General features: G+C 59.3%; 382 protein-coding genes, 2 tRNA genes and 2 pseudogenes (2 of these 386 cut by a window edge). 191 read left to right on the forward strand and 195 right to left on the reverse strand.

Going from position 1 to position 461,373, the window contains the following annotated elements:
- The 4 genes from JAO77_RS07795 to JAO77_RS07810 form a co-directional block, all read left to right on the forward strand.
- Positions 1–1,385, forward strand: the 3' portion of a protein-coding gene (locus JAO77_RS07795; RefSeq protein WP_198989777.1) for a ribonucleoside-diphosphate reductase subunit alpha. Its footprint begins 991 nt before the window's first position; the window shows 1,385 of its 2,376 coding nt (coding positions 992–2,376); its start codon lies off the left edge, out of view; its stop codon occupies positions 1,383–1,385.
- Between the two features lie 85 nt (positions 1,386–1,470).
- Positions 1,471–2,841 (forward strand): AAA family ATPase, encoded by a 1,371-nt coding sequence (locus JAO77_RS07800; RefSeq protein WP_198989778.1) that lies wholly within the window; start codon positions 1,471–1,473, stop codon positions 2,839–2,841.
- Between the two features lie 109 nt (positions 2,842–2,950).
- Positions 2,951–3,541: a Crp/Fnr family transcriptional regulator gene (locus JAO77_RS07805; protein WP_198989779.1), complete on the forward strand. Its 591-nt coding sequence runs from the start codon at positions 2,951–2,953 to the stop codon at positions 3,539–3,541.
- Positions 3,542–3,636: 95 nt separating this feature from the next.
- Positions 3,637–4,038 (forward strand): RidA family protein, encoded by a 402-nt coding sequence (locus JAO77_RS07810; protein ID WP_198989780.1) that lies wholly within the window; start codon positions 3,637–3,639, stop codon positions 4,036–4,038.
- A gap of 141 nt (positions 4,039–4,179) precedes the next feature.
- Here the strand turns inward: JAO77_RS07810 and JAO77_RS07815 are convergent, their stop codons facing one another.
- Positions 4,180–4,869, reverse strand: coding sequence for a haloacid dehalogenase type II (locus tag JAO77_RS07815; protein ID WP_198989781.1), 690 nt, complete (start codon positions 4,867–4,869; stop codon positions 4,180–4,182).
- A gap of 183 nt (positions 4,870–5,052) precedes the next feature.
- Here JAO77_RS07815 and JAO77_RS07820 point away from each other — a divergent pair, with 183 nt between their 5' ends.
- The 6 genes from JAO77_RS07820 to JAO77_RS07845 all read left to right on the forward strand — a co-directional run bounded on the left by JAO77_RS07820 (position 5,053) and on the right by JAO77_RS07845 (position 9,561).
- Positions 5,053–5,610: a glycosyl-4,4'-diaponeurosporenoate acyltransferase CrtO family protein gene (locus tag JAO77_RS07820; RefSeq protein WP_198989782.1), complete on the forward strand. Its 558-nt coding sequence runs from the start codon at positions 5,053–5,055 to the stop codon at positions 5,608–5,610.
- A gap of 170 nt (positions 5,611–5,780) precedes the next feature.
- Positions 5,781–6,365 carry a Crp/Fnr family transcriptional regulator gene (locus JAO77_RS07825; protein ID WP_198989783.1) on the forward strand — a complete coding sequence of 195 codons (585 nt, stop codon included), beginning with the start codon at positions 5,781–5,783 and terminating at the stop codon, positions 6,363–6,365.
- A gap of 103 nt (positions 6,366–6,468) precedes the next feature.
- Positions 6,469–6,846, forward strand: a complete 378-nt coding sequence (locus tag JAO77_RS07830) for a DUF4260 domain-containing protein (RefSeq protein WP_198989784.1) — start codon at positions 6,469–6,471, stop codon at positions 6,844–6,846.
- A 9-nt stretch (positions 6,847–6,855) separates the two neighbouring features.
- Positions 6,856–7,731 carry a helix-turn-helix domain-containing protein gene (locus JAO77_RS07835; protein ID WP_198989785.1) on the forward strand — a complete coding sequence of 292 codons (876 nt, stop codon included), beginning with the start codon at positions 6,856–6,858 and terminating at the stop codon, positions 7,729–7,731.
- A gap of 76 nt (positions 7,732–7,807) precedes the next feature.
- Positions 7,808–8,545, forward strand: a complete 738-nt coding sequence (locus tag JAO77_RS07840; protein ID WP_198989786.1) for an SDR family oxidoreductase — start codon at positions 7,808–7,810, stop codon at positions 8,543–8,545.
- Positions 8,546–8,688: 143 nt separating this feature from the next.
- Positions 8,689–9,561: an aldo/keto reductase gene (locus JAO77_RS07845; RefSeq protein ID WP_198989787.1), complete on the forward strand. Its 873-nt coding sequence runs from the start codon at positions 8,689–8,691 to the stop codon at positions 9,559–9,561.
- A gap of 132 nt (positions 9,562–9,693) precedes the next feature.
- Here JAO77_RS07845 and JAO77_RS07850 read toward each other — a convergent pair whose 3' ends face one another.
- Both JAO77_RS07850 and JAO77_RS07855 read right to left on the reverse strand, forming a co-directional pair.
- Complete coding sequence (locus JAO77_RS07850) at positions 9,694–10,110, reverse strand: VOC family protein (protein WP_198989788.1); 417 nt, start codon at positions 10,108–10,110, stop codon at positions 9,694–9,696.
- 89 nt (positions 10,111–10,199) lie between these two features.
- Positions 10,200–10,895 carry a helix-turn-helix transcriptional regulator gene (locus JAO77_RS07855; protein ID WP_198989789.1) on the reverse strand — a complete coding sequence of 232 codons (696 nt, stop codon included), beginning with the start codon at positions 10,893–10,895 and terminating at the stop codon, positions 10,200–10,202.
- Between the two features lie 275 nt (positions 10,896–11,170).
- Here JAO77_RS07855 and JAO77_RS07860 point away from each other — a divergent pair, with 275 nt between their 5' ends.
- The 3 genes from JAO77_RS07860 to JAO77_RS07870 all read left to right on the forward strand — a co-directional run bounded on the left by JAO77_RS07860 (position 11,171) and on the right by JAO77_RS07870 (position 14,278).
- Positions 11,171–11,587, forward strand: coding sequence for a rhodanese-like domain-containing protein (locus tag JAO77_RS07860; RefSeq protein WP_198989790.1), 417 nt, complete (start codon positions 11,171–11,173; stop codon positions 11,585–11,587).
- Between the two features lie 264 nt (positions 11,588–11,851).
- A complete protein-coding gene (locus JAO77_RS07865) occupies positions 11,852–12,772 on the forward strand; it encodes a bestrophin family protein (protein ID WP_198989791.1) in 921 nt (306 codons plus the stop codon).
- Between the two features lie 96 nt (positions 12,773–12,868).
- Positions 12,869–14,278: an amidohydrolase family protein gene (locus JAO77_RS07870; protein ID WP_198989792.1), complete on the forward strand. Its 1,410-nt coding sequence runs from the start codon at positions 12,869–12,871 to the stop codon at positions 14,276–14,278.
- A 145-nt stretch (positions 14,279–14,423) separates the two neighbouring features.
- On the opposite strand, the gene JAO77_RS07875 is transcribed toward JAO77_RS07870, so the two are convergent.
- Positions 14,424–16,283 carry a beta-N-acetylhexosaminidase gene (locus tag JAO77_RS07875; protein ID WP_198989793.1) on the reverse strand — a complete coding sequence of 620 codons (1,860 nt, stop codon included), beginning with the start codon at positions 16,281–16,283 and terminating at the stop codon, positions 14,424–14,426.
- A gap of 155 nt (positions 16,284–16,438) precedes the next feature.
- On the opposite strand from JAO77_RS07875, the gene JAO77_RS07880 reads away from it, so the two are divergent.
- Positions 16,439–17,041: a carboxymuconolactone decarboxylase family protein gene (locus JAO77_RS07880; protein WP_198989794.1), complete on the forward strand. Its 603-nt coding sequence runs from the start codon at positions 16,439–16,441 to the stop codon at positions 17,039–17,041.
- Positions 17,042–17,157: 116 nt separating this feature from the next.
- On the opposite strand, the gene JAO77_RS07885 is transcribed toward JAO77_RS07880, so the two are convergent.
- Together JAO77_RS07885 and JAO77_RS07890 are read right to left on the reverse strand one after the other, a co-directional pair.
- Complete coding sequence (locus JAO77_RS07885; protein ID WP_198989795.1) at positions 17,158–17,910, reverse strand: YqjF family protein; 753 nt, start codon at positions 17,908–17,910, stop codon at positions 17,158–17,160.
- Between the two features lie 51 nt (positions 17,911–17,961).
- Complete coding sequence (locus JAO77_RS07890) at positions 17,962–18,285, reverse strand: rhodanese-like domain-containing protein (RefSeq protein ID WP_198989796.1); 324 nt, start codon at positions 18,283–18,285, stop codon at positions 17,962–17,964.
- Positions 18,286–18,339: 54 nt separating this feature from the next.
- On the opposite strand from JAO77_RS07890, the gene pnuC reads away from it, so the two are divergent.
- The 4 genes from pnuC to JAO77_RS07910 all read left to right on the forward strand — a co-directional run bounded on the left by pnuC (position 18,340) and on the right by JAO77_RS07910 (position 21,774).
- Positions 18,340–18,969, forward strand: a complete 630-nt coding sequence (pnuC, locus tag JAO77_RS07895) for a nicotinamide riboside transporter PnuC (protein ID WP_198989797.1) — start codon at positions 18,340–18,342, stop codon at positions 18,967–18,969.
- A 125-nt stretch (positions 18,970–19,094) separates the two neighbouring features.
- The gene (locus JAO77_RS07900; protein ID WP_198989798.1) at positions 19,095–20,288 is read left to right on the forward strand and encodes a TlpA family protein disulfide reductase; all 1,194 of its coding nucleotides are present in this window, start codon (positions 19,095–19,097) and stop codon (positions 20,286–20,288) included.
- Positions 20,289–20,311: 23 nt separating this feature from the next.
- Positions 20,312–20,833: an AAA family ATPase gene (locus JAO77_RS07905; RefSeq protein ID WP_198989799.1), complete on the forward strand. Its 522-nt coding sequence runs from the start codon at positions 20,312–20,314 to the stop codon at positions 20,831–20,833.
- 38 nt (positions 20,834–20,871) lie between these two features.
- Entirely contained in the window at positions 20,872–21,774 is a 903-nt protein-coding gene (locus JAO77_RS07910; RefSeq protein WP_198989800.1) for an aldose 1-epimerase family protein, read from the forward strand.
- Positions 21,775–21,924: 150 nt separating this feature from the next.
- On the opposite strand, the gene JAO77_RS07915 is transcribed toward JAO77_RS07910, so the two are convergent.
- Positions 21,925–22,128, reverse strand: coding sequence for a hypothetical protein (locus JAO77_RS07915; RefSeq protein WP_144848410.1), 204 nt, complete (start codon positions 22,126–22,128; stop codon positions 21,925–21,927).
- A gap of 410 nt (positions 22,129–22,538) precedes the next feature.
- Between JAO77_RS07915 and JAO77_RS07920 the strand changes: the two genes are divergently transcribed.
- From JAO77_RS07920 to JAO77_RS24510, 6 genes are all read left to right on the forward strand, one after another.
- The gene (locus JAO77_RS07920; protein WP_198989801.1) at positions 22,539–25,031 is read left to right on the forward strand and encodes a TonB-dependent receptor; all 2,493 of its coding nucleotides are present in this window, start codon (positions 22,539–22,541) and stop codon (positions 25,029–25,031) included.
- A 238-nt stretch (positions 25,032–25,269) separates the two neighbouring features.
- Positions 25,270–26,037: a molybdate ABC transporter substrate-binding protein gene (gene modA / locus JAO77_RS07925; RefSeq protein ID WP_198989802.1), complete on the forward strand. Its 768-nt coding sequence runs from the start codon at positions 25,270–25,272 to the stop codon at positions 26,035–26,037.
- 152 nt (positions 26,038–26,189) lie between these two features.
- Positions 26,190–26,867 carry a molybdate ABC transporter permease subunit gene (gene modB / locus JAO77_RS07930; protein WP_198989803.1) on the forward strand — a complete coding sequence of 226 codons (678 nt, stop codon included), beginning with the start codon at positions 26,190–26,192 and terminating at the stop codon, positions 26,865–26,867.
- Positions 26,868–26,872: 5 nt separating this feature from the next.
- On the forward strand, positions 26,873–27,694 hold the full coding sequence (locus JAO77_RS07935; RefSeq protein WP_198989804.1) for an ATP-binding cassette domain-containing protein: 822 nt from the start codon (positions 26,873–26,875) through the stop codon (positions 27,692–27,694).
- A 112-nt stretch (positions 27,695–27,806) separates the two neighbouring features.
- Entirely contained in the window at positions 27,807–29,042 is a 1,236-nt protein-coding gene (locus JAO77_RS07940) for an acyl-CoA dehydrogenase family protein (RefSeq protein WP_235998304.1), read from the forward strand.
- A 374-nt stretch (positions 29,043–29,416) separates the two neighbouring features.
- On the forward strand, positions 29,417–29,995 hold the full coding sequence (locus JAO77_RS24510; RefSeq protein ID WP_198989805.1) for an acyl carrier protein: 579 nt from the start codon (positions 29,417–29,419) through the stop codon (positions 29,993–29,995).
- 38 nt (positions 29,996–30,033) lie between these two features.
- On the opposite strand, the gene JAO77_RS07950 is transcribed toward JAO77_RS24510, so the two are convergent.
- On the reverse strand, positions 30,034–30,399 hold the full coding sequence (locus JAO77_RS07950; protein WP_198989806.1) for a hypothetical protein: 366 nt from the start codon (positions 30,397–30,399) through the stop codon (positions 30,034–30,036).
- A gap of 148 nt (positions 30,400–30,547) precedes the next feature.
- Here JAO77_RS07950 and JAO77_RS07955 point away from each other — a divergent pair, with 148 nt between their 5' ends.
- The 4 genes from JAO77_RS07955 to queG all read left to right on the forward strand — a co-directional run bounded on the left by JAO77_RS07955 (position 30,548) and on the right by queG (position 33,608).
- Positions 30,548–30,889, forward strand: a complete 342-nt coding sequence (locus JAO77_RS07955; protein WP_198989807.1) for a hypothetical protein — start codon at positions 30,548–30,550, stop codon at positions 30,887–30,889.
- A gap of 173 nt (positions 30,890–31,062) precedes the next feature.
- Complete coding sequence (locus tag JAO77_RS07960; protein ID WP_198989808.1) at positions 31,063–31,401, forward strand: HIRAN domain-containing protein; 339 nt, start codon at positions 31,063–31,065, stop codon at positions 31,399–31,401.
- 105 nt (positions 31,402–31,506) lie between these two features.
- Positions 31,507–32,559, forward strand: coding sequence for a Holliday junction branch migration DNA helicase RuvB (gene ruvB / locus JAO77_RS07965; RefSeq protein ID WP_198989809.1), 1,053 nt, complete (start codon positions 31,507–31,509; stop codon positions 32,557–32,559).
- Positions 32,560–32,651: 92 nt separating this feature from the next.
- Positions 32,652–33,608 carry a tRNA epoxyqueuosine(34) reductase QueG gene (queG, locus tag JAO77_RS07970; RefSeq protein WP_198989810.1) on the forward strand — a complete coding sequence of 319 codons (957 nt, stop codon included), beginning with the start codon at positions 32,652–32,654 and terminating at the stop codon, positions 33,606–33,608.
- Here the strand turns inward: queG and JAO77_RS07975 are convergent.
- The 5 genes from JAO77_RS07975 to JAO77_RS07995 all read right to left on the reverse strand — a co-directional run bounded on the left by JAO77_RS07975 (position 33,597) and on the right by JAO77_RS07995 (position 38,294).
- The gene (locus JAO77_RS07975; protein ID WP_370549893.1) at positions 33,597–33,797 is read right to left on the reverse strand and encodes a hypothetical protein; all 201 of its coding nucleotides are present in this window, start codon (positions 33,795–33,797) and stop codon (positions 33,597–33,599) included. The genes queG and JAO77_RS07975 overlap by 12 nt on opposite strands.
- Positions 33,798–34,249: 452 nt before the next feature.
- On the reverse strand, positions 34,250–35,227 hold the full coding sequence (locus JAO77_RS07980) for a ferritin-like domain-containing protein (protein ID WP_198989812.1): 978 nt from the start codon (positions 35,225–35,227) through the stop codon (positions 34,250–34,252).
- A gap of 47 nt (positions 35,228–35,274) precedes the next feature.
- The gene (locus JAO77_RS07985; RefSeq protein WP_198989813.1) at positions 35,275–36,006 is read right to left on the reverse strand and encodes a ferritin-like domain-containing protein; all 732 of its coding nucleotides are present in this window, start codon (positions 36,004–36,006) and stop codon (positions 35,275–35,277) included.
- A 449-nt stretch (positions 36,007–36,455) separates the two neighbouring features.
- A complete protein-coding gene (locus JAO77_RS07990) occupies positions 36,456–37,436 on the reverse strand; it encodes a ferritin-like domain-containing protein (protein ID WP_198989814.1) in 981 nt (326 codons plus the stop codon).
- A 42-nt stretch (positions 37,437–37,478) separates the two neighbouring features.
- Complete coding sequence (locus JAO77_RS07995) at positions 37,479–38,294, reverse strand: ferritin-like domain-containing protein (RefSeq protein ID WP_198989815.1); 816 nt, start codon at positions 38,292–38,294, stop codon at positions 37,479–37,481.
- A gap of 461 nt (positions 38,295–38,755) precedes the next feature.
- Between JAO77_RS07995 and JAO77_RS08000 the strand changes: the two genes are divergently transcribed.
- Both JAO77_RS08000 and aroC read left to right on the forward strand, forming a co-directional pair.
- Entirely contained in the window at positions 38,756–40,255 is a 1,500-nt protein-coding gene (locus JAO77_RS08000) for a BatD family protein (RefSeq protein ID WP_198989816.1), read from the forward strand.
- A gap of 127 nt (positions 40,256–40,382) precedes the next feature.
- Positions 40,383–41,459 (forward strand): chorismate synthase, encoded by a 1,077-nt coding sequence (aroC, locus tag JAO77_RS08005; protein ID WP_198989817.1) that lies wholly within the window; start codon positions 40,383–40,385, stop codon positions 41,457–41,459.
- 157 nt (positions 41,460–41,616) lie between these two features.
- Here the strand turns inward: aroC and JAO77_RS08010 are convergent, their stop codons facing one another.
- A complete protein-coding gene (locus JAO77_RS08010; protein WP_198989818.1) occupies positions 41,617–42,852 on the reverse strand; it encodes a PepSY-associated TM helix domain-containing protein in 1,236 nt (411 codons plus the stop codon).
- 91 nt (positions 42,853–42,943) lie between these two features.
- Positions 42,944–45,394 (reverse strand): TonB-dependent receptor, encoded by a 2,451-nt coding sequence (locus JAO77_RS08015; protein WP_198989819.1) that lies wholly within the window; start codon positions 45,392–45,394, stop codon positions 42,944–42,946.
- A gap of 287 nt (positions 45,395–45,681) precedes the next feature.
- Here JAO77_RS08015 and JAO77_RS08020 point away from each other — a divergent pair, with 287 nt between their 5' ends.
- Positions 45,682–46,284 (forward strand): NifU family protein, encoded by a 603-nt coding sequence (locus tag JAO77_RS08020; RefSeq protein WP_198989820.1) that lies wholly within the window; start codon positions 45,682–45,684, stop codon positions 46,282–46,284.
- Positions 46,285–46,374: 90 nt separating this feature from the next.
- Positions 46,375–47,211: a CPBP family intramembrane glutamic endopeptidase gene (locus JAO77_RS08025; RefSeq protein WP_198989821.1), complete on the forward strand. Its 837-nt coding sequence runs from the start codon at positions 46,375–46,377 to the stop codon at positions 47,209–47,211.
- 66 nt (positions 47,212–47,277) lie between these two features.
- Here JAO77_RS08025 and JAO77_RS08030 read toward each other — a convergent pair whose 3' ends face one another.
- From JAO77_RS08030 to JAO77_RS08060, 7 genes are all read right to left on the reverse strand, one after another.
- On the reverse strand, positions 47,278–48,201 hold the full coding sequence (locus JAO77_RS08030; RefSeq protein ID WP_198989822.1) for a DUF5777 family beta-barrel protein: 924 nt from the start codon (positions 48,199–48,201) through the stop codon (positions 47,278–47,280).
- A gap of 21 nt (positions 48,202–48,222) precedes the next feature.
- Entirely contained in the window at positions 48,223–48,840 is a 618-nt protein-coding gene (locus JAO77_RS08035; protein ID WP_198989823.1) for a YceI family protein, read from the reverse strand.
- A gap of 44 nt (positions 48,841–48,884) precedes the next feature.
- On the reverse strand, positions 48,885–49,301 hold the full coding sequence (locus JAO77_RS08040) for a hypothetical protein (protein ID WP_198989824.1): 417 nt from the start codon (positions 49,299–49,301) through the stop codon (positions 48,885–48,887).
- A 439-nt stretch (positions 49,302–49,740) separates the two neighbouring features.
- Positions 49,741–52,728: a protein translocase subunit SecDF gene (gene secDF / locus JAO77_RS08045; RefSeq protein WP_198989825.1), complete on the reverse strand. Its 2,988-nt coding sequence runs from the start codon at positions 52,726–52,728 to the stop codon at positions 49,741–49,743.
- A 137-nt stretch (positions 52,729–52,865) separates the two neighbouring features.
- A complete protein-coding gene (locus JAO77_RS08050; protein WP_198989826.1) occupies positions 52,866–53,249 on the reverse strand; it encodes a hypothetical protein in 384 nt (127 codons plus the stop codon).
- Between the two features lie 61 nt (positions 53,250–53,310).
- On the reverse strand, positions 53,311–53,778 hold the full coding sequence (locus JAO77_RS08055; RefSeq protein ID WP_198989827.1) for a DUF4268 domain-containing protein: 468 nt from the start codon (positions 53,776–53,778) through the stop codon (positions 53,311–53,313).
- Positions 53,779–53,870: 92 nt separating this feature from the next.
- A complete protein-coding gene (locus JAO77_RS08060) occupies positions 53,871–54,497 on the reverse strand; it encodes a uridine kinase family protein (RefSeq protein ID WP_198989828.1) in 627 nt (208 codons plus the stop codon).
- A gap of 120 nt (positions 54,498–54,617) precedes the next feature.
- On the opposite strand from JAO77_RS08060, the gene JAO77_RS08065 reads away from it, so the two are divergent.
- A complete protein-coding gene (locus tag JAO77_RS08065; protein ID WP_235998307.1) occupies positions 54,618–55,751 on the forward strand; it encodes a TlpA disulfide reductase family protein in 1,134 nt (377 codons plus the stop codon).
- Between the two features lie 71 nt (positions 55,752–55,822).
- Here the strand turns inward: JAO77_RS08065 and rdgB are convergent, their stop codons facing one another.
- Together rdgB and JAO77_RS08075 are read right to left on the reverse strand one after the other, a co-directional pair.
- Complete coding sequence (gene rdgB, locus JAO77_RS08070) at positions 55,823–56,413, reverse strand: RdgB/HAM1 family non-canonical purine NTP pyrophosphatase (protein ID WP_198989829.1); 591 nt, start codon at positions 56,411–56,413, stop codon at positions 55,823–55,825.
- A gap of 114 nt (positions 56,414–56,527) precedes the next feature.
- Positions 56,528–56,740, reverse strand: coding sequence for a hypothetical protein (locus JAO77_RS08075; RefSeq protein WP_198989830.1), 213 nt, complete (start codon positions 56,738–56,740; stop codon positions 56,528–56,530).
- 441 nt (positions 56,741–57,181) lie between these two features.
- Here JAO77_RS08075 and JAO77_RS08080 point away from each other — a divergent pair, with 441 nt between their 5' ends.
- The 7 genes from JAO77_RS08080 to JAO77_RS08110 all read left to right on the forward strand — a co-directional run bounded on the left by JAO77_RS08080 (position 57,182) and on the right by JAO77_RS08110 (position 63,795).
- Positions 57,182–57,451, forward strand: a complete 270-nt coding sequence (locus JAO77_RS08080) for a type B 50S ribosomal protein L31 (RefSeq protein WP_144848474.1) — start codon at positions 57,182–57,184, stop codon at positions 57,449–57,451.
- Between the two features lie 168 nt (positions 57,452–57,619).
- On the forward strand, positions 57,620–58,828 hold the full coding sequence (locus JAO77_RS08085) for a GlmU family protein (RefSeq protein ID WP_198989831.1): 1,209 nt from the start codon (positions 57,620–57,622) through the stop codon (positions 58,826–58,828).
- Positions 58,829–58,977: 149 nt separating this feature from the next.
- Positions 58,978–60,147: a DNA polymerase III subunit gene (locus JAO77_RS08090; RefSeq protein ID WP_213019353.1), complete on the forward strand. Its 1,170-nt coding sequence runs from the start codon at positions 58,978–58,980 to the stop codon at positions 60,145–60,147.
- Between the two features lie 54 nt (positions 60,148–60,201).
- A complete protein-coding gene (locus JAO77_RS08095) occupies positions 60,202–61,137 on the forward strand; it encodes a DUF2279 domain-containing protein (protein WP_198989832.1) in 936 nt (311 codons plus the stop codon).
- An 87-nt stretch (positions 61,138–61,224) separates the two neighbouring features.
- Positions 61,225–62,166, forward strand: a complete 942-nt coding sequence (gene hemC, locus JAO77_RS08100; RefSeq protein WP_198989833.1) for a hydroxymethylbilane synthase — start codon at positions 61,225–61,227, stop codon at positions 62,164–62,166.
- A gap of 55 nt (positions 62,167–62,221) precedes the next feature.
- Entirely contained in the window at positions 62,222–62,857 is a 636-nt protein-coding gene (locus JAO77_RS08105) for a peptidylprolyl isomerase (RefSeq protein WP_198989834.1), read from the forward strand.
- A gap of 35 nt (positions 62,858–62,892) precedes the next feature.
- The gene (locus JAO77_RS08110) at positions 62,893–63,795 is read left to right on the forward strand and encodes an SDR family oxidoreductase (protein ID WP_198989835.1); all 903 of its coding nucleotides are present in this window, start codon (positions 62,893–62,895) and stop codon (positions 63,793–63,795) included.
- A 173-nt stretch (positions 63,796–63,968) separates the two neighbouring features.
- On the opposite strand, the gene JAO77_RS08115 is transcribed toward JAO77_RS08110, so the two are convergent.
- The 5 genes from JAO77_RS08115 to JAO77_RS08135 form a co-directional block, all read right to left on the reverse strand.
- Complete coding sequence (locus tag JAO77_RS08115) at positions 63,969–64,172, reverse strand: hypothetical protein (protein WP_198989836.1); 204 nt, start codon at positions 64,170–64,172, stop codon at positions 63,969–63,971.
- Positions 64,173–64,523: 351 nt separating this feature from the next.
- Positions 64,524–65,513, reverse strand: coding sequence for an ABC transporter permease (locus JAO77_RS08120; protein WP_198989837.1), 990 nt, complete (start codon positions 65,511–65,513; stop codon positions 64,524–64,526).
- Positions 65,510–66,583 (reverse strand): ABC transporter permease subunit, encoded by a 1,074-nt coding sequence (locus JAO77_RS08125; protein WP_198989838.1) that lies wholly within the window; start codon positions 66,581–66,583, stop codon positions 65,510–65,512. The genes JAO77_RS08120 and JAO77_RS08125 overlap by 4 nt, the downstream gene beginning before the upstream one ends.
- Positions 66,580–68,187, reverse strand: coding sequence for an ABC transporter substrate-binding protein (locus tag JAO77_RS08130; RefSeq protein ID WP_198989839.1), 1,608 nt, complete (start codon positions 68,185–68,187; stop codon positions 66,580–66,582). The genes JAO77_RS08125 and JAO77_RS08130 overlap by 4 nt, the downstream gene beginning before the upstream one ends.
- 191 nt (positions 68,188–68,378) lie before the next feature.
- The gene (locus JAO77_RS08135; protein ID WP_198989840.1) at positions 68,379–68,603 is read right to left on the reverse strand and encodes a hypothetical protein; all 225 of its coding nucleotides are present in this window, start codon (positions 68,601–68,603) and stop codon (positions 68,379–68,381) included.
- Between the two features lie 379 nt (positions 68,604–68,982).
- Here JAO77_RS08135 and JAO77_RS08140 point away from each other — a divergent pair, with 379 nt between their 5' ends.
- Positions 68,983–70,491 carry a hypothetical protein gene (locus tag JAO77_RS08140; protein ID WP_198989841.1) on the forward strand — a complete coding sequence of 503 codons (1,509 nt, stop codon included), beginning with the start codon at positions 68,983–68,985 and terminating at the stop codon, positions 70,489–70,491.
- Positions 70,492–70,493: 2 nt separating this feature from the next.
- Here JAO77_RS08140 and JAO77_RS08145 read toward each other — a convergent pair whose 3' ends face one another.
- The 5 genes from JAO77_RS08145 to JAO77_RS08165 form a co-directional block, all read right to left on the reverse strand.
- Positions 70,494–71,090: a PKD domain-containing protein gene (locus JAO77_RS08145; RefSeq protein WP_198989842.1), complete on the reverse strand. Its 597-nt coding sequence runs from the start codon at positions 71,088–71,090 to the stop codon at positions 70,494–70,496.
- Positions 71,091–71,172: 82 nt separating this feature from the next.
- Positions 71,173–71,940 (reverse strand): LytR/AlgR family response regulator transcription factor, encoded by a 768-nt coding sequence (locus JAO77_RS08150; protein ID WP_198989843.1) that lies wholly within the window; start codon positions 71,938–71,940, stop codon positions 71,173–71,175.
- Positions 71,941–72,109: 169 nt separating this feature from the next.
- Entirely contained in the window at positions 72,110–75,730 is a 3,621-nt protein-coding gene (locus JAO77_RS08155) for a hybrid sensor histidine kinase/response regulator (RefSeq protein ID WP_198989844.1), read from the reverse strand.
- A gap of 145 nt (positions 75,731–75,875) precedes the next feature.
- A complete protein-coding gene (locus JAO77_RS08160) occupies positions 75,876–77,990 on the reverse strand; it encodes an OmpA family protein (RefSeq protein ID WP_198989845.1) in 2,115 nt (704 codons plus the stop codon).
- A gap of 237 nt (positions 77,991–78,227) precedes the next feature.
- A complete protein-coding gene (locus tag JAO77_RS08165) occupies positions 78,228–81,989 on the reverse strand; it encodes a PKD domain-containing protein (protein WP_198989846.1) in 3,762 nt (1,253 codons plus the stop codon).
- A 219-nt stretch (positions 81,990–82,208) separates the two neighbouring features.
- Between JAO77_RS08165 and JAO77_RS08170 the strand changes: the two genes are divergently transcribed.
- Positions 82,209–82,631 (forward strand): BrxA/BrxB family bacilliredoxin, encoded by a 423-nt coding sequence (locus JAO77_RS08170; RefSeq protein ID WP_144848531.1) that lies wholly within the window; start codon positions 82,209–82,211, stop codon positions 82,629–82,631.
- Positions 82,632–82,768: 137 nt separating this feature from the next.
- Here the strand turns inward: JAO77_RS08170 and JAO77_RS08175 are convergent, their stop codons facing one another.
- Complete coding sequence (locus tag JAO77_RS08175; RefSeq protein ID WP_198989847.1) at positions 82,769–83,596, reverse strand: OmpA family protein; 828 nt, start codon at positions 83,594–83,596, stop codon at positions 82,769–82,771.
- Between the two features lie 369 nt (positions 83,597–83,965).
- A complete protein-coding gene (gene recQ / locus JAO77_RS08180; protein ID WP_198989848.1) occupies positions 83,966–86,176 on the reverse strand; it encodes a DNA helicase RecQ in 2,211 nt (736 codons plus the stop codon).
- 201 nt (positions 86,177–86,377) lie between these two features.
- Here recQ and JAO77_RS08185 point away from each other — a divergent pair, with 201 nt between their 5' ends.
- Genes JAO77_RS08185 through JAO77_RS08195 form a run of 3 tightly spaced genes read left to right on the forward strand, consistent with a single transcriptional unit; the run spans position 86,378 to position 89,379 of the window.
- A complete protein-coding gene (locus JAO77_RS08185) occupies positions 86,378–87,376 on the forward strand; it encodes a KpsF/GutQ family sugar-phosphate isomerase (protein ID WP_370550085.1) in 999 nt (332 codons plus the stop codon).
- A 54-nt stretch (positions 87,377–87,430) separates the two neighbouring features.
- Positions 87,431–88,231 carry a dolichyl-phosphate beta-glucosyltransferase gene (locus JAO77_RS08190; protein ID WP_198989849.1) on the forward strand — a complete coding sequence of 267 codons (801 nt, stop codon included), beginning with the start codon at positions 87,431–87,433 and terminating at the stop codon, positions 88,229–88,231.
- Positions 88,232–88,290: 59 nt separating this feature from the next.
- Positions 88,291–89,379 carry a mannose-1-phosphate guanylyltransferase gene (locus JAO77_RS08195; RefSeq protein ID WP_198989850.1) on the forward strand — a complete coding sequence of 363 codons (1,089 nt, stop codon included), beginning with the start codon at positions 88,291–88,293 and terminating at the stop codon, positions 89,377–89,379.
- Positions 89,380–89,462: 83 nt separating this feature from the next.
- Here the strand turns inward: JAO77_RS08195 and rlmB are convergent, their stop codons facing one another.
- The gene (gene rlmB / locus JAO77_RS08200; protein ID WP_198989851.1) at positions 89,463–90,491 is read right to left on the reverse strand and encodes a 23S rRNA (guanosine(2251)-2'-O)-methyltransferase RlmB; all 1,029 of its coding nucleotides are present in this window, start codon (positions 90,489–90,491) and stop codon (positions 89,463–89,465) included.
- Positions 90,464–91,681 carry a GWxTD domain-containing protein gene (locus JAO77_RS24515; RefSeq protein ID WP_198989852.1) on the reverse strand — a complete coding sequence of 406 codons (1,218 nt, stop codon included), beginning with the start codon at positions 91,679–91,681 and terminating at the stop codon, positions 90,464–90,466. Before JAO77_RS24515 ends, rlmB begins: the two co-directional genes overlap by 28 nt.
- Positions 91,682–91,754: 73 nt before the next feature.
- Between JAO77_RS24515 and JAO77_RS08210 the strand changes: the two genes are divergently transcribed.
- The gene (locus tag JAO77_RS08210) at positions 91,755–92,033 is read left to right on the forward strand and encodes a DUF4834 family protein (protein ID WP_198989853.1); all 279 of its coding nucleotides are present in this window, start codon (positions 91,755–91,757) and stop codon (positions 92,031–92,033) included.
- A gap of 4 nt (positions 92,034–92,037) precedes the next feature.
- Here the strand turns inward: JAO77_RS08210 and JAO77_RS08215 are convergent, their stop codons facing one another.
- The 3 genes from JAO77_RS08215 to JAO77_RS08225 all read right to left on the reverse strand — a co-directional run bounded on the left by JAO77_RS08215 (position 92,038) and on the right by JAO77_RS08225 (position 94,505).
- On the reverse strand, positions 92,038–92,523 hold the full coding sequence (locus JAO77_RS08215) for a hypothetical protein (RefSeq protein WP_198989854.1): 486 nt from the start codon (positions 92,521–92,523) through the stop codon (positions 92,038–92,040).
- Positions 92,524–92,801: 278 nt separating this feature from the next.
- On the reverse strand, positions 92,802–93,272 hold the full coding sequence (locus JAO77_RS08220) for a hypothetical protein (protein WP_198989855.1): 471 nt from the start codon (positions 93,270–93,272) through the stop codon (positions 92,802–92,804).
- Between the two features lie 135 nt (positions 93,273–93,407).
- The gene (locus JAO77_RS08225; protein WP_198989856.1) at positions 93,408–94,505 is read right to left on the reverse strand and encodes a Gfo/Idh/MocA family protein; all 1,098 of its coding nucleotides are present in this window, start codon (positions 94,503–94,505) and stop codon (positions 93,408–93,410) included.
- 153 nt (positions 94,506–94,658) lie between these two features.
- Between JAO77_RS08225 and JAO77_RS08230 the strand changes: the two genes are divergently transcribed.
- Complete coding sequence (locus tag JAO77_RS08230; protein WP_198989857.1) at positions 94,659–96,050, forward strand: 3-keto-disaccharide hydrolase; 1,392 nt, start codon at positions 94,659–94,661, stop codon at positions 96,048–96,050.
- 95 nt (positions 96,051–96,145) lie between these two features.
- On the forward strand, positions 96,146–97,501 hold the full coding sequence (locus JAO77_RS08235) for a Gfo/Idh/MocA family protein (RefSeq protein WP_198989858.1): 1,356 nt from the start codon (positions 96,146–96,148) through the stop codon (positions 97,499–97,501).
- 82 nt (positions 97,502–97,583) lie between these two features.
- On the opposite strand, the gene JAO77_RS08240 is transcribed toward JAO77_RS08235, so the two are convergent.
- The gene (locus tag JAO77_RS08240) at positions 97,584–100,253 is read right to left on the reverse strand and encodes a DUF5686 and carboxypeptidase regulatory-like domain-containing protein (RefSeq protein ID WP_198989859.1); all 2,670 of its coding nucleotides are present in this window, start codon (positions 100,251–100,253) and stop codon (positions 97,584–97,586) included.
- A 105-nt stretch (positions 100,254–100,358) separates the two neighbouring features.
- Positions 100,359–101,225, reverse strand: a complete 867-nt coding sequence (locus JAO77_RS08245; RefSeq protein WP_198989860.1) for a DMT family transporter — start codon at positions 101,223–101,225, stop codon at positions 100,359–100,361.
- 147 nt (positions 101,226–101,372) lie between these two features.
- On the opposite strand from JAO77_RS08245, the gene JAO77_RS08250 reads away from it, so the two are divergent.
- Together JAO77_RS08250 and JAO77_RS08255 are read left to right on the forward strand one after the other, a co-directional pair.
- The gene (locus JAO77_RS08250; protein WP_198989861.1) at positions 101,373–101,867 is read left to right on the forward strand and encodes a regulatory protein RecX; all 495 of its coding nucleotides are present in this window, start codon (positions 101,373–101,375) and stop codon (positions 101,865–101,867) included.
- A gap of 101 nt (positions 101,868–101,968) precedes the next feature.
- Complete coding sequence (locus JAO77_RS08255) at positions 101,969–102,331, forward strand: hypothetical protein (RefSeq protein ID WP_198989862.1); 363 nt, start codon at positions 101,969–101,971, stop codon at positions 102,329–102,331.
- 68 nt (positions 102,332–102,399) lie between these two features.
- On the opposite strand, the gene JAO77_RS08260 is transcribed toward JAO77_RS08255, so the two are convergent.
- From JAO77_RS08260 to JAO77_RS08275, 4 genes are all read right to left on the reverse strand, one after another.
- Positions 102,400–103,038: a DUF4230 domain-containing protein gene (locus tag JAO77_RS08260; RefSeq protein WP_198989863.1), complete on the reverse strand. Its 639-nt coding sequence runs from the start codon at positions 103,036–103,038 to the stop codon at positions 102,400–102,402.
- Positions 103,039–103,107: 69 nt separating this feature from the next.
- The gene (locus tag JAO77_RS08265; RefSeq protein ID WP_198989864.1) at positions 103,108–104,007 is read right to left on the reverse strand and encodes a 1-aminocyclopropane-1-carboxylate deaminase/D-cysteine desulfhydrase; all 900 of its coding nucleotides are present in this window, start codon (positions 104,005–104,007) and stop codon (positions 103,108–103,110) included.
- 123 nt (positions 104,008–104,130) lie between these two features.
- Positions 104,131–106,713 carry a YfhO family protein gene (locus JAO77_RS08270; protein WP_198989865.1) on the reverse strand — a complete coding sequence of 861 codons (2,583 nt, stop codon included), beginning with the start codon at positions 106,711–106,713 and terminating at the stop codon, positions 104,131–104,133.
- Positions 106,714–107,529: 816 nt separating this feature from the next.
- Positions 107,530–108,372 (reverse strand): endonuclease/exonuclease/phosphatase family protein, encoded by an 843-nt coding sequence (locus JAO77_RS08275; protein WP_198989866.1) that lies wholly within the window; start codon positions 108,370–108,372, stop codon positions 107,530–107,532.
- A gap of 141 nt (positions 108,373–108,513) precedes the next feature.
- On the opposite strand from JAO77_RS08275, the gene JAO77_RS08280 reads away from it, so the two are divergent.
- The 3 genes from JAO77_RS08280 (at position 108,514) to JAO77_RS08290 (ending at position 114,129) form a co-directional block, all read left to right on the forward strand.
- Entirely contained in the window at positions 108,514–111,171 is a 2,658-nt protein-coding gene (locus JAO77_RS08280) for a bifunctional UDP-N-acetylmuramoyl-tripeptide:D-alanyl-D-alanine ligase/alanine racemase (protein ID WP_198989867.1), read from the forward strand.
- A gap of 654 nt (positions 111,172–111,825) precedes the next feature.
- Positions 111,826–113,223: an alpha/beta hydrolase family protein gene (locus JAO77_RS08285; protein WP_198989868.1), complete on the forward strand. Its 1,398-nt coding sequence runs from the start codon at positions 111,826–111,828 to the stop codon at positions 113,221–113,223.
- 249 nt (positions 113,224–113,472) lie between these two features.
- Entirely contained in the window at positions 113,473–114,129 is a 657-nt protein-coding gene (locus JAO77_RS08290; RefSeq protein ID WP_198989869.1) for an OmpA family protein, read from the forward strand.
- Positions 114,130–114,321: 192 nt separating this feature from the next.
- Here the strand turns inward: JAO77_RS08290 and JAO77_RS08295 are convergent, their stop codons facing one another.
- The gene (locus tag JAO77_RS08295; RefSeq protein WP_198989870.1) at positions 114,322–115,218 is read right to left on the reverse strand and encodes a carboxypeptidase-like regulatory domain-containing protein; all 897 of its coding nucleotides are present in this window, start codon (positions 115,216–115,218) and stop codon (positions 114,322–114,324) included.
- Positions 115,219–115,554: 336 nt separating this feature from the next.
- On the opposite strand from JAO77_RS08295, the gene JAO77_RS08300 reads away from it, so the two are divergent.
- The 5 genes from JAO77_RS08300 (at position 115,555) to JAO77_RS08320 (ending at position 121,353) form a co-directional block, all read left to right on the forward strand.
- Positions 115,555–116,931: an alpha/beta hydrolase family protein gene (locus JAO77_RS08300; protein WP_198989871.1), complete on the forward strand. Its 1,377-nt coding sequence runs from the start codon at positions 115,555–115,557 to the stop codon at positions 116,929–116,931.
- A 143-nt stretch (positions 116,932–117,074) separates the two neighbouring features.
- Positions 117,075–118,469, forward strand: coding sequence for a sensor histidine kinase (locus tag JAO77_RS08305; RefSeq protein ID WP_235998309.1), 1,395 nt, complete (start codon positions 117,075–117,077; stop codon positions 118,467–118,469).
- Between the two features lie 32 nt (positions 118,470–118,501).
- Entirely contained in the window at positions 118,502–119,887 is a 1,386-nt protein-coding gene (locus JAO77_RS08310; RefSeq protein WP_198989872.1) for a sensor histidine kinase, read from the forward strand.
- 39 nt (positions 119,888–119,926) lie between these two features.
- A complete protein-coding gene (locus tag JAO77_RS08315; protein ID WP_370550087.1) occupies positions 119,927–120,310 on the forward strand; it encodes a response regulator in 384 nt (127 codons plus the stop codon).
- Positions 120,307–121,353 (forward strand): adenylate/guanylate cyclase domain-containing protein, encoded by a 1,047-nt coding sequence (locus tag JAO77_RS08320; protein ID WP_198989874.1) that lies wholly within the window; start codon positions 120,307–120,309, stop codon positions 121,351–121,353. Before JAO77_RS08315 ends, JAO77_RS08320 begins: the two co-directional genes overlap by 4 nt.
- Before the next feature lie 66 nt (positions 121,354–121,419).
- Here the strand turns inward: JAO77_RS08320 and JAO77_RS08325 are convergent, their stop codons facing one another.
- Both JAO77_RS08325 and JAO77_RS08330 read right to left on the reverse strand, forming a co-directional pair.
- Positions 121,420–124,116, reverse strand: coding sequence for a cyclic nucleotide-binding domain-containing protein (locus JAO77_RS08325; protein ID WP_235998313.1), 2,697 nt, complete (start codon positions 124,114–124,116; stop codon positions 121,420–121,422).
- A 160-nt stretch (positions 124,117–124,276) separates the two neighbouring features.
- A complete protein-coding gene (locus tag JAO77_RS08330) occupies positions 124,277–125,146 on the reverse strand; it encodes a carboxypeptidase-like regulatory domain-containing protein (protein WP_198989875.1) in 870 nt (289 codons plus the stop codon).
- 264 nt (positions 125,147–125,410) lie between these two features.
- Between JAO77_RS08330 and JAO77_RS08335 the strand changes: the two genes are divergently transcribed.
- From JAO77_RS08335 to JAO77_RS08345, 3 genes are all read left to right on the forward strand, one after another.
- A complete protein-coding gene (locus tag JAO77_RS08335; protein ID WP_213019354.1) occupies positions 125,411–125,692 on the forward strand; it encodes a FeoA family protein in 282 nt (93 codons plus the stop codon).
- Between the two features lie 23 nt (positions 125,693–125,715).
- Positions 125,716–127,884, forward strand: coding sequence for a ferrous iron transport protein B (feoB, locus tag JAO77_RS08340; protein WP_198989876.1), 2,169 nt, complete (start codon positions 125,716–125,718; stop codon positions 127,882–127,884).
- Positions 127,885–128,012: 128 nt separating this feature from the next.
- Positions 128,013–128,486, forward strand: coding sequence for a hypothetical protein (locus JAO77_RS08345; RefSeq protein WP_198989877.1), 474 nt, complete (start codon positions 128,013–128,015; stop codon positions 128,484–128,486).
- A gap of 71 nt (positions 128,487–128,557) precedes the next feature.
- On the opposite strand, the gene JAO77_RS08350 is transcribed toward JAO77_RS08345, so the two are convergent.
- Positions 128,558–130,036, reverse strand: a complete 1,479-nt coding sequence (locus JAO77_RS08350) for a RagB/SusD family nutrient uptake outer membrane protein (protein ID WP_198989878.1) — start codon at positions 130,034–130,036, stop codon at positions 128,558–128,560.
- A gap of 21 nt (positions 130,037–130,057) precedes the next feature.
- Positions 130,058–133,078 carry a SusC/RagA family TonB-linked outer membrane protein gene (locus JAO77_RS08355; RefSeq protein ID WP_235998314.1) on the reverse strand — a complete coding sequence of 1,007 codons (3,021 nt, stop codon included), beginning with the start codon at positions 133,076–133,078 and terminating at the stop codon, positions 130,058–130,060.
- 369 nt (positions 133,079–133,447) lie between these two features.
- Here JAO77_RS08355 and JAO77_RS08360 point away from each other — a divergent pair, with 369 nt between their 5' ends.
- From JAO77_RS08360 to JAO77_RS08370, 3 genes are all read left to right on the forward strand, one after another.
- Positions 133,448–133,615, forward strand: a complete 168-nt coding sequence (locus tag JAO77_RS08360; protein WP_198989880.1) for a chryseobasin-related MNIO class RiPP peptide — start codon at positions 133,448–133,450, stop codon at positions 133,613–133,615.
- A gap of 3 nt (positions 133,616–133,618) precedes the next feature.
- Positions 133,619–134,752, forward strand: a complete 1,134-nt coding sequence (locus tag JAO77_RS08365; RefSeq protein ID WP_370549915.1) for a multinuclear nonheme iron-dependent oxidase — start codon at positions 133,619–133,621, stop codon at positions 134,750–134,752.
- 410 nt (positions 134,753–135,162) lie between these two features.
- On the forward strand, positions 135,163–135,969 hold the full coding sequence (locus JAO77_RS08370; protein ID WP_198989881.1) for a M57 family metalloprotease: 807 nt from the start codon (positions 135,163–135,165) through the stop codon (positions 135,967–135,969).
- Between the two features lie 98 nt (positions 135,970–136,067).
- On the opposite strand, the gene JAO77_RS08375 is transcribed toward JAO77_RS08370, so the two are convergent.
- Positions 136,068–138,680 carry a S8 family serine peptidase gene (locus JAO77_RS08375; protein WP_198989882.1) on the reverse strand — a complete coding sequence of 871 codons (2,613 nt, stop codon included), beginning with the start codon at positions 138,678–138,680 and terminating at the stop codon, positions 136,068–136,070.
- Between the two features lie 265 nt (positions 138,681–138,945).
- Here JAO77_RS08375 and JAO77_RS08380 point away from each other — a divergent pair, with 265 nt between their 5' ends.
- A complete protein-coding gene (locus JAO77_RS08380) occupies positions 138,946–139,899 on the forward strand; it encodes a bifunctional helix-turn-helix transcriptional regulator/GNAT family N-acetyltransferase (RefSeq protein WP_235998316.1) in 954 nt (317 codons plus the stop codon).
- Positions 139,900–140,113: 214 nt separating this feature from the next.
- Here JAO77_RS08380 and JAO77_RS08385 read toward each other — a convergent pair whose 3' ends face one another.
- Positions 140,114–141,526, reverse strand: coding sequence for a RagB/SusD family nutrient uptake outer membrane protein (locus JAO77_RS08385; RefSeq protein ID WP_198989883.1), 1,413 nt, complete (start codon positions 141,524–141,526; stop codon positions 140,114–140,116).
- Between the two features lie 43 nt (positions 141,527–141,569).
- Positions 141,570–144,632 carry a SusC/RagA family TonB-linked outer membrane protein gene (locus JAO77_RS08390; protein ID WP_198989884.1) on the reverse strand — a complete coding sequence of 1,021 codons (3,063 nt, stop codon included), beginning with the start codon at positions 144,630–144,632 and terminating at the stop codon, positions 141,570–141,572.
- Positions 144,633–144,921: 289 nt separating this feature from the next.
- On the opposite strand from JAO77_RS08390, the gene JAO77_RS08395 reads away from it, so the two are divergent.
- The 6 genes from JAO77_RS08395 (at position 144,922) to JAO77_RS08420 (ending at position 151,596) form a co-directional block, all read left to right on the forward strand.
- Positions 144,922–146,103 (forward strand): ribonuclease D, encoded by a 1,182-nt coding sequence (locus tag JAO77_RS08395; protein WP_198989885.1) that lies wholly within the window; start codon positions 144,922–144,924, stop codon positions 146,101–146,103.
- Positions 146,104–146,255: 152 nt separating this feature from the next.
- A complete protein-coding gene (locus JAO77_RS08400) occupies positions 146,256–148,238 on the forward strand; it encodes a carboxypeptidase-like regulatory domain-containing protein (protein WP_198989886.1) in 1,983 nt (660 codons plus the stop codon).
- 72 nt (positions 148,239–148,310) lie between these two features.
- A complete protein-coding gene (gene mltG / locus JAO77_RS08405) occupies positions 148,311–149,417 on the forward strand; it encodes an endolytic transglycosylase MltG (protein WP_198989887.1) in 1,107 nt (368 codons plus the stop codon).
- A 142-nt stretch (positions 149,418–149,559) separates the two neighbouring features.
- The gene (gene dtd / locus JAO77_RS08410; protein WP_198989888.1) at positions 149,560–150,012 is read left to right on the forward strand and encodes a D-aminoacyl-tRNA deacylase; all 453 of its coding nucleotides are present in this window, start codon (positions 149,560–149,562) and stop codon (positions 150,010–150,012) included.
- A gap of 70 nt (positions 150,013–150,082) precedes the next feature.
- Entirely contained in the window at positions 150,083–150,439 is a 357-nt protein-coding gene (locus JAO77_RS08415; protein ID WP_198989889.1) for a nucleotide pyrophosphohydrolase, read from the forward strand.
- Positions 150,436–151,596: an anhydro-N-acetylmuramic acid kinase gene (locus JAO77_RS08420; protein ID WP_198989890.1), complete on the forward strand. Its 1,161-nt coding sequence runs from the start codon at positions 150,436–150,438 to the stop codon at positions 151,594–151,596. Before JAO77_RS08415 ends, JAO77_RS08420 begins: the two co-directional genes overlap by 4 nt.
- Before the next feature lie 170 nt (positions 151,597–151,766).
- On the opposite strand, the gene JAO77_RS08425 is transcribed toward JAO77_RS08420, so the two are convergent.
- From JAO77_RS08425 to JAO77_RS08450, 6 genes are all read right to left on the reverse strand, one after another.
- Positions 151,767–152,234, reverse strand: coding sequence for a hypothetical protein (locus JAO77_RS08425; protein WP_198989891.1), 468 nt, complete (start codon positions 152,232–152,234; stop codon positions 151,767–151,769).
- 43 nt (positions 152,235–152,277) lie between these two features.
- Positions 152,278–155,214: a CARDB domain-containing protein gene (locus tag JAO77_RS08430; RefSeq protein ID WP_198989892.1), complete on the reverse strand. Its 2,937-nt coding sequence runs from the start codon at positions 155,212–155,214 to the stop codon at positions 152,278–152,280.
- A 128-nt stretch (positions 155,215–155,342) separates the two neighbouring features.
- Complete coding sequence (locus tag JAO77_RS08435; RefSeq protein WP_198989893.1) at positions 155,343–155,660, reverse strand: FtsB family cell division protein; 318 nt, start codon at positions 155,658–155,660, stop codon at positions 155,343–155,345.
- A gap of 95 nt (positions 155,661–155,755) precedes the next feature.
- Positions 155,756–157,027 carry a phosphopyruvate hydratase gene (eno, locus tag JAO77_RS08440; protein WP_198989894.1) on the reverse strand — a complete coding sequence of 424 codons (1,272 nt, stop codon included), beginning with the start codon at positions 157,025–157,027 and terminating at the stop codon, positions 155,756–155,758.
- A 94-nt stretch (positions 157,028–157,121) separates the two neighbouring features.
- Positions 157,122–158,195, reverse strand: coding sequence for an MJ1255/VC2487 family glycosyltransferase (locus JAO77_RS08445; protein WP_198989895.1), 1,074 nt, complete (start codon positions 158,193–158,195; stop codon positions 157,122–157,124).
- Between the two features lie 63 nt (positions 158,196–158,258).
- On the reverse strand, positions 158,259–159,194 hold the full coding sequence (locus JAO77_RS08450) for a hypothetical protein (RefSeq protein WP_198989896.1): 936 nt from the start codon (positions 159,192–159,194) through the stop codon (positions 158,259–158,261).
- 157 nt (positions 159,195–159,351) lie between these two features.
- Here JAO77_RS08450 and JAO77_RS08455 point away from each other — a divergent pair, with 157 nt between their 5' ends.
- On the forward strand, positions 159,352–160,359 hold the full coding sequence (locus tag JAO77_RS08455; protein ID WP_198990377.1) for an NAD(P)/FAD-dependent oxidoreductase: 1,008 nt from the start codon (positions 159,352–159,354) through the stop codon (positions 160,357–160,359).
- Positions 160,360–160,451: 92 nt separating this feature from the next.
- Positions 160,452–160,772: a 2Fe-2S iron-sulfur cluster-binding protein gene (locus JAO77_RS08460; RefSeq protein ID WP_198989897.1), complete on the forward strand. Its 321-nt coding sequence runs from the start codon at positions 160,452–160,454 to the stop codon at positions 160,770–160,772.
- 92 nt (positions 160,773–160,864) lie between these two features.
- On the opposite strand, the gene JAO77_RS08465 is transcribed toward JAO77_RS08460, so the two are convergent.
- From JAO77_RS08465 to JAO77_RS08480, 4 genes are all read right to left on the reverse strand, one after another.
- Positions 160,865–161,059 carry a cold-shock protein gene (locus JAO77_RS08465; protein WP_144848747.1) on the reverse strand — a complete coding sequence of 65 codons (195 nt, stop codon included), beginning with the start codon at positions 161,057–161,059 and terminating at the stop codon, positions 160,865–160,867.
- Between the two features lie 109 nt (positions 161,060–161,168).
- Complete coding sequence (gene iscX / locus JAO77_RS08470) at positions 161,169–161,405, reverse strand: Fe-S cluster assembly protein IscX (RefSeq protein ID WP_198989898.1); 237 nt, start codon at positions 161,403–161,405, stop codon at positions 161,169–161,171.
- 114 nt (positions 161,406–161,519) lie between these two features.
- Entirely contained in the window at positions 161,520–161,852 is a 333-nt protein-coding gene (locus JAO77_RS08475; protein ID WP_144848752.1) for a 2Fe-2S iron-sulfur cluster-binding protein, read from the reverse strand.
- Positions 161,853–161,892: 40 nt separating this feature from the next.
- The gene (locus JAO77_RS08480) at positions 161,893–162,705 is read right to left on the reverse strand and encodes a Rossmann-like and DUF2520 domain-containing protein (protein WP_198989899.1); all 813 of its coding nucleotides are present in this window, start codon (positions 162,703–162,705) and stop codon (positions 161,893–161,895) included.
- Between the two features lie 319 nt (positions 162,706–163,024).
- Here JAO77_RS08480 and JAO77_RS08485 point away from each other — a divergent pair, with 319 nt between their 5' ends.
- A complete protein-coding gene (locus tag JAO77_RS08485) occupies positions 163,025–165,781 on the forward strand; it encodes an NIDO-like domain-containing protein (protein WP_198989900.1) in 2,757 nt (918 codons plus the stop codon).
- A 78-nt stretch (positions 165,782–165,859) separates the two neighbouring features.
- On the opposite strand, the gene ccsA (JAO77_RS08490) is transcribed toward JAO77_RS08485, so the two are convergent.
- The 9 genes from ccsA (JAO77_RS08490) to JAO77_RS08530 form a co-directional block, all read right to left on the reverse strand.
- Positions 165,860–168,448: a cytochrome c biogenesis protein CcsA gene (gene ccsA / locus JAO77_RS08490; protein WP_198989901.1), complete on the reverse strand. Its 2,589-nt coding sequence runs from the start codon at positions 168,446–168,448 to the stop codon at positions 165,860–165,862.
- A gap of 178 nt (positions 168,449–168,626) precedes the next feature.
- Positions 168,627–169,070 (reverse strand): cytochrome c maturation protein CcmE domain-containing protein, encoded by a 444-nt coding sequence (locus tag JAO77_RS08495; RefSeq protein ID WP_198989902.1) that lies wholly within the window; start codon positions 169,068–169,070, stop codon positions 168,627–168,629.
- 39 nt (positions 169,071–169,109) lie between these two features.
- Positions 169,110–169,361, reverse strand: a complete 252-nt coding sequence (locus JAO77_RS08500) for a CcmD family protein (protein WP_198989903.1) — start codon at positions 169,359–169,361, stop codon at positions 169,110–169,112.
- Entirely contained in the window at positions 169,333–170,016 is a 684-nt protein-coding gene (gene ccsA, locus JAO77_RS08505; protein WP_198989904.1) for a cytochrome c biogenesis protein CcsA, read from the reverse strand. Before ccsA (JAO77_RS08505) ends, JAO77_RS08500 begins: the two co-directional genes overlap by 29 nt.
- Positions 170,017–170,655 carry a methyltransferase domain-containing protein gene (locus tag JAO77_RS08510; RefSeq protein WP_198989905.1) on the reverse strand — a complete coding sequence of 213 codons (639 nt, stop codon included), beginning with the start codon at positions 170,653–170,655 and terminating at the stop codon, positions 170,017–170,019.
- Positions 170,656–170,747: 92 nt separating this feature from the next.
- Positions 170,748–171,425 (reverse strand): heme exporter protein CcmB, encoded by a 678-nt coding sequence (locus JAO77_RS08515; RefSeq protein WP_370549925.1) that lies wholly within the window; start codon positions 171,423–171,425, stop codon positions 170,748–170,750.
- Between the two features lie 120 nt (positions 171,426–171,545).
- Positions 171,546–173,459, reverse strand: coding sequence for an NIDO-like domain-containing protein (locus tag JAO77_RS08520; RefSeq protein WP_198989906.1), 1,914 nt, complete (start codon positions 173,457–173,459; stop codon positions 171,546–171,548).
- 199 nt (positions 173,460–173,658) lie between these two features.
- Positions 173,659–177,009 carry a PD40 domain-containing protein gene (locus JAO77_RS08525; protein WP_198989907.1) on the reverse strand — a complete coding sequence of 1,117 codons (3,351 nt, stop codon included), beginning with the start codon at positions 177,007–177,009 and terminating at the stop codon, positions 173,659–173,661.
- 66 nt (positions 177,010–177,075) lie between these two features.
- The gene (locus JAO77_RS08530; RefSeq protein WP_198989908.1) at positions 177,076–178,197 is read right to left on the reverse strand and encodes an NAD(P)/FAD-dependent oxidoreductase; all 1,122 of its coding nucleotides are present in this window, start codon (positions 178,195–178,197) and stop codon (positions 177,076–177,078) included.
- Between the two features lie 160 nt (positions 178,198–178,357).
- Here JAO77_RS08530 and JAO77_RS08535 point away from each other — a divergent pair, with 160 nt between their 5' ends.
- From JAO77_RS08535 to JAO77_RS08560, 6 genes are all read left to right on the forward strand, one after another.
- A complete protein-coding gene (locus JAO77_RS08535; RefSeq protein ID WP_198989909.1) occupies positions 178,358–179,002 on the forward strand; it encodes an MBL fold metallo-hydrolase in 645 nt (214 codons plus the stop codon).
- Positions 179,003–179,023: 21 nt separating this feature from the next.
- Positions 179,024–180,214, forward strand: coding sequence for a carboxypeptidase-like regulatory domain-containing protein (locus JAO77_RS08540; protein WP_198989910.1), 1,191 nt, complete (start codon positions 179,024–179,026; stop codon positions 180,212–180,214).
- Between the two features lie 28 nt (positions 180,215–180,242).
- Complete coding sequence (locus tag JAO77_RS08545) at positions 180,243–181,001, forward strand: CDP-alcohol phosphatidyltransferase family protein (RefSeq protein ID WP_198989911.1); 759 nt, start codon at positions 180,243–180,245, stop codon at positions 180,999–181,001.
- 93 nt (positions 181,002–181,094) lie between these two features.
- Positions 181,095–185,156: a type IX secretion system sortase PorU gene (porU, locus tag JAO77_RS08550; RefSeq protein WP_198989912.1), complete on the forward strand. Its 4,062-nt coding sequence runs from the start codon at positions 181,095–181,097 to the stop codon at positions 185,154–185,156.
- 115 nt (positions 185,157–185,271) lie between these two features.
- The gene (gene porV / locus JAO77_RS08555) at positions 185,272–186,489 is read left to right on the forward strand and encodes a type IX secretion system outer membrane channel protein PorV (protein WP_235998317.1); all 1,218 of its coding nucleotides are present in this window, start codon (positions 185,272–185,274) and stop codon (positions 186,487–186,489) included.
- Between the two features lie 175 nt (positions 186,490–186,664).
- Positions 186,665–187,942 (forward strand): M16 family metallopeptidase, encoded by a 1,278-nt coding sequence (locus tag JAO77_RS08560; RefSeq protein ID WP_370550089.1) that lies wholly within the window; start codon positions 186,665–186,667, stop codon positions 187,940–187,942.
- An 81-nt stretch (positions 187,943–188,023) separates the two neighbouring features.
- Here JAO77_RS08560 and JAO77_RS08565 read toward each other — a convergent pair whose 3' ends face one another.
- The 5 genes from JAO77_RS08565 to JAO77_RS08585 form a co-directional block, all read right to left on the reverse strand.
- Entirely contained in the window at positions 188,024–188,380 is a 357-nt protein-coding gene (locus JAO77_RS08565) for a hypothetical protein (protein ID WP_198989914.1), read from the reverse strand.
- 87 nt (positions 188,381–188,467) lie between these two features.
- On the reverse strand, positions 188,468–189,562 hold the full coding sequence (locus JAO77_RS08570; protein ID WP_198989915.1) for a PAS domain-containing protein: 1,095 nt from the start codon (positions 189,560–189,562) through the stop codon (positions 188,468–188,470).
- A 132-nt stretch (positions 189,563–189,694) separates the two neighbouring features.
- Positions 189,695–190,348: a response regulator transcription factor gene (locus tag JAO77_RS08575; RefSeq protein ID WP_198989916.1), complete on the reverse strand. Its 654-nt coding sequence runs from the start codon at positions 190,346–190,348 to the stop codon at positions 189,695–189,697.
- A gap of 154 nt (positions 190,349–190,502) precedes the next feature.
- Positions 190,503–192,104, reverse strand: a complete 1,602-nt coding sequence (locus tag JAO77_RS08580; RefSeq protein ID WP_198989917.1) for a PAS domain-containing sensor histidine kinase — start codon at positions 192,102–192,104, stop codon at positions 190,503–190,505.
- Positions 192,105–192,195: 91 nt separating this feature from the next.
- Positions 192,196–195,246 (reverse strand): CheR family methyltransferase, encoded by a 3,051-nt coding sequence (locus tag JAO77_RS08585; RefSeq protein WP_198989918.1) that lies wholly within the window; start codon positions 195,244–195,246, stop codon positions 192,196–192,198.
- Positions 195,247–195,329: 83 nt separating this feature from the next.
- On the opposite strand from JAO77_RS08585, the gene JAO77_RS08590 reads away from it, so the two are divergent.
- The 10 genes from JAO77_RS08590 (at position 195,330) to JAO77_RS08635 (ending at position 209,009) form a co-directional block, all read left to right on the forward strand.
- On the forward strand, positions 195,330–196,436 hold the full coding sequence (locus JAO77_RS08590) for a chemotaxis protein CheB (protein ID WP_286192449.1): 1,107 nt from the start codon (positions 195,330–195,332) through the stop codon (positions 196,434–196,436).
- A 377-nt stretch (positions 196,437–196,813) separates the two neighbouring features.
- A complete protein-coding gene (locus JAO77_RS08595; protein WP_198989920.1) occupies positions 196,814–197,152 on the forward strand; it encodes a hypothetical protein in 339 nt (112 codons plus the stop codon).
- Between the two features lie 474 nt (positions 197,153–197,626).
- On the forward strand, positions 197,627–198,313 hold the full coding sequence (locus JAO77_RS08600; RefSeq protein ID WP_198989921.1) for a response regulator transcription factor: 687 nt from the start codon (positions 197,627–197,629) through the stop codon (positions 198,311–198,313).
- Positions 198,310–199,677: a HAMP domain-containing sensor histidine kinase gene (locus JAO77_RS08605; protein ID WP_198989922.1), complete on the forward strand. Its 1,368-nt coding sequence runs from the start codon at positions 198,310–198,312 to the stop codon at positions 199,675–199,677. The genes JAO77_RS08600 and JAO77_RS08605 overlap by 4 nt, the downstream gene beginning before the upstream one ends.
- A 170-nt stretch (positions 199,678–199,847) precedes the next feature.
- Positions 199,848–200,963, forward strand: coding sequence for an AI-2E family transporter (locus JAO77_RS08610; RefSeq protein ID WP_198989923.1), 1,116 nt, complete (start codon positions 199,848–199,850; stop codon positions 200,961–200,963).
- A gap of 114 nt (positions 200,964–201,077) precedes the next feature.
- Positions 201,078–202,391: a TolC family protein gene (locus JAO77_RS08615; protein ID WP_198989924.1), complete on the forward strand. Its 1,314-nt coding sequence runs from the start codon at positions 201,078–201,080 to the stop codon at positions 202,389–202,391.
- Between the two features lie 82 nt (positions 202,392–202,473).
- Positions 202,474–203,577, forward strand: a complete 1,104-nt coding sequence (locus tag JAO77_RS08620) for an efflux RND transporter periplasmic adaptor subunit (protein WP_198989925.1) — start codon at positions 202,474–202,476, stop codon at positions 203,575–203,577.
- A gap of 145 nt (positions 203,578–203,722) precedes the next feature.
- Positions 203,723–206,845, forward strand: a complete 3,123-nt coding sequence (locus tag JAO77_RS08625) for an efflux RND transporter permease subunit (protein ID WP_198989926.1) — start codon at positions 203,723–203,725, stop codon at positions 206,843–206,845.
- Between the two features lie 107 nt (positions 206,846–206,952).
- Positions 206,953–207,993 (forward strand): bile acid:sodium symporter family protein, encoded by a 1,041-nt coding sequence (locus tag JAO77_RS08630; protein WP_198989927.1) that lies wholly within the window; start codon positions 206,953–206,955, stop codon positions 207,991–207,993.
- A gap of 335 nt (positions 207,994–208,328) precedes the next feature.
- On the forward strand, positions 208,329–209,009 hold the full coding sequence (locus JAO77_RS08635; protein ID WP_235998318.1) for a hypothetical protein: 681 nt from the start codon (positions 208,329–208,331) through the stop codon (positions 209,007–209,009).
- A 285-nt stretch (positions 209,010–209,294) separates the two neighbouring features.
- On the opposite strand, the gene JAO77_RS08640 is transcribed toward JAO77_RS08635, so the two are convergent.
- The 3 genes from JAO77_RS08640 to JAO77_RS08650 form a co-directional block, all read right to left on the reverse strand.
- The gene (locus JAO77_RS08640) at positions 209,295–210,029 is read right to left on the reverse strand and encodes a DUF1963 domain-containing protein (RefSeq protein WP_198989928.1); all 735 of its coding nucleotides are present in this window, start codon (positions 210,027–210,029) and stop codon (positions 209,295–209,297) included.
- 99 nt (positions 210,030–210,128) lie between these two features.
- Entirely contained in the window at positions 210,129–210,866 is a 738-nt protein-coding gene (locus JAO77_RS08645) for a hypothetical protein (protein ID WP_198989929.1), read from the reverse strand.
- Positions 210,867–211,087: 221 nt separating this feature from the next.
- Positions 211,088–213,031, reverse strand: a complete 1,944-nt coding sequence (locus JAO77_RS08650) for a peptide-N-glycosidase F-related protein (RefSeq protein WP_198989930.1) — start codon at positions 213,029–213,031, stop codon at positions 211,088–211,090.
- A gap of 345 nt (positions 213,032–213,376) precedes the next feature.
- Between JAO77_RS08650 and JAO77_RS08655 the strand changes: the two genes are divergently transcribed.
- Together JAO77_RS08655 and JAO77_RS08660 are read left to right on the forward strand one after the other, a co-directional pair.
- Positions 213,377–214,285, forward strand: coding sequence for a nucleotidyltransferase family protein (locus JAO77_RS08655; RefSeq protein ID WP_198989931.1), 909 nt, complete (start codon positions 213,377–213,379; stop codon positions 214,283–214,285).
- Positions 214,276–215,313 carry a phosphotransferase enzyme family protein gene (locus JAO77_RS08660; protein WP_198989932.1) on the forward strand — a complete coding sequence of 346 codons (1,038 nt, stop codon included), beginning with the start codon at positions 214,276–214,278 and terminating at the stop codon, positions 215,311–215,313. The genes JAO77_RS08655 and JAO77_RS08660 overlap by 10 nt, the downstream gene beginning before the upstream one ends.
- 41 nt (positions 215,314–215,354) lie before the next feature.
- Here JAO77_RS08660 and JAO77_RS08665 read toward each other — a convergent pair whose 3' ends face one another.
- From JAO77_RS08665 to JAO77_RS08690, 6 genes are all read right to left on the reverse strand, one after another.
- Positions 215,355–216,107, reverse strand: a complete 753-nt coding sequence (locus JAO77_RS08665) for a LytR/AlgR family response regulator transcription factor (protein WP_198989933.1) — start codon at positions 216,105–216,107, stop codon at positions 215,355–215,357.
- Entirely contained in the window at positions 216,082–217,149 is a 1,068-nt protein-coding gene (locus tag JAO77_RS08670; protein WP_198989934.1) for a sensor histidine kinase, read from the reverse strand. Before JAO77_RS08670 ends, JAO77_RS08665 begins: the two co-directional genes overlap by 26 nt.
- Before the next feature lie 41 nt (positions 217,150–217,190).
- Positions 217,191–217,970, reverse strand: a complete 780-nt coding sequence (locus JAO77_RS08675; protein WP_198989935.1) for a hypothetical protein — start codon at positions 217,968–217,970, stop codon at positions 217,191–217,193.
- Between the two features lie 143 nt (positions 217,971–218,113).
- The gene (locus JAO77_RS08680) at positions 218,114–218,938 is read right to left on the reverse strand and encodes a hypothetical protein (protein ID WP_198989936.1); all 825 of its coding nucleotides are present in this window, start codon (positions 218,936–218,938) and stop codon (positions 218,114–218,116) included.
- A gap of 56 nt (positions 218,939–218,994) precedes the next feature.
- A complete protein-coding gene (locus JAO77_RS08685) occupies positions 218,995–219,162 on the reverse strand; it encodes a hypothetical protein (protein ID WP_198989937.1) in 168 nt (55 codons plus the stop codon).
- The gene (locus JAO77_RS08690; protein WP_198989938.1) at positions 219,163–219,762 is read right to left on the reverse strand and encodes a carboxypeptidase-like regulatory domain-containing protein; all 600 of its coding nucleotides are present in this window, start codon (positions 219,760–219,762) and stop codon (positions 219,163–219,165) included.
- Between the two features lie 160 nt (positions 219,763–219,922).
- Between JAO77_RS08690 and JAO77_RS08695 the strand changes: the two genes are divergently transcribed.
- A complete protein-coding gene (locus tag JAO77_RS08695; RefSeq protein WP_198989939.1) occupies positions 219,923–221,914 on the forward strand; it encodes a tetratricopeptide repeat-containing sensor histidine kinase in 1,992 nt (663 codons plus the stop codon).
- A gap of 46 nt (positions 221,915–221,960) precedes the next feature.
- Complete coding sequence (locus JAO77_RS08700) at positions 221,961–222,587, forward strand: response regulator (protein WP_198989940.1); 627 nt, start codon at positions 221,961–221,963, stop codon at positions 222,585–222,587.
- A gap of 11 nt (positions 222,588–222,598) precedes the next feature.
- Here the strand turns inward: JAO77_RS08700 and JAO77_RS08705 are convergent, their stop codons facing one another.
- Positions 222,599–223,258, reverse strand: coding sequence for a hypothetical protein (locus JAO77_RS08705; protein WP_198989941.1), 660 nt, complete (start codon positions 223,256–223,258; stop codon positions 222,599–222,601).
- Between the two features lie 208 nt (positions 223,259–223,466).
- Between JAO77_RS08705 and JAO77_RS08710 the strand changes: the two genes are divergently transcribed.
- The 4 genes from JAO77_RS08710 (at position 223,467) to JAO77_RS08725 (ending at position 227,783) form a co-directional block, all read left to right on the forward strand.
- A complete protein-coding gene (locus tag JAO77_RS08710; protein ID WP_198989942.1) occupies positions 223,467–224,492 on the forward strand; it encodes a porin family protein in 1,026 nt (341 codons plus the stop codon).
- 458 nt (positions 224,493–224,950) lie between these two features.
- Positions 224,951–225,415, forward strand: a complete 465-nt coding sequence (locus JAO77_RS08715; protein WP_198989943.1) for a BLUF domain-containing protein — start codon at positions 224,951–224,953, stop codon at positions 225,413–225,415.
- An 85-nt stretch (positions 225,416–225,500) separates the two neighbouring features.
- The gene (locus tag JAO77_RS08720; RefSeq protein WP_198989944.1) at positions 225,501–227,339 is read left to right on the forward strand and encodes a sensor histidine kinase; all 1,839 of its coding nucleotides are present in this window, start codon (positions 225,501–225,503) and stop codon (positions 227,337–227,339) included.
- Between the two features lie 30 nt (positions 227,340–227,369).
- Positions 227,370–227,783 (forward strand): BLUF domain-containing protein, encoded by a 414-nt coding sequence (locus JAO77_RS08725; RefSeq protein WP_198989945.1) that lies wholly within the window; start codon positions 227,370–227,372, stop codon positions 227,781–227,783.
- Between the two features lie 622 nt (positions 227,784–228,405).
- Here the strand turns inward: JAO77_RS08725 and JAO77_RS08730 are convergent.
- The 3 genes and pseudogenes from JAO77_RS08730 to JAO77_RS24090 form a co-directional block, all read right to left on the reverse strand.
- Positions 228,406–228,479, reverse strand: a tRNA-Arg gene (locus tag JAO77_RS08730).
- Between the two features lie 116 nt (positions 228,480–228,595).
- Complete coding sequence (locus JAO77_RS08735; protein WP_198989946.1) at positions 228,596–229,312, reverse strand: TVP38/TMEM64 family protein; 717 nt, start codon at positions 229,310–229,312, stop codon at positions 228,596–228,598.
- Between the two features lie 87 nt (positions 229,313–229,399).
- Positions 229,400–230,296 (reverse strand): annotated as a pseudogene (locus JAO77_RS24090) (DUF2167 domain-containing protein).
- 112 nt (positions 230,297–230,408) lie between these two features.
- On the opposite strand from JAO77_RS24090, the gene JAO77_RS08750 reads away from it, so the two are divergent.
- From JAO77_RS08750 to JAO77_RS08775, 6 genes are all read left to right on the forward strand, one after another.
- Positions 230,409–231,548, forward strand: coding sequence for a cystathionine gamma-synthase (locus tag JAO77_RS08750; protein ID WP_198989948.1), 1,140 nt, complete (start codon positions 230,409–230,411; stop codon positions 231,546–231,548).
- Positions 231,549–231,703: 155 nt separating this feature from the next.
- A complete protein-coding gene (locus JAO77_RS08755; protein ID WP_198989949.1) occupies positions 231,704–232,978 on the forward strand; it encodes a putative hexosyltransferase in 1,275 nt (424 codons plus the stop codon).
- A gap of 116 nt (positions 232,979–233,094) precedes the next feature.
- A complete protein-coding gene (locus JAO77_RS08760) occupies positions 233,095–233,739 on the forward strand; it encodes an SGNH/GDSL hydrolase family protein (protein WP_235998320.1) in 645 nt (214 codons plus the stop codon).
- A gap of 124 nt (positions 233,740–233,863) precedes the next feature.
- The gene (locus JAO77_RS08765; protein ID WP_198989951.1) at positions 233,864–234,586 is read left to right on the forward strand and encodes a hypothetical protein; all 723 of its coding nucleotides are present in this window, start codon (positions 233,864–233,866) and stop codon (positions 234,584–234,586) included.
- 71 nt (positions 234,587–234,657) lie between these two features.
- A complete protein-coding gene (locus tag JAO77_RS08770; RefSeq protein WP_198989952.1) occupies positions 234,658–235,644 on the forward strand; it encodes an MBL fold metallo-hydrolase in 987 nt (328 codons plus the stop codon).
- 525 nt (positions 235,645–236,169) lie between these two features.
- On the forward strand, positions 236,170–238,977 hold the full coding sequence (locus JAO77_RS08775; RefSeq protein ID WP_198989953.1) for a TonB-dependent receptor: 2,808 nt from the start codon (positions 236,170–236,172) through the stop codon (positions 238,975–238,977).
- A 110-nt stretch (positions 238,978–239,087) separates the two neighbouring features.
- Here JAO77_RS08775 and JAO77_RS08780 read toward each other — a convergent pair whose 3' ends face one another.
- On the reverse strand, positions 239,088–240,101 hold the full coding sequence (locus tag JAO77_RS08780; RefSeq protein WP_198989954.1) for an OmpA family protein: 1,014 nt from the start codon (positions 240,099–240,101) through the stop codon (positions 239,088–239,090).
- 257 nt (positions 240,102–240,358) lie between these two features.
- Between JAO77_RS08780 and accD the strand changes: the two genes are divergently transcribed.
- From accD to JAO77_RS08815, 7 genes are all read left to right on the forward strand, one after another.
- Entirely contained in the window at positions 240,359–241,204 is an 846-nt protein-coding gene (accD, locus tag JAO77_RS08785; protein WP_198989955.1) for an acetyl-CoA carboxylase, carboxyltransferase subunit beta, read from the forward strand.
- A 223-nt stretch (positions 241,205–241,427) separates the two neighbouring features.
- On the forward strand, positions 241,428–242,126 hold the full coding sequence (locus JAO77_RS08790) for a YiaD family glycine zipper/OmpA-like lipoprotein (protein ID WP_198990382.1): 699 nt from the start codon (positions 241,428–241,430) through the stop codon (positions 242,124–242,126).
- A 158-nt stretch (positions 242,127–242,284) separates the two neighbouring features.
- The gene (locus tag JAO77_RS08795) at positions 242,285–242,560 is read left to right on the forward strand and encodes a YMGG-like glycine zipper-containing protein (RefSeq protein WP_198989956.1); all 276 of its coding nucleotides are present in this window, start codon (positions 242,285–242,287) and stop codon (positions 242,558–242,560) included.
- A 183-nt stretch (positions 242,561–242,743) separates the two neighbouring features.
- Positions 242,744–243,457 carry a YiaD family glycine zipper/OmpA-like lipoprotein gene (locus JAO77_RS08800; RefSeq protein WP_198989957.1) on the forward strand — a complete coding sequence of 238 codons (714 nt, stop codon included), beginning with the start codon at positions 242,744–242,746 and terminating at the stop codon, positions 243,455–243,457.
- Between the two features lie 96 nt (positions 243,458–243,553).
- A complete protein-coding gene (locus JAO77_RS08805; protein WP_198989958.1) occupies positions 243,554–244,330 on the forward strand; it encodes an endonuclease III domain-containing protein in 777 nt (258 codons plus the stop codon).
- 79 nt (positions 244,331–244,409) lie between these two features.
- Entirely contained in the window at positions 244,410–245,393 is a 984-nt protein-coding gene (locus tag JAO77_RS08810) for a radical SAM protein (RefSeq protein ID WP_198989959.1), read from the forward strand.
- Between the two features lie 92 nt (positions 245,394–245,485).
- The gene (locus JAO77_RS08815) at positions 245,486–246,019 is read left to right on the forward strand and encodes a gamma carbonic anhydrase family protein (protein WP_198989960.1); all 534 of its coding nucleotides are present in this window, start codon (positions 245,486–245,488) and stop codon (positions 246,017–246,019) included.
- Between the two features lie 64 nt (positions 246,020–246,083).
- On the opposite strand, the gene JAO77_RS08820 is transcribed toward JAO77_RS08815, so the two are convergent.
- The gene (locus tag JAO77_RS08820) at positions 246,084–247,409 is read right to left on the reverse strand and encodes a hemolysin family protein (protein ID WP_198989961.1); all 1,326 of its coding nucleotides are present in this window, start codon (positions 247,407–247,409) and stop codon (positions 246,084–246,086) included.
- 187 nt (positions 247,410–247,596) lie between these two features.
- A tRNA-Asp gene (locus JAO77_RS08825) sits at positions 247,597–247,720 on the reverse strand.
- 184 nt (positions 247,721–247,904) lie between these two features.
- Here JAO77_RS08825 and JAO77_RS08830 point away from each other — a divergent pair.
- Positions 247,905–248,378, forward strand: a complete 474-nt coding sequence (locus JAO77_RS08830; RefSeq protein ID WP_198989962.1) for an Lrp/AsnC family transcriptional regulator — start codon at positions 247,905–247,907, stop codon at positions 248,376–248,378.
- Between the two features lie 206 nt (positions 248,379–248,584).
- On the opposite strand, the gene JAO77_RS08835 is transcribed toward JAO77_RS08830, so the two are convergent.
- From JAO77_RS08835 to dnaE, 3 genes are all read right to left on the reverse strand, one after another.
- Positions 248,585–248,935 (reverse strand): hypothetical protein, encoded by a 351-nt coding sequence (locus JAO77_RS08835; protein WP_198989963.1) that lies wholly within the window; start codon positions 248,933–248,935, stop codon positions 248,585–248,587.
- Positions 248,936–249,161: 226 nt separating this feature from the next.
- A complete protein-coding gene (trxA, locus tag JAO77_RS08840; protein WP_144849028.1) occupies positions 249,162–249,491 on the reverse strand; it encodes a thioredoxin in 330 nt (109 codons plus the stop codon).
- A gap of 119 nt (positions 249,492–249,610) precedes the next feature.
- On the reverse strand, positions 249,611–253,327 hold the full coding sequence (gene dnaE, locus JAO77_RS08845; protein WP_198989964.1) for a DNA polymerase III subunit alpha: 3,717 nt from the start codon (positions 253,325–253,327) through the stop codon (positions 249,611–249,613).
- Positions 253,328–253,546: 219 nt separating this feature from the next.
- On the opposite strand from dnaE, the gene JAO77_RS08850 reads away from it, so the two are divergent.
- The 3 genes from JAO77_RS08850 (at position 253,547) to JAO77_RS08860 (ending at position 257,035) form a co-directional block, all read left to right on the forward strand.
- Positions 253,547–254,293: a hypothetical protein gene (locus JAO77_RS08850; protein ID WP_198989965.1), complete on the forward strand. Its 747-nt coding sequence runs from the start codon at positions 253,547–253,549 to the stop codon at positions 254,291–254,293.
- A 270-nt stretch (positions 254,294–254,563) separates the two neighbouring features.
- A complete protein-coding gene (locus JAO77_RS08855; RefSeq protein WP_198989966.1) occupies positions 254,564–255,631 on the forward strand; it encodes a fatty acid desaturase family protein in 1,068 nt (355 codons plus the stop codon).
- A 114-nt stretch (positions 255,632–255,745) separates the two neighbouring features.
- On the forward strand, positions 255,746–257,035 hold the full coding sequence (locus JAO77_RS08860) for an aminopeptidase P N-terminal domain-containing protein (protein ID WP_198989967.1): 1,290 nt from the start codon (positions 255,746–255,748) through the stop codon (positions 257,033–257,035).
- Positions 257,036–257,154: 119 nt separating this feature from the next.
- Here JAO77_RS08860 and JAO77_RS08865 read toward each other — a convergent pair whose 3' ends face one another.
- Complete coding sequence (locus JAO77_RS08865; RefSeq protein WP_235998322.1) at positions 257,155–257,934, reverse strand: class I SAM-dependent methyltransferase; 780 nt, start codon at positions 257,932–257,934, stop codon at positions 257,155–257,157.
- 192 nt (positions 257,935–258,126) lie between these two features.
- On the opposite strand from JAO77_RS08865, the gene JAO77_RS08870 reads away from it, so the two are divergent.
- On the forward strand, positions 258,127–258,741 hold the full coding sequence (locus JAO77_RS08870; RefSeq protein ID WP_198989968.1) for a hypothetical protein: 615 nt from the start codon (positions 258,127–258,129) through the stop codon (positions 258,739–258,741).
- A gap of 74 nt (positions 258,742–258,815) precedes the next feature.
- Here JAO77_RS08870 and priA read toward each other — a convergent pair whose 3' ends face one another.
- The 6 genes from priA to rpsF all read right to left on the reverse strand — a co-directional run bounded on the left by priA (position 258,816) and on the right by rpsF (position 267,121).
- Positions 258,816–261,362, reverse strand: a complete 2,547-nt coding sequence (gene priA, locus JAO77_RS08875) for a replication restart helicase PriA (RefSeq protein WP_198989969.1) — start codon at positions 261,360–261,362, stop codon at positions 258,816–258,818.
- A gap of 106 nt (positions 261,363–261,468) precedes the next feature.
- Positions 261,469–263,520, reverse strand: a complete 2,052-nt coding sequence (locus JAO77_RS08880) for a thioredoxin domain-containing protein (protein ID WP_198989970.1) — start codon at positions 263,518–263,520, stop codon at positions 261,469–261,471.
- 57 nt (positions 263,521–263,577) lie between these two features.
- Positions 263,578–265,824, reverse strand: a complete 2,247-nt coding sequence (locus JAO77_RS08885; protein WP_198989971.1) for a GSCFA domain-containing protein — start codon at positions 265,822–265,824, stop codon at positions 263,578–263,580.
- A 178-nt stretch (positions 265,825–266,002) separates the two neighbouring features.
- A complete protein-coding gene (gene rplI / locus JAO77_RS08890; RefSeq protein WP_198989972.1) occupies positions 266,003–266,446 on the reverse strand; it encodes a 50S ribosomal protein L9 in 444 nt (147 codons plus the stop codon).
- Between the two features lie 11 nt (positions 266,447–266,457).
- Positions 266,458–266,730, reverse strand: a complete 273-nt coding sequence (gene rpsR / locus JAO77_RS08895; RefSeq protein WP_144849044.1) for a 30S ribosomal protein S18 — start codon at positions 266,728–266,730, stop codon at positions 266,458–266,460.
- Between the two features lie 19 nt (positions 266,731–266,749).
- On the reverse strand, positions 266,750–267,121 hold the full coding sequence (gene rpsF, locus JAO77_RS08900) for a 30S ribosomal protein S6 (protein ID WP_144849047.1): 372 nt from the start codon (positions 267,119–267,121) through the stop codon (positions 266,750–266,752).
- A gap of 408 nt (positions 267,122–267,529) precedes the next feature.
- On the opposite strand from rpsF, the gene JAO77_RS08905 reads away from it, so the two are divergent.
- The 21 genes from JAO77_RS08905 to JAO77_RS09005 all read left to right on the forward strand — a co-directional run bounded on the left by JAO77_RS08905 (position 267,530) and on the right by JAO77_RS09005 (position 295,361).
- On the forward strand, positions 267,530–268,846 hold the full coding sequence (locus tag JAO77_RS08905; protein ID WP_235998324.1) for a cytochrome c3 family protein: 1,317 nt from the start codon (positions 267,530–267,532) through the stop codon (positions 268,844–268,846).
- Between the two features lie 121 nt (positions 268,847–268,967).
- Positions 268,968–272,051: a TAT-variant-translocated molybdopterin oxidoreductase gene (locus JAO77_RS08910; protein WP_198989973.1), complete on the forward strand. Its 3,084-nt coding sequence runs from the start codon at positions 268,968–268,970 to the stop codon at positions 272,049–272,051.
- A gap of 50 nt (positions 272,052–272,101) precedes the next feature.
- On the forward strand, positions 272,102–273,577 hold the full coding sequence (nrfD, locus tag JAO77_RS08915; protein ID WP_233635929.1) for an NrfD/PsrC family molybdoenzyme membrane anchor subunit: 1,476 nt from the start codon (positions 272,102–272,104) through the stop codon (positions 273,575–273,577).
- Positions 273,570–274,097, forward strand: coding sequence for a DUF3341 domain-containing protein (locus JAO77_RS08920; RefSeq protein WP_144849059.1), 528 nt, complete (start codon positions 273,570–273,572; stop codon positions 274,095–274,097). Before nrfD ends, JAO77_RS08920 begins: the two co-directional genes overlap by 8 nt.
- The gene (locus JAO77_RS08925) at positions 274,097–274,852 is read left to right on the forward strand and encodes a c-type cytochrome (RefSeq protein ID WP_370549951.1); all 756 of its coding nucleotides are present in this window, start codon (positions 274,097–274,099) and stop codon (positions 274,850–274,852) included. The genes JAO77_RS08920 and JAO77_RS08925 overlap by 1 nt, the downstream gene beginning before the upstream one ends.
- A gap of 12 nt (positions 274,853–274,864) precedes the next feature.
- Positions 274,865–276,184 carry a quinol:cytochrome C oxidoreductase gene (locus JAO77_RS08930; protein WP_235998325.1) on the forward strand — a complete coding sequence of 440 codons (1,320 nt, stop codon included), beginning with the start codon at positions 274,865–274,867 and terminating at the stop codon, positions 276,182–276,184.
- A 92-nt stretch (positions 276,185–276,276) separates the two neighbouring features.
- The gene (locus JAO77_RS08935; protein WP_198989974.1) at positions 276,277–277,380 is read left to right on the forward strand and encodes a cytochrome c oxidase subunit II; all 1,104 of its coding nucleotides are present in this window, start codon (positions 276,277–276,279) and stop codon (positions 277,378–277,380) included.
- Between the two features lie 29 nt (positions 277,381–277,409).
- Positions 277,410–279,278 (forward strand): cytochrome c oxidase subunit I, encoded by a 1,869-nt coding sequence (locus tag JAO77_RS08940; protein WP_198989975.1) that lies wholly within the window; start codon positions 277,410–277,412, stop codon positions 279,276–279,278.
- 109 nt (positions 279,279–279,387) lie between these two features.
- A complete protein-coding gene (locus tag JAO77_RS08945) occupies positions 279,388–280,500 on the forward strand; it encodes a COX15/CtaA family protein (RefSeq protein WP_198989976.1) in 1,113 nt (370 codons plus the stop codon).
- Positions 280,501–280,551: 51 nt separating this feature from the next.
- Entirely contained in the window at positions 280,552–281,403 is an 852-nt protein-coding gene (gene cyoE, locus JAO77_RS08950) for a heme o synthase (protein WP_198989977.1), read from the forward strand.
- A gap of 82 nt (positions 281,404–281,485) precedes the next feature.
- Complete coding sequence (locus JAO77_RS08955; protein WP_198989978.1) at positions 281,486–282,073, forward strand: cytochrome c oxidase subunit 3; 588 nt, start codon at positions 281,486–281,488, stop codon at positions 282,071–282,073.
- Positions 282,074–282,120: 47 nt separating this feature from the next.
- Positions 282,121–282,897 carry a cytochrome c oxidase subunit 3 gene (locus JAO77_RS08960; RefSeq protein ID WP_198989979.1) on the forward strand — a complete coding sequence of 259 codons (777 nt, stop codon included), beginning with the start codon at positions 282,121–282,123 and terminating at the stop codon, positions 282,895–282,897.
- 86 nt (positions 282,898–282,983) lie between these two features.
- Positions 282,984–283,337, forward strand: a complete 354-nt coding sequence (locus tag JAO77_RS08965; RefSeq protein ID WP_198989980.1) for a cytochrome C oxidase subunit IV family protein — start codon at positions 282,984–282,986, stop codon at positions 283,335–283,337.
- Between the two features lie 3 nt (positions 283,338–283,340).
- Complete coding sequence (locus tag JAO77_RS08970) at positions 283,341–284,039, forward strand: hypothetical protein (protein WP_198989981.1); 699 nt, start codon at positions 283,341–283,343, stop codon at positions 284,037–284,039.
- Complete coding sequence (locus JAO77_RS08975) at positions 284,023–284,598, forward strand: DUF420 domain-containing protein (protein ID WP_198989982.1); 576 nt, start codon at positions 284,023–284,025, stop codon at positions 284,596–284,598. The genes JAO77_RS08970 and JAO77_RS08975 overlap by 17 nt, the downstream gene beginning before the upstream one ends.
- Before the next feature lie 41 nt (positions 284,599–284,639).
- Entirely contained in the window at positions 284,640–284,894 is a 255-nt protein-coding gene (locus JAO77_RS08980) for a hypothetical protein (protein ID WP_198989983.1), read from the forward strand.
- The gene (locus tag JAO77_RS08985; protein WP_235998327.1) at positions 284,891–285,292 is read left to right on the forward strand and encodes a DUF983 domain-containing protein; all 402 of its coding nucleotides are present in this window, start codon (positions 284,891–284,893) and stop codon (positions 285,290–285,292) included. The genes JAO77_RS08980 and JAO77_RS08985 overlap by 4 nt, the downstream gene beginning before the upstream one ends.
- Before the next feature lie 125 nt (positions 285,293–285,417).
- Positions 285,418–289,179 carry a sensor histidine kinase gene (locus JAO77_RS08990; protein ID WP_198989984.1) on the forward strand — a complete coding sequence of 1,254 codons (3,762 nt, stop codon included), beginning with the start codon at positions 285,418–285,420 and terminating at the stop codon, positions 289,177–289,179.
- A 72-nt stretch (positions 289,180–289,251) separates the two neighbouring features.
- Positions 289,252–290,733, forward strand: a complete 1,482-nt coding sequence (locus JAO77_RS08995; protein ID WP_198989985.1) for a TlpA family protein disulfide reductase — start codon at positions 289,252–289,254, stop codon at positions 290,731–290,733.
- 128 nt (positions 290,734–290,861) lie between these two features.
- Positions 290,862–294,770 carry a DUF8818 domain-containing protein gene (locus tag JAO77_RS09000; protein WP_198989986.1) on the forward strand — a complete coding sequence of 1,303 codons (3,909 nt, stop codon included), beginning with the start codon at positions 290,862–290,864 and terminating at the stop codon, positions 294,768–294,770.
- Positions 294,771–294,884: 114 nt separating this feature from the next.
- Positions 294,885–295,361, forward strand: coding sequence for a nucleoside deaminase (locus tag JAO77_RS09005; RefSeq protein WP_198989987.1), 477 nt, complete (start codon positions 294,885–294,887; stop codon positions 295,359–295,361).
- On the opposite strand, the gene JAO77_RS09010 is transcribed toward JAO77_RS09005, so the two are convergent.
- The 13 genes from JAO77_RS09010 to JAO77_RS09070 form a co-directional block, all read right to left on the reverse strand.
- Positions 295,358–296,266, reverse strand: coding sequence for a hypothetical protein (locus tag JAO77_RS09010; protein ID WP_198989988.1), 909 nt, complete (start codon positions 296,264–296,266; stop codon positions 295,358–295,360). The genes JAO77_RS09005 and JAO77_RS09010 overlap by 4 nt on opposite strands.
- Positions 296,267–296,542: 276 nt before the next feature.
- A complete protein-coding gene (locus tag JAO77_RS09015; RefSeq protein WP_144849110.1) occupies positions 296,543–297,100 on the reverse strand; it encodes a type 1 glutamine amidotransferase domain-containing protein in 558 nt (185 codons plus the stop codon).
- Between the two features lie 47 nt (positions 297,101–297,147).
- Positions 297,148–298,200 carry a Brp/Blh family beta-carotene 15,15'-dioxygenase gene (locus JAO77_RS09020; protein ID WP_198989989.1) on the reverse strand — a complete coding sequence of 351 codons (1,053 nt, stop codon included), beginning with the start codon at positions 298,198–298,200 and terminating at the stop codon, positions 297,148–297,150.
- A complete protein-coding gene (locus JAO77_RS09025; protein WP_198989990.1) occupies positions 298,181–299,020 on the reverse strand; it encodes a bacteriorhodopsin in 840 nt (279 codons plus the stop codon). Before JAO77_RS09025 ends, JAO77_RS09020 begins: the two co-directional genes overlap by 20 nt.
- 356 nt (positions 299,021–299,376) lie before the next feature.
- Entirely contained in the window at positions 299,377–301,308 is a 1,932-nt protein-coding gene (locus tag JAO77_RS09030) for a family 20 glycosylhydrolase (RefSeq protein WP_198989991.1), read from the reverse strand.
- A 109-nt stretch (positions 301,309–301,417) separates the two neighbouring features.
- The gene (locus JAO77_RS09035; RefSeq protein ID WP_198989992.1) at positions 301,418–302,767 is read right to left on the reverse strand and encodes a DUF58 domain-containing protein; all 1,350 of its coding nucleotides are present in this window, start codon (positions 302,765–302,767) and stop codon (positions 301,418–301,420) included.
- A complete protein-coding gene (ybiA, locus tag JAO77_RS09040) occupies positions 302,764–303,309 on the reverse strand; it encodes a riboflavin biosynthesis intermediates N-glycosidase (RefSeq protein ID WP_198989993.1) in 546 nt (181 codons plus the stop codon). The genes JAO77_RS09035 and ybiA overlap by 4 nt, the downstream gene beginning before the upstream one ends.
- A gap of 129 nt (positions 303,310–303,438) precedes the next feature.
- The gene (locus JAO77_RS09045) at positions 303,439–304,506 is read right to left on the reverse strand and encodes an AAA family ATPase (RefSeq protein WP_198989994.1); all 1,068 of its coding nucleotides are present in this window, start codon (positions 304,504–304,506) and stop codon (positions 303,439–303,441) included.
- 205 nt (positions 304,507–304,711) lie between these two features.
- Positions 304,712–306,091, reverse strand: coding sequence for a DUF4350 domain-containing protein (locus JAO77_RS09050; protein WP_198989995.1), 1,380 nt, complete (start codon positions 306,089–306,091; stop codon positions 304,712–304,714).
- A gap of 36 nt (positions 306,092–306,127) precedes the next feature.
- A complete protein-coding gene (locus JAO77_RS09055; RefSeq protein ID WP_198989996.1) occupies positions 306,128–307,201 on the reverse strand; it encodes a glycosyltransferase family 4 protein in 1,074 nt (357 codons plus the stop codon).
- 27 nt (positions 307,202–307,228) lie between these two features.
- Positions 307,229–308,032, reverse strand: a complete 804-nt coding sequence (locus tag JAO77_RS24520) for a DUF4129 domain-containing protein (protein WP_198989997.1) — start codon at positions 308,030–308,032, stop codon at positions 307,229–307,231.
- Positions 308,033–308,045: 13 nt separating this feature from the next.
- The gene (locus JAO77_RS09065) at positions 308,046–309,068 is read right to left on the reverse strand and encodes a hypothetical protein (protein ID WP_198989998.1); all 1,023 of its coding nucleotides are present in this window, start codon (positions 309,066–309,068) and stop codon (positions 308,046–308,048) included.
- Between the two features lie 34 nt (positions 309,069–309,102).
- Entirely contained in the window at positions 309,103–310,053 is a 951-nt protein-coding gene (locus JAO77_RS09070; RefSeq protein WP_198989999.1) for a stage II sporulation protein M, read from the reverse strand.
- Between the two features lie 96 nt (positions 310,054–310,149).
- Here JAO77_RS09070 and JAO77_RS09075 point away from each other — a divergent pair, with 96 nt between their 5' ends.
- On the forward strand, positions 310,150–310,890 hold the full coding sequence (locus JAO77_RS09075) for an RDD family protein (RefSeq protein ID WP_198990000.1): 741 nt from the start codon (positions 310,150–310,152) through the stop codon (positions 310,888–310,890).
- A 39-nt stretch (positions 310,891–310,929) separates the two neighbouring features.
- On the opposite strand, the gene JAO77_RS09080 is transcribed toward JAO77_RS09075, so the two are convergent.
- The 14 genes from JAO77_RS09080 to JAO77_RS24525 all read right to left on the reverse strand — a co-directional run bounded on the left by JAO77_RS09080 (position 310,930) and on the right by JAO77_RS24525 (position 329,645).
- Positions 310,930–311,595, reverse strand: coding sequence for an energy transducer TonB (locus JAO77_RS09080; protein WP_198990001.1), 666 nt, complete (start codon positions 311,593–311,595; stop codon positions 310,930–310,932).
- Between the two features lie 84 nt (positions 311,596–311,679).
- Positions 311,680–313,227: a carbon-nitrogen hydrolase family protein gene (locus JAO77_RS09085; protein ID WP_235998371.1), complete on the reverse strand. Its 1,548-nt coding sequence runs from the start codon at positions 313,225–313,227 to the stop codon at positions 311,680–311,682.
- Between the two features lie 445 nt (positions 313,228–313,672).
- The gene (locus JAO77_RS09090) at positions 313,673–314,824 is read right to left on the reverse strand and encodes an acyltransferase family protein (protein ID WP_198990003.1); all 1,152 of its coding nucleotides are present in this window, start codon (positions 314,822–314,824) and stop codon (positions 313,673–313,675) included.
- Positions 314,825–314,973: 149 nt separating this feature from the next.
- On the reverse strand, positions 314,974–315,642 hold the full coding sequence (locus JAO77_RS09095) for a 3-oxoacid CoA-transferase subunit B (protein WP_198990004.1): 669 nt from the start codon (positions 315,640–315,642) through the stop codon (positions 314,974–314,976).
- 81 nt (positions 315,643–315,723) lie between these two features.
- Positions 315,724–317,022 carry a serine hydrolase domain-containing protein gene (locus tag JAO77_RS09100; RefSeq protein WP_198990005.1) on the reverse strand — a complete coding sequence of 433 codons (1,299 nt, stop codon included), beginning with the start codon at positions 317,020–317,022 and terminating at the stop codon, positions 315,724–315,726.
- A 109-nt stretch (positions 317,023–317,131) separates the two neighbouring features.
- Positions 317,132–317,830 (reverse strand): CoA transferase subunit A, encoded by a 699-nt coding sequence (locus tag JAO77_RS09105; RefSeq protein WP_198990006.1) that lies wholly within the window; start codon positions 317,828–317,830, stop codon positions 317,132–317,134.
- The gene (locus tag JAO77_RS09110; protein ID WP_198990007.1) at positions 317,820–319,052 is read right to left on the reverse strand and encodes a carboxypeptidase-like regulatory domain-containing protein; all 1,233 of its coding nucleotides are present in this window, start codon (positions 319,050–319,052) and stop codon (positions 317,820–317,822) included. The genes JAO77_RS09105 and JAO77_RS09110 overlap by 11 nt, the downstream gene beginning before the upstream one ends.
- A 270-nt stretch (positions 319,053–319,322) precedes the next feature.
- A complete protein-coding gene (locus tag JAO77_RS09115; RefSeq protein ID WP_198990008.1) occupies positions 319,323–320,573 on the reverse strand; it encodes a carboxypeptidase-like regulatory domain-containing protein in 1,251 nt (416 codons plus the stop codon).
- 43 nt (positions 320,574–320,616) lie between these two features.
- Positions 320,617–321,567, reverse strand: a complete 951-nt coding sequence (locus JAO77_RS09120; RefSeq protein WP_198990009.1) for a bifunctional riboflavin kinase/FAD synthetase — start codon at positions 321,565–321,567, stop codon at positions 320,617–320,619.
- A gap of 21 nt (positions 321,568–321,588) precedes the next feature.
- Complete coding sequence (gene truB, locus JAO77_RS09125) at positions 321,589–322,440, reverse strand: tRNA pseudouridine(55) synthase TruB (protein WP_198990010.1); 852 nt, start codon at positions 322,438–322,440, stop codon at positions 321,589–321,591.
- Positions 322,437–323,267 carry an undecaprenyl-diphosphate phosphatase gene (locus tag JAO77_RS09130; protein WP_198990011.1) on the reverse strand — a complete coding sequence of 277 codons (831 nt, stop codon included), beginning with the start codon at positions 323,265–323,267 and terminating at the stop codon, positions 322,437–322,439. The genes truB and JAO77_RS09130 overlap by 4 nt, the downstream gene beginning before the upstream one ends.
- Before the next feature lie 174 nt (positions 323,268–323,441).
- Complete coding sequence (locus JAO77_RS09135; RefSeq protein ID WP_198990012.1) at positions 323,442–323,780, reverse strand: DUF3098 domain-containing protein; 339 nt, start codon at positions 323,778–323,780, stop codon at positions 323,442–323,444.
- A gap of 83 nt (positions 323,781–323,863) precedes the next feature.
- A complete protein-coding gene (locus JAO77_RS09140) occupies positions 323,864–324,748 on the reverse strand; it encodes a cell division protein FtsX (RefSeq protein WP_198990013.1) in 885 nt (294 codons plus the stop codon).
- A gap of 277 nt (positions 324,749–325,025) precedes the next feature.
- Positions 325,026–329,645 carry a translocation/assembly module TamB domain-containing protein gene (locus JAO77_RS24525; protein ID WP_198990014.1) on the reverse strand — a complete coding sequence of 1,540 codons (4,620 nt, stop codon included), beginning with the start codon at positions 329,643–329,645 and terminating at the stop codon, positions 325,026–325,028.
- A 264-nt stretch (positions 329,646–329,909) separates the two neighbouring features.
- Between JAO77_RS24525 and tsaD the strand changes: the two genes are divergently transcribed.
- From tsaD to JAO77_RS09160, 3 genes are all read left to right on the forward strand, one after another.
- Positions 329,910–330,911, forward strand: a complete 1,002-nt coding sequence (gene tsaD / locus JAO77_RS09150) for a tRNA (adenosine(37)-N6)-threonylcarbamoyltransferase complex transferase subunit TsaD (RefSeq protein ID WP_198990015.1) — start codon at positions 329,910–329,912, stop codon at positions 330,909–330,911.
- A 95-nt stretch (positions 330,912–331,006) separates the two neighbouring features.
- The gene (smpB, locus tag JAO77_RS09155) at positions 331,007–331,462 is read left to right on the forward strand and encodes an SsrA-binding protein SmpB (RefSeq protein ID WP_198990016.1); all 456 of its coding nucleotides are present in this window, start codon (positions 331,007–331,009) and stop codon (positions 331,460–331,462) included.
- Between the two features lie 43 nt (positions 331,463–331,505).
- Complete coding sequence (locus tag JAO77_RS09160) at positions 331,506–332,303, forward strand: C40 family peptidase (RefSeq protein ID WP_213019356.1); 798 nt, start codon at positions 331,506–331,508, stop codon at positions 332,301–332,303.
- Between the two features lie 54 nt (positions 332,304–332,357).
- Here JAO77_RS09160 and JAO77_RS09165 read toward each other — a convergent pair whose 3' ends face one another.
- Complete coding sequence (locus tag JAO77_RS09165) at positions 332,358–333,020, reverse strand: uracil-DNA glycosylase (RefSeq protein WP_198990389.1); 663 nt, start codon at positions 333,018–333,020, stop codon at positions 332,358–332,360.
- Between the two features lie 134 nt (positions 333,021–333,154).
- Between JAO77_RS09165 and apaG the strand changes: the two genes are divergently transcribed.
- Complete coding sequence (gene apaG / locus JAO77_RS09170; protein ID WP_144851728.1) at positions 333,155–333,541, forward strand: Co2+/Mg2+ efflux facilitator ApaG/CorD; 387 nt, start codon at positions 333,155–333,157, stop codon at positions 333,539–333,541.
- 84 nt (positions 333,542–333,625) lie between these two features.
- On the forward strand, positions 333,626–334,411 hold the full coding sequence (locus JAO77_RS09175; RefSeq protein ID WP_198990017.1) for an O-methyltransferase: 786 nt from the start codon (positions 333,626–333,628) through the stop codon (positions 334,409–334,411).
- A gap of 88 nt (positions 334,412–334,499) precedes the next feature.
- Here JAO77_RS09175 and kdsA read toward each other — a convergent pair whose 3' ends face one another.
- Together kdsA and JAO77_RS09185 are read right to left on the reverse strand one after the other, a co-directional pair.
- On the reverse strand, positions 334,500–335,360 hold the full coding sequence (gene kdsA / locus JAO77_RS09180; RefSeq protein WP_144851731.1) for a 3-deoxy-8-phosphooctulonate synthase: 861 nt from the start codon (positions 335,358–335,360) through the stop codon (positions 334,500–334,502).
- 39 nt (positions 335,361–335,399) lie between these two features.
- Positions 335,400–336,011, reverse strand: a complete 612-nt coding sequence (locus JAO77_RS09185; RefSeq protein ID WP_198990018.1) for a methyltransferase domain-containing protein — start codon at positions 336,009–336,011, stop codon at positions 335,400–335,402.
- A 131-nt stretch (positions 336,012–336,142) separates the two neighbouring features.
- Between JAO77_RS09185 and JAO77_RS09190 the strand changes: the two genes are divergently transcribed.
- Positions 336,143–337,096 carry a DUF8428 domain-containing protein gene (locus JAO77_RS09190; RefSeq protein WP_198990019.1) on the forward strand — a complete coding sequence of 318 codons (954 nt, stop codon included), beginning with the start codon at positions 336,143–336,145 and terminating at the stop codon, positions 337,094–337,096.
- 163 nt (positions 337,097–337,259) lie between these two features.
- On the opposite strand, the gene JAO77_RS09195 is transcribed toward JAO77_RS09190, so the two are convergent.
- The gene (locus JAO77_RS09195; protein WP_198990020.1) at positions 337,260–337,739 is read right to left on the reverse strand and encodes a hypothetical protein; all 480 of its coding nucleotides are present in this window, start codon (positions 337,737–337,739) and stop codon (positions 337,260–337,262) included.
- A 121-nt stretch (positions 337,740–337,860) separates the two neighbouring features.
- Positions 337,861–338,529, reverse strand: a complete 669-nt coding sequence (locus JAO77_RS09200) for a hypothetical protein (protein WP_198990021.1) — start codon at positions 338,527–338,529, stop codon at positions 337,861–337,863.
- Positions 338,530–338,752: 223 nt separating this feature from the next.
- Here JAO77_RS09200 and JAO77_RS09205 point away from each other — a divergent pair, with 223 nt between their 5' ends.
- The 3 genes from JAO77_RS09205 (at position 338,753) to JAO77_RS09215 (ending at position 344,336) form a co-directional block, all read left to right on the forward strand.
- On the forward strand, positions 338,753–341,872 hold the full coding sequence (locus JAO77_RS09205; RefSeq protein WP_198990022.1) for a serine hydrolase domain-containing protein: 3,120 nt from the start codon (positions 338,753–338,755) through the stop codon (positions 341,870–341,872).
- 101 nt (positions 341,873–341,973) lie between these two features.
- Complete coding sequence (locus JAO77_RS09210; protein ID WP_198990023.1) at positions 341,974–343,602, forward strand: 3-(methylthio)propionyl-CoA ligase; 1,629 nt, start codon at positions 341,974–341,976, stop codon at positions 343,600–343,602.
- A 185-nt stretch (positions 343,603–343,787) separates the two neighbouring features.
- A complete protein-coding gene (locus tag JAO77_RS09215; RefSeq protein ID WP_198990024.1) occupies positions 343,788–344,336 on the forward strand; it encodes a Riean_0653 family protein in 549 nt (182 codons plus the stop codon).
- Between the two features lie 172 nt (positions 344,337–344,508).
- On the opposite strand, the gene JAO77_RS09220 is transcribed toward JAO77_RS09215, so the two are convergent.
- From JAO77_RS09220 to JAO77_RS09230, 3 genes are all read right to left on the reverse strand, one after another.
- Positions 344,509–347,505, reverse strand: a complete 2,997-nt coding sequence (locus JAO77_RS09220) for a glycosyltransferase family 117 protein (RefSeq protein WP_198990025.1) — start codon at positions 347,503–347,505, stop codon at positions 344,509–344,511.
- A gap of 214 nt (positions 347,506–347,719) precedes the next feature.
- A complete protein-coding gene (locus JAO77_RS09225; protein ID WP_198990026.1) occupies positions 347,720–348,109 on the reverse strand; it encodes a T9SS type A sorting domain-containing protein in 390 nt (129 codons plus the stop codon).
- Between the two features lie 160 nt (positions 348,110–348,269).
- The gene (locus tag JAO77_RS09230) at positions 348,270–349,046 is read right to left on the reverse strand and encodes a biotin--[acetyl-CoA-carboxylase] ligase (protein WP_213019357.1); all 777 of its coding nucleotides are present in this window, start codon (positions 349,044–349,046) and stop codon (positions 348,270–348,272) included.
- A 47-nt stretch (positions 349,047–349,093) separates the two neighbouring features.
- Here JAO77_RS09230 and rsfS point away from each other — a divergent pair, with 47 nt between their 5' ends.
- The 7 genes from rsfS to JAO77_RS09265 all read left to right on the forward strand — a co-directional run bounded on the left by rsfS (position 349,094) and on the right by JAO77_RS09265 (position 356,434).
- On the forward strand, positions 349,094–349,483 hold the full coding sequence (rsfS, locus tag JAO77_RS09235; RefSeq protein ID WP_198990027.1) for a ribosome silencing factor: 390 nt from the start codon (positions 349,094–349,096) through the stop codon (positions 349,481–349,483).
- A gap of 112 nt (positions 349,484–349,595) precedes the next feature.
- Complete coding sequence (ftsH, locus tag JAO77_RS09240) at positions 349,596–351,671, forward strand: ATP-dependent zinc metalloprotease FtsH (protein WP_198990028.1); 2,076 nt, start codon at positions 349,596–349,598, stop codon at positions 351,669–351,671.
- Between the two features lie 470 nt (positions 351,672–352,141).
- On the forward strand, positions 352,142–352,633 hold the full coding sequence (locus JAO77_RS09245; RefSeq protein ID WP_198990029.1) for a hypothetical protein: 492 nt from the start codon (positions 352,142–352,144) through the stop codon (positions 352,631–352,633).
- A 59-nt stretch (positions 352,634–352,692) separates the two neighbouring features.
- Positions 352,693–353,340 (forward strand): LutC/YkgG family protein, encoded by a 648-nt coding sequence (locus tag JAO77_RS09250; RefSeq protein ID WP_198990030.1) that lies wholly within the window; start codon positions 352,693–352,695, stop codon positions 353,338–353,340.
- Complete coding sequence (locus JAO77_RS09255; protein ID WP_198990031.1) at positions 353,330–354,121, forward strand: UDP-2,3-diacylglucosamine diphosphatase; 792 nt, start codon at positions 353,330–353,332, stop codon at positions 354,119–354,121. The genes JAO77_RS09250 and JAO77_RS09255 overlap by 11 nt, the downstream gene beginning before the upstream one ends.
- Positions 354,122–354,140: 19 nt before the next feature.
- Positions 354,141–355,076, forward strand: a complete 936-nt coding sequence (locus tag JAO77_RS09260; protein ID WP_198990032.1) for a hypothetical protein — start codon at positions 354,141–354,143, stop codon at positions 355,074–355,076.
- Between the two features lie 194 nt (positions 355,077–355,270).
- Positions 355,271–356,434 (forward strand): zinc-dependent alcohol dehydrogenase, encoded by a 1,164-nt coding sequence (locus JAO77_RS09265; protein WP_198990033.1) that lies wholly within the window; start codon positions 355,271–355,273, stop codon positions 356,432–356,434.
- An 83-nt stretch (positions 356,435–356,517) separates the two neighbouring features.
- Here JAO77_RS09265 and JAO77_RS09270 read toward each other — a convergent pair whose 3' ends face one another.
- Positions 356,518–357,261 (reverse strand): hypothetical protein, encoded by a 744-nt coding sequence (locus tag JAO77_RS09270; protein ID WP_198990034.1) that lies wholly within the window; start codon positions 357,259–357,261, stop codon positions 356,518–356,520.
- A gap of 317 nt (positions 357,262–357,578) precedes the next feature.
- Here JAO77_RS09270 and ricT point away from each other — a divergent pair, with 317 nt between their 5' ends.
- Both ricT and JAO77_RS09280 read left to right on the forward strand, forming a co-directional pair.
- A complete protein-coding gene (ricT, locus tag JAO77_RS09275; protein WP_198990035.1) occupies positions 357,579–359,258 on the forward strand; it encodes a regulatory iron-sulfur-containing complex subunit RicT in 1,680 nt (559 codons plus the stop codon).
- A 40-nt stretch (positions 359,259–359,298) separates the two neighbouring features.
- A complete protein-coding gene (locus JAO77_RS09280) occupies positions 359,299–359,829 on the forward strand; it encodes a gliding motility lipoprotein GldH (RefSeq protein WP_198990036.1) in 531 nt (176 codons plus the stop codon).
- Positions 359,830–359,908: 79 nt separating this feature from the next.
- Here JAO77_RS09280 and JAO77_RS09285 read toward each other — a convergent pair whose 3' ends face one another.
- Positions 359,909–361,303, reverse strand: a complete 1,395-nt coding sequence (locus JAO77_RS09285; RefSeq protein WP_198990037.1) for a mercuric reductase — start codon at positions 361,301–361,303, stop codon at positions 359,909–359,911.
- A 189-nt stretch (positions 361,304–361,492) separates the two neighbouring features.
- Between JAO77_RS09285 and JAO77_RS09290 the strand changes: the two genes are divergently transcribed.
- Positions 361,493–362,269 (forward strand): hypothetical protein, encoded by a 777-nt coding sequence (locus JAO77_RS09290; protein WP_198990038.1) that lies wholly within the window; start codon positions 361,493–361,495, stop codon positions 362,267–362,269.
- A 17-nt stretch (positions 362,270–362,286) separates the two neighbouring features.
- Here the strand turns inward: JAO77_RS09290 and JAO77_RS09295 are convergent, their stop codons facing one another.
- Together JAO77_RS09295 and sucD are read right to left on the reverse strand one after the other, a co-directional pair.
- Complete coding sequence (locus tag JAO77_RS09295; RefSeq protein ID WP_213019358.1) at positions 362,287–363,402, reverse strand: beta propeller repeat protein; 1,116 nt, start codon at positions 363,400–363,402, stop codon at positions 362,287–362,289.
- Positions 363,403–363,496: 94 nt separating this feature from the next.
- A complete protein-coding gene (sucD, locus tag JAO77_RS09300) occupies positions 363,497–364,378 on the reverse strand; it encodes a succinate--CoA ligase subunit alpha (protein ID WP_198990040.1) in 882 nt (293 codons plus the stop codon).
- A gap of 152 nt (positions 364,379–364,530) precedes the next feature.
- On the opposite strand from sucD, the pseudogene JAO77_RS09305 reads away from it, so the two are divergent.
- Positions 364,531–365,505 (forward strand): annotated as a pseudogene (locus JAO77_RS09305) (PLP-dependent cysteine synthase family protein); the annotation flags it as partial.
- A 116-nt stretch (positions 365,506–365,621) separates the two neighbouring features.
- Positions 365,622–366,050 carry a response regulator gene (locus tag JAO77_RS09310; RefSeq protein ID WP_198990042.1) on the forward strand — a complete coding sequence of 143 codons (429 nt, stop codon included), beginning with the start codon at positions 365,622–365,624 and terminating at the stop codon, positions 366,048–366,050.
- 77 nt (positions 366,051–366,127) lie between these two features.
- Here JAO77_RS09310 and ade read toward each other — a convergent pair whose 3' ends face one another.
- Entirely contained in the window at positions 366,128–367,780 is a 1,653-nt protein-coding gene (gene ade, locus JAO77_RS09315; RefSeq protein ID WP_198990043.1) for an adenine deaminase, read from the reverse strand.
- A 108-nt stretch (positions 367,781–367,888) separates the two neighbouring features.
- Here ade and JAO77_RS24370 point away from each other — a divergent pair, with 108 nt between their 5' ends.
- The 4 genes from JAO77_RS24370 to JAO77_RS24530 all read left to right on the forward strand — a co-directional run bounded on the left by JAO77_RS24370 (position 367,889) and on the right by JAO77_RS24530 (position 372,935).
- Positions 367,889–368,023 carry a hypothetical protein gene (locus JAO77_RS24370; RefSeq protein WP_286192450.1) on the forward strand — a complete coding sequence of 45 codons (135 nt, stop codon included), beginning with the start codon at positions 367,889–367,891 and terminating at the stop codon, positions 368,021–368,023.
- A gap of 128 nt (positions 368,024–368,151) precedes the next feature.
- The gene (locus JAO77_RS09320) at positions 368,152–368,553 is read left to right on the forward strand and encodes a hypothetical protein (RefSeq protein ID WP_198990044.1); all 402 of its coding nucleotides are present in this window, start codon (positions 368,152–368,154) and stop codon (positions 368,551–368,553) included.
- A gap of 33 nt (positions 368,554–368,586) precedes the next feature.
- Positions 368,587–369,306, forward strand: a complete 720-nt coding sequence (gene cmk / locus JAO77_RS09325) for a (d)CMP kinase (RefSeq protein ID WP_198990045.1) — start codon at positions 368,587–368,589, stop codon at positions 369,304–369,306.
- Between the two features lie 641 nt (positions 369,307–369,947).
- Entirely contained in the window at positions 369,948–372,935 is a 2,988-nt protein-coding gene (locus tag JAO77_RS24530) for a heparinase II/III domain-containing protein (RefSeq protein ID WP_198990046.1), read from the forward strand.
- Positions 372,936–373,006: 71 nt separating this feature from the next.
- Here the strand turns inward: JAO77_RS24530 and JAO77_RS09335 are convergent, their stop codons facing one another.
- The 3 genes from JAO77_RS09335 to JAO77_RS09345 are packed head-to-tail and all read right to left on the reverse strand — an operon-like array spanning position 373,007 to position 376,224.
- Positions 373,007–373,951, reverse strand: a complete 945-nt coding sequence (locus JAO77_RS09335) for a hypothetical protein (RefSeq protein WP_198990047.1) — start codon at positions 373,949–373,951, stop codon at positions 373,007–373,009.
- Positions 373,952–373,955: 4 nt separating this feature from the next.
- Positions 373,956–374,753, reverse strand: coding sequence for a serine aminopeptidase domain-containing protein (locus JAO77_RS09340; RefSeq protein ID WP_198990049.1), 798 nt, complete (start codon positions 374,751–374,753; stop codon positions 373,956–373,958).
- 4 nt (positions 374,754–374,757) lie between these two features.
- Positions 374,758–376,224 carry an MBOAT family O-acyltransferase gene (locus JAO77_RS09345; protein WP_198990050.1) on the reverse strand — a complete coding sequence of 489 codons (1,467 nt, stop codon included), beginning with the start codon at positions 376,222–376,224 and terminating at the stop codon, positions 374,758–374,760.
- A 155-nt stretch (positions 376,225–376,379) separates the two neighbouring features.
- Between JAO77_RS09345 and JAO77_RS09350 the strand changes: the two genes are divergently transcribed.
- Positions 376,380–377,264 carry a 4-hydroxy-3-methylbut-2-enyl diphosphate reductase gene (locus tag JAO77_RS09350; protein ID WP_198990053.1) on the forward strand — a complete coding sequence of 295 codons (885 nt, stop codon included), beginning with the start codon at positions 376,380–376,382 and terminating at the stop codon, positions 377,262–377,264.
- Positions 377,265–377,310: 46 nt separating this feature from the next.
- Here JAO77_RS09350 and JAO77_RS09355 read toward each other — a convergent pair whose 3' ends face one another.
- Positions 377,311–377,850, reverse strand: a complete 540-nt coding sequence (locus JAO77_RS09355; RefSeq protein ID WP_198990054.1) for an O-acetyl-ADP-ribose deacetylase — start codon at positions 377,848–377,850, stop codon at positions 377,311–377,313.
- A gap of 166 nt (positions 377,851–378,016) precedes the next feature.
- Here JAO77_RS09355 and JAO77_RS09360 point away from each other — a divergent pair, with 166 nt between their 5' ends.
- The 5 genes from JAO77_RS09360 to JAO77_RS09380 all read left to right on the forward strand — a co-directional run bounded on the left by JAO77_RS09360 (position 378,017) and on the right by JAO77_RS09380 (position 381,884).
- On the forward strand, positions 378,017–378,328 hold the full coding sequence (locus tag JAO77_RS09360) for a 2TM domain-containing protein (protein ID WP_198990055.1): 312 nt from the start codon (positions 378,017–378,019) through the stop codon (positions 378,326–378,328).
- Positions 378,329–378,470: 142 nt separating this feature from the next.
- Positions 378,471–378,983 carry an ATP-dependent zinc protease family protein gene (locus JAO77_RS09365; protein ID WP_198990057.1) on the forward strand — a complete coding sequence of 171 codons (513 nt, stop codon included), beginning with the start codon at positions 378,471–378,473 and terminating at the stop codon, positions 378,981–378,983.
- Positions 378,984–379,112: 129 nt separating this feature from the next.
- The gene (gene rimK, locus JAO77_RS09370) at positions 379,113–380,051 is read left to right on the forward strand and encodes a 30S ribosomal protein S6--L-glutamate ligase (RefSeq protein ID WP_198990058.1); all 939 of its coding nucleotides are present in this window, start codon (positions 379,113–379,115) and stop codon (positions 380,049–380,051) included.
- A gap of 112 nt (positions 380,052–380,163) precedes the next feature.
- Positions 380,164–381,123, forward strand: a complete 960-nt coding sequence (locus JAO77_RS09375; protein WP_198990060.1) for a succinylglutamate desuccinylase/aspartoacylase family protein — start codon at positions 380,164–380,166, stop codon at positions 381,121–381,123.
- A 74-nt stretch (positions 381,124–381,197) separates the two neighbouring features.
- Positions 381,198–381,884 (forward strand): OmpH/Skp family outer membrane protein, encoded by a 687-nt coding sequence (locus JAO77_RS09380; protein ID WP_198990062.1) that lies wholly within the window; start codon positions 381,198–381,200, stop codon positions 381,882–381,884.
- A gap of 79 nt (positions 381,885–381,963) precedes the next feature.
- Here the strand turns inward: JAO77_RS09380 and JAO77_RS09385 are convergent, their stop codons facing one another.
- The 6 genes from JAO77_RS09385 to era form a co-directional block, all read right to left on the reverse strand.
- Positions 381,964–382,971: a zinc-binding dehydrogenase gene (locus tag JAO77_RS09385; RefSeq protein WP_198990063.1), complete on the reverse strand. Its 1,008-nt coding sequence runs from the start codon at positions 382,969–382,971 to the stop codon at positions 381,964–381,966.
- A gap of 56 nt (positions 382,972–383,027) precedes the next feature.
- The gene (locus JAO77_RS09390; RefSeq protein WP_198990064.1) at positions 383,028–383,897 is read right to left on the reverse strand and encodes a rhomboid family intramembrane serine protease; all 870 of its coding nucleotides are present in this window, start codon (positions 383,895–383,897) and stop codon (positions 383,028–383,030) included.
- A gap of 55 nt (positions 383,898–383,952) precedes the next feature.
- Positions 383,953–384,702: a LytR/AlgR family response regulator transcription factor gene (locus JAO77_RS09395; RefSeq protein ID WP_198990066.1), complete on the reverse strand. Its 750-nt coding sequence runs from the start codon at positions 384,700–384,702 to the stop codon at positions 383,953–383,955.
- 163 nt (positions 384,703–384,865) lie between these two features.
- Positions 384,866–385,087 (reverse strand): hypothetical protein, encoded by a 222-nt coding sequence (locus JAO77_RS09400; protein WP_144851818.1) that lies wholly within the window; start codon positions 385,085–385,087, stop codon positions 384,866–384,868.
- Positions 385,088–385,169: 82 nt separating this feature from the next.
- Complete coding sequence (der, locus tag JAO77_RS09405; RefSeq protein WP_198990068.1) at positions 385,170–386,489, reverse strand: ribosome biogenesis GTPase Der; 1,320 nt, start codon at positions 386,487–386,489, stop codon at positions 385,170–385,172.
- 182 nt (positions 386,490–386,671) lie between these two features.
- Positions 386,672–387,568, reverse strand: a complete 897-nt coding sequence (era, locus tag JAO77_RS09410; protein WP_198990069.1) for a GTPase Era — start codon at positions 387,566–387,568, stop codon at positions 386,672–386,674.
- Positions 387,569–387,785: 217 nt separating this feature from the next.
- On the opposite strand from era, the gene hemH reads away from it, so the two are divergent.
- On the forward strand, positions 387,786–388,823 hold the full coding sequence (gene hemH, locus JAO77_RS09415; protein WP_198990071.1) for a ferrochelatase: 1,038 nt from the start codon (positions 387,786–387,788) through the stop codon (positions 388,821–388,823).
- Positions 388,824–388,872: 49 nt separating this feature from the next.
- Here hemH and JAO77_RS09420 read toward each other — a convergent pair whose 3' ends face one another.
- The 3 genes from JAO77_RS09420 to JAO77_RS09430 form a co-directional block, all read right to left on the reverse strand.
- Complete coding sequence (locus JAO77_RS09420; RefSeq protein ID WP_198990073.1) at positions 388,873–390,378, reverse strand: hypothetical protein; 1,506 nt, start codon at positions 390,376–390,378, stop codon at positions 388,873–388,875.
- A gap of 403 nt (positions 390,379–390,781) precedes the next feature.
- Entirely contained in the window at positions 390,782–391,189 is a 408-nt protein-coding gene (locus tag JAO77_RS09425) for a PRC-barrel domain-containing protein (RefSeq protein ID WP_198990075.1), read from the reverse strand.
- Between the two features lie 12 nt (positions 391,190–391,201).
- Positions 391,202–391,831 (reverse strand): hypothetical protein, encoded by a 630-nt coding sequence (locus tag JAO77_RS09430; RefSeq protein WP_198990076.1) that lies wholly within the window; start codon positions 391,829–391,831, stop codon positions 391,202–391,204.
- Positions 391,832–391,962: 131 nt separating this feature from the next.
- On the opposite strand from JAO77_RS09430, the gene JAO77_RS09435 reads away from it, so the two are divergent.
- Positions 391,963–392,952 carry a DUF2157 domain-containing protein gene (locus tag JAO77_RS09435; protein WP_198990078.1) on the forward strand — a complete coding sequence of 330 codons (990 nt, stop codon included), beginning with the start codon at positions 391,963–391,965 and terminating at the stop codon, positions 392,950–392,952.
- Positions 392,949–394,154, forward strand: a complete 1,206-nt coding sequence (locus JAO77_RS09440) for a hypothetical protein (RefSeq protein ID WP_198990080.1) — start codon at positions 392,949–392,951, stop codon at positions 394,152–394,154. Before JAO77_RS09435 ends, JAO77_RS09440 begins: the two co-directional genes overlap by 4 nt.
- Positions 394,155–394,164: 10 nt before the next feature.
- On the opposite strand, the gene JAO77_RS09445 is transcribed toward JAO77_RS09440, so the two are convergent.
- Complete coding sequence (locus JAO77_RS09445) at positions 394,165–394,584, reverse strand: hypothetical protein (RefSeq protein ID WP_198990083.1); 420 nt, start codon at positions 394,582–394,584, stop codon at positions 394,165–394,167.
- A 170-nt stretch (positions 394,585–394,754) separates the two neighbouring features.
- Between JAO77_RS09445 and uvrA the strand changes: the two genes are divergently transcribed.
- Positions 394,755–397,601, forward strand: a complete 2,847-nt coding sequence (gene uvrA / locus JAO77_RS09450) for an excinuclease ABC subunit UvrA (protein ID WP_198990085.1) — start codon at positions 394,755–394,757, stop codon at positions 397,599–397,601.
- 18 nt (positions 397,602–397,619) lie between these two features.
- Positions 397,620–398,018, forward strand: coding sequence for a DUF2251 domain-containing protein (locus JAO77_RS09455; RefSeq protein WP_198990087.1), 399 nt, complete (start codon positions 397,620–397,622; stop codon positions 398,016–398,018).
- Positions 398,019–398,174: 156 nt separating this feature from the next.
- Here JAO77_RS09455 and JAO77_RS09460 read toward each other — a convergent pair whose 3' ends face one another.
- Positions 398,175–398,861, reverse strand: a complete 687-nt coding sequence (locus tag JAO77_RS09460; RefSeq protein ID WP_198990088.1) for a response regulator transcription factor — start codon at positions 398,859–398,861, stop codon at positions 398,175–398,177.
- Positions 398,824–400,308, reverse strand: coding sequence for a sensor histidine kinase (locus JAO77_RS09465; RefSeq protein WP_198990090.1), 1,485 nt, complete (start codon positions 400,306–400,308; stop codon positions 398,824–398,826). Before JAO77_RS09465 ends, JAO77_RS09460 begins: the two co-directional genes overlap by 38 nt.
- A 161-nt stretch (positions 400,309–400,469) precedes the next feature.
- Here JAO77_RS09465 and JAO77_RS09470 point away from each other — a divergent pair, with 161 nt between their 5' ends.
- Both JAO77_RS09470 and JAO77_RS09475 read left to right on the forward strand, forming a co-directional pair.
- Positions 400,470–401,147: a hypothetical protein gene (locus JAO77_RS09470; protein ID WP_198990092.1), complete on the forward strand. Its 678-nt coding sequence runs from the start codon at positions 400,470–400,472 to the stop codon at positions 401,145–401,147.
- 49 nt (positions 401,148–401,196) lie between these two features.
- Positions 401,197–401,592 carry a hypothetical protein gene (locus JAO77_RS09475; RefSeq protein ID WP_198990094.1) on the forward strand — a complete coding sequence of 132 codons (396 nt, stop codon included), beginning with the start codon at positions 401,197–401,199 and terminating at the stop codon, positions 401,590–401,592.
- Between the two features lies 1 nt (position 401,593).
- Here JAO77_RS09475 and JAO77_RS09480 read toward each other — a convergent pair whose 3' ends face one another.
- From JAO77_RS09480 to JAO77_RS09530, 11 genes are all read right to left on the reverse strand, one after another.
- Positions 401,594–402,724 (reverse strand): PepSY-associated TM helix domain-containing protein, encoded by a 1,131-nt coding sequence (locus JAO77_RS09480; RefSeq protein WP_198990096.1) that lies wholly within the window; start codon positions 402,722–402,724, stop codon positions 401,594–401,596.
- Positions 402,725–402,822: 98 nt separating this feature from the next.
- Positions 402,823–405,255, reverse strand: coding sequence for a TonB-dependent receptor (locus JAO77_RS09485; protein ID WP_198990098.1), 2,433 nt, complete (start codon positions 405,253–405,255; stop codon positions 402,823–402,825).
- A gap of 169 nt (positions 405,256–405,424) precedes the next feature.
- Positions 405,425–406,207 (reverse strand): tryptophan synthase subunit alpha, encoded by a 783-nt coding sequence (trpA, locus tag JAO77_RS09490; protein WP_198990101.1) that lies wholly within the window; start codon positions 406,205–406,207, stop codon positions 405,425–405,427.
- A 129-nt stretch (positions 406,208–406,336) separates the two neighbouring features.
- Entirely contained in the window at positions 406,337–407,542 is a 1,206-nt protein-coding gene (trpB, locus tag JAO77_RS09495; protein ID WP_198990103.1) for a tryptophan synthase subunit beta, read from the reverse strand.
- A 32-nt stretch (positions 407,543–407,574) separates the two neighbouring features.
- A complete protein-coding gene (locus JAO77_RS09500; RefSeq protein ID WP_198990105.1) occupies positions 407,575–408,210 on the reverse strand; it encodes a phosphoribosylanthranilate isomerase in 636 nt (211 codons plus the stop codon).
- 6 nt (positions 408,211–408,216) lie between these two features.
- The gene (trpC, locus tag JAO77_RS09505) at positions 408,217–409,023 is read right to left on the reverse strand and encodes an indole-3-glycerol phosphate synthase TrpC (RefSeq protein ID WP_198990107.1); all 807 of its coding nucleotides are present in this window, start codon (positions 409,021–409,023) and stop codon (positions 408,217–408,219) included.
- Between the two features lie 133 nt (positions 409,024–409,156).
- The gene (gene trpD, locus JAO77_RS09510) at positions 409,157–410,152 is read right to left on the reverse strand and encodes an anthranilate phosphoribosyltransferase (RefSeq protein ID WP_198990109.1); all 996 of its coding nucleotides are present in this window, start codon (positions 410,150–410,152) and stop codon (positions 409,157–409,159) included.
- A 55-nt stretch (positions 410,153–410,207) separates the two neighbouring features.
- Complete coding sequence (locus JAO77_RS09515) at positions 410,208–410,780, reverse strand: anthranilate synthase component II (protein WP_198990110.1); 573 nt, start codon at positions 410,778–410,780, stop codon at positions 410,208–410,210.
- A 160-nt stretch (positions 410,781–410,940) separates the two neighbouring features.
- Positions 410,941–412,383 carry an anthranilate synthase component I family protein gene (locus tag JAO77_RS09520; protein WP_198990112.1) on the reverse strand — a complete coding sequence of 481 codons (1,443 nt, stop codon included), beginning with the start codon at positions 412,381–412,383 and terminating at the stop codon, positions 410,941–410,943.
- A 243-nt stretch (positions 412,384–412,626) separates the two neighbouring features.
- Positions 412,627–414,078: a POTRA domain-containing protein gene (locus JAO77_RS09525; protein WP_198990114.1), complete on the reverse strand. Its 1,452-nt coding sequence runs from the start codon at positions 414,076–414,078 to the stop codon at positions 412,627–412,629.
- A gap of 10 nt (positions 414,079–414,088) precedes the next feature.
- Positions 414,089–414,472 (reverse strand): BlaI/MecI/CopY family transcriptional regulator, encoded by a 384-nt coding sequence (locus tag JAO77_RS09530; RefSeq protein WP_198990116.1) that lies wholly within the window; start codon positions 414,470–414,472, stop codon positions 414,089–414,091.
- 208 nt (positions 414,473–414,680) lie between these two features.
- On the opposite strand from JAO77_RS09530, the gene JAO77_RS09535 reads away from it, so the two are divergent.
- Positions 414,681–415,742, forward strand: coding sequence for a LamG-like jellyroll fold domain-containing protein (locus tag JAO77_RS09535; protein WP_198990118.1), 1,062 nt, complete (start codon positions 414,681–414,683; stop codon positions 415,740–415,742).
- 47 nt (positions 415,743–415,789) lie between these two features.
- On the opposite strand, the gene JAO77_RS09540 is transcribed toward JAO77_RS09535, so the two are convergent.
- From JAO77_RS09540 to JAO77_RS09555, 4 genes are all read right to left on the reverse strand, one after another.
- Positions 415,790–416,629: a CvfB family protein gene (locus JAO77_RS09540; RefSeq protein ID WP_198990120.1), complete on the reverse strand. Its 840-nt coding sequence runs from the start codon at positions 416,627–416,629 to the stop codon at positions 415,790–415,792.
- A 247-nt stretch (positions 416,630–416,876) separates the two neighbouring features.
- Positions 416,877–417,329, reverse strand: a complete 453-nt coding sequence (locus tag JAO77_RS09545; protein ID WP_198990122.1) for a MarR family winged helix-turn-helix transcriptional regulator — start codon at positions 417,327–417,329, stop codon at positions 416,877–416,879.
- A gap of 170 nt (positions 417,330–417,499) precedes the next feature.
- Complete coding sequence (locus tag JAO77_RS09550; RefSeq protein WP_198990123.1) at positions 417,500–418,639, reverse strand: alkene reductase; 1,140 nt, start codon at positions 418,637–418,639, stop codon at positions 417,500–417,502.
- 189 nt (positions 418,640–418,828) lie between these two features.
- Positions 418,829–420,745, reverse strand: a complete 1,917-nt coding sequence (locus JAO77_RS09555) for a BamA/TamA family outer membrane protein (RefSeq protein WP_198990125.1) — start codon at positions 420,743–420,745, stop codon at positions 418,829–418,831.
- 312 nt (positions 420,746–421,057) lie between these two features.
- Here JAO77_RS09555 and JAO77_RS09560 point away from each other — a divergent pair, with 312 nt between their 5' ends.
- The 7 genes from JAO77_RS09560 to JAO77_RS09590 all read left to right on the forward strand — a co-directional run bounded on the left by JAO77_RS09560 (position 421,058) and on the right by JAO77_RS09590 (position 426,262).
- On the forward strand, positions 421,058–422,326 hold the full coding sequence (locus JAO77_RS09560; protein ID WP_198990127.1) for a putative DNA modification/repair radical SAM protein: 1,269 nt from the start codon (positions 421,058–421,060) through the stop codon (positions 422,324–422,326).
- 56 nt (positions 422,327–422,382) lie between these two features.
- Positions 422,383–422,778, forward strand: coding sequence for a hypothetical protein (locus JAO77_RS09565; protein WP_198990128.1), 396 nt, complete (start codon positions 422,383–422,385; stop codon positions 422,776–422,778).
- Positions 422,779–422,832: 54 nt separating this feature from the next.
- Positions 422,833–423,051 carry a hypothetical protein gene (locus JAO77_RS09570; RefSeq protein ID WP_198990130.1) on the forward strand — a complete coding sequence of 73 codons (219 nt, stop codon included), beginning with the start codon at positions 422,833–422,835 and terminating at the stop codon, positions 423,049–423,051.
- A gap of 57 nt (positions 423,052–423,108) precedes the next feature.
- Positions 423,109–423,984 carry an alpha/beta fold hydrolase gene (locus tag JAO77_RS09575; RefSeq protein ID WP_198990132.1) on the forward strand — a complete coding sequence of 292 codons (876 nt, stop codon included), beginning with the start codon at positions 423,109–423,111 and terminating at the stop codon, positions 423,982–423,984.
- Positions 423,985–424,005: 21 nt separating this feature from the next.
- On the forward strand, positions 424,006–424,920 hold the full coding sequence (locus tag JAO77_RS09580; RefSeq protein WP_198990134.1) for a TIGR03915 family putative DNA repair protein: 915 nt from the start codon (positions 424,006–424,008) through the stop codon (positions 424,918–424,920).
- 107 nt (positions 424,921–425,027) lie between these two features.
- On the forward strand, positions 425,028–425,882 hold the full coding sequence (gene rfbD, locus JAO77_RS09585) for a dTDP-4-dehydrorhamnose reductase (RefSeq protein WP_198990135.1): 855 nt from the start codon (positions 425,028–425,030) through the stop codon (positions 425,880–425,882).
- A gap of 101 nt (positions 425,883–425,983) precedes the next feature.
- Positions 425,984–426,262, forward strand: coding sequence for a hypothetical protein (locus JAO77_RS09590; RefSeq protein ID WP_198990136.1), 279 nt, complete (start codon positions 425,984–425,986; stop codon positions 426,260–426,262).
- Positions 426,263–426,279: 17 nt separating this feature from the next.
- Here JAO77_RS09590 and JAO77_RS09595 read toward each other — a convergent pair whose 3' ends face one another.
- Positions 426,280–427,494, reverse strand: coding sequence for an MFS transporter (locus JAO77_RS09595; protein WP_198990137.1), 1,215 nt, complete (start codon positions 427,492–427,494; stop codon positions 426,280–426,282).
- A 122-nt stretch (positions 427,495–427,616) separates the two neighbouring features.
- Between JAO77_RS09595 and JAO77_RS09600 the strand changes: the two genes are divergently transcribed.
- Positions 427,617–428,135, forward strand: coding sequence for a GreA/GreB family elongation factor (locus JAO77_RS09600; protein WP_198990138.1), 519 nt, complete (start codon positions 427,617–427,619; stop codon positions 428,133–428,135).
- Positions 428,136–428,247: 112 nt separating this feature from the next.
- Here the strand turns inward: JAO77_RS09600 and JAO77_RS09605 are convergent, their stop codons facing one another.
- Positions 428,248–429,183, reverse strand: a complete 936-nt coding sequence (locus tag JAO77_RS09605) for an AraC family transcriptional regulator (protein ID WP_198990139.1) — start codon at positions 429,181–429,183, stop codon at positions 428,248–428,250.
- A 262-nt stretch (positions 429,184–429,445) separates the two neighbouring features.
- Between JAO77_RS09605 and JAO77_RS09610 the strand changes: the two genes are divergently transcribed.
- Positions 429,446–430,975: an aldehyde dehydrogenase family protein gene (locus tag JAO77_RS09610; protein ID WP_198990140.1), complete on the forward strand. Its 1,530-nt coding sequence runs from the start codon at positions 429,446–429,448 to the stop codon at positions 430,973–430,975.
- A gap of 143 nt (positions 430,976–431,118) precedes the next feature.
- Complete coding sequence (locus JAO77_RS09615) at positions 431,119–431,511, forward strand: DUF779 domain-containing protein (RefSeq protein ID WP_198990141.1); 393 nt, start codon at positions 431,119–431,121, stop codon at positions 431,509–431,511.
- Between the two features lie 71 nt (positions 431,512–431,582).
- On the opposite strand, the gene JAO77_RS09620 is transcribed toward JAO77_RS09615, so the two are convergent.
- The 12 genes from JAO77_RS09620 to JAO77_RS09675 form a co-directional block, all read right to left on the reverse strand.
- Positions 431,583–431,948 (reverse strand): hypothetical protein, encoded by a 366-nt coding sequence (locus JAO77_RS09620; protein ID WP_198990142.1) that lies wholly within the window; start codon positions 431,946–431,948, stop codon positions 431,583–431,585.
- A 255-nt stretch (positions 431,949–432,203) separates the two neighbouring features.
- Positions 432,204–435,497: an efflux RND transporter permease subunit gene (locus tag JAO77_RS09625; protein WP_198990143.1), complete on the reverse strand. Its 3,294-nt coding sequence runs from the start codon at positions 435,495–435,497 to the stop codon at positions 432,204–432,206.
- A 189-nt stretch (positions 435,498–435,686) separates the two neighbouring features.
- On the reverse strand, positions 435,687–436,865 hold the full coding sequence (locus tag JAO77_RS09630; protein WP_370549991.1) for an efflux RND transporter periplasmic adaptor subunit: 1,179 nt from the start codon (positions 436,863–436,865) through the stop codon (positions 435,687–435,689).
- Positions 436,862–438,199 (reverse strand): TolC family protein, encoded by a 1,338-nt coding sequence (locus tag JAO77_RS09635; protein WP_198990144.1) that lies wholly within the window; start codon positions 438,197–438,199, stop codon positions 436,862–436,864. The genes JAO77_RS09630 and JAO77_RS09635 overlap by 4 nt, the downstream gene beginning before the upstream one ends.
- Positions 438,200–438,373: 174 nt before the next feature.
- Positions 438,374–438,868, reverse strand: coding sequence for a YybH family protein (locus JAO77_RS09640; RefSeq protein ID WP_198990145.1), 495 nt, complete (start codon positions 438,866–438,868; stop codon positions 438,374–438,376).
- A gap of 100 nt (positions 438,869–438,968) precedes the next feature.
- Positions 438,969–439,523, reverse strand: a complete 555-nt coding sequence (locus JAO77_RS09645; protein WP_198990146.1) for a YMGG-like glycine zipper-containing protein — start codon at positions 439,521–439,523, stop codon at positions 438,969–438,971.
- A gap of 146 nt (positions 439,524–439,669) precedes the next feature.
- Positions 439,670–441,943 carry a penicillin-binding protein 1C gene (pbpC, locus tag JAO77_RS09650; RefSeq protein WP_370550092.1) on the reverse strand — a complete coding sequence of 758 codons (2,274 nt, stop codon included), beginning with the start codon at positions 441,941–441,943 and terminating at the stop codon, positions 439,670–439,672.
- A gap of 148 nt (positions 441,944–442,091) precedes the next feature.
- Positions 442,092–443,225 (reverse strand): ATP-binding protein, encoded by a 1,134-nt coding sequence (locus JAO77_RS09655; protein WP_198990148.1) that lies wholly within the window; start codon positions 443,223–443,225, stop codon positions 442,092–442,094.
- A 12-nt stretch (positions 443,226–443,237) separates the two neighbouring features.
- On the reverse strand, positions 443,238–443,687 hold the full coding sequence (locus JAO77_RS09660; protein ID WP_370549994.1) for a response regulator: 450 nt from the start codon (positions 443,685–443,687) through the stop codon (positions 443,238–443,240).
- A gap of 4 nt (positions 443,688–443,691) precedes the next feature.
- Positions 443,692–446,016, reverse strand: a complete 2,325-nt coding sequence (locus JAO77_RS09665) for an ATP-binding protein (RefSeq protein WP_198990149.1) — start codon at positions 446,014–446,016, stop codon at positions 443,692–443,694.
- A complete protein-coding gene (locus JAO77_RS09670; protein WP_198990150.1) occupies positions 445,992–446,552 on the reverse strand; it encodes a biliverdin-producing heme oxygenase in 561 nt (186 codons plus the stop codon). Before JAO77_RS09670 ends, JAO77_RS09665 begins: the two co-directional genes overlap by 25 nt.
- A 175-nt stretch (positions 446,553–446,727) precedes the next feature.
- Positions 446,728–452,334 (reverse strand): Ig-like domain-containing alpha-2-macroglobulin family protein, encoded by a 5,607-nt coding sequence (locus JAO77_RS09675; protein WP_198990151.1) that lies wholly within the window; start codon positions 452,332–452,334, stop codon positions 446,728–446,730.
- A gap of 133 nt (positions 452,335–452,467) precedes the next feature.
- On the opposite strand from JAO77_RS09675, the gene JAO77_RS09680 reads away from it, so the two are divergent.
- The 3 genes from JAO77_RS09680 (at position 452,468) to JAO77_RS09690 (ending at position 456,668) form a co-directional block, all read left to right on the forward strand.
- Positions 452,468–453,376, forward strand: a complete 909-nt coding sequence (locus JAO77_RS09680) for a LysR family transcriptional regulator (RefSeq protein WP_198990152.1) — start codon at positions 452,468–452,470, stop codon at positions 453,374–453,376.
- Between the two features lie 65 nt (positions 453,377–453,441).
- On the forward strand, positions 453,442–454,647 hold the full coding sequence (locus tag JAO77_RS09685) for a threonine synthase (RefSeq protein ID WP_198990153.1): 1,206 nt from the start codon (positions 453,442–453,444) through the stop codon (positions 454,645–454,647).
- 179 nt (positions 454,648–454,826) lie between these two features.
- Positions 454,827–456,668 carry a polysaccharide deacetylase family protein gene (locus tag JAO77_RS09690; protein ID WP_198990154.1) on the forward strand — a complete coding sequence of 614 codons (1,842 nt, stop codon included), beginning with the start codon at positions 454,827–454,829 and terminating at the stop codon, positions 456,666–456,668.
- A gap of 2 nt (positions 456,669–456,670) precedes the next feature.
- On the opposite strand, the gene JAO77_RS09695 is transcribed toward JAO77_RS09690, so the two are convergent.
- The 5 genes from JAO77_RS09695 to JAO77_RS09715 form a co-directional block, all read right to left on the reverse strand.
- Positions 456,671–456,937 carry a DUF167 domain-containing protein gene (locus tag JAO77_RS09695; RefSeq protein WP_198990155.1) on the reverse strand — a complete coding sequence of 89 codons (267 nt, stop codon included), beginning with the start codon at positions 456,935–456,937 and terminating at the stop codon, positions 456,671–456,673.
- A 37-nt stretch (positions 456,938–456,974) separates the two neighbouring features.
- On the reverse strand, positions 456,975–457,727 hold the full coding sequence (locus tag JAO77_RS09700; protein ID WP_235998335.1) for an endonuclease III domain-containing protein: 753 nt from the start codon (positions 457,725–457,727) through the stop codon (positions 456,975–456,977).
- 64 nt (positions 457,728–457,791) lie between these two features.
- On the reverse strand, positions 457,792–458,805 hold the full coding sequence (locus JAO77_RS09705) for a hypothetical protein (protein ID WP_198990156.1): 1,014 nt from the start codon (positions 458,803–458,805) through the stop codon (positions 457,792–457,794).
- Between the two features lie 97 nt (positions 458,806–458,902).
- Positions 458,903–459,313, reverse strand: coding sequence for a response regulator (locus JAO77_RS09710; RefSeq protein WP_198990157.1), 411 nt, complete (start codon positions 459,311–459,313; stop codon positions 458,903–458,905).
- A gap of 140 nt (positions 459,314–459,453) precedes the next feature.
- The gene (locus JAO77_RS09715) at positions 459,454–460,962 is read right to left on the reverse strand and encodes a sensor histidine kinase (protein WP_198990158.1); all 1,509 of its coding nucleotides are present in this window, start codon (positions 460,960–460,962) and stop codon (positions 459,454–459,456) included.
- 182 nt (positions 460,963–461,144) lie between these two features.
- Here JAO77_RS09715 and JAO77_RS09720 point away from each other — a divergent pair, with 182 nt between their 5' ends.
- Positions 461,145–461,373 carry the 5' portion of a TrmH family RNA methyltransferase gene (locus JAO77_RS09720; protein WP_198990159.1) on the forward strand. 602 nt of this gene lie beyond the right edge of the window, so 229 of the gene's 831 nt are visible here — the first part of the coding sequence; it begins with the start codon at positions 461,145–461,147; the stop codon falls past the right edge of the window.

The raw sequence follows: 461,373 nt of genomic DNA on the forward strand, positions 1-461,373 counted from the left end.
CCCTCTGGACGCCCGACTTGTTTATGAAGCGCGTGGAAGCTAACGGCGACTGGACGCTGATGTGCCCCCACGAGTGCCCGGGCCTCGACACGAGCTGGGGCCCCGAGTTTGAGAAGCTCTACACCAAGTACGAGCGCGAGGGCCGCGGCCGCAAGACCATTAAGGCGCAGGAGCTGTGGTTTGCCATCTTGGAAAGCCAGACCGAGACGGGCACGCCCTATATGCTCTTCAAGGACGCTGCCAACGGCAAGAGCAACCAGCAGAACCTCGGCACCATTAAGTCGAGCAACCTCTGCACCGAGATTATGGAGTACACCGACAAGGACGAGATTGCGGTCTGCAACCTTGCCTCGCTGGCGCTGCCCCGCTACCTCGTGGAAGATGCCCAGGGCAACGTGCGCTTCGACCACGACAAGCTGTACGAAATCACGTACCAGACTACCTTGAACCTCAACAAGGTAATCGACGTGAACTACTACCCGGTGCCCGAAACCGAGCGCTCCAACTTCCGCCACCGGCCCATCGGCCTAGGGGTGCAGGGCCTGGCCGATACGTTTATTGCGCTGCGTATGCCCTTCGAGAGCGACGAGGCTAAGGGCCTGAACGAAGACATTTTCGAGACGATTTACTTCGCCGCCATGACGGCTTCGAAGGACCTCGCAATGAAGGATGGGGCCTACGAGACCTTCCCCGGCTCGCCCCTGAGCCAGGGCAAGTTCCAGTTTGACCTCTGGGGCGTGACGCCCAAGTCGGGCCGCTGGGACTGGGATACGCTGCGCGGCCAGGTAGTGGAGCACGGCGTGCGCAACTCGCTGCTGGTGGCCCCCATGCCCACTGCCAGCACCGCCCAGATTCTGGGCAACAACGAGTCGTTTGAGCCCTACACCAGCAACATTTATGTGCGGCGCGTGCTCAGCGGCGAGTTTATGGTGGTGAACAAGCACCTGCTGAAGGACCTAGTGAAGCTGGGCCTCTGGAACGAGCAGATGAAGCAGGACATCATCGCGGCCAATGGCTCGGTGCAGGGCATTGCTCGCGTGCCGCAGCACATCAAGGACCTGTACAAGACGGTGTGGGAGATTTCGCAGCGCACCATCATCGACATGGCTGCTGACCGGGGTGCCTACATCTGCCAGAGCCAGAGCCTGAACCTGCACGTGCAGAACCCCAACTTCGGCAAGCTCACCAGCATGCACTTCCACAGCTGGAAGCGCGGCCTCAAAACCGGCATGTACTACCTGCGCACCAAAGCCGCCGCCGACGCCATCAAGTTCACGGTGGAAAAGCAAGCCGCCGAAACCCTGGAGCCCATGTACGCTCAGAACCAAGCCGACATGGCCTGCTCGCTCGATAACCCCGACGCCTGCGAGGCCTGCGGGTCGTAAGGGCGAATAGCCTAAATGAGAAACAGCTAAAAGAGGAAACCTTAGGGTTTCCTCTTTTAGCTGATACCATTATCAAAACTTGAAAATGAAGGCATCAATTGACACTATAGCTTCCTTTCTAGATGACGACTTGCTTGAAATGGCAAAAGTGGCTAGAGATAAAATGGGCGATTACGAATATGCCGAACTTAGTGTCAAGGAAGCATATCCTATTCTCAAATTATTGCTTGACCAACTCAAATCATCAATTGAGAAAGGATATTTAGAAAGAGTAAGTCAAACTAGGAGGGCCAGCATTGGAGCGCAGCTAACAAATATCAAGCAAGCGCTAAATGTCTTCAGTCAATATGATTATGATTCTAATTATCAGTCCAGACAGTATCAAGCTCAGTACATCCAGTCGGTCTATGGATTGAAAGATGCAGTTGACGATGCAAAGCTATTTGAGATGTCGAAAAGCTTCGGTAATTACTATAGCTCACTAGAAAAACTCTCTGCTACAGAAAATCAGTATCAAGAGATACTTTCTAAAATAGAAGGTGCTGAAAAGTTGTATAAGGAAGCTTATGATAGGCTTGAGCTAGTAAATGAGAAGCTGGAATTAGCAGAAAAGGCTTCAGAAGAATTAGATATTTTAAAATCGACCGGTGAAAAAAATGAAACAAAAATCGATGAACTATTGGACACTGCGAAAGAGTACGTACAAGATATAGAGGATAGAAGAACGAAGGTTGAGGCTTTCCACAAAAATGTGGAAAGTATGGAGGAAGCTGTTGAAAATCTAAAAGTAGAAAACACTAAAAGTATAGGTATTACAAAGAAGAATCTTCAAGATTTCTTCGAAAATTCTTATACCAATATTGATAACGCAATAAATAAAACTAACGGAATAATTTCTGATAATGAAAATCTTAAAGAGCAAGTAGCAACCTTATTGCAAGGAGCAACTGCTGGTAGATTGAATGCCGAGTTTAAAACAGAAAGTAGTAAAATAAGTGGTGAATTGAGGTTCTGGCTTGGTGGGGTAATTGCTATTAACATTCTCCTACTTTGCTTCTCTTCTTTGATGATTTTTGGTTCGACTAGACTTGGTATTCCAGCACTCGACTTGAAGTCATTAACGGCCGTTGTTTTTGTAAAAGTCTTTTTGACCGTTCCAATTCTACTGCTTGACTGGTTTATGGTACGTCAGTATAATATTAGGAGAGAGTTGATGGAGAAATATACTTTCAAATCATTAGTATCAATTTCCTTAGTGCATTATAATGAGCTAATTAAACAGCATATGGATAATGAAGAAACGTCTGCATTCATTATAAGCGCTATCGAAAAAATCTATTCATCCCCATTTGACTTGCCCGACACTAAGATGGCCGCTGCAATAAACGCTTTTGCAGAAAAAGGGACTGGTGTGCTTGAAAAAGCCGTAGATAAAGTACTTGATAAAGTGAAGTAACTGCTGCTTCCCCAGCCGCTGCCGCCCCCGGTAGCGGCTGACGTGCTTTTGGGGGCGAGCGGGCGGGGCGACTACTACCCCACCTAGGGCGGCTGCGTAGGTAGAGGCTATGCAGCAGCAGTTACGAGAGCATCTAGAGCGCGTCGTGTCGCTGACCGACGAGGAGTTTGCGCTGGTGCTGGCGCAGTTCACGAGCCGGCAGGTGCGCAAGCACGCGTTTTTGATTCGGGAAGGGGAGCGGGTGCGCGAGCTGTACTTCGTGGTGCAGGGCCTGCTGAAGCTGGTGCATACCGATGCGGCCGGCAAGGCCCACATTGTGTCGCTGGCCATGGAAGACTGGTGGGAAGGCGACTTCGCGGCCTACCTGGCCCAGGCGCCGGCCACGCTGTCGCTGCAATGCCTGGAAGACACGGCCGTGTGGTGCCTGCCGCTGGCCGGCTACGAGTACCTCTGCCAGCAGCTGCCCCAGATGGCGCGCTTCTTCTTGGTCAAGTTTGCGCGGGGCGGCATCGCCGCGCAGCAGCGCATTGTGTCGCTGTTGGCCCTGCCCGCCCGCGAGCGCTACGAGCGGCTGCTGCGCCAGTATCCCACGCTGCCGCAGCGGGTATCCAAAACGCTGCTGGCGGCCTACTTAGGCGTATCGCGCGAGACCCTGAGCCGGCTAGCCGACCAGGAGCGCCCCCCGAAAATAGTGCGCTAGGTCACAGGTAGCGGGCAGGGCCAGCCGGGACCTTTGCCCCCGCAACCTCACCCCGCGCCGCCCTAGGGTCCGGCGCGACAACCTAGCCTACTATCATGCAAAAGCGCGCAATCAACCCCTGGCAGTGGCAAGCGCCCAGTGCCTACCAGCAAGCCGTAGAAGTAACTCAGCCCGCCGCCACCCTCTACTGCGCCGGGCAGGCCGCCATCGACGTCGACGGCCACCCCAGCACCGCCGACATGCGCGCCCAGCTCGGGCAAGTGCTCGGCAACGTGGAGCAGGTAATAACCGCGGCCGGCTACCAGTGCCGCGACATCGTGCACCTGCGCCTGTACACCACCGACACGGCCGCGCTATTTGGCGAAGGCGGCTGCTTCGACGTGTTTACCGACTGGGTAACCCGGCACGGCATCCAGGCTGCCGCCACGATGGTCGAAGTCAACTTCTTGGCCTTTGAGGGGCTGAAAGTAGAGGTGGAAGCCACGGCCGTGCGCTAGCGGCGCCTAGGGGCCTCCCTGTTGTTTCCGTCAGCCGCTGCCGCCCTAGGTAGCGGCTGACATTGTTTTTGGGGCTAAGTGCTGCCGTAGCAAACAGCAGAGGCGAGTGCGGGCAGTGCCGTTTAGTGGGGTGTGCTGGGCTCACGCCAGCTGCTCGGCCAGCGCGGTGAGGGTGGGCGCTTGGTAAGTAGGCGGAGGCGCCAGAGGGTATAGCGTCTGGCCGGGGCGGGCGAGGAAAGCCGCTTGCAGGCCAGCAGCCAGGGCACCGGCCACATCCCAGCCGTGGGCAGCTACTAGCAGCGCGTGGGCGGGGGCTACGGCGGCTTGCGCGGTGGCGTACTGGTAGGTATCGAGGTGGGGCTTGTAGCGGTGCACCGCATCCACGCTCAGCTGCTGCTCGAAGTACTCGGTGAGGCCGGCGTAGCGCAGCTGCTCGGCCAGGGCAGGCGCGGTAGAGTTGGTGAATGCCACCAGGCGGTAGCCGGCCGCGCGCAGCTGGCGCAGACCGGCGGGCACGTCGGGGTGGGGCGGCAGCTGGGTGAGCAGGGCCGTCAGCTCGTGCTTTTGGGCGTGGGAGAGCGGTTTCTCCTGTAGCATGTGGGCGGCCATATCGAGGGCCGCGTCGGCAAGGGCCGCGAAGGTGAAATACTGGTCGGTGACGGTAGCCACCAACGAGTGTTGCAGCAGCAAGCCAAACCACTGGTTGAACGCCGCCTTGTTGCCGAAGGCCGCATTGACGGCCTGCTTCAGGGGCCCCATATCCAGCAGGGTTTCGTTGACGTCGAATAGAATGACCTGGGGCCGGGACAGCGGAGCAGCGAGAGAAGCCATGGATGCGGAAAGTTGGCGGGCCACCTGCGGCCGCTGGTTAGGTACGTGGGGCTAGGGCTGCGTAGTTACAGCGGCGCCCTAGGGTGGCTGGCCGGCGTCGGGGCACTTGCAGAGCGGTTTGGCTCGTGTTAGCGCGTTTATAAGCAGTAGGTAGTACTTTGCTAGTACCTAGCCCAGCCTTATATGCGAGCTGCCGAGCCCCACCGTGCTACGCCTTCCCCGGCTGTGCTGGCCTGCTACAATGCTGTGCCCAATGTGCTATGGTCGCTGCTGAGTTTGGTACCCCTGGTGGTGTTTTGCTACCAGCACGTGACACGGCCGTGGCTATATGGGTTTGGCGCCCTAAGTCTGCTAGCCTACGCGTGGCCCACGGCCTGGCTGCGCCACCTGCAACTGAGCGCCAAGCCCGCGTTGTACCGCAAGCTACTGGTACCCGCCCTCAACCACCTCACCCAGCACGGCACGCTCGTCAACCGCCTGCTGCGGCACCGTTATCCGCAGTATCAGTATCTGCCCCCGCGGGCTAACCTAGCCAAGGTCATGCGCACCACCTACCACATGGAGCGGTTTCATTGGATGATACTGGTGTACTTCCTGCTGACCACCGGCTACGCGGTAGCCCTAGGGCACTGGGGCTGGGCCGGGGCGCTCACCCTGCTCAACGTGGGGTACAATCTGTACCCCATTTGGCTGCAGCAGTACTTGCGCCTTCGGCTGCGTCAGTTGCCGCGCTCGGGGTAAGCCAATAGGTACTCGCATAGTAACCCTATTTCAAACTCACTCAACCGCCACCTAGGTAGCGACTGGCGCGTTTCAAGAAGGTAGGGAGGTGAGCTTAGATACAGATGGAGCCTAGCTTCGGTGGCCCGACCACGCAGTAGATTTGGCGCATCGCCTAGCCCCGCCTGCCCATGCACCCACTGCTTGCCTACCTGCGCCGCTTTGTGCCTGCTCTCACCGATGCCGAGTGGGAGCTACTGGCCGGAGCCGTGCGGCCGTGCCACCTAGGGCGGGGCCAGCACTTTGTGCAGGCCGGCGAGTACCGGCCCGAAATCGCGTTGGTGCTGCAAGGGAACTGCCGCCTTTACTACCTGCGGCCCAGCGGCGAGGAGCGCACCACGTACTTCTTCTTCGAAAACCACCTGCTGGGCGATTACCCCAGCTGCCTCTCGGGCCAGCCGAGCCAGCTCAACATTCAGGCCCTCACCGATACCGACCTCGTGGTGTTCGACTACGCGGTGCTGCGGCGCCTCTACGACGAGTGCCCGGCCTACGAGCGGTTTGGGCGCATACTGGCCGAGTACCACCTGCTAGGCACCGATGCCCGCCTCGTCGAGCAGCTCATGCTCTCGCCCGAGGAACGCTACCAGGCGCTGCTGGCCAGCGGCAAAACCAAGATTCTGGAGCGTATTCCGCAGCACTTGGTGGCCAATTACCTCGGCGTCACGCCCGTATCGCTGAGCCGCATTCGGGCGCGGGTGGCGCGGGGAGAGTAGGGGCGCGGCGTAAGCATTTATTATCTTTTGTTATCGCCGGGGACCTAGGGCCGGGCGGAATTTTGGGTATTGAATTTCACCACTCAAACCCCCGCTTACGCCCATGAAATCGCTGCTGAAACTCGAAGAACTGGCCGAACTGCTGCTGGCCGTTTTTGTATTTGCCCACCTGCCTTTTGCCTGGTGGGTGCTGCCCGCTGCCTTCCTGCTGCCCGACCTGAGCATGCTGGGCTACCTGGCTGGCCCGCGCGTAGGTGCCATCAGCTACAACCTAGCGCACCACAAGGCCCTAGCCATAGCGGTGGGCGTGGCAGGCTGGGCGCTGGGGCTGCCCGTATTGGTGCTGGCCGGCGTGGTGCTGCTCTTTCACAGTGCCTTCGACCGGCTGCTGGGCTACGGCCTCAAGTACACCACTGGCTTTCAGGATACGCACTTGGGTCGGGCAAGTAAAGCTACTCCGGCTAGTCTAGCGGCTGCCTAAATTTGAGGCATGCAGACGCTCACTAGCCGGCCGCCGGTGCCGGTTCACCCCTTCAAGGGCAACAGCAGAGAAGCTTTTACGATGGCGCGGTCGGAGGGCGGCACCGTGATAGAAGCCGACATGCTGCTGCCGCACCGCAAGGCGTATTACCTGCTGGTGTTTGTGCGCCAAAACCAGGGGCGGCACTGGGCCGACCTCATGCCCTACGAGCACCGCCCTAATACTGTGTATTGCTCCGAGCCAGGCCAGATACTGGTGAAGGAGGAACCCACGCCCTTCTGGGGTACGCACCTAGAGTTTACGCCCGAGTTTGTGGCCCGCCACGTGGGGCTAGCCGAGCTACCCATCGTGCAAAACCTCCACCACGGCCACGAACTGCGCCTGACGGCCGCCGAAGCCGACACCGTGGAGGCCCTGCTGGCCCAGCTGGAGGCCGAGTACCAGCGCCCCGGCGAGTGGCAGCAGCGCCTGCTGGGCGCCTACCTCACGGTGCTGCTCACCTACCTCAGCCGCCTTTATACCGAGCAGTACGCCGAGGCCGAACCTACGCCCGACCAGCGCCTGCTGCGGGCTTACCAAGCCAAAGTAGAAGAGCATTTCCGCGAAGTGCACGAGGTGAGCGCCTACGCCACGCAGCTGCACATTTCGGCCGGGCACCTGAGCGAGGTAATCAAGGCCCAGACTGGGCGGCCCGCCATCAAGCACTTGCACGAGCGGCTGGTGCTGGAGGCCCGGCGCCTGCTGTTGCACACCGAGCAGCCGCTCAAGGAAATCGCCTACGACCTAGGCTTTCAGGATGCCTCGTATTTCACGCGCTTCTTCAAGCGCGAGGCCGGCACCACGCCCGCCGACTACCGGACCAGCATCCGCAAAATGTACCAGTGAAGCCGCGAAATGGGTAACAGCGGCGCTTCGGGCGTTCAGGACCTTTGTGCTGTTCAACTAACACACCATGTCCACGATGAAAACCGTTCTCATCACCGGCGCCAATAAGAGTATTGGCTTTGAAGCTGCCCGCCAGCTCTTGCAGCAAGGCTACTACGTATACCTAGGTAGCCGCGACACGCAGCGCGGCCAGCAAGCCGTAGACCAGCTCCATGCCGAAGGCCTCACCCAAGTAGAGCTGCTCCTTATCGACGTGGCGGACAGCGCCTCTATTGCCGCCGCCCGCGCGGCCCTAGGGCAGAAAACGCCGGTGCTTGACGTGCTCATCAACAATGCGGGCATCTTGGGCACTCCGGTGCAGCCCGCCACGAGCGCTAGCGTGGCTATGATTAAGGAGGTGTTCGACACCAACGTGTTCGGCGTTATCGAAGTCACGCAGGCCTTTCTCGATTTGCTGCGGCAGTCGCCCGAGCCGCGTATCGTCAATGTTACCTCAGGCCTAGGCTCGCTGACCCTGCACAACGACCCCACCTGGAAGTACTACCACGTGAAGGGAGCGGCCTACCAGCCATCCAAGGCCGCGTTGAATGCCTATACCATTATGCTGGCTTACGAGCTGCGCGACACGCCTTTCAAGGTCAACGCCGTGGACCCCGGCTACACCGCCACCGACTTCAACCACCACAGCGGCCCCGGCACCGTACAAGATGCCGCCGCTCGCTTGGTGAAGGCCGCTACCCTAGGGCCAGATGGCCCCACCAGCCAATTCTTTAGTGACGATAGCGCGCCTGAAACCGGCATTAGCCCTTGGTAGTCAGCCAGGAGAGTGCTGATAAAAAGTGAAATATTCACCAGTAATTCGGCCGGGGCGCAGCAGACCTTTGTGCAGCTCAGGCGCAACTGCGCCCTAGGTCCCTACTACGCCTCGCGTTCTATTTTCCACACAAGCTTTCATTTATGTCAACCCTCACCATTGCCCCCAAGTCGGCCCAGCCGCTCACCGTCAACCGCCTGGGCTACGGCACCATGCGCCTCACCGGCCCCGGCATCTGGGGCGAGCCCGCCGACCGGCCTCAAGCCTTAGAAGTGCTGAAAACCGCCGTGGCCAATGGCGTCACGTTCATTGATACCGCCGACTACTACGGCGACGATATCACCAACCGGCTCATTGTCGAGGCGCTTTACCCCTATAATAAGGACTTGGTAATCTGCACTAAGGTGGGCGCTACCCGCAATCCCGCCGACAAAAGCTGGCCGCCCTTCAACCGGCCCGAGCAGCTGCGCCAGAGCATCGAGCGCAACCTGCGTACCCTGAAGCAGGAGGCTGTGCAGCTGGTACACTTCCGGGTGATGCCGGGGGCCGAGGTGCCCTTCGCGGAGTCGATGGGCGCCATGTACGACATGCAGCGCGAGGGCAAAATCCAACACGTGGGCGTGAGCAACGTCACCCCCGAGGAGCTGACCGCCGCCCTAGGTATGGGCCAAGTAGCCAGCGTGGAAAACATGTACAGCTACGCCCAGCGCACCACGATGAACGACGGCCATGGCGAAACCCGCGGCGGCGAAGTATTGCCGTTGTGCGAGCAGCACGGCATTGCGTTCGTGCCGTTCTTCTCGCTGGTGCACGGCCTACCCAACGCTGGCAACAAGCTCGCCGAGCTGGCCCAGCAAAAAGGCGTGACCGAGGCTCAGCTCAACATTGCCTGGCTACTGCATAAATCGCCGCTGCTGCTGCCCATCCCTGGTACTTCGTCGGTAGCCCACCTGCGCGAGAACCTTGCTGCGGCTAACATCGAATTGAGCGCCGAGGACATGGCGTATCTGGGGTAAAGGCCCTAGGGTACCTTATCTATAGAAATGTCATGCTGAGCTTGCGAAGTATCTTTTCACGTTGGGTTACTACCCATGACGTGAAAAAATGCTTCGCAAGCTCAGCATGACATTTCTGATTTTTAAGGCTTTTTAAGCTGCCGTCTGCTTAGCAAACCGCTGCTGCGCCTCCGGCGTCACAGGCGTGAATAAGTTGATTAGGTTGCCGTCGGGGTCGCGGAAGAGCAGCGAGCGGTTGCCCCAGGGCATGGTGGTGGGCGCCTGCACCAAGGTGGGGGCGAGCAGGTCGGCCAGGCGCTGGTAGTCGGCATCGACATCAGCCATCCGAAACTCGATGATGGCCGAGTGGTTGGCGCCAGGGCTGGCTACCTGCTCGCCGCCAAAGGGGGCTAGGGTGCTGGTGTGGCCGATAGCCAGCGTGGCCCCGGTGGTGCGCAGCTCGGCAAATGTGGGGGTGTAGCGCGTAAGCGGCTGGCCGAACAACTGCTCGTAGAAGCCAGCGAGGCGTTCAAAATCGGCGGTGATGAGGCGGACGGATGCGAAGTGCATGGGGCTTGAGAGATAAGTGATAGATGCCACAAAGAGCGGCACGCTCACTGACAACCCTATGGCAGTCTGCCCCGGCCGGGTCAAAAAAATTATACCGCGTGGGGCAGATTCAGGCTGGTGATATAGTCGGCCAACGACAGCAGCGCCTGCTGCGTGAAGGGCTGCGTAGTAGCTGCTAGGTGCAGCAGGCGCGCCACCCGAAACTCGCGGTATCCCTGCCGCAGCTGGCACCAGCCCACAAAGTGCCAGGTGAAATTGTAAAACACCAACCCAATGGGCTCGACCCGGCGGCGCGTGTGGCGGCCCTCTTTGTCGGAGTAGTCCAGCTCCAGCACGTGGCGGTTGGCGATGGCCGCCTGGATAGTGGCTAGGTACTGCGTATGACCTTCCTGGTACTCGGGCACGTGCAGCTTGATGCCGTCGGCCAGTTGGGCTAGCCGGTCTTGGTCGGCCGGGCGCAGTACGGCGCGCACCTTCTGCAGCGCCGCGGCCACGTGCGGCTGAATAGAGCCATCGGCTAGGGTAGCCCCTAGGGTTTCGAGTAGCAGCAAGGCATTAGCCTCGTCGGGGGTAAAGCTGACTGGCGGCAGGAAGTAGCCCTGCACCAGAAAGTAGCCCCGGCCCACTTCGAAGCTGACCGGAATACCCTGCTCGCCCAGCGCCTTGATGTCGCGGTACACCGTGCGCACACTAATGCCGAACTGCTCAGCTAGTTGCTCGGCTGAGGTGTAGCGGCGGGCTTGCAGCAGGGTAGTCATGCCAAATAGGCGGTCGATGCGATTCATAAGAAAGGGGTACCAAAAGGCTGGCGAAAGTACTTTACCGGCTCTATGCACCAGATGGCCCTTCTAACCCTTCTAAGTAGCTAGCAGGTCGGTACGACAAACCCAAGCCAGGCTACTGCACCAAACCCCGATAGGCCGCTACAGCGGCTTTGGCCTTGTGGAGGGGACCTATAGGTCAGAGCAGCTGAGTAAATCTGAAATGCGATTGAACAACCGCATGGCTTAGCCAAAAAGCGTTGGCCGGTTGGTAGCGCCAGATGGGTATTTTTGTGAATATGAAAAAGTATGCTTTCCTGCTAGTGGCCGGGCTGGCCACGGCCTGCAACCAGTCGGCTCCGCAAACCACGGCTGCCGTTGCGCCAGCCCCTGCGGCCAAGACCGATGCTCCGGCCCAGCTGGCCCCCACGGCCGCTATCAACACCCCTAGGGCCAAGGAGCTGCTCAAGCAGCCGGGCACCCAGGTACTAGACGTGCGCACGTCACCCGAGTATATGCTAGGGCACCTGCAGCCCGCCCAAAACCTGAACGTGAACGACGACAACTTTGCGCAGCAAGTGGCCAAGTTAGACACCAGCAAAACCTACGTGGTGTACTGCCGCTCGGGCAAGCGCAGCAGCAAGGCGGCCGACATCATGTACCAGCATGGCTTTCGCCACGTCGTGAATGGCGGCGGCTACGACGACCTCAAGTAGCAGGCGTTGCTGAGTTGTGAGCATTGGTGCTGGCACCTAGGGCAACCTATTGCCGAAAGGCGCAAAGGGTAGCGTTTCTTGCTGGCCAGGGATGAGCAATAGTGAACAGCAATAGGAGGCCTAGGAGCTTGTGCGTAGCTAACAAGTTTCTAGGCCTCCGTTGCTTTGGTAGTGGCCGGGAGGTAGGAGCCAGCGGCACAACGGCGTGCTACGGCTGATGGCCGCCAAAACCCACTGTAGACTTCGGCCGTTGGGAAGGCAACGATGATAATCAGGCCAAAAGACAATTGGCTGCGGCTGCTTTTTGTGTGGCGCGGCTCGGTGCTCCCGCAGATACTGCCGCGGCTGGGGGCGCTGTTGGTGCTGTCGGTGGCGGTAGTGCTGGCGCACGGCCAGCTATTTGCCTACAAGGTACCCCTGACGGCGGCGCCATTTACCTTGTTTGGCGTCACGCTAGCCATCTTCCTGGGCTTCTACAACAACGCCAGCTATGACCGTTTTTGGGAAGGCCGCAAGCTCTGGGGTGCCCTGCTAAACACCACCCGCTCGCTCACGCGGCAAGCTCTGACCCTAGGGCCTAGCCCTAGCAACGCGCCCGAAACGGCGCATTTTGTACGGCTGCTCATTGCCTTCGTGTATGCCCTCAAGCACCAGCTGCGCCGCACTGATGCCGCGCCCGACCTAGGCCGGCTGCTGCCCGCCCCACTGGCCCAAGCGGTGCAACAAGCCACCTTCAAACCCATGCTGCTACTGCTCGAACTGGGCCGCTGGGTGCAGCAGCGCCACGGCAACTCGCCCGCCGACCTAGGCGCCCAGCTGGCTTTCGACCACAATTTCAATCAACTCTCTGACATTGTGGGTGGCTGCGAGCGGCTGGCGGGCACGCCTATCCCGTTCACATACAGCGTAGTGCTACACCGGACGGTGTACTTGTATTGCTTTTTGCTGCCATTTGGGCTGGTAGATAGCACAGGCTGGGCCACGCCGCTGATTGTGGCTTTTGTGGGCTATACGTTTATGGCGCTCGATGCCATCATGCGCGATATCGAGGAGCCCTTTGGCCTAGGCGATAATGATTTGGCTTTGAATACCATGAGCCACATGATAGAATCGACCTTGCTCGAAATGGCCGGCGAGCCTTTGCCGCCCACGCTGGTGCGCCCGCACCAGTATGTGTTTGACTAAGAGGCAAGGAGCGTGGCTCCGCGCCATCGTCTACCTACATTTGCTGCTCTCGGTTTTTGCTTGCTGCCTTTGAAACTGTTTTACTCATTTCTCGGCTTGAGCGCCGTTGTGCTAGTAGCCGCCACCACGCACCGTGCTACACCGCCTCAGACTTACGACTTAGTTATCAACCACGTAACGGTGGTGGATGTAGAGACCGGCCAGCTACGCCCCAACCAAGTAGTAGCCGTAGCGCAGGGTAAAATTGTGCGCCTAGAGCCGGCTGGCAAAACCAGCTACCCCGCCCGGCAGCAGCTCGACGGCACCGGCCGCTACCTCATGCCGGGCCTCTGGGACATGCACGTGCATTTTCGGGGCGGCGATAGCCTAGCGGCGGCCAATAAAAAGAGTTTGACACTGTACCTGGCCCACGGCATCACGACGGTGCGTGACTGCGGTGGCGACCTCACGCCCCGCATTTTCGAGTGGCGGCGCGAAGAAGCGGCGGGCACCCTGGCCGGTCCGCGCCTCTTCACCTCGGGGCCCAAAATCGACGGGCCGGGCGCCACCTGGCCCGGCTCGCTGGAGGTGACAACACCCGCCCAGGTCAGCAAAGCCCTCGACTCGCTGCAACGGCTGAAGGTGGACTACGTCAAGATTTACGACAGCAAAATCTCGGGCGAGGCCTACCTAAGCACGATTTCTCAGGCTGAGGCGCGCGGCATGAAAACCACCGGCCACATGCCCTACTCAGTGACCCTAGGCGAGGCGGTAAACCGCGGCCTTGATGCCACCGAGCACCTGTACTACGTCTTCAAAGCTTGCTCCAGTAAGGAAGACAGCCTCACGGCGCTGGTGCGCGCCAGCCTGGCTACGCCCAAGCCCCTAGGGCTGTTTGCGATGCTGCCGGCCGTGTACGACACCTACAGTCCGGCCGCCGCGGCCCGCATTTTCCGCCAGATGGCGGCGCACCACACGGCCGCTGTGCCCACGCTGGCCATTGGCAACACGCTGGCCAGCCTAGGCACTACCGACCACACCCACGATACGCTGCTGGCTTATATCGACCCCAAAATCCAGCGTACCTACACCAAGCGCCAAGCCAGTGCCCGGCAGCAGTCGGCCACCGCGCGGGCTTTCACCCAAAAGCTCGAAGCTAAGTTTATGACCCTCGTGCCGCAGATGCAGGCCGCCGGCGTCACCATCCTGGCAGGCTCCGACAGCGGGCCATTCAACTCCTACACCTACCCCGGCGCTTCGCTGCACGACGAGCTGCGCGAGCTGGTGCAAGCTGGCCTCACGCCCGCGCAGGCCCTACGGGCCGCCACCCTCAATGGCGCGCGGTTTATGGGCGTAGCCAATCGCACGGGCACCGTGGCCGTGGGCAAAGATGCCGACTTGCTCTTGCTGACCGCCAACCCATTGGCCAACGTGGCCAATGCCCGCAAACTATCGGCTGTAGTGTCGCGGGGCAAAGTATACTCGGCGCCAACCTTAGCGGGTATGCTGCGGGTGATTAAAAACTAGCCTAGGTGATAGTTTCAAGTACTTACAATCGTTTGTCATTGCGAGCGCAGCGAAGCAATCGCACCTGGTCGGTGGCCGTTCGGGTGCGATTGCTTCGCTGCGCTCGCAATGACAAACGTGTATTGATTATAAGTCTATTACAGAATTACTTCACCACAAACTCGGCGGGCGGGCTCTTGCGGCCGTTGGGCGCGATGGTGACGGCCCGCACCAGCAGTTGCCGGCCGACCGGTACCGCCAGGGGCTTGTTGTACAGCGTGGTAGTCTCGTCGGGCATGAGGCCGTCGAGGGTGTAGCGAATTTGGGCGCCGGGCACCAGCGAGCGGAGCGTGAACACGGCTTTATCGCCTTGCTTCACCATGCTCACGCTATCGAGACCTAGGGGCTCGGGCACGCGGTAATTGACTTTCTTGGCGTCGAGGCGGGCAAAGTGCTGGCTCATGCGCGGCACAAATTCGGGGTAGCTCTTGCGGGCCGCCGGCGTCCAGGCCACTTCCGACACGGCCAGCAGGCGCGGAAACAGCATGTACTCCACTTTGTTGGGCGTCGTGACGTACTCGGTCCAGAGGTTGGCCTGCGGACCTAGGATGTGCTTCTGCTGCGCGGGCGTGAGCTCGGCGGGCAGCGGGTTGTAGTTATAAATCTTGTCCAGCGGCAGGTAGCCTGAAATATGCAGCGGCTCGTTGGGGCTGTGGGGCACGGGGTTTTGGCCGGCGTCGATGTAGAGGTAGCCGGCCGGCGTCATCACTACGTCGTTGCCGTGCTTGGCGGCTTCGATGCCCGCCTTCTCGCCGCGCCAGCTCATCACGGTGGCGTCGGCGTCGATGCCGCCCTCTAGTATCTCGTCCCAGCCGATGAGCTTTTTGCCTTTCGTAGCCAAGAATTTCTCGATGCGGCGATTAAACCAGCCCTGCACCTGCTCGACGTCGGTGAAGCCTTCGCGCTTCATAATCTCTTGCACAGCAGCGCTTTCCTTCCAGCGGGTTTTGGGCGCCTCGTCGCCGCCGATGTGCACGTACTTGCCTGGAAAGAGGGCAGCTACCTCGGTCAGCACGTCCTCGAAGAAGCGGAAGGCGGGCTCGGTTGGGCACACGATGTCCTCGTTCACGCCCCACATGGTCCAGGGGGTGTAGGTGCCGGGCCGGCAAGCCAACTCGGGGTAGGCGGCCAGCACCGCCACCGAGTGGCCGGGCATCTCAATTTCGGGCACGATGGTGACGTAGCGGCGCTTGGCGTAGGCTACCACGTCGCGAATCTGCTCCTGGGTATAAAAGCCGCCGTAGGGCTGGCCGTCGTACTTAAAGTCCTCCGGCTTTTTGAACGTCTGCTGCGCGCCAATCAGGGTTTCCTTGCGGACGGAGCTGATTTGGGTGAGCTTGGGATACTTCTTGATTTCGATGCGCCAGCCCTGGTCGTCGGTTAGGTGCCAGTGAAAGGTATTGAGCTTGTAGCTGGCCAAGAAGTCGATGTACTTCTTTACAAAATCAACCGAGAAGAAGTGGCGGCTCACGTCGAGGTGCAAGCCGCGCCACTGAAAGGCCGGCTCGTCGGCAATGCGTACGTAGGGCAGGCTCGTGCTGACGCTGGGCCGCGGCGGCAGCAGTTGCAGCAGCGTTTGGGCCCCGTAGAAGAGCCCCGGCCCGCTGGCCGCCGTGAGCTGCACGCCCGCCTTATCGACCACCAGCCGGTAGCCCTCGGCGCTGGGCACGGTGCTGGCCGTGAGTAGCTTAATCTGCGCGCCCGCCGCACTGTTGCTGACCGTTACCGTTTTGCCGAGCGGCGCCAGCATTTCCTTGAGCAGGCTGGCCACGTTTTGGGCGTCTTTGCTGGGGGCGTAAACGCTGATTTTTTGGGGCAGCGCGTAGGTGCCGGCCGAGGTGCTCACCTCGCGGGGCAGCGGAATGAGACCTAGGCGCTGGGCGGGCTGCTGGGCAAGGGCGGGCTGGCTGGCCAGCAGTCCCGCCGCCAGTACACTGACTAGCCGGGTAGAAAAGGATGTGGACATAGGGGAAGCTTGGTAGAAGGCGTGGGGCGAAAATACCAGCACAGCGGGTTGGGCCCAGCTAAATGCCGCGTCTGTACCTGCCTAGGGCAACCGCCAGCAAGTGGTTAGCCGTATGCGTGGCGTATCAATTTTCTAGCGCAACGCGCCTCTCACGCATGGCAACTTTCGAAGACAACTTAGGCGGACGGCTGGCCCTGCTGGCCCCCGATGACATGAGCTCCGACCAAAAAAAGCTCTATAACCAACTGCAAGACACCATTGTGCCTTGGGCGAAGGCATCGGGCTTCCAGGCCGCCACCTTCGACGACCGCCTGATAGGACCATGCAATGCCATGCTGCGCAGCCCGCTCATCAGCAAGGCCCTCATGAGCGTAATAGCCGCCGAAGGCGAGCACACCTCGCTGAGCGAGAAAGTGCGGCAAGTCGTGATTCTGACGACTGCTGCCGCGTGGCACGTCGCGTATGAGCTGTACGCCCACACCGCTGTGGGCCGGCAGGCAGGCTTCGACGAGGCGACTCTTCAGCAGTTGGTAGCCGGCCAAAAGCCCGCCACGCTATCAGCCGATGAGGCCGTGGCCTACGACTTCACCCACCGCCTGGCCACCACCCACCAAATAGACCCCGCGCTCTACGAGCAAGCCATTGTGACCTTCGGCGAGAAGGGCGTGGTAGATATGATAGTGCTGGCCGGCCAGTACATGACCATCGGCGGGTTGCTCAACACTTTTGCCGTGCCCGCGCCTACAGCGACTGCCTAGAGAAGTGGAACCCCGACCCCTCCCCTCCGGGAGAGGGGAGCCAACCGCAAGCGGACGTATCCAGTCGTCAGGCTCCCCTCTCCCGGAGGGGAGGGGTCGGGGGTGGGGTCTAGGCCTCACACCCGCTGCAAGGCCCACAGGCTGACGTGCAGCGGCCCGCCTGCGTGCAGCACCGGCTCGCCCACTGGCGTGGGCAGGCCGTGGCCCTCAACTAGGTCCGACTCGAAGCTCAGGAGCTCGACGCTGCGCAACGGCCACGGGTCGTGCGAAATGCGCCCGCGGTACAGCCGTTGGCCTTGCTCGCAGGCGGCGTAGAGGCAGTAGCGCTCGGTGAGGAAAAAGGCCAGCGAGCCTGGCTCGCTGGGGGGCAGTGCCTCGCCGAGCTGCCAGGTGGCGCTGAAGTGCGCATGTGGCGCGCCATTGTGTACGCGGTGGCCGGTGTAGTGCAGGCGCTCGGCAGTGAGCCGCTCTAGGGTAAGCTGCGCCCGAAAATACGGTAGGTGAAAAAACGTGCGCGCGGCCCACACGGCCAGCGCATTGGTGGCATCGAGCGAGAAAAACCACACGCCGGGTACCCCGTCGAGGTGCACGTAAGTGCGCACGTTCAGCTCCAAAAACTCGCGCACGCCGGGCACCGGCGGTGTCACGCGGCTGCGCACGTCCCACATCCGAAACGGCACAATGGCCAGCCACGCCATGCCATCGTAGGTATCGACCTGCAAGCGCGGCGGCAGGTGCGGCTGAATGACCTCGGCCGGCACCGGCCAGTGCATAAATAGCAGGTCGCCCCAATCCTGGTACATGAGCGGCCGGCCCGCGGGGCGCTCGCGCAGGGCCAAGCGGTCGGCTAGGGTAGGGGAGATGGGCATGGGCTTAGTAGTATAACGGATAACTGGCTTCTACTACGTACCAGCTTACTATTAGTACAGCGCCACCGATGGGTCCACCTCGCGGCTCCAGGCGTCGATGCCACCATTCAAGTTAAGCAAATTTTGGCGACCTAGGCGATGCTGCAAGTAGCCCAGCGCCTGCGCCGAGCGCACGCCGTGGTGACAAATAAGCACCACGGGCCCCTCAGTGCGGATTTCGGCGGCGCGGCGCGGCACTTCGCCCAGCGGAATAAGCACGCTGCCCGCGATGCGGCAGTAGTCAAATTCCATTTCCTCGCGCACGTCTACGAGCTGAATATCTTCGCCGGCCGCCAAGCGGGCGTGCAGCGCGGCGGGAGTAAGGTCGGGTAGCATAGCACAAAAATACCCCGGCGGGCTACCTTGCGCGGCTTTTAAAGCTTATTGCTCATGCTGCTTTTTGCGTTTTCTGAGGTGCAGGCTATGGTGGTGCAGGCCCTGCGCGGCACTTCCGCCCTCGAATGGCTGGCCGTGCTCACCGGCTTTGCCTGCGTGTGGCTGGCCGCCCGCGAGTCGCTCCTCAACTTTCCCATTGCTATTGTTAGCTGCCTGCTCTATATCCTCATCTACTACCAAAAAGCGCTGTACGCCGACAGTGGCTTGCAGGTGATGTTTATCGCGCTGAGCGCCTACGGCTGGTACGAGTGGCTGTACGGTGGCCGCAACCAGACGCCGCTGGCCATTGCGCACACCACAGTCGCCGAGTGGGGCCTAGGGGCCGGGTTCATCGCCGTGTTCACGGCGGGCTTCGGCTACTACCTGACGCACCATACCGATTCATCGTTTCCGTACCTCGACAGCTTCACGACGGGTACCAGCCTGGTAGCGCAGTTTCTGCTGATGCGCAAGCGCCTCGAAAATTGGTGGTTGTGGCTACTCGTCGATGTTATCTATGTGCCCGTGCTCTGGGTCAAGGAACTGTACCCAACCAGCCTACTTTACGCGCTCTATCTAGGCTTGGCCGCGTATGGCTACTGGCAGTGGTTACGCGAAGTGCGAATGCGTAAGGCAGTTGTCTGATAATAAGTTACTTTATTTGCTGGCGTAATAAGCTGGTGGTCGCTACTACGTGGCAGTTGGTGCTTGGGTACCTAGGTAGGTGCTTGCTAATTAAGTTATTCACTTGTTTACCCCCACCCATTAAAATGTCGCTCACTACCCACCGACTTAGCTTTCAAAACTGGCTGACTTGCTGTGGGGTGCTGGCTATCCTGCTGGGATGTGCCACTGCAGCCGCTGCTCAAACTACCGTAGTGGTACCTCTCGCCAAGCTAAATGAGTTTAATCAACGGACATTTCTCAACTCCGACTCAGCGCAGCAAATCAAACCCTTGCTAAAGGACTTGCAGCACTACATGCTGAAATATCTGATAGTGGGTGGGCAGCCTGACCAGCCGCCTGCGCAGCGGCTCAACTTTCTAATTGGCCGCGATAAGCAGAACAACATTGTATTTGTGCCTGCCGAGCCTGGCACACTTAAGCTGCGCCTGCAAGACAAGCAAGTATTGCCCGCCACACCGGGCGAGCCAAAGCCTCGGCCATTTCAGCTACAGATACGGGGGCTGCATGGCCCCTTGAGGCTACAGCTACGGCCCGTAGTATATGTGCCGAAAGGTGTGAATATCACTCTTTTTAAAAAGAATGATTTGCTGCTTCTACTGGAATTTTCGGCAGATACTGGTGGTCTGCTCTCTGTTGGTCAGCAAGAGATAGCACTCCGGGCTAAACCAGATGGGTTGGTTTACACCGATGCAGGGGCAGCAGTTAAGGTGCTAGATGACCAACACAAAGGCCGAGCTTATAAAATAGGCGAATCATTCCTGGCTAACGGGCACTTGGTAACGCTGCGGCACATCAGCGCGGGCGGCGATAGCCTAACGGTGCAAGTAGCCGAGTCAGCGAGAGTTACCCGTGTTTTTGGTAGCGATGCTGGCTTCGCTTTTCAGCCGGCCACGCTTGCCGATGTGCAAGGGCGAGTGGTATCGCTGACCGGCACCGAACGTCCCTTGGTGCTAGACTTCTGGGGTACTTGGTGCGGCCCTTGCGTAGCGCTCACGCCCAACCTAAAAGCATTGCACCAGCAGTATGCAGCCACGGCGGATATCGTCAGCATCGCCCTTGATGATGCAGATAAGGTCAAACAATACTTGGCCAGCAATACGATTGGGTGGACTAATATTGCCATTCCTCAAAAGCAAGCAGAAGCCTCGCTTATCAATCGCCTAGGTGTCGAAGACTATCCCACTTTCATCTTGATTCACAAGGGCGTGATTCAGTACCGCGGAACGGGCGAAGCGGGTTTGAAAGAACTAACTCAACAACTGGCGCAACTTAAATAGCCTCTCGAGTACTCTCTTTTTTAGTGTTGCGCATCTCCATCACTGGGCCCGAGTCAGCGGGCAAGTCGACCCTAGCCGCCGAACTGGCGGCGCACTATGGCACCGTGTTCGTGCCTGAGTATGCCCGCGCTTACCTCGAAGCCCACGGCCCTAGGTATGCCCTGGCCGACCTCGAAGCCATCGGCCGCGGCCAACTCGCGGCCGAGGACGCCGCCACGCTGCAAGCCGGCCATCTGCTCTTTTGCGATACCGATTTGCTGGTCATTAAAATCTGGGCCGAGAATGCGTTTGGCACCTGCCCGGCCTGGGTTGAGGCCGAGCTGGCGCGCCCGCGCTACGCGCTCACGCTGCTGTTGGCGCCCGACCTGCCCTGGGCACCCGACCCCCTACGCGAGCACCCCGACCCGGCGCAGCGCTGGCATTTTTACAACCTATACCGCGCCGAGCTAGTAAGCCGAGGGTGGCCCTTCGCCGAAGTTAGCGGCCCGCCCGCCCAGCGCCTGGCGCTGGCCCGGGCGGCCATCGACGCGCAGTTGTCAAGTTGATTAATTGCTTATTGTTCACTGCTCATTGCTCTTTCAAAATGCTTACTCTCACCTCTGCTACTGCCCGCGTGCAGATTGCCGCGCACGGCGCCGAGCTTACCAGCTTCGTAAACCTCGCTACTGGTCTTGAGTATGTGTGGCCTGCCGACCCCGCGCAGTGGGCGCGCCACGCGCCGCTGCTGTTTCCTATTGTGGGCAAGCTGCCCGAAGATACTTATTTGCATAATGGCCAGGCATATAAGCTTTCACAGCACGGCTTTGCCCGCGACCAAGAGTTTCAACTCATTCATGAGGAGGCCGATAACCTAGTTTTTCAGCTGATGCACAGCGCGGTTACCCAGCAGGTATACCCATTTGAGTTTGAGCTGCGCGTGAGCTATACGCTGCGCGGCTCGGTGCTCACGGTAGGCTGGCACGTGCGCAATCCCGCTGCAGCCGACCAAGACTTGCTATTCAGCATCGGGGCGCACCCGGCTTTCAATTGCCCCCTAGGGACCGAAGGCGGGCAGTTTGCCGACTACTTTTTTGAAATAGGTAATCCACCGCAACCTTTTGAGCGTCATTTGCTAAAAGGGGGCTTGCGAACTGGTGAAACGCAACCTGTACCGCTAGCTAACAACGAGTTGACCGATGACGGAGAAGCATTGCCTCTGACTTATGACTTATTCGCTGATGATGCTCTTGTGTTCAAAAGCAATGATTTCAGTTGGATTGCACTCCGGTCTAATAAGTTTTCCAACTTCGTGCGGATGCAGTTTGATGGTTTTCCCTACCTAGGGCTGTGGACCAAAGGACCCGGCGCCAACTTCGTGTGTATCGAGCCCTGGCAGGGCGTGGCCAGCCCCGTGGGCCCGCCGCAGGAGTTGCGCGACAAAGAAGGGATTATGACCCTGGCCCCGAGCCAAATGTTTGATTGCAGATACACGATAGAAGTTGGGTAGGTGAGGTCTGCTTAGGCATACTGACCGTCATGCTGAACGCCAGTGAAGCATCTCGCTCGGGTCGTTAGGATAGTACTCCAACGATGCGAGCGAGGTGCTTCACTGGCGTTCAGCATGACAATCTTATTTGAATCGAAGCCTAACTAAGCCCTACACATCTACTGGGCGACGCCGGCGGTTGTAGTCGGGTTCCCAATCGTTGATGGGGCGCGAGATACCAGGCGGCAGGTCGAGGTCGGGCAGGCCGGGGTCGTGGGGCTCGCCGCCGCCATCATCGCCATCGGAAGGGGGTGGGGGAGGCGGCACCCGCCGCCGCCGCGGTATTACCATAAACAAGGTAAATACTGCAAGCATAACTAAAGCGAAGAGTAGCTGATGCATAAGGCAGGACGGTAGAAAAGGGCCGACAGGCGGTGGGAACCAGAGACCAGAAACGAGCGGAGCCGGATTAGGCAACGTAAACGCGCCGGCCCGCGTTGCGCCGCCCCCTAGCCGTAGGCTAAATTAACTGATGCTCAGCAAACGAAAAAGCGGAAAGCCGGACATTAGGGCCGTCGCAGATTAAAAATTTCGGGTCTAAGTCAGGGGGACGTACCTTTGCGCCGTGTTTAGGGGTGCTAGCTGGGAATAAGCCCGGCGGCTGAGATTACACCCATTGAACCGGAACCGGGTAATGCCGGCGTCGGGAAAGAACAATCCGCGAACGTTTTTGCCTGTGTGCCGACCCCTGGGGCGCGGGTACGTGTTGCTATTCTTAGTTTAAGTTGCCTAAAACTGTACTACTGGCCGGTGCTGCCCTCCTAGGGTTGGCTTCGGCACCCGCCTGGGCCCAAGGCCCCGTGTCGGGAACCATCACCGATGCCCGCACGGGCGAGGCGCTGCCCGGCGCCACCATTTTGCTCGATGGTGCGGCCATCGGCACCACCAATCCAGCTGGGGCTTTTAGCCTAGCATCTGTACCGGCCGGGGCGCATGAGCTGCGCATCACCTTCCTAGGGTACGAGCCGCTGGTGCGGGCGGTGCAAGGCCGCGCCGATGCGCAGCAGCTCAGCGCGCAGCTTGTACCGGGCGGTGTGCTCACGGGCGAGGCCCTCGTGACGGCCTCGCGGGCCAGCGACCGCACCGCCACCGTGTACACCAACCTCAGCAAGCAGGACCTCAACAAGCGCAACTTCGGCCAGGACTTGCCCTACCTGCTCGACCAAACGCCCTCGGTGGTCGTGACTTCCGACGCCGGTGGGGGCGTGGGCTACACCGATATCCGCATCCGGGGCACGAGCAGCACGGGTATCAACACCACTGTGAACGGCGTGCCGCTGAACGACCCCGAAAGCCACGGCTCGTTTTTGGTGAATTTACCCGACCTGGCCTCGTCTATCAACAGCATTCAGGTGCAGCGCGGCGTGGGCACGAGCCAGAACGGCAGCGCGGCCTTCGGCGCCAGCCTCAACATCTCGACCCTCGACGTGCGCCGCGAGGCCTACGGCGAAACGCAAAACTCGTTTGGCTCCTTCAACACCTGGAAGAACAACGTGTCGTTTGGTACTGGGCTGGTGGGCAAGCACTTCACGTTTGATGGCCGCTTGTCGCGCATTAGCAGCGATGGGTACATGAACCGGGCAGCATCGGATTTGAAGTCGTATTACTTCTCGGCCGGCTATCAGAATAAGAATACGCTGCTCAAGTTCATCACCTTCTCGGGCCGCGAAAAGACTTATCAGGCCTGGAATGGCGTGCCCGAGCCGGCCATTACCGGCAACCAAGCGCTGCTCCAAACCTACGTAGACAACGGTGAGCTGAGCACCGCCGATGCCGAGCGCGTGCGCCAGCAAGGCCGCCGCTATAGCTACTACACCTACGACAACCAGACCGACAACTACCAGCAAAACCACTACCAGCTGCACCTCTCGCAGGGCCTGGGCTCAGACTGGAACCTAGGCGCCGCCCTGCACCTCACGCGGGGCTTTGGCTACTACGAAAGCTACCGCGCCCGCCGCCGCTTCACCGACTACGGCCTGCAAAATGTCATTGTCGGCGGCGACACGCTCACGCGCACCAATCTCATCGACCGCAAGTGGCTCGATAACTATTTCTACGGCGGCACCTTCGCCCTGAATTATCAGCCTAAGGGTAATAGCGCCTTCCAAGCTACCCTAGGTGGCGGCTGGAACCGCTTTGACAACGACCACTACGGCGAGGTGATTTGGGCGCAGTATGCTTCGAATAGCTTTATCAATCAGCGCTACTACTTCAACACGGCCCGCAAAACCGACTTCAACGCCTACGTCCGCGCCACCTGGCAGGTGCTGCCTTGGCTGGGCGTGTACGGCGATGCCCAAGTGCGCCGCATCATCTACAAAATAGATGGCGTAGAGGACGACCAAGCTGACGTGACGACCCGCGCCAATTACACGTTCTTCAACCCCAAGGCCGGCCTCACGGCCTCGCTGGGGCACGGGCAGCAGCTCTACGCCAGCTTTGCGGTGGGCCAGCGCGAGCCGGTGCGCGCCGACTTTACCGACCGCCAGCCGGGCTACGCGCCCGCCCAGGCCGAGCGCCTCAACGACTGGGAAGGCGGCTACCGCTTCACCCGCGCCGACCTCAGCTTCCTAGGTCCGAACACGGCCGCACGCGTCGAGGCTAACGGCTTCTACATGACCTACCGCAACCAGCTCGTGAACACTGGCCAGCTCAATAATGTGGGTACCGCTCTGCGTACCAACGTGGCCCGCAGCTACCGCCGCGGCGTCGAGCTCACAGGCTTTGTGTCGGCCAATGATAAAATCAGCCTCAGCAGCACGCTCACCCTCAGCCAAAACCGCATTCAGGACTACCGCGATATTACGTACGATGCCGACTACAACCCCGTAGTTTCGGCTGAAGGCCGCACCACTACCATCTCGTATTCGCCGTCGGCTGTGTCGGCCCACACCCTAGAGGGCCAGCCGCTGAAAGGCCTACGCTTGGCGCTGCTCTACAAAACCGTGAGCCGCCAGTACCTCGACAATTCGGCCGATGAGAACCGCAGCATCGCTGCCTACCAGGTGCTCGACTTTCGGGTGCGCTACACCCTACACCCGTCGTTTATGAAGGAAATAGAGTTGGCGCTGCTCGTTAACAATTTGCTCAACCGCGAGTACGTGTCCAATGGCTACACCTACGGCTACGTAGGCGCCAGCGGCCGCCAAGAGACTTTCAACTGGTACTTTCCACAGGCCACGCGCAACTTCCTGGCTTCTGTGAATTTGCGGTTTTAAGAACGGGCTTTGACGTAAGACCCCACCCCCGGCCCCTCCCCTCCGGGAGAGGGGAGCCAGAAGACTGCCTAACGTTCAAGGACGTTTGCTCGCGGTCGGCTCCCCTCTCCCGGAGGGGAGGGGCTGGGGGTGGGGTCTTCGCGTCTGGGCTTACTGCTGAGCGAAACCTAGGGCGGGGTAGGGTTGTATCTTTGAGTATATAGCGGTAGCTCCTGGCTACCGCTGCCTTCCCGTTTCTATGGTTCGTTTCTTTCTAGTATTCTTAATTGCCCTAGGTGCCACTCGGCCCGCCACGGCGCAGTCAGCGCCAACCAAAGCGGCGCCCATCACCATTGCCGCCGCTGCCGATTTAAAGTATGTGCTCGATTCGCTGGTCACGATTTATAACCGTCAGCATCCGCAGGCGCGGGCCACGGTGGTCTACGGCTCGTCGGGCAAGTTTTACGAGCAACTCAGCCACGGCGCCCCGTTCGACTTGTTTTTCTCGGCCGATAGCTATTATCCGCGTCGCTTGCAGCAGGCGGGCCTCACGGCTGGCGCGCCGCAGCTATATGCCCTAGGTCGCCTGGTGCTGTGGAGCGCCAAGCTCGACCCTAGTGCAAAGGGGATGACTACGCTGCTCGACCCTCAAGTGAAGCGCGTAGCTATTGCCAACCCCGCCCATGCCCCCTATGGTAAGAAAGCCGAGGAAACCCTGCGGCACTACAAACTCTACGACCAGGTAAAACCTAGGCTAGTGCTGGGCGAAAACATTGGCCAAACGGCTCAGTACGCTGCTACTGGTGCCGCCGATGCGGGCATCATCGCCTATTCACTAGCCCTTAGCCCTGTGCTGCGCCGGGCGGGTAACTTTTACCTTATTCCGACTACGGCCCACACGCCCTTGCAGCAAAGCTTCGTGGTGCTGAAACGCGCCAGTGGCAATGCCGCCGCCGCCACGTTTGCCGCCTTCATGGCCAGCCCCACAGCGCGGCAGGCGCTGAAGAAATATGGCTTTGGGTTATAAAAAACAGCTAACTAAGACCCACCTGTCATGCTAATGCAGAAAGCATCTTGTTAGGTGCGAACGGCTTGTGCTAGCGTAAGAAGATGCTTCGCAAGCTCAGCATGACAGAATGAGTATAAATGACTCATAACTTAAGCTCATAATCAAACAAAGTGCCTCCCGACTACTGGCAAACTCTGCGCTTGACGCTCGCCCTGGCCTCCTGCACCACTGCGCTACTGCTGCTGCTGGGGCTGCCGCTGGCCTACGCGCTGGCGCATAGCCGCAGCCGCCTGCGCCCGCTGGCCGAGGCGGTGGTGAGTTTGCCGCTGGTGCTGCCGCCCACCGTCATTGGGTTTTACCTGCTGCTAGCGTTTAGCGACAGCACGGCCCTAGGTCGCTTCTTGATTGAGAAGCTGGGGCTGAGTTTGAATTTCTCGTTTCCGGGTATTCTGGTGGGGTCGCTGGTGTACAGCTTACCGTTTATGGTGCAGCCATTGCAGGCGGGGTTTCAGCAACTGCCGCGCTCACTCACCGAGGCAGCGTACACGCTGGGCAAGTCGCGCGGCACCACGCTGTGGCGGGTGCTGCTGCCCAATATGAAGCCCGCCCTGCTCAATGGGGCCGTGCTCACCTTCGCGCACACCTTAGGCGAGTTTGGGGTGGTGCTGATGATAGGCGGTAACCTGCCCGGCCGCACGCGGGTGGCGTCCATTGCCATTTACGACGAGGTGCAAAGCCTGCAATATGACCAAGCCAACGCCTACGCGGGCACGCTGCTGGCTGTGGCTTTCGCCATTTTAGTGGGGCTGTACTGGTTTTCCAAGAAAGACGCTGCTCACCTCTCCTAGGCCCCGTGATTGAGTTTCGCCTCACCAAAGCGCTGCACACCGCCGCCGGCCCGCGCACCCTCGACGTGGCCCTCTCGCTGATGCCCGGCGAACTACTGGCCCTGAGCGGACCCTCGGGCGCCGGCAAAACCACGCTGCTACGGATGCTGGCCGGCCTCACCCGGCCCGACAGCGGCTTTTTGCGCGTTGGAGGCCAACTGTGGTACGACCATGCCAGCCGCCAGTGGCTGCCGCCGCAACGCCGCCCCCTAGGGGTTGTGTTCCAAGACTATGCACTGTTTCCGAATATGACAGTGCGCGAAAACCTGGCCTTCGCGGCTGACGGCCAAGCCGGTGCGAAACAGAGAGTTGACGAATTACTGGAGCTGCTAGAACTCACCGAACTAGCTGCGCGCCGGCCGGCCGCCCTGTCGGGCGGGCAGCAGCAGCGCGTGGCGCTGGCCCGCGCCCTGGCCCGCCGCCCACGCCTGCTGCTGCTCGACGAGCCGTTGTCAGCCCTCGACCTGCCTACGCGCCTGCGCTTGCAGCAGGCCCTAGGGGAAGTGCACCGGCAGTACCAACTCACGACTGTACTCATCAGCCACGACCCTGCCGAAATAGCCCGCCTTGCCACCCGCGTGGTCGAGCTCGACCTAGGGCAGGTACGCTCCGTGGGGCCGCCCACAGCCCTGGCGGCGCCCGCCACGGTAGTTGGGAAAGTGCTGGCCGTGTTGCCTGGCGGGCGACTGCTGGTGCGGCTACCCGGTGGCGCCGAGCTAGAAGTGAGTGGCACGGCTGGGGTAGGGCAGGAGGTAGCCCTGACGGTCGAAGTTGCGCGGGTGCTGTAGTTCGCGTTTGTAGCGTAGTTGCGGGCACTACTACTACCTAACTGCGGTTTTGGGACGAGCGCCGACTACAACCTCCGCGCTACATTTGCCTCAACCCTAACCCGCCCCGCCCATGTCCTCTATTGCCGACGTCCTCTCGCCTGAAGCCAAAGCCCACACTGCCCAAAAAGGCAGCACCAACGCCAATGGCTTCACCGACTATTTTGACCTCGACGGCCTGCTTACCGAAGAGCACATTTTGGTGCGCCAAAGCATCCGCGATTTCGTCAAAAAAGAGATTTCGCCTAATATCGAGCAGTGGGCGCAGCAGGCACATTTCCCTTCTGAAATCGTGCGCAAGTTTGGTGAGGTGGGCGCGTTCGGCCCGACCATCCCGGAGGAATATGGGGGCGGCGGGCTCGACTACATCAGCTACGGCCTCATCATGCAGGAGATTGAGCGCGGCGACTCGGGCATGCGCTCCACGGCCTCAGTGCAGGGCTCATTGGTAATGTTTCCCATCTACCAGTACGGCTCGGAAGAGCAGCGCCGCAAGTACTTGCCCAAGCTGGCCAGCGGCGAGTGGCTCGGCTGCTTCGGCCTCACCGAGCCCGACCACGGCTCGAACCCCGGTGGTATGACCACTAATATCAAAGCCGACGGCGACGATTTTATCCTGAACGGCGCCAAGCTCTGGATATCGAACTCGCCCGAGTGCCAGGTGGCCGTAGTGTGGGCCAAAAATGAGCAGGGCCGTATCAAAGGCGTCATTGTGGAGCGCGGCATGGAAGGCTTCACTACCCCCGAAATCCACAACAAATGGAGCCTGCGCGCCAGCATCACCGGCGAGCTAGTGTTCGACAACGTGCGCATACCTAGGGAGAATATTCTGCCCAATGTGGAAGGCTTGCGCGGCCCGCTCAGCTGCCTCGATTCGGCCCGCTTCGGCATTGCCTGGGGAGCCATCGGCGCGGCCATCGACTGCTACGAGTCGGCTCTGAAATACTCGCTCCAGCGCGAGCAGTTTGGCAAGCCCATCGCCAGCTACCAGCTGCAGCAAAAGAAGCTGGCCGAGATGATTACCGAAATCACCAAGGCCCAGCTTCTGGCCTGGCGCCTAGGTGTCCTCAAAAACGAAGGCAAAGCCACGAGCGCCCAAATCTCCATGGCCAAGCGCAACTCGGTAGACATGGCCCTGCACGTAGCCCGCGAGGCTCGCCAGATTCACGGCGGCATGGGCATCACGGGCGAGTACCCCATCATGCGCCACATGATGAACTTAGAATCGGTAGTGACCTATGAGGGCACGCACGACATTCACTTGCTCATCACTGGAGCGGATATTACCGGTATTCAAGCATTTAAGTAAGGCTTGGTGTGGAGCCGGAGTTAGTAGAATATCTTATTCGAGAGCATCATAAGTTTCTGCCAAAACTGGAAGCTTTGGCTTTGAGACACTTATTGCACAATCAGAAGCTAGACGCCGATGCCAGTGGAGAATTACGCGCCAAAAAAAAGGCGCTAATGCTTCGGGCCGGTTGGTTAACGGATAGCGACGAAGCTTTGTCCCTTCTGAGCGATGGGGATGCTGCATTTCGGCAGCGGCTAGCCCAGTGGATATATAATGAGCACGGTGGTGAGGCACTACTCAACAACTGCCCTCGCTGCCACCGCTTAGCCCGCACTGCTAAGGCTAAGCAATGCCGTTATTGCGGGTACGGTTGGCATTAATGCAACATTAAAGTGGGTCTGGACACCGTAGAACTCATTATGTCTTTCGAGCGGTATTTCAACCTGGAAATACCGGATGCCGTGTCCGAAGGTATCTACACAGTCGGCGATGCGGCAACTTGGTTTAGCCAGCAGCTAGGTGTGGCCGGGCAGCGGCAGTCGGCAGTGCGAGCGACGGTGGCTGAGCAATTACTAAGTGAACTGCCGCCTGGCAGCGCTGAAGCCACGCCGTTGCGCCAGGTGCTGCCCGATGCCCCGGCCCTTAAAACCTACCGATACGCCTTGCGGGAGCGTCATAGCTTAATTCTTCCGCCGCTGTCTCGGTTACAAGCGGCACCAGTTTCTCCTTCGTTGTGGGAGCGGCTGACCGGTCAGACCCTGCCCCGCGTGCCGCATTGGTATACGCAAACGGTGGCTGAATTAATCGATTGGACAGTAGCATTCAATTATGAAAAGCTATTGGTACCGCCTCTCGCCAGCCAATATGAGGTAGAGCAAGCTGTTATCGGACTTACCAGCGACCAATCTGGGGTGCCTGTCGAAGAGATACAACGGCAAAGCAGCTTTACCAACGACCTAGGAATGGATTAATGGGGGCAGGCTACGACTTATGAAGCTGACCGAGCCACCTAGGGCCGCTCCAGCAAGTACACTGTTTCGGTAGTAGCGCCTACGCCCACAGTGCTTTGCGTTACGTGTGCTACGCGCCAGCCTTGCGCCGTTAGGGTGTTGATTTTTAGTAGTTCAGCGCGATGCAGCTCTACGGCCGCCGCGGTGCTGTTGCGCTCGGTGCCGATTTTAATATCGGGCAGCCGCTGCACCTGGCGCGTGCCATCGGGCTGAATAGTTGTGATTTCGGGTACCGACGAGGTGGTGCCGGGTCGGCCGCTGCCCACTACCATCAGGTAGCCGGTAGGCGCGGCTGCCTCCGGGTAAAAAGCCCATGAACCAACAGCAGTCAACCCAATGGCAGCGAGAAGCAGAAGCTTTTTCATGAGGAAAGAATGAAAGATGGGTAGGATAAGCCATTAACGTAAAAGCGCATGGAGTGGCCAACCTAGGCTACCGTCGAGTGACCTACCCCAACGCCCCGCCGCTGCCTGCCGTATAGCCCCCATATCTCACCCTTAGAACCTCCTAGCTATGGCTACCGAAAACGAAGAATACCAGCCTCACGAAAATGCCGAAACCCGCCGCCAGGAGCGCCGCGAGCACGATAAAGAAGCCTACCGCGAGCAAGGCGATGACATGCGCCAAGGTGGGCCCGACCCCGACCTAGCTCACCGTCTGCGCACCCGCTCGGGCGACGGCAACTTTGACCCCAACGTGCAAGCCGATGACCAAACCAGCGATGGCGTAGCCGCCCACATCGGGAGCAGCGGCCAAGGTGCCAGCCAGCGCGGCCACGACACCGAGCAAAACAGCAACAAAGCCCCCGACCGCCTCGACCAACGCAACGTAGAAGGCGGCGACCTGAAAGACTAGCCTCTTGTATGATAAGCTATTAGCCCTTGGCTGTTAGCTGTTAGCTTCTTCCAAACGAAAAGCCAACAGCCAGCAGCCAAGGGCTAATCCCTTATATAGCCTTACTTTTAGCCCGTGCCTGGGCTGCTGGCTGTTTGCGAAAGGAGTCAGCGCCGCTTATTCTTTCTCACTCTATGGCTGATTCTTCTCCCCTCGTTTTGCTGGAATGCCTCGTTGCGGGCACTTCCCACCGCCCCGAACTGCCCGCGCAAGAAAAGAAGCTCAAGGTGGGCCAGGCCCTGCGCCTAGAGCGCGAGGCCGATAGCAAGTACGACGACTGGGCAGTGAAAGTCCACTCGGGCGAGGCTGGCGACAAAAGCAGCTACTGGCTCGGCTACCTGCCCGAAACTCGCAACGAAACCGTGGCGCGCCTGCTCGATGCCGGCTACCCGCTAGTAGCCCGCCTGGCGCACAAAGCCTGGGAAGACGACTGGTTGCACCTCGAAATCGAAGTATTGCTGCCGCGCGAATAAGGTTGTTTTTGCGGCCACCTAGGGAGCTTTTTGCTAACTAATTTGGTTAGCCAATAGCCCACTCCCAACGGCCAACTGACAACGAGTAATCAATCACTACCAACTATGCGCGAAGCCTATCTCACCGGTAGCAACGAAAGTTTCGATGCCACCGACAAGGACATCGACAAGGCCCTGCGCCCGCTGAGTTTCGATGACTTCACGGGCCAGGATAAGATTCTGGAAAACCTGAAGGTATTCGTGGCCGCCGCCAAGCAGCGCGGCGATGCCCTCGACCATGTGCTGCTGCACGGCCCCCCCGGCCTGGGCAAAACCACGCTCTCGCACATCATCGCCAACGAGCTGGGCGCGGGTATCAAAATGACCAGCGGCCCGGTGCTCGACAAGCCCAGCGACCTCGCCGGCCTGCTCACCAACCTAGAGCCGCACGACGTACTTTTCATCGACGAGATTCACCGCCTCAACCCCGTGGTGGAAGAGTACCTCTACTCGGCGATGGAAGACTACCGCATCGACATTATGCTCGACTCGGGCCCCAACGCCCGCTCGGTGCAGATTTCGCTGTCGCCCTTCACCCTCATCGGGGCCACCACGCGTTCGGGTATGCTCACGGCACCACTGCGTGCGCGCTTCGGTATCTCGGCCCGCCTCGAGTACTACGATTCGAAGCTGCTGACCACTATCGTGCAGCGCTCGGCCGACATTCTGCACACGCCCATCCACGAAGATGCGGCCTACGAGATTGCCCGCCGCTCGCGCGGTACGCCCCGTATTGCCAACAACCTGCTGCGCCGCACCCGCGACTTTGCCCAGATTAAAGGCACCGGTACCATTACGCAGGACATCGCCCAGTTTGCCCTAGGTGCCCTCGATGTGGACGCCCGTGGCCTCGACGATATGGACAAGCGTATTCTTACCACCATTATCGACAAGTTTAAGGGTGGCCCAGTGGGTATCAGCACCATCGCCACGGCAGTGGGCGAGGAAGGCGAAACTATTGAGGAAGTGTACGAGCCCTTCCTCATTCAGGAGGGCTATATCAAGCGCACGGCGCGCGGCCGCGAAGCTACCGAGGCCGCTTACCAGCACCTAGGGCGCCTGCTGCCCCAGCACTTGCGCGGCAACAATGGCGACCTGTTTAGCGAGATTACCTCCTAGGGTAGCTGTTGCTCGAAGACTGCATTCAACGGAACGCGCCGCCCCCAGCGGCGCGTTCTTCGTTTCTTTGAGGTTCAATTGCCCGCTTTCTAATGCTATTGCACGCCGAATGGACTCCCTACATTAAGCGCCGCGCTGCGGAGCTCGGGTTTATGGCCTGCGGTATCTCCAAGGCTGAGTTTCTGGAGGAAGAGGCGCCTAGGCTCGAAAACTGGCTCAAGCGAGGCATGAATGGCAAAATGGGCTATATGGAAAACCACTTCGACAAGCGCCTCGACCCGCGCCTGCTCGTAGACGGGGCCAAGTCCGTTATTTCGCTGCTACTCAACTACTATCCGCCCGCCGAGGACCAGCAGCCCGATGATACTCTGAAAATCAGTAAGTATGCTTACGGGCGCGACTATCATTTTGTCATCAAGGACAAGCTTAAGACGCTGCTGGCCGATATGCAAGCCAACATAGGGGAGATAGGCGGGCGCTGCTTTGTCGATTCGGCGCCGGTGCTCGATAAGGCGTGGGCGAAGAAAAGCGGCCTAGGGTGGGTCGGCAAGAATAGCAACCTCATTACGCCCGGTGCGGGCTCGTTCTATTTCATCGCCGAGCTGATAGTAGACGTAGAGCTGGAGTACGACGGGGCTATCCGCGACTACTGCGGCACGTGTACCAAGTGCCTAGACGCCTGCCCCACGCAGGCCATCACCGAGCCCTATGTAGTCGATGGTAGCAAGTGCATTAGCTACTTCACCATCGAGCTTAAGGACCAACTCATTCCGCAAGACGTGGCGGGGCATTTTGGCAACTGGGTATTCGGCTGCGACATCTGCCAGGATGTGTGCCCCTGGAATCGCTTCGCCAAACCCACACAGGAGCCGCAATTTCAGCCGCATCCAGACTTTAAAACGCTGTCGGCCAGCGACTGGCAAGACATTACCCACGAAGTATTTCAGGCATTGTTTCGGCAATCGGCCCTCAAGCGCACTGGCTACGAGGGCTTCAAGCGGAACATCAAATTTGTGACTGGCCAGAGCCAGCTCGACCTAGGAAGCTAGGGGAGTGCCCGCCGCCATGTGCTGGGCAAAAATACGGTTCATAACCGCCCAGTAAAGGCGGGAAAACTGCTCGTAGCACCACGTACGGAAGTCGGGTAGCTCGGCGGGCAAGACGTGGCGGAGCGCTTTACGCAGCTCTTTTTCAAACAGTACTTTGCTGAAGCTGACCTTAAGCAAGATTGTTTTCACGTAGTCTAGCATGGGGGTGGGAGAGGAGGTTAATAGGAGAACAGGAAAAGAAACGCACTGCGGCCACCTTGTACGCAAAAACAGCGTCCTAGGCCATATTTCTGGTTGCTTTAAGGTTTAAGCAGTTGGGAATCGCTACTCAAATATATTCAAAAAAATTCTTGTTTGAGGCATGGACAATATTAAGCAATTGCTTCAAGCAGAACGTTATCCGTGGAAAGCCAAGTTCATCGTGCTAATAAAGAGATAGTGCAATCGTTTGCAGTTAAGATTCAATAATTTTTCGCAAACGTGATAGTAGCTCAGTCTTGGCGGCTGAGAGATACTTAGTAGTGAAAGGGACAGCTCTCTAAGGAGCATTCCTTACCAAGGCTACTGCTAAGGTAATTGCACAAGAAAAGGGCAGCCTTGTAGGGCTGCCCTTTTGAACATTGGCTATTCGTTGCTCTGGACTAGAGGTAAACGCTGAATAGGTTGTTGCCAGTCACCACAAACAAATTGGCGATGGTTGCTACCGTTTTCACGTCTAGGCCTTCATCGAATGCTTCGGAGAAAGCTGTAGTCGGGAAGCCCGAGAAAGCGGGGCTGGTGCTGGTAGTAAGTGTTACACCACCTTGCACGTTGTTATCCTCAGCCAGGTAGGTAACATTGGCTGCAGTGCCTGCACCGCTGCTGTTGCCAGCGCCATAAATGGCGTTGGTAGTACCTGGTACAGCACCGCCGCCATCGGTACCCGAAACCCAGCTCTTAGGAGCGGAGCTATAAGGCGAAACTGCAACACCCTGCGAGGGAGTAGAGTTATTAGCTCCAGCCCGACGCATAGCCCGGATGTGCGACGCGTGGCGCGCCTCTACCGAGTGAATGTTGAGAGCCGCCGTCAATACGGTTTTGTTGGCCATAACCGAAGAAATAGGAGCTGCGCCTTTATAAGCACGCACACCAGTATCCTCAAACGACTGCGCTAGAGCTAGGTATGTAACAGGGTTGGTGCGATAGTCGCTGAAAGGACCCGTAGCCGTGCCTTTGCCACCAGAGAAGTCAAATGCTGCTGCGGTTGGGTCATTAATAGCTGCCGAGCCTAGTACGCCTCTCAGAAATTTTACGTGGTTGGCTTCGTCGGTAGCAATCAGGCTCAGGGCGCTCGCATTTACCGAGCTCAGGCCCGTTAGCGCTGTGCGCTGCTGGTAGAAGTACATTTCGAGGTACTCTAACCGCAGAGCGAAATTCAATACATCATTCACAGCCAGGCTACCAGGCGTCTGGGCGTAGGCTTTATTGAAAACTGCGCCCACAAATAGAGGTAGGGCAGCAGCAGTCAGCTTTTGGCCCACGCCGCTCATGTGCTTGAAAATAGAGCGGCGCGAATCGAGGCGGCCGTAAACTTCGGGGTCAACTTTCTCTATTTCAGAGAGGATATCAAAAAAATTCATGGCAATAGCAAAATGGGAATGGAAGAAATGGGGTACTTCGGCGCGGCTTAGCCTAGGCCAGAAACATTGAGCTTCGAGCCATCAGCCAGGAATGTGTTAGCCGTAGCTACTACCACAGAGGGAGCCTTTGACATTTCAAGGCTATTGCCAGCGATGTCGACAATGTCACTGCCCACGAAATCGCCTTCCTTAACCAAGTCGCGAATGATAGCGGCGTGGCGCGCCTCTATCGAAACAATCTTGCCAGCAATGTACAAGTACTGCGGCGTCGTAATATATTGACCTGCACCGTTATAGGCGGCCACCCCTAGGTCTTCGAAAGCCTTGGCAGTAGCCAGTACCGAAGACTTGCTGCTGAATGTGCCAGCAGGGTACACAGTAGTCAGAGGCTTGATGGGGGTAGCACCGGCAGCCGTAATGGCAGCCTTAAAGAAATCGCGGTGAATAACCTCGTGGTAGTAGAGGTCGTCCAGAATCTGTTTTTCGGCGGCAGTTGCGGAGCTAGTGTAGTAAGAGCCCATACGTACCTGCGTGTAGAAGTCAGCCTCGAGCTGCTCCAATGCATACGCGTAGTTCAGAACGCCTACGTCGCCAGTGCCCACATTCACCATGCCGGGCATGTTGTTATTGTCGTCTTTGCAGCCGGCTAGCACCAGGGCCGTAGCCCCTGCCGTAGCACCAGCATACATGAAGAACGAGCGCCGCTTAATGGGCGTGTACAGCGGCTGGTCTAGATTGGCCTCGGGAGCCTGAGGACCGGAGAGGGTTTTGTGGGACATGGGAAAATGGGTAAAGAGAAGATGAAATGGGCTGGCGACCCGCGAGAAAATAAGCTGAAGATGAAGGCCTGTACGCTACGTGGATATACTTAGATACGCTTCGGTTAAATCAATTTTTGGCGTGCCTAATGTTGAGCTTGTTTTTCAGCTATTTATCCTGTGATGGCTAAGCGGAAATGCTAATTTTTAAGATGAATTAGCGAGATAGGTAGCTTACCGCCGGGCTTGTAAACCACCTACGAAAGCTAGACGCTAGCTGGATTTTGGAGCGTAGGATTATTCTGGTAATTCTTCACTAGTCTTGAACTGCTGCCAAGTACCTAGGGCATAAAAAAAGAGCCGCTTCCAATAAAGGAAGCGGCTCTCAATACAAGAATCGTAATAGGTAACTAATTTAAAGCTAGTGCTTTTTGAGCAAAATGCTGCAGCGCTTGGCTTGTTTCAAACTACTAGAAAGTTTGTTGAAACAAGCCCTTGAGTTTGCCAGCAGCAGAAGTGAAATTTAGCGCAATAGTCTGCACCGTGCCCGGGTCGAGCGGCTCATCGAAGGCCTCTGATACAGCCTCAGCCGAGTACGTACCACTCACCAAGGGTATGCCTGCCTGCGAGGTGTTGCTATCGGCGGGGTAAGTGCCGGCTGGGTTGCCAGCGCCATAAACCGCGCTGGCCGGCTTAGAATTGTTGGGTGCGGTAGGGCCGCCGTTGTCAATGAGGTTAATCCAGCTTTTGGGCGCGTTATCATAGGGCGATACGGCCGCGGCCGTGGCAGTGCCTATTGCGTTGGCGGCGATGGCGCGGCGCACGGTGCGAAAGTGCGAGTTGTGGCGTGCTTCGACCGAGTGAATGTTGAGGGCAGCCTCCAGAATATCTTTAGTGCCTGTGGTGTTCAGCGTAGGTGCGCCGCCTTTGTATGCCCGCTGGCCTACGTCGGAGAACGCCTGTCCCGCGGCAAAAAAGAGCGCTCCGTTAGCATTGCCGGCGCCATTGGGTACGAGGGCCGAAGCCATGGGGCCCACCCCTGAGCCGCCACCGCCCGAGTAGTCGAAGTCAGAAACTAGATAAGATGGTGCATTAGTACCTAGCACCCCGCGCAGGGCGCTAATGTGGCCAGCCTCATCGTTGCGGATGGTCGTGATACCATTCGTTTCCGAAGACGGAATCAGCCCCGAGGTATTGAGTGCGGTGTTATAGAAATGGAACTCTAGGTACTCGAGCTGCAAGGCCAGCGTGAGTACCTTCTGCACCGGGTCAGTAACGGTCTGGCCGTATGCACGGTTGAAGAACGAAGCTAGGATAGCAGGTACAGCGGCGGCGGTCACTTTCTTACCTGCATGTCCTAGGTACTTAAACGCCTGGCGACGGGGGTTAATGCGGTCCAGGAACTCGGGGTCGGCCTGCTCCAGGTCGGAAATTAGTTTGAAAAGATTCATGATACTAGCAATGCAATGAATGAGAAAAGGGAGCAGGCTGGCCTAGCTAAAGCTGGAGGCTGACAGCTTGGAGCCACTGGCTAAGTAGTTGTTGACAGAGTTGAGCACATCCTGCGGCTTGCGCGAGCGCTCGGCACCGGCTACCGGGTTGCCATTGCCGGGCGTGAGGCTGGGCGTGCCAGCACCGGTGTAGGCGGTAGTAGCATTGGCGGGCAGGGTAGGCGAGAAAGTATTCACCACATCGCTGCTAACGAAGCTATTATAGGTAATCATGTCGCGGATAAGAGCGGCGTGGCGCGCTTCTACCGACACAATTTTACCAGCTAGCGCCAGAAAGGCATTGTTACTGAGGTAGCGTCCGGCGCCATTATAGGCCGCCACGCCGGTGTCTTCGAAAGTGCGAGCCGCCGTAAGGATGCCGTTGAGGCTGGCGAAGTCGATGCTTGAGAAGTCGGGTTTGAGGTCCTGGAGCGGCGTGATGCTATTGGCCGTTAGGGCGCCTCTCAGGAAGTCGCGGTGAATAGCCTCGTGCAGGGCTAGGTCATCAAACACCTGCTTGATAGCCGCCGGCGTGCCCGACGCCGTGTAGTAAGCGCTAGTGCGAACCTGCGCGTAGAAAGCAGCTTCGAGCTGCTCTAGGGCATAGGCGTAGTTAAGAATGCCGCCATCGCCCGAGCCTACATCTATTCTGGATGGGTCGTTATTATCATCATCTTTGCAGCCGGCTAGCACCAAGGCAGTTGCCCCAGCCGTAGCCCCGGCATACATAAAAAACGAGCGGCGCTTAATGGGCGTGTAGAGTGGCCGGTCGAGGCCAGTTTCGTGTGGCTGCGAGCCAGGGGAAACGTTGTGGGACATAAAAAGAAAAGGAAAAAAATGAATGAGGAGCTAGAGCGTGCCACCCGCGTAGCAAGGCTGCCTACTGCACCGAGCGGTGGCATTTCTACGGTGGGCCTTAGGGGAAGATGCTCGGCAAGCGGCTTGTAAAACAGCTTCTTGCCTCTGCCGCAGCCGCAAGCGGCTAGCCTAAAAAACTTGTGGCATGCGCATTAGAGCTGCCTATAGAAGAGGTAGTCGAGAAGCGGCCACCCGCGCTAGTACCTGTGCGCCAACCAAAAAATAGGTATTTTCCCTAGCGAAATACGTAGGCTTTGGAGGGCTCCTGCTGCCGATACTGCTGGCCAGTTGGCGGCCGCTACAAAGCGCTAGGCTATAGGGCCCGCGCCAAAAACTTAGCTTCAAAAGCCGCCCCGGTTAGTACCGGTCGCCCGGACCGGCGAACTTTGCGGCCGTTACGGACTTCTGGTGAGTAGAAACTTTTGACTAAGTGCGCTTTTTTTGGCCCGCAAGGCCTCGGCTGGCTACTGTGCTTGTTGCTACTGTGCAGCAGTGGGGTACCCGCGCGCGCCCAGCAGCCAGCCCCTGCCACTGAGGTCGAGCTAGTGCCCGGGCCCGCCGTAATACCACTCACGGCCACCTACTCGCTGGGCGTGCGGGTGCGTGGGGCAGCTATCACCAGCCACTCAGAGTTTCCAGAGCTTGAGGGCTTTCGCAAGGCAGGCCTCACCAAAACCACTGCCACCCGGCTGGTAGCGGGCCGCGGCAGCGTGGCCGAGCTCACGCTAACCCAGCGCTACGCTCCTTACAGCGAGGGCACGTACCAGATTCCGGCCTTCGACCTAACTGTGAATGGCCAAGTGCTGCACAGCCCCGGCGGCCGGGTGCGCGTGGCCGCTGCCCCAGCTACGGCGCCCCTCACCGATGCCACCGTGGGTGCCGGGCAGGGGGTGGGGTCGCTCGACCAGCTCCTAGGTAAGCCCAAGCCTAAGTACTTCTACGAGCCGCCCGACCATGCCTCATTAGCGCTGGAAGCCAGCCAGAATAAGGTGTTTGTGGGCGAAGGCGTGCGGGTGGCGCTGTACCTCTACCTGCAGCCCGCCGACCAGGCGGTGCTCAATTTCTACAACTTTACAGAGCAACTGCCCGAGCTAGTGCGCCAGCTGCGCCAGCCTACGGCCTGGGAAGTACCCGCTGCCGAAACCGCTATTGTGCCTGATACTGTGCGCCGGGGTGGGGCGGTGTACCTGCGCTTTCGACTGGCCGAAACTACCTATTACCCGCTTACGGCGCAGGAGCTGCGCTTCCCGCCGCTGGCCTTGGTGATGACCAAGTTTAAGCTGCTGAAAAAGCCGCAGCCGGGCGAAGAAGAAAAGCTAGCCTTTTATAAAACCTACACGGCCCCGGCCGTGCGCGTGGCGGTGCGCCCGCTGCCCGCGCGGCCCGGGGCGCCCGCTGGCTCCGTACCCGTGGGGCACTACACGCTGCACGAAGGCGTGAGCGGTGTGCGCTTCCGAACGGGTGAGGCATTTGTGTACACGTTTGGGGTAGAAGGCGCGGGCAATACCTCGGCACTGGTGCTGCCCACGCCCCGCTCGACCGACCGGCTGGAGGTATATGGCCCTGATATCAAAGAGGAAAAGCTGCCCGATGGCACCCCGCGCAAGAGCTTTCGCTACCGATTGGTGCCGCATCAGCCGGGCGTACTGGCTCTGGATAGCCTGTTTCGATTGGTGTTTTTCGACCCCACTACTTCCCGCTACGATACCTTGTGCCCCGAACTCCGGCCCGAGGTGCGCGGCGTAGCCCGCCCCATCGCCGCCGCCAACCCGGCCGAAGACCCTTTCTACGGCCCGGCCCTAGGTCGTGCCGACAGCCAGCTGCAGCCCCTCGACGTGTATCAGGATGTGCGCCGCTACGCGGGCTGGCTGCTGGGGGCGCTGCTGGTAGTGGCGGCCGTAGGCTGGTGGCGCAGTAGCTAAGGGCAATGAGCAATAAACAAGGGGTAGTGAGCAGCCCAACCATACTGTCTGCTACTTCGCATTGTTACTTGCCCATTGCCCTTGGACTTAGCTGCTCATTGTTCATTATTACTTGCTCATTCTTAAAATGAATTCTTTCGGAACGCTTTTTCGCATCACCACCTTCGGCGAGTCGCACGGGGTGGGCATTGGAGTAATTATTGACGGGTGCCCGGCGGGCGTGCCACTCGACGTAGCTGAGATTCAGGCGGCGCTCGACCGGCGCCGGCCGGGGCAGTCGGATTTGACGACGCCGCGGAAGGAGGCTGACACTGTGCAGGTGCAGTCGGGCACGTTTGAGGGCTACACCATGGGCACGCCCATCAGCCTCTTTATTGCCAACGCCGACCAGCGCTCAGGCGACTATTCACACATTGCGCACGCCTACCGCCCCAGCCACGCCGACTACACCTACGACGTGAAATATGGCCGCCGCGACTACCGCGGCGGCGGCCGCAGTTCGGCTCGCGAAACAGCCGCCCGCGTAGCCGCCGGCGCCGTAGCCGCCCGGCTGCTGGCGCACTTCGGCGTCGAGGTCAAGGCGTATGTATCGGCCGTGGGCGAGGTTGAGCTAACTGAGAGCTATGAGAATCTCGATTTGAGCCTCATCGAGAGCAACGCCGTGCGCTGCCCCGAGCCCGAAGCCGCTGCCCGTATGGAAGCCCGCATTCGTGAGGCGCAAGCCGCACACGACACCGTGGGCGGCGTTATAACCGGCGTAGCCACCGGCGTGCCGCCCGGCCTGGGTGAGCCTGTGTTTGATAAGCTGCCGGCCGTCCTAGGTCAGGCTATGCTCAGCATCAATGCCGTGAAGGGCTTCGAGTTCGGCTCGGGCTTTGAAGGCACCAAGCTGCCCGGCTCGGTGCACAACGACGAATTTTACACCGATGAGACCGGCCGCGTGCGCACCCGCACCAACCACAGCGGCGGCAGCCAAGGCGGCATTTCCAACGGCCAAGACGTGTATTTCCGCGTCGCCTTCAAACCAGTCGCCACACTCTTGCAGCGCCAAGCTACTATCAACGACCAAGGCGAAAGCATCGAGCTAGTGGGCCGCGGTCGCCACGACGCCTGCGTGCTACCCCGCGCCGTGCCCATTGTGGAGGCCATGACCCAGCTCGTGCTGGCCGACCTTCTGCTGCGTGCGCGGGCTAATAAAATATAAGCTTGTCCCTTAGCCTAGGAAGGGCTGATGTTAAAAAATGCTTGTCATGCTGAGCTTGCGAAGCATCTTATCACGCTAGGCTATTCCAGCCGTGATAAGATGCTTCGCAAGCTCAGCATGACAAGCATTTTTTAGAGGTACTGACTTCTGAGGAAGATTAAGCCGCTACGGCTCTTTCCACAGCCACTTTAGCCAACGCCGGCTGGCGGTGTAGCTTCTTGTTTTTCTTCAAGCGGTTCCACCAGATGAAGAAGCCTGTTACTGGTAGTGTGGCGCATACTAGGCTAGCCACGAATGCCAGAATCTTCGTAGGCCAGCCTAGGATAGCGCCCACGTGGATGTCGTAGTTCATCCCAATAAATTTCTCGCCGTCGGGCTTGTCACGGTAAAGCTCGGCCTTTTGGAAGGCGCCGGTGCGGGCGTCGTAGGTCAGCTGGTCGGAGCGGAAGCGGGTGCCTTCGCCTTCATTCACGCGCACCGTCAGTGGGTCTTTAAGGCTAGTAAGGGGCTTGGCCGACACCATGACGGCGGCTGGGATGCGTTGCCAAGCGTCGCGCACAGCGGCGTTCAGGGTTTGGTCGGCTTGGGCTTGCTCGGCGGTACCTAGGGCAGCGGGCTTTTCTTTACTCATGCCCTTTTTGCCGCCTTTGCCACCCTTGCCGCCGTGGGCCTCGGCCGAGTGGCCAGTGGCTAGGTACGATACGCCGTTGCGTACCCAATCGAAAGACCAAGTGAGACCGGTGAGGGCGATGACGAGGCTAACCAAAGTCACGTAGAAGCCCACCGTGTTGTGCAGGTCGTAGTTGAGGCGCTTGCCCGAGGCATCCCACTTTACTTTGAAGCGCTGCTTGCGGGCGGCCTTGTTCTTAGGCCACCACAGCACCAGACCGCTTAGCAGCATTAGCACGAAGGTGAGGGTGCTGTAGCTCACTACCCAGCGGCCGGCATCGCCGAGCAGCAGGTCCCAGTGCACGCTTTTTACGAGCTGGAAAAACTCTGTTTTGTTATCCAGAATGCCTGTCACCTGCCCGGTGTAGGGGTTCACATAGGCCGAGCGCAGCACCTCGACCTGCCCACCGAAGTAGGGCTTGCCGGGTGTGCCCTTGTAGGTCATGAAGCTCCAGGCGCGGTCGGGGGCGCGGTAGGCGTTGGCATAATATATCTGCTGGTCAGCACCTAGGGCCTGCTGGGCTTTCTCCCACACTACGCTGTAGGGGAGGGGCTGAGCTGCCGCGCTGGGCGGCGCCACAAATACCATGTCGCGGTGCACGACCTCAAAAATCTCGCGCTGAAACACGTAGAGGCACCCCGTGATGCTCACGATGAACACGATGAGCCCGGATGCGAGCCCGAGCCACAGGTGCAGCTTGCCAACTAGCTTTTTGAAGGTCATGACGGTTGGATTTAGTGGTTACTCCTAGGTCTTAAAACCTTCTGTCATGCTGAGCTTGCCAAGCATTACAGATGGCTATAAATCAGTAACTTTAGAATGAATACCCGGCCGTGAGGCGGAAGCTAGTGGGTGCCTCGGGCTGCCAAGTGTAGTAGCTGCCGATGGCGGCCGCGCCGCTGCCCGAAGCTGCCGTGAAAGCGCCCGCGGCGTAGTTGTAGCGGTTGGTGATGTTGTTTACCAAGAGGTTAACCCCTAGGTGCTCGCCCTGCCACGACACGCCGGCGTCGAGGCGGTAGTAGTTGTCGGGCAGTTTCACGCCCTGGTTGCCGAGGCCAGCGTAGCGCTCTACCTGCCACTGCATGCCGCCCGAGAGGCCAAAGCCCTTGAGCGCGCCGCGCTGAAAGCGGTAGTTCAGCCAGGCGTTGCTGTTGTGCTTAGCGGTGCCGCCCAGCCGGCGGCCGATGTTGGCCTCGTTGTTATCCTTTGTAATAGTGGCGTCAAGGAGCGAGTAGTTGGCCACCAGGTTCAGGCCCGATACCAGCTCGCCGGTAAAGTCGGCCTCGATGCCCCGCGAGCGCACCTCGCCGATGGCTACCTGGGCATTCGGAAACTGCGGATTGATGGGCTGGAGCGACTGCGCGATGTTGGTTTTGTTGATGTTGAACGCCGCCACGGTAGTGCTGAAGCGCCCGTCCATCCACTCGCGCTTGATGCCTGCCTCAATGTTTTTGCCACGCTGCGCTGGCAGTAAGTTGTTGTCAATGTCAAACGCCGTTTGGGCGATGTACGACTGGTCGTACACGGCGTACACAGCCGTGTTAGGCAGTACCGTGGCGCTCAGGCCGAAGCGTGGCGTCACCACGTTTTGCTTCACGCGGGCAGTCACGTTGTTGTTGGCCGAGTAGCGGGCGGCCACCGTCAGGCGCAGCACGTTGTCGAAGAAGCCAAGCTCGTCTTGCACGTACAAGCCGGTGTAGCGGGTCAGGCCCTTCGCACCACGCTGGTCAAGGCTGCGGGCGCGCAAGGCATCCTGGTCGCTGAGCGAAGTCGGCGCCGTGCTATAGTAAGTAGCCTGGGTAATGTCGAGCGGCAAGAAGCCCGCCGCCCCAAAGTCAGCCGCGTAGCTCTTGCTCGATGCATCGAGGCCCACAATGATGCGGTGCTGCACGGGGCCGGTTTCCACGGTGCCATTCAAGAAGGCCTGGCCTACCAGCGTGGTATTATCTACGTCGTAGAGGAACAGCGAGCGATTCAGTACGTTGGTGCCCGCGATGGCGCGGCCGCCGTTTACGCCGCTCACGTTGAAGGTGGCGTTGGGGTTGAACGAGCCCGCGGCTATCCAGTTGGAGAGGCCGCGCATGGCGTAGCGCAGGTAGCCGACCTGGCCGGTTACTTTCCAGTTGTCGTTGAGTTTGTGCTCGATGTTGACAAATGAGCTGTGGTCATTCACCCGCGACGAGCCCATGCTGGGGTCGTATACCGAGAAATCCTGGCTCAGGCTCTTGTAGCCGTTGGGCGAAAACACGTAGTTGCCGGCCACCGAGAAGTTCGAGTACTGGTACACGTACTGCGCCGTGATGGTCGTCTTGTCGTCGAGCTGGTAGCGCAGGCTGGGCGCCAGGGCCACCTTGCGGTTGAAGTCATAGCCTTGGTACGAGTCCAGGCTCTGGCCCATCACGTTGAGGCGGTATTGCAGCTTGTTGTCCTTGCTCAGCTTGCCGTCGATGTCGGCCGTGGCGCGGTACTGCCCAAAGCTTCCTAGGGTCAGGCCCACCGACTTGCGGCTCACGCCCGTGGGCGCCTTCAGCACCACGTTGTAGAAGCCGCCCGCATCCGAGTTGCTCAGCAAGAAGCCGCCCGGGCCTTTCACAAACTCCACGCGGTCGATAAACGAGGCATCCTCGGCCAGCGGGCCGAAGTAGTTGCCCGTGCTCATGCCGTTGCGCAGCGAGCCAAAGCCCGTATTGAAGCCTCGAATATTAATGCGGGCGTACACGTTGTTCCAGTGGCCGGGCGCCACCGCGCCGCTCACATTGCGCGTAATGCCCTCCACGGGCGTGAAAATCTGCTGGTCGGCCAGCAGTTGGTTGGTCACCACCTGCACGTTTTGCGGCGCTTCGAGCAGCGGCTCGCCTAGGCGCAACGAGTTAGAAGGGTTGGGGCGGCGGTAGCGGTTGTGCACGCCCGTCACCGATACTTCATCAAGGTCGTGCTGAGCTTCCGTGAGGACAAAATTCTGCTCATAAGGGCCATCAGTCAGCTCTACCTGGCGCTCTTGGGTCGCGTAGCCCACCATCCGGATACCTAAGGTGTAGGTGCCAGGCGTCACATTGGGCAGGCGGTAGTCGCCATTAGCATCGGTGTCGATACCCACGGTAGTGCCACGTAGCGCCACCGAAGCGCCCACTACCGGCTTGCCGGTTGCGCTATTGGTAATATGGCCTTGGATTACAATGTTTTGGGCAAAGGCAATGCTGGTGGCAAACAACAGCGGCAGGCCCATTGAGAGGCGACCTAGGGAAAGCGTACTACTTACAGACATTAAGTTTTGATGAAGGCGACGCTGCAAAGGTAGGCCCCGCCCAATACTTATTTGTAATTAGTCTAATTAAAAATAAGCCAAGCAGTCCTATTTAGGTTACTTTTGTGCTGGCTACCAACATCCTAAAAATCGAACAGCTACATGCCATCGGTGGGCTGGCGCAACCTCCGCCGCCTAGTCGTTGTTATGGTCTAAATTGCCAGCCCGGCAAGCGCTGGCCCTAGGTCCTGCTTTAGGCTAAGCGGCTTGCCATGGCTTGTTTATCAGCTCCTAAATCCTTAGAAATCATGTCTGCTATTTCCATCTACGCCGAGGCGTCGCCCAACCCTGAGAGCATGAAATTTGTGCTCAACTCCACCCTGCTGCCCGATGGCGTGAGCGTGGACTACCCCACCGTGGAGGCGGCCGCCAACTCGCCCATCGCCCAGGAGCTGTTCGGCTTCGACTACGTGGGTCGGGTATTCATCGCCCAAAACTTCGTGACCATCACCAAAACTCAGCCCGAGCTGGGCTGGACGAGCATCATCCCCGAACTGCGTCAGTTCATTAAGAGCTACGTAGAGGCTGGCGGCACGCTATTCACCGTGGACCCCGCTGCCGAGCAAAAAGCTGCCCAGGCCGCCAGCGCTGGCGACCCCACCCAGCAAGACGGCTTTACGAGCCAAAAAATCATTGACCTGCTCGACAACTACGTGCGCCCTGCCGTGGAGCAAGATGGTGGCAACATCACTTTCAAAAGCTACCGCGACGGCATCGTAACTGTGAACCTGCAAGGCTCGTGCTCGGGCTGCCCCTCAGCCACGGTAACCCTGAAATCGGGCATCGAGAACCTGCTCAAGCGCATGGTGCCCGAGGTAAAAGAAGTAGTAGCCGAAGGCGTATTGGTGTAATGCCAGCGCGCATTGCGCGATGAAAAGGCCGGGCATTGCCCGGCCTTTTTTTGTGTCGTTACTTTCGCCTGCATCTTGGCTCGCACAGCTTTGGAACAACTCATACTACCTGAACCTAAACCTGAGCCTACCGACCCGGCGGTGCCAAGCTACCCTACCATTGCAGAAAGCTGGGGCGCCTTGGGCTGGTTTGTGCTCTGCACCTTAGTAGCGGCGTTGCTGATACTGCTACCGGCCAGTATGCTTTTCCATCAGCAAAACCCAGCCAAACAATTGACTACGGCGGTAGCGGCTGAAGGCGGGCTACTGCTCACCATTTGGTGGCTGGCGCGGCGGGCAGGTACCCGCTGGCCTCGCTTGGGTGGGGGCGAGCAGGCGGCCTCATGGCGGCTCTATGTTTTGCTACTGCTAATAATGCCTGCCCAGGCCGTAGTGCTCACTACCCTATCGCTGCTGCCGTTACCTGACTGGACGGGAAAGACATTTATCGACTGGTCGCGCTATCCAGTGCTGGCCTTTGGTATAGGTAGTATTGTGGGGCCGGTACTGGAAGAGTATTTATTCCGAGGCGTATTGCTGCAGGGTTTATTACGCAATTATCGACCGTGGGTGGCTATAGCACAGTCGGCGCTGCTATTCGGAGTTTTTCACTTCAATCCTGCCCAAAGCCTGTCAGCGACGCTGATGGGCCTTGTAGTAGGCTGGCTTTACTACCGCACGCAGTCACTGGGGCTGTGCATTGGTCTACACGCGCTTAATAATGCGTTTGCATTTACTATGCTGCGTTTTTCGAGCACGCCGCGCTACGTAGTGCTGAGCAATCAACTTGGTGCAGCGGGCTACTGGGCCCTAGTGGCGCTGGCTGCTATGGTGCTGAGCGGCTGCCTGTGGTGGCTGCACCGCCAGCTGCCTGCTACCGACAACTAAAGTACAAGGGCGTTGAGCTACTGCGTAGCTCAACGCCCTTGTACTTTAGTAAGCTCTTCTAAAACACTACTTCCGATGTCGCTGCTTCACCGTGAAGTTGCGGCTCACAATGAAGCCATAATACAGGTTACCACTGAGGAAGGTCTTGGCTGTTTCAGCGATGAATTGCTTTTCTATCATGCCCTGCGAGTTGCTGACGTGGAGCTGAAAGATGTGGCCACCCGTTTCGATGTCCACGCCTAGGCCTACCGAATTGGACTGGTGAACTGCGGTGAACTTGCTCAGTAGATAATGGTACTCAGCATTAACCGAAAACCGCTTCGTAAGCTTATAGCGGCCCCCGGCCCCTAGGGCCACCACATCGTTGTTTTCGCCTTCGCGCTGCACCAGGTTGCGGTGGATAAAAGTAGGCACTAGCTGTAATGACAGCTCAGGGCTAAACTTCCGTGCTATTAGTGCCTGGTACGTATAGGCAGTGCGCAGGCCCAAGGTGCGGTCAAAGGCATCAGTGCGGTAAGAATCGGTAGTAATGGCCGCCGACGTAAACAGCGTGACCGATACGGGCATGGCGTGCAGCCCGGTGCTCTGGCGCAGCGCCCGGTATTTCAAGAAGCCATCCACCGTTTTGTCGAGCGACGAGCGCCCTAGCCCTACCTCCAAGCGGTCGCTAATGCCATACTCTAGCGCGATGCGCACCTTCGCATTGTCGAACCCGAAGAGCGAAGAAAAGCCTTCGTTGACGGTGCCGAAATTGTGCGAGAACAGAAAAACCAGCGTGCCCTCGCCAGGCGTCTCGACAGTGTGACCGTTGATGAGGCGCGTGCTCTTGAATGTAGCATCAACCACCTGGGTGGCAGGCGCGTCCTTCTTAGTTTCAGTTTCCAGCTGACCTAGGAGGTCGGTCTGCGCGTGGGCGGCCGGCACGGCCAGCCCCGCCAGCAGCAAGCCCAGCGTCGCAGCCCGGCCGATAAAAGTAGCTAATTGAGTCATATAAGGATAGATAATAAGTGACTAAGGTTGAGAAACTACATTAGGCGTTACAGCGTCGCAAGTGAGGTTCACGCGCACGCTCACCGACTTGGCAATGTGCTCGCGCACCAGCAGCGGAATGTCAATGGCGTAGTCGGCCGGCGCGATGTTGAAATAGGCGAATACTATTAGCTGGCCATCGCGCTGCTGTAGGGTGCCCGACACGGCTACTTTGTGCGATACTCCGTGCAAGGTCATCTGGCCTTCTACCTCCACATTCTGGGAGGCCGTGGGCAGCAGCTTTAGTACTTGGGCCGCGTTGACGACCTGGCCTGTGAAAGTGGCCTTGGGGTACTTCTCCGATTCCATGTAGTTCTCGTTGAAGTGCTCCTGCATGAGAGTGCGCTTGAACTGAAACTCCCGGATGGGCACCGCAAAGGCCAACTGCCCGGTGCTGAGGTCGAGCACGGCGGCTACCTTATTGTTGCGCGCCTCGATATCCTCCATAATGGAAGCCGAGAAAAACGAGATGACACCCGTTTTAGTCATGTACTTGGCCTGGGCACGCGCCCCCAGCGGCCCAGCCAGGCCCCCCAGCCACAGCAGAAGCCCGAGCAGCCAATACCGTTGCCGGCCGACGCTTCGTAGAAAACCAGTCATGGAGTAGAGAGGGAAGAAAGAACTAGCAGACACCTCCTAGCCACTTAGTTCTCGGGCGCCCCGGCATCAACCCAGGCTTGAATAAGAGCAATCTCGCAGGCCGACAGCTTCTGGCCATCCTTGGGCATGGGTTGGAAGCCGGGGGCATGGCGAATATTGCCAATAAGGTAGCTGACATTATCGCGGCCGTTGGCTGGTGTAGCGTAATACTTCAGACTAGCAAAGTCTTCCATATTCAGCGTGCTCGACGTCTCAGTCTTGTATTTGTCGGCGCTGTGGCAGCTATAGCATTGCTCCTTGAGAATGGGCAGGATATGAGCTTGGTAGCTTACCGTCACGGGTAGGTCGCAGGGTCTCGGAGGCTCATAGGTGTAAGAGCAAGCCGCTAGCAAACCGGCAATAGCTGTGCCTAAGAAGATAGTAGCAGTTTGGCGAAGTCGAAAAGAGATATATAATTTCACAAAACTAAGATTTAAGATAATGAAAATAATTTTTCTTGAGTAAGTAATATGCTAAACAAGATTCTTATAATTAGTATGTAAATAGCTTTAAACCACAAATATAGTTGAGAATGGGATTTTTGATGCTCAAACATACTAGCCGAACGTCATATTATATATGTCTTATATCGACAAGTATTCAATAGCATTCTGCCGTTGCTATTGTTGGGCTTGTTTTGAGAAGGGCGCTAACCTACGTAGGTCAGTAAAACTAGGATTAGCAGCACCCAAAAAATTTCGCTTTTCGCTAGTCAATTGGTTTTCCTAGGTGAACGCTAGCCGGAAGTGGCTAGCAAAGCCGGGCGTACTGCCCAGGTATGTAGGTAGCGTTCACCGGGCGGAATGAGCATAAAAAAAGCCCGACCAATGGCCGGGCTCTTCTAATTAAGCTTGAAGCTACCTATACAGTCGTACGCAGCTTGGGAGCGTCGCCAGATAGGGTGTCCACATCTTCGCCAGCGGCAAGGCGCTCGCGCGCCTCTTTCTTGCCGTAGGTGTCGAGGATGATGGGCGTGGCAATGAACAGCGACGAATAGGTACCGAAGATGATACCGATAATCATAGCAAACGAGAACGAACGCAGCGTTTCGCCACCGAAGATGTAGAGCACCAATACTACCAAGAACACCGTCGTGAACGTAATCATCGTCCGCGAGAAGGTCGAGTTCAGGGCTGGGTTCACCACTTGGGCAAACGTCAGCTTGGGGTTCTCGCGCAAGTATTCGCGCACGCGGTCATAGATAACTACGGTGTCGTTCATCGAGAAGCCGATGATGGAGAGCACGGCCGCCACGAAAATCTGGTCCATCTCGTAGTTCAGGCCAAAGGCGCGGGCGATGGGGTAGGTAGCAATAACCAGCAGCGCATCGTGGAAGAGGGCGATAACGGCGGCCATTGAATACTGCCACTTCTCGAAGCGGAACAGCACGTAGACGAAGATGCCCAGCAGTGTGAGACCTAGGGAGAGTACTGAGGTACGCTTGATGTCGTCGGCGATGGTGGCGCCTACTTTCGAGGTTGACTTAATAACCGGCGCGTCGGCCGCGAACTTGGTCAGGCCCTGGTTCAGGGCGGCTACTACTTTCTTGTCGGCTGCCTGCGTTTCGTCTTCGGCCAGGTAGCCGGTGGTGATGCGCAGGCGGTTGGGGGCGCCATACTGCTTTACTTCAAGGCCAGCACCTTGGAAGGTCGGGCGCACGGCATCAGCCACGTCCGACGAAACCACGGCTTTGTTGAAGTCCACAACATAGGAGCGGCCGCCCTGGAAGTCTACCCCCAGGTTAGGACCACCTTGCAGATACATCAGCACAAAGCCAATTACGATGATAATGGTCGAGGCCGCGTAGGCGATTTTGCGCTTGCCCACGATGTCGAAGTTGACGTTCTTGAACAGGTTGCGCGAGAGGGCGGTCGAGAAGGAGATGCTGCTCGTGGTTTTGCCTTTGATGAGGGCCTCAATGATGAGGCGCGACACGTACACCGCCGACAAGAACGAGGTCAGTACCCCGATACCTAGGGTCACGGCGAAGCTTTGCACTGGGCCCGTACCGAAGAAGCCCAGGATGATGGCAATGAGCATCGTGGTCACGTTCGAGTCGAAGATGGCCGAGAAAGCACGGTTGTAGCCCGCATTCACGGCATCGTGCAACGAGTGGCCGTGGTCAAGCTCTTCCCGAATACGCTCGAAAATCAGTACGTTGGCGTCTACCGACGAGGCAATTACCAGAATCAGACCAGCGATGCCGGGCAGCGTGAGAGCCGTCTGGAACTGTGCCAGCACCCCTAGGATGAGGAACATGTTGAAGAGCAGCGCAGCATCGGCCACGAGGCCGGCGCGGCCGTAGTACACGGTCATAAAGACCATGATAATCAGCAAGCCAGCCAGCGACGAGTACAGGCCCTGGTTGATGGCTTCTTGGCCTAGCGAGGGGCCTACTACAGCTTCTTCCACAATGCGGGTAGGAGCGGGCAGCTTACCAGCCTTCAGCACCTGGGCTAGGTCTTGAGCTTCTTCGATAGAGAAGCTACCCGAAATCTGGGTATTGCCGCCCGAAATTTCGCTCTGCACCACGGGGTCAGAGTAAACTACGTCGTCGAGCACCACCGCTACTTGCTTGCCGATGTTGTTGGCGGTCATGCGCTGCCACTTCTTAGCGCCGCTGGGGTTCATGCTCATGCTCACCTCGGGGCGGCCGGTCTGGTCGTAGTCCATGCGGGCATCGCTCACTACCTCACCGGTGAGGGGGGCAGCTGTGGTACCGGTGCGGTCTTTCTTCACGGCAATCAGGCGAATAAACGACTGGCCATTCTGGTCCTTGGGCTTAGAATCGTAGAGCAGCACCATGTTGGGCGGCAGGGTAGCGCGGGCTTCGTCCGAGCGCAGCAGACGGTTCACGCGGGCCGTGTCGCGTAGGTTCACGCCTAGGGCGCCGGGCATGGTGAAGTAGCGGGTGAGGGCGCCACCTTGCTGGGCTGCCGTGGCCGAATCAGCCTTGGCCTTATTGGCCGGGGTCTTTTTAGCTAGCTGAGCTGCCAGCGACGACGAGTCGCCCGCTGTAGCGGTGGTAGCCTTGGCGGTGTCGGCGGCCGGGGTAGTGGCTACTGCTTTCTCTTTGTCGGTCAGTACTTTGTCGAGCTGAATGAGGTAGGGAGCAAACTCCTGCTGGCCCCATACTTCATAAAATTCCAGCTTAGCTTGGCCTTGCAGCAGCTTGCGCACGCGGTCGGGGTTATCCACGCCGGGCAGCTCTACCTGAATGCGGCCCGTGCCTTTTACCCGCTGAATGTTAGGCTGGTTTACACCGAATTTATCGACGCGTTTGCGTAGAATGTCGAACGAGCGGTCGATGGCGTCCTCTTCTTCTTTATTAATGGCGGCCAGCACCTTGGTGTCGGTCGAAGAGCGGTCAATCTTGCGGTCCTTGTTTACCGAGTTGGCAAACAGCGGCGCCAGCTGCTTGCCGGGCGCTACCTCTTGGTAAGCCTGGTAGAACAGCGTAGTAAAAGGCGTGCTCGAATTGGTTTTTTGGCGCTCCTGGGCCAGGGCGAGGGCTTTATTAAAAGCGGGCTCTTTGGAGTTGCCGGCCATGGCGCGCACAATCTCTACGGGCGAAACCTCTAGGGTCACGTGCATGCCGCCTTTCAAGTCAAGACCTAGGCCGAGCTCGTTCTGGCGCACGTCGCGGTAGGTATAGGGCCCGAATACCGGGGCGCGCCATACCGAGTCGAGGTAGTGTTGGCGCTGCGCTTCGTTGAGCTGGCCATTGTGCGTGGCATAGGCCACTGCTTTCTGCTGCACCCCGCGCGAGACGTAGGTGAAGAACAGGAAGTACGCGCAAAGCACCGAAACCACGACGGTGAGCGCGATAATTACTCCTTTATTACGCATTAGTAAGTAGAGAATGAAGTATTTATACTTAGGAAAGGAAGAAGTTGAAAACGCAAAATGGGAACGAGGCTCCGAGAACCGGCCGAACAGTAGCGGCTAGTTCTTCATTCCTCAATTCCCATTTTTATCCTAAAAAATTAGGGCGCTTGCGGCGACAAAGCCGTGCTCAGCAGGCGCTGGCGGCAGAGCAAAGACACAAAAGCCCCAGCTTCTACCAGCGGGGCGGCCGCCACTGCCCGGCGCACCAGGCGCGGAAGCCAGGCCGCAGGCAGCGTAGCCGGCAGCCACCCTAGGGCATAGGTTGGGGCTACGTAAGTGTCTAGCGGTGAAGCTGCCTCAAGTACTACTTTCTGCTTGATAACCGTAGCCCGGGGCGCAACGCTCACGCGCGATTGCACGGGCGTGCTCACGGGGCGCAGCAAGCTCACCGTCCGGCCATTCAGGCCCAGCAGCAGCAGCAGCGGCAGCGCCACAAAGGCTACGCGCAGAAAATGCTTGAAGGGTGAAATTGAATTGTACATAGCCAGGACGGGGCTACAAATATACCTATTTCAAGTAACACATGCCAAGCAACGGGGCTGTTCAGCTATCGCGCAGTCCCTCAAATGCATATTGGGCCCCGCTCCAAAATTCATCGAGCGCCATAATGCGCGGCTTGAAAAACGAAATCAGCGTGGGCCAATCGTCGCGATTGAAGAGGTTGACGGGCTGCATCTCGGTATAGATACGGCTTAGCGGCAAGCCGTTGGCGTCGGTAGCATGCAGCTCCCAGCGCCAGGGCTCACCTAGGGCCTCGTGCAGCATGGGTTTTAATTCCTGAAACTGCTCGAAAAACAACTCGCGCACGCCCGCATCGGGCTGCGTAAGCTCGATGGCTATGCTGGCGCGGCGGGTGTCGGCCTGCATCCGAAAATACACGTGCTTGAGGCCGGTTTTGTAGTTAATCCAGTTGGTGGGCAGGCCCTCAGCCGAGGGCACCGGGGCCATGTACTGCCCGAAGGTGGTCCAGAAGGCCTGGCGGAGCTGGGCAGCTTCAGCTTTGCTATACACGCGTGCTAATCGAAGGTGGAGGAAGGCACCGCTACAGGCGCTAAGCGAGGCGGAAGCCAGCCATCAAAAAAATACTTGCTAAAAGCGGCGCCCTAGGCCTGCTCGGCCACTTTGCCCTTCAAAAAGCCCGTGAGCACGGCCAAGCCATTCTCAAAGTGCCGGTTGTTGGGAATAATGATATCGGCGTCGTCCTTGAAGGGTTGGATATATTTTTCGTAGGTCGGCGCCACATGGTTGGTGTAGCGGTACAGCACGTCGTCGAGGCCATAGCCGCGCTCGTCGCGGTCGCGCACAATGCGGCGGTGCAGCTTCACGTGCTCCTGGGCATCGATGTATACCTTGAGGTCGAGGAGCTTAGCAATTTCCTCGAAGTAGAACACAAAGATTCCTTCGACTACCACGATGGGTGCGGGCCGAAACACCAGCTCCTGCGGCACCACGTTGGGGTTGTTAAAGGTGTATTCCTTGCGCCGCACCTCGTGGCCTTCGCGTAGCTGGCTCACATCGGCGGCGTAGGCTGTCGAGTCGATGCTGCTAGGCAGGTCAAAATTCTCAAAGCCTTGGGCGTCACGCTCCTGCTGCTCGCGGGGGTGATAGTAATTGTCCTGCGAAATAAGGCAGATGTCGCGCTCAGGGAACGCGGCCAGCAGGCGCCGCAGAAACGTAGTTTTGCCGGAGGCGCTGCCGCCCGTGATGCCGACGAGATAAGGGTGTTGCATAACGGGGGACAAAGGTACGGGTGCCGCGTAATGCAGGATGGCTCAAGCGCCGCTGGCCGGCCCAGTGCGGCGGCATCCGCGCTGCTCCTTATACTTGCACAAGCTAGTAACTCCTTCTTTATGAAAAACCTACTTCTCGTGGCCCTAGGGGCACTGCCGCTGCTAGCGCAAGCGCAGGCCCCCGCCGGAAAATTTGTGCTGCAAGGCAAAGTAGCCAGCCCCAAGGTTACGAAGGCTTATTTGCGCTACACGCTCGATGAGCGCCGCGTGGTAGACTCGGCTGTGGTGAAGCGCGGGGCATTTCAGTTTCAGGGCACGCTGGCCGCGCCGGTAGCGGCCTACCTTACCCTGAGCCACGGCGGCACCACGCTGGCCAAATCGCACGACATGGCGCCGCTGTACCTAGAGCCGGGCACTCTCAAGCTTACCACCCCCGACTCGGCCAGCAAAGTGGCCATCAAAGGGTCGGCGCTCAATACCTCCGCCGCCCAGCTGCAAGCGCAGCTCAAGCCGCTCAGTGCACAATACCAAGCCTTGCTGCGCCAATACAGCGCTGGCCGCGCCGCGAACCTAGGCACCGCCGAGCTCGATAAAATAGAAGCTCGCGCCGATGCCAACGAGGAGGCGCAACGCGAAATAAAGTACGCCTACCTCACGGCTCACCCCGACGACCCGTACAACTTGTTTTTGCTGCCGCAGGCAGTAGGCTATGCCCCCGAGGCCAAAAACTACGCCACCCGCTTTGCGACGCTCTCGCCTAGGCTGCGGGCTACGCCGCAGGGCCAGCGCATCGCCGAAAAAATTAAGCTGCTGGAGCGCGTGGCCATAGGCGCTACGGCGCCCGACTTTACGCAGAACACGCCCGATGGCAAGCCGCTGACGCTGTCGTCGCTGCGCGGGCAATACGTGCTCGTTGACTTCTGGGCGAGCTGGTGCGGCCCCTGCCGCCAAGAAAACCCGAACGTGGTAAAAGCCTATACTGCCTACAAAGACAAAGGCTTTACGGTGCTGGGCGTATCGCTCGACCGCGAAAACGGCCGCGAGGCTTGGCTCAAAGCCATTGAGAAAGACGGCTTGGCCTGGCACCAGGTATCGGACCTGAAGTTCTGGCAAAACGACGTCGCTAAGGAATACGGGGTGCAAGCCATTCCGCAAAATTTCCTGCTCGACCCCAGCGGCAAAATCGTAGCCGTGAACCTACGTGGTGATAAGCTGCAAACTACGCTGAGCCAGTTGCTCAACCAGTCGAAATAAGTCCCTAGGTGCCATCGCAGCCAAAAAAGCCCGGCCTGAGAGGCCGGGCTTTTTTGGCTGCGTATAGCGTGTTATTCAGCGCTTTCTGCTTGCAGAAAGCGCGCGAGGCCTTCTACTGCCCGGGCCCGGTGGCTTAGCATGTTCTTCTCGGCCAGCGTCATTTCGGCAAAGGTGCGGCCGTCGCCTTCGGCCGGGATAAACACGGGGTCGTAACCGAAGCCGCGTCCCCCAATGGGTGCCTGCGCAATAGTGCCGGCTATCTCTCCGCTAAACTCGTGCACGTGGCCGCCCTCCAACACCAGCGAAACAACCGTGCGGAAGCGTGCCTCTCGCTGGGGCTGGGTAGCCAGCTCGTGCAGCAGCTTGGCCACGTTAGCAGCGTCCTTACGCTCGGGGCCGGCGTAGCGGGCCGAGTACACGCCGGGGGCGCCCCCTAGGGCGGCTACTTCGAGGCCCGTATCGTCGGCAAAGCACGCCACACCGTAGTTATCAAACACGTACTGCGCCTTTTGGCGGGCGTTGCCTTCTAGGGTGGGTTGAGTTTCGGGCAGCTCCTCGTGGCAGCCAATGTCGGCAAGGCTCAGCAGCTGCACCGCGGGCGGCAGCAGCAGCCGAATCTCATCTAGCTTGTGGGCGTTGTTGGAGGCAAAGCAGAGGCGCATAAGCAAAAAAGTAGGCGAGCGTATAAAAATAAAAAACCGCGCTGGCCCGGCGCGGTCATAAGACAAAAATGCTACAAAAGCCGGTAGCAATACCTCTGCTACCCGCGCCGCTGCCTAGCGAAACCCCAGCTTGATAAGGCGCCAGTAGCGGTACAACCCACTCGTGAGCCCGCCGGGAGCGGTAGAGTCGGTGGCGTGGGGCGGAATACCCGACCAGTTAGCTTGGCCACTTATCAGGTGGCCGCCGGTCGGTTTTGTTGCTGCTCCGCCATACCCAAAATAAGTAGGCGCCGGCCAGGCCAGGCGAGGAGGGACTGGCGCTTGCACAGCCAGCGCAACGCCTTGATGCGAGCTGAGTGCGAAGTTGTTAGCAATAGCTATCCTAGGTGCTCTCCACGTCAGGTGCAGGGCCGGGTTGCTGGGCCTGGCGGCGCTCCAGAGCAGAGCTGCGGCTAGGAGCACCCCAGCGCCACCCGCGGCCAATGGCCCATCTCGCCGGGGGCGAAATCGCCCACCGGAAAGCCTACGAAGTACATAGTAATAGTGCACAGGCAGCGCCAACCGCTGAAGCGGCCGATACTCAAATATAGGCTAGGCAGCCCAGCGGCAGCCCGCTGGCGCCTCGCGAATGGCCAAGCCTTTGCTAGGACCCTAGGCCGCTGATTGTCAAATCGGCGCGAAGCGTTGATTTTTCGGCGGTTAATTCGTACTTTTGCAGTCCCTTCCGCAAAACCGGCAGGGTTTAATAGGTAAAACGGCCCTCCCGATATGAAAAAGGAAACCCATCCCGAGTACCGCCAGGTAGTTTTTCAAGACACCTCGTCGGACTTCAAATTTTTGACCCGCTCTACCATGACGTCGGCTGAGACGATTCAGTGGGAAGACGGCAACACCTATCCGGTGATTAAAATCGAAGTGAGCAGTGCTTCGCACCCCTTCTACACCGGCAAGAACATGTTCATCGACACCGCCGGCCGCGTGGAGAAATTCCGCAGCCGCTATGCCAACAAGAGCCAGAGCAGCGCCAACAAAGGCTAGCTTTTTCTGGGCTGTTAGCTGCTGGCTACAAGCTGTTCGCTTTTTAGTAAGGGCTCCTTTCGGTTTAGCTGAAAGGGGCCCTTGTCGTTTGGCCCAGCCGGCCGGGTTGTACTTTCGCGCCGCCGCCGTAGCCAGTAGCCGGCTGCTGCTAGCTAATTGCTTATCAATATGCACGTTCTGTTATTCGACGACCCGGCCATTCGGCCTCATCTATTACCCTTTACGTTTACCCGGCCTGTGGCCGCGCTGCGCTGCGGCATCCTCACGCTAGCCGAGAAGTGGCAGCACCACCTAGGGGTGCCGGCCGTGGGCTACCTCACGCAGTCATACCTGCAAGCCAAGTTTCCGCCCGGCGAAGTAGCTGGCCCGGCGTTGGTTATCAACGGCGCGGTGTGTCCCGATGCCCTGCTGGTGCGGCAGGTACTAGCCCTAGGTGCGGGTGAGGGTCTCTACTGCGATGAAGTGCTGGTGGCCGCGCACCTCGCCGATGCCGGCCAGGTAGCCGAGCTCATTCAAGATGGCCTGCGCGAGCAAAAGCAAGTAGCCGAGCCCGTAACCGTTATCAGTCGGCCGTGGCACTTGTTTCTGCGCAACGGCGCCGAAATTCGGCGCGACTTTGCGCTGCTCACGCAGGGCCGCACCTCGCAGCCGGTCGGCGATGCGCATACCATTGTGTACGCACCTGAGAATATATTTATCGAGGAAGGGGTAAAGATTCGCGCCGCCATCCTCAACGCCGAAAACGGACCTATCTACCTAGGCAAAAATGCGCAGGTGCACGAAGGCGCCATCTTGAAGGGCCCGTTGGCCGTGGGCGAAGGCAGCCATGTGAACGTGGGCGCCAAGCTGCGCGGCGACAACACCATAGGCCCTTTCTGCAAAGTGGGCGGCGAGGTCAGCAATAGCATCCTGATGGGCTTCAGCAACAAGGGCCACGAGGGCTACCTCGGCAACTCGGTTATTGGCGAGTGGTGCAACCTAGGGGCCGACACCAACACAAGCAACCTCAAGAACAACTACGCCCCCGTGAAAGTGTGGAGCCACACCGCCCACCGCTTCGTAGACACCGGCCAAACCTTCTGCGGCCTGATGATGGGCGACCACAGCAAGGCCGGCATCAACACCATGTTTAACACCGGCACGGTGGTAGGGGTAGGGGCCAATATTTTTGGGGCGGGTTTTCCGCGCCAGTTCATTCCGTCTTTTAGCTGGGGTGGGCCCGCGGGGTTTGAGACCTTCCGCCTTCCCAAGTTCGCGGAAGTGGCTGAGCGGGTGCTCTCGCGGCGCGGCCTAGGGTATGATGAAGCCGAAGAAGCAGTAATGGCTGAGGTATTCAGGCAGACGGAGGGCGACCGGGTGTGGGATAAGGCCAAGTAAGTTAAAGTTGGGTTTACTCAAACGTTGCGTGTGTAGTCATAGGGCTGGTATAAGGTAGTGTCTCTTTATCCTAGTTGCTTGACCGCTAAGTACTACAGAACTTAAGATGCTTCCTGCCTCTGCATGACAGAATAAAAAAGCTTTATCTTTTGTCTGACGTCCAACTCAGAGCTACTATAGTTTTCGTGCAGTTTCAAGACATCCCCAACCAGCTTGCCCTTAAAGAAGTCCTGCGCCAGTCGGTGCAGCGCGGGCACGTGGCGCATGCCCAGCTCTTCCGGGGCAGCGAAGGCTCAGCCGCGCTGGCCTTGGCTTTGGCCTACGCGCAGTATCTCAACTGCGAAGACCGTACTGCTGATGCTGCCGATAGCTGCGGCCATTGCCCGGCGTGCCTGAAAATGGGTAAGCTCGCGCATCCCGACCTCAACTTCATCCTACCTACTACCACCACCAAATCGGTACCTAAGGATGCCACGAGCGCCAAGTTCGCGGCCGAGTGGCGCACCTTCTTGGCCGAGAACCCTTACCAGGGCTTCAACGATTGGATGCAGCACATCGGGGCCGAGAACAAGCAGGGGAGCATCTCGAAGGAGGAAGCTGGCTCGCTACTCAAGCTAATTTCGCTCAAGGCTTTTGAGGCTAAATTTAAAATCGTTATCATCTGGCTGCCCGAGCTGATGCACCCCGCGGCCGCCAACGCCGTGCTCAAGCTGCTGGAAGAGCCGCCGCCCGCTACTATTTTTCTGTTGGTCAGCCACGAGCCCGAGCGGCTGCTGCCCACCATTCTGAGCCGGGTGCAGCCGGTGGCGGTGCGTCCTTTTTCGGAAGACGATATTGCCGCCTATGTTGCCGAGCACTACCACGTGCCCGAAGTAAAAGCGCGCCAAGTAGCCCAACTCGCCGAGGGCAACCTAGGGGCCGCCATTGCCAGCCGCGAGAAAAGCGCCGACCACGACTACGCCGACTTCTTCATCAAATGGATGCGCAAGTGTTACGGCCTCAAAATGACCGAGGTGATGGCGCTGGCCGATGAATTTCAGAAGATGGGCCGCGAAAACCAGAAGGAGCAGCTCAGCTTCTCGCTGGGACTGCTGCGCCGGGTGTTGCTTTTCGGTCTCGACCCGCAGCTGGTGCCCCACCTGGCCAGCGGCGAGCAGCAGTTTGTGCAAGGGTTCAGCAAATTTGTGACGCCGCGCAACGCCGACCAGCTTACTGAGGAGCTAAATACCGCCCACTACCACATCGAGCGCAATGCCAACCCGCGCATGGTGTTCGTGGATGCGTCGCTGCGCATGGGCCAGCAGCTACGCCGCGCGTAGCAGGCTGTGGGGCAAACTGCAAAGTCCACACTACTTTTTGCCGACCTTTGCGCCATGCGCCGCTCCCTTGCCACCTTGCTACTCATCAGCCTGAACCTAGGCACTGTGCGGGCGCAGGTGGTTGGTCCCGACCCTAGGTACCCCGCCGACACTGGCATTCACCAAGGTCGCTTCATCGGGGTGGTAGCAGGCACGGCGATAGTGTACGCCTTGACTACCTACTTCTTAGGCAAAACCTGGTATACGAAGCGCGTGCCGTTTCACAGCTTCAACGACAACGGCGAGTGGCTGCAAATGGACAAGATTGGCCACGCTACCACGAGCTACGCCATCAGCCGCGGCGAGTACGAGCTGTTTCGCTGGAGCGGGGTCAACGAGCGGGCGGCGGTACTCACGGGCGGCCTCATTGCGCTGCTCTACCAAACTACCATTGAGGTGTTTGACGGGCGCTCCGAAGGCTGGGGCTTTTCAAAAGGCGATATGGCGGCCAACCTTACGGGGGTGGCGCTCTTTATGGGCCAGCAGTACGGCTTTGGCGAGCAAAAAGCTAGCTTGCGCTACGGCTGGCGCCAGAGCATTTACCCCGCCTATCGGCCCAACCTGCTCGGTCACCACGCTGGTAACCAGATGCTGAAAGACTACAACGGCCAGCAATACTGGCTGTCGTTCAATATGGCGTCGGTGCTGCCGGTGGGGCCGTCGTTTCCGCGGTGGCTCAACCTCGACCTAGGCTATAGCGCCAGCGGCATGACGGGCGGCCACGCCAACCCGCCTTACTTCGATGCCGCTGGTAATGAAGTGAAATTCCGGCGCTACCGGCAGTTTTACCTTTCGCCCGACATAACGCTGGCGCAGTTGCCGGGCCTGCGCACCAGCGGTGCCCAGCCGCTGATAAGCGCTGGCCAGTTCTTCAAAATTCCCGCGCCGTCGCTGGAGTACAATCCGGTGCACGGGCTCCGCGTTCATCCTTTGTTATTACCCAAAGACTAACCTTTGAGCGGGGCGCCGTGTTTGCTTTTGTTCAGGCGCGTCGCTTAGCCACTCCTTGCTACCCGGTCCGCTCGCCTTGCACTTCGTATGTCTGATAGTCCTATCCGCCTCGCCACCCGGGCCTCCCGCCTCGCCCTCTGGCAAACCGAGCACGTAGCCAGCCTGCTCAACCAAGCCGGCCTGCCCACCGAAATCGTGCCCATGCAAACCACTGGCGACCAAGTACTCGACCGCTCGCTGGCCAAAATTGGCGCAAAGGGCGTCTTCACTGAAGAGCTGGAAGAAAGCCTGCGTCGCGGCGACACGCACCTCGCCATCCATTCGGCCAAGGACGTGCAAAGCACCATTCCGCCCGACCTGGAGCTGCTGGCTTTTTTAGAGCGCGAGCAAGTCAACGATGTAGTTATCAGCTTTAAGGAGGATTTTGATATCACTAAGCCGGGCATCGTGCTGGGTACCAGCAGCACCCGCCGCCGGGCATTGCTGCGCCGCTTCTACCCGCAGGCCACCACCGCCGAGGCCCGCGGCAACCTCCAAACCCGCCTGCGTAAGCTCGAAGAGGGCCAATACGATGCCCTAGTGCTGGCCTACGCCGGCGTACACCGCATGGGCTACGACGGTCTCATCCGGCACGTGCTGCCCACCGACCAGTTTGTGCCGCCCGTGGGCCAGGGTAGTATCGCGGTCGAAAGCTCGCGGTTTCTCGACAAGGACTTAAAAGAAAGAATCATCCAGGCTCTAGACCACCCGGCCACGCACCGCTGCCTGCTAGCCGAGCGCGCCTTTTTGCGCACCATGGAAGGTGGTTGCAGCATTCCATCTTTCGCGCTTGCCACTCTCTCCGAAACGGGTGACATCACGCTGCACGGTGGCCTCATCAGCCTAAGCGGCGAAGAATACATTGACTTTACCCAGATGGCCCCCGCTGCTCAGGCCGAGGGCCTTGGCATGGCTGTGGCCGAGCAAGTGCTGGGCCATGGCGGCACCGCCATTCTGGCCAGCATCCGCGAGCAGCGGGGCGAGCTATAGCTATCGGCGTACGTTAGATTTACTGAGGAAAAGACTGACCTTGTTTTATTTAGCTATGAATAAGTACTTCTTCCGCTCATTGCTGGCAGTCTGTTGGCTACTCAGCTTGCCTGCGTGGGCGAGCAAGCCAGTGCTTAAGAGCAAGAAAGACGAGGTGGTGACTATCACAACCAGTCTAGGTGATATTCGGCTGATTTTGTTCGGCGATACGCCCCTACACCGGGCCAATTTCTTACGCAAAGCCAAGGCGGGCTTTTACAACGGCACTACGTTTCACCGCGTCATTCCGCAGTTTATGGTGCAAGGCGGCGACCCTAACTCGAAGGATAGCGACCCCAACAACGATGGCCAGGGCCCGGCCAACGAGCCGACGATTCCGGCAGAGCTTGCCGCCGGGCACAAGCACGACTACGGCGCCGTAGCCGCCGCCCGGCAGGGCGACTTCGTGAATCCGCAGCGTGCCAGCAGCAGCAGCCAGTTTTACTTAGTAGAAAACCACCAGGGCACGCATTTTCTGGACGGCCAATACACGGTGTTCGGGCAGGTTATTCAGGGCCAAGAGGTTATTGATAAAATAGCGGCCTTGCCCAAAGATGGCCGCGACCGCCCGCTCACCGACCTGAAGATGACGATGAAGGTGGAGCGGCTCCGCAAAAAGAAAATCACGCAGCTCTACGGTTACGCCTACTAAGCCCAGTTCGGGCCACCCTAGGTCCTCCTATGCTCATGAAAATTTTGATAACCGGTTCCAATGGCTTGCTGGGCCAAAAGCTGGTGGCTCTGTTGCGCCAGCAGCCCCAGGTGGCCGTGGTGGCCACCGCCCGCGGCGCCAATCGGCTGGCCGACCTCTACCCGGACCTGCGCTTCGTGCCTCTTGACGTAGCCGATGCCGCGCAGGTGCGCCAGGTGCTGGTGCAAGAGCAGTCCACGCACGTTATCCACACGGCCGCCATGACGCAGGTAGACGAATGCGAACTCAACCAAGCCGCTTGCTGGACGCAGAACGTAACGGCCGTAGAGTACCTAGCCAGCACGTGCGCCGACCTAGGTATTCACCTGACGCATCTTAGCACCGATTTCATTTTCAACGGCTCGGCTGGGCCGCTGGCCGAAGACGCCGTGCCGGACCCCATCAGCCACTACGGCGAAAGCAAGCTGGCTGCCGAGCGCATCGTGCAGGCCACACCTGACCTGCGCTGGGCCATTGCCCGCACCGTGCTGGTATACGGCACCGTGCACGGCGGTGGGCGCAGCAACATCGTGCTGTGGGTGCGCGACTCGCTTCGTAAGCAGCAGAAGATAAAGGTGGTAGCTGACCAGTGGCGCACCCCCACCTTGGCCGAAGACCTAGCCTTGGGCTGCTGGCTGCTGGCCCGCCACAGCGCCCAGGGTATCTACCACCTCAGTGGGCGCGAGCTGCTAACGCCCTACCAAATGGCGCAGCAGGTGGCCTCCTTTTATGACCTCGATGCCACGCTAATAGAACAGGTCGATGCCTCTACTTTCACGCAGCCGGCCCGGCGCCCGCCCCGCACAGGGTTTATTATTGAGAAGGCCGAGCGTGAGCTGGGCTACCAGCCACGCAGCTTTGCCCAGGGTATCGCCCTGCTGGCGCAGCAAAGCGAGTAGGGGCACCTAGGAAGGCAAGAAAAAAACCCGCTGGCAGAGCCAACGGGTTTTTCAGCTATAAACCTTCCGCTTTTTAATAAAAGGACACACTATACTGGACGCTGTATAGACCACCTGGGATAACGATAAAGTAGGTGGCAAACGCGCTGGCTAGCGTGCCAGCGCGCTGATAATCAAAGTTGAGAGGGCCAGAAGCCCACGAGCAGCCCGCCAACCAGCAGCGCAGTGCGCTGGCGCAGGGCCGCTTCACCAAGGGCACGCGGCACCAAGCGGCCGTCGGGCGTCATGAAATCGCGCTCGGCTGAGAGGTAGGAGCAATCCTCCACGAGGCCACTGGCTGGCGATAATGCTTGGTTGAAACAAAAAGTAGTGCTCATGGCAACGGCAGAAATAAGGCAGTAGAACAAGTAGTCCATAAGTGGGGACTCAAATTCTAATACAATTTTAGGGCGTTGCGAAAGCCAACTAAAGGACAAACCTGTTTTTTCTACGACATCGAGGATGCTTAATGTAGGCAGGTAAAAATCATATAAAAGAACAAAATATTTTTGGCTAGCGCTGCAGTTAATGCTATTAACGTGCACAAAAATAGCATGTTTATGGCCGGATAATGAGTATCAGGTGCAATTAAACGATAGGCTATTTTGTCAAGAAAAGAACAAAAACGCGACATCAGTCGAGCCTGAAGACGCATGTTTTTCGACCCGAATCGCATACAAAAAGTGGCTTTAAGCACGCTGGCCGAACTGCTGCGCCAGCTGCTGCAAGGCCAGTAGCGTCAGAACCAGCGCGCCGCCTGCGCTCGCTAGTAGCCACCAGGCACCCGGTTCCTGCTGCAGGGTGCCGAGCAGGTTTCCCCAGCTAGGCACATCGGGGGGGCGCCCAACCCCCAGAAAGGCCAGCGTACTTTCTAAGCCGATGAGCCCCGCCAGGCTGAGCGGCGCGGTGGCCAGCAGCGGTCGGCACGCATGCGGCAGCGCGTGTCGATACCACACCCGCCAGGTAGGCAGGCCGGCTGCCCGCGCTGCTTCCACAAAGGGTAGCTCGCGCACGCGCAGCATTTGTGTCCTTACCTGGCTAGCCGCTTCGGGCCAGGCCACTAGTACCAGCAGCACCACCAGCTGCGGGGTGCCTAGGGCAGGGCCAGCCGCAAAAACTAGTACCAGTACCAATCGTGGTACGGCGCTCAGCAGCGTGAGCGCACTTTGGAACATCGCATCGAGAGGCAATGGCCAACCGGTGGGCTTAGCGGTGCGCGAGCGGCGGCGCCACCAAGCCAGTCCCGCCCCGCCCGCTAGTGCCAGCGAGCAGGGCCACCGGCCGGGTAGCGCCAGGGCCCACCAGCCCACTGCTACCCCGGCAAGCCAGACGGCCCAGGGCAGCCGCAGCCCCTTATTGCCCCAAAAGCCTGCGGCCCCTCCGGCCAGCGCTCCTACTAGTGTGGCCAATAATGCCGCGGGTAAACTACTGCTAACTACCTGCCGAGCGCCATATACCAGTTCAGTTAGTACATCGCGGCCTTGTGTGTCAGTGCCCAGCCAGTGCGCAGGGCTGGCGGCCCAACTAGGCGCTTCGGCCACGTGCTGCAAGTCGGGCACAGCCGGCAAAAATGCCAGGGGCAGCCACGGTGCCAGCAGGCCGGCACTCAGCACTAGCAGCAGCCAGCCCATTCCAAGCCAGAAGCCAACTGGGCGGGCATGAAAAAAGGCGAGACTCATGGTACTAGGCGAATGCGCGGGTCGGCCCAAGCATACAGGGCATCGGCCAAGGCTAATGCAAGTAGGCGGGCCAGGGCCGTAAAGAGCACACCCGCCACGACTACGGGGTAGTCGTGCATCGCTACCGCCTCGGCCAACAGGCGGCCAGTGCCAGGCAGCGCAAAAATTGTTTCGACTACCACGGCGCCGGCCACCAGTGCGGGCAGCAAGCCCGCCAACGCGGTGAGCAGCGGTAAAATGGCGTTTGGCAGGGCGTGCCTTCGTAGCAACTTGCCATTGCTTAAGCCCTTGGCGCGAGCGGTAGTGGCGTAGCCAGTACTTAGCTCGTGGCGAAGTGTGTGGGCCAGCAGCAGCGCTAACTCGGGTAGCACAGCCAGCACCAGCGCCAGCACCGGCAGCACCAGCCGGAGGGCGCGCTGGCCCCACAGTTCCTCATCATCAGGCGAGCCCGCATAGGCCGGTAAGATATTGAGCATATCGGGGTTGGCGAAGGCAAAAAGCAGCCCTAGGGCCAGTGCAAACAGCGGCAGGCCCTGTAGGCCCGTTAGCAATGTGTGCAGCCCAGCGCGCCAGCCCGAAAGTGCAGCCTGTGGCCCGTCGGCCAGCACCAGCCCTACGAGCAGCGCCCCCACAATAGCCCCTAAAAGGGCTAAGAATGTGAGTGGTATAGTGTAAGCCAGCGCAGCGCGCCAGCGCGGCCCAATGGGCTGGCCATCGCGAAAGGAAAGCCCTAGGTGGCCGTGCAGCAGCCCCACAAGCCACCGATGATATTGGTTATGTAGGCCGTGCCAGTGCCAGCTGACGGTCCCGGCCTGCTGCGTGCGCGTGGTGTAGAACAGAGGCTCCGCAAGCCCCAGGCGCTGCTCAATAGCCTGGCGAGCTTGATGCTGAATAGTATCCGCATCGGCCCGCAGCACGGCGGTGCCTAGGTTATCGGTTTCACCAAGCAGTAGGTCGGTAGCTTTGGCAGCATCTAGCCGGCTCAATAAAAATACTAAGGAGGCAATAGCCCAGGCGGCCAAGAACGCTCGCCCTACCTGCGCCGCTAGCCAGCGCCCTAATAGCCTCATTGCTGCGCCAGTACAGGGGCCGCATCAGTCCACGTCATGGTCGGCGCACTGTAGCCAGGCTTAATTGCCGACGGATATACGTTCTGGAGGCGCCGGTCGGTTACGAGGCGGTAGGGCAAGAAGAACAGGGGTACCAGCGGTGCTTGCTGCTGCAACATTACCTGAAAGCGTTGTAGCAACTGGCGCTTCTGAGCCGGCGTTTCGGCCGTCGCCACTGCCTCGATGAGCCGGTCGGTAGCAGGCGTTCCGAACTTCGAGAAATTTCCCTCCTGAACGTTGCGCGAATGCAGCATAGACGCGTAGTTAAAGGCAAACGGGTTGCCTTTTTGGATGCGTACATACATGTCAAAGTCACCCTCGCGGAGGGCAGTCGTCAGCAACGAACTTTCGGTAGGCCGCAGCTCTACGGGGATGTTAAGCTGCGTAGCAGCAGCCTTAAATTGGAGCGCAATAGTCTGAAACACGGGGTCTTCGGCGCGGTAGCGCAGGGCCAATGCCAAGTGCTCGGACTGGCCTTTGGCGGCTGGTCGCGTCCAGCCTGTAGGCCGGTGCTGCCAGCCTGCACGCTGCAGTAGCACCTGGGCTTGAGGCAAGTCATACGCGAGCAGGGGCAGGTTGCTGGCGTAGTAACGATGGTCGTTGGGGTGCACCAGGCCCACCGTGCGCTGGCCCTGGCCCAGCTGGGTCGCTTGCAGCAGCCGAGCAGGGTCAAACAGCCTGCTCAGCGCCTGGCGCGTCAGCGAGTCGCGTAGAAGAGGGCGGCGCGTGTTGAAGCCAGCCGTGACGACTTCGTAAGAAGTAGTAGTATAAAACGCGAAACGTTGCTGAGTAGCTGCTAATGCTTGCAGGCGTTTAAAATCGCGGGCCGATGCCTGAGGCAGTACATCTAGCTCGTGGCGCCGTAGCGCCAGGGTCGCCGTAGCATCATCCTTAATGATGCTGAAGTGCAGCTTAGTTGGCTTGGCTTGCAGCACAAGTGGCGCCGGACGCAAGCTGTCGGCCCACCAGTGCGTTTTGCGCTCAAAAGTCAGATACTGGTTTTTTTTCCACGCTGCCAATTTATAAGGGCCGCAGCCAGGCAAGCGTCCAGAATGGTCCTCTAGGTCGGCTTGCTGGTAGCGAGCTGCAAGAGCGGCTAGTGTGGGCTCGGCAGTGTTGGCAGTGGCCACGCTAGCCAATGAAAACTGGCGTAGGCTATGCTTAGAGTCGAGCGCATCTTCTGCTAGGATAGGGAATTCACCCGATTCGAAGCCGAATTCTGGCGCCTGGCCTCGGCACACCAGCGTAAAATGCCGGGGGTTGGTTGGGTCAAGCTTAATGTCGCGGATAAACCCAAGTTGCGTCCGAGCTTTTTCATTGGGTAAGCCGGGGCAAAAAATGAGCTTCAGCGTAAAGGCTACATCAGTAGCCAGCACCGGGCGGCCGTTGTCCCACGCTGCGGCGTGGCGCAGTTGATAACGCAAGTGCGTGAGCGAGTCACCTAGGAGCTGCATCCGGGGCAACGAGTCGGCAAGTGCCGGCGCATAAGTCCCGGTTGATAAGTCGACTTGCAGCAGGCTACAGTGAAGGAGCGTAGCAGCGTCAACTGCATTTTGGTTAGGCAAGGTCAGCGGTGATAAGCTCTCTGGGTCGCGATTCCAGCGAATACGTACCGTGCTATTTGCTTGCTTATCAGCTGGTAAGGAACACGAGCTAATGCTAGTCGCTAGCAACCATCCAAACCAAAAATATTTCATTTAACTACGCGGTGAAATAGCAACACCAGCAAGTTAATAAACTATCGGCTAACGGAAGCTTAGTCGTTCTCCCAACCGCTGCCACCGATTTTGCGCGAGGTAGCGTCGTTCTCCCAGCCGCTGCCGCCGATTTTGGTCGAAGTGGCGTCGTTTTCCCAGCCGCTGCCACCAATTTGGGTCGAAGTAGCGTCGTTTTCCCAGCCGCTGCCGCCGATTTTGGTAGCAGGTGCATCGCCGGTCAAAGTGGCGAATTGAATCAGGGCGATGATAAAGAGGTCAAACATGGTAGAGATGTTGAAAGGGTTATGAATTTGCTGCGGTGATTAACTGTGACAAAATTCCGATACCCGAGAGCCTCTCTAAAGGACAGTCTTATTGAAAATAAGACAATGTTTTAAATTAGATTTTTTATAACTCATTATAGGCAGAGCCACAAATGTATGTGATTGACTGTTATAAAAGCGCAACAGTATAACTAAATTTTTGCAAAAAAAAGTGGAAATTGTGACATCGCTTCGTTAAAGAAATCACACTTGTCCATATTACAAAATTCCTGTTTGGGCTTGGTGCTAGCAAGGACATATTACTTCTTTTTTTGCGTGTTACTTTTAAGGTCATAAAGCACGCAATAATGCGTTCCAAGCTCACTAGCACGCTTTTCCCATGAAGGAAGTCGCAAATTTGGCCCGAATTGTGACATTGCGCCGCCTCAAAAATGAGCCCTTGCTCGACTTGAACGGCCGGCAGCCAGGCAAAGAAGTACAACTGGCTACGCTGCTAGCAGCAGATGTAAATGTAACGTCCCTAGGTCTCGTTAAACAACTCTATGGCAAGCACACTAGTGCCAACCAAACGGCTTTTCTGCGACTACGTGTCAGGGTACAGGACAAGCTATTAAACCACCTTTTTTTCCTCGACCACTCCGATACGCGCCTTTTCGTCGCTCGCCGCTACGAATTAGAGTGCCTCGACCTGCTGCATAAAGTAACTATCCTGTACCTGGAAGGGGAGTATGTGCTCAGTGAGCGGCTGCTGAGGCGTTGTTTGCGGGCCGCCGAAAAGGGGGAGTTTACTAACTATGCCGAGCAGGCCTGCCACCGCCTCTGTACCCTATATGCGGGGCAGCGGCAGCAGCATAAGTATACCGCCGCCACTAAAAAGCTGCATAAGCTGCGTCAAATCCTGGCTTATGAGCACGAATCCGAAGAATTAGCCACGCAAATTAGCCTCACGATGAGGCGGCCCGTGGCAGTGCGCCAGGCCTTGCTGCCCAAAATGGCTGCCCACTTGGAGAAGGCCCAGCAACTACACCAGAAGGCTAAGACGTTTACCACTTTCCTAACGCTCTACCGACTACGCCTGGTGCAAGCAGGATTGGCCGGAGATTATAGCGAAATAATACGCTCTACCACAGCCGCTACGCAGATGCTGCGCAAAGGCAAGCTAAACGAGCGGCGTTTCGACCAGCGGTTTAATCAGTTTATGAGTGTGTACGCCCACTTGCGGGGGCGCCAGTACACGGCCGGGCTAAAGCTGGCCGAAGAATACGCCGCCAACCTGCACCCTACCTCCAATAACTGGTTCTATTACTACGAGCACTATATTCTGCTTGCGCTGCACGCCGGCGAATACGACAAAGCACTGCTCCTACTGCATACGGTGCATAAAAACCCTTCGCTCTCGAAGCAGCGGCCCGCGGCACAAGAGCGGTGGGGCCTGCTACAAGCCTACGTAGAGTTTGTGCAGCCGCCAGATAAGATACCGCTGCGCCGGCGCAATCAGCTAGCTATCTACGCCGCGCTGACGGTGCCCGAATACTCGCGCGACAAACGGGGCTACAACGTGGCTATCCTCGTTTTTCAGCTGCTACACTACCTGCGGCAGCGGTCGCTGGAGCCCGTGCTGGCGCGCCTCGAGCGCCTGCGCAAGTACCAGCAGCGCCACCTGCGCGATGCGGCTACTCTACGCAGCCGCCTGCTGCTGCGCCTGTTGCTACTGTTGCCCGATGGTGAGTTTAACCCCGCCGCCTTAGAAAAGCGAGGCCAGAACCTAGTGGCACAGCTGAGCCAAGCCCCCATGGTGGGCGAAGCCGATGCCGAAATTGAGATTATTCCTTATGAGCAAATCTGGACGCTGGTACTGGACATCTTGCGAAGCGGGGCGCCGGAGTAGCCCTAGGGCACCACTACTACTTCCTGGGTGGCGCAGTGGCTGTCGGCACAGTCGCCGGGGCCGTAGCCGCGTAGACTAAGGCGTACCGCGTAGCGGCCCGCCCGGCGAAAAGTGTGCTCGATGCGATGCCCTTGCTGGGTGGTGCCGTCGCGAAAGTCCCAGATGTAGGCAATGTTCTGGCACGTAGGCAGGCCCGAATCCAAGGCATCGAAGGTGATGGCCTGGCCTGCGTGCACCGTAGTTGTCGGAAAGCTAAAATTGATAACTGGCTGCGTGACCAGGTCTACCTCAAAGGTTTTTTCGGCCCGGCGTACTTCACCCGTTGCAGGCACCAGTACATCAAGTACTACTTGGTAGCGGGCGCGGCGCTTATAGCAGTGGTTGATGGTGAGGCCAGTCAGCGTGGTGCTATCGCCCATGCGCCACCGATAGAGTAGGTTGCCAGCAGCAGCATCGACGGAGCGGCTTGCGTCGAAATCGACGCACAGCTGCGGTAGTAGAGGGGGGCCACAGTCAGCCGCGGCCGATTGGGCCCGGGCAGCTTGCCCGGTGCCAACCGCCAAAACTACCGCACCTGCCAAAACACGAGAAAAATGCATACCTAGAACGAAAAGAGCCCGCCCACCAAGGTCCTAACTTGGCCAGCGGGCAGGCAAAGTAAAGCTGTCGACACAGGCGTCGTTAGAGGCGATTGAGGCGCTGCAAGACATTGCGCAGGTACGTTTGCCCCACAGGAATGTATTTGTCTTTGATTAGCAATGAGTTATCTTCCAGGGCCTGAATGCAGTTGATGTTGGCAATGAAGGAGCGGTGGACGCGCAAAAACTGCGAGGGAGGAAATTTTTCCTCGATGGCGCGCATGGTGCTGTACACTATCAGCTTGCTTTGAGTCGTGACGATGTGCACATAGTCACCTAGGGCCTCTACGTACTGCACCTCCCGAAAATCTACCCGCACCAGCTTCGTGTCCATCTTCACAAACGTAAAGTCAGGCTCTGTTGCCGAAGTGGGCACTGGGCTGAGCCCATCGGCTTCGGCCGTGCGCTCGGCCGTGATGTTTTCGAGCACCTTATGCGCAGCTTGTAGAAAGCGCGGATAGGACAAAGGCTTGAGCAGATAGTCCGCAACTGCGAATTCAAACGCTTGCACCGCGTAGTGGTCACTGCTGGTAATAAGCACCACTTGAGGTAGCTCGGGCTGCAGGCGTAGCAACTCAAGGCCCGACATCAAGGGCATTTCGATATCCAGAAAAAGCACGTCGATGGGCTGCGTCTGAGTACGCAGTACCTCAGCGGCTTCAATGCCACTGGTGCACGAGCCAACGGCTTGCAGAAAGGGCGTGTTAGCGATGCAGTTTAATACTATTTGCACCGATAGTGGGTCGTCATCTACCACCAAGCAGCGCAAAGGCGGGAGGGAAGTGATAGGGTCTGGTAGCGGAGTAGCCATAACAGGTGGATGGTTTATAACGGAGGGCAGGTAAGAGCGAAAAATTGTATAAATTTAATAAGGGGGGCTGCGCATTAGCTAAAAAAGGAGCAATCTTTTACGAAAATTAAATGAAGGTATGATGTAGAGTTCACTAGCTGTCGTAAAAGAAAAAGATACCTATACCCGGTTAAGCACGCTCTTCTAAATGCGGGTATAGCTGCCCTAGTTGCTGCCGAATGGCAAGCAGCAGCGGCTCGCAGTGCTGGCAATCGTGGCGGCGGGCACTGCGCTCCAGCTCATCTAGCTGCGTATGAAGCACTGGTACGCCAAAATAGGCTACCTGCCCCTTGAGCTTGTGCGCTACTTGGGCCACCTTGGCATCATCATCGGGAAAAGCGGCGGTCAGTACTTCCTCCAACACGGGCGCTTCCTTTAAAAAAGTATTGATAATCTGCTTGATAAAGGCTTCATTGCCACAGGCCAACTCCTCGAGCAGCTGCCAGTCGGGGCGCAGCGTGGCCGGTGGGGCAGTAACAGGTTCGCCTAGGTTAGCTGGTGGCACTTCGGTATCGGTAGGGGTGGTGACCTGCCGGCCGGTGAAGTACGCGAGCCGGGCGTGCAGCAGGGCGGGGTCGAAGGGCTTGGCGAGGGTATCATTCATGCCGGCGGCCAGGGCGAGGCCACGGTCTTCAGGTAGTACCGAGGCCGTGAGGCCAATGATGGGCAGGCGGCGCTCGTCGGGAAAGAACTCGCGCAGGGCGCGGGTGGCGGCGTAGCCATCGAGCTCAGGCATTTGCACATCCATCAGCACGGCGTCGAAGGGCTCGGTGGCCTGGGTAGCCTGCTCCACAGCCAGGCGCCCATTGGTAGCAATAACCACCTGCACGTTCCAGTTTTCTAGGGTTTTGCGAGCCACTAGCTGGTTTAGCTCGTTGTCTTCGGCTACCAGCACACGCAGTGCTGGCTCGAAAGCTGGCAGTGGGCCGGCGTGCACCTCAGGCTGCGCCAGCGTGGCATCGGCAATCGGATAAGTGAGCTCAAAAAAGAACTCTGAGCCTACTCCCTCGATACTGCGCACGTTCAGTTGGCCGCCGTGTAGCTGCACGAGGTTGCGAGCAATACTCAAGCCTAGGCCCGTGCCCCCAAACTCGCGCGTGGTGCTGGCATTGGCCTGCGAAAAATCCTCAAAAATGGCATTGAGCTTCGTAGCAGCAATGCCAATTCCAGTGTCTTGCACCGCAAAGCGCAAGGCCACGTGCTCGGCGTCGGGGGCAGGCGGAATACCCAAGCTTACGTGCACCGTAACGCTGCCCTGGCGCGTGAATTTCAGTGCATTGCTGACTAGGTTGACCAGTACTTGTTGCAGGCGAGTGGGGTCGCCGAGCACGGCGGCGGGCACTTTGGGCGCTACTTCTACTTGCAACTGCAAGCCTTTGCTATCGGCCGCGTACCGAAACATAGTGCTGAGGCGGCGCACGGCATCGGGCAGGCGGAAGGGAATTTGCTCCAGCGTTAGCTTGCCGGCCTCCATTTTGGAGGAGTCCAGAATATCATTGAGAATGACCAGCAAGTTCTGCGACGATGAGCCGATGGCCGTGAGGTACTCGGCCTGCTCGCGGGTGGGCTGCGTGTTTTGGAGCAGGTTGGTGAGGCCAATGACCGCGTTCATCGGGGTGCGGATTTCGTGGCTCATATTGGCCAGAAATTGGGCTTTGGCTCGGCGCGAAGCCTCGGCCGCATCCCGGGCCACCAGCAGTTCCCCATTCATTTGCTCGATGTGCGCGTTTTTCTGGCGCAGTTCGCTGGTGCGCTGCCGCACCGTGCGCTCGAGTTGGGCTCGCTGGTGGCGCAGCAGGCGCTCACGGCCTCGCACTACTAGTACGGCGGCGCCCAGCACGGCCAGCCCCCCTAGAGCCAGCACCCAGGGCCGCTGCCACCAGGGCGTAGCAATGCTGAAGCGCGTGCTCACTACCGGGCTCCAGGCAGTGGCGGCCGGGCTGGCGTAGCGGGCTCGCACATCGAGCGTGTAGTGGCCCGCGCCCAGGCCCACAAATTGGGCCTCGCCTGCTGGGCTGGGGCGGCTCCAGTCGGTAGAGAGACCGTGCAGCCGATATTGGTAGAGTAGCGGTGCATCGCCCGCCGCCAAGCTCAAGCCCTGAAAAGTGAAGCTAACGCGGTGCTGCTGCGCCGAAAGCTCGCCAATAGCCATGGGCAGGCGGCTTTCGCCGTCTACTTCTGCCCCTGTGAGGGCCAGGCTGGGCGAAGCCGCCGTGTGGGCAAGCCACGTTAGCAGCGCAGGCACATCAAGACGCAGCAGGCCAGCCTGGGTAGCAACCCAGGCTGCGGGCTGGTACCCTCCCTGCACTGCCGCGGCTGGCAAGAAATTCCGAGCTAGGAGCTGGATAGGCCGCCCCGTGCGCTGGCGGGTATTGAGCAAGGTGAGCGCTTGTGGGTGCACCAGTAGCAAATGCTGACCTAAGGGCACCATAGCCAGGGTGTAGTCGTCGAGCGAGCCGGCCGACCCCGCTCCTAAGGCCGAAAACTGGCGGGCGCCCCTTGGCAAGTAATAGAGCCCTTGGCCCTCAGTGCCGACCCAAATGGCACCTAGGTTATCTTCTGCGAGGGCGTTGACTGCCAGGCCGCTGGCGTGCACCCGATAGTGCCGAAAGCGCCGGCTGCCTGGCTCCCAGGCCGACAAGCCGGTGCCGTGCGTGCCTATCCACACCCGACCGGTGCGGTCGGCCAGTAGCGTATAAATCTGATTGTGCAGCAAGCCATTAGCCGTTGTGAAATGCACGGCCGGCACCGTGGCTACCCCCGTGGGCGACAGTGGCAGATAGTAAACGCCATCGGCCACGGTGCCCACCCACAGCCCCGAGCCTGGCGCGTAGGCCAGGGCCGCTACTGCTAGCCCTGGCGGCAAGCCCGGCACATGGGCCGCTGGGGCGCCGGGTGCAGCGGCCGTCCACACGCCCCCTTGCCGTCGGCCTTCCCACACGCCGCCACCTAGGGCGGCTGGGCGGGTCAAAAAGGTACGCACCGGGGCTGCCAACGTACTGCTGCTGCCGGCGCTGGCAGCAGCAGTATGTGTTAGGTTGTCAAGTACAAAAAAGCGTGTGCCTGCCGTGCCCCAAAGGGCCGCCCCGGCTGTTGGTGCCAGGGTGGCGCCCTCCGCGGCGTAGTTGGTAGGCAGGGGCACTAGGGTCGCAAACCGGTCGCTGTGCCGCCACAAGCCTTGGCCAGCGGTGCCTAGCCACGCGTTACCATCTCGGTCTTCGAGCAGGCACCTAGGGGTAACATCGGCGGGCAGCTGCAAAGGATAGCGGCGCAGGTAGGCCCGCAGGCGTGCCGTGTCGGCCGCCGGTGGGCCAGGGGGCGGGGGGCGCCAGCCCCTAGGCAAGGCCGCCGTAGCCGCTATGGCTTGGAAAGCGGCGCCTGGAGTGGTGCGTAGCGAGCGTCCACCCTGGTTGTGGGCTACCCACAGGCGACCGGTGCCGGGCTCTTCCCACAGGCCAGTCACAAAGTTCTCGGCTAGGCCATCTTGAGTGGTGAGCGTGACGAAGCGCGCCCCATCGTACCGCACCAAGCCCTCGGCAGTACCTAGCCACAGGTAGCCTTGCCGGTCTTGGAGCAGGCAGTAGATAAACGGCTGGCTAAGGCCATCGGCGGGCCCAAACTGGCGCACAAAGGCGCGCGGTGCAGGCAGTGGCGCAGCCTGCACCAGCCCGCCCAGCAACACCAGGAGCAACCCCGCTACCAACCCGCGCAAACGGGCAGTAAGTACAACGAATACAGAACAAAAGCGCACGAGCCAGGCGCTGGCCTATTGCCAGCCATCTTATCTAGGTCTGCAAATTAACCAAGTGCTGCGGCGAGCTGCCGGGGAGCAAGCCGAGTAGGGATGTTTGCTCGCTCAGTGTAACGATTTTATCGCTGACGATTAGAAGGCTAGGTTAATGACCGGTCGTGGCTATCACGCGAAAGGCGGTAGGCCCGCCGGTAGGCTGGGGCGTGCTGCTGGCTATCGATGCCACCGGCTGTCCTAGGGCAGCCGTACTGAGGCGCGCGCGCGCAATGCCGTGGCTGGTAAGGTAGGCCAAGATGGATTCGGCCCGTTGCTGGCGCAGGTCGTTGCTGGCGTTGGCATCACCTTGGCCGCTTAGCTCCAGGCGCAGGGCCGGCTGCTCGGTAAGAAGCTGCTGGAGGCGAACAAGCTCGGCGGCGCTTTCGGGGCGTAGGTCGGCTTGGTCAGGGGCGAAGAAGATGTTGCGCAGCTCTACCAGGGTACCAAGCGTGGGGCGGTTCAGGGCCACGTCTTGCTGCCGCTCGGCGTAAGGTGCGTCGGTGGCCAGGTTCACATTTTCTGAGTAAAGCAGATAGCCGGTCTGGCGCACCGCCACGCCGTAGTTCAGGCCCGAGGGCAGGCTAATGAGGTAGCGCCCGGTGGCCGCATTCGACTGGTACGTGGCAATTACTTCGCCCTTCTGGTTGTCAATTACCTCGATGGTGGCGGCCAGGGGGGCCTTGCTTACGGCATCGGTTACCACGCCTTTTAGCACGGTTACGTGCGCCAGCGTAGCGGCCGCCGGGGTAGGGGCGGCCGTGATTTTGGTAGCCGACGCAGTTTTGGCGGGCGCCGTAGGAGTTTTGACACCTAGGACGGTGCCTGGCTTAGCCTTGGCCGGGGTTTTGGGGGCCGCGGCTACCGGGGCTGGGGCAGGCTCGGGACCGAGGAACGTGACGCGATAGATGTCCTTGCCGCCCAGGCCGCCCGGCTGGTCGGAGGAATAGTAGCCGTGCTGGCCCGAGGCCGACAGCACGAAGTACACATCATCGTCGGGGGTGTTGATGGGCCAGCCTAGGTTTTCGGGCTCGCTCCACTGGCCCTTCGCGTTGAGGGTCGATTTGAAGATGTCGTAGCCGCCCATCGAGTCGTGGCCCTTCGATGAAAAATAGAGCGTCTTGCCGTCGGGGTGCATAAAGACGCCTTCCTCATCATAGGGCGAGTTGATAACCGGCCCTAGGTTCTCGGCGGGAGTGCGAGCATCGAGCTCTAGGCGGTAGATGTCGCGGCCGCCGCGGTTGCCCTCGGGCCGGTCGCTCACAAAGTAGAGGTACTTGCCATCGGGCGAATAGCAGGCCGCCGATTCGTGATACTTCGTGTTGAGGCGGGGGCCTAGGTTCTTGGGTTTGCTCCAAGTGTTGCCCACCAGGTTCGACTCGTAGATATCCCCTTCATTATCCTCCATGTATACCAGTAGGCGCTGGCCATCGGCCGAGAGGCCCACGGTGGCATCGTGGCGGGCCGTGTTTACGGGGGCACCTAGGTTGCGGGCCGGGCTCCAGTTCGAGCCGGTCCAGTCGCTCTGGTAGATGTCTTCCAGCATGCCATCGCCCTCAGCATCGATTTGGCCGCCCGTCGAGCCCGCCCGGCGCGAGGTTAGGAGCAGCACTGACTCGTCGGCCGAGATAAGCGGGGCGTAGTCCGACATGGCCGAATTGATGTTAGGGCCAGCATTTTCCAGCTTCACGCGCACCGGGTGGGCTTGCATTTGCTGGCCGCGGTGGCACTCGCGCACGCCGCGAGCCAGGTCGTCAGTGGTCACGGCTACGTCGTCGCTGGTAGCATCGGCGGCTACCGGGCGGGCCTGCTCATACTCCTTAATAGCAGCTTCCCACTGCCCGCCTAGGTGCAGGGCGCGAGCCAGCAAGTAGTGAAGCCGGGGCTCGGCGGTTGCATCGAGCTGCTGGGCACGCTGCAAGTAGGGTAGGGCTTCTTGCTTCGTAGCAGAGTGCAAGTAGCACTCGCCAATTTTGGCATTAAGTAGCGCATTCTTCGGATTGAATTTTTGCGCCCGCAGGTAGTGCGGTAGCGCGGCGCCAAACCGCGCTGGGTCGGCTCCCATTTCGTGGTCGCCTAGCTCAACCTCGCGCTGCGCAAGCTTGAGCCCTTCTTTGTCGATAGTAAACTGCTCTTTTGTGAAGGGAATGCTTTGCGCCTGCACTAAGCCAGCACTAAATCCTAAAAGGCCACAGGAGAGGATAATAGAGCGTGTAGAGATAGCCATGTAGTACGTTGGAAAAACACTAGAAAAACCGCCGGAAATAGCCGCCTAGGGCAATGGCTTTTAGCCATTGGATAGTTAAAGGCAAGTAGCTGCGACTTTCTATTTATTAGGATTATAATAAGATTAAAATAACGTATTAGTGTATAGTCAGCCTAAAGATAAAGCATAAAAAATGCAAAATGACCAGGCTGTTTGCGGCCTGGTCATTTTGCAAGGGGGAGACGCCAATCGGCTACCTTATTCGAGTACTACGCGGCGGGCGGCGGGCGTGCCGTTTGCTGGGCGATAAAGCAGGTTGTAGAGGCCCGGCGCGAATGGCAGCGCCAGGGTACGCTCGATGGCAGCGCCGGTCTGGGTAAGCTGCTGCTGCCACACCACGCGCCCTAGGTTGTCGACGAGGCGCAATTCGACGTTGCCCGCGTAGGCCGGCAAACGCAGATTTAGGCTGGTGCCGCGTGGGGTGGGGGTGGGCCACGCCTCTAGCCCAACGGCGTTGGCCGCCGAGGTTAGGCTTAGCAAGCTATTGCCTACCTGAATGTTATCCAGGTAGAGGTGGTTGCCAAAGTCATTGTAGCCGATAAACCGGATGATGACCACCTTGCCGGCGTAGGGCGTGAGGTCAACTAGCTCCTGGCGCCAGTCGCTGCCCGATGTTGGTACAAAGTAATTGGGGGTGCTGGCGCTGGTGGCGAGGCCATTGGTGGCGCCCTTGCTGTAGGGCTTGCCCAGCACCGTGCCGGTGCAGGCATCAACCACCTGGATGCTAAGCGAATCGATATCGGTAGGTGTGTCCCCGGCTTTCATCGCAAAAGGCCCATAGGCCAGGTCAAACAAAAGCTTAGGGCTAGCTACCCCCGTCAGGTTGATGGCCGGGGTGTACACGGCAGGCCGCTCGCCGCGGCTGTCGTCGTCGGCAAAAGGTGCCCGCAGTGCCCGGCTAGCCACGCCCGACCGCCCAATGATGTCATCGACCAGCGACCAGGCGTATACGCTGGGGCGCACCAGCGTCCAGCCGCGCGGTAGGGTGGTAGTGTTGTCAAAAGACTCCGCAAAGGGCAGCGCCCTCCCATCTACATCAATGATGACGCTGCGCGTGACTGTGCCGTACCCATTAGTCACCGTGAGGGTGGCCGTGTACGAGCCCGCCGCTGCATATGTAACGACCCCGGGGTTAGCCGCGGTAGAGCTAACGGGCGAGCCTCCCGGAAAGCTCCAGGCGTAGGTAGTGGGGCAGTAAAGCGTGGTGCTACTAAACGTGATGTTGCCGCCGCGGCAAATACTGGTACTGCTGGCCATGATGGAGGCCTGCGGGGCGCGGCCTGAAACGAAAACGTAGCCCGTATCGGTGCGGACGGCGGTGCTACCGGCGCTGCTCACGCTCAGCGTGACCGGGTAGTGGCCCGGCGTGCTGTAGGTCACAAGCGGATTGCGCAGGGTGGAAGTAGCCGGTGTGCCGCCTAAAAACGTCCAGGCATAAGATGCGGCGCCCGCCTTGAAGAGCGACGTGTCGGCGTATTGCACCTGCAGGCCAGGGCAGCCGGTAGCCGGGCTCGAATTGAAAAGAGCAACTACACTCGGCGTGCTGGAGGTTACGGCAATGTCGTCGAAGGCGCGCCCACGGCGCGTGGCGTCGGTGGTGCCAGTGCCGGTACCGTATTGCTGAAACTTGATGCGAATAGTGGCCCCTAGGGTCAGGCCATTAGTCGCCACAAACTGCGTGAGGTTGACGACGCTGGTCTGGTAGCTGGTCGTGGAGTTGGTGGCGAGGTCGTAGAGGCGGTACCACGTCGTGCCCCCATCCACGCTAAGGGCTACGCCATCGGTGCGGCTGGTGCCGTTGCCGGTGTACGAGGCGGGCATGACCTCATTGGTCTCAGCCACGTACTTGCGGTGCCTAAACGACAACTGCAAGTTACTGCCCGCGGCCGCCGGCGTCACGTAGCAAACGGCTTCGGTAAGGCTTTGCAACTGGCTAACTTCTGAATCGAGTACCAACTCGTACTTGCCCGAGGCGGCACCTAGGCCGCTCGCTACCCGCACGCGCCCGGCGCGGTAGGTGCTCACGGTCCAGTTGAGCGGCAATGCCGTTTTCTCAAGGTCCTCGATGTAAGGCGTGGCGGTGGCCGCCACCGGCCCATACACCGCCGTGTAGGCGTCGAGCAGGCCAGGTCCAGTGAGCGGGTCGGTGGCCGTGGTGCCAATGAGGCGGGCCGAGCTAGTGAGGCGAGCGTAAACCTGGGTGGCCGTGAGCGACGGCTCGGAGGAGCGCAGTAGCGCGGCTACGGCCGCGGCGTGCGGCGCCGCGGCCGACGTGCCGAAGAAGTTAGGAAAGCCATTGCCTTCGACATCAGACCCAAAAAACGAAGTGTCCGTGCCGTCTACCGAGGCAATGTTGGGCTTTTGCCGAGTTTCTACTGTTGCCAGCGCCGTGCCCGTGGGGCTGAATAAGAAAGGCAGCGCGCCACCTTTCGAGGTGTAGCTCGCGGGCGTTTGCTGCGCATAGTAGGGCACCGCCGCCACTGCGTAAGCCGCGGCAGCCGCGGCGTGCCCCGAAATGGTGCTGCTGCCCGTGCGCCACTCGCTGAGCACCGCGCCCGAGCCGTAGTCAATGTACTTGACGCGGGTGGGCGCCACCCCGCCCCGCACCACTATCACGAGGTCGAAAGTGGTAGTGCCCGTGGCGGCGGTGTTAGTGTAGTCGAAGGTTTCGATGGGGTATTGCAGTGCAATATTGTTGTTGGTGCCGCGCGCTACCGTGTCGCCCGCCGTGCCGTTAGTCACAGCAATGAGGTACATGTCTAGGTTAGTTTTGACCCCGTTTGTAGTGTAGAAAGGGTCCGACCATTGCAGGAAAGGTCGGAAGGAGTTGGTAGCCTCTATTGTGATGCGCTGCGTAACGTCGGTGGTCGTGTTAGTCGTGTTGAAGTTGAGCAGCGGCCTGGTACCACCCGTTGGCGTCACAAATTGGGGTGTGGCGTTTTCGTAGCTAGCATCGCCATTATTGCCGGCCGAGGAAAAGTAGCTTACGCCGCTCTGCGTCACCACTTGGTTTACGGCCTGGGCTACCACGCCATCCTGAAAGAAGGGCTCGGTCAGGTAGCGCACATCGTCTACTATCACCTGGCAGTTGCCTAGGCTAGGGTCGGCCAGGTCCCGAATGTGCTGGGCAAAGACGCCCTCGCCGCCATTAGCCGTGTTAAATGCCAGCGCCGCCCCCGGCGCCAGGTCATAAATGAGCTGGCACATGGCCCGTCCTTCATCAGTAGTGCTGCCCTCGGTGAGTACCTGCACCCCCGCGGGCGGCAGGTCGCCTGCGGCCACATCAGCCGCCGCGCCATCTAGAAAGTCAAAGGAGTCGCTCAGTACCCCGATTTTAATGCCGCTGCCACTCACGTTTTTGGGGCGAGTGGCGCGGGTGCGCGCTGCCTCCAGCACGTAGTCGGCCTGGCTGGTCACCACGCCGGCGTGGTATTGAGGCTCGTAGGCACTTAGCACTCCTAGCAAGCCTTGCTTGGCGAGGGCTTCTACGCCTCGGCCATCGCCGCTAAGCTGGCTGACTGGCAGCAGACCTTCCACGAAGTGCAGCTTAGGATACGACGCCGATACCACGAAGCCCCGCTGCTGTAGGCTAGGTAGCAGTGCATTTACATCCTGCGCCGTGATGCGCACCAGCACCGTGGGCGCCGTGCTCTTGCCAAACGTAAGTTCGGGGTGGCGGGCACGCAAGCTTTGGCTGGTTGGCGCCCCCGCGCTTTCCTGGTAAAGGCGCTGCAAGTCGGCATCTAGGTGGGGGTTGGTGCTGGCATTAGCCCCTAGGCGCTGGCTACTGGCAGTGCCCGGGGCCGCAGGCTTCGGGCGAGCGCGTAGCAGTTCGGCCGTGGGGCGTGGCGAGCCAAGGGGCTGCGTGCCCGTTTGGGCGCTCGCCCGTGGGCCTAGGCTAGCCCAGGCGGCCAAGCCCAGCAGCAGTCGCCCGGTAAGAGTAAGTAGTTTAAGAGCCAAAATAGTAGCAAAATGAGTGGGTGATTAGGCAAGGGTATCTACCTAAGAGCAGCAGGCACCTAGGAAGATATACGGCAAAAGGTGGCCAGAAAATGAACGTAAGGCTACGAACCTTTTGGGTGGCTGCCTGCTTATGAAAAGCGGCACCGCGCGTGCCGTATTTTTGCGAAGAAATAAACGGATTGTCCGCCGTTTCAGTCCAATTAATTTTACCTTATTATGGCTGTTTATCCCGAATACATGGTCGCTCCCATTCGCCAAGACTTGGTAGAAGCGGGCTTCGAACAACTGATGTCGCCGCAGGAAGTAGATGCGGCTCTGGCCCCGACCGAAGGCACCGTGCTGGTAGCCGTGAACTCGGTGTGCGGCTGCGCCGCTGGCAAAGCCCGCCCGGCCCTCAAGCTGGCCCTGGCTAGCGCTGAGAAAAAGCCCACCAAGCTGGTGACCGTTTTTGCCGGTATGGAGACCGATGCCGTGGCCAAAATGCGCGAGCATATGCTGCCCTACCCGCCCTCTTCGCCCTGCATCGGCCTGTTTAAGGATGGCGAGCTGGTGCACATGATTGAGCGCTACCACATCGAAGGCTCTGACATGATGCGCATTGTGAACAACCTGCAAGGCGCATTTGAAGAATACTGCTAGCTGGCCCCGCCGCGCTCGCCTAGGTGAGCGCCCGGCGTGAGCTACACGAAAAAGGGCCGCCAACTTGGCGGCCCTTTTTCGTGTGCTTTGGTTCTGTATTGGCAGTTGCAAGCACCTAGGGCTTGCGAGCGTTAGGCTTAGTTGGCCAGCACTCTAAACTCGGTACGCTGGTTGCGCTGGCGGTCGCCGTCGAGGGCGCTGGCCCGCAGCGGAATGCTGGCTCCGTAGCCCATCACCGTCAGCCGCTCAGTCTTGATTTTGTGCTCGGTCAGGTAGGCGGCAATTACCTGGGCGCGGCGCTTGGTCAAGGCCACGCCTTCTTCGTAGTCGCCGGTGCCATCGCTGTGGCTGCTGATTTTTACTTTCAGCTTCGGCTTGTCGCCTAGCAGCTTCACCAGGCGCTCTAGCTCCGCTGTGCTTTCGGGGCGCAGCTTGGCGGTGCCGGGCTCAAAAAACACGTTGTTCAGCAAGATATTAGTGCCCGGCTCCAGCTTTTGCAGCCGGAAATTGCGCACCGTTTCCGGAAAGCCCATCCGCGCGGCTAGGTTCACATTTTCGGAGTGGAAGGGGTAGGCGTTGTTGCGCAACACTAAGCCGTAGTTGGTGCCGGCCGGTAGGTTTACCGAGTAGCTGCCCTCTGGGGTGCAGTGCAGGGTGGTGATGAGCGACCCGTTCTCATTATCAAGCACGTCAATGTTGGCCATTACGGGCTTGCCGCTGGCCACGTCCAGCACAGTACCGTGCAGCGTTATTTCCGTTACGGCCACGGGCATGGGCGCGGCAGGCAGGGTGCTGGCAGTAGCAGGCTCTTCCTCGTCCTCGGTCAGCCGCTGGGCCAAGCGCAGTGTATCGGTGCTAGCAGCAGCAACATGGGCCAGCGAATCGGGCGCTACTTGTGCTAAGGCGGGGCGTAGGCTCCCGAGGAGTAGCGCCGCTGCCAGTAGCCCGCGTAAGGGTAGTTTCATAGCTGGTGGGTGAAGAATAATGGCTCAGGTTAGCGCTGCGGCGAAAGCAAAAAGGCAAGCAAGCCGCAGCACAAGTAGTTAAGAAGTTGCCGCTTACGAGGTAGATTCAGCCAGTGTTCAGCTTTAACTACTTGCAGAAGCGAAAAAATATGTTGGATAATAGGACGAATATAGTACACTATAGATGGCTGAGAAAAGGATAGTTCTTTATTTTTTTAGTATCATTTCGCCAGCTAATCAGGCTTATAGAACTATTTTAAGAGACGGAGTAGCTAAGGATATAAATAGACCTGAATGGATATAATAGGCACGTAAAAAAGCCCCGCACGGTAGTGCGGGGCTTTAGCTGACCTAGAGAAGTAGCCTAAGCTAGTTGGCCACTTCGCTCAAAAACTTGATGCGGACTAGGCGTACTTCTTCCTCTGTGAAATCATCGACACCTAGCTCCTGCATGGCCGTGGCAATGTTGTCGGTGGTAGCCGTCATAAAGTAGTCGTAAATCTCCTCCTGCTTGTCCTCGTCCACCGCTTCCCGGATGTAGTAGTCCAGGTTCAGGCGCGTGCCCGAGTAGCAGATATGCTCAATTTCTTCCATCAGGTCGGCCATCGAGATGCCCTGGCTCCGGGCAATGCCGGTCAGGTCCATTTTCTTGTCAATCTGCTGGATGATATAGATTTTGAGCTTCGAGCGGTTCACCGTCGACTTAATAATCACGTCGGCCGCCGTCTCTATCTCGTTTTCTTCCACGTACTTCTTAATCGCCGCCACGAAGGGCGCCCCAAACTTCTGGGCCTTGCCCTGGCCTACGCCCGAAATGTGCGTCAGCTCGTGCAGGCTCTGGGGGTAGGTGGTGGCCATCTCCTTCAGGCTGGGGTCCTGGAAGAGTACGTAGGGCGGCAGGTTTTTCTGCTTGGCTACTTGCTTGCGCAGCTCTTTGAGTTGAGTAAACAGCGCCTCATCGTGGCCAGCGGCCTGCTGAGTCTTCTCCTCATCTTCTTCCTCCTGCTTTTCGGCCTCGAAGTCGTGGTCTTTGGTCAGCGTCATGCGCTGCGGGTTCTCGATAAAATCGATACCCTTTTCGGTAATGTGCACCAAGCCAATCGAATCGATATCCTTCTCTAGCAGCCCATTGAGCAAGCATTGGCGCAGCACCGACAGCCACAGTTGCATGTCGCCGCTCAGGGCCTTGCCCTGGCCGTATACCGGCAACCCATCGTGTCCATAGCTGTCGATGTGCGGGTTGCGCAGCCCTAGGAGCACCTGTGCAATGTGGTCGAGACCAAAGCGCGCTTCTGTTTGCACCACCGCCCGCAGCGCTAGGCCCACGTGCTCGGTGCCGTCGAATTTCTCCTTCGGGTGGCGGCAGTTGTCGCAAAAGCCACAGTCCTGGTCTAGGCTCTCGCCGAAGTAGTGCAGCAGCTGGCGCCGCCGGCACACCGACGACTCCGAGTAGTTCGTCATTTCTAGCAAGAGCTGCCGGGCGTTGTCGCGCTCGGTCACAGGCTTGTCTTTGCTGAATTTTTCGAGCTTCAGAATATCATCGTAGCTGTAGAACATCAGGCAGTTGCCTTCTAGGCCATCACGGCCGCCGCGGCCGGTTTCCTGGTAATAACCCTCGATGCTCTTGGGCGCGTCGTAGTGAATAACGAAGCGCACATCGGGCTTATCGATGCCCATACCGAAGGCGATGGTGGCCACAATCACGTCGCATTCCTCGTTCAGGAAGGCGTCTTGGTTGTGCATGCGCGTGTGCGGGTCGAGGCCGGCGTGGTAGGGTAGGGCGCGCACGTCGTTCACGCGCAGCAGCTCGGCCACTTCTTCTACCTTCTTACGGCTCAGGCAATAAATAATACCCGCCTTGCCCTTGTGCTGCTGCACATACTGGATGAGCTGCTTTTTGGTATTACGCTTGGCGCGCACCTCATAGTAGAGGTTAGTGCGATTAAACGAGGTCTTGAAGACGCTCGCATCGTCCATGTGCAGGTTTTTCTGGATGTCGAGCTGCACCTTGGGCGTGGCCGTGGCCGTGAGCGCAATAAGCGGAATCTTGCCCCCTAGGTTATCAATGATGCCGCGAATCTTGCGGTACTCGGGACGGAAGTCGTGGCCCCATTCTGAGATGCAGTGCGCCTCGTCGATGGCTACAAACGAAATGCTGGCTTTTTGGAGAAAGGCAATAGTGTCTTCCTTGGTCAGGCTTTCGGGCGCTACATATAAAAGCCGCACATCGCCCGCAATCACGTCTTTTTTGACGCGATTCATTTCCGTCTTCGTTAGTGTCGAATTGTACACCTGCGCGTTCACGCCAAAGGCCGCCAATTGGTCGACCTGGTTTTTCATGAGCGCGATGAGCGGCGAAATAACAATGGCCGTGCCCGGCAGCACCAGCGCTGGCAGCTGGTAGCAGAGGCTTTTACCCGCGCCCGTGGGCATAATAACGAAGGTATTATGCCCAGCTAGAATGTTTTGAATAACAGCTTCTTGCGTTCCTCTGAATTGCCCAAAACCGAAAACTTCCTTGAGTTTGGTCTTTAAATGGGCGGCCGGCGCGAGCGGCTCCGCAGTAGCAAGCAATGGCATAGAATAGCGGCGGGGTGATAAAGAAGCGTGAAGGTGCTAAACGAAGATAAGGACAAAGTGAATTTTTTGCGAAATATTAGCGTTTAAGCGCAACTTTTTTAGGAAAGCCCTGGTAGCTTTTCCCTCAATACCTTACGCCTGCCAGGCCGGGCTAAACAGCCGTGGCTTGGCCGCCAAGCCGTAGTTTTGGCCGTGCATCCGATTTCCGATTTCCCCGTGTTGCCCGCGCCCGTCGATGTGCTGGCCGTGGCCCGCCAAGTGCTGCTGGAAGAAGCCGACGCTCTGCGCGACGTGGCCCAGGCCGTAGCCGCCACCCCCGACTTCGCCCGCTGCGTAGCCACACTGCTGAACCTGCGGGGCCGCGTAGTAGTCACGGGCGTAGGCAAAAGCGCCCACATTGCCAGCAAACTGGTGGCTACTCTCAACAGTACTGGCACGCCTGCCTTATTCATGCACGCCGCCGACGCCATCCACGGCGACCTAGGTATGATTCAGGCCGAGGACTTCGTCATTGCTATCAGCAAAAGCGGCGACACGCCCGAAATAAAGGTGCTCGTGCCGCTGCTGCGCCGCAAGGGGGTGCCGCTGGCTGCCCTAGTCAGCAACGCCGACTCGTACCTGGCCCGCCAGGCGGCCTACGTGCTGCACGCCCCCGTGCGGCGCGAGGCCTGCCCCCATGACCTGGCGCCTACTACCAGCACCACGGCCGCCATGGCCCTAGGCGATGCTCTGGCCGTGTGCCTGCTCGAATGCCGGCAGTTTTCGGCCCAAGACTTTGCACGGTTGCATCCCGGTGGCACGCTGGGCAAAAAGCTTTACCTAACGGTAGGCGACCTCAGCCGCCAAAACCAGCGCCCGCAAGTAGGCCTAGGTGCCTCGTTGCGCGAAGTGCTACTCGAAATATCGGGCAAGCGCCTAGGGGCCACCGCCGTGCTCGACGCAGCTGGCAAGCTGGCTGGCATTATCACCGACGGCGACTTGCGGCGCATGTTGGGCCGCGGCCCGCTGGCCGACCTAGAGTCGCTGACTGCCAAGGATATTTTGACGCCGCAGCCGGCCACCATTGCGCAAAGTGATTTTGCGGCCGAGGCATTGCGCCGCATGCAGGAGCGCAACATTACCCAGCTCATTGTGCTCGATGAAGGTCAGTTTGCGGGCTTCATTCACCTACACGATGTACTGCGCGAAGGATTGGTATAACTAAAACTCGCTAACTTCACCCATTCCTAGTTACCTACGTCGCTGCTCGCTGTTTTGCCCGCTCCGGTTCTCTCGCTTCTAATTCCGGCCTATAATGAGGCTGCGCGGCTAGGTGCTACCCTAGGTCAAGTGCTGGCTTACCTCCACACGCAGCCCTATCCCAGTGAGTTAATTGTCGTAGATGATGGTTCGACCGATGGTACGGTAGCTGTAGCTGAAGAATACTTTGCTTCCCACGCTGGTCGGGTGGCTACGCGCGTGCTCAGCTACACCCCCAACCGGGGCAAGGGCTATGCCGTGCGGCGGGGGCTGCTGGCCGCGCGCGGGGCCATCGCCATCTTCTCCGACGCCGACCTTTCGACGCCTATTGAAGAAACCCCCGCGCTGCTAGAGCCTATTCTGGCCGGTGAGTGCGATGTAGTATTTGGCTCGCGGGCCCTCAACGACGAGTTGGTAGGCCAGCACCAGCCGTGGTTGCGCGAGCAAAGTGGCCGGTTTTTCAACCGAATGGTGCGCCTAGCTACCGGTATGCCTTACGCCGATACGCAGTGCGGCTTCAAAGCCTTTCGGCTCGATGTGTGCACGCCCGTGATAGAAAGCGCCCAGCTCGACCGCTTTGGCTTCGATGTGGAACTGCTCTTTCTCGCTTACGAGGCCGGCCTGCGCTTGCGCGAGCAGCCCGTGCGCTGGAACGATGTTGCGGGTAGTAAAGTCGGTATCCTCAGTGGGTTGCACGGCTTTCGTGAGCTTTGGGCCTTGCGCCAATATAGCCGGCGTGGCTGCTACGACGCTGCCCTGGCTCGCACCCGGGCTCTAGTGGTCAGCCAGGCTATTATACCAGGTGTGCCTATATAGTAATGGTAACGTAACCGTTGGGGTCGCTACATTTGTGGTTACACCTAGTTTATGTTGAAATGAATAACACCTATCTCGTGGTGATGGCAGGTGGCATTGGCAGCCGTTTCTGGCCCTTTAGCCGCACCCAGCATCCCAAGCAGTTTCACGATGTACTCGGGGTAGGCCGCTCGATGTTGCAGTTAACGGTTGACCGCTTCCGGGGTATTTGCCCGCCCGAAAATGTATTTGTGGTCACCAACCGTGACTATGTGAACTTGGTACAGAGCCACTTGCCCGACCTGCCCGCCGACCAGATTCTGGGCGAGCCCATCGGCCGCAACACGGCTCCCTGCGTGGCTTACGCCAGCTACCGTATCGCTCAGCGCGACCCTAAGGCTACTATTATCGTCTCGCCCGCCGACCATGCCGTGCTACGCGAGGAAGAGTTTCGCCGCCTTATCCGCGAGGCGATAACGGCGGCGCGCCAACATGATGTGCTCATCACGCTTGGCATTCAGCCCTCGCGCCCCGACACGGGCTACGGCTACATCCAGTACATGGATGGCGCCGAAAACCGCTTGGAGGGCAACGACCTGCACAAAGTCAAAACCTTTACCGAGAAGCCCAATAGCGAGCTGGCGCGCATGTTCTTGGAGAGCGGCGACTTTCTTTGGAATGCGGGCCTCTTCATCTGGCAGGCCGAGAATATTCTGCGTGCTTTCCACAACCTGCTCAGCGATGTGGCCGAGGTATTTGACGAGGGCGCGGATAAGCTCGGTACCCCCGACGAAGCTGCGTTTATCGACGAGGCCTATGCCCGGTGCCGCAACATCAGCATCGACTACGGCATCATGGAAAAGGCGGATAACGTGTACGTGCTGCCCGCCGATATCGGCTGGAGCGACCTAGGTACTTGGGACTCGCTACACCGCGTAGGTCAGCGCGATATCCAAAACAACGTGATTGACGGCGATGTGATGCTCTACGATACCCAGGACTGCATCATCAAAACGCCTTCGGAGCGCCTCGTGGTAGTGCAAGGCTTGGAAGGCTACATCGTGGCTGAGCACGACAACGTACTGCTCATCTGCCAGCGCTCGGAAGAGCAGCGCGTGAAAGACTTCGTGGCCGATGTGAAATCTAAGAAGGGCGGCGGCTACCACTAGGTGTATTTAGTAGCCCTAGGCTGACACGAAAACGCCCCGCGAGCAACGTGCTCGCGGGGCGTTTTCGTGTCAGCCTAGGGCTTTTATTTAGTTCTAGCTTTTGCTACTTCGAAGAGCATGATGCCAGCAGCCACGCCCACGTTGAGGCTCTGAATTTGGCCGCTCATGGGGATGCGCAGGCGCTGGTCGCAGAGACGCAGCAAGTCGGGCGAGATACCGTCTTCCTCCGAGCCCATAACCACGGCGATGGGGCCGCTGAGGCTGGTCGGCTCGGTATGGCCTAGGTCGGCGTCGGCCTTTTCGGTACAGGCTACTACCGTGAGGCCGCTATTTTTCAGGAATTCGATGGTGCGGTGCAGGTCGGGCTCGCGGCACACGGGCAGCAGGTTGAGGGCGCCAGCCGAGGTTTTGACGGCGTCGCCGTTGATTTGGGCAGCGCCGCGGGCGGGCACTACCAGGGCCTGCACCCCTAAGCACTCGGCGGTGCGGGCAATGGCGCCGAAGTTGCGCACGTCAGTTACGCGGTCGAGCAATAGTAAGAAAGGCTCTTTGCCTTCTTCAAAAAGGCCCGCCAGCAGCGTATCGAGCGGGGCAAAGTCGATGGGCGACACGTAGGCCACCGCGCCTTGGTGGTTTTTGCGGGTCATGCCCTCCAGCTTCTCCAGCGGCACCATCGACACGGGCACGTTGGCCGCCCGCGCCAGGTCCGAGATGTCCTGGGTCATGCTGTTCTTGGTGCCGCGCAGCAAGAAAATCTTGTCTAGCGTGCGCCCCGCATTCAGCGCCTCCAAAATGGGGCGCAAGCCAAACAGCATGTCGATGCTGCGGTCGGCGGCGGGCCGGGTATTGTGCTGCTTGTAAAAGGGCGCGTCGCCGCGCTCGCCGGCGGGCCTGCTGCGCTGCACCTGGCGGCCCTGCTCGTCGTAAAATGGGCGGTTGGGCCGGGCGCGGTTACCCCCTGCCTCGTTGCCACCAGCGCGGCGGTCGGGGCGGGGCGCATCGCGGTTTTCGCGGCGCTCGGGGCGGCTGTCGCCGGCGCCTTCGCGGAAGCGGCGCGGCACATAATCGTCTTCGAATCCGCCGTTTACCGGGCGGTCAGTGTCTTTCTCCATCGTTCTACGGCGGCATACCAGAGCGTTTGATACTCGGGGCGGCGCACCAGTTCGTAGTTATCAGGCGCTAAGGTACTAGGGCGCGGGCGGAAGGTGAAGCTTGTGGGGCGGCCGGTGCGGTCGAGGGCATCATAAATCCAGCGCTCATCGCCGCTATCTAGGCGCTGCACGCTAGTGGGTGCCCCCAGCACTACGTAGAGCAAGCCCCGGTCGGTGAGCCAGCCGGCCTTATGTCCCGTAAATAATTCATTAGCAATAGTCACTAAGCCATAGTAGCGCCGAATGTAGTCGCGGCCGAGCGTCTGGTCGCCCCCGGCCGAAGCCAGCCAAAAGCGGTCGACTGCGCGCTTGGGGTCGGCGGCTTGGCGTAGTTGCTGGCGCTCGGCGGCGGTAGTCAGGTACAGCAGCGGGTCGATAAGCTCGGGCGCGGTACGCTGGCCCGGAAAATCTGAAGGCACTACTAGCAGCGGCACCGTGCGCACGGGCTCGCCGCCTGTGCCGCCCACCCGCAGCGCATACAATCCCTGCTGCGGCAAGCGAAGCAGGTTGCTGGCGGGCAGCGCCGCGGCCGACGAATCGAGTACCCCTAGGGTGCGCGGCGTGGCGGGCTGGCGGCGCGGGTCGGCAAAGGGTGGGGGAGCGGCCGTGCTCGAGGCTGCATAGCGCCGCCACCGCACGGGCTGACCTAGGCCAAAGCTCGCAACGGCCACGGCCTCACCACTGCGCACATAGGGGCGCGTGAGCACCAGACCCATCGAGTCGAGCAGCACAAACGGCCGCGCCAGGCGCTCGGGCGTAAGGCGCATCCACGCCGTAGTGGCGGGATTTTGGGCAAGTGCCGGCTGGTCTAGGGAGGCTTGCAGCACGGCTCCAGCCGGCGCCTGCGCTAGCGGCAGTGCCGCTGTAAGCACCAGCACCGCGCTGGCAGGGTCGGCGCCTGGGTACAGGCGCAGGCGCTGCGTGCCTTGCCACAGAGGCTGCCGGGCCTCGTAGCTGGCCCACACCGTGAGGCGCAACACCGGAAGCGCTTGCCCAGCGGGGCGGTTGAGCAGCAGCCGCAGGCTATCGGCCTCGCGACGGGTTTCGACTAGCAGCCGGTTGGCTACGGGCTGGTATAAGCTTGCAAAATCGAGGCGCGGCTCCGGCGTTTGGGCTGCTGCCCACCGGCTGCCTAGCAGGCTAAGTAGCACAAAAACCGCCGCGCGGTTGTTAAACTTGAACCTTAATCGGCCGTAGGTATGGCCTAGTCTTTTCTTCCCATCCATGAGCTTCTGGATTTCACTGCTGCTGTTTTTCTTACTTGTACGCTACATCTTGCCCGTGGTACTACGGGCAGCGCTTGGCGGCTTTGTGCGGCAGCAGGTGCATAAGGCGCAGCAGGGGGGCTTCTACACTTCCAACGGCGGGTTTGAGGCGCCGCGCCAGCCCACTACCGAGCCCGGCCAGGTGCGCGTCGACTACGTGCCGCCCCAAGCGGCCGGCAGCGAGCGCAAGCACGAGTTTCGGGGTGGCGAGTACGTAGACTACGAAGAGGTAAAATAGCCACCTAGGGCTTAGCAGGTGGCGGTAGCGCTGGCACTATCACCGTTGGCTGCGTAGGCAACTGGTTGAGCGCTTGGCGGCGCTCTGAATAAGGAGCACCGTAATTAACTTCAAAATCGGCTACTGCTTTAGGGTCAAGTGCTCCGTCTTTGAGCAGCCGTGCACTATAGATGATGCGGGCGAGCTTCGTGGGTGATAAAACGTGAAAGTTTTCGCTGGGCTTCGGTGTTTCTACCACCTTGCGAGAATCAGTAAAAACAAATTGTAGGTAGCTTGCCCACCCGGCGGGGTCTTGCAGTGTAAGCGGCCGCACGATGAAGAGGCGCTGCTTTTGAGGCGAGCTGACGTAGTATTCGTACGCTTCGCCCTGCTCTAGATACGCGTAGGGCTCCCCGTCCACAGTGATGAGGTCTTTCTTAATGGCGATTTTCTGGGCGTTGGCGCTTAGCGCGGCTGCGGCAAGCAAAAGCGTGGCGAGCGTGGTTTTCATGGGTGGGAAGAGTTAGAAGACGGGAATGCCTTGCCAGGCCAAACTCTGTGCCACAAGCCTGCTGCAGGAGGTACCGCGTCTTTGTTTCCTAGGCTACTTAGGCTGGGTTATTTAACCCAAAGAGCAAGCCCAGAAACTAAGTAGACTTGGCGGACGCTGCCGCTAGGCCTACTTAGTTTCTGGGCTTGAGCTTAACACAGCGTGCGTAGGTGGTAGCTTTATTTGGCAGTCGCCTAGGGTAGCTACGCTATTGCTCCGCACTTCGAGCGCTGCTAGAATTATTGCACGATATTGACGACAACTTTGACCTGTTTGCCACTTGGCAGCTTGGGCACTACTATAGTGTAGTCTACATCAACTGGGCTCAGCGTGGGGCTATCGCTCACGTTCACCGTATGCACGTAGTTGCCTTGGCAATCCAGTGCTACTTGCTGCGAGCGCAGAAAGGCGCCCCCAGAGCGGGGAACGCGGCCCGCCAATAAGGTAGACGTGGTAAAATCTACCGTGGGCGCGGTGCTACTATTACACTGAACAGCCGCGGCCAGCTCGTCAGGCGAATCAATGATGTAGCTCTTAGACTGGCCTCGCTGAGCCGTGAGCGAGCAGCCGGTGGGCAGCGTATAGGCCTGAGTAGCTACGGCGGTAGTGGCTTCATTGCAGGGCTGTACCTCACTGTCTTGCTTATCGCAACTGAAGCTCATGGTTAGTAGCGCGATGCTGGCGGAGGCAAGTAGGGGTAGAATTTTCACTATGTGGGCAGCTAAGGGAGGAAAGAGTGAGCTGCGCGGGCAGCTTACTAGGTGAGCTGCTAGGCTGCTAAATGGTTGCATAACTATACTGCTTACTTTGTTCTTTTCTTAGCAGGCCTGCGGGAAGTTGCCAGTCTACCGCGGCAAATACACCGTTTTGCCTTCCTTCACCGATTGCTTGGCTGCGTCTAGTATCTCGACCACGAGCATATTGGTGGCCAATGACGACAGTACGTCCTCGGGGGCGGTGCCACGCACCACGGCCGCTAAGTAGGAAAACGGTTCGTCGTAGGGTGCGGGCGGTGCGGGCACAGTTTGGTCTTGGGGCGCGTCTTTTTCGGTGCGCCGCACGCGCACGTGGTCGCGGTCGAGGGCGATGACCGAGCCAGTCTGGCCATACACTTCGAGGTCTTTGCGCGAGTAAGGCCAGTTCCACGATGCCTGAATGACGCCTTGGGCCTTGGCATAATTGACCAGAATGGTCACGTCGTCTTCCACCTTGGGGTACACGTTGGGCTTGATGTGCAAAGCGTTGGCCGTCACCGACAGTGGGCGCTCGCCGTGCATGAGCCACGTCATGAGGTCAGCGCCATAGCAGCCAAAGTCGATTATCGCGCCGCCACCGTTCTGCACCGGGTCGGTGAGCCAATCCAGAAATTCTTTATTGACATTGATTTCTTTGGGGCCCTGGTGGCCATCGTGTGCCACCATGCGCCGGATGCCACCTAGGGCCTTGTCTTGCACTAGTTGGTAAGCCTGACGGTTAGAGCCGTACCAGGTGGTTTCGTAGTTGGTAAGCAAGTGGATGTGATGCTTTTGGGCCAGCGCCGCCATCTGGCGGGCGTGGTCCATGCTCACGGCCAGCGGCTTTTCCACCATCACGTGGACGCCTTTGGGCGCGCAGGCCTGCACCACCCCTAGGTGCTCGTAGATAGAGCCAAACGCCGTGACCGCCTGGGGCTTGGTTTTGATAAGCATCTCGGGCAGTGAGTTATACACGAGGTCCATGCTTAGGCCGTACTGCTTGGTGAGGCGCTGCGCAAGCTCGCGGTTGGGCTCGGCAATGCCCACAATCACGATATCGCCGCGCTTGGCGCGGCCCAGTATACCGTGCACATGGGCGTGCGTGAGGCCAGCCACGCCCACGCGTAGGGGTGGCGGCGTTTGGGCGGCGGCCGAGTGGCCCCAAATAGTCAGTAGCAGCGCAAGCGCGACAAGGAGTAACCTAGGCATAGGGGTGGGCAAAAAGGAGTGAGTTGGCAAGATACCGGGGCCAAACTGGCTGGGTTGCCAGGTTAGGCCAAGGTCTAATAATTTTCGTGCTAGTTGCCTGGCTACTACTTTTAAAGCCGCGTCTTGCTAGTGCGCTGCTTACTTTTCCCACCCATGAACATCCTCAGTAAAACGCTGGTGCTGGCCGCTTGCGCGGCGACCACGCTGCTCGCCACGTCCTCCCGCCCCCGGCCGCAGGCCCCGAAAGCCGACGCCTGGCAAAACCTATTCGACGGTAAAACGCTCAAGGGCTGGAAGCGCCTCGCCGGCACGGCCGACTATAAAGTCGAGAACGGCGCCATCGTGGGCACCACCGTCGCCAACTCGGGCAATACCTTCCTGGTCACTGAGAAGGAGTACGGCGACTACGTGCTGGAGCTGGATATCAAAATTGATAGCCCCGAAAGCAATTCAGGCGTGCAGACGCGCAGCCACTTCGACTCGCCCGAGCAGCGGGGTAAGGTATACGGCCGGCAGGTCGAGATAGATCCCTCGCCGCGGAGCTGGTCGGGCGGCATCTACGACGAGGCCCGCCGCCAGTGGCTCTACCCCCTCGACCTACACCCGCAGGCTAAAACGGCTTTTAAAGTAGGTGAGTACAACCACATCAAAGTGGAGTGCCTAGGTAACGAAATGAAGACCTGGGTCAACAACGTGCCCGTGGCCTATGTAGTAGACCCCATCGACCCTAAGGGCTTTATCGGCTTGCAGGTGCACGCCGTGAATGAGGCCGCGCACGCCGGCCACAAGGTATATTTTAAGAATATTCGCATCAAGACCACCGACCTCAAGCCCAGTGCTTTTCCGGCCGATATCTACGTGGTCAACTTCGTGCCCAATTACCTGAGCGATTACGAGAAGCAGCACGGGTGGAAGCTGCTCTTTGACGGCAAAACCAGCCAGGGCTGGCGCAGCGCCAAGGGCACGGCCTTCCCCGCCCAGGGCTGGCAGGTGACGGATGGTACCATGACCGTGCTTCCCTCCGAAGGTAAAGAAGCGGCCAACGGCGGCGACATTGTGACCAACGCTGAGTACCGCGCCTTCGACTTGTCGTTTGAGTTTAAGCTGACGCCGGGCGCCAACAGCGGCCTGAAATACTTCGTGACGCTGGCCGAGAAAACGGATATGTCAGCCATAGGCCTCGAATATCAGGTGCTCGACGATGCCCTGCACCCCGACGCCAAGCTCGGCCGCGATGGCAACCGCACGCTGGCCTCGCTCTACGACCTGATAAAAGCCGAAAAGCCCCCGCGCTTTGTGCACCCCATCGGCGAGTGGAACGTGGGCCGCGTGGTAGTGTACCCCAACAACCACGTGGAGCACTACCTCAACGGCACCAAAGTACTCGAATATGAGCGCGGCTCACCTGCTTTCCGCGAGCTAGTGGCCCAAAGCAAGTATAAGGTGTGGCCCAATTTCGGCGAAGCACCTACTGGCCACCTACTGCTGCAAGACCACGGCAACCGCGTGTCATTCCGCAGCATCAAGCTGAAAGAACTGAAGTAGCGTGGATTTTCAGTCCGCGAGTCAACAGCTTACTACACAACATATACGCGGACTAAAAGTCCGCGCTACATCCTTTTCCCCACCCAAATCAGGCCATGTCGCAGCCTCGTCGTCTTTTTCTTCAGCAAATGGCCCTAGGTGGCGCCGCCGCCCTGTTGCCGCGCGTTACGTGGTCGGCCAGTAGCTACAAGCGCATCATCGGGGCCAATGACCGGGTACGCGTGGGCGTGGTCGGGTTTTCGGACCGCCACCGCAATACGCACATGCCGTGCTTCTTAAATCATTATAAGGAGCTGAATTTTGACATTGTTGGGGTATCCGACATCTGGAGCAAGCGCCGCGAGGAAGGCGCTGCCATGTGGAAAGAAAAACTAGGCCACTCGGTGGCGGCTTACCGCAACAACGATGAGCTATACGCCAGCAAAAGCGTGGATGCCGTGTTCATCGGCACCGCCGATTTTCAGCACGCGCTGCACGCCATTGAGGCCGTGCAGGCCGGCTGCGACGCCTACGTCGAGAAGCCGTTTGCCGAGACGATGGCCGACAACCGCGCCGCGCTCAAGGCTGTGAAAGCATCGAAGCAAATCATCCAAATTGGCTCGCAGCGCCGCAGCGGGTCCAATTATATGGCCGCTGAGCAGTTCATCAAGTCGGGCAAATTTGGTCCCATCACGATGGTGGAGCTGACCTGGAACGTGAACCAGCCCGGCCGCTGGCGCCGCCCCGACTTGGTGGCCCAGCTGCGCGAGGCCGACGTGGACTGGAAGCGCTACCTCATGAACCGCCCCGCCGAAGCCTACGACCCACGCAAGTATCTAGAATATCGTTTGTTCTGGCCGTATTCTTCGGGCCTACCGGGCCAGTGGATGAGCCACCAGATTGATACCGTGCACTGGTTTACGGGCCTGCCGCACCCACGCAGCGTGGTAGCCAACGGCGGCATTTACATGTGGAAGGACGGCCGCCGCAACTGGGATACCCTCACGGCGGTGTTCGACTACGGCCCCGCCAACGACCTAGGGTCGGGTTTTCAGGTCACGTTTGGCTCGCGCATGCACAACGGCGACGAGCGCCCCGCCGAAATCTATTACTCCAACGGCGGTGAGCTGAACTTGATTACCAACCGCGTATCGCCCACCGGCGGCCTCACCAAGCAGTCGGCCGACGCCATGCACATGCAGGCCAACTTGCTACCTGAGTTCAGCCTGGCCCAAACGGCCGCCGTGGCTGCCTCGGCCAATACCGGTGGCGATGTGCTCACCTCCAACCATGTCCGCAACTGGATGGAGTGCATACGCAGCCGCCAACAACCCCACGCCCCTGTGGAGGCCGGCTATAGCCACTCTATCGCCAACATCATGACCACCGCCGCCGCCCACACGGGCCTCAAGGCTACGTTTGACGAGAAAACGCAAGAGGTGATGGTGGGCGGTAAAGTTTTTAAGTACTAGACCTACTTTCGAAGGAGGAAAAAGCAAAAGAGGTCTTGCTGCACTGCGCGGCAAGACCTCTTTTGCTTTTTCCACAGGGCTATTAAATACCGAGCCCTAGGCGGATGCCCGAGCCCACATTCTGGCCGCGTTGCAGCGAGGTGAAAAAGTCGATGCGCCCGAGCTTGAAGATGTGCTCGATGCCCGCGCCGAGTTCGAAATAAGGACCCGACTGCGACGTTTGTAGGTAGTTGAGCGACAAAACCTCCTGCCACTTTAAGGATTTTAACAACGGGATTTTGTTGAAAATAAAGCCGTTGAAATGGTGATTAAAGTGCCCCTCGAAGTAGCTCGACCGGGTGCTGTACTGGTAGTAATCGAGCAGCTGAAACTGGCTGAAATTACCCGTGAGGATAGTGCGATTGCCTGAGAAGTGGCGGTAGTCGGCAAATGTCATATTGGCCTGGCTGCCCACAAAGCCACCTAGGACGGCCTCGTAGGCTGAGGTGCCAAATAGGCCCAACTGAATGGTCTGGCGCACTGAGCCTTGCAGCAGCGTGTAACGCACATTGGCTCCTAGCACGCCGCCCACGCCCTGCCGCAGTTGCGCGTTGAAGAGCGGATATTTCGACCCTAGGTTGTACTTGCCATCGGGGCGGGTGATGTAGGTGGTGCCCGGCCGGTAGCTCACGCTTAAGCTGAGCGTGGCGGCCTTGCTGCGGCCGAAGCCGGTGCCATCGGGCGGCTCTTCGGCCAAAGGCTGATTGCTGGTGAAGGCGCGGCCTTCCACGTCGTGCCAGAGGTAGGTGCTGGTATTGAATAGCTCGCGGCGGTCGAAAAAACTGGCCGCGCCGCGCACCGTGAGGCCGTTGACGGGCTCCCAGAGGTAGCTGAGCTCGGCGCCATCGCGGCGGTAGAGCTTGGCGTAATTGCGGTTGGCCAGCAGCGAGTACACCGAGTTGATAAAGGGCGTGAGCTGCGAGTTGCGGTCGAAATTCTCGATAGTGCGGCCTGCAATAAGGCCCACCTGGCGCAGCTTCACCGGGTCGAGCTGCCAGTTGATGGTGAGGCTGGGTTGCAGCTGGTGGTTGCTGAAGCCGTAGCGCAGGGTCGGCGTCAGGGTTAAGAAGCGGCGGTCGTCGGTGCGGCGGGTGTAGGTGGCCTCGGCGTTCAGTACGTAGCCTTCTACCGTGTTGTATTGCAGCTCATTAAAGATAGGCTGCACTGTCAGGCTGCGCTTCTTAAAGGTATTGCGGTAGGTATAGCCGCTAAGCAGTAGCTTGGCCGGCGTGAACTCGTTGCGCTTGCGGTCGAGCGAATCTTGGTAAGGTCGCGAGTTGCGAATTACCTCCGAACTATCCTTTTTATGGTAGTCGAGCTTCTCTTCCTCCGTCAGTGGTACCGGCCGTATCTGGCTCCAGTACGAGCTATCGCGCTCGTTCACTCCTTTTTCCACCAGCATCACCTCGCCCGACTTCATCTGGGCAAACGGGTCGTTGCGAATCGAGTCGCGGCGCGCCTGCTTCACCTGGCGGCGTACCTGCTTGTTCAGGCCCGACAGGTCGGGCTTCTGGCGCTTGATTTGGCGCGTCAGCTCCTTCGTCGTGACCGGTGCTACTACGGGCGGCGCGGCCGGCTGGGCTGGGGCGGCTGCGATAGCTGGCGCTTTCTTCACCTCGGGCGGGGCGGGGTAGGTTGCTACGACGTGGTTGTAGTTCGAGAAAACCGCCGTGGCATAGCCCGAGCCTTTAAAGCCAAAAGCTGAAAACGTGACGCTTAGCTTCTGCGATTGCAGCGACCACACGTGCGGCACGCCCGGCGCTGGCGCAAACAATTGCTCGATGCGCAGGTCGTCGACATAGTCAAGCTGGGCGTCTTTGTTCAAGCGCAAATCGACGGAGTGAATGCGCCACGAGCCGTCCACGATGTAGATGAAGCCGTTGAATACCGGGTCGGTGCGGCGGCGCGGAATGAGCTTAATCTTATGCACCAGCTCACCACCCTGCTGCGAGGTGCCCACCAACTCATATTGGTAAAACAAAAATGAATTGCCAGCGATGGGTGACACGAAGCCCCGCTGCGAAAAGCTAGGCTTCAGTACGTTGTCATAAAAATTGAGCCCGCCCTGCGCCCGGTTGAAGCTGATGCCACGCGAGTCGCCGCTCACCCGGCTTGAAATCATGCGCTCCTTAATGACATTGGGCTGCGCAAAGCGGATATCCGACAAGCTTTCTGACAAATACAGAATGCCCGGCTTGATGTCGGGGCCCATTTTGAACAGGCCAAATACCTTGCTAGGTGTCTCGCTGAGCCGAATCAAGCTCTTGATATACAGGCGCGCCTGGAAGGTGGCCACCTCGCGCTGGTGGTAGCTGCGCCACTGCTGCGCCTGCTGAATAATGGCGTAGGCCGGGTCGCGGTCGGAGCCGCGCACCGCCACTTCGGCGAGGTTGTACGACTCTTGCGTCAGCGCAACGTTGAGCACCACAGTGGAGTCGCCGGCTGGCACGCGCACGGTTTCGGTGCGGGGGCGGTAGCCTACGTATTGAAAGACAAGCTGGTAATTGCCCACCTCGAGCCGCAGTTGGTACTGGCCCTGGTCATTGGAGCCGGTGCTGGTGGCTGAGCCGCGCACCGATACGTTGGCAAACGCCAGGCCCTCGCCGCCCGCCCCACTCACCTTACCTTTAATAACGCCCGCCTGGGCAAAAACTGGGCCTAGGAGCAAGGCCACCAGCAGCCAGTGAGCCTGATAACGAAGAAAAATCTGCATAGAAGACGTAATCGGGCACGCAAGAGCCAGCAAGATAGGCGCAGCTTATAGATAGCCAATTGGGCCAGTAGAGTTGCAGGATGTCATACAAACAGACAAGACGCGTTAGGCAGCCGTTTCCTTTTTTTCTTCTTGCCGCGAAGTATACCAGGCATTGAGCCCCACGCCCACCAGCAGCAGCGCAATGCCCGGATAGACACTGAACTTGACCTTATCACCAAACACGAAGTAGCCAAGCGCCGTGGCATAAATCAACCCTAGGTAGTCGAGGGCCGCCACAAAATTGGCCTGCTGCTTTTGGAAAGCGTGCGTGACGCACCACAGCGCCACGTGCGTGAATACGCCGGCCATTAGCAGCCACGCCCATTCTATGCCGTGCGGCATCTTCAGGTCAAACAGCATCCAGACGGCTGAGATGGCCAGCGGCACCACGTTGAAGTAAAAGACTGGCACCAGCGGGGCAATCTTATCGCCGGCCCGGCGCAGAAATACGCTACTTACGCCCGACGAAACCGCCGACCCCACGCCCAGCAGCACGCCCGCCGACAGTAGCCCTGCCGTGCCCTTGGCCACCACCACGCCGCCCACAGCCATGGCATAAAAAAGCCACTGCCAAGGCTTGAGCGGCTCGCCGATAAGCCAGATGGCGGCCACAGCCGTGACCACCGGCGCCAGGTAGCTGAGCGTGGCGGCGGCACCTAGGGGCAGCGCCTTGAGCGCCAGAAACCCTAGGATAATCGACCCTGCCCCAAATACGCCGCGTCCCATTAAGTTGAAGCGGGCCTCAGGCGGGCCCAGTATGGGGGTATGGGTGCGGTGCAGTTGCCACACGGTGAGAACGAGCGAGATGAGACAGCGGGCGAAGATTATTTCAGCGGTCGGTAGGTCTGTCAGCTTCTTCACGGCCACGTTGACCAATGCCAGCAACGCCGTGGAGGCCAGCATATAAAAAATTCCGGGCGAAAAGCGCATAGGACACAAAGACGGGAGTAGCCCCCGCGCAGTGGCACATTTGGCCCCCGCCGGCCGTTATAAAGTTGAATAACCTGCGGCTCGCTTCCTACAACGGCCCCGGCCCCGCTTCGTTTCCGTACTTCGCAGCGGCTCTTTGCCTTTCCTATGTTTAAGAATCCCGACAAAGCTCCCAAAGGCTACACGCCCGCCGAGGCCCTGCCCAAGATAGCGGCCTACTGCGCTTACCAGGAGCGCACCCAAAAAGAGGTAGCCGACAAGCTTAAAAGCTACGGCCTCGACGAAGACGAAGCTGGCGAAATCATCATCCGCCTAGGTCGCGAAAAGCTACTCGATGAAGAGCGCTACGCCCAGGCCTACGCCCGCGGTAAACACCGCACCAACGGCTGGGGGCGCCGCCGCATTAAGCTAGAAATGAAGGCTAAAGGCTTGAGCGAGTACTGCATCAAGAGCGGCCTAAAGGAGCTTGACGGCGACGAATACTACGATAAGCTGAAGCAGCTGCTAGGCCAGCGCGACGCCCGCGAAAAGGAAAGCAACCCACAAAAGCGCAAGATGAAACTCATGGCGTACCTCACGCAAAAAGGCTACGAATCGGACCTGATTCAGGAAGCCTTGGGCGAGTTGGCGGCCGAAGGTTAGCGTGGGTGCGCTCAGAGATTGCGGGTCGGCAAGCAGCTAAGGCAACCTAGGGCTGTCAAATACGTTAGTACTAATTATACTAGCAGTAATCTTCTGAGACTATGAAAATTTCCGTTGAAAAGGGCGAAGAAAAAGGCTTCTTGCCCGATGGCCGCCACACCGTCACCATTACCAGTATTGAAGAAGGCACGAGTGAGCACCAGAACGTGCCATTCTTCGCAGCCCGCATGGAAAGTGAGGATGGCTTCGTGACGCAGCGCTTCTATAATTCGCCCGCTGGCCATCCCATCATTCTGTCGCTGTACTCGGCCGTTGGCATCAAGCCGCAGGATGGCAAAGACTTAGACACGAAAGAGCTGATAGGCAAGCACCTGTCGGTGGAGGTGAGCGACCATACTTACACCGACCCTGCCAGCGGCAACGAGCGCAGCATTCGCCAAGCCACCGGCTTCCGGGCCGCGTAAGGCAGTATGCAGCAAAAGAAAAGGCAGCCCTAGGTAGGGCTGCCTTTTCTTTTGCTGCATACTGCCTGTTACATCTTGCGGGCCGGCGTAGGCACCACCAGCCGCTGACCAATGATGACGCGCCGCCCCGTCAGGGTCCGCAGCATGGGTACAAGTATCTGCTCGGCATTGCGCTGGGTTTCGGCCAAAATGCCCGATTGCAGCGCCGAGCGTCGCACCTGGGCTTCGGCGTAGCGGTAGGCCTCATCGACCAGCGCAGCATCTTGAAAAAAGCCGTTTTCGGTGCTGAAAACCCGGCTCTGGTTGTGGTTGACTTGAAACGAGCACAGCTCGGGCGCGGGCAGCAGCACTCGCACTACCGAGTCGCCCTCGAAAGTCACGTCCTGGGGTTTGATTTTGCGCAAGTCGAGGCAACCCACGGCCTCGCCACCTACGATGAGGGCAGCCTTGGCATCGGGCAGAAAGGGATACTTCGATGACTTTTTGTACTCTACCACGTCCTTAAAGCGGTAACGTACCAGCTCCAAATTCCCTAGGGCCTCAACTTGGGTTAGCACCGTGTTGTGCGTCACGGTTACTTGCGGCTCGCGGGTGGCCAGCGGGTTGAGGTCCGTGAGCGTCGAGCCAATTTTGCGCCACAAAAAGACACCTAGGGCAACTAGCAAAACCAACGGAAACAGACGACGAAGCAAGCGAGCAAGTGGCATAGGCTTCTAAATACGGCCCCCAGCGCCCGCCGTTCGGATAAGCCCAGCCTTCGCATGCATAAGTAGGCGCTACTGCCCAAACCCCGCCCACGCTTGCAGGCCGCCCGTGTGCACGGCCACCACCGTGCTGCCGGGTGCAAAATGCCCGCGCTCAATCAAACTCAAAACGCCAGCTAACATTTTGCTCGTGTAAATAGGGTCGAGTGGCACCGCAAAGTCTGCTTCGAAACCCTGAATGAAGGCACGTAGCTCGGGCGGCAGCTTGGCATAGCCACCAAAGTGATAATCAAGGTGCAACTCGTAGTTAACCAATGGCTGGCCAGTAACAGGCCGTGTCAGGTCGTCGATTTCGTTGCGGAGAAAACCTGCGCCTTTCAAAGCTGCTATTCCCAGCGCACGGGCGGGATAATTGGCTTCAGCCAGACCTAGGGCTAGGCCCGCTAGCGTGCCCCCTGTGCCGGCTGCTACGGCCACGGCGTCGAAGTCGGTGTGCTGGCGTAGCTCGCCGATGAGCTCGGCCACCCCGCGCAGGGCTAGGGCATTGGTGCCACCTTCGGGTATTAGGTAGGCTGGGCCAAACCGCTGCTGAATTTCAGCTAAAAACTCTGGCTCGGAGCGCTGCCGGTAGGTGGTGCGGTCGAGGTAGCGCAGCTGCATTCCATCTGCCACACAGCGGGATAGGGTGGGGTTGAGCGGCGTGTGTTCCTCACCCCGCACGAGGCCGATGGTGTCAAAGCCGTGCAGCCGGCCTGCCGCGGCCACGGCGGCTAGGTGGTTGGAATACGCACCGCCGAACGTGAGCAGGCGGGTGTGGCCTTGTGCCCGCGCCGCCGCCAAATTGTACTTGAGCTTGCGGGCTTTGTTGCCGGGTAAGTCGGGGTTCAGCAGGTCGTCGCGCCAGAGCAGCAGGCGCACGCCGTGGCTAATAGCAACGGGGTGCGGGATGAGTTGCAAAAGCTGGGCTGGCATTATTGCTTAAACTAAAACTGTCATCCTGAGCTTGCAAAAGACCTTATTCTACCTAGACAATTCTAGGGTGGAAAGGTCCTTCGCAAGCTCAGGATGACAGACGGTAGAAATACGTGAGACTACTTAAGCTAGCGGTTCCTTGCGGCGCCTAGTGCCAAACACACCGGCTGCCACCACGGCCAACAGCACCCCTAGGCTCGAAACCAGCGATACGGTGTTGCCGATTTTATATTCCTTGGGCTCGAATACAAACTTGATTTCGTGCGAGCCGGCTGGCACCTGCATAGCGCGCAGCACGAAGTCGGCGCGGAAGTGCGGCACCTCTTTGCCATCGAGGAAAGCCTGCCAGCCGTCGGCGTAGTAGATTTCGGAGAACACGACCGTGCTGGGCTGGGCCGCCGTGTAGCGATAGGTGAGGGCATCGGGCGCATAGTCGGTGAGGGCGATGGTGCCCGACGAGTCGGCGTAGGTGGTCGGCTTCACACTCGGAAACTTGGTGGCGTCGAACACAGCCACGTGCTTGGTGTCGAGGCTGGTGAGGGCAGCCATCTCCTCGTCGGGGTTCTGCACGGCGCGCAGCTCACGCACAAACCAAGCGTTGCCGTTGGCGCTGGGGTTGCGCTGCACCTGCTCGGCCTGGCCCTGCTGCTGGCCCGGAATGATGACGTAGCGCGTGTTCAGCATGTTGAGCACGCCGGTATTGTTGGTCGAAATCTGGCGCTCAATCAAATCCTGGTAGCGGCGCAGCTTGGCGCCGTGGTAGCCCCCGATGCTCTTGTGGAAGTACGAGGTGCGGGCCTCGTTGAAGGGGTTGCCCACGTTGAGGACACGGTAGCTCAGGTCTTTATCCTGGAGAATCTGCTGGTCGGCGGCCGAGGGCTGGAAGCTCTCCACGATGGTTTCGGTCTGGTAGTTTTTCTCGCCTAGGTAGCGTTTGTCCACTGTCCAGAGGTCGAGCAGCACCAGCGCCACCACTAAGCCCGCGGCCACGGTTGCCTGAATTTTACCTTTCAAATAGAAGTAAAGAGCACCTAGGGTGAGGCCCACGAAGAGCAGCCCGCGCCATACATCTGAGCGCAGCAAGTTGGCGCGGTCGGCGCGCAGGGCACTCAGCAGCTGCGGCGTAAAGCCGGCCTGCGTGAGGTTGGCATCCTGCGGCGAGGCAAAATCGAAGCTGAAGCTCACCAGCCACGTCAGCAGCAGAAAGCCCGCCGTGATGGCACCAGCGTAGAGCAATTGGCGGGTGCGGTGTTGGTTGTCGGCCGAATCGACCACTACCGTAGGCGTACCAGCTGCCGCGCGGGCCGCCTTGGCTAGCGCCGGGTGTAGCGGCTCGGTGGGCGCGGGGGCAGCACCTAGGGGAGCAGCATCCTCGCGAGGACGCAGGATGCGCGAAAGCGCCAGTGCCGCCAGCAGCGGCATGGCGAGCTGCGCGATAACCAAGCCCATGCTCACGGCGCGGAAGCTGCGGTAGCCTGGCAGGTAGTCAAATATCAGGTTGTTAATCGTTTCAAAGTTTTTGCCCCAGGCCAGCACAAATGAAATCAGCGTGCCCGCCAGCAGCCAGTAGCGCGTGCGCTTATCTACCACAAACAGGCCCAGCACAAATAGAAAGCACACCACCACGCCCACGTACACGGGGCCGGCCACGTAGCTCTGGTCGCCCCAGTAGGTGGGCATGCTGGCGAGCGCATCGGAGCCGGCGCCCATCGTGTTGAGCTCGCGGGCCATGTTCGAATCGGTGCTTAAGGGCATGGCGCTGCTGCCGCCGTAGAAGTTGGGCACGAGCAGCGTCATGGTTTCGCCGATGCCGTAGCTGTAGGCAAAGGCGTAGTCGCGGTCTTGCTGCTTGGCGCTGGGCGCGGCGGGCTGGCCGGGCGCGGGCGGCAGGGCCTTTAGCTCCGAAGGCGAGCGGTTGCTGTACTTGCTGTATTCGTAAGTAGTATATAAGCGACCAAAGCTGACGCCAATGGCCAGCGCCGCGCCCACGCCCAGCAGTACGGCCCGCCCTAGGTAGTCGCCCAGGCGGCCGGCCCGCACAGCGGCTACCAGTTCAATAATGCCATAAATGACGACTAGCAGCCCTAGGTAGTAGGTAATCTGTGGGTGGTTGGCGCGTACGTTTAGCGTGAGGCCCAGCGTGAACAGCGCCGCGCCCAGCCACTTGTTGCGGCGCAAGGCCAGTATCAGTCCGCCCAACACCAGTGGCGCGTAGGCCAGGGCCCACGACTTAGTATTGTGCCCAGCTGCCAGGATGGCGAGGTTGTAGCTCGAAAACCCCAGTGCTACCGCCCCAGCCACTGCTACCAGCGGGCGCACGCCCAGGGCCACCAGCAGCACATAGCCGCAGAGCAAAGCCACAAAGAGGTTGCTCACCACAGCGGGCAGGCCCAGGGCCACGGCCTTCTGCACGTACACAAACAAGTCGCCGGGGAAGTGTACCGAAATCAGGTATGTGGGCATTCCGCTAAACATGGAGTTGGTCCATAGCGGCTCGTGGCCGTGTTCGGCAGCCCACTGCTGGGTCTCGTGCGCCCCACCCTGAAACTGGGTGATGTCGTGCTGCGCCAGCGTTTGGTGGTTGAACACGATGGGCGCGAAGTAGGCCACGGCCAGCACCACAAAAAACAACACGGCCAGCACGTGCGGCCAAGCCCGCTGCCACAGCGGCGCGGGCGTAGAAGAATACGAAGGAGAAACGGCCATCGGGCGGCTTTTAGCAATTGGGCAATTGGAGCCCGAAGGTAGCGCCGGGGCGGGGAAGCACAGAAGATGCTCGAGTATCTGATAGTGCTGGCGCGAGTTTAGCGCCGCGTAACTCGTGCCTGGCTATGGCGTGGAGACTACGCCTCCACTGCGGCTTTAGCCACAAACCGCATTTGCTCGGCGCCGACTACTACCTAGGTGCTCTTTCAACCGTGTTTGCCGCTTGCACGGCAGTGGAGGCACAGCCTCCACGCCATAGCCAGGCGCGAGTTACGCGGCGCTAAACTCGCGCTAGTGTTGCTATACAAATCAGCTGATACTAAGAGTTTTCCACATTCGTCGGTTACCAAATTTGTTGATAACTAGCTTAGGGAGACAATAAGACCTTATTAATCAGAACTAAAGTGATTGACGCTGTGATACGAATAGAATCAACCGTGCTCTTGGTTTATCAGGCATGAATCTACCTTCGGCGCAACGTACGGTACACACCCCGCCAACACGGTCGCCTATAAACGGCGAACCCCCGGTTGGTAGGACAACCGAGGGTTCAAGAAGTGGGTGATGCAACACCCCCATCTTAATCAATGAAAAGGGAACGTGCGCTACAGCTACTATAAGTAGTCAGCAAAGCAATTTTGCTAGGCCTTGTGAGTGGAGCAGCAAAAGCCATTGGCTTCGTGCTATTCACCCACTTACTTGGGTAACTGAAATAAGGGGCTGAGCCAGGTGCTTGGCCCCTTATTCTGTTGGTAACAAATGTAGTAGGCGAACGTGAAAACGAGGCTAGTAGTTTAGCTCCTGCAGTCTAGGGGCCTACTTCAGCAGCACCTCGGCCAGCACCGGAAAGTGGTCAGAAGGGTAGTGCCCGCGCATCGAGTCGGTAAGCACTGCGTAGCTGAGCACGGTGCTGCCCTTGCTTACAAAAATGTAGTCGATGCGGTCTTCGAGCGGCGCATTGAGTTTGAAGCCCTGGAAAGTACCAACCGGACCATAAGCGGGGCGCTGGGTAAGCTCGCGGGCGTCGCCAAGCTGTGCTTGCAAGGTTTTGACCTGCTCAGTGTCGGGCGTCGAGTTGAGGTCGCCCACGCACACCACGGGCGCATTTTTAGCGATTTCCTTGATTTTCTGCACCATCAAGTGGCCTGACTGGCGGCGGGCTTCCACGCCCTCGTGGTCGAAATGCACGCTGAAGAAGTAGAACACCTGCCTAGTTTGTAAGTCCTTAAACTGCGCCCAGGTGCAGATACGGTTACAGCAGGTGGCGTCCCAGCCCTTGCCGGGGCGGTCGGGCGTCTGGCTCAGCCAGAAATCGCCGGTTTGGAGCAATTGCAAGCGGGCTTTTTTGTAAAAGATAGCTGAGTGCTCGCCGGCCTCCTTGCCATCGTCGCGCCCGCGGCCCACAAAGGCATATTCTGGTAGTTCGGCCACGCCCTTGAGCTGCTCGCGAAAGCCTTCCTGGGTGCCAAAAACGTCGAAATCGTGGTAGCGCACCAGGTTCTTTACCATTTCTTTACGATTGGGCCAGGCATCGGCCCCGTCGCCCGCATTGTTCATGCGTAGGTTGTAGGTGGCAATGCGCAGCGGCGCGGGGGCCTTGCCAGCGGCTACTTGGGCGAAACATAGGCAGCTGAGCAGTAAGCAGATTATCAGACGCATAAGGTAGAGTTTGTTGCGTGAACTGCTTGTGAGAGCAGTTCACTATTTCGGGGCAAGTTATGGCCAGCCCGCCCAAGCGGCCCTAGGTCGGCCCCAGGCGCCGTGCTCGTACCAAGCGGGCGCCCGACCTTTGCAGCCGTTATGCCTATCCGCTTTTCCGACCTGCCCGCGCTGCTTGGCGGCACCCTGCTGCTAGCCCCTGCTACTGACGCTGCCATTGCCACGCTGCTACTCGATAGCCGCCGCGTGGGCCTCACCGAAGGCGCACTGTTTTTTGCGCTGCGCGGGCCCCGCCACGATGGTCACCACCACTTGGCCGCACTCTACGCTAAGGGCGTGCGGCTGTTTGTGGTGAGCCATGCGCCGGCCAGCCTAAGTCCCTTCGAAGGGGCAGGGTTCATTCTGGTGGCCGATACGCTGGCGGCATTGCAGGCGCTGGCTGCGCAGCACCGGGCAGCGTTTGAGCAGCCCGTTTGGGCCATCACGGGCTCTAATGGCAAGACCATTGTGAAGGAGTGGCTGGCCCAGCTGCTGGCGCCCGACGAGGACATTTGCCGCTCGCCCAAAAGCTACAACTCGCAAGTGGGCGTGCCGCTGAGCGTGTGGGAGCTAGCCCCCAGCCGGCACACCCTAGGTATCTTTGAAGCTGGTATTTCGGAGCGCGGCGAGATGGCGCAGCTGGCCCGCATCATACGGCCTACGCACGGCATTTTTACCACCCTAGGCACGGCCCACGACGCGGGCTTTGCCTCCGAAGATGAGAAGCTGACGGAGAAGCTACAGCTGTTTGAACAGCCCGGCTTCGAGCTGCTCGTGTACAGCGCCGACCAGCCGGCCGTGCACGCCGCCGTGCAGGCCCGCGCCCTGCCTGCCCTGGCCTGGACGCGCCACGAGGTGCCCGGTGCGGCGCTGCGCTTCCGCCTGAAGCCCACTACCGCCGGCACCACCACCGTGCGGGTGCGTTTGGGCGAAACGTCTGCCACGGCCCATTTTCCGGCCGAGCACTTGGCCTCGCGAGCCGCCGCGCGCTTCACCCTGCCGTTTGCCGACGAGCCCTCCGTTGAGAATGCACTGCACTGCCTGGCTGTGCTGCTGTGGCGGCAGCTCGCTCCCGCCACGACGCTCGCCCCGGCCGAAATTCAGCGCCGGCTGCTGCGCCTGCAGCCCGTAGCTATGCGCCTCGAAATGAAGCAAGGCCGCCACGGCTGCTACCTGCTCGACGATACCTATAACAACGACCTAGCCGGCCTCGCCCTCGCCCTCGACGCTCTGAGCCGGCAGGCCCGGCCCGGCGGCCGCACGCTCATTCTCAGCGACGTGCTCGAATCAGGCCTCAGCGGCCCCGCCCTCTATGCTCGCGTGCTGGCCCTGGTGCGGGCCCACGGCGTCAAGCGCCTCATCGGAGTAGGGGAGCAGATACAACAATTAGCAGATATCAATGAGCAATTAATAGGTAAATCAGCTTCTAAAGAAGAGTGTATAGATAAATTGCCAGTTGTTGATGCAAGTCAGGCGACACCGCAGGTAACTGCTCATTGCTCACTGCTCATTGAAAATTTTCCTTCTACTGAGGCGCTGCTGGCTGACTTGCGCCCCACTGACTTTCAAAACGAAACCATCCTTATAAAGGGGGCGCGGCGGTTTGGGTTTGAGCGCGTGGTGGCCGCCTTGCAGCAACTGCAACACGGTACGGTGCTCGAAGTGAACCTAGACGCGCTGACCCACAACTTGCAGTACTACCGCCAGCGGCTGGCCCCACGTACTAAGCTTATGGTGATGGTAAAGGCCTTTGCCTACGGCAGTGGCTCGTATGAGGTGGCCAGCCTGCTCCAGTTTCAGCGGGCCGACTACCTAGCCGTGGCTTACCCCGACGAGGGCCAGCAGCTGCGCGAAAATGGTATCAGCCTACCCATCATGGTCTTGAACCCCGGTCCTGACAGTTTTGAGCAGCTGCGCCGCTACCGCCTGGAGCCCGAAATCTACTCCCTAGAGCGCCTGCACGACTACTTGCAAGCAGCCCGAGAAGCTACGACAGGCACTGCTCCGCTGCCGCCGCTGCATCTCAAACTCGATACCGGCATGCGCCGCCTAGGCTTCGACGAAAATGACTTACCCGCGCTGCTCGACCAGCTGGCCGCGCACCGCGCCCAGTTGCCTGTGGCCAGCATCATGACGCACCTAGCCGCCGCCGACGACCCCGCGCACGACGACTTTACCCGGCAGCAGCTCAGCACGTTCCAGCGCATGGCTGCCGCCATCGAGGCCGTGCTGGGTCGTGCAGTGCTAAAGCACGCGCTTAACTCGGCCGGCATCCGGCGCTTTCCCGAAGCGCAGTTCGACATGGTGCGCCTAGGTGTCGGCCTTTATGGCGTAGAAGCCGGCGACGAAACTAGTCATAACCTGTTGCCCGTGAGCACGCTGCGTACTACCGTGTCGCAGGTCAAGACGCTGCCCGCCGATACTACCGTAGGCTACGGCCGCCGCGGTGCGGCCACGGCCCACGAACGCCGCCTGGCCACCCTAGCTATTGGCTATGCCGATGGCTACGACCGGCGCTTTAGCGCTGGGGCGGGGCTAGTGCTGCTGCACGGTCGCCGGGCGTCTGTGGTAGGCTCGGTGTGCATGGATATGGTGATGGTCGATGTCACCGACATCCCCGAAACGCAACCCGGCGACGTGGCCGTGCTCTTTGGCGAGGGCTTGACTATCAACGAGCTGGCGGGGCGAATCGGCACCATTCCTTACGAGTTGCTCACTAATGTTAGCGAGCGTGTGAAGCGCGTTTTTGTAAGCGAATAGGCAGTTGTCTCGCGCAAGCTGCCGCAACTAAAGCTCGTGTACTAAATAAAATCCGGCCGGCTGCCCACCCTAGGTAGCCGGCCGGGTTGCGTAGGAGTGGCCAAGTCTATAGGCCATCTAGTGGGGATGGGCGACTATCACAGCCAAAGCTGCTACGGAATAATTATGTACTAGCCAGCTTAGTGATGAAATGATAATAGTTATACTTATTGTGTAAATATGTTTGCCTGCAGTAATTATTGTATCTGCTGCGTCCAGATATTTCATTGCAACGTGCAAAAATAAGCCTGTTATGAAATCGTTGTTTTATAGTTATTTATATGTATTTTTGTCGCCCTTTTTAGTGGGTAATAGCTTATGTCTGTCCAAGCTCAACTGACAATTATTTTTTGCTTGCAGTAATTATATAATGATAAAAGTGCAATTTATGTGGGGCTGCTTTAATGATTTATAGAGTATAGCGTGCCGTGCCTGTTGCCCGCCTTTCTAAGCTTTACACCAGGCCGGCCCGTGGGTGCACAAAGTCGCCATATGCCAAAGGCGGCTACCCAGACCTAGGGCTCTTACCGAGTAAAGTGGTATTGCTCAATCCCTCCCTACTGCCTGAAATACTACCCGATAGCCATGCGGGTAGCGCTCCCTGTTTGCTTAAAAATGAAATTGATTAAACTCTACTTCTGCGCCTGCTTAACCCTGATGCTGGCCCTAGGCCAGTCGAGCCGGGCCACCGCGCGCCCGCTCGACGAGAACCCACTCGATGGCCTATGGAAAGGCCCGCTGCAAATGCCCGGTGGCAAGCTGGAAGTAATTTTTCGCCTGGTAAAGCTCAGCAGTGGGGAATATTTCGCTACCCTCGACGTGCCCATGCAAAAGGTGAGCCGCCTGAGTGTGACCGTGACTATGCGGGCCGATACTGTGGTGCTGACTTCTACCGAGGCCAACGCCACCTACATAGGCCGGCTGGCTAGCAATGGCAGCCAGTTGCAAGGCAGCTGGGTGCAGCCCGGGTTCAAGGTGCCCATGGTGCTGAGCCATGCGGAGGTGCCAGCCGCTACAGCTATTGTGGCGCCGCGCCTCACACCGCCTTACCGCGAAGAGGAAGTGCGCTTCAGCAACATCGACGCGCGGCTACAGCTAGCAGGTACCCTCACAGTGCCCGCCGGGGCGGGGCCCTTTCCCGCCGTAGTACTGCTCAGCGACGCTGGCCCGCACGACCGCAATGGTACAGTGGGCGACTTCGCGCCCCTGAGCCGCCTGGCCGACTACCTCACTCGGCGCGGCATAGCCGTGCTGCGCTTCGACGACCGGGGCGTGGGCCAGTCAAATGGGGGCGCTCAGCCCACTATCAGTGAGCTAGTAACCGATGCGCAGGCCGGCCTTAGCTACATGCGCACTCGCTCCGAAATAGACCTGAGCAAGCTCGGCCTGATAGGCCACGGCGAGGGCGGCAACGTGGCGCTGCTGGCGGCCACAATGCCCCTGCCCCCCTCCTTTGTGGTGGGGCTGGCGCCATATGCCCTGCCGGGCAGCGTCATTCTGGCGCAGCAGCAAGAAATTGCCCTGCGTAGCCTGCACACCGACCCAGCCCAGATAACGGAGTCGATTAATCGCCAGCAGGAAATGTTCAGGATTATCAACCATACCCAGGACAATAATCAGGCGCAGAACGTCTTGGCTAATATGATGCGGCAGAGCAATGCCAACCTCGACCCCGCTGCGGCGCAGGCAAGCGCAGCCGATATGGTGAGCGCCCGCTACCGTTACTTCTTGTCGTTCAATCCTCTCGAAAACCTGCCGAAAATAGCTTGCCCGGTCTTATTGCTCTATGGCACTGCCGACGATATGCTAAATGTGGACACCAACGCCGCGTTGCTCAGCAGGGCACTGCGGAGTAATAAAAGCGTGACTACGCACAAGCTCCTAGGTGTCAACCACCTGTTTCAGCCCGACCGCACGCAGTGGCCGCTGCTGAATGGCGAGCCCAAGCCCAATCTCTCGCCCGCTGCCTCTGAAGCCGTACGGGCCTGGGTAACCGGGCAAGCTGCGAAGTAAAAGAAGTAACCTAGGGTGCTAAGGCTACACGAAATGCCGAGCCCTGGCGAAAACCTTTTAGCTGAATAATAGACTAACTAGCAGATTGATTGCTAACGGGTATAGGTCTTGCGAGTATTAAGCGAAGCTAAAGGATAAGAGCAAGTTAAGTGTATTGAACGTGCCTAGTACCTAGGTGGCTGTCGCCAACGCAGCGGCGCTTCTGCGCGTAAGGGGAGGCTCATTCTTTCACATTTTACTTGACTTGTAATGAATAAGCTAACTCTCAGCCTACTGGCGGCGGCTACTCTGAGCCTCGCAAGCTGCGGCGACCTGAAGAAGACGGACGATAAAAACTCGCTCTCCGATGCTACTCCCGACACTGCCGTAGTGGCTCGCACAGGCAACACGGCCGCCGATGTGGCTACCAACGCGGCCGATGCCGTGGATAGCGCCGCCAGCAAAGCAGGCTCGGCCATCAGCAATGCCTTTGACCTCACTAAGGCCAAGCTTTCGGATGTTAAGTTTCCTGAAGTAAACCTGCCAGGGGTGTCGGTGCGCGGCAACGACGACTACCAGGTGTACGGTGTTGATGAGAAGGTGCTTTTTGACACTGACAAGGCTACCATCAAGCCTTCGGCCGCTGATGCCCTTAAGCAAATTACGGCCTCCATCACCCAGCGCTACGCAGGCAAAGATGTGCGTGTACTAGGCTTTGCCGACTCGCGTGGTGACAAAAGCTACAACCGCGACCTGAGCAAGCAGCGCGCCGAGGCCGTGAAGAATTACCTCGTCACGACCAATAAGCTTCCTGCTGACCACGTAAGCACCGAGGCATTCGGCGAAGAAGAGCCCGCAGCCAGCAACGCTACCGCCGCCGGCCGCAAAGAAAACCGCCGCGTCGAAATCGCCGTGAAAGTCCGCTAGACCGCAGATTCGAACGGATTTGTCGGATGAAACGGATACGCCTGCCTACGGCAGGCTGACTATTTCTAAGGCTCAACTAACAAAAAAGGCTGCCCTTTCGGGCAGCCTTTTTTATTTGAAACTAGCAGAGTAGTTAGCCCGCCGCAGGCAGGCGTATCCGTTTCATCCGACAAATCCGTTCGAATCTGTGGTCTACTTGTACTCGTCTACCTCGGCGCGCATCATGGCGTTGAAGCGGGAGTTGCCGTTGGCTAGCGTTACTAGGTTCCAGCCGCGGCCGATGGCGTAGCTCCAGGTGCGGCTGTCTTTGAACTCAAACGTGGGGCGCAGAATCTGGCCGTAGGGCGTGTAGTTATCCATGAAGTTGGTGGTGTAGAATTTATCACCGCTCACAATCCACTCCATAGCCACGTAGAAGCCTTCCTCAGGCGCCGGGATATTGTAGCTCGTCAGGTCGACAGTGAACCACTCGCCGCCGCGGGCCGCCGACACTATCACGCTCTCGCCGAGCATGTCCGAGTTGGGGGCGTTGTAGTTGCCATCGGCCTTGTAGAGGCGCACCCGGAAAGGCTCGCGCGGAAAGCCGTTTTCACCGATGTAAAACGCTACCGAGCGAATAAAGCCCAGCTTCTTTGCTTTCTCATTCTTGCACAAAAAGGCATACTGGCTGCCCGGCATCCCCTGAATCATGCCCGCGCCGGGTGAGTTGTTGTGCGCCCCGAGCATCAGTGGCCGCACTTTGCTAGCTTCCACCACAATGTTGGCCAGCTGAATGGGCTGCTTCGGAATTTGCAGGATAACTTCTTCCATGTTGGTGCCGCGCTTCACAAATAGGGCAGTGCGCTTATAGCCTAGGGCCATCACAACAATAGAGTCTTCCGTCACCTTTGTGGGCATGGCCATCTGGAAATAGCCATATTCGTTGGTAAGGGCGCCGGTTTGCTCTTCGCGCAGGTTAATCGAGGCGAAGGGAATGGGGCTCTGGGTTTCCGCATCGACCACACGGCCCGTAATGCGGCCTTCCTGGGCGCGGCTAATAAATGGCGATAGCCCGATAACGGATATAATGAATAGTAGTCGCTTTATCATATTGGTAAAAGCTAAAAAAAAGGCTCAGTCCACAAATTTAGCATCATGTTTTGTGAAGTTCCACGACTTCGAATAAAAATAACCTCAAAGTGTCCGTTAGGGTAAGATTATTTATTTTTTCAATAAGAATAATCATAAATACGTATCGAAAAATGACTGAAAAAATCAGTTTCATCCGATAATATGCAAATTTGGAGTACCTTTCGGAAAGACTTGACAGTGGTTGATTTTCTATGCTAAGTGAAAAATAGTTATCTGATTGCCTTGCTGCTGTGGTGGGGCGCTATAGTACCTAAAACACGGGCGCAGGGCCCAATTCCTGAGGCCGGTGCTGGTTTGCCGCCGACAACCGCTCTGGCTCCCAAAGCGGACGTATCGCTGGAAGGCCTATGGCAGGGTAAGCTTTTATTGCCAGGAGGCTCCCTAGGCTTGACGGTGAGCGCAGTAGCCCTGACGGGCGGCCAGTATTTTGCGGCGCTCGATGTACCCATGCAGAAGCTGCATCGGGTGCCGGCCGAGCTGCAGCTGGTGCCTGGTACCGATTCGGTGCGGCTGCTGCTGCCGCAGCTAGGCAGCCGCCTGTTGGCCCGCCTCGATTCGGGAAACCTACTGCTGCGCGGCACCTGGACGCAGCCTGGCTTGCGCACTACGCTGGTGCTGCGCCACGCCCCACTGCCCGCTGCGGCAAGCACCGTCACAGCGCTGAGCCGGCCCTACCGCGAAGAAAAAGTAATATTTTCAAATTTTACGGCGCGGCTGCGGCTCGCTGGTTCGCTCACGGTGCCGGCGGGCACGGGGCCTTTCCCCGCGGTGGTGCTGCTGTCGGACCTAGGGGCGCAGGACCGCGATGGCCGCCCCGCTGACCAATCGGAGCCAACCACGGCTAACTATCCCCTGCTAAGCTTGCTGGCCGACTATCTTACTCGCCACGGGTTAGCAGTGCTGCGCCTCGATGACCGGGGCATGGGCCTGTCGGAAGGCAATACGGCTACCACTACCACCACGCAACGCGTGAGTGATGCCCAAGCGGCGCTTAATTACCTGCGTACGCGGCCCGAGGTAGACCTGCTGCACCTAGGGCTAGTGGGGCACGGCGAAGGCGCCAATGTGGCGCTGCTGGCCGCCGCCCAGCCTTTGCCCCCAGCCTTTGTGGTGAGTCTGGCAGGCTATGGGCAGCCTGGGCTGGCCACGCTGCTAACGCAGCAGGCCGCGGCCTTGCGCGCCCTCAAGCTGACGCCCAGCGAGCTCGATATTCGCCTGCGCCGCCAGGCTACCCTGGCCGAGCTAGTGCGCTACTCAACCAACCTAGGCCAGACGCAAGCCATGGTAGCCAACCTGCTGCGCCAGGATGAGCCAAGCCTATTGCCCGAGATGGCACAGCTACGCGCCGCCGCGCAGCTAATGCCTTGGTACCGGGCCTTCCTCACGTTTGACCCCTTGGCCGGGCTGCAAGCCGTGCAGGCACCCGTGCTGCTGCTAAGCGGCCTAGCCGACGAGCAAGCGCCCCCGGCCGACCACCAACTGGCGCTGGAGAAGGAGTTGCGCGCCAATGGCAACCGTACTGTCAGCAGCCAACGGCTGGCGGGCGTCAACCATTTGCTGCAGCCTCCGCCCACCCAATGGGTGGTGCTCGACGGCGAGCCGCGGCCCATTGTGGCGCCTGCCGTGCTCGAAACGATGCGGTTGTGGCTGGTGGCGCAGGCGCGCAAATGAGAGGTCCTAGGGGGTGCCCAACAACTTTGCTGGGCAGCTAGCTGGAAGAATGGCGCGGCAACACGTTCTTCGCCCCGCCGATAGGGGCCGGGCGGGGCCTCGCCTAGCGGTTGCGCCTTGTTCTTCACTCATATCCTAGCGAAATGTCCGCGCTCTACAACTTCGACTTGCTGGTGGCTGGCCCACTGTGCATGCTGATAGTGCTGGCCCTGCGGCGGTTTTTTAACTTGGCCGAGCGGCTGCCGCGCTGGAACCAGGCGCTGTCGTGGGTGTGGGTGCCCGCCGTGCTCGGCTTTGGCATAACGGCGGCGTTTCGCTACCGCAGTACCCTGCTCGACGATGCCTACATGCTGTGGGTGTACGCCGTGGTGGTACTAACGCTGCTGCTGCTGTGGAACTACCGCCCGGCCCGGCTAGCGCTGCTGGCCTTGGCGCCCCTGCTGCTGCACCGGCTCGTCAGGTTTGGGCTAGACCTAGGCAATTTGCGCCTGCTGGCGCCCTATGCCAGCCTTTTTAAGGGATGGGGCAATTTTGCCAACCTATGGCTCATCGGCTTGGTGCTAGTGGCTCGCTCTCAAAAGCGCCTTCTGGCCAAAGAGCAGCAGCAGCGCCAGCAAGAAGAGCAAGCTCACCAGCTCATTGCAACCCAGAATGCAGAGCTAGAGCGCCTAGTAGCCGAGCGCTCAGCCACCCTCACGCAGCAGGCGGCCAGCTTGCAGCAGGCGCTGGAAGAGCTGCAGCTGACGCAAAACCAGCTGATTCAGGCCGAGAAGATGGCTAGCCTGGGCGAGCTCACGGCCGGCATCGCCCACGAGATTCAGAACCCGCTCAACTTTGTCAACAACTTCGCTGAAGTATCGGCCGAGCTACTCGAAGAGTTGGCTGAGGAGCAAGCCAAGCCCTCGCCCGACACCGAGCTGGAGCTGGAACTGCTGGGCGACCTAACGCAAAACCTACAAAAGATAACGCAGCACGGGCAGCGAGCGGCGAGCATCGTGCGGGGCATGCTCGAGCACTCGCGCGCCAGCACCGGCGAGCGCAGCCTCACCGACCTCAACGCCCTCTGCGACGAGTACCTGCGCCTGGCCTACCACGGCCTGCGGGCCAAGGACAAGGCCTTCAACGCCACCCTGCACACCGACCTGGCGCCGGTGCTGCCCCTGGTCGAGGCCGTGAGCCAGGACCTGGGGCGGGTGCTGCTCAACCTGCTGACCAACGCCTTCTACGCCGTGCGCCAGCGCCAGCAGCAGGGCGGTGAGCCGGGCTACGCGCCCACCGTGCAGGTGCGCACCCGGCGGGTGGGCGACGAGGTGGAGGTGCAGGTGCAGGACAACGGCACGGGCATCGCGGAGGCGGTGCGCCAGAAGATATTCCAGCCGTTCTTCACCACCAAGCCCACGGGCGAGGGCACGGGCCTGGGCCTCTCACTGGCCCACGACATCATTGTCCAAGGACATGGCGGTGACCTCACCGTAGCAAGCCAGGAGGGACGGGGCACCACGTTTACGGTGCGCCTGCCCATCTACAGCCCAGAGTAGACGACGGAACAACAAATTGCTATAGCTGAAAAATGGAAGACGATGGCATTTTGCTCGGTACCCCGGTAGCTATCCTGGCCCTCTGGATGGTGCGGCGGTTTTTAGGCACGGCCACGCGGCTGCCGGCACTCGACCGGCGCTTAGCTAAGCTCTGGATTCCGGGAGCGGTAGTCTGGGTAGGCTACTTGCTGCTCGGCGAGAAGCTGCACCTCGATGGCGACCTGATAGACGATATATTTATTCTGTTCGTAATCGCGCAGTTCCTGCAAGTGGTGTGGCGGCTGCGCGACTACCCACCCGCTCGCACGCTGGGGCTGGCCTTGGTGCCGTATGCAGCCGTGCTCTTGCTGGCAGTGGGGTGGCGCCAACTGGCCCCTAGGTCGTTCAAAGAGTACAACGACGGTATCGACATGGTCGGTACCTGCGTGTTTTTCTGGATGGTGGGTCTATTTTGGACTGCCCGTGGCCAGAAAAAGCGGCTGGCCATCGAGCTGGAGCGCCGGGCCGCAGAAGAGAAGGCGCAGCAGCGCATTGTGGCCCGCAACACCGAGCTCGAGCAGCTGGTGCAGGTGCGCACGGCTGCTCTGCAGCAGCAGGCAGCTAGCTTGCAGCAGGCACTGGAAGAGCTGCAGCTGACGCAAAACCAGCTGATTCAGGCCGAGAAGATGGCTAGCCTGGGCGAGCTCACGGCTGGCATCGCCCACGAGATTCAGAACCCGCTCAACTTCGTCAACAACTTCGCTGAGGTCAGCACCGAGCTGGCCCAGGAGTTGGCTGAAGAGCGGAAGCGCCCCGCCCGTGACCCGCTGCTCGAAGCTGAGCTACTGGGCGATTTAAAGCAGAACATGCTCAAAATAGTGCAGCACGGGCAGCGAGCGGCGAGCATCGTGCGGGGCATGCTCGAGCACTCGCGCGCCAGCACCGGCGAGCGCAGCCTCACCGACCTCAACGCCCTCTGCGACGAGTACCTGCGCCTGGCCTACCACGGCCTGCGGGCCAAGGACAAGGCCTTCAACGCCACCCTGCACACCGACTTGGCGCCGGTGCTGCCCCTGGTCGAGGCCGTGAGCCAGGACCTGGGGCGGGTGCTGCTCAACCTGCTGACCAACGCCTTCTACGCCGTGCGCCAGCGCCAGCAGCAGGGCGGTGAGCCGGGCTACGCGCCCACCGTGCAGGTGCGCACCCGGCGGGTGGGCGACGAGGTGGAGGTGCAGGTGCAGGACAATGGCACGGGCATCGCGGAGGCGGTGCGCCAGAAGATATTCCAGCCGTTCTTCACCACCAAGCCCACGGGCGAGGGCACGGGCCTGGGCCTCTCACTGGCCCACGACATCATTGTCCAAGGACATGGCGGCACGCTCGAAGTAGCTTCGCAGCCCGGTCAAGGAACTACGTTTACCCTGCGCTTGCCTTACTAGTGGCACCTAGGGCCCGGTACTATTCTTATCTTTACTATGATGAAAATCCTGGTTGTTGACGACGAGCCTGATGTGCGGACGCTGTTCGAGCAGCGGTTTCGCCGCGAAATCCGCAGTGGGGCGCTGGCCTTTTCCTTCGCCTACTCGGGCGAGGAGGCCCTAGGGTATCTGCACGAGCACCATTCCGAAGTAGTGCTCATCCTCTCCGACATCAACATGCCGGGTATGAGCGGCCTAGAACTGCTGCGCCGCGTGCGCACCGAGCCCGCCCCGCCGCCGCCGCCCCGCGTGATGATGATAACCGCCTATGGCGATGAGACGAGCCGCACCCAGGCCCTGGCCCTCGGCGCCGACGACTTCCTGACCAAGCCCGTCGACTTCGCCGCCCTCAAAGAAAAGCTACTTGCTCTGCCTTCCGCATGAAAACAAAAATACTGGTCGTAGACGACGAGGCTGACCTGGAACTGCTTGTAAAGCAGAAGTTTCGTCGCAAAATACGCGAAGGCGAATACGAGTTTGTATTTGCCGCTAATGGCCAGGAAGCCCTGGTGCGCGTGGCCGAGCACCCCGACACAGCCATCGTGCTCTCCGACATCAACATGCCCGTGATGGATGGGCTGACGCTGCTCACTGAGCTGCACGAAACCAATCCCATCATCAAAACCGTCATCGTATCGGCCTACGGCGACATGGCCAACCTGCGCGCCGCCATGAACCGCGGCGCGTTTGATTTTGTGTGCAAGCCGGTCGATTTCAATGACCTAGAAGTCACCATCGAGAAAACTATCTCGCAGGTGCAGCAACTGCGCGATACGCTAAAGGCCATGCAGGAAAATAACATCCTGAAGATGTACGTCGACGAGACGGTCATCAACTTCATGGCGCGGCCTGACTTTGAGAGCCGCCTGCTGGCCTCCGAAACCATCGAGGGCACGGTGGTATTCATCGACATCTGCGGCTTCACGTCGCTCTCCGAAAAGCTGCCTGCCGCCACGGTGGTGGACCTGCTCAACCGCTACTTCGACCAGATGGTGAAGGAGATAATTGCGCAGGGTGGCTACGTTGATAAGTTTATGGGCGACGCGGTGATGGCCGTTTTCCGGGGCGATTTTCACCTCGACCGCGCCGTGGATGCGGCCCTGGCTGTGCGCACCCGCCTCCTGGCCGAAGCCGAGCAGGTTATTCCCGGCACCGAGTACCGCCCAGCCGTCAGCATCGGCATCAACACCGGCGAAATGGTATCGGGCAACATTGGCTCCGAATCCCTTAAGCGCCTAGACTACACCGTGATAGGTGATACTGTAAACGTGAGCCAGCGCTTACAAGCCGCCGCCAAGCCCGGCCAGATTATCGTGCGAGCCGACGCTTACCAGCGCATCAAAGAGTCGTTTCAGTGCCGGCCCGTGGGCGAAGTGAAGCTCAAAAACAAAGAGCAACCCGTAATGACGTACGAAGTGCTAGCTTAGTGCTTAGTGCTTGGTGCTTAGTTACTGGAATACTAAGCACTAGGCACTAACAGTGAGGCACCAAGCTCACGCTTCGTTCTGCCGCCGCAGGCGCTGGCAGAGCACGCGTAGGATATTGCGCAGGACCTCCCCGCGTTCTTCCATCACGTCGTAAAAGTCATCCTGGTCGAGCCGGAAGGCCCGCACCGCGCTCTGAGCCACCGCCGTGGCCGAGCGCGGCTCGGCGTCGAGCAGCGCCAGCTCGCCGAAGAAGTCGCCCTGCCGGAAAGTAGTCAGCAGCTGCGGGCCGTTGAAGATGCCTACTTCGCCCTCGTACACAATGTAGAGCGAAGCCCCTAGGTCGCCCTTAGCAAATATTTGGTGGCCAGCCGGAAACGTGACTTCCTGCATAATGGGCACGATGCTGCTGAGCACGTTTTCGGGCGTCTCGGCAAATAGCGCGGTGTGGCGGAGCAGGCCCACCCGGGCCTGGGCCGGCAAGTGGGCAGCGGCGGCGTGGTGGCTCATAAGCAACTGGGGGAGGGCCGGCAGCAGTCGCAGGGCCTCGTTATAAATAGTATGCTGGCTGGTAGCCAGGTGGTTGATGGCCGTAAGAGCGCTTTCCTGCAGCAGCGCGTTGGGGCTGGTAAAGTAGGGTAGCCAATCAGGCAGCTGCCCTAGGGTAGGCATGTGCTGCCGCAGCGCCACAGCCACGGTCCAGTCGCTAAACGTGACCTCGCCCTGCTGGATGATGTAGGCTGGCAGGGCCGTAGTGGTAGCCAGTGGCCCGAGCAACTGGTCAAATACCTGCGCTTTTTCGGCGGCCGGGCTCACATCGAGCAGCGCTTGCAGGCCCTGATACCAAGGGCGCGGAATGAGGTTATCCAGAATTTCTAGGGCGTTGGCTTGGCGTTCGCGGGCGGCGTGGGCCACGCCTCGCTGCGCGTCTACTATCAGTTGGGGCGGGTACAGCTGCTGCAGCAAGCCAAAAATGCGTTGCTCGATGCGGTCGAGCTCGTAGTCTAGGGCTCGCGCCAGCTCGCTGGCGATACCTAGGGGCGCTAGCCCATGAAGCAGCCGTTGCGCCAGCCGCAGCTCGTCTTCTACCAGCCCCTGAAAAATAGGGGCATCGGCTGCCACGGGGGCAAAGCCGCGCAGGGCGCGTAGGGCCACTTCGCGCCGGGTGGGGTGCGGCTGCTGGGCCAGTGCCACCAAGGCGCGGCGGCCCTCGGGCAGCCGCAGCTGCCCGGCCACGGAGGCGGACCGGCGGGCCAGCGGCTCGGGGGTGCCCGGCTGCAGTGCTGCCACCAGGGCCGGCACGGCCGCTGGGCCCAGCACCAAGAGGCGCGAGGTAGCGGCGGCCCGGCGCTTTTTGTCCGTTAGCAGCTTCGTAAGCTCCTGCGCCTCGGCTAGGTCGGTAGGCGCCTGGGTTACGGCGGCCATAGGCTCGGTAGGGAGCTCGGTGCGCAATTCTTCAGTCAGCGAGAAGCGCTGGCTCAAGGAGTGCTGTAGCTCGGCGAGGTAGTGCCCATATGTGCGCGCCAAAAAGAACAGCGCGCCGGCCATGAACAGCGCCATCCACACAAAGGGCAGCCATTCGGCAATAGCTTCGTGGCTAGCCGTGAAAAACAGCAACAGGCCCGCGAGGCCCATGCCAAGGGGCTCATAGTAACCCTTAGCCAGGGTATGCGCCTGCAGGCGCTCGGGGGGCGCCAGGGGCTGAAACAACACCAGAAAAACTGGGTCGAACACGGCCCGGCGCAGTACTTCCAGCCCTAGGTACAAGCCACAGAAATAAATGAGCAGCGTCGATTCGCCGGCGCCCAGCCAGCTCAGGGCGCCAAAAGCCAACAGCCCTGCCAGCACGGTGCCCGGCAGCGTCAGTAGCATCCGCCGGATGCCTAGGCGGTCAAGCGTCACTTGCGCCAAGCCCACCTTAAACAACATAGCCAGCAGGTAGGTGAGGGCTAGCACGCCGCCCACGTACCGCATCACCAAGGTTTGGTCGTGAAACTTGTGCTTGACGTTGACAAAAAACGAATACTCCACGCCCGTCGTCACGGCTGCGATAGCTGTTAGGCTTAGGCAAATACTCAGTACGAGCTGGTTGTTGCCAAACCAGCGCTGCCACACGCTGGTACCCGCCACCCGCTGCCGCCGGCCCACTGGGCGCGCCTCTACATCGTGCGAGCGTAGCGTGGCTTTCACCACCAGCAGCGCCGCCCCGTAGGCCGCAAAAGCCGTGAGCAGCAGATACAATAAATCTGTGTGCGCGTGGATGATAATGGCCAAGCCAGCCCCTAGGGCCTTGGCTGGCATGTCGCCCGCGCTAATGAGGCCAAACAGTCGCTTGCTCTGCCGCACGTCGAACACCACCGCCGACACTCCCCAAAACTCTAGGTTGGTGAGCAGGTAAATAACCCGGTAGCCGGCCATAATGGCCACCGCTGCCGCCACCGAGTGGCCCAGCAGCACCAGCGCCCCCAGCACGCCCGCCAGCACCACCACCGCCACCAGCACGCGCCCGGCTAGCTTTTGCAGCACTAGGTGGTGCTCAAAATACGTGTACACCCGCCCAGCCGCCATCATGGCTAGCGCGGCGGTGCCGTAGGCCAGGGGCAGGTTGCGCTCGGGGTTGTTTTCGAGCAGAATAACATTTGCCGCCACGTACACCAAGATGGTGCCGATGCCCAGCAAAAAGTTGTGCAGAAAGAACAGCCAGACCGTTCGCGTCTCGTCAGGACGCACGCCCAGCAGCCGGTACCAGGTAGAGGAAGTAAACAAAGCGCCAGCAACAGATGAGCCGGCAAGTTAGGGCAGGGGAGGGAGGTGCGAAAAACTAAGAGGAGGCCCCAGGAAACAATAGCGCTCGAATGGAGCTCAAATAGCTCGTCCAAGCGCAATTGTTTCCCGGGGCCTCCTCGCAGGAGCAACCAGGCCGCGGTTATTTAATCATGTCTACTTCGGCTTTAATCATGGCGTTGTAGCGCTGGCCCTGGCCGTTGGCCAGCGTGAGCTGGTTCCAGCCGCGGGCAATAGTGTAGTTCCAGGTGCGGCTTTCCTTAAACTCGAAGGTGGGGCGCATAATCTGGCCGAAGGGTGTGTAGTTCTCGTCCATGAAGTCAGTTTTGAAGAACTTATCGCCGCTCACAATCCACTCCATCGCTACAAAGAAGCCTTCTTCAGGAGCCACCACGTTGTACGACGTCAGGTCAACGGTGTACCACTGCCCGCCGGCCGGCGAGGACACCACCACGCTCTGGGTTAGAATATCGGTATTAGGGGCGTTGTAGTTGCCATCGGCTTTGTAAATGCGCACCCGAAACGGCTCACGCGGAAAACCATTTTCGCCGATGTAAAACGATACCGACCGGATATTACCTAGGCGGTGATTTTTATCATTTTTAATAAAGAAAGCACACTGGCTGCCCGGCTGGCCTTGCAGCAGGCCCTCACCCGGGCGGTTAGAAGTGGCACCTAGGCCTAGATTTTTGACTTTGCCACCTTTTACCGTCACGCTGCTCAGGGCAATGGCCATGCGCGGCACTTCTATCACCATATCGGCCTGGGCCTGGCCTCGCTTTACCAGCACAGCGAGGTGCTTGTAGCCGAGAGCCATTACTATCAGCGAGTCTTGTGCATTCTTGACGGGAGCAGGTAGCTGAAACACCCCGAACTCGTTGCTGAGGGCACCGGTTTGCTCGTCGTGCAGGCTTACGGAGGTAAAAGGCAAGGGCTCTTTCGTCTCTTTATCGATAATCTTACCCGCTAGCAGTACGGGTGCCGTGGCTTGGGCTTGCGCTAAAGTGGACAAGCCAAAGAAGAATAATGCAAAATAAAGTAAGCTTCTGTACATATATAATAAGTTTTTAGTTGCGGTAATACAAATCTATACCGTAACGATGTTTAGCTCCGCATGGAGGAGCTAAAAAATAGGGCTTCATGGAAACAAATTGGCTAGGCTAGCAGATACCCACCGCCTAGGCACTTGTTGCGCTACTATTGGCGCTGTAAGGAACCTTCGAGCCCCAAACGGACGTATCTTTGTTTAAATCCCGTCTAAATAGCAGCAGTTACTTTGGCTTTTCTTCGTCGCTCTCCCCGTACCGTTGCGCCTACCCCCATTTCGTCGCGCCGCACTGCCAATGACCTGCGCGTGGGTGAAACGGCAACTGTGTGCTGCCTCAAAGACCCCGAAATGGCCCTCAAACTGCTTGAGATGGGCTGCATCCCTGGCACGCAGGTGCGCCTAGCTGGCCGCGCCCCACTCGGCGACCCGCTGATGCTAGTGCTTGGTGATGAAGAATATACGTTGTCGCTGCGCGTGAGCGAGGCCACAACCATTCAACTGAAAGCTTAAATATCCCCTGACTTTCCCCGCCGATGCAGGAAACTCCAACTGCGCCCCGGCCGACTACGCTGCCCCCTTCCAACCGGCCGGCGGCCGACCCGCACCTTCCCCGCCTTGCCCTCATCGGCAATCCCAACTCGGGCAAGACTTCGCTTTTCAACCAGCTCACGGGCCTCAACCAAAAGGTTGGTAATTTTCCGGGCGTCACGGTAGACCGCAAGACGGGCGTAGCCCAGCTCGGCGGCCAGCGCCGGGCCGAGATTATCGACCTGCCCGGCACGTACTCGCTTTACCCTAAAAGTCTTGATGAGCAAGTAATTGCCGACTTGCTTTACAACCCTGGCGCGGCCGACTACCCCGACTTTGTGGTGGTGACTGTGGATGCCAGCAACCTGCGCCGCAGCCTGCTGCTGTTTTCGCAGCTCGCCGACCTAGGGCTGCCCGCCATCCTGGCCCTGAACATGACCGATTTGGCGGCCGAGCGCGGCATCCAGATTGACCTGGCCGCGCTGGAGCGCGAGCTAGGGGTGCCCGTGGTGCCCATGAACGCCCGCAAGGGCGTGGGTGTGGCTGCGCTGCGCATCGTGATGGCCGAGCGCCTGGCTGCCCCGCCCGCCCTGCGCTTCTGGGAACCCGAGGGTGACCTGCTGCCGCTGGTGCGCCAGATTCGCTACTACTTCAACCTGCACAACGACTACTTGGCGCTGCACTATGCGCACCAGTTTCGGGGCCTGCGCTTTTTGAGCGACGACGACCGGGCGTACTTACTGGAGCTGACCGAGAAGTACAAGTTTGACTCGACAGCGCGACAGGCCGAAGAAACCATTGGCCGCTACGCCCGCATCAACGAGCTGCTGCTGGAAGTAGTGACTGTGACGCGCACCGAGCAGCGCGAGCCAGCTTCCAACAAGATTGACAAGGTGCTGACGCACCGCGTGTTTGGCTACCTCATTTTCCTAGGTATCCTGTTTCTGCTGTTTCAGGCCATCTTCGCCTGGGCGCAGTACCCTATGGACCTCATTGACCAAGGGGTGGCCAACTTCAATGAACTGCTGCAGAATAATTTTAGTGGGCCGCTGGTGCGGCTGCTCACCGAGGGCGTCATTGCTGGCCTAGGGGGCGTGCTGATATTTATTCCGCAGATTGCCTTGCTTTTCGCCTTCTTGGCGGTGCTAGAAGAAACCGGCTATATGGCCCGGGTTACCTTCTTGATGGACAAACTCATGCGGCCCTTCGGGCTGAGTGGCAAGAGCGTGGTCCCGCTTATTTCGGGGCTGGCCTGCGCCGTGCCGGCCATTATGGGCGCGCGCACCATTGAGAGCTGGAAGGACCGGATGCTAACCATCTTCGTGACGCCGCTGATGTCGTGCTCGGCGCGCATTCCGGTGTACACGGTGCTGGTGGCGCTGGTGGTGCCCGACGAGTCGTGGCTCGGCATCTTTAATATGCGTGGGCTGGTACTCATGGGGCTGTACCTCCTAGGTCTGGTGTCGGCGCTTGTGTCGGCTTTTGCGCTCAAGAAAATCTTGAAAGCCCGCGAGCGCAGCTACTTCATCATGGAGTTTCCGGTGTACCGCTGGCCCCGCTGGAAAAACGTGGGGCTGACCATCATGGAGAAGGTCAAAGCCTTTATATTTCAGGCTGGTAAGGTGATTGTGGCCATCTCGGTGTTGCTGTGGGTGCTGGCCAGCTACGGCCCTGGCAACCGGCAGGCGCAAGCCGAAGCCCAGATGCAGCAGCAGGCCGACGCTCAGCGTTGGCCCGCCGCCGAACTAGAGCGCCGCGTGGCTTCGGCCCGCCTCGAAACATCTTACGCAGGCACCTTCGGTCACGTCATCGAGCCGGTTATCCGGCCGCTGGGCTTCGACTGGAAAGTAGGTATTGCACTGCTCACATCGTTTGCGGCGCGCGAGGTCTTTGTGGGTACCATGAGCACCATCTATAGCGTGGGCCAGGATGCCGACCTAGGTACCGTGCAGCAGAAGCTCGCTAATGAAAAAGACCTCAATGGGCAGCCCTTTTTCACACCAGTGCGGGCACTGTCGCTGCTGGTATTTTACGTCTTCGCCATGCAGTGCATGAGCACGCTGGCCGTCACCTACCGCGAAACCAAGAGCTGGCGCTGGCCCCTAGGGCAGTTGGTGTACATGACCGGCCTAGCCTACGCCGCCTCACTGCTGGTGTGGCAGGTGTGGGGCTAGGATACTCCAAGTATGTTTGTCCTTGCGAGGAAGCACGGCGCAGCAATCGAACCCTTCAAACTCGTCTCGATTGTTGCTGTATCGTACTTTCTCGCAAGGATAATCTGTTTATTGCTTCTTCTGCTAAAATGACTTCTTACGAAACCCTGCTGCATCTCGCATTCCGCACGCCGGCCGACCAACAGCATTACCTGACGCCCGCCGTGCTGGGCGCCTACACAGGCTTTGAGCAAGCCGCGCCCCGCGAGCAGGGCTTTCGCTTTGAGCAATGGCGCCTAGGGGTGGCCACGAGCCTGCTGCGCCTACTGGCCGACCTAGGCGACCACGACGAAGCCCGGCGCGCGGCTGATGTGCTGCACCGCGCGCTTAGCACCGCCCGTTCGCCCGAGGACATCGACAAGCAGATTCACAAAGAGAGCAAGCTATTTGACCAGGTGTATACTAACATCTACGTCAATGACGAAGGTGAGGCGATACTTGACCTCTTCGCTCGCACCCTCGACGCCGACGCGCCCGACCTGCTAGCGCAGGTAAACGACGAGGCCGTGGACCTGGCCCGCGACCTGGATTTTGAAGCTCGCAATGACGACGAGGACGAGTAGTATAAAGCACTGAATGAAAAAGGCCGCCCCGATACTCGGGGCGGCCTTTTTTGTGGCGTAGAGTGCGAGGCTTAGTAGCCAGCGTTCTGCGTAAGAAGCGAATTATTGTTGATTTCGCGCTGCGGAATGGGCAGGACAAAGCGTTGGTCGCTAGCATACACGGCGGGCGAAGCCGGGACGGCGGGCGAATCAGCTGTGGCTGGCTTGGCCGCTACGGCCGGAATGACAATGCCATTAACGCGGTGCAGGTCGTGGATGCGGAAGCCTTCGAAGGCTAGCTCTAGCTGGCGCTCACGCAGGACATCGTCAAGCGTAACGGTAGCAAGGGCAGTGGCCCCCGAACGCGTCCGCACAGCATTTACGTCGGCCGTGGCCGAGGTAGTGTTGCCGGCCCGTACATCGGCCTCGGCCCGAATGAGGTACATCTCGGCTAGGCGAACAATAGGAATGTTCTGGCCATAGGTGCGCCACTTCAAGGTCCGCAGACGGTTGCGGCGGCTGTTGCCATCGCTCAGGTAGATAAGCTTCTTAGTCGTGATAGCCGATAGCGAGTCGGTGCCGCGCACATCGCCGCTGCCGTAGCCGTACTGGTTGGCAAAAGCGCCCGAGATAAACACGTCGCCGCGGCCGTAAAGCACGGTTTGGTCGCCATTGGGGCTGTAGCCGGCAAAGTAGGTAGCTAGGCCATCGTTGCTGGTGCCCGCGTTGTTTTGGTCGTTCTGCTGAATCTCGAAGAGGCTTTCTGCGCTGTTACGGTTGGCAAATACTGCTGCTACCGAGCCAACGAGGCTAGCGCCACTGTTGGTGATAACGTCGTTAGCCATGTCACGGGCGGCTGTGTAGTTGCCTTGCTGCAAGTACACGCGCGCCAGCATAGCCTCGGCCGAGTACTTCGATGCGCGAGTTACGTTCTGGGTGGGCAGCATGGTAGAGGCCGTGCGCAGGTCAGTGAGTATTTGCGTATATACCTCCTCTACCGAAGCGCGGGGTAGCTTCACGTCGGCCTGCTCGGTAGTCGTAATCGGCACGATGTTGATGGGCACGCCCGGCTGCGTATTGCCACCCCCGGCCTGGTACTGCTGCGCAAACAGGCGCACCAGCTCGAAGTACATGATACCCCGGATGTAGTGGGCCTCGCCTTCAAACTGCTTGCGCTGGCCGGCATCGGTCACGGCGGGCAAGGCATTCAAAATCAAGTTGCACTGGTTGATGGCGTTGTAGGCCTGCGTCCAGATACCCTGGGAGTTCGACAAGGTCGAAATCTGGGTGTGCAACGAGATTTGGCGGTAGTTCTGGAAGGTACCCGCCCACGAGATATAGCCGTTGCTGGCCATGAGTTCGGGTACCAGAATCAGGTCGGTGCCATAGAGGCGAGGGTCGTCGAGGCGAGCGTAGGCACCTACTACGGCGGCGCTCACTTTCTGCGAAGTGTTGTAGGCGTCGTCGGCGTTGATGCTCTGCTGGGGTTCTATCTGCAGCGCGTCTTTGCAGCCCGCTAGGCTTAGGCCCAGGGCTAAGACACCGGCGGACCAGCTGAATATATTTTTCATATCTAACTAAAGGACAAATTATTAAAAGCCTATGTTCACGCCCAGCAAGTACGTCTTAGCCAGCGGCGGCGTGTAGAAGTCGTGGCCTAGCAAGTAGCTGGCAGTACCTAGGCCGTAGGTGTTTACCTCGGGGTCGTAGCCGGTGTACTTAGTGAAGGTGGCCAGGTTCTGGCCCGTAATGTAGATGCGCAGCGTTTGGATGTGTCCACGCTTCACGAGCTCGGCCGGCAGGTTGTACCCTAGGGTCACGTTCTTGATGCGGAAGAACGAACCATCCTGAATCCAGCGCGACGAAGTGTTGGTGCCATTAGAAGCGCCGAAGCGCGCCTGCGGTACCGAGGTAATGTCGCCGGGGTTCTGCCAGCGGTTGAGCTGGTCGATGGTCTGGTTGTCGAAGAAGTCAGCGTTGGCCGACTGGTACGTACCTGCCGAGTTGTAGATGTCGTTGCCGTAGGTAAACTGCCCGAGCGCGCTCAGGTCGAAGCCCTTGTAGTTAACGGTCGTGTTAACACCACCCGTAAACTTGGGGTTCGGGTTGCCTACTTTCTGAATTGGGGCGGCCGCGTAGCTGTTGGTCGTTGAGCCATCGGCGTTGTAGTAGAGGGCGTCGCCATTGGCAGCATCCACACCAGCGTATTTCTTGGTGTAGAACACACCTAGGGGCTCGCCAGCCTGCACCCGGCTAATGGTATTGCCGGTCGGGATGATGGGTGTCGGCAGGTCGGTAATCAGGTTGCGGTTAAACGACATGTTACCGCCCACTGTCCACTTCACGTCCCCGTCGAGGATGCGGCCGTTCAGTGAGATTTCAAGGCCTTTGTTGCGCAGGCCACCTACGTTTTCGGTGATGGTGGTATAGCCGCTCACCAGCTGCAGTTGGCGGTTGAGCAGCAAGCCAGTGGTGTTCTTTTGGTAGAGGTCTACCTCACCGGTGATGCGGTTGTCGAGGAAGCCAAATTCTACCCCTAGGTCCACCTGCTTGGTAGTTTCCCAGCTCAGGTTGGGGTTGCCAAGGGCGGCATCCGGGGCAATGCCCGACTGGTCGGCGTAGGGTAGGGCCGACACCAAGCGGCGCGAGCTGAAGTTGCCAATCTCGCCGTTGCCGGTGACGCCGTAGCTGGCGCGCAGCTTCAGGTAATTAATGATTTCGTTGCCCTTCAGGAAGCTTTCTTCCGACAGCAGGTAGCCCACCGAGCCGGCCCCGAAGGTGCCGTAGCGGTTGTTGGCCCCGAAGCGCGACGAGCCGTCGCGGCGCACGCTACCCGACAGCAGGTACTTGCCCTGGAAGTTGTAGTTGGCGCGGGCGAAGTACGAGAGGAAGGAGTAGCCGGTACCAAACGACGTATTACCGCCCGTTTTCACGGCTGCGCTGGCAATGCGCGTGAACTGCGGCGTAGGGAAGCCCCGGCCCTCGGCCGACGTCACCTTCTGGTCGGCACGCTGGTACGACTCACCCGCCAACACGTCGAAGTGATGGTTTTCGCCAAGGTTGAAGGCGTAGGTTAGCGTGTTCGTGTTTGTGTAGTTAACCGTCTGCGTCTGCGAGTTGAAGGCGTAGCCGGTGGCGCCGCCGTCTTGGGTGCCCGCACCGCGCACGAGGTCCTCATTCAGGTTCAGGAAGTCGCCCCCAACTTCGGTGCGCAGCACTAGGCCCTTCAGGATGGTCCAGTTGAGGTAGGCCGTGGTGAACGAGCGGTAGGTACCAGCCCGGTTCGAGCCCAGTTCCTGGTCAAGTAGGTTGTTGTAGTAGATAGTGCTGGTGTTCAGCGCGCCCGTGGTGGGGTCGTACTGCGGCTGCAGCGGCGTGAGCGCATTGAGCTGCAAGGGGTTCGAGAAGGCATTGTCGCCCGATACCCGGTCGTTGACGGTGCGCGCTAGCGACACGTTCAGCCCTACCTTGAGGTTTTCGTAGATGCTGTGGTCGAGGTTCAGGCGCAGGCTACCCCGCCGGAAGCGGTTGCCGATGATAATACCCTTCTGGTCATTGAAGGTGCCGCTCAAAAAGAAGCGCGTTTTGGCATCGCCGCCCGATGCGCTAAAGTCGTACTGCGCCACGTTGGCGCCGCCTTTGAAGAGCTTAAACTTACCGTTGTTGCGGAAGGCTAGGCGGTCCCAGGGGGTGTTGTCGGTCGAGTTGTAGTCGAGGCTGCCTTCCCCAGCATACGCGTCGGCCAGCGTGGGGTATTGCGTCTCGCTATCAGGACCGATGAGGCCCGCATTGGTCATCGACTCGCTCAGCAGCGTGCGGTACTGGTCGGCATTCAGAAACTGGCGAAAGCGCGTGGGCGCGCTAATACCGTAGTAATAGCCCACGTTCACCTTAGTCTGGCCCTGGCGACCTTTCTTGGTGTTAATGAGGACTACACCGTTCGAGGCGCGCGAGCCATAGATGGCCGAGGCCGAAGCATCTTTTAGAATACTGATGCTCTCGATGTCGTTGGGGTTGAGGTCAGCCAGTGGGTTTAGGGGCTCGTCGCCGGCCTGCGACTGGTCCTGGAACGTAATCGGTACGCCATCAATAACGTATAGCGGGCGGTTCGACGCCGTTACCGACGATGTGCCGCGCACCTGAATGTTGATGCCTTGCCCCAGCTTACCGCTACCTTGGTTGATAACTACGCCTGGCGTGCGGCCCTGGATGGCTTGCTCGAAGCTCGTAACGGGCTGGTTTTCGACCACGCTGCCCGAGAGCTGGGTCACGGCGCCCGTGAGGTCGGCCTTGCTTTGGGTGCCGTAGCCCACTACCACCGCCTCGTTGAGGGTGCTAGTGCTGGCTTGCAGCGTTATGTTGAGGGTCGTTTGGTTGCCTACGGCCACCGTTTGGGTCGTATAGCCGATAGAGCTGATAACTAGCGTGGCGCCGGGCTTCACGTTTAGCGAGAAGGTGCCGTCGCCCGAGGTAGCCGTGCCATTAGTAGTGCCTTGCTCCAAAACAGTAACTCCCGGTAGCGGGCCACTGTCTGAGCCTATTACACGCCCGCTGATTGCCGAGGACTGGGCAAATGCGGGCAGAGCAGCCACCACCAGCAAAGGGGTGAACATGTTTCTCATATAGAATGGAATAATTGGTAAAAAAGGATAAGAGCGAGTAGGCCATTTGGGTGGGGAAAAACTAAAAAAAGCAAAAGGCCAACTACAAAGAAAATAGGTGCTTATTGGAGAATAGATGAAAAAAATTAACATTCAGTTGAATTATTGATAGTGTAGGGCGCGTGAAGAGGCTGAAAAAGGCTCTACCTAAGCAGAATAGGGGGCATGGTAGCTGTATAGGTGAAATGCTGAGTTCTCGCTCAGCCAGCAGTAGGTGAGGCTTGATTAGCCGAGTCTCCGGACTTGTGCGGCGGTGTGCAACCATTGGAGGCCCTAGGTGGCTCTACCAACTACAACTGACCCACAACCACTCCTCCTGTTATGAAACTCTCAAAAGCTTTACTCAGCGCCATCTTGGTCGGCGTGACCGTGCAAGCCACTACCAGCTGCGGCAAAAAGGGTGACCCCAAGCCCAAAGAATTGGCGGGCCAAGCTAACCAGGGTGAGAAAAAAGAGCCCTATAACTGCCCGGCCTGCGGCCTAGGCTAAGCCGTGGATACGCCGGAAACCCCTGCTGTGCTGGCCGCCCTCGCCTGCAACCTGGATGCGGACATCCTGAGCGCCGCGCTCCCGCTGCTGGAAGCGGGCCAAGTCGACGCCCTCGAATGGTCGTTTGATGCGCTGTACTGGGCCAGTGAGGTACCCGCTTGGTTTACGGAGCTGCTGCACGCTTATAGCAGCGAGCAGCGGCTGCTAGGCCACGGCGTGTACTTCTCGCTGCTGTCGGGCCGCTGGACCAGCGAGCAGCAACAGTGGCTGTGCCAGCTGCGCGAACTGGCGCAGCGCTACTCGTTTGCGCACGTTACCGAGCATTTTGGGGCGTTTACGGGCCAAAACTTTCATGCCGGGGCCCCGCTCTCGGTGCCGTACTCGCCGGTGGCATTGCGAATTGGGCAAGACCGTCTGGCGCGCCTTGCAGAGGCGGCCCGGTGCCCGGTGGGGCTCGAAAACCTGGCCTTCGCTTATTCGCTCGACGAGGTGAAGCGCCAGGGCGATTTTTTATCAGCATTGCTGGCGCCCGTCAACGGTTTTCTGATACTGGACCTGCACAACCTGTATTGCCAGCTCCACAACTTTTCTATTGACTACGAGGAGCTCCTAGGATGCTACGAGCTAGACCGGGTGCGCGAAATCCACATTTCGGGCGGCAGCTGGGAAAATTCGCAGTTGCTGCCCACTCGCAGAATCCGACGCGATACCCACGACGAGGCTGTGCCCACGGAGGTGTTTGAACTGCTGGCACGCACCCTGCCGCGCTGCCCCAATCTAAAGTATGTCGTGCTAGAGCAGCTCGGCACCAGCCTCAAGACTGAGGCCAGCCAGGTGCAGTTTCGGCGCGACTTTGCCCAGATGGCGGCGCTGGTGCAGCAGCACAACCACGCGCCTAGGTCGGTGCCCAGCGCCTTTTTGCCGCGCTGGCCGGCCCTGCCGGCGCTGGCCGTGCAAGACGACCTGCTGCACGAGCAGCAGCGGCAGCTCTCACACATTCTGGAAACGGCTACCTCGCTGCCCGAGGCGCAACAGCGGCTGCGGGCGTCGGTGCTAGCCCATTCGGCTTGGCAGATAGAGCATTGGGAGCCCTACATGCTGGAGACAGCGCTCAGTATTGCGCAAAAATGGAAGTAGCTGTGGAGAAAAAGGGCCTTGCTTTTATAACAAGCAGCCTGGGTAAGGCAAAAGAAGGCGCGAAAGAAGAGGGCTAAATAGCGCGTTTTTAGTAGCTTAAAGTCCGAAAAAGCAACTCTAGGGTAAATGACTTTGAAGATTTAACTATTTGTTAATCAAAATCTCATCTAGTAGAGCTTAAAACGAGGATAAGAGAGAATGTACTTATTTGATAAGGAATAGCTAAAAAACGGGACTACATAGCTAAAGTAGCATGTCGCAAAATTGCGCTGTTTGTCCTTTGGTTAGGTAGAAAGAAGCGCGTGCTTTGAGGACAAGAACGAGCTGCTCTTAGCTGTTAGATGCAACAGCCAGGAGAGAGGCTATTTCTTGACACTCACACTCTTCCTTTTCCCAAACCAATTTCTAGTATGTCTAAGTTTTCCCTCTTGCTGGCGCTGGGCGCCAGTGCAGCCCTGGCCCTGACGGGCTGCCAGAAAACCGCCGAAGACGTTGCAAAACCCACCGATATTTCGACTGATGTAGCGGCCCAGGTAAAAGCGCTCGGCTTTAGCACCCAAGACATGCAAGCTGTGGAAGGTGGCTACCGGGTAGAAGGTGACATTCTGCTCACCCCGGAGCTGCTGGCTAGCAAAACCAACTACTCAATGCTGCGCGTGGGTGCCGACGAGCAGTACCGCACCACCAACCTGGTGGGCCGCCTGCCGCGCGTGCTTACCGTCAGCATCTCGAGTCAGTTTCCCTCGGTTTATGTGACAGCGATTGACGAGGCTATTCGCCGCTACAACGCGCAGGGACTGCAGCTGACGTTCCGGCGCATCACGACGGGCACGGCCAACCTGCCCGTCAAGTATTCGTCGAACCTAGGGTCGGGCGTACTGGGCCAATCGGGCGGTTTTCCGCAAAATGGGGAGCCAGCTCCCGGTTTCACGCTTGTGCCTAACGTGATTAATAGCACGAATGTCAACTACATCGCTACCATCATGGCGCACGAGATGGGCCACTGCATTGGTTTCCGCCACACCGACTACATGAACCGCGCGTATAGCTGCGGCGGCACGGCTACCAACGAGGGCGCTAGCACTGTGGGAGCCATCCTCGTTCCCGGCACGCCTTCGGCACCCGACCCCAACTCGTGGATGCTGGCCTGCGTGGGCAACGGTGTAAACCGGCCTTTCAACGCCAACGACGTGACGGCGCTTAACTACCTCTACTAAGCCCGTAGCTACTACGGTTTAGTAACGAAAACCCCCGGCCTGCATCTAGGCCGGGGGTTTTTTGTGCGCCTAGGGCGCTGGGGCCGGGCGTCTCGCTACTACTCGGCTAGTACTACCCGGCGAGTAAGGATATCGCCGCCCGTGGTGGGCGTGGCCCGCAGCAGGTACACGCCGGGGCGCAGGCCGCTGGTTGGCAATGTATTGATGGCCCCATCGACCGTGAGGTCGCGCAGGAGGCGGCCTAGGGTATCGTAGAGGCGCAGGCGCAGCGGCACGTTGGGCTCGCCGGCTACTTGCAGGTCTTGGCCGATAAGGGCGGGCACCGGAAACACTAGCAGCTCGTTGCGGCGCACCAGTTGCACGGCCTCGGTGGCGCTGTAAAAGGTGCGGCCGCCATCGTCTTGGCCTAGCACCCGGTACTGGTTGAGGCCCGGCGTGGCCCCTAGGTCAGTGAAAATAGTGCGCAGCTGCGTAACCGGGCTAAGGGTTTGGATGGTGACGAACCCGCTCGGCCCGAGGCGCTGGAGCTGCACGGCCCGCAGGCGGTAGAGGCTGCCGAGGGCCAGCACCAGCCGCGCCGTGTCGGCGACTGGCTGTTGGGGCAAAAACGACTGAATGTAGCAGCCTACGCCGGCCTCGGCGAGGTTGCTGGTGGGGCCGCGCTCGGCTACTTTGCCACGCAGCACCGGCGCCACCGCGAAGTAGGGCCCCGCCTGTTGGCTCGTTGCTACGAGCAGGGTCGTGTCGGCCGTGAGCTGGAAGGGCTCAGGGGCCGTAGCGCCGAGGCGGTACACCTGGTACTGCGTGGCGCCGGGAGTGGCGGGCCAACTTAGCAGGGCTTCGTCGGGGCACACGTAGCCTATGCGCACAGGCAGCGGCCGGGCCAGCGCGAAGGTATCGGAGGGGTAAACCTGGCTGCCCACCACGTAGCGCAGCTGGGCTAGCGTGGTAGTGTCGGGCGCGCTCCAGGCGTAGGTACGCTGGGCTAGGTCTACTTGCGTGGCCACGGTGCGCCACGCTGCTTGGCCCACCGGGCGGTATTCGAGGTGCCCTAGGGTGGCGGGGCCGGCCCAGGCCCAGCGCAGCAAGGTGGTTTGGGCGGGGCGCACGTTGCGCACCGTGCTGGGCGTCAGCCACTCTAGGCCTGGGGTAGCTACCTCATAGGCCAGGCTAAACGCTTGGGGGCCGCTGGGCACGCGGTAGCCGCGCACCCGCAACTGGTAGGTGCCCGCGGCGGGTAGCGTCAGCGTCACTTGCTCAGTAGGGTTGAGGTGGTCGGCGCGGCGGCGGGCAGGCTGGGCTAGCGAGTCGGGGTGGGGGTAGGCGCTGAGCGTCCACGGCAGCCACAGCCCCACGCCACCTGGCCCCAGCACTGCCAGGTCGAGGTCATTGACCAGGGCCTGCGGGGCATTGGCGGCGGCTTCGGGGTCGGTCCAGGCGAGGGTTACTTTCAGACGGAGCACGCCGGCGGGCACGGTTAGCTGAAAAACCTGCTCTTGGTCTTGCCCTAGGGTGCCTTGCTGGTAGCGGCCCTCGCGCAGGGTGCGTACGGCCCCCAGGGCATCGAGCTGGCCAAAGCCCGACACGAAGTCCACTTCGGGCCGGCCCACATCATCGGCGCTATTGAGCAGCGCGGCCCGTATCAGTGCCGAAGTCGGCAGGCTGCCGCCCGGCCCATCGCGGTAGGCCTGCTGCACCAGCAGGGCCGCGCCCGACACCAGCGCGGAGGCATCAGACGAGCCGGCATCACCATAGGCGACTAGCTCGGGCTTGATGCGGCCATCGTAGGCCGGCCCGCGTGAGCTGAGCGCTGCCACCTGCCCTAGGGCATCGGTAGCACCCACGCTCAATGAGTTTTTGCTCATCTTGAACTGGCCGGTGAGGTTAGCCACGCCCGCCAAGCCTTGGTAGGTGCCGCTAGTGCTGGCGCTCGCACCCGAATTGCCGGCCGAAAACACGTGCAGCAGCGTGGGTAGCTGCCGCGCCTGTTGGTCGTAGCCTAGGGCTTCGAGGCCGTAGTAGTTCTCGATGCCTGTTCCGTACGAGTGGTTTTGCACGCTCACGCCTTGCTGCACTAGGTCGGCATTAGCATCGGGAAGCAGGTTAGCGTAAGAGGAAGACGCGATGCGCGCCTGCGGCGCGGCCCCGCGCCCCGCGGGCCCCGAGTTGCCGCCGCCCGCAATGAGCGTGGCCATAGTGCTGGCGTGCGCCGACTGAATAACCGTACCCGCCGGCGTATTCAGCAGCCGGCCCCGAAAGTCGAGGTCGGTAGGGTCAAGCGCATTCTCCTTGACGGAAACCGTGAGGCCCTGGCCCACTAGGGTAGGGTAGCGCTGCTGCACGGCCACCAGGCTGTTCACCGTCAGGTCGGCGCTGTTGAGTAAGCGCTCGTCGTGAGCTTGGCGATTGGCTACGTCCACAAACTCGACCAGCGGCGATGCTACTAATGCCCCCAGCTGCTGCGCCGATACGGGCCCTAGGGTAAGTATTTGCGCAGCATTGGGGTTAGGCTGCACAGACAAGGCGGGCGTTTGCTGCGCTGCCCAGCGGCGAAATGCAGCCGCATCGTGCACGCGTATTCTTACAGCCTGGCCCGATGCCCCGCGGCGCGCCGCAGCGGCTACGGTAGGGGCCAGCTTTGAAGTAGCCTTCTGGGCCAACCCGCGCAGCGGTAGCGCAGCCAGCAAGCAGCAGCTTAACAGCTTAGGCAAGCGAAAGGCAGACGGGGAAATAGCTAGGAGTAAGGATGAAGCACGCACTAGATAAGTAGTCGGCGATTTGAGGGTCGCCTAGGTTACCAAAATAAGCAGTAGCTGCTAAAAGTAAGATGGTGCTGCCAGCGCTAGCAGAAAAACGCTGCTGTTGAGCTTACGGAAAACATCAGGCGAATAGATAGGTGCGTGAGGCTTTATAAAGCCCGATTAAGGAATGCAGCATTATTTGTAAGTACTTACATAAACCCTTTATATTTGTCGTATGGATTTCTTCGATGAAGTAGGGCCTGCGGCCCTAGGTAGCCGTTTGCGGCGCCTTACTGACACGATGACCAGCCAAGCGGCCGAGGTGTATGACCTGTATCACTTGCCATTTGAGCCTCGCTGGTTTCCGGTGTTTTGCACAGTAGCCCAGGAGCCGGGACGCCACGTGGGCGACATTGCCGAGCGCATCGGCCAAACGCACGCAGCCGTAAGCCAGGTAGTGAAGGACTTGGCCAAACACGACCTAGTAGTGGTGCAGCGCGGCGAAGCCGACCAGCGCCGCAGCGTGGTGGCGCTCAGCGAAAAAGGGGCCGCTTTGTGGCCCGCCTTGCAGCAGCAAACCGCCGACGTGCGGCAGGCCACCGAGGCACTGCTGGCTGAAACTCGCCACAACCTCTGGCTAGCTATTGAGGAGATGGAATATGCGTTGTCGCGCCAGAGCCTAGGCAGCCGGGTGAAGGCCCTGCGCGACGAGCGCGTGACCGACGAGGTGCGCTTGCTCGACTACACGCCAGCCCACCAGCCCGACTTCAAGCGCCTTAATGTGGAGTGGATAGAGCGCTACTTTCGGGTAGAGGAGGCCGACCTGAAAGCGCTAGACCACCCCGACGAATACATTTTGCAACGTGGCGGCCGCATTTTGCTGGCCGAATACGGCGGCCAGGTAGTGGGTACATGCGCGCTCTTGAAAATGGACGACGCTTCGTATGAGCTAGCTAAAATGGCTGTGTCGCCCACGGCGCAGGGCCTAGGTATCGGTTTTCAGTTGGGGCAGGCGGCCATTGCCCAGGCGCGGGCGCTGGGGGCGCGCCGCCTTTACCTCGAAAGCAATACTAAGCTTAAGCCCGCTCTTAGCTTGTACCACAAGCTGGGTTTTAGGAAGACTGTAGCCGGCCAGCCCTCGCCCTACGAGCGCTGCAACATTCAAATGGAACTACTGCTGACCTCCTAGGGCCAGTTATTATGAGCATAGCCACAAAAAACTGTCATGCTGAGCTTGCGAAGCATCTTATCACGTTGGGAGTATCAACCTTAGCGTGATAAGATGCTTCGCAAGCTCAGCATGACAGATGAGAAGGTGTAAAGCTTTGGTTCTTAATACTGCATATAGCATAAAAAAAGCCCGCAACGTTAGTTGCGGGCTTTTTTGAGTAACCTAGGTGGACCTAGTATCCTTCGTTCTGCTTTAGGTTAGGATTCACGTTGAGTTCGCGGAAGGGGATGGGGAACACCAGCCGGGGCGAGTTCCACGGAATGGTGGCGTTGCTGAGCGGGTCGGTGGTCGATTCTTGGTTGCGCTTGAGGTCGCCGAGGCGGAAGCCTTCAAACGCTAGCTCTATGCGGCGCTCCTTCAGAATCTGGGCCAGCGTGACGCTAGCAAGCGGCTGCAGACCAGCCCGCGTACGGATGGCGTTGACATCGGCCAGCGGGGTAGCGCCTACCGGCGTGCCGCCGGCGCGGAAGTTGGCCTCGGCACGGGTCAGCAGCATCTCATCTACGCGCATCAGCTTGATGTTGCCGTACTGCGCATCAAACTTGCGCGTGTAGGCGGGCACGCTGGCAGTGGGCGTGGTGATAAGCGTAGCGCGCGTATCGCCGGCCTCAAGCAGACCTAGGAACTGCTGCTGCACTGTAACGTCGGCTCGGCGGTTGCGGGCGTAAAAGGTATTAAGCTGATTAGAGCCGCTTTGCGCCGTGATTTGAATGGTGAAAATATCCTCCCGCGTGTTGGCGCTGGTATTTATCGGCACGGTGGCGGTGGCCACGTTGGTCGTGCTGTAGCCAAAGTTCTCGCCATAAAAGGTATTCAACCCAAACGACGAAGAGGCCAGCGCCCGGTTGGCCGCGGCAGCCGCAGCCGCATAGTTGTTCTGCTGCAAGTATACGCGGGCCAGCAGCCCGGCGCAGGCGTAGCGGGTAGCTGAAAACGCGTTGAGCGGGCCGCCGGTGGTTAGTTTAGCTTCGGCCGTGGTCAGGTCCGTAATAATCTGGGTGTAGACTTCGGCTACTGTATTGCGGGGCACTTGCTGGGCGTCGGCTACCGTGAGGGTGGGCGTCAGCACTAGGGGCACGCCTAGGTTGTTGGCGGGCGTGCCGTCGTTCCAGTCTTTGCCAAAGCTGCGCACCAGGTCAAAGTACATTAAGGAGCGAATAAACTTGGCCTCGCCCTCGGCGCTGGCCTGTTGGGCCGGCGTGTCGAGCTTGCCAATATTGGCCAGCACGTTGTTGGTGCGGTTGATGACGTCGTAGGCGCTCAGCCAGGTGGCGCTCACCTGGGTGTTGGTGATAAGCAGCGTTTTGCGCTGAGCTTCTTGGGGCTGGGTAAACGTACCTACGAAGCTCTCGTCGCCATTGTCGGCCAGCAGGTCGTTCATAAACTGCAGGTAGCCACCGTAGAGGTTGGTGCTTTGCAGGCCCGCGTAGCAGCCTACGAGGCCCGCTAGCACGTCGCTAGAATTGTTAAAAGCCGTGGCCGAGTCGATGGTGCTCACAGGCTGCACGTTGAGCTTGTTGTTGCAGCTCTCCAGGCCGCCCAGGAGCAGGGCTGCCGTGAGCAGCCCGGGTACTATTTTCTTCATAAAGTAATAAGGCTAAGACGTGAAAGGCAGGGGCAGGCGGCGCCTAGAAGCCCAGGTTGATACCTAGGGTGTAGGTGCGGGCCTGCGGCGCGGTGTAGAAGCTGATGCCCTGGCTGATGTTATTGGACGACGTATTGCCGGTGCCCGTCACATAGTCGGAACTCACTTCGGGGTCCCAGCCTGTGTACTTCGTGAAGGTCAAGAGATTGTAGCCTTGCAGGAAAATGCGCGCCGACTGCAGGAAGCCGCGCTTGGCCAGGCTGCTGGGCAGGTTGTAGCCGAGCACCACCGAGCGCAGGCGGCCGTAGTCGCCGTTTTGCACGAACCGCGACGACGCGCCGGTGCCAATGCCGCCGCCGTACACGGCCTTCGGTACGTTGGTAATGTCGCCGGGCTTCTGCCAGCGGTTGAGCTGGTCGCGGGTTTGGTTGTCGTAGCCGTTGTTGAAACCTGTAGAGAAGTAGGGCGCTGCCGAGTCGTAAATCTGGTTGCCAAATACGCCCACCAGCGTAGCGCTCAGGTCAAAGCCTTTGTACGAGAAGGTATTGGTGATACCGCCCGTCCAAGTCGGGTTGGGGTTGCCGATGGGTACGTTGGCCGCCTGGTTGATATTGGTGGTCGTGCCGCGGTTGAGGGTGCCGTCGGCGTTGGTGGTGTTCAGGTAGTACAGCGCATTGCCGTTGGCGGGGTCCACGCCCGCGTACTCGGGGCCGACGAAGGTGCCCAGCGGCTGGCCGGCCTGCGCCCGGTTGAGGGCGCTACCCAGAATGTCGGGGCCCGCCAGGTCCATTATTTTATTGCGGTTGATGGAGGCGTTCACGCTGGTCGTCCAGGCGAAGTCGCCCACGAAGTTGCGCGTCGTCAGCGTCAGCTCGATGCCCTGGTTGCGCAGGCTGCCTACGTTGCGGTTGATGGTCGAGAAGCCCGAGGTGCCCGGCACTGGCTGCGACAGCAACAGGCCGGTGGTGTTTTTGCGGTAGATGTCCACTTCGCCGCTGATGCGGTTGTCGAGAAAGCCGTATTCGAGGCCGGCGTCGTACTGCACCGTCGATTCCCAGCTCAGGAAATCGTTGCCCAGCTGCGAGGGGCGCTGGCCCGGCGTGCCCACATAGCCGGTGCCTGCAAAGAGGCTGCGCGAAGCAAAGTTGCCGAAGTTCTGGTTGCCGGTTTTGCCCACGCTGGCGCGAATTTTCAGCAAACTCAGCGTTTTGTTACCTTTCAAAAAGTCTTCTTCCGAGATGAGCCAGCCCACCGAGCCCGCCGGGAAAATGCCGTAGCGGCGCCCGGCGCCGAAGCGCGACGAGCCATCGAGGCGGGCGCTGGCGCCCACTAGGTACTTGCCCGCGAAGGCATAGGACCCACGTGCGAAGTACGACACCAGCGCATTGCTGGTCGTGAACGACGAGCCCGCCGTGATTTGGGCAGCCGCATCGAGTGTGCGGTAAGAGTCGGACGGGAACTGCGTGCCTGTCACGCTGTTGCCGTTGATGCGAGCGTTCTCATAGCTCGTACCTAGGGTCAGCTCTACCGAGTGGTTGTCGGCAAACGTATTCTTGTACGAGAAGTAGTTGTTGACCACGACCTTGGCGTTGGTCTGGTTCGCGTTGTAGCCGTAGCCGTTGGTGTTGCCGGTGTTGCGCGAGGTCACGCGGCTCAGGTACTGCTCCTCGTTCTGGTTCAGCACGTCGGTACCCAGCTCTGAGCGGAAGATTAGGCCCTTAGCCAGGTTGAGCTGCGCGTACACGTTGCCGAGCAGGCGGTATACCGTCGTGACGTAGGTACCGCCCTGAATGCTCAGCAAGGGATTATAATAGAACGGAAAACCCGTGTTGGGCAGGCCCGTGCTGGGGTCGAGGGCGCCGCTCACCTGGCCCGAGCGCGGGTCGATGAGGGGCGTGATGGGCGCCAGCGCCACAATCTGCATGGGCGTGCTGAAGGCGTTGTCGTTGGGCACGCGGTTGTTGACCGAGCGCGTGGCCGTTAGGTTGATACCAAACGACAGCCGCTCAGTAGCTTGGTGGTCTAGGTTGAAGCGCGTGGCCATGCGCTCGTACTGGTTACTGACGATGATACCCTTCTGGTTGCTATACTGCCCCGAGAGGTAGAAGCGGGTTTTGTCGGTGCCGCCGCTAGCGTTCAAGTCATACTGCTGAAAGCCCGCCTTTTGCAGTACCTGGTCTTGCCAGTTGGTGTCATAAGTCAGCGGGTCTACGCCGCCCGCATAGCCACTCAGGCGCGCCGTAATGTTGGCAGGCACGGCAAAGGTGCCGCCCCTGTTGGTCAGCGCCTCCGTGATGAGCGATACGTATTCCTGACTATTCAAAAACTCGCGCTTGTGCGTGGGTTCGCTCCAGCCGGCCTGCACGCCCACGCTGAAGCGTGTGGCCCCGGCCTTGCCGCGCTTGGTGGTGATGAGCACCACGCCATTGGTAGCCCGCGAGCCATAGATGGCCGACGCCGAGGCATCCTTCAGAATGCTGATGCTCTCAATATCGGTTGGGTTGATGTCGGCAATGGGGTTGGTAGCGGCCGTGGTCGAGGAGAGGTTATCGGCCACTACGGGCACCCCATCCACCACATACAAGGGCTGCGTGCCGCCGCTGATGCTCGATACCCCGCGCACCCGCACCCGGATGCCCTGGCCCAGCTTGCCGCTGCTGTTTTCGATAAACACGCCGGCCGCCTTGCCCTGAATGGACTGCTCGAACGACTGCACCGGCTGGTTGCCCACGTCCTTGCTCGACAGCGTGGCCACCGAGCCAGTCAGGTCGGCCTTGGTTTGAGTGCCGTAGCCTACTACTACGGCTTCGCCTAGGTCGGTTGCGTTGGCTACCAGTGTTACGTTGAGCGAGCTGCGTCCACCCACAGCAATGGTTTGGGTAGTGTAGCCTACTGAGCTGATAACCAGCGTAGCACCAGGCTGCACGGCCAAGCGAAATACGCCATCGGCATCGCTGCTCACACCATTGGTAGTGCCGCGCTCCACGATGGTCACGCCTGGTACTGCGCTGCCATCGGTGCCCGTAATGCGGCCCGTTAATGCCTGGCTTTGGGCCAGTGCAGGTAGGGCAGCTACAACTAATAAAGGGGTAAAAATCTTCCTCATAGAGTAGATGGGGGAGAGGTGTTAAAAAAAAGCGTAGCTATTGTTAAACAAAAGTGCGAAGCTGCAAATAAAAGGTATAACATGCCAATTCTTATTAAAAATGTAATTTATGACCTAAATAAGTAATGGCTAAGCCAGCTTACTTTTTGCTTTTTGAGTTAAGTAGCTACTAAAAAATAGGTCTTATTTATGCAAATAGAAATTTTGTAAATGCGGTTTATGCGTTGCCAAAACGTATTAGTTGTTGCGTATGCTTGCAGCAGCCCAAGCCCTACCTTTGCGCACACGCATGAAGCCTTCTATTCAGTATCTCACTACGGCAGCCCAGGTGGCCGACGTAGCCTCCCACCTAGCCACTCTGCCGCGCATCGGCATCGACCTGGAGTTTGACGACAACCGCTATCGCTATGGCCGCCACTTAGCCCTTATCCAAGTGTTCGATGGCGAAGCGGTATATCTCATCGACCCGCTGCCGCTTGAGCCCGATATGGCCGCTGGCCTAGAGCCCCTGTTTGCCGTACTGCGCGACCCGGCCGTGGCCAAGGTGTTCCACTCTTGCAAATCGGATATTCTGCTGCTCGATGAGCTGTTTGGCGTGCACTGCCGCAACATCGTCGATACCAGCGTGCAATTCACGCTGCTAGCCCTGGAGGATAATAATATTTCCTTAGGTCGTCTCATTCATAGTGAGTTAGGCTTTGAGGTGGACAAGGGTGAGCAGAAGTCGAACTGGCTCAAGCGCCCCCTTACCGAAGCCCAAAAGGAATACGCCGCCAACGACGTGCTTTACCTCTTCGAGCTGACCGACCGCCTGGCCGCTCGCCTGCAAGAGCAGGGCCGCGCCCAGTGGGCCCAGGAAGAAAACCATGCCCTGGAGGCGGTGCGCTACGGTCGCGACGAGCTGCGCCCACACTTGCGCCTGGCTGGCAAGTACCGCATCTCGCCCGGCGAGCTGCCGCTGTTTCGGGAGCTGTATGCCCTGCGCGACCGCGTGGCGCGCCAGCTCGACCGCCCCAGTTACATGGTGCTCAGCAACGACCGCCTAGCCGAGCTCACGCGTCAGCCCATTGCCTCGCACGGCGCACTGCGCGGGGCCGGCGGCCTGCACCCCGACCTCAAGCGCTCGCCCTACGCCGATGAGCTGATTGCGCTGGCCAGTGCCGACCTGGCGCCCGACGGCCCCCTGCCCGCCGACCAGCGCCGGCCGCAGCCCTTCCGTCGCCGCTTCAACGGCCCCATAGCTGCCCGCGCTGAGGCCCGCGAAACGCTTTTGCAAGCGCTTAAAAACCACCTGGCCGCCGACTTCAGCCCCGTGCTGGCCAACACCGTACTCAGCAACCGTCTCATCGGCGACGTGGTAGAGCAGGGTAGCCTGGCCGCCCTGCGCCCCTGGCAGCGCCAGCTGCTGAGCGAAACTGCTAGTCAGCACGGCTTGCCCCTCGCCGACCTCGACGGCCCATTGGGCGCCTAGGTGATGGTATTTCGGGCATTGTAGTCCGAGCGCGAGCGCAGCTCGCATCTTGCGCCCAAGTAAGCTGGTATAAGCTGACCTGACGCGGATGCGAGCTGCGCTCGTGTTTGTACTACAGCATCCTGAGCTACTTTTAACCACCCCTAGGTCCCGTGAAACTGCTTTACCTGCTACTGTGGCTACTGGCTAGCCCGGCCCTAGCGCAAGAAGCGCTGGTGCTGCGTGGCTTGGTGCTCGATGCCGATACGCACCAGCCCTTGCCCTTTGCGCAGGTAGGCATTGCGGGTAATAAGCTAGGTACGAGCACCAACCAGGAGGGCCGCTTTGCGCTGCGGGTGCCGGCGGCCTACGCCGCCACCGAGCTGGAGGTGGCCCTGCTGGGCTACCGGCGCTACACCCGGCCGCTGCCGCCCTTGCCGGCGCCCGAGCTGCGCATCGAGCTAACGAGCAGTCCGGCTACCCTAGGCACCGTGGCCGTATCGTCGTCGGTGACGGGCATCATCCGGGAGGCGGTGGCGCGCATTCCGCGCAACTACCCCACGCGGCCCACGCGCCTAACGGGCTTCTTCCGCGAGTCGGACGACCACGGTGCCGGGCACATGTACGACTATTTGAGCGAGGGCGTGCTGCTGGTGTACAAAGCGCCCTACCAGCACCCCAACGACGACGGGCAAGTGCAGATACTGGAGGTCCGCAAGGTAGACCTGCGTGATACCTTACGCTCGGCGCCGGGCCTGCTTCAGATAGAGTGGTCGGCGGGCCCCTTTGTGCCGCATCGGTTTGATTTCGTGCATAATCGGGCCGAGTTTATTCGGCCTTCGCAGTTCAAGAACTACCAGTATCAGCTCACGCCCCAAACCACGTTTCAGGGGCGGCCGGTGTACGTCATTGCCTTTGGCCCGCGGCCGGGCACCGACCGGGCTAGCTTTGCCGGTGAGCTGTATATTGATGAGCAGAGCTACGCCTTTCTGGGGGCGGCCTGGCACCGTACGCCCAGCGGCATCCGCCGCGAGCACGTGCTGAGCTTTCGGGCCACCGAGCGCGCCTACCGCGTGGCCTACCAGCGCTACGCCGGGCGCTGGTACCTCAAAAGCATCTGGTACAACACCCTAGGGTCGCCGGTGGCGGGGCAGGCGCGGCGGCACTTGGCCGAGTTTCTGACTACGGCTATCGACACGGCGCGGGCCGCGCCCATTCCGTACCCCGAGCGGGCGCAGTACAACGATATTTTTCTGCAGGCTCCCACACCCTACGATTCTACCTTCTGGAAAAACTACACGACATTACTGCCCTCCAGCCAACTGCAGCTCGACTTGCTGGACCAGGCGCGCCAGCAACGAGCCGAGAAACTGCTAGCCGTGCCTGCCCCTGCTTCTACCACGGCTGCACCTGGTCCGGCCGCCGCTCCGGCTCCGGCCCGGCGCTGGTGGCAGGGGCGGCTGCGCTACACCTACGGCCTGGGGCTGCTGCCCGTAGCGGCCGCGGAGAGTACCCTAGGGGTAGTGGTTGCGCCACCGGGCGCGGCATTTCGGGCGGTGGCGACCACGGCGGTAAAGCGCCGCCGCGTGGCGGCCAGCTACCAGCTGGGTGTGCAATTAGAGCTGCCGCGCCACTTGGCTTTGTATGGCCTTACGCGGGCAGCGCTGGGCCAGCTGGCAGGCCAGGGCTGGGAGGCCGGTCTAGGCTGGGAGCACAACCTGAACCCGCGCGGCCGCCCCGTGCTGGGGCGCCTGGGGGTGGCCTACCTGCGCCAAAGCCTGGGCCACGACATAGGCACCTTCGACAATCCCGGCGCCAGCTTACGCTTGGCTGGCACCGAGCTAGCCACCGACCGCCTCACCCTCAGCCTGCAGCGCCTCACCGATGCCCTTCAGCCTAGAATCGGGGTGGGAGTGGAGCTAAGCCACCAATGGCAGGCCGTGGCCGACCTAGGCTACCTGTGGCCCGTGCGCACGCGTACCCGGCTGCTGGCTACCGAGCAGGGCGGCTTCTTCCACACCGATAGCGAAAGCGCCCTTAGCTTGCCCGCCAGCGAGGTGCAGCTGACCGTGGGTGGCCAGCCCGCCGCGGCGGCCCCTTGGCAGCTGGGCCGGGTGCAGCTGAGCGTGGGCCTGCTCTACCGCCTGGGCAAGTAGGCACGTGCCAAACCCACCTAGGGCGTTAATTTTGGTCGCGCCCGGCCGTAGTAAGCTGGGTAGCTTCTGCCCATGACCGACCCCTTGCTGCCCTCTACCACGCCCAAGCCGCCCCGCGAGCCAGTATCGGGCTGGGCGTTTTGGCGGCAGGTGGCGTTTTGGGTGCTTTTGGCGCTGCTAGTGCTGGTGGGCGGCGCAGGGCATCGCCTGCTGTACCAGCCCAACGTGCTCGCGAACGTGGACGGGCCGGCTTACCTCTACATTCAGCCGGGGGCCAAGCAGCGCGAGGTACTAGACTCGCTGCGCCAACAGGGACTACTAGAGCGGCCCATCGACCTGGTGGTAGTGGCCAGCCTGCGCAAGTTTGGCACCAAAGACAACCCTACGCACCCCGGGCGCTACACTCTGCCCGCGGGCATCGGCAACCTAGAGTTGCTGCAACTGCTCGAAAGCGGCCGCCAAGACACGGTTACGTTCACGCTCAAGCCCTTCCACTACCTGCCGCAGCTGCCGCGCCAGGCCGGCCGGCAGCTTTTCATCGATACCCTGCAGCTCCATAAGCTGCTAGTTGATAATAAATACCTAGTAAAGCGCTACAGCCTCGATACGGCTACCGTGCGCACGCTCTTCATCCCGGGGGCACTGCGGCTGTTTTGGCCCACGCCGGCGGCTGCCTTCCTCGACTCGGTGGCCGTCCGCCACCGCCGCTTCTGGACGGCCGCGCGGCGGCAGCAGGCCGATTCGCTAAAAATGACCCCCGTGCAGGTGGCGGTGCTGGCCAGCATTGTGCAGCGCGAAACGGCCCAGCCCACCGACAAGCCCCTCATTGCGGGCGTGTACCTCAATCGCCTGCGCCGAGGTCAGCCCCTGCAAGCCGACCCCACGCTGCTGTGGCCCCTGCACGGCCTAGGTACCCGCAAGCGCGTGCTCAATGTGGATAAGAAGGTCGATTCGCCCTACAACACCTACCGCCACAAAGGCTTGCCGCCTGGCCCCATCACCACGCCTTTCCCGCAGACCCTCGATGCGGTGCTGTACCCGGCGCACCACAAGTTCGTGTTTTTTTGCGCCCGGCCCGACGGCAGCGGCTTTTCCGACTTTGCCGAAACCTACGCCGACCACAAGCGCAACGCCCGCCGCTACTGGCAGCACCTAGACAGCCTAAAAATCAAAAGATAGTCTGTCTATGCGAGGAGACACGACGAAGCAAGCTTTCCTTATACCGCCTTGCTTACGTCAGCTAACGCGAATGAAAGCTTGCTTCGTCGTGCCTCCTCGCATGGATGGATGCCATTCTTATTATTAATTGATAGATAGTAAAATGCGTCTTGTTATTCAGCGCGTCCGCGAAGCATCCGTGACGGTCGAGGGTACCATCACCGGCGAGATTGGGCCCGGTCTATTGGTGCTGGCCGGCTGTGCGCCCACCGACGATGAGGCCGCCCTCAACTGGATGGTACGTAAGCTTGTCAACCTGCGTATTTTCTCGGATGAGAACGGCCAAATGAACCGCAGCGTGCGCGACGTGGGCGGCCAGGTGCTAGTCGTGAGCCAGTTTACGCTGCTCGCCGATGCGCGCAAGGGCAACCGCCCTAGCTACGTGGGCGCCGCCCCGCCCGCCGTGGCCGAGCCGCTTTACCAGCGTTTTGTGGCCCTGGTGGCGCAAGAGATGGGGCAGCCCGTGCCCACTGGCATCTTCGGGGCCGACATGCAAGTACGTTTGCTTAATGACGGGCCCGTCACGATAGTGCTAGATTCGCCAAGCGTCACCTAGGGCGGGCAATGCCTACTATTTATTCAGAGAGCTAACGGCTAAAAGCCAGAAGTTATCAGCAGCTAAAACAATGACCCTCGACCAAGCCCAAGCCACCGTAGATGAGTGGATTACAACCACCGGCGTGCGCTATTTCAGCGAGCTTACCAATATGGCCATTCTCACGGAAGAAGTGGGGGAAGTGGCCCGCCTCATTGCCCGGCAGTACGGCGAGCAGTCGTTTAAGGAGTCGGACAAGGGCCGCGAACTGGGCGATGAGCTGGCCGACGTGCTCTTTGTCGTCATCTGCCTAGCCAATCAAACCGGCGTGAACCTCACGGATGCCCTGGCCTGCAACCTTGCCAAGAAAACCCAGCGCGACGCCACCCGCCACCGCGATAACCCTAAGCTAACAGGCGGCCCCACAGCACCTGCCACTGACCTATGAACGCTCAGCTAACTAAGCTAGTACAACTTGCCGACCAGCCGAGCCGGCGCATTATGGGCCTGATGTCAGGTACTTCGCTCGATGGCCTCGATGTAGCGCTGTGCCGCTGCACTGGCCACGGTGCCACCCTCGATGTGGTGCTCGAGCACTTTGCCACCGTGCCCTACGAGGCCGAATTTCAGCAGCGGCTGCGGGCCATCAGTCAGCCCACGGTGCAGCTGCAAGAAGTAGTGGTACTGCACGCCGAGGTGGCCCGCCGCAACGCCGCCACGGTGCTGCACTGCCTGCAGCAATGGGGCGTGGCGCCCGCCGACGTGGATGTGCTGGCCAGCCACGGCCAAACCATCTGGCACGCGCCGCGCCACCAGCATCGGCGGGCCGAGTTTGGGCACCACGCCACGCTGCAAATCGGCGATGGCGACCACCTGGCTCACCTCACGGGCATTATCACGCTCTCCGACTTTCGGCAGAAGCACGTGGCGGCCGGTGGCGAAGGTGCCCCGCTGGCGCCATTTGCCGACGAGTTGCTGTTTCGGCAGCCGGGCACCGACCGCCTGCTGCTTAACCTAGGCGGCATTGCCAACTTCACGTTTTTGCCCGCCGATGGCGGCCCCGCCCAGGCCACCGACACCGGCCCCGCCAACACCCTGCTCGACCACGTGGTGCGCCAGCACTACCCCCAGCAGACCTACGATGCGGGCGGCTACCTTGCCGCCCAGGGCCACGTGCACGCGGGCTTGCTGGCAGCGCTGCTCAGCCACCCGTTCTTCGCCCAAGGTTTCCCCAAAACGACTGGGCCCGAGCTGTTTTCACCCACCTATCTGAAATCTAGCCAAGCCAAAACGTCCACCACCGGCCTGCTCGCGCCCGACCTGCTCGCTACGCTCGTGGAGCTAACGGCCACGGCCGTGGCCCAGGCCGCTCGGCACTACCTAGGGCCGCAACCCACGGCCGAAATCCTCATCAGTGGCGGCGGGGCGCACAATGCCACGCTGCTGGCGGCGCTGGGCCGGCACCTGCCCACTGCCCGCCTGCTCAGCACCGCCAAAGCCAGCGTGCCGCCCGATGCGAAGGAAGCCATTCTCTTCGCGGTGCTAGCCAATGAGACGCTGGCCGGCCACCCGGCGCTAAGTTTGGGCAAGATTTCGTTACCCTAGGTAATAGGTTATCTTAACGTATTACCCCACCCCCGGCCCCTCCCCTCCGGGAGAGGGGAGCCTGTCGTCCTCAAACGCAAGTGAGGGTTTGGCTCCCCTCTCCCGGAGGGGAGGGGCCGGGGGTGGGGTTTTAGGTCGGCGAACAACCCAATGCTAACCTAGGTGCTTCGCTACCTATTGCGCACCCCAAAGCCTAGCACCTGCCGCGTAGTGGTGTCACTAAAAGTGACTTCTAGCAGCACTGGCGGCGGGCGGCGGGCCGAGTCGCTGGCAAAGGAAAAGCGGTAGAACCACGGCTCGTGGCCGCCACTCTCGCTTAGCCAGGTGCCTAGCTTATACAGCTCTACCGCTTGCCCACGCTGCTGCCCTAGGTGCTGTAGCGGCTGCGCCGCCGTTGCAAATGCCGCCGGGCGTAGCGTGCCGCGCACTTCGGGCGCTAGGCGCTGGTAGGCGGCTGGGTAGTCGGCGCGCAGTACCTCACTAAGGAAGCGCCGCGCCACCTGCGCTTGGGTTGGCTTGGGCGCGGGCTGGAAGCCAAAACCTGCTGCTAGCCCCAGCAATACCACGCTAGCGCAAAGCCTTAGGTGGGAGGTAGTGGTGCGGTAGGTAAGACATCGGTAAGTGAAAAGTGATTGCATAATGCTGCCGCTTGGCCCTGGGCTAGTACTAACCTACTACTGATTAATCTACCACCACGCGGCGCACCGCAGCTAGATCGGGGCCGGTAAGGCGCAAAATGTACACCCCGGCGGCTAGGCCAGCAGTCGAAATTTCTACTTCGTTAGCTTGCCCTGGCACCAGCACCAGGCCTCGCGTGGTGAGGAGCTGCCCTAGGTCATTATAGAGCCCTACGCTGGCCTCGGTGCGCGCGCCGGAGCCGCTGAACTGCACCCGCACTGGCTTCCCTGAGGGCGCAGGCACGGGGCTCACGTGCAGCTCGTAGCCCGCCGTTTGCTCGCGGGTGGCGAGAGGTAAGGCCGTGATGGTGATAGTGGTGCGGCCCACATTGTTGCTGCGGTCAATGTCATCGAGCTTATTGAGGTGGTCAGCCACAAACAACACGTAGTAGCGTCCGCCTGCCGTAGCTGCTGGCACAGTCAGCCTTCCCGGCACGGTAGCCGAGGAGTAGGGCTGCACCTCAGCCACAGGCGTGCTACCAAGCAAGACATCATCAGGGGTAAATACAGGGTCTGTCGAGAGGTAGTAACCTACGGTCGAGGCGCTGGCCAGGCCCGCGCCGATGTTGTTGACGTAGCTTTCGGTGGCAACTGTGCTGCCCGCTACCATCTGCTTGGACGAAAGGTAAGGCCCGGCCTGGACGGCAAGATTGGGGCGACCGGACGTGATGGCTAACGCCACCGCCTGCACGTTGTTGGTTTCGTCAGTTTCGGCAAATTCATTCAGATAATCTACTGCGCCCAACAAATAGTATTTTCTCGGCGCAATAGTAGGTGGAATGGCTAGCCCGCCGGAGCGATAGACCGACCCGTTAGGGTACAGGGTATTCCTAATCCGCTCGGCTCCGATAAGGATATCGTCGCTGCTCAACTGCTTGTCGGTCGATAAATAAAAGCTGGCGACCGGGGTGCGAGCGGGCGTAGTCCCCGTGTTGTACAAATAGTATCCAAGGTTAATGACTGTCCCGATTGAGGTTTGGGTTGGGAGGACATTGGGCTTAAAGTCCAATGATAAGTCCACTACCGGCAGTCCAATCTGGATGGCTACGGCTGCTACGTTATTAGTCTCGTTCGTTTCGGGCAGCTGCGCTAGGTGGTCGGCTACGGCTAGCAGGTAGTATGCACCCGGCGGTGTATTGGCCGGCAGAAAAGGGCCATATGGGTCCGATACATACGATACTTGGCTGGCACCACCGGCTAGAGTCAGTGAGGTCTTCAGTGGCTGACGTAGCAGCACGTCGTCATCGCTCAGCAGGTTATCGGTCGAGAGGTAGTAACCCACCTCGACAGGGTAGGCTTGCGTGGTGCCTAGGTTGCTGAGGTTGTAGCGAAGCGACAGTAATGAGCCAACAGCGGGGGGTGAGGTGCCGTTATACTGCAGTGAGCTGATGGCGATGTCTACCACCGGCACTACGATATCGAGCGCGATGGCTACTAGGTTATCAGTTTCGTTGCTTTCAGCTAGCTGGTTGAGGGGGTCGGCTGCTAGCAGGAGATAGCGTTTGCCTAAGGGGGTGCCCACCGGAATGGTGAGCGTGCGCGTGATGGTATAATATGCGTAAGGTCCTGCCGCAGACTGCTGCACCGAAGCTTGGTCTAGCAAAATGTCGTCGGCACTAAGCGCCTGGTCGGCCGAGAGGTAGTAGCCTACGCTAACAGAGTCAATCGGCGCACTGCCTTTATTTTGTATGGAACACTTAACGTATAGGTTGCCGCCCGCCGCTGGCTGGGTAGGGGCCACAGTGCGAGTGCTTTCAAACCATACATTGACAACTGGCGGCACCACCGTTAGTTTCTGCGCGCGCACATTGTTTTGCTCATTGTCCTCGATGACCTGGTCGTCGTAGTCAGCCACACTCAGCAGGTAATAGGTACCTAGGGCAGTGTTTTCAGGCAGGCTCAGCGGACTAATCATCGAGGTGAATTTGTTGCCGATAGGCACCTCGGCCAACTCGGTGCCAAGCAGCGTATCATCGGGACTCAGAGTGGCATCGGCCGAGAGGTAGTAGCCTACCTGGGAGGCCATAGCCAAGGTCCGACCTATGTTCTGAACTCGTTCTCTCGCATAGAAATACTCTCCTGCCGCCACCGGCCAGTATGTATCATTAGTTGCATCCGTAATAGCCAAGTCAACTCCCAGGGTTTGGGCTAGCACCGTGAGCGGCGCCCAAGCTACATTGTTGGTGTAGTTGATATCATATACGGCTGCGTTCGATGGTACTACCTCGGCCAGTACGTAGTAAGCGCCTGGAGCCATATATGCTGGCACGCGGAGGGTCTTCGGGCTAGTAGTCCAATCGCCCTGCGCTAGCGACCAAGTAGAGGTGCCTAGCACCTCGTCATTGGTACTCGCCAGCTTGTCGGTCGAGAGCAGATATCGCAAGGTGTAGGGGGTAAGGGGCCCGCTTAGATTAGCCACGCGCGGCGCCGCCTCAAAATCATCGTTGGTTGGTACGCTCGCTACATCCAAGCGTAGGTTTTGCATCGCTAAGTCGGTTGGCGGCGCGCTCGTGACGCAACTGATGGCCGCGGCTATTCCTCGCCGGGCTTGCCCACCGTAGCTCGAAAACACGACGGTGAGAGCCCCCGTGCTGCCCGTGGCATATACTGTAGGCAGGCCGTGGTAAAACTTACTGATGTAGGGCGCATTGGTATCGAGGCCATCGTACACCGTCACGTTGCAGCGCACGCTGTCCAGCTCCAGCAAGCTAAAAGCCAGCTTAATCTTGCCCCCCGCCGTGCCAGGCCGCAGCGTCACGCTGCCTCGGGCCTCGGTATCATAGAAATTGTCGGGGCCACCGTCGTCGTAGAGGGTGCCCGCGCAGGTGGTATAGTTGGCGGTGCCGGTGGTGGGCAGCAGGTAGGTTTGAGCGCGCACCCTAGCCGGCAGTAAGACCAACAATGATAAAAGTAAAGTATAAAGAAAAGTAGAAACTTTCATGCAATAGCAATGATTATTAGCTAAATAACTATTTATGCGGTGAAGGTAATAGTGCTACATGCAAAAGGCCCGCTATTCAATGAATAGCGGGCCTTTTGCAAAAAGATAGGGCTTGCCTACCTAGGTCGTTACTTATCTTCTTCCTTCGGCACGAGCACAAAGACGTCCTCGCCGGGGCGCTTCATGAGGTACTTCTCGCGGGCAAACTTTTCGAGCAGGGCCGGCGAGCTTAGTAGCTCGGCACGGTCGTGTTTCACAGCCTCGATGCTCGACTCGTAGTACTCTTTTTCGTTGCGCAGCTCCTTCCACTTACGGTACATGTCGTACTGCTTGCCTAGGTCGTTGCCATCAAAAAGTAGCATCCACACCACAAAGGCCGCGCCAGTGAGGAAGTAGAAATTGCGCAGCACGCGCAGGATGGGGAAGAGGAAGGCGGGGAGTTGCATGGCCAAAAATGAGCTGATTACAAAGCTAAGCAAAAAAGAAGGCCCTGCTTCGGCTAGCGAAACAGGGCCTTCCTTAAGTAGAAGCCGGCGGCTCCTTACATTTTCTTACCGGGGAAGTATGCCATTTCGCCCAGCTCTTCCTCGATACGGAGTAGCTGGTTGTATTTGGCCATCCGGTCCGAGCGCGAAGCCGAACCCGTCTTAATCTGGCCGGTGCTCAGGGCTACGGCAAGGTCAGCGATGGTCGAGTCTTCGGTCTCACCCGAGCGGTGGCTCATGATAGACTTGTAGCCGTTGCGGCGACCTAGGGTCACGGCGTCGATGGTTTCGGTGAGCGAGCCAATCTGGTTTACCTTGATGAGGATGGCGTTGGCAATGTGCTCATCAATACCGCGCTGCAGGCGCTCTACGTTGGTCACGAACAAGTCGTCGCCCACCAACTGAATTTTCTTGCCCACCTGGTCGGTGATGCTCTTCCAGCCCGCCCAGTCGTCCTCGGCCAGGCCGTCTTCGATGCTGATGATGGGGTATTTCTTGGTCCAGTCTACCCAGTAGCTCACCATTTGCTCGGGCGTCAGCTTGTCGCCGGTGCTCTTCTTGAAGTGGTAGTGGCCGTCCTGGAAGAACTCCGAAGCAGCGGGGTCGAGAGCAATCATTACTTGCTCGCCGGGCTGGTAGCCAGCCTGCTCGATGGCTTGCAGTACAATCTGGATAGCCTCTTCGTTCGACTGAATATCAGGAGCAAAGCCGCCTTCGTCGCCTACGTTGGTGCTGTAGCCTTTCTTCTTCAACACGCTCTTCAGGGTGTGGAAGATGTCGGTGCCCCAGCGCAGCGCCTCCGAGAACGAGCTGGCGCCCACGGGCATTACCATGAATTCTTGGAAGTCAATCTTGTTGTCGGCGTGCGAGCCGCCGTTCAAGATGTTCATCATGGGCACGGGCAGCGTGTTGGCGCCCACACCGCCTACGTAGCGGTACAGCGGCTGGCCCAGCTCCTGCGCCGCAGCGCGGGCGGCGGCCAGGCTCACGCCCAGGATGGCGTTGGCACCTAGGTTGCCTTTGTTGGGGGTGCCGTCGAGCTCGCGCATGATTTTGTCAATCAGGCCCTGCTCGTATACCGAGAAGCCTACCAGCTCTTCGGCAATCTTCGTGTTTACGTTCTCAACGGCTTTCAGCACGCCTTTGCCCTGGTACATGGCCTTGTCGCCGTCGCGCAGCTCTACAGCTTCGTGCACACCGGTGCTGGCGCCCGATGGTACGGCGGCACGGCCTACGGTACCCGAATCGGTGGTTACGTCAACTTCGACGGTCGGATTGCCGCGCGAATCAAAAATCTGGCGGGCGTGGATGGCTGCGATGTAGCTCATTTTTCTGGTGATGAGGTGAAGAAGCTATGAGGTGCTGTCCTAGGGTGCCACGAGTGGCTAGGCCAGCCGGGCAAAGGTAAGGTCAGGCACCTAGCTAATCCACTGTCGCCAGCCCAGTCAATATTTTCCGCAGGTTTGTGAATAATTCCTCGTTGCCGTTTTGCTGATAAGTGCCTAGGGCCGCCTCATAAGCCGGTAGCTGACCTAGGAAGGCTTGCACGTTGGCCGCCGTGATGGACTCGAAGTGCCGTCCGTAGCCGCGCTGCTCTATCTCGGCTGCGTTCAGCCACTGTTCAAACTGCGCCGGAATGGGCACCGCGCACACCGGCTTGTGCAGGTACACGGCCTCCGAAATCAAGGAAAACCCGCCATTGGTGAGCACCGCCCGGCAGCCTGCCAGCTCGGCAATGAAGCCCGCCTCGGAGAAGGGCCGCAGCAGCACGTTGCCGTGCGCCTCGTCTTTGTTGAAGCCGTACACCCGAAATTCTTGGTCAGGGACTTGCTGCAAAATCTCGACTAGGTCGGTCTGGTTGGTGGCCGTTTGGTACACCAGCACGTAGTCGCCTTTGGTCGGCTGCGCCGCCTGTATCTCGGGCCTGATGATGCTGGGCACCAGCGTAGTGCGCTCAGCATAGCGCGGGCGCAACGGCAGCTCAAAAAACGTAGTAATAAGGTAATGCTTGGCGCGCGGCACTTTGGCGCGCACTAGGTAGCGGGCCACGTCGAAGTTTTCCTGTTCTTCCTCAGGTACGGCCACATCGAGTTGCGCCCGGCTGATTATCTGCATATTATCGATGCTGATAACCGGTACGCGCAGCAGCTTGGCGTAGAAGTAGCTGAACGACTCAAAATCACTAATCACCACCTCGGCCCGGAAGCCGTGCAGCAGCTGCCGGTACTGCCGAAAATTGGTGCGCAGCGCCTCGGGCGCCGTGCGCAGCGTGAGGCCAACAGTGCGCGACTTCGACACCGTCAGCTTCTTATACGCTAGGTGGAAGCCCTGAATCTCCAGCACGCGGCCCGGAAACGTCTTATCGAGAAGCGCAAAGGCCCGCGAGCTGCTGACCACCCGTACATCGTGCCCCTCGGCCAACAGCCAGGCAATGATGACTTTGCTGCGCGTGGCGTGCCCTAGGCCCTCGCCGGGTACGCCGTATAAGATGGTCATAGTGATGAAATTGGGGTGGCAAGAACGTGGCTTGGACTATAAAGCCCAAGCTACAGTTGCTTTTCATTTAAAGCTGGGGATGCGGAACTGCACCCCTAGGGACGGGATGAAGGTGGTGCCGCTGAGCGAGGTGGTGCTGCCATCGACGAGCGTGTAAGAGCCGTAGTTCTGGTAATACACGCTGAGGGCCGGCACGAAATACACATACTTGTAGCCCACCTTCACGTTGAGAAACAGGCCATATGACGAGTAATTGCGACTCTGGCGGGGCAGGTCGGGCAAGCGGGCGGTGCCGGCGCTGTTGTATAAGTTGTTGGGCGTGAAGCCGTAGCTAACCCACGAGTGCGCATACACGGCGCCGTAGCTGATGGCCCCGATGCTTTCTTCGGGCCCAAACGACTGGCTGATGGTGAGCGGAACCAGCAGGTCTTGCCGCGTGGCCGAAAGGCCCAGCAAGTTGTTGAGGTCGTTGAGGAAGGCGATTTTGGGCAGACCGGTGCGCTGAATGGCGTATTGCAGGCCCACGCTGGCGTAGGTGGTGCCGCTGGCGGCCCCGCGCTCGGGATTTTCGACCGAACCGGTGGGGCCCAGCAACTGGTAAGCCGCATCGAACACGTGCGAGCCTAGGGCGTATTTATAGCCCGCATCGAGGCGCGGCACGATGCCGTAGCGCACGCTAAAGTCGGCGGCCGGCTGCACGGGGTCGAGCAGGTAGGAGAGGGCAGCGGTTTGCACGTCGCTCACGGTGCCCGAGTAGTTTACCTTCTCTCCGTTGGCGGCTTGAGTGCCGAGCTGACTGGCGGCGCTGCGCACCGCCGAGCCCGCTTTGCTGAGGGGCGACGTGGCCACGTTAAAACCTTGGTTATAAGCTAGTCGAAATTCGCCCTGCGGCGTGACTTTGCCCGATGTAGTGATGGAACGCGGCGCAGTGCAGGCCGTAGCTGCCAGCAGCCCTAGGGCGGCCAGGCGCGCCAGCGAAGGAGTAAGAGAAATAGACATATGCTAAAGATGCGGCCAAGTGTGCCACCGCCAAAACGAAAACCGCGCCAATACTGCTACACCAGCCCTCAAAAACCCGTAGACGCCACGGTAGTCCACCCCCTCAGTCGTATCTTTGTACTCATTCTAAATACTTAAATTTCCAGTAATGCCCGAGATTATTTCGACAGATATCTGCATCATCGGGGCCGGGCCAGTGGGCTTGTTTGCCGTGTTTGAGGCCGGTCTGCTCAAGCTACGTTGCCACGTCGTGGATGCCCTGCCGCAGCCCGGTGGCCAGCTCACCGAAATTTACCCCAAGAAACCGATTTACGACATTCCGGGCTATCCCGAAGTGCTGGCTGGCGACCTGGTTGACAACCTGATGAAGCAAATCGAGCCGTTCCACCCCACCTTCACCCTAGGGGAGCGGGTCGAGCGCTTTGCTAAGCTGGAAGACGGCTCGTTTCAGCTTTACACTACCGACGGCACCGAGATTCAGTGCAAGGCCGTAGCTATTGCGGGCGGCCTAGGTTCGTTTGAGCCGCGCAAGCCGGCCGTGGAGAACCTAGAGCGCTTTGAGAGCGGCAAAGGTGTGCACTACATGGTGCGCGACCCCGAGCATTTTCGCGACAAAAAAATTGTGATTGCGGGCGGCGGCGACTCAGCCCTCGACTGGACCAACTTCTTGGCCAACGTGGCTGCCGATGTGACACTGGTGCACCGCGGCACCACCTTCCGCGGCGCTGCCGACTCGGCCGAAAAGGTGAAAACCCTGGCCGAAGCCGGTAAAATCAAGCTCGTGCTCAGCTCCAACGTGACGCACCTGCACGGCGACGACATGTTGGAACAAGTCACCATCACCGGCAATAATGGTGAAGCCGTGACTGTGCCCATTGATGCCTTCGTGCCCCTATTCGGTCTCACGCCCAAGCTCGGGCCCATCGGCGACTGGGGCCTGGAGCTCGACAACGACGCCGTAGTGGTAAATACCCTAGACTATAGCACGTCGCTGCCCGGCGTGTATGCCATTGGCGACATCAACACGTATCCGGGCAAGCTCAAGCTCATCTTGTGTGGCTTCCACGAGGCGGCGCTGATGTGCCAGGGCGCGTTTAAGTACATTTACCCCGACAAAAAATACACCCTCAAGTACACAACCGTAAACGGGGTGCCTTCGATGTAAGCAGTTAAGAGTTGCGAGTTAGGAGTTAAGAGTGAGCCAATAGACGCGCCTTCCTAACCCTTAACTCTTAATTCTTGACTCTTAACTTAATTATGACTGACGTTCGAGTTTATGTAGAAGAGGCGCCCGGCCAGCGGCGCGAGCTAGAAGCCCCCACCGACATGGGCCTGAGCCTGATGGAGCTGCTGAAAGCCAATGAGTACCCTATTCAGGCTACCTGCGGCGGCATGGCGCTGTGCGCCACCTGCCACGTAGAGGTGCTGGCTGGCCCTGCCCTGCCCGAGCCCAGTGAAGATGAGTGGGCCATGCTCGACACCCTGCCCGTGCTGCACGAAACCAGCCGCCTCAGCTGCCAAATTCGTCTCACGCCCCGCGTCGATGGGCTGGTGGTGCGCCTAGCCGAAACTGCCTAGCGCGCCGACATTACTAGACGTAATTGATACCAAAAAAGGCCTTTCCAGCAATGGAAAGGCCTTTTTCAGGATAAACCCAACGTAGCGACGCCTCAGATGCGGCGCACGTTCACGGCGTTTACGCCTTTACGCCCCTCTTGGGTTTCAAATTCTACGCGGTCGTTTTGCTGAATCTGGCCGCCATTGAGGCCCGTGACGTGCACAAAAAACTCCTCGCGGGTGGTGTCGTCGGTGATGAAACCAAAGCCTTTGGTTTCATTGAAAAATTTTACTGTTCCGGTCTTCATAGCTTAAAAAAGAAAAAATACTCGCTGGCACGGCCGCAGCCAACCAAGCATCGGGGCTGGCTGGGTTAGTAAGCTTTCGTCATACGGCCCTAGGGCGTTGGGGTTTAGCTTACTGGTGGTCGCGCCACTCATACACCCACTTGGCCTGAATCTGCTCGAGGTGGCCTTCGTTGGCTTGCTCGCGGGTACCGGCAAAGTTGGGCAGGGTCAGAATCCACTCCAACAGCTCGGTAAAGCGGATGCGGTAGATTTTGGCTTCAGTGAAGTCGTCGCCAAACTTTTCGTAGAGCGCGATGGCAATGTCCTCGTGGTCGGCCCACTCGATGGGCGGCTCGTAATGGTTCATTTTTTAGTGGTTAATTGTTAATGGTTAATTATTAATGGTGAGTAACTAAAAAGGAAACAAAAGGCTGTTAGCCAATCCTTAACAATCAACCATTAACAACTAACAATTAAAAAACTAGTGCCCTAGGAAGTGCTGGGGCGGAATGGTGACGACTACTTCGAGCTGCTCGTTGGGCAGCACGCACTGGCAGGCCAGGCGCGAGTTAATACGCGGGCTGATGGCCCGGTCGATGAAGTCTTCTTCCTTATCGGAAATCTCGGGCAGGTCGTCCATGCCCTTGTCCACGTAGATGTGGCAGGTACTGCAGCCGCATACACCGCCGCAGTTGTGCTGCAGCTGAATGCCGTTGTTGAGAGCTACGTCGAGCACCGACTCGCCGCTGGCAGCTACGTGCGTTTGAGGAGGCTGGCCGTCCTGAAACTGAAAGATGATGGTGGAGGGTTGCAAAATAGTAGTGGGCCCCAGTGAGCCAGTTGAAAGTACAAAGTTAGGCAGGGCTGGGCGGGCGCACCACAGATGCCGCCTCTGCCGCCTGTATGCTCTGCGTGAGCTGTGTATAAAGCGATTGCCAGGCGGGATGGGCCGCCAGTGCCGCCGTGTGGGCGGCCAGGGTAGGGGCATCGTGGCGGGCGGCCGGGCCCGTTTGCACCCCAAAGGGCCCCAGCTGGGCACCTAGGGCCTTGTCTACGGTTTCACGCACCAGCGGCGCCAGTAGGTCGAAAGGAAGGCCTGCCTCGGCCAGCAACTGGTGCGCAATACCTAGCACATGATTAGTAAAATTGCTGGCAAACACGGCCCCTAGGTGCAGCTGCAGCCGCTGGTCCGAGTTGAGCCGCGCCACATGTTGGCTGAGGCTATGAGCGAGCGCTAACAGCTGAGCTTCGGCCTCGGCTTCGGGCGCCTCGATAAAGAAGGGCACCGCTGGCCAGTCGATGGTGCGGCTGGGGCTGAACGTCTGGAGCGGGTAGAGCACGCCGCCGCGCACCTGCGGCTGCGCCGCAAACACTGCCACAGGCAGCGCCCCGGCCAGATGCGCTACCAGCGCGCCCGCCGGCCAGGCCACAGCCGCCAGCACGGCGGGCACCGCCGCATCGGGCACGGCCAGCAGGTAGAGGTCGGCCGGGGGCAGGGCCTGCACCAGCGGCAGCACGAGGGCTACGCAACCTGGCAGCTGGGTCGCGAGGGCCTGCGCGCTGGCATGCGTGCGGGCCGCCACAAAAACCAACTCGTGGCCCACGGCGGTGAGCGCGGGCCCTAGGGCCGTGGCTACGCGTCCTGTTCCGAATAAGCCAATGCGCATGAGAACAATCGAAGAATATGAAAGCGGCTAATGGCTGAACAAGCAAGTGAACCTTAGCAGCTTGGTTTAGTAGGTGGCGGCCGGTACTGACCAAGCCTAGGATAGAAGTACCATTCTACCCGCCGAAAGTTCCATAAAAAATTAGCATCTTGTGGGTTTAAAGGTTCTTGCACCAGCTAGCACCGCTGCAAGTCTTGCGCCTACGTATGAAGCCTTTCGGCAACCACGGCAGTGGGCCGGGCCACGCTTCTTGCCGTAGTACAGCGGCTGGTGCAGCCTTGCTTATCACATTTTACGCTCATCCTCATTTTGCTTTTACATGAAAAAACCTTACGCTGAGACAACTGGGTTCCTACATCGGCTGCGGCAGCTCGGCCTCACGGCGCTGCTGGCGGGTGGGGCTGCGGTGGCGGCCCAGGCCCAGGTCCTCAACTACGCGGTAGCGACGGCCTCCAACGTGCCCGGTACCTACACCGACCTGGCCACGGTGAGCGGGAGCACGGTTATCACTACGGCCAACACCGATGATGCCAACTCAGCGCCCCAGAATATCGGGTTTACGTTCAACTACAACGGCGCGTCATTCACGCAGTTCGTGCTGAACACCAACGGGATTATGCGCTTAGGAAGCGCCGCGCCGTCGGTGCCCAACCTGTTTGGGGTTTACGAAAATGGCCAGGCGGCGGGGGTTGACCCCATCACCAGCGCCGACCCGGCCGACGTGAACCTGCTGGCGCCGTTCAACTTCGACTTGCAGGATGGCAGCGTGGGCCCCGCCGAGTACCGGGTGGCTACCACGGGCACGGGTACCAACCAGGTGTGCACTATTCAGTGGAAAAACGTGCGCGACAAAGCGGGCAGTGTAAATGTCACGCAGTTCGACAATTTTGAGTTTCAGGTAAAGCTCTACCAGGCCACGGGCACTATCGAGTTTGTGTACGGCCCGGTAGTGTCGGCCACGGCTGGCGCCAGCATCAACCGCTTTCCAACGGTCGGTATCAAAGGCTCGGGCAGCTCGGCCGGGCAGGATGTGCTGGTCAACAAAGCATCTTCGACCGCTGCTTGGTCAACGGCCATTTTTATTACGGGCGTTTACAATAATAGTACGCTTAACTACCGCCGCACCTATGGGCCCGACCTAGGGCGCACGTTTCGCTTTGCCACGGCCCCGCCCAACGATGCGGCCGTGTCTGGCATCTACACCCTAGGCAAGCTGGCTACCCAAACCGCCCTGCCGCATACGGTGCGCGCCGTAGTAACCAATGCTGGGGCCGCTGCCCAAACTAACCTTCCCGTGAGCCTGGCCGTGACGGGCGCCAACACGTTTAGCGATACCAAAATCATTGCCTCGCTGGCGCCAGGAGCATCTACTACGGTTACGTTTGCGGCCTACCCCACTACGCTGACCGCTGGCGATAATGTGGTGACGGTGACGGTGCCTACCGATGACAACACTGCCAATAATACCGCCACTTACGGCCAAATCGTAACGACTAACCGCCTATCGTACACCAATCCTACCGGCACTACGGCCGGCAGCGTGGGGGTGGGTAATGGCTGGCTGGTGCAGAAGTTTAGCCTGCCCGCTGCCACTGTCGTCAGCGACGTGGTGCTGACGCTGGCCGCGAGCTCTAACAATACGTCATCATTCCAAGTGCTGCTGTACGATGCCACCGGCTCGGGCAGCCTGCCTGGGCAGCTGCTCTATACGTCGCCGACCCAAACCCGTACGCCCGCCGCGGGCCCGGTCACGGTGACGCTGCCTGGTATTGCGGTGCCTGCTACCTTCTTTGTCGGAGTACGCGAAACCGGCACTACCAGCGCGCTGGCAAGCATTTCCATCAACTACCAAGACGAAAACCCCATCCGGCCAGGTACGTTCTTCTTCAGCACCACGGGTACTACCTGGACCGACTTTGTAAATGCCAGCCCGAAGGCGCGCGTGGCCATTGAGATAGGCACCGCCGTGCCCAACTGCGCCCCGCCGACGGCCGTGGCAGCCACCAGCATAACGCCCAACGGGGCCACTATTACATTTACGCCGCCCACCACGGGCACGAGCAGCTACCAACTGGTCTATGGCCCCACGGGCTTTAATGTGAGCACAGGGGGCACTACTGTAGCGGCTACTGCCTCGCCAGTGACAATAACCGGCCTCACGCCGGCCACCAGCTACCAGGTGTACGTGCGCAGCAACTGCACCGCCGGCGGTACCAGCATCTACTCGGCGCCGCTTACGTTCATCACGGCCTGCGACCCCCAGACGACGGTAGCGGCTTTCCCGTACAACCAGAACTTCGACACCATTTTGCCGGGGCAGGCGCTGCCGTGCGGCATCACTACGCTCGATGCCAATGGTGACGGCACTACCTGGCGAATCTCGACCGAGAACCCCAACTCGGGGCCCTACGCCATGCGCTACCAAGGCGCAGTGGTGAATAACACGGCCGCTAACGACTGGTTCTTTACGCCGCCGCTGGTGCTGCCGGCCACGGCAGGCACGCGCTACCAGGTGGCTTTCCGCTACCGGGCGGCGGGCATCGGGGCAGGTACGTCCAACTTTACCGAGAGCCTCGAAGTGAAGTCGGGCACGGCGCCCACGGCCGCCGGCCAAACCAACTTGCTGTACACCAACGCGACCATCAACAACCTCGCCTACGCGCAGGCTGGCGGGGCCTCCACGCCCGTAGTGGCCTTGCTGCCAGCTGGGGCCAGCACCCAGTACGTGGGCTTCCACGTCACCAGCGCCGCCAACCAAGGCAACCTGTACATCGACGACCTGACGGTGACAGCCGTTACTGCTACTGCTACATCGGAGGCGCTGCTACGGTCCATCTCGGTATTCCCCAACCCCTCGACTACGGGCGTGTTTGACCTGGCTATCGTCGGGGCCAATGCGCAAAAAGGCCTGCAAGTAGAAGTCGTGAATACTATCGGCCAGCGGGTGTACGTGGGCACAGCCCGCGACAATTTCACTAATAAGCTAGACTTGAGCCACCTTGCCGCCGGCCTCTACCATCTCAAGGTGATGAACGGCGATGAGTACGCGCTGCGCCAGCTTTCGGTCATGAAGTAAGCTGTAGGGCACCTAGAGCAATAGAAAAGGCCACCCCGCTGGGGTGGCCTTTTCTATTGTTAGAAAAAATAAGCTAACCTAGGCCACGGCCTGCGGGCGCTGTGCGCCTGCCCGGCCGGTGGCTGGCTTCGCAACCGGCGCTGCCTTAGCGGTGCGGCGCTGCCGGATGCTGAGGCACAGGCCGAGGCCCATGAGCAGCGTGCCGCCCCACAGCAGGTTGATGAAGGGTTTGGCGGTCGCTTTCAATACAATGTAGTCTTTGGCGGTGGTGCTTACGCCGAAGGTGAATTTGCCCTTCACTGGGTCAATCTGGTTCAGTGTGAGGCGCAGGCCTAGGTCTTCGACTTCGTCGGGCACGCTGCCCACCTGGCGGTCACGCAGCACGAATATGGGGTGCGCGTGGTACTGCCGGCCCTTTTCACCCGAGATTATCATGTCGGCCTGCAAGGCAATGTCGCCTTGCTGCAGCTTCACGCCCGGTACCGAGTGGGCCTGCTCGATGGCCCGGAATACGGCGAAGTAATCGTTCAGGAAAATCGTATCGCCCACGGCCAGCTCGTGCGGTATGCTCGGGCTCCAGGGTTGCTCCTTGCGCGGGTCGGGCACGGAGGTAATGTGCGAGTAAATATCGTGCCCTAGGTAGCGCTGCAAGGCTGGCGAAGCCAGAATGCCGCCCATTTCCTCGTTTATCTGCGCGCGGGGATAGAGCGTGAACGACTCGCCGTTTTTCTTATCCTCGTAGTTAACACGGTAGTACGTGTTCTCGGGTCGGATTTCGAGCGTGTCACCAGTCTTGAAATACACCTTGTCATCGCGCTTGATATCGCCGCGGGCTACGGCCTTATACTCGTCGTCGGTGCGGTAGAGCAGCTGCGTGTTTACGTAGCCGGGTACACCGGGCACATCGAGGTACTGGCCGGTGTAGGTCACGTCGTAGCCGTGCATCGGAATGGTCTCGTTGCGCAGCAGCAGCACGTTGTCCCTGTTCTCTTCCTCCGTCATTTGCTGCGAAATGAGGCGGCCCGTCACGTTGCGCGAAATGTTGTCGGAATAGCCTGCCGAGCCCAGCATACCTAGGAGCATCAGCGCCACGCCGATGTGGGCTACCGCGCCGCCCGAAATGGTGGTGCCTCGCTGCCACAGCCCGAACAAGGTGCCAAAATTGGCCAGCACGCCAAACAAGCCCGCCGCCAGCAAAATGGCGTAAGGCACCGTGATGGGATGGCCGAAGTAGCGCAGCAAAAGCACCCCTAGGGCCGTACCCAGTAGCGCCAGCATTATGCTGGGCGCAAAGGCATTGATTACCGATTCCTTGTTATTGCGCTGCCACCACATCACCTGCGCGATGCCCGAAAGGAAGGCAATCAGCACCCCGCTCCACAGCTGAATACGGGTGTAAAACGAAATCTGGTCAGCCGGCAACGCCATGTTAGCCTTGATGCCGAAGAAGCCCAAGAAAGCTTTGTATACTGGAATGCTAGTGGTGAATAGCACCTGGAAAGCAGCCAAGCACAGTACCGTGGCGCCCACAAATACCCACATTTCGGGGCTGTAGGCATCAAGCTCTTTTTCCGAAATTGGGATGCTCTTCCAGCGCTTTACCAGCAAGCCCACGGCCAGCACCGTGAAGAAGCCTAGGTAGATAAGCAACTGCCCCGACAGGCCGAGGTCGGTGAACGAGTGCACCGAGGCGGCGCCTAGTACGCCGCTGCGCGTGAGAAAAGTGGCGTAGAGAATGAGCACGAACGTGGACACCACCAGCACAAATGCCGTGCGCAGGCCTGTGCGTCGGCGCTGCCACAGCACCATACCGTGCAGGGCCGCGATGAGCACCAGCCACGGCACAAAAATGGCATTCTCCACGGGGTCCCAGTTCCAGTAGCCGCCGAAGTTCAGGGTTTCGTAGGCCCAGTAGGCGCCCATCATAATGCCGATGCCCAACACCGCGCCGCCGAATGACGTCCACGGCAGAGCAGGCTTTACCCAACTGGTCAATTCTTTTTTCCAGAGGCCGGCGATGGCAAAGGCAAACGGCACCAGCGTGAGCGCAAAGCCCAGGAACAGCGTGGGCGGGTGAATCACCATCCAGTAGTTCTGCAGCAGGGCGTTGAGGCCGTTGCCATCCTTAGGCACGAAGTCGGGCTGGGTTTTCCACACCGGCAGGTCGGTGAGGAAGTCGCGCAGCAGAATGAAAGGCGACGAGCCAATCTTGGTGCCGCCCACCACTACGCCCAGAATCATACTTACCAGGAAGGCCTGCACGGCCGCAAACACGGCCAGCACCGGCGCTTCCCACTGCCGGTTGAACTTCATGATACCTAGGCCGATGAGCACGTGCCAGAATATCCAGAGCAGGAAGCTACCCTCTTGCCCCTCCCAGAAGCACGAAATCATAAAGTGCACCGGCAGGTGGTTGGAGGAGTGCGACCAAGCGTAGTAGTACTCGTAGCGGTGCGCATGAATGATGTTGAACAGGGCGCCCACCACCATCAGCACAGCCGCGCCGTGCACAAAGAAAGCGCCCCGCGCTAGCCGCAGCCAGCTACCGTCGGCTTCGCCGAGCGCGCGGCCCCGCGCCGCCTGAAAGTAGCCGTAGGCCGCTACCGCCGCCGCCACAAAGGCCACGATAACGCTGGCCTGGCCGAAGTTTCCGATAAATAAATTCACAGGCTAACTATTTTTTCTACAAAGGTACCGCCTAGCGGCGGGGGTAGCTAAAAGTCAAAAGGCAAAGCCGCCATGCGGAGCTTGTCGAAGCACTTTGCTCGCACGGTTCGATTTCCTAGGCCACACGAGCTGCTTCGGCAAGCTCAGCATGACGGCTTAAGCTTATCCTTAGGGGCTATTAATTGCGCATAGCCGTGGCGGGGGGCGGGGCATTCTTGCCGAGGTCCTTCTCCACGTACTTGCTCGGGCACTTGGTCAAAATCTGGTCGGCCACGAACACGTTGTCTTTCATTGCGCCTACAATCACCACCTGTTCCGACTTGTCGAGGTCGGGCGGGGCGGGGTTGTGGTACACCACGCGCTGGGCCACGTTGAGGGTATCGACCAGCGTGAAGGCAAAGTAGTTGGGGTCGCGGCGGGCGTCGTACTCTAGCCCTAGGGGCTGCTTCGAGGCGTCGCGGGGCAGCGTGCCCACTACGTGCACTTTGTTGGGGTTGCCAGCGGCCGCCTGCTGCCGGGCCTCGGCAAACGTGACGTAGGAGCTAGCGCCCGACATGGTGCTGATGATGACACTCACCGCGGCGGCGATGACGAGCAACACGAAAATGTGCGTTTTCTTCATTGGGTTAAGAACAGATTTTCGGGGAAAGGCGTGCCGGGCTTAGCGGCTTTCTGCTTCTTTTTCGAGGCGGCTTACTTTGCCATCGAGGCGCACGAGGTACACCAGCAAGCCCGCCACAATGATGACGAGCACCAGCACCACCACGTAGATTTTGCCGCTCTGGCGCAAGGCGTCGGCCATTTCGGGCTCGGCGGCCGCGGGGGCTTGGGCAAGGGCCGCGCCACCTAGGAGCAGCAGCGGCAGCAGCAGGGCCACCGCCCGACTAAGCCAGTTGTTTTTCTTGTTTTTCATAAATCTTCTCTTGCACAAAAGCCAAGCGACAAGCCACTTCCGTAATCCATACTCCCAGCAACGTCCAGCCAATCACGGCCGGGTAAAACACCAGCCGCATGGCGCTGTCCAGGTCATACTTGCTAAAGCCGGGGTTGCCGCCCATGCCAGGGTGCAGCGACGCTTCTGCCAACCTAGGCATGATGAACAAAAGCGGGATAGCCGCCGAGAATGCAAAAATATTATAGATAGCCGACAGGCGCGCCCGTTGCTGCTCGTCGCGCACCGAGCCGCGCAGCACCAGGTAGGCAGCGTAGATAAGCATAGTCACGGCGGCGCCGTTGAGCTTTACATCGGTGGTCCACCAGGTGCCCCAGGTGTAGCGCGCCCACAGGCTGCCCGTGAGCAAGCCCAGCACCCCTAGGAGAATGCCTGTTTTGGCCGACTCGTGGGCCAGAATATCAAGGCGCGAGCTAGGATTGCGCAGATAGCGCACCGAGTTGATGACCGAGGCCAGCAGGATAATCGTCATCCCAAACCACATCGGCACGTGGAAGTACAGGTTGCGCTCGGTCTCGTTGAGGATAGCTAGGCGCGGCACGTGGCCCAAGAAACCCATCACTACTGTGTACAGCAACAGGGCGATGGTCAGGTATTTCCACCACTTCATAAGCAATTAGTGAGTATCAGTTAATAATTCGGTTGGGCGCCGGCCTACCACGCCATAGAGTGGGTCGCCATCTTTGGGACGGTGCGCAAATACCTCGGTGGGGCCAAAGTTGGCCGCCGCGAAATACTGCTGCACCAAGGCCACGTGGCCATTATCATTAAGAACCTGCCAGGCGTACACCGCCTTGTCGGGAAAGCAGCGGTTGGAGAACGTAACCACTAGCGGCGCACCGGGCCGCAGCACCCGCGCCAGCTCTTGAAACACATCGGCCGGGCGCGTGAGGTATTGCACCGACACGCAAATGCCCGCCGCATCAAACTCGGCGTCGCCATAGGGCAGGTGCGGCTGTGCGTTTAGGTCTTGCACCAAGTGCTCGGTTAGGCGCGGGTTCTGAGCTAGCTCGCGGGCATTCATGCCTAGGCCCGCCACGCGGGTGTAGGGCACCTCGGCGGGCAGGTGGCTCACCCAGCTGCTCATGAGGTCGAGCACGGCCCCGCCGGCCGGCAAAAACTGCCGGTACAGCTGCGTCACGGCCGCCACCGCACCTGCGTCGATATGCGTCACCAGCCGCTCGAAGCGGTAAAACTCCTGGTCGGGCGCTTCGTCGCGGCGAGCAAAAGCCTGGGGGGGAAGGTCATTTAACATTTAACAACTATCATTTGACATTTAACAAGTGGCTCTTTGTGCATTTGACAGATTGAGCGGCTGTTAAATGCGAAATGATACCTGTTAAATGACTAGGTGCGCCACAGAAATGGGAATAATACATAGGACACCGCCCCCACAATAAAGTTCAAGGCAATGAGCGTAAGCATAGGCCCCTGGCTGACATCCCAAGGCAAACCATCGAGCGCGTTCTTGCTGATTTTGACTACGATGAGCAGCACGGGTACCAGTACAGGCAAGCCCAGTACGGCCAGTAGCGTGCCGCCCCCGCCTTGCCCCGCCCGCGCCGCAATGGCCGAGACAAGCGTGAGCGACGAAGCCAAGCTGATGGCGCCCACGGCCACGTTGGCCGCAAACAGCCCCCAGCTTTGCACCGGGTTGCCGAGCAGCATGGTGTACACCAGCAGCCCCGGCGCGGCCAGTGTCAGCAGCAGCAGGGCGTTGTAGATTATTTTGGCCAGGATAACGGCCTCGGGCCGGGCCACCGTGTAGTAGTACAGGCGCAGCCCGGCGGGCTCTTGGGCCAGGCCGCGCCCCGCCGCCCCTAGGGCCGCAAACAGGAGGATAACCCAAAAAAGCGCGTTCCACGCTGGGGCCGGGGGTAGGCCGCCGCGCAGCGTAAAGCTGAGGTAGCTCACATACACGGTGCCGCCTACGTAGAGCAATAGGCCCGCCAAAGCCGTGCGCTGCCGCCATTCCAGGCGCAGGTCTTTTAGCAATAAATGCCAGATTTCAGCGGGCAGCGACACGCCGCAAAGATACGGCTCACACCGGGGCTGGGGGTAGCTTATTAAAGAAAGCACTATAGCGCAAAAAAGCGGCGACCTGCCGGCCGCCGCTTTCAGGAGGTACCCTAGGGCCTCTGTCGATTACTGATGCGCCACGCGCAGCACCTGCGACTCGCCCCCTTGCTCAATGTTAATAAAGTAGACGCCCGCGGGTAGCGTCCCGACCTCGGGCACGGCCAGCGCGCTGGTGCCCACCGTGGCGGCCTGGGTGCTGCGCCGCAGCACGCGCCCTAGGGCATCGCGTAGGGTTATTTGCAAGGGGCCGGCCTTGCGAGTGTTCAGTGTCAAAGTCAGCGTTTCGCCAAAGGGCACGGGCGCGGCCTCGGCCGTGAACACAGTATTAGTGGCGTTGCGCACGGCTAGCACCCGGCTTTCGGTCACCCGAATATCATCGAGCAATAGCGCAGACCGGTCGGGCGCGCTGATGGCGTGAAACCCAATGTAGTACAAGCCATCGGCAGGCGGCGTGATGGTGGCCACCTGGCCCGCGGTGGTGGTAGCGTAGTCTTCGTTGGTAATAGACTTGGCGCTGTAGAGCTGGGTAGTTTGGCCGGTCGGTGTGGCCGCAGTACCATATTTTACCTCTAGGCTTTCGGGGTAGTCGGGGTCTAGCGCCGCGTAGCTAAACTGCAGCTGGTAGGTGTAGCCCGCCCGGAGCCGGAGGCCAGGCGTAAAGGCCCAGTCGTCGGCGCCTACCGTGGCGTTGGCATCGTTGTATTGGTACACCAGCGCGTTATAATTAGAATTGCCTGCGCCAGCTATCACCTCCCAGGTGTAGCCATCGCGGTTGGCATCCAGCACTTGGGCGCTGCACGGTAAGGTGCCCTCCTGGATAGCGTCAAAATTCTCGGCGTAGGGAAAAGTGCTGATAACTACCGGCGTGGAGGTACAAGGTGTCGAAAAGGCTAAGTAGCTGCTCACCAGGCTTTGGTCGTTGGCGCCGCACTGGGCCACCGCGTACACGCCGTAGCCATTGCCGGGGGTGAGGCCGGTGATAGTGTAGCTCGTGCCGGTGGTCGTGACAACGGTGCCCCCGTTAGTAGGGTCAAAATATGGCGGCCCGTAGGCTAGGGCATACCCAGTGCCGTTGGCAGGCGCCGTGAAGCTGATAGTGGCCGACGTGCTCGTGATATTACTAACCACCAGATTGCTAGGTGCCAGGCATGTGGGCGCCCTGAAGCGATACGTCCGCCCCGCCTCGGGCAGTACTGTAGCGCGCACGTTGTGGGCGGTGGGGGCCGAGTTGCCGGTGGCTACTGGGTAGTCGCGGTTTTGCGCTATTGCGGTGTTCCACGCAGCCGTAGAGGCTTTTTGCACGGTTAGCAGCTGGTTATCGGCCGGGCTGCTACCCTTCAGGCCCACGGCTACGGTGCGCGGGGCGGCCGTGCTCGTGACGCCGGCCGTGGCCGTGCCATACACAAAGTCTATCTGGTTGCTGCCTTCGTAGAGCTTGACCTGAAAAGAAAAGTTGGCGTACTGCGTGGCAATGGTTGAGGCTTTGTCCGACACGTTTTTCCACTGAATGGTGCACACGCGGCTGCCGGCCGTGCCCGCGGTGGCCACGCGGTACTCGGTGGGGGCAGTGGCGCCCGCCGTCAGGTCGGTATTAAAAGGAAGAATTAAATTGGTGTCGGTGGTTGAGTTCAGCGGGCCGCCGGTCGTCACCTGCGGGGTGCCGTAGAAGTAGGGTGCTGCCGGTGCCGTAGCCCCCAGCTTGAGGTAGCCGTTGGTATTGAGCACAAACTGCGTAAACGCCGTGCCGTTATAGTTGAACGTGAAGCCAATAGCCTGCGCGGCCGAGTTGGCATCGTCGGTATTGGCCGTGGCGATGGCGGTGCCCGTGGTGCCTAGGTCCGCGTAAGTATCTACCAGCGACTGAGCCGCGTTAGACGGGTAAGCAAAAGTTTGGGCGTGGGCGGCCGTCAGGCTACCTACTGCGAGCAGCGCCGCCAAGCCCAGGCGCGGCCAGGAAGTGGCGTAGTAGAAAAGTCCCATTGTATAAGGGGTAAAGTGAAATCATACCGAAAAGTAAGCGTGAGCCAGCCAGCAGCCTAGGTCAAGCGGCTATACGGCAAAAAAAGAAGGCTGGCCACCACCAATTACTCTGAAAATGAGTAAGCTATTGGCATTAACGCAAACAAAACGCCCCGGCCTGTGGGGCCGGGGCGTTTGGGGTACCTAGGTGGCGCTGGACTTAAAAATCGTGGCCCAGCGTGAGGTAGGGTTTGGGTGCGGTACGGATACCGTTTTCTTCGCCCCAAGCAAAGTCGAACTTGGTGTAGAAGCCCAGCATGGTAGTGCGCACGCCTACGCCGTAGCCTATCAGCAGCGGGTTGCGGTAGTTGATAACCGTGCCCGAGAAGAACGTGTTGTTCTTGAAGTTTACGGTATTATTCGAGTTGCTCTCGCTGAATGGGTTGCCACCGTTGTAGGCCGTGCCCGCATCCACAAAGCCCACGAACTCTAGGTTGCGGAAGAAGCCCGAGTAGATGGGCCGACGCGACAGGTACTGCACGATGGGGAAGCGCAGCTCGCTATTGAAGAGCACATAGCTGCGGCCCGTGCGCCGGCTCAGGTCGAAGCCGCGCAGGTTGGTCACAAACTGCTGGTTGAAGATGGAAGTGGGGTCGGGCAGGGGCGTTAGCAGCTGCTGGTCGCTGTACTTCTGAAACAGCCAGTTGTCCATGCCTCCGAGGCGGAAGGTCTGGAGGTTGGGTCCGAAGAAGCTGCCGAAGCTGGCGCGGTTGGCCCACACCAGCTGGCGGTGCAGCTTCTGGTAGTGGCGCAGGTCAACGTAAAACTTACCAAAGTCGCCCGAGGAGTTGCCTACTTGGCGCTGCTGCAAGATGCCCACTTTCATGCGGGTGCCCAGTAGCATGTTCACGCCCGTCGAGCGCGAGTTGTCGAACACCAGCTCGGCGTTGTAGCCTAGGTAGTTGGCGTGGGTATCTAGCTCGGCATTGGTGTTGCCGGTTTGGGTGCGCGATACGGTTTCAAACAGCGGGCCGCCGCGCACGCTCAGGTTGTGGGTGAGAGGGTAGGCCACGGTGGGCGCCACCCGGTGGCGGCCGTAGCGCGTGAGGCCGATGTTGCTATACTGCGTGTCGAAGAAGTACGCCTGCTTTTGGTACGTGATGCCCCAATCGACGCGGTGCGTCACGTTGGTGTACGACAGGCTGATGTTGCTGGTGCGCAAGTCGAGCTGCCCAAACAAGTTGGCCTGAATACGCTGATTTTCAAACGCGTCCGACAGGTTAGCTTGCAGCGACACCCCAAAGCCAATCAGCGGGTCCACGGCGATGCCCGTCAGCAGGTTGTCGGCCATGAAGCGGGTATCGTAGCGGTAGGGCCCAGATAGCGCCGGCGCAGCAGCCTTGGCAACAGAGGGCGCTACGGCCGTTTTGGTGCTGCGCCGCGGCCGCACCGGGATGGCCGGGTCATCGTCATCCTCAAACTGGTAGTTGTTGGTATTGACGGTGTTGCTGCCCCGGCGCTTAGCTGCCGACTGCGGCACGCCATTGTTGGGGTCGGCCGGCACGGTAGCGGGGGCGGGGGCCGTAGTGGCGGGGTCGGTGGCTGGGGCGGCCGCCGTAGTAGGCGCGGGCGCTGGCGCCGGAGCAGGCGCCGCCGGTTTTACCGGCGCCGGGGCAGGCTGCGAGCGAGCTTCTAGGGTTTGCTGGCGCGCCGTCTTACCTAGGAACAACTCGGTGGGCAGCTCAAACTTGGGGTACACGTAGAGCAAGTCGCGGGCCTGCACCTGCGGCACAAAAGCCAGCGCCTGGCTACCTAGGTTGTAGTCAAAATCCTGAATGTTAGATGGGAAGTTGGTAACTGGCTTGCGCTGCTTAGTGACCAATGAATAGCGATAGACGCTGCGAATGCCACTTTCCTCGCCTAGGTACAGAATTTCATCGTTAGAAATCGGACGCGGGCGCGACTCGTTCGAAATCGTGCTGACGATGGTTTCAACCGGCTTATCACGCCCATCGAGGTGATAGATAAACAGGTCGTAGTTGTTTACCACGTTCGGGAACGACGCTGGCCGCGCCCGGCCCGTCGAATCGAGGTAGCGGTTGGAGCTGAACACAATAGCCTGGCCATTGGGCATGAACGCCGCCTGCTGGTCATCGAACAAGTCGTCGGTCAATTTTTCGGGCTGGCGGCTGCCGGCTTTTAGCAGGTAGATGTCATTCTGTCCATTCTTGATAGCGCTAAAGACCAGCGACTTGCCGTCGGGCGAATAGTTGAGGTCGAGCACCTGGTCGTAGGTGTCAAAAATGCTAGCGGGCCGGTTGATGCGGATGGCGCCGCGCAGCCGCTGCACAATGCCATCGCCATCGGCGTCGTGCAGGCGCAGGGCCATTTTGCCGCGGCTCAGCTCTGCCACGGCCACCTGGCCATTGCCGCGCCAGGCTAGGGCGGGCAGGCGGCCTTCTACTTGCTGCTCGGGGGTTTTGTAGCCATTGTGCAGCAGCACGTGGCGGTGCGAGCCATCGCGATTGGCCACCACCACCCGGAAGCGGCCTTGCTCGTTCACGGCATAAGCCACGCGCTGGCCGTCGGGGCTAAGCACGGGCTGCGAAAACAGCTCGAGGCCCCGCCGATTGCGCGAGCTGCGCCGCGCTGCATCGGCCGGCTGCGAGAGGGCTGCAATGGCCGGCTGGGTATTCAGCGTGCGGTAGTAGTTGACCCAGTTGCGCAGAAATACCTTGAACGGCACGTTCAAGGATGAGCTGATACCGACTTCCACATCGCGGGTGATGCGCGTGAGGTTCAAGATGTTCTGCACCGCGCCGTAGCCATAGCGCTCGGCCACGTAGTTCCAGATGCTTTGGCCGGCCAGCTGCGGGTTGCGCACGAAGAAGGGCGCTGTGCGGTTGCCGGTAGGGTACTGCCGCACCATGTCGCGCATGTAGCCGTCCATGTCCACGCTCCAGCCCTCGGCGGCGTAGGCCGAGGCGCCACCCACAAACCAGTCGGGCAGCTGCAAGAGGTAGTTGCTCTGCAACACTTCGCGCAGCGAGCCGCCGTACATCATGTCGTTGAGCAGCACCTGGGTTATCTGGAAGCTCATCTCGCGCTTGAAGTCGGTCTGGCGGCCGCCGAAGGCGATTTCGACCTTGCTCATGCGGGCCAGCTGGGCCTCGCCACCGTTCACGGTGTTGGGCGCGGGCAGGCCAATGTTGCTTTGGCGCAGGTCGCCCACCGAGTTATAGAGCATCAGCGTGGTCTTGCTGTAGGGGTAGTACCCCACCAGCGCCGTAATGCGCTGTAGCTCCTGTTCGGCGTACTCTGCAGCACGGCGGGCACTGGCTTCGCCCCCGCCGTAGAAGTACACGTTAAAGTTCTGGGTCGAGTAAAACTGCCAGTTGAGGTTCTTGTACTGAATGCGTACCCGGCCAAACGGCTCCTGCGCTAGCTGGGCCCGGGCGGCGGGCCCGCTCAGTAGTATCAGTGCCCCCGCCGCCACGGCGGTGGCCCACCCGCGCGGTCCCGTTTGCATATTGCCGGCAGCGGCCCGGCAGCCATTGAGGAAAGGTTTCACGGCAAATTAATCAGGGGGTAAAAACGGGAGAGAAGGTGAGCGCCAAGCGGTCGGCGCGGGGGAGCGCTACTCAAACGCACGGGCGGGCGGCTTATTTTCTAGTGAATCGGCAAGGTACAGTTTGTGGTAGCGTGCTACGTCTACCTCGGGCCATAGCTCGCCCTGGCCCCCTAGGTAGTCGGCCAGCAGCGCGGCCAGCCGAGGTGCCAGCGACACGCCCTTGGAGCCAAAGCCGCCACAGATGCTCAGCCACGGCAAAGCGGGGTGGCGGCCCAGCAGTGGGCGGCGGTCGCGCACGGCGGGCCGCACGCCGCGCCGCAGCCCCAGCACCTGGTAGGGCAGGGGCGTGAGGCCCGTGAGGCGGCCCGTCAGCTCGGCTTCGCCCTCGCCCGACCCGGCCGGCTCAAACGGCGGCCACCGGTAGGTAGCGCCCACCCGAAACCGCCCTGGCCCATCGGGCACCACGTAGGCGCCCCGATTGAGCGCCTGGGCCGCCGTCAGGCCGGGTACTTCTACCGTCAGCACCTCGCCTTGGTTAGGCGTGAGGGGCAGCCAGGCAAAGTACGGGCACTGCAAGGCTGCTGCGCCCTGGCAGCACACTACCTGCCGGGCGCGCACCTGCCCCGGCGCGTAGCTAACGTCGGCTGTGCCGCTAACGAGGGCTTCCCACTGAAAAGTTTCTTCGCGCAGCCAACCCTCGGCGCGGCCCTGCTGGGCCAGGGCGGCCAGCAGCTCGGCCACGCGCACGTAGCCGCCGCCGCGCAGCCAAGCTCCGCCGTGCGGGGCCAGCAGGCCCGCCTGTTCGATGGGCGCCGTGTCGATGGCTGCTACGAAGCCCGCCCACGGCTCGGCGGCGGCGCGGGCTACCATCTGCTGCTGCTCTTGCGCCGAGCCAAATACTTTCAGAATAGGCGTTTCAACTAGAAATTTAATGTCTAGGTCACGCTCTAGGTCCTGGTAGTAGGCCACGGCGTAGGGTAGCGTATCGAGGGCGCGCCAAGTGAGGGCAAAGCGCTTGCCCGCCACGGGGTTCATAAGGCCAGCGGCTACCCGCGAGGCGGTATCAGGACTGGGTTCGTCGTACACCAGCACGCGGTGGCCGCGCCCGCGCAGCTTGCGCGCCAGCAGTGCCCCCGCCAGCCCGTGGCCGATGAGCAGGTAATCGTATAGGTCGAAATCAGTTGACATTCTGTTAAGCAAGATACGGGCGGCGCGGTGAGGAGCCAATTAGCTTCTGCAAAGAACAAGTAGGGCGTAGCGTGGAAGCGAAGTCTGCGCTGCGGGGCTGCCCTGCCCCTAGGTCACTCCTAACCCCGGCTAACCAGCTAAACCGAATACCTTTGTCACTATGCTTCGCATTGTCAGCTTCACCTTCAACGGCTTCGCCGAAAACACCTATCTGCTCATCGACGAGGCCACCCGGGCCACGGCCATCGTGGACCCCGGCGCCTACTCGCGGGCCGAGCAGCAAACACTACGCGACTACGTGGCCGAGCACGAGCTGGATATTAAGCTTTTGCTCAATACCCACGCCCACATCGACCACGTGCTCGGCAATGCCTTCGTGCTAAATACCTATCCCGGCATCCCCTTTTTGCTGCACGCCCTCGACCTGCCCACCCTGCGGGCAGTGCACACTTACGCGGGCCCCTATGGCTTTGCTAATTATGAGCCTGCCGAGCCTACCGGCGAGCTGGTGGCCGGGCAGGTAATCAAGCTGGGCGAGAGCGAGCTAAGCGTGCGCTTTGCGCCGGGCCACGCGCCGGGCCACGTCGTGTTTTACGACGAAGCCGGCGGGCAGCTAGTGGGCGGCGACGTGCTGTTTAAAAGCAGCATCGGCCGCACCGACCTACCGGGCGGCGACCACAATACGTTGCTTAAAAGCATTAAAGAAGAGCTACTAACTCTGCCCGACGCTACGGTGGTGTACCCCGGCCACGGCCCCACTACCACCATCGGCGCCGAGCGGCGCTCGAATCCGTTTTTGGTGTAAACAACCTAGCTATAGAAGCTCATGCGGGTTTTTCTACAAGTAGCCGCGTTAGTGCTGCTAGGTCCTATGGCCTACGGCCAAGGACAGGTAAGTAGCAAAGTACTGGATAGACAGACCCATCAGCCCGTGCCTTACGCCAGTGTAGCCGTGCTGGGCAGCGCCGCTGGCACTACTAGCAACTCAGAAGGCGAGTTCGTTCTGACCCTGAAGACCTTGCCGGCTAAGCTAGTTGTGTCGCAGCTGAGCTATAAGCGCGACACGCTGGCCGTGGCCACGGCCAGTTCCCTAGGTACCATCGAGCTGGCACCCGCCCCCGTAACGCTGCCTATTGTAGAGATGGGTAGCTATACTGCCGAGTTGCTGCGTAAGGCCTACCGGGAGCTTCAGCGCAGCTACTCGACTAAGCAGTATGGCCAAGCTTTCTATCGCCAGATAACTTATCTCGACGGCACGCCTACCGAAGTACAGGAAATGCTGTGGCACACCAAAGCCAGTAACGCCGGCTTGGAAGGTACAGCCTTGATGCAGGCGCGCTACGCAAAGCAAAAAGCTGCCTTGCTCAACTATAGGAATTTTTCCTACTTCACCAAAGACTTCAACATCTATTCTACTAAAGGCGATACAGCCCGCAAGGGGGCTATTCTAAGCCCCGACGCGGCGGAATATTACACGCTCAGACTAGTAGGTATCACGCAGCGCGATGAGCAGAGCCTGGCTGAAGTGGCATTTGTGGGCAAGCCGGCATTTAACCCTCAGCACGTGCAGGGCTCGCTAGTTATTGACACCAACACGTATCAGATACTACGCTTCAAGGTAGGCATCGACCGGGAAATGCATGCCAATAATCCGACCTTCAAGTTCAAAGAAGGTCGAATGGAGTACGAAATCGTATTTCGGCCCACGGCTACTGGCGCGGTACCCGACCACCTTACTACTACCCACACAGTAATACTGACGCGGCTGCTCAAGCCTGAGGTACAGCTGAGAGCATCGGCGCTGGCATACTTCTATAATTGGCAGGCCACACTGCCGGCCGGCCTTACCTATGCCGCTCCCAATGGAAAAGAATCAGACTTGGTCATGGTGAAGCAAGCGGCTTATGACCCACTATTTTGGCGCGACAACCCCGTGGTGAAGCGCACCCCGCTGGAGGAAGGAGTTATCCGCGCCTTCGAGCAGCAAAAGTCTTTTGGCACGATGTTGACGGATTAGTCTATTTTTTCTATTTCTACATAATTACTTGAAAAAGCACTTACCCAACACGCTCACCTGCATCAACCTGCTGTGCGGGTGCTTGGCGCTAACCTTTATCTTCCGAGGCGACCTAGTAATAGGCGCCTATCTGATAGGCATCGCGGCCGTGGCTGACTTCTTCGACGGCCTGCTGGCCCGGGCGTTGCGGGTGTCGTCGCCTATCGGCAAGGACCTAGACTCGCTGGCTGATATGGTGTCGTTTGGGGTAGTGCCGGGGGCAATTATGTACAAGCTGCTAATTGAGGCAATGGAACTAGGCCCTGGGCATGGTGATTTTGAGTTACCAAGTCTCATGCTGTTTTTGCCCTGCATAGGCTTTGTCATTAGTATTTTCTCGGCTCTGCGCTTAGCTAAGTTCAACAACGATACTCGCCAGACAACCTCATTCATTGGCCTGCCAACGCCAGCCTGCACGCTGGTAGTGGCTTCGCTGCCATTGATTTTGGCGAATGACACCTTTGGGCTTAGTCCGGTTATTCTGAACCAATGGCTGCTGGTAGGGCTGGCCGTAGTGCTCTCCGGTCTATTAGTAGCCGAGCTGCCGCTCTTTGCGCTGAAATTCAAGAATCTACGCTGGTTGGGCAATCGGCGGCGGTTTATTTTTGTGGCGCTGGCCCTAGGTATGGTAATTTGGCTGCGGGCTGCGGGCGTGCCGGTGGCGGTGCTGCTTTATGTGCTGCTGTCGGTGCCGGGCCGGGTGCGTAGCCGCGATGGCGTGGAGCCTAGCCCCAGCAGCCCGCAATAATTTGGCGAGCGGGCAGTTAGCGGAAACGTGGTCTGCGGATAGCAATTAGGAGCCTGGCCTTTCGGATATTTACGTGTTCAGTAACGGGTTTCTATGCAAAGACTTTTCCGCTTATTTGGGTTGTTAGTGCTGCTATGTGGTTGGGCGATGCCGGCCCGGGCGCAAAGCAGCGGCGAGCAAACCATTGCTACCCGCCTAAGCTGGGATACCTATGCTACCCTGGCACTTCCCAACGGTAGCACACGCAAAGTGCCTACTTTTCAGGGCGCCTACCACGGCACTGGCGAGACTGTGGGTACCCTCACCCTAAGGGTACCCGGCACCGTAGCCGCGGGCGCCGTGCGCGACGCGGTATATGAGCCCTTTTCGGCTGCTGATGCGGCGTTGCTGCGCACGGCCACACTGCCGGCGGTGCCCGGCGTGCGCGTGCGCTACGGAACCGAAGCCCGCCAGCCCGTCAGCTACGCCCTGGTGCAGCCGGTGCGCCGCAATGCTCAGACCGGCCAGCCCGAGCGCTTAGTCTCCTTTACTTACGCCTATCAGCTAGGCGATGCTTCGGCCAGTGCGGCGCGCACCACGGCCGTGCACACCTTTGCGCCAGCCTCGGTATTACGCACGGGCGATTGGTTTAAAATCGGGGTGCCGACCAGCGGCATCTACAAACTCGACCGGACCGCGCTGAGCAACCTAGGGCTGCCGGTGGCCTCCATCGACCCACGCCGGATTCAGATTTATGGTAACGCCACCGGTGTGCTGCCGCAGGCCAACGCCGCCCCGCGCCCCGACGACTTAGTGGAGAACAATGTGCTGCTGGTGGGCGACAACAACGATGGGGTGTTTGATGCCGGCGAGTATTTCCTGTTTTATGCGCCGGGGCCGCACGTGTGGGCCATCGACAGCACCAGCAAGGTGCCCACGGGCTTTCGCCACATCAACAACGTGTATGCTGACACGGCCTACTACTTCGTAACCGTAGGCAGCACCAGTGGCCGCCGGGTGCCCGCGGCGGCTGCGCCCGCTGGCTCGCCTACCGGCGCTCCTATCACCACATTTACCGACCGGCGCTTCTACGAGCACGACCTTACCAATCTGCTGCACTCGGGGCGGCATTGGCTAGGCGAACGCTTCGGTGCAGGTAGCGCACAAGAGTTTAGCTTCAATAGCGATAATTATACTAACCAGGCGCTCGCCGACCTGGTACCGGGTAGCACGGCGCGCCTACGGGTAGCGGTGGCCGCTTCATCTCTGCAAAGCTCCTCTTTTCAGGTCAGTCTTAATGGTACCGCGTTGCCAACGACCTTGCCCGTAGCGGCCATTTCTACGGTGGCCTTCACCACGGTGGCCAATACCTACGTCGGTAACCTGACGACCACGCTGCCCGCCAGCCCGACCGCCGACCAACGTGTGCGGCTCAGCTTCTCCTCCAACGACCCCAGCGCTACCACCAGCGGCTACCTCGACTACCTAGAGCTGCTAGTGCAGCGCCAACTGCGCCTGAGCGCCTCGGCGCTAGAGTTTCGGTCGCTGGCCCTGCGCGGCGCGGGCTCGGTAGGCACTTATGCCCTTGACAACGCTACTGGCGCCCAGGTGTGGGAAGTAACCAATCCGCGTCGCCCCCTCGCCCAGACCTTAGCCAATGGTAGCTTCGCGGCCTACACCGACTCGGTGCGCGAGTACGTGGCGTTCCAGCCCGGCGGCACGTTTGATACCCCTAGGCTTTTTGGCAAAGTGGCAAACCAGAACCTGCACGCGCTCAATACTAATGGCACGCTGGACCTGGTAATAGTCACCTACCCGCCCTTCCGAGCGCAGGCCGAGCGGCTGGCTCAGCACCGCCGCACCTACAATGGCTTGAACGTGGCCGTGGTGACGACCAAAGAAGTTTTTAACGAGTATGCCTCGGGGGCACAGGATGTCACGGCCATCCGCGACCTGATGAAGCAGGTGTACGACCGCAACCCTAACCCCGCCAGCCGCCGCAACTACCTGCTGCTGTTCGGCGATGCGTCGTTCGATTATAAGTCCTCGGCCTTCAACGACCGAAGCAAGGAGCCGGCCTGGTGGAAAAGCAGCCGCCTGCCTTTCGGTAGCGATGCTAATCTTGACCCCGACCTCTACAACCAGAACTTAGTGCCGACCTACGAGTCGCGCGAGTCGTTTTTGCCCGTGGCGGGCAACCGGGCTTATGCCGAAGGCGTGTCTTCGTACTCGTCGGAAGACTACTTCGGTTTACTCGATGACAACGAGGGCACCTGGGCCGAGTTTGACGGTGGGCGCTACGAGGCCTGCGACATTGGAGTGGGGCGCATTCCGGTGCGGCCCCCGCGCCAGCGTCGCGACCAGGCCACCAACGATGAGCAGGCCCGGCAGGTAGTGAGTAAGCTGATTGCCTACGATTCGACGGTGAGCTTTGGCAAGTGGCGCAACCGCCTTACTTTGACAGCCGATGACAATGACCCGGACATTGGCATGACCTTCACGACGGAGTCGGAATCCATTTTCGCCCCCGCCCTGCAAGCAGCCGAGCCGGCGTATAACATCCGCAAAAACTACCTCGACCTCTTTCCGCAGCAGAGCGTGGCAGCAGGCCAACGCTCGCCCGCGGCCGAAGCGGCCGTTAACGACGCTCTTAACCAAGGTTCGCTGCTGATTGGTTACACCGGCCACGGCGGCCCCAACGGCGTCACCGACGAGCGTCTCATTACCACGGCCTCGCTGCTGGCCCTCACCAATCAGAATCGGCTCACGTTCTTCGTGACTGGTACTTGCGACCTCAGCACCTACGATAATCCCGACCTGACCTCGGCTGGCGAGGCAGTACTGACCGACAATGCCACGGCCGGCGCGGTGGGCCTATTCACGACCACGCGGGTCGTCTACTCATATCAGAATACACAGCTGGTCAGCGCCTTCTACACGCAAGTGCTGGCTCGCAACGCCGCTGGCGACTTGCCCTACCTAGGCAACGCCAGCCGCCTCGCCAAGGTGACGGCCGCGGCCGGCGACCTCAACAACCGCAACTACACGCTGTTGGCCGACCCCACCACCCGCCTGGCTTATCCGCGCCAGCGCGTGCTCATTGACTCCATCAACGGCCGCAAGGTGGCTTCGCTGCAAGTGAGCCTCGACACACTAAAGGCCCTAGGGCAGGTGCGCCTGAGCGGGCACGTAGAAAACAAAAACGTGCTGAACACCAGCTTCAACGGCACGGCCGACATCACGATTTTTGACAAGCCAACCACCGTGAACACCCTCGGCGACCAGGGTGGTACGCCGGTGCCCGTGCAGGTACAGGAAAACATTGTGTACGGTGGCCAGGCCACTGTACGCGCCGGCCGCTTCAGCGTCAAGTTTGTGGTGCCTAAGGATATCAACTACAGCGCGGGCCTGGGCAAAATCAGCCTCTACGCCGCCGACCTCACCAACCAGGTCGATGCCCAGGGCTACCAACTGGTGCCGGTGGGTGGGGCTGCCAAGGGCGCCGCTACAGACGTTACGCCGCCCACGGTGCAGCTCTTTATGGACGACGATTCGTTTGTGTCAGGTGGCCTCACTGGGGTCAATAGCCTGCTCCTAGGTAAGCTTTTCGACCTCTCGGGTATTAATACCTCCAATGCGGGCGTGGGCCACGAGCTCACGGCTACCCTCGACAACGACCCCGCCAAGCTCGTTGTCATCAACGATTCATATACAGCGGCGGTCGATGACTTCACCCGCGGCCAGCTGCGCTATAACTATCAAAACTTGGCACCCGGTCCCCACGTGCTCAAAGTAAAAGCCTGGGATACGTACAATAATTCGGCGGAGGGCAGCGTAGAGTTTATTGCGGCGCAAACGGCCCAGCTCGCCCTCGACCACGTGCTCAACTACCCCAATCCGTTCAGTAACCTTACTACGTTTCACTTCGACCACAACAAAGCTGGGCAGGAGTTGGAAGTGCAAGTGCAGATTTTTACGGTGTCGGGCCGGCTCGTTAAAACCTTGCACACTAGCGTTATGGCCAGCGCATCGCACAACCAAAGCGTGAGCTGGGATGGCCGCGACGACTACAACGACCAACTCGCCCGCGGGGTGTACGTGTACCGAATTAGCGTCCGCTCGCCGGCCGACCAGCAGACAGTTAGTAAATTTGAAAAATTAGTTCTCCTCAACTAGGACGCTTGCTTATTCTTTCGCCGTATTATTTTTGTTCTATCGACACAGTAATTACTTAATTTTCATATTTCTAACTTTCTATTGCCGCATTAGCAAGCTGTATCATTATACCCTCATGAATTCGACTTTTTCTCGTTCGCTGGCCCTTGCGCCGGCACTTTTGCTGATGGCCACGGCGGCCATGGCGCAAACTACAAGGGCCGGCATCCGCACCATCACCACGGCGGTACCGATTCTGACCTTGTCGCCCGATGCCCGCGGCTCGTCCCTAGGGGAGGCAGGCGTGGCAACTTCGCCCGATGCCAACGCGGCGTTCTACAACCCCGGCAAGCTCGGCTTCGTGGATTATAAGTACGCGATTTCGCCGTCGTACTCGCCCTGGCTGCGCAAGGTGACCGACGACATGAGCCTGAGCTACCTGTCGGGCTACGCCAAGGTGGGCGACCGCGGCGCCTTCGCGGCCTCGCTTCTGTATTTCGACCTAGGGTCGATTGACTACACCAACGACCAGAACATTGCGCAGGGTAGCTACAACCCAAAGGAATACGCCCTTAGCTTCTCCTACGGCCAGAAGCTGAGCGATAATTTCGGGGTAGGTATCTCAGCGCGTTATGTGCGCTCAAACCTTATCGGAAGCTACGCTAACAACGATGCCCAGGCCGGTAATTCCTTCTCAGCCGACCTGGGGGCGTATTACAACAAGGACGTGACCATTGGCGCGGGCGCCTATAACCTGGCGTTTGGTGCGGCGGTAACCAACATTGGTAATAAGATGGTGTACCGCGACGCCTCTATTCCGAGCTTCCTGCCCACGTCGCTGCGTATAGGCACCGCCATCACCCGTGAAATAGATGCCTATAATAAGATTACCCTGGCCTTCGACGCTACCAAGCTGCTGGTGCCTTCGCCGTACTACGACGACTCAAAGGGGATAAACGACCCGGCAGTAGTGGATGCTCGCAATGCGCGCTTGCAGCAGGGCATTGTCTCGGGCATTCTTACTTCGTTCAGCGATGCGCAGGGTGGATTCAAGGAGGAGCTGCAGGAAATCAATATTGGTGGCGGCCTTGAGTACTGGTATAACAATACCATTGCGGCGCGCGCTGGCTATTACTACGAAAACCCCAGCAAGGGCGGCCGCCAGTACCTGTCGTTTGGCCTAGGTGCCCGGTTGTCGGCGTTCGGCGTCGATGGCACGTACCTGGTGCCCAACGCTTCTGCCAACCCGCTGGCCGAAACCATCCGCATCTCGCTGCACTTCAACCTCAACAAGCTATCCGACGCCTTTAGCGAAGGTGGCGCGGGGGGCACGCAGGGCTCGCCGGTGAACTAAGCCGCCGTTTTTAGGTTCTGCCTTAGCAAAAATGTTGTCATTGCGAGGAGGAACGACGAAGCAATCGCATCCGAACGACTCGTTTTGGTGTTATTGGCTCGCCGCCCTCCGCGCAATGACATTTTTTGTGTAGCGTAGCTTATCGTTTTCTATTATACTTCTTCCCTTGCTTTCCGTGCTAAACCGCCTGCTGCCCCCGCCTACCCACCCGCTTACCAATATTACGTTACCCACGCCTACCGTTAGCCACCTGCCCAATGGCGCCCGGCTGCACCTGCTGGCCAATGCCGCCCAGCCCGTGCTACGCCTGCAAGTGGTACTGACTGCTGGCAAGTACCATGAGCCGTCGCCGAGCTTGGCGCAGCTCACGGCCCGCATGCTCACCGAGGGTACGGCCACGCGCACGGCCCGCCAGATTGCCGACGAGGTGGCCTTCTACGGGGCGTCGCTCGATTGCGAAGCCGGCGCCGACCACGCCACCCTTACGCTTTACTGCCTGGCGCGGCACCTGCCCACGCTGCTGCCGTTGGTGCAGGAGGTGTTAGCCGCGCCTACCTTTCCTGAGCATGAGCTGCAGCAAATGAAAACCCGCATCAGCCAGAATATGCGGGTTGAGCGCCAAAAAACCAGCTTCCGGGCCAGCGAAGAGTTCAACCGCCAGTTATTTGGGGAGGAGTCGCCCTACGGCCGGTCGTTTGATGAAGCTTCCTTTTCGACTATCACCGCCGACCAACTGCGGGCTTTTCATGCGGCAGTCTACGGGCCGGCAGGCGCCGAGATTTTCCTGAGCGGCGATGTGGACGCCTACGCCGCGGGCGTGGCCGAGCTACTGGGGCAGTGGCAGGCAGATAGTGCGGCTGCCCAACCCCTCGCGGCGCCCCCCGCCGACAGCTACCCCACGGGCCTAGTCACGGTACCCGTTGAGGGCAGCATTCAGGCGTCGGTGCGGATGGGGCGGCGTTGGCCGGCCCTCACCGAGGCCCAAACGCCCGAGTTGCTGCTGCTGGTGAAGGTCCTAGGTGGGTATTTTGGCTCGCGCCTGATGAAGAACATCCGGGAGGACAAGGGCTATACCTATGGCATCCACGCCAGCGTGGTGGCCCGCGAGCAGGCTACAGTACTGGTCATCGGCACCGATGTCAACGGCGACCGCGCTGACGCCACTCGCCAAGAAATAGCTTACGAACTGGAGCGCCTGCAAAACGAGTTGCTGGATGAGGACGAGCTCGAAACCGTGAAAAACTACACCCTAGGCAAGCTGCTGGGCGAAACCGCCACTGTTTTTGAGCAAGCCGACAAGTACCGCCACATCACGCTACACGGCCTGCGCCCCGACTACTACCAGCACCTTGCGCGCCAAACCCAGGCCGCCACAGCCGCCGACCTGCAGGCCTTGGCCCGCACCTACCTCAGCCCCGCCGACATGCTGGCTGTGGTAGCAGGCGGCGCCTAGGTAGGTGCTAAGTAAAGTAAAAAATAAGAGCCCGGCCGTGCAGCTATGCACACGGCCGGGCTCTTGGCGTAGTGGGCCTTCTTACTCAACCACCGCTTTTTCTAGCGATTGGAGTAGCTCTTCCATTTTGTCAGCGTAGTTGTTAACGGTAGAGAGGCCAGTGCGCGCCTCCTCAATCTGACCGCGTTGGTACTGGGTCACGAGGGCCTGGCCCGCCTGGAGGGTGGCTTGTAGGTTCTGTTCCATTGCGCGTACTTCGGGCCGGGTGCTGTACTGCGGCTTCACTACGGTAGCGAGCCACTGGCCGAAGGGGTTTTCGGCCAGCGAAAACAACGACGCATCGGCTTCGCGCACGCCGTAGAGCACCGAGCGCAAACGCGATTTAAAGAGAACTTGCTTAATTCTGGCTTGTTGAAAATCCAGCGTTGAGAGAGCCATGCTAAGCAGGTGGCGGCCCTAGGTAGGGCAACCGGAATAACAAGATAGAGAAGACAGTTTTACCGGGCGGCAAAGGTGGCAGCTTGGTTAGCTGGGCGTGGCAGGCGGCGGGCTGCCCGGCACGGTAGCAAGCGGGTTGAGGGGCGGTAGCTTAACCAGGGCCTCGTTCATTGATTGAATCTCGGCATTAGCAGCCCATACCTCTGTGTTGATTGCTACCAGCTGCTGGTTGAGGGTTTGCAGGTGCTGCTCACTTTTCTCTAGCTTCTGGCGGCTCACTACCTGCGTGGTTACCTCATACGCAAATACCAGAATACCGTCGATGTCGCCTGCCCCATTGCGCGTGGCCTGGTACACAAAGTTGTAGTAGTTGTTGCCCAGCGTACCGGTGTTAGCGTGGTCGAGCTGCACCAGCATTTCATTGGCGTAGAACGACTTGCCGGTGCTGTATACCTCGTCGAGCAGCCCAAAGATGGGCTGGCCGGCCAGCTCGGGCATGGCCTGGCTGATGGGCAGGCCCTGAATGGGCCGGTCGCCCACCAGCTGCTGATACAGCGGATTGACCAGCCGAAACACGTGCTCCGGGCCTTCGAAGTAGCAAATCAGGGCCGGGGCTTGCATCAGTAGGTCGTGTAGGCGCTGGCGCTGGGCTTCGGCGTCGGCCTGGGCAGCGCGCACCTGCTGGGTGCGCTCGGCTACGCGGACCTCTAGGTCGCGGTTGGCTTGCTCCACAACCTGGCGCGACAGCACCTGGTCGGTCACGTCGTTGGCAAAGACCAGAATGCCGTCGATGTTGTTGTCTTCGTTGTAGCGAGCCTGGTACGTAAAGTTGAAGTACATATCCTCGACCTGCCCGTTGTCGGCGCGGGCCAGGGGTACCAGCAGCTCACGGCCCTCAAATGTTTCGCCCGTTTCGTACACCCGGCGCAAGATGCCAGGAATGGCTTGGTCGGCCAGCTCAGGCAGCGCGGCTACCAGGGGCTTGCCCAGCAGGTGCCGGCCGGGAAACAGCCGCTGGTAGGCGGGGTTCACAAGCTCGTACACAAAGTCGGGCCCGTCGAGAATGCAGATAGGGGAGGGCGCCTGCTGAAAGAAGCGCTCGAGGCGCGCCTGGGCACGCTGGCGCAGTACTTCGGTGGCAGCTGCTTGCAACGGGGTAGCTACTTCTTGAGGAGAGGTCATCCAGAAAACCAATTAAGCGAGGCAATGGCCAGCTATAATCGGCCGGCGCTACACAAAAAGCAGGCCAGTACCTAGTGGCCTGCTAGTGTAGCAAAGATACGCGCCCGCGGGCCGCTGGGTAGCTTAGGTTCGCTACTGTAGCACGCCTTGGCTCATTGCCAGCTTGATAAGCGCAGCCGCATTGCGGGCTTGGCTTTTTTCGAGCATGTTCTGGCGGTGCGTTTCGATGGTGCGCTTGCTCGTAAATAGCTTGTCAGCTATCTCGCTGGTAGTGAGACCTTCAGATAATAGGTGCAGTACCTCAGTTTCGCGGCGCGAAAAATTATAGGGATTGCGGGTGGGCTTGGCAGCAGCTGCGGGGTCGATATTAAGCAAAGCTTTGTCGAGCATGCGCAGGCTTAGCTCGTTGCAGAGATACTGCCGGCCCGCTGCCACCGTCTGAATGGCCAATACCAATTCGCTTATCTCGTCATTCTTGAGGGCGTAGCCGCAGGCGCCGGCTTCAAACAGCTGGCCCACGTAGCGCTCGTGCAGCAACATCGACAATACCAATACCCTAACCTCAGGAAACTCGACGCGCAGGCGCTGGGTGGTGGCTAGCCCGTCGAGCACGGGCATGTTGAGGTCGAGCAGCACTACATCGGCCGGGGCCGCTGGTAGGCGGTCGAGTAGTTCCTGGCCGTGGCTGGCTTCGCCCACTATTTGCAGGTCGGCCTCACGCGAGAGTAGGGCACGGAGGCCGTCGCGCATGATGGCATGGTCGTCAACCAAAAACAGACGAATCATAGGTGGGTGCTGCAACAGCGTTGAGTACTTCGCGGTATTGGCGTAGAGCGGCAGTACTATAGACGCAGATTGTGGCTCCTAGGATGCTTGCAGGCCGAAAAATGGCTGTTGAGGCTGCGCCACAGACAGGGATAACCTAGTCTGTAGGTAGGCGCTAGCTGGGCAGTGGCAGCGAGATAGCGATGCAGGTCCGGCCTGGCTGAGAGTCGAGCTGCAGCGTGCCATTGAGCAGGCGCACCCGGTCTTGCAGCGCTTGCCAGCCCAGGCCTTTGCCCTGCGAATCGGCCGCGAAGCCAATGCCGTTGTCTTCGGCACGCAGCTCCAGGGCCTGGCCATCGGCACGGAGGCTAAGCTTGGCCTGGGTGGCGTGGGCGTGCTTCACGATGTTATTGGCTAGCTCCTGGGCCATGCGGTAGATGGCTACGGTGAGGTGCGACGGCAGGCCATCGGGTACGTCGGCGAAGTGGCAGGTCAGGCGCAGGGGCGCGATGCTGTAGTCGGCGCAAATGTCCTGAATGGCGGCTTCCAGCCCGAAGTCTTCGAGGGTGCGCGGCACTAGCTCGTGGGCTAGGGTGCGGGTTTGGGTGATGGCCGAGGCCAGCAGGTTGGCTACCTTCAGCTGGGCCTGGGCAAAGACCTTGGGGTCTTGCTGGCACTGCTCGGCTTCGAACTGCTCTAGGCTGAGCTTGGCGGCGTAGAGCAGTTGCGCCAAGCCATTGTGCAGGCTTTCGGCAATGCGGCGCTTCTCGCTTTCTTCGGCGGCCAGCACGGCCTGCGCTAGCTGCTGCTGCTGGTCGAGCTTGGCTTGCTGCATGCGCTTGAGGTCTGTGATGTCGCGCCAGGTGCCGTGCACCAGCGCCTGGCCGTTTACCAAGATGGGGCTAAAGGCTATTTCATCCCAGACTATTTGGCCGGCCGAGTCGTAGCGCGCCCACTCGAGGCGGCACCACCCCTCGGTGGGGACCCGCGTTAGGCAGTGGCCGAGTAGGTCTATCGAGCGCCGGCCATCGGGCTGGTACTCGGGCCAGAACTCGGCTACGTGGTGGCCTACTACCTGCTGGCGGTGGGTACGGCGCAGCATCCACAGGGCAGCGTCGTTCACGTCCACAAAGCGGTGGTGGTCGAGCAGCAGCATGCCATCGCGGCTTTGCTCGAAAGTGGCCCGGAAGCGCGCCTCGCTGCGGGCCAGCTCGTCGCGTGCTTCGCGGCTAGCCGTCACGTCGAGCAGCACTAGGCGGTAGGTAAGCTCCTGCCCCAGCCCCGAAGTGGTAGCCAGGCCATCGACCTGCGCCACAAACGGCGACTCGTCGCGGCGGTGCATCAGTATCTCGCAGCTAAACCGCTGGCCGGGGTTAGCCTGGAGGCGGGCCAGAAACTCGGCTAGCTGCGTGCGCTCGGGCAGGGGCATAAACACAGCTAGCCGCCGGCCTAGCAGCTGCTCGTGCGTGGCGCCCAGCAGCTGGGCCGTTTGCTGGTTGAGCTGCTCAATGGTGCCCGTAGCGGCTAGAGTGCAGTAGCCCACCGGCGCAAAGTCGTACAGGTCTAGGTACTGGGTGTAGCTATTAGCGGCTTCGGTCTGGGCTATCAGCAATTCCTCGTACTGCATCTCCAGTTCCAGTTGGTGCACTTGCAGCTCTTGCATCAGGAGCTGCATGCCGGGCGCCTCCTCGGCGGGCAGCGCCGCCACCGACAGGCGCCGGCGCTCGGCGCGGGCTCGCAGGTCTTGCAGCGCTGTGTGGGGGTCAGGAGGAATCATGGGCCAACTGCAACAGGGATGAAGTACAAGATTAAGCTCAGGCAATAAGGGCTACAAGCTCAGGCATTGCAATGATGTCATAGGCAGCTGTTTATACTTCCTCTATCGACCGCACGCCCAGCAGAACCCAAGGCGTGGGCTGGCCCTGGCGCAGCATGCGGCGGCCGTAGAGGCGCACCCGGCGGCGCCCTAGGCCCACAAAGTCGGCTTCGAGCACAAAGTCGTCGAAGGCATCGGCCTGCGGCGTGTAGCTGGTGAGCAGGCGCTCTAGGCGCTCGCGCAGGGCCGTTTGGTTCCAGGCACCGCCATTGAGGAGGGCCAGCGGCTGGCCTTCTAGGTCGGCCACCGCTAGTCCAAAGGCCTGGGCAAACGCTACGCTGGGGCTGTGTAGCCGCAGCTGGCCGTCGAGGGCCAGCACGGGCTCGCGCATGGCTTCCTGCATGCTATCGATAAAAATCGCTTTATCGTGCAGGTTGGCTTCGAGCTGCTTGAGGGCCGTGATTTCGGTGAAGGTGATAACGGCGCCGTTGATGTAGTTGTCGAGCGAGCGGTAGGGCAAGATGCGCATCGTAAACCACTCGCCCTGGGTGGTTTCGATGTTCACCTCTACGCTGGTGAGGCGGGTCAGTACCTGCTGCACATCGCGTAGCAAGTGAGCATAGCGCAGGTTGGAGGCAAAGTGGGCCAGTGAGCGGCCCACATCGGCGGGTAGCAGGTTGATGATGCGCGTAACCTGCGGCGTAAAGCGCTTCACCACCATGTCATTATCTAGGAAGATAATGGCGATTTCGGTGGCGTCGAGCAGGTTTTTCATGTCGTTGGCACTCTGGCTCAGCTCCTCGGTCTTGGCCAGGTACTGCATGTTGAGGGTCAGCAGCTCCTCGTTCAGGCTCTGCATTTCCTCCTTGTTGGTCATGGCCTCCTCGTTGGTGCTTTGCAGCTCCTCGTTGGCGCTTTGCAGCTCTTCGTTGGTGCTTTTTAGCTCTTCGAGACTGCTCTCCATCTCCTCGATAGTGGTTTGGAGGCGGTGCTTAGTGTATTGCAGCTCCTTGTCGAGGGCGGCCACTACCGAGTCGCGGCTGTCTTCGGGGTTCAGCACGTTGGCCTTGCCCTGGCGCACCCGGCGGGGGGTAGGCTGGTCTTCAAACACTACCAGCAGTAGGCCCATCAGGGCATCGGGCTCGTTGAGGTGCTTCACCGTGAGGCGCAGCAGCTGCTGCCCTAGGTCGGTTTTTACGCGCACATTTTCTACTACCACGTCTTCGCGGGTTTGCACGGCGCGGTGCACGGCCCCGCTGATCTCAAAGCTCAGCTCGCGGCGCGCCATCTCAAACACGTTGAGGCTACCCACGCCCGGCGCGGGCTCGAGGTAGCGCCCGGTGCGGCCGTTCACGTACAAGATTTCCCCCTTAGGGTTGATAACTACCGCCGGGGGCGTGTAGGCCTGGAGCAGCGTTTTCTGAACGAGCGAGGCAAACGGACCAGCGTGACGGTGCGAAGAAGCGGCGGGCGACATAAGAGCGGGCGAGTGCGCGGTAGCCGGCGACTGCCGGGCCATGCCAAAAGGAAAGTTGATGAGCCGGGGCAGCGCGGCCGGGGCCTCGGTGCGGCGCGAAATTTTCCATTTCACGTCCAGCGGTTGAAACAAATCGAGAAAACCCGTCAGGTTTTCGCTCGGCCCCAAAAACAGTAGCCCGCCGGGGTTGAGCGCGTAGTGAAACACGGGCAGCAGGTTGCGCTGCAGCTCGCTGCTGAGGTAGATGAGCAAGTTGCGGCAGCACAGCAGGTCGAGCTTGGTAAAAGGCGCGTCCTTATTGATGTTGTGCAGGGCAAACACCACGAGGTCGCGCAGCTCCTTGCGCACCTGGTAGTGGCCGTCGGTCTTAATGAAGTAGCGCTCCAGGCGCCCGGGGCTCACATCGGCCACCACGTTTTCGCGGTAGATGCCGGTGCGGGCCGCGTCGATGCCCATAGACGAAATATCGGTGGCAAAAATCTGGAGCTTGAGCCGGCGCTCAGGCCCTAGGGTCTCGATTACTTCGAGCAAGGCAATGGCCAGCGAGTAGGCCTCCTCGCCCGTGGAGCAGCCTGGGGCCCACACCCGCACGGTGCTGCCGGGCTCCTTGTTCAGAAGCACGGCCTTGAGCTGGTGCTGCAAGCTGGCGAAGGCCTCGGCATCGCGGAAAAACTTGGTGACGCCAATCAGCAGCTCCCGAAACAGCTGCTCTACCTCGTAGGGGTTTTCCTGCAAGTAGCGCACATAGTGGGTAAACTCCTTGATTTGGTGCGAGTTCATGCGCCGCTCGATGCGCCGAAACACCGTGTTGCGCTTGTAGAAGCTGAAGTCGTGCCCCGTTTGCTGGCGAATGAGCAAGAAGATTTTTTGGAGTGCGTGCGCGGGTTGCGTGGCCGAGCTGGACACTGGCGTGCGCGCCGGGCGCGTGTCGAGGGGACGGGCCACGTAGTCGAGCAGCTGGGCGGGCATCAGCTCGGGGGCCAGCACAAAATCGACAAACTCGGTGGCGAGCGCCGCCTTGGGCAGGGAGTCGAAGGCCGCCGTTTCGGGGTCTTGCACCATCACCATGCCGAAGTTTTCCATCACCAGCTTCAGCCCTAGGCTGCCATCGACACCTAGGCCCGAGAGCAGAATGCACACGGCCCGCTCGCCGACATCCTTGGCCAGGCTCTGCAAAAAGAAATCGATGGGCAAGCGGCGTGCCTGGGGCTGGGTGGGCTTGAGCAGGTACAGCACCCCGTGCAGCAAGTTCAGGTCGTGGTCGGGCGGCGCTACATACACCTGGTTGGGGTACACGCGCAGGCCATCGTAGGCTTCTTGCACGGGCAGCTCCGTGAAGGTTTGGAGCAGGTGCACCAGCTCGCCCTGGTTGTCGGGCAGCTGGTGCACTACTACCACGTAGGCAATGCCCGTGCGCCGCGGCAGGTGCGCAAAGAACTTTTTGAGCGCATCGAGCGACCCCGCCGAGCCCCCTAGGGCTACTACCGTAAACTTATCGGTGCTCGGGGAAGCACCGCGGCTGGTTTTGGTTGGGCGGCTTGGCTTAGGAGTAACCGAGTTGGAATCTACGGGGCCTGCGTCGTCGTCGGCAATGGAGTTGTCGGCCGAGGCCGAAGTGTCTTTCATGTAGCGAATAAAGGGCAGCGCCCGGTAGCGGCATGCTGGCTGGCTGTGTACCAAGCAACCGCCGGCCACAAATTTTTGGTATAATGAAGGTACTGTATTTAGTGCTATTTATAAGTGTTTTCCGTACACTTGTAGGTTGTATAACTTGTTTTTTGGGCTGCTTCGTGGCTATTCCTTCACATCTTATTGTTATTGGCACGTCTGCGGGCGGTATGCCAGCGCTTACTGCACTTGTCGCGCAGTTGCCGGGTACGCTCACAGCTGCTGTGCTGGTGGTGCAGCACCTCAGCCCCGACTCTACAGGCGTGCCCCTAGTGGCCCGGCTGAATGAGTATACTAGCCTTCAGTGCCAGCTAGCTACCAACCAGGCCCCGCTCGAAGCGGGCCACCTCTACCTGGCCCCGCCCGACCGCCACCTGCTGGTGAAAGACAACCACCTGCTCGTGACTAAGGGCCCACGCGAAAACAGCTACCGCCCCGCCGCCGATGCCCTGTTTCGCTCGGCAGCCGTGGCCTACGGGGCCAATGTGGTGGGCGTGGTGCTCACGGGCATGCTGCACGACGGCACGGCCGGCCTCGAATTTGTGAAGCGCTGCGGGGGCTTGGCGGTGGTGCAGGACCCCGCCGACGCCGAATTTGCGAGCATGCCCGAAAGTGCCCTACGCGCCGTGGCTATCGACTACGTAGCGCCCCTTGCCCAAATGGGCCAGCTGCTGGTGCAGCTAGTAGACCCCGCCCGTGCGGAGCCCCCCGAGAAGATACATATTCCGGCTGATTTACAACTAGAAGCGGCTATTGCCGAGCGTGTGGTGGGAACAGTAGAACAAGTTGGTCAGCTCGGGCACCAGGTGCCCATGACTTGCCCCGACTGCGGCGGCAACCTGTGGGAAGTTGACCACGGCAAGGTGCTGCGCTATCGCTGCCACACAGGGCACGCCTTCACGGCCGAAGCCCTAGCCGAAAGTAACCAGCACGAGCTAGAAGAAACCCTGTGGGTAGCCCTACGCATGATGGAGGAGCGCAAAAACCTCCTGATGAGTATGAACAAGCACGACAACAGCACTTGGAGCCGCCAGCAGGACGAGCGTCTAGTCGACCTAAAGCGCCACGTGAACCGCATGCGCGAGTTCTTGCTCAACGGCAGCGAAGGCCCGCAGCCAGCTGATACCTCCCAAACTGAGCCTAAGTAGCCCCCGCACCCAAAGGAAGCAGAAATATAATGCTAGGCTCATCTAAGGAAAATACTGTTGAATACTGCAGTAATGATAAGTATCGCTAGGAGCCGAGCTTATGCACACAGTTAGGTAAAAAAGGTCCTAGGTAGTCGGCGCGCAGTATAGGCTCGGTACAATGTACCTAATGGCCAAAGCTGCTTATTACGGGTAGATTTCTAGTAGTTTACCAGTTAAACAAGAAGTCATGCCTGTGGCGAGTACCTAGGGATAAAAAGAGCTTCAGAAATGATGGTTGCGTTGGCAAGTGAGTAAAAATCAGTAGTTGCCGCAGGTGTGAAATGGCGACTTACAGGATAAATTTGTCTAGGTTTTATCCTCTTGCCGAAGCAGCTATGCGCGCCTATGTAGAAGCTCGACCCCACAGCTACCTCCTCACCCTGCACGCTACCGAGGCAAGGGCTTACCCGCTGGCCACTGCATTGCGCCAGGTGCTGCGCCACGCCCGGGGCAGCGTGTGGGTAGATTGCCGCCACGTATCGGCGCTATCGGCCGAGGCCCTGCTGCTGCTGCGCCGGTGTGCCAGCCGGCTCTGGCAGCACGGTGGGCACCTCATTGTGTGCCACCTGCCCGAGGATACGCGCGCCGGGCTCGCGCCCGATGCCAGCCAGCCGCTGGCCGCATCGGTGCTTGATGCTGAGCAGTATGGCCTCTGCTTGCCCACTGGGCACTAGCCTAGGTTGGGCCCACCGCTGCCAGGATGGCTTTGGTCGGCGACCAGCTATTTATAAGAGGGTATGTGCTGGCGGGCAGTAGTCGCTGCCGTGGCCGAGTTCTTCGTAATCACGCTTGCCAGCTGATTTAGCCCCTGGCTAATGTTGTGTCAGCGAGCAGCTGCGCCTTCTTAATTAGCTCTCTTCAATGAGCTGTAGTCTTGCCTTCTCTAGTGCTGACGGGCTACTGTATGCTATGGGCAGCAGCGCTCGCTAAGCAGCCATAGAGGCAACAGCAAGTCTAATGTGCTTCTAATGTAGCCCTTTACTGCTGGCCGTACCTTTGTGGCAGCCAAAAGAACCAGCGGTTGCTGGTCTCCGTCTGGTTCGTTGCTAGCCTGCCGCTGCGTTGTAGGGCGGGGCATTGCTACCAATGTCAGGTAGGAGTAATGCCTGTAGGGCATGCCGCTGGGGCCCCACTAATTTGAGATACTTATGAGAGTTTTGGTGGTAGAAGATGAGTTGAAGGTGATAGCCGTGCTCAAACAAGGTTTTGAGGAGGAAGGCTTTACAGTAGACGTAGCCTTCGACGGCAAAACCGGCCACCTCATGGCCCTAGGTACGCAGTACGATATCATTCTGCTCGATATCGGCTTGCCGCATCTTAATGGCTACGAGCTGTGCCAGCTCATCAGGCGGCGCGATGCGCAGGTGCCCATCCTGATGCTCACGGCCTTAGGTACCACTGACAACAAGGTGGAGGCTCTAACGCTGGGCGCCGACGACTACCTGGTTAAGCCCTTTGAGTTTCGCGAGTTGCTGGCTCGGGTGCGGGCGCTCACGCGCCGTGCCCGGCCCGATTTTGGCCCCGTGGTGCTGCAAGCCGCTGACCTGGAGTTGAACCCCACCACCAAGCAGGTGACCTGCGGCGGCCAGCTCGTGACGCTCACCGCCCGCGAGTTTGCGCTGCTTGAAGTGCTGCTGCGCCACAAAAACGAAGTACTGTCGCGCGCCGACCTGATTGAGAAAGTTTGGACGCTGAACTTCGACACTGGCACTAACGTGGTGGATGTGTATATCAACTACTTGCGCAATAAGATAGAAAAGCCCTTTGGCCGCCGCCTTATTCAGACGATGGTGGGCATGGGCTACGTGCTGCGCGACGAGCCCACGGCGCTATGACCATCCGCACGCGCCTGGCGTGGCAGTTTACGCTGCTGATGGGGCTGCTGCTAACGGCGGGCCTAGGCACGGTTTACTACCTGTCGTGGCACAACACGCGGCAGCAGTACGAGCAGCGCTTGCGCGAGCGCGCCCACACGGCCGCCGCGCTTTTTTTGGAAGCCGACGAGCAAAGCCCTGCCTCCACCAACCGCACCCGGCAACGCTTCCTGCGCACCCTGCACGGCGAGGTCATCGGCATTTTTGACGCGGCCGGCCGCCTGCGCTTCAATACGCAGGCCGACAGTGCCTTTACCCCAGCGCTGCTAGCCCGCGTGCGCCGTGAGGGCGCGGTGCAGCGGCGGCGCGGCGCCCGGCAAGTGGTCGGTATCTATTACCAGGATAACCAGGGAGATTTCTGTATCTTGGTGGCGGCCGAAGACTACGGCGGTCAGGCGCGGCTGGCTTATCTGCGCCTTGTGTCGGCGGGCGTGCTGCTGGCGAGCGTGGTGGTAAGCTTCGTGCTGGGCCGCTGGTTTGCGCGCAATGCGCTGGCGCCCATCAGCCAGCTAGTGCACCAGGCGCAGCGCGTGAGTGCCGCCGACTTGCGCCTGCCTCTGCCCGCGGGCGAACCCAACGACGAGGTAGGCGAGCTTTCGGCCACGCTGAATCTCATGCTTAAGCGGTTGAAGGAGTCGTTTGAGCGGCAGAAGAGTTTTGTCAGCAACGCCTCGCACGAGCTTCGCACGCCCCTTACCAGCATCATGGCTACGCTGGAAGTTGCGCTCAACCGGCCGCGAACGCCCGAGGCCTATGTTGAAACCCTGCAATCGACCCTGCAAGACGCCCACCGCCTCAAGGAAATTATCAACCGACTGCTGCAACTCGCGCAGCTCGACTCGCACGAAGCGGGCCTGCAACCGGGTAGCACCATGCGCCTCGACGAGGTGCTCTATGAGACGTGCGAAGAAGTAGCCGCGCACTACGACCCTAGCCGCATCCAGGTGCTACTGCGCCACTTGCCCGCCGATGCCGAGCAGCTCGATGTGCCCGGCGACCGCCACCTATTTCGGCTGGCCCTCGGCAACCTGATTGGCAACGCTTGTAAGTTCTCGACCGCGCCCGTCACCTGCACGCTCGACTGCACCGACCAGCAGGCCGTTGTCAGCATCACCGACCAGGGCATTGGCATTGCACCAAACGAGCTAGCCCAGGTGCGCCAGACGTTTTTTCGGGCCTCTAATGCTCAGGGCATCCGGGGCTACGGTGTGGGGCTGGCCCTGGCTAACCAGATTCTGGAGCTGCACGGGGCCACGCTCGAAATCGACTCGGTGCTGCATCAGGGCACAACCATGCGGGTGCGGATGCCGCTGCGCCGGGTGTAGCGCCTGCGTAGCCTATTAGCTGGGGCTGCCTATTTATTGAAATACGTAGGTGATTTTGCTGAGCCAGTAGCTTTTAGCCTGGTTGGCTAAAGCGTCTTTGCGCATCGGCGCCCTTACTGCCTGCTGGCGGCCTCTGGCTAGGCCTGCCTCCATTACTTCTGTCTCTTCCTATGTCTGAAATCCCAACTGAAAGCCGTTACGCGGCCTTGTCTAAGGCTATTTTGCTGGCGGCTGGCCTCGTCGTGCTGCTGTGGCTGTGCTACCAAGTCAGTGGCGTACTGCTGCTGTTTCTGTTCACCATCATCTTCGCCCTCATTCTCAACGCGCCCACTACTTGGCTAGCCGACCGCAACGTGCCGCGCCCGCTAGCGGCGCTGCTGGTGTTTGGCGCGGTGCTAGGGCTGCTGGGGCTCCTGGGCTGGCTAGCCGTGCCCCGCATCACGGAGCAGCTCTCGGAGCTGGCCAGCAATCTGCCTACGTACGCCCAGAACCTGTCCAAGCAGCTTTCGGCCCTCTTCGAAAAATATCCGCAGCTGCAAAAGCACCTGAGTTTCGATGAAGAAAGCTTGACTAAGGAACTGCCTTCGCTGCCCGTGTTGCTTCAGCGGGTGGGGCAGTATTCGTTGTCGGCGCTGGGCTTGGTTTTTCTGCTCATTGTGCTGCTAAGCATGGTGCTGTACATGGTTATCGAGCCGCGGCCCCTGCTCAAGCTCTACTTATCGCTGTTTCCAGCCAGCCGGCGCGAGCCGGCGGCCCGCGCTCTAGGTAAGTCGTCCAAGATGGTAATTGGCTGGATGTGGTCGAATGTGGTGGTGGGCAGCCTGGAGGCTGTGCTTACGGCAATGTTTTTGAACATCATGGATATACCCGGCGTGTGGGTGTGGGCCGCGCTGGCATTCTTCTCCGAGCTGGTGCCCAAAATCGGGCCTTACCTCATGGCCGCCCCGCCCGTACTCGTAGCCCTGGCCATCGACCCGACTACCGCGTTGTGGGTGGCGCTGTTTTACCTCGTCATGAATGAGCTAATGGGCGACCTAGTGATGCCACGCGTGCGCTCCTCTACCATGAACCTGCATCCGGTTTCTTCGCTGTTTTTGATGCTAATAATGGGGTCGGCCTTTGGCCTGCCGGGGGCGCTGATTGCGACGCCACTCACCGCCTTCATCAAGGCTTTCTACGAAGAGTTTTACCTGGCTCGCCATCCCTTCGATGAGCAGTTGGACAAGCAGGTGGAGCTAATAATGTACCGGCGGGTAGATACGAAAAACTCCACGCTGGAGCAGTAACAGCGGGGAGGGCGGTATTCTAATCTCCTTCTAATACTCTTCTAATGAGCCTGTAATTTCTCGCTTGGCAGGCTTTCGGACCTTTGCATAGCTCTTCGGAGCACCCCCTAGGCTATGCAAATTCTCTTAATTATCAACTTATTAATTCTTAGCTTGGCACTCGTGCCGGCGCGGGCGCAGCCAGCTACCCTAGGCGGTTCCCCGGCCGTGCCGGCGAGGGTCGATAGCTTAGCGCTTACGCTGCCCGAGGCCGAAGCGGCCTTCCTAGGTACCAACTTCGCCCTGCTGGCCGAGCGATTCAATATCCCGGCCGCGCAGGCCGAGGTAATTCAGGCGCGGCTGTTCGACAATCCCACTATCAGCTTGGAGCGCAACTTGTTCAACCCGAACAACGGACGCTTTTTTGAGCACAACGAGGAGCGGTTTCAGGTGGTGGGCGGCATCGAGCAGCTGGTGCAGCTGGGGGGCAAGCGCCGCAAAGCCGTCGCCTACGCCCGCACGGGCGTAGAAATTGCGGAGTTGCAGTTTGCTGACCTCGTGCGCACGCTGCGTTACGAGCTGCGCGAAAACTTCGTGACGCTCTACTACCGCCAGCAAACGCAGGTCATGTATGCCCGGCAGATTGCGGCCTTGCAGCGCACGCTCACCATCACGCAGGCACAATACCAGCGCGGCAACGTACCGCTCAAGGAAGTGGTGCGGCTTAAGAGCCAGCTGTTTGAGCTGGAAAGCGAGCTGAAAGACCTGCGCAACGAGATTGCCGAAGACCAGTCGGAGCTAAACCTGCTGCTGGGCAGCCGGCAGCCGCGCTACCTGCGCCCTGTGCTGCCGGCCAGTGCGCCCGCTAGCCTGAGCCTAGGTGCCTTGCCCTTAGGTCAGGCTCTGGAAACCGCCCGTACCAACCGCCCCGACCTGCGCGCCAGCGCGGCCACCGTGCGGCAGCAAAGCCAGAACGTCAGCCTGCAAAAGAGCCTGGCGGTGCCCGACCTCACCCTAGGTACCTTCTACGACCATAACGGGGCCGTGGGCCTGCACTACACCGGCCTCACGGTGGGTATGCCACTGCCGGTTTTCAACCGCAATCAGGGTAATATCCGCCTGGCGGAAGCGCAGCACCAGGGCAGCCAGCAGGCCCTCAACCAGCAGGAGACCAGCGTGGTAAACGAAGTAACTGAGGCCTACCGCAAAGCCCAGGAGGCCGAGCGCCTCGCCGAGGCATTTCCGGCCGACTACTTCACCGATGCCGACCGCCTGCTCGATGGCGTGCTGCGCAGCTACCAGCGCAAGGCTATTACGCTACTCGAGTTTCTGGACTTTCTGGACTCTTACAAAACGGGCGTCATTCAATTCAACCAGAGCCGCGCCGAGCGCCTCAATGCCTTCGACAAGCTCAACGAGCAGCTTGGTCAGCAGGTGTTTGTGTACTAGGACAGCTTGAGCTATGCAACACCAACATTGGTCATGCAGCGCGCAGCGAAGCATGACCAATACAGCTTTACCTACTCTATCCATGCAACGCTATTTCCTACCTGTACTCCTGCTGGCAGCCGGTCTTTCGGCCTGCTCGGAACATCCGGCCGAGGCGCCTGCTGGCCGGCCCGCCACGGCCGCGCCGATGCTGTCCGACTCGCTGCTGGCGCGCATCGCGCTAGATACCGTGCGCCAGCAACCGGTAGTGAATGAGCTGAAGCTCACGGCCAAAATTGCTTACGACGAAGCGCGGGTGCATAAGGTGTACCCATTGGTGGGCGGCATCGTGACCAAGGTGAATGTGACGCTGGGCCAGTACGTGCAGGCCGGGCAGGTGCTGGCCGAAATCGAAAGCTCCGACATTGCCACCTTCCGCTCGGAGGCGACCACGGCCAGCGTGGACCTGGCCAAGGCCCGGCAAGAGCTGGCCTCGACCAAGGAGCTATACACCGATGGGCTAGCCTCGGCGCGGGAGTACCAGTTGGCCCAGCAGGAGGTGCGCCGCGCCCAGGCCGAGGTGCAGAAAAACCGCGAAATCGGCAGCATCTACGGTACGCAAGCGGGCCAGCGGGCAGGCCGCTACCTGGTAAAAGCCCCGGCCGCCGGCTTTGTGGTGGAGAAAACCGTGAACCTGCGTACGCAGCTGCGCGCCGATAACGACCAGCCGAGCTTCGTCATCTCCGACCTGAAAACGGTGTGGGCCCTAGGTAGCGTGTACGAAGACGACATCTCACGGGTACGCCCCGGCACCCCGGCCGTGGTTAAAACCCTGGCCTACCCCGACGAGCCGGTGACCGGCAAAATCGACAACGCCTTCAGCGCCCTCGACCCCGAAAGCCGGGTAATGACCGTGCGAGTGCCGCTGCCAAACCCTGACAATAAGCTCAAGCCGGAGATGTTTGCTACCATCACCGTATCGTCGGCCACGGGCGCTAGTAAGCTCAGCGTGCCGTCGTCGGCGCTGGTGTTTGAGCGCAGCCGCAGCTACGTGCTGGTGTATCACGACCGGCAGCACGTGGAAACCCGCCCCGTGGAAACGGCTGGCACTACCGCCGGCCGCACCTACCTCAACGGCGGCGTGGCGCCCGGCGAGCGCGTGGTATCGCGCAATGCGCTGCTGGCTTACCACACGCTGAATCAATAACGTCTTACCCCACCCCCGGCCCCCTAGCCCCTACCCCCTCCGGGAGAGGGGAGCCGACCGCAAGCCAACGCTGCTCAGTCGTCAGGCTTCCCTCCCCCGAGGGGGTAGGGGCTAGGGGGCTGAGGGTGGGGTTATCCATTATATTATGCACAAATTCATCCACGGCATCCTGGGCTTCTCGCTCCGGAACCGGTTCTTTATTTTCTTCTGCACGGCGCTGGTGGTGGCCGCGGGGCTCTACAGCTACCGTCGCACGGCCATCGACGCGTTTCCGGACGTGACCAACACCCAGGTCACCATCATCACGCAGTGGCCGGGGCGCTCGGCCGAGGAGATTGAGAAGTTCATCACCCTGCCCATTGAGGTGGCGCTGAACCCGGCGCAGAAGAAAACCAACATCCGCTCGACCACGCTTTTTGGGCTGTCGGTGGTGAAGGTGGTGTTTGATGATGACGTGGACGACGCCTTTGCCCGCGTGCAGGTCAACAATCTGCTGCCTTCAGCCGCCTTGCCCGAGGGCATCGAGCCTGAGGTAGAGCCGCCCTACGGTCCCACGGGCGAGATATTTCGCTACACGCTGGCCAGCGACACCCACGACGTGCGTGAGCTAAAAACTATTCAGGACTGGGTGATTGAGCGCCGCATTAAGTCGGTGGCAGGTGTGGCCGACGTCAACAGCTTTGGCGGCGAGGTCAAGAGCTACGAAATCAGCATCAACCCGCGCCGCCTGGCCGAGTACGACATCACGCCGCTCGACGTGTACGAGTCGGTGGCGCGCTCCAACATCAACGTGGGCGGCGACATTATCGAGAAGAACGACGAAGCCTACGTGGTGCGCGGCATTGGCCTGCTGGGCACGCCGGAAGACATTCGCACTATCATCATCAAAAACGTGAAGGGCACGCCCATCTTGGTGCGCAACGTGGCCGAGGTGCGCGAGTCGGCCCTGCCCCGCCTAGGGCAGGTGGGCCTTGATGGCAAGCCCGATGTGGTCGAAGGCATTGTGGTGATGCGCAAGGGCGAAAATCCCTCCGAAGTCATCACGCGCCTCAATGCCAAGGTGGCTGAGCTGAATGAGAAAATTCTGCCCGCGGGCGTCAAAATCAAGACCTTTTACAACCGCGAAACGCTCATTGGCTTCGCCGTGGGCACGGTGCAGCACAACCTGGTAGAAGGCATTGTGCTGGTGACGCTGGTGGTGCTGCTCTTTATGGCCGACTGGCGCACCACGGTCGTGGTATCGGTCGTGATTCCGCTGGCGCTGCTGTTTGCCTTTATCTGCCTGCGGCTGCGGGGCATGAGTGCCAACCTGCTGAGTATGGGCGCCATCGACTTCGGCATCATCGTGGATGGGGCCGTGGTGATGGTGGAGGGCATTTTCGTGGCGCTCGACCATCTGGCGCATAAGGTGGGCATGGAGAAATTCAACAAGCTGGCCAAGCTGCGCCTCATCCGCAAGACCGGGGCCGAGATGGGCAAAACCATCTTCACGGCCAAGCTTATCATTATCACGGCGTTGCTGCCCATTTTCTCCTTTGAGAAGGTAGAGGGCAAGATGTTCAGTCCGCTGGCCTGGACGCTGGGCTTTGCCCTGCTCGGGGCGCTCATTACCACGCTCACGCTGGTGCCAATGCTGGCTAGCCTGCTGCTGAACAAGAATGTGCGGGAGAAAAACAACCCGTTTATCAACTTCGTGACGCGCAGCAGCTTGGCGATTTTTCGGCGTGTGTACGCCCACAAGGCGGTGAGCTTGACCTTCGCCGCTATTTGGCTGGTAGTGGGCATCGGCGCGTTTCGGCTCCTAGGTACCGAGTTTTTGCCCCAACTCGACGAAGGCTCGCTCTACGTGCGCGCCTCGCTGCCAATGAGCATTTCGCTCACCAAATCGACGGAGCTGACCCAGCAGATGCGCAGCACCCTAGGGTCATTCAGCCAAGTGCAGCAGGTACTAAGCCAGACCGGCCGCCCCAACGACGGCACCGACCCCACGGGCTTCTACAATGTGGAGTTTCACGTGGATACCAAGCATATTCCGGAGCTGAAAAACCCGGCCTACCGTGAGGCCCTCATCGATAGCATGCAACACAAGCTGCACGCGCTGCTGCCCACGGTGGTGTTCAACTTTTCGCAGCCTATCCAAGACAATGTGGAGGAAGCCGTGTCGGGCGTGAAGGGCTCTATCGCCGTCAAAATCTACGGCGACGACCTCACGTTTATCGACCAGAAAGCCGACAGCGTGTACGCCATCCTGAGCCGCATCAAGGGCATCGAGGACCTAGGCGTGGTGCGCAACCTCGGTCAGCCCGAGCTGCACGTAGAGCTGGATGAGCAGCGCATGGCCCGCTACAACGTGAGTAAGGCCGACGCCAACGCCGTGGTCGAGCTGGCCATCGGCGGCAAGGAAGCCTCGCAGCTCTACGAGGGCGAGCGGCGCTTCAGTATTCGTATTCGTTATCAAGAAGAATTCCGCAAGACCGAAGAGGAAATCGGCCGTCTGATGGTGCCCACGCTCAGCGGTACCCAAATTCCGCTGCGCGAAATCGCCAAAATCAACCTGCTCACCGGCCCCTCGCTCATCTTCCGCGACGACACGCAGCGCTTTATTGCCATCAAGTTTTCGGTGCGCGGCCGCGACATGGGCTCTACCATCGAAGAGGCCCAGCAGCTAGTGAATGCGCGGGTGCCGCTGCCCAAAGGCTACGCCTACGCCTGGGCCGGCGACTTCGAAAACCAGCAGCGCGCTACCCAGCGCCTGGCCGTGGTGGTGCCCATCTCGCTGCTGCTCATTTTCTTTATTCTCTTCGTGCTGTTCGGCAATATGAAGGACGCCGGGCTTGTGCTGCTCAACGTGCCGTTTGCTATCACAGGCGGCATTGCGGCGCTGCTGCTCACGCACACTAATTTTTCGATTTCGGCGGGCATCGGCTTCATTGCCTTGTTCGGCATCTGCATTCAGGATGGCGTCATTCTCATCACCGTTTTCAAGCAGAACATCTTGAAAAAGATGCCGCTAGACGCGGCTATCTACGAAGGTGTTACCTCCCGCATTCGCCCCGTGCTGATGACGGCCATGATGGCAGCCATCGGCTTGTTTCCGGCGGCCATTAGCACGGGCATCGGCTCCCAAACGCAGAAGCCGCTGGCCATTGTCGTCATTGGGGGGCTTATTACCTCTACAGTGCTCACGCTTTTCATCTTCCCGCTCATTTTCGAGCGCACGCACGGCGAATATCGCCGCCGGCAGCAGGCGTTGAAAACGGCGCCCTGAACGCTTTTGCCGTAACGGCACGTAGCGCGGGCTTTTAGCCTGCCAGTAGCAACTGTTCTCCACTCGCGGACTAAAAGTCCGCGCTACTGCATCTAATCCATCATTTCATGAGTCAACCGTCCGCGCCTGCCCCTACACCCAACCGTTTTGTTGCGCTGCTTTCCCGCGCCGGGCTCGACTGGTTTTTGCTGGCGCTACTAGGCGTAGTAGGCCTGGCCTACTGGCAGCCCGACGTGGGCAGCAAGACCAGCCCCGTGCCGTGGCATCTGATTACGACGGTGGGTGTGGCGTTGGTTTTCTTCTTTTATGGGCTAAAGCTGAACCTAGACAAGCTGCGCGAAGGCATGCGCAACTGGCGGCTGCCCTTGGTAGTGCAGCTCACCACCTTCGTGTTGTTTCCGGCGCTGGCGCTGCTGGTCAAGCCGCTGTTCGGGACGGAAAAAGGCGAGTTGCTGTGGCAAAGTATTTTCTTTTTGTGCGCGCTACCTAGCACGGTTTCTACCTCGGTGGTGATGGTGAGCATTGCGGGCGGCAATATGCCGGCGGCCATTTTCAACGCCAGCATGTCCAGCCTGCTGGGTATCGTGCTCACGCCACTGCTCACGAGCTTATTTCTGCACACTGGCACGGGCGGCGGCCAGTTGTGGGGCTTGGCGGCGCAACTGCTGTGGCAGGTAGTGTTGCCGGTGGGCGCGGGCATTTTGCTCAACTCGCGCTTCGGCGCGTTGGTCGACCGCCACAAAGCTGCCCTGCGCTATTTCGACCAGGTTACCATCCTACTCATCGTCTACACGGCGTTTTGCGAGTCGTTTGCCGAGGGCATTTTCAGCAGCTACGAGCCCGCCGACATCGCGAAGCTCAGCGCGGGCATGATGGGGCTGTACCTGCTGGTATTTGCCTTGGTATGGGGCCTAGACCGGGCGCTGGGTTTCTCGCGGGCCGACAACATTACGGCCGTGTTTTGCGGCTCCAAAAAGTCATTGGTGCACGGTAGTGTCATGGCGAGCTTGCTCTTTCCGGCCAGCACCGCTACGGGGCTTATCCTGCTGCCGCTCATGCTCTATCACGCCCTGCAAATTATTCTGGCCAGCAGCATGGCCCAGTACCTAGGTCGCCAAAGTGAAAACCTCTCACCTAGGATGAGCTAACCAAAATAGATAGATAAAAGGGTAGCGAAAAACGCCCCCGAAGACGCAAGTTTTCGGGGGCGTTTTGGCGTGTGGCGCAGCGGCAGCCCTAGCCCTGCGTGTGACCAAAAGCAGCGCATTAGGTAACAATTCCTTCATATTGCTTACAGGTAAAGCTCAGTAATTTGCTAGCTTATACCTATTTATCAAACCTTAAGCGGAAGTGGATGGCGTTACGAAAAAGGCTCTTTTTTCTATTCTGTTTTACGATTCATCAAGTCTCAGCCCAGATTAGCCCGCCGGGTTTGGGGGTGGCCCACACAGTGGAGTGGGCTGCTTTCGGCGTGCGGCAGGATATGGATTCTCTGCATCGGTGGCAATCGATGAGCTATGTCGGGCTCGGCCGCAAGAGCAACCCGGATAATTATAATCTGCTGTACAAGCCGGCAATTCTGGTTTTAAACCAAGAGTTTTACCGCCACTTTGGCAAGCACTGGCAGCAATCGTTTGCCCTCAGCTACCGCCACCAGGATGTTTATGCAGAGCAGGCGCCTTTCGAGCACACCAATCCGCCCTTCGAGCAGGAGTTCCGAGCCTACAGCCGCCTGTCTTATTTGCTAGAAACGCCTCGTCTCAAGTTCGTGCCTACGCTCCGGCAGGAGTTCCGCAAGTTTTATACCCCAGCCTTTACCGAAGAGGAGGAGCTCATGCAGCTGCGCACGCGGTTGCGCCTGCAATTGACGGTTGGCTTGGATGCTGCGGGTGTGCACCGGCTCATTGGCAGCTCAGAGCAGCTGTTCTCCACGAGCAGGCTGAGTTATCCACGGCGATGGACTGCCTTTGCCTATCAGGAAAGCCGGTTTACGCTGTACTACTCGTTGTCGCCTAAAGAGCTGCCGTTTACGTTCGATGTCGGCTACATGGCAAACCGCCTGGGTACTACTTCGCCGCTGCTTGTGCACTACTTGGCCCTGGATGTGATTTGGAAAAACCCGTTTGGAAGCTACAAAGCCGCCCGCAAGCCCCACGCAAAGTAGCCTCGGCGGTGCCCTAGGTCACTGCTGGGCCCGGCCTGGTGGGTAAGCAGGCACAGAGCTTAGAGCGTGTTTGAATTTTTCAAACTAGGGTCATGCTGAACGCAGTGAAGCATCTCTATCGCACCGCCCAACGAGGCAGTAGAGATGTTTCGGCAAGCTCAGCATGACCCCAATTCGAGGGTATTAGTACGAAATTCAAGCGTGCTCTTAGCCTAAAAGCTCCCTCGCTGGCCGACCTCGCGCCCTAGGTGCTGGCCTGCGGCTCGGAGCTACCAGCGCCAGGTGCTAACAGCTTTGCAGTTGAAAGGAGATGGTAGCCGAGTCGGCCCCATCTACGCAGAAATATAGCAGCCCCGAGTCGCCCCAGGCAAAGTCGTTGGTGCTATCAAATTGCAGCCAGAAGGTGCCCGTTGGATAAGCCCCTTGCAGCCACTGCGCGTAGCCGCCCACCCAGGAACCTAAGTCGGGCTCGCCGGCTAGCTCGGTCACGGCCTCGTGGTAGGCCGTGCGCCAGTCGTCGGGGCGGAGTTGCTCGCACAAGGCCTGCACATCGGGCGCGAGGTCATCCAGCTCGTCATCGTCGGGCAGCGAGGGGGCGGATTGGGTGCGTAGCGCCGTGAAGGCCAGCGTCGGCAGCATGGCCGGGCGTGGCAGCAGCACTTGCCGCTCGGGGCTAATGAGCCGGTAGGTTTTCACCTGAAAATCGGCGGGGTAGCTGTCGTCATAGGGCAGCTCGCCCCAGTGGTAGTTGTGGTAAAACTGCACCACTTGTGCCTCAAAGGGCCAGGGCAGCTCCCCATTCAGGCTCACCAGTTGAAAAATTAGCTCCAGCGGCTGGCCGGTTTCGGGGTTGGTCGGCCAGCTCTCGCCGGCTTCAAAATAAGGGTCGCCGCCGCTGTGCGAGTATAGCTGGGAAGTAGCCGGGCGCTCGGTTAGGGTGGGTAGCAGTAGTTGCCGGGTGCGGAGCAGGCTTTGTAACCGGGTCCGGAGCTGTTCGGCCAGAGTCTGTTCGGTGTGCATGCTGGGGCAGTATCAATTCTGTAGGAGTACTTATTGCTACCTAGGGCCAAACTAGCGGCATCCGCGGGCCGCAGCCCAGCGGCTTGCTAGCCAGCGCACTCAATTGTCCGAGTGGCTGAGCACGCGGAAGCTCAGGCGTAGCAGAGCCTGCCGCGTGGTGTCGAGCTGGTCGGCCACTACCGGAATGCGCTTGCGGCGCTTGCCGTGCTGGAAGTACGTGTAGAGGGTGTCGGGCCGGGGGCGGTCGGGCCGCAGCGGGTAGGCCCGCACGTACACCACCGAATCACTAACGCGGGCCTCGGCCACGGGCCCAAACGGGTAGTCCATTAGGTAGGAGTTGCGCTCGTAGGTGTTGCCGGCTGGCCAGCGCCGATGCTCCAGCAGCGCCAGACGCCAGGAGTAGGTAATCGACATGCGGAGCGGGGTGCCGTCGGCGGTTTCAGCCACCTTGGGCTCGGTGCTGGCTTCGGCGAAAAAATCCCAGTGGTAGCCGGGCTGCTCATACTCCTCCAGCCGCAGATAGGTGCGGCGAAACGTGAGCGTATCGAGCCGGGCCGCCGCAGCCACCGACGCCGGCACAAACTGCACGCGCAGCAGCACTTGGCTGCGGTGCGCATTGCTGAGCTGAAAAAGAATGTCGGTATACAACGAGTCAGGCGCCCAAAAGCTCTCCAGCGTGTCTTGTCGGTTGAGGATGGGGCGGTAGCGGGGCGCCATTGTTTCGAGCAGCGGGACTAGGCGCGGCGGCCGCTCCGGTGTTTCGGGCGTCTGGCAGGCGCCGAGGCCGAGCAGCCCGGTAGTCAGGCCCCCTAAGGCAGTGCGAAGGCGGTGCGGCATAGCATTACCGGCAGATAGCAAAGGGACCAGCGGTGCCCGGCCGGAATTCCTGCCCGATACGCATGTTGCTGGTGTCGTGTTGGGGGCCAACGGTGTGAAAGCACGCACTGCTTGAATAAAGTAAAAGCTGCGCAGCTCGCGGTAGCTGTTGTAGCCCTACGCCCAAGCCGCCCCACACCTAGGGCTGACATTAGCGAGATGACACAGGCGCTAGTTGACGTTTATCTTTCCTTAAGGCGAATGCGCTTCTTGAATTTCTCCTGGCCGTTTACCAGCACCTTCAAATAAAAGCGCCCCTTGGGAAAGCGGCTGAGGTCGTAGGTAAAGGTGCCTTCCTTGAGCTGTGGGTAGCGGTGCTCTTCCACCACCGCGTTGCCGGGGTCGGTCACGAGCTGCACCACTAGGTCCTCCGGAAAGTTGGCGTAGTAGTCGAACGTCGTGGGGCCGTTGGTGCTGGTAGGGTAGAGCCCAAACGAAGTTTGCGCCGTGACGGGGGCCACCGGCTGCCCCACCGCAAAGTCATACACCACCGAGGAGCCAAAGTCCGACTCGAAGTCCTTGAGCATAGCCCCAGCGGCGTTGAGCAGGCGCAACTTGCCGCGGCCGCCCCTAGGGTTAGCCCAAAACTCCAGCCCGTTGTTGGCCGAGTCGAGCAGCGCAAATCGGTACTGGCCGGTGGGCAGATGCAGCGTGTCGCGGTATAAGGTATTGGCCTTGAGTGAGCCCGCCGGCCGCTGCCGCCACACTTTGCCCGCGTTGTCGGTCAGGGTGTAACTGTTCTGCCCCGGCTGGTTGTTGGTTTGCAGTTGCACGACCAGGTCGCCGCCGTGTGTGGGCGCCGCTTCGTAGGGGCTGGCCAGGCGGTTGTCGGCGGTGTATTGGTCGGCCTTGCCGTTGGGGCGCAGCAACTCGGCCACGAAGGTGTGGCGCCCCGCCTGCCCGGCGATAGTGCCCGGTAGGTCGATAACCGTGGACGCGCTGGGCGCCAGGCTGCCCCGCCACTGGTACTGCTTCAGGGCACTGCCAGCCGAGCCGTAGCGCACCGCCAGGCTGCGCACCGGCGTGGCACCCATGTTCTTGACGATGATGCGAGGCTGCATGGAGGCCGGATTGTCGCGCCGATAAATATCCTGCAGCGAAGGCCGCACGATGGCTTCCAGCGCTACGTCGTGCTGGGCGGCGGCCTTGCGATACTGCACTAGGTAGGCCGAAATCACTTCGTCGGCGCTGGGTGTCGCAGCTGCGGTGTAGGGCTGCATGGTCAGGTCTAGGGTGTGGTGGCTGCCGCCGAGCACAGGCAGGTTGTATAGGTCAGGCTGCATGAGGTCGCCGGGGCACCAGTTGGCGCGGCTGTATATCCAAGTGCCCGCCTGGGGGTAGAGCGGGTTGTCGCCACATTGCTTCCAGATGGGGCGCTTGTCAAACAGCTTGCCGTCGACCCACAGCTCCCGGTACTTGTCGCAAAATTCGCCGCAGCCGTCGGGCTTGTCCATGCCGTGGCCGGTTTGCACCACGCGCAGCCGCGCAAAGGCCGCGTCCTTGGCCGCTGTGAAGTCCACGGGCTTGAGCAGGTTTTCGATGCTGTTGGCCGGGTCGCCATAGCGAAACGAGCCGTCGTAGATTTTCTGGATGCTGATGGGCTCCCAGGCCGGGCGGCCCTTCACGATTTCAAAGTCGAGGGTCACGCTCCAGCCCCGGTCCTGGTTGGGCTCGTAGCCAGTGTGGTTGTACTCTATCTCCACGCTGTCGCGCAGCAGCAGGCTAAAATCGGTGATGTCCACTTCCCAGTTGAAGTGCCAATCCTTGCCAAACGCGCCGCCATAGGGCGTCAGCATCCGCCCCACTTCGTAGTCTTGCGAGGCGCCCTTCACGCCGCCCGTGCGCCGGATAGTGATGCGGTCGTTGTAGTCCCAGTCGGCGCAGCGCATGCCGTCGGGGCATCCTAGGCGCACGTTTAGCTTGATGCTCCGAATACCTTCTTTGGCCGCCGGAAACCGCCCCCAGGCTTTGTAGACGTTGGTGCCCTTAGACGGGTCCGTCACGACCGCGACGCGCCGGTGCGTAACCACATGTAGCGTGTCGGCGGCGCGGGTGGCCGTGGCAACAAGGGTGAGAACAATCGCAAATAGAAAAGCGAAAAACTTAGACGTAGAGGGTGCGAGCATTGGGGGCAGGCGTAAGAGTAGGCAAATGTCCTATTTATTCTGCCTAGGTTGCTTGCGCAGCATTTTGTGCGGCAGCACCTCGCTCGGCCTTTATTTACTGAAACCGGTAGATACGAGCTAACATGCGCTCTTCTATGCAAGTGAAAATTGGCTAGCCGACCACAGCGGCATGGATTTTTCGTCATTAATAGCTTTATCGAGTGCATCAAGCGTAAAGCTAATTTTCCGCGGGATGTGTACGACCCAGCCACCTAGCACGCCATTGTCCCGCTGAGTTAACCAGTGGTAGCTGTTTGAGATTTACCAAGGGCGAGTACAAAGCCCGCCAACCTATTTTCGCGCTCCATGTCAACTACTAAACCACGTACCCTGCTGGTGCTGGCCGGGGGCCTCGGCAGCCGCTACGGCAGCCTCAAGCAAATCGACGGCATCACGCCGCACGGCGAAAGCATCCTGGAGTTTTCGGTGTTCGACGCGCTGGCGGCGGGCTTTACCAAGTTTGTATTCATCATCAACCGGCAGATTCCGGCGGCCTTTACCGAGCGGCTGACGGTCGTGCTCACGCAGCGGCAGGCCGAGGTGCACTGGGTAGTGCAGGACCCGGCCGTGGGCGTGCTGCCGGGCCTAAGCTATTCCGAACGTACCAAGCCCTGGGGCACCGGCCAAGCGGTGCTATGCGCTCAGCCGGTCATCGCCGAGCCCTTCACCGTCCTCAACGCCGACGACTTCTACGGCCGTGAGCTGTACCCGCTGGCCAGCCAGGCGCTGGGCGAGGTCGATGCCGCCACTTACCAGCTGCTGGCCTTCCCGGTGGCGGCCACGCTAAGCGAGCAAGGCGTGGTATCGCGGGGTATTTGCCAGGTCGATGGCCAGGGCTGGCTGCAAAGCATTGATGAGCAGCACAGCCTGCGGCGTGAGGCCGACGGCGTTGTGTACGAGAAAGATGGGCAGCAACTAACGCTGCCGCCCGACCAGCCGGTATCGATGAACTGCTGGGTGTTCGACCCGTCAATATTCGAGCACCTAGGGTCGCTTTTCGCGCAGTTCTTGGGCGCGGCCCCCGCGCCAACCAGCGAGTTTTACTTGCCGGTGGCCGTGCAGACGCTGCTGGCCGAGGACCTCATCCGGGTGCGAGTACGGCTGTCGCCTTCGCGCTGGATGGGCGTTACCTACGCCGGCGACAAGGAGCAGTTGGTAGAGTTTGTGCAGCAGGAAATCGCTCAGCACCGCTACCCGGCGCCGCTATGGACCTAAGGGCTATCGCGCGCCATTTTCCGGCTTGCAGCAGCGGCGAGCTGCGCATCACGCCAATTACCGATGGCCTCATTAATGCCACGTACCGAGTAGAGCTAGTCGGGCAGGCGCAGCATTTTATCCTGCAAAAAATAAACTCCGCTATCTTCCAAAGCCCCGCGGCGGTGGTGCGCAACCACAACCTGGTCAACGAGCTGCTAGCCCAAGCGGACTACCCTAGGGCCCTGGTGCGGCAGCGCCCAACCGCCACTGGCCTCTACTTGCTAGACGACGCAAACAGCGCCTGGCGCCTGCTAGATTTCGTGCCGGGCGCGCATACGCTGCACAAAGCCGACCGCCCAGCTACGGCCTTCGAGGCTGCCAAAATCCTGAGTGAGTTCCTGTTTTACCTCAACCAGCATCCTGCCGCGGAGCCCGAAGAGACCTTGCCCGGCTTCGTGGATTTCGGCAAGCGGATGCGTGACTACCAGGCGGCCCTAGGGTCGGCTAGCCCCGCGCGGCGTCAGCAAGCCGCGGCCGCCATCCGCCAAGTCAACGACCATCTGGCGCTGCCCGACCAGTGGCTAGCTTGGCAGGCCACCGGCCAGCTACCCCGCCGCCTCATCCACGGTGACCCCAAAATCAGCAACGTGCTCTTCGACGAGGCCGGCCGCGGCCTGTGCGTAATCGACCTCGATACGGTAATGTTGGCCACGCTGCTCTACGACTTTGGCGACATGGCGCGCTCTTACACCAACACCGCGACGGAGGACGACGCCCAGGCCGCCAGCGTATTTGACCCGGAAATGTACCTGGCCGTGAAGCAGGGCTTCCGGTACCACCTAGGGGGCCTGCTGGCGCCTATCGAGGCCGAAAACCTGGACTACGCCGCCCAGACGGTCATCTTCATCCAGGCCGTTCGGTTTCTGACCGACTACCTCAAAGGCGACGTGTACTACGCCACGCGCTACGCCACCCAAAACCTCGACCGGGCGCAAAACCAGTTGCATTTGCTCACAGAGCTACGGCGCTTTCTAGGAGTACATTAACGCTTGTGATATCGCCAAGAAAACCGTGAATAAAGTGGGCTTTAACTACCTAGCAGCCAGCGGCGCAACTCGGGGGTGCGGTGAGTGCTGCTAGTAAGAGTAACAGCCTGGTTTTTGAGGTGCACCACCAGGGTATCATTGAAGTAAGGCTCTAGCCGCTCCACGGCCCGCAAGTGCACCATTTCGCTGCGATTGAGGCGAAAAAATGTGGCTGGGTCGAGCACGGCTTCGAGCTGGCTCAGGGTTTCGCTTAGCACAAAGCTGCGGCCCTGCTGGTCTACGGCATGGGTCACGCCATTGCGCAGCTGAAAGTAAGCCAGCTCGCTGACATCGAGCAGGTAGAGGCCAGTGCGAGCCTTGCTTACCAGCCGCTCTTTGTAGCGCGGGGCGGGCGCGGCCAGGGCCGCTAGGTGGCGCAGGGCGTCGGCCTGGAAGGAACTGCGCAAGCGCTCAAACTTCTGCAAGGCTGCCGCTAAGGCTTCGTAGCGCAGGGGCTTGAGCACATAGGCAATGCCATTCTGCTCGAAGGCCTGGGTCAGAAAGGTGTCGTAGGCTGTCACAAATACCACCGGACTACTCACCGGCACCTGGCTAAACAGCTGAAAAACATTGCCATCGAGCAGCTCGATGTCGGACAAGATGAGGTCGGGAGCCGGGTGGGTCCGCAAAAACGCCACGGCCTCACTCACCTGCTGGCATTCGCCCACTACCGTGCCAGCGGGGTAAAACTGCAGCACCAAGCGGCGCAGCTGGGCTAGGGCCGGTTCTTCATCTTCTAGGAGCAGTAAGCGCATGGGTAGGGGGCGAGGGGAGGGCCGCCAGTAGCGGCACCGTAACGGCAAAGTACGCGGGCTCATCCTCGACCACTAGGGGCAAGTCGGTGAGCAAGGCCAGGCGGGCGCGCAGCCCCGGCAGGCCACTGCCCGTGCCCTCGGCCGGTGTGGGCCTAGGGCGGCGCGGGTGCGCCAGGCGCAGGGCCGCCGGTGTAAGGGTGAGGCGAATGAGCAGCGGCTGCTGCCGGCTGGCTAGGTTGTGCTTCACGGCGTTGGTAAGCAGCTCTTGCAGCACGCCCGGCGGCACCAGCCGCTCGGCCTGCTCGGCGGGTGTCAGCTGCACATCCTCCTCAAACACGTAGGCCGCCCCAAAGCGCCGCTGCAGCAAAAACTGATAATCGCGGGCAAAGGCCAGCTCTTCGGCCACCGGCACGGCCTCGCGCTGCGTGGCCCGCACTAGGTAGCGGTAGAGGCTGGCCAGGTGCGTCACGTAGTCGAGGGCGGCCTCGTTGGTAGGCTCGATGAGCGCGGACAGAATGTTGAGATTATTGAATAGGAAATGAGGGTCGACGTGCTGTTGCAAAGCTTGCAGCCGGGCTTGAGTAGCGGCTTTTTCGGCCTGCTCCAGGGCTAGGCGTACCTGGCTGGCGTGCTGCTGATAGAGAAACGGCAGATACACGCTGCCCACCAGCAAGTATAGCAAGAGCAGGGCCGCCAAGCCCCGGGCCACCTCGTACCAGCTGCCGTAGTCGCCGCGGCCTAGGTGGGCCAGCAGCAGCGCGCCTTGCAACAACTGCACTAGCCCCACAAAGAGCACGGCCCCCCGCCACAGCAGCCCGAAGTAGTAGCCCGCCCGCCCGCTGGCCTGGCCGCGGCGCGTGGCGCGCCCGTGCAGGCGGTCGAGCAGATGCACCACTAGCAGGGCTTCTAGAAACAGCCAAAACGGCGCGTCGGGAAATAGGTAGAAGTCCTCGGCGCGCTCGGCCATTGTCAGGCGCGTGTACACGGCCAGCAGCAAGGCCAGGCCGAAGACGAACAGGTAAAACCAGGGTTGCTTGCGCATGGGAGGCCGCAAGGTAGAAGACGCTGCCAAAGCGACCTAGGCTACTGGCCCGCCGGCTTCACCGGCTGGCCCTTCTCGTCGAGGAAGCGCAGCACCGGCTGGTTGCTCTTATCGACGCCGATGGTGAGGCGGGTGCGGCCCTGGCTGTCTTTGAAATCGAGCGTTGATTGCTCGGTGTTGGCCACCAGCATCACGCGGTTTTCGCCCTTTTGGTCGGCCATAAGCAGGGCCGAGGAGCGGCCGGCTGTGGTGCCCACGTATAGGCGGGTTTGCAAGCCTAGCTTACCGGCTTTCTGGGCTTGTTGCTGTTGCTCGGGCGTGGCGGCTTTATATTTTTCTTCCAGGGTGGTCATCGACTCGTTGGGCGCATCATTGAAAGTGAGGCCGGCCTTGTAGCCACCGCCATGCTCCTGGTAGTTGAGGGCAATGACTTGGTCCTGACCAAAGCGGTCGAGCGAGAAGTGCCCGCCGGCTGATACCCGGCCCGCCGAGTCGCGCTGCCCCCCGAAAATCAGGCCGCCGCACTCCTCACCCTTGGTGTTGTAGAACAGCATGCCGGGGTGCTCACGCTTGAAATCAAGGTGCTTGCCATCGATGGTCACGCCCTGCGGAAAGCGCTCTTGGTTGCTCATTATCATCTTCACCGTGCCATCGCGCTCCACTAGGTTGAGGCGCTCTACCGAAACCTCGCTGAAGCGAACCGGCTTGTCGGGCTTGCTGAAGGCAAACAGCAGCCCTGTGAGCGGGAGCAGGGTAGCCGCTAGGGCGTAGGCTTTCAGAAATTTTACGTCGCGGGCGAGTTTCTCAGTGGTCGTGCTCATGGCCGAGTAGGGGAGAGGCAGTGATTGATGCCCCAAAGCTGCGCCGCCCCCGTCGCGAGCGCTTGCCTTTTCGCGCCAATGCCGGAAAAACCGCGCGAGTGCCGGAAAAGCCACCGCGAATACCTACACCCCATCTTCGTAGCTCACCAGCCGCTGCGCAGCAGCACAGCACTTAGGCAGGCGGCCGTCAGAAAGCGTAAGTCGGCGGGCAGGTCGTCGCGCAGCCACACGCTGGGCTGGGCAGTGGCATAGTCGATGTAGCCAATGCGCTGCTGTTGATACACCACCGCAATGCCCCCAGGCTGGTCGAGCACCGGCCACGGCACCCGGCGGCCGTTGCGCAGGGTAAGGGGCGGGTGCGGAAGGCGCTGCAAGGTGAGCAAAACGTGGGCATCATCGCCCACCCGGCCCGCTACGGCAGTGGGGTCGGCGGGCTGTAGCGCGTGGGGTGGCTGCGGCAGCTCGAGGTACCAAGCGGTGCTTTGCGCCACCTGCGGCCCCACCACGATGGCCGAAAACTGCTCGGCGGCCGGCGGACCCACGCCTAGGTTGGGGCTGAGCATCCGCTCGCGCGAAAGGGCTTCGGTCGTGGTGAAGATGTCGGCTGCATGGCCTTGGCCGTCGGCAAAGTGGTAGCTGCTTCGGCCCTTGCTGGTGCGGGTGCGCTCGAGGTAGGGGCGGCGCAGCAGGTCGAGCACGGCCACGCCGGTGGCGGGAGGTAGCGCTTGGTAGAACTCGGTGCGCGTGTTCAGCCAGCCCCGGTGCAGGTTGCTGACTTGGTAGGGCCCGAAGCTAGGCGGGGTGTTGGCCCGCCGCACGGCGGCCTGTGGCAGCACCCACCGGGTGCCGCCCGCCTCGGCAAACGGATTGGGCGAGGTTGGCGGCAGCAAGGAAGAAACCGACGAAACAGCGCACCCGCCTAGCAGCAGAGGCAGGGCCAGCAGGCAAGACAATCGAAGGCGAAGCATATAAAGCATAATGCAGCAAAAATGACCACCTAGGGCGCGCCGCGTGGCACGTTGGCTTAGGGCATCGTGAAGCTGACGACCGGCGACGGAACTAAGTTGAGGCTGGGCCAGTCTAGGCGCTGGCCGGTGGCGGGGTCGGTATAAAGCATGCCCCACAAGCCCGCGCCGTAGGCCACGGCATACACCGTAGTGCCGGCAGCAAAGTCCGCACCGGCCTGCTGCAATTACGCCCGGCTAAATGTCCGGCTGATAGGGTACGTGGTAGCCGCGGGTAGGCCGCCTGTCCCACCTTGCACCAGCCGCCGGGCGGTGGCAAAGCTAAGCGTAGGGGAGTCGCTCACGTACAGCGCGTAGCGAAACACATCAAGAGGCTGCGGATTGCGTAGGGTCAGGTCGAAGGTGACGGTGCCGGTTGTGGTGGTAGCGCGCAGGTCGGTAGCCCGCACCGTGGGTTCGGCATAGAGCGAGTAGCGCTCGGGCAGGGCAGTAGGCTGCTCAGGGTCGGGGTGGGCAATGCCGCGCAGGTAGAAAGAGCTGAGCCCAGGCCGGCTGAAGCACAGGCTGTAGGTGCCCGCTGGCAGCTGGGGTAAGGCAAATTCCCCATCGGCGTTGGTGGTGGCGGTCACGGCGGGCACAAGGCCCAGCACGGTTACGGTGACGTTGGCCGGCGACAGGGGCTGCGCCGCGGCCTGCTGGTCGAAGGCCAGCAGCTGCCCGGTAATGCCCGCCGGCGCTACCACCGGGGCGGGCGCCTGTTGGCGGCAGGCCGGTAGCAGCGCCAAACTTAGCCCCAGTACGGGCCCTAGGTAGGAAGCAACTCTCATGGCAATGACGGCAGCTAAAAATGCGGATTGACAGCTGCAAAGGTGGCCGCCGCACCCACGCCGCTCAATCGCCGAAAAGGGGGATTTTGGCCTACCTAGAAACCAGTAGTTTCAGTCCAGGGCCTGGTTTTATCGCGTTTCCTACCCAAGTTTACCAGCCATGAGCAGCGCAGCTTTTCTTGTTTGCCGCGGCCGCCCGCGCCGCACTGCCTGGGGGCGGTGGCTGCTGGCGCTAGTGCTACTCAGCGGCTCGCCTGCCGGAGCCAGTGCCTTAGGTGCACCCGCCGATACCACCCGCGCCAAAGACGCCCTCCGGCAGTCGGCCGCGCTGGCCGCCACCGACACGGCCCGCGCTGGGCAGCTGGCTAAGCAGGCATTGGCCATGAGCACAGCGGTAGGCTACGGCTATGGGGAAGCGCACAGTTGGCTGCAGCTCAGCGCGCTGGCGCTCATCAGGGGCAACCAACTGCGCGCCCAGCACTATGCTACACGCGCCCAAGCAGTGGTGCAGCCCCTGTATCGGCGCCAGCCCAGCGCCCGGCTGGCGCGCCTGCTGGCGGGCATTGCCAATAACCTAGGTAGCGCAGCCGACCACCAGGGCCAGTATGCCCAGGCCGCCGCGCACTACCTGGCCGCCACCACCTACCTCCTGCCTTACCCCGAGCAGGCCGCCACCCTACAAACGGTATACACCAACCTTGGCAACTGCCTGCTGGTGCTGGGGCAGCCAACCCGGGCGGCGGGCTACTGGCGGCGGGCCGTGGCACTGTCTCCGCACCTCAGCCCGGCCCCCGAGCTGCTGCCCGCATACTTGCAGCTGGCGGCCCTGCACCTGCAAAACGCCCACCTGGATAGTGCCGACCTAGCCCTGGCCTCCGCCCGCCCGCTGGTGCACCCTGGCAGCCTCTATGCTGGCGAGTACTACGGCACGCTGGGCCAGTACTACCTACGCCGGCAGCAAGCCTCGGCCGCCCGGCAGGCCTTTACCCAAGCCCTAGGCTATGCTACTCGCAAAGGAGCCGCCGGCTACCAAGCGCAGCTCTTATTGGGCCTAGCCCAACTTGACCAGCAAGCCGGCGACCTGGCCCAGGCCCGCACACGGCTGCTGCAAAGCCTGGCCCTAACCGAGCAGCGCGGCGACCCGCAGCCGCTCGCCACCGTGCTGCAAAGCTTGGCCCAAGTTGAGGAGCAGGCAGGCCAGGGAATGGCGGCGCTGCATTACTACCGCCGCAGCCGCCAGCTGCTCGATACGCTGGCCAGCGCGGCGGCCCGCCGCCAGCTAAACCAGCTCGAAACCCGCTTTCGTACCCGCGAGCAGGCCCAGCAATTGCGCAGCTTGCGCCAGGCGCAGGCCACCCAGGCGCAGGCCTTGCGCCAGCAGCGCCAACTCAGCGCGCTCTATCTGGCGCTGCTGCTGGCGCTGCTGGGGGTAGGAGCCCTAGGGTTGGCGCTGTGGCAGTACCGCCGGCGCTTGGCGGCCCAGCGGCAAACCCAGGCCCAGGCCCAGCACGCTGCCCAGGCCGTGCTGCACGGGCAAGAAACCGAGCGCCGCCGCCTGGCCCGCGACCTGCACGATGGCCTAGGCGGCATGCTGGCCACCGTGCGCCTGTACCTGGCTTCGGCTAGCCAGCGGCCCGGCTTGCCCGCCGAGCCAGCCCAGCTGCTGGCACAGGCCGCGGCGCACCTCGATAGCACCATCGGCGAGTTGCGCCAGGTGGCCCGCAACCTCATGCCCGAGGCTCTGCTGACGTTTGGCCTGAGCCAAGCGCTGCACGATTTAGCCGCGGCCCGCGCCGGGGCCGAGGGCCCACAGGTGCAGGTGCAGCTCTACGGCCTCGACGAGCGCCTGGCCCCGGCGCTGGAGGTGGAGGTGTACCGCCTGGTGCAGGAACTGCTGGCCAACGCCCGCCGCCACGCCCGCGCTCAGCAAGTGCTGGTGCAGCTCATGCGCCACGGCCCCGAGCTGCAATTGGTAGTCGAAGACGATGGCTGCGGCTTCGACCCGGCCGCGCCCCAGGCCGGTGTAGGGCTGCGCAGCGTGCGGGCGCGGGTGCAGTACCTAGGCGGCACGCTGGAGGTGCAGTCGCGCCCCGGCCACGGCACCACGGTCAGCATCGAGCTGCAAACGGCCTTACCCAGCGGCGGGGCCTAGCACTTGCCTGGAGATATTAAGTTTAGTTACGCTGCTATCATTGCCCATGGAAAAGATAAAAGTGCTGTTGGTAGACGACCACCGCATGTTGCTGGCGGGCTTACAAATGCTGCTGGCCCCGCTGCCCACCATTGCGGTAGTGGGCACGGCCACCACCGCGGCCGAGGCCTACGCGGCTGTGGCCCAGCTGCAGCCCGAGGTAGTGCTGCTCGACCTCAACCTGCCCGACCAAAGCGGCGTGGAGGTGTGCCGGCAGCTGCGGGCCACGCACCCAGCCCTGAAGGTGGTAGTGCTCACGACCACGCACGAAAAAAGCTACGTGACGCGCCTCATGCAGGAAGGCGCGGCCGGCTACCTGCTCAAAAATGCCCCGCCCGAAGAGCTAATCGAGGCCATTCTGCGCGTGCACGCCGGCCGCCGCTACTTCAGCGATGAAGTACAGGAGCTGCTGCTGCAGCCCGGCCCCGCCGCTGACCCCGCGCCACTGCTCACGCGCCGCGAAAAGGAAGTGCTAGCACTAATGGCCGACGGCCTCACCAGTCAGGCCATGGCCAATAAGCTGTTTTTGAGCATCCTCACCATCGAAACCCACCGCCGCAACCTGCTAACCAAGTTTGGGGTGAATAATACGGCAGCCCTCATTCGGCAGGCGGCGCACTACCAGCTGCTGTAGCCGCCTCGCATCTAGTGACGCTGGTTGTACTGCTGCACTAGGCTGGGCAGCTCGGCCCAGCGGTAGCCCGCCTGCCCAGCCCGAATGCGCCGGGCCAGCTCGGCATCGTCGGCCAGTAGGGTGCTGACCTGGCTGACAAAGGCGTCGGCTTGCAGCAGCACGGCCGGCTGGCCGGGGCGGCGCAAGTAGTAGCTCACGGCCTCGGGCACCAGCTCCACGGGGGTAGTAGCGTTGGGCGAGCTTAGCACTGGCATCGAACCTAGGAAGCTAACGCGCAAGGGCGGCGACTTCACCACGAGCAGCTCGACGGGCCCGGCCACTAGGCGCGCCGCCAGCCGGTCGGGCGTGCGCTGGGCGCGGCTGGCGGGCAGCGCCTCCGCATACTGGCCGCGCACCAGTGCCCACTGCACCTTGCTTAGGGCTAGGCGCTTGGGCCTAGGCCACGGCGTGCCTTGGCCGGGCAGCGCCAGGTAGTAGGGCAGCGTAAACTCGGCCCCGGCAGTGCCGGCGGGGAGGTAGGCGCGCAGGCGTGCCCCACTCCGCAGCTGCACCACACCCCAGGCATAGGCGGTGCCATCGGGGGCCACCGCCTGGCGCAGGGTATCGGCCGGCGCTTGGGCCAGCAGCGGGCGGGCCAGCACGGCCACGTAGGCAGCAAAAAGCAGGAGCATAAGGAACTAGCCCAGCAACCGCCAGGTGGCGCAAAGATGCGCGCCGGGCAGCTTGCCTACCCGTGGTAGTAGCCCGCCGGCTGGCCTAGCCGGCCGAAAATACTGGTTTTCCGGGAGCACAAAACCCTGCTTTGGGAGGAGGCAACTGCTGACGGGAGGGTCGGAGCTTTGCCCTGTTCCTGCCGCGTACTTTTTCAGCCACTTGCTTATGCTTACGCACGTCCTTCTTTCACTGGCCCGGCCCGGCTTTGTTTCCCTAGGTGCGCTTTTTTTGCTCGGCGCTGCCTCGCCCGTTTCGGGGCAAAGCCGCCTGCGGGTGGGCCTGCAAAGCGGCCTGCATCTAAGCACTTATGCAGGTGGCGAGGCCGGCCGCCGCGCCCAGCTAGTACCCGGCCTAACGGCTGGCGTGCTAGCCGGCTGGCACTGGTCGGCGCGGCAAGGGCTACAGGTAGAAGTGCGCTACGCGCAGAAAGGAGCCAGCCGGTCCGATAGTGGCTACCGAAGCCCGGGCCAAGCCACGCCGCCGGCCACCTACCGCTCGCGGCTAGCCTACCTCGACCTGCCCGTGCTCTACAGCTGGGGGGCGGGCAGCAGCGGGCAAGGCCTATACTTGCTCGTGGGGCCGCAGGTGAGCATTGCGCTGGGGCAGCGCGAGTGGCTGCGCCCCGAGGGCACGGCACCCGGCAGCCCCGCCGAAGTCAGCCTGCCCACCTCTCCGTGCACCCTAAGGCCCCTAGCTGCCGCGCTGGTAGGAGGCCTGGGCTACCAGCTGGCCAATGGCTTGGGCCTGGAGGCGCGCTACAGCAGCGACCTGACGCCCGTGTTTCGGGCGGGGCGAGGCCCTGGCGCGTTGCCCGCCAGCGGCGATGGCTGCCGTAACCTAGTGCTACAAGTGCAGCTGCGCTACGTGGTGAAGGGCCGGCGTTCCGCTAGTCCAGCAGCTTCTGACCCCAGCACTACCACCGAAGCGCACGTCTTGCCGGTTCCCACCGCCTGGCGCCCAGGCTGGGCTTTGCCCGGGCCCGCTTTGCCCACGCCGGCCCAGCCGGCCATGCCCGATTCGCTGACCCAGGACCCCCGTATTAGGCACATTCAGCGCGTGGTGCGCATCCTGGAGGTGTTTTCGTGGCTGCGCGCCGAGTGGTCGGCGCGCCCATCGTGGCCGGCCCCTGGCCCCCAGCCGGCGACGCGCCCGCTGCCCCGGCGCCAGCCCGAGCGGGTAGCGGCACCTTAGCAAGTAAGGTGGTAAAACTGGCCAATTATCTAAATCCAAGCGTCTTCTGAAAGCTGCGTTTTTATGCTTACCAGTTTCAGAAAGCCATTTGATGAGCTTAGGAAACAATAGGGCCTATTTATATCAGGCCAACCTTACGCGGCGCTGAGCGCTACACGCGTATGATACTTAAAGCCTGCCCCAGGCCGGGACTTGCTGCACTCGGGGCAAATGCCTAGGTGCTTACAAGTGCTCTGTTAAGCCGCTTGGTGTAAGCTATATAGATGCTGCGTGTGGCCAGGGTAGCGCGGCAAAGCCGGCAAGCGTGGGTGCGCTGGGCGGTAGCGCAGGTAACGCGCTGGGGGCGGCCAGCTAGGTAGGCGCGGCAAATGGTAATGCTCGGAGGAGCTACCGGCACGCCACCCAGCAAACCTAAACGGTTGCTAGTGCGTATTGTGCTGATTATCTATTACCCCTCGATGAAGCATATTCTGTACATAAGCCGGGCTGTGCGCCCACTGACCGACGAAGACCTGCAGCAGCTGCTAGACCAGAGCCGCCGCGATAATGCGCGGCACGGCATTACAGGTATCCTTTTTTATAGTCACGGTAATATTGCGCAGCTATTTGAAGGAGAAGACGGTATAGCTGATAATCTGTTTAAGCGTATTTCTGTAGACGGGCGGCATACGCATGTCATCAAGCATATCGATAAGCCGATTACAGCGCGCAGTTTCAACGAGTGGTCGATGGCATTCCACCCGCTCGAGCCCAGTGGCTTTACGGCCCTGCAGGGATTTGTGCTGCCCCACCATATGCCGCCCACCCCCACCTCGCTAGCCATTGCCGATGCTCTGCTTGTCGAGCTTGTGCGCCTGGCCGTGTTTGGCCCCGACCCTTCCACGCCTTATCAACAGGCATTTCCGACGCTGCCCCGCTCCTAGGCGGCGTAGTATTTTCAGAGACTTGCGCGCTTAGTGCCTGGGTTTCACCAGCTTTTCCGTGTCGCATCCTCCCTTTGCTCAGCTTTTGCGTCAACTTTCGGCAGGTGTAGCCACGCTGGAGGGTGCCGAGTTGCGTTATGGGTTTGTCAATACGCAGCTGCGCGCGCTGGTGGGGGAGCAGGCTGAGGGCCAGCGAGTAATCGACCAGCCGGGGCGCTTGCCTGCCTCGCTGCTGGCTATCTTGCCCCAGGTGTATGCTAATGGCGTGCCCTACGTGGCCAAAGCGTGCGTGTGCACGCCGCAGCTTGGCGAGCAGGCCGCGCAATGCTTCGATTTTGCGCTCGACCCCTACCACGACGAGCAAGGCAACCTAAGCGGGCTGCTGCTGCTGGCCGTAGATGTGAGCGAGCAGGAGCATGCCCGCCAGCAATCTCATGAGCTAGTCACCAAAACCCGGCAGCTAGACGCCCGCCTGCGCGTGCTCACCGAAACCGCCCCGCTCATTACCTATACCATGGATGCGCAGGGGCACTACACGTACGCTAGCCCGCAATGGTACCGCTTTACGGGGCAAAACCCGGTGGCAGACCTGGCGGCCGCATGGCCCCTGCTCATTCACCCCGACGACCGGCTACGCGTGCTCTATGAGGCCGAAACGGCCCGCCGCCAGGGCACCGGCTGGAACTACGAGTACCGACTGCGCCGCTTCGACGGGGAGTACCGCTGGATGCTGAGCCGGTCCTTGCCCGAAGTGCACCTGCCCGATGCGCCCGCCTACTGGCACGGAGCCCTGACCGAGATTCACTTGCAGCGCGAGCTCTCCGAGGCCCGGCGCCGGGGCGAGGCCGAGGTGCGGTTTCTGGCCGACAGCATTCCGGAGCTTATCTGGACGGCCACGGCCGAAGGGCTCATTGATTATTACAACCAATACACCACCGAATACTCGGGCCTGACCAAAGACGAGCTTGGGCCCACGGGCTGGGTCGGGCTGCTTTACCCCGAGGAGCAGGCCGAGGCGGCGCGCGGCTGGGTGCGCAGCATTGCCAGCGGCGCGCCCTTCGAGGGCGAGTACCACCTGCGCCGCCACGATGGCACCTACCGCTGGCACGTTATTCGAGCCCAGCGCCTGGCCGATGGCAGCGGGCTGCGCTGGTTTGGCACGTGCACCGATGTCGAAAACCAGTATCGGCTGCGCCAGGTGCTGCAAACCCAGTACGACGAGCTGGCCCGCGCCCACCACGACCTCGATACGTTTGTGTATGCCGCCTCGCACGACTTGCGTCAGCCCTCGCTTAACCTGCGCGGCCTCTTCGAGGAGCTGCGCCGCACGGCCACCTTCACCGACCCCGAGCAGGGGCTCTTGCTGAGCATGTTTGACCAGGCCCTCGGGCAGCTCGACACGACGCTGCTAGATTTGGCCACCACCGTGCGCACCCAGCGCCAGCAGCAGGAGCCCACCGAGTCCATTGATGTGGAGCTGCTCGTGGAGGAAGTGCTGCTGGGTCTGCACGCCAAGATTGTGCAGAGCCAGGCCCGGGTTGAACTGCAGCTATGCCCGGTCCCGGTGCTAGTCTACAGCCGGGCCAACCTGCGCTCGGTACTCCACAACCTGCTCAGTAATGCTCTCAAGTTTGCGCACCCCGAGCGGCCCCCGCACGTGGTGGTGCACAGCTACCTAACCCCCGACGGGCAACCCGTGCTGCAGGTGCAGGACAACGGCCTGGGCATGGCGCTCGACAACCCCGGGAGCCCGCAGTTCCGGCTCTTTGCCCGCCAGCACGCCCACATCGACGGCACGGGCGTGGGGCTCTACTTGGTGCAGCGCATTGTTAGCAGCCAGGGCGGCCGCATAGAAGTGGCCAGCACTGTAGGCCAGGGTACTACCTTCACTATCTACTGGACCCAGGCTTCACCTAGCGCCTGAGTTTTCACTTTCGCCGCCTGCGCGGGCCTCATGCACCACATCATCTACTTGAGCCGGGCCTCAGCACCCCTCTCCGACGACCAGCTGCACGACCTGCTGCTGCAGGCCCGCACCCGCAACGCTGCCCTTGAGGTAACGGGCTTACTGCTCTACGGCAACCAGCAGTTTATGCAGGTGCTGGAAGGAGAAGAAGAAGCCGTGCGCACCATCTACGAGTCTATCAAGGGCGACCCGCGCCACCAGAACGTAACGGCTTATGCCGACAAGGCTATTGAGCAGCGCGCGTTTGAGGGGTGGGCTATGGCATTCGAAGCAACCTCGGCCGCACGCTTCGACGAGCTCACGGGCTACCTAGTGCCTGCGGGCCTTACCGTCGATGCAACGCGCCTGCGGCAAACTGACACGGCATTGCTAGTGCTGCTGCGCTCGTTCGTAATGCTTTAAGGTACCAGGGTTGCCATGCGGCAAAGAAGCTGAGCCTGACAAAGGACCGTGCTGGGGTCACTTACTGAATAGGGTTACGGCCCGACCAGTATCGGTGCGCACTACTTGTCGGGAAAGCACCTAGGCGCAGCCAGCTGTAACAAGCGCACTCCTGGTGAAGAAAGCCCGGTAATAGTTAGCCAGTACTAGGATGGTATACGCTGTAAATGACTGTAAGCAAATTCATTATGCGCTATATACGCCAACTGTCAATCAGCCTAAGAATAGCGGGCTCACTGAACTAGCCGAGGCAAGCACCACTGCTGCGCAACTTTCTAAATAATGGGCCATTGGAGGATTGTGCACAGAAAATGCGGCTGCCTGAATAATCAGAGTTAGCTAACTGCCTACTCATAAAAAAACTCATCCGAACCAGATGAGTCTTTCTGAACTATGAAAACAAACTTAGCCCAAAGGCTATCGCAATATTAAATATATATTTTGTTGAGAATCTGTTGTAAATAAACTTCATAAGGCGACACGATTGGCCTATCGGAAGCAGAGTTAAGATGGGGTAGAGGAGACCTTGTTTAACTCAGTAAATAAAAAAACGCCCTCAGCGCAGTGCTGAGGGCGTTTTCAGTGGTCGCATAGGGAGTCGAACCCCAAACCTTCTGATTCGTAGTCAGATGCTCTATCCAATTGAGCTATGCAACCGTTTCCCCGTGTTGGGAGTGCAAAGGTAGGACGAAAAATTTGGGCTGCACAAGCCTGCTTCAAACTTTTCTGCTAAAAAAGGCTGTTTCGCAAAGCAAAGCAGTCATTGTCAGACACTAATTTTTAGGGCCGGTTGTGCCGCGGCGTAGCACGCGCTGCAAAGCGCGATTGAAAACCACGTAGAGCCCCAGTAGCGACGCAGCCACCAGGAGCAGCAAAACCAGCTTGCTGAGAGTGCCTTCGTCGGGGTCGCGCAGCAGGGCCAGCACATCCGAGGCTTTGGTGCCAAGCCAATAGAAGAACAAGCTGCGTGGCAGCATGCCAAGCACCGAGGCAGCCAGGAAGCGCTTGCGCGGCACGCCTACGATGGCCAGCACGAAGGTCATGAGCGCAAACGGCAGCACGGGCGAGAGGCGCGTGAGCAGGATAAGCTGCCAGCTTTGGTCCTGCAGCTCGCTCAGCACCGCATCGGCCTTAGGAAAGTGGTGCAAGAAGCCACGCAGCTTGCCCTGGTCGAGGCGGCGGGCCAGCTCGTAGCCTAGGGCCGCGGCCAGAGCGTAGGAGGCAATCATGCCCGGGAGCCCCGCCCAGCCCAAAAAATACCCGGTGATGATGACAACAAACGTGCTGTTGGTCAGAGCCAGAGCCATAGTTAGCCCCATCAGCGCGAAGTAGGCCAGCATCTGCCAAGGCGTAAGCTGGTGCAGTAGCTCTTGGTGCTGGGTCAGGAGGAGCACCAGCGAGCCGGAACCCAGCAGGGGCACAGCTACCAGCAGCGCCATCGTGAGCAGGGTAGAAAAATTCTTTTGAAAAAGCTCGCGCAGAAAGGTCATTGACACAAAGTAAAAGACAAAGCCCGCCTGGCCAGCGCCAGACGGGCCTACGCCGCCTAGGTACGGCCCCGAGCCGCATATGGCTGGCTATCCTTCTTTAGTACCGAAGCCGAAGAAGCGCTTGATGGCCGCCCAGGCGCCACCTAGGGCCAAGATGCCTAGCTTCCAGAACTTGAGAATGATGGCAAAAAAGCCCACTTTGGCCAGCACCTTGCCTGCTACCAGGCCGCCAATGGTGTAGGCGGCCACCTCGTCGATGCTCGCGTTGTAGTCGGTATACTGCTGGCCTTTAGCAAAGGACACGTTGGCCAGCAGGCCGGGAATGCTGGCCTTGATTTCAGCCAGCTGCTCGGGAGCAGCTACCGCATTCAGCACAAGCACGCCTTTGCGGCCCAGCAGGCGCACGTTGTAGTTGAGCGTGGAGTCGGGGCTGCTGCCGAAGCGCAGTAGCTTGGCCCAGTGCAGGGCATGCTGGCTTTTGTCGTATTAGGGGTTGGCGCCCCAGCCCATGAGGTGCACGGTCTCGAAGCCCGCTTTTTCACGCTCGGGGTTTTCTTCCTCTAGGTCCTTCTGCATATCGGCCAGTAGGTCGGCATAGTCGATGTCGTCGGCATCGTCATCCTTCACGTAGCCCATGTCATCGTACTGAATGACGTAGGCCCAGCTGTTGTCATCAAGCGGACCCTTGTCTTTCGGGAAAAGCATCCCTAGACTGTTGCCGCGCGGGTTGTGCCAGAAGGTAGTGAGCACGCGCCGGCTCTGGGCCGAGTCGAGGTAGCGGTAGCCGGCGGGTACCGTAAGCTCGCCAATGCCGCCGGGCAGCGTGAGGTGGCCCGTTTGGTAGTGCAGCGTGCCTTGGATAGAATCGACCGTGGCCCGGTACCGCGCCACCGAATCAGGCACGGCAGGCGTAGAGGCGGGCTTAGCTACAGCGCTAGCTGCTGCAAGTAATAAGAAAAACAAATTGAATAAAGCTTTTTTCATAAAATGAAGAGAAAGTGAATGATGGCCTTGCGAATATAGGACTACGCCCTAGGTATGTCTTGCCAGCGAGCGCCGCGCCGGCCTGCCCGCCGGGCGGTACCTTTGCAGTCCTATGAAATTCGCCACCAAAGCCATCCACGCCGGCGTGCACCCCGACCCCACCACCGGGGCCATCATGACGCCCATCTACCAGACCTCGACCTACGCCCAGCGGTCGCCGGGCGACAACAAAGGCTATGAGTACTCACGCACCCACAACCCCACCCGCACGCAGCTACAGGATGCCCTGGCCGCCCTCGACAATGGCCGCCACGGCCTGGCTTTTGCTTCGGGTATGGCGGCCATCGACTGCGTGCTGCGCTTGCTGAAGCCCGGCGACGAAGTCATTTCCACCGATGACCTCTACGGCGGCAGCTACCGCATCATGACCAAGGTGTATGCGCCCCTAGGTATCAAGTTTCACTTTGTGCCAATGGGTAACATGGACGCCGTGCGCGCCAAGGTGTCAGCTAATACCAAGCTTATCTGGGTTGAGACGCCGACCAACCCGCTGCTGAACGTGATTGATATTGCGGCCGCGGCAGCCGTGGCCAAGGAGGCCGGTGCTCTGCTGGCCGTCGATAATACCTTTTCGACGCCCTACCTGCAGACGCCGCTGGCGCTGGGCGCCGACATCGTGGTGTACTCACTTACCAAGTATATGGGCGGCCACTCTGATGTGGTGATGGGCGCGCTGGTATTCAACGACGACCAGCTGCTGAAGGACCTGAGCTTCTACCAGAACTCGTGCGGCGGCACGCCCGGACCCCAAGACTGCTTCTTGGTGCTGCGCGGCCTCAAAACTCTGCACCTGCGCATGCAGCGCCACTGCGAAAACGGCCGCGCCGTGGCCGAATACCTGCGCCAGCACCCTAGGGTAGCAAAAGTGTACTGGCCGGGCTTCGAGAACCACCCCAACCACGCGGTGGCTGCCCGCCAAATGAATGACTTTGGGGGCATGATTTCCTTCGTGCTAAAGGGCGACAAGCAGGAGGATGCCATCGCGGTGCTCGAAAAGTTTAAGCTCTTCACCCTAGCCGAAAGCCTAGGTGGCGTGGAGAGCCTCAGTGGTCACCCCGCCACCATGACGCACGCCAGCATTCCGGCCGAGCAGCGCCGCGCCTCGGGCCTCAGCGACTCGCTCATTCGTCTAAGCGTGGGTATCGAAGATGCGGAAGACCTGATTGAGGATTTGGCCCAGGCAATAGGGTAGGGTACTAAAGACAACCTGCGTTTAGTAAATAGCACGAAGGCCGGAGCCTCGCAGCAAAGCGGGTGCTCCGGCCTTCGTGCTACCCAATGGTTGCCGCCGGCATGGCCAGCGCCCACTGAATGCAGCGTTATTTTGCTGGCCCATATTAAGATTGAATGCCACCTTTTTATCCGGCGCGGCTGCATTGGCTGCTTTACACCCTGCTCTTTGGCCTGCTGCTACTGCTCACGCCGGCTGCCAGCTATCAAGTTGATGTACAGTATTGGGTAGACTGGGCCACGTATATGCACGCCCACGGATTGGGTAATGCCTATCGACTAGCGCAAAATAATTACAACCCGCTGTACCAGTATGTGTTGTTCGGCTACGCCGAGCTGGCGGGTAGTTCGAAGGCTATTACGACCTATATCCACTGCCTCAAAGCATTCACGCTGCTCTTTGATTTTGGCGGCGCCATCTTGGTAGTGCGCTATTTTGGATGGGGCGACGGCAACCAGCGGTTTATCTTGTCGCTGCTATTTTTGCTCAATGTAGGTTACCTCTACAATACGGTGGCATGGGAGCAGGTCGATGCTATTGTGAGCACGCTGGCCTTTGTGGCAGTGGTACAAGCTTTACGCCAGCGGCCGGTGGGTAGCTTTAGTTGGTTTGTGCTGGCTCTTAATATGAAAACTCAGGCCATCATACTGTTGCCGCCGCTGCTGCTGCTGTGGGTGCCCCAGTGGTGGCTGGCCCCGCGGCGGCTGGTGCAGGCGGTGGGGCTAGGAGCAGCAGTGCAGGTTCTGTTGCTGTTGCCATTTATCCTCAGCGGTACGCTGCCCTTGCTCAGCTTAGTGGTACGCGATGCCGTAGACCACTATCCGAATGTTAGCTTGAATTGCTACAACCTATGGGTATTTATATTCGATGACTTCGTGGCGCTGGATTCTCAACTGTATGCGGGACTCCCTTATAAAAGCTGGGGTCTGCTGAACTTCTGCCTTGCCTCGGCCTTCATCTTGCTGCCCCTAGGGCTGGCTACGCTGCACAAGCTGCGCACACGCACTACGTTTGGGCCGGCCGACTATGCCTGGGTGCTGCTTAGCCTAGGGCTGATTCCTTTGGCCTTCTGCTTCTTCAATACCCAAATGCACGAGCGCTATTGGCACCCGGCACTGCTACTACTCGGTGCGTATGCAATCCTGACGCGGCGGTACGCGTTGTTTGGTATTTTTTCGCTAGCCTACTACCTCAACATGGAGGCTGTGCTGCACTACCTAGGTAGTTTCAGCCATTACCCCACGCTGCTTTTCCGGCCTAAATTGGTGGCCACGTTATTCGCCGCTGTGCTGCTGGGAGGTACCTGGCAGCTCTACCGGGTGGCTAGCCCGTGGGCTGCCTGGCGGCAACTGCGCCAGCCGCGGCGCCCAGCTACGGCCGTACCAGCCTAATCCAACCGCGCCTAGGTGGCGTAGGTAGGCCGCTCGCCCCTAGGGCTCCTAGGTCTGTTTTTATGCGTTTTATTTTGCTTTTGCTGGCCCTGTGCTCTTGTGCCGGCCCTTCTCGTATGCTTACTTCTTCGGCTACTGCTACTTCGCAACCCGCTGGCCCAGCGGTTTCTTTTCTAGCGCTCGGCGACTCCTATACCATTGGCGAGGGCGAAACGGCAGCGCACCGCTGGCCGGTGCAGCTGGCAGCGCTGGCCCGCCAGCACGGCCTTAACCTGACCGAGCCCACTATTATTGCCCGCACGGGCTGGACGACGGCCGAGCTCCAAGAAGCTATTAAGGCGGCCAACAACCACCAGACTTACGGGTTGGTTTCACTGCTGATAGGGGTCAATAACCAGTATCGGGGCCAGTCGGTAGCGCTGTATCGCACCGAGTTTCGGGAGCTGCTAGCCACGGCCATTCGCTTTGCTGGGGGGCAGCCGCGGCACGTGCTGGTGCTCTCCATTCCCGATTGGGGGCAGACACCCTTCGCCCACGACCGCAATCGGGCCCAAATAGCCCAAGAAATCGACCAGTTTAATCTGGTAGCCCACGAGGAGTGCCAGCACGCCGACGTAGCCTTTCTGGACATTACGCCGCTCACGCGGGCCGCGGCGGGCGCCGAAAATCAGTTTACGGCTGATGGTCTGCACTATACGGGTGCGCAGATGCAGCAATGGGCCGCCCTGGCGCTACCGGTGGTGCAGCAGCAGGTGCCCTAGCGCTGGGCAAGCAAGTTGAAATTTGTGGCGCAGCCAAGCATCATGCAGTGCTCACCACCCCCAGCCTAGCTTGCTGGCGGTGGCGCACCGCAGGGGTGGGCTGCTACACATTTTCTGCTTGACTATGAAGTACCTATTACTGGCAGTGCCCGCCATGCTGCTGGCCACCCAGGCCTTTGGGCAACACATCGAATACTCGGCTCGCGCCAACGCCGGCTTTTCGGAGTTTAGGGGCGAACACACCACGGCTACCACGGCCATTTCTACCTCTGCTGCCAATGGCGTGGAGAGCAGCCGCGCCGTGAACCCCTACGGCCAGCACCTGGGCACGGGCGCGGGTATAAGCCTGCGGGCGCAGCGCGTGGGCAAAGCCGGCTTGCTGACGGCCTTCGACCTAGGCTTCGACTGGATGCAGGCCCGCGCCACGGTCAACACCATTTACTACAGCAACTCGTCGGCGAGCTACAGCCGCGCGGCCTCGGGCCGGGTTAGCCTCTACACGCCCAGCATCACGGCTTTTGCCGGTGCTGGCTGGCGCCTAGGTGGCCAAAAGCTGGCGCTGGATGCCCTGGTGGGCCCCGAGCTGGCGTATGTGCTGGATGCCCGCGAGAAAGGCAACGGTACTTCGGCGGTGAACGGCGGCTGGAGCACCGATGTGAGTCGCCCGCCTGCCAACCGCCTCGATTTTCGGCTGCGGGGCGACCTCACGGTGTGGCGCAATCGCGTGGGCCTGATGGGCAGCTTTTCGACCGGCTTTGCCAACTACCAGCCGGCTACTACCTCTATTGCCAACCCCGATGCCTCGGTGCGCCTGCTGCGCGTGGGCCTAGCCTACCGGCTGAAATAGGCGCGGGCCAAAGTATAGAGGCGCCTTCCGCGTTTAAGTAAAAGCCAGCTTAGTAGCGCTGGCTTTTGCTCATGCTCCTTCAGCCCCGCCACGACGGCCGTAAGTACTATAACGTATTGCCCACCAGCATCAGCCCACCATCGGGCTACGGGGCCATGCTGCGCCGCTACTTGTTTGAAAAAGCCGAGCGCGAGCCCCAGCAGCCCCTAGGTCCGTTTCGGGCCGATGCGGCGGCTCTAGGCATGTCGGTGCCTACCGATGCACTGCGCGCTACCTGGCTCGGCCACAGCACTACGGTGCTGGAGGTAGATGGCCGCCGCTTCCTGACCGACCCAGTATGGGCCGGGCGGGCTTCTCCCTCGCAGCTGGTGGGGCCCAAGCGGTTTTTTGCGCCTCCCCTGGCCCTGGCCGATGTGCCGCCGCTGGATGGCATAATCCTCTCGCACGACCACTACGACCACCTCGACCCGCTAGCTATTCGGGCGCTGGCCGGGCGCACGGCGCATTTTTACTGCCCGCTGGGGGTGGGCGCGCACCTGCGCCGTTGGGGCGTGCCTGCGGCCAAGATTACGGAGCTGACTTGGTGGGAGGAGGTAGCTGTGGCACCCGATTTTAAGCTGGTAGCTACCCCAGCCCGGCATTTTTCGGGGCGCGGTCTCCTCAACCGCGACAGCACCCTGTGGGCCTCGTGGGTGCTGCTGGGGCCGCAGCACCGCGTGTTTTTTGGCGGCGACTCGGGGCCGTTTGATGAGGCTTTTAAGCAGATAGGGGAGCGGTTTGGGCCTTTTGACTTGGTGATGCTCGAAATAGGGGCGGCCGATGCCGAATGGGCCGACATCCACCTGGGGCCCGACCAGGCGGCCGCGGCGCACCGCTTGCTGGGCGGCGGGCCGCTGCTGCCATTGCACTGGGGCACGTTCAATTTGGCGCTTCATGCGTGGCGCCAGCCTGTGCAGCACCTGCTAGAGCTGGTGGGGACGCCTGAGCTACTGTTGCCGGCCCCGGGGCAGCGCGTAGACGTAGCAGCCGGCCCAGTCAACTCGCATTGGTGGAAATAATTACCTAGGCTTGCGCATAAACCAGAAAACGTTGGTCATGCAGCGCGCAGCGAAGCAGCTCGCGTGCTGACGTCTGCAAGCGTCATTGATTACTGCGCCACGCGAGCTGCTTCGCTGCGCGCTGCATGACCAACGTTTTCTAAATTTCACTGATTAGAAGACGTATTTATTGCTTATTATCTTGCTGAATATTAGCATGCTAATGGCCGATAATTCGAGCAGTATGCAAAGTAGGCCCGAACAAAATTCTGGCAATGCAGTTTGAAGCGCCCTAGGCCTCAAGTGCCTTTGCTACTCATGCCCTTTCTCGCAGCCTGCTGTTTGTGTTGTTGTCGCCCGGCAGGCGAGGCGTGTTGTTGCGCGTAGTTACAGGCAATTCGTTGCGACGAGGCCAAGCCAAATCTCTCATCTTTTGCGGGTAGCGCCAAACGCCAGCTTACGGCGGTGGCCGGCACGTCAGCTTTTTGCAAAGCCATGACGTACAAGCAGCTATCCTTTATGATATAACCAGTCTCCCCACTCTTTATGAAAAAAAGCCTACTTACGCCCCTGCTGGTCGTTACGGCGCTGGCCGCCCACGCCCAGAAGATTACCGTGACCGGCCGCGTGCTCAGTGCCACTGGCGAGGCCCAGCCTGGCGCCACCGTGCTGGAGCGCGGCACCACCAACGGCACCGCTACCGGGGCCAATGGCGAGTACTCGCTCTCGGTATCGCCGCAGGCCACGCTTACAATCTCGGCTCTAGGTTTTGCCACGCAGCAGGTGTCCGTGCAAGGCCGCACCACCTTGGAAGTGCGCCTGGTGGCCTCAGCCACCGACTTAGGCGACGTGGTGGTAACGGGTTCGCGGGCAGCCATTGGACGCTCTAATGTGCTGACGGCCTCGCCGGTAGATGTCATTTCGGCCCGCGAAATAAAAGCCTTTGCCCAAACCGACGTGAGCCAGGTGCTGACCTACGTGGCCCCATCGTTTCAGTCGTCGCGCCAAACCATCTCGGATGGTACCGATGCCGCCGACCCCGCTACACTACGCGGCCTAGGTCCCGACCAAGTACTGGTGCTGGTGAATGGCAAGCGCCGCTACCAGCAGGCGCTGGTGAACATCAACGGTACGGTGGGCCGCGGCTCGGTGGGTACCGATCTCAACGTGATACCCACGGCCGCCATCAAGCGCATTGAGGTGCTGCGCGATGGCGCGGCCGCGCTCTACGGCTCCGATGCCATCGCGGGCGTTATCAACATTCAGCTCAAGGACGACACCACCGGCGTGCAGGCCACCGGCCTGTATGGCCAAACGGTGGAGAGCGACGGCAAAACCGAGCAGGCCGACATCAACATTGGCATTGGCCTGAACCACCGTGGCTTCCTCGACATCGGGGGGCAGCTGCTGAACCGTGGCTACACTAATCGGGCGTTCGCCGATACGGCACCGCTCATCTACTCGGGCGATGCCAGCGGCAACTACCCGGCCTCGGCCAATACCGAGCAAGCCCGCCGCGACCTGAAGGCTCAGGACGATGCCCTAGTGGCGCAGCGCGGCTACGACCGCAATAATATTCGGGTAGGCCAGTCGGCATTGCGTAATTTCTCGGGCTTTCTGAATGCGGGCTACCGCCTAGGTCGCGGCTATGAGGTATACCTGATGGGCAACGCCGCCTACCGTACCAGCCATGCCGCCGGCTTCAACCGCCTGCCTACGGCTCTCACCCAGATAGACCTTAACATCTATCCCAATGGCTATCTGCCATTCATCGATGTTACGCTCTACGACCAATCAGCCATCGTGGGCCTGCGCAAAACGGTTGGTGGCTTTGCGGCTGACCTAAGCAATACTTTCGGTCGCAACGAGATGGCTTACAACGTGTCGGGCTCCGTAAATGCCTCGCTGCCCCAAGGGCCAAACTTAGTGGGCGTGAACCCGACTAATTTCTATGCTGGGCGGCTAGCCTTTTTGCAGAATACCACTAACATAGGCTTCTCGCGGCGCTTCGAGCAAGTGGGGCCGCTAGCTACACTCAACGTGGCTTTTGGTGGCGAGTTTCGGGTTGATAATTTCTTGATTGGACGAGGGGAATATGCCTCGTATATCAACTTGCAGCGGCCAGTTGGGGCGGGCTTTGCTGCCGCTGGCTCGCAGGTATTTCCGGGCTATCAGCCCCAGGATGAAGTAAACAAATCGCGCACCAACCTAGCCGGCTACGTAGACCTAGAAAGTGACATCTCAGAGCGCCTGCTGGTGCATCTAGCTGGCCGCGCCGAGCGATACAGCGACTTTGGTGGCAACGTGAGTGGGCAGGCCAGCGCCCGCTTTAGCATTATCGAGGGGGTAGCGGTGCGCGGTACCATCGGCAATGGCTTTCGGGCGCCTTCGCTTCAGCAGCGCTATTTCACTAGCACAGCGACTCAGTTTGTGAGTGGCAACCCCCGCCAGGTGCTCACAGCCAACAATGACAGCCCCATCGTGCGCAATGATGTGACTAACAGCGTGCAGCCGGGCTTCGGAGTAGAAGCATTGAAGCAGGAAAAATCGACTAACTACAGCCTAGGATTGACGGCCCGCTTCCTACGCACTTTCACGTTTACGGCCGACTTGTATCAGATTGATATTCGTGACCGCATTGTGCTTTCGTCGCAATTCACGACCAGTAACCCTACGGTAGCTACCATTCTGCGTAACACGCAGGTAAGTTCTGTTCAATTCTTCGCCAATGCTGTGAACACGCGCACGCGGGGTATCGACGTGGTGCTGAGCGAGCGTCTGCGTCTGAACGAGCGCAGTAACCTAGGCTTCACAGCCGCCGCTAACTTCAACGAGACGGTGGTGCGTAGCTTCAACAGCTCGTCGAGTACCATCAACAACGACCAAACCGCTGGTACTGCTAACCTGCAAAACACACTCTTCAACCGCCAGCAGCGTACCCGCCTCGAAAACGGTAACCCGCGCAGCAAAATCCTACTCACGGCCAATTATAGCATCGGTAAGTTTGGGGTTGAAGCCCGTAGCGTGCGCTTTGGGGAAGTGCAAACGAAAGACCAAGACCCGGCCCGCTCGTACCTCGACCAAACCTACTCGGCTAAGTGGATTACGGACCTTACCGTGAGCTATCAGCTCATCAAGCAAGTGGGCCTGACGGTAGGTGTTAACAACCTGTTCAATGTATATCCCGACCGAGTTATCGTGGACCCGCGCAACGACCCCAACAATTTTGCGGTGGGGGCCAACAGCTACAGTTCTAGCATCGACAACTCAAATCGGGGCCGCTTCCTGTACAACGCCAATCAGTTCGGCTTTAACGGCGCCTATTACTTCACGCGCCTTGCCGTGACGCTATAAAGGGAAAACGCCCTAGGTTGGTACAAAATCGTCCTAGGCTAGTACAAAGCAAAAAGCCCGTTCCATTTATGTGGAACGGGCTTTTTGTTGCAAATCGGCCAGCAAGATACCTAGGGCTTGGTAGTTGTGCCGCTGCTATTGCTGTCCAGTATCTGAAATAGCTCGTCGAGCTTAGGTGTCAAAATAATCTCGGTGCGGCGGTTGAGGGCCTTATCCTGGGGTGTGCTATTGCTGGCTACGGGCACGTACTGCGAGCGGCCCGAGGCCGTGATGCGGCTGGGCTCGACGCCACTGTTGGTGAGCAGGCGGGCGATGTCGGTGGCGCGCAGGGCGCTTAGGTCCCAGTTGTCAGTAATGCCACCGGTGGGGCGCATGGGTACGTTATCGGTGTGGCCTTCTACCACCACGTTCACGTCTTTTTGCTCTTGCAGCACGGCCGCTAGTTTTTTAAGGGCTTCTTGGCCTTTGGGGTCTACCTTGGTCGAGCCCGACTTGAAGAGTAGCTGCTCGGAGAGCGATACATACACTTTGCCGTCCTTGAGCTTCACTTGCAGGTCCTTGGAATTGAAGCTGAGCAGGGCGTTGCTCACGCGAGCCTTCAAGTCATTTACGGCCTTATCCTTTTCGGCGAGCGCCTGGGTCAGTTCGGTTAGCTTGGCCTCGCGGGCGGCTAGGTCAGCCTTCGACTTACGCAGGCTCTGGTCGAGCGTGCCCAGCTCGGCCTCGCGGGTGGCGAGGTCCTTGGCCAATTTGCCATACTCATTGTTGCGGTCGGCAAGGGCGCGGTCGCTGTTCTTGAGCAGCTTATCGTAGCTCTCGGTGAGCTGGTTATAGAGCGTGCGGGTGCGGCGCAGGGAGTTACCGTTCTGGGTCGAGTCGGCGACCAGTCGCTTCTGGTCGGTGCGCAGCTCATTCAGCACGTCGTTAGTTTTTTGTAGGTCGGCCTTAAGCTGGCGCACCTGCTGCTCGGCGGCGAGGCGCGCCTCCTGCTCGTTGCGCTGGCGTGCCTGCAAGTCGTCGTAGCGCTTGGCCGTCACGCAGCTAGGCAGCGTAAGCGTGGTGGCAGCTAGTAGAGCCACGCCCAGTGGATACGCCCGGCGAACCGTAAATTTCGCAGAAAACATAAGTGGAAGAAAAATGAGTTTTGTCTGCCAAGTTACCGCAATTTCCGCTGCCGTACCTTTGCCCACCTTTCTGCCCTTGCGCAGCGTGCCCGGCCCTGTTTGCGCTGGGTATGCTGGCGGGCCGGGGGGTAGCTGCCCCTCCGTTTACCCACAGCCTGGCCTCGCTGCCAGTTAGTTTTACTGCTTCTACACGTACTCACCCGCATTTTTTAGTGGCTGGCTTCGGGCCGCTGCTACTAGCGTTCTCCCCATTATCTATGGCTTGGTTCAAGCGACAGGAAAAAGGTATTATTACCCCTACCGAGCAAAAGAAAGAGACCCCCGATGGCCTCTGGTATAAATGCCCTGAGTGTAAAACGGTGGTCACGATGGCCGAGCACCGGCGCCTCAACTACGTGTGTGGCAATTGTAGCCACCACGACCGCATCGATGCCGGCACGTATTTCGAGCTGCTTTTCGATGAGGGGCAGTACGAAGAGCTAGACGGCAACATGACCTCGGGCGACCCGCTGCATTTTGTTGATACCAAAGCGTATCCGCAGCGGGTGCAGTCTACCGAGAAAAACACCGGCCTTAAGGATGCCGTGCGCACGGCCCACGGCCAAAGCGCTGGCCAGCCGCTGGTTATTGCAGCCATGGACTTCCGCTTCATCGGCGGCTCGATGGGCTCGGTAGTGGGGGAGAAGATAGCCCGCGCCATCGACTACGCCCGCCAAAACCGGGTGCCCTTCCTGATGATTTCACGCTCGGGCGGCGCGCGCATGATGGAAGCCGGCTATTCGCTGATGCAAATGGCCAAAACTTCGGCCAAGCTGGCCCTGCTGGCCGAGGCCGGCATTCCCTACGTGAGCCTGCTCACCGACCCCACCACGGGCGGCGTTACGGCTTCCTTCGCCATGCTCGGCGACTTCAACATTGCGGAGCCCGGCGCCCTCATCGGCTTTGCCGGCCCGCGAGTTATCAAAGAAACCATTGGCAAAGACCTACCTAAGGGCTTCCAGAGCGCGGAGTTTGTGCTCGAGCACGGTTTCCTCGACTTCATCGTGGACCGCCGCGAGCTGAAGCAGCGCTTGGCCGACCTTCTAGGTATGGTAAAGAAGTAATCAGAAGAGTAAGTAAGGCGCTAAGGAAAAGCTTAATTTCAGCTTTTTGCCTTCCCTCACCGTTACCGGCCTGCCCGCTTTGGCACAGCCTTTGAAAAGCCTATCCCCAACAACCGGGGTGGGCTTTTTCGTATACTGCTCGGTTGTAAAGCCACAACTTTCTTTAACACCCGTCCCCATGACAACTCCTAAGACCTTCTTGGCCACGCTGATGGCCTTTGTAATGCTGCTTGGTTCGTGCGCTTCTTCGCGCCAGACTACCACCCAGCCCGACCTATCGAGCAACAACGGCACCGGGGCCCGCAAAACCGGTATGACTAAGGCCAATAAAGGTGGCCTCATCGGGGCCGGCGGCGGCGCGGTGCTGGGTGGCGTAGTAGGCGGCCTCCTGGGGGGCGGCCGGGGTACGGCGGCTGGCGCCATCCTGGGGGCTGCCGTAGGTGGCGGCACGGGCGCTATCATCGGTCGCCGCATGGACAAGCAGGCTGCTGAGCTGCAGCGCGACATGGCCAATGCCAAAGTAGAGCGCGTGGGCGAAGGCATCAAAATCACGTTCGACTCGGGCATCCTCTTCGACACAAACAGCAGCTCGCTGCGCCCGGCCTCGCAGGCTGACATCTCGAAGCTGGCCGCTACGCTCCAGAAATATGCCGACACCAACGTGCTGGTAGAAGGTCACACCGACAACACTGGTACCGATGCCATCAACCAACCCCTGAGCGAGCGCCGTGCCCAAGCCGTGGCCAACAGCCTGACGGCCCAGGAAGTAGCCAGCAGCCGCATTAGCACCAAGGGCCTCGGCTCGGCCGACCCCGTTGCTGACAACACCACCGCCGAAGGCCGCCAGGCTAACCGCCGTGTAGAGGTAGCTATCTACGCCAACGAGAAAATGAAGAAGGCCGCTGAGGCCGGCACGCTATAACAACGCAATCGGCTTGATAAGCTGAACTTTAAAAAGCCTGAGCCGGTAACGCTCAGGCTTTTTTTGTGCGCCAAGCACAACCTAGGATTTCGCTGTTTCGTTAAAGCTCACTGTGTAGCGGCACGCTACGTTCCCTTCCTCTAAACTTCCTCTTTGTTATGAAAGCGTTTGCCAGAATCTTCGTTTTACTGTTGACTTTTATCGTATTAGGCAGTTCGGCAGTGCAAGCCCAGGACCGTAAAGGTTGGAGCCGCAAAGCCAAAGGTGCTGCTATCGGCGGTGGTGCCGGGGCGGTAACTGGTGCCGTAATTGGCGGCACGAAAGGCGCTCTCATTGGTACAGCTGCTGGCGTAGTAGGCGGTGGCCTCATCGGCCGCAACCAAGACAAGAAGAAAGACCCCGCTCGCTACTATCGCTATAAAAACAAAAAATAAGCTGCTCCGCAGCGCAAAGCCCGGCCCACCAGCCGGGCTTTTTTGTGCCCTAGGTAGTCTCAATTGTAGTTGCGCCGTAAAAGGCCGCTGATATTTGGCAAGGTGGTTGTAACGTACCGAACTTGCCAGCTCATAGCTGCTCCATTCAACCCGTCACCATTTTTACATTCCACTTATAAGTTCATGAAGACCCTACGCTTTTCTTTCTCCTACCTGCTTGCGTTGTTGCTACTGGTAGGGCACTTCGCACAGGCTCAATCGACCGTATCGACTGCTAAGCCCAAAGGCATGAGCAAAACCGCGAAAGGCGGTATCATTGGTGGCTTGGGCGGCGCAGCTGGCGGTGCCATTCTAGGCCGCGTTATTGGTGGTAAGTCGGGCACGGCAAAGGGTGCCATCCTAGGTGCCGTAGTGGGCGGCGCGGGTGGCGCGCTCATCGGCCGCAAAATGGATAAGCAAGCCGCCGAGCTACGCCGCGACCTCGAAGGCGCCAAAGTAGAGCGTATTGGCGAAGGCATTAAAATCACGTTTGCCTCGGGCATCCTGTTCGCTTCTAACTCGTCGAGCCTGACGCCCGCCGCTACGGGCAACATCGATGAGCTAGCCAACACGCTTCAGAAGTATGCCGACACCAACGTGGTAATCGACGGCCACACCGACGCGTCGGGCTCCGATGCCATCAACCAGCCCCTGAGTCAGCGCCGCGCCCAAGCGGTGGCCAACGAGCTGACCGCCAAAGGTGTAGATACCAGCCGCATCACGGCTACTGGCTATGGCTCGTCGCAGCCCGTGGCCGACAACACATCGGTAGCCGGTAAGGCCGCCAACCGCCGCGTAGAGGTAGCCATCTTCGCCAACGAGAAGATGCAGAAAGCTGCCAAGCGTGGCCAACTGTAAGCGCTCTTGCACTGAGAAAAAAGCGGCTCCGCAAAGGGCCGCTTTTTTTGTGCCTGCCACAACAACCTAGGGCTGGGCTTGGCGGTACAATTGCTTATGCCAACTCCCGCCACCTACACTGCCTCCCCCACCGATAAGGCCCTGGCCGACCACACCAGCCTCAATGAGTTTTTTGGGCCAGTGCCTACCGCCGCCCGGCGCACGCCCATGCGCGAGCTCATCTCGACGCTGCTGTCGCACCGCACCACCCACGCCGACGAGGAGCTGGCCTACGACCGCATGCTCGAAGCCTTTGGCGATTGGGAGGGCGTGCTGGCGGCCCCGCTCGACGACCTGATTCATGCCATCCGCACCACGCGCTGGCCGGCCACGCAGGCGCCCCGCATTCAGGAAATTCTGCGGCGCATCAAGGCCGAAACGGGCGGCAGCTTCGACCTCGACTTCTTGGCCGACTGGCCCACCGAGCGCAGCATGGAGTGGCTGACCGACATGCCCGGCATCGGCCTGAAAACGGCGTCGCTGGTGCTGCTCTTTAATTTTCGCAAGCCCGTGCTGCCCGTCGATGCCCATGTGCACCGCGTGGCGCAGCGCGTGGGCTTCCTAGGTCCCAAGGTATCAGTCGAGAAAGCTCATGCCGTGCTGCTAGATATGCTAAAGCCTCACCTCGACCCCGAGGGGCTGTTCAACTTTCACAAGCATAATTACTGGCTGGGCCAGCAAATCTGCTTCTTTCAACGGCCCAATTGCCCCCGTTGCCCGCTCAAAGGCTTTTGCAGCTACTACCAAGAGCACTATGGCGAGGCCACGCCCGAGGCCCTAGCGGCCACTCCCAAGCACTGGGACGCAGCAGCCTGGGGCCAACTCCCGCACTAACTTTCGTAGGACGAACTTTGTAGTTCGCGTAGCTGTGGCATTTTCGCAGCCCCGCGAGCTACTCAGTTTGCCCTCAGCTATGCGTCTCGTTCGCCACCCAGTTCTCTGCAACTACTACGTCACGTACCGCTGCAACGCGAAGTGCTCGTTTTGTGATATCTGGGAGAAGCCTTCGCCCTATATCACGTTGGCCGATGTCGAGCAAAATCTGCGCGACCTCAAGCGGCTAGGAGTGAAGGTGATAGATTTTACGGGCGGCGAGCCACTACTGCACCGGCAGCTACCCGAGTTTCTAGCCTTGGCCCGGCAGCTGGGTTTTATCACCACCGTCACGACTAACGGCCTGCTTTACCCAAAGAATGCGCAGAAGCTGCGCGGGCTGGTCGATATGCTGCATTTCTCGCTCGACTCGGCCGACCGCGCTACTCACGACCTAGGGCGCGGCGTGGCCTGCTACGATTTCGTACTCGAAAGCATTCGAGTGGCCAAGGAGTTGGGTGAGCGGCCCGATATTTTGTTCACAGTCTTCCGCAAAAACCTAGCAGACCTAGAAGCTGTGTACCGCGATATCACGCAGCCCAATGGCCTGATGCTCATAATCAACCCGGCGTTCGACTATGGCGACGTTGAAACCGGCGAGCAGTTAACAGAAGACGAACTAGCATATCTATCGGCCTTTGGCAAGCGCCGGGGCGTGTACCTCAACGAAGGGTTTATTGCCCTGCGCCGCGACGGCGGCAACCACGTAGCCGCGCCGGTGTGCCGGGCCGCTAGCACCACTCTAGTCATCTCGCCCAGCAATGAGTTGGTACTGCCCTGCTACCACCTAGGCGAGCAGAAGTTTCCTATCGAGGGCCAGCTGTTTGACCTTTATAATGCCCCCGCCACCCAGCGCCTTGCAGCCCTCGAAGGCCGCTTGCCGCAGTGCGAGGGCTGCACCATCAATTGCTACATGCAGCCCAGCTTCGCGGTCGAAACCAGCAAGTATTTCTGGGAGGCGCTGCCCAGCACACTGAAATACAACTGGGAAAAGGGTACCTGGAAGCGTTTGTTGCGCGCTTAGTTATGCCAGTAGCCTGGCGAGCTACCTAAGGAACATGCGCTTGCACGCAGCGATAGCCCTACATTTGGCCGCTCACCTTATTTATTTGCCGTATGCCTGCTTTGTTGCTGCCCGTCCAGGGCGTTATGCCTACCATTGGCTCCGATTGCTTTTTAGCTGATAACGCTACTGTGGTGGGCGATGTAGTGCTGGGCCGGGGCTGCACGGTATGGTTTACGGCCGTGATTCGGGGCGACGTTAATAGCATTCGCATCGGCGACGAAACCAACATTCAGGATGGGGCCGTGCTGCACTGCACCTACCAAAAGGCAGCCCTGACAATCGGGTCGCGGGTGAGCATCGGCCACCGGGCGCTGGTGCACGGCTGTACTATCGAGGATGATGTGCTCATCGGCATGGGCGCCATCGTGATGGACCACGCCGTAGTGGGCCGCGGCTGCCTTATTGCGGCGGGCGCCGTAGTGCTCGAAAACATGGTATGCGAGCCTGGCTACCTCTACGCCGGCGTGCCTGCCAAGAAAATCAAACCTGTGAGCGAGGCACAGGCCGAGGGCCTGCGCCGCACAGCATCCAATTATCAACTGTACGCTAGCTGGTTTGCCGATAGCGCAGCGGCGGCAGAATAGCAAATAGCCGCTGTTTGCCTGTTAGCATACAGCGGCTAATGCAAGAAAAGCTTGTAGTAAGGACCTAAGCGGCCAGTGGGTCTTCATCGGCCGGCACCAGCGGGGTTAGCACGCGTAGCTGCACCATCTCGACTACCCGGCCGGCCCGGCTGAGTACCCGGAACTCGTAGGGTTCAAGCACAGCCACATCGCCCACTTCCGGAATGTTGCCATACAGCACATTTAGCAGGCCGCCTACCGTTTCGTAGTCGTCGCCCTCAGGCAGGGGGTAGGGGAGGTATTCGTTGGCGTCGGGGATGGGGGTAGAGGTATTAACGCGGTATTCCGATTCGGAAATCTTTTCTACCACCGGTACTTCGTTGTCGTACTCGTCCTGGATTTCGCCTACCAGCTCCTCCATGATGTCCTCGATGGTGACGATGCCCGACACGCCGCCAAACTCGTCGCTCACTACGGCCATGACAATGTGCTTGCGCTGAAACTGGCGCAGCAAGCGATTAATTTTCTTGGTTTCGGGCACGAAATAAGCCGGGCGCATGATGCGGGCCAGCTCCAGTGGTTCGCCACGCCGAACAATGGGCAGCAAGTCCTTGACATTGAGCACGCCCACGATATTGTCGATACTGCCGTCATACACGGGCAGGCGCGAGTAGCCTTCGCTAAAAATCTTTTCGAGCAGCTTGTCTTCCGGGGCGTTCACATCAAGGGCAGCGAGCTTAGTGCGGGGCACCATTATCTGCTTCACCATGCGGTCGTTAAACTGGAAGACGTTTTCAATCAGCTCGTGCTCCGAGTCCTGAATTTCGCCGCTTTCCTTACTTTGGTCGAGCAGGATGCGCAGCTCCTCAGCCGTGTGTACGTCGCTGCCGTGTACGGCTCGTACCCCAAACAAACCTAGCAAGCCGTTTGACAACTTATTCAGCAGCCAAATAGCTGGGAACGTGACGATGTAGAAAATACGCAGCGGCGCAACGATAGACAAAGTAGTTGCCTCCGGCTTCTGAATGGCCAGCACCTTAGGTGCCTGCTCGCCAATAACAATGTGCAGCACCGTGATAGTGGCAAACGAGGCCACTAGTGCAATGCTGTGCACTGTTTCGGGAGAAACAACCAGCCCAAACTTGTGGATGATGGCCAGTAGCACTTCGGCCACTACGCTCTCCCCAATCCAACCTAGGCCCAGTGACGCTAGTGTAATACCCAGTTGGGTAGCCGAGAGATACGCCTCCAGATTGTGCAGCATCGTCTGGGTAAGCCGGGCCAACTTGTTGCCCTCCTGAGCACGCAAGTCTATTTGAGAAGAGCGAACCTTGACCAAGGCAAACTCGGCGGCGACGAAAAACCCGTTGATTAGAACGAGTAGGAGGGTAATCAGTATTTTTAAGCCCATGTGGTCGGCTCCCCTCAGACGCGGACGGTCGGGCAGCCTTTATAAGGCCAAAAGTACGGAGTTTAGGAGAGCGAGTTGACGTCGAGGTAATTGATAACGCCAGAACTGCTCATTATTCGCTAGCTGCCCAAGAAGTTATAAAGCAAAAAAGGCACCCTCATGAAGAAGGTGCCTTTTTCGTAAAAAGCTGTAGCGGAAGGACTTGAACCTCCACGAAGTGGTTAGTCGCGGCTCCGGGGAGCATGCAATTTATCCCATTACTCTTCACCCCCGAGATAGGAGGGCGTGTCTGCCAATTTCACCACACTACAAGGTTTGGTACCGCCACGCCGTTTGCGTTTTGATATGTCAAAGGTAAAACGACTTTTTCTTATTATGCAAATTTTATTTAAAAAAGATTGAAAAATTATTTAATCTTCAATCAAGGGCTGAATTTTTAATAGTATTTGCTATAAGCGCTTAATTTTGTTTTTTGCTACTACTTACTCCCTCCCCATGTCCCGCCCTTATGAATTAGATGACACTGACCGGCGCATCATCAGCTTGCTGGTAAAGGATGCCAAGCTGCCTTATTCTGAGATTGCTCGCCAATTGCAGGTCTCCGGCGGCACTATCCACGTGCGCATGACGCGCCTCGAAGAATTAGGTATTGTGCGTGGCGCTACCCTAGACCTTGATTTACAAAAAGTTGGCTATAGTATTCAGGCCTTTCTAGGTATCTATTTGCTCAAGAGTTCCTACTGCGACAGCGTAATTGAGCGGCTGCGCGGTATTCCTGAGGTGGTGAGCCTACATTTCACCACGGGCAGCTACAACTTGTTTGCCCGCCTAGCTTGCCGCGACACCCAGCACCTACGCAATGTGCTGCACGACCAGGTGCAGCAGATAGAAGGTGTAGAGCGCACCGAAACTCTAATCTCGCTGGATGAAGTATTTAGCCGCTCGGTACAATTAGAAAAAGGTGCTTAGCCAGTAGCTGGGCTGCACCAAACGCCCTAGGTATGCATGCAGACCTAGGGGTTACACGAAGCTTACTGTGCATTCAGTGCATCTCAGCTTTGCTTGGCTCTCAGGTTGCCATTCACTGATACAGGTGTGCCTGAAAGCAACGGCAGCCACAAAAAAGCCCCTCACAGCTTCACTGTGAGGGGCTTTTTTGTGGCTGCTAGTCAGCCTTACATTACCGACTTGGTCGTTGACGTGGTCTTGGTAGACTTCGACTGCATGCCCGGAGCAGCGCTAGTTTTGGTAGTGGTCGACGATTTGCTCATGCCCGAGGGCGTGGTCATGGTGCTCGACTTACTCATGCTAGCCTGGCTTTTGGTCGTAGTCGATGACTTGCTCATGCCCGCTGGGTTGGTCATGGTCGTTATGCGGGTTGTGGTTTTGGCCGGGGCCTGTGTCGTTTTAGTAGTCATCGTCTTCGACGTGCTGCTCATGGTAGTGGCAGTCGGGGTCGTTTGGGCGTTAGCAGCGAAGCTGCCAGCTACGAGCAGGGCGGCGAAAAGGGAGGTGAAGCGTTGCATGGGGTGTGAAAAAAGGAGGTGAAAGAGGTGGTGTCCTAGGTGGCAGAAAGTGTGCCAACAGGTAAGGTGTCGGCTTATCAAAAACAACCTTGCACTGTTGAGAATATTCTACGAGAGGCCCGGTATGCTGGGTTGTGCTTGCCGCCGTGGCAGTGCCTTGAAATAGCAAAAGCCCCTCGCCTGGTGGGGCGAGGGGCTTTTACAAAAAACGAAGCAGCGAAGCTACCTAGGCGGTTACCTGCGCTTCGAGCTTCTGGGCGAGCACGTGCTTGGGCACAGCGCCTACTTGCTTATCTACGATTTGGCCGTTCTTGAACACCAGCAGCGTCGGGATGCTGCGGATGCCGAACTTCATCGACGTCTGAGGATTAGCGTCTACGTCTACCTTGCCGATGATGGCTTTGCCTTCGTATTCGCCGGCCAGCTCTTCTACCACTGGGCCTACCATGCGGCAGGGGCCGCACCATTCGGCCCAGAAGTCTACTAGTACTGGCTTATCCGAGTTGATAATCTCCTCGAAGTTGGCGTCGGTTATTTCAATTGCTTTGTGCGCCATGACGCTAAGGTTTGGTTAGTGAAAAAACGTCCGGCGTGTACGGCCGACAAGGCCGCAAGGTAGCGGAGTGCGAGTAAAACAACGGTAGTGGTAGAAAGTTCAGCGCTAGTTCACGCGTCCTAAATCAGCGCGCAAACGTCCAGCTCAAACTCACGCATTTTGTCGATAAATGCCTTGGGTTCAATCTGAAAGCGGCGTGAGAACATATCCACGGCTAGCTTTTCGTGCGGCTCTACAAATTGAATCTCCAATCGCTTCGAGCCCTTGGCGTGCTCGATGGCTTCTTGCAAACGGTCTATCATGGGCCCGGTCACGGTGCGCAAATCGAGCTTCACGCGCACGCCTTTGCTGAGCTTTTCGGCCACCTGCGCCAGCGGTTCCATGGTTTTTATTTTCAATTCCCACTGGTCCTGAGTGCCGTAGCGCAGTTCCATCTTGCCCCGGATGAACATAGGCGGCACCTGCTCCTGCGGGTAGTTCCGTGGGTTGATGAGGGCGCTGAAGCGCGTGTAGTCGTCGCGGAACAGCGCTAGGTTGATGCTCGAATCGTAGTCTTCCACGTTGAACGAGGCCATCGGTTGCCCGCTCTTGGTCGTGCGGAATACTACGCCCGAAAGCAAGCCGGCGATATTCACGTCCTTGCCCTTTTGCTGGTCGAGTTTGTCGAGCGGACAAGTGCAGTAGGCGTCGATTTCCATGCGGAAGGTGTCGAGCGGGTGGCCCGAGAGGTAGAAGCCCACCACTTCCTTCTCGCGGCGCAGCTTTTCGGGTGCACTCCATTCCTCTAGGTCCTGTATTTTGGGCAGCGGCGCAGCCACCGCCCCGAAGGCGCCAGCCCCGAACAGGCTGTGCTGCGCCGATTCCTTGGCGGCCTGGTGCTGCTGGCCGAGCTTTAAGGCCTTCTCAATCAAGTTTTGGTCGCCGGCCGGGGCATCCATAAACTGGCGGCGGTTATACTTTTCGAAGCTGTCAAAGGCACCGGCTTGAGCCAGGCTTTCCCAGGTTTTCTTATTCACAGCGCGCAGGTTAACGCGTTTCGCAAAGTCGAACACGTCGGTGAACGGGCCGTTTTTCTGGCGTTCCTCTACAAGTTCGAGTACAGCCGCTTCACCCGCGCCCTTTACGGCAGCGAGGCCGAAGCGAATCTGATTGGCGCGCGGTACGTTGAATTTTTGCTCGCTTTCGTTCACATCCGGCCCGAGTACGGCCACGCCTTGCTTGCGGGCTTCCTCGATAAAGAAGGTCACCTTCTTGATATCGCCCATGTTGTTGGTGAGTACGGCCGCCATGTACTCAGCCGGGTAGTTAGCCTTGAGGTAGCCAGTCTGATAGGCTACAACCGAGTAGGCTGCCGAGTGCGAGCGGTTGAAGCCGTACTCCGCAAACTTCTCCATCACGTCGAAGACTTCAGAAGCCTTCTTGGCCGGAATCTTGTGGATTTCGCCTGCACCCTTCACGAATTTTTCGCGCTCTAGGGCCATCTTTTTCATGTCCTTCTTACCCATGGCGCGGCGCAGTAGGTCTGCTCCACCTAGGGAGTAGCCGGCCAGAATCTGGGCCGTTTGCATAATCTGCTCCTGGTACACCATGATGCCCTGGCTGTACTCCAGAATGGGCTTGAGCAACTCGTGCGGGTATTCGACCGGCTCGCGGCCGTGTTTGCGGTTGATGAAGTCCGGGATGAACTGCATCGGGCCCGGGCGGTACAAGGCGTTCATCGCAATCAAGTCCTCAATGTTGGTCGGCTTCAAGTCCTTTAAGTACATGCGCATACCTTCCGATTCAAACTGGAACGTGCCGATGGTGTCGCCGCGCTGGTAGAGCGCGTACGTCTTCTCGTCGTCGAGCGGAATGTTGTCGATGTCGATTTTGACGCCGTGGTTGCGCTCAATCAAGTTCATGGCATCCACAATGATGGTCAGGGTTTTGAGGCCCAGAAAGTCCATCTTGAGCATGCCGGCGCTCTCAATCACCTTGCCGTCGAACTGCGTCACGAGCAGGTCCGAGTCCTTAGAGGTCGAGACTGGGATGTAGTTCGTGATGTCGTCGGGCGCAATGATGACGCCCGCTGCGTGAATGCCCGTGTTGCGCACCGAGCCTTCGAGGCGCTCGGCCAGGGCCAGAATCTGGCCCTTAAGGTCGGTTTTGTCGTCGCGGATGGCTTGCAGCTCGGGCACGTCGCGAAAGGCGCCGGATAGGGTAGTGCCGGGCTTTTCGGGCACGAGCTTGGCCATTTCGTTGGCGGCGGGCAGCGGCAATTCCATGGCGCGGGCCACGTCCTTGATGCTCGACTTGGCGGCCATCGTGCCGAAGGTGATAATCTGGGCCACCTGCGTTTTCCCGTACTTCCCCACCACATAGTCAATGACTTTCTGACGGTTCACGTCGTCAAAGTCGATGTCGATATCGGGCATCGACACGCGCTCGGGGTTCAAGAAGCGCTCGAATAGCAGCGAGTACTTAATGGGGTCGATGTTGGTGATGCCCACACAGTAGGCCACTGCCGAGCCCGCGGCCGAGCCGCGGCCCGGCCCCACGGCCACGCCCATGCTACGGCCCTTGTTGATAAAGTCCTGCGTAATCAGGAAGTAGCCCGCAAAACCCATCGTCTTGATGATGCGCAGCTCGTACTCCAGTCGCTCTTCAACCTCGGGCGTACGCTCGGAGTACCTAGGCGGCTTGCTCATGGTCACGGTGCCATTGCCGGCGCCCGGCCCGAAGGCCCCCACGTAGGTCAGCTCGCGCAAAAAATCGTCGGCCGTAGCGAAGCCGGCGGGCAGCGGAAAGTTGGGGAGCAGAATGTCGCGCGCCAGCTTGGGCGGCGTTATCTTATCGACTATCTCGTTGGTGTTGTCGAGGCTCTCGGGCACGTCCGCGAACAGCTCCGACATCTCGGCCTGACTCTTGAAATAGAACTGGTCGTTGGCGAAGCCGAAGCGGCGGCGGCGCTGCTTGGGTGGCTTTTGCAGCTCCTCGTCGATGCGCGAGAGCATACGGCGGGCGTTTTCGTCGTAGCTGTGCGCCTTGCGCAGCTCATCGAGCGGACCATAGTGCACGCGCTGGTCGGCGGTGAGCACGGTGTAGTAGTTGGTCTCGAAGTCGCCGACCGGGATGCTGCGCTCCTCGGCCGTGTTCACGCACAGTAGCAGGTCGTGGGCAGCGTAGTCGGTCTGGTCAACGTAGTGTGAGTCGTTGGTACAGATAACCTTGACGTTGTACTTCTTCGCGAACCCTAGGAGCACCTGGTTTACATCCTCCTGGCTTTTGCCGGTGCCGTCGAAGTTCATCAGTCCGTGCCGCTGAATCTCGATGTAAAAGTCCTCACCAAACACATCGAGCCACCACTTCAGCTTCTCCTCGGCCGCTTCCTCGCTCTCAAACAGGATGGCCTGCGGAATCTCGGCCCCGATGCAGCACGAGGTAGCAATCAGCCCCTCGTGGTACTTCAGAATCAACTCTTTATCAATGCGCGGAAACTTCGAGTACACGCCCTCGATAAAGCTGAGCGAGCACAGCTTGGCCAGGTTGTGGTAGCCGGCCTGGTCTTTGGCGAGCAGCAGCTGGTGGTAGCGCTCGTCTTTTTCGCCTTTTTCGCGCAAGAAGGTTTTCTTGTGACGGTCGGCCACTAGGTAAAACTCGCAGCCCACTATCGGCTTCACGTTGTACTTATTAGCCTCGGCCACGAAGTTGAACGCCCCGAACATGTTGCCGTGGTCGGTGAGGGCTACGGCGGGCATGCCGTCGGCCTGCGCCTTCTTCATAAGCGCCGAGATGCTGGCCTGGCCGTCGAGCAGCGAATACTGGGTGTGCGAGTGGAGGTGCGAAAACGTGGGCATCGGGAGTCAAATAGCAATGAGCAATGAACAAAAAGTGCTTGCTGATTGGTGCGGCGGGTTTAAGTAAAGATACCCCCGCTGCTTGGGGCGAGGCAAGCCCAGCTAGTGGAAGTCTTGATACTGTGCATACTTGATTTTGGGGAGCTACCGCGGACTGGCCGCCCGCCGCCGGCGTACACTTCCGACGCCGCACCTAGGCGGCGGGTAAACTCACCTGTGATGAAGAAGCTGCTTGCGCTCGCAACAACGGCCGTGCTGGGATTACTACTAGCCCCCGCTACCCACGCCCAGGACGTGTACATGGACATGTTTAACTCGGCCAACCAAGCGGCCGTGAGCATGTCACTGGTAAACATCAACAACGCGGCGGTGATGGCCTCCACCCGCAACGCATCGGCCAAGCGCGGGGCGGCGGGCAGCACCGCCAGCGCAGCGAGCCGCAAGGTCAGCTTGGCCTACACGCCATCGGCGGCGCTACGGCAGCAAACGGTGCAAGACATGAGCCGCCAGATGCAGGCGAGCAACCCCAGCGCCGCGCAGGCTCTTACCAATGCCTTCGGGCCGGGCAAGTCCGATTACGGGCAGCTCTTTACCGAACTGGTGAAAGAGTCGGGGCTGCCCGCCAACAACGCGGCCACCGCCTTCGCTGCTTACCTGGAAATAGGGTACATCGTCGTCAATAATGTGTTAGACCAGCGCAGCATTACGCCCGCGATGGACCGCGCGCTACAGCGACAAACTGCTGGCCTGCTAGCCCAAAACAAGACGCTGACCTCACCGGCCGCCATTGCCAAGTTTAGGGAAACTACTAAGCTGCAGGCTATTCTGCTATACCTAGGGTGGCAAAACGCGCAAAAAACTGGGAAAGCCAGTCAGTTTCGCAGCACCATTGCCGAGCAGTTCCGCAAGCAGGGACTCGACCTGAGCTTGGTGAAGCTGACCACTCAGGGCCTGGAAAAAAAGTAGGTACGCTCGAGGCGGACCGGACTCTCCGTGCGGGCATGATTCTGTGGCTAACAGCTGAGTGTTTGATAGTCAGTGAGTAGGTATTTCACTAGTTAAGTGAACTACTTGCCTTAGGACGTGTTGTAAGGGCTACACTGGGCCCAAGCTGGCCTGCGCTGGGGCTGCGTTCAGCTCTCATCATTAGCCAATCAGTTGCTTGCTGCTGCTTGTTTGCGGCCAAGTAGCCTTGGCAGCGGGCGGCTAGGCGGAAGGGGCGACACTTCGTACCGTATGAAATTCCTTGCCCCCAGCACTGACCCGGTTTATATCCGGCCAACTACACAATCCTACCTCGACAACTGGCTGCTGCGCTATCTGCAAGACCCGCGCGACCTGCCTTTTGCGCACCTTATGCTAAAAATAGCGGCCACCATGCTGCCGCTGGCAGTGGCGCTGTTTGTGCCCGCGTTGCGTGGCGCCTGGTGGTGGGCAGTGTTTGGCTTGTTTTTTTACTTTAGCAATGCGCGGTTCAAAGGGCCATTTGGGCTGATGCTGCACTGCACTAGCCACCGCGTGCTATTTAAAAAGCAGCACGGCTGGCTGAATCACATCATTCCGTGGGTGCTGGGGCCGCTGTTTGGCCAAACGCCAGAGTCATACTTCGTGCACCACATGGGGATGCACCACCCCGAGAATAATATGCCCGCCGACGAAAGCTCGACCATGGCCTATAAGCGCGATTCGCTCCGTGGTTTTTTGCGCTACCTAGGCGACTTCTTGTTGCTCGGGGCTGTGCGTTTGGCTAGCTATTTCACGCGCCGCAACAAGACAACGCTACGCTTTCGGCTTCTGCGGGGCGAAATGGTATACCTAGGGTTGGTGGTAGTGCTCAGCTTTGTGAGCTTACGGGGTACGTTGGCTGTGTTTGTGGTGCCGTTTGTGTTATCACGGGTCATTATGATGCTCGGTAACTGGGCGCAACACGCGTTTGTCGATGCTGCTACGCCCGCCAACTGCTACACTAATAGTGTGACCTGTATCAACACGGCCTACAACCACAAGTGCTGGAACGATGGCTACCACATCAGCCACCACCTTAAGCCGGCGCTGCACTGGACCGACCACCCGGCGCACTTTCGCCAGCACTTAGGCGAGTACATCGCGCAGAAGGCCATTGTGTTTGATGGCATCCACTTCCTGCACATTTTCTTTTACCTCATGGCCAAGCGCTATGACCTGCTGGCGCGCCATTTTGTGCTGCTCGATGGGGCACCCCGCGACGAGGCGTCGGTAGTAGCCTTTTTGCGGTCGCGCACTCAGCGCATTGCGCTGCCGGTGCTAGTGCCACAGTTGGCTTAGGACAACTAATTGCAGGTGAGGATTTAAGCCGGAAGTAAGCTTCTGGTAATTGTGGAGGGCCAATGGACGACTGCTAACTTGCGCCCTCCATTCTGTCCTACTTACCTGCTGCCCATGCGCTACGGACCCATCGCCCCCGAGTTGTTTATCGAGAATCGCCGCCGCTTTCGCGAACTGCTGCCGCCCAACTCGCTGGCCATTTTCAATGCCAACGACATTCTGCCCACCAACGCCGACGGTACGCTGGCGCTGAAGCAGAACACCGACCTGTTTTACTTAAGCGGCGTTGACCAGGAAGAAACCATCCTCGTCATCAGCCCCGACGCCACGCTGCCCAAGTACCGCGAAATCTTGTTCGTGCGCGAGACCTCGGAGTTGATTTTGGTGTGGGAAGGCTACAAGCTGACCAAGGAAGAGGCACGTCAGGTATCAGGTATCCCGACCATCATGTGGCTCGACCAGTTCGAGACCGTGTTGCCGGCTCTCATGAACGAGGCCGACTACGTGTACCTGAACACCAACGAGCACATTCGCTCGGTGGTAGAGGTCGAAACTCGCGACGCCCGCTTTATCAAGGACTTGCAGCGCCGCTACCCGCTGCACCAGTATCGCCGCGCCGCTAAGCTTACGCACCAACTGCGCGCCATCAAGAGCCCCGAGGAAATCCGGCTGATGCGCCGCGCCTGCGAGATTACCGGCAATGCCTTCCGCCGCTTGCTCGGCTTCGTGCAGCCCGGCGTGTGGGAATTTGAGGTAGAGGCTGAGATTTTACATGAGTTTGTGCGTTCGGGCTCGCGCGGGCCGGCTTACACCAGCATCATCGGCAGCGGCGAAAGCGCTACCATTCTACACTACATCTCCAACGACCGCCAGTGCCAGGATGGCGACGTGCTGCTGCTCGACTTCGGCGCCGAATATGCCAACTACGCCGCTGACCTCACGCGCAGCATCCCAGTCAACGGCACTTTCTCGCCGCGCCAGCGCCAGGTGTATGAGGCGGTATTACGGGTGTTCCGCTTCTGCCAAAGCCGCCTAGTAGTCGGCAATTCCATTGAGGAGTACCACAAAGAAGTGGGCGATACAATGGAGCAGGAGCTCATCAAGCTCGACTTGCTGAACGCCAGCGACGTGAAAAACCAGGACCCCGACGCGCCGCTCTACAAGAAGTACTTCCCACACGGCACCAGCCACTACCTCGGCCTCGACGTGCACGACGTGGGCTTCAAGTACCGCAAGTTTGAGGCGAACATGGTGTACACCATTGAGCCGGGCATCTACATCCGTGAAGAAAAGTTAGGCATCCGCCTCGAAAACGACTTCCTCATCACGCCAACCGGCAACGAGGACCTGATGGCCGACATTCCGCTGGAGCTAGCAGACATCGAGCGCCTGATGAAGCGGTAAAAAACCCGTCTGTCATGCTGAGCTTGCGAAGCATCTTTTCACGGTTGAGACAACCTAGCGTGAGAAGATACTTCGCAAGCTCAGCATGACAGACGGGTTTTGAGCAGTTGGCCGGTTACCTAGGGACGCCGGAATAGCATCAGATGCTGTTGTGGCAGGCTCTCCCGCACTTCTATAAACTCCAGGCCAATGGCGCTCATTTCCTTTTTGGCCTGCGTCACGGTCATCTTATGAATAGGCTTGATGGGTACCTTAGGGTCCTCGGCCCGGTATTCTACCAAGGCAAGGCGGCCGGTGTGGGGACGCAAGGCATTGCGAATGGCGCGGCCCATTTCGCGCGGGTGGTCAAACTCGTGGTAGGCATCTACCAGCAGCACTAGGTCAACGCCACTAGCGGGCAGGTGCGGGTCGGTCGTCGTGCCTAGAACGGGCCTCACATTAGTCACTTTGTTTCTGGCCTTGCGCTGATTTAGCTCGGCTATCATTTCGGGCTGAATGTCCTCGGCTAGCACTTGGCCATTGGGCACGAGCGCCGCCATGCGGAAGGAAAAGAAGCCCGTGCCAGCCCCTAGGTCGGCCACGACATCGGTGGGTTTTAGCTGTAGCTCCTTAAGCAAAATATCGGTGCCTTCCTCCTCGCGGCGGTCCGAGCGCTCGAGCCAGTCGGCACCCTCATGGCCCATTACGTGGGCTATTTGCCGCCCTAGGTAGTAGCGGCCAATGCCGCTAGGGTCACGCGGGGCGCGCGACTCGTAGCCTGCCGTATCTGCCGTTTGGGCATTGGGCATGTCTGAACGCAAGAAAGCCTGCGAGGCAACGTTCGATTCTATTGGTAGCTGAGTGCAGGCACCAGCGGCGGTTGTGCCAGCCAATACCCATCTCACAACGGCTTTTTTCATACGTAAGTAGACCTAGGCTTCCTAAACTGCCTGCCCAACAGCGCTGAGCTAGTAGGCGTTCAGCAAAGCCGCACAGTTATTTTTTAGTGCAATAACAACATTAAGTATAACAAATACCTTAACAGCGCAGCCAAATTGCTTCATATAACGTAGGGACCCCTACTTTCTTACCTCTTCCCCTTTTTTCACCTTATGAAAAAATTGTCCCTTTCTCTCGGCCGCCTTACGCTTGTTGTTGCTGCCGCTCTTTCACTTGGCGCCTGTGGCCGTGCCGATTATGCGCCGCTGTCGCGCACTACTACTCAGCCCGCTAGTACGCCCATCGCCCAAGCTACTCCCTACGTATCAGTAGCCGACGACGCCTCGGCTACCGTGAAAGTAGCTACTCCAGTTCAGGCTGCGCCTGCCACTTCGGTGGCCGTGCAGGCAGCTCCGGCCACGCCCGTGGCGGCTCCGGCGGCAGTAGCACCCGCCACCTCGGCTGCCTCGGTAGCTGCCGTAGCGCCCCAGGCTAGCGCCGCCGCTACGCCGGCTCCTAAGCCGAATCTGGTGCAGCGCCTAGCTCTGCGTAAAATCACTAAAAAGATTGATAAGCTAGCCAGCCAAATGCCGCAGCTTAAGAAGCAAGACGCCAGTGCCGCCCGCGGTGGCCTCGATGGCAACCTGCGTAGCGCCCTGTTATTTGGCCTGATTGGTATTATCCTGCTGCTGTTCAGCGGGGTAAGTAACGTGTTTGGTATCCTAGGTACCATTTTGCTCATCATCGGCCTCGTCTTCCTGGTGCTCTGGTTGCTTGACCAAGCCTAGAGCCAGCCGGTATAGGTTATAAAGAAAGCCCTAGGTGCCAAGCACCTAGGGCTTTCTTTATATGTGGGACAACCCTACATCGGGTCTACGTCGGCCACGAGCCGGGCCTGGCGAAACTCTTTTTGGTCACGCACTATATCCATCGCGGCGCAAATGTCCAGCTTGGCTTGCTTGAGCACCGTATGCTCGCGGCTGAGCTTGATGACAATTTCCTGCAAGAAGAAATTGCGAATGCGAAAAATGTACGGCGGCTCGGGCCCCAACACTACGCTCCGGCCTAGGCGGTCGACCAGCTCCTGCGTGAGCAAGATGGCCGCCTTCTGAGCCAGCTCCTGGTCCATGTGCTTCACCGTCAGCTTTATCATGCGCGTGAAAGGCGGGTATTCGTGCTCGCGGCGCTGCTCGATTTCGTAGGCGTAAAACTCGAGATAATCGTTGCGGATAACCTTATCAAAAATTACCTGTGTGGGGTCACCGGTCTGAATTAACACCTTGCCCTTCTTGCCCTTGCGTCCCGCCCGGCCGCTCACTTGCACAAACATTTGGTAGGCGCGCTCATGGGCCCGGTAATCGGGGTAGTGAATAATAGCGTCGGCATTGACAATACCTACTAGGCTCACGTTTTCAAAGTCGAGGCCCTTGGTCACCATTTGGGTGCCGACGAGCACGTTGGTTTTTTGCTGCTCAAAGTCGCCGATAATCTGCTGGTAGGCGTTTTTGGCGCGGGTGGTGTCTAGGTCCATGCGCTGCACATTAGCCTGCGGCAGCATGATTTTGAGGTCGTCTTCCAGCTTCTCGGTGCCAAAACCCTGGGTGCGCAGCGCTCGCGAGCCACAGGCCGGGCACTGCGTGGGCATGCCCTCGTGGTAACCGCAGTAGTGGCAGCGCAGCTCATGGGCGTGCTTATGGTAGCTTAGGCTCACGGCGCAGCTCTGGCATTTTGGAATGTAGCCGCAGTCTTGACAGGCAATGACCGGCGCGTAGCCCCGGCGGTTTTGAAACAGAATAACTTGCTCCTGCTGCGCAATCTTGCTCTCCATCGCGCCCAGTAAGTCGGCCGAGAAGTGATTGTGCATCTTCTTGTCAGCGCGCAGCTTGCGCGTGTCAATCAGTTCAATCTCGGGCATGCCGGCCTCGCCAAAGCGTTTCGTAAGTGATACTAGCCCGTAGCGCCCCTGCCGCGCCATGTAGAAGGTCTCAACGGCCGGCGTAGCCGAACCTAGGAGCACCTTGGCGCCTTGGAAGTTGCCTATCATCAGGGCCACCTCGCGGGCGTTGTAACGCGGGGCGGGGTCGTACTGCTTGTAGCTCGACTCGTGCTCCTCATCTACAATCAGTAGCGAGAGGCTGTCGAAGGGCAGAAACACCGCCGAGCGCACGCCCACCACCACCTGAAAGCGACCCGAGAGCACGCCATTCCAGACCTCCACGCGCTCGTTGTCCGAAAACTTGGAGTGATACACCCCTAGGCGCGAGCCAAACACACGCATGAGGCGCGTCACAATCTGGGCCGTGAGCGCAATTTCGGGCAGCAAGTATAGTACCTGCCCCCCGCCATCGAGTGCATTGCGAATGAGGTCGATATAAATTTCCGTCTTGCCCGAACCTGTGACGCCGTGCAGCAGCACAATATTCTTTTGGCCAAACAAGGTCATTACCTCGTCGCGCGCCGCAGTCTGAGCATCGCTGAGCTGGAAAGGCATCTGCGCCAGCGGGTTTTCTTCCAGTGGAAAGCGCGAGACAATCTGGTCAAACTGCTCAAGAATACCGTTTTTTATCAGCGTATTCACGGCCGAAGGCGACAAGTGCGGCGAGCTAGTAAGCGCGGCTTTCTCGATGCCCTGCTGGTTGAGGTGCTCGTTGTGATGCACCGGCACACGCTGCAAATACTTCAGCAGCACATCGACCTGCTTGGGCTTACTAGCCAGCGTATCGAACAGTTGCTCCACGGCCGCCATCGTTACAAAGTGCTCGGCTAGGCGCACCTTTTTTACCACTTTGGGCGTGTACTTGTCGGCCATCTGCTCAAATAGAAAGATGACATCTTTCTGCATCAAGGACTTAATAACCTTGTGGAAAGACGCCACCTCCAGCAAGTCGCCGACTTCGGTAAAGGTTAGCGCCTTGCCATCTTCGCCACCTAGGGCGTCCACAATGCGTTGCTCCTTATCATCGAGCGGGTAGGGGCTGCCCTCGGCCACGAACACTGGGTGCAGTTGAATGCGCGACTCCGAACTCAGCTTGAGCGCCGAGGGCAGCGCGGCGTTTATCACCTCGCCTAGGGTGCACATGTAGTACTCGGCCATCCAGCGGAAAAGCTTCAGCTGCGGCTGCGTCACTACCGGCGCATCGTCGATAAACTCTAGAATGTACTTGGCCTGGTATTCTTTAGGTGGCGTTTCGTGCACGGCGGCCACGATGCAGCTTAGCGTGCGCTTGGCCCCAAACTGCACAATGACCCGGCCGCCGATTACGACGTTGTCGTTCAGTTCGTAGGGCACCCTGTAAGTGTAGAGCTTGGGAAGGGGCAGGGGCAAAATGACGTCCACAAACAGCGTCACGCGGTCGGGCGCGGGCGTTGGGATGGGGGCAGGCGAAGCAAATTCGAACGTAAGCGACACAGAGACTAACTAGCGGCAGGCGAATAGTAAAGATAACCCCGGCCGCGGGGCAGATGGTTTAATAAATCGCATTAATACCGCCCGCTATCTGGCGCCTAGCGTTGCCCTACTGCTCGGCCAACGCAAGCTGACCTAGGGCCTCGGCCACCGAGTGTACCGGTAGCTGGCAAGCCCGGTTGCGGCACACATAAAGGGTTGTTTCGGCCGTAGCGTTACGTCCTTGCAAGAGCGGTAAGTTGCTAGCGGACAATGTGCCAGCAAGTATATCATTCGGTAGAAAATACTGGCTAAGCTCGCGTCGAAGCTTCTCGACCTCCGGCCCGACAATAGCCACCTCGGCGCCCGGCCGCACCAGCGCCACGTAGAGGCTGGCCCAATTGGTAAGGTGCTGCGGCTCCTTCACTACCAGGCTTTGCACGCGGCCGAGCATGTTCGCTGCTAGGTCTTGGTACTGAGTATTTTCAAGATGACGACCTAGGCGCAGTAGGTTGTGCGCCATCACCGAGTTGGAGCCCGGTATTACGTTGTCGAATAATTCTTTCTTGCGGGCGATGAGCGGCTCGGCGCTTGCATCGGTGTAGAAAAACTGCTGCTCGGTCGGGTCAAAGAAGTTGTCGAGCACGTAGCGCGTCAGCACCTCAGCTTCGCGCAGCCAGCTTTCGTCGAAGGTGACTTCGTAAAGACCGATGTACGCCTCAATCACCAGCGCGTAGTCTTCCAAAAAGCCGTTGATAGTGGCGCGGCTATTCTTCCAGGTGCGATAAAGCTGTGGGCCGTGGCGAAGGTTTTGCTGTAAGAACTCCGCGTTGCGCAACGCTAGCTCTAATAGTTCGGCCTCACCAAAGGCCCGGTAGGCAGCAACCAGCCCGCTAAGCATAAGTGCGTTCCAGCCAGTCAATACTTTATCATCCAGTCCTGGCCGCACGCGGTGGCTCCGAGCCGCCAGCAGCTTGTGCTGCCACCCGTGCACGAGCTTAGCCAAGACGTGCAGTTCCAAGCCATGCTCGGCAGCAAAATCAGCGTCTGATTGCCGCCGGTGCAGAATATTGCGGCCGTGCTCCCAGTTGCCTAGGCCCGTGCAGTTGTAGTAAGCCGCGGCCAGCGCTTCTTCGGCACCTAAAACGTGTTGCAGCTCCTCCCGCGTCCATACATAAAACTTGCCCTCCTCGCCCTCGCTATCGGCATCGAGCGAAGAGTAAAAGCCACCTTCCGAATTGGTGAGTTCGCGCCGTACCCAGGCCACGGTCTGAAACACAACCTCACGGTACAACGGGTCACGCGTGACTTGGTACGCCTCACTGTACAGGCTTAGTAGCTGGCCATTGTCGTACAGCATTTTTTCAAAATGCGGTACTAGCCACTCCGCATCGACCGAATAGCGAGCCCAGCCACCACCCACTTGGTCATATATGCCACCCCACGCCATCTCGCGCAGCGTCAGATTGACTTGGTTGAGCATCTGTTGGCTGCCCGTTATGTGATAGGTACGCAATAAAAACCGCCAGATATTGGGCATCGGAAACTTAGGTGCGCGGTTAGTGCCGCCCCGCTCGCGGTCAAAGCGCAGCCCTAGGTTATATGCCAGCAGCTTAAACTCTTCGTCGTTCACTTGAGCGCTAGATACATCGCTCGCCGCGCCGTATTTCTCTAGTTCGCTAGCTTGCAGCACTTGCGCAAAGCGCTCGGCTGACCCGTCTAACTCAGCACGGTGCTCGCCGGCATAAGCCTGAGCGATGTTTTCGAGCAGCTTTATCCAGTTGCCGGGCGCGAAGTAGGTACCGCCATAAAAGGGCTTGGCCTCGGGCGTGAGCATCACGTTTAACGGCCAGCCGCCCTGGATGCCCATAGCTTGCACCGCGTCCATATAAATTTGGTCTACATCGGGCCGCTCTTCCCGGTCAACCTTGATGCATACAAAGTGCTCATTCATTACCCGCGCCACCTGCTCGTTTTCAAACGACTCGCGTTCCATTACGTGGCACCAGTGGCACGCCGCATAGCCTATACTTACGATAATAGGTTTTTGCTCGGCCTGCGCCCGTGCTAGTGCCTCTGGCCCCCAAGGGTACCAGTCCACGGGGTTGTGGGCGTGTTGCAGTAGGTAAGGGCTGGTTTCGTGCCCTAGGCGGTTGGTTGGTGTAGGCGAAGGTGTAGACATAGCAAGGAAAGCGACGGGTAAAACAAAACCCAGCCGAGTGGGCTGGGTTTTGAGAAATTATGCAGCAGGCGCCTCCGGCGCTGCTGGTGGCGTTTTCTTGCCCGGCGGCCGGCCGCGGCGTGGCGTGTCTGCTTTTGCCGCTGGCTTTTTAGGCGTGGCAGCTTTAGCAGCACGAGCCGCCCGGGGCTTGGCTTTAGTAGCAGGCTTATCGCTAGAGGCTTCCTCGCTGGCATCTAAGGCAGCCGGGGCCGCTTCAGTTGACGGGTCAGTCATTTCAGCCTCGTTAGGCGCTGGGTTGTCGGCTGATGCAGCAGGCTGGCGAGCAGCTTTGGGCCGGCCGCGCTTGGGCTTGGCAGGGGCGGTATCAGCCGCCACCTCAGCCGCGAACTCTTCTACCTCGGGCTCGCTAGGCGGAAACTCAGCTAGCGCCACTGCGGGCCGCTCTAGTAGTACTTCAGGAATAATCGGCGGCGAAATAATCGGCGCTGTTGCGGGCTCCGCTGCCGGCTCAAGTGCGGGTACTTCGGCTGCTTCAGCTGTCGGCGAGCGGTATAAGCTAGTGCGTTTGCCCCGCTTCACCAAGGCCGATTTTGTAATGACTTTTGATTTTTTGGGAGTTGGACCAGTGCCTCGCTTACGAATTGGCGCTGGCTGCTCTGGGCTAACCGGTGCTGGAGCTTCGGCCGGTCGCTCAGGCGTAGTTTCAGTTCCTAGGTCATTATCTGGCTCAGAAGCTACCTCATTAGGCAATTCAGCTAAGGCCAGCGGCCCAGCAAAAACCCCTTCTGCAGCCGCCGGCGCTTCAAACGTCTCGCTATAAGTAGCAGATTCCTCTGTTACCTCTTCGGTAGGCTCTTCTGCTTCATCTGGCGAAAGCTGGCTGCCTTCCTGTTCAGCGGCCAAGCGGGCGGCGTTTTTGCGCGCCGTGCGTTTGGCTCCGCCTCGTGAGCGACGCTTCTTCTTTTTAGCAGGATAGCCAATCCCTTCCTCCGACACCGCTACTAGTAATTCGACCTCTGGATTGGTAAGCAAGGCTTCTACCTCAGCAGCTACTGACTCTTGAGGTAGTGCCTCGGCCGGTGCTACGGGTTCTTCCGACGCTGGCAGAGCCACCGGAGCCGGGCGGTTATCGCGCCGGTCGCGGCTAGTGCGGTCGTTGCGCCGGCCATCGCGGCGATTTTCGTGGCGTCGGTTTTGCTGCGGCGCTGTCTCGGTGGGGGGCAGTAGGGTAGGAGATGCGCTATCGGCCTCGTCGCTGCCAATATCGATGCGCTCCTCATCATCTACCACCTCTACCTCGGGCACGCGCACTGGGCGGGGTGGGGGTAAAGCAGCCAGCTGGCGCTGCACATCACGTAGCTCTTGGCGTACATCCACGCCCTGGCTAGTCATGCGCTCGAGGCGCTCGCGGGTCTGGTCTAGGAAAGCGCGGTGCTCTGGGGCACCTGGGTGCAGCGGCCGGTGACCTAGGGATTGCCGCACGGCCGCCCATTCCTTGCGGAAGCGTCCGAAGTCAGCATCGAAATAGGCCCGCGCAAACCGCTCCCAGATGTAGTCTTCCGCAACTTCCGACGGATGCAGCATATCGGCCGCGTAAAAGCGATAGTCGCGTAGGTCATCAGTGAGCAACTCGTAAGCTGGGAAATAGCTGACGTTAGGAAGCAGCTCACTCAGGTAGTGGCAAGCCACCCGCAGCACCGATTTGCTCACCGCATTCAGCGGCAGCGTGTCTTTTATGTGCCGCACGGGGCTCACCGTGAGCACAATGCGAATAGCGGGGTTCATGCGCCGCAAAAGAGCGTGCACCTCCGCTAAGCCGTTTACTATCTCATCAGCTGTCAGCAGCTCTTTCTCAAATAAGCCAGCCGGCAGTTTATGCAAATTGCTTACTAGCTCACCGGTTTCGCGTAGGCGATAAGCCCAGGCGGTACCTAGAGTAAGAATTACCGCATTGGCGGTGCGCACAAAGTCGCCTACGCGGCGCACCGTTTCCTGGATGGTTTGCAGCAGCTCGACCGGTGACTCGGCCCCAATGGTACCATGAAAGTCATAGCTCTGCCAGCGGCCTCGCGCTTCCACCACATGCTGCTGCCAGTCCTGCTCTTCGCCGGCTGCCGCCCGCAGCAGTTGGGCCAGCGCTAATGGCTGAAACACGGTGCCAAAAGGATTGACCAGCGCATTGACTTTATTAAGCCGTAGCCGCTCGCCAATACTGTCGGCAAAACATGAGCCCACCGTCAGCACCCGCGCCGTGCGCGGCAATAGCCGCTCCTGCGGCGCAATAGTTAATTCAGTCCGAAACATGAGCTACAAAGGTAGGCGCTGCGTAGCTGTTAGCTTATGGCGACTAGCTATTAGATTCTAACGCTGGTATCACGCTGTCAATCAACAAAAAAGCCCTGATAGATGACCTAGCTAGGAGCAAGGCCGTCCATCAGGGCTTTTAATAGCGAGTAGCTATTACTAACTACTCGCTTAAAATTTAAGCAGCTACTACGCGGAAATTAACCGTGTGCTTAACTTCTTTGTGCAGGTTCAGCGTAGCGGTATAGTCGCCAGCGGTAGTCGGCTCCTGGTCGAAGCTCAAGCGCTTGCGGTCTACCTCGATACCCTTGTTTTTCAAGGCATCAGCTAGCTGCAGGGTAGTTACGCGGCCGAAAATTTTGCCGGTTTCACCCACTTTAGCAGGCAGCTCAAATACTTGGTCACCGATTTGGTCAGCTACTGCTTGTGCATCAGCTTTAACCTTTTCAGCTTTGTGAGCCGCTTGGCGCACGTTTTCTGCTACAATTTTCTTAGCCGATTTGTCAGCCAGAATAGCGAGGCCTTGGGGCAATAGGTAGTTGCGGCCGTAGCCCGACTTCACCGTTACGAGGTCGTTCTTGTAGCCCAGACCCTTAACGTCGTCTTTCAGAATGATTTCCATCTCTATAAAGTCTATTTCAGGGCGTCAGTTACGTAGGGCATCAGAGCCAAGTGGCGAGCTTTTGCTACTGCCTGGGCCACTTTGCGCTGGAATTTCAAGCTAGTACCCGTGATACGGCGGGGCAGCAAGCGACCCTGCTCGTTTACAAACTTCAATAGGAAGTTCGGGTCTTTGTAGTCTACGTACTTGATACCGTTCTTCTTGAAGCGGCAGTACTTGTTGCGCGTGTCAACGGGCTTGTTACCGTTGTCGCGGTTGTTGTTGCGGTTGTTCGAGGTAGCCATCGTGTTACGTACTAGAGGGTTACTGAGCGGCAGCTTCTTGCGGAGCTTTCGGCTGGTTCATTTCGCCGTTGCGGCGGCGCTCGTTGTAAGTCACGGCGTGCTTATCGAGCACCGTGGTCAGAAAGCGGATAACCCGCTCGTCGCGGCGGAAAGCCAGCTCCAGTACGTCTACAATATTGCCCGAGCCGTTGTAGGTCAGGGTAAAGTAGTAACCAGTGGATTTCTTTTGAATCGGGTAAGCCAGCTTGCGCAAGCCCCAGGCTTCAGTAGAAATGAGGTCGGCGCTATTTTCCTTAAGCACCTGCGAGAACTTCTCGACCGTCTCTTGCACCTGGCCCTCGTTTAGCACGGGGGTAAGGATGAAGACCGTCTCGTAATTTCTTACGTCCATTGACGGGGTTGATTTTGGGAGTGAAAAAATGAATTGGGGTGCAAAGGTACTGATTTCCCGCAAGATTACCAAGTGCCCACCTAAGTATCCGTCTAGGCCGACCTACTCCTTCACTCCATGAACTAATCATGAGTGGCGGCGCTTACCCAATAGTTAAGCATCGCACCTAGGGTAGCTATCAAAAAGTAAGCTCCTGCTTAGGCAATTAACTGCGTAGGTGATACCTTAGTATAAATCGCCACTGCATTACAGCAGGAATAAGCTGTCTTAATTGGTTATTTAGGCAGATTCTAAATAAGCTGCTAGGGCCCTAAAATGCCTTTCTCACCTTTGCCACCCACAATTCCTAGCCTACATTTGTACCCCGGAAAGGGTACGCCCGCATTCCGTTTTTACCGGTTCGTTTGGATGATGAATAGCTTTCTATCACGCACCAGCTATTGGGTGCTAGCACTATTTCTGGCCTTGGCGGGCTCCGCCACTGCACAGGACGCCACATCGGCAGCTACCGTAAGCCAGCAAGGTGTAACCCCTGGGGGCACCGCAGGAGCAGCCCCAGCTACTGGCGGCGGTGATGCCGCTGCTATTCAGGCAGGCGACGCTCTTTTCAAGGCTAACTGTACGCAGTGCCACGCAGTAAATGAAAAAGTGGTGGGCCCGGCACTAGCTGGAATCACTAAGCGTCGTCAAATTCCGTGGTTAATTAAGTGGGTCAAGAACCCTGCCAAAGTTATTGCTAGCGGTGACGAGTATGCCGTGAAGCTGTTTAATGACTACGGTAAGCAGCAGATGCCTTCGTTCGCGCTGTCGGACAAGGAAATAACCAGCATCATGGCTTGGGTTGATTCTCAAGGTGCAGGTCCTGTTGCTGGTCCTACTAAGGAGAATGCAGCTAAAGTTGACGGCGCTGGTGGAGACACCGCCGATGCTGGTGGCGCTGGTGCAGGCAAGTATGCCGATGTGCTGCTCATCGTGCTCGTGGTAGTGCTGATTGTATTAGTAGTTACGCTCGTCATCATCGCTAACTTGATGAAGGACGTGCTGCGTGGTCGCAAAGACCTAGACGGCCGCGATGTAGAAATTCTGGAGCAGCGCTTCGACTGGGCTGGTTTGTATAAGTCAACTGCTCTCCGCGGCATAGTGGGCGCTGTAGTAGCACTAGCATTACTCTACGCTGGTGTGCAAAGTGTAATGGCTGTTGGCCTGACGCAAGGTTACCAGCCCACGCAGCCGATTGCTTTCTCGCACAAGCTGCACGCTGGCGAAAACAACATCAACTGCGCTTACTGCCACACCTCAGTTTATAAGGGCAAATCAGCTAATATCCCATCGGCTAACATCTGTATGAACTGCCACTCGCAGATTAAGACAGAATCGCCGGAAATCAAGAAAATCTACCGGGCCATCGAGCGCAAGCAACCCATTCAGTGGGTGCGCGTGCACAACCTGCCCGACCTTGCTTACTTCAACCACTCGCAGCACACCCAGGTTGGTGGCATTCAGTGCCAGACCTGCCACGGTCCCATCCAAAATATGGAAGTGGTGTACCAGTACTCGGCTCTCACGATGGGCTGGTGCATTAATTGCCACCGCGAGACTCCTCTCAACACGAAAGGCAATGCTTACTATGACAACCTCGTGAAACTGCACGACAAGTCTAACAATGCAGTTCCTTTCACTGTGTCGTCGAACGGCGGTACCGAGTGCTCGAAGTGCCACTACTAAGTTTTTTCAGCTAAGCTTTATTATTTAGGACGCGAAGCACTTAACTAAGATTAAACGAGCGCAGGCTATCACCTTGCTGCCGCATCTTAGGTCCTCTTCGTCCGTCTCCTTACTACCTACAATGAAATACTGGAAGGGAATTGAAGAGCTGGATAATTCGCCGGAGTTTGCTAAGAACGCCTTCGCCGAATTTCCTGACTTTCTGCCGGTGAAGGAAAGCCGCGCCGGCGATGCCGAAGATAGTTCGGTAGCCCCCCGCCGTGACTTTCTAAAGCTTATGGGTTTCGGCGTAGCAGCGGCCACACTAGCCGCTTGCGAAGCACCGGTTCGCAAAGCAATTCCGTATCTCAATAAGCCGGAAGAGGTCGACCCGACTATCTCTAACTTCTACGCCTCGACCTACTTCACTGGCTCCGATTACAACGCGGTACTGGTGAAAAACCGTGATGGTCGTCCGATTAAGCTAGAAGGTAACCCTGAGTCACCTGTGACGCGTGGTGGCCTCTCGGCCCGCGCACAAGCTGCCATCCTAAGCTTGTATGACGGTGGCCGCCTGCAGCAATTTATGGCTAAGGGCAAGAAGGCTGATTTTGACAAAGTCGACCAAGCCATTCGTACTGGGCTAAACAGCGCTACTGGTAAAATCACCATCGTATCGCCGACTATTATTAGCCCTGGCACCAAGCGAGCCATAGCTGCTTTCGCAGCAAGCCACCGCAACGTAGAGCATGTCATGTACGACGTCAACTCTGCTTCGGGACTACTGCAAGCAAATGGTGGTGTACTGCCAGCCTATGATTTTAGCCGCGCAAACGTTATCGTTAGCCTAGGCGCCGACTTCCTAGGTACGTGGATTTCGCCTGTTGAATATTCGCGTCAGTATATTACTAATCGTAAGGTTAGAAGCGATGGGCCAGCTAAGCCCACTATGTCGCGCCACTACCAGTTTGAGACGGCTCTATCCTTGAGCGGTTCGAACGCTGATATCCGCGTGCCAGTTAAGCCTTCGCAAATGCCAGCAGTAGTGCTAGCGCTGTACAGTGCCATTGTAGGTGGTGGTACGGCTCCAGCCTTGACTCCAGCTATCAGTGCGAAAGTGAAGGCTGCTGCTACTGAATTGCAGAACAACCGCGGTGCTTCGCTCGTGGTAGCTGGTTCTAACGACCCTGCAGTTCAAGTTCTAGTTGCTGCTATCAACCAGAGCCTCGGCAACGTGGGTACTTCGGTTGACTTGACGAATCCGTCTTATGTGCGTCAGGGCGATGATGCGCGTATGGCGCAGTTCGTTCGCGACCTCAACAGCGGGGCTGTTAGTGCTGTATTCTTCTACAACGCTAACCCGGTATACAACCACCCCCTAGGTGCGCAAATTAAAGCCGGTATTGCAAAAGCTGCTTTAAGCGTATCGCTCAACGACCGCCTCGACGAGACGGGTTCGCTGTGCCAATACCAAGCGCCCGACAGCCACTGGCTAGAGTCGTGGAATGACTATGAGCCCAAGCGTGGTTTCTTGAGCCTTGCTCAGCCCGCTATTACGCCCATCTTCAAAACCCGCCAGGGACAAGAAAGCTTCTTGCGTTGGGCTGGTTCTAACGAGACCTACTACAACTTCCTAAAAGCTGGCTGGCGCAATGTGCTTGGTGCTAATGGCTTCCAGGCTGCTTGGGATAAAGCTGTACACGATGGTGTTGCTACCGGTACCGCTCTGACTGCAGCCCCAGCTTTCTCGTCACCAGTAATTGGTGCAGCTGAAGCTGTAAGCCGCCTACGTAATGTGCCTACAGCTCCGGCTGGCACGGTAGAGTTGGCGTTGTATGAAAAGGTAGGTATCGGCGAAGGTGGCGTAGAAGCTAACAACCCCTTCCTGCAGGAATTGCCCGACCCAATTTCGAAAGCTACTTGGGGCAACTACGTAGCCGTGCCCCGTGCTATGGCAGTAGCCAATAAATGGGAGCAAGGCGATGTGCTAAGCATCAGCGCTGCTGGAGTGGCAAAACCACTCAACCTGCCAGTATTGATTCAGCCAGGCCAAGCTGATGGCACCGTAAGTATTGCTGTTGGTTACGGCCGTGTGATGGCTGGCCGCGTTGGCGATAACGTAGGTGAAAATGCTTTTCCGTTTGCGCAAGTAAATAAAGACGGTATTGTCTACGCCAACGCTGTAACGCTGAAAGCTACAGGTGCCAACAGCCCTATCGCACAGACGCAGACGCACCACACTATCATGGACCGCCGTGAGGTGGTGCAGGAGAACACACTGGAGAAGTACCGCGAAAATCCTAAAGAGGTAACGGAGTATGAGCGCATTGCTACGCCAGAAGGCCTAGAAAAGCCCAGCAAAGTTTCGCTCTGGCAGGATTACCAGTATAATGACCATCACTGGGGAATGGCAATTGACCTCAACTCGTGCATTGGCTGCGGCTCATGCGTGATTGGGTGCCAGACCGAAAACAACATTGCCGTTGTAGGCAAGCAGCAGGTTATCAACCGCCGCGAAATGCACTGGATGCGTATCGACCGCTACTATAGCTCGAACGCGCACAAGAGTGATTTCGACGAAAAAGGCAAGCTGGACACATACGCTGCTATGGAAGACCCTTCGGACAACCCGCAGGTAGTATTCCAGCCCATGCTGTGCCAGCACTGCAACCATGCACCCTGCGAAACGGTGTGCCCAGTGCTAGCCACTACGCACAGCTCAGAAGGTCTCAACCAGATGACCTACAACCGTTGCGTGGGTACTCGCTACTGCGCCAACAACTGCCCGTATAAAGTGCGTCGCTTTAACTGGTTCTCTTACTACTCTAACGAGAAGTTTGAGGACGTGAACGGCCACATGTTTACCGACCTAGGCCGGATGGTGCTGAACCCCGATGTAACGGTTCGTGCCCGCGGTGTAATGGAGAAATGCTCTTTCTGCGTACAGCGTATTCAGCTTGGTAAGCTAGAAGCTAAAAAGCAGAAGCGCCGCCCATTAGACGGAGAAGTTGTCGCCGCTTGCGCACAGTCCTGCCCCACCGAAGCCATTCTTTTCGGCGATATGCGTGACCCAAGCAGCCGCATCAGCAAGCTACTGAAGCGCGAGGATGGCGAGCGTGCGTTCCACGTGTTAGATTCTATCAACGTGCAGCCCAACGTTACGTACCTGACTAAAATCCGCAATGTAGAGCAGTCGGCCTTCTTCCCCGAAGAAAAGCCAGCCTAGGCAGCAGATAGCCTGATTACCACGAGTTAAGTCTTTAATTATTCATCATTATGCAGCACGTATCACCTGTACGCGAGCCGCTCGTAACGAGTGGCAAGACGTACCACGACGTAACTCAGGATATCTGCTACCAAGTAGAAGCTGCCCCGAACGTTCGGTGGATGGGCGCCTTGGCTGTAGCCCTGGTTCTGCTAGGCGTTTTCTTTTACTCAGTTTATCGTACCCTATGGTATGGTATCGGTGAGTGGGGCCTCAATAAAACTATCGGTTGGGCTTGGGATATCACCAACTTCGTATGGTGGGTAGGTATTGGCCACGCTGGTACACTGATTTCGGCAGTACTGCTGCTGTTCCGTCAAAAGTGGCGGTCGTCCATCAACCGGGCAGCAGAAGCTATGACGATTTTCGCCGTAATCTGTGCTGCCATGTTCCCGGTACTGCACATGGGTCGTCCCTGGTTGGCTTTCTACGTTTTCCCGCTGCAGAATACCTTAGGGTCATTGTGGGCAAACTTTAACTCGCCTCTGTTGTGGGACGTATTCGCTATATCTACCTATTTCACAGTATCGCTGGTCTTCTGGTACACTGGTCTAGTACCTGACTTCGCTACTATCCGTGACCGCGCTAAAGGTAAGATTGCAAAAGTGAGCTACTCGCTCCTCAGCTTTGGCTGGACGGGCTCGGCTAAGCACTGGTCGCGTTACGAGACAGTGTCGCTCATCCTAGCTGGTGTGTCTACTCCTCTGGTACTCTCGGTACACACCATCGTTTCGATGGACTTTGCAACTTCGGTAGTACCAGGCTGGCACACTACCATCTTCCCGCCCTACTTTGTGGCAGGTGCTATCTTCTCGGGTTTTGCAATGGTACTTACGCTAATGCTTATCACCCGTGTAGTATTCAAGCTAGAAGATTACATTACGTTGGAGCACATTGCCCTCATGAACAAAATCATGATGACGACTGGCTCTATCGTAGGTGTAGCTTATATCACCGAGTTCTTCATTGCTTGGTATTCACAGGTTGAGTATGAGCAGTACTGCTTCATCAACCGCGCTACTGGTCCATATTGGTGGGCATACGCTAGCATGATGACTTGCAACGTTATTACGCCGCAGTTGGTATGGTTCCGTCGGGTTCGTTACAGCATTCTACTCACGTTCATCTTGTCTATCATCGTGAACATTGGTATGTGGTTCGAACGCTTCGTAATCATTGTATCCTCGCTACACCGCGATTACCTGCCCTCCTCGTGGGCTATGTTCTCGCCTACTAGCATTGACGTGGGTGTTTATGTAGGTACTATCGGCTTGTTCTTCACGCTGTTCTTGCTCTTCGCCAAGTTCTTCCCTGTTATCAACATGGCAGAGGTTAAGACTATCTTGAAGTACACCGTCAACGATGGTCCTACCTATGGCGGAACCAACGATGGTTCGCAATCGGCAAGCCGTCGTAATTCTCCGACGCCTTATTCTACGCCCGGCGTTCCTGCTTCGGCCCCTGTAAACTACGACAAACATGACTAAGCGCTTTGCTCTCGGCATCTTCGAGGATGAAGATGTGCTCCTCCACGCAATTGATAATGTTCGCGGCGCGGGAGTTAAGATTTACGATGTTTTCTCTCCTTACCCAGTGCACGGCATCGATGATGCCCTAGGTATCGAGCGGTCGCGTTTGCCTATTGCAGCCTTCTTCTACGGCTTATGTGGTCTGTCTTTCGCACTGTGGATGCAGATTTACATGTTAGGTTTTGACTGGCCAATGATTATCGGCGGTAAACCAAACATTGCTCTGCCGGCCTTCATCCCGGTTAGCTTCGAATTGACGGTGTTTTTTACCTGCCATGGCATGGTAATCACCTTCTACACCATCTCGAAGCTGTACCCACGCATCAAAACACCAGTTCTTGATGCGCGCTCGACCGACGACAAATTTGTAGTGGCTATTGAACTGGATGAAACCAGCTCACAGTTGCCGAAATTGACTCAGTTGCTTCGCGAAAACGGAGCTAGCGAAGTCAATCAAAAGGAAATGACCAAATTCTAATGATGTCGCCTTCCCTCAAACACGGGCTGTACGCGGCCTCCCTGCTGCTGAGTACCGGCCTTGGAGCTTGCTCGACGCGTGCCGACGACCCCGGTGTAGAATATGCGCCGGAGATGTACGAGTCTATCCCTTACGAGCCGCTACGCCAAACGAGCTACAACAAGATTAACGCTTTCGGCATCAACGAGCGCACTCCAGCTACTGGTACCGTTCCTCGTGGCAAGCTCAACTACTACGACCACATTCCCAAGGATAGTGTGCGAATAGCTGAGCGTCAATTGAGCAACCCTTATCCTTACACCAAAGCGAATTTGGAAGAGGGGCAAGTGCTTTACACGCGCAATTGCCAGCACTGCCACGGTGAAAGTGGCAAAGGTGACGGTCCTGTAGGTCAAAAATTCAAGGGTGTGCCGAATTACAATTCGGGCGCTTACAAGACGATGAATGATGGGCACATCTATCACGTCATTCAATGGGGACGTAACCGCATGATGCCACACGGCTCCCAAGTGAACCCTGAGGAACGCTGGAAAATTGCGATGTATGTCCATGTGTTGCAGCTCAACAACGACCCTGCTGACCTGCCTAAGCTTGTGAAAGAAGCGGCAGCGCGTCCAGCCACTGATGCGGAAGCTGGTAACGGCTCACAACAAACTGATGGAGCTAACCAAAAGCCAGAAGGCAAAGCCCAGGCAGGTACTGGCTCTGAGACGCCCGGCCAAGGCAATACCAAGGCTCGTAACGGCTCGATGTAATTTTTGATAGATATGGCAACTCTGACGCATCATCACGAACCCGTTGTAGCTGAGCACTTGCAAGAGCATCCTGGCTTGCAGCGTACGTTCGTTACTATTATAATAGCCGGTATTATCATCCTGGCTCTTGGCTTACTGGCCGCTTTCATGGGCTGGGGCGAGCACCACGAAGCCGCTGGTCATGTGGCATCCGCCTCCAGTCACGGCCATGCTGAGCATGCTGGTAGCCCCATCTGGCTGAAGCGTTTGCTGGTTAGCCTGTGGCATAGCAACGTATTTTTTATCGGTGTCTCGGTAGTGGGCACCGTCTTTATGGCTATCCAGTACGTAGCATACGCTGGTTGGTCAGTGGTGATAAAGCGCATTAATGAGGCACTTAGCGCCTGGATTCTTCCTGGAGCAGTTATCATGGTGTTGGTCTTCGCCGCTAGCCTCATCAATCATGACCTGTTCCACTGGACCGTACCAGGCATCATGGACAAGAACAGTCCAAACTATGATGCCATCATTGCGGGTAAAGGCGGTTTCCTCAGTATTCCTTTCTACCTGATTCGGATGGTTTCCTACCTGTTCATTTGGTGGGCTTTCTCACAGCGTTTGCGTCAACTGTCGATACAGGAAGACTTGAATGGTGGTACTAGCTATTTCCATACGAGCATCACGACAGCGGCTCTTTTTCTAGTATTGTTTGCTGTGACATCTTCTATGTCGGCTTGGGACTGGGTAATGTCTGTAGACGTGCACTGGTTCAGCACAATGTTTGGCTGGTATGTATTCGCTTCTTGGTGGGTATCTGGTATCGCCGCAACTACGCTAATTGCCATCTACCTGAAACAAGCTGGTTATCTGCGCATGTTGAACTCAAACCATTTTCATGACCTAGGTAAGTTCATGTTTGGTTTCAGCATCTTCTGGACTTATGTGTGGTTCTCGCAGTTCATGCTTATTTGGTATGCTAACCTGCCTGAAGAGTCGGTATACTTCAACCAGCGCTTAGGTGGCTTTGATGGCCGCTACACGTGGATGTTCTACGGAAACCTACTCATCAATTTTGCCTTTCCTTTCTTGGCATTGATGACGCGGGATGCAAAGCGCCAGATGATTATGCTCAAGATAGTGTGTATCGCTATATTGATAGGCCACTGGTCTGACTTTTATTTGATGCTCATGCCGGGCACTATGAAGGGCGAAAATGGGTTTCTAATTGAAATTGGTGTAGCGCTTATTTTACTGGGTGCTTTCCTAATACTCGTGACGCGCCGCTTAGCTGCAGCATCATTGGTACCTGTTAATCACCCATTCATCGAAGAGAGCGTTCACCACACGACTTAAACTCATAGAATACAGTGGCTAGAAGCCAATAGTCAGTTGGTAAACTGCGCTGTTTTTCTAGCTTCCGGCTCCTGACTTCTAGCTTACATTCAATGACTGCTTTAACAATCCTCTTGGTGCTGGTTCTTCTGCTGGTCGTTTTCGGCCTGCTGTTCCGGCTCCAGATTCTGACCTCTATCTTTTCCGGTACCTACGTTCGGGAGATTGGTATGAGCAACCGTATTAATGCGGTGCTGATGCTAGTATTCATGGTAGTAGGTGGAGCGGCATTCTTTTGGTCCTTCTCGGAGAACTTCAATAAAATGAACCCGCCTATAGCATCTATTCATGGCCACGCCATGGAGCGGATGTTCTGGACGACAATGACCGTTATAGGCATTGCTTTTGTTCTTACTCAGGTTATTCTGTTCGTTTACTCGTATAAGTATCAGCATAAAGAAGGGCGTCGTGCTTACTTCTTCGCGCACAATAACACTATCGAAGTAGTTTGGACTATTATTCCGGCTATTGTGATGGCCTCCTTGATTTTCGCTGGTTGGAAGGCATGGACTCGTATTACTGGTCCTGCGCCTAAAGATGCAGTAGTAGTAGAAGTAATGGGTAAGCAGTTCAATTGGCTTGTTCGTTATCCTGGCCGTGATATGAAGCTTGGGGTCGTTAATTACCGTCTTATCGACGCTTCTAACGACTTTGGTTTTGATTTGAGTGACAAAGCTGCACTTGATGATTTCACGACTAATGGTGAGATTCACGTGCCTAAAGGGCATCCAGTCTTGATTAAGATACGCTCTCGTGACGTATTGCACGCCGTTTATATGCCGCATTTCCGCGTGCAGATGTATGCTGTGCCTGGTATGCCAACTCGGTTCTGGTTCACACCTACAATGACGACCGATGAAATGCGTGCGCATTTAGGTAATCCTAAATTCGACTACGAATTAGCTTGCAATCAAATTTGTGGAGCTAGCCACTTTGCAATGAAGGCAAAGGTTATTGTAGATGAACCAGACGATTATCAAGCGTGGTACGCTAAGCAAAAGCCAAACTCGGCTAATACTGATATGATGGCTTCTTACAAGGAGACGAGTAAGAGTGCAGGTTTAGGCAAGGGCGGTAGCCTGGGCGCTAAAGCTGCCGCTATAGAGGAGACCGGTGAGACACCTGCTACCCCTCTATCAGCGCAGACCGCGATGTAAGTTGATTTTTACGGAAAACTGTTTTTTATATGGCTACTAATCTTCCCGCATCTGCGCATGCCCAAGGAGGTATCGGTACTGCTCCAGTACCGCATACTGAGCATGATGAGCACCTGCATGAGCACGATGAGCACCACGACCAGCATTGGCTGTGGAAGTATGTGTTCAGCCAAGACCACAAAATGATTGCTCGGCAATTCCTCATCACGGGGATATTCTGGGCTATTGTAGGCGGCACGCTTTCCAGCTTGTTTCGTTTGCAATTAGGTTGGCCTGAGGCTACTCTAGACTGGTTGCAACCAATTCTTGGTAAGTGGATTGAAGGGGGTAAACTGAATCCTGAATTCTATCTGGCCCTGGTAACTATGCACGGTACCATCATGGTATTCTTCGTGCTAACAGCAGGTCTATCAGGTACCTTCTCTAACTTCTTGATTCCCCTGCAGGTCGGAGCACGTGATATGGCTTCTGGCTTTATGAACATGCTCTCGTATTGGTTCTTCTTCCTTTCGAGCGTTATCATGTTTGTATCACTGTTTCTGGAAACTGGACCAGCTGCAGCAGGATGGACTATCTACCCCCCGCTTAGTGCCTTGCCCCAGGCCATCAAAGGTTCGGGTATGGGTATGACGATGTGGCTGGTATCGATGGTGTTCTTTATCGTGTCTCAGCTCCTAGGTGGTGTTAACTACGTGACGACGGTAATCAACCTGCGTACGCGTGGCCTGAGCATGAGCAAGCTGCCCCTGACTATCTGGGCATTCTTCCTCACGGCTATCCTAGGTATTCTGTCGTTCCCGGTACTGCTCTCGGCTGCTCTGCTTCTTGTATTCGACCGTTCTTTCGGTACGTCGTTCTTCTTGTCCGATATCTACATCGCTGGGCAAGCGCTACACAACCAAGGTGGTTCACCAGTACTGTTCCAGCACTTGTTCTGGTTCCTAGGTCACCCAGAAGTATATATCGTTATCATGCCTGCTATGGGTATGGTATCGGAAATCCTTGCTACCAACGCTCGTAAGCCTATTTTTGGCTACCGCGCAATGATTGGTTCGCTGATTGGAATTTCGCTGCTTTCGTTCGTGGTATGGGCTCACCATATGTTCGTGACTGGCATGAATCCTTTCCTCGGTTCGGTATTCATGTTCCTCACGCTTATCATCGCAGTTCCTTCAGGCGTAAAGGTGTTCAACTGGTTGGCTACTCTATGGCGCGGTAACATCCGCTTCACAGCCGCCATGCTATTCTCCATTGGCTTCGTATCGCTGTTCATCTCGGGTGGTCTAACTGGTATTATCCTAGGTAATGCTACGCTTGACATTCAAATGCACAATACTTATTTCGTAGTGGCTCACTTCCACTTAGTAATGGGTTCGTCGGCATTCTTTGGTTTGTTTGCGGGTGTATATCACTGGTTCCCGAAGATGTTTGGGCGCATGATGGATGAGAAGCTAGGATACATCCATTTCTGGCTGACGTTCATTGGTGTATACCTCGTATTCATGCCGATGCACTACGTAGGTATTGCTGGTTTCCCCCGTCGTTACTATGCTTGGACTGGCTTCGACGCCTTCAGCCAGTTTGCTGACCTGAACAAGTTTATCTCAGCTGCAGCTATCCTTGCCTTCTTCGCTCAGTTCGTTTTCATCTTCAACTTCTTCTATAGCATTTTCCGTGGTCGTCGTGCTACGCAAAATCCTTGGAACTCAACGACGCTGGAGTGGACGACGCCGATTGTACCCGGCCACGGCAACTGGCCAGGTGAGATTCCGGCAGTATATCGCTGGCCCTACGATTACAGCAAGCCTGGTTCTGAAGTAGATTTCATACCCCAGAACGTGCCGTATTCGCAAACGGCCTCTTCTAACCTGCCCTACGAGCGGGAGCTAGAAGACTAAGCTAACTTAATGTTTTGCCTGAACGGGCCGCCGCGCAACGGCGGCCCGTTTTATTTTGTTGAACCATTGCCTAGAGGATTTGTGACCTAGGTAATTTTGTTCAGTTGCTATGCAAATAGATAGTTCTGTACGCCGATTTCGGTTCTGGAGCATTTTAACAGTAGTCAGTATCTACCTGCTCATCTTGGTAGGAGGAGTTGTTAGAGCTACCGGCTCAGGCATGGGTTGCCCCGACTGGCCCCGTTGCTTTGGCCAGTGGGTGCCTCCTACCAACGTTAGTGAGCTGCCGGCCGACTACAAACAAGTATATACCGCGCAGCGCGTAGCTAAAAATCAAAAACTAGCTCGCACCTTAGCTGGATTGGGTTTCAAGCAGGTGGCTGGTGAAATTTTTGCTCACCCTACGCAGTACATCGAAACGGATTTTAATGCGACGAAAACCTGGATAGAGTACATCAATCGTCTTTTGGGGGCGCTCATAGGAATCTTCGTTTTTGTAACAGCCATTGTAGCATTACCTTATTGGCGGCGTGACCGGACGGTGTTTTGGTTGGCAGTAGGAGGGTGGTTGTTAACGGGTGTACAAGGTTGGCTAGGCTCGCTGGTAGTGTCGACTAACCTGTTACCGATTATGGTCACTATTCATATGGGCCTAGCTTTGCTTATAGTAGCCATGTTGCTTTATGCGGCTAATAGAGCCCAGCATTGGACCGAACTGCAGTCCATGAATGAAACGAGTTCTAGGCTATCGGCTGTGGCCTCAGAGAACACGAGCGGTATCTATACCCTGCTGTGGCTGGCGTTGGTAGCTACATTTATTCAGATAGTGCTGGGGACGCAGGTGCGCGAGCAAGTAGACCAAGTAGCGTCAGCCGCAAACTATATAAATCGTGGCAGCTGGATAGACCAGCTTGGCAGCGTATTTAAAGTGCACCGCTCTATGTCTGTGCTAGTAGTATTGCTGAATGGCTACGTGGTATACAGGCTGTGGCCAACAGCTGGGGCGGGACTGCGTCGCTTACTTGCTACCTCGTTAGGGCTGTTAGGGTTGGAAATCGTGGTAGGGATAGTACTCGCCTATCTGGCTTTGCCGGCCGTAATGCAGCCAGTGCACCTTACACTAGCAACTATGCTGTTCGGAGCCCAATTTTTGACGCTGGTAACGTGGCAACGGGCAAAGACTAATGCACAACAGGTCCTGCCACAGCCGGCTCATGCGTAACTTTGTAATCCGGTCTCTAGCTGCGCCAAAGCGGATACCGGCAATAGCTGAATGACAAAGGCCCGTGCCTATTTCCAACTCCTAAAGTTTCGGCTTTCGTTTACGGTGGCGTTTTCCAGCGCCATTGGCTATCTATTAGGGGCCCGAGATCTAAGTTGGAGTCGCGTGTTGCTGGTAATGCTAGGTGGCTTGCTGGTAACGGGGTCGGCCAATATTATCAATCAGGTTTTTGAAAAAGACCTTGATAAACACATGCGCCGCACTGAAGGGCGGCCGCTTCCTACTGGCCGCATTTCGCCTAATGAAGCCTGGGTATTCTGTATAATCCTCGGGGTCGCGGGCCTAGCACTGTTGGTCTACTATTTCAATCCTTTGACGGCAGCGTTGTCGCTGCTTTCACTCATTCTCTATGGGTTTATATACACCCCTCTGAAGACCATATCACCCGTGTGCGTGGCAGTAGGGGCCATTCCAGGTGGGTTGCCGCCCATGATAGGCTGGGTGGCCGCCACGGGCTTTGTAGGCGTTCCGGCTTGGGTGCTGTTTGGCATCCAGTTCATGTGGCAGTTTCCGCATTTTTGGGCCATCGCCTGGGTGGCCGATGAGGACTACAAGCGTGCAGGCTTCAAGATGCTGCCCTCACCGGGCGAGCGGGATTTACGCACGGCATTCCAAATAATGACCTATACCGTGCTACTAATTCCAGTGTCGCTGCTGCCTCTGGTCCTAGGTATCTCAGGGCGTGTGTCGGCGGGCGTAGCCTTGGTATGTGGAGTTATTTTTCTGCTGATGACGGTGCAGCTTATGCGCACGCAAGACCGAAAGGCGGCCTTGAGCATCATGTTCGCTTCTTTCCTTTATTTGCCTATTGTACAAATAGCGCTGGTTCTGGATAAAGTTTGATTTTTAATTGTCCGCTTTTTGTTATCAGTTCAGTAACGAAGCCACCTAGGTGGCAAAACTGACAACTAATTCTTACTACCTCATGAATACTTCAGAGCTGCTGCTTGAGAAAGAAGAAGGTCTAGGGCTACACCCAAAACGGGTAGTGCTTATTCTGCTTATTTTCAGCATTATTATGATGTTTGCCGCTTTCACTAGCGGTTACATTGTGCGTCGCGACGAGGGCAACTGGCGCGAGTTTGACCTGCCCCTTAGTCTTCTGTTCAATACCATTGCTATTGTGCTGAGTAGCGCAGCTATGCAGTGGGCTTACTATTCGGCCAAACACAATGAAGTAAAGCGGGCCCAGCTTGGCTTATTGGTAACCTTGGGTTTGGGAATAGTTTTCCTATTCGGACAGGTGCACTCCTGGGGTGACCTAGTGGATGGCCGCACCTTTTTTGGCGGCGCCGACGCCAACCCTTCGGGTTCTTTCGTATACGTACTCATGGGCGTGCACGCCTTCCACTTGATTACCGGGCTTATTTTCGTAGCGGTGGTGCTTAAGCGAAGCCTTAACTATCAGGTGCATTCGCGGGCTATGCTGTCGATTGGCAATGCCACCATCTACTGGCACTTCTTGGGCGGCCTTTGGTTGTACCTGTATTTGTTCCTACTTTTGAACCACTAATCCGCGAGTTGTCGTAGGATAACTTCCCGTTTATTTTGCCGCCTGCTATGGCCCATTCGACCACCTTAGAGCCCACTGCTGCTACTACTACCTACACCGATGCTCCGCGCACCGGCACCTGGGATGGTGGCAATGAACCCTTTAAAGCGAGCTACGGCAAGCTGATGATGTGGTTCTTCCTGCTGTCGGACGCCTTCACTTTTGGAGCGTTTTTGACGGCATACGGCATGATTCGCCACAAACACGGCGTGTTTACCGGTACCGCTGACAAATTCTTTTTCAGCACGGCCCACTGGCCTATTCCTGAAAAAGTATTCAACGGCTTCCCCGGCTTGCACGGCATGGACTTGCCGCTGGCTTTCGTAGCCTTGATGACGATGATTCTCATCTTCAGCTCCGTGACGATGGTACTGGCAGTAGAAGCCGGACACCGCATGGACAAGGCCGATGTGCAAAAATGGCTGCTGTGGACTATTCTCTTTGGTGCTATGTTCCTCAGCTCGCAGGCTTGGGAATGGAGCCACTTTATCGGTGGTTCTGAAAAGGGTTTGCTAATGGCAGATGGTTCAGTAATGCATGGCGCCAACCTAGCTACTAACGAGTACGGCCCGCCGCTGTTTGCCGACTTGTTCTTCTTCATCACCGGTTTCCATGGTACGCACGTATTCTCCGGGGTATGCTTGTTGGTATGGTGCTTTATCGCTACTACCAACGGTACGTTTGAGAAGCGCGGCCACTACGAGATGGTTGAGAAAATTGGCCTCTACTGGCACTTTGTAGATTTGGTATGGGTGTTCGTATTCACCTTCTTCTATCTGGTGTAATAAAATTTTTGGATGTTGCTCAGAATGCTGAATATCCTACCTAGGGTGTTCAGCATTCAGCATTCAAGACTATAAAAATTCAAAAAATGTCTGCTCACGCTACTACCGAACACGCCTACGTTCCAGGCGAAATCGCTAAACCCAATACTGGGTGGATTTGGAAAACCTTCTGGGTGCTGGTAATCATCACGGCCGTGGAGTTTGCTATTGCCTTCGCCATGACGAATCCTGAATTGCGTACTTTCCGCAACAGCATCTTTATTGTGCTCACGATTCTTAAGGCATTCTTTATTGTGGGCGAATTCATGCACTTGAAGCATGAAACAAAAAGCCTCATCTGGACTATCCTTATCCCCACCGCGCTGCTGGTGTGGCTAGTAGTTGCCCTAGTTACGGAAGGTTCGTCTATCGGCGAAACTCTCGCGCACATGTTCAGCTAGTCAATGCGGCCCCGCCAAACCATTTTGTTGGGGCTACTGCTGCTGGTGCCCGTATTGGCCTTTCTGTTCCTGTACGGCTTCGGCTCCAATCATTACGCGCTGCCAACCTACTTGCCCGAGCGGGCGGACTCCGTCCGCCTTGCGGGCGGAGGGTGGCAGCGCGATACTGTTTATCACCGGGTACAGCCTTTCCGCCTCCGCGCGGCCGGTGGGCGCTATGTAGCAAGCCAGGAGTTGGGGCAAGGCCTGTACATCCTGCAGCTTCTGACCCAAGGGGAAGCCGATGTGCAGGCAACGCGCGAAATGGCCCGTCTGCAGGAGAAGTTTCGTCGTGAACCGCGCGTGCGGCTTGCCACAATAGCTGCGTTACCACCCACACTTTCGGCTCCCGAAGCAAGCGCGCAGCTAGAAAAGCTGAGCGAGCAATACGGCACCATCAGTGGCAAATGGTTTGTCCTAGGCGCTACTCCCGACTCGGTGCAGCGCTTAGCCCAGTACGAACTAGGCTTAACAGCGCTGCGCCCAGAGCAACTGCCTTTTCGGCCTGCTACCGAGCCGGCAACTTTGCCAGCGGGGCGGTTGTTGCTAATTGACCACGACCAGCATGTGCGTGGCATCTACGATGGAGCCGATATCCATGAGATAGAGCGGCTCATCACGGAAGTTAACGTTTTGCTTTATATCTATGACCACCGCCACTGAGCAGTTGCATCCGCCCGTATTAGAGCCGGGCGACTACACAAAATATAAGATTATTCTGGGTATACTGGGGGCGGTAGTGCCCCTGTTGGTAGCGGTCCTTTACTTCTTCCCGCAAACCTTCCGTATCCCGGGGGCTCAGGTACGGATGCTGCCTGCTATTAATGCGGGGTTAAACTCATTGACGGCCATTTGTCTGCTGGCAGGCTATTACTTTATTCGGCAGAAGGATGTAGTGCGGCACCGAGCGATGATGGGCATTGCGTTTGGCCTAGGTAGCTTGTTTTTGCTTTCTTACGTGGCGTACCACTCGCAAGCAGACAGCACGCATTTTGGTGGGGTAGGGGCCATTCGCATGGTTTATTTTATCTTGCTCCTGACCCATATTAGCTTGGCTGTGGTAACCGTAGCACTGGTATTATTCACGCTCTACTTTGCCCTCACGGGGCAGTATACCAAGCACAAAGCCATTGCACGGTGGACGTTTCCGGTGTGGCTTTATGTCTCTGTAACGGGTGTCATCGTATACTTTATGATTGCTCCGTATTACCCCGCCGCTTAGGCAGGTAGTAAACTTTCTACGCATACTAGTGTTCTAAATTTATGAAGAAACTCATTTTTGCTCTGGCACTTAGCTACTTGCTACTAGGCCAGCTTGGGTTGGGCTCGCAGGCGTTTGCCCAGTGCGTAATGTGTAAGTCGCAGGTAGAAGCTGCCCGCGCCGAGCGCGACGACTATGACGTAGCCGGCCTCAACAAGGGCATTGTATATATGATGACGGTACCCTACATTTTGATGGGGGCTATCGGGTATTTCTGGTATCGGCGCACGCACCCTAAGCGTACGCCCGTAGTATGAAGCCCGTCCGAGCGTGGTGGCTGGCCCTGCTAGCGCTACGCTGTCCGCATTGCCATACGGGGCCTTTGTTCAACTATGGCATGTACAACCTAGGGCATTTTACGGACATGCCCGAGAGCTGCCCGGTATGCGGGCAGCACTACGAGCCGGAGCCAGGCTTTTATTGGGGAGCTATGTACATCAGCTTCGCTTTTGCAGTGCCGATAGTGCTTGGAAGTGGCGCCGTATTATACTGGTTTTTTGGCGACCCGCCGACCTGGGTGTACGTGACGACAGTGGCCGTAGTGATGCTCTTGCTCACGCCGCCCTCTTTTCGCTATGCCCGCGCAGTGATGCTATATGCGTTTGGTGGGGTGCGCTTTGATAAGCGCTACCTAGAAAAAGGTCGCGCGGCGTAGCACCTAGGTCTATCCTCGCCCGATTTTTGTAGCAACAGCGGCGGTGTTATCTCTTAAGAAAGCCCTGGTTGGCTGCGCGGCACTAAGGTGCCGGCAGTTGGCCAGGGTATTTATTTAAGCTACCTATGGAGCTTTCTAACTCATTGGTTCGTCGCGGCTGGGGTATAGCAGGGGCTTGGCTGCTGATTGTCTGTGGGTTATTATGCTTTGGGGCTAGCTACCTGGCTACCGAGTATGGCCCTGGAGCCGGGGAAGAATCGCAGCCCGGCACGGCCCAGGTGCAGCACTTAGTGCAGCAAGCAACGGCCACTGCCAACCAGGAAGCGGAGCGCATTCTGCAAACCAGCCTGTTCCGCAAGACTATTCGATTTAGCCAGCTACTCAGCCAGAGCACCTATCCGGCCTTTGTAGTGCAGGATGGGCAGCTGCAAGAGTGGTCAGCCGCGGGCCCTTCGCCCAAGGCAGAAGACATAGCCGATACCCGGGCCGAATGGCTTTCACAAACCGCCCTAGGTGACTTTGTGGTGGTGCGGCGTGCCCAAGAGACAACGGTAGTGCTGGTATATATTCCGCTGCTGCAGCGTTATGGCATCAGCAACCGCTACCTGCGCGAAGGCTATGGCCGCGCCCTGCTGCAAGGGCTGGATGTGCAGGTGCAAGCCGCTGCGGGCGCCAAGCCGAATACCCTGGTGCGAGAAGCCAATGGTCAGCCGCTGTTTGCAGTGCAGTGGCTGCAAAACAGCTCGCTGGCGGGGCGCTACTTGCCACTGGCCTTGCTGGCACTAGGTGTGCTGCTGTACGTAGGCGGCTGGCTGGCGCTGGCGTGGCGCTGGTGGCTGGCTCGTCGGGGTGGGGCAGCCGTCGCGGCTCTGATACTGCCGCTGCTAGTGCTGCGCGTGGTGCTGTTGCAACTGGGCCTACCCTTTGCAATGCTGGAGCTACCGCTGTTCGACCCTAGGGTGTACGCTGTGTCCAGCTGGGCCCCATCGCTAGGCGACTTGCTGCTGAATGCCGTACTGGCGCTAGTGGTGGCTGCCGGGGTGTGGCTGCTGAGCATCCACTATCGGTGGCAAACCCGCGCGCAGGTCGGCAACCGCATGGGATGGCGGATAGGGCTGACTGTGCTGTTTAGCTCGCTCTTACTCGCGTTGCACAGCTACTACCGCACGGCGTTCAGTAGTGGCCAGCTCAACCTCGATGTTACGCAGAGCATTCAGATTTCGGGCTTCCGGCTAGTGCTGGTGCTGGCAGTGGTGCTGCACTCGGCCGCCTTTTTGCTGCTGCTGCTGCTGCTTACCAGGCTACTGGGGCCCGGCCGGCGGCTGATACATGGCGGCCTGCTGCTCGGTCTTACGGCGGGTGGCGCGCTAGTGCTGCTGGGGCTGAGCGCCCTGCTGGGCTGGACCTGGCTGTGCCTAGCTGCCCTGGCCATTAGCTATTTTGTGCTGGTGCGCATGGCCGGGCCGGGGCCTAGGGGCCTGGCTTACTTAGTGCTGCTGCTACTGGGGCTGGGCGCGGCTACCGGTGCGATGGCTCAGTACGAGCAGTTTGGACACCAGCTATTGCTAGACAAGCAACGCTTGGCTAATAATCTGTTGGTCGATAATGACTTGCAAGGAGAGTTTTTGCTGGGCGAGCGTATTCGCTTGCTCGCCGCCGACCCGGTTATTGCCCAGATGCTGGCCGCCCAGCCCGTGCGGGCCGATGCAGTGCGCCGCCGCGTGAGCCGGCAGTATCTGCGCGACTACTTCGATAAGTACGAAGCCGGCATTGGCTTATTCGACGCGGCGGGCAAGCCCGTGGATACGCAAGGGAATGACACGCTCACCTTTGGCCAAACGCGCGAGCTGCTATCGCGCACGGCCACGGCTACTGACCAGGCGGGCGTGTTTCTGCTAAAGTCAGAAAACTCGTTTAGCTCGCGGCGCTATGCGGCCGTAGTGCCGCTGGTGGCGCCGCCGGTAGTGGGTATCGGGCCGCCCGCCCCAGCCGGTACCATTGTGCTCACGCTTAGCCTACGCAAGCTGTCGAGCTACAGCGTGCTGCCCGAGCTGCTGGTAGACCAGAAGTTTTTTCAGCCGGGCCTAGCCACCGACCTCAGTTACGCTGGCTTTGCGGCCGAGCGCTTGGTGTACAGCGAGGGCGATTTTGATTATGCTAATCTGCTGCCGGCTAGTCGGCTACGCGACCCGCGCCTCTATCAGGAAGGCATAGTGCTGAGTGGGTTTCACCACTTGGCCGTGCGAGGGGCCGAAGGCCGCACGGTGGTGGTGACGACCTCGACCTACTCGCTGGCCGACTGGCTGTCTAATTTCTCGTTTCAGCTCTTGCTCAATAGTGGGCTGTGGCTGCTGGCTGCTGGCCTGTACTTGCTGCTGCGCCGCGAGCGTAGTACCTGGCAGCTCAATTTTAGCACTCGCATTCAGGTGCTGCTCAATGTGGGGATTTTGTTGTCGCTGGTAGTTGTGAGCGTAGCTACCGCCAGCCAGGTTATTTCGGGCTATCGCCGCGACTTGCACCGCACTTACGAGCGCCGCGGCCACATTGCCCTCGAGAGCCTGTTGCGCCGCCGCGACCTGCTGACCGATAGCACGAACCGCCCTGCGGGGTATGACCCGGCACTTACCGGGCTAGTGCACAACGTGGCTGCCCTCACCGAAACGGACCTCAACCTTTATGATGCCAAGGGTAAACTACTGGTAAGCTCGCAGCCGCTCATTTTTGAGGCGGGTCTCCTAGGGTCGTTGCTCAACCCGCAGGCTATTGTGGCCTTGCGAGAGGCCGGTATGAGCCGTATCCTGCTAACCGAGCGGGCTGGTTCACTGTCATTTAGCGCCCTGTACTTGCCCGTGCGCATGCCTAGTAGCAGCGGCGCCGCGGCAGGGCCGGTACTGGGCTATGTGGGTATTCCTTTTTTCGATTCGCAGAAGGAGCTAGATAGCAAGCTGACGGAGCTGTTTACGACCATTCTCAACATTTTCACGCTCATGGGCTTGTTGTTCTTGGTGCTGGCGTTTGTGGCTACGCGCCAGCTCACGGCCCCGCTCAAGCTGCTGACTGAGCGCCTGAAGCGTACCACCCTCACGGGCCAGAATGAAGTGCTCGACTACCGCAGCAGCGACGACGAAATTGGGCTGCTGGTGCGGGAGTACAACACCATGCTCGGCAAGCTCGAAGCCAGTAAGCGCGAGCTAGCCACGCAAGAAAAGGAAGCGGCCTGGCGCGAGATGGCCCGCCAAGTAGCCCACGAAATCAAGAATCCGCTCACGCCTATGAAGCTGAGCCTGCAATACTTGCAAAAGGCTATTGATGAGGGGAGGCCCAACACGGAAGCCCTGATAGCCCGCATTTCACAGACGCTCATCACCCAAATTGATGTGCTTTCCGACATTGCTACCTCGTTCAGCACTTTTACCAACCTGCCCACTATGCGCCCCGAGCGTCTCGATGTGGCAGCCGTGCTCCGGCACTGCGCCGACCTCTTCCGGGAGCAGGACGGTGACGATGGCGGCGAGCTGCACCTAGACCTGCCCAGTGCGGAATCGTGCATCGTGTTTGCCGACGAGAGCCTGCTGGTACGCACTTTCAATAACTTGCTGCTCAACGCTAAGCAAGCGGTGCCACCTGGCCGCCAGCCGCGCCAAGAAGTAGGCCTGCAATGCAGCCCCGATAAGGTGCTGATTACCATTGCCGACAATGGCAGCGGCATCGCCGAAGACGTACGCGACAAGGTCTTCCGCCCCAACTTCACTACCAAGGCCACCGGCTCGGGTATCGGGCTGGCCGTGGCCAAGCGCGGCATCGAGAGCGCGGGCGGCCGCATCTGGTTTGAAACGGTAGAGGAAGAAGGCACTACGTTCTTTATAGAGCTGCCGCTGGCAGGATGAATTAGTAAGGAGTATCTATGTGCATAATGGCGTAAGTTGGCATCAATCAGCTGACTACCTACCCTGTGCACTATGGCAAACTCGCTTCTTACCACCTGGTTTTCGTTGCTACTGCTGCTGGCTATCCCAGCTGGCGCAACCCCACCTAGGGCCGCGCTGCTGGCGCAAGCCGGTAGCGACCCAATTATATACAGCTGTAATAATCTGTATGGAACGGCAAAGGATAGAGACCTAGTTGCCGCTCACCGTAGTGGCTGGGTAGAATTTGGGAACGGTGCTTTTACTCCAACGCTGATTCATTTTGTGAATCGCATTGTGCGGAACCCGCCCGCGCGCACCCGTCTGCTAGAGCCGCCAGTGTTGGTATTGATGCCTGGCGACACCGTGACGATACTGCATAATGTCGACCGCAATACCTTTCAGTTCAAGGGCCGCCACCAAGCCGAGCTGGATTTTTGCGTGCGCTTGTGGCGCGGCGCGCTCAGCTTAGATGGAATGTCGGTTGGCCTAGGTGAGCCGGTAGATGGTGACTCGACCATCACTTACCACGACACGGTCATTCGAAACTTAGCTAATCGCAAGCATCTTACGCAGTATTTGCAGCTGTGGCAGCGACTGCGGCTAGAAGGCGACGCTCGCCTGGCTCAGTTGCGCCGCACGCCCGGCATCCGGCCCGAGGTGGCAGCTTGCCTGGGCCGGCAGATACGCTTGCGGCTCTTTTCGATGCTGCTCAGCCCTCTGCTGCCCAGTAGCCGCCGCGATACCCTACGCACTCCGCCAGACGCCTACCGTGACACGGTAGCCGCGCAGTGGCGTGGCGTGCTAGCGATGCAGGCACTGCCTGCTGCGGCAAGCCAGGGGGTGGGGTGGGCGCTTAGCCAGTATGCTGAGTACCAGTGCGTGCTGGCGCGGCAGTACCCCGCCGCCGGGGCAAGCTATAAGATGGCCAAACAGCTATTCAGTGGCTTTCACCGGGCTTGGGTGTGTTACTTGATTTTAGAAGATGGGCAGCAGCGGCAGAATCTTAGCTATTATATCCAGGATTACGCCCGCTGGGTAAAGCCGCATGATGAGTTTCTGAAAGTGCTGCGCGGCGGGCCGCCTGTACCGTTGCGCTCCTACCCGCACGCCGCCTTTTCCGATTCGCTGGTGAGCCCGGTAGGTTCGCCGCGGCACCTTACCGACCTGCTGGCCGCTTACCGCGGCAAAGTGATACTGCTCGACCTCTGGGCTAGTTGGTGCGTGCCCTGCCGCGAAGAAATACCCCTATCGATAGCCGCTGCCAAGCGTTATGGCAAGCGAGGGCTGGTAGTACTTTATCTATCCATCGACGAAGACCCCACGGCCTGGCGCGGGGCGCTTAAGCAGTTGCCGGCTGGCGCGGGGCTCCAGTATCGTTTCATACGCCCAGGGTCCTCAGCCTTCCGCCAGGAATTTGATGTGCGGTCGGTGCCGCGCTATATGCTTCTTGACCGCAGGGGTACCGTGCGCAACCCCAATAGCCTGCGGCCTGGTGACGTGCGCTTCGGAACCCTAGTAGAAGAGCTACTATAAGTTTCTGAGCTTAGCTAAGCCGCGGCGCTACCGATGGCTATAGCGACGCGCGGCGCAATTAGCACCGCAGTAAGGCACTAGTAAGAACTAGCTAGCGTTGTGGGCCCGCTAATGCCGAACTTTACTCTATGACCCAACGCTACCGTCTGTGCTTTCCCTTCGTGGGCCTGCTCTTGGCGGTGCTGTGGTTGAGTATACCCCGCGCCTGGGCGCAACAGGCACCAGCCGCGACATCGTCGGCTAGCCCGTCGGGGGCACCTAGGGCACCCACCGCGGCCCAACCGCCGCCTACTACGCAGCGCTGCCGCTACCTGCGCCTGGCCCTAGGGCGCGATACCACGCTTTTCAGCCTCTCCGACTCGCTCACCATTGTGCCGGCTACCGTCACGGCCAATGGCCGGCCGGTGAGCTACAATGCGGCTACCAACCAATACCGCATTGTGCGGCCCGCGCCGGCCGCCGATAGCGCCGGTAGCTTCCGGCCCGACTCGGTGTACCTGTGCTATCGGGTGCTGCCAGTGCAGCTGCTGGCCCAGCGCTACCGCCGCCCGCCCCGGCTCATGGACAGCATCGATTTTCGGGAGCGCAAGATGCTACGACTCGAAGACTTCTCGCAGAAAGAGCAGATACTGAGCACGCCGGGCATTAATAAGACGGGTAATCTAGCCCGGGGCATCTCGTTTGGCAATACCCAGAACGTGTTCGTGAATTCGGCGCTGAACTTGCAGCTCGAAGGCAAGCTCACGGAGAATATTCGCCTCACGGCCGCCATATCGGACCAAAACGTACCCTTCCAGCCCGAGGGCAACACCCAGACGCTGCAGCAGTTCGATAAAATCTACATCACGCTCACCGGCCCGCAGTGGAACCTGACGGCCGGCGATGTGGTGCTGCGCAACAAGCCCGATTACTTCCTGCGCTACTACAAGAACATTCAGGGCGCGGCCATCGAGGCCAACCTAGGGGCGCCCGGTCCGCAGCCCTTGCAGGCTGGCGTGAGCAACAACAGCGTGAGCAACGCGCCACCTTCGTCGTTCACGACCTATACCAACGGCGTGACCAACAACAGCGCTGCACCCACCGGCAACAGCCAGCAGACCCTGACGCCGCCCAGCACCGTGGTGCCGCCCAACCAAACGCTGCAAACGCCCACTGGCACGGCAGGCTCTTCGGCTACTGGTGGCATTGGTACCGGAGCAACTGGCCCAACCGGTAGCGGCGAAGTAACCGTGCGCGACCAAAAAGGCCAGATTCGCTCTTCAACCCTGATAGCGGGCGGCGTAGCCAAGGGTAAGTTTGCCTCGCTCGACATTGTGCCAATCGAGAACGTGCAAGGGCCATACCGCCTCACTGGCCCCAATGGCGAGCAATACATCATTGTGCTAGCGGGCTCCGAGCGGGTGTACCTCGATGGGCGGCTTCAGACCCGGGGCTTCGACTACGACTACACCATCGACTATAACCTAGCCGAACTGACGTTTTCGCCCCGCCACCTCATCACCAAAAACTCCCGCCTCAAGGTCGATTTTGAGTACTCAGACCTCAACTACTCGCGCTCGCTCTATACTCTAAGCCATTACCAGCAGGTGGGCAAGCTGCAGGTGCGCGGCAACTTCTACCAAGAGGCCGACGACCCCAATAGCACCGCTAACCTTTCGCTCTCGGTCACCGACCAGCAGGCCCTGCGCCAGGCCGGCAACGTGGCCGCCGTGCAAACCCGCGGCGACACGCTGGCCGCCTACAACCGCAGCTTGGTGCAGTACAACCGCACGCTGGTTACCAACCCTGCCACCGGCCAGCAGGTGGCCACCTACACCTTTCCACCCGACTCAACCAAGCCCGTCTACAATGTAAATTTTACCAACGTGGGCGCGGGCCGCGGCGACTATGCTTTGAATACCACCTCGGGCACCAATGGCCGGGTGTATGTGTACCGGGGGCCGGGCCAGGGGAGCTATGCGCCGGTGCGCGTGCTGCCCACGCCCCTGCTCAAGCAGATGCTCACGGCCGGGGCTACCTTTCAGCTTGACCCCACCGCGGCCGTATTCGTGGACCTAGCCAGCTCACAATTGCAGCGCAATCGCTTTGCCCTAGGTACCGAAGACAAGGGCGGGGCCATGCGCCTGGGCTACAGCGTGCAAAACCGCGCCTTGCCCCAGTGGGCGCCCGCCGCGCTGCGCAACTACCGCCTCAGCTCGGCGCTCGACTACGAGTACACGGCCCCCAAGTTTGCCCCCATCGACCGCTACCGCGACATCGAGTTTGACCGCAACTGGAGCACCGTTAGCACCGCTAACGCCACCACTACGGTACCTAGGGAAGACAATATTCTCAACTTCGCGGTGGGTCTGACGCGTGATGCCACGCACAGCGTCAACTACCGGCTTAGCCGCCGCTACCGGCCGGGCGAGGTCAACGGCTTGCAGCACTGGCTCGATGTGGCCCAGCAGGTGGGCCGCGTAGAGCTGCGCGGGGCGCTGTTTTTGCTCAACTCGCAGGCCGGGCGCTACCAGTCTACCTGGGCCCGCGGCGAGGCCAGCGTGCGCTACGGCGGCGGGCGCCTCATTCCGGGCTACAGCTATAAGTTCGATAAAAACCGAGTGGTGTCGCCGGGCCGCGACTCGGTGCGCTCGGCCAACTACTTCGACGAGCACACCTTTTTCCTGCAAAGCCCCGACACCGGGCGCACCCGCTACCGCCTCGACTACAGCTACCGCCGCGACCAGACGCCCACCGCCGAGCAAACCAACCTGCAGGTGCGCACTATTTCGCAGACCTGGCAAGGCAACGTAACTACCCGCCTAGGGCGCACCCAAGACCTGCGCGTGCTGGCCACCTACCGCGACCTCAACCCCGTGGCCTACGCCGACAGCACCCGCCAGCGCAACGTGCTCGGCAAAATCGACTACAATGCCACCCTGCTCCAGAACCAGATACGCTCGGAGCTGAGCTACAGTGTGCAAACTGGCCGCGAGCTGCGCCGCGACTACTCCTTTCTGGCTGTGCCGGCCGGTCAAGGCACCCACTACTACGCCGGCGACCTCAACCGCAACGGTGTGGAGGACCGCGACGAGTTTTTGGAAGCTCAAACCCCGGATGCCCAGTACCGCACCTACATCAAGGTGTACTTGCCCACCGCCGACTACCTCACTGCTTACCAAAACCGCCTCAGCTACCGCCTCACCGTGAATGCGCCCCGCGGCTGGCGCGAGGCCGGCGGCTGGCAGGCGCTGGTAGCGCGGTTCAGCAGCATCACGAGCGTCACCGTAGACCGGCGCACTAGCAGCCGGTCCCTAGGTGCGCGCCTGAGCCCGTTTAGCTTCGAGAAGGAAGATGCCAGCTTGCTGGCGTTTACGCAGCTCGTGCGCAATACGCTGTACCTCAACCGGGCCAACCCCACCTTCGGCGCCGAGCTCACCTCGCAGCAAACCCAGCAGAAAACGCTGCTCGCCCAGGGCTTCGACTTGCGCAACCTCACCACCCAAAGCCTGCTACTGCGCCGCACCCTGGCGCAGTCATTTACGGGCCGCCTCACCGTGGCCCGCGATGTGCGCGAGGCCCAAAGCAGCTATAGCACCAACAGCGCTTTTCTCAGCGCCCGCAACTTCCGGCTGCGCATCTACACCATCCAGCCCGAAATCAGCTACCAACCCAGCACGGCGCTGCGCTTCACGGGCACCCTGCAGCACGTGGCCAAGCGCGACCTGCTCGACCGCACCGGCCAGCCCGACGTGGCCAACGATACCCGCGGCACCTTCGACGACCTAGGGCTCGAAACGCGCATTAGCCAAGTGGGCAAGCGCACGCTCACGGCCGCCACGCACGTCACGCGCGTTACGTTTGAGGGCAATGTGGCCTCGGTAGTAGGCCTAGAGGTGCTGCAAGCCCTGCGCCCCGGCTCCAACTTTACCTGGAACCTTAATATGGAGCAGCGCCTCGCCAACGGCCTTAACATCACGGTGGCCTACGACGGGCGCAAGTCGAGCGGTCTGGGCGTGGTGCACACTGGCCGCATGCAGGTGGCGGTGCTGTTTTAGGGTGATTTTTTGGTCTTTGCCTAAACGTTGTTCGGTTTTAACTGTACTACTATCCTTGCCTAATGCACCGCAGGCCAGCCAAAAATTAAAAACGAATAACTAAAGACGAAGAAAATGACTGCTCCTAACCCCGACTTCATGCGCGAAGCCATTCGCCTTTCTATCGAAAAAATGCAGGCCGGTTTCGGCGGCCCCTTCGGCGCGGTGGTAGTAAAAGACGGCCAGATTATCGCCCGCGGCTTCAACCAAGTCACTACTACCCACGACCCCACCTGCCACGCCGAGGTCGATGCCATTCGCAAAGCCTGCCAGGCCCTAGGTACCTTTCAGCTCGAGGGCTGCGACCTTTATACCAGTTGCGAGCCCTGCCCCATGTGCCTAGGTGCCATCTATTGGGCGCGGCCGGCCCGCGTGTTCTACGGCAACACCAAGCAGGACGCTGCCGCTGTGGGCTTCGACGACCACTTTATCTACGACGAAATCGACAAGCCCCTAAGCGAGCGCAGCATCCCGATGCAACAGCTGCTGCCCGAAGAAGCCATTGCGGGCTTCCAAGCCTGGGAAGCCCACGAGAGCAAAACGGAATATTAGCGCTGCTTGGTGCGGATTAGCTGGTAGCGTAGGCGGCCCCTCGTGAAGTATTCCGTGGTATCGGTGCCACCGGGCGGAATACCAAGCAGGCTGTGTGTAGTGTAAAGCTTTAGCGTGTCGCGGCCAAATGAAGCGGCAAATGTTTGTTGTTGCTTGGTGTACACATCAAATACCAATTCATCACCAGGAGTAGGCCCTGTAAAATCGGTTTGTACCCCATACTTTTTAAACGGTAAGCCAGTAAGCCTGCCGTCGGTGAAAAAGCGAACGGCTACCGACCGGCCAGTAGAATCGGTACCCGTATAGCTCCCCGCTAGCAGCAATTTGTTGACGCCTAGCTCGACCCCCGTTTCGAGGTCAGCGGTCTTGCCAGGCATACCAGTTCGGCGATAGGCTAGTTGGCTGACTATTTTGTTTGTGCTGCTCTTTCGGGTGATATACAGCAGTGTAGTATCGGTTGAAGTTATCCGATAAGCGAGTTCATTACGCGTGCCTACTTCGCCGCCGTAAGGCTCCCTCACCTTGAGGGAGCCCGGTTGGGTACCGGCTTGCAACAACAGCGTCAGGTTTCCTCCTTCGTGCAGGCCGTAAGAAGCCCCAATCTCCACGCTGTCTTTCTGGCCGGCAAAGTCCTCAATCACTAAGGAGGTCGGTGATGGCGCATCGTCGAAGGCGGCTTGCGGCGAGCGCGTGCGGGCTACCTCCCGTAAGTAGTTAGCGCTTACCCAGTGGCCCTTCAGCACGGGGCTCAGGCGTTGGGCTAGGGTAGGCTTCACCGCAATCGGGACCTCAGTTGGATTAGATTCACTACTAGGTGCTTGGCTAGCGGCTTTTTCGGCTGACTGCTGCTGGCAAGCTTGTAGCACACAAGCCAGTGATAGCACGGCGATAAAAAAGGCCTTCATGAGGTAAGTAATTAGTAAGAAGCCAGTAGGATTCATGCCTATTGGCTCAGACGTATAGCTTTAATTCGGTGCTAACTTACTTATCCCATTACCTATCTTAAATAGGCAAGCCGACAGCTAATTGGTTGCTTCCTCAACGACTATTCGCGCTCACGCTGTAGAGCCGCCTGCCTGCATACTAGCCTCGCAGGTCTCGGCTCCTAGCAACAGAAAGCCCGCCCTAGCTTCGCTTATGCGAGCCAGGGCGGGCTTTTAGTTATTCACGCTACCTATGGGCTAGCGCGGCGTGGTGAGCAGCTCCTCAATCTTTTGGTTGAAAGCTTTAAGGTCGTCGGGCTTGCGGCTGGTAATGAAATTGCCATCTACTACCACCTCCGAGTCTTGCCACTCGGCCCCGGCGTTGCGCAGGTCGGTTTTAAGGCTGGGCCAGCTGGTCATGTGCTTGCCGCGCACCACATCGGCCTCAATGAGCGTCCAAGGCCCGTGACAAATGGCAGCCAGCGGCTTACCGGTGTGGGCAAACTCACGCACGAAGTCTACTACGCTGGGCTCCAGACGCAGCTTATCGGGGTTAATCTGGCCGCCGGGCAGCACTAGAGCGTCGTAGTCTTCCACCTTCACTTCGTCGATGGTCTTGTCTACGTCTACCTTGTCGCCCCAGTCCGTCATGTCCCAGCCCTTGATGCTGCCGCTCTTCAGCGACACCACATCGACCTCGGCGCCTTCGTTTTTCAAATATTTCTGCGGTTCGGTCAGCTCTACTTGCTCAAAGCCATCGGTGGCAATAATGGCCACGCGCTTCCCTTTCAATTTATCGGTTCCAAAAAGTGACATTGCGAATAAAAACTAAGCGGCGAATAGTCTCGCCTGCTACTTAAGGTTTACGCTGGGACTGCGGGGGTGGTTGCTGACATAAGCACAGCACTAGGAGCCTTTGGTGGCACACTGGGCACAAGTGGGGCACGGCGCCAGCGGGCGGTATCGAGGCCAAGCGTCACGAGCAGCGCGTGCGGCAGCGTCACGACCGAGGCCGCCAGCAGCGCCAGGCTGATGAATGTAGCGCCACTTGCCGCCCGGGCCCAGGCCAAGCCATAGACCACGGCCAGCGCCCCCAGGCTAATAGCCAAGAGCGGCGCCGAGCGGCGCAAAAAGAAACCTAGCTGCGCCCCTAGGGCAGGCCGGCTGCCTGTTGGCGGCAAGCCCATCAGCGCATTCATGCGCAGCACGTGCTGCAAGCTGTGCCAAAAAACAAAGTATACCCCAGCCGATAGCAATGGAGGCAGCGCCAAGAGCAGGGCGCCAAGTACCACTACTTCCAGTATATCGGTAGCGGCTAGGGTGGCCTGGCCGCGGGCCCAGTAGCTAAGCCACAGCAGCAGGTGCCCTCCCAGCACCAGCGGCCCCAGCCACTGCGCCGCCTGCAGTACCGAGGCCAGGGGCAGCGGGGCCGCCCCCGCCAGCGTGAGTAAGTTGTTGATAAGCGTTAGGGTTTCCGTAGGCCAGCGCAACAGAGGCACGGTAAACAGCAGCGCGCCGCGCAGTACACTGTGCACCACCCATAGCCCACGAGGTGCTGCCCTAGGTGCATCGCCCGAGCCCCAGTGCCAGGCCGATAGCCCAAAGAAAAAGGCTACTGCCAGCCCCGGCTGCCACCACCATAGCAGCCCTACGCCCGCCGCCAGCCCCAGGTACCCACCTAGGAACACGGCCCAGTAGCGCCCCCTGTGTTGGGTTAGCTCTGGGCGGGTGGCGGGTACCACAAACTGGTCGCAGGCGCCGTGGGCCACGCCCAGCAGCGCTAGGCCCAGTAGCAGCGCCGGCCCCAATATCCAACTCGCCCAGGTCGGCGCCAGCACGCCCACGGCGGCGGCCAGCAGCAGCGCCACATAGGAGTAGCGCTGCGGCCCGCGGCTTCTAAACCACCGAATAACCATCGATGATTTTCTTCTCGTCCAGCCGCTCATCGAGTAGGCGCTTCGACACGAGGTAGGCCACAATGGCTACACCAGTTTTGTTAAAAATGTCGGCCATGCTGAACGCTAAATGGATATAGTTCAGGTTTACGCTGGTCAGCGTCAGAAGATAGCCCAGTGGGTACACGCCCCAACTCGTAACAGTGGTGTAGGCCATAAACCGGAAGCCCCAGCGCTCTTGCTCGTGGCCCCGCGCCCCAAAGCGCTTGTAGAGGCCATACAGCACAAACGGCACGACGAGGTACCCTAGGGTCGAAATAGCGCCCCAAAGCAGCTTGCCGCTCGCAATGATTTCGCCCGTAGCCGTGAGCTGCTGCTCGCCGATATAGCCCGTCAGCACCATGAAAAAGTCGGCCACCAGCAGTACGATAATAGCTTTAGTAGCTTCGCGAAAAGAGATGCGTAGCATCGAAACGGTTTTGAGCAGCAGTAAAGGAGTAGTCACTGCCCAGTCGATGTAGCGAAGCTGCCCAATGGCCTGGTAGCTCTGCCGCGTTAGTATTTCGCCGGCCGTCGTATGCGCTCCTTGGCGGCTTAGCTCGTGCAAAAACTCGTGGTAGAAGTGCGTAATGAGCAAGTACGAAACGCCCGCTACTGCTGCAATAATGGCCCCGTACACTCGCGAAATACGGTGCTCGGGTGCTACGCTGCTTTGCGTGGCCAAGCTAAAAATTAGGTTGCCCAAAAAGCTATAAGCCGCCACGGCCATAAAGAAATAAGTGAGCATGGAGAGTATGCCCACTTCGCCCGCCGTGGGCACGAAGGAGTCGCCGAATGTCATGATAAACTGAAGCTAGAGTGTAGTAAGCCCAACTAGCGGAGTGCTAAGGGGTAATTGAGATGGGGTACGGGGCCTCTCTACTCCTAGGTTGCCAATAAACAATAATTATTTTTACTTCATTTGGTGTTCATTTTCAAGTAGTTTACTCTAGTGCTTTAATAATAAGCTGGCTAGGCCTGATAACGTCTATGGAAACACACAAAAAGCCCCGGCCGCTTATGCACTACTCGTAGTGCATAAGCGGCCGGGGCCACTAGTTGAAAGTCGAAATGTTGTACGCCGCTATGTCGGCCGTTCTACGTCGTGCTACCAGTGCCGACAACGGCTTCCAAGAGGCAGATAGGTACCTAGGGTAGCTACAAGCCCGCTAATTTTTTGGCGGCCTTGATAATGGCCAACTCAGCTTGCCCCACCGGTTTTTGGGCAGCCTCTAGTTGCGCCTTGGCTTCGGTTTGCCAGGCCGGTAGCACGGGCTGGCCGCTTTCGAGCTGACCTAGGCGCTGCTGCAGCACCGCAGCCACTGCACCTAGCTGCACGGCTAGCGGTGCGTACTCGGCCATGGCCGGGGATGCCGCAAAAAGCGGCGTTAGGGCCTGAGTGGCTTGCTGCCACTGCTGCACCTGCTTTTGCAAGCGCGCCAACTGGCCGCGAGCGGCGGGCGTCAGGGGCATGGGCGCCACAGTGGGCACGAGGCTGGTAAGCACCGGCTGGCCCGCCATAAGGCTATCGACAGTAGCCCCGAAGCGCCGCGCTACTTCCGACTCGGCCGGTGCAGCATCTACCAAGCGGTTGTACAGCGTTTCGGTGGTGTAGCTAAAGCCTTGAAAGTGGCGCTTATACTCCTTCACGGGTTCCGACACGGCGGCTAGCGCTTGCAAGGCTGGCAGGGCGGCGGGGTAGGGCTGGGCCATTTGGCGCAGCAGGGCGGCCGGGGCGCGGCGGTGGCGCAGGCCTAGGGCGTCGAGTTCCTCATTCACGTAGGCCAAGCGGCGGTACATGTCAGGCACGTCCTGCGTGAGGGCGGCGGGGCTCCAGAGTCGCTCGGCTACGGCGGCTGCGCGAGGCCACACGCGGCTGTCATACACTACACTGTCGGCAAACTCGCCCCACATGGCCGCCTCGCCGCCCAGCACGCGGGCGCGCAGCGAGTCAGGCACGCCCGTGTGCGGGTCGGCGGCGTAGGAGCTGGCGGCGGTCAGGTTCAGGTCGAGGTAGTAGCCGGCCGAGAGCAGCGCGGGGTTGCCTTTTTGCACGGTCTGCGCTACGGCTTTAGCGCCGCGCCAGCTTTGTACCACCACGTCGCGGGGCAGGCCGGGGCCCAGTATTTCGTCCCAGCCTACCATTATCTTGCCGTGGCGGCGCACCAGCGAGTCTACCTTCTGGCTGAAATAGAGCTGCAGCAGGTGCTTATCGGGTGTTACGCCGTCGACCTTCACCTGCTTGTGCGCCCGCATAAAGGCCACGATGCGCGGCGTGCGGCGCCACTGCCGGCCATCGTTCTCGTCGCCGCCCGTGTGGAAATACGGGTCGGGGAAAAGCGCTGTCATCTCGGTCAGCAGCGAGTCAATGAACGTAAACGTGCTGCGCCGGGTGGGGTCGATGGCTACATTGGTGGTACGCCAGAGGCGGTAGGGCGCATAGGCCGAGTCTACCGACGCCAGGCGCGGGTAGGCCACAATCCAGCTCGTGGTGTGACTGGGCATGTCGAATTCAGGCACCACCCGAATGCCCCGGGCCGCCGCGTAGGCCAGCACCTCCCGCACTTGGGCGCGGGTATAAAACAGCCCATCGGTGCTGGCGCGGTTGAGGCGCGGAAAAAACCGGCTCTCGACCCGAAAGCCCTGGTCGTCGCTCAGGTGCCAGTGCAGCACGTTCAGCTTTACGGCCGCCATGCCGTCGATATTGCGCTTGATAACGGCCACCGGCAGGAAGTGCCGGCTCGCATCAATCAATAGTCCCCGCCACTTGAAGCGCGGCCAGTCGCGAATGTCGCAGTACTGCGCCCGCCAACCGCGCGGCGTGCGCTCTAGCACCTGCCGAAACGTAGCTAGGCCCCGCTGAATACCTAGGGGGCTCACCGCCACGAGGCTAGCCCCGCCGGCCGTCACGCGCAGGTGGTAGCTCTCGTCGGTCGAGCCGGCTGGGCCGGTTACCTGCCGGCGCAGGGCACCTAGGGGCGCCGTGGCAAAGCGGTAGTAGCCCGGCTGCCAGGCAGCCTGCACGGGCAGCGGCATCAGCGGGCGCTGGGCCTGGGCCGTAAGTGTAGCGAGTAGCAAGAGCGCTACCATCCCGCAAAGTCTCACAGCATTAAAACGCAGGGCAGCGCTGGGCTCAGAAGAGAAAACGTTGCGAAACCCTGGGCTTACTTCTGCGAAACGCTGTGGGAAAGTACTCATGCTATATCAATCCCCTGGCTTTGAATTCCAGGTACTTATTTATCGTGTTCACCGTCAGCAATTGCGGCGGTGTCAGCAGCGCCTGAATACCGTAGCGTTGCAGCTCCAGCACTATCTGCCGCTTTTCTTGCTGAAATTTTTCGGCAATGGTTTGATTGTATACGTCGGCCGTTGATTCGGCTGGCGCGTCGAGGTAGGTGCGCAGCTCGGTGTTTTCGAAAAAAACGACTAGCAGCAAATGCGCCTTGCTCAGGCCCCGGAGGTAGGGCAGTTGACGCTGCATGCCCTGCAAGGTTTCGAAATTGGTAAACAAAATTAGTAAGCTGCGCTGCTTAATCTTGGCCCGCACGGTGGCGTAGAGCCGCTCGTAGTCGGTTTCGAGGTACTGCGTTTTCTGGCGATATAGCACCTCCAAAAGGGTGCGCAGATGGCCCGGCCGGCGCTCGGCGGGCACTGTTGCCCCAGGCTTGTTCGAAAACGTGACTAGGCCTGCCTTGTCGTGCTTAATAAGCGCGATGTTGCTCATTACCAGTGTGGCGTTGATGGCGTAATCGAGTAGGCTCAGGCCCTCGAAGGGCATGCGCATCACGCGGCCCTTGTCGATGAGGCAGTATACCTGTTGCGCCCGCTCATCCTGAAAATGGTTGACTACCAACGTGTCGTTGCCGCCGCCCGTGGCGCGCCGGGCGCTGGCCTTCCAGTTGATGTTGCGCGGGTCGTCGCCGCTGGCGTAGGGCCGGGTTTGCTCAAACTCCATGCTCTGGCCCACCCTTCTGATACGCTTCACGCCCACCTCCGTGAGGCGGTTGTGGATGGCCAGCAGCTCGTACTGCCGCATCTGCAAAAACGACGGGTATACCGGCACCATGCGGTTTTGGTCGAAGCGAAAGCGCCGCCGCACCAGCCCCAGGGGCGAAGCCGCGTACACATTCACGGCTCCAAACTCGTACTCGCCGCGCTTGGTGGGTCGCAGCTGGTAGGTGATAACCTGCGTTTGGCCCGGTTGAACACTGGCTTTAAACAGCACATCGCGCCGCTGAAACTGGTGCGGAATCTCGTCAATCACCTCTAGCCGCAGGCCAAAGCGGTAGCGGTTTTCCAGGTACAACTGCACCTCGTTGTCGTCGCCGTTCGAGAGCTTGTCGCCCAGCACGCGCCGCCCAAATACCGGCTGGCTGCCGCCCTGTCCCGGCGCGTACAGCAGCAGCGCATCGAGCCCCGTGAGCAAGATGGTGGCACCTAGGAGTACCTGCATAGGCACTAGCAGCCACGGCAGGAAAAACGCCAAGACGAACCCTGCAATGAGGCCCGTGCAAAGATAAAAAAAGCGGAGCGGTAGGAAAAAACTCATGAGCGGCGTAGCTGGTCGCGGACTTCCATTAGGGCAAAGCCCAGTAAGTTTTGGCCCGGCCACCGGGCTGGCTGTAGGGCGTCGGGGTGGTCGGTGGCCAGCCCAATGCCCCAAATGGCATCGACCGGACTAGCCTCGACTAGTACCCGGCTGCTGGTATTCAGCAAGTAGTCTTTAAGCGTCAGATGCTGGCTGAACTTGTGATAGTTGCCAGCCGTGACCAGCTCGTATTTCTGCTCATCCCACACCTGCGGGTCGAAGCCAACTACCTCCCGGCCTAGCTTCTTAGCCTCCGCCGGGTGCTTGGCGGCCAGAATGCGCTGGCGCACCTCCTCGTTGCCGAACAGGCGGGCTTTTTCAGCCATCATCCAGTGCTCGGCGGTGGTATAGGTATCGCCAGCCACTTCAAAAGCAGCCGGAAACCACTGGCTGAAGCAGCTTTTATCTACCACGCCCTTCTGCTTCGGCGTGTGGCCCCAGAAGAACAAGTATTTGGTATCGGCCGGCGGCTGGCTAAGTAGCCAGGTAAGAGAGTAAGGCATACTAATCAGAAACGTCTGTCATGCAGAGCGCAGCGAAGCAGCTCGCGTGGCGCAGTAATCTCTAACGTCCTCATACGTCAACACGCGAGCTGCTTCGCTGCGCTCTGCATGACAACAATGACCTAGGTGCTACCTAGGCACCTCCACACTCTGTACTATCGCCTTCACCACGTCATCGGGCGTGCCGCCTTCCATTTCGCGCTCGGGCGTGAGCATGATGCGGTGGCGCAGCACCGGCGCGGCCAGCGTTTGCACGTCTTCGGGCGTCACGAAGTCGCGGCCGCGCAGGGCGGCCAGCGCCTTGGCACCATTGAGTAGGGCCAGGCTAGCGCGGGGCGAGGCGCCTAGGTACAGCGCTTTGTGCGCGCGGGTTTGGCCCACGATTTTGGCAATGTATTCCAGTACGTTAGCCTCTACGCGCTGCTGGCCTACTTGCTGGCGTAGGGCGGCTAGGTCTTGCGCCGAGAGCACGGGCTTTACCTTCTCCAAGGGCGTGCCGCCAAAGCCACTGTGGTGGCCTTGCAATATCTGCACTTCTTCGGCCAGCGTAGGATAGCCTACGTTTAGCTTAAACAGAAAGCGGTCGAGCTGGGCCTCGGGCAGGCGGTAAGTACCTTCTTGCTCCACAGGGTTTTGGGTGGCCAGCACCACAAAGGGAGTGGCCATGTGGTGCGCAGTGCCATCTTGGGTCACGGTGCGCTCCTCCATCACCTCAAACAAGGCCGACTGCGTCTTGGCGGGCGCGCGGTTGATTTCGTCAATCAGGACTACGCTGGCGAAAATGGGGCCGGGTCGAAATTCAAAATCGCCCTGTGTGGGACGGAAAATACTGGTACCCAGCACGTCGGCGGGCATCAGGTCGGGGGTGAACTGAATGCGGCTGAATGGCACGGCCAGCGTGCGCGCCAGTAGCTTAGCCGTGAGAGTTTTGGCTACGCCCGGTACGCCTTCCAGCAACACGTGGCCATCGGCGAGCAGCGCTACTAGCAGCAACTCCAGCAGGTCTTGCTGCCCCACAATAACTTGCCCAATTTGCTGGCGCACGGCCTCTACCTGGCCGGTCAGTGCCGAGAGGTCGGTACGTGGGGCAAAGCCCGTAGCCGCCGCATCAGTGGGCGCCCCCGAGGCGAAGGCTGATGCTGGCTCAGCGTCCTGAGCAGCTGAGGGAGTAGGTTCGTTGAGAGGTTGGGGGTCCATAAGAAAATAAGTTGTAAGCTAGCGTAGCTTCGCAGCAGCGGTTAACGGGATGATACTGCAGGCTGCTTGGTAAAGTGAAATAGTTGACTAGTATTGCGAGTCAAATTGCCTTTTACAATGGCGTCTTAGGGCTGTTAAACACATTTTATTGAAATAGTTATAAATTGGAAAAAGACAATTTTAATGCTAAGTGCAAAATGTAATTCTACTGCGATTCGCGCTTAAAATCATGAATGGCGCGGCTCAAGATAAGCAGCTCGCGGTCGGTGACGGCAGGCGCGGTGCGGGCAAAGTTGATGAGGCGAATCAGCTCGTCGATGCGTGACCTAGGCACGCCAGCCTTTTGGCTCAGGCGTTCGCGAAAAGCCTCATCGCCTAGGTCAGGTGTGGGCTCGTGAAAGCGGGTGCGCAGGTAATCCAGAAACAGAGCGGTCTTCTTCTCGGCAATCTGGGCGTGGTTGCGCCCCTGCTGGTACAGGCCCGCCACGGTGCGCGTAAAGAGCAGCGTCGTATTGGGCAGGGGTTTGAGCGTGGGGATAATGCGCTGCCGGCGCCGCGCCTCCACCAGCACGAATAAAAGTCCGGTCACCAGCAGCAGGTAGTAGGCTGTGCGCAAGGCCGGGTGCGCCATAACCACCCGGAGCGTCGATTGCTCGCCGAGGCGGCCCTGCTTCTGGTATTCGTCCCACCAGGCGGGGCGGCCAGCGGGCAGGTAGGAGAGGGCCGCAAACGCAAAATCGGCCGCGCGGGGCCGCAGCACCCAGTAGTTGCCAAAGGTTAGGGGCACTGAGCACAGGTAGAAGTGCCCGCGCCCGTGGTCGAGGCGCACCAGCACGGGCCGCCCGCGCTCGTCGGCCGCGAGGGTAGCGCCCCGGTGCGGCCGCCGCTTGCTAAGGGCCAGCCGGTAGCCCGCCGCCTCCGGCTTAAAGTAGAACTCGGCCCTAGGTAGCCCCGGTCGGCCCCGCAGCAGGTGCACGCCTACCGAGTCGGTGCGAGGTGTGGCCAGCTGCCGGGTAGTATCGGCCTCGTAGGCTCGGAAGCCTAGGGTATCGGCTAGAAAGCCCTGGCGCTCGGGGCCAAAGTCTTCGGCTGCAATAAAGACATCGTGGCCCGCCGCCACGAAGCGCAGCAGCGCGGCCGTTTCGAGGCGCGTAGCCGAAAAGCCTTGGTTGATAAAAAGGTAACTAGCCCGCGTGGCTACCAGCGGCGTCATGGCGGCTTCTGTTTCGGCGGCGGCCTGGTCGTTGGCTTCGTCTTGGGCTGCATCGGTCGCCGCCGTATCGGTTTCGGACTCGTCGGTGGCCGAATCTGGGGTGAAGGTGACGTTGGTGGGGCGGCCGTGGCGCGCGTCGGGCTCCTCGGTGCCCAGCAGCTGGTTGTAGATGGGGAGGCGCACACTCGCCACCGAATCGGTACCTAGCACCTGCGGCAGTGCATCATACACCACGTAGGTGCCATACGGAATCTTATCCTTGTTGCTGAGCGTGGGCGACCAGTCGAGCGGCTTGGGGCGGTAGTACTCCAGCGCCACGTAGCCCCCAAACAAGAGCAGCAACCCAAGCAGATACCAGCGAAAAGTAGTCAAGGCAGCGGTGAGCTAGAAGATGAATAAAAGCAAGGGCTATTTGCCAAGCAGCTCTTGGTAAATGGCTAGGTAGTCGGCCGCCGCCTGCGCCCAGCTGAATTGTGCGGCCTGCGCCTGTGCTTGGGCCGCGCGGGCCGGCGAGTGCTGCGCCAAGCCTGCGGCCAGCGTCTGCCGCATGGTGTCCGGCGAGAAGTCATCAAAATAATAAGCTGCCGCGCCGCCTACTTCGGGCAGCGACGTGAGGCGGCTCAGAAACACGGGCTTGCCCAGCTGCATGGCCTCTACTACCGGCAAGCCAAAGCCCTCGGCCAGCGAGGGCTGCAAGTAAGCCAGGCAGTGCTGGTAGTACCAGGTTTTGTCGTCCTCGCTGATGCGCGTAAGAATGTGCACCCGGTCGGCCACGCCAGCCTGCTCGGCCGCCTCCTTGATGAGTTGCACGTAGTCGCTATCAGCAAAGCTACCGGCAACAAGCAATTCGTAATCATTGCCTTGTAGTAGCGCGGGTAGCACGTGCCAGTTCTTCTTGCTGTTGATGGTACCTAGGCCAAAGAGAAACGGCCCCCGCGGCGTGTAGGCAGGCGCGTGGCCGGCCGGTAGCGGGGCCAGCGCCTCTACACCGCGGCGCACGTAGCGCAGGGGCTTGCTAGGCGAGTAGCCCAGTAGGTCGGCGTGGCGCAAAATGTCCTGGCGCACGTAGTCCGAAATCGTCACGAGATAGTCGGCTCGCTTGATGTTGCGGCGCACCATCGCCAGCTGTCGGCTGTAGGTGCGCTCATCGGGGTTTTCGTGCAAAAAATTGAGGTCGTGCACCGTGAGTACCACCTTGGTAAAGGGGCTGGTGGGCACGTACCAGCTGAGCTGCGAAGTGGCGTGCCACAGCCGGTAGGTGTAGCTGGGCGGGTTGAAGTACTTATGGAAGCTGCGCTGCGTGAGGTAGTGCACGCCCCGGCGCCCGAGCCCGCCCACCTCGGCGGGCGGCACGTAGCAAAAGAGGCGGTAGCGGTAGTTCTGGCGAATCAACTCGTGGGCCAGCGGCACCACAAAGTGGCTGAAGCCACTGTTGCGGTCCTTTAGCGGCTCACAGTCAAGAATAATGCGGGGAAGCGGCATAACAAAAGGATGGTGCCCGAAAGCACTCTAGGCGAGGTGTGCAGCCCGCCCAGCGCCGCTGAGCTGCTGCCCAAACTGGCGCTGGCTTTCGCGCACCTGTTGGTAAAGCGCCGCCGACACGGGCAACTCGCCATACCAAGCGTACTCAAACTGCCGGGTGAGCTCGGCAAAAGCGGGGCGGGCGGTGGGCTGGCTGGCGGCCAGCTCGCGCAGGTAGGCTTGGTTGGTTTTGTCGGGCTGCCAGGCAATAAAATCGCGGTCAGTAAGCTGCTTGAGCAACTGCAGATAACCTAGGCGCACGGCCAGGCGGAGGTTGCCGGCCGCCTCGGCCTGCGCCAGAGCGTCGGCAAAGTTCAGCTCGTGGATGTTCTCCTGGCCTGTTTCGTAGGCCAGCGGCAGCGCACGCGGCGCGCGGCCAAACACCTTGGTGAGGTCGACTTGCAGCAGCTTGAGCACGGCAAAAAGGAGCGTGGCGCCCATCAGGCCGTAAAAAATAATATCCCAGGCCACGCGGCCGCCCTTGGTATTGAACACCGGCGCCAACCAGCGCCACAGCCACGCCATCAGGCGCGCTAAAAAGCCAGCCCCCTCGGGCGCACCCGTGCCCTCCACATATTGCAGCTCGCGCTGGCCTCGCAATTCGCGCAGGCGCTCGGCGGCCGGGCGGCGTATGGGCGCCTGCGCCGTGGCATCGGCGGGTAGGGGAGGGGCACTGGCTGTATCGGCCAAGGCACGCCACTGGCGGGGCGGGCGCGGGGCACCTAGGGCGGGTGCGGCTAGCAGCCACCCCAGCAGCAACAGCAGCCCTAGGTGGCCCCAAGGCCCTTGCACGCGGCCCAAGCGCTTAGTATTCGCCTTCCTCATCGGGCTGGTAGTGGCTAGACTGGGCCGTGGGTACCGCCTGCGGCTGCCCAAGCTCGTGTACAAGCAGGCGCAAGCCCACGCCTTCTTTTTGCTCGGCCAGGTTGAAATACTGAAAGGACACGGTCAGCAGCGAAATGGTATAGGTGAAGATGATGCCCACTGCGTAGATGCACTGCGCCAGCACGCCCAGCAGGTCGGAGTTGAGCCCCAGCACGTGCAGCATTTTGCCAAACATCACGCCGTACTGCGGCAGAATGAACACCACAGATAGCGCCGATTGAATGATGGCCACCACGATAAGGAGGCCAAAAGTGGCCCACCAGCGGCCCTTAATAAGCTGAAAGCACCTCCCCAGCGTACCGGCCACCGAGTTGTCTTCGAGCCACAGCACCGGGAAAAACAAGCTAAGTACCACCGCCAGGTATACTATCAACGCCATCACCAGTGGAACGCCCAGCACTGCGCCAGCGGCCGAGTTACCAATACCAGCCAGCACCCCTACCAGCATCATGGCCCCAAACCCCACTACCATATAGCCGGCCCCTACCAGCACGATAACCAGTAGCATGCGCCCCATGCGGGCCTTAAGCTCGGCCCCCACGGCGGCGGGCGTCACGGGCTGGTTGGCGGGCAGGTGCAGGCGGGCGCGGAGGTAGCCAAATACGGTGCCCGTGAGCACTAGAAAAGCCAGCAGGCCCCCCACAAACCCCAGGGCCATGCCCCCAAAGCTGACTGCGCCAAGCGGGGAAGTACTGCGCGTGCCCACGGTAGAGTGCCAGCCGCTTTGCTTGGTGGCCATGGCACTGCCCATTTGGTCGAACATCGAGTTGGTGAAGAAGCCCAGTCCAATGCCCATGAGCAAGGCGAAGGGCAGCACGAAGTATACCAAGCACTTGCCTAGGGGGCGCCAGTGCGCGCCTATGAATTCAAACGTAGCCGAAATTTTGGCGCCAAAATCGCGCTCTTTCCAGAAGTCGGCAGGCGTGGTAAACGTGTTTTTCATTGATAGCTAATTGAATAAAAGGAAGTAGGAAAAGCTAAACCAGTGCTGCCCGCCGCTGCACCCAGCGTGGGTAAATACCAAAATACCAAATGATAAAAGCCGCCGACCCGCCAATGATGCTGATGCTGAGGGCTACGGGCATCTCGGTGTGACGCGTCACGAAGCTTTCCAAGAAAGCGGCTACCACAATGATAGGGGCCAGTCCAAGCGCCAGCTTCACGGCGTCGCGGGCGGCGCGGGCCAGCGACTCGCGCCGCGAGTAGGTGCCCGGAAACAGCACGCCCCCGCCTAGGATGAACCCGGCGCCGCCGGCCAGCACGATGCTCGGAATTTCGAGCGTGCCGTGTATCCAAATAGTCAGCAGCGAGGGCACGAATACGTGCTCTTGGTAAAAAAAATACTGGAAGGCGCCCAGCATTACCCCATTGACAAACAGCGAGTACACGGTGCCCACGCCCAGCGTGAGGCCCAGGGCGAAGGTGCGCAGCGCCACGTAGAGGTTATTGGCCGCGATGCCCATAAACATCACCGACGAGCCAGTTGACTTGTAAATAGCCATTGGGTCGCCTTTACGAACGTTAGCCAGCGTCTGGTTCACGTACTCGTCGCCCACCACCACGCGCAGAAAGTTCTCGTCGTAGGCCGCCGACAGCGCCCCTACGGCCACAAACAGCACAAATAAACCCACCGCCCAGGCCAGCGCCCGCCAGTGGCGCGCCACCACCAGGGGCACTTCCAGGGCCCAGAAGCGACCTAGGCGATGCTGCTGCTCGGGCTGGTTTTTGTAGAGCGACTGGTGCACCTTGCCGGCCAGGGTGTTGAGGTAGGCTGTGGTGGGCGAAGCTGGGTAGAAGGTCTGGGCGTAGGCCAAGTCATCGGTGAGGCTGATGAAGCGGGCCGCCAGCTCGTCGGGGCTGCTCGGCGGCTGCGACTCGTACTGCTGCCAGCGAGCCTGGTTTTGACGCAAAAAAGCGGCTTCGCGCATAAATCGGCAAGGATTAGGCCTTAAAGGTAGGCAGCGCTGGGTAGGGAGTGCGAGCGCTCGGCGTATTTTTCGGGCCGGTTTATTTCTAGCAGCTTTATGGCCACCATCCGCGTCCATACAACCCAAAACGTCACCCTCGAATATGAGGTCGGTAGCCTTGGCAATCGCATCGTGGCGGCCATTCTCGACAGCTTCATTCTCATTGCCTACGCTGCCGCTGTATTTGGCTTAGCGGTTTGGTTAGGCGTTAGCCAACTGGGCGTGTACAACCCCCTGATGTGGCTGGTCGGCCTGCTCATTGGCATTCCCTACGTTTTTTATAACCTAGGCTGCGAAGTACTATTCAACGGCCAGAGCCTGGGCAAAAAGGCCATGCAGCTGCGCGTAATACGTCTCGACGGCACCGCGCCGCGCCTCGGCGACTACTTCTTGCGCTGGCTGCTGCGCATTGTCGATACCAGCTTGCCCGGGGTGGGCGGGCTGGTGGCCATCATCACTATTGCGGCCAATGGCAAAGGGCAGCGCCTAGGCGACATCGCGGCCGGCACCACCGTCATCAGCCTCAAGCCGCGGGCCGAGGCTCTCGCTACGCTGGCCACGCCGCCCCCGCCCGAGGACTACGAGCCAGTGTTTCCGCAGGCCGCCGACCTCAGCGACCACGATGTGGCGCTGCTGCGCCAGCTACTGAGCCGCAGCCTGCAGCAAGAAAACTACGTGCTGCTCAACGAAACCGCCACCAAAATAAAGGAGCTGCTGCATGTGCAGACCGACCTGCCCGACGAAGCTTTTCTGCGCACCGTGCTGCGCGACCACGCACACCTGTCCTCCACCACGTAAAAACGATACCTAGGGCTTAGCAAGTAAGCTGCGCCATCCTTATCGCCGCTCAATGCCTACTGCTGTAACAGTGACAGCATCCGTAAATGGCCCTGAAAGTGGAGCTGCCGCCTGGGTGTGCGTCTTTTTATATTCATCGAGGCTGCGGGCAGTGGCCATTTCAAAGTGCACTCGCAAATAAAAGCGGGCTGCCCTGGCTTGCCCTAAGTAAATAGCCGGAATCCAACGGCTAGGCAGCTGCTGCAGCACGCGCCATACCTCTTGGTCGCAGCCTGCTGATAGGCTACTTAGTACGGTATAATCGCTAGTGCTTCCATCGGGCTGCACCACGTAAGAAATTAAAACATCTCCCTGCCGTTGTTGCTGCAATGCCGTGGCGGGGTAGCGAAGTCCCTTGCTCAACTCTTGGCGGCGGGCGGCACGGCTGCCCAACAAGCCGGGAGACCGGGTTGGGTGCACCAGTTGCCATGTATCGTTGATGCGCAGTTCATAGCGGGCTGTATCAGACCGGCGGTAGCTGATGCGGCTCGAATCGTAGTTCATGCGCAGCTCAAGCTGGCCCGTCTCATCCAGATAGTCCCAAATACCCGTTGGCTGCCCTTTAGTGAGGGTGCCGCGTTCAAACTTGTTAACAACGTTTGTGGTTTGCCCAAACGATAATATGCTGACTAGTAACAGGGAAAGTGTTGTGGTGTAATATCTCATTGATATAGTGCGTGCTAATAAAAAGGGTAGGCTGTAAAAGTACAGCCTACCCTATCTACCACTATCTCAGTTAAGATGCTAACCCTACCCCGCGGCCACAGCCTTGCGGCGGCTGGGCTTGGTGGCGGGCTGGCGCTCCTCGCCCTGAGCCAGCAGTTCGTCGTCGCGCTCGGTTTTCTTGGGTATCCAGCTCAGGCCATACAGGTCCTTGCGGCGGTCGCGCAGGTTGCGCACGGCACCGCTGGTGTTTAGGTCTTTGAGCAAGTCGAGGTCGAGGTCGGCGATGAGCGTCATCTCCGTGTTTGGCGTGGCCTCGGCCACGATGGCATCGTGCGGGAAGGCAAAGTCGGAGGGGCTGAACACCGCCGACTGCGAGTACTGGATGTCCATGTTTTCGACCCTAGGCAGGTTGCCCACCGAGCCCGTGATGGCCACGTAGCACTCGTTTTCAATGGCGCGGGCCTGGGCGCAGATGCGCACGCGCTGGTAAGCATTCTTAGTATCGGTCCAGAAGGGTACGAACAGGATTTTCATACCCTCGTCGCTCAGAATGCGGCTCAGCTCGGGGAACTCCACATCGTAGCAAACCAGAATTCCAATTTTGCCAAAGTCGGTATCGAAGCACTTGATTTTGTCGCCGCCGCGCATGCCCCAGTAGCTGGCCTCGTCGGGCGTCACATGCAGCTTGTACTGCTCGTCTACGGTGCCGTCGCGGCGGCACAAGTAGCTCACGTTGTAGAGCTTGCCATCTTCATACACGGGCATCGAGCCCGCGATTACGTTGATGTTATAGCTCACGGCCAGCTCCATCATGCGCACCTTGATGGGCTCGGTGAAGGCTGCCATGCCCCGAATGGCCGCCGAAGCTGCCGTTTCGTTGGTGAGCGCCATCATAGGCGCGTTGAAGAACTCCGGAAACAGTACGCAGTCAGCCTTGTAGCCACTCACGGTATCTACAAAGAACTCAATTTGCTGGAAGAAGTCCTCCAGGCTTTTGGTAGCGCGCATCTGCCACTGCACAATGCCGATGCGCACGTTCGACTTCGGGTTGCCGATGAGCTTGTCAAATTCCTCATCGTAGTACACATTAATCCACTCCAGTAGCGTAGCATAAGCCTTCGATTCTGAGTCGTAAGGCAAGTAGCCGCGAATGATTTTGCGGACGTAGAACTCGTTGGCCAGCTGAAACGTGAGGATGGGGTCGGTGAGCTCTTTGTTGCGCACCATGTCCACGTAGTTGGCGGGTGTCATCTCATTGGCGTAGGCAGCGTAGCCAGGAATACGGCCGCCGGCCACCATGGCGCGCAGGTTCAGGTTTTCGCACAGTTCCTTGCGCGCGTCATAGAGGCGCCGACCTAGGCGCAGGCTGCGGTACTCGGGGTCTACAAACACATCGACGCCGTATAGCGTGTCGCCCTCAGCATCATGGGTGTCAAACTTGCCATTGCCCGTAATCTTGGCGTAGGTATGCTTGTCGCCAAACTTGCTGTAGTCCACAATGATAGCCAGCGCAGCGGCCACTACCTGGCCATTGTCCTCAATGCAAATCTGCCCCTCCGGAAACTTGCGTAGCAGCGCAGTGTACTCGTCTTGCGACCAGGCGCCCTCCATATTGGAGTACACCTTTTCCATAATGGCCTTGATGGCCTTAAAGTCGTTACGGCGCAGTTGGCGCAGCACCAGCTTGTGGGCTGGCACGGCGGTCGGGGTCAGGCGCTCATCAATAGCGGCCGTGGCCGGACCCAGCTTATTACCTTTTTTGTGATGCGTGCCGCCGGGCGCGGCCTTGCCGTTGGTATCGGAAGAAGTAGCCATAGAGTAACTAAAAAATGCAGCAGTAAAAAACCTGCCTGATAGTATGTCAGCTTTTTATGAAGTGCTGGTTGCCTGGCTGGCAGCCGGCAACTAAAAGTCTAGCTAGGTCAAAAATATTTCTGAAAAAGCCCGCCGCCGAAGGCCAACGGGCTTTATAACAGCTAAACGAGCCGATAGGTGCAGAAGGTTACCCACGCCCTAGGTAGCCCTGGCCGGGCACTGGGCTGGTAAAGGCTACCTAGGGCCACGCGCTCGGCAAGTACTAGCGCTTCATGCCCAGCATACGATTCGTCAAGTACTTGCGCACGGGCTCATCGTACAGTTTCAGGCACAGGTAAGCCAGCAGGATAGAGCCGACCACGAGTGCAGAAGCACCGGGTAAGGACTGCTCAAAGGTGAGGTTGTTGTTTTTAACCCAGGCGTAGTACCAGTAAATGAAGGGGTAGTGCACCATGTACAGGGGGTACGAGATGTCACCCAAGAACTTGCACACGCGGGTCGTTGCGCTGTCGGTAGTCTGGCCGGAAGCACCTAGGTAAACCAGCAGCGGAAAAAAGACGACGCAGCAAAGCGTATCGTATAGGCCGTTCAGCCAGAGGTGCTCAGTGCCCCCCACGCGAGGAGTGGCGGCCAGCGCAACGAGTGCTAGGCCGCCCAGCCAAAAGGCGCCTTTTACCCGGATGGGCACAAACACGCGCGACAGCAGCAAGCCGGCCGAAAACGAAAAGAGCAGCCGCAAAAAGCCGCCGAGCATGTTGTCTGGGGTGAGGGCAAAGCCGACGCAGACATCGCCATAGGGCCCCCAGATGGCAAACGCGGCCAAGCCGCAGCCGGCCGCCAGTACCACGCCAGCTAGGGCTTTGGTAGGAAGCTTGCGAAGAAGAAGCGCGTACAGAATGGTGCCGATGTACTCGAAAAGCAACGACCAACTGGGACCATTGAGGGGGAACATCTCACCAACGCCCCGCACCTCAAAGCTGGGCGCGGCCGGAAACAGGCCTGCATTCAGCAAGGTGGCTACCAGCAACCTAGGGGCCGATACTTTAGAAACGTCCCAGGCGACGCAGCCTTGCAAGTAAAAGATGCTGGCGCCGATGATGGCCCCCAGCACTACCATGGGGTGCAGGCGAATAAACCGACGTTTGAGAAATGACTTGATGGTAAGGGTGTTCCACCGGTCGTCGTAGGCATAGCCCACGACGAAGCCCGATAGGATAAAGAAAAAATCGACGGCTAAGTACCCGTGGTTGATGCGCTGGTCTACGTGGCTGGTGGCGTAGGCTTCGAACAAGTGAAAGCACACCACCGTGATGGCCGCTACGCCGCGCAGGCCATCCAGGATGGCGTAGTGCGGCTTGGTGTCGGTGAAGGTGGCCGAAGCCTGAGTTGCCGGAGCGGCTATTGGGTGTGTCATAAGGCAGTGGGGCCAGCGCATGGCGCACGCATGCTAAGCACTTGCGCCGAGCCCAGGCTGCAAGGTACAGCGTGACTCGGCGCAAGTGCCCGGCCTAACCCGGGGCGAAGAATTGGCCCGCTGCTTGGTTGCGGCTACCCGGCGCGCGGCTACACGCCGTGCATCTCGGGCACCTCGCCGTCGGGCACCGGCACTACCAGCCGGCCCGCCGTGGCGGCCCGAATCTGGTCTACACTGATGCCGGGTGCCCGCTCGCGCAGCACAAAGCCATCGGGCGTCACGTCGAGCACGGCTAGCTCGGTCACTATCTTCTTTACGCACCGTAGGCCCGTGAGGGGCAGTGTGCAACTGGGCAGCAGCTTGCTGCTGCCGTCGCGGGCCACGTGCTGCATGGCCACGATAATGTTCTTGGCCGAGGCCACGAGGTCCATGGCGCCGCCCATGCCCTTCACCAGCTTGCCCGGAATCTTCCAGTTGGCGATATCGCCGCGCTCGCTCACCTCCATGGCCCCTAGGATGGTCAGGTCCACGTGCTCGCCGCGAATCATGCCAAACGAGTCGGCCGACGAAAACAGGCTGGAGCCCGGCAGCGTGGTCACGGTCTGCTTGCCGGCGTTAATGAGGTCCGCATCTACTTGGTTTTCGGTAGGGAAGGGGCCCATGCCCAGCAGGCCATTCTCGCTTTGCAGCTCTACGTTGATGCCCGCCGGAATGTAGTTGGCCACCAGCGTCGGAATGCCGATGCCTAGGTTGACGTAGGAGTTGTTAGGCACTTCCTGCGCGATGCGCCGCGCAATGCCGTGTTTATCTAAGGGCATGGGTGGGAGGGAGAAGAAAGAGAATTAAAATCGGCTCTCATGCAAAGCGTAGCGCGGCATGACGACCGTGAACAGAAGTAGTTATTTGGTCGCCTGCCGCTTAGCTAAGGCGGCATACACGGCCTTGCGAAAGCGCGGTACCATGTCGGGCGTATTGTTGTGTGGGAATTTCTGGGTGTAGAGCAGCACCACTAGGTGCTCCTTGGGGTCTACCCAGTATTCAGTGCCGAAGGCGCCGCCCCACTCGTAGCTGCCCACCGACTGCCCGGTTTGGGCTGCGCCAGCGGGTGTTACGATGCTAAAGCCCAGCCCAAACTTGTTGACGCCCTGATTGACATCGCCAATCTGGTTTTGCGTCATCAGGGCCACGGTGCTGGGTTTCAGCAGGCGCTGGCCGTTGTAGGCGCCGCCGTTCAGCATCATTTGCAAGAACACGGCGTAGTCGTCGATGGTAGACGACAGGCCCCCGCCGCCCGAGAAGTAGGTGCCCGCCTGGTTCGGAAAATCGGGCCGCAGCCCCAGCATGCCAGTGGTGGGCATGGGCACGGTGCGCCCCTGGTACTCGGTGTAGAGCGGCACGAGGCGGCTGTGCCGGTCGGCGGGCAGGTAGAAGTAAGTGTCGCGCATGCCCAGCGGGTCAAACACGTGGGCGCGCAGGTACTGGTCGAGCGGCTGTCCGCTCAGCACTTCTATCAAGCGGCCCAACACGTCTACGCTCAAGCCATAAGTAAAGCGTTCGCCGGGCTGGTTGAACAGCGGCAGCTTGCCCAACTTGTCGATGGCAGGCCCTAGGGTGCCCGCCGGCGAGCCTACCCCGCTCGGAATGCCCGCCTTGGCATAAATGGCCCGCGCCTCGGGCGTGCCAATCACCGCGTAGCCAATGCCCGAGGTGTGGCTCAGCAGCTGCCGAATGGTAATCTCGCTACGGGCTGGCACCGTGGTGTAGCTCGAATCCTTGGGGTTGAAGGTGGCCAGCACCCGCGGGTGGGCGAAGGTGGGCAGGTACTTCGAGATGGGGTCATCGAGCTGAAACTTGCCTTGGTCGTAGAGCTGCATCAGCCCCACGCTCGTGATGGCCTTAGTTTGCGAGGCAATCCGCTCAATGGCATCGGGGCGCAGTGGCGTTTTAGCGGCCACGTCGCTGTAGCCTAAGGCCTTGCGATACACTACTTGCCCGTCGCGAGCTACCAGGGCAATCACGCCCGGCACGCGCCCGTCACTCACGTAGCCCTGGAGCAGTGCGTCGATAGCCTGCAGCTTCTCGGCGCTTACGCCCGCCGCCGCAGGGGGGGGCGCGTGCAGCACGGCCGGCTTAGCCAGCTGCGCATAGGCCCTAGGTGCTCCTAGCAGCGCCAAGCCTAGCAGTAGTCCTCTCATCATGGTCAAAGCAAAAAATAGAAATCAGAAAACGTAAATAAAGCAGTGCAACAGCCGCTAAAGCATAGTCAGCCACCGCAGGTGGCGTTATCTGCGAAATGCGTTGAATCCGTTAAAGCTGCGATACGGTGCGTTGCTCGATGCGCTTCTCGTAGTCTTTGCCCTGGAAAATGCGCTGCACAAAGATGCCCGGCGTGTGTATCTGGTTGGGGTCGAGCTCGCCGGCGGGCACCAACTCCTCTACCTCGGCCACCGTAATGATGCCGGCCGTAGCCATCATGGGGTTGAAGTTGCGGGCCGTGCCGCGGTAGATGAGATTGCCGGCAGTGTCGCCGCGCCAGGCTTTTACCAAGGCAAAGTCGGCGCGCAGGGCCGTTTCGAGCAGGTACATCTTGCCGTTGAACTCGCGGCTTTCCTTGCCCTCGCCCACCTCGGTGCCGTAGCCAGCCGGGGTGTAGAAGGCCGGAATGCCCGCGCCGCCCGCCCGGCAGCGCTCGGCCAGCGTGCCCTGCGGAATAAGCTCTACTTCGAGCTCGCCGGCCAGTAGCTGGCGCTCAAACTCGGCGTTTTCGCCCACGTAGCTGGCAATCATCTTCTTCACCTGCCGCTGCTGCAGCAGCCGACCTAGGCCAAAATCATCGACGCCGGCGTTATTAGAAATGCAGGTGAGGTCGCGCACTCCGAGGCGCAGTAGCTCGGCAATGGCGTTTTCGGGAATGCCGCAGAGGCCGAAGCCGCCGAGCATCAGGGTCATGCCGCTGGCCATGCCGGCCAGGGCGGCCTGGGCGTCGGCCACAACTTTATTTATCATGGGTGGGTAGGGTAGAGGCAGGAGGGAGGTAATTGACGGGCAAAAATTCACCCATTTTTTCGAAACCCCAGTACCCGTCGGTATAAACGGCCAGCGGATTTGCCAATTGGCCATTGGGCTCAATCTCTACCTCAGGCTTCATCAGCACCAGCTGCGACACCTGCACGTCTTGCGGCGGCGGGGACGGCGCCGAGCCCCGCACAGCGCGCGCGGGCTGGGGGTGGTAGTTAGCATCGGGGCCGGCAAGCAAATACGTTACCTGCAGCTGGTCCTGAAAACGCAAAAACACGCGCCGGCCGTCGGCCGCCACGCGGCGCAGCTTATCCACGTGCAGGGGCGCCATGTAAAGCAGGGAAAAGCTGGTCGGCACGGCGGCCCACTGCTTGAGCGAATCTCGCTCGGTGGCCGAGTAGGCGCGGCGCTGCCGCAGCAGCGCCTGGCGCAGGCTATCGGTGCGGGCAAAGTGCGGATTGGGCACAATGCGCAGCCGCCGGGCCACAAAACCCTGCGCCGTGTGCTGGCTGTCGCGTAGGCTGCGGAAAAAGTGCGGAAGCGACCCTAGGTAGGCCCGCACCCGGTTGGCATCCCACTGGCGGCGCTGACGTGCCGAGCGGGTCGGCATTTCTTCAAATATTGGCTGGCCATAGAACGTGACGACCTGCTGGGTAAAATTGCAGGTAAAGCGCAGGTCGTAGTACTTCACCCGGTAGCCTAAAGCCTGATTGTCAACCTGTACGTAGTTGCGGGCAGTGGCCGATAGCTCGGTGGTTTTGGGGTCAAAGTCGACCAGTACATCGTCGGGATTATGAATGCGGCACTGCTGCGAAAACGTGCTGTGGCCTAGGAAGAGCTCCTTAAATTTCTGGTAATCGCCGGGGTTGTTGGGGCGCGGCCGCACCACCACCTCCCCCAGCTGGGCCCCCGTCGGGGCAAGGTTCAGCGTCAGTTGTTGCGGCGCTGGCCCTACGGTAATGGCCTGCTTGGCTAGGCGGTAGCCCACATAGGAGGCCACAATATCGTAGCTGCCCGCCGGCACGCCCGCAAGCGTGAAGGTGCCCTGCTCGGTAGTAGTAGCTCCTAGGGTAGTGTTAGCCAAGAAAACGCTGGCAAACGGCAACGGCTTTTGCGTCAGCGAGTCGCGCACGACGCCCGTGAGGGTGGCCTGGGCAGCAGCCAGCCCCGGTAGCAGCCATAGCAAAGCAAGCAGCGAGTAAAGACGCACGTTTGAAAACAAGGCTGGATGAAACAACTGCGACGAATAAGCCCGGTAGCCTGTGTGCGCCGAGCCTATTTGCTTACGTGGTTGTGGCCCTGGTAGATGAGTAGCCGGGCTAAGAGTCTGCACAGCATGGCACCGGCTGTGGAGGTCGTGCAGCCACTTTGCCCTGTGTCTGCCAGTTTCTTAGCACCGCGCTATAGCTAAAAAAGCCTCCCTAGGACGACCTAGGGAGGCTTTTTGCTACAAGCCGGCTACCGTACGCTCGGCCTGTGCTTACCTGGCTTTGGCCTGTGAGGCCGCGGCCGACGCCGGCGCGGCAGCTACGGGCGGCACGTAGTCGAGCGGCAAAAGCTCGCCGATGCGCTGGAAACCCCAGTACTCGCCCCGGCCCACATCGAAGGGGTTTTCGAGCGTGCCATTGGGATTGAGCTCGGTTTCGGGGGCTAGCAGCGACAGGCGCGACACCTGGCGCTTGGCAGGCATGGTTTTGTCGGCCGCTGGCCCAATGGGTGACATCGGCGCAGTGTAAGCCGGGTCGGGCGCCTCGCCAAAGTACGCCACTTGCAATTCGTCGGAGAAGCGCAGGAAGACCCGGCCATCGGCTGCCACGCGGCGCAGACTGTCGATGGGCCGGGCGGCGGGGTTAAGCTGCGCAACGGGCGGCAGCTCAGACCAGGCGCGCAGCGAGTCCAACTCGGCCTTCGTAAACGGGGTCTTTTTCTTGCGCAGTGCTGCCTCGGCCCGGGCCGCGCGTTGCGGCACTACCAGGCGCACCTGCTGCGCCAGAAAGTTATTTTCCTTTACCTTGTTATCGTACACGCTTTTCAGGAAGTGCGTGAGCGAGCCGTTATAAGCCGCCAGACGATTGGCTGCCCACTGGCGGCGTTGGTTCTCGTCCTTAGGCTTCATTTCCTCGAATACGGTCTGGCCCTCGTAGCTCACCGCATCGGTGTTCTCGTTGTACTGGAAGTTCATGCCGAAGTACTTGAGGCGATAACCCAGCGCCTTATTCTCCACCTGCACATAGTTAGGGGTGCTGGCCGTCAAGGTCTTGGTGGTATCGTTAAAATCAATGTCCACGTCTTCCGCATTGGTGATGCGACACTGCTTGGAGAAGGCCGTGCGGCCCACAAACAAGTCGATAAACTTGCGGTAGTTGTCTTCCTGGTGGGAATCGGCGTGCACTACTACCTCGCCCAGCTGCGGCCCCGAAGACGGTAGCCGCAGTGTTACGGCCGGAGCCGTGGCGCCCGCCGTCACCGTAATGCTTTGCTTAGATAAGCGGTAGCCCACGTAAGAGCCCACGATGTCGTAAGTGCCCTTCGGCACCCGGTCTAGCACAAAGGCGCCGTTCTCGTTGGTAGTGGCCCCTAGGGTGGTGTTGGCCAAGAAAACGCTGGCAAACGCCAGCGGCTCGCGCGTTACGGAGTCTTGCACCACACCCGTGATGCGGCCCTGGGCGTGGGCGGCAAACGCCGCCCCCAGCCAGCAGCCCAACAGAATAACCAATCGCAAATAGCGCATAAGCAGTACCTAAAGCGTAAGAATAACAAAAAGGGCTTCGCAACTACTGGGCCAAGGCGGCCCGCGTAGCCTGCGCATCTAACGCCAGTTGGGCCGTTAGCGCATCTAGGCCGGTATATTTTTCTTCGCCGCGCAGCCACTTCACAAATTCCAGCGTCAGTTCTTGGTCGTACAGGTCGCCGCTGAAGTCGAGCAGGTTGACTTCTATTGTCTGCGCCAAGTCGGCCCCAATGGTGGGGCGCACCCCGATGCTGAGCATGGCTTGGTGCCGCGTGCCAGCCGCTGTAGTGGCCCACACCGCATAGATGCCCTGGGCCGGCACCAGTTTGAGCGCCTCGGTGGGCTGCAGGTTGGCGGTGGGGTAGCCAATGGTGCGGCCTAGCTTCTGGCCGTGCACCACCGTGCCGGTGAGCGGGTATTCGTAGCCTAGGTAGCGGGTGGCGGTGCTCACGTCACCAGTGCGCAGCGCCTGCCTAATGCGGGTGCTGCTCACGCCCACGGCGTCTACGTCCTGGCGCGGTATTTCTTCTACCGTGAAGCCGTAGCGGCCGGCGTGCTGGCTCAGGTACTCAAAGCCACCCTCACGGTTTTTGCCAAAGCGGTGGTCGTAGCCAATAACCAAGTGCTTGGCACCTACGGCTTTCAGCAAAATTTCCTGGATATACTGCTCCGAAGTCCACTGCGCAAACTCGCGGGTGAAGGGCATCACCAGCAAGTAATCGACGCCAAACTCGGCCAGCCGCACAATGCGCTCGTCTAAGGTATTGAGCAGCTGTAGCTCCAGCAGCTCGGGGTGGGTGGGCGGCGGGCCCAGCACCAGGCGCGGGTGCGGCCAGTACGTGATGACCACCGCCGGCCCGCCCACCGCATCGGCCACCTGCCGCAGCCGGCCCAAAATGCGCTGATGCCCGCGGTGCACCCCGTCGAAGGTGCCGCTTGTCACCACGGCGTTGGTAAGAAAGGGAAAATCGGCTAGGTCGCGGATAACTTGCATAAGGGGCGCAGCGCTAGCTGATTAGGCCGAAGGGGTGCCCCCTTCTGGGTGAAGTGGCAGGTCGGGACCCGCCGCGGGGGCGCGGTCGGCCTGCTGAGCCGCATAAAAGTCGAGGCCCACGCGGGCGGGCTTCAACCGCTCGCGCCGCTGGCGGGGCGCGGGAGCGCCACCATCAGCGGCTGCGGGGCGGGGCGGGCGCAGGGCCTCCACCTCGGCCACCGTCCAGGCGTCGGCCAGGCGGTACTCGCCGATGCGCGTGCGCACCAGCCGCGTGAGGTGCGCGCCGCACCCTAGGGCCACACCTAGGTCGCGGGCCAGGCTGCGGATGTAAGTGCCCTTGGAGCACACTACCCGAAAGTCAATGTCGGGCAGCGTGATGCGCGTCAGCTCAAAGGCTTTTATCTCAACTGTTTTGGCCTTTATTTCGGCTTGCTCGCCCTTGCGGGCCAGCTCGTAGGCGCGCTTGCCTTCGACCTTCACAGCCGAAAACACGGGCGGAATCTGCTCTATTTTACCTAGGAACGTGGCCACGGCCGCCTGAATCTCGGCTTCGGTCAGGTGCTCGTAGGGCTGCTCCTCATTTATGGGCGTTTCGAGGTCGAAGCTCGGCGTGGTCTGCCCTAGGCGGAAGGTGCCTTCGTACTCCTTTTCCTGCGCCTGAATTTGGTCTATCTCCTTGGTCTTCTTGCCGGTGCACAAAATGAGCAGCCCGGTCGCCAGCGGGTCGAGGGTGCCAGCGTGGCCTATTTTGCGTGGGCGCAGCGTGTTCTTCACCTTGCGTACCACGTCAAACGAGGTCCAGGTCAGCGGCTTATCGAGCAGCAAAACCTCGCCCGCTTCGAAGTCAAAATCAGCTAGTGCTTTCTTACTCATACTAACTGCAAATTTACCCCCAGGCCCAGCAGCAACAGCAAGAAGCCGCCCACGATGATGCGGTAGATGCCAAATGCCCGAAACCCGTACTTAGCCACGAAGCCCACAAACAGCCGAATAGCCAGCAGCGCTACCACAAAAGCTACCACGTTGCCGAGCACCAGCAGCTTTATTTCCTGCCCCGAAAACAGCTGGCTAATCTCGACGCCGTGGGCGTGCGCTTCTTTATAGTAGTCGTAAATGTCTTTCACAGCCGCCGCTGCCATCGTAGGCATGGCCAGGAAAAAAGCAAACTCGGCCGCGGCCCGGCGCGTCAGCTTTTGGCTGAGGCCGCCGATGATGGTGGCCGCCGAGCGGCTCACGCCCGGCACCACGGCCAGGCACTGAAACAGGCCAATAAACAGCGCTTCCTTGAAGCTGGGATTGGTGACCGGGTGGCCGCCAGCCTTGGGGTCCTCCTGCGGAAACCACTTGTCGATGAACAGCAGCACTATGCCACCTAGGAGCAGCATCACGGCCACCGTGGTTACCGATTCAAGTAGCGCGTCGATGTGTTTTTTCAGCAGCAGGCCTACTACCACAATGGGCAAGAAGGCCACCAGCAGCTTCAGGTAAAAGTCGAAGCTCTGGAAAAAGCGCTTCCAATACACTACCAACACTGACAAGATGGCCCCAAGTTGAATAACCACCAGGAAGAGCTTGGCGAAGGGCGTCATGGCAACGCCCAGCAGCTGGGAAGCAATAATCATATGGCCGGTGCTGGAAACGGGCAGAAACTCGGTGAGTCCTTCCACGATGGCCAGCAGCAGCGCGTGCCAATAAGTCATGTAGCAGTTGTGAGGTAAGTAGGTGTTTATAAGTAGCGTAGGGATATCAGTGCAAGGAGGAACGACAAAGCAATCGCACCGAAACGGGACCTAGGCGGGCTCGTTTGGAGGCAATTGCTTCGTCGTTCCTCCTCGCAAATGACAAGTAGGATGTAGTGCTGAAACGCGCAAAAATTACAGGCGCTTATAAGCAGGCTTGGTCGGCGCGGGCGCAGGCACCACTGGGGCCGCTGCCGTGGGCGCCGCTACGGGGGCAGCCACGCCGGGGTGCGCAGGGGCTACCGGCACCTCCTGGCCAGGATTGCTACGCGCCATAATGGCGACAAACTCAATGATGAAGCCAATTACCAGCAAAATGGGGCCCAGCGTGAGCCCTAGGAACCCTTCGCCGTACTGGGCGCCATCGAGCATCATCGTGATGAAGCCGACGGCCAGCACAGCCAGGCCCGCCCACATGAGGCGGTAGTTGCGGGGGCCAAAGGCGAAGCGCGGGGCCGGAGTGGTTGGTTGCATACGTTTAGTGCTTAGTTGATGGTGCTTGGTGCTTAGGTCGTAAAGGAGTGCTAAGCACTACTAACCAAGCACTAAGCACTAGATTAATACAGTTCGTCGAGCGAAACGCCTAGGTACTTATTTACGGCGCGGTACGAACTCAGGAAACCGATAACGGTACCTAGGCCTACCACCGCCGCCAGCAGCAGCGCAATGAGGCGGTCGTCGCGTAGCAGCTTCAGCTGCTCCACTTCGAGGTAGGCATACTGTAGCAGCGCCACCAGCACGAGGGCCGCTAGCCCCCCGCTGGCAAAGCCCTGCCAGGTAGCCCGCCGCAAAAACGGCTGCTGGATAAAGAACCGAGTCGCGCCCACCAGTTGCATCGAGCGGATTAAAAAACGCTGCGAGAACAAAGCCAGCTTGATGGTATTGTTAATCAGGATAACCACTACCACTACCAGCACCGCCGCAAAGCTCACCAGCAACAAGCTAACTTTAGTCAGATTCTGGTTGATGCTGTCAAACAAGGACTTGGGATACTGAATCTCGAATACACCGCGCTGGCTACTCAGGCTGCGGCTCAGCTGCCGCAGGTGCATGGTATCGGTATATTCGGGCTTGATTTTGAGAGCGTAGGCGTCGCGCAGCGGGTTATCGTCCAAGAAGGTGCGAAAATCCTCGCCAGTGCTTTCGAGTAGTTGCCGGGCGCCTTCCTCCTTACTCACGAAGCGGATTTGAGCGCGGCCCTCTTTCACGGCCACGTAGGGCTGGTGCTCTAGGTCTTGCTGTAGGCGCAGCAGCTCAGTTTCGGGCAGGTTGCGCTCTAAGTACACCTGCACCTCCAGGTTTTCGCGCACTTGCTCGCTCAGCTTGTGCGCGTGCAGCAGCAGCAAGCCAAACAGGCCGATAACCACCAGCGCCAGCGTAATGCTGAATACTACCAGCGGAGTAGGGTAGGAGCCAAGTTTCTTTTTGCGGCGCGGAGGCATAGAGGGCAAAGATAGACCGCAGATTCAAACGGATTTGTCGGATTTAACGGATACGCCAGCTTCGCTGGTTGACTATTTGAGTGTTAAATAGCTGTTTAATAAACTAATGAGAGTGTGGTCTTGTGCCTTAAGCCGTTTGCTATGTTTATTGTGTCAACTGATAGTGTAGAAAGCTCAGCAGCATAGAAAGCCGACGAAGCTGCTTCTGCGCTTGAGTAGTCAGTCCGCCGAAAGCGGGCGTATCCGTTAAATCCGACAAATCCGTTTGAATCTGCGGTTACATGTTCGTCTTAGGGTCTTCTTCTACGGTGAGTACTTCGCGTGCGCGCTGGCGGTTGCGCTGGCGGCGCGTCGGCGACTCGCGACCAAACAGGTCGCGCAGCGAGCTAAACTCCTCGGTGTGCAGCAGCGAAATGCCGGCCCGAGCCTGGTTCTGGTTCACGTTGTTGATGAGGTCGCCGGTGCGCGGGGTGGTTTCGTAGCGTAGTTTGGCCCGGAACTTACCATCGGGCCGCAGAAAGTACTCTAGGCTAAAATCGCCGAGCAGCGACGACTGGTTAGTGGTGGTGATGCCCGTTGAGGAAGTGGTTGTATTTGTGCTATTGCTGATGCCGCCCTCGCGGGTTAGGCGCAAGCGGCCGTTTAAAAACGAATAGCTCAAGCGCACTTGCAGGGCTTGCAATTGGTCGGCGGTGAGGCCGTTGATGTTAAAATCAATCTCTAGGTTCTGGTCAATCTGCGAGGTAAGCGCCCCAAGCTGCGACGAGATAATCTGCCCTAGGCTGTTCTGCACAGCATTGCCCTGCCCGCTGAGCGACACGCTGGTAAAAGCATTTTGCTGCGACAGCGTGCGGAAAACCAACAGGCTGAACACCTGACGGTTTAGCTCCTGCTCGTCGTTGCGCAGCAGGGCAATAAAGGCAGCCAAGTCACTCTGCAGCGAGCTAGGGGCATCGTTAAACTCCAACGCCAGCTTAATAACCGGCAGCAACAGTGGCCCAGTCAGGTTCATCACAGCCGTAACGGGTACTACCGCCGAGCCACTGCCAGTGCCCGCACCGCTGGTGTTTTGCAAAATAGGTGAGAGTGAGGTGCGCTGGGTATACGTTGCGGTCACGTTCATTTGCCCGTCGAGCGGGTCGCCGTTCCAAGTAATAACCCCGCCCGGTCGCACCACAAATTCTTTGTTTACCAAGCCTTGCAAAGTGAAGTTGTAGGCGCCGCGCACAATCTCGACCTGGCCATACATATTGAACTCGCCCCGCGTGTCGATAGCCAAGCGTAGCTGCCCAGTGGCCGCCCCCCGAATCACGTCGCCGGTAGCTTCGTCGAGCAAAATCTCGAGGTAGGCGTCGGGCGTCACCGTCAGGTTCATATTAAGCTGAATGCCCGATAGGTCAACCTTATTCTGCGCCGCCAGCGCCGCGGCCGTGATGGCCTGCCGCCGCTTCACCGAGTCGGGCAGGTTGCGGTTTACGAACTTGATGTAGGTGGCTTGCTGGGCCTTGGCCGCGTTGTCGAGGGGCAGCGCCAGGCGCGTGCCTGCCTCCGACGTCGCGCGCACATCCACCACTAGGTCATCGACGGGGCCACGTACAGTGGCCGAGCCCGAGGCGTAGGCCGTGCCAAAATACAGGTCGTTATCCTTGCGTGTCGTATTGAGAACCTGAAACCTACGGAATGCCGCCCGTAGGTTCAGGCTCATATTCTGAAAGCCCTGGTGGTTAATGGCGCCATCCACAGTGCCTGTGTTGCCTTGGGCGTCGCGCAGCTTGATGCCCGCCAGCAAGATGCTGGTATTGGTAAACGTGATGCGGTCGGCGAAGGTGTACGTGGTACCTAGGTAGCCAAACGTGAAGCGCCCATTCTGCACGTCTACCGCCCCCGTGAGGTTGGGGGCGCTAAACATTCCAGTCAGCATTAGCTCGCCTTGGCCCGTGCCCCCAAGCCGGTCCAGAATGCCGGTGAGAAAGGGCTGCGCCAACACCACGGGCGCGTCGTTGAGCCGGCCGGTAAGGTTAAACTGCTGGGTAGTTGACTTAGGTGCCAGGTAGCCCGTTACCGTGAGCACGCGCTGCTGCTGGCGGGCTACGTCGAGGTTCACGCGCAGCTGGCTAGTGGGGTTATCCCAGTCGCCGCGCCCCGCCACCTGCCCGATGGCCACGCCCTCATACACCAGCGAATCCACGGCCAGCGTACTGTTGATAGCCAGGTCGTTATAAATGCCGCTTACCGACGCCTGCATGTTCAGGCGCCCACCTAGGCGCTGGCCAATAACCGAATTGAGCGTGCCTAGGTCGAAGTTGGCAATGTCGAGCTGCAAAGGCGGCTGGTGTGGGTCGGGCGAGATGATGCCCTGCGCGCTCAGCCGCTGGTTGCCGTTGCTGAGTACGAAGTTCTGAATATCGAGCCGCCGGCCGTAGTCGCTGATGCGTATCACGTTCTCGGCCGCGATGGTATATTCTTTATCAAGCAGATGCAGCCCGCTTTGGCGGAAAACTACCTCCACCTGCCGCGGCAAAAACGAGAGTGCCCCGTTGATAGTAGCGCGGTTGGTGGTGCCGCTTTGGGCCAGCGAGGTCGAGAAATTGATACGCTGCTGGTCCCATACGCCTTCCACCACAAATTTCTCGGTGTTGCCCAGCCCCGGCACCAGTTGGCGTGCCGAGGTCACGCTGGCCTGGGCCAGCACTTCGGGCCGGTAGGGCAGCTTCGAGGTAGTGAAGTCAAACTCGGTAGCCACTGTGCGCACCGGCCCATACCAAATACTGTCGAACTTGCCCCCGAGCTGCAAAATCGACGTTTCGCCCTGCCGGAACGAGCCGTCGATGCGGCTGTTATCTGATACCTGCAGGTCAGGCATCAGTAGGTTTAGCAGCGGGTTGATATGCTTGAAGTTCAAGTCAAAATCAATCTCGTAATTAGGCAGAGCTTGCTGGCGCTTACGCCGATAATAGGCCGCTGTGGCTGCTTCGTTGCTCTCAAAATTGAGGCGGTATTCGTGCCACAGCGTCTCGATGTCGCGCCGCACGGCTGCCACCTCAAACCGACCGGCCGCCGTCACGGCCAGCAGCTCCGAGCGCAGACTTACCCGGCGCTCGCCGCGGCTGTTGCGGGTGCTGGTCACGTCCAGGGTGTCGAGGTCGAGCGTTTGGCCGCGCAGCGTAAAGCGCGAGTCGCGCAGTCGGGCGTAGCCGAGTAGCGAGTCGAGCTGCGTGCCGCGCAGGTGCACCTGGGCTTTGGTGCGCACCACCAGCGGCATGTCGAGCAGACCTAGGGTTCCTAGGTTGGCCCGGCCGATGGCGGCGGTCACGTCTATTTTTTGGTGGCGCGGGTTCAGGTCAAACTCGCCGTTGGCACTAAGCTGCACGGCGGGGTCGTTGGCGGTGATTTTACCCTTAAAGCCCTGTCGGGCAAAGTCGCCGTCGAGTGTCAGGTTGCGGTAGCGGTAGCCGCTCAGCCAAATGGCAGGCACCGATACCACGGCGTGCCCCTTGGCCACGGGCGGCACAAAGCCGGTGCCGGTAACCTTGCCATTCAAGGTCACGTCCCGAATCACTGACTCATCGCCCAGAAACTTACCTAGCTGGAAGGCTGTGCTTTGCACGTCGCCTTCGTACACGGCGTGGTCAAAGTCGCTCTTGGTCTTGAGGTTAAGGTCGGTCGAAACCTTACCTAGGGCGGTGTCAAACGAGGCGTTGGCCACGAAGTCGGTCACGTAGCCCACAAACTGGCCGTTCAGCTTCACCAGCCCTAGGCGCTGCACCAGCTTGTTGGCCGAGCGCGGCAGCCAGCGGCGCAGGTCGGCCGCATCCACCTGCGAGGGCTTCAGGCGCAAGTCCATCAGGCTGCTGCGCCAGTTCGGCAAGTTGTCGGCGTGGGCGCGGGAAGCCACCACGTGAGTGCGCCGACCGTAGCGCACGTCGAGATTTTTGATTTGGAAATCACGCACGTATCCCTTGGCGTCGCCCGAAATCTGGATAGAGTCCTTGAGCGTGGCCAACTGCGGCGCAAACTTGGCGATGTCATCGGTATAGACCTTGGCACCACGCAGCTGCGTGATGACCCGCATCGAGTCGTTGAAGTCAGCGAAGTTGCCAAAGCGGTGGTACTCAAAGCGCAGATACTTCTGTAGCTGGCTGCGGCCCACACGCAGGGTCAGGTCTTTGAAGTCCCAGAAGTGTTCGTTGTACTGAATGTCAGCCGTGAGCTCGCGCAAGCGCGTTTGAGAAGGCACCTCGATGGCGCGTAGGCCCGCGACCCGCGCCCGTAACGTATCGGTTTTGAAATTCAGCGCCGAAATGTCGGCATACACGCTATCGACCTGCATGTGGGCATAGTCGATACTGCGGCCGTAGGCTGGGTCGCGGGGCGCATCGGGCCGCTCCAGCTCGAAGTGGCCGTTGCGAATAGCTACGTCGTGCAGCTGAAAGTCGAAAGGCTTTGAATCTTTCTTCGTCGAGTCGGGTGGCCCGGCCAGGCGCTTTATGGCGCTCAGAAACTGGTCGAGGGTAGTCGAGTCGGGCTGGCCCGCCACATCGCGGAGCGCAAAGCGCGGCTCCGTGAGCGTGAGCGTGCCCACGTGCAGGTGGCTGGGGTCGAATACTGAAAAGAGCTGAATATCTGCGTCGGCCCGCCCTATGCTAAACAGCTCACCCCCGCGGCGGTCGCGCACCCGCACGCCATCGAGCAGCACGTGCGAAAAAGGCCGCACGTCTACCCCGGCAATTTCTACTACCTGCCCCATCTTGTGGGTAAGCACGGCGGCAGCCTTTTGGGCCAGCCGCGTTTGCACGCTGGGCACGCGCAGCGCCACTAGCACGCCGCCCACCAGCACCAGCCCGAACACCAGCAGGCCGAAGACGATTCTGAGCAGAATGCGAAAAGCGCGACGCACGAATTAGGGCAAAAAGAAGTTATGAGCGGCTAAGCCCAGCTAGTAAAACGCAAAGGTGCGGCTTTTAGCGCACAGTGTCTCGGCAAACGCGACAGATAGTCGGCGGGTTCGCCCGACCTTTGCGGGCGCTTTGCACAGGTAGAAATTAGAAACTATGAATTAAAAGGGGCTCTTACCCTACTAACCGTCGGCTATGCTGAGCGGACTAGGACAGGCAGCCAGTGGCAATTCATAGATTTTTAAGGCATAATTTTTAATTCAAAAATGATTCTTCTCGCCATCGAATCGAGCTGCGACGACACGGGCGCTGCCGTGTTTCGTGATGGGCAGCTACTCAGCAATGTAGTGGCTGGCCAAGCCGTGCACGAGCAGTACGGCGGCGTGGTGCCCGAACTGGCCTCGCGGGCGCACCAGCAGCACTTGCTGCCCGTGGTGACGGCCGCGCTACGCCGCGCCGGCATCGAAAAAACCGACCTAGACGCCATAGCCGTGACCCAGGGGCCTGGTCTGCTCGGCTCCTTATTAGTAGGCAACTTGTTTGCCAAGAGCCTCGCGCTGGCTTTAGGTAAGCCTCTGCTGGCCGTCAACCACATGCGGGCGCACATTTTGGCGCACTTTATTCGGGAGCCCAAGCCGGCTTTTCCGTTTTTGTGCCTCACCGTGAGTGGCGGCCACACGCAGCTAGTGGTGGTGCGCAGCGCCCTGGATATGGAAATCCTAGGTCAAACAATTGACGATGCCGCGGGTGAAGCATTCGACAAAACCGCCAAGCTACTAGGCTTGCCGTACCCCGGCGGCCCCCGCCTCGACAAGCTGGCCCAAACCGGCAACCCCCGGCGTTTTACTTTCCCCGAGGGGGCGCTCGAGGGCTACAATTTCTCGTTTAGTGGCCTCAAAACGTCGGTGCTGTATTTCTTGAAGAAAGAAACGGCCGCCAACCCTACGTTCATCGAAGAGAACCTTGCCGACCTCTGCGCCAGCATTCAGCATACCATTGTGCAAACGCTGCTCAAGCAATTGAAGAAGGCCGCCCAGGCCACCGGACTGCGCCAAGTGGCCCTGGCCGGTGGTGTAGCTGCCAACTCGGGCTTGCGCCAGGGGTTGCAGACACTGGCGCAAGCCGAAGGCTGGGACGTATTTATTCCCGACTTTGAATTTTGCACCGACAACGCGGCAATGGTAGGCCAAGCGGCTCTATTCCAGTACGAAGCCGGCGACTTTGCCAGCCAGCTCACCAGCCCCGACCCTAGGTTAAAACTGACGTAGCCAGGGCAGAAAAGCACCTAGGTGCCTACCAGCCTAGCCAGCTTGCGCCAGCAAGCGTATCCGTTGAATCCTAAAAATCCGTTAGAATCTGCGGTATGAAAGACAAGACTCCCGCCAATATCAACATCCGCAACCGCCGCGCCGGCCACGAATACACTTTCCTGGCCAAGTACGACGCGGGCATGATGCTGCAAGGCACCGAAATAAAAAGCATCCGCGCCGGTGAGGCCAACCTACAAGATGGCTACTGCACCTTCGACCACAAAGGCGACCTGTGGGTGCACAGCGTGCGCATAGCACCGTATACCCAAGGTACTTATAACAACCACGACGCCATGCGTGCCCGCAAGCTGCTGCTCACCAAGCGCGAGCTCAAGCAGCTGGCTGGCAAGATGGACGCTGGCCTCACCATCATTCCGCTGCGCTTGTTCGTGACCGACCGGGGATTTGCCAAGCTCGAAATTGCCCTAGCCCAGGGTAAAAAGCTATTCGACAAGCGCGAAGACCTCAAGGCCAAAGACCAGAAGCGCGAAATGGAGCGGTTTCGCTAGGTAGCTTCGGCAAAGTCAATTTGTTCATTTAGTACCTAAGAAATTGGATTACGGCATTTGTGCGCTCAGCGCCATTCCCGTTCGGGCCGAGGCCAGCGACAAGGCCGAGCTAGTTACCGAGTTGCTGTTTGGCGATTGCTACACCGTGCTGCTCACGCAGGGCAACTGGCTGCACATTGAAAGCGCCGCCGATAAGTACCAAGGCTGGATGGACTACAAGCAGCACCAGTCTGTGAGCCCGGCGTACTTTGAGGCATGGCAGGCGCAGGAGCACCCTAGGGCACTTGACTTGGTGCAGGTGGTGTCGGACGCTGCCACGCGCCAGCCTATTACCGTAGGGTGCCGCCTGCCCTTCTTCGATGGTATGACGCTGAAAGTGGGTGATAAGTGCCTATTCTACAATGGCACAGCTACCAACCCTACGCAGCCCGCAACGCCCGAGCGCCAGCTGGTCCTATTGCGCAAGCTCGGCCTGCTCTACTTGCGGGCGCCCTACGTGTGGGGCGGCAAAAGCGTGTTTGGCCTCGACTGCTCAGGCCTCACGCAGCAGCTCTTCGGGCTACTCGGCGTGCAGCTGCCCCGCGATGCCTACCAGCAGATTGCCCTAGGCCAGCCCGTCGATTTTGTGACGCAGGCCCGCCCCGGCGACCTCGCTTTCTTCGAAAACGCTGAAGGCCGTATTGTGCACGTAGGTATCGTGTTCGACGAGGGCCAAATCTTGCACGCGCACGGCGAAGTGCGCCTTGACCCCCTCGACCACCACGGCATATTCAACCGCGACCGGCAGAAATACAGCCACAAGCTGCGCCTGATAAAGCGCTTGCTTTCGCTTAGTTGTTAGCAGCTGGCCGTTAGCCCTCATTCTGCGGAGCTAACGACCAGCTGTTAATAAAACCTACCAGGTTATGGGCTGCTCGCCGTGCTGTTCCAGCCAGGCGTTGGCCTTGCTGAACGGCTTGGAGCCGAAAAAACCCCGGTCGGCAGAGTAGGGCGAGGGGTGGGCGGCCTTCAGCACGAGGTGCTTGCTGCCATCAATCAGTTCCTCCTTCTTTTGGGCGTAGGCACCCCACAGAATGAACACCACGTGCGGGCGGCCCGCCGACACCTGCCGGATTACCTCGTCGGTAAACTCCTCCCAGCCTTTCTTCTGGTGCGAGCCTGGTGTAGCGGCGCGTACCGTGAGCGTGGCATTGAGCAGCAGCACGCCCTGCTGTGCCCAGCGGTCGAGGTTGCCGTTGGCCGGCGCAGGCGTGCCGGGGATGTCGTCTTGCAGCTCCTTGAAGATATTTTGCAGCGAAGGCGGCGTGCGGATGCCTTCATTCACCGAGAAGGCAAGGCCGTGCGCCTGGTTTTTGCCGTGGTAGGGGTCCTGCCCCAGGATAACGACCTTCACCTCATCAAAGGGACAAGCATCGAAGGCGTGAAAAATCTGGGAGCCTAGGGGGTACACCGTAGTGGTGGCATATTCGCCGCGCACCCAGGCGGTTAGTTTCTGAAAATAAGGCTTTTCAAACTCTGCGGCGAGCACGGGCCGCCAGCTTTCGGCAATCTTGACCATATAAGGAAGGGGAGGAGAAGACAAAAAACAGAAAATAAAGCAGCACGCAAGCCGTTGGCAGCGTTAATTCGTATAAAACCAAAGCTTCCGGGCCGCTGTTGGCCTCGTCGCTTACCTTCGCATTACCGCCGCTTATGCCTACTACCACTACGCAGGGCGTAACTGTTACGGTTACGACCAACTATCTGCCCGATTATTCTAGTCCTTCGCAAGAGCACTATGTATTTGCTTATCGCATTGATATTCGCAACGATAGCGAATACACGGTGAAGTTGCTACGCCGCCACTGGTTTATCTCGGATGCCAACAGCACCGTGCGTGAGGTGGAGGGCGAAGGCGTGGTGGGCCGCCAGCCGGTGCTCGAGCCCGGCGAGTCGCATCAGTACATGAGCGGCTGCAACCTCAAGTCGGGCGTGGGCAAGATGCAGGGCACCTACCTCATGGAGCGCCTTGTCAACGGCGAACACTTCCAAGTCAATATCCCGGAGTTTACCCTGATGGTGCCCTACCGGATGAATTAAATTTTTAGTGCTAGGTGTGTAGCGCTCAGCGCCTGGCATTCTAATAGCCAAGCGCATAGCCCTAGGTGCCCCGCACTAAGCACTATGCACCAAGTACTAGCTTACCTGCGTTTCTGGCTGCGCTCGGGCAATGCCCACGGCCTGCATTCGCCGTTTATCTACGGCCTTTACACCACGGTTATTTGCCACAACGGCAAGTTCAAGGCGTTTGCCCCGATTGAAGCGCGGCGGCGCGAGCTCTTGCGCAGCACGCAGCGCATAGCTGTTACCGATTTTGGGGCCGGCTCGCAGGTGGCGGGGGCGGGCGGGCGCGAGCGGCGACTGCGCGACATAGCGCGCCACGCGGCCAAGCCGCCTAGGTTGGCGCAGTTGCTCTTTCGGCTAGTCAATCATTTTCAGCCGGCTACTATTCTGGAACTGGGCACGTCATTGGGCCTCACCACAGCCTACCTAGCCACCGCCGACTCCCGTAATCAAGTCATCACCTTCGAAGGCTGCCCCAACACGGCGGCAGTGGCCCGCGAAACTTTCGACAAGTTGCACTTAGGTAACGTGCAGCTCGTGACCGGCAACCTCGACCAAACGCTACCCGCCACACTCGCCGAGCTAGCCAAGCCCGTCGATTTTGTGTTCTTCGATGGCAACCACCGCTACGAGCCCACGCTCCGCTACTTCGAGCAGTGCCTGAGCAAGGCACACGAAAACAGCGTATTCGTGCTGGATGATATTCACTGGTCGGCCGAGATGGAGCAGGCCTGGGCCGCCATCAAGGCCCACCCGGCCGTGACCGTGACCGTGGACTTGTTCTACGTAGGGCTCGTGTTTTTTCGGAAGAAGCAACCTAAGCAGGATTTCTGGCTTCGGTTCTAATGCTCAGCCCTAGAAGCAGAAAGGCCACCTAGGGTTCTACTCCTAGGTGGCCTTTCTGCTTTTTCGTAAGCCGAAGTACGCTTCTTACTTATGCATTCAGCCCCTGTGGGTCGACGCCGCCGGTGGGCCGCAGCGCTTCGCGTATGCGGGTGAGGCGCTGCAAAAGGCCTTCGAGTTGGTCAAGGGGTAGCATGTTGGCGCCATCGGAGAGGGCCGTGGCGGGCGTGGGGTGCGTTTCGATGAACAAGCCATCGGCCCCAACGGCAATAGCTGCCTTGGCAATGGTTTCGATGAGAGCGGGCTGGCCGCCCGTCACGCCGCTGCTTTGGTTGGGCTGCTGCAGCGAGTGCGTCACGTCCATTACCACCGGCACGCCGAAGCTGCGCATGGTGGGTAGGTTGCGAAAATCAACTACCAGGTCGCTGTAGCCGAAGGAGTTGCCGCGGTCGGTGAGAATGACGTTGGGGTTGCCGGCGCCTTGCACCTTATCCATAGCCCAGCGCATGGCTTCGCCGTTCAGAAACTGGCCTTTCTTGATATTTACCACCTTGCCAGTTTTGGCGGCGGCTACTAATAATTCGGTCTGGCGGCAGAGGAAGGCCGGAATTTGCAGTACATCTACATACTCGGCGGCCAGTGCCGCCTCGTCCGATTCGTGGATATCAGTGACGGTGGGCACGCCAATCTCGCGGCCTACTTTCTGCAAGATGCGCAGCGCTGTTTCGTCGCCGATGCCCGTGAAGGAGTCGAGCCGCGAGCGGTTGGCCTTGCGGTACGAGCCCTTAAAAATGTACGGAATCTGGAGCTTGTCGGTGATGTGCTTTACACGTTCGGCTATGCGCAGCGCCATGTCTTCACCCTCAATGACGCAGGGGCCCGCCATCAAAAAGAACTGGCCAGAGTTGGTATTGCGGAAGTGCGGCAGGGTGTTGGCGAGGGAGGTAAGCATGGGCAAGTAATTAATTGCTAAAGAAATGGTGGCAGCGGTTTACAGCTTCTGGAGGCAAATAAACAGCTCGCGGCCGGCGCGGGCGGGCAGCGAGTTGTGAGCAGTTTCGAAATGAATAAACCGGAAATACGGCTCGAAGTATGCCGCGTACTCTTCGCGGCTGCCGCCGAAGGGTGGCTCGGTGGCCCCGGCAAACGGGGTGTCGAAAAGCAGCCCGACGAGCTTACCACCTGGCTTTAGCAGATGCGCGCACTGCTTGGCGTAGGCCGGCCGCAGGCTCGGGTGGAGGGCGCAGAAAAAGGTTTGCTCGATTATCAAGTCGAAGGTCTCAGCCTCACCTAGGGCGAAGAAATCGGCCTGCCAGAGGTGCTGGCGCGGGAAGTCGGGCACGCGGGCAGCCAGCTCGGCCAAGGGCTCAGGTGCTAGGTCGGCTACTACCACTTGCTGCAGCCCTAGGTGGTGCAAATACTCGGCTTCGTAGGCGCGGCCCGCGCCCGGAATAAGGATGCGCGGCTGTCGCTGCACGTCGAGCTGGTCGAAGTAAGCTTGCAGCGGCGGGGTAATGCGTCCGGCGTCCCAGCCGGCGCGGCCGGGGGCCGTGTAGCGGGCCTGCCAATAGGCGGCATCGAAGGCCGGAGGAACCGTTTGCATAGCGGCAAAGTATGACGAAGAGTAGGCGAAGTAGAAATAAACGCTATTTTTACCCGTTACAAAGGTAGCCGCCTTGCTTGGCGGCTGGCTCTTGCCCGCATCTCTTTCACTTTTTTGGCCCACCTCCCCGCATGGAACCTAAGAACGAACAACCCGAACCCCGCCAGAATAACAGCCGCGTCCTGCTATGGGTGGCGCTAGTCCTCGTGCTGCTCGGTATCAATGGCGTCCTGTTCTATCTGAATACCCAGAAGAAGACTGAAAACGAGCAGCTTACCACGCAAGTCCAGGCGAAAGATGCCAAGCTGGAAGCGCAGATAAAGGAGTTTGAAGACCTGAAAGCCAACTACGAGCGCCAAAGCCAAGACCTGCAGAAACTGGGCTTGAGCAACGACTCGTTGGTGGCCCGCATCGCGGGTATCAACGCCGACTTGCTGAAGCTGCGCTCGTTTAAGGCGGGCTCGTTTTCGCTGGCTCAGCAGAAGCAGTTTAAGCAGCGCGCGCTTAACCTAGAAAGCCAGCTGAAGAAAAAAGACGACGAAATTGCGGCGCTGAAAGCATCGAACGAAACGCTGTATACAGAAACGACGACGCTGAAAGAAAAGCAGAATAAGCTGACCGACACCATCAGCACGATTGCTAAGACCAACCGCGAGCTGAGCGACAAAGTCAACGTGGCCTCGCGCTTGCAGGCCGACAACATTCACGTGAGCATCCTGACTTCTAGAAACAAAGAGAAGGACGACGACAAGGAAGAATTCAAGGCCAAGCGCGTAGACCGTGTGAAAGTGACCTTTAGCCTGGCCCGCAACGACGTGTCGCCGAAGGAAACCAAGCAGATTTACATGCGCATTCTGGAGCCCGACGGCGCTGCCCTCTACAACCTGAGCACCGGCGGCGGCACCTTCACCGTAGATGGCCAGGAGGCCTTCTACACCCAGAAGCAAGATGTAGTGTTCGACAACACCAAGCAGCCCCTGCAGTTTGTGTATGCCAAGGGTGGCGACTACAAAATCGGCCAGCACACCGTGGAGCTGTACGAAGGCGGCGCCCTGATGGGCAAGACCACTTTCACGCTGAAGTAAAAGCAATTAATCGACACAAAAAAGCCCTGCTACTTAGTAGCAGGGCTTTTTTGTGTGCTGATATATGCCTTGCTGCTGCATTCCGCTGCTGGCTCAGGCGGCAATAAGGCAGAAGGCCTAGGTCCTTGAAAAGTAGCGGAGGTGCGCCAGGGGCGGGGCCCAGCTATTTGGCTGGTGTAGTTAGGCGGTGGGCAGTGGCTTCGAGGCGACGTACGGCTTCGCTTTTGTCGGCCTCCGAGCTTTGCTTCTGCAATACTTGCGCCGCGCCTTCCAGGAAAGCCAGCGCTTTGCCGCGCGTGTACACTAACTGCATGGGCTGGCTGGCACCTAGGCTAATGGCGAAGGTGTCATACTTAGTGTCTTTGCTAGCAGGCTTGTTAGTAGCGGCATAGCTTTCGGCGTAGCGCAGCAGCGGGGCAAACTCGGCCGCCGAGAGCAAGCACACACTCTGAAAGATGTAGCGGCCATCGAGGCCCTGAGCTGCATCGGGAGCGGGCTCTTGGGTGGTGAGGTACAGGTCCGGAATGGACCGGCCACTGGTGCCTAGGTGCGAGATTTTGATGAATGGCGCGCTAGGCGCCTGGGCCCAGCTGCTAAAAGCAGCCAAAAAAAACAGGCCGTAAAGGAACACGGATTTGAACATGGTATATTTGGCCTAGGCCGGCGTGAGCGCCGACCTAGGCCAAATATACCCGGCGTTAACGCGCTTGTTTTGCTAACCTCGCCTTTGCCTCGATGCGGGCGGGCGCTGTTTTGTAGCCCGCTTACTCAGCTAGCTTGGCCTGGGCTTGGTAGGTGATGGCGGCGCGGTCAGTGCCTTTAGTAATGGGGCCAAACGTGGTGCCTAGGTTATCAAAGGCATTGTCGAAGGAGCCACGCACAAGCAATAGCTGGTCATCCTTGTTCGCCTTAAGCAAGCGAGCCACCAGGTTGAGGGCTAGGTCTGAGGTAGCCGTAATGAGTGCCGCTGGCGGGGGCGCTATCGCCGCCGCGGCCAGCAGCGCAGCGCGGGCGGCGTGAAACTGCTCATCTTGGCGCACCTCGTCGAGCAGCGACCCGAGGGCGCGCAGGTCGCCGTCGAGCTCGGTAAGCAAAATGCAATAATCAAGGTACTGCGGAATGCGTGGCGCCTGGGTCCGGTAAATTGTGATGCCGCCTTCGCCTAGGGGCAAGTGCGACCACTTCTTCACCCCCTCAAACGTTTCGGAGCATAGCTGAGTGGGCTCGGCCGAGATACCATCGGTTACGATAGTAACGAGTTGCACCTCGGCCCGATTGAGCTCGCCATGGCGCTTGATGTGCACGTCTTGCAAGACCAGGCGCACAGCCTCTACCGTTTGGGGCAAGCTGCTGGCCGCAATGGTGCCGGCCAGTACCTCCCGGCGCAGCGCGGCGGAGGGCTCAAATACAACGTCAGCTTCTAATAGGGTCATGGTCCTAAGCAAAAAGATGAAACTGCTGGCAAGTACCTGCCGTTGGCGGGCCCAGTCGTTACCTGCGTACGTTATGAAGGTCGCTGAAGGATAACTAATGTGCCCCTAGGTTAGAGAAATGAGCTGATGTAAGCGTGGTAACAAGGTTAGGCCGGCGTGCGCGCCAACCTAGGCCAACTATTGCCGACTTTTACGGGCTCGTTTCGCTTAAAACTGCCCACTTTTGTCCCGTTTTAAATTTCTGCTGCTTGCGCTGCTCCTAAGCGCGCCCCTGTTGGCCACGGCCCAGCGCCGCCCCGCCGCCCGGCCCGCCAAGAAAATAGTGCGCCCGGCCGTCCCTAGGGTAGCTGGCAAGGTGCCTGGTTTCCTGAGCTACTTGCACTCGCCCTGGGTCGATAGCCTGATGCGCAGCCTCACACCACGGCAGCGGGTGGCGCAGCTGTTTATGGTAGCGGCGTATTCTAATAAGCCCGCTATCTACCAAGACTCTATCTCGACGCTAATCAAAGACTACGGCATCGGGGGGCTGATATACTTTCAGGGTGGGCCGGTGCGCCAAACGCGCCTGCTCAACCGCTTTCAGAGCCAGAGCCGGGTGCCGCTGCTGGTGGCTATGGATGGCGAGTGGGGCGCGGGCATGCGCCTCGACAGCGTGCTGCGCTTCCCGTACCAGATGAGCCTAGGGGCCGTGCCCGAGGCCGATTCGGCGCTCATCTACGACATGGGGCGCGAGGTGGCGCGGCAGTTTACGCGGCTGGGCATGCAAGTCAATTTTGCCCCGGTGGTCGATGTCAATAACAACCCCGCCAACCCAGTCATCGGCTTTCGCTCGTGGGGTGAAAGCCCGGCGGCCGTGGCGCGCCTTAGCCGCCTTTACATGCGCGGCATGCAAGATGCAGGCGTGCTGGCCGTTGCCAAACACTTTCCCGGCCACGGCGATGTCGATGCCGACTCGCACCTAGGCCTGCCCATCGTGCGCGTAGACCGCGGTCGGCTCGACTCGTTGGAGCTGCCGTCATTCAAAAGTGTGATTGCCAATGGCATTGGAGGTATGATGGTGGCCCACCTCAACGTGCCCGCGCTCGACAGCACGGGCGCGCCCACCACGCTATCGAAGCCCGTAGTGACGGGGCTGCTGCGCCAGAAGATGGGCTTCAAGGGCGTGGTATTCACCGATGCCATGAACATGAAGGGCGTTATCAGCAAGGTGCCGACGGGCGAGGCCGAGGTGCGCGCCATCTTGGCCGGCAACGATGTGCTGGAATTTAGCAAGAGCGTACCCGTGGCTCTGCAAGCCGTGCTGGCGGCCGTGGACAGCGGGCGCATTTCGCAGGCGCGCATCGACGAGAGCTGCCGCCGCGTGCTAGCCCTCAAGCAGTGGGCCGGCCTGCGTAAGTACCGCCCCACTGAGGAGAAAAATATTATTGCCGACCTCAATCCCGCGCACGCGCGCTACCTCAGCCACCGGCTCACCGAGCACAGCATCACGCTGCTGCGCAACCAGCGCAATATCTTGCCCTTGCAGCGGCTCGATACGTTGCGCGTGGCCACGCTAGTGCTGGGCGGTAGCCCCACCGACACTACCGATTTTCAGCGCGCCGTGGCCGACTACGACGCGCAAGTGGCGCACTTCCACCTGTCTGCTGCGCCAACTATGGACGAATTGATGGATGTGCGGGCCAAGCTTTTTACTTATGATGTGGTGCTCGTGGCATTACAAAGCCTAGGTCGCCTGCCGGCCACCAGCTTCGGCATTGCGCCCGAGGCCCAGCTGCTGTTGCGCGAGCTCACCAAGCCCGGTCAGCAAGTAATACTCAGCGTGTTTGGCTCGGCCTACGCCGTGGCCAAGGTGCGCGACTACGACCGCGCCAGCGCCGTGGTGCTGGCCTACCAGGAAAGTACCGACGCCCAGCAACTAGCGGCGCAACTCATCTTCGGGGGCATCGGCGCCCGCGGCAAGCTGCCCGTGACGGTAGCCAACAACCTGCCTGCAGGCTTTGGCCTCACCAGCAAGCCCGGCCTGCGCCTCGCCTACGCGCACCCCGAAGACGCAGGTATGAATAAGCGCCTCGAAGCACGCATTGATAGTGTAATGGCCCAGGCGCTCGCAGCTGGCGCCACGCCCGGCGGGCAGGTGGTTATTGCTCGGCGTGGGGTAGTGGTGCTCCGCAAAAGTTATGGCTATCAGGCCAGCACCGGCGCAGCCTTGCCAGCTACTGGCGTGCCGAGCGTTGCCGTGGCCTCGGCAGCGGGCAATTTTGGCAGCGAGCCAGGTAGTGCGCCAGTGGCCGGCCAGCCAGTAGCGTCCGCCGCGCCGCTCGCTTCGGCTCGCTTAGTGCGAGACACTGATGTGTATGACCTCGCGTCGCTGACCAAAGTGCTGGCGGCTACGCCCGCGCTGCTCAAGCTGCAAGAGCAGGGCAAGTTCAGCCCCGACAGTACCCTAGGGCAGTTTTTTCCCTTCCTGCGCAAGACTGACAAAGCCAGCCTGAAGATGCGCGACGTGTTGGTTCACCAAGCCGGCTTGCCTGCCTGGATTCCGTTCTGGAAGGCCCTGGCTACGGATGATGGCACGTTACGGCGCCGCTGGTTCCGGCCCGACTCGTCGGCGCGGTTTCCACTGCCGGTGGCGCGTGGGCTGTGGGGCCGCAAGGATTTGCCGGCCTTCATCTACGAGCAGATTGGGGCCGCGCCGCTCAAGGCCACGCAGGGCTATGTTTACTCTGACCTCTCCTTTTATCTGTACCCCGACCTGGTGCGGCGGCGCACGGGCCAGCCATTTGCGGAGTTTTTGGCCAAGCAGGTGTACCGGCCGCTGGGCTCGGGCCTGCACTTTCAGCCGCTACACCACGTGGCCGAAAGCCGCATTGCGCCCACCGAGTACGATTCGCTATTTCGGCGGCAGTTGCTGCGCGGCTACGTCGATGACGAAGGCGCCGCACTCCTAGGTGGCATTTCGGGCCACGCGGGCCTGTTTGGCTCGGCCAATGACGTGGTCCAGCTGGCGCAAGCCTACGCCTGGGGCGGGCGCTACGGCGGCCAGCAGGTATTCAAAAAAGAGATACTGGCCGACTACACGCGCCAGCAATCGGCCGCCAACCGGCGGGGGCTGGCTTTTGACCGGCCCAGCAGCCCCGCCACGGGCAATACGGCGCCCGGTGCTTCGGCCAGCAGCTTTGGGCACTCGGGCTTCACGGGTACCTACTTCTGGGTTGACCCCGAGAAGGAGCTGGTAGTAGTGGTACTTACGAACCGCCTTAACCCCTCGCGGCGCAACAACAAGCTGAGCGAGCTCAATGTGCGGACCCAGATTCAGCAGGTAGCCATTGAGGCGATAAGGTGAGCCGAGTAGGGGAGCGAGGCTGCGGCAAAGATTTTAGTCCTAGGTGCGCTTTAAGCGCGACCTAGGCTGCTATCTTCCGCTTACCAACCTCATTCCCACCCATGCTAGGATTAATGATGCCGACGCCCCTGCGCATCGCAGGGCTTCTCGAGCACGCCGCCAAGTGGCACGCCGATACCGAAATCGTGTCGCGCCTGCCCGAGGGCGGCCTGCACCGCTACACCTACGCCGCCGCCCACCAGCGCGCCCGGCAGCTGGCCAACGCCCTGCACCGCCTGGGCATCCAAATGGGCGACCGTATCGGCACACTAGCTTGGAACACGCACCGGCATTTCGAACTGTACTACGGCATTTCGGGGCTGGGCGCGGTGTGCCACACCATCAATCCGCGCTTGTTCATCGAGCAGCTCATTTACATCATCAACCACGCCGAGGACCGGCTGCTCTTCTTCGACCTCACGTTTTTGCCTTTGGTCGAGAAGCTGGCGCCGCATTGCCCTAAGGTCGAAAAATGGATACTGATGGCCGGGTCCGAGCACCTGCCCGGCGAGTCGGCGCTGCCCGGCCTAGGTAGCTACGAGGCCCTGCTGGCCGCCGAAGCCGCCGACTACGAGTGGCCGACATTTGACGAGAACACGGCCTCGTCGCTGTGCTACACCTCGGGCACTACCGACGAGCCCAAGGGCGTGCTCTACTCGCACCGCTCTACGCTGCTGCACAGCTACGCCGCCTCGCTACCCGACTGCTTCAACTGCGGCGCCCGCGACGTGATTCTGCCCGTCGTGCCCATGTTCCACGTCAATGCCTGGGGCATCCCGTACCTGGCGCCGCTCAATGGCTGCAAGCTCGTGCTGCCCGGCCCCGCGCTGGACGCAGCTAGCCTATATGAGCTATTTGAGAGCGAGCGAGTTACTTTCTCGGCCGGTGTGCCTACTATCTGGTTTGGGCTGCTACAGTTTATGCGCCAAGGCTCGCGCCAGTTCAGCACGCTGCGCAAGATGATAGTGGGCGGCGCCTCGTGCCCGCCGGCCTTGCTGCAAGCGTTTGATGAAGAGCTAGGTATCGAAATTCGGCACGCCTGGGGCATGAGCGAAACGTCGCCCCTAGGTACCGTGAGCACGCTCAAAGGCAAGCACTTCGACTTGCCTGCTGAGGCGCAGTTCTTCTTGAAAATCAAGCAGGGCCGCGTCATCTTCGGCGTCGATATGGAGATAGTGGATGAAACCGGCCAGCCGCTGCCGCACGATGGCGTGGCCTTCGGCGACCTGTTGGTGCGCGGGCCGTTTATCGCCAGCGACTATTTCGGCACTGCCCAGCCAGGCCAACTCACGGCCAGCGGCTGGTTCAAGACCGGCGACGCGGCTACCATCGACCCCGATGGCTTCATGAACATCACCGACCGCTCGAAGGACGTAATAAAATCGGGCGGCGAATGGATTTCAAGCATCGACCTCGAAAACCTGGCCATTGCGCATCCCGCCGTGGCTGAGGCCGCCGTTATTGGCGTGCCCCACCCTAAATGGAGCGAGCGCCCGCTGCTGGTAGTAGTGCGCAAGCCCGACCATGATGTATCGGCCGCCGAGCTACTAGCCTTTCTCGATGGCAAAATCGCGCCCTGGTGGAAGCCCGACGCCGTGGAATTTGTGGCGCAGCTGCCCCACACGGCCACCGGCAAACTACTCAAAACCCAGCTGCGCAAGGACTTTGCAGGGTATGAGCTGAAGACCTAGGGCGGTAGTTCTAAAGTCCTTTGCGGAAGCCCTTCTATAGCCTCTGGCAGCAGCGCCAGGGGCTTTTTTGCGCTCTGATGGTGATAGGTAGAACGTCAGGATTTGGTAAAAATTAATATTCGATTTTTATCCACTATCAATATACTTGCCTTTATCAAGCGCTCACCTTTTCCTGTCTTCCATTTATGAAACAACTACTTCTCGGCTTAACACTATTATGCTTGGGGGCCTGCAAAAAAGATGACCCCAACGTACTACCCGCCGCCACGCAAGAAGGGCGCAATACGGCCGGCTTTCTGCTCGATGGCCAGCCCTGGCTGCCGAAAAATAGTCCTTCAAGCTCCCTGCCTTATCCAGTGAATGCCTATTTCGGCCATATGTATAAGGTCAATTACTTATCGATTGGAATTTCTCGCTACCAAGATGGCAATAATAGACAGGCGTTCGGTTTATATTTTAGCAACATCCGAAAGCCTGGCACATATCTGCTTGAGGAAGATTTTAACCGTAGCGTGATATCAGGCCCTCGTCCTGCATATGGAGCATACACAATATACTCTCCAAGCCCTAAAACCTCTTTTTATACGGGACCGACTGCTCGCGGGCAAGTCATTATCACGCGCTTCGATACTGTGGCGCGCGTGGTAGCAGGCACGTTTGAGGCGCGGGTACAGGAGGACGGGGGCACGATTACGCACGACATCACGCAGGGGCGGTTCGACATCAAGTTCTAAGTTTTCACCCTTTTCCTTTTTTCATTTATGAAGCAATTCTACTTTCTGCTGGCGGCTATGCTGTTGAGCTTGCAATCATTGGTACGATGCCAACTGCCGAAGTATATAAACTAAAAGGTCCTGCCAGCATGATGCCAGCAGGACCTTTTAGTTTGCAACTAGCTAACTTGGCTTACTGCCCGCCGCCCTGCAAATAGGGACCTAGGACGTCGTAGGCTTTCTTGGCGCGGGCCTGGTCGCCGACCTGGGCCGCGGCCTGGTACACGCTCTGGAGCGTGAGCAAGTAGCCGCGCTGGGCATCGTCGAACATAGCACCGTCGTGGGTCTGGTAGTAGCTCAGTATCTGGATGCTACGTTCGGTGAGCTTGTCCAGAATAGCATTGGCTTGGTCTTTCTCGCCCACGGCGTAGAGTACGGGCACCAGCTGCGGCGTGTAGTAGTCGAATGGCACGGCTGCGTCGGGCATCACGGCCAGGCACTTGTCGGCTACTTCTTTGGCTTTGGCTTTGTCGCCGGCTTGGAGGTAGGCGTTGGCCAGGCGGGCAAACTTATCGCGGTAGTTGGCCGGGAAGCGCAGGTTGTTCTCGTCGTAGAAGACGTTAGCGTTATTGAGGCCGCGGTAGCTGAAGGTTTTCATCAGCTCTTCGTAGCAAATCGGCTTCTCCACATAGCCCTCGTCGCCGCGCGGGTTGTAGTTCGGGTCCTTCAGCGGCAGCAGGCGGTAGGCCATGCCTTCGAGCTGGAAGTAGGGCTGCAAGTTCATGTAGTCCGACGGAGCTACCGTAGAGCTGAAGTAGATGGGCCGCTTCCAGTTGTTGGTGGCAATCATGTCCAGAATCACCAGGTTCTTCTTCTCGATGGCGCGCTTGCCCATGCTCCAGTCGAGGCGACCCACGAGTTGGTTCTGACGGTCTTTCGGGATGATACCTAGGGACTTCACTGCCGTCGTATCGACGGTCATGTAGAACTGGCTGGTCGGGAACGTCGTGACTTGCTGGCCTTCGCCGTAGCTCTGGCGCAGCAGCGGGCTATTCTGGCTCACCAAGCCGATGAATTCCTTTAGGTTCAGCTCTTTTACCGCCTCGTTGGGGTTGTAGTACAGAATATCATTGTTGCCCTGCGCGTAGCTGGCGTCGCCCATCGAGATGGGCAGCGGCTCCGACTTATAAGAGGGGCGCTTCATCTGCTGAATGTACCAGTCAGTGTTCAGGTACGAAAGCACGGCCACGCGCACATCGGTACGCACGCCTTCTACTTCCTGAGCGTACCAGAGAGGGAAGGTGTCGTTGTCGCCGTTGGTAAACAGGATGGCATTCGGCGCGCAGCTGTTAAGCAGGTTCTTAGCCGAGTCTACCGAGTTGTAGCGGCCCGAGCGGTCGTGGTCGTCCCAACCCTGGGCGGCCAGGATGCCCGGCGCAATAACACCCAGCAGCACCGCAATGCCAGCGCGTACGCCATCGGCCTTCACCGCCGAGCGCAGCAGCTCAGCAATGCCCAGCACCCCGAGGCCAATCCAGATGGCAAACGCAAACGTGGCACCCGTGAAGGTGTAGTCACGCTCGCGCGGCTCCAGCGGCGGCTGGTTGAGATAGACAATAATCGCCAAGCCCGTGAACAAGAACAGCAAGCCCACAATCAAGGCGTCGTGCCCGCGGCGATATACTTGGAAGAACAAGCCAATCAGCCCTAGGATGAGCGGAATAGCGAAGAAGTTGTTGTGCGCAAAGCTCTGGCCGATGCGCGGCGGCAAGCTATTGGCGCTAGCGCTAAACGGCGTTACTACACCCGCCTGCTGAATATCGGACTCGCGCCCGATGTAGTTCCAGCCGAAGTAGCGCCAGAACATGTGGCCCATCTGATACTTGAACAGGAAGCCTAGGTTCTGACCCATCGTGGGCTTCACGCCCTCCTGCAAGTCGGGTATCCACTTCTTATACTCTTGAATGTGAGCCGGCTCATAGCTATAGATGCGTGGCAGCAGCATCTTGTCGGCGTCGGCGTAGCCAGGCTCTTGGGCGCGGGGCAGTACCTCTTCGTAGTGGCCATCCTTGCGCTGGTAGCGCGGGGCGCCTTCCTCATAGTGGTCGGGCTGGGCATTGAACTGAGGGCCGTAGAGCAATGGGCGCGAGCCATACTGCTCCCGCTTGAGGTAGCTCACGAACGACAGCACGTCGTTAGGATTGTTCTCGTTGATAGTGGGCAGGAAAGACGCTCGGATGGGTACTACTAGATAGGTTGAGTAGCCAATCAGGATAAACACGAAGCACAGCATGGCCGTGTTCAGTAGCTGGCTACGCAGGCGATAAGACAGCTTGAAGCCCGTGTAGATGAGCCCCAGAAACAGCACCAGGAAGATAATCAGACCCGAGTTGAAGGGCAGCCCAAGGTTATTGATAAAGAATACCTCAAACCCGCCCGCCAGTGTGGGCAGACCCGGAATGATGCCCACCAGCACCGAGCCCACAATAACCAAGCTCACTACCAGCGTGATAATGCCACCTAGGGTAGTGGGGTTGGCCGTGCGGCGGTAGTAGTACATGAAGGCCAGCGCCGGCAGGGCCAGCAGGTTCAGCAAGTGAACACCGATGCTGAGGCCGATAACGTAGGCAATGAGGATGAGCCACTTGTCCGAGTCGGCCTCGTCGGCGTACTCTTCCCACTTCAGCATTATCCAGACCACGGCCGCCGTGCACAGCGCTGACATGGCGTACACTTCGCCCTCCACGGCGTTGAACCAGAACGAGTCGGAAAACGCGAAGCTGAGCGCGCCCACCACGCCGGCCCCTAGGATGAGCAGCGTTTGGCCGCTAGTAGGCTCGGGCGTTTCTACCTCAAATTCTTTGCGAGCCAGCAGCAGCTTGCGCCCGAGGCGGGTAATAATCCAGAACAGAAACAGCACCGTGAACGCGCTACTCAGGCCCGATAGCGCGTTGATGAGCACTGCCACCTTTGTCACGTCGCCGAAGCTCAGCAACGACATCAGGCGGCCCAGCAGCAAAAAGGTAGGGGCCCCGGGGGGGTGCGGCACCAGCAGCTTATAAGAGCAGGCAATGAACTCGCCGCAGTCCCAAAACGAAGCCGTTGGCTCCAGGGTGAGGAGGTAGGTGACGGCCGCAATGGCGAAAACCAGCCAGCCAACCAGGTTATTCAGTTTTTGAAAAGAACGCATACAACGCAAAGGCGGCCGAAGCCGGAGTGGGCGACCCTAGGGGCAGAAAGCCAGAAAAGCAACGAAATAACTAACTGCCCGCTAGGCTACAGTCCCCCAAAAGTAGGCATGAAGCTCCGAGGGGTTGCGTACTGCGCCCCGGGTAAGCACAAAAAAGCAGTTCTCGGGCGAGAACTGCTTTTGGTTAAAAATAAGTTGCCGGGCGATGCGCGGGTTAGTCGGCCTGCAAGGTCAGGCGCTTCGTGCTCACTATTTTATCGTTTACCAGCAGCGAGTAGAAGTACAAGCCAGCGGGCAAGCCGGTGAGGTCCACGGCCAGTGCTTCCGATGCCTGCTCGGGCCGGAACGCCAGCAGGCGCACTTCGCGTCCTAGCACATTGGCAAGGCGAAACTTGTAACCCTGGCCCGTGAGGCCAACTGCCTGTACCGTGAGCTGCCCCCGGGTAGGGTTCGGGAATACAGTGAGCGTGGGCATGGTGGGCGTAGCCGTCTGGGTGGCGCGGTAGCTGGTTAGCTTGGGCTGGCTGGCCGTGTGGGGCGCCGCCCAGCTGGTGGCGCCAGTCAGGAGGGTGAGGAATACTAAAATCGTAGTAGAGAAGCGCATAGTCGAAGAAGGCGGGTGGGAGCGGGATAGTTCAGCCTCGTTGCTGACTACCTGCCACAAAAGTAGCTATGACAAGCACCGTGCCGCACTACCACTCGACCAATAGGCGGAGCCGCTCGACCTAGGCCGATTTGCACTGTGCGGGCGCCACGCCTTTCGCCTAGGTGGCCTCACCTAGGTATCGAATCTGCTGCACGCCAAAGCGGCGGACCTCGCCCGCTAGGCGCACGGCGAGGTGGCCGTCGTCTTCCACACCCACAATCTCGCCCGTTGCAGGTTGGCCATCTACCAAAAACCGGTAGGGCTGCTGATAGCGGTATAGCGCCGCCAGATAGTCGCGCCGCAGCTGGCTGATGCGCCCGGCCCGCAGCTGCAGGTAGCGGGCCTCCAGGCACTCTAGCAAGCGAGCGGCCACCTGCCCTAGGTCGTACTGCCGGCCCGTGAGCAGGCTAAGCGAGGTGGCCGTGGGCACGGCAAAGGCCTGCTGATTTACATTCAGGCCGATTCCAACTATGCTATACTGAATTTTTGAGCCACTCAAGGTGTTCTCAATCAGGATGCCACCTAGCTTCTGATTGCCAGCGTATAAGTCGTTGGGCCACTTCACGCGCAGGCTGCTTTCGCCACTGGCCCCTAGCCAGCGGCGGGCCCAGTCGAGCGCCGCCAGGGCTACAGCTTGGCTAAGCAAGAACTGCTCGGTGGCGGCCAAGAAAGTAGGTTGCCACACTACCGAAAGCGTAATGTTTTCGTTGGCGGCGGCTTCCCACTGGTTGCCGCGTTGACCACGGCCAGCGGTTTGGTGACCGGTAATGACGGTGCAGCCTTCACTGGCCCGGTTTTCGCGCTGTAACTGTTGCGCCACCGAGTTAGTTGAAGGGCAGGCCGGCAACCAAACAAGCTGCTGGCCCGTGAATAAGGTGTCGGGGCTGATGACCAACGGAGTTAGCAGTCGTACTTTAGCAAGATAAACAATTAGATTTCTCTATGAAGAGCACGTTAGTCCGGCAGGATTCGGACACATTGGCAGAAGTAGTCGTTCGCGGCATGCAAGAAAGAAAGGGCACTGACATTGTGGTGCTCAATCTAAAAGAATTGAAAAATGCGGTGGCCGACTATTTTGTCATCTGCTCAGCAAATTCGGATACCCAACTCGACGCCGTGGCACGCTCGGTAGAAGAGGAGGTAGAAAAGCTTACCGGCCAGAGCCCTTGGCAGACTGAGGGCCGCACCAATCGCGAGTGGGTATTGTTGGATTACGTAGATGTAGTCGTCCACGTTTTCCTACGCGACCGGCGTCAGTTCTACGCGCTCGAAGAGCTGTGGGGTGATGCGGAGTTCACGTATATCGAAGAGCCTGCTGAGGCCACCCGTTAAAGTATTCGGGGAGCGTTGGCGTTAGTGAAGGTGGCCGCGGCAGTTGCAGCGCAACAAAGCCTGCGGCTCACAGTTTTACCCCGAATTCATATTCTCTAGTTAATCATCTTTTATGTCTGATACCACGCCTAATAAGCGCCGCAAACCTACGGTGCCCAACCCTACACCCCGGCCGGGGGTGCAGATGTGGGTGCTGGGGGGGCTCTTGTTCCTGCTGCTCGGAATGTTTTATTTCAGCGGCTACAATTCGGCCATCAAAACTAACCAGCAGAAATTTGAGCAGATGCTGCTGGCTGGTGATGTCGAAAAGATTACCCTCTACAACGATAAAGTTGTCGAGTTTGGCCTCACGCCCGCTGCCCTGCGCAAGCCCGAGTACCTAAACGAGCTAACTGCTCGGCGCGGGCCATTCGTGGTGGGCCGCGACGTACAGTTTGCCTTCCCCATCGTTGACCCCAAACTGTTTAAGGAAGACCTCGATAAGGCGCAAGCCAACGTGGACCCCGCCAAGCGCCAAGGCTTTGATATTCAAAACCGGGTAAGCCTGATTGATATCATCACAGGCCCCGGCATGATTATCCTGCTCATGGTCGGCTTCTGGGTGCTGATGCGCCGCGTAGGTAGCGCAGGTGGCCCCGGCGGTCAGATTTTCAACATCGGCAAAAGCCGCGCTGCGCTTTTTGAAGGTGGTGATAAGGTGAAGGTTACGTTTAAGGACGTAGCCGGCCTGGAAGAAGCCAAAGAAGAGGTGCAGGAGATTGTGGAGTTCTTGAAGAACCCCAGCAAATTCACCATCCTAGGTGGTAAAATCCCGAAAGGCGCACTGCTAGTGGGCCCTCCCGGCACTGGCAAAACCTTGCTGGCTAAAGCCGTAGCCGGCGAGGCCGATGTGCCGTTCTTCTCGCTGTCGGGCTCCGACTTCGTAGAGATGTTCGTTGGGGTAGGTGCTGCTCGGGTACGTGACCTCTTCAAGCAAGCCAAAGCAAAGGCGCCCTGCATCATCTTCATCGACGAGATTGACGCCGTGGGCCGTTCGCGGAGCAAGGGCTCGATGCCCGGTGGCAACGACGAGCGCGAGAACACGCTGAACTCGCTGCTGGTAGAGATGGATGGTTTCGGTACCGACTCGGGGGTTATCATCCTGGCCGCTACTAACCGCCCCGATACCCTGGACTCGGCACTGTTGCGTCCCGGCCGCTTCGACCGTCAGATTAGTATCGACAAGCCCGACATCAACGGCCGCACCCAGATTTTCCAGGTGCACCTCAAGCCGCTGACCCTAGGTACCGACGTAGACGCCAAAAAGCTTTCGGCCCAAACGCCGGGCTTTGCGGGTGCTGAAATCGCTAACGTCTGCAACGAGGCCGCTCTCATTGCCGCTCGCCGCGACAAAAAGATGATTACCAACCAAGACTTCACCGACGCTATCGACCGCGTGATTGGGGGCTTGGAGAAGAAAAACAAAATCATCTCGCCCGGTGAGAAGCGCATTGTGGCCTACCACGAAGCTGGCCACGCCATCGCTGGCTGGTTTTTAGAGCACACCGACCCGCTGGTGAAGGTGAGCATCGTGCCGCGCGGTGTAGCTGCCCTTGGCTACGCACAGTACCTGCCCAAAGAGCAGTTCTTGTACAACACCGAGCAACTCATCGATGAGATGTGCATGGCCCTAGGTGGCCGCGCCGCCGAGGAACTAGTCTTTGGCAAAATCTCGACCGGTGCCCTAAGCGACTTGGAGCGCATCACGAAGATGGCCTACAGCATCGTGACGATGTACGGCATGAACCCCAAGCTGGGCAACGTGTCGTTCTATGATTCGAAAGGCCAGAACGAGTACGGCTTCTCGAAGCCTTATTCAGAGGCTACTTCGCAGATGATAGACGAAGAAGTTCGCACCATCATCGATAACGCTTATACTCGCACCAAGGAGCTGTTGACCGAGCGCCGTCACGAGCTGGAGGTAATTGCCAAAGAGCTGCTTGAGAAAGAAGTGCTGTTGCAAGACGACCTAGAGCGTCTGGTAGGCAAGCGTCCCTTCGGTGGCCAAACTAACTACCAGGCTCATATGGCCGGCACCGACCGCTCGGAAACCGCTAGTGAAGTGAAGAACGAGAACCCTGGCGCTAAAATCGCTAGCGACCTGCCTGAGCTTCACCTGCCTGGTATGCCCGAATCAGAGACTGTATAGCCAGCTTAGTGTATGAATACAAAAAGGCCAGCCGGAAACGGTTGGCCTTTTTTCGTTTACTACTCAACCGGAGGTTTTGCGAAGAGTAGGTGCTTTCTTAGCAGCGCATTTCACTCTTATTATCAGCGGCTAGCATGAAAACACGGAGACTATTTGAACAGCGTGCTGGCTGGTTAGCTGGCTTACTAGGTTTGAGTATGGCGGCTTGCCAAACGCCGGCCCCAGTAGTGAAAGAATATCCTTACCTTATAAAAATGCGGGTGAAGGGCTGCCAGGGTAAGGTCGGCAAACTGTTCAGCCCGGGACCAGAGCTAGCTCCTTTAGACAGCGCCAAGCTGGAGCAAGGACAATTTGTGTTTAGAGGGAAAGTAGCACATCCTGGTGTCTACAACGTTTATTGTGTGTGCGAGAATAAAGTCGCGAGTAGCCTTGATGTCTATCTGCCAGCCGATTCTGTGGTAGCAGTAGTTATGCCTGGCACCAATCTGCGGCCCGACATCTACCAGCCGAAAGGCCTAGGTCCAATTGGTATCGGGTCATACCACCTAGATACGCAGCTGTTTTCGACCGCGCCGCAACAGCGGGAAGTAGGCCGCTACCTGCTCACGCGCGATAGCATCTGGAACGGCTATTTTCTGGACGTGAAGCGAATGAAAGCCAAGATGGACGCAGCTATCGGGGCGGGTAATAAACCCGAAATAGACCGCTGGGCTGATTCTACCCGCCGGGTGGAGGAGAAGTTTTCCGACTACATGGCTAGGGCCTCTGCGCAGTTTGTTAAAGGTCACCCGCACTCGGAGGCCGTTCTCTTCGCCCTGCGCGATGCCGGTGATGCGCCAGCGGCTCGGCAGCGCCTACGCCCTTACTACCAAGCACTGCCCGATTCGGTACGAACCAGCTACTTTGGCCAGCAATTGGCTAAGCGCTTTGGCGCTCTTGAAACTGCTGGTACCGCGCAATAGTCGCTGCAGCTAGTAAGGCTACCTAAGCTGGCCGTTGGTACTGCCCCTACCTTTGCGTTATGTCTTCCCGCGATACCATGCTAGCCCGCATCCGCACGGCCTTGGCCACGGGGCCGGCGCCCCAGCCGCCCCAGCCCGATTGGACTGCCCCCGTGCACCCTCCGCTGCCTGATGCCGAGTTGGCCGTCACGTTTGCCGCCAGCTTCCGGCGCATCGGTGGTGAGTTCTTTTACTGCGAAACACTAGCGCAGCTAGGGACTGAGCTGCGTGCTTGGCTAGCCGAGCGTCTGCCCGACGGGCAGCAGTTTTACGTGTGGGAGCCCGCCCTGCAAAAGCTGCTGAGCCAGGCCGACGTGCCTTTCCAGGCTACTGAGGCCGACTTTAAGGCGCAGGCTGCTGTAGGGCTCACCTCGTGTGAAGCACTGGTGGCGCGCACTGGCAGCATCGTGGTGGCGCCCGCCACGGCTAGCGGCCGCCGACTCAGCATCTACCCCGACCAGCATATCGTATTGGCCCGGCCCAGCCAGGTAGTGGCCGAAATTGGCGACGCCCTGCGAGCAGTGCAAAGCCGCTACGGAGCGGAGCTGCCCTCTATGATGTCGCTCACCACCGGCCCCAGCCGCACGGCCGACATCGAAAAAACGCTTGTGCTAGGTGCCCACGGCCCGCGCCGGCTTACCTTGTTCTTGCTCGAAGATGACGCCTAAGCTGCTACCCGAGCTGCCGCCGCTGGCTTTGCCAGCCGGTAAGCGGGTCTATTTTGCCTCCGATTTCCACCTAGGGGTGCCCGATGCGGCTACCTCTCGCGAGCGTGAGCGCCGCATTGTGCGCTGGCTCGACGAAGCTGCCAAAGATGCGGCGGCCATCTATTTGCTGGGCGATGTCTTCGACTTTTGGTTTGAGTACAAGCACGCTATTCCGCGGGGCTTCAGCCGCTTGCAGGGCAAGCTAGCAGAGCTCACCGATGGCGGCCTGCCCATTACGCTCTTCACCGGCAACCACGACATGTGGATGTTTGGCTACTTCACGCAGGAAATGGGAATACCCATTCAGCGCGACCCCGTGTCGCAGCGTATGGGCGACAAGCTCTTTCACATCGGCCACGGCGATGGCCTAGGGCCCGGCGACTTTGCCTACAAGCGCCTAATGAAGCCGGTCTTTAACTCGCGCTTTACGCAGTGGCTGTTTGCGCGCCTGCACCCCAACCTAGGTATCGGCATTGCCAGCAAGTGGAGCCAACACTCGCGCATCCAGAATGGGGCGGCCGACGCCAAGTATTTCGGCGAAGAAGAATGGCTGCTTGTGTACTGCCGTGAGGTCGAAAAACGCCAACACCACGATTATTACGTATTTGGTCATCGGCACTTACCGCTCGACGTAGCCGTAGGACCCGGCAGCCAGTATATCAATCTAGGTGAATGGGTCAATTATTGCTCCTATGGCGTGTATGACGGTACCACGATGGTTTTACGGGAATACAAAGGGTAGTAATGTCCCTAGGTCTGCTTTGACGAGGTCGCAGCAATCGTGCTGGGTAGGGGCGCTGTTTGTAATCCTGGCTTTTCCGCTCGGTACCCATGCCCAAGCCACCGTGCCTAGTGCCGCCTCCGTGGCGCCAGCTGCCGGAGTGGCTCCCGTCGAGGCCGCGCCTGGGGCTAAAACGCTAAACCCTAATGCACCTGCCCCGGCGCCTGGCGCCTGGACACTGGTCAAAAGCCTAACGCTGCCGCAGGCTAGCGCGGCTTCGGTAGACCGCCGCGGCACGCTTTATCTAGCCGATAAGGACAATAACCTGCGCCAACTCACTACCGCCGGCCATCCGCTCAATACCTATTCGCCGCCGCAGCCGGGCCACGTGGCGGTGCTTGAAGCTTGGAACCAGAACAGCGTGTTGGTTTTTTATGATGACCGGCAGCAGGTGCTGCTGCTCGACCGCTTTCTAGCACCGCTGAGCGAAATCCGGCTGGCCGACTACGTCGATGGGACCGTGCGTACGGCCACGCTGGCGCCCGACGGCCTGCTGTGGCTGCTCGACGAAAGCAACTTAGTATTGCGCGAGTTCGACCCGCAGGCCCTGCGCCTGGTGCAAAACACACCGCTCGACCTGCTCATCGGTCGCAGCCGGCCCGATTTCCGCTTTTTGCGCCAATACCAGAATAACATCTACCTGGTAGACCGCACGAGCGGCATCTTCGTGTTTGACAACCTAGGGAATTACCGTAAGAAGCTACCCTTCACGGGGCTTGATTTTATAACGTTTCGGGGGGATGAACTGGCGTACCTGAGTGGGGGACAGTTGCATTTTTTTCACTTATACAACCTCACCGAACGCACCCAGCCGTTGCCCGCCGACCTCGATGCAACTACTGTGCGCCAGCTGCTGCTCAGCGACCAGTACGCCTACTTTGTCACGACCAAGGGCGTGCAGATTTACCAGCTGTAGCACCTAGGGCGAGCAGCTGACAGTAAGCTACCTAGGTAATTCCTGCGGCCCAGTTTGACCTAAGTAAAATGGTGAACATTGGTAAGTATGTAACTTGGTTGCAGCTCATTGGAAAGATAGTGGCTGGCGCAACCAGCTACTAACCGGGCCGTTAGTTGGGGTACTTTTCTCCTTCCCAACTTAGCCCGCTCCCCATGAAAGCATTAGTGTTTCACGGTCCCCGCAATGTTAGCGTTGACACTGTCGACGACCCCACGCTGAAAGACTCGCGCGACGCCATCATTCGCGTTACCAGCACCGCTATTTGCGGTTCCGACTTGCACATCTACAACGGCTCGCTGCCCACATCGCCCATGGTGCTGGGTCACGAGTTTATGGGCATTGTGGAGGAGGTAGGCAAGGGCGTGGGCAACCTCAAGCGCGGCGACCGCGTGGTGGTGCCCTTTCCGGTGGCGTGCGGCACCTGCTTTTTCTGCAACCACTCGCTGCCCGGCCACTGCGAAAACTCGAATCCCGACCACTATGGCCCCGAGGGTGGCCTGCTGACCCAAAAGGGCGGCGCACTTTTCGGCTACACCGACCTCTACGGTGGCTATGACGGCGGCCAAGCCGAGTACGTGCGCGTGCCCTACGCCGATTTTGGCCCACGCAAAGTGCCAGACTTCCTCACCGATGAGCAGGTACTGTTCCTCACCGACATCTTCCCGACTGGCTACTCGGGCATCGATTGGGCCGAGGTGAAAGGCGGCGAATTCATCGCCATTTTTGGTGCTGGCCCGGTGGGCATTATGGCCGCCAAGAGCGCCTGGCTGCGCGGCGCGGCCCGTGTAGTTATCGTAGATACTCAGCAGTATCGCCTTGACAAAGCCAAGGAGACGACTCGCTGCGAAACCATTCTTTGGGAAAGCCACGACCAGGTAGTGCAAATAATCCGCGACATGAGCCAAGGCCGCGGGGCCGACGTGTGCGTCGATTGCGTAGGCTTCGAGCCCGACCGCAATTTGCTTGACCGCGCTAAGGCTGTTATCAACCTCGAAAAAGGCTCGCCTAAAATCATTGAAGCCTGCATGAGCGCGGTACGCCGGGGCGGCGTAGTATCAGTGCTCGGTGTGTACGCCACCACTAACGACAACTTCCCGGTTGGCCAGTTCTTCGACAAAGGCATTAAGCTAGTGGGCGGACAAGCCCCAGCTCACAAGCACATCGACAAGCTGTTGCAGCATATTATCAAGGGCGAAGTAGTGCTCGACGACATCATTTCGCACCGCCTGCCGCTCTCGCAGGCCGCACATGGCTACGACATTTTCCGCCACAAAAAGGATAACTGTTTGAAGGTGGTGCTGAAGCCCGGCGAATAAGCGCACGCTCCATTACTGTGAAAAGGCCAGTCTGCTCCTTTGCAGACTGGCCTTTTTGCTTGAATTCAAAAAAATAGTCAAGCCTAGTTAAGCTGGTAGGCGATGCCGAAACGCAGCACCTGCCCAAAAGACTGTCGGGCTGGACCACCTACTAGCCCGCTTTGCGCGCTAATGAGCCCAATTGAATAGCTGGCATTAAGGCCCGCTCGGCCGTGCCAAGCAGTAAGGTCACCCCGCAAGCGACCATCGAGCCCAAAGGATGAGCGCCGGGCATCGGTAAGCCAGACGCGCCCGTTATTGAAGGTGCCTTCGCCGCTTTCACGCCCCCCGAATATAGCCGTGAGTTCGGGACCAGCCAGTACATCGAAGTGCCAGACTCCCTCCCCAAAGCGGTGGCCATACCCGGCAAACATGCTGATGTTCTGCGAATGCAGGAAGGTTTCGCCATCGGCCGCGTACTGCGTCTGAGTGCCGGTTTGCGTCTGCCGCGACCAATCTACGTTACTGACCGCCACGATATCGGTACGTGTGCGCTGCCAGTCATAGCCTAGGTCCACCACCAGCAATCCGGCCCGCTTCCCTACGTATAGTGCCCGCAGGCCTAGCCCTAGGCCTAGTCCGGCGTGCCTGCCATAAGGACTGTTGGTGTATGCCCCGCCCTTATACACACCATCATCCGAGCTTCGGTTGATGAAGGAGGTGCCACTGGCGTCGGTCCCGCTGTACCAAGACAAGTTGGGCGCTGCCCGCTCCACAAACTCAAAGTGCTGCGCGTAGGCCGGGCGCGCCAATGCTAAAAGCGGCAATAGGTAAACGTATTTTTTCATAGGGAAAAGGATGGGTAGGTTGCATACTCATTGAGCTAAAGCGAAGGCATTTAGTTGCAAGGCACTACAGCTGTAGAACGAAAATATGCTGCAGTAGGTCCTAGCCGTATGGCTAGCCTTTCTGCAATGCACCCCGGTCAGCTTAGCGGGCGCATTATCGTACTTCCGCTACTTTTATTTAACCTCCTACGCTGGCTTAGCACAGTGCAGAAATCCCGCGCCAAGCCGGGGCAAACCTTTCCGCTTGGCCAAACGGTTATATTTGCTAGGTTCCCACTTTCGTGCGGCCCCTATTGGCGGCTGCTTTTATATAGATTATGGCTTGTGCTTCTTGTTCATCCGGCGGCGGCTGCTCTACCAGCAAGGTAGGCGGTTGCGGCTCCAAGGGTGGCTGCTCCTCGGGCGGCTGCACCCGGCTTAATGTTTTCGACTGGCTTGCCGATGTCGATATGCCCTCCGATTTCCGGGGCTTTGATTGCGTAGAAATCCGCTTTAAGGGCGGCCGGAAAGAGTTTTTCCGCAACGATAAAAACCTGCCGCTCGTGACCGGCGATGCCGTAGTAGTAGAGGCTACTGGCTCGGGCTGGCACCTAGGGCACGTGTCGCTCAAGGGCGAACTTGTGCGCCTGCAAATGCGCAAAAAGAAGGTGCCCACCGACTCGCGCGACATCAAGGCCATCTTGCGCGTGGCCACCCCCGACGATGAGGAGCGCTGGCAGGCCGTGCGCGACCTCGAAAACGGTACCATGTTCCGGGCCCGCGCCGTGGTCGATGAACTGCGCCTCAAAATGAAGCTTTCCGATGTCGAGTACCAGGCCGACCGCACGCGGGCGCTGTTCTACTACTCGGCCGAGGACCGCGTCGATTTTCGGGAGCTCATTCGGCGGCTAGCCGATGAGTTTCGGGTGCGCGTAGAGATGCGCCAAATATCGCTGCGCCAGGAGGCGGGCCGCATCGGTGGCATCGGAGTGTGCGGGCGCGAGCTGTGCTGCTCTACCTGGCTTACCGACTTCAAGGCCGTGAGCACCACTGCCGCCCGCTACCAAAACCTGAGCCTCAACCCTCAGAAGCTGGCTGGCCAGTGCGGCCGCCTCAAGTGCTGCCTCAACTATGAGCTCGACGCCTACCTCGACGCCCTCAAAGACATTCCGCAGGTGCAGCGCCCACTGCAAGTGGCTAACGGCGAGGCATTTTTGCAGAAGACTGACATTTTCCGCAAGCGCATGTGGTTTGCCTTTAAAGGCGACAACAACTGGGTAATGCTCTCCACAGAGCGCGTGCGCGAAGTGCTGGAGCTTAATAAAAAAGGCGAACGCCCCGAAACTCTGGCCGCCCCCCGCGTGCAGGAAGAAGTAGCGCCTGCCGTTTCTACGCTCATGGAAGGCGACCTAGACCGCCTCGACGACCAAATAAAAGGTGGCAGCAAGCGCGGCAAGCGCAAGCGCAAAGACAAAGACCGCAGCGACCGCCCCGAGGCCCGCGAGACCAGCGCAACTCCGGCCGCGCCCGAAGCCCGTGAGCCGCGTGAAGCACGCGAGCCCCGGCGCCGCGAGCGGCCCGACCGCCCCGAAGGCGCCCGCCCGCCCCGCCCCGAAGGCCAGCCTAGTGCTGCCCCGCGGGCCGAAATAGTACCGGCCACCCCCTCGGGCCCGCCCTCCGACGAAGCCGGCGAGCAGCGCGGCCGGCGTGGTGCCGCCGCCCGCCCCCTCAACCGGCGTGGCGGCCGCAACCGCGGCGGCAACTCTAGCGATAGTGGCGCCACTACGCCCGATGCCACCCGGCCCGAGCAAGACCGCCCGCGTCGCCCCGAGCAAACCAACCGCCCGCCCAAAGGCTCGGCACCTGCCGAAGGCAGCGGCGCCCCCCAGCAACCCCGCCCACCCCGCGAGGGCGGCGACAATGGGCGCAATGGTAACCGCGGCCGGGGGCGCCGCGGCGGTAGCGGCCGCCACGGCGGCGGTCAAAACCCCGCTGGTCCGCCAGCTGGTAGCAACTAAGCACCTGGCTTTTGTGAATCGACAAGCTTCTTTCCTCCTTATGCCCAAGCTGCTTTCTCGGCTGGTGGCCCGGCCCTGGCCGGCGCTGCTGGCGCTAGCCGCCCTCACTACTCTCAGCGCCTGCGACCCCAACCGGGTGTACGAGGAAAACACCGACCTCAAGTCGCCCACCGGCGACCCCTACGTGTGGGATGTGCAGCAGCGCCCGAGCTTTACGTTTCCGATTGCGGATACTACTGGTCGCTACGAAGTGTACTTTAACGTGCGCAATGCCTCGGCCTACAGGTTTTATAACCTGTACCTGAAGCACACGCTCACTGGCCCCGATGGCCGCGTGGTGGGCCAGCCGCTGCTGCACTACATGCCGCTCTTCGACCCCAAAACCGGCGAGCCACTGGGCTCAGGCGCGGGCGACATTTTCGACCACCAGTTCCTGGCCCTACGAGATGTGCACTTTGCTCGCCCCGGCAACTACAAAGTGACCCTAGAGCAGTACATGCGCCAAAATCAGCTGCCTGGCATTATGTCGGTGGGTGTACGCGTGGTAAAGGCTGACGCTGGGAAAAAGTAAGTATAGCTCCTAGGTCTACTAAAAAAGCGGGCGCAACGTCGGTATGACGTTGCGCCCGCTTTTTTAGTAGACCTAGGGATTACTTTATGTCTTTGAAGGCCACGTTCAAGCCTTCGGCCCAAACGGGGTGGGCTATTACCATTTCGGCGAGCTCTTGATAGACTAAGCCACCGGCCATGGCCACTTGCACAATAGTCATAATCTCGCCAGCTTCGGGACCTAGGATGGCCGCGCCAATGATGCGGTCATCGGGCCCCACCAGCATTTTCCAGAAGCCTACGTCATCGCCGGTCTGCTGGGCGCGGCTGATTTTCTTCACCGGCGTCACGCTCACGCGGTAGTCAATGCCCTGGTCTTTCGCCTGCGTTTCGCTCAGGCCGATGCGGCCGAGGGCAGGGTCGGTGAAGACACAGTAGGGGAGAGGACGCTGCTTGGCCGAGCGGCGCGGGCCTTCGTGCAGCAAGTTGTTGCGCACCACGCGGTAGTCGTCGTAGCTGAGGTGCGTAAACTGCGGCCCGCCGTGCACATCGCCTAGGGCGTAAATGTGGTCTACGTTGGATTGCAAACGGGTATTCACTTCAATATAGCCCTGCTCGTCGGTCTTAACGCCGGCTAGCTCCAGCCCTAGGTTCTCGGTATTGGGCTTGCGGCCGGTAGCCACCAGCAGGTGGGTGCCATGCAGGCGACGCTCGCCCTGGCGGGTGCTAGTGGCAAGAGTAAACTGACCTTCGGCGTTTTGTGACACGTGATGCACCTCGGCGTTCATGATAAACTCGATGCCATCGTCCGTCAGGGCCTGTTGCAGCACCTGGCACACGTCGTCGTCTTCGCGCTCCAGCACCTGCCCGCTGTGCTCCACAATGGTAATGCGGCTGCCAAAGCGCAGAAACATCTGGCCAAACTCCAGTCCGATATAGCCGCCTCCCAGAATGAGCAAGTGCTCGGGCACTTCTTCTAGGCTAAGCAGCTCGGTAGTGGTCAAGAATTTAGTGTCGGCCAGGCCAGGCACTGGTGGCACAGCCGCGTGTGTGCCCGTGTTCACAAAAATTTGCTTGGCGGTAATCTCGCTGCTACGCTCCTTGGTTTCCTGCACGCGCACTTGGTGCGGGCCGGTGAAGGCCGCTTGGCCGCGCACTACCGTAATATTTTCGTGCTCGGGCGCCAACGATTCGGTAAGGCTGCGGCGCGATTTAGCGAGTAGCTTTTCTTTGCGCGCCACCACGGCTGGCATGTCTATCTCGACTTCGCCCCGCACGTACACCCCTAGGTTGGCGGCGGTGTGCACCTGGTGGGCGCGGGTGGCCGAGGCCAGTAAGGTTTTGGTGGGTACGCAGCCGTAGTTGAGGCACGAGCCGCCCATCTGCGCGGCTTCTACCAGAATAACTTTTTGGCCAGCTTCGGCCAGTGCTTTCGCTAGGGGGTTACCAGCTTGGCCGGAGCCGATGATGAGGGCATCGCAAGAATAATCAGACATAAAAAGACAAACTGAGGCCACTGGACAGGCGGCGCCTTGCTATACGCGAATTACCGACCCACGACCGGGCTAATTTGTAAATTATGCTCGTGCAACGTTTGGCCTGGGGCTTGGCTCTCAGCAGGAAAGCTAGGGTACTAGCGCTGCTGCGACTTTCTTTGCACCACTTATTCTACTTCCGCTACACCTATGGTTCATCGCTACATAAAAACAGGAGTAAGTGCCTTGCTGCTAGGTATAAGCGGCTGCTCGGTGTACGTGCCCATGCAGGGCGCCGCCCCTGAAATCCGAGCCAAGGGCGAGGCGGAAATAACTGGTAGCTGGGCCCTCAGCGACCGTGTTGATTTTGGGGCAACTTATTCGCCCGTGTCGCACGTGTTGGTGCGCGCTGCCGTCAGTTTCAAAGGCAGCCGCCCGGGCCAAGACAGTGCCAGCTACGCCCGAAACAACCAGTACGAGCTAGCCGTGGGCACCTACTGGCCCCTAGGCCAGCACTGGCTGGTGGGCGGGCTGGCCGGCTTTGGGCGGGCGCAAGCCCAAGCGCGCTACATCGACGACGGGGCAACCCTCCTCACGTTTCGCGAGCCCATCCAGCACCAGCTCGATGGCGCGTACAGCAAGTATTCGGGCGAGGCGTATGCCACCTTTCAACCCAGCCCACTGGTCAGCTTGGGGCTGGCATACCGGGTGGTGCAGCTACGCCTCACCAACGTTACCGACCTAGGTGTGCCGGTGACTGCGGCGCCCATTCTGCGCCAGGAGCCTATGCTTTATTTTCGCCTGCGGCCCGACTTTGCCCAGCGCAGCTTGCAGTTTCAGTTTGCCCTAGGTGCCTCCAGCACCTTCGGCTACAACGCACGCACCGCCAACGATAAGGCCGACCCGGTTCGGCAGTTCAAGCTGGGGCGCAGCTACACGTCGGTGGGCGTGGCGTTCTACCCGCACTTGCTGTGGAGCAAAAAGTAAGGGAAAGTGCAACCTGCCTAGAGCTTGGGCCGCGACTCAAAAAACTGGCTGAGCGGGCGCTTGTAGAGCCCGCCAGTAGTGCCAATATATACCGTGTCGCCCAGCTGCTCCAGGCCCGTAAGGCGTCCCTGGCCCAGGCCATCGCTTTTTAGCTCGCGCAAGCGGTAGCTGGTGCCATTCCAGCGTAGCGTGTAAAGGAGGTTAACTAACCCGTGTTTTACCCCGACCAAGCTGTCGCTTACCACGTGGTAAGTGCTGGCGTTGAAGGCGTCGGGTGTATTGGTATAGCGCTGCCATGTTTCGCCATCGTCCGTCGATTTTAGGATAGAGCTAGAAGATTCTACCAGGTATACCGTGCCCTGCCACTTGTAGCAGGTATCGGTATAGTTGGGGCCGAAAACGCGCTTGAACGAGCCGTCTTCGCGTACCTTAAATAATCCTTCGTCCTCGCAATTAACTAGGAAATAATCATCCACGGCGATTATCCAACGTACCGTCGAATTAGTTGATAAAATAGTTCGGGGAATAGATACTGTCCGCGATTTAGCTTGCAGCACGGCGCCAGTGCCAAACGGCTGAAGCTCGACTTGGCTCAACACAAACCGCAGGGAGCTGCGATTGCTGGAGTAATAACTAAATAGGAGGTAGTTATGGCGGTCGATGGCTCCGAAGGCCTCCTGGTTTATAACCGAATTGGGAACGATACCCAGCGCCAGTGGGTCGAGCTGCCGCAGCCGGATGCGAGTGGCGGAAAGGGAAGACAACGGCTCGCGGGGCCTGATTAAATACACTAGAGTATCCAGCGAAGGCGTGGCGATAAAAGCGGCGCTCATGGGCAGGCGCAGGTTCACATCGCTCGAAAAACCTGTGGAGGCTCCATACACATACCTTCCGCCGCTCGCCGAGGTCAAGGCAGGGGTAGGAGACACCGTAGTCATCAGATTAGGATGTTGCAAGTACAAGGAGTTGGCATCCTTGGTCATGTTCAGAATAATCTGCTGATTGCCATATAACCCACCCGATGGGGCCCAACTGTACACTTTATCTTGAATGACAATCTTTTCAACTTCCTTCTTACAAGCTCCAAGCAGCAAGACGAGGCAACCTAAGGCAACGTGTATAATACAGCGCATATACAATAGGATAAGGAAATAGAAAGGGCAAAATAATAGCCCCAGCGTTGGCCGGAGCTATTAAAGGGCTTATAAGCAAAAGGATAACAGCAGCTTACTTGCTCCCTAGTACGCGGAGCATAGTTTCGCCAATCTCGGCGGGCGAATCCACTACGTGGATGCCGCACTCGCGCATGATGGCCATCTTAGCAGCGGCCGTGTCGTCGGCGCCACCTACGATGGCACCAGCGTGGCCCATGCGGCGGCCGGGAGGTGCCGTCTGGCCAGCGATGAAGCCTACCACGGGCTTCTTGTTACCATTTTCCTTAATCCAGCGAGCGGCTTCGGCTTCCATGCCGCCGCCGATTTCGCCAATCATCACGATGCCTTCGGTTTCGGGGTCGTTCATCAGCAGCTCTACCGCCTGCTTGGTGGTGGTGCCGATGATGGGGTCGCCACCGATGCCGATGGCCGTGGTCTGGCCCAGGCCGGCTTTGGTGAGCTGGTCGACGGCTTCGTAAGTCAGAGTACCCGACTTCGACACGATGCCTACACGGCCTTTCTGGAAGATGAAGCCGGGCATGATGCCCACTTTGCACTCGCCAGCGGTGATAACGCCGGGGCAGTTCGGGCCTACCATCGTGATGCCGGGGCGGTCCTTGAGGTAGTGCTTCACGGCAATCATGTCCTTGGTCGGGATGCCTTCCGTGATGGTTACAATAACCTTGATGCCAGCTTGGGCAGCTTCCAAAATTGCGTCGGCGGCAAATGCCGGGGGCACGAAGATGATGCTGGTATCGGCTTGGGTAGCAGCTACGGCGTCGGCCACGGTGTTGAACACGGGGCGACCTAGGTGCTCGGTGCCGCCCTTGCCGGGCGTTACGCCACCCACTACTTGGGTGCCATAATCCATCATTTGCTGCGCGTGGAACGAGCCTTCGGAGCCGGTGAAGCCCTGCACGATGACCTTGGAATCTTTATTGACGAGAACGCTCATGGGCGGCTGACTTGTTGGGAGGAATGAATTGGGGCAAAAGTAGGGCCGGGCCGGGCATTCTGCACCGCCTAGCTCGCCGCCGCCCGCACCTAGGGCCCCTGCCTACCTTTGTGGCTTCGTAACTGCTTCACTTCCCCTCCCACCTACTCACCATGTATTTTAATCATATCATAGAGACCCTCGGCAACACGCCCCTCGTGCGACTCAACAAAGTGACCGAAGGTATCAAAGGCACTGTACTCGCTAAGGTAGAGTATTTTAACCCCGGAAACTCGGTGAAGGACCGTATGGCCCTGCGCATGATAGAAGACGCCGAGGCGGCCGGTATTCTCAAGCCCGGCGGCACTATTATCGAAGGCACTAGCGGCAACACGGGCATGGGCCTAGCCCTCACAGCCATTGCGAAAGGCTACAAAACCATCTTCGTGATGAGCGACAAGCAGAGCAAGGAAAAGCAGGACATCTTGCGCGCTGTGGGTGCCGAGGTGGTCATTTGCCCCGTCGATGTGGCCCCCGAAGACCCTAGGAGCTACTACTCGGTGGCCAAGCGCCTGAATGCCGAAACGCCCAACTCGTTCTATCCCAACCAGTACGACAACATGTCGAACACGGCGGCGCACTACGAGGCTACTGGCCCTGAAATCTGGACCGGTACTGAGGGCAAAATCACGCACTTCGCGGCGGGGGTAGGCACGGGCGGTACCATCTGCGGCACCAGCAAGTACCTGAAGGAGCAAAATCCTGCGCTCTTTACCCTAGGTATCGACACCTACGGCTCGGTGTTTAAGAAGTATAAGGAGACCGGGATTTTTGACGAAAACGAAATTTATCCTTACAAAACCGAGGGTATTGGCGAAGACATTCTGCCCAAGAACGTGGACTTCGACGTCATCGACCAATTTATCAAAGTGACTGACCAGGATGGCGCTCTCATGACCCGCCGCCTGGCCAAAGAAGAAGGCCTGTTTGTGGGCTGGAGCTGCGGCTCGGCCACGCACGGCGCGCTCGAATACGCCCGCGAGCACCTCAAGGAAGACGACACCATGGTAATTGTACTGCCCGACCACGGCACGCGCTACTTAGGCAAAATTTACAACGACGACTGGATGCGCGCCCAGGGCTGGATTTAGCTCGGCAGTAGCTGAATAAAATAGCCACAACGGTAGGAAGGAGTAAGCCGAGCGTGGTAACTTCGTAGGAGTATAACAATAAGCAAACAATCTAAGAGTCTAATAAACTACCTATGGAAGTGCTCAACCATATTGTGCTGGTGGATGACAACGAGACGACCAGCTTCCTCAATAATCGGTTGCTGAGCCGCCTGGCGCTGGCGAAGAAGGTTAGCACCTTCACGCGGGCCGAGGAAGCCAGCCGCATCTTGTGGGAAGACGCCCAAGCCACGTCTGAGGCGGCCGCCGACCTCGTGTTTGTCGATTTGAAAATGCCCGGCATGAGTGGCTTCGACTTCCTGGAGCAGTACAACAAGCTGCCTGCCGCCGTGCAAGAGCGCACCGTGGTGGCCGTGCTCACGACCTCGATGCACGCCGCCGACACGGCCCGCGTGGCGCAGTACCCCAACGTGGAGTACCTCACCAAGCCGCTTACCGAAGAAAAGCTGCAGCGCCTGCTCGCCAAGCGCTTCGATATCAACTTGGCCGTATCCGCCAAGTAGCGCCCTAGGTACTAAAAAGCGGGGCCCACGCAACACTAGTGTTGCGTGGGCCCCGCTTTTTAGTACCTAGGGCGCGGCTAGCGCACAAACTCAAATTTGTCTCCGTCGAACAAGCCTTTGTCGCTGAGCTTGAGGCTAGGTATCACGAGCAGTGCCATAAAGGACAACGTCATGAATGGGGCCTGCAGCCCCGAGCGTAGCTCGATTTTAGCAAAGTCATCGAGCCTCGAATACGCCGCGGCCACCTCAGGGCCGGGCTGGTCTGACATGAGGCCTGCCACCGGCAGGGGCAGCACGTGCTCGGCGCCCGCGGGGCCCACGGCGGCCAGGCCGCCCTGCGCCGCCACTACTAGGTTGATGGCGCGGGCTATGTTCTCATCGTCAACGCCCACGGCCGTGATGTTGTGCGAGTCGTGACCCACGCTGCTGGCCAGCGCCCCCGCTTGCAGCCCAAAGCCCTTGATGAAGGCCACGGCCGGCGTGGCCCCCGGTGCGTAGCGGTTCAGCACTACTAGCTTGAGCACATCCTGCTCTTGGTCGGGCTGGATATAGCCGCCCGCTGCGGGAAGCCCTAGGTCGCGCCGAGCCGTGATGAGCTGACCATCAAAACACTCGATAACCGGCGTGAGCAGGTGGCCTCCCGCCACAGCCACAGCTAGGTCGGCGGCCTGCACCGGCTGGGCATGGAAGTTATTAAGCACCTCTACTGGCGCGGCAGGCAGTAGGCACTGCCCGTTTTCGGCCACCAGCACCCCATCGAGGTAGGTTTGCTGCACTGCAAACTCCGTGAGGTCACCTACCACAATAAAATCGGCGGGGTCACCTAGGCGCAGCTGGCCCACTGGCAGGTGGTAGTGCGCCACCGGGTTGAGGCAGGCTATTTGCAAAACCTCAAATACGCTGTACCCGAGGGCCACCGCTCGCTGCACCAGCTGGTTGATGTGGCCCAGCAGCAGCGTATCGGGGTGCTTGTCGTCCGAGCAAAACATGAGGCAGTCGTAGTAGCGCGGCAGCAACTCAATGAGCGCGTCGAAGTTGCGCGCCGCCGAGCCTTCCCGGATAAGCACTTTCATGTCGGCGGCCAGCTTATCGCGCGCTTCCTCGGCCGTGAAGCACTCGTGGTCGGTGCTGATGCCGGCGCTGGCGTAGCGCTCGGCATCGGCCCCGCGCAGGCCGGGCGCGTGGCCGTCTACGGGGCGGCCGTAGCGCAGGGCTAGGTCTATTTTTTCCATCACCACGGGGTCGCGGTTCAGCACGCCGGGCCAATTCATCATCTCGGCCAGGTAGCCAATTTTGGGATTCTGAAACAGCGCCTCGATATCGGCGGCCGTAATCTCGGCCCCAGCCGTTTCGAAAGGCGTGGCCGGCACGCAGCTCGGCGCCCCAAAGCAAAACTTAAACGGCACCTGGGTCGCATTGTCGAGCATATACTGCACGCCGGCCACCCCCAGCACATTGCCGATTTCGTGGGGGTCGCTCACGGTGGCTACCGTGCCGTGCGGCAAGGCTAGGCGCGCAAATTCGCTAGGCACCAGCAAAGAGCTTTCGACGTGCACGTGCGCATCCACAAAGCCCGGTAGGGCGTAGGGGAGGGCAGGGTCGGGGCCGGAGGCATCGGGTAGGGCGTCGATAGCAGCAATGCGGCCCTCGGCCACGCGCAGCGTAGCGGGGTAAATGATGCGCGCCGGGATATCGACCAGGTTAACGGAAAGCGAAAATTCAGAAGCCATAAGCCGTAGAATAAACTAGTTGCCCCCCGCTGCACGTTGGGCAACCTAGCTGAAGTAAAGTACTTTTGATAAAAACTATTTGCCGTGAAGCTATTTAGTAACTCCCGTTTGCCCGCTTGGTTGCTGCTCGCCGCCTTGCTTAGCACCGCCAGCGGCTGCGCTCGCCACGGCTCGCTGCAAAAGAAAACGCGCTGGTATAAAAGCCACGCCGGCAAAACCACGCCCTGCCCCTGCGGCCATTAAGCCATGCGTTTGGTAGGCCAGCCGCACGCAGCACCTCCGTGGTAAACCCAATGTCCTAGGTCTGCTGCACCGCGCCAGATGCGGCCTTGCGTGCGGCGTGGCCGTATTTTCTGCTTTCTCATTCTTCTATGTCCGACCAATCTGCCGAAGCCCTTGCCCTCACTACCGCCGCCGAGCAGGTGCGCCAGCAACTGCGGCTGCCAGGTTATGGCGGCGAGGCCATCGCGCACCTCAGCCACACCATCGATGCGCAGCGCACGGGCCTGGCACTCGCCGAGCGCGTCGATTTTATAACGGCGGTAGGTTGCTACCTAGGCGAGTGCCTGGTGCGCACCTACCAGGGCGAGTGGGCTGCCGGGCCCGATGGTACCACGGGGGTCGGCATTGCCGGTCAGCTTTTTTTTAACCCTTTTTTTCTGGTGAAAGAACAACTGGATAAGGGCACTACGGCTTCGGTAGCAAGCTTTTTTGCGTCGGTGCCGTGGCGGCTCGCCGACCGGCAGGCCGCTCATAAGGACAACATTTCGTAATCTTGCGGGGCCAATGGCCACTCCCGCGCGTTTATGAAAAACCTCGTCATTGCCATTGACGGCTACTCCTCGTGTGGCAAAAGCACTACGGCTAAGGCCGTTGCCGCCGCCCTGCACTACGCCTACCTCGATACCGGAGCCATGTACCGGGGCGTAACCCTGTACCTGCTCGAAAACGATATTCCATTTGACGACCTAGAGCGGGTGCGCCAGGCGTTGGACCAAGATATCCACATCAGCTTCAAGCGTAACCGCCGCACGGGGCGCAACGAACTTTGTCTGAACGATAAAATTCGGGAAGACGACATTCGCCAAATGCGTATCTCCAACGCTGTGAGCGAAGTGTCGGTGATAGTAGATGTGCGCCACGCGATGGTAGCCCAGCAGCAGCGCATGGGCCGCAAGCGCGGCGTGGTAATGGACGGCCGCGACATTGGCACCACGGTATTCCCCGATGCCGAGGTCAAGATTTTTATGACCGCCGACGTGGAAGTACGCGCCCGCCGCCGCCAGGAAGAACTGGCCGCCAAAGGTGAGCACGTGTCCCTCGAAGACATCATTGAAAACCTGCGCAAGCGCGACCACATCGACTCGACGCGCGCCGAAAGCCCCCTGCGCCGCGCCGCCGATGCCGTGCTGCTCGACACGACGCACATCACCATCACCGAGCAAGTAGACTTTGTGCTCGATAAAGTGTCGTCGGCGCTGTTTGCTGCTTACGCTCATAAAATAAACGAGCAGCTAAGCGAGTAGCCCTTAAGTCGTTGCGAAGTGGCGCAAGCAGGCACTGCCCAGCCAAGCAATTCCCTGTAGCTATCCTCTAGGCGACGCAAGCCGCCTATAAAGCTAGGCCTGTCGTTGGCGGCACAACCTAGCACGACAACAACTAAACCGGTAACGGCAAAGGCCCCCAAGTAGCACTATGTGCCGCTTGGGGGCCTTTGCCGTTACCTAGGGCCTTCGGTTTGGCGAGCCATAACTAATAAGAGGATGGCCTAACTATTATATGTTAGTATAATAAAAAATTTACTGTTGAGATTGTAGTAATATAACTGCGTTTTCATAATTTATATTATAATAAAATTATAAATCTACTGACGGTAAGTAGTGCTATTTTAGTATAATTAGCAAGTTTTGGCATTGTATAGTATATTAGGAGTACAATTAAAGGATAGAATACTGTTGATTGTTTAGTTGATTTATAATATTGATTTAGTGCAATTATAAAGGTGGGTACCTTTTAGTTGCTAGGGGTTGAAAGAAGGCTGGAGGAAGCGGATAAATTTTTTATGAGAGTGAATTATAAAAAAAGAGGCGTGTCCATTCCTGTGATTGAACTAGGCTGCTACTGGCCTAAGCAGCAAGGAAAAGAGATTAGTTTACCGAGACTGTTGGTGCTAGTAGTTGTAGTGCTGCTCGGCAGCCTAAGCCAAGGATGGGCGCAGACCGCGGCAGCGGGAGGTAGCTGGCAGCCGGCAGAAGCCGACCTAGGGTACCCACGCACGCTGCTAAAGGCCGAAGCGCTAGCTAGCGTGCAGGCCACGCTGGCCGCCCCCGACCGGCTGGCTATCTACCGCAGCCTGTGGGCCGATGTACAAGGCGCCCCCGCTGCCGATAATACCGCCTCGGCCGGCCGGCGGGCCCGCGCCACGTGGGCCAAGAACGCAGCCTTTGTAGTGCTGCTAAGCCAACAGCCTACGGCCGAGAATGACCTAGTAGCGCTCTCCGACGACCAGCGCGCTACGCTAGTGGGCACTACCCGCAGCCTGCTCGAAAACCTAAACCCCGCGGTAGAAGCCTTCGCCACCTGGACCGGCAGCACACCCTATACCGAATGGCAGTGGCGCTCGAAAGAACTGATTGACTACCTGATAGCCTACGACCTGCTGCGCGGGGCCGGCGAATCGGCGGCTTCGCTGCAAGCAAGCCAGCTCAAACTGCAAGCCTTTGCGGGCAACCTCTACCGGCAATCGACCACGCCAATGGGATGGTTCACCTTCTTCGGGACCATCAAGAACAACCACACCCTGATGACGTCGGCCGCGCTGGGCATGGCAGCCGTGGTGCTCAGCGAGGCCACCAGCACCGATGCCAACCAGCAGCCCACCAGCTGGGCGGGGGCGGGGCTATATCATATCGATAACGTACTGTGGCGCGATGCCCAGCGGCAGTCCGACTCGACCCAGGTGGCGGGCTATGCCGAGGGGCCCTACTACGCCAAATATGCGCTGCTCAACTGCTTACCGTTTTTTCGGGCCCTAGGTAATTTTCTGCCCGATGGCAGCCAGGCCTACACCTTCGGGAGCAGCACGCGGCGCATCCGCAACCCCTACTTTGACCCCAAGTACACCCGGCTCTACGACTGGTTAACGGCCATTATGCTGCCCGACGGGCGGCTGCCCGCCCTAGAAGACTCTTACGTGGACATGGGTATGCCCGAGCTGGCCCTGACGGGCCGGGCCAACTACGTCAGGTCCATGTATTTCAGCAAGCTCTCGGGCACCAACATGGCATCGGCCCTGGCGCAGTTGCGCGACGCTACCGTGGACATGCGGGCGGCCTGGCTGGCGGCTGCCGTGCTGCCCACGCCTCCGCCGCGGCCGGCCCTGACGGTGCTGCCCGGCAGCGGCAACCTCATTTTTAGGTCGGGCAGCGATTCGACCTCTACCTACCTGCACGTCTACGGCCGGGGCGGGCTGGCCCAGGCCAATGCGGGCGGCCACAGCCAGGGCGACGCCAGCAGCTTTATTCTGCACGCCCAGGGGCAGTTGCTGGCCCTAGACCCCGGCTACCTCAGCTACGGCCGCCGCGCCGAAGTGGGCCAGGCCACTCACCACAACCTAGTGCTGGTGGATGGCGCCGGGCCTGACATCGGCGCAGCCGGGGCGGGCAGCTCGACGCAATCGACCATCGGGGGGGCGTTTCGGACGCCGCAGCTGAGCTACGGCGAAGTGGCCACGGCCTACCAGGGCACCCGCATCGTGCGTAAGACGCTGTTTGTGCGCAACTCTTACTTTTTGCTGGCCGACGCAGTGAGCGCTTCGGCTGCGCACGCCTACACCTGGCAATTGCATGGCTACGGCCTCGAGGGCGGCACGGCTGCCACGGGTACCTTCGACGGCAACCTAGGAAGCCAGGAAGGCACGTGGCAAAAAAACGGCGTGCGCCTGCTGGCCCACGTCACGGCTACGGGCGCCACGCCCACCTACACCACGGCCACCAATGTGCACGAAACCACTTATAATACCGCCGAAAACCATACAACGCTGCTAGTAAAGCAGGCCAGCGCCACGCAAACACAGTTTTTGGCGGCGCTCTACCCCTATACTACCCAGGCCCCGCAAGTGGTCACTACCAGCCAGCCCACCACGGCATCACTGGCCGCCACCAGCGATGGGTACCTTGATGTAGCGTTTGCCCAGGCCGATACAGTACTGGTGGCTGGCACCAGCGACCACCTGACGCAGGCGGTGCAGGCCGATGGCCTACTCAACTTCTATTCGACGGAGGCGAGCGGCAATTTTGCTCAGCTATTTATGCAGGCGGGCACGCGGCTGCAGGTTGGGGCGAATGCGGTATTGAGCTCGACGCGGCGGGCCGACCTGAGCTGGCAGCGCACCAGCGCTACCAGTTTTGGCGGCTACGCCAGCCGGGCTACTACGCTCACCATCAGCCTACCGCAGGGACCCATTTCGGTAACGGGTCCGGCCGTAATTAGCTATACCTACGATGCCAGCCTGCAGCAATTGCAGGTGGTGCTGCGCGCCGCTACCAACTTTGAGGTGGGGCTGCCGGCCCGCACCGCCCAGCCCCTGCCCGTGCAGCTAACCGATTTTGCGGGGCAGCGGCAGGCTAGCGCGGTGCTGCTAACGTGGCACACGGCCTCGGAGCAGCGCAGCCTAGGCTTTGAGGTGCAGCGCCAAACGACTCAGGCGCCCGAGGCCGCATTCGAAACTATCGGCTTCGTGGCCAGTGCTGGCGACCATGCGCAGGCCACCGGCTACACCTTCCGCGACGCCGGCGCACCCGCGGCCGGGGCGTACTACCGACTGCGCCAGCTCGACCGCGACGGCACGGCTACCTACTCGCCCGTAGTGGCCATCGGGGCCGTGGCGGGACAACCGGCGCTGGTGCCGACACTGCTGGCCCCCGTGCCCCAGCCCGCCACCGACTGGCTGCAAGTGCAGCTCGCCGGCACCGACGAAGAAGTAACCCTGCGCCTGCTCGATAACCTAGGGCGCACCGTGCACCAGCAGCGCGCGCGCCAGCAGGCCCGGCTTGCGGTGGGTAGTTTTTCGCCCGGCCTGTACTACTTGGTGGCGTACGATGCAGCGGGGCAGCCATTGGCTGGCCGGCGCAAAGTTCTGATAGCGCGCCAGTAGCCATAGGGTATTTTTGCAGAAATATTGATAAGCCAAACTTTGGCAGCGCCACTGCGGACTGAGAGTTCGCGCTACTGAGCTACTGACAGCTTTGCAATATCGGCGGCCAAGCGCTGGCTAAACTGCTCGGCCGCGTCGCGCGTGAGGTGGTTACCATCGTTGGTGGCATAAGGCTCGTGGAGGTAAGAGCGGTACGTGATGTGCTGCTCGGTCGCCGCCTGGCCCATCAACTGGTCAAAGCCCGGCTGGTAGTCGTCTTCGAGCGCGGCCATAGCCGGGCCGGTAGGCAGGCGCACGAGCACTACCTGGCCGTGCTGCTTGAGCAGCGTAATGGTTTGCCACAGGCTAAGCAAGCGGGCCGCCGCCAGGCGGCTGCTAGCGGCAATAGGCCGGTAAGTGGCCAGCTTTTCGGCGGTGCGGCGGCGCAGCAGCGCGGTGGCGGCGGTGGGCGGGGGCAGGGCTATTTCGAGCCAGCCATCAGGGTGCAGGCGCTCGATTACGTGCCGCGGGTCAGTATCGAGCAGTAGCTGGTAAAACGGCTTGTGCAGGTAGTGCGCCAGGTAGTCAAGGTTAGGGCTTTGGCTAACGCTACGCAGCTGGCTGACCATCGACTTCGCCTCCGGGAACACCAGTGGCCGCTTGTCCAGCACGGCCGCGGGCATCGACAGCGACCACGGGTCTACGGCCAGCACAAACAAGCCGTGGCGCGTGCCCGGCGCCAGCTTGCGCTGAATGCTGCCTAGGTAGCCCGGCCCATAGGGCGACTCGGCCAGCGTGAAGGCATAGTTGAGCCACGGCCCTTGGTAGCGCCCGCCTAGCTGCGCAGCCAGCGTGCTGGGCTTGATGCCCTGGGCCGCCCGCGAGGTGCCTAGTACCAGCGAGCCCGCCGGTGGCGCCGCGAAGCGCGCATAAAACGCATCGACATAGCCGTGGCGTAGGCCCAGCCAGATACCTAGGCCGCCCAGTAGCCCCACAGTCCCTAGCAAGAGTACTACGCGTAGCAAGAGCTTAGTCATGGGCTTAGTTGGCTAAAAATCTTGAAATCAACGCATTCATTTCTTGCTGCTGCGCGGCGGTAGCGCCGTCCCACATATCATTGTGTAGCGTAGCGGGCAGCGGTACGATAGTCATCCCAAACTGCGCTTGTTCGGCGGGGGTGGGTAGCACGTCCGCATCGGCAGGCTGGTCGCTGGAGCGCAGCGATAGTACGCGCGGACGGCGGGCGCGTGGCAGCGGCATCCGGCGGTTGTCCAGCGTTATCACGCGCTCGACCAGCCTAGGGTGCTGCTGCGCAAATAGCATCACCATGTCGCCGCCGTTGGAGTGGCCCATGAGTAATAGCCGGCGATAGTCAAGTGCGGGCTGCGTGCGCTTTAGCTCCTGTATTACACAGAGCATATTTTGCACGCCCCGCTCCCAGTAGGGGCGCCGCACCACGGCCGGAGTGCCCGTAGTAGGCATAGGTGCATCGGTAGGCAGGTCTTGCTGCAAGCTGACTACATAGTAGCCGTGGGCCACCAAGTTTTTAGCCACGAACGAGTAATCAGCATTAGTGCCGCCGTAGCCGTGGTTGAGTAACGCCAGTTTAAGCTTGGTAGTGGATGCTGAGCCTACCGGAGCATACGTAACCAGCGGAATTGGCCGGTGGCGAATAGTATCGACTACGCGTAGCGTATCGGTGCGTAGCGCTACGGTAGTCCAATCGGGCAACGAGCTGGCGGGTGACTGTGGCACGGGCCGGCCCCCGCAGCCGCTAGCCAGCAGCCCTAGGGCAGTAATCCAGCCTGCCGAGCGTAGGAATAGAGGTGCCGTTACCATCGGCTTAAAATTGAAAATAAATAAATTGATTGCTGCCAAACACCCCGCCGTACAGCGTGGCCAGCAGCAGCCCTAGGTAGCCGGCCCAGCGCAGGGGCGCGGGCCAGCGGGCCAGCCAGGCCGCTACCGAGCTCCGCTCGGCGCGGTAGTCGGCCACAGCTAGCAATGCCACTGCTCCGGCCGCCACCAGCAGCTCGGCTACAAAATGCCGACCTAGGCCCGCCAGCAGCCCTTGAAGCTGCGCGGGGTGCAGCTTGCCCCAGCCCCGAAACAGGTGCGTGCTGATGTAAAAAGCATCGGGCAGTGAGTTGGCCCGGAAGAATATCCAAGCGTAAGCGACTAGCCCCACTGTGGCAGCCGTGGCCAGCGCCCGGTGCAAGCGCGGCCGGGCGGCTAGGCCCGCGAACTGGGCTAGGGCCGTGCGGGCCGGGGCAGTCCAGTTTTCGGCCACTAGGTAGAGGCCGTGCAGCGCACCCCAGACTACAAACGTCCAACTAGCGCCGTGCCAAAGGCCGCTTAGTAAGAATACAATCAAGATGTTGAGGTAGTTGCGAGCGGGGCTGCGGCGGCTGCCGCCCAGCGGGATGTACACGTAGTCGCGAAACCAATTGGAAAGCGACAGGTGCCAGCGTCGCCAAAAATCGCCCACCGAAGTAGCCAGGTAAGGCTGCCGAAAATTGAGCACCAATTGGTACCCTAGCACCCGCGCCGAGCCCCGCGCCAGGTCGGTATAGCCCGAAAAATCGGCGTAAATCTGCCCCGTGAAGGCAGCCACCGCCAGCACCAGCGCCAGGCTGTCGAACCGCCTAGGGTGGTCGAAAACTGGGTTGGCGAGCAAAGCCAGCCGGTCGGCAATGACCACTTTCTTAAACATGCCCCAGGCCATGAGCCGCAGCCCGCTGGCCACGCCGCCGTAGTCGAACTCGTGCGCTTGGCGCAGTTGCGGCAGCATCTGGCTGCCGCGCTCGATGGGCCCGGCCACCAACTGTGGAAAGAAGGCCACGAACACTGCAAACCGCCCTAGGTTGCGCTCGGCCTCCAGCTTGCCCTTATACACATCCACGATGTAGGCCACCGACTGAAACGTGTAGAACGACACGCCCACTGGCAGCACCAGCGCCAGCGCGGGCGCGGCCACGGGCAGGTGTAGCGCCTCGGCTAGGCCATTAGCTGTATCGCGAAAGAAGTTGAAATACTTAAAAATAAACAGCGTGCCTAGGTTGCTTGCCAGGCTCAGGTAGAGCCAAGGCCGGCGCTGGGCGGGGGTGCGCAGCCGGCTCATGCGCAGGCCGCTGTAGTAGTCGAGCAGCGTGGTGGCCGCCAGCAGCAGTGTGTACTCAGGCCGCCAGCTGAAGTAGAAATAGTAGCTGGCCAGTAAAACCAGCGGCGCCCGCCAGCGCGCTGGCAGGGCGTAGTAAAGCCCAACAACGAGCGGAAAAAAGACGAGAAAGTGAAGCGAATTGAACAGCATAGCCGGGCGCGGGCCGGCAAAGGTCGGGCCGGCGGCGGCAAGTGTGGCACAAGCTTTGGAAGGAGGCCGCGCGCCAAGGGGGTAGTTGCCCGCCCTAGGCTGCGTAACTTTGTCTTTTCGAACCCGGCCATGCGCTGGGCTGTTATGTCGCTACCATGCAGGTTACTATCGATAAAAATTCCGGCTATTGCTTCGGCGTCGAGTTTGCTATTCAAATGGCAGAAGATGAGCTAAACAGCGGAGCCGAAACGCTTTACTGCCTCGGCGATATTGTGCACAACCGCATGGAAGTGGAGCGCCTCAACAAGCAGGGCCTGCGCGTGATAGACCGCGAGCAGCTCGGTACGCTGCACGATTGCAAGGTGCTTATCCGAGCGCACGGCGAGCCGCCCGAAACCTACCAGCTAGCCCTGCAAAACAACCTGGAGCTCATTGACGCCAGCTGCCCAGTAGTGCTCAAGCTGCAAAACCGCGTGAAGCATGCCTTCGACGCCAGCACCCGCCACAACGGCCAGATTGTAATTTACGGCCAGCCTGGCCACGCCGAGGTAGTGGGCCTCGCCGGCCAAACGCGCAACCAGGCGCTCATCGTGATGCACGAGGACGACCTCGACCAGATTGATTTCACGCGCCCCGTAACGCTCTTTAGCCAAACGACCAAGAGCACGGCGGGCTTTTACAAAATGAAGGCGCTCATCGAGGCCCGCATCGCGGCGGCCGGCGGCGCCCTCCAAAGCTTCGATGCTAACGACAGCATTTGCCGGCAGGTAAGCAACCGCGAGCCGCAACTCGCCCGCTTTGCGCAGGAGCACGACGTTATTCTGTTCGTGAGCGGCCGCAAAAGCTCCAACGGCAAGGCGCTGTTCACGGTAGTAAATGCAGTGAACCCGCGCAGCTACTTCATCGAGAATGAAAACGAGCTGCAAGATGAATGGCTAAATGGCGCTACCTCAGTAGGTATTTGCGGCGCTACCAGCACGCCGCTGTGGCTCATGCGTCAGGTGGCAGAGCGCGTAGAGGGTCTGAGCGTGGCGGTGTAGTTGTCGCGCGGATTTTGTAATCCGCACGCAACGGGTTAGCTGCTGGCTATAAAGCCTGCGCAAGCTCTTGCTCATATAGCTGCTTGGTTTCGGCATCGAAAGCCACCAACACTACTTCCCTAGGCCACTCGTGGGCCGCTAGCCACTGCTGCACCTCGCGCACGGCTAGGGCCGCCGCTTCTTGCTTAGGGTAGTGATAGATGCCGGTGCTGATGCCGGGAAAGGCCACCGACTCAAGCTGGCGCTCTAGCGCGATGGCTAGGCTGTTGCGGTAGCAATTGGCCAGTAGGTTGGGCTCGCCTTTGTGCCCGCCGTTCCAGCGCGGGCCTACGGTGTGGATGACGTAGCTGGCGGGCAGCCGCCCGCCGCTCGTGATGACAGCCTCACCCACCTTGCAGCCACCCTGCCGTGCCCGAATCTGGCGGCACTCTTCCAAAATCTGTGGGCCGCCCGCGCGGTGTATTGCCCCATCTACACCCCCGCCGCCGAGCAGCGAAGTATTAGCAGCATTGACGATGGCCGTAGTGGCGAGCTTGGTAATATCGCCCTGCACAATGCGCAGGCGAGCGGTAGGGGAGGCAGACATAAAAAGGAAATACTGAGGACCTAGTCAGCTGTACGCGTCGCTTCGGTGGGCGTTTGGGCGGTTTCGGCAGCCGAAGATGCTGCTTCGGCAAGGGCAAATTGCGGAGGGGTAGGGCAAAAATCTACATTTGACCATCACTCCCAACCACCGCTAACCCCCACACGCCATGCAGCCCCTTCGCCCTACCACAGATACCGCCCGCGACCAACGCCTGTGGCAGATTGCCAAGGCCCGCACTAAGTTTCAGAGCCACTTGGTTACTTACTTGCTGGTAAATGCTGGGCTGTGGCTGCTGTGGGCCGTCACGACCTGGCCCCTGGAGGAGCATCATCGCTTCTTCTTGCCCTGGCCCATTTGGTCTACCATATTCTGGGGCGCGGCAGTAGTGGCCCAGGGCCTGGCTGCCTACGGCAATTACAACCGCGGCGAGCGCACCCAGCGCGAATACGAGCGCCTACTGAACCAGCAGCAATATTAAATTTAAGATAACACGACGCCCCACCGCGCTAATGGTGCGGTAAAACGCTGCCGCCCCCTTTCCTTTACGTCCGCGAGTGCGGGCCGTGCAAAGAAGGGGCGGCGGCGTTTTTTCGCGACCAGACCCTTTTAAGTACGAGCGCATGCTAAAGCCGAAGCCTAAGAAAAAGCGCCAGCTGGGCCGCCGCGAGCTCATTGACCTGCCCACGCTGGCTGTGTGCGGGGTAGAAGCCAAGGTTGATACCGGGGCGTACACCAGCGCCATTCACTGCGATGAGGTGCGCCTGATACCCGACGCCACCACCGGCCAGCCCGTGCTGCACGTGCGCCTGCTCGACCCCAAGCACCCCGCCACCAACGGCCGCCCGCTGGCCTTTCACGAGTTCGACCAGCGCCTCATCCGCTCCTCCAACGGCGAGGTGCAGGCCCGCTACATCATCAAGACAGTGGTGCGCCTCTACGGCCAAAACTTCACGACTGAGTTTTCATTGGCCAACCGCGCCGACCTGCGCCACCCTGTGCTGCTGGGCCGGGCACTGTTGCGCCAAGGCCACTTTGTGGTCGATGTGGCGCGGCGCGATTTGTCGTATAAAGCTGAGCGCCGGGCTGCTGCCCACCTAGGGGCCGCGCCGCCTAGCAACGGAAAGGAGGATTAGCCGTAGTTTGGCGCCAGCAAAAGCCATTTTCTCAGCCCCGGCCGCGTGCCTAGCCGTTAGGCGGCACTGTGCTATGGAGCGGTCTCATTTATTCTTTTACGCTTTCAGGTAGTGCCGGTATTTTTTTATATGAACCTGGCTATTCTTTCGCGGGAGCCCAAATCGTACTCCACGCAGCGGCTAGTGGCGGCCGCGCTCGAGCGTGGCCACGCGGCCCAGGTCCTCGACCATTTGCAGTGCAACCTAGTGCTGGAGCAAGGCCAGCCCGATATCGTTTACCAGGGCCAGCCACTGGCCAAGTTCGACGCCATTATCCCCCGCATCGGGGCTTCGGTCACGTTCTACGGTACGGCCGTGGTGCGGCAGTTTGAGATGATGAAAGTGCGCACGGCCGTGGACAGCCAGGCCATTGTGCGCTCGCGCGACAAGCTGCGTTCGACCCAGATACTGAGCCGCGCCGGCGTAGGCATGCCCAAAACGGCCTTCACCAACTTCACCGATGACGTACCTGCCCTTATCGAGCACGTAGGCGGCGCGCCCGTCATTATCAAGCTTCTAGAAGGGACGCAGGGCCTAGGCGTAGTGCTTGCCGAGAGCGCCAAAGCAGCCCAGTCGGTTATCGAGGCGTTTCACAACCTCAAGGCCCGCATCCTGGTGCAAGAGTTTATCGGCGAGGCCAAAGGCGCCGATGTGCGCGCCTTCGTGGTGAATGGCGAAGTAGTGGGCGCCATGCGCCGCCAGGGCAAGGAAGGCGAGTTTCGCTCTAACCTGCACCGTGGCGGCGTGGGCACCCTAGTCAAGCTCAGCCGCAGCGAGAAGGCCGCCGCCCTGCTGGCTACCAAGGCCCTAGGTCTGGGTATTGCGGGTGTGGACATGCTGCAAAGCAAGCGCGGCCCGCTGGTGCTCGAAGTCAACTCGTCGCCGGGCCTGGAGGGTATTGAGAAAGCCACTGGCCTCGACATTGCCGGCCGCATTATCGACTATACCGCCGAGCTGGCGCAGCGCAAGCGCGGCGGCAAAGGCAAAGTAAAAGCCAAGAAATCAGCACCCGACTCGGCGCCCGACTAAGGAAAAGCGTGGCTGCGGCGCTTAAATTGGCCGGATTCTTGAGCGACGCCCTGCGCTTGTATTCTTCTGCGCGGCTGGGGCTTGCCCGGCCGGCCCTTCCTAGGTGCCCATTATGCCCGCAACCAACTCGCTGTCCATAAATGGCTTAACTGTCAATCCCGGTGAGCGAGTGCTTACGCGGCTCGTTATTTCGAAGCTACCCTCGGGCACGGTCATTGATGTGCCAGTCCACATCATTCGGGCGCAGAAGCCGGGCCCAGTACTGCTACTGATGGCGGGCATGCACGGCGATGAAGTAAATGGTATCGAAACTATCCGGCGCATGCTGCGGCGCGAGCTGCTGCAGCCCACGCGGGGCAGCATAGTGGCCATTCCGATACTCAATATCTATGGCTTTCTGAATTTTAGTCGCGAAGTGCCCGATGGTAAGGACGTCAACCGTTCCTTTCCGGGGCACCCGCGGGGCTCGCTGGCTAGCCGCGTGGCGCACCGCTTCATGCGCGAGGTAATGCCGCTCGTGGACTTTGGCATCGACTTTCATACGGGTGGCGCCGCTCGCGCTAACTATCCCCAACTGCGCTGCGTGCTGGGCGAAGACGACGTGACCGATGACTTGGCGGCAGCTTTCTGCGCTCCCTTCACGCTGCACGCGCGGCTGCGGTCGGGCTCGCTACGCGCCACGGCCCACGCCCTCGGCAAGTCTATCATTGTGTACGAAACCGGCGAAAGCCTGCGCCTCGACGAGCCTGGCATTGAGGAGGCTATTGCGGGTACGCTACGGGTACTGCACCACCTAGGTATGAGCGACGCGCCCTGCCCCGCCCCGGCGCGCCCTAGCATTGTGTGCCACCGCCACCGCTGGCTGCGGGCACGCTACGCGGGTTTGTTTCGGGCCTGGGTCAAGCTCGGCGATTTCGTTGAGAAAGGCCAGGTCTACGGCTCCGTGTCCGACCCCTATGGCTTGCAGTCGGTACGCCTCGAGTCGCCGATGAGCGGCTACGTCATCGGCTTCAACAATATGCCCGTCGTGAACCAGGGCGATGCGCTATTGCACCTAGCAGTGCCCGCCTAGGTCAGTAAATAATAGGCGGAAGCGAAAAGGAACTGGTTCATTGCTAATCGCTCATTGACTTTACCTTTGCTAACATGAAGAATCCTGTTCAACTAGTTTTTAATGCCGTGCTGCTCGTTGCGGTGGCGGTGCTTTATTTTCTGCATTTCAGCCAGCGGCCAGCCGCCGCGCCGGTGGCCGCCGTACCTACCGAAACTGTGGTTGCGGATAGCGCAGTAGCTGCAACTCCGGCGCCTGTGGAAGAAACGGCGGCTCCAGCGGCCGCCGCACCGGTTGCAGCAACCCCAGCGCCCACGGCGGGCGCCGGCGCTATTGTGTACGTCGAGTCTGGCAAGATGCTCGATGGCTACCAGGGTATGAAGGATGCTCGCCGCGCCTTCGAAGCCAAGGCTAAAGGCTGGGAGCGTCAAAACCAGAACTTGGTTAACAGCTTCCGCACTGCCGTAGAGCAGTACCAGAAAACGGCCGCTTCGCTTACGCCCGAGCAGCGCGCCGCCGCCGAGCAGAAGCTACAAGCCCAGCAGCAGCAGGGTGCCGTAGAGCAGCAGAAGATTCAGGCCCAGGCCCAGGAGGCCGAAGCCAAGCTGACCCAAACGGTGCTCGAAAGCGTGAATAAAAAAGTGGAAGCCTATGGCAAGTCGCACGGCTATAAGATGATACTTATCGCAGCCCCCAGCGGCACTATCGCTTACGGCGAGAAAGGCCTCGACATTACTGCGCCCGTGCTAGCCTACCTAAATGCCGAATACCGCAAGAAGTAAACGCAAAATTTCAGGCTATAAAAGCGCCCGCAACACACGTTGCGGGCGCTTTTGTTTCTGCGCAAGGACAGCCGTCTTATTACGCAATAGTAAGCACCACCTTGCCCAATTGCTGCCCAACTGCCAGGTAGCGCAAAGCTGCCTCGCCCTCGGCTAGGGCAAACTGCTTATCGATTACCGGCACCAGCCGATGCTCGTTTACAAACGCCAGCATGGCGTCGAAGTCATGCTGGCTACCCATGGAGGTACCTAGGATGCTGAGCTGCTTCCAGAAGACCTTACCGGGCGGCAGCGACGTAATGTTGCCCTGCGTGCCTCCATAAAACACGAGGCGACCACCCGGCGCCGCGGCATCGACCAAGGCCTCAAAGCCAGACCCCGCGGCACTGTCAATAATAACGTCGAATGCCCCGCCGGCACGCTTGGTGAGGTCTTTGGCCCAACCGTCGACTTTGTAGTTAGCACCGCCACGTAGGCCGAGGGGCAGGGCAAGTGCCCGCGCCAGCTTCTCATCGTCGCCCGAGGTTACCCACACCTCGGCACCCGCCGCCGCGCAAAACTGCGCTGCTACCAGGGCCACGCCGCCGCCTATGCCCGTTACAAGTACGCGCTCGCCAGCTTGCAGCTGGGCCCGCCCAAAGGCGGCCCGGTAGGCGGTGAGGCCCGCCAGCGGCAGGGCCGCCGCCTGCGCCCAGTCGAGGTGCGTCGGGCGAGGCCGCACGTAGGTCGCCGCCGCTGTGGTATACTCGGCAAAGGTGCCAGGGTCGGGCATGCCTAGGACCCGAAAATTACGGCCTTGGGCTCGCTGGCCATCGCCCCAGTCCACGCCAGGATACAGGATGACGGGGGCGCCCACCGTTAGGCCACTCACGCCCTCGCCCAGCGCCGCCACTTCGCCGCTGCCATCGGCCCCTAGGGTGCAGGGCAGTCTGATGCCCGCGTACTGGCCTTTCTGAATCCAGATATCGCGGTGGTTGAGGGCAGCCGCGTGCAGCTTGAGGAGTACTTCGCCAGCCGCGGGCGTGGGCGTGGCAATTTCCCGCGCTATGGCGGGCTGGTGCACGGCATCTTGTTGGAGCGCAAGCATGAATAGGAGGAAATATGGTGGGAGACACGAGCTAAACAGCGCACCCGCCAAATTGCTCAGCTAGGTTCCTTCGTTTCGCTATTCGGTGCCTCAGCGGGCATTGTGAATATGGCCGCCGGGCCGGCCACCAGCGCACCCATCAAAAGCCCGCCTAGGTGGGCAATATTGTCGATGTTGCCCGTAAGGCCTGAAATCAAGTTGCTTAATATTAAGTAAACCACTAAGCCAAGCATCGCGCGCCGGTCAAACTTATCAAGCACCATTTTCTTGCTCAGCAGCAGGGCCAGCATAAAGCCATACAGCCCGAAAATAGCCCCGCTCGCCCCCGTCGAGTTGATGCCGGCCGTGTGGTACCACACCGTAGCTAAGCTGGCCGCCAGCCCACTGGCCAGGTACACGGCCAGCACCCGCCAGGTGCCCACGCGCTGCTCCAGCATCAGGCCCAGCAGCCAGAGGCTAATCATATTGAGTAGCAAATGCGTGGCACCCCCATGCACGAAGAGGCTAGTAAGCAAGCGCCAGGGCTGCCCGTGTAGCGTGAGGCTGCTCACGTTGGAGCCCCAAGCGGCGAGCTCGCGGCCTGCGGGGTCGGTGGGCGATATGCCACTGGCCACCATCAGCAGCCACACCAGCACGTTGAGGTCGATGAGTAGCGGCACGGCCACGTAGGGCGGGCTGGGCCAGAAGAGCCCTTTACCAAGCTGCCGTAGCAACTGGCCCCAGGTTTCGCGGGGGGCTTCGGCGGGTGGGGGCGCTGGGGCAGGAGCGGGCGCCTCGGGTACCAGGCCCCGACGCTGCAGCTCGGCCACGGCGGCCGCACCCACGGCGGGCGGGTAGCGGCTGGCGTGGCGAGCCAGGTAAAGCAATTCGGTATCGGGCCGCTGGGCAAAGTGCGCCGCCGCGGCCTCGGGGGTGGAAACATCCATTGCGTATCCTAACCGCCAGCGCCTGCCTTTGGGTTTCGGCGTGGGCAGGCGGCCTTCACGAAATCAGCGGCAGCCGCCGCAGCAGCTCGTCGCGGTAGGTGCGTCCTAGGGGGGCTTCTAGGGTACCCGGCAGCCGCACAATGCCCGCTACGGGGTCCACATACTCTACGTAGTTCAGGTTGACCAGCCACGAGCGGTGCACCTGCACAAAGGTGTCGGGCAGGCTCAGCAGCAACTCGGCCAGCGGCGTGCGCACCGAGTGCCGCCGCCCCGACACCAGCGTGAGTACGGCATGCTTTTGCTCGGTGTGCACGCAGGTAATATCGGCCAGGGCCAGGCGCATCAGCACATCGCGCTCGCGCACAAACAGCCACGGTGAAGGCGCTGGCTCGGCACTGGCGCCGGGCTGCCAGTCGAGAGGCGTGCGCGCCTGCCCATACAGCCCCAGCTCGACCATGCGGCGCAGGCTGGTGATGGTGAAAGGCTTGGGTAAGATGGCTACCGGCTGCAACGCCCGCGCCCGTGCCAGCAGCTCGGTATCGTCGGTGGCAGAAATAAAAATGAGGGGCAACGGTGCTTGCTCCCGTAGCTGCTGGGCCAGCGCCACGCCGTCGTTGCCAGCCTCCAGCCCTAGGTCGATAACTGCCAGCGCCGGCCAGGTAGTGGTGCACAGCGCCAACGCCGTGGCGGCCGTGGCAGCCGGCCCTAGCAGCGGCAAGCCTAGCTGCGTTAGGCAGGCGCCCAGCAGCCGGGCCTGGGCCGGGCTGTCCTCTACTACCAGAATGCTAACACTAGGATGGGCCATAAGGATAGAGTAAACACAGATATAGTCAATAAAATAAAATCTTGAAATAATCCTTAATAAATAGCCTATATGCTTTGGTTTGTTAAATATACAGCAGTAAAATGAAAAAAGTCCCTCCCCTGGGTAGGGGAGGGACTTTTGGCAGGCGCAAGCGCCAGATAAATTACTTGGGGTCTTTAGCGTCAGCCGAGTCACCGATAGCCTCGCCAGCTTTGTCAGCCGAAGCGCGTACCGAGTCAGCCTTCTCTTCCATAGCGTCAGCCTTAGCTTCGCCAGCCTCTTTTACTGCAGTGCCTTGAGCTTCAGCAGCATCTTCTTTCTTGCTGTCGCACGAAGCGAGCGAAAGCGACATAGCAGCAACGGCGAGGAACAGTACTTTTTTCATGGTAAAGGGGGAAAGTGTTTTTTAAAATTTCCGCCCCTTAATGCCACGCCACTGTGGAGGTAACCCAACTTTTGAAAAAAAATTATTTTTTCCGGAAAGCCAGTCCAATTGGTACGCCTGTGAAGTCGAAATGCTCGCGCATCCGGTTTTCGAGGTAGCGGGCGTAGGAGTCCGGGATGTATTGCGGCAGGTTGCAGAAGAAAGCAAATACCGGGTTGTGCGTGGGCAACTGAGTAGCGTACTTAATGCGCACCATCTTACCCTTTTGAATGGGGGGCGGGTACTTCTCAATCTCCTTCAGCATCACATCATTGAGCTGCGAAGTCGGAATCTTGCGGCGCTTGTTTGAGTACACTTCCATGATAACCTCCAAGGCCTTGTGCACACGCTGCTTGTTCAGCACCGAAATGAATACGACGGGCGGGTAGGCAATAGGCGCAATCTTCTCCTTGATTTTGGCTTCAAAATCGCGGGCCGTATTCGTCTCTTTGCCCTCAATCAGGTCCCACTTGTTCACCAGGATAACGATGCCTTTGCGGTTTTTGTCGGCCAAGGCAATGATGGCCACGTCCTGCGCCTCGATGCCGCGGCTGGCATCTAGGAGCACTACGCACACGTCGGCGGCCTCCATAGCGCGCAGCGAGCGCATGTTGGAGTAGAATTCGATATCCTCGTTCACCCGCGCTTTGCGGCGCAAGCCAGCCGTGTCTACCAGCATAAACTCGTGGCCGAAGGCGCTGTACTTCGCCTCGATAGAGTCGCGGGTGGTGCCGGCTACGTCGGTCACGATGCTGCGGTCCTCCCCTAGGAGCAGGTTTACAAACGACGACTTGCCCACGTTGGGCCGGCCGATAATAGCAATGCGCGGCAGCTCCGAGTTGGGTTCTTCCTCGCCAGCTTCCTCAAAATGGCTCACGATGGCGTCGAGCAGCTCGCCGGTGCCCGAGCCATTGGCCGAGCTAATGGCAAATACCTCCGTTTCGCCGAGACCTAGGGCATAGAACTCACCCGAGCTGTGCGCTCGCAGGTTAGTATCAGCCTTATTAGCAACCAGATAGATAGGCTTTTTGCCAATATAGCGGCGCAGAATATGGGCGAACTCCTCGTCCAGGCCATGCAGGCCAGCTTCGGCATCCACCATGAAGAGTACTACGTCGGCTTCCTCAATGGCCAGCTTCACCTGCTTGTTGATTTCGCCCTCGAAAATATCGTCCGAGTTGTGCACGTAGCCACCCGTGTCAATCACGGTGAAGTTGTGGCCCGTCCAGTCGCCGTAGCCGTAGTGGCGGTCACGGGTTACCCCGCTTTGGTTGTCCATGATGGCTTGGCGGCGGCCCACCAAGCGGTTGAACAGGGTGGACTTGCCCACGTTGGGGCGGCCCACTATTGCAATGGTATTCATGTGCTTGACTCCAGCCGCCGGCCCGACCAATGACGCGGCAGTACCCGGAGTAATTAAGTGAAATATGGTCGAATTTAACTTGTTGTCTACTAGGTTGTCATGCTGAGCTTGCGAAGCGTCGTGTCAGGCTAGTAGTTCTAGCGTGAAGAGATGCTTCGCAAGCTCAGCATAACAGTGAGTGGCTACTGATAGCCGAAGCGGCTGAGCGCCTTGCTGTCTGTGCGCCAGTTCTCGTTCACTTTCACGAACAATTCCAGGAACACTTTTTTCTGAAAAAACTTCTCCATTTCCTCGCGTGCCCAGGTGCCTACTTTCTTAAGTGCTTCACCTTTAGCGCCAATGATGATGCCCTTCTGGCTGCTGCGCTCGACGTAGATAACGCCACGGATACGGATAATTTCGTCGTCCTCCTTAAATTCCTCGATGGTTACTTCGCAGGAGTAGGGGACTTCTTTCTTGTAGAGCTTGAAAATCTTCTCGCGCACCATTTCGGCGGCGAAAAAGCGTTCGGGCTTGTCGGTGAGCTCGTCCTTCGGGTAATATGGCGGGTGAATGGGCAGGCTGTCGAGGGCCAGCTGCAATACCTTTTCGGTACCGAAGGCATTGAGCGCCGAGATGGGCAGCACGTCGGTGGCGTTGGGCAATTGCTCTTTCCAGTAAGCCAGCTTGGCTTCTACATCTTCCTGGCTGGCTTGGTCTATCTTATTGACCAGCACGTAAATGGGCGTATCCTCAGTTTTTCGCAGGCGCTCCACTACGGGCTCTTCGTCATGCTTTTCGTAGATGTCCGTAACGAACAGAATTACGTCGGCATCTTCCAGCGACGAGTACACGAAGGCCATCATGGCGTTGTGCAGCTCGTACTTGGGCTGAATGATACCGGGCGTATCGGAATAAACTAGCTGAAAATCATCGCCATTGAGGATGCCTAGGATGCGGTGGCGCGTGGTCTGGGCTTTACTCGTGACGATGCTCAGGCGCTCGCCCACGAGCGCGTTCATCAGCGTCGATTTGCCCACGTTGGGCTTGCCGATGATGCTGACGAAGCCGGCACGGTGTGGCTTAGGTTCGGGGTTCACGCGAGGTAGGGTTTTGAAAATGAGCCCGCAAAGGTACGGCGGGAATTAGTGGTTAAGGTTTAATGGTTAATTGTTAATGATTTTTGTGCTGTCATTAAAGTCTAAACCCGGACTTTTTGGTTAAAGATTCAACAGACATAAAGCAAGTGGCTGGTTGTGATTAGTGCAGGTCGTAAAGGATTAACTATTAACAACTAACCATTAACCATTATACATAATGCCTACCTCCGCCCGCCGCATTGGCGTCTTGCTAGTGAACCTAGGTACGCCCGACTCGCCGCAAACCGGCGATGTGCGCCGCTACCTCAATGAATTTCTGACCGATGGCCGCGTTATTGACATGCCGGCCGCCGTGCGCTACCCACTTTTCCAAGGGTTAGTAGTGCCACTGCGGGCGCCCAAGTCCGCCAAAATCTACCAGCAGCTCTGGGATGATGAGCGTGGCTCGCCGCTACTGTTTCACGGCCTCGATTTGCAAAAGCTCTTGCAAGCGCAACTCGGCGACGGGTACGTGGTAGCCTTCGGCATGCGCTACCAGAAGCCCAGCATCGAGAGCGCCCTAGAGGAACTGCGCGATGCGGCCGTGGACCGCATCATCGTGCTGCCGCTATTTCCGCAGTACGCGGCGGCCAGCACGGGGTCGGTGCAGGAGAAGGTGATGGATATCGTAAAAGATTGGTGGATAGTGCCGAGCGTTAATTTCATCAGCACCTTCGCCGACGACCCCGGCTTCATTAGCAGCTTCGTGACGCGGGGCAAAGCTGAGATGGCCAAGCACGACTACGACCATATTGTGTTCAGCTACCATGGCATCCCCGAGCGGCACGTGCTCAAGGGTAGTTTCAAGGGCTACTGCCAGCTAGGCAAGTGCTGCAATACGTATAATAAAAACAACCGCTACTGCTACCGGGCGCAGTGTTTTGCCACCTCGCGGCTGCTGGCAGCGGGCCTAGGGCTGCGCGACGACCAGTATACCGTGACCTTCCAGAGCCGCCTGCAAAGCCGCCTGCGCGACCCCTGGCTGCAACCTTACACCGACGAGGTCATCAAGGAGTTTCCGGCTAAAGGCATCAAAAACGTGCTAGCATTTTCGCCCGCTTTCGTGGCCGACTGCCTCGAAACCACTATCGAGGTGGGCGTGGAATTCAAAGAAATGTTCGAAGAAGCCGGTGGCGAGCATTGGCAGTTGGTGCCCTCGCTCAACTCGGAGCCCTACTGGGTGTCGGCCGTGGCCGACATGATTAGGCAGAACTAATGCTGAACTAACACCTAAGAGGGCCACTGCATTACTGCAGCGGCCCTCTTTATTTTGCTACTAGTTGCTTAGAATGAATAGTTTTGGCCTCCATTTCAAGCGAGGCTTGTGTGTTAGAGGATAGTGTGAAGCAAAACAGCAAGAAAAGGGTGTATGCTCCCAGTAGGGGGGCAAGCTTCTGAGGGATGAGACTTTGCTTGCTGAATTGGCTCCCGAAGCAGGCTATGCCTAGTAACATCAGATGTAAGCCGATAAAAAATCTGCACTCCACCACCGTAGGTATTGCCACCAAGCCAACTAGCGCTAGAGTAGCCACTACAAGTCCGCTCCCTAATCGTAGGTGGTGCCAGTAGCGGCTTATTGTTAGAAGAGCTAAGAAGAGCGCGGTGTAGTTGACAAATGTTAGTAGAAAAGTAGAGGAATGCACCTTTACTATATAAGGACTGGAATACAAAACATCGAGCCCGTTAAATGCATGTCGCGAGTATAGGGCGAGCATATCGATAGGCTGTTTCAACACAAACTGCCCGTAAAGCTTGTAAGAATCTAATACAAACCCTCCATATCGAATATAATCTAAATAGGAATGTTGACTGCCACCTCCGTTATTTAGATGCATGGCAAGGCCAGCACGGTCGCCAAATACCATCTGAGCCTCTGGATAATCACTGCCAATATTTGTTTCATATCGCTGCATTACTAACCCAGCGTTAAGATGCCACAGATACAAGCTTTTGTTTTCTTTTACTTGATATTCTTTTGTTTCGCTAGAAACTAAGAAGTTATTTAAACTAAAATTTTTACTGTTTATTAAATATTGAGGCGTAGCTACCGCTAATGTTCCAAGAATAAAAAGGCCTAGCTGAATGGCTATACGTATTGCAAAGCTTCTTTTGTAATGATAGATGCTTTGCTGCCAAAGTAGAATAAGCAATAGCGGAAGAGTTGCAATATATACAGGCCTAATATATAGCGCTAATGCACCGCACATGCCTACAAAGAATGCATACCATACTGGGCGTGAGCCGTAGGCCAGAAGGAGTCCTGCTATTAATGCAAGTAAAGCTGGAAAATCGGTCAGTACGAAATTGAAATGGTCACGCCACAATAAAAAGCAAATAAAGATAAATGCTAAACGTCGCCACATGGATATTGGTCGTCTAGTTACGCGTTGCCACAACATTGGAGATAGTATGCCAAATAAAACTCCGGCCTGGACGGCACCCATTATTTTAGGCAATACCATCGGGTTGGTTGAAAAGGTAGACCGCGTTGCTACTACTGCTGGGTAATAAAGTAAGGGTAATAAATAACCACGTAGCTTGCTATGAAAATTGTAAATGGAAAAATCTTGTGTGCCATTCACATCAAATTCATTAGCAAGTGACCAATACCCTGCGGCATCGTATGGCTGATGAAAGAAGCGTGACGTAAGTAAATGAATAAGAAATAGTAAAAATGCAATCGAGAAGAAGAATGTATTGCTAGTAGTAAATGATTGTCTACTGTGTTTTATTTTTTGTGTCTCAATTGTATTGTTGCTGATACTTATCACTTCGGTAGTAGAAATTAAATGGAGAGATGTTTAATTTATTTGGCGTAGTAATGATTAATTTATGATTTGATATTTAAGTGAGATGTTACTAGGTGTTGATAGTAATGAGGCAAAGTTAAAGGTAGTTCGGTTAGTCGCTGCAAATGGTTGGGATTTATGCTGCTTCATAAACTTCTGATTTTGAGTTTCCCTTTACTTTTATGCTTGTCTGGTTGAAAGGGTATTAGAGGCTGTAGACATTCACCCTACGGCGCTTAAAAAAAGAAGAGGTTGCTACAATATTGTAGCAACCTCTTCTTTTTTTAAGCGCCTACTCGTAAGGGTATTTTGCCAGCATGCATCAAAAAGCCGTGAAGTGACCTTTACAAAATAGTCGCTTTAGTTGGACTGTTTGTGCAGGGCTTTAGGGCTTGGTATCAATTGATGATGCTTTCAAAGTACGTAGCATAGCTTCTTCGTACTCAGTAGGCAAGATGAAGTCGATGAAGGGCGGGTAGCTGCCGACCGTGTCGCGGCGTAGCGCGGTCACGAATACACTGCTGCCTTCGGTATCGAGATTAACGGCACCTAGGGGCAGCAAAATCTGAGTTTCGGCGTGTGGGGCAGGCGTGGGTACGCCGGGCAGGCCTCGCTCAAGCTCCACGTTGAGGTAAAGCACGCGCTGCGACTCGGGGTCAACCAGCAGCTCTGTAACGGTACCGAATACCTGGCCGTCGCCACCGCGCACGGCCCAGCCGCGGGGGTCGGGGTCGCCGGTGGCCATCTCAAAGGTGGGCAGGTCGCGCAGGCGGCGCAAGATAGGAGAAGGCATGATTAAATGAGATTAAAGCACATCTTTGATAGGATAGCTCAGAGTATTGAGCAGGCTGGCTACCTGTGCCAAATAGGCGCGGTTACAGGTTTGCTCGGCGGGCGTGGCATCGCGGCCCGAGAGCTCGCTGGCTTGCAGCGTGAGGGCGTTGGCCTCGGCTTCGAGGTTTGGGTAGCCTTTTTGCTGGACGGCTAGCAGCAGGTTGGCGGCTGCCACGAGGCCGGGGCGTAGGCTGGCGGCCGGGTCATTGTCTTCGAGCCGCGAGATAGCGCTGGTGAAGTTGTCGCGCTGCTCCCGAATGGTAGCGTCGTCGCGTAGGTCGGTGCGGTCAGCCAATTGCGTGAGCTGGGGCGCAAGCTCTAGCAGCCGCACCCGAGCGGGTGAGTCGCTGCCTAGGGGTGGGCTGGTTTCGAGCGAGTCGCTGGGTGGCGGGGTGGCGCGGGCGTCAGCGGCCGGGCTGCCGGGGGCCAGGCTATCGGTAGGGGTAGGGACCGAAGTTACTGCCGGCGCTGGGGCAGGCTCGTCGGCCGTGTCGGGGCGCAGGAAGAAGTAGGCGGCCGCGGCCAGCACTACTACTGCCAACGCCACCAGCAGCCACGGACTAGGTGCAGATTTTTTAGGTTGAATACGAAGTTCGGCCATATGAATGCGGGAAAGCAGAAAGCTAAGCAGCAGTACGAAGGGTTGCCGCCAGCAGTTGAGCCCGCCTAGGTCGGCAACTGGTACTGAGTAGCCTATGTTTACGGCCGGTTTCACCTGGCTTTTCTTATATCGTGGCTTCTCCTACTTCTCGCCTGTTAGCCGACCTAGAGGCCCAGGGCCTTGTGCCACCTGACCAAGCCACCGCGATTGAGGCCGACGAGCGCACCCGACCCTTTTCGCTAAACTACGAGCTGCGGACCTTGCTGTACCTAGGCATTACGCTGCTGGCCGGGGGCGTAGGAGTGCTCGTTTACCAACATATCGACAGCATTGGGCACGGGGTCATAATAGCTGCTATTACACTGGCTATGAGTGCGTCCTTTGCTTACGCAATGCGGCACCTTCCAGCATTTACCTGGCGTGAGGCCCCGCGCACCAGTATCGCAGCCGATTATCTGCTAGTGCTGGGCTGCTTGTTGTTTCTGGTGCTTGAAGGCTACTTGCAAGTGCAGTATGAGCTGTTTGGCACGCGCTATGGCCTAGCCACAGTGTTGCCAGCCGGGCTTTTCTTTGCTCTAGCTTACCGGTTCGACCACCGCGGCGTGCTCGCGATGGCCATTACGGCGCTGGCCGCCTGGGTGGGCGTGAGTGTAGCCCCACTGGATGTTTTCCGGCATGGGCTGATTTGGCAGGGTGTCATAAGTCTCCCGGCGCTATTGCTTGGGTTCGTGCTGGTGGCGGCCGGGCTATTATCGGAGTTTTTTGACCGCAAGCGACATTTTGCCTTCACCTATCTTTCGCTAGGGGGTAATGTGGCGCTGCTGGCGACTATGTCGATGCTGTTTCACACCGAAGGTCGATATACCCTGCCCTGGCTAGTGCTGGTGCTGGGTCTCAGCGCGGGGCTGGTATGGTATGCGCGGCGGGCGCAGTCCTACCTGTTTTTGCTGATGAGCGTGGCCTACAGCTACGTAGCTGTCACTTATGTTATTATATCTGCACTGTCCAGCGACCACTCCGGCAATTGGGTAGTGCCCATGATAGTGCTGTATCTACCACTGACGCTGGTTGGCATCGTGCTCCTGTTTCTCAATAGCAAAAAAATCCTGCGCCTCGCATGAGCTTCAAAGCCTACCCGACCGCCTGGCCCTACCACACGGCTATGCAAGCCGCCGCTGCTCGCTGGCAGCGGCGTGGCCTGCTGCTACCCGCTCAGCGGGCGGCTATCGACGCGGCTTACCCGGTCGATTACTACCAGCCCGCCATCCTCCTGCGGGTGGGGCTGTTCGTGGCTACCCTGCTGAGCGTAGGGAGCTTATTGCTGGCCCTAGGTATTGGGGCAAGAGTACACAGTGAGTTTGGTCTGGGTTTGTTCGCCCTGGTGGGTAGTGTGGTCGGGGTAGAAGTAGTAATTATACACTCGCGCCACTACCACTCCGGCGTTGATATGGCGCTGCTCTACAGTGCGCTGCTGGCGTGGGAATTTCTAATTCTATGCAGCTTCTCCGAATGGCTGCCTTATAGCTATAGTCATCAGTACTACGACCATGATTTTTGGCTGATAGCTCCGGGAATGTGGCTACACCTGCTGTTGCTGCTGGGGCCGCTGCTGCTGGCTCTGTGGCGCTACGCCGACCCTGTGGTGGCGGCCGTTACTTTCGGTACTGTGATGGCCCTACTAGCTAATGTGCTGCTGCACGGCGCTTTTGGGCAACTGTTGTTGCCGTTTGCAATGATGGCGGCTTCGGCAGTCCTGCTCTATTGGTTAGAGAAGCAGCCGGACCGGCCTAATTATTTGTACTACCGAACCAGCTTGGTGGTGCTGCGGACACTAGCGTTGGCCACGTTCTACCTAGCGGGTAATTACTTGATTGTGCGCGAAGGCAACGCAAAGCTGATAGGTGGCTACGGCCCATCGCCGCAGATACCGCTGGCTCCGGTCTTCTACGTATTCACTGCGGTTGTACCGCTGCTCTATCTCTACCTAGGGCTGCGTCGCCACGACCGATTGGTGCTGCTGGTCGGGGTGCTGGCAGTGGCGTTTTCTATCTTCACGGTGCGCTACTACCACGCTATTATGCCACCCGAAGTAGCGGCTACGCTCGCTGGTTTGGTGCTCACGGGCTTGGCGCTGGCTGCCCTGCGCTACTTGCGTACCCCGCGCCACGGCCTCACCGCCGCCCCCGACGACGAGGCCACGCCCCATTTCAACCTCGAATCGCTGATAGTTGCCCAAACGGCCCACGTGCCTGCCGCCCCGGAAGCCGGATTTCAGTTCGGGGGCGGGCAGTCGGGTGGGGGCGGGGCCGATAGCAGCTACTAAGGCGCGCCGTCTACCGGTGGGCCAGGCGGAGGCGCAGCCACTTTTCGGCCTCGGCCTGGTCACTGAACATTTCCACCACAAACTTGCCCTTGATGCGGGCGCGCAGCGCGGCCGCCGACTGCGCCGACATGGCATCGGCATTGTCGAGGTGGGCCCAGTAGCGGATGCCGCACTGCACGGCGTGGGGCACCCAGGTTTGCTCTAGCCAGTCGAGCGAGTTGTCCCAGCGGCCCACGAGGTGGCGGTTATCGTTGAGTACGGCGTGCAGGCGCTGCTTTTGCATCCAGTTGAGGTAGGCGATGGCCCCGGTGGCCACGTTGTTGCTGGTGGGGTAGCCCATCCAGTCGGCATAAATCCACTGGGCGTTTTCGGGCTGCTGAATGGATAGGTAGAGCTTGCCAACCGGCGACCGTAGTTCTTCAAGGAGCATAGGCGCGAAAGTACGGGTGCGAAGTTGCAATGGTTGAAGAAGTAGCGTCTTTTAAAGACTAGGCCCCAAAAGGCTGACCTAGGAAAAAAGTCCAACTCGCTATTCGATTACCCCCGACCTTTGTACCCGCGCCCGAAACCTTCCGCCCCCCGGCCGGCGTTACCGCATTCATGTCCGACAACTCCGCTCTGCAAGTGGCCGCCCCTGCCCACGACGAAATCGACCACCTCGACCCGCGCCAGTTTATTGTTATCAAAAATGCGCGCGTGCACAACCTCAAGAACCTGAGCGTGGCCTTGCCTCGCAACAAGTTTATCGTGGTCACCGGCCTCTCGGGCTCGGGCAAGTCGAGCTTGGCTTTTGATACCTTGTACGCTGAAGGCCAGCGCATGTACGTGGAAAGCCTGAGCAGCTACGCCCGGCAGTTCCTAGGTCGCATGGACAAGCCCGACGTGGACTATATCCGGGGCATCTCGCCGGCCATCGCCATCGAGCAGAAGGTCAGCATCAAGAACAACCGCTCGACGGTGGGCACCAGCACCGAGATTTACGACTACCTCAAGTTGCTGTTTGCGCGAGTGGGCCGCACGTACTCGCCCGTGAGCGGCGAGCAAGTGCGCAAGGACACGGTGGCCGACGTGGTCGATTATTTATTCAGCCTCGAAGCCGGCACGCGCGTCACCATATTGGCGCCGCTGCTGCGCACTGAGCCCGACCGGCCCATGAGCAAGGAGCTGGATTTGCTCTTGCAAAAGGGCTACGCCCGCGTGGTGCTGGCCGATGGCCAAAACGCATTCATCGAAGACCTGATTGGTGAAGGCAAGCCGGAGGTGGAGGGCGATGTGTCCATCCTTATCGACCGCTCCGCGGTACAGCCCGACGACGAGGACCTGCAATTCCGACTGTCCGACTCGGTGCAAACGGCCTTCTTCGAGGGCCACGGCACTTGCGTTGTGAAGCTGGACGACGAGACGCGTACCTTCTCCGATAAATTTGAACTGGATGGACTGACATTTGAGGAGCCGAACGTTAACTTCTTCTCCTTCAATAACTCTTACGGTGCCTGCCACACTTGCGAAGGCTTTGGCTCGGTGCTGGGTATCGATGAAGACCTAGTAATCCCAGACAAAAGCATGACCGTGTACGAGGGCGCTATTGCACCCTGGCGCACCGAAAAGCAGGGCGAGTGGCTGAAGCCGCTGCTCAAGAATGGCATCCGCTTCGACTTCCCCATTCACCGCCCCTACAATGAGCTGAGCGAAGCCGAGCAGCGCTTGCTCTGGACTGGTAACAAGTACTTTGAGGGTTTGGACGCTTACTTCCGGTGGGTAAGCGAGCAGACGCATAAAATCCAGTACCGCGTGCTGCAAAGCCGCTACCGGGGCCGCACCACCTGCCCCGATTGCCGCGGCACGCGCTTGCGTAAAGACGCACAGTACGTGAGAATCGACGGCCGCAGCATTACCGATTTGGTGCTGCTGCCCATCTCCGACGCGCTCACGTTCTTCCAAAACCTGGGCCTAAGCGAGCACGAAATGGCAGTGGCCGACCGCCTGCTGGCCGAAATCACGAACCGCCTGGGCTACCTAGATAGGGTAGGTCTAGGGTACCTCACCCTCAATCGCTTGAGCAACACGCTGAGCGGTGGCGAAAGCCAGCGTATCTCATTGGCTACGTCGCTGGGCTCGGCGCTGGTGGGCTCGATGTACGTGCTCGACGAGCCAAGCATCGGCCTGCACCCCAAGGATGCCGAGCAGCTCATTGGGGTGCTGCGCTCGCTGCAAGAGTTGGGCAACACGGTAGTGGTGGTGGAGCACGAGGAGAAAATGATGGAGGCCGCCGACCAGATTATTGACATCGGCCCCGAGGCCGGCAGTGGCGGCGGCAACCTTATGTTTCAGGGTACTTTTCCGGAGCTGATGGAGGATGAGGCGACCTACACCGGTAAGTACTTGAGCGGCAAGATGGACGTGCCGGTGCCCGCCGTGCGCCGCCCCTGGCGCAACGCGCTGGAGCTGACCGGCGCCCGCGAAAACAACCTCAAAAACGTGAGCGTCAAGATTCCGCTGAACGTGATGACGGTAGTGACGGGCGTGTCAGGCTCGGGCAAGTCCACGCTTATTCGGCGCATTTTGGCCCCGGCCCTAATGAAGCAGCTCGGCGGTGGCGCAGGCGAAAGCACCGGCAAGTTTGACCGTTTGCTGGGCGTGAATGGGCAGGTAACGCACGTTGAGTTTGTAGACCAAAACCCCATTGGCAAGTCGTCTCGCTCGAACCCGGTGACATACGTTAAGGCCTACGATACCATTCGCACGCTGTTTTCAGAGCAGCCGCTGGCTAAGGCCCGGGGCCTGAAGCCGTCGCACTTCTCGTTCAACGTGGAGGGCGGGCGCTGCGAGGTGTGCCAGGGCGAAGGCCAGGTAAAAATCGAGATGCAGTTCATGGCCGATATTTTCCTGACCTGCGAAAGCTGCGGCGGCCATAAGTTCAAGCAGGATATTCTGGAAATCAAATTCCAGGACAAGAACATCTATGAGGTGCTCGACCTCACGGTAGAAGACGCCGTGGAGTTCTTCGCTGGCCAGCTCAAAGTAGCCGAGCGCCTGCGCCCGCTACTCGACGTGGGCCTCGGGTATATCCGCCTAGGGCAGTCGGCCAACACGCTCAGCGGCGGCGAAGCCCAGCGCGTGAAGTTGGCGAGCTTCCTCACTAAAGGCGCCACGCTGCAACAAGATAAAATCTTGTTCATCTTCGACGAGCCGAGCACCGGCCTGCACTTCCACGACATTGCCAAGCTGCTGGGCGCGCTCAACGCGCTGGTAGAGCAGGGCAATTCGGTGCTCATCATCGAGCACAACATGGACATCATTAAGTGCGCCGACTGGCTCATTGATATGGGCCCCGAAGGTGGTCTCAACGGCGGGCACCTACTCTTCGAAGGCACACCCGAGCAACTGGTGAAGCTCAAGGATACTAACCACACGGCCCGGTTTCTGGCCGAAAAGGTGCAAGGTTAGCGTTTATAATTCATTGCTATGCATTTAGGTATCGAAGAAAAAATTGCGGTTGGCACCCCCGATACCGTTGTGGCAAGCACAGCGGTGGGGGGCGAGCGAAGCGCGATTTTTGAAGATGACGGCACCACGGGCTATCTCTACGCCGTGAGGCCTGGGGCCGACCTGGAAATACTGGATGCCTTGCACGTGTACGATGTAGCCAACGTGACCGACCGGCATATTCCGGTAAAGGTTCAACTTGTTTGGGATGAAACCTGGACTGCGGTCGTGCTGCTTATCAACGGCTATGGCCATGCGCTGTACGATTTTCAGCGCTCGGCTGGCTTTTGTCGTAATGCTTTCCCGCCAGCTCGCAACGGGCAAACCATGAAGCGAGAGCTAACAGACGAGCTAATAGAACAGTATTTCGCAGCCTAAAATATTCTATTGCTTACTAGGAGTGAGAGTAGCTACCTAGGGCAATAGGCTAGAATCTAGCGGAGATTGCCAACTAACTTGCTTAGGAGTTGCTGAGGAGCGTTTGTTGGCTTTGCAAGTGGGTATCTGACTTGGGATTCCGTTTAAAATAATCGGCTACGACACCAGCCGGTAACCTACGCCTCTGATATTGAGGATGGCCAGGCTGGGGTCGTGGCGCAGGTGCTTGCGCAGGCGCGAGATGAACACGTCCATCGAGCGGGCGTGGAAAAACGAGTCGTCGCCCCAAAGCTGCAGTAGCGTGGCCTGGCGAGCCAGCGGGTGCGGGCGGTGGCTGGCCAGCAGGCGCAGCAGTTCGCTTTCGCGGTGCGAAAGCTTGGTTACAAGCTCGCCCTCCAGCCACAGCTCTTGCTTGTGCGGAACGAAGCTATAGCTACCTAGGGCGATGGTGGCCGGCAACTCGGCGGCAACAGGTGCCCGGCGCAACAATTCGCGTAAGCGCACAGTCAACTCTTCCAGGCTAAAGGGCTTGCGTAGGTAGTCATTACCACCCACGCCGAAGCCTTGTACCACGTCGGCGGGCTGCGACTTGGCCGTGAGAAATAGGATAGGCACTTGCTGGTTGGTGCGCCGCACCTCGGCCACGAAGGCAAAGCCATCGAGCTGCGGCAGCATAACATCGACAATGCACAGGTCGAACGCATCGCGCTGAAAGGCGGCCAGCCCGAGCACGCCGTTGGCCGCGTGGTGCACTTGGTAGCCTTGGCGCTCTAGGCTTTCGCGCACGATGCGGGCGAGCGGTAACTCATCCTCTAAGAGCAGCAACCGGGGCGAGGGCGACATGGGGCGCGAGCGGAATAGTGACGGTAAACGTGGTGTGCTGGCCCTGGCTGTGCACCGCAATGGTGCCGCCGTGGTGCCGCACCACCGCCTGGGCGTAGTGCAGCCCCAGGCCGTAGCCAGGCACGTCGTGGCGGTTGCCGGTGGGCACCCGGAAGAACTTCTCGAATACTCGCCCTAGGTACTGCGGCGGAATGGCTGGGCCTTCATTGGTGAGCTGCACCACGGCGCGGCCGTCGCGCACGCCGCCCCACAGCTGGATTTCACCACCTAGTCGGCCGTGCTTTAAGGCGTTGTCAAACAGCGTCAGCAGTACATTGGTGAGGTGCACGGCATCGCCGGCGATGGGTAGGGGCGAGGTCGGCGCCTCGTACACTAGCGGGCTACCGGCCTGCGTCAGCCGCGGCTGCACTTGTGCTAGCACCTGCGCCAAGAGCGGCCCTAGGTCGAGGGGGCGGCGGGCGAGAGGCGGGCCAGCGTGCTCGGCCACAGCACTCTGCAAAATCTGGTCGATGAGGGCACCTAGGCGGCCCGCTTGCTGACGAATAATGCCCAAGTACTCGGCGCTGGCCTCGGGGCCAAGGTTGAACTGCTGTAGCGCCTCGGCCGCGACGCCGATGGTGGCCACGGGCGTTTTGAGCTCGTGGGTCATGTTGCTCACAAAGTCGTCTTTAAGCGCCGCCAGTCGCTCCTGGCTGAGTAGCGACTGCACAGTGTAAGCGAAGCAAAAAACCACAATGCCAATCAGCCCCACCGAGCCCAGCAGTACGCCTTGCATGCGACGTAGGTACACGCGTTGTGGGTTCGGAAACCACGCCCGCAGCCTAGCGTCCTTTTTGCCAAATGCGTTGGCATCTACTACGCTTGTTGCAAAAATCAGTTCCCTCGTTGGCCGCGGCCGTTGCGCCAGCGCCAGCTGAAATAGCGTTGAAATATCTCGCTCCCGCAGGGTGCGGGCATATAGCCGCCCTAGGCGCCGGGTTTGCACCGTATCGGCCTCAAAGGCAGCTACTAGCTTGTCGCCTAGGCGGCGAGTGTAATAGTAAGCCAAGCCTTCGCGCACGTTGTTGGCCACAGTGCCAGCAGTAAAATGCTCGATGAAAAAGGCCCGGCCAGCCGCATCGAGTCGCTTGGTTTTGAGTTGAAAGTCGCGGAAGCCGATGGTGTAGGGTGCTCGCTTTTCCCTCGGTAAGGGGTGCTTGTCGGCGAGCGAGAAAATAGTGTAGCCTTCGGCCGGGTCTACGTGGGCCGCAATAATAAACGCATTGGTATCGGCCAGCCAAGCCCGGCAGCGCTGAAGTAGGGCCTCCTGGCGCAGGCGGATTTCCTGGCGGTTGGCGTCGGCCAGCGCCTCGTTGGCATCGCGCCGGAAGCTGCGCAGCGCCTGCTGGTAGGCCTGGTAGTTCCAGTAGGCTTGCAGGCCCAGCAGCGCCAGCGTGCACCCGGCCATAAGGGTCACCAAAAGCTTGATTCGTCGCGTCATCCGGCCCGAAAGTAGCTGGCGAATAGGCAAAATACTTGAGGTTTAACACACCTTAACACTTCTTAACGGGTGTTAACCAAGAGCGGGGAAGCTGGCCGCGAGGTTTGCCAAACACTACCCTCACTCACATGAAAGCTTCTCTGTTTTGCCTGTTGGCCGGCTGCACTACGGCTGCCTACGCCCAGCGCCCCCCGGCCGCACCCACCACCGACAGCGTGCGGGTTACCCTTCATCTCGGTTCTGATAATGCGGAGCTACACCAACTGATGGCGCGGGTGTTGCACATCGAAAAATGGCATATCGAAGCCAGCAACCCGCAGCTGGTCGGTAAGCACTTTCACCTCACATACCAGGAGTATCGCAATGGCGTAGCCGAACCCGAAAAAGAGCTGGTCGGCGACATGAAGCAACTGCTGTCTTTCGACGCTAGCGGGCGCTTCAGCTTCGATGTTTTTGCGCATCAGAACCCCGAGGGACAGCTAGAAACTCAGTTTCTATTTACCAAGGGCGCCACCGCCAAAACCTTTGCTGCCCAGCCCGGCAAAGGCGCCTTATACAGCCTCCGCCCCGACATTTGGCCCTATTACACGCGCCGGTCTGCGGCCCTAGCCCCTGGGCAGCAGCCTACCCAGGAGCGCAGCTTCGCCGTAGGCCAAAAGGTGCCTTTTTTAGTGTATACCCTGCCTTATGAAGAAGATGGCTGGCTGCTGTATTGCAAGCTGGCGCAAAGCAAGACCCCTGTAAGCCAGTGGTACAGTGCGTATCATATACCGCACTTTATCGTTTATAACCTAATAGTCGAGTAGGCGCTTACTATAGGCGAGCCCACGATTGGGCTGCTACGCGCTCCTCATTATGAAAGTAAAATATCTTGCCCTAGGTGCCGTGCTGGCGCTGCTCGGCTGGTTTGTATACGACTCGCTGAGCCAGCCCACTGGGCAGGACTTGCCGGGCAATTTTCAGGAAGTGGCCGCCTACCGCAACGAGAACAATACCGGCCCTATCACCCGCGTGTTTGCCGTGACGGTGGCTGATACGCTCTGGCGCGAAATGCGGAAGTACGGCGACCTAGCGCCCTACACCAAGTACGGCACTACGAAAGTCTATTTCTTCCGGCAGGGCCAGCCGGCGCCCAAAACCGTGCAGCCTGGCGAGGTCAATTTTAGCCCCGAATTCAACAAATACTGCCTGGCCAAGTACGAGAAGGAAGTGATGAGTAACGTATCCTTCAAACGCTACCCGCTGCGCTAACCTAGGCCGCCGCCACTGCCAGCGGCTGCTGGTGCTTTTTGCGGTTGTGCTGCCGGCCGCGCCACACCAAAAAGCCCGTAACGGGCAAGCTAGCGCAAACAAGGCTGACGGTGAACGCGATAATCTTGCCACCCAAGCCCAGGATAAGGCCGGTGTGCAAGTCGTAGTTCATATCTGCTAGCTTCTTGCCGTTGCTCTTGCTATCGTGCAGTTGAGCCATCAGCAGCTGGCCGGTGCGGGGGTGAAAGCGGTACTCGTCGCGGTGGTAGTAGTGCAAGGACTTGGCGTAAGCGGTGCACCACACGGGCATAGCGGCGTCGGCGGTGGGGCCGATGAGCAGCATCTGGGCCTGGGGCGACTGCTGCCGTAGGTGGGCGTAGGCAATATCCACCACTGGCCTGGCAGGGCGGGCCGTGAGTAAGGTATCGACCTTGGGCTCAGCATTTTCGGCCACGATGGAGTGACCACCGTTGGCCAGCGCGCCCATGCCATCCATAAGCCACTCGTAGCTGATGGACAGACCGGTGAGCGCCAGCACCAGCCCTAGGGCACTGGCATAGAAGCCCAGCACGTTGTGCAGGTCGTAGGTACGGCGCTTGGGCGAAGCCTGCCACTTCACCGAGAAGCGCTGCTTACGGGCGGCTTTGTTGCGCGGCCACCACAACACCAGCCCGCTGACGAGCATGACCACAAACGTGATGACGGCAATGTCTACCACCCACTTGCCGATGGCAGGCGGCAGCAGCAAATACATGTGCAGATACTGCACAATGGTAAAAAAGTCGCTCTGCAGGTTCTGCACCTTCAGCAGCTGGCCGGTGTAAGGGTTCAGGAAGGCGTAGTACACTTCTTCGCCTTTGCTCAGGTACACGGCCGTCGAGCGGTCGGGGCCGTTGTAGGTAGTCCAGGAGGCCGCGAAGCCAGGCTTAGCCTGCACAGCCGTGGCCTGCAGCACCGAAGGCAGCAGCATGGGCGTGGCCTGCACTTCTACCTTACGCCAAGGCTGCGTCAGGTCCCGAATTTCGTCTTGAAACACAAACACTGCCCCCGACAGGCTCACGATGAGCACAATCAGCCCCGAGGCCAGCCCTAGCCACAGGTGCAGCTTACCAATTGCTTTGCGGAAGGTCATAGTTCTATAAGCTGTTAGCCGTTGGCTGCTAGCTAGTGGCTTTTCCGAATAGCGGAGGCCAACAGCTAGCAGCCAACGGCTAACAGCTAAAGTTAAGATTAAAACTTGTATGCCACCGAGCCGATGATGCTGCGTAGCTTCTGCGGGCTCATGGTGGTATAGCCTATCCAGTAGTGCTTGTCGGTGAGGTTGTCTACTTTCACCGACAGGCGGTATTTAGGTTGGTCGTAGAAGGCGCTGGCATTCAGTACAGTGTAGCTAGGCAGGGTAAACACGCCCAGCGCCACGCTGTTCACAATCTTGTTGTCGCTGGCGTAGTTGCCGCCAAAGCCCAGGCCCAGGCCTTGCAGCGGGCCTTCGGGTTGGCGGTAGCTTACCCAGGCATTGGCCAGGTAGGGCGAGGAGGCCGTTTCAGGGCGGCGGCCATTCACGTTGTCGGCCGATTTTACGTATACCGAGTAGTTGTAGGCAAAGCCCCCCACGATGTTGAGGCCGCGCACGGGGTTAGCCGTCAGGTTTAGCTCGGCGCCGCGGCTCCACTGGTTGGCATCTTGTAGCTGAGCCGAGGGGTTAGCGAGGGTGGGCGCCAGGCGCAGGCGGTTGGCCACCCGAATGTCATAATAGCTAACCGTAGCACTCACGCGGCCGCCAGCGGCATCTAGCTTCACACCGGCCTCCCACTGGTTGGCGCGCTCGGGCTTGGCAATGGTGGCCACGGTGCCGCCCGGCGCCAGAAACGAACCTAGGTTGGTAAAGCTGTTCTGGTAATTGGCAAACAGCGCCACCCGGTCTTTCACCGGCTGGTACACAATGCCAAACTTGGGCGAGAGAGCCGTCTGAGAATACGCTTCTACCGGCGAATACAGAATACCGCCTTTGTTGTCGAAGTGGTCAACGCGCAGCGCGGCCAGTACGCTCAGCTGGTCAGTTAGATTCAGTACATCCGACAGGAAGGCGCTGTACGTGTTCGTCTTGGTTGTAATCAGGTAGTGCGCGGGTGGGGTAGTGGCATAGGCAGCAGCCACGGCCGCGCCCGTAAAGTCGCGGTACGCATCGGCACCTAGGCCAAGGGGGCGCGAGTCAAAACTACCCCCAAGAAAATCTACGCTTGAGTCAAAGCGCTGAAAATCTAGACCTAGTACTACGCGGTTGCGCAGGTTGCCAAGTTGAAAATCGCCGTTGAACAGTTGCTGCACCTCAAAAATCTGGCGGCGGCTATTTTGCGTCGATTGGTCGGCGCGAGCAATCGACAGCGGCCCACCATTAGTGCCTGGCGACAGGTAGAAATAGGGCCCGAAGCCGTTGGAGAAGCTATGGCTGCTGGTAAGGTAGGTAGTAGAGGTAAAGCTCGGCGAAATCTGGTAGCGCACCTGCCCAAACAGGTTGGTGCTGCGCGAGTCCTGCGTCAGGCCGCTGCCCTGGTACGACTGCCGGTAGTCGAGTGGTAGCTGGTCGGCACGGTCGGCCCCGAGTTGGGCCGCCGGGGAATAAAAGAAAATAAGCTGCTTGCCTACGTTGGTGCCTTTGAAAATCTCGGCGTCGAGGTTGATGGTCAGCCGGTCGTTGGGACGGTATTGCAGGCTGGGGGCTACGGCCAGGTTTTTGGTAAAGCCCGTGTAACCGACGTTCTGGAAGTTGTCTTCGTAGGTGTAGGCCGTGTTTAGGCGCAAGGCCAGTTGCTTGGGCTGGTCGGCGGGCACGTTGCTGTCCACCAGGTTCACGTCGGCGCTCACGCGGTGAAAGCCGTAGCTGCCAGCCGCCACGTTGAGCTCGCCGCCAAAGCTGTCGAGCGGCTTCTTAGTTACGCGGTTAAGCAAGCCGCCATAGGAGGTAAGCGAGCTGCCAAACAGCGTGCCCGACGGCCCTTTGATAACCTCTAGCTTTTCTAGGTTGATGGCGTCAATATCGCTGGTGACGTTGCCTGCCACGCCGTTGCGCAGCTGGCTCGATACTACAAAGCCCCGGCTAGCGTAGAAAGCGCCGCCATCGCCTCCGCGGCCAGTAGCTTCCCACATTTTTTGCAGACCCGGTACGTTGCGTGTGGCATCATCTACCGAAAATACCAGTTGCTCGGTCAGTAGCTCCTTGCCCACGGTGGCGTATACCTGCGGGTTTTCCAGGTTTTTGAGCGGCATCTTGGCCACGTCTACGCTGACGGGGCGGTTAAACTTGTTGGTGCGGTTGCCGCGTACTACTACTTCCTTCAGCTCAGCCGCGCTCTCAGTCAGCGCAAAGTCTACGGTCGCCGTTTGGCCGGCCGTTACAGTCACGGTGCGCTGCTCGGTTTTCAGACCTACCGCCGACACCACGATAGTGTACTCGCCCGGCGCTACCTGCCGAATGCGAAAACGCCCCTGCTCGTCGGTCAGGTCCCCTTTTGTTTGTCCCTGCAAGCCCACGCTTACGGCCTCTACTGCCCCACCATTACTGTTGGTGACGCGGCCATTGATGGTGCCAGTAGTCTGAGCCTGGGCGGTAGTTGCCGCGGCACAGACTACTAGCGGAAAGAGTAGGTAACGAGAGGGGTTCATTGAAACTTTAATTAGAAGCAATCTAAAGAAGTTGCAAATTAACAACCACTAGGGGGCGCGCTCAAAATTTGTTTAGAATTAATCTACACAAATGCGTGATGAGCTTATATAGAAAAAGGGACCCTAGGGTCCCTTTTTTATAAGTAAACGGGCAAAGCTCAGCTAGGCCCTAGGCCCGAATGCTATGCACAAACTCTTTGATAGCCAATGGCTGACGCTCGGCTGGCGTTTGTTGCAAGAGTCGAATAAACGCGCTGCCAATAATAGCACCCGTGGTGTGCCGGCTCGCCGCCGCAAAGCTAGCCGCGTCGCTGATACCAAAGCCCACAAGCGTCGGATTTTGTAGACCTAGGGCCTTGGTGCGGCTGAGGTAAGCGTCTACGTCGGCGTTCATGTCGGTTTGGGCGCCGGTGGTACCAGCGGCAGCTACCAGGTAGATGAAGCCATCGGCTAGGGCATCGAGCTGGCGCACGCGGGCCGCGCTAGTTTGAGGCGTCACCAGGAACACTACTTTCAGGCCGTACTGTGCAAACAGCGGGCGATACTGGCGCTCGTATACCTCAAGCGGCAAGTCGGGCAGGATGACGCCATCTACGCCCGTGGCTTGGCACCGCTGGCAGAATTTTTCGACCCCAAACTGCACCACCGGGTTGAGGTAACCCATGAGCAAGATGGGCACCGTAATGCCTTGCTCCCGAATGCCCTGTAGTTGCTCAAACAGCTTGGCTACGGTCATGCCGTTTTCGAGGGCCTGCTGGTTGCTGCGCTGGATGGTTTCGCCGTCGGCCACCGGGTCGGAGTACGGCATGCCAATTTCGACAAGGTCGGCGCCCGCCTCTTGCAGTGCTTGCAGGATGGAAACAGTATCGTTGAGCTGAGGAAAGCCGGCCGTGAAATAGACGTTGAGGACGTCGGCCGTTTTGCGTTGAAAGAGTTCGGTAAGGCGGTTCATGGGAAACTAGAAGAGTCAAATCGTCGGTCATGCAGACCGCAGCGAAGCATCTCGCGTGGCGCAGTAATTCTTGGCGTAAGCAATGAAGCGAGCGAGATGCTTCGCTGCGCTCTGCATGCCGAGCGTAGGCTAGGCGTATTCTTCCAAGTGCTTGGTGTAGGTAGCCAAGTCCTTGTCGCCACGGCCCGATAAGCACACGACCACCACATCGTCTTTTTTGGCTCCGATGAGCGGCAGGCAAGCTAGCGCGTGGCCCGTTTCGAGGGCCGGAATGATGCCCTCTAGCCGCGAAAGCTGAAACGCCGCGTCCAGAGCTTGCTTGTCAGTAATCGATAGAAACTCGGCCCGCCCAGTAGCGAAGAGCTGCGCATGCTGCGGCCCGATGCCGGGGTAATCGAGCCCCGCCGAAATGGAGTACGGCTCGGTTACTTGCCCGTCTTCGGTCTGCATCAGGATGGTGCTGGCGCCGTGCAGGATGCCGGGCTTACCTAGGGCCGTGGTGGCGGCCGAGTGGCCCGAGGCGATGCCCTGGCCAGCGGCTTCGGCGGCAATCAGGCGCACCTTGGGCTCGTCTAGGTAGTGGTAAAACGCGCCGGCTGCATTGGAGCCGCCGCCCACGCAAGCCAGCATAAAGTCGGGCGTGGCGCGGCCGGTTTGGTGCAAAAGCTGACTGATGGTTTCGGCCGAAATAACCGACTGGAACCGGGCCACCATGTCGGGGTAGGGGTGCGGGCCCACCACCGAGCCGATGATGTAGTGCGTGTCGGTGGGGTTCGAAATCCAGTGGCGCATGGCCTCGTTGGTGGCGTCCTTCAGGGTCTTGCTGCCGCTTTTGGCGGGCACCACTTTGGCCCCTAGCATGCGCATGCGGTCCACGTTGGGCTTCTGGCGCTCGATGTCAATTTCACCCATGTACACAATGCATTCCAGGCCCATAAGGGCGCACACGGTAGCCGTGGCCACGCCATGCTGGCCCGCGCCGGTTTCGGCCACGATACGCTTCTTGCCGAGACGCTTAGCCACCAGTATCTGACCGATGGTGTTATTAATCTTGTGTGCGCCGGTGTGGCACAAATCCTCGCGCTTGAGGTAAATGGTCGTGTTGTACTCCGCCGACAAGCGCTTGGCCAGAAACAGCGGCGTTGGCCGCCCCACGTAGTCGGTTAGCAGCTGCTGAAACTCGCGCTGAAACTCCGGGTCTTGGGTAATGCGCAGGTAGTTATCGCGCAGCTCCTCCACGTTGGGGTACAGCATTTCGGGCACGTAGGCGCCGCCAAAGGGGCCGTAGTAGCCGTGGGCATCAACCTGGTAGGGCGAGGGGGCAGTAGCAGTCATAAGTTCAGTTATCAATTAGCAATGAGCAATTATCAGTTGGCGGACTGCTGATGCAAGCGCTGCAGCAGTCCGCGGGTGGCAGCCACATCCTTTACGCCGGGCGCGATTTCGAGGTGGCTGTTGAAGTCGAAGCCGACGAGCTGGGGGTGGTGAAAATCGAGCAACGCACCTAGGTTATCCGGCCCTAGGCCGCCGCTCAGCAAAAAGGGCGTAGTACCCGTGTAACCAGCCAAAATTTGCCAGTCGAAGGCCGTGCCATTGCCGCCCGGCAGCGCCCCTTTGGTATCAAATAGAAAGAAATCGCAGCTCGGCTCATATGCCGCTAAGGCGCTGAAATCAAAGGTATCGCCCACGGCAAAGGCCTTGATGACGTGCAAGCCTGCGTCGTGCGCCTGCTGGCAATAGGCGGGGCTTTCGTGGCCGTGTAGCTGCACGTAGTCGAGGGTGTAGGCGCAGTTGATAGCTCGTACCTCGGTCAAATCAGCATCTACGAACACACCCACTTTAGCAATAGTGGTAGGGAGACTACGCACCTGGACTGGGTCGAGGCTGTCGCCCACGTAACGCGCCGACTTTGGGTAGAAAATGAACCCCACAAAATCGGGGTCAAAGTCGGCCACGGCCAGCAGGTTGGCCGCTTCGCGCATGCCGCAGATTTTGATTTTCATAGCTGCCTAAGAAGCCGAAACCGGGCCGGATAGTTCGCTTACCAGCCCCGCCAGTGCTGCTGCCGGGTCGGCGGTTTTCATAAATGTTTCTCCTATCAGGAAGCCCTGGTAGCCTACCGCACGCAGCGCCTGGATGGTACTGGCGTGCTGCAAGCCGCTCTCGGCCACCTTTACAAACGTGTTGGGGATGAGCGCCGCTAGCCGCGCCGAAGTGTCTACATCGGTCGCGAAGGTGCTCAGGTTGCGGTTGTTCACGCCTACCAGGTCCACGCTGTCGGTAAGGTGGCCGTGCAGCTCGGCTTCGTCGTGCACTTCGAGCAGCACTTCCAGCCCTAGGCTGTGCGCAAACTCGCTGAACTGCACCACCTCGGCCGGCGTGAGGCAGCTGGCAATGAGTAGAATCAAATCGGCACCTAGGGCCCGCGCCTCCGTAATCTGGTACTCGCTGATGATGAAATCCTTGCGTAAAATCGGCGTATTCGGGTTGGCCGCCCGAGCCGCTTGTAAGTCGGCCGGCGTGCCGCCAAAAAACGGCTCGTCGGTGAGCACCGACAGCACGGCCGCGCCCGCCGCCACGTAGCCGGCCGTGGTGGCGGCGGCCTCGGCCGTGCCGTTAATCAGGCCCTTCGAAGGCGAGCGCCGCTTAAACTCCGCGATGATGCCCGTGGAGCCTGCGGCCGTAAGCGCCGCCCGCGCCGACACCACTGAGCGGGTGAAATCAGGCTGCGAGCGTAGCGCTTCAACCGAAGTTTCGGCCTCGCGGCGAGCTACTTCCTGGCGCTTTTCGGCTACGATTTTATCAAGGATAGTCATAAGAGTGTTGTCGTTCGTCATGCAGCGCGGAGCGAAGCATCTCGCTCGCACCGTCATTAACGGAAGGAATTACTGCGCCACGCGAGCTGCTTCGCTCCGCGCTGCATGACGACCGTATTTTGATGCAAGAGAATTAATTCAGTGCCAATAGCTTCTCAAACGCCTGGTGCGCCCGGCCGCTATCCAGCGACTCGGCGGCCTGGGCTAGGCCCTCGGCCACATTGGCCGCCCGGCCAGCGGTGCGCAACGCCAGGGCGGCATTGGCAAGCACGGCGTTGCGGTGGGCCTCGGGGGCCTCGTTGCGCAGCACCTTCATAAAAATGTGCGCCGCTTCGGCCACCGTGTCGCCGCCAAATAGCGCCTCGGGTGTGGTCTGCGGCAGCCCTAGGTCGGCGGGCGTCAGCAGTTCCTCGCCCTGCCGGCTAATGAGCTTTACCGGCCCTGTCAGCGATACCTCGTCGTAGCCGTCGAGACTGTGCACTATCAGGAAGTCGCGGTTCGTCTCTTGCTGGTGTAAGTAGGCGTAGAGACGCGCCAACTCCAGGCTGAACACGCCCACCAGTTGCAAGCGCGGCCGGGCTGGGTTCACCAGCGGCCCAAGCATGTTGAAGAAAGTTTTTACGCCTAGTTCCTTCCGCAGCGGCGCCACGTTTTTCAGGGCCGGATGAAACAGCGGCGCGTGCAAAAAGCAAATGTTCGCCTCCTCTAACTGCCGCTTCAGCTGGTCGTTATCGGCCGTAAACTTGACGCCTAGGTGCTCCAAAACGGTGCTGCTGCCGCTGATGCTCGATACGCCATGGTTGCCGTGCTTGGCAATGGGCTGGCCCGCGCCGGCCAGCACGAAGGCTGATAAGGTAGAGATATTGAAGGTGTTGCGCCCGTCGCCGCCGGTGCCACACACGTCCATGGCATCCACGCCGCCTAGGTCTACGGGGCGGCACAGCTCCAGCAGGGCGTTGCGGAAGCCTGCCAGCTCTTCTACCGTCACGCTGCGCATGAGGTACACGGTAAGGAAGGCCGCAATTTGGGCTGGGTTGTACTGGCCTTGGGCGATGCCCAACACTACGCGGTGCGCCTCTTCCTGGGGCAGTGTGCGGTAGGCAAAGAGGTGGTTGAGAGTGTCTTTCAACTTTATAGAGAGCTAAACGATGGTCATTGCGAGGAGAAACGACAGACGGGTTGCTTTACCCATTCACCCAGTTAGCCAGCATGGTTTTGCCGTGCTCGGTCAGCACCGATTCGGGGTGGAACTGCACCCCTAGGACATCGTAGTCGCGGTGGGCAAGGGCCAGCACCTGGCCATTTTCGTCCACGGCAGTTACGCGCAGCTCGGCGGGTACATCGGTGGGCGCGATGGTCCAGGAGTGGTAGCGGCCCACGCGCACATCGTTAGGCACATCGTTGAAGAGCCGATTGTCGGCCGCATCGGGTGTTTGGTGCAGCACGTGCGCCACGCCGTGGTGCACCTCGCCTAGGTTGGCAAGCTGGCCGCCGAAGGCCTCACCAATGGCCTGGTGGCCCAGGCACACCCCTAGGATATGCTTGGTCGGCGCATAGCGCTTGATGAGCTCGGGCATGATGCCCGCCTCGCTCGGGATGCCAGGGCCGGGCGACAGCAAGATGTGCGAGTACTTCTCAACCTCATCGAGGCTGATTTTATCGTTGCGAAACACGTCTACTTCCTGGCCCAACTCGCGCAGCATATACACGAGGTTGTAGGTGAAAGAGTCGTAGTTGTCGAGAACCAGGATAGCCATGTTTTTCAATTAGCAATTAACAATGAGCAATTATCAGCGGGTGGGGCGATATAAAACGTCTGTCATTGCGACCGCAGCGGAGCAACCGCACCTGAACGGCTCGTCTGGATGTGATTGCTTTGTTATGCTCGCAATGACAGACGTTTTATAAATGATACTTCTACACCTTTTCGGCCTGCTGCAAGGCGGCGCGTAGTGCGCCCAACTTGTTGTGCACTTCCTGCAATTCGCTGGCGGGCACCGACTTTGCGACTACGCCCGCGCCGGCTTGGTAGTAGAGTGTGTTGTCTTTGCTTAGGAAGGTGCGAATCATGATGGCGTGGTTGAAGTCGCCGCCGAAGTCGAGGGCGCCGATGCAGCCGCCGTAGAAGCCGCGCTGCGTGCTCTCGTACTGGTCGATGAGCTGCACGGCCCGGTACTTGGGTGCGCCCGAGAGCGTGCCGGCGGGGAAGGTTTCGCCCACTACGTCGAGCGGTTCGGTATCGGCACCAAGCTGGCCCACTACCTTAGATACCAAGTGAATAACGTGCGAGTAGTACTGAATTTCCTTGAAGCGCTCCACGGCCACCACGTCGCAGCGGCGGCTGAGGTCGTTGCGGGCCAAGTCTACCAGCATCACGTGCTCGGCGGTTTCCTTGGGGTCGTCGAGCAGCTGCTGGGCTAGGCGGGCGTCGGCGGCATCGTCGCCGGTGCGGCGGAAGGTGCCCGCGATGGGGTAGAGCACGGCCTGGCCCTTGTTAATTACAATCTGCGACTCGGGCGAGGAGCCGAAAATCTTATAGCTGCCGTAGTCGAAAAAGAACAGGTAGGGCGACGGATTGAGCGAGCGCAGCGCCCGGTACACGTTAAACTCATCGCCCTGAAACCCTTGCTGAAAGCGCCGCGACAGCACAATCTGAAACACGTCGCCGCGCTGGCAGTGGTGCTGTCCTAGGCGTACGAGCTCCAGAAATTCCTCATCGGTGGCGTTAGAAGACTCTTCGCCCGCCAGCCGGAAGGGGTGCGTAGCAAAATTACGGCTCTGAATGAGCGTCTCGATGCTGTCGAGCGTGTCGGCGGCGGGTTCTTCACCTTCGCTTAGGTACTGGTGCTCGAATAGATACAGCTCGTCTTTGAAGTGGTTGATGGCGATGACGTAGCGAAACGCCTGGTACACGATGGCCGGCACCGTGCTGGCGCCCGGCTTGTCGCGCAGCGTCACGTCCTCAAAGTTTTGCACCGCCTCGTAGGCCATATGCCCAAACAGCCCGTTGGTAATAAAAGGCAGCCCCGAGGGCGCGGCCGGCTGGAAGCTCTCCCGAAACTCGCGCAGCAGCCCCAGGGCCTGGCGTGGGTCGGGGAGCGTAGCGGTAGTGGCGGGCTGGCCGGGGCACTGGGTAGTGAGCTGGTTTTTATCGAGCTCGAAGCGCGCTACCGGGCTAAAGCAGAGGTAGGAAAAGCTGTTGTTGTTGCCGTGGTAGTCGGAGCTTTCGAGCAGCAGCGTACCCACAAACTGGTCGCGCAGGCGCAGGTAGAGGCTCACCGGCGTGAGGGTGTCGGCCAGCAGCCGGCGATGGTGGCTGTGGACAATGGTAGCGGAGGAAACTTCAGAGGCAGCCGACATGGCAGAGAGAAAACGGGAAGCTAAAACAACAAAAAAGCCCGCTGCGGTGAGCAGCGGGCTTGGAGAATCTCGAGGGGTTCAACCAACTATATATGCCTAATGCTCAGCCTTTGGGAAAGGTTGAGTGCCACCAGCTTTGCGAAACGGTTGCGTAAAAAGACATAGTTGAAATCGGTTTACGGGGGCAAAGGAACGACGCTTTTGGAGAAAAGCAAATTTTTGAAGCGAAAAGTTAGTGACTTGCTACTTCTCCATTACTGCAAAATCAATGTTAACCTTATTAGTCGCCGGGTCGGGCTTGGGGTTGACATCAACTTTATTGGGGTTAACGAGGCCACTTGCAGCCAGATTGCGTTGAGCCTGCAGCAGCTTGGCGCGGCTGAAAAGCTCACCAGGATTTAGGCCGATTAGTTGGCTCAATGCCGCTGGCTGAGGCGCATTAGGAGCCAATCCTTTTTTACTGTCTTTTGCTCTTACCAAGACGGTGACAGTATTGATGTGCGCTACCGGACCTTCGTTGATAGTGAGCACCAAGTCGGTAGTGCCGTCGGGCCGGGTCGTAGCAGTGGGCGTGACCTGGAAAAATAAATAGCCGTGGTCCATGTAGCGCGAAGTAACGTCGCTGTTATCGGGCCGGTAGGCTAGCGTCTTTTCCAGTGTCTCTTTGCTGTATGGGTCGCCGGTTTTCAGACCTAGGGCCTCGTTGAGCTGGGCTGTAGTCAGGTACTTATTACCCTGCCAGGTGATAGTGCCAATGCGGCCTTGCGCCTTGGCCGAAGGCGTAGCAGCGGGCCGGCCAGCCGCTACCGACGGTGCCGGGCCTAGTGCGGCGGCGCCTACCCAGGCCAGAGCAGCTACTGGCACAGCGGATAAAAAACGAAGCTTTTTCATAGGAGAAGAAGGGGGAAAGGTGAGCATGTGAATGCGCTGGTTTACTTGCTTGGCCGCGAACGGGTGCACCAGCGAGGTAGGAAGCGGCCCGGCGGCCAGCTTGAGCAGCAGGTGCCCGTAGGCCGTGCGGCTGCCGGCCGGGCGCGTCACGGCGGCATCGGCCAGGTATTCGTGCACCAGGCGCAGCTGCCGCTGGAAGTAGAGCACGAGCCCGTTGAACCAGAAAAACCACCCTAGGGCCTCGGCCAGCAGCAAATCGAGCGAGTGGTACTGCGCGCCGTGCACCTGCTCGTGTTGCACCAGCAAGGCGTATTCGGCGGCGCTGAGCTGGGCGTGGGCGGGCGACAGAAACACGGAGCGCCCAAACGAGAATGCCGGCCGGCTGGGCTCAGGCAGCTGCACCAGCCAGCCCCGGCCTAGGCGCGAGCGCGGGTGCCGCCGCCGGAGGCGATACAGCCACCCTAGGTGGCGAACCGTGCCCCACGCCCGGTAGCCTACGCCCAGCCAGTACACGGCTAGTGCTACACTTAGCCAGGAAACGCTAGCCGTGGTGGCGGCTGTAGTAGCCGGCGCCACGGCGGCGCCTAGGTGCCACGCCGGCAGCGTGGTGGCCGCGGGCAGCGCCGCGGGCCACAGCAGTTGTGCCCAGGCAGTGGGCAGCGCCACCAGCGGCAGCACTACGCTCAGCACGAGTGCGCTCAGCAGGTAAGCACGGTTCCAGCCAAAGGTGGAGAGCCGGACCAGTAGCAGCCAATAGCCGAGCGCAAAAACGCCCTGGCAAACTGTGGCCGCAGCCAGGTACAAAACGAAGCTGCTACCCACGGCCGGTAGCGTTCTTGGCTTCGTCCTCATCCAGCAGCTTGCGCAGCTGCTGAATCTCCTTTGGGTTCAACGACTCCTCGACCATGTATGACACCAGCGCGGCGGGCGAATTATCGAAGTAGCGGGCGAGCATGCGCTTTAGGCTTTGCGCCCGATATTGCGCCTTGCTGATGAGCGGAAAGTACTCGTAGGTCTTGCCGTAGGCTTTGAAGCCCACGTAGCCCTTGCGCTCTAAGATGCGCACCACCGACGACACGGTGTTGTAGGGCGGCTTGGGGTCGTCGGGCAGGTGCTCGATGATATCCTTCACGAATGCCTGCTTCAACTTCCAGAGCGCCTGCATAATGGGCTCTTCGGTTTTAGTTAATTCCTCCATGAGTCAAATGTATAACTAATGTTTCAGTTATAAAACTATTTCATAAGTTTTATAACGTACTTACCAGTTAAGTCACTATTAAGCATTTTTCTTAGGGCTTAAGTTGGCGTGCAGTAGGTAGTGTATATTTGCTGATTATTAGATGATAAGCATCATTATTTTGCTGCCATCTTATTCTCATTTTTATAAAGTATAGCACATAGTTTATATGAAGCAATTGATACTTCTTCTCTTAGCTGGTAGCCTGTCGGCGAAGGCCCAAGGCTCCTTAAATAGTGGCTTACTAGGCCGATTCCCGTTCGATAATAATTTGATTGACGCTACTGGTAACATTGCAAACCTTAGCAATGCCAACGTGGCATATGGCCTCGATGCGCGCAACCAAACCAATGCAGCCTTACGCTTGGTAGCTAATGGCGAGGTATCTATCGAGCCCAGCGGGCTACTAGATTTTGGCACTACCGGAAGCTTTTCTTTCAGTGTCGCTTTTCGCACGCTCGCGTCGGGTACCCAGGCTTTTTTTAGCAATCAAGGGTCCTATAACGCAACTAGCTCAGCCGACTCGAGAGGTTGGAGCCTAGGTTTCGATAACACGCAAGTAGGTAAGCTCTACCTCAATCTAGTGCGAATCAGCTCTACTAATGGCGGCCTAGGTCTAGCCACGCAGGCTAGTTTTAATGATGGGCTATGGCATACCGCGGTAGTAGTGGTCAATCGTACTAGTCGGCAGATACGGCTTTTTGTAGATGGAACTGCTCAGCCGCTCACCTATGTGTCGTCTAATCCTACCTATGGTGCAGTAGTGGGCTCAACATTCACGTTGGGTAGCACCGCTACAATGTTTGTAGACCTCTCACCGGGTTATTCGTTGAGCTTGCTAAATGTCAGCCGTCCTAATAATCGTTTTGGTTTGAGCTACAATGGGTGGCTAGATGAAGCTCGCTTTTATAACCGCGTGCTGACGGACGGCGAAATACAAACTCTATCGGGACAAGTACTGGCGACTCTTTCGGCGCGTGAAACCGCTGCTTTGGTACAAGTGGCTCCTAATCCCGTTGGTACTGCTTCATTTACGGTTACCCTTGCTAAGCCCTTAGCAGCTAATCAGCTACGGGTAGTAGACGTGATGGGCCGTGCAGTGCCCATCACTATTGTTGCGCGCCAAGCCAACAATCAGGTCTATGAGCTAAGCGGATTGACGACTGGCTTATACCTGTTACAAGTAAGCTTGCCGCAGGGGTTGGCTGTGCAGCGCGTGCAAATAAACTAAGCACTTAGGTCTAAAAGGTCTAGGTTCGCTTTATAAGTAAAGTCTTGCTATTCGCCCTGCACCAGGCGCGTTTGCTCTGGCTCTAGCTCTACCAAGCCTTGCTTATAAAGCGAACCTAGGGCCTTTTTAAACGTCTTTTTGCTCATGCCCAGGCGGCGGTACACGTCGTCGGCTAGGCTTTTGTCGCCTAGGGGCAAGGTCTTGTTGGGGCGCTCGCGTAGCGCGCTGAGCACTAGGTTGGCGGCAGTTTCGATTTCGTCATACCCGGCTTGGCCGAGACGCACGTCGAGCTTGCCATCGGGCCGAATCTGGCGCACGTGGCCGGGCAGCAATTCGCCCACACGCAGCGGTCGAAATACTTCGTTGCCGTAGAGCAGGCCCGCGTGCGTGCCGTTCACGATGACGGAGTACCCTAGGGGCGTTTCTTCAGCAACGAGCAGTTGCACGCTCGTGCCTTCAGCGCCTTCGAAGGGCTCGGGGCTCAGGAACTGCTGCCACTTGGCCGAGGCCACGAGGCGGTCGGAGGCATCGTCGAGATACACATACACGAGCACGCGGTCGCCCACGCGCACGGCTTGGCGCTGGTTGGCGTGGGGGAGGAGCAGGTCTTTTTCAAGGCCCCAGTCGAGGAAGGCACCGGGCGCGCCCATGTCGCGCACCGTGAGGGCAGCGAAGCTATTGACTACCGCCAGCGGCTCTAAAGTCGTGGCAATAAGCCGGTCTTCGGAGTCGCGGTACACAAATACGCGGATGGTATCACCCACGTGCGCGCCCACGGGGCGGTACTTTTCGGGCAGCAGTAGGTCGCCGTCGTCGCTGGTAAGGTAGAAGCCGATGCTGACTTCGCGGGCTATTTCGAGGTCGTTAAAATCGCCGAGGTGAAGCATGGGGTAGGGGCTGAAGTTAGGGCAAAGGTCGGTATGGCTTTGCCAAGGTTGTGTGCCACAAGCGCGCCGAAAGTTGGCACAGCCAGCGCACGAGGGCCTAAAATAAAGCCAGCCGGTTTCCTAGGTAGAAGCCGGCTGGCTGGGCGCTATAAAACCGATTCCTAAGCGTAGGTAGTAGTGCCGAGGTTAGCTTGATGTATTCACGAGTAACGCTCGAGTAAGAGCCCACCTGGTAGGCCTTAGCTACCTATTTGGTTAGCTTGGCAATGAGCGGCTGCAGGTGCTGGCGCAGCTCGCCTATCTGCTCCACGCTCATGTCGAAGCAACTGCCGAGCTTAGTAGGTATTTCCTGAGCTTGCTGCTCGAGCGTGCGGCCGGCTGGCAGCAGCGTAATAATGACCGAGCGCTCGTCGTGGGTGGCGCGGCGGCGGCTAAGCCAGCCGCGCTGCTCCATGCGCTTGAGCAGGGGCGTGAGCGTGCCCGAGTCGAGCAGTAGCTTTTCACCCAGCTCCTTCACTGTCAGCGACTCGTGCTCCCAGAGCAGCAGCAGCACTAAGTACTGCGGATACGTGACGCCTAGGGTGTCGAGCAGCGGCTGGTAAGCCTTGGTGATGAGGCGCGACAGGGCATACACCGAAAAGCAAAGCTGGTTGTCAAGCTTTAACAGCGGGTTGCAGTGCGGGTTGGTCGAGTCGTTCATAGACTTCTGATAGTATAGCGCAAAATTAGTTGCTAAATGTTTGATTGTGCGCAACCGAAATTCGTTTTTTCAAGTTCAAATTATTTCGCGAGCTAGTGTAAATAACTAAAAAACCGCTCTGGCTTGAGCCAGAGCGGTTTTCATACACCTAGGGCGCTGGTCAGCGCCACTTATTTCTGAACAATATCTTGCTTCAACTCCGGCTCGGCGCCTTGCTCCTGGAGCGAAGGGTAGTCGATGTAGCCGTGGTCGTCGCCGCCGTAGAAGGTAGCCTGGTCGGGCGTATTGAGGGCCGCGCCTTGCTGGTAGCGCTCCACTAAGTCGGGGTTGGCGATGTAAGGCACGCCGAAGGCGATGAGGTCGGCTTCGTTATTGTCGAGCGCGTGCTCGGCCGTTTCCTGGGTATAGCCACCGTTAAGGATGAACGGGCCGGTAAAAATCTTGCGCAGTGCCGGGCCCACGGGCGCCTGGCCGGCTTTGGCGGCCATGGGGTGGCCGGGCAGCGCCTCAATCACGTGCAGGTAAGCCAGCCCAAATTGGTTGAGCTGCTCGGTGACGTAGCTGAAGGTACCTAGGCGGTCGCTGTCGTGGATGCCGCCCACGTTGCCGGTGGGCGAGAGGCGAATGCCTACGCGGTCGGCGCCGAGCACGTCTACGGCGGCCTGCACTACTTCGAGGGCAAAGCGGGCGCGATTTTCGACGCTGCCGCCGTACTCGTCAGTGCGCTGGTTGGTGCCGTCCTGGATAAACTGGTCGACGAGGTATCCATTGGCGCCGTGAATCTCAACACCGTCGAAGCCGGCTTCCTTGGCGTTTTTAGCGGCTTGACGGAAGTCCTCCACCGTGGCCTTTACTTCTTCGGTGGTCAGCGCGCGGGGCGTCGGAATCTCCTCGGGACCATTAGCAGTGAAGGCTTTCACATCCTTAGGCTGCACGGCCGAGGGGGCTACTGGCAGCTCGCCATTCTGGAAGAAGGGGTGCGAAATGGCGCCTACGTGCCAGAGTTGAATAAAAATGCGACCGCCGGCGGCGTGCACAGCATCAGTCACTTTTTTCCAGCCGGCTATCTGGTCTTCGGTATGAATGCCAGGTGTATAGATGTAGCCCACTGCCTGCTGCGAAATCTGCGAGCCCTCGGTGATGAGGAGGCCCGCCGAGGCGCGCTGCACGTAGTATTTCACCGTCGAGTCGGTGGGCACGTTGCCGGGGTTGTTGGCGCGGCTGCGCGTCATGGGCGCTAGCACCAAGCGGTTGGGCAGCGTGAGGGCACCTACTTTAAAAGGCTTAAACAGAACTGAATTTTGGCTCATGAGTAGAAACGCAAACTGAGCTACCAATAGGTAGCTCAGAGTGGTCAGTTAGAATGCAAGTTTGATTTTGCTAGATTATATTGTGAACAACCTATAACGCCGTGAAAGGTTGCGTAAGCAATAGTTTTATTGTGCATACGAGCCGAGTTATCGAGCTGTTGGGGCCGGGCGAGGCCCTAGGTCGCCAATCTACTGGTAATCGTAGCGCACCACAGTAGGCTGCCCAAAGCTGAAATCGCTGAATTGGTATGAGGCGCGTGAGGTCTCAAATAGCCGCAGGCCGTTGGGTGTAATCTGCCCCCTGGGGTAAAAGCCTAGCAGCAGCTGAAAGGTGCGTAGCACCGTTAGCTCATTGCGGAAGCGGAACCCGATGCCAAAGCCCGTGTAGGGCGTCTGGGTGCCGAAGGGCGAGCCACCCCCAATGGTTTGGTTAACAAAAGCCACATCGGCAAAGGCCAGGATGGCCATGCGAAAGCCCAGCAGCGAAAGCGGCGTGTACACGGTGCCCTCGTAGCTGGTAGTGAGGCGGCTGGTGGGCAACACCTGGCCAGCTGGCTGAAAGCCGCGTACCGCGCCGCCCGCCCCGCCTATGCCGCTGAGCAGCACCTCGGCTGGGTAGCGATTGAAGCCCGCCGTGAGGCGCGCATTCAGCAGGTGCCGGCTCTGGTAGTTGCCCATGCGGTAGCGCCGCGTGAAGTACAGAAACTGCCCCGTAAGCAGGCCCTGCTCCCAGCCACCGTCTTGCACGCGCTGAAAAGTACTGAAGCCCAGGCTACCGTAGAGGTAGCCCTGGCGCTCGGAGTAGCCGGCGGTGGCCACCTTGGCGTCGTAGTAGCGGCGGGCGCCCACCGGGTTGGCCTCCATGCCCGCCGTGAAGCTGAGCAGCGTGCCCGCGGGCACGTCTTCGGTGCGCCCAAAGCCGAAGAGATACTTATCCTTATAGTAACGGCGCACCGAGTAGCCCACGGCCCCTAGGTACAGCGTGCGGGTGCGGTCGTCGGGGGTGTTGGTGGGGTTGGTGGTGTGGTTTTCGTGCAGCATGCTGGCCGCTATAATGAGGCGGCCGGGGTTTTCGTACCCTAGGTCGTAGGAGCGCAGGCGCAGTGCCCGCCCCACCCACAGGCTCTGGCTGGTGAAGGACCGGAACTGAAAATTGGGCTGCTGCCCTTCGGCCGGCGGGGCATCGCGGGGCAGCACAATGCGCAGGTTGATGGCATCGAGCGAGAGCGCCCCGGCCCAGCGGGCGCTGGGCGAATAGAAATCGCGCTGCACGGACACGCCGCCCGAGTGCGACTCAAACTCATTGAAGTAATAGCCGCGGCCGTACACGAAGTTGCGGAACGGCACCCGGTACGTGCCCTCGTAGCCCCAGTCCTGCGGCAAGTCGCGCCCGTACTGGTAGCGGTTGTCGAACTGGTGCCCGAGGCCCAGAAAGTTCTGGTCGCCGGCCGTGACGATAGCCTGGGTAGGCGAGCGAAAATCATAGCCCGCCGTGATGCTGAACACGTCGGTTGTGTACACCAAAATATCCACGCTGTCGCGGGTGGCAGTGAGGTCGTTCACTAGCACCCGGGCATCGAGCAGCTCGTCGGTTTGGCGCAGCAGGCGCTCGCTCTCGGCCAGGGCCTGCGGCAGCAGCGGCTGCCCCGGCTTAAACAGCAACAGCTGCCGGATGCGCGCCGGCGCCGTGCGGATGTGAATGGCATTGCCCGCCTTTTCAAAAAAAGTGCGTGGCTGCCGCAGCGAGTCGTTTAGGCTATAGCCAAAGGCATCGAAAGGCGTGATGGTGACGTGGCGCACCACCTTAAAATTGTGCTGGTCGAACTGCCGGTTGAGCAGCACGGCATCAAGGCCACGCTCTTCCTCCCGAGGGCGCGTGAGCCGAAAAAAAGCTGCCACAGCCCGGCCCGCAATGGTTTTGCGGCGGGTGTAGCGCTGCAAGCTCAGGCGCACCCGGTTTTCGTCAAAACGGCGACCTAGGGAGTCGGCCGGCAGCTCAGGCGCTTCCTCGGCGGCGTGCAGCGAGTCGGGCGGCACGGCCACGCGCGGCGTAAAATCTTGCCCACGCGCCTGCCCTAGGCTGCCCAGTACAAGTAGCCAGCCCAAGAGCAGCGCATAAAAAGAAAAGGAAAGTAGCCTCGACATAGGGCGCACACGCACTCCCGGCAAGTTACGCTTGCGGCCGCAGTAGGCCACCGCCGGGCCCTTACAGCCAGGGTTGTTGGCGGGGAGGGTTGACGCTGTCGGGGCCGCCAGTATAAGCGCTTTTGACGCGCCCGGTAGCCTAGGTGCACTGGGTTTGCTACCTCAGCTATTACTGCAGAAAGTCGGAACCATTTCCAAGAAAATTAGCTTATGACTTGCTTGCTAATATCAACGGCAACCAGTAGTTTTACCCCCGCTAACCCTCTTAGTCAAATGAACGAGCGCATTCAGGAAAAGCTAAGCATATTGGCTGATGCCGCGAAGTACGATGTGTCGTGCAGCAGCAGCGGTGGCAAGCGCAAGAACGAGCAAAAGGGTCTTGGCAACGCCGAAGGCATGGGCATTTGCCACAGCTTTACCGAAGATGGGCGCTGCGTGAGCTTGCTCAAGATTCTGCTCACCAACCATTGTATTTTCGACTGCGCCTACTGCGTGTCGCGCCGCTCTAACGACGTGAAACGCGCCGCCTTCACGGTAGATGAGGTAGTGGACTTGACCATTAACTTCTACCGCCGCAACTACATCGAGGGGCTGTTTTTGAGCAGCGGTATTTTCTCGTCGCCTGACTATACGATGGAGCGCTTAGTGCGCATCATCAAGAAGCTGCGCACCGAGCATAAGTTCAACGGCTACATACACGTCAAGACGATTCCGGGTGCTTCGCCTGAGCTGATTCAGGAAGCCGGTCTGTATGCCGACCGCCTGAGCGTGAATATCGAGCTGCCTTCTGAGCTGGCCTTGCAAAACCTGGCGCCGGAGAAGAACTACGCCGAGATTCTGACCCCTATGGGCCAGATTCGCGACGGTATTATTCAGAATAAAGAGGAGAAGGCACTCTTTAAGAAGGTGCCGCAGTTTGCCACCGCCGGCCAAAGCACGCAGCTGATAGTAGGTGCCAGCGATGAGAACGACCTGCAAATCATCAAGCTTTCCGACAGCCTGTACCAGGGCTACGGCCTAAAGCGGGTGTACTACTCGGGCTACGTGCCCATCACCGACGACGCCCGCCTGCCGCAGGTGACCCAGCCGCCCATGGTGCGCGAGCATCGGCTGTACCAAACCGACTGGCTGATGCGCTTTTACGGCTTCGAGGCCGACGAGATACTGGACCCCGCACACCCCTACCTCGACCTAGAGGTAGACCCCAAGCTGGCCTGGGCCCTGCGCAACCGCCACCTCTTCCCCATAGATGTTAACACGGCCGATAAAGCCATGCTGCTGCGCATTCCGGGGGTGGGGGCGCGCTCAGTCGAGCGCATTGTGCAGGCCCGCCGTTTTGGGTCCCTCACCGCCGAAACCCTGAAGCAGCTCGGCGTAGTGATGCGCCGCGCCAAGCACTTTCTTACCTGCCGCGGCTCGGCGCCGGCCCGCCTAGGCGAGCTCGACGAGCAGCAGATTCGCCGGCAGGTGCTGTTTGGGGGCAAGGCCGTGCGCTCGGCCCTGGTCACGCAGCAGCTCGATTTGTTTGCCCAAGCGGGGTAAATAAGACGGTACGAATAACTTGCAACCTCTGGCTGCCTAGTTACGCTCTTACTGTTATGAAAAGTCTGGTTTCTTTCTCCCTCATCGCCCTAGGTGCCGCCGCGCTCAGCGGCTGCCTCACTACGCAAGAGCCCACCTGCAACTCGACCGGCTACGTGCCCATTGTAGGTGCCACCGGCCCCAAAACTGTTGGCATCAATCAGCCGGCCGTGTTTACCATTAGCTACACGCTGGGTAGCAGCTGCGGCACCTTGGGCGAGGTAACGGCCGTGCCCAACGGCAACGTGGTGCAAGTAGGCGTGGCGGGCGTGTACACCGGCTGCGCCTGCACTACCACCACTACCGTTTCGCAGACGACTTATCAATTTCAAACGGCCACGGCCGGTACCTATCGCATTCAGTTTCTGTCAGGTAATAACAGTGTCATCACCGATACGGTGGTGGTAAAATAAGCCGGCCTAGGGGCCGGAATGCAACCCGCTCAGGCCATTGCGGCCCCCCTTGCCATGCAAATTACTCATCGTGCTCCCGCCGACGCAGCTGCCCTTCTAGACGCGGCAGCCGCTATCCCTTCTGCCGAGCTGGCCCTGCCTGCCCTCGACAAAGCACCGCGCCTCTCTTGCTGCTGCCGCCTCAGCGAGCTGCTGCCCAAGGTGCGCCAGCTACACGATGCCGCCCGCGTGGCCCGCCTCGCCGCCGAGGCCGCCCCGAGCGTAGCTGCCTAGGTCCTTGGCCTAAGCACGGCCGCAACCCTAGGGCGGCTCTGCCAGGTACAAGCCCTTATGAATTATCCGCTGGAACACCACGACGTGCTTACCAATGGCCTGCGGCTGCACGTGGTGCAGTGCGGCCCCGCCGATGGCCCGCTGGTCATTTTGCTGCACGGCTTCCCGGAATATTGGTTTAGCTGGCGAGCGCAGCTGCCCGCCTTGGTGGCCGCCGGCTACCGCGTGTGGGTGCCCGACCAGCGCGGTTACAACCTCAGCGACAAGCCCCTAGGGGTAGAAAACTACGTGCTGCCCACGCTGGCCGCCGACATTATCGGCCTTATCGACGCGGCGGGGCGGGCGCAGGCCGCCGTAGTGGGTCACGACTGGGGCGCTATTGTGGCGTGGTACCTGGCGGCGCATTACCCTGGCCGGGTGGCGCGCACTACCATCATCAACGTACCGCACCCTAGGGTGGTGCTGCCCAACATTGGGCAGGCGCCCGACCAGCTACTGCGCAGCTGGTACATCGCGTTTTTTCAGCTGCCGGGCTTGCCCGAGCGTCTGATGAGGCGCCGCAATTGGCAGTTCGGGGCCACGATGTTGGTGCAGAGCAGTCGCCCCGGCACCTTCAGCGCTGCCGAAGTGGCCCGCTACAAAACTGCCTGGAACCGGCCCGGCGCCATCACCAGCATGATAAACTGGTACCGTGCCCTTACCCGGCCGCCCGTTAGCGACTGGCCACGCATTGGGCAGCCGCTGCAAATCATTTGGGGCGAGCAGGATGCTTTTCTGAATAAAAAATTTGCGCAGCTTAGCTTGGCCGAGTGTGCGCAGGCTACGCTTCACTTTTTTCCGCAGGCCACGCACTGGGTGCACCTCGAAGAAGCCGACAAAGTCAATGAGCTACTGCTACAGTTTTTGCAGCAAGAAGCCGCTATCAATCTCTAACCTTAGGTCAACTAGTTTGCCATGAGCCAACTAACGCCGCTTCAGCACCCTTCGAGCACGGCCGTTGGCTCGGTAGTCCCGCGCCGGCCCACCCCCGAGCTGCACAACGCGCCCGCCGACTACACCTACGACGGTAGTTTTGAGGGTTTGCTCACGGTGCTGTTTCGCATCTACGACCGCCGCTCGGCGCCCAATAGCATTCAGCCCGAAAACGAGGCGCAGGGTGGTTTGTTTGCCCAAGCCGTGGCCGTGGATACCGACGAAGCCCTGGCCACTCGCACCTGGGACGGCCTACTGCGCTTTATGCCCGAGCCGGCGCGGGCGCGGCTCTACCACGTGTTTCTGAGCGAAGACTCCGAGCGCGAGCTGCTCATTTTTCGCTACGCCGACATGGCCCTGCGTGCTGGGCGCGACATTTCCGAAAACTACGCCGATGCCACCGTGCGCCGCTGCCAGCGCCTGGCGCAGCAACTCTTCCGCGAAAAGCACCGCATGGAAGCCTTCGTGCGCTTCGAGAAAAGCCAGGACGAGCTGTTTCACGCTACTATCGAACCCGATTTTGACGTGCTGCCGCTCATTGCCAGCCACTTTACCAAGCGCTACGCCGACCAGCGCTGGCTGATTTTTGATAAAAAGCGCCACTACGGCTTGTACTACGACCTCACCCGCACCGACATTGTGGAGTTTGAAACGGCGGGCGCGGCCCCGCGCCGGGGCGAGGTGTTGGCCACGGTGCTCGACGAGCGCGAGCCGCTCTTTAAAATCTTGTGGCAGGCGTATTTCGACCACGTCAACATCCCGGAGCGCAAGAACCTCAAGCTGCACTACCGCCACATTCCGCGCCGCTACTGGAAGTACCTCAGCGAAAAGCAGCCCCGCGAGCGCCGCTTCGAGCCTATCAAAAACAAGCGCGGGCCCAATGCCCTAGGAGAGTAGCGTGCCGCTGGCTGGCCCTAGGTACTTGCCCGCGCCGGTAGAATTAAAAACCGCGTTACGCACCTAGCGGCCGTAATTTGCGGGCTCAATTCTGCATCTTCAGCTACATGAGCACTATTCTGGTTTTTGGGGCCTCGGGCCAATTGGGGCAATGCCTGGCGCACGTGGCCAAGGAGCGTACTACGCAGGGCCTCATCTTCCCACCCGAAGACCAAGCCAACATTCTTGACCCCGCCAAGCTGCGGACCCTGTTTGAGCAGCATAAGCCCGCTTATGCCATCAACTGCGCCGCCTACACGGCTGTAGATAAGGCAGAAGACGAGGTAGAGCTGGCCCGTAAAGTAAACCGCGACGGCGCCGAGAACCTGGCCCGCCTATGCGGCGAGTTTGGCACGGTACTCATCCAGATTTCGACTGATTTCGTGTTTGCCGGCACCGGCAACCAGCCGCTGCTCGAAACCGACCCGGCCGAGCCCATCAGCGTCTATGGCCTCACCAAGCTGGAAGGCGAGCAGGTGATTTCGCCGCTCACCGACAAGTACTTCATCTTGCGCACCAGCTGGCTGTATTCGGAATACGCCAACAACTTCGTGAAAACCATGCTGCGGCTGGGCCGCGAGCGCGACGAACTGCGCGTGATTTGGGACCAGGCGGGCACGCCCTGCTACGCCATTGACCTGGCCGGCTGCATCCTCACCATCATCGAGCAGCAGAGCACTGCCTATGGTATCTATCATTATAGCAACGAAGGCGTTACCTCGTGGTACGACTTTGCTACGGCCATCTTTGAGCTGAGCGGCCTGCCCACGCGCACCGTGCCCATCCGCACGGCCGAGTACCCCACCAAAGCCACCCGCCCCGCGTACTCGGTGATGGATAAAACCAAAATTAAGCAGACCCTAGGGCTGCAAATTCCGCATTGGCGTACCAGCCTGCAAACCTGCCTGGGGCGGCTGGCGTAACGCACTACCAACTCCTGAATCAGCTGCCTAGGCTAGTGCCTGGGCAGCTTTTTTATGCCGCGCTGGCAAACAAATGCCGGCCCCATTTCTTTGCGTAGTACATGGCCGTATTTCTCCTGCGAATTGCGTTTCGCAACCAGCCCAATGGCAGCGATTTTTTGCTGACCGGCCGGGTTTACCCGCCTACTATAACTATCAAAGCCGGTGATTGGCTGGTGGTAGCGGGCATGAAAATCTTGATAAAACAAGTAGTGTCTACTGATTATCAAGGCGTCATGCTGACTATCAGCCAAGACGCGGTAGAAACGCTGCGGCGCTCGGGCATCGCCCTCACCAAGCTCTACGGCACCGAGATTCTGCTTGAAAGCGCGGCTGAATAGTTGAAGTTGAGCGGATGCTACCGCCCGTAATACCGGTGCAGCGCCAGCGCCAGCAGCACAAAGGCGCTGCCTACGGCGCACACGCCCGGCCAGCCGTAGTGCATCCAGGCCAGGCCACCTATTACCGAGCCCAGCGAGCCGCCCGTAAAGTAGCCTGTCATGTACACCGTGTTGAGGCGGCTGCGGGCCTCGGGGCGCAGCGAAAACACCAGTGTTTGATTGGAAATGTGGGCCGACTGCACGCCCACGTCGAGCAGAATAATGCCCAGCACCAGCCCCACCAGGTAGCCGCCGCCCACGCCTAGTAATAAGTAGGCTCCCAGTGATAGCGCCAGGCTGATGGTGAGCGCGTAGCGCGAGCCGCGTGTGTCGGCTATTTTGCCGGCCAGCGGGGCGGCTAGGGCACCTAGGGCCCCCACTAGCCCAAAGAAACCGGCCACGTCGCTGCCGTAGTGGTACACCGGGCTGGCCAGGTAAAAGGTCAATGAAGTCCAGAAAACGCTGAACGCGGCGAAGATAGCCCCGCCCACCAGCGCCGAGCGCCGCAGGTCGGGCAGCTCGCGGGTGAGGGTAAGCAGCGACTGCATAAGGGCCGCGTAGCCATCGGCGAAGGCGGGCCGGCTGCGCGGCAGGCGCCAAGCCAGTAGTGCGCCTAGGGCCAGCATCAGCCCACCCGCGCCGGCAAACACGGTGCGCCAGCCCAAGTGCGCCCCCGCGTAGCCGCTGATGGTGCGCGAGAGCAGAATGCCGATGAGCAGCCCGCTCATCACGCGGCCCACGATGCGGCCCCGGTCGGCCTCCGGGGCCAGGGTAGCGGCCATGGGCAGAAGCAGCTGCGGTACCGACGAGCAGATGCCGATGAGTACACTTGCCATCGCTAGCAGCCCAAACGTGGGCGCCAGCGCCGCGCCGCCCAGGCACAGGGCCGCCGCGGCTAGCATCCATAAAATGAGATTTTTGCGCTCCAGCATGTCGCCCAACGGTACTACTAGCACCATGCCCAGCGTATAGCCTACCTGGGTGGCCGTGGCCACGAGACTAGCCCGGCTGTCGGAGATGTGAAACGTGCGGCCGATGGCCACCAGCAGCGGCTGGTTGTAGTAGATATTGGCCACCACCAGCCCGCAGGTGAGGGCCATTAGCCACACCAGCGCGGCATCGAGCTGCTTGGTGGCTGAGGTAGCCGCAGCGGAGGGGGCAAGGGGTGACTTCGTAATTAGCGTGTCGGACATGGGAAGCGATAGACAGAGCGCGGGATAGCAGCTACCAGATAGCAGAGAGGAATTAACCCCTAGGCCCCCCCGATAGTTACACGCTCGCCGCAACTTGCCCGCGGGCGTTGCGTTTGCTTGGCATGAGCCGAGGATTTGTGAAAGAAGATGATGCGCAAACGCCGCCCATCGTGCCACCCCGCGCCGCCCTGCCGGCCGGTACGCCCAACTACGTTACCCCTAGTGGTCTGCTCCAGCTACAGGAGGAGCTAGCTGAGCTCGAAGCCACGCGTGCAGAAGCCGCTGCCAACCGCGACAATGACACCGACCGAAGCCACCGCCTTTCGCTACTAAATGGCCGCTTAGCTCTGCTCACCGACCGCTTGGCCACGGCCAAGGTCATCGACCCCACCGCCCAGCCGCCCGGCGAAGTTCGTTTTGGCGCTACCGTCACGCTCCGGACCCTAAGTGGGGGCAAGGTGGGCTTCGAGCGCACGCTCACCCTGGTGGGCGTTGATGAAGCCGATGTGGCACTAGGTAAGGTTGGGTTCGTTGCGCCCATTGCCCGCGCCTTAGTTGGCGCTAAGCTAGGGCAAGCCGTTTCCCTGCCTCTCGGGCCCAAGCCGGAAACGGTGGAAGTAGTGCGCATCAGCTACGCTTAGTGCGCCTAATATTTAGATATGAGTCATAGTAGTGCATTTTGCCCGCTAAGCAGAAACGAAGTATGACGCCTTGTGATGAAAGGCTCGCTTCAGAAGCAAGACTTATAGGTGCCTACTGAAGCGATAAATGCTGCTTTCTGTACGCGCCCGGCGTCAGCCCCTCGTATTTCTTAAACAAAGCTTGAAAGTATGACAGGTTGTTAAACCCCGCCCGCAAGCACACCTCGGCCACGGTGGCGAGCGGGTGGCTCAGCAGGCGCTTGGCCTCGGCTAGCCGCTCGCGCACGATATACTCGACCGGCGTCAAGCCAAACTCGCGCTTAAACAAGCGGAAAAACGTAGCCTTGCTCATGCAGGCTACCGCGCTCAGCTTCTCGACCGGCAGCGGCTCGGCGAGGTGCTGCCGGATATACTGTGCCACCGCCGCAAAAGGGTGCGCGGTAAGATGCTTGGTATAATCCTGGAAAATGAGCTGGCGGGCCTGGGTCTGCATCAGGCGCACCAGCAGCTCTTGCAGGGTGAAGCCAGCGAGCACGTCCTTGGCCGCGTCGGTGGCGCGCGATACGGCTACCAGGCGCTCTAGGGTGCCGGTGAGCTCGGGGGTATTGGTGAGGTGGGCGTAGTCGGGGCCGGCCAGCGCCCAGGGCTGCGTGGATTCCGCTTTGGGGTAGCGTTCATTCAGTAGGTCAACGGTTTGGCGGATGGTATCGGGCGCGATGGCCACCGCCAGGCACTGCGTGGGCTGGCACAGGCAGGCGTCGGGAAAGTCGATTTCCATCAGTTCATCCTCGCCTACTACTACTGACTCGCCGGGCAGGTAGTCGAAGGCCGGGCGGCCGGGTAGGTGCATCACTTTTTTGCCCCGCAGCATAGTCGTCAGCGACAGTCCCTCCAACCGCAGCGGCACCCGGTGGGCGGCACGGTGCGTCTCGAAGATGTTGAGCTCAAAGGCATCGAGGGCGAAAACCGTGCGGTTTTCGACCAGCGAGTGCAGCCGCTCCAGCGCTAGGGGTGGCACAGCAGCGGGCAAATGAACGCGGGTAGGCATAGCGTAGGAGAGGAGATTATGAACCCGCTTGTCATTGCGAGCGCAGCGAAGCAATCGCACCCAAACGGAACCTGAATGGCATGGCTAAGCAGGTGCGATTGCTTCGCCACGCTCGCAATGACAAACGTATTCTTTATAAGTAAGTACTCACTTCAACTTGCGGCAATTTCAACATTTTTTGCGACAATACCACAGTCAGCCTACCTAGGGTGCGGCCCACCTTTGCCGTGTTCCTTAACCCTTCCAATAATCCCACCTCATCATGGCCGAAGTTCTTGAAGCCCCCACCACTTTGGTGGCCCGCCCGCAATTCAAAAACCACTACGATAACTTCATCGGCGGCAAATGGGTAGCGCCCGTGAAGGGCCAGTATTTTGATAATCCGTCACCCATAGACGGCAAGGTATTTACCAAAGTGGCCCGCAGTACCAAGGAGGACATCAACCTTGCGCTCGACGCGGCCCACGAAGCCTTCAAAACCTGGGGCAAAACCTCGGCCACTGAGCGTAGCAACATCCTCAACAAAATCGCCAACCGCATCGAGGAAAACCTGCCCTTTTTGGCGGCCGTGGAGTGCGTTGAGAATGGCAAGGCCATTCGCGAAACCACCTACGCCGACCTGCCGCTGGTGGTCGACCACTTCCGCTATTTCGCCAGCGTCATTCGGGCCGAAGAAGGTAGCGCCACCGAGCTGAACAATAGTACCTTGTCGCTTAATATTCAGGAGCCCCTAGGGGTGGTGGGCCAGATTATTCCTTGGAACTTCCCGCTGCTAATGGCCACCTGGAAGCTGGCGCCCGCCATGGCCGCCGGCTGCTGCGTGGTAATGAAGCCCGCCGAGCAAACGCCCGCCAGCATTATGGTGTTGATGGAACTGATTGGCGACCTCATCCCGGCCGGCGTCGTGAACGTGGTCAACGGCTTTGGCCTCGAAGCCGGTAAGCCGCTGGCCTCGTCGCCGCGCATTCACAAGGCCAGCTTTACGGGCGAGACGACCACTGGCCGCCTCATTATGCAGTACGCCGCCGAAAACCTGATTCCGGTGACGATGGAGCTAGGTGGCAAGTCGCCCAACATCTTCTTCAAGAGCGTACTGGACCACGACGATGACTTCCTCGACAAGGCTATTGAGGGGGCGGTAATGTTCGCTCTCAACCAAGGCGAAATATGCACCTGCCCCTCGCGGATGCTCATTCAGGAAGACATTTACGACGAGTTTATTGCCCGTGTCATTGAGCGCGTGAAGGCCATCAAGCTCGGCAACCCACTCGATATGACTACGATGATGGGCGCGCAGGCTTCTAATGACCAGTTCGAAAAAATCCTGAGCTACCTCGAAATCGGCAAAGCCGAAGGTGCCGAGGTGCTGGTAGGCGGCGACGCCTACAGCCAGGCAGATGGCGCGCTCGGCGAGGGCTACTACATTCAGCCCACCATGTTCCGAGGCCACAACAAGATGCGGATTTTCCAGGAGGAAATCTTCGGTCCGGTGGTGTCGGTCACGACATTTAAGACGGTAGAGGAAGCCATTGAAATTGCCAACGATACACTCTACGGCCTAGGTGCCGGCGTGTGGACCCGCGATGCCCACGAGCTGTATATGGTGCCCCGCGCCATTGAGGCTGGCCGCGTGTGGGTAAACTGCTACCACGACTACCCGGCCGGCGCCCCCTTCGGCGGCTACAAAGCCTCGGGCTTCGGCCGCGAAAACCACAAGATGATGCTGGCCCACTACCGGCAGAATAAAAACATGCTGATTAGCTACAGCGAGAAGCCGCTAGGTTTCTTCTAGGCCACGCTAGTCAGGCATCAAAACTGTCATGCTGAGCTTGCGAAGCATCTTATCACGCTAGATTATTCCGAACGTGATAAGATGCTTCGCAGGCTCAGCATGACAGTGTGTTTTACAGCATCATTCACCAAAATTCTTCTTTTATGTCCACCGCCCGCGTCCTCTGCACCCAAGCTGCCGAAGCTACCATCGACCTACTACGCGACGAGCACGGCCCGCTCATGTTTCACCAGAGTGGCGGGTGCTGCGATGGCTCATCGCCGATGTGCTTTGCTAAGGGCGAGTTTCGAGTGGGCGCCAACGACGTGTGGCTGGGTCGCATTCACGGCTGCGATTTCTTTATGAGTGCCAGCCAGTTTGAGTATTGGAAACACACCCAGCTCACGGTGGACGTGGTGAAGGGCCGCGGCGCCAGCTTCTCGCTGGAAATCCCCCTAGGTGTGCGGTTTCTCATTCGCTCGCGGCTATTCACGGCGGAGGAAGAAGCCGATATGGCCCCGGTTTTCGCGGGCGACGAGTACCCGGTGGAGGTGTGAGGTTATCGAGCTATAAAAGAAAAGCGGCCGCTGCCAAGTCTGGCAGCGGCCGCTTTGCGTAAGCTAAAAGCTTACTTGAAATTGCCTATTCTAAGCACGATGGAGGCGCCGGGCGTGAAGTCGCGCACGAAGCCAAAAGAGTGGTCTTCCGGCACATTGTCTTCGGTGGCGCTGCCTTTTGTGTCGCCAAACTCCACGCGGAAGCTGATGGCGGTCAGATGCCCGCTTGCATCAAATGCAAGCCGGTCGTAGTCCAGCGCAATGCCGTCCTTGGCTACTTCTTGCTTGATAGTGGCCAGCTGGGCAAAGGTCGTTTGGCGGTTAAAGAAAACGGCCACCTTCTTGGCGGGCGCGGCCACGGGCGGGTGCATGGGGAGCCTAGGTGCCGCCGAAGCCGCCGTAGCCAGTAAAGCGCAACTCAGAAACAGGTATTTCATAAGAAAACTGGAGTAAAAGCCTTGCCCCGTGCAAGTGCCCGCTAAGCTACTACTTATTTGTGAGTCAAGAGGTTTTGGCGTATTGGCCGTGAGACCCCACCCCCAGCCCTCCCCTCCGGGAGAGGGGAGCCGACCATTGAAAAATGCAGATAGTAAAAGAGCCTTCAGTGTACTACTAAAGGCTCTTTTGTCTTAAAAAAACTTGTCAGGCTCCCTCTCTCCCGGAGGGGAGGGGGCCGGTGTGGGGTAACCACCCTAGGTTCCCAATTCCGGCGGCGTTTCGTCTTTGCGTTTGCGCTCTTCCGTCGCTTTGTCGTTCTCATTCGCCTCCGAGGGGCCGGCGGGGTGCGTGCTTTCGCCCTGCGAGCCGTGGCCCTGGTGGCCGTGCTCTTCGGGCTTGTAGTTGGCTTCCATCTCGGCGAGCTTCTTCTTGCCGTAGGCCAGTTTGGTGATGTTCAAGAACAGCACTGGCACGGCGAAAATGGCCAGGAAGGTGGCCGCTAACATCCCGCCCGTCACGGTCCAGCCGATGGTTTGGCGCGATACGGCACCCGCACCCGAGGCGAAGGCCAGTGGTAGCACACCTAGGATAAACGCTAGCGAGGTCATAATAATGGGGCGCAGGCGCAGGGTCACGGCCTCCATCGTGGCGTCGAGCACGGGCATGCCCCAGTCCACGCGCTCTTTGGCAAATTCTACAATCAGGATGGCGTTCTTAGCCGCCAAGCCGATAAGCGTAATCATACCAATCTGCGCGTACACGTTGTTGGTGAGCTTAGGCACCAGCGTGAGCGCCAGGATGGCGCCGAAGATGCCCAGCGGCACCGATAGCAGCACCGAGAAAGGCACCGACCAGCTTTCGTACAGCGCGGCCAGCAGCAGGAATACAAACAGAATCGACAGGCCAAAGATGATAATTGTGCTGTTACCGGAGCTGATTTCCTCGCGGCTCAGGCCCGAGAAGTCGTAGCCATAGTCGGCGGGCAGGGTTTGGGCTGCTACCTCTTTCAGCGCCTCAATGGCCTGGCCCGAGCTATAACCCGGCTTGGCGTCGCCGTTGATTTCGGCCGAGCGGAACAGGTTGTAGTGCGAGATGAGCGGCGCGTTTTCGACCAGCTTGTAGGTCACGAGCGAGCTCAGCGGCACTTGCTGACCCTGCTGATTCAGCACATAAAATGAATTCAGCGACGACACATCCTTGCGGTAGAAGGTGTCGGCCTGCGCCACTACCCGGAAGTTGCGCCCGTATTTGGTAAAGTCGTTGACGTAGGTGCTGCCCATGTACGTCGAGAGCGTATTGAACAAGTTGGTGAGCGGCACGCCCAGCTTCTTGGCCTGCTGGCGGTCTACGGTGAGCTGATAGCCAGGCGTTTTGGCCGTGAAGAAGGTATAAGCCCGTGCTATTTCGGGGCGCTGATTTACGGCCCCCACAAACTTGTTGACGGTGGCCTCAAACGCCTTGATGTCGGTTGAGGCTTCGCGCTGCTCTAGCATAAAGCTGAAGCCGCCTGTGTTGCCAAGGCCCGGAATAGCGGGTGGTGGCACCACCACGATGTTGGCCCCTTTTATCACCGAAAACTCTTTTTGCAGCTGCCCAATCACGCCATATAGCTGCTGCGATTCTTCCTTGCGGTCGTCCCAGGGCTTCATCTGAATGAAGAACGTGCCGCTGCTCGACTTGAAAGAGAAGTTCAGCGCGTTTAGGCCGCTAATGCCCGAGGCGCTGCGGATAGCCGGCACTTTCTCGCGCATAATCTTAGCCATCTGGTCCATGATGACGCGGGTGCGGGTGCTGGCCGCGCCCTGCGGCAGCTCGACCGAGATAAACAAACGGCCTTCATCCTCAGTCGGGATAAAGCCCGAAGCCTTGGTTTTAAACAGCCCGTAGGTGCCGCCGTACACGCCCAGCAGCAAGATGCCCACCAGCGGCGCGAAGCGCAGGCAGCGCTTTACGCCATTAGCGTAGGACTTCGTAACGCGCTCAAACCACTGGTTGAACTTGTAAAACAGCTTGTTGATACCCTTCGAGTCGGCCGTTTGCTCGGTGGGTCGCATCATGAGCGAAGTGAGCGCCGGCGTGAGCGACAAGGCGATAAACGCCGACAGCACTACCGAAATAGCGATGGTAATGGCGAACTGCTGGTATAGCTTGCCCACGATGCCCGGAATGAAGCCCACCGGCACGAACACCGCCGCCAAAATCAGGGCAATGGCGATAACCGGAGCCGTGATGTCCTTCATGGCCTTTTCGGTAGCCTCGCGCGCCGATATTTTCTCGGTATCGATATAGTGCTGCACGGCTTCCACTACCACAATGGCGTCATCGACCACGATACCAATAGCTAGTACGAAGCCAAAGAGCGTCAAGGTATTAATAGTAAACCCTAGGGGTAGAAACACGATGAACGTACCCACAATGGCCACCGGCACAGCCAGCACCGGAATGAGGGTAGCCCGCCAGCTTTGCAGAAACAGGAACACTACTATCGTTACCAGCAGCAGGGCCTCGCCCAGCGTGTGCACGACCTCGTTGATGGATACTTTCACTACCGTGACCGACTCAAACGGCACGCTGTACGCCACATCGGGCGGGAACTTGGTCTTGAGCTGATTGAGGGCGGCGTACACGCCTTCGGCGGTTTCGAGGGCATTGCCGCCCGGCACCTGGTTGATGAGCAACAGGGTAGCCGGCGCGCCATTCACAAACGAAGCACGCGAATAGTCGAAGCTGCCGAGCTGCACGCGGGCAACATCTTTGAGGTACACCACCGAGCCATCTTCAGGCTTGGTGCGCACGATGATGTTCTCAAACTCCTCGACCTTGCTCAGGCGGCCGTTGACAAAGAGCGTGTACTCAAAGGCTTGGGCATTGTATTGCGGGGCCGAGCCCACAGCACCCGCCGCCACCTGCACGTTTTGCTCGCGCAGGGCATTGGTTACGTCAATGGCGCTGAGATTGAGCTGGGCCAAGCGGTCGGGCTTGAGCCAAATGCGCATCGAGAAGTCCTGGCCGATGCTCTGCACGTCGCCCACGCCCTTCACGCGCAAAAGCGCATCGCGGACGTAGATGTTAGTGTAGTTGTCCAGAAACTTGATGTCGTGGGTGCCCTTGGGTGAAGTCAGCGCCGCCACCATTAGGATGGTCGGGTTCCGCTTCTTTACCGTGAGACCTAGGCGCTTCACCTCATCAGGGAGCTGGGGCTGGGCCACGCTCACGCGGTTTTGCACGTCAAGCGTCGCAATGTCCACGTTAGTGCCAATCTCAAACGTCACGTTGGACGAAATGCGCCCGTCGCTCGTCGCGTTCGAAGACAAGTAGGCCATGCCCGGCGTACCGTTTACCTGCGTCTCGATGGGCGTGAGCACGGTTTGCTCTACCGTGAGGGCGTCGGCCCCAGTGTAGCTGCCCGATATCTGCACCACCGGCGGCGAAATATCGGGGTACTGGCTAATGGGTAGGCTCCGCAGGGCCAGCACCCCTAGCAGCACCAGTACTATCGACACAACGATGGCCGTGACCGGCCTTCGGATAAAAACGTCAGATATCATTCAGGAAAGGATAGAATATTGAAATTGAGGCTCGTCGCTCGTGAGACCCCACCCCCGGCCCCCTGGCCCCTACCCCCTCCGGGAGAGGGGGAGTCTTTCTTCAGGTCATGCAAGCCAACAGTCGGCTCCCCTCTCCCGGAGGGGGTAGGGGCCAGGGGGCCGGGGGTGGGGTCCTGCGCCTAGGAAGCATTACTTTCCAGCACTAGCCGGAGCCGCACCACCTTGCGCATTCGCCGGCTTGCTTGGGTCGCCGACCTGAATCTTCGAGCCCTCATGCAGGTTCTGGATGCCGTCGGTCACGATGGTTTCGCCGGCTTTCAGGCCCTGGCGCACCACGGTTTTGTCTTTTACCTTGGTGCCGGTTAAGACTTTGCGCTGCGAAACCTTGCTGCTGTCGCCCACTACGTACACGTAGAACTCGCCCATCTGCTCGGTTACGGCGCGGGCCGGAATCACGAGTTGCTCGCCGGTATCTTGGTTGAGCACGCGCAGGGTTGTATTCATACCGGCCTTGAGCAAGCGCCTAGGGTTCGGAAACTGTACGCGCACCTTCAAAGTACCCGTTTGCGGGTCCACAGCGCGGTCGATGGTAACGATTTTGCCGGGCAGCTTATAGGTCTGGCCGCCGGGCACTTGTAGCGTAAAAACTGAGTCCTGCCGCACGCCTTTGGCTTGCTGTAGCTTGGTAAAGCGCGCAATATCCTGCTCGCCAATGTTCACATCCACCGCAATAGGGTCTTCGGCCGATACGGTGTTGATGAGCGTCTGGCCTTGGGTCACAAGTCCCCCCAGTTTCACCTGTGCGATGCCGATGGTGCCGGTGAGCGGCGCCGTAATCACGGAGTGGCGCACGTCGAGCTCTACGCTGCGCAGCGCGGCCTGCGCGGCCGCTATCTGCGACTGCGCATTGGCTACGTCGGCTTTGGAGATGTCAACTTGCTGCAGGGCAATAGCGTCCTGCTCGGCCAGGCGGCGGTAGCGCTCAGCGTCTTTGGCCACGCGCACGTAGTTGGTGCGGGCCACCTGCAGCTGGGCGCGGGCCTGGTCGGCGGCGGCAGCGTAGCGCGTGCGGTCAATGGCGTAGAGCCGCTGGCCTTTGGTCACCTTTTGGCCATCCTGCACATAAATATCTGTGAGGTAACCCGTTACTTCGGCCAGTAGCTGCACCTCATTCAGGGGTACTACGGTGGCGGGGTAGGTGTCGGCGCTCACTACATCTTCGGCCTGCACCTTATACACGGCCACGGGCGTGGCGGGCGGCGGGCCGGCTTGTTTGGCTTCCTCTTTCTTGCCGCAGGCGGCCAGCAACCCCGCAAGCAGCAGGGCCGGCGCCACGCGGCCCGGAGCGATTAGGTTGAAATTTCTCACTGGTTAAACGTAATGTTGCCTAGGGCGCGCTGCACGTCCAGCTTGCTGGATAGCACATTAAACAACGCATTGTAGTAATTGAGCTGAGCCGTGCGCAGGTCGGCCTCGGCGATGGTTAGCTCCAGAAAAGTCTTGATGCCCTCGCGGTACTGCAGGTTGATGACGCGGTACACTTCCTTGGCATCTACTAGGTTGTCTTGCAAGGCGTTGAATTGGCTCAGCGCGCCTTTGTACACACCTAGGGATTGGTCGTATTCGGTGGTTATCTGGTTTTTGACGTCAAATAAATCCAGGTCGAGGCGCTCGTCTTGCAGGCGCGCTATTTTCAGGTTTTGCAGCCGCCGCAGGCCCGTGAAGAGAGGCAGCGCAAACTGCGCGCCGGCCTGCTGGTTGGGGTAAGCCGTCTTGTACAAGTCCGAAAATTGGTTGTTTTGGTACACCCGGTTGTAGTTGTAGAAGCCCGACAGCGTGGGCAGAAAGCCGTAGCGGTAGTAATCGATGTTGATGCTCTGCAACTTCTTCTGTGTCAAGAGCTGCTGAATTTCGATGCGGCGCTCGGGCACCAGCCGCTCGGCGGTGTCGAGCTGGGCTTCGCGCACCATTTGCAGCGTGTCGTACTGCAAGGCCAGCGGCTTTTCGGGACCTAGGCCCATGAGCTGCTTCAGGGCCGAGTACTTGCCAGGCAGCACGGCGGCCGTGGTGCGGCGCTGGGCGTAGGCATTGCGCAAGGACACGGAAGCCCGCAAAAAGTCGGTTTTATCAACCACACCCACGTCGAGCTTGGCCTTCGAGTCTTTCACCTGCAGCTGCTGGCGCTGAATGGCCTCGTCTAGGATGGCCAGCTGCCGCTCGGTCAGCAAGATGTCGTAAAACGCTTTGCTGACGTTGGTTACCACGTCAATCTTGTTGGCCGTGGTCGTTTGCTGGTACACCTGCCGCGTAGGGCGCACTGAGCGGGCGGCCCGCAACACGTCGTTGCTAAACAGCAACTGGCTGGCTGCCACGCCCAGCGTCGAGGTGTTATTCAGGCCGATGCGGATAACCTGCTGCGGCCCCGTGGGGTCGGTAAGGTTGGGAAAAACTGCCGTGGGCAGCTGAATATTACGGGTGTAGATACCCGTAGCATTCACCTGCGGCAGCCAAGCCGATAGCCCGATGCGGATATTTCGCTCGCCAATTTCCTCATCTAGCTGCGACTGCCGCACCACGGGCTGGTTGCGCAGGGCAAACTCGACGCATTGCGCCAATGAGGCATTGCTCGGGATGGGCTGCGAAGCTGGCGCGCCCGGCGCCTGAGCCTGGGCAGTAGGGAGTACCAGTGCACTACTGCCCAAGACTATAAAAAGAACGGCTAGCCTACTCTGGAGCTTCCAGAGCCGGGCTAGCCGATAAAAATCACGACGTATTCGTTTGCTCGACATCAACTAGCTTTTTCAAGTATCGGCTACTGCTAAAGGCAACCGAAGCTTAAGAAGCCAGATATCAGGCAAATGTTTCGAGGAACATCACTACTTCTTCACGCGCACGGGCAGGTCTTCGAGCTGCGCGTAGCTGAGCTTCCAGCTGCCGTCGCTGGCTTTTTTCCACAGAAACATGAAGTTGCCCTCGCCTACGCCCGCGGTTGGGTCAGTGGAAGTGGGCAACACATCTACCGAAAATGTACCAGCCTCATAGGCCGTATTGGCATCGCTGCCCGAGCTCACTACGCTCGTCTTCAGGTTGGCGATAGTGTTGATTGTCGGCGTAATCCACTTGTTAGTGATTTCCGACTTGCCGCTGAAGTGCGTTTCGCCTTGTAAGAACTGGGCATCATCGGCTAGTAGCGATGTCGCTTTGGCGGCGTCCTTGCTATTCCAGGCACCTAGAAACTGCTGGTCGAGCTCGGCTACGCTTGCATTGCCGGTAGTAGAGGCCGGTGCGCCGGCCGCGGTAGCATTGTCTTTATTGCCAGAGCACGACGCCAACAAGGCCGCCGCGCAAACCAGCGTTAGATAGGATTTCATAACCTAAAAGGGTTTTGGGAAAAAATAGAAGGGGCGGAAAGTACGAAAAACCCAGGCCGGTGGACCTAGGTTTTTCGGATTTACTCAAACTTGGGGGTGATTACCAGCTTTTGCGGCGTACTTCGGCCGTGGGGTAAGCGGCATCGGTCTGGCCATACTGCGAGTTAGGCAAATAGCCAGCGGCGAGTGCGGTGGTGGGCTCGGCAGCGGGGGCCAGGGCCTGGGCACCCGCTACCCCAGCCGCAGCGGCTAGGGTAGTAGCGCCAGCCACGCGGGCAATGCTGCCAGGGTTGGCAGCTACCGAGCGGCGCTCGGCGGCCGCGGCGCGCTCGGCGGCATCGGCACGGGCGTTGGCAGCCGCGATGCGGCGGTTGGCGGCGGCGCGCTCGGCGGCCAGGGCCGCGGCTTTCTTACGCTTGTTGTCGATGTGCTTGCCCACGCCGTAGCCGATGCCGGCACCAGCTGCGCCGCCGATGGCCCCGCCTACAACACGGTTACGCTTGTTGATGAGCGCACCACCTAGGATGCCAGCGGCACCCCCGATAGCGGCCCCCTTGCCCTGCGGGCTCCAGCGGCGCTGAGCCTGGGCTTGGTGGCCAGAAATGAGGCTGAACAGCAGCATCGGAATGAGGAATAACCAAGAAGTGCGTTTCATGGGAAGGGCTAGTGAAAAGCTAGAAGATGAAATTGGTGGGTGAAGAGGGAAATACAAGCACTGTGCCAATTACGACAGGGCTCGAAAAGTGGTTTGTGCCGCCGAGCCTAACTGTGGCTTGCCGAACCCGCAAGTTCTTAGCACATTTATAGTTGGCGCACCAGCACGCGTACGTCCACGTTGCGGCCGTGGTCGTCGGCGCAGGAAATTTTAACCTCGCCGGTAGGCGGCCGGAAAAAAACGCGCTCCGTGGTTTTGGCGGCGCGCAAAAACTGGTCGTTCACGTACCAGTATACCTGGCGCACTTCGGCCGCGGCGGCGCAGCTCAGTAGCAGCTGCTGGTCGGCGGCATCGAGCACGTATTCGGCGTGGGCGGCCGGCGACGTGATGGCGAGGGGTGCCGCTGCATCGGGGCCGTCGGCGCTGCTGCCGCGCACTAGGCGGCAGGCGGGGTTGTGGGGCGGCAGGCGGCGCGTAGGCTGGCCCTGGGCTTCGCGGTAAGCCAGCACCTCGGGCAGCACGTTTGGGTACAGCTCACGCCGGTAGCCAGCGGCCGGCACACAGGCGCGGCAGTAGCTAAAAGTGCCGTCGGCGGCTACCAACACTTCCTGCTGGTGCTGGCAGCGGCGACTGGTAGAGGCGCCGGGTAGGTAGTAGTCAATAAGTTGGTTGGCGCAGTGCTCGCCGGGTACTAGGCCAGTCTCGGCGCACACCAGCCGAAAGTCGAGGCTAGCGGGCGGCGCAAACCACTCATTGGTAGAGTTATAAGCCAGCGCATTGAACAGGTCGAAGAGCAGCGGCGAGGCCACATCGGCACCGGTGAGGGCCGGGCTGCCCTGCCCGCTAAAGTTGCCCACCCACACCCCAATGGTATAGTCGCGGTTGTAGCCGATGCTCCAGGCGTCGCGGCGGCCGTAGCTGGTGCCGGTTTTCCAGGCGATGCGCGGCAGGTGGCGGCTGCTGGCGGCATCCACGGGCAGGTCGGGCCGGGTGCGCTGGGCCAAGATATCGGTGAGCAAAAAGGCGGCCGCCTCGGAAGTGATGCGGCGGCCGGTGAAAGGAGTGCCTCGTGAGGTAAGCTTTACCGGCGCATACATCCCGCCATTTGCCAGCGCCGCATATAGCCCCGTCAGTTCTTCCAAGGTGGCGCCGCAGCCTCCCAAAATGGTACTCAACCCCAACCTAGGCGCATCGCGCGCCACTTGCCGAAAGCCCGCTTGCCGCAGCGTGCCCGTAAAAGCCGGCACGCCAACTTCTGACAAAACCCGCACGGCCGGGATGTTGAGCGAATAGGTGAGGGCCCGCTCCATGGTCACCTCACCCTGGCAATGCTTGTCGAAGTTTTCGGGCCGGAAGCCTTGAAAGTTGGTGGGCACGTCGGGTAGCACGGTCTTGGGCGTGAGCAGGCCACGGTCGAGGGCCAGGCCGTAAAGCAGCGGCTTGAGCGTAGAGCCCGGCGAGCGTACGGCCCGTACCCCATCGACCTGCCCCAGCGCGGCGGCATTTTGGAAATCGGCCGAGCCCACATAGGCCTCCGCGGCGTGCGTGCGGTTATTAACCACCAGCACAGCTGCCTGCGAAATGCCCAGCGTGGCTAGGCGGCGTACGTAGTTGCGAGCCAGGTCCTCGGCTTTGGCCTGGGTGGCCGGGTGCAGCGTGCTGTGGATGAGCGGCGTGCCCGGTTGCGCCTGCACCAGTCGCCGCGCTAGGTGCGGGGCGAGGGTAGGGGCGGGGTGGCGCTGGGCATTGAGAGGCTCTAGCAGCGCGTCGGCAATGTCTTGCGGCGGAAAGAGGTGCTCTTGCCCGAAGTACTGCAGCCAGCGGTTGCGCTCCTGCAAAATCTGGGCGTTGTTTCGGCCCAGCACCAAGCCGCTAGGTCGGTTCGGAATGATGGCCAGCGTCACGGTCTGGGCCAGCGACAAGTAGTGAGGCGGCTGCTGAAAGTAGAGCAGCGCCGCTGACTTCACGCCCTCAATGTTGCCACCGTAGGGCACCAGGTTGAGATAAAGCTGCAAAATCTCGGCCTTGCTGTAGTGCGCCTCCAACTGCGTGGCGCGCAGCATTTCGAGCAGCTTATTGCCAAAAGTGCGCTCTTTGGGCTCGAGCAAGCGCGCCACCTGCATGGTAATGGTGCTGGCCCCCGTGGTGCGGCCGCGGCCCAGCAGGTTGCGCCCTGCCGCCTGCACCAGTGCCACGGGGTTTACCCCTAGGTGGTAGCGAAAGTACTGGTCCTCTTTAGCGATAATGGCCGTTTGCAACGCCGGGGTAATCTCGGGTAGCTCGGTTTTCATCCGCCACTTTTGGGTGGGGTTGAGGTAAGCATGCAGCACAGTGCCATCTTGCGCCAGCACCAGCGGCGAATATTGCGGAGCCAACGGCAGCGGAAACAAGCGGTCGAGCACTAGCGCTAGCAGACCCACGAGCAGCAAACTCCCACCTAGCTGAAGAAACCACCGTTTTCGTGCGCTGCGCATCCTCAAAAATAGGGCGCTGGCAGTGCGAATACGGCATAGCTAGGCCGCTAGCGCTGGCTTAATTCCTACCTAATTGTTGGCTCGGTGCCGCGGGCTATTTTGCTGGCCCTAGGTGCACCCGAAACGTGGTGCCCTGGCCTTCCGTGCTTTCTACCTCAATGTTGCCCCCTTGGGCCTGCACCAGCCGGTTTACCAGAAACAGGCCCACCCCTGTGCCCTCGGCAGCCGTTGGGTGAAAGCGCCGAAACAGCTGAAACAGCTCGGCGCCGTGTTGGTCTAAATTAATACCTAGGCCATTGTCTTGCACTTCGAGCACCGGCTGGTCGGCTGTCCAGTACGAGCGAATGTCCACGCGCGGAGCCCGTGCGGGGTGGCGGTATTTGAGCGCGTTGGTTACCAGGTTGAGCAAGATGGTGCGCAGGTTGCTGCGCACACAGGGCACTTCGGCCAAGGCGCTAAAATCGAGCTCAACCACCGCCTGGGTATCCCGCACCTGCGGACGCAAGGTATCGAGCACATCGGCGGCCAGCTCGGCCAGGGCCACCGGCTCGGGCACCTGGGCGGTAGGCTGGCGGTTTTCTTGCACCACGGTGGCCAGGTCGTCGATAGTGGTGCTTAGCGCGTGCAGCGACTTGTGCATGTAGTGCAGCAGCTGCGCATCGGCGGGGTTGGTGAAGGTGGCGGTTCGACGAATTTCCTCAAACAGCCCGCGCAGGTTGTTTACCGGCTGGCGCAGGTCGTGCGAGGCGGCGTACACAAAGTTGTCGAGGTCGGCATTGGTGCGGGCCAACTGCTGGTTGGCCGCTTGCAGCTCGTGGTGGTAGCTAGCTTGGTACTGGCGCCACTCGTTTTTTTCGATGGCGTGGCGCACGGTTTTGCCCAGCAGCTCGCGGTCAAAATGACCTTTTACTAAGTAGTCGAGGGCCCCGCTGTTGAGGGCGCGCACAGCTAGCGACTCGCTGCCGCTGCCGGTTATCATCACGGCGCACAGGCCATTGGGCGGGGCCAGCGCTAGCAACTGACCTAGGAGCGCCAGGCCGTCGGTGTCGTGCAGGTTGTGGTCGAGTAGCACACAGTCGGGCTGCAGCTGCTGAAAGAGCGCCACCGCTTCTTCGCCCGAGGTAGCCTCGTGCAGCGTCAGGCGCTCCTCATCGCCCTGAGGCTTCAGGTAGCGCTTATAGAGCAGTCGGTCGTGCTCATTATCGTCGACCAGCAATATTTTCTTCACCGCAGCCAGCAACTAGGAGTGGAGCACGGGTAGTTCCGAGGCTCCCAACCAATAATCAATAGTAAGGCGAATTTTTTCTTCCAGCTCGCTATACGAGATGGGTTTGGTCAAGTAGCTATTGGCCCCCAGGCGGTAGCAGTCGTTTACATCGCGGCTGCTAGAGGAGGTGCTGAACATGATAACCGGAATATTGTGCAGCTGTGGGTCATGCTTCACTATGTCGAGCACCATGCGCCCATCGGTGCCCGGCATGTTCAGGTCGAGCAGCACAATGGCGGGCAGCGTTTTGGGCCAGGCCGGGTGCTTGCCGTAGCCTTGCAGGTATTCCAGGGCTTGGTCGCCGTCGGCGCAGCGTAGTACCGGGTTTTGCAGCGCATACTTACGAAAAGCCCGGCCTAGGGCCAGGAAATCTTCGGCGCTGTCTTCCACCACCAGTATGGGTAGGAGAGAATTATTAGACACGTCGCTAGGTAGGGTTAGGAATTGATAAATAAAAGGTAGCTCCTTCGCCTACTACGGATTCTACCCACAATTCGCCGTCGTGCTTTTCTATCATTTTGCGGGCAATGGCCAGGCCGGCTCCCGTGCCGCCCCCGTATTTGTCTTGCGCATGCAGCCGCTTGAAGATGCGGAAGATACTCTCGAAGTGCCGCGCGTCGATGCCGATACCATTGTCCTGTACATAAAAAACGCGGTAATCAGCCGGGGTTGCCGGGGCAATGGCGCCGCGGGGGCCGGCCTTATCGGCCGGCGCCTCGCCTATCACGATGCGTTTTTCGGGCTTGTTGTTATATTTCAGGGCGTTGCTAATTAGGTTATTAAATACCTCGCCTAGCCGCGTGGGGTCGGCCATGATGGTCGGCAGCGGGTGGCGCACTTCCACGGTAGTGTTAGTTTGCTCGAGGCGGGGCTGCAGCAGCTCCAGCACCTCGGCCACCAGTTGGTTGAGGTCTACTGGCTGCAGCTCTAGGTCGAGGCGGCCTACGCGCGACATTTTTAGCAGCGAGTCGATAAGCGACTCCATGCGCTGGCTGAGGCGCACGAGGGTTTGCAGCTTGCTTACGCCCTCCTCATCGAGCAGGTCGGCGTAGTCTTCGAGCAAGAAAACCGAGTAGTTGTGTATACCCCGTAGCGGCTCTTTCAGGTCGTGCGAGGCCACGTAGGCAAACGAATCTAGCTCGTCGTTGCTGCGCGCTAGCTCGGTGTTGAGGCGGCTCAGGCTGGTAGCGCGGGTTTGCAGTTCGTTAAAAATCTTGAGCCGCACGTCGGCAATATGCAAGCGTAGCTCGCGGGCTGCTTCCAGCTCCAGAGGTCGCCAGGCCAGGGCGGTGTTTTCTACCTCCTGGCTCCAGGCCGCAAACGACTGCCTAGGCGACAAGAACACCTGGCCGTCCTCCATCTTTTGCTCCTTCTCATTTTTGCCGGCCCACGTCACGGTTTGCAGCCGCTCGGGCCTGAACCAGAAAATGTAGTCGCCGGGCTCCTGCGCCAGCGTAATGGCCAGAATGCCGCTGGCCGAGGCTCGCAGCGCGCGCCCCGCCGGGTTGAGCCGGGCGTAGGAGTCGGTGTAAAAAACATCTTGCGGCGCCTGCGCTTGCAGCCACGCCGCCAGCTCTATTATCTCGGCGCCGGTGGGCGTGTTACCTAGGGTAATCAATTCGCCTTCAAACAAGATGGCCGCCCCGCCGCAGTCAAATATATCGAGCAGGGTAGTAGGCTGCTTGTAGAGGCCTTCTAAGAAGTTGGCTTGGTGGCTCACCTGCTCAAATAGCCGCACCTGCGCCTGCTGAATGCGCAGCTGGTAGGCATGCTGCTCGAGCTGCTCCTTGGTGCGCAGCAGCGCCGAAAACGTTTTGCCAATAAACAGGCACATCTCGCGCAGCTCGTAGCTCACCAGGCGGGGGCTGTCGTGGTGGCACATGAGCATGCCCCACAGCCGGCCGTCCTGGATAATCGAGATGGTCATGGTGGCCGCCACCCCCATGTTCTTGAGGTACTGAATATGGATGGGCGACACCGAGCGCAACACCGCATACGTCATATCGGGCGGGCGGCCGGTGCTGGGGTTGCGCACCGGCACCAGCGGCGCGGGCTGGTAGTCCACGTCCGGAATAAAGCGCAGCCAGTTCTTCAGATACATGGCTCGCGCCTGCTGCGGAATATCGGAGGCCGGGTAATGCAGCCCCAGCAGTGGGTCGAGGTCGTCGCGCTTGGCCTCGGCTATCATCTCGCCGCTTTCGTCGGGGGCAAAGCGGTACATGCCCACCCGCGCAAACCCCGTGAGGGCGCGCACTTCCTCTACGGCGTGCTGGCAAAACTCAAGTACCGTGGGGGCCGTCAGCATCTGGCTCAGCGTGGCGTTGAGGGCGGCCAAGTCAAGGGGGTTGGCTTCCTTGTCGGCCACTGGCTCAAACTCGTGCCATACCAGCCCATCGTAGCGGTGCATAATGAGCTTGAACAGCGGCTTGCCCGCCACGTAGTCGAGGCGCACCCCCAGCAGCTTGGCCGCCTCCGTGAGCGTAGGCCACAACTGCTGCACTTCGACCAACTGGGTGGGGTTCAGTAGCCGCTCGAGGCCTTTGCCCAGCAGCTGGTCGACCGAGATGCCCACGTGCGCCTCCACGTTGTCGCTGACCTGCACTATCTGCCTCGTGGCCTCGTCGAGACAAAGGGTAAAGCCGTAGGGCTGCACCAAACCCGGTATATGGATGGGCTCGCGGTCGCAGTTAGTGAGGGTGATAGGCTGGCCGAAAAGACTCTCGTCGGTCAGGCTGGCGGCTGGTTGAGCCATGCGTCTAATTTTTGAAAAGTAAGGCTGGCCGACTGTACAATTTCGGCCTGGTTGTCGGGCGTCGCCTCCTGGCTAAGGAGCTGGCAAAACACCTTCCATAGCGGGCCGGTTCGCTCGCCGTAGCCCGAAAAATACGAACGTAGCGGAATGTTGGCTTTGGCCAGCTGGCGCGAAATTACTTGCCCGCCCAGCGTCGAGCCCTCTAGTACGTACATCGCACCCAGCAGCTGGGGCCAGGTACCTAGGGGCGGCATGTCGGGGCAAGCGGGCAGCTGGCCGGCAGGGAGCTGCAAATCTTCGAGAATAAGGTGTGCCCGCTGTCGGGTAGCCACCTCCCACTCCGGCCCTAGGTCTTGCTGCCGCAGCTGCGCTTCATAAGGCACCAGAAAGCCGTACATCTTAGTCAGAAAATGCACGGTGGCGGCTTCAGTGATAGTGCCGGCCGTGAGCTGCTGGTTGAAGGTGTTTTGCTCTAGCTGGTCGTGGGCAGGCCGGGTTTCGAGGCGCAGCGCCTGCAGGAGGGGGGAGGGGGACATAATAGCGAAAATACGGCGCCTGATGGCGCGGGGCTGTGCCCCGTGCCGACTACTCGTGGGCCTCTGGCCCGCACGTTGAGGGGAATTAGTTGAGCAAAAACCTACCTAACGTAGCCTGACGTACGGGCCTGAAGGCCGCGAGTAGTCGGCATGGGGCGCAGCCTCGTGCCAAGGATTATCGCACGCGCACCACGCCTGCTCCGTTATATGAGTGATATTCTGCGTTGTACATGGCGTCGGCGCTCACTGGACCCAGCTTAAAGGTGCCCTTGCTCACGGCCCGCGCCAGGTAGTAGAAGGTTTTGGGCGTGGTCGAGGCGGTGGTGAAAAGGTTGATGCGGTCGTCGCGCACGTCGAGATAATCGGGAGTGCTAGCGGCTGCGGTGCCTTTTACCTCGCGCTGCGGACCTAGGCGCGGGTTTTCGATTTCGAGGCCGGCGGGCAGCAGGTCGGTAATGGCCACGTTCTGGACCTCGCCGGCTGCGGTGGCGGCTTGTAGGGTCAGTTTCACCACTACTAAGTCGTTCTGGCGGATGCCGGTGGGCGAGATGGGCTGGCCGTCGCGGTTCAGGAACTGGCGGCGCACCTTAAGGTAGCTGTCCTCCTCGTGCACCCGGCCGCCGGCCGAGATGCCCTCCATTTCCCAGAAGTAGTAGAGCTGGCCCGCACCTAGGGCCTTCAGGAGCAGCTGGTAGTTGGCCACGTTGCGCACCGTTAGGTCTTTGCCGTCAAACTTGCCTAGCTGCTTACCACCCGCCGACAGCGTGGCCGTGACGGTGCTGGCGCGGGCACGACGCGCGATTTTGCCCAGCGACAGCAGCGCGAAAGCTGATTCCTGGGTGTTCATATACCGCTCGGCCTTCACTTGCCGGCTCAGTTGGCGGGCGATGCTGGCTACCTGCGGGTTGTTGGGGTCGGCCTCAAACAAGGCATTGAGTGCCAACGCCTCGTCGCGGATGGGTGACGAGAACGAGCCATCAAGCTCGCGGCGGGCGCTTTCGGGGGTAAACTGCCGGGGCAGGGTCTCCTGGAAAGCCTTTTGCTGGCCACCTAGGGCGTAGGTGCAGGCTAGCAGGAAGCGCGCGTCGCTGGTTAGTAGTGGGCGGTTGGCCTTGTAGTAGTTGAGGGCCACAGCATCTTGGCGGCCGGCCAGGGCCAGCACGTAGAGCGAGTAGGTTATTTCGCGTTTGGCAATGACGCGTTCGCGGGCAATGCGGTTGACGTCGAAATACTGGTACTTGTCGGTTTCGCGCTGCTTCACCCGGAACTGCATATAGGTCAATACCTTGTCGAGCAGCTTCTGGTTTACGGCGAAGCCGGCCTGCTTAGCCTCAAGGAGGAAGTGGGCGGCGTAGGCCGTGGCCCACCAGTTGTCATAGTCGCCGCCGGGCCAGTAGCTGAGGCTGCCGTTGTAGAGCTGCATGCTCTCAATTTTGCGGATGGCCTCCTGCACGTGGTAGTTGGGGTTGTAGCGCTGCACGTGGGGGCCGGGCTTCTGGTTGAGCGTGGCCGCCAAATCGCCGAAATACAACTGCGGAAACGCAGCCGACACGGTTTGCTCGAGGCAGCCGTAGGGGTATTGCAGCAGGTAATCGAGGTTCTTGGAAAACTGCGTGAGCGGCGAGCGGCTCAAAAGCATCTTGCTCCGCAGCGAGGTGGGCAGGAAGTCGGTCCGCAAATCGAGCGTGGCCGGCGCGCTGGCCATAACGTCGCCGCTGCCAGTGCGCTTTTCAAGCGGCGCGGCGGGGCGAATAGGGAGTTCGATGATTTCATTGTTCCCCATGACAGAAGGGTCCTTCTTTCCTGGTTCGTCATGAAAAATTCGAGCATTTATAAACACCGTTCCGACCTGCTGGGCAATTACTCTAAAGGTTACTCTCTGCTCACTGTTAGGAGCTAGCTTGACAACTGAAAATGGATTTGTGACACTCTTTACCTCTTTGCCTTTACCGAGTACAATCTCACTTTTGCCGTTCAAAAAAACAGTAGCCAATTGACTGATTTTATCAATATCACGTTTCCCGCCTGTAGTTTGAGCAAACAAATCGACTCTACCGTTTAATACGCTTTTAGTCGTATTCGTCAGTGTCACCGGCACGTCTATCGTATCGCCAGGCGACATAAAGCGTGGCAGCGCCGTGCTAATTACCACCGGGTCGGCCACCTTCATGGTCTGCTCGGCGCTGGCAAAGGCGTCGTCTTTGTAGGCCACGGCCATCACGCGCAGCGCCCCGCTGAACTGCGGCAGCCGCACTTTGTACTGCACCAGGCCGTTGGCGTCGGCGGTCAGAATGCCGCTCCATTTAGCCAGCAGTTTCACGCGGCGGCTGGGCACGGGCGTGGTGCGGCGGCCTAGGTCGCCGGCGTCGCCGCCGCTGCTGCTAGTGCCCAACTCGGGCAGCAGGAAGGGGTAGATGTCGAAGGCCCCGACTTCGAGCGCCCGCTTCTGGTAGAAGTAGGCGTGGGGGTCGGGCGTGCGGTAGTCTTTGCGCTGCAAAATGCCCTCATCTACCACCGCTAGCGTGACCTGAGCGCCGGGCGCGGTGCGCACCTCGATAGTCTGGAATACCTGCGAGCGGCTCTGCGTGGCGGCTTTCAGGGTGAGGGGTAGGTGGGTGCTGGGCTTTTCCACCGTCAGCGGCACGAAGCCCCGCGCCACCGTCAGGGGCAGCGAGTTGTCGGTAATGGGCCGGATGGCGGTGGCCGTGACGTAGATATTCGGCACGTGCCCGCCGCGGATGGGCACGCTCACCCGCGCCGATTTTTGGTCGGTATCGACGTAGAAATGGTCGAGCACGCGGTCGCGCTCTACTGTCACGAGAATGCGGCCGGGGAAGGGCGTTTTCAGCAGCAGCTGGGCCGTTTCGCCGGGCTCGTACTTAGGCTTGTCGGCCTCGATGATTACCTCGCCTTCATTGTTGACCTCAAAGGAGTTGCCAGCCGTGTCGCCGCTGCCGTAGGCGTAGAAATACTCGGCTACGTAGTTGCTGGCCTCGGGCCGCATGATGCGCACCTCGTACTCGCCCGAGTACTGCGGCCGGAAGAATATTTTACTGGTGCCTTCAACGGTAAACTCCTTGCTACTGAGCACTTCCTCGCGCCGCTGCGAATTATACACGTAGCGGTCGCCTTGGCGCTCCAGCACGGTTTCCCAGAGCTTGCGCACGATGGTAACTTGGGCCGTGGCCGTGGTGACTTTGCCCGCCGGCGTGAGAGCCACGAACTGTATGGGCACATCCTGGTGCGTACCCACCAAGCCACCGATGCGCTCGATGCCGAACATAGCCTTTTGGGTCTGCACCTCAAAGGTAGCCAGGCGGTTAACGGGCCGGCCGGTTTCGTCGAATATCGTGGCGAAGGCTGTGCCCGTGAGCGTGCCCATGTCGCGCACGTCGGGTAGGGTGTAGGTGGCCGTGCCGCGGCCGGCAGCGTCGGTTTCGCCCTCGCGCCGCTCGTGCTGAAACTGCTCGGCCAAGTCTTCCAGGGCGCTGCGCCCGGTGCCCGACTGAATAGAAAAATTATAGCCAGGATATTCTTTGGCCGAAAATGACTTGGCTTTCAGCGAAAACTCGACCTCAAACTTGCGCCCCGCCGCTGGCGGTCCAAATAGGTTGAGGGCCGTGATTTTAGCGTTCACCGTTTCGGCAGGGCGCACCGTGGTGGGCGCGGCGGTCACGGTCACTTTCAGCCGGTCCGGTATAAATTCTTCCACGCTCACTTGCCGGGAGGTCAGCAGCACGTCGTTGCCGGTCAGCACCTCCAGCGTGTACAGCCCCGTCATGATGCTGGCGGGCAGGATGAAGCGCGATGCCACCGCGCCGGTCGCGTTCAGGCGCTCGCCTAGGTTCACGTATTCCTTGCCAGTGGGTAGTAGCAGGCGCACCTTCACGGGCAGGCCAGCTGGGGGCGTGCGCCAGTCGTCGTTCCGCACCACGGTGTTGGTATAAATAGTGTCGCCGGGCCGGTACAGGTCGCGGTCGCCGTACATAAAGGCTTGGTAATGCGCGGCGTTGCTGGTTAGCCCGCCCACCTCAAAGCGCGAGGTTTCGACCCGCGTCTGGGGCAGGTTGATAAACGAGAAATCGGCGTCTTTCACCACCGTTACCATGCCCAGGCGCAAGCGCGAGCCGGCCACGCTGTCGTAGCGGGCCACACCCTGGCCGTTGGTAGTGGCGGTGCCCATCACTTGGTTGCTGGTGCTGAGAAAGCGCACCGTGGCCCCGCTTATCGGCTGCGCCGTGCGAATAGAATTTAGAAAAACTACCGTGCCCCCATCGGCATTTTGCCGCGCAATGAGCCCTAGGTCGGTGAGCGCCACTAGTTTTTCCTCGCGTAGCCACAGGTGCTCGGTGTCTTGCACGCGCACCACGTAGAGGCCCTTGAGCGGGGCATTGAACTCTAGGTCTTTGAGATTGAGGCTGAGCAGGTGCAAGCCGTGCTGCTTTTTGAGCGCCGCCGTGGTGTAGGCGCGCGTGAAGAGCACGTCGCCCCGGTTTTCGAGCTCGTAGTACTGGTAGCCGCCGCTGCCGCCGTCGTTGTCGGGGTCGCCGTCGCCGCTGTACTCGCCGTCTTCTTCGCCCTCACCGTCTTCTTCGCCCTCACCTTCGCTGCCGCCTTCGTAGCCATACTGCTTGCCGCCGCGCAAAAAGTCCTGCACGTTGCTGGCGTATACTTTGGCCACGGTCACTTGCACTTTCTCGATGCCATTGAGGCGCAGGCCGAGGCTGCGGGTACCTAGGGAGCTGAGGTACATAGCCTTCTCAGCGCTGGCAAAGCTGATACTTGGCGTGGTATTGCCAAAGCTCACGCCCTGGCTAAACCGCTCGGTCAGCCGCCCGCCCAGCGCCCCGCGCAGGCCCGGCTCGATGCTGACCTGGTAATCTTTGCCCACCTCAAAGCCGCCGCGTAGTAGCAGTCCACTTTCCTGGGCTTCTATCGAAAAAGACACGGCTGGCTCTACCTGCAGCAGTGGCTGAATATCGGCCACCGATACCGGCTGGTTGGTAAGCAGCTGCACCACCGGCTGCCCATCCAGCACCGAGCCCGTGAGCTCGCGCACTTGCAGCGTCTCCTGCTCGGGCACTGCAGCCGAGGCCGTGAGCGGCGCGGTAGTGGCCTGGCTGCCGGCCACCGCCTTCAGCCCCGACGCCACCGTAAATTCCAGCTGTTCGCCGGGTGCCACCGGCTGGTTGATGGTGAGGCCCAGCGTGTGGTCGGGCTCTACGGCGGTGAGGGTGAAGGCTACCGGGCGCCCATTTTGGCTCAGCGACAGGCGCGGGCGCAGGTCGGCAGGCCGCACCGAGTAGTTGAATACCAAGTTGGCGCGCAGCTCGGCGGTGCCCGCCGCCTGCTCGCTGCGCCCGTAGAACACTTGCGCGCTACCTAGGGCCACCAGCGGTGTATGAAACTTATCGCGGTCGAGCGTCAGCTTTTGCTTGCCCGAGGGCAGGGTGGCCGGCCGCAGGCGGGCCGCGAATACCGTGCTCGGCCGCAGCGGCTCGTAGGGCGAAAACACCAGTTCGCGCCCCTCGCTAGTCCACTTAAATTTGCCCCGAATGGCGGGCTCAAACTGCACGTAGCGGGTGGTGTCCCACTTGCCTTCCTGCGTGGCCGGTGCCACCGGCTCATCAAAGGCAAAAGTGATGTTCTGGTACGGGTCGATTTCTTCGCCATCGGCCTCGGTAGTGGCGGTTTGGGCCTGCTCCTGGTCGGTTTTTTTAGAGCAAGAAAAGGTAGTGGAAAGCGCTAAAAATAGCAGCGGCAGCAGGCGACAAAGGCGCATAAATGAGCCGGGAAAAACGGCGCAGAAAGGTAGGGGGCTGGCGGACAAAAACACGCCATTCTATATTCATTTTTAGCTGTTTTACGCGCTTAGCCAGCGCCTCTAGCGTTTCTTTGACATAAAAATTGGTTGCATGCTGTCGCATCCCCACGAAGTATTTCTCGAAGTAGCCCAGCGCCTGAGCTTTACAAAAGCCGGGCAGGCGCTGTTCATCAGTCAGTCGGCGGTGAGCAAGCAGGTGAAGGCCTTGGAGGAGCACTACCAAACGGGCTTGTTTGAGCGCCTAGGGGGCAGCGTGCAGCTCACGCCCGCCGGGCAGAAGCTATACCAAAAGCTGTTGCAAGCCAAGCAGCTGCAGCAAGAGCTGCAACAAGAAATGAGCGAGCTCAGCCCCGGCTTTGCGCCGGCCGTGCACTTGCTCATTGGGGCCAGCACTACCATCTCGCTCTATGTGCTGCCGCCGGTGGTGGCCGCCTACTTGCAGCAGCATCCGCAGCACCAGCTCAGCCTCAAAAATCGCAACAGCGACAATATCCTGCGGGCGCTGCTAGCGCACGAGATTGAGCTTGGCATCATCGAGGGCATTCACAAAGTGAGCCACGTAACTTACACGCCGCTGCTCACCGACGAGGTAGTGGCCGTGTGCGCCGCCAGCAACCCCCTAGGTGGCCGCGAGCTAAGCACCGCCGACTTACTCAGTATCCCGCTGGCGCTGCGCGAAGTAGGCTCCGGCACCCTGGCTGTGCTCGAAGAAGCGCTGGCCACGCAGGGCATCAAGCTGGCGGCTCTGCCGGTGCGGGTGCGCCTAGGGGGCACCGAAGCCCTTAAAAACTTCGTGCGCGTTGAGGCTACCTGCCTAGCTTTTCTACCCCGTCAAGCTGTGGTGAAGGAGTTAGCCACGGGCGAGCTTAAAGAAGTTAGAATTAAAGATTTGTCGCTGCTTCGGCAATTCAATTTCATTCAGCGCAAGGGCACTGAAAACAACGGGCCCTACCGCGATTTTTTGCGCTTCACACAGCGCTACTATTCTAGTAAGGAATAGGCTATGCGAAAACTCCATTTCGCTGGGGCATAGCGGCGCGTATAGGGCACCCAGAACTTTGCCCCATGAAACTGACAGTTGCCCCGTCGCTCTCGCGCATGCACAGCCTGCACTGTGCCCGTTGCCACACGCCTTACTCGCCTTTCGAGCTGCAAAGCGTATCGGCCTGCTGCCAGCAGCCACTAGTGGCCGACTACGACCTGCATTATGCCCCCACACCCGCCGAAGCTATCGACCAGGCCGACAGCTCGATGTGGCGCTACGGTACGCTGCTGCCTTTGCTGTCGGAGGCCAATAAAGTGACCCTAGGCGAAGGCCTGACGCCACTGCTGGCCCTGCCGCGCCTAGGTGCCAAGTACGGCTTTAGTGCGCTCACTCTCAAGGATGAAGGCCAAAACCCCACGGGCTCCTTTAAAGCGCGCGGCCTGAGCATGGCCATTTCCAAAGCCAAGGAGCTGGGTACGCAGGGCTGCATCATTCCCACAGCTGGCAACGCAGGAGTGGCGATGGCGGCTTACTGCGCTCGTGGCGGCTTGAGCGCCACCGTGGTCATGCCCCGCCACACGCCCGAGGCCTTCAAGGAAGAGTGCTACTGGTATGGCGCGCGGGTCGAGCTGGTTGATGGCCTCATCAACGACTGCGCCGCCCGCGTGCGTCAGCTCAACGCCGGCGGCGAACTGCTTGATATTTCAACTCTCAAGGAGCCCTACCGCCTCGAAGGCAAGAAAACGATGGGCTACGAAATTGCCGAGCAGCTAAGCTGGCAGCTGCCCGACGTGCTGCTTTATCCCGCGGGCGGTGGCACGGGCCTCATCGGCATTTGGAAGGCCTTTCAGGAAATGAAAGCGATGGGCTGGCTCGCACCCGAAACCGCCCTGCCGCGCATGGTAGCCGTGCAGGCCGAAAACTGCCGCCCGCTCTACGACACCTATTTCGGCCACCAGGCTAATTCTATGAACTACAACGGCCGACCCACTCTTGCCAATGGCTTGGCCGTGCCGCGCCCCCTAGGCGAGCCCTTGATGCTAGACGTGCTGCGCGAGTCGCAAGGTACCGTTGTGAGCATCAGCGAAGAAGGCATGCTGGAAGGCATGCGCGAGCTCGGGCAGCAAGAAGGCCTGTTTGTAGCTCCTGAGGGCGCCGCCGTGTGGATGGCCGCCCGCCAGCTGCTAGCCACCGGCTGGCTGCGCGCCGATGAGCGCATCTTGCTGCTCAACACCGGCAGCGGCCAGAAGTATATGAGCAACGTGGCCGGCCGCGCCTGGGCGTAGAGGCTGATATATTACTAAAGACGATTGTCATTACGAGCGCCAGCGAAGCAATCTCACCTACTCAGTTACTGATTGGGTGCGATTGCTTCACTGGCGCTCGTAATGACAATTGCCGTTTATGGTCGCTGTAACTGCTTCAAGCCCCCTTAAGGTAATAACCCCGGTACCTTTGCCGGCCCATGCGCATTCTGCACGTACTTTCTGCTAATTTCTTTGCTGGCTCGGTGGCCTACGCGGTGGCGCTGGCTGAGGCGCATCGCCGCCAGGGCCACCAAGTGTGGCTGGCTTCGGATGCGGCCAGCTTGCCCACGGCGGCTACGGTGGTGCAGCTGCCCATTAGCCAGCGTAAGTACCGGCAGCGCTGGCACAATATTCAGGCCCTGCGCCAGCTCATAAAGGAGCAGGCCATCGACGTGGTGCACGCCCACTCACGGGCCGCGAGCTGGGTTAGCTACTTTGCCGTGCGCGGGCTGCCAGTGCCGCTGGTGAGCACCGTGCACGGCCGCCAGCACCTGCACACGTCTACCTCGCTCTTCGATGTGTACGGCGATAAGGTCATTGCCATCTGCGAAAACCTGGCCGAGCACCTGCGCACTGAAGTGAAGATGGCGCCCAGCAAACTCGCCGTGGTGCCCAACGGCATAGCCTTCGCCCCCCTAGGTGCCCCGCCGCTAGCAGATACAGATAAAGTCCCGCGCATGGCCTTTATTGGCCGTTTCAATGGTCCCAAAGGCGAGCAAGCTGCAGCCCTGTGTGCGCACGTATTTCCGCCGCTGCTGCGTGAGCACGCCGGCCTGCGGGTGGCCCTTATTGGGGGCGAGCTCGACTACTTGCCCGCCGCTGGCAAAGCAGCCCTAGGTGCCTTGCAAACCGAATTTGGGGAGCGCATCGAAGTAGTGGGCTTCACCGACGACGTGCCCGGCTGGCTCGAAAAAACGGACCTCGTTATTGGGGCGGGCCGCGTCGTGATGGAGGCGCTGGGCGCCGGCGTAGCAGCCCTAGCTATGGGCGAAGCCTGCTATGCCGGCCGCGTGACGGAGGCAACCTACGAGACAGCCGCCGCCTCTAACTTTGGCGACATCCTGGCGCAGCAAGGAGTGCAATCCATTGATTGGCAGCTGGTATTGCACGATGCGCAGGATTTTTGGCGGCAACCTAGCCGGGTGGCCCAGGCCTTGCAGCAGCGCGTGCGAGCCGACTACGACCTAGCAGCCATCGCAGCCCGCGTGCTGGGGGTGTACGAATCGGCGCGCATGAAAAAGGCCGTGCCCGGCTTCATTCCGGTGCTGATGTACCACAAAATTCCGGACGCGCCGCTAGCCTCCAAGCACCAGATTTTTGTGACCAAGGAAAACTTCGCCAAGCACCTGACTTATTTCCAGCAGCAGAAATTTACGCCGATTACCTTTCGCGATTACCAGGAGTTTGCCAGCGGCCAGCGGCCGCTGGCCGAATTTCCGCGCCGGCCCCTTATCCTTACGTTCGATGATGGCTACGTTGATAACTACACCAACTTGCTGCCGCTGATGCAGCAGGCCGGCTACCGCGGCGTGCTGTATCTCCTAGGTGACTTCGGCGTGCGCTACAACTATTGGGACGTGGCTGCCGACCCCACCGAGCCGCGCGCTGATATTATGGACGCTGCCCAGAAGCAGGCCTTCGTGGCGGCTGGCTGGGAAATTGGGGCACACACCATGCGCCATCCCAAGCTGCCCGAACTACCCGCCGCCGAAGCCGCCGCCGAAATCGAGCAAAGCAAAACCGCGCTTGAGCAGGTCCTAGGTACCGAAATTATCTCCTTCGCCTATCCTTACGGCGCCCTCACCGAGCAGCTAAAAGCCCAGGTGCAGCAAGCGGGCTTCACCTACGCCGTAGCCACTGACACGGGTGGTATGCACCTGGAAGACGACCGGATGCAGATTTTTCGCATCAATATGTTTCCGCACGAAACCGCGGGCAGCCTCTTCAAGAAGACCGCACCCTGGTACCGCCGCTACTACCGCTGGAAGCGCAAAAAGTGACCCTAGGCGCGATAGTGAGCTAAGATGCTAGCCCCAGCTTCCTCGTTTAGGCCGCTTATCTCGATTTTCTTGAATGGCGCGGTGTGGCCGCTCAGTAACTGCACACTACTCTTGGCTACGCCAAACACTTCGGCCAAAAAAGCCAGGAGCACGGTGTTGGCCTTGCCATCTTGTGGCGGGGCCGCCAGGCGCACCGTCCAGCGCCCGTCGGGGCCGGGCAGCAGCTGGTTTTTTCGGGCGTTAGGCTTGGCGTGTAAGTGCAGAATCATTTGGGCGAAAGCAATGAGCAAGCTTAAGCCTGGCAGCTCAGTGCTCGTTATTGATTGTTGATTGCCCCACCGGGCACACGTCCAGCATCACGCAGCGCGCGCAGGCAGGTTTGTGAAAGTAGCAGCATTTCTGCCCGTGGTACATCAGGGCTTCGTGGTGGTCGTACACCTGCTGGGCCGTCCAGTCGGGCGGCAGCAGGGCCGCGAGTAAGGCGTGCGCCGGCCCTTCGCCTACCTTGGGCCCTATGAGACCTAGGCGCTGCGCCACCCGGTGGTGGTGGCTGTCAACGGGCATCGCGGGCAGACGCAAGCAGCTGAACAGCAGTGTGGCGGCGCTTGTCTTAGGTCCTACGCCGCTGATGCTTTCAAGCCAGGCGCGCGCTTCTGCAATGGGCCGCTCAGCCAGGAAATCGAGCGAGCACGGCGGCAGGTTTTCGTCGCCGCAGCGGCGGCTTATTTCGCGCAGTACCTCCTGAATACGGGGTGCCTTTTGCTCGGGCCAAGTGCAAGCGCTCAGGGCGCGCTGCACGTCGAGGGTGGGGGCGTCGCGCACCTCTTCCCAGGTAGGGTAGGTGGCGCGCAGCTGCTGGTAGGCGCGGTGCGAGTCGGCGTTTTTGGTGCGGTGCGAGAGCAGTGCGCTTATCAGCTCGCTCAGCGGGTCCTTGGTGCTAAAAAACAAAAACGGCGCCCCATACTCGGCGCACAGCCGCTGGTGGGCTAGCAAGGCTTTGGCTTGGAGCGCCTCAAAATCGGCAGAAGGCAGGACAGGAGCAGCGCGGCGAGTGGGCATGAAAAAAGGTACTGCAAACCGAGGCGTTGGGTTCGCAGTACCTTTTGCTGAGAGCCAGCGGGCCTTACCGTTGCCCGCTATTGTACAGCGCAATGGCTTGGCGCTGCGCGGCAGCTTGCTTGCCTTGGAAGATGAGCGGCACAATGAGCACCGGAATGGCAGCGTAGAACAGCGGCGAGATGCCGGGGTTATTGGGCCGCACCGACTGCACCAGGCCCGCTACAAGCAGGCCCCCGCCTACCACATAGGCCGCAATAGTCGATTGCTGGTAGCGCCGCGCATTGCTCAGCAGCGCTTGGGCACCGGCGTTGTCGGCAGTGGCTATGGCTAGGTTTCGAGTGTTGAGGTTCTGTACCGGGCCATTATCCTTCGAGAAATATTCGGTTTTGGTGGTGCGGTAGCCGCCGTAGGGGGAGCCCCCAAACGGGTAGCCGCCCATGCCACCGTAGCCAAACCCGCCGTAGCCCATGCCCATGCCGTAGGGCGAGGAGGCATACGAGGTATTATAGGTGGCGTACAGGCTGATACGGCCAGTTTTCTCACGGCGCAGGGTCGTTTCGCGGTTCGAGCGGGGCAGCGTGGTGCGCACGTAGTGGCCGGTCTGGTCTTCGTAGAAGCCCACGTCGGCTAGGTCTACGCGCCGCTGGCCATCCAGCAGCAAGTGCGAACGCCCAAAGAGCGGCGACTTCACTTCCACATCGTACACGCTGTACACCTGCCCGTTTTTGAGGCCCACTTGGTAGCGTGTGGGGCGAGCCGGGCCCGCCATTTCGTAGGGCCGGCCAAAGGGGCTATTCGACTGCGGCGCGGCGGGTGCGGCGGGTGGCGGGGTAGGGGCGCTGCTCACCGGCGCCGCCTGGCGGGCCGAGTCGGGCGCCGTGGCGATAGGGGCCGGCGCTGGTGCGGCCGCCGGGGTCGGCGCCACTTCTAGCTGCTGCGGGGCCGGGGCCGCGGGCCGCGCGGCGGGCGTGGGTAGCACCGGCGCCCCACCAAGCTGGCGGGGCGCATCCTGGGCCGAAGCCGACAGGCTGGCTGCGCCCAGCCCCAGGGCCAGCGCGGTGAGAAATGCGGATTTCATGCGGCAAATAAATACCAAACTGGCTAATGGCAGCCAGCCAAGTTGCCAACGAACGCCCCTAGGGCAAAAGTGCCGCCACGGGCTTGCGGGCAGGCTCCTATTTCAATAATTTTTCGAGCAGGCTCAGGCTGTCTATCAGGTCGTGGCCCGACTCCATGTCGAAGGGCTTCAGAATGTAGCCGCTCACGGCAAGCTCGGCGGCCGCGGCGCGCTCCTGGGCCATGTCGGAGGTGGTCGTCACGTACACCGGAATGTCGCACAGCACGGGCGTGGCCCGCAGCTCCGTCAAAAACTCCAGCCCGTTCATGCGCGGCATATTTAGGTCGAGTAAGATAATCTCGGGCAGCGGCTCGATGGGCGCCACCCCGCCGCGGCCTAGTAATTTGTCCAGCGCCTCCTCGCCATTAAAAGCAGTGTGCAACTGGTGCGGCACGCTGAACTTGGCAAAGGTCTTTTGCGCGGTCATCGTGTCAAAAATATCGTCTTCGATTAGTAATACTGAACGCATAGTACAAAGTAGAAATGTAGGTATGAGGAGGCGATGAGTGGACGAGAATAATAGGTGCCAGTAAGCTAAGCTTGGCATTGCGCTTGCCGCAGTGTTAGCTTTAAATAGACATAGCAAGATACCTAGGCGGGTGCTTGCGGCTAGCTCTTGAGGGGGGGCGGCTCCTTAGGCCAAGTAAAAATAAAGGTGGCGCCCTGCCCTAGGTCCGACTCGACGTGAATGCTACCCTTGCGGTCGTCGATGAGGCGCTTTACGATGCTGAGGCCAATGCCGGTGCTCTCGGCGGTATGGCGGTCGCGCAGGGTCTGGAAGAGCAGAAAAATCTTTTGGTGATGCTCGGGCGCTATGCCGGGGCCATTGTCTTGCACCCGAAACTCGTAGTGGCGGCCAGCGTCGTGGCAGCTCACGCGCAGCCGGCCGGTGCCGCCTGGGCCGTGGTATTTCACGGCGTTGCTGAAGAGGTTGGTAAACACCTGCTGCAGCCCCAGGCGGTCGGTGTAGAAGGTGGGCAGGTCGGGTGCCAGCTCTAGGGCAAAATCGGGCGGCACTACCAGGTCGGCCACATCGCGGGCCAACTGAGCCACGTTTAGCTCTTCGGCCGGGGCCTCGAGGCGGCTGGCGCGCGCATAGGCCAGCAGGCCATTGATGAGGTCGTCGAGGCGACCTAGGCGGCCCTTCATTTGGTTGAGATACGTGAGCAGGGCCGGTGAGAGGTCGGCGGCCTGCTCGTCTTCTATCCAGCGCACAATGGTGGAAAGTCCGCGCAGGGGCGCCTTCAGGTCGTGCGAGGCCACGTAGGCAAACTGGTCGAGGTCGTGGTTGCGCTTTTCTAGGGTGCTGAATGCCTCGTCCAGGGACTGCGTCATCTGGTTGAGCAGCGTGGCCAACGAGCCGAGCCGGTCCTGTCCGCTGTCCACAATCTTCACTTTATAGTCGCCCTGCACCACCTGCCGCGCTAGGTGCTCGATGCCCCTGATGCGCCGCGCCGTCTCCTGGTTCACGCGCGTAAGCTCTAGGCGCAGGCGCTCTTTGTCGCGCAGCTCGCCCGAAATGCGGCGAAACAGCCACAGCACAATAATGATAGCCAGCACCGCCGACACCACGATGGCCAGCGGCGCCAGCTGCTGAAACAGCTGCTGCCGCTGGTTGCGCACCCGCAGCAGGCGCTCTTCGTATTGGCGCAGGCGCAGCACCACGCCCTTGAAGGTGCGCAGCGGCTGCTGCTCGCCCAAGAGCAGCGCCTGGGCGGCCTCGGGCGAGGGATTGTAGGTTTTAAACTGCTCTAGCTCCTGCTCCTGGTCTTCTATAAGCTGGCGCAGCGTATCGGCCCGCGCGTGCTGCAGGCGCCCATCGGCCACTAGCCGCTGCAGGGCTACGGCCTTGCGCCGCATCAATAGGGCATTGCGCTCGTAGAGGTCAAGGTAGTAGGGGTCGCCCACCAGCAGGTAGCCGCGCATACCAGTTTGCGCATCGCGGATGGCCAAGCGCACGTCGTCGGTTTGCTGCAATACTTGGTACGAGTGGTCGACCAGCGAGGTGTAATGCCGCAGCTGCCGGATGGTGACAAACGCCATAATAGACGTGGCCACCAGCGCCGACAGCGCAATGGCGAACCCCAGTAAAATCTTAGTATTGAGTCGGAGCGCCAAACCGGGTGCGGAGGTGATGGAGTGAGTAAGCGTGGGGAGAAAGCTAACGCGCTTATCCGCTACCTTACAGGAGGTTTTTAGTACAAAGGAAAGACTGTTTTTGCATTTCTCGGTTCCATTGTCCGGGTTGTAGCGGCAGGTTTAGCCGCTCACCTCCTCGCCTGGTTCCTACCTTCGTAGCTATGTACGCCGCCCGCCCCGCTCAGCCCGACCGCATTACCAGCCTGCACAACCCACGCATCAAGGACGTACTGCGCCTGCAAGACAAAGCCGCCGAGCGCCGCCGCCAGGGCCTAACCTTGGTAGAAGGCTACCGCGAGCTGACTAATGCCCGCCAAGCCGGCTGGCTGGTAGCCACGCTGTTTGTCTGCGAAGAGCTGGCGGGCCCTGACATCAGTCACCAGCTGGCCG

This window comes from Hymenobacter sp. BT559 (genome assembly GCF_016427535.1).
Classification (GTDB): Bacteria; Bacteroidota; Bacteroidia; order Cytophagales; family Hymenobacteraceae; genus Hymenobacter.

Excerpts from the sequence above, each read along its gene's own strand:
- JAO77_RS07800 (WP_198989778.1), top strand. The coding sequence starts at position 1,471 with ATGAAGGCATCAATTGACACTATAGCTTCCTTTCTAGATGACGACTTG.
- JAO77_RS07805 (WP_198989779.1), top strand. The coding sequence starts at position 2,951 with ATGCAGCAGCAGTTACGAGAGCATCTAGAGCGCGTCGTGTCGCTGACC.
- JAO77_RS07810 (WP_198989780.1), top strand. The coding sequence starts at position 3,637 with ATGCAAAAGCGCGCAATCAACCCCTGGCAGTGGCAAGCGCCCAGTGCC.
- JAO77_RS07815 (WP_198989781.1), bottom strand. The coding sequence starts at position 4,869 with ATGGCTTCTCTCGCTGCTCCGCTGTCCCGGCCCCAGGTCATTCTATTC.
- JAO77_RS07820 (WP_198989782.1), top strand. The coding sequence starts at position 5,053 with ATGCGAGCTGCCGAGCCCCACCGTGCTACGCCTTCCCCGGCTGTGCTG.
- JAO77_RS07825 (WP_198989783.1), top strand. The coding sequence starts at position 5,781 with ATGCACCCACTGCTTGCCTACCTGCGCCGCTTTGTGCCTGCTCTCACC.
- JAO77_RS07830 (WP_198989784.1), top strand. The coding sequence starts at position 6,469 with ATGAAATCGCTGCTGAAACTCGAAGAACTGGCCGAACTGCTGCTGGCC.
- JAO77_RS07835 (WP_198989785.1), top strand. The coding sequence starts at position 6,856 with ATGCAGACGCTCACTAGCCGGCCGCCGGTGCCGGTTCACCCCTTCAAG.
- JAO77_RS07840 (WP_198989786.1), top strand. The coding sequence starts at position 7,808 with ATGAAAACCGTTCTCATCACCGGCGCCAATAAGAGTATTGGCTTTGAA.
- JAO77_RS07845 (WP_198989787.1), top strand. The coding sequence starts at position 8,689 with ATGTCAACCCTCACCATTGCCCCCAAGTCGGCCCAGCCGCTCACCGTC.
- JAO77_RS07850 (WP_198989788.1), bottom strand. The coding sequence starts at position 10,110 with ATGCACTTCGCATCCGTCCGCCTCATCACCGCCGATTTTGAACGCCTC.
- JAO77_RS07855 (WP_198989789.1), bottom strand. The coding sequence starts at position 10,895 with ATGAATCGCATCGACCGCCTATTTGGCATGACTACCCTGCTGCAAGCC.
- JAO77_RS07860 (WP_198989790.1), top strand. The coding sequence starts at position 11,171 with ATGAAAAAGTATGCTTTCCTGCTAGTGGCCGGGCTGGCCACGGCCTGC.
- JAO77_RS07865 (WP_198989791.1), top strand. The coding sequence starts at position 11,852 with ATGATAATCAGGCCAAAAGACAATTGGCTGCGGCTGCTTTTTGTGTGG.
- JAO77_RS07875 (WP_198989793.1), bottom strand. The coding sequence starts at position 16,283 with ATGTCCACATCCTTTTCTACCCGGCTAGTCAGTGTACTGGCGGCGGGA.
- JAO77_RS07880 (WP_198989794.1), top strand. The coding sequence starts at position 16,439 with ATGGCAACTTTCGAAGACAACTTAGGCGGACGGCTGGCCCTGCTGGCC.
- JAO77_RS07885 (WP_198989795.1), bottom strand. The coding sequence starts at position 17,910 with ATGCCCATCTCCCCTACCCTAGCCGACCGCTTGGCCCTGCGCGAGCGC.
- JAO77_RS07890 (WP_198989796.1), bottom strand. The coding sequence starts at position 18,285 with ATGCTACCCGACCTTACTCCCGCCGCGCTGCACGCCCGCTTGGCGGCC.
- pnuC (WP_198989797.1), top strand. The coding sequence starts at position 18,340 with ATGCTGCTTTTTGCGTTTTCTGAGGTGCAGGCTATGGTGGTGCAGGCC.
- JAO77_RS07900 (WP_198989798.1), top strand. The coding sequence starts at position 19,095 with ATGTCGCTCACTACCCACCGACTTAGCTTTCAAAACTGGCTGACTTGC.
- JAO77_RS07910 (WP_198989800.1), top strand. The coding sequence starts at position 20,872 with ATGCTTACTCTCACCTCTGCTACTGCCCGCGTGCAGATTGCCGCGCAC.
- JAO77_RS07915 (WP_144848410.1), bottom strand. The coding sequence starts at position 22,128 with ATGCTTGCAGTATTTACCTTGTTTATGGTAATACCGCGGCGGCGGCGG.
- modA (WP_198989802.1), top strand. The coding sequence starts at position 25,270 with ATGGTTCGTTTCTTTCTAGTATTCTTAATTGCCCTAGGTGCCACTCGG.
- JAO77_RS07940 (WP_235998304.1), top strand. The coding sequence starts at position 27,807 with ATGTCCTCTATTGCCGACGTCCTCTCGCCTGAAGCCAAAGCCCACACT.
- JAO77_RS07950 (WP_198989806.1), bottom strand. The coding sequence starts at position 30,399 with ATGAAAAAGCTTCTGCTTCTCGCTGCCATTGGGTTGACTGCTGTTGGT.
- JAO77_RS07955 (WP_198989807.1), top strand. The coding sequence starts at position 30,548 with ATGGCTACCGAAAACGAAGAATACCAGCCTCACGAAAATGCCGAAACC.
- JAO77_RS07960 (WP_198989808.1), top strand. The coding sequence starts at position 31,063 with ATGGCTGATTCTTCTCCCCTCGTTTTGCTGGAATGCCTCGTTGCGGGC.
- ruvB (WP_198989809.1), top strand. The coding sequence starts at position 31,507 with ATGCGCGAAGCCTATCTCACCGGTAGCAACGAAAGTTTCGATGCCACC.
- queG (WP_198989810.1), top strand. The coding sequence starts at position 32,652 with ATGCTATTGCACGCCGAATGGACTCCCTACATTAAGCGCCGCGCTGCG.
- JAO77_RS07980 (WP_198989812.1), bottom strand. The coding sequence starts at position 35,227 with ATGAATTTTTTTGATATCCTCTCTGAAATAGAGAAAGTTGACCCCGAA.
- JAO77_RS07985 (WP_198989813.1), bottom strand. The coding sequence starts at position 36,006 with ATGTCCCACAAAACCCTCTCCGGTCCTCAGGCTCCCGAGGCCAATCTA.
- JAO77_RS07990 (WP_198989814.1), bottom strand. The coding sequence starts at position 37,436 with ATGAATCTTTTCAAACTAATTTCCGACCTGGAGCAGGCCGACCCCGAG.
- JAO77_RS07995 (WP_198989815.1), bottom strand. The coding sequence starts at position 38,294 with ATGTCCCACAACGTTTCCCCTGGCTCGCAGCCACACGAAACTGGCCTC.
- aroC (WP_198989817.1), top strand. The coding sequence starts at position 40,383 with ATGAATTCTTTCGGAACGCTTTTTCGCATCACCACCTTCGGCGAGTCG.
- JAO77_RS08010 (WP_198989818.1), bottom strand. The coding sequence starts at position 42,852 with ATGACCTTCAAAAAGCTAGTTGGCAAGCTGCACCTGTGGCTCGGGCTC.
- JAO77_RS08015 (WP_198989819.1), bottom strand. The coding sequence starts at position 45,394 with ATGTCTGTAAGTAGTACGCTTTCCCTAGGTCGCCTCTCAATGGGCCTG.
- JAO77_RS08020 (WP_198989820.1), top strand. The coding sequence starts at position 45,682 with ATGTCTGCTATTTCCATCTACGCCGAGGCGTCGCCCAACCCTGAGAGC.
- JAO77_RS08030 (WP_198989822.1), bottom strand. The coding sequence starts at position 48,201 with ATGACTCAATTAGCTACTTTTATCGGCCGGGCTGCGACGCTGGGCTTG.
- JAO77_RS08035 (WP_198989823.1), bottom strand. The coding sequence starts at position 48,840 with ATGACTGGTTTTCTACGAAGCGTCGGCCGGCAACGGTATTGGCTGCTC.
- secDF (WP_198989825.1), bottom strand. The coding sequence starts at position 52,728 with ATGCGTAATAAAGGAGTAATTATCGCGCTCACCGTCGTGGTTTCGGTG.
- JAO77_RS08050 (WP_198989826.1), bottom strand. The coding sequence starts at position 53,249 with ATGTACAATTCAATTTCACCCTTCAAGCATTTTCTGCGCGTAGCCTTT.
- JAO77_RS08060 (WP_198989828.1), bottom strand. The coding sequence starts at position 54,497 with ATGCAACACCCTTATCTCGTCGGCATCACGGGCGGCAGCGCCTCCGGC.
- JAO77_RS08065 (WP_235998307.1), top strand. The coding sequence starts at position 54,618 with ATGAAAAACCTACTTCTCGTGGCCCTAGGGGCACTGCCGCTGCTAGCG.
- rdgB (WP_198989829.1), bottom strand. The coding sequence starts at position 56,413 with ATGCGCCTCTGCTTTGCCTCCAACAACGCCCACAAGCTAGATGAGATT.
- JAO77_RS08080 (WP_144848474.1), top strand. The coding sequence starts at position 57,182 with ATGAAAAAGGAAACCCATCCCGAGTACCGCCAGGTAGTTTTTCAAGAC.
- JAO77_RS08085 (WP_198989831.1), top strand. The coding sequence starts at position 57,620 with ATGCACGTTCTGTTATTCGACGACCCGGCCATTCGGCCTCATCTATTA.
- JAO77_RS08095 (WP_198989832.1), top strand. The coding sequence starts at position 60,202 with ATGCGCCGCTCCCTTGCCACCTTGCTACTCATCAGCCTGAACCTAGGC.
- hemC (WP_198989833.1), top strand. The coding sequence starts at position 61,225 with ATGTCTGATAGTCCTATCCGCCTCGCCACCCGGGCCTCCCGCCTCGCC.
- JAO77_RS08105 (WP_198989834.1), top strand. The coding sequence starts at position 62,222 with ATGAATAAGTACTTCTTCCGCTCATTGCTGGCAGTCTGTTGGCTACTC.
- JAO77_RS08110 (WP_198989835.1), top strand. The coding sequence starts at position 62,893 with ATGAAAATTTTGATAACCGGTTCCAATGGCTTGCTGGGCCAAAAGCTG.
- JAO77_RS08115 (WP_198989836.1), bottom strand. The coding sequence starts at position 64,172 with ATGAGCACTACTTTTTGTTTCAACCAAGCATTATCGCCAGCCAGTGGC.
- JAO77_RS08120 (WP_198989837.1), bottom strand. The coding sequence starts at position 65,513 with ATGAGTCTCGCCTTTTTTCATGCCCGCCCAGTTGGCTTCTGGCTTGGA.
- JAO77_RS08125 (WP_198989838.1), bottom strand. The coding sequence starts at position 66,583 with ATGAGGCTATTAGGGCGCTGGCTAGCGGCGCAGGTAGGGCGAGCGTTC.
- JAO77_RS08135 (WP_198989840.1), bottom strand. The coding sequence starts at position 68,603 with ATGTTTGACCTCTTTATCATCGCCCTGATTCAATTCGCCACTTTGACC.
- JAO77_RS08140 (WP_198989841.1), top strand. The coding sequence starts at position 68,983 with ATGAAGGAAGTCGCAAATTTGGCCCGAATTGTGACATTGCGCCGCCTC.
- JAO77_RS08145 (WP_198989842.1), bottom strand. The coding sequence starts at position 71,090 with ATGCATTTTTCTCGTGTTTTGGCAGGTGCGGTAGTTTTGGCGGTTGGC.
- JAO77_RS08150 (WP_198989843.1), bottom strand. The coding sequence starts at position 71,940 with ATGGCTACTCCGCTACCAGACCCTATCACTTCCCTCCCGCCTTTGCGC.
- JAO77_RS08160 (WP_198989845.1), bottom strand. The coding sequence starts at position 77,990 with ATGGCTATCTCTACACGCTCTATTATCCTCTCCTGTGGCCTTTTAGGA.
- JAO77_RS08170 (WP_144848531.1), top strand. The coding sequence starts at position 82,209 with ATGGCTGTTTATCCCGAATACATGGTCGCTCCCATTCGCCAAGACTTG.
- JAO77_RS08175 (WP_198989847.1), bottom strand. The coding sequence starts at position 83,596 with ATGAAACTACCCTTACGCGGGCTACTGGCAGCGGCGCTACTCCTCGGG.
- recQ (WP_198989848.1), bottom strand. The coding sequence starts at position 86,176 with ATGCCATTGCTTGCTACTGCGGAGCCGCTCGCGCCGGCCGCCCATTTA.
- JAO77_RS08195 (WP_198989850.1), top strand. The coding sequence starts at position 88,291 with ATGAATAACACCTATCTCGTGGTGATGGCAGGTGGCATTGGCAGCCGT.
- rlmB (WP_198989851.1), bottom strand. The coding sequence starts at position 90,491 with ATGGAGAAAGACACTGACCGCCCGGTAAACGGCGGATTCGAAGACGAT.
- JAO77_RS08210 (WP_198989853.1), top strand. The coding sequence starts at position 91,755 with ATGAGCTTCTGGATTTCACTGCTGCTGTTTTTCTTACTTGTACGCTAC.
- JAO77_RS08215 (WP_198989854.1), bottom strand. The coding sequence starts at position 92,523 with ATGAAAACCACGCTCGCCACGCTTTTGCTTGCCGCAGCCGCGCTAAGC.
- JAO77_RS08225 (WP_198989856.1), bottom strand. The coding sequence starts at position 94,505 with ATGCCTAGGTTACTCCTTGTCGCGCTTGCGCTGCTACTGACTATTTGG.
- JAO77_RS08230 (WP_198989857.1), top strand. The coding sequence starts at position 94,659 with ATGAACATCCTCAGTAAAACGCTGGTGCTGGCCGCTTGCGCGGCGACC.
- JAO77_RS08235 (WP_198989858.1), top strand. The coding sequence starts at position 96,146 with ATGTCGCAGCCTCGTCGTCTTTTTCTTCAGCAAATGGCCCTAGGTGGC.
- JAO77_RS08240 (WP_198989859.1), bottom strand. The coding sequence starts at position 100,253 with ATGCAGATTTTTCTTCGTTATCAGGCTCACTGGCTGCTGGTGGCCTTG.
- JAO77_RS08245 (WP_198989860.1), bottom strand. The coding sequence starts at position 101,225 with ATGCGCTTTTCGCCCGGAATTTTTTATATGCTGGCCTCCACGGCGTTG.
- JAO77_RS08250 (WP_198989861.1), top strand. The coding sequence starts at position 101,373 with ATGTTTAAGAATCCCGACAAAGCTCCCAAAGGCTACACGCCCGCCGAG.
- JAO77_RS08255 (WP_198989862.1), top strand. The coding sequence starts at position 101,969 with ATGAAAATTTCCGTTGAAAAGGGCGAAGAAAAAGGCTTCTTGCCCGAT.
- JAO77_RS08260 (WP_198989863.1), bottom strand. The coding sequence starts at position 103,038 with ATGCCACTTGCTCGCTTGCTTCGTCGTCTGTTTCCGTTGGTTTTGCTA.
- JAO77_RS08265 (WP_198989864.1), bottom strand. The coding sequence starts at position 104,007 with ATGCCAGCCCAGCTTTTGCAACTCATCCCGCACCCCGTTGCTATTAGC.
- JAO77_RS08270 (WP_198989865.1), bottom strand. The coding sequence starts at position 106,713 with ATGGCCGTTTCTCCTTCGTATTCTTCTACGCCCGCGCCGCTGTGGCAG.
- JAO77_RS08275 (WP_198989866.1), bottom strand. The coding sequence starts at position 108,372 with ATGCGTCTGATAATCTGCTTACTGCTCAGCTGCCTATGTTTCGCCCAA.
- JAO77_RS08280 (WP_198989867.1), top strand. The coding sequence starts at position 108,514 with ATGCCTATCCGCTTTTCCGACCTGCCCGCGCTGCTTGGCGGCACCCTG.
- JAO77_RS08285 (WP_198989868.1), top strand. The coding sequence starts at position 111,826 with ATGAAATTGATTAAACTCTACTTCTGCGCCTGCTTAACCCTGATGCTG.
- JAO77_RS08290 (WP_198989869.1), top strand. The coding sequence starts at position 113,473 with ATGAATAAGCTAACTCTCAGCCTACTGGCGGCGGCTACTCTGAGCCTC.
- JAO77_RS08295 (WP_198989870.1), bottom strand. The coding sequence starts at position 115,218 with ATGATAAAGCGACTACTATTCATTATATCCGTTATCGGGCTATCGCCA.
- JAO77_RS08305 (WP_235998309.1), top strand. The coding sequence starts at position 117,075 with ATGTCCGCGCTCTACAACTTCGACTTGCTGGTGGCTGGCCCACTGTGC.
- JAO77_RS08310 (WP_198989872.1), top strand. The coding sequence starts at position 118,502 with ATGGAAGACGATGGCATTTTGCTCGGTACCCCGGTAGCTATCCTGGCC.
- JAO77_RS08315 (WP_370550087.1), top strand. The coding sequence starts at position 119,927 with ATGAAAATCCTGGTTGTTGACGACGAGCCTGATGTGCGGACGCTGTTC.
- JAO77_RS08320 (WP_198989874.1), top strand. The coding sequence starts at position 120,307 with ATGAAAACAAAAATACTGGTCGTAGACGACGAGGCTGACCTGGAACTG.
- feoB (WP_198989876.1), top strand. The coding sequence starts at position 125,716 with ATGCAGGAAACTCCAACTGCGCCCCGGCCGACTACGCTGCCCCCTTCC.
- JAO77_RS08345 (WP_198989877.1), top strand. The coding sequence starts at position 128,013 with ATGACTTCTTACGAAACCCTGCTGCATCTCGCATTCCGCACGCCGGCC.
- JAO77_RS08350 (WP_198989878.1), bottom strand. The coding sequence starts at position 130,036 with ATGAAAAATATATTCAGCTGGTCCGCCGGTGTCTTAGCCCTGGGCCTA.
- JAO77_RS08355 (WP_235998314.1), bottom strand. The coding sequence starts at position 133,078 with ATGTTCACCCCTTTGCTGGTGGTGGCTGCTCTGCCCGCATTTGCCCAG.
- JAO77_RS08360 (WP_198989880.1), top strand. The coding sequence starts at position 133,448 with ATGAAACTCTCAAAAGCTTTACTCAGCGCCATCTTGGTCGGCGTGACC.
- JAO77_RS08370 (WP_198989881.1), top strand. The coding sequence starts at position 135,163 with ATGTCTAAGTTTTCCCTCTTGCTGGCGCTGGGCGCCAGTGCAGCCCTG.
- JAO77_RS08380 (WP_235998316.1), top strand. The coding sequence starts at position 138,946 with ATGGATTTCTTCGATGAAGTAGGGCCTGCGGCCCTAGGTAGCCGTTTG.
- JAO77_RS08385 (WP_198989883.1), bottom strand. The coding sequence starts at position 141,526 with ATGAAGAAAATAGTACCCGGGCTGCTCACGGCAGCCCTGCTCCTGGGC.
- JAO77_RS08390 (WP_198989884.1), bottom strand. The coding sequence starts at position 144,632 with ATGAGGAAGATTTTTACCCCTTTATTAGTTGTAGCTGCCCTACCTGCA.
- JAO77_RS08395 (WP_198989885.1), top strand. The coding sequence starts at position 144,922 with ATGAAGCCTTCTATTCAGTATCTCACTACGGCAGCCCAGGTGGCCGAC.
- mltG (WP_198989887.1), top strand. The coding sequence starts at position 148,311 with ATGACCGACCCCTTGCTGCCCTCTACCACGCCCAAGCCGCCCCGCGAG.
- dtd (WP_198989888.1), top strand. The coding sequence starts at position 149,560 with ATGCGTCTTGTTATTCAGCGCGTCCGCGAAGCATCCGTGACGGTCGAG.
- JAO77_RS08415 (WP_198989889.1), top strand. The coding sequence starts at position 150,083 with ATGACCCTCGACCAAGCCCAAGCCACCGTAGATGAGTGGATTACAACC.
- JAO77_RS08420 (WP_198989890.1), top strand. The coding sequence starts at position 150,436 with ATGAACGCTCAGCTAACTAAGCTAGTACAACTTGCCGACCAGCCGAGC.
- JAO77_RS08425 (WP_198989891.1), bottom strand. The coding sequence starts at position 152,234 with ATGCAATCACTTTTCACTTACCGATGTCTTACCTACCGCACCACTACC.
- JAO77_RS08430 (WP_198989892.1), bottom strand. The coding sequence starts at position 155,214 with ATGAAAGTTTCTACTTTTCTTTATACTTTACTTTTATCATTGTTGGTC.
- JAO77_RS08435 (WP_198989893.1), bottom strand. The coding sequence starts at position 155,660 with ATGCAACTCCCCGCCTTCCTCTTCCCCATCCTGCGCGTGCTGCGCAAT.
- eno (WP_198989894.1), bottom strand. The coding sequence starts at position 157,027 with ATGAGCTACATCGCAGCCATCCACGCCCGCCAGATTTTTGATTCGCGC.
- JAO77_RS08445 (WP_198989895.1), bottom strand. The coding sequence starts at position 158,195 with ATGACCATCTTATACGGCGTACCCGGCGAGGGCCTAGGGCACGCCACG.
- JAO77_RS08450 (WP_198989896.1), bottom strand. The coding sequence starts at position 159,194 with ATGTCTATTTCTCTTACTCCTTCGCTGGCGCGCCTGGCCGCCCTAGGG.
- JAO77_RS08460 (WP_198989897.1), top strand. The coding sequence starts at position 160,452 with ATGACTGACGTTCGAGTTTATGTAGAAGAGGCGCCCGGCCAGCGGCGC.
- JAO77_RS08465 (WP_144848747.1), bottom strand. The coding sequence starts at position 161,059 with ATGAAGACCGGAACAGTAAAATTTTTCAATGAAACCAAAGGCTTTGGT.
- iscX (WP_198989898.1), bottom strand. The coding sequence starts at position 161,405 with ATGAACCATTACGAGCCGCCCATCGAGTGGGCCGACCACGAGGACATT.
- JAO77_RS08480 (WP_198989899.1), bottom strand. The coding sequence starts at position 162,705 with ATGCGCATTGGCTTATTCGGAACAGGACGCGTAGCCACGGCCCTAGGG.
- JAO77_RS08485 (WP_198989900.1), top strand. The coding sequence starts at position 163,025 with ATGAAAAAACCTTACGCTGAGACAACTGGGTTCCTACATCGGCTGCGG.
- JAO77_RS08495 (WP_198989902.1), bottom strand. The coding sequence starts at position 169,070 with ATGAAGAAAACGCACATTTTCGTGTTGCTCGTCATCGCCGCCGCGGTG.
- JAO77_RS08500 (WP_198989903.1), bottom strand. The coding sequence starts at position 169,361 with ATGAAAAACAAGAAAAACAACTGGCTTAGTCGGGCGGTGGCCCTGCTG.
- JAO77_RS08510 (WP_198989905.1), bottom strand. The coding sequence starts at position 170,655 with ATGTTAAATGACCTTCCCCCCCAGGCTTTTGCTCGCCGCGACGAAGCG.
- JAO77_RS08520 (WP_198989906.1), bottom strand. The coding sequence starts at position 173,459 with ATGGGACTTTTCTACTACGCCACTTCCTGGCCGCGCCTGGGCTTGGCG.
- JAO77_RS08530 (WP_198989908.1), bottom strand. The coding sequence starts at position 178,197 with ATGTCAACTGATTTCGACCTATACGATTACCTGCTCATCGGCCACGGG.
- JAO77_RS08535 (WP_198989909.1), top strand. The coding sequence starts at position 178,358 with ATGCTTCGCATTGTCAGCTTCACCTTCAACGGCTTCGCCGAAAACACC.
- JAO77_RS08540 (WP_198989910.1), top strand. The coding sequence starts at position 179,024 with ATGCGGGTTTTTCTACAAGTAGCCGCGTTAGTGCTGCTAGGTCCTATG.
- porU (WP_198989912.1), top strand. The coding sequence starts at position 181,095 with ATGCAAAGACTTTTCCGCTTATTTGGGTTGTTAGTGCTGCTATGTGGT.
- porV (WP_235998317.1), top strand. The coding sequence starts at position 185,272 with ATGAATTCGACTTTTTCTCGTTCGCTGGCCCTTGCGCCGGCACTTTTG.
- JAO77_RS08565 (WP_198989914.1), bottom strand. The coding sequence starts at position 188,380 with ATGGCTCTCTCAACGCTGGATTTTCAACAAGCCAGAATTAAGCAAGTT.
- JAO77_RS08570 (WP_198989915.1), bottom strand. The coding sequence starts at position 189,562 with ATGACCTCTCCTCAAGAAGTAGCTACCCCGTTGCAAGCAGCTGCCACC.
- JAO77_RS08575 (WP_198989916.1), bottom strand. The coding sequence starts at position 190,348 with ATGATTCGTCTGTTTTTGGTTGACGACCATGCCATCATGCGCGACGGC.
- JAO77_RS08580 (WP_198989917.1), bottom strand. The coding sequence starts at position 192,104 with ATGATTCCTCCTGACCCCCACACAGCGCTGCAAGACCTGCGAGCCCGC.
- JAO77_RS08585 (WP_198989918.1), bottom strand. The coding sequence starts at position 195,246 with ATGAAAGACACTTCGGCCTCGGCCGACAACTCCATTGCCGACGACGAC.
- JAO77_RS08590 (WP_286192449.1), top strand. The coding sequence starts at position 195,330 with ATGAAGGTACTGTATTTAGTGCTATTTATAAGTGTTTTCCGTACACTT.
- JAO77_RS08595 (WP_198989920.1), top strand. The coding sequence starts at position 196,814 with ATGCGCGCCTATGTAGAAGCTCGACCCCACAGCTACCTCCTCACCCTG.
- JAO77_RS08600 (WP_198989921.1), top strand. The coding sequence starts at position 197,627 with ATGAGAGTTTTGGTGGTAGAAGATGAGTTGAAGGTGATAGCCGTGCTC.
- JAO77_RS08605 (WP_198989922.1), top strand. The coding sequence starts at position 198,310 with ATGACCATCCGCACGCGCCTGGCGTGGCAGTTTACGCTGCTGATGGGG.
- JAO77_RS08610 (WP_198989923.1), top strand. The coding sequence starts at position 199,848 with ATGTCTGAAATCCCAACTGAAAGCCGTTACGCGGCCTTGTCTAAGGCT.
- JAO77_RS08615 (WP_198989924.1), top strand. The coding sequence starts at position 201,078 with ATGCAAATTCTCTTAATTATCAACTTATTAATTCTTAGCTTGGCACTC.
- JAO77_RS08620 (WP_198989925.1), top strand. The coding sequence starts at position 202,474 with ATGCAACGCTATTTCCTACCTGTACTCCTGCTGGCAGCCGGTCTTTCG.
- JAO77_RS08625 (WP_198989926.1), top strand. The coding sequence starts at position 203,723 with ATGCACAAATTCATCCACGGCATCCTGGGCTTCTCGCTCCGGAACCGG.
- JAO77_RS08630 (WP_198989927.1), top strand. The coding sequence starts at position 206,953 with ATGAGTCAACCGTCCGCGCCTGCCCCTACACCCAACCGTTTTGTTGCG.
- JAO77_RS08635 (WP_235998318.1), top strand. The coding sequence starts at position 208,329 with ATGGATTCTCTGCATCGGTGGCAATCGATGAGCTATGTCGGGCTCGGC.
- JAO77_RS08640 (WP_198989928.1), bottom strand. The coding sequence starts at position 210,029 with ATGCACACCGAACAGACTCTGGCCGAACAGCTCCGGACCCGGTTACAA.
- JAO77_RS08645 (WP_198989929.1), bottom strand. The coding sequence starts at position 210,866 with ATGCCGCACCGCCTTCGCACTGCCTTAGGGGGCCTGACTACCGGGCTG.
- JAO77_RS08650 (WP_198989930.1), bottom strand. The coding sequence starts at position 213,031 with ATGCTCGCACCCTCTACGTCTAAGTTTTTCGCTTTTCTATTTGCGATT.
- JAO77_RS08655 (WP_198989931.1), top strand. The coding sequence starts at position 213,377 with ATGTCAACTACTAAACCACGTACCCTGCTGGTGCTGGCCGGGGGCCTC.
- JAO77_RS08660 (WP_198989932.1), top strand. The coding sequence starts at position 214,276 with ATGGACCTAAGGGCTATCGCGCGCCATTTTCCGGCTTGCAGCAGCGGC.
- JAO77_RS08665 (WP_198989933.1), bottom strand. The coding sequence starts at position 216,107 with ATGCGCTTACTGCTCCTAGAAGATGAAGAACCGGCCCTAGCCCAGCTG.
- JAO77_RS08670 (WP_198989934.1), bottom strand. The coding sequence starts at position 217,149 with ATGCGCAAGCAACCCTGGTTTTACCTGTTCGTCTTCGGCCTGGCCTTG.
- JAO77_RS08675 (WP_198989935.1), bottom strand. The coding sequence starts at position 217,970 with ATGAGCACGACCACTGAGAAACTCGCCCGCGACGTAAAATTTCTGAAA.
- JAO77_RS08680 (WP_198989936.1), bottom strand. The coding sequence starts at position 218,938 with ATGCTTCGCCTTCGATTGTCTTGCCTGCTGGCCCTGCCTCTGCTGCTA.
- JAO77_RS08690 (WP_198989938.1), bottom strand. The coding sequence starts at position 219,762 with ATGAGAGTTGCTTCCTACCTAGGGCCCGTACTGGGGCTAAGTTTGGCG.
- JAO77_RS08695 (WP_198989939.1), top strand. The coding sequence starts at position 219,923 with ATGAGCAGCGCAGCTTTTCTTGTTTGCCGCGGCCGCCCGCGCCGCACT.
- JAO77_RS08700 (WP_198989940.1), top strand. The coding sequence starts at position 221,961 with ATGGAAAAGATAAAAGTGCTGTTGGTAGACGACCACCGCATGTTGCTG.
- JAO77_RS08705 (WP_198989941.1), bottom strand. The coding sequence starts at position 223,258 with ATGCTCCTGCTTTTTGCTGCCTACGTGGCCGTGCTGGCCCGCCCGCTG.
- JAO77_RS08710 (WP_198989942.1), top strand. The coding sequence starts at position 223,467 with ATGCTTACGCACGTCCTTCTTTCACTGGCCCGGCCCGGCTTTGTTTCC.
- JAO77_RS08715 (WP_198989943.1), top strand. The coding sequence starts at position 224,951 with ATGAAGCATATTCTGTACATAAGCCGGGCTGTGCGCCCACTGACCGAC.
- JAO77_RS08725 (WP_198989945.1), top strand. The coding sequence starts at position 227,370 with ATGCACCACATCATCTACTTGAGCCGGGCCTCAGCACCCCTCTCCGAC.
- JAO77_RS08735 (WP_198989946.1), bottom strand. The coding sequence starts at position 229,312 with ATGACCTTTCTGCGCGAGCTTTTTCAAAAGAATTTTTCTACCCTGCTC.
- JAO77_RS08750 (WP_198989948.1), top strand. The coding sequence starts at position 230,409 with ATGAAATTCGCCACCAAAGCCATCCACGCCGGCGTGCACCCCGACCCC.
- JAO77_RS08755 (WP_198989949.1), top strand. The coding sequence starts at position 231,704 with ATGCCACCTTTTTATCCGGCGCGGCTGCATTGGCTGCTTTACACCCTG.
- JAO77_RS08760 (WP_235998320.1), top strand. The coding sequence starts at position 233,095 with ATGCTTACTTCTTCGGCTACTGCTACTTCGCAACCCGCTGGCCCAGCG.
- JAO77_RS08765 (WP_198989951.1), top strand. The coding sequence starts at position 233,864 with ATGAAGTACCTATTACTGGCAGTGCCCGCCATGCTGCTGGCCACCCAG.
- JAO77_RS08770 (WP_198989952.1), top strand. The coding sequence starts at position 234,658 with ATGCTCCTTCAGCCCCGCCACGACGGCCGTAAGTACTATAACGTATTG.
- JAO77_RS08775 (WP_198989953.1), top strand. The coding sequence starts at position 236,170 with ATGAAAAAAAGCCTACTTACGCCCCTGCTGGTCGTTACGGCGCTGGCC.
- JAO77_RS08780 (WP_198989954.1), bottom strand. The coding sequence starts at position 240,101 with ATGTTTTCTGCGAAATTTACGGTTCGCCGGGCGTATCCACTGGGCGTG.
- accD (WP_198989955.1), top strand. The coding sequence starts at position 240,359 with ATGGCTTGGTTCAAGCGACAGGAAAAAGGTATTATTACCCCTACCGAG.
- JAO77_RS08790 (WP_198990382.1), top strand. The coding sequence starts at position 241,428 with ATGCTGCTTGGTTCGTGCGCTTCTTCGCGCCAGACTACCACCCAGCCC.
- JAO77_RS08795 (WP_198989956.1), top strand. The coding sequence starts at position 242,285 with ATGAAAGCGTTTGCCAGAATCTTCGTTTTACTGTTGACTTTTATCGTA.
- JAO77_RS08800 (WP_198989957.1), top strand. The coding sequence starts at position 242,744 with ATGAAGACCCTACGCTTTTCTTTCTCCTACCTGCTTGCGTTGTTGCTA.
- JAO77_RS08805 (WP_198989958.1), top strand. The coding sequence starts at position 243,554 with ATGCCAACTCCCGCCACCTACACTGCCTCCCCCACCGATAAGGCCCTG.
- JAO77_RS08810 (WP_198989959.1), top strand. The coding sequence starts at position 244,410 with ATGCGTCTCGTTCGCCACCCAGTTCTCTGCAACTACTACGTCACGTAC.
- JAO77_RS08815 (WP_198989960.1), top strand. The coding sequence starts at position 245,486 with ATGCCTGCTTTGTTGCTGCCCGTCCAGGGCGTTATGCCTACCATTGGC.
- JAO77_RS08820 (WP_198989961.1), bottom strand. The coding sequence starts at position 247,409 with ATGGGCTTAAAAATACTGATTACCCTCCTACTCGTTCTAATCAACGGG.
- JAO77_RS08830 (WP_198989962.1), top strand. The coding sequence starts at position 247,905 with ATGTCCCGCCCTTATGAATTAGATGACACTGACCGGCGCATCATCAGC.
- JAO77_RS08835 (WP_198989963.1), bottom strand. The coding sequence starts at position 248,935 with ATGCAACGCTTCACCTCCCTTTTCGCCGCCCTGCTCGTAGCTGGCAGC.
- trxA (WP_144849028.1), bottom strand. The coding sequence starts at position 249,491 with ATGGCGCACAAAGCAATTGAAATAACCGACGCCAACTTCGAGGAGATT.
- dnaE (WP_198989964.1), bottom strand. The coding sequence starts at position 253,327 with ATGCCCACGTTTTCGCACCTCCACTCGCACACCCAGTATTCGCTGCTC.
- JAO77_RS08850 (WP_198989965.1), top strand. The coding sequence starts at position 253,547 with ATGAAGAAGCTGCTTGCGCTCGCAACAACGGCCGTGCTGGGATTACTA.
- JAO77_RS08855 (WP_198989966.1), top strand. The coding sequence starts at position 254,564 with ATGAAATTCCTTGCCCCCAGCACTGACCCGGTTTATATCCGGCCAACT.
- JAO77_RS08860 (WP_198989967.1), top strand. The coding sequence starts at position 255,746 with ATGCGCTACGGACCCATCGCCCCCGAGTTGTTTATCGAGAATCGCCGC.
- JAO77_RS08865 (WP_235998322.1), bottom strand. The coding sequence starts at position 257,934 with ATGAAAAAAGCCGTTGTGAGATGGGTATTGGCTGGCACAACCGCCGCT.
- JAO77_RS08870 (WP_198989968.1), top strand. The coding sequence starts at position 258,127 with ATGAAAAAATTGTCCCTTTCTCTCGGCCGCCTTACGCTTGTTGTTGCT.
- JAO77_RS08880 (WP_198989970.1), bottom strand. The coding sequence starts at position 263,520 with ATGTCTACACCTTCGCCTACACCAACCAACCGCCTAGGGCACGAAACC.
- JAO77_RS08885 (WP_198989971.1), bottom strand. The coding sequence starts at position 265,824 with ATGTTTCGGACTGAATTAACTATTGCGCCGCAGGAGCGGCTATTGCCG.
- rplI (WP_198989972.1), bottom strand. The coding sequence starts at position 266,446 with ATGGAAATCATTCTGAAAGACGACGTTAAGGGTCTGGGCTACAAGAAC.
- rpsR (WP_144849044.1), bottom strand. The coding sequence starts at position 266,730 with ATGGCTACCTCGAACAACCGCAACAACAACCGCGACAACGGTAACAAG.
- rpsF (WP_144849047.1), bottom strand. The coding sequence starts at position 267,121 with ATGGACGTAAGAAATTACGAGACGGTCTTCATCCTTACCCCCGTGCTA.
- JAO77_RS08905 (WP_235998324.1), top strand. The coding sequence starts at position 267,530 with ATGATGAATAGCTTTCTATCACGCACCAGCTATTGGGTGCTAGCACTA.
- JAO77_RS08910 (WP_198989973.1), top strand. The coding sequence starts at position 268,968 with ATGAAATACTGGAAGGGAATTGAAGAGCTGGATAATTCGCCGGAGTTT.
- nrfD (WP_233635929.1), top strand. The coding sequence starts at position 272,102 with ATGCAGCACGTATCACCTGTACGCGAGCCGCTCGTAACGAGTGGCAAG.
- JAO77_RS08920 (WP_144849059.1), top strand. The coding sequence starts at position 273,570 with ATGACTAAGCGCTTTGCTCTCGGCATCTTCGAGGATGAAGATGTGCTC.
- JAO77_RS08925 (WP_370549951.1), top strand. The coding sequence starts at position 274,097 with ATGATGTCGCCTTCCCTCAAACACGGGCTGTACGCGGCCTCCCTGCTG.
- JAO77_RS08930 (WP_235998325.1), top strand. The coding sequence starts at position 274,865 with ATGGCAACTCTGACGCATCATCACGAACCCGTTGTAGCTGAGCACTTG.
- JAO77_RS08935 (WP_198989974.1), top strand. The coding sequence starts at position 276,277 with ATGACTGCTTTAACAATCCTCTTGGTGCTGGTTCTTCTGCTGGTCGTT.
- JAO77_RS08940 (WP_198989975.1), top strand. The coding sequence starts at position 277,410 with ATGGCTACTAATCTTCCCGCATCTGCGCATGCCCAAGGAGGTATCGGT.
- JAO77_RS08945 (WP_198989976.1), top strand. The coding sequence starts at position 279,388 with ATGCAAATAGATAGTTCTGTACGCCGATTTCGGTTCTGGAGCATTTTA.
- cyoE (WP_198989977.1), top strand. The coding sequence starts at position 280,552 with ATGACAAAGGCCCGTGCCTATTTCCAACTCCTAAAGTTTCGGCTTTCG.
- JAO77_RS08955 (WP_198989978.1), top strand. The coding sequence starts at position 281,486 with ATGAATACTTCAGAGCTGCTGCTTGAGAAAGAAGAAGGTCTAGGGCTA.
- JAO77_RS08960 (WP_198989979.1), top strand. The coding sequence starts at position 282,121 with ATGGCCCATTCGACCACCTTAGAGCCCACTGCTGCTACTACTACCTAC.
- JAO77_RS08965 (WP_198989980.1), top strand. The coding sequence starts at position 282,984 with ATGTCTGCTCACGCTACTACCGAACACGCCTACGTTCCAGGCGAAATC.
- JAO77_RS08970 (WP_198989981.1), top strand. The coding sequence starts at position 283,341 with ATGCGGCCCCGCCAAACCATTTTGTTGGGGCTACTGCTGCTGGTGCCC.
- JAO77_RS08975 (WP_198989982.1), top strand. The coding sequence starts at position 284,023 with ATGACCACCGCCACTGAGCAGTTGCATCCGCCCGTATTAGAGCCGGGC.
- JAO77_RS08980 (WP_198989983.1), top strand. The coding sequence starts at position 284,640 with ATGAAGAAACTCATTTTTGCTCTGGCACTTAGCTACTTGCTACTAGGC.
- JAO77_RS08985 (WP_235998327.1), top strand. The coding sequence starts at position 284,891 with ATGAAGCCCGTCCGAGCGTGGTGGCTGGCCCTGCTAGCGCTACGCTGT.
- JAO77_RS08990 (WP_198989984.1), top strand. The coding sequence starts at position 285,418 with ATGGAGCTTTCTAACTCATTGGTTCGTCGCGGCTGGGGTATAGCAGGG.
- JAO77_RS08995 (WP_198989985.1), top strand. The coding sequence starts at position 289,252 with ATGGCAAACTCGCTTCTTACCACCTGGTTTTCGTTGCTACTGCTGCTG.
- JAO77_RS09000 (WP_198989986.1), top strand. The coding sequence starts at position 290,862 with ATGACCCAACGCTACCGTCTGTGCTTTCCCTTCGTGGGCCTGCTCTTG.
- JAO77_RS09005 (WP_198989987.1), top strand. The coding sequence starts at position 294,885 with ATGACTGCTCCTAACCCCGACTTCATGCGCGAAGCCATTCGCCTTTCT.
- JAO77_RS09010 (WP_198989988.1), bottom strand. The coding sequence starts at position 296,266 with ATGAAGGCCTTTTTTATCGCCGTGCTATCACTGGCTTGTGTGCTACAA.
- JAO77_RS09015 (WP_144849110.1), bottom strand. The coding sequence starts at position 297,100 with ATGTCACTTTTTGGAACCGATAAATTGAAAGGGAAGCGCGTGGCCATT.
- JAO77_RS09020 (WP_198989989.1), bottom strand. The coding sequence starts at position 298,200 with ATGGTTATTCGGTGGTTTAGAAGCCGCGGGCCGCAGCGCTACTCCTAT.
- JAO77_RS09025 (WP_198989990.1), bottom strand. The coding sequence starts at position 299,020 with ATGACATTCGGCGACTCCTTCGTGCCCACGGCGGGCGAAGTGGGCATA.
- JAO77_RS09030 (WP_198989991.1), bottom strand. The coding sequence starts at position 301,308 with ATGGTAGCGCTCTTGCTACTCGCTACACTTACGGCCCAGGCCCAGCGC.
- JAO77_RS09035 (WP_198989992.1), bottom strand. The coding sequence starts at position 302,767 with ATGAGTTTTTTCCTACCGCTCCGCTTTTTTTATCTTTGCACGGGCCTC.
- ybiA (WP_198989993.1), bottom strand. The coding sequence starts at position 303,309 with ATGCCTTACTCTCTTACCTGGCTACTTAGCCAGCCGCCGGCCGATACC.
- JAO77_RS09045 (WP_198989994.1), bottom strand. The coding sequence starts at position 304,506 with ATGGACCCCCAACCTCTCAACGAACCTACTCCCTCAGCTGCTCAGGAC.
- JAO77_RS09055 (WP_198989996.1), bottom strand. The coding sequence starts at position 307,201 with ATGCCGCTTCCCCGCATTATTCTTGACTGTGAGCCGCTAAAGGACCGC.
- JAO77_RS09065 (WP_198989998.1), bottom strand. The coding sequence starts at position 309,068 with ATGAAAAACACGTTTACCACGCCTGCCGACTTCTGGAAAGAGCGCGAT.
- JAO77_RS09070 (WP_198989999.1), bottom strand. The coding sequence starts at position 310,053 with ATGCGCGAAGCCGCTTTTTTGCGTCAAAACCAGGCTCGCTGGCAGCAG.
- JAO77_RS09075 (WP_198990000.1), top strand. The coding sequence starts at position 310,150 with ATGGCCACCATCCGCGTCCATACAACCCAAAACGTCACCCTCGAATAT.
- JAO77_RS09080 (WP_198990001.1), bottom strand. The coding sequence starts at position 311,595 with ATGAGATATTACACCACAACACTTTCCCTGTTACTAGTCAGCATATTA.
- JAO77_RS09085 (WP_235998371.1), bottom strand. The coding sequence starts at position 313,227 with ATGGAAAAGGTGTACTCCAATATGGAGGGCGCCTGGTCGCAAGACGAG.
- JAO77_RS09090 (WP_198990003.1), bottom strand. The coding sequence starts at position 314,824 with ATGACACACCCAATAGCCGCTCCGGCAACTCAGGCTTCGGCCACCTTC.
- JAO77_RS09095 (WP_198990004.1), bottom strand. The coding sequence starts at position 315,642 with ATGCCCTTAGATAAACACGGCATTGCGCGGCGCATCGCGCAGGAAGTG.
- JAO77_RS09100 (WP_198990005.1), bottom strand. The coding sequence starts at position 317,022 with ATGATGAGAGGACTACTGCTAGGCTTGGCGCTGCTAGGAGCACCTAGG.
- JAO77_RS09105 (WP_198990006.1), bottom strand. The coding sequence starts at position 317,830 with ATGATAAATAAAGTTGTGGCCGACGCCCAGGCCGCCCTGGCCGGCATG.
- JAO77_RS09115 (WP_198990008.1), bottom strand. The coding sequence starts at position 320,573 with ATGCGCTATTTGCGATTGGTTATTCTGTTGGGCTGCTGGCTGGGGGCG.
- JAO77_RS09120 (WP_198990009.1), bottom strand. The coding sequence starts at position 321,567 with ATGCAAGTTATCCGCGACCTAGCCGATTTTCCCTTTCTTACCAACGCC.
- truB (WP_198990010.1), bottom strand. The coding sequence starts at position 322,440 with ATGAGTAAGAAAGCACTAGCTGATTTTGACTTCGAAGCGGGCGAGGTT.
- JAO77_RS09130 (WP_198990011.1), bottom strand. The coding sequence starts at position 323,267 with ATGACTTATTGGCACGCGCTGCTGCTGGCCATCGTGGAAGGACTCACC.
- JAO77_RS09135 (WP_198990012.1), bottom strand. The coding sequence starts at position 323,780 with ATGCAACCAACCACTCCGGCCCCGCGCTTCGCCTTTGGCCCCCGCAAC.
- JAO77_RS09140 (WP_198990013.1), bottom strand. The coding sequence starts at position 324,748 with ATGCCTCCGCGCCGCAAAAAGAAACTTGGCTCCTACCCTACTCCGCTG.
- tsaD (WP_198990015.1), top strand. The coding sequence starts at position 329,910 with ATGATTCTTCTCGCCATCGAATCGAGCTGCGACGACACGGGCGCTGCC.
- smpB (WP_198990016.1), top strand. The coding sequence starts at position 331,007 with ATGAAAGACAAGACTCCCGCCAATATCAACATCCGCAACCGCCGCGCC.
- JAO77_RS09165 (WP_198990389.1), bottom strand. The coding sequence starts at position 333,020 with ATGGTCAAGATTGCCGAAAGCTGGCGGCCCGTGCTCGCCGCAGAGTTT.
- apaG (WP_144851728.1), top strand. The coding sequence starts at position 333,155 with ATGCCTACTACCACTACGCAGGGCGTAACTGTTACGGTTACGACCAAC.
- JAO77_RS09175 (WP_198990017.1), top strand. The coding sequence starts at position 333,626 with ATGCACCAAGTACTAGCTTACCTGCGTTTCTGGCTGCGCTCGGGCAAT.
- kdsA (WP_144851731.1), bottom strand. The coding sequence starts at position 335,360 with ATGCTTACCTCCCTCGCCAACACCCTGCCGCACTTCCGCAATACCAAC.
- JAO77_RS09185 (WP_198990018.1), bottom strand. The coding sequence starts at position 336,011 with ATGCAAACGGTTCCTCCGGCCTTCGATGCCGCCTATTGGCAGGCCCGC.
- JAO77_RS09190 (WP_198990019.1), top strand. The coding sequence starts at position 336,143 with ATGGAACCTAAGAACGAACAACCCGAACCCCGCCAGAATAACAGCCGC.
- JAO77_RS09195 (WP_198990020.1), bottom strand. The coding sequence starts at position 337,739 with ATGTTCAAATCCGTGTTCCTTTACGGCCTGTTTTTTTTGGCTGCTTTT.
- JAO77_RS09200 (WP_198990021.1), bottom strand. The coding sequence starts at position 338,529 with ATGACCCTATTAGAAGCTGACGTTGTATTTGAGCCCTCCGCCGCGCTG.
- JAO77_RS09210 (WP_198990023.1), top strand. The coding sequence starts at position 341,974 with ATGCTAGGATTAATGATGCCGACGCCCCTGCGCATCGCAGGGCTTCTC.
- JAO77_RS09215 (WP_198990024.1), top strand. The coding sequence starts at position 343,788 with ATGAAACAACTACTTCTCGGCTTAACACTATTATGCTTGGGGGCCTGC.
- JAO77_RS09220 (WP_198990025.1), bottom strand. The coding sequence starts at position 347,505 with ATGCGTTCTTTTCAAAAACTGAATAACCTGGTTGGCTGGCTGGTTTTC.
- JAO77_RS09225 (WP_198990026.1), bottom strand. The coding sequence starts at position 348,109 with ATGCGCTTCTCTACTACGATTTTAGTATTCCTCACCCTCCTGACTGGC.
- rsfS (WP_198990027.1), top strand. The coding sequence starts at position 349,094 with ATGAAGAGCACGTTAGTCCGGCAGGATTCGGACACATTGGCAGAAGTA.
- ftsH (WP_198990028.1), top strand. The coding sequence starts at position 349,596 with ATGTCTGATACCACGCCTAATAAGCGCCGCAAACCTACGGTGCCCAAC.
- JAO77_RS09245 (WP_198990029.1), top strand. The coding sequence starts at position 352,142 with ATGCCTGGCACCAATCTGCGGCCCGACATCTACCAGCCGAAAGGCCTA.
- JAO77_RS09250 (WP_198990030.1), top strand. The coding sequence starts at position 352,693 with ATGTCTTCCCGCGATACCATGCTAGCCCGCATCCGCACGGCCTTGGCC.
- JAO77_RS09255 (WP_198990031.1), top strand. The coding sequence starts at position 353,330 with ATGACGCCTAAGCTGCTACCCGAGCTGCCGCCGCTGGCTTTGCCAGCC.
- JAO77_RS09265 (WP_198990033.1), top strand. The coding sequence starts at position 355,271 with ATGAAAGCATTAGTGTTTCACGGTCCCCGCAATGTTAGCGTTGACACT.
- JAO77_RS09270 (WP_198990034.1), bottom strand. The coding sequence starts at position 357,261 with ATGAAAAAATACGTTTACCTATTGCCGCTTTTAGCATTGGCGCGCCCG.
- ricT (WP_198990035.1), top strand. The coding sequence starts at position 357,579 with ATGGCTTGTGCTTCTTGTTCATCCGGCGGCGGCTGCTCTACCAGCAAG.
- JAO77_RS09280 (WP_198990036.1), top strand. The coding sequence starts at position 359,299 with ATGCCCAAGCTGCTTTCTCGGCTGGTGGCCCGGCCCTGGCCGGCGCTG.
- JAO77_RS09285 (WP_198990037.1), bottom strand. The coding sequence starts at position 361,303 with ATGTCTGATTATTCTTGCGATGCCCTCATCATCGGCTCCGGCCAAGCT.
- JAO77_RS09290 (WP_198990038.1), top strand. The coding sequence starts at position 361,493 with ATGGTTCATCGCTACATAAAAACAGGAGTAAGTGCCTTGCTGCTAGGT.
- JAO77_RS09295 (WP_213019358.1), bottom strand. The coding sequence starts at position 363,402 with ATGCGCTGTATTATACACGTTGCCTTAGGTTGCCTCGTCTTGCTGCTT.
- sucD (WP_198990040.1), bottom strand. The coding sequence starts at position 364,378 with ATGAGCGTTCTCGTCAATAAAGATTCCAAGGTCATCGTGCAGGGCTTC.
- JAO77_RS09310 (WP_198990042.1), top strand. The coding sequence starts at position 365,622 with ATGGAAGTGCTCAACCATATTGTGCTGGTGGATGACAACGAGACGACC.
- ade (WP_198990043.1), bottom strand. The coding sequence starts at position 367,780 with ATGGCTTCTGAATTTTCGCTTTCCGTTAACCTGGTCGATATCCCGGCG.
- JAO77_RS09320 (WP_198990044.1), top strand. The coding sequence starts at position 368,152 with ATGTCCGACCAATCTGCCGAAGCCCTTGCCCTCACTACCGCCGCCGAG.
- cmk (WP_198990045.1), top strand. The coding sequence starts at position 368,587 with ATGAAAAACCTCGTCATTGCCATTGACGGCTACTCCTCGTGTGGCAAA.
- JAO77_RS09335 (WP_198990047.1), bottom strand. The coding sequence starts at position 373,951 with ATGACTAAGCTCTTGCTACGCGTAGTACTCTTGCTAGGGACTGTGGGG.
- JAO77_RS09340 (WP_198990049.1), bottom strand. The coding sequence starts at position 374,753 with ATGGTAACGGCACCTCTATTCCTACGCTCGGCAGGCTGGATTACTGCC.
- JAO77_RS09345 (WP_198990050.1), bottom strand. The coding sequence starts at position 376,224 with ATGCTGTTCAATTCGCTTCACTTTCTCGTCTTTTTTCCGCTCGTTGTT.
- JAO77_RS09350 (WP_198990053.1), top strand. The coding sequence starts at position 376,380 with ATGCAGGTTACTATCGATAAAAATTCCGGCTATTGCTTCGGCGTCGAG.
- JAO77_RS09355 (WP_198990054.1), bottom strand. The coding sequence starts at position 377,850 with ATGTCTGCCTCCCCTACCGCTCGCCTGCGCATTGTGCAGGGCGATATT.
- JAO77_RS09360 (WP_198990055.1), top strand. The coding sequence starts at position 378,017 with ATGCAGCCCCTTCGCCCTACCACAGATACCGCCCGCGACCAACGCCTG.
- JAO77_RS09365 (WP_198990057.1), top strand. The coding sequence starts at position 378,471 with ATGCTAAAGCCGAAGCCTAAGAAAAAGCGCCAGCTGGGCCGCCGCGAG.
- rimK (WP_198990058.1), top strand. The coding sequence starts at position 379,113 with ATGAACCTGGCTATTCTTTCGCGGGAGCCCAAATCGTACTCCACGCAG.
- JAO77_RS09375 (WP_198990060.1), top strand. The coding sequence starts at position 380,164 with ATGCCCGCAACCAACTCGCTGTCCATAAATGGCTTAACTGTCAATCCC.
- JAO77_RS09380 (WP_198990062.1), top strand. The coding sequence starts at position 381,198 with ATGAAGAATCCTGTTCAACTAGTTTTTAATGCCGTGCTGCTCGTTGCG.
- JAO77_RS09385 (WP_198990063.1), bottom strand. The coding sequence starts at position 382,971 with ATGCTTGCGCTCCAACAAGATGCCGTGCACCAGCCCGCCATAGCGCGG.
- JAO77_RS09390 (WP_198990064.1), bottom strand. The coding sequence starts at position 383,897 with ATGGATGTTTCCACCCCCGAGGCCGCGGCGGCGCACTTTGCCCAGCGG.
- JAO77_RS09395 (WP_198990066.1), bottom strand. The coding sequence starts at position 384,702 with ATGGCCCATCCTAGTGTTAGCATTCTGGTAGTAGAGGACAGCCCGGCC.
- JAO77_RS09400 (WP_144851818.1), bottom strand. The coding sequence starts at position 385,087 with ATGAAAAAAGTACTGTTCCTCGCCGTTGCTGCTATGTCGCTTTCGCTC.
- der (WP_198990068.1), bottom strand. The coding sequence starts at position 386,489 with ATGAATACCATTGCAATAGTGGGCCGCCCCAACGTGGGCAAGTCCACC.
- hemH (WP_198990071.1), top strand. The coding sequence starts at position 387,786 with ATGCCTACCTCCGCCCGCCGCATTGGCGTCTTGCTAGTGAACCTAGGT.
- JAO77_RS09425 (WP_198990075.1), bottom strand. The coding sequence starts at position 391,189 with ATGCCTTCTCCTATCTTGCGCCGCCTGCGCGACCTGCCCACCTTTGAG.
- JAO77_RS09430 (WP_198990076.1), bottom strand. The coding sequence starts at position 391,831 with ATGGCCGAACTTCGTATTCAACCTAAAAAATCTGCACCTAGTCCGTGG.
- JAO77_RS09440 (WP_198990080.1), top strand. The coding sequence starts at position 392,949 with ATGAGCTTCAAAGCCTACCCGACCGCCTGGCCCTACCACACGGCTATG.
- JAO77_RS09445 (WP_198990083.1), bottom strand. The coding sequence starts at position 394,584 with ATGCTCCTTGAAGAACTACGGTCGCCGGTTGGCAAGCTCTACCTATCC.
- uvrA (WP_198990085.1), top strand. The coding sequence starts at position 394,755 with ATGTCCGACAACTCCGCTCTGCAAGTGGCCGCCCCTGCCCACGACGAA.
- JAO77_RS09455 (WP_198990087.1), top strand. The coding sequence starts at position 397,620 with ATGCATTTAGGTATCGAAGAAAAAATTGCGGTTGGCACCCCCGATACC.
- JAO77_RS09460 (WP_198990088.1), bottom strand. The coding sequence starts at position 398,861 with ATGTCGCCCTCGCCCCGGTTGCTGCTCTTAGAGGATGAGTTACCGCTC.
- JAO77_RS09465 (WP_198990090.1), bottom strand. The coding sequence starts at position 400,308 with ATGGCCGGGTGCACGCTGGCGCTGCTGGGCCTGCAAGCCTACTGGAAC.
- JAO77_RS09470 (WP_198990092.1), top strand. The coding sequence starts at position 400,470 with ATGAAAGCTTCTCTGTTTTGCCTGTTGGCCGGCTGCACTACGGCTGCC.
- JAO77_RS09475 (WP_198990094.1), top strand. The coding sequence starts at position 401,197 with ATGAAAGTAAAATATCTTGCCCTAGGTGCCGTGCTGGCGCTGCTCGGC.
- JAO77_RS09480 (WP_198990096.1), bottom strand. The coding sequence starts at position 402,724 with ATGACCTTCCGCAAAGCAATTGGTAAGCTGCACCTGTGGCTAGGGCTG.
- JAO77_RS09485 (WP_198990098.1), bottom strand. The coding sequence starts at position 405,255 with ATGAACCCCTCTCGTTACCTACTCTTTCCGCTAGTAGTCTGTGCCGCG.
- trpA (WP_198990101.1), bottom strand. The coding sequence starts at position 406,207 with ATGAACCGCCTTACCGAACTCTTTCAACGCAAAACGGCCGACGTCCTC.
- trpB (WP_198990103.1), bottom strand. The coding sequence starts at position 407,542 with ATGACTGCTACTGCCCCCTCGCCCTACCAGGTTGATGCCCACGGCTAC.
- JAO77_RS09500 (WP_198990105.1), bottom strand. The coding sequence starts at position 408,210 with ATGAAAATCAAAATCTGCGGCATGCGCGAAGCGGCCAACCTGCTGGCC.
- trpC (WP_198990107.1), bottom strand. The coding sequence starts at position 409,023 with ATGACTATCCTTGATAAAATCGTAGCCGAAAAGCGCCAGGAAGTAGCT.
- JAO77_RS09515 (WP_198990110.1), bottom strand. The coding sequence starts at position 410,780 with ATGGCTATCCTGGTTCTCGACAACTACGACTCTTTCACCTACAACCTC.
- JAO77_RS09520 (WP_198990112.1), bottom strand. The coding sequence starts at position 412,383 with ATGTCGGCTGCCTCTGAAGTTTCCTCCGCTACCATTGTCCACAGCCAC.
- JAO77_RS09530 (WP_198990116.1), bottom strand. The coding sequence starts at position 414,472 with ATGGAGGAATTAACTAAAACCGAAGAGCCCATTATGCAGGCGCTCTGG.
- JAO77_RS09535 (WP_198990118.1), top strand. The coding sequence starts at position 414,681 with ATGAAGCAATTGATACTTCTTCTCTTAGCTGGTAGCCTGTCGGCGAAG.
- JAO77_RS09540 (WP_198990120.1), bottom strand. The coding sequence starts at position 416,629 with ATGCTTCACCTCGGCGATTTTAACGACCTCGAAATAGCCCGCGAAGTC.
- JAO77_RS09545 (WP_198990122.1), bottom strand. The coding sequence starts at position 417,329 with ATGAACGACTCGACCAACCCGCACTGCAACCCGCTGTTAAAGCTTGAC.
- JAO77_RS09550 (WP_198990123.1), bottom strand. The coding sequence starts at position 418,639 with ATGAGCCAAAATTCAGTTCTGTTTAAGCCTTTTAAAGTAGGTGCCCTC.
- JAO77_RS09560 (WP_198990127.1), top strand. The coding sequence starts at position 421,058 with ATGAACGAGCGCATTCAGGAAAAGCTAAGCATATTGGCTGATGCCGCG.
- JAO77_RS09565 (WP_198990128.1), top strand. The coding sequence starts at position 422,383 with ATGAAAAGTCTGGTTTCTTTCTCCCTCATCGCCCTAGGTGCCGCCGCG.
- JAO77_RS09570 (WP_198990130.1), top strand. The coding sequence starts at position 422,833 with ATGCAAATTACTCATCGTGCTCCCGCCGACGCAGCTGCCCTTCTAGAC.
- JAO77_RS09575 (WP_198990132.1), top strand. The coding sequence starts at position 423,109 with ATGAATTATCCGCTGGAACACCACGACGTGCTTACCAATGGCCTGCGG.
- JAO77_RS09580 (WP_198990134.1), top strand. The coding sequence starts at position 424,006 with ATGAGCCAACTAACGCCGCTTCAGCACCCTTCGAGCACGGCCGTTGGC.
- rfbD (WP_198990135.1), top strand. The coding sequence starts at position 425,028 with ATGAGCACTATTCTGGTTTTTGGGGCCTCGGGCCAATTGGGGCAATGC.
- JAO77_RS09590 (WP_198990136.1), top strand. The coding sequence starts at position 425,984 with ATGGCCGTATTTCTCCTGCGAATTGCGTTTCGCAACCAGCCCAATGGC.
- JAO77_RS09595 (WP_198990137.1), bottom strand. The coding sequence starts at position 427,494 with ATGTCCGACACGCTAATTACGAAGTCACCCCTTGCCCCCTCCGCTGCG.
- JAO77_RS09600 (WP_198990138.1), top strand. The coding sequence starts at position 427,617 with ATGAGCCGAGGATTTGTGAAAGAAGATGATGCGCAAACGCCGCCCATC.
- JAO77_RS09605 (WP_198990139.1), bottom strand. The coding sequence starts at position 429,183 with ATGCCTACCCGCGTTCATTTGCCCGCTGCTGTGCCACCCCTAGCGCTG.
- JAO77_RS09610 (WP_198990140.1), top strand. The coding sequence starts at position 429,446 with ATGGCCGAAGTTCTTGAAGCCCCCACCACTTTGGTGGCCCGCCCGCAA.
- JAO77_RS09615 (WP_198990141.1), top strand. The coding sequence starts at position 431,119 with ATGTCCACCGCCCGCGTCCTCTGCACCCAAGCTGCCGAAGCTACCATC.
- JAO77_RS09620 (WP_198990142.1), bottom strand. The coding sequence starts at position 431,948 with ATGAAATACCTGTTTCTGAGTTGCGCTTTACTGGCTACGGCGGCTTCG.
- JAO77_RS09625 (WP_198990143.1), bottom strand. The coding sequence starts at position 435,497 with ATGATATCTGACGTTTTTATCCGAAGGCCGGTCACGGCCATCGTTGTG.
- JAO77_RS09640 (WP_198990145.1), bottom strand. The coding sequence starts at position 438,868 with ATGAAATCCTATCTAACGCTGGTTTGCGCGGCGGCCTTGTTGGCGTCG.
- JAO77_RS09645 (WP_198990146.1), bottom strand. The coding sequence starts at position 439,523 with ATGAAACGCACTTCTTGGTTATTCCTCATTCCGATGCTGCTGTTCAGC.
- JAO77_RS09665 (WP_198990149.1), bottom strand. The coding sequence starts at position 446,016 with ATGGCTCAACCAGCCGCCAGCCTGACCGACGAGAGTCTTTTCGGCCAG.
- JAO77_RS09670 (WP_198990150.1), bottom strand. The coding sequence starts at position 446,552 with ATGTCCCCCTCCCCCCTCCTGCAGGCGCTGCGCCTCGAAACCCGGCCT.
- JAO77_RS09675 (WP_198990151.1), bottom strand. The coding sequence starts at position 452,334 with ATGCGCCTTTGTCGCCTGCTGCCGCTGCTATTTTTAGCGCTTTCCACT.
- JAO77_RS09680 (WP_198990152.1), top strand. The coding sequence starts at position 452,468 with ATGCTGTCGCATCCCCACGAAGTATTTCTCGAAGTAGCCCAGCGCCTG.
- JAO77_RS09685 (WP_198990153.1), top strand. The coding sequence starts at position 453,442 with ATGAAACTGACAGTTGCCCCGTCGCTCTCGCGCATGCACAGCCTGCAC.
- JAO77_RS09690 (WP_198990154.1), top strand. The coding sequence starts at position 454,827 with ATGCGCATTCTGCACGTACTTTCTGCTAATTTCTTTGCTGGCTCGGTG.
- JAO77_RS09695 (WP_198990155.1), bottom strand. The coding sequence starts at position 456,937 with ATGATTCTGCACTTACACGCCAAGCCTAACGCCCGAAAAAACCAGCTG.
- JAO77_RS09700 (WP_235998335.1), bottom strand. The coding sequence starts at position 457,727 with ATGCCCACTCGCCGCGCTGCTCCTGTCCTGCCTTCTGCCGATTTTGAG.
- JAO77_RS09705 (WP_198990156.1), bottom strand. The coding sequence starts at position 458,805 with ATGAAATCCGCATTTCTCACCGCGCTGGCCCTGGGGCTGGGCGCAGCC.
- JAO77_RS09710 (WP_198990157.1), bottom strand. The coding sequence starts at position 459,313 with ATGCGTTCAGTATTACTAATCGAAGACGATATTTTTGACACGATGACC.